This window comes from Mesorhizobium sp. BR1-1-2 (genome assembly GCF_020165435.1).
GTDB lineage: Bacteria > Pseudomonadota > Alphaproteobacteria > Rhizobiales > Rhizobiaceae > Mesorhizobium.
Map to the genome: position 1 here is coordinate 140,001 of NZ_JAIUID010000004.1, position 454,987 is coordinate 594,987.

Consider the following 454,987-nt stretch of genomic DNA (forward strand, 5'->3'; position numbering starts at 1 on the left):
TTCGTAGTGGCATGTGTAGGATAGGTGGTAGGCTTTGAAACCTGGGCGCCAGCTCAGGTGGAGCCACCCTTGAAATACCACCCTTATCACTATGGATGTCTAACCGCGGCCCGTTATCCGGGTCCGGGACAATGTATGGTGGGTAGTTTGACTGGGGCGGTCGCCTCCTAAAGAGTAACGGAGGCGCGCGATGGTGGGCTCAGAACGGTCGGAAATCGTTCGCTGAGTGCAATGGCATAAGCCTGCCTGACTGCGAGACTGACAAGTCGAGCAGAGACGAAAGTCGGTCATAGTGATCCGGTGGTCCCGCGTGGAAGGGCCATCGCTCAACGGATAAAAGGTACGCCGGGGATAACAGGCTGATGACCCCCAAGAGTCCATATCGACGGGGTTGTTTGGCACCTCGATGTCGACTCATCGCATCCTGGGGCTGGAGCAGGTCCCAAGGGTATGGCTGTTCGCCATTTAAAGCGGTACGTGAGTTGGGTTCAGAACGTCGTGAGACAGTTCGGTCCCTATCTGCCGTGGGTGTAGGAATATTGAAAGGATCTGTCCCTAGTACGAGAGGACCGGGATGGACGGATCTCTGGTGGACCTGTTGTGGCGCCAGCCGCATAGCAGGGTAGCTATATCCGGACGGGATAACCGCTGAAGGCATCTAAGCGGGAAACCCACCTTAAAACGAGTATTCCCTGAGAACCGTGGAAGACGACCACGTTGATAGGCCGGGTGTGGAAGAGCGGCAACGCTTGAAGCTTACCGGTACTAATAGTTCGATCGGCTTGATCGTTCTCATTCCTTATGCCCATCTCGGCGCAATCCAAAGGATTGTCGCCAGAAGTCGGATGGTCTACCAGCGCTCACGCATGAGCGGCCCTTACGGGCCTATGCTCCGCGGGGGCGCCGGACGACCGGCGACGCGCAGTCGCGCTTGCGGGCTTTGCCCGGAAGCAAACTGTGGATGTCGCTCAGGCACAAAAGACAGGTGAAGAGCATGAGCCAATAGCGAATAGGCATCCCCTACTCACTATTTGCTACTCACTATTCCCTATTCCAGCTTCTCGAACAACGTGCGTTTTGCCGACCTGGTGGTTATGGCGGAGCGGCTGCACCCGATCCCATTCCGAACTCGGCCGTGAAACGCTCCAGCGCTGATGGTACTTCGTCTCAAGACGCGGGAGAGTAGGTCGCTGCCAGGTCTGCCAAACGCACGTTGAACTCACATCCAGAACCTGGATGGAGTGAAATCTTCTCTTCACGAACAAGGCCCGCCAACGGGACAACGGGCCGCTCTAAGCGGCCCTTTCAATTTGGCGGCGCGAAGCAGGCAAACGCCCGCTTCCAAAGATCGAAGCAGAAAACACCTGCTTCCAGAGATCGAAGCAAGCTGACGCTTGCCCACAGGTGGCGCGGGGTGGAGCAGCCCGGTAGCTCGTCAGGCTCATAACCTGAAGGTCACAGGTTCAAATCCTGTCCCCGCAACCAAATACAAAACAGCCCGGCTCAACCCGGGCTGTTCTTGTATCCGGCTGATCGCGCCAGGCTGATTCGAGAACCCTCATCAGCCCAGGAAACACGCAAAGCCCACCCCACGCCATAAAAGCAAATCCTCCCCCCAACCAAACCCAATCCGCCCGCCAGCATCATATCTGACCGGAAGCCGCGCGTTCCACGACCAAGCAGACGGTGTCACCGCAGAAAGACAGATCCGGTCCCCCGGAGATAAATTCAACCAGGGAAAGCGGTCACGTCCGCAGGTGGGGTGCAAGCCGGCACCACTGCCGTTTCGATCCGAACCGGCGGGGGATTGTCCCACCGCCGGCATAGGGTCGCTCAACTCTTGATCTCGATGCGCTTTGCCTGCGCTTGCGCTTTCGCGGTCTTCGGCAGGGTCACCGTCAGCAGGCCATTCCTGAAGCGCGCTTCGACCTTGTCCTGCTCGACCTCGACGCCGAGCGGAATGCGGCGCTCGAAACGGCCGTAGTAGCGTTCGGAGAACTGGCGCTCCTTGTCCTCGCTCTCGGACCGCTTTTCGCCCTTCAGGGTCAGCACGCCGTCATCGAGCAGGACCTCGATGTCCTTCTCCTCCATGCCGGGCACCTCGGCCATGACACGGACCTCCTTTCCGCTGTCGGAGATCTCGACGCTAGGCCAGCGTCCGCCATCGGCGGCAACCGACGACAAGGACGGCAGCCCCGAGCCGAAACCACGGAAAACATCGTCGAAAAGGCGGTTCACCTCGCGGTGCAACGACATGAACGGATCACGTTCGCCATCGCGCAAAAGGCCGGGGACCTGGCCGCGTTCCCGGCCAAAAGGAATGAGATCACGTACGCTCATTGTCTTTCTCCTCTTTGCTTGCGTCTCACCACCGGACGACCGGCGTCCGGCGGTGGCAGCTTTGACCCGGAATGCCTCAGGCCGCCTGTTTCTCCACTGGGACGGACTTTTCCTTGGCTTTGGCCATGCTGGTGCCGATCTCGATCTTGCGCGGTTTCATCTCTTCGGGAATCTCGCGCTGGAGATCGACCGTCAGCAGACCGTTGACGAGGCCGGCGCCGGTCACCTTCACATGGTCGGCAAGTTCGAAGCGCCGCTCAAACGGCCGTCCGGCGATGCCGCGATGCAGGTATTCGCCATTGTCCTCTCCGGCACGCTCGCCGGCGATTACGAGCATGTTGGGCTCATGAACGATGCTCAATTCGTCTTCACTGAAGCCGGCTACCGCCATGGTGATGCGATAAGCGTCGTCACCGGTCCTGGAAATGTCGTAGGGCGGCCAATTGTCTACATTCGCCGTCCGACTGGCATTCTCCAGCAGGTCGAAAATACGGTCGAAGCCTATGCTCGACCGATAGAATGGTGAAAAGTCGAAAGCGGTTCTCATAGCCATATCCTCCTTCGCTGAGCAACATGGGTACGAGGAGTGCCAAGGATGGGCACTCCTTGACCATGCCGGCCCTTCCGGCGCCGGCGGATTCGATCTGGGAACTGAGGGGTCTGGCGTCAAGAGGCCTGATCGAAGGTCTCGCCAAAATCCGGCGGCCCTTGACGCCGCCTGGACCGATGACCATCTCGATCGCGGATGGACGGTCGCCGATGATTCCATCCGATTGCTTACTCGCAAAAAGACGTCAAAAAACGGAGGAAGTGATGAACGATATTCGGTTCCCTCAGCCGATTACGCTCGAATTCTCGAATGCGCCCCGCAAGATCGCCAGCAGCTTCGAGGCTCTGGAATGCCTGGATCAACAATGGCCGAAATGGGCGCGTGGCCCAAGCTGGCGTGCCGCCGACCGTGCGTGCCGCGATGCGCTGGATGGCTGGCGCAGCGGGCGTGCTGCCTACAAAGCTTTCTTGAAGGCGGCCAAGCGAGCCGGCCTGACCAGAGGCCGCCCTCCTTCGCTTCGCCAACCCCGCTCTGCGAGGATGCCAGGGGCGGTCCGGCCAATGGCTGTCGGAGCAGGATGACATGGATTTCACCACTTATCCTGCTCGGAAGCTCTGACTTTAGGTATGCTCGATCGGGCCTTTGAGCGCGCCGCGTCGCAGGCGACGCGCTTCAGGTTTTTTTGATCCGCTCAATGCAATCCGGTCAATGGATGGCAACGATGTCGTCAACGGCGCGCCTTTCGGACGGTGTGATCAGGCGATGATGGGCGACGCGCACGGAGTGCAGCGCGCCCTCCAATTCGCTTTCCCAATAGCCAAGGAAGCCCTTCAGCTCCGGGAACTCGGGAGCGAGGTCGTATTCCTGCCAGACATAGAGCTGCAGCAGGTTGGGGTAGTCGGGCATATGATAGTGAATCTCGGCCGTGGTCAGGCCGTAGCCATCCATCTGAAGGCGGAATTCTCTGCTGACGGCAGTCACCATATGCTTCTCCTTTCGTTTATGAGATCACGCATGCATCCTGGCGAAGTCGTGGCGGAATTCGTCCGGCGTCGACCGGGACGCCGACGCGTCGATGTCGAGCTTGCACAGGGCCTCCATGATCTGGTCGAAGGAAACCGGCCGCTCGACTCCCTGCGGCAGGCGCAGTTCCGGCATCGACTCCACCGCGCAGGCGTCCGAGGCCCAAGACGACAGGATCGCCCGCTTTTCCCAAAGGTCGAGCGCGTCGTCTGCCAACACCTCGTTGGGATGTTTGAAGTGCCTGGCCGGCGAAAGCAGCCGGTCAAGCGGATGTCGGGCATGTCGGTCAGAGAAGGCATGATCGGCGAAAGTTTCTGTCGGTCCATTGTTGTGCTCCGTTCGCAAAACTCCTCGATAGCGTCCAGGTTCCGGCTGCGCTTCGGCAGCGCGGGCCAAAATAATTTTGTTGGCTGTTTTCCAAAATTCAAGCGATCAAATCGTCGGCCTGGTCAGAATTTCCTCATGATAACAGTGTGTTGGCACTCTCATGTAGCGAGTGCTAAAATTTTTGCGCGGACCTCTTGAAAGCGGAAAGCTGCAAAACTCGCTCGATATGCGCGCGCGATGCTGAACAAGGTCGCGGCACCCCGAGCCGGCCGATATTGCCGGTCCGGCGCGGAGGAACCTCAAACTGTTTGTCCTTGAAGGAGAACGACATGACGTTTCGCCCGTTGCATGACCGTATCCTGGTCCGCCGCATCGAAGCCGAGGAAAAGACGGCCGGCGGCATCATCATTCCCGATACAGCCAAGGAAAAGCCGCAGGAAGGCGAGGTGATCGCCGCCGGCCCTGGCGCGCGCAACGAAGCCGGGCAGCTTCAGCCGCTCGACGTCAAGGTGGGTGACCGCATCCTGTTCGGCAAATGGTCCGGCACCGAGATCAAGCTCGGCGGCGAAGACCTTATCATCATGAAGGAAAGCGACGTGATGGGTGTGATCGAGCAGACAGCAACGATGAAGAAGGCCGCCTGACGGCTTCTTGCGAGGTTACCAGTCAACGAAAGCTGCCTAAATCGAAGGAGTGATCCAATGGCTGCCAAGGAAGTGAAATTCCATACCGAAGCCCGCGAGAAAATGCTGCGCGGCGTCGACATTCTGGCCAATGCGGTGAAGGTGACGCTCGGTCCCAAGGGCCGCAATGTCGTTATCGACAAGTCCTTCGGCGCGCCGCGCATTACCAAGGATGGTGTGACGGTGGCCAAGGAAATCGAGCTGGAAGACAAGTTCGAGAACATGGGCGCACAGATGGTGCGCGAGGTGGCGTCGAAAACCAGCGACTTGGCTGGCGACGGCACCACAACCGCGACGGTTCTGGCCCAAGCCATCGTAAAGGAAGGCGCCAAGGCCGTGGCATCGGGCATGAATCCGATGGATTTGAAGCGCGGCATCGACAAGGCCGTGGAGGCGGTCGTCGCCGAACTGAAGGCCAATGCCCGCAAGGTGACGAAGAACGACGAGATCGCCCAGGTCGGCACCATCTCGGCCAATGGCGATGCCGAGATCGGCCGCTTCCTCGCCGAGGCGATGGAGAAGGTCGGCAATGAAGGTGTCATCACGGTGGAGGAGGCCAAGACCGCCGAGACCGAACTCGAGGTGGTCGAGGGCATGCAGTTCGACCGCGGCTATCTCAGCCCGTACTTCATCACCAACCAGGACAAGATGCGCGTCGAGCTCGAAGAGCCTTATGTGCTGATCCACGAGAAGAAACTGTCCAACCTGCAAGCCATGCTCCCCGTTCTCGAGGCCGTCGTACAGTCGGGCAAGCCTTTGCTGATCATTGCCGAGGATGTGGAAGGGGAGGCGCTCGCCACGCTGGTTGTCAACAAATTGCGCGGCGGCCTGAAGGTCGCGGCCGTCAAGGCGCCTGGCTTCGGCGATCGCCGCAAGGCGATGCTGGAGGATATCGCCATCCTCACCGGCGGCACGGCGATCAGCGAGGATCTCGGCATCAAGCTCGAGAACGTCACGCTGCAGATGCTGGGCCGCGCCAAGAGAGTGGTGATCGAAAAAGAAAATACCACCATCATCGACGGCGTTGGCCGCAAGGAAGAGATCCAGGGCCGTATCGCCCAGATCAAAGCCCAGATCGAGGAGACCACCTCCGACTATGACCGCGAGAAATTGCAGGAGCGGCTGGCGAAGCTCGCCGGCGGCGTCGCCGTCATCCGCGTCGGCGGTTCGACGGAAGTCGAGGTGAAGGAGCGCAAGGACCGTGTCGACGACGCGCTGCATGCGACCCGTGCGGCGGTCGAGGAAGGCGTGCTCCCCGGTGGCGGCGTCGCGCTGCTTCGGGCCGCCAAGGCGCTTGATGGCTTGGTGATCGACAATGCCGACCAGAGGACCGGCGTGGAGATCGTGCGGCGCGCAATCGAGACCCCGGTGCGCCAGATCGCGGAGAATGCCGGCGCCGAGGGCTCGATCATCGTCGGCAAGCTGCGCGAGAAGAGCGAGTTCGGCTGGGGCTGGAACGCCCAGACCAACGAGTTCGGCGATCTCTACGGCCAAGGCGTCATCGATCCGGCAAAGGTCGTACGCGCCGCGCTTCAGGATGCCGCTTCCGTCGCCGGCCTGCTGGTCACCACCGAGGCGATGGTGGCCGAGAAGCCAAAGAAGGAAGCCGCCGCCCCTGCCATGCCCGCCGGCGCGGGCATGGACTTCTAGGACGATGGGAGACTGCCCGCTCCCCTCGAATGGGAGCGGGCGCTTCCTAGGAAAGTTTGGAGAGAGACCAATATGACCGGCATCGGTTCCGTTCCGGCGCCCACGCATCCGGCAAACGAATTTCTCGCCTACGAGGCAGAATGCAGGAGCGTGCTGGGACCATTGCTGACGGGCGTCCTCGACATGGCGGAGTCCGCGGGCTGGAGCCGCCGTACCGCGGCCTCGACGCTGATGTTTCTGGCGGCTCAGCATGTGTCGACAGCTTCGGAAGGCTCCGGCGGCTGAATCCAGGGGTGGAGGACGCCGTGGTCGGAGCAATTCGCGGAACGCCGTGGTGGACGGATGTCCGGTTGGGAAGAGGACCGACATGATCGCGGGCCAATTGCGTGAATGCCTGAAAACGTTGAGGTGGAAAGCGGCAGACCTCGTCGACGAGCTTGGTTGCCCGCAAAGCCAGGTCGCCGCCTGGCTCGATGGGCGGACGCTCCCGCCGCTTTCCGTCGTTGCCTGGCTCGAGGCGCTCGCCAGGGCGCACAGGGCGCTGCCGGCGCCGGGCTGGGGCTCGCCAATGGTCAAGCCAAGTCCGGTCGAGGCGGCCGAGATCAGGCTCGCGGCTGGTGAAAATCCGACGACGCCGGCGCACCCGCCTTATCCGCGCCGACCTGTCATCGCGCACCAGGCTGCCCGACATGCTTCGGTTCGTTTGCCGTCGAATGGAGGTTTAAATCATGGCACAGATGCGCTTTGAAGAACCCGTGACGATCCTGGTCGGAATGGGGCTTCCGGTGACGATCGAGACTGCGATGGAAGCTTATGCCGTGCTGCAGGACTGGCCCGTTGTCAGCCGGAACGGCGCCCATGCCGTCGCCCTCAACGCTTGCAAAGCCGGTATCGCCGGCGAGATCGATGCGGAAACCGTGCGGGCGACCTTGATCGCCTTCGCGCGCCGCAATGACATTCTGGTGCCGAATATGATCTCGCCTGCGAGTACGGCGCCTGGCGGCCGCACTGTGCGAACGGATTGAGGATCTGTTCGCCACTTATCGGTGGGCGCCCCGGCGACCACGGTCACGCCCGCAGCGCTTCACCGTCGGCTATTGACCGGACAGGCCTGGCCAGCTCGAAAACGAAACCGCTTTCGAGTTGGCGGGTCTGACTGCTTCCTGTCATCGACGCTCTAAACGCCGCCCGGCATCATCGCTCGCAGCCACGCGATGATGGCATCGAAGTCGATCGGCTTCGTCGTGTCGACGTCGAAGAGCGGGCCGCGCCGCAGCGGTTCGGCGCGCCCAGCGAGTTCGATCAGTTCGGGGATATAGGCCGCGCCTGGATGGCCGGCGGGACGCTGGTCGAGCCGGGCGGCGTAACGCTCGGCCAAAACTTCGCCAGGCGCGTGGCACCAGATTTCAAAGGTCTGTTCGACACCGGCATTCCTGAGATGATCCTCGAGCAGCTCGCGCGGCTGGAAACCGAACCAGGCGTCGACGATGAATGTGGAGCCCGCTGGGGCTTCGCCGACGACTGACCAGATCGCCTGATAGCTGGCGCGGCCGAGCGTGCGGTTGAATGCGCGGTCGCCGCCGCCGAGCACCTCGAGAAACGGATTCTTGATCGTATCGAGCGCAAGCAACGGCCATCCCGTGCGGTCGGCTATGCCGCGCGAGACCGTGCTCTTGCCGCTGGCCGGGATGCCGTTGACCAGCACGGCGCGCCTGGCGCCCCCGGTTTGGACGAAAGACCGGCCCAAAATCGGCGCGGTCGCCATGTCCGTTCCGGCCAGCGCCTGCAATCCAGCGCCGATCACGCCGGCCTCGTCGCCGAGCTGCGCCGGCTCGACCTGGCATTGATACCACGGCGCCAGGGCCGGCGCACGGCCGAGCGCCTTGTGTGCCGCCCGGCCAAGGCCGCCGCCGAGCAGGACGAGATCGGGGTCGAACAGGGCGACGCTGGTATCGATGGCGGCACGCAAGGGCGTTGCCCAGGCTTCCAGTATAGCGCGCGCGTGGATGTCTCCGGCGGCGTCGCGGGAAAAGAGCTGGTCGACCGAAAGGTCGGGACGCAAGCCGGCCCGCGCAATGTGACGGCCGAGCGCCGTGCCCGAACTGGTGGTCTCGACACAGCCGCGCCGGCCGCAGGCGCATGTCTCGCCATTGACGTCGACGGTGATGTGGCCGAGCTGCCCGGCCGTTGCCCGGCCACGCAAGATCCGCCGATCTTGAGCGACGGCGCCGCCAATGCCGGTGCCGATGGTGAACATGGCGATGTCGTCGTGGCCCCGGCCGGCGCCGAGCGCCATCTCCGCGACCAGTGCCATGTTGCAGTCATTGTCGATGACGACGGGCTTGCCGGCCATGTCCTCCAGGCGCTGCGCCAGCGAGACGGAGGCCAGATTGACGTAGCCGCCGGACAGGACCGCGCGGCGATGCGCGTCGACGCGGCCGGGAACACCGATGCCGATGGCTGAAACCTCAGATGTATCGAGCCGGCGCACCATCCCGGCGATCCGCGAGAGCACAAGCTGCGGGTCTGGCGCGCTCTTTTCGGACAGGCGTTCGAGGATTTCGCCGGTGCCCGAAATGCGGGCGGCCCGCAGATTGGTACCGCCTATATCTATCCCTATGCTGAGAGGCATGACGTCCTGCACGTGCCGGTGATCCAACGCGGATATCAGGCGGCGGCCTTGCGCCGGTGATGCCCGATTACCGCCTGGATCTCACGCAATCGCGGCACCGCGATGGTCTTAAGCCTTTCGCGCTGAATGTCACGATCGAGCGAGATGCAGTCCTTCCACAGCGAGCGGCCGGCGATTACGCCGGAGGCGCCGTTCTGCATGGCAATCTCGACCTGACCTAGGAAGGTGGCGTGGTTGACGCCGGCCGAAAGCACCGCCCACGGCACCTCGCCGGCCATTCTCGTGATGTTGGCACAGGCTTCCGGCGTTCCGGGATATGGAAGCTTCAGCACCTTTGCCCCGCACTCCAGCGAGATCCTTGTGCCTTCCTCGACAAGCCACGGGGTCTTCGCCGCATAATCTTGCGGGCTTTCGCCTTCGAGCTGATAAGTCAGGAATTCGACGACGAGCAGCAAGTCTTCCTGCCCGAAATCGGCGATGCATTGGCGCAGGATGGCAATGTTGTGCTCATTGGCTTCGGGCTTGTCGGCCCGCAGATACACCATGATCTTGCCGCCCGTACCGCCCAGCTCGCGCACGCGGCGCGCATCGATGCCGGGGACAAGGCGCGACAGGCGATAGCCCTCGGGCGAGACGTCGAAACCCGAGGCGTCGAGGCCGATAAGCAGTGCGGTATCGCGGTTCAGCACGCCCTCCTCGACGACCCGCGGCACCGCGCAGAGCGGGTCGAGCAGCACGCAGGACGCGGCACTTGCAAGGTAGCGCGTGATGTCGGCCTTGGTGTCGCCGAGCATGTCGTTGGTGATCCTGGCCTGTTCGGCCGGATCCGCCGCCAGCAAGGTGCGCATGCCGCCGCGCTGGTCGCAGGCGATGGCCACCATGGCCCCGTCCCTGCCGCATATCTGCTGATAGCCGCGCAGCTCCGCGGTGGTCATCTTTGTCATGGTCTCTGTCCGATGTTGGCGCTCTCTGGCCGAGGGCGCGGATCCCGTGGAAACAAGAATGTTCAGTTTGCCTGCCTGCCGGCAGGGGAGAATTGCCGTCTTGATGCGCCGTCGATTGCCCGGAAAAGCACACCTTGCAGGCGCCTGGGCAGGACGGCCTCAAGTTGCGAGTTCGCCGGATTTGCGCGATAACTCCCATCGGCGTATACGTGTGTAACACGTTGCTGAAAGGAATTGCAAGCTGGCTGCCCCTCCCATTCAGGATGCGACCGCATCGCGCACGATGCTGCACACGGTCGCCAAACTGCATTACGAGGCGGAGATGTCGCAGGTCGACATCGCGCGGCAGCTCGGCGTCTCCACCGCGACCATATCGCGCCTCTTGCAGCGGGCGCGGGCGGAAGGGATCGTCCGTATCGAGGTTCTCGATCTGGCGACACCGGAGGAGATCACCAGACAGCTGATCGATAGGCTGGGTCTCCGTGACGCTGCGGTGGTCGAAACGCCGGCCGCAGGCGCACTGACGGCGCTGGCCGGTCCGCTCGGCGGCTTGCTCAAGCAGGCACAATTGGTGGCCGGCTCCGTGGTCGCCATCGGCTGGGGGCGCGCGGTGCGCGAGGTGATCCGCGCCGGCTTGCCGCGCCTTCCGGGCGTGCTGACCGTTGCCGCCACCGGCGGCATGCAGCAGCACGCGGCGCATTTTCAGGTCAACGAATTCGTCCGCCTCGCCGCCGAGGAGTTCGGCGGCACGCCGCACTTCATTCATGCCCCCTATCTGCCTTCCAGCGAATTGCGTGAGGTCTTCCTTGGTGATGCCGCCATCAGCGATGCCGTCGCGCTGTGGGACAGGACCGATGTCGCGATCGTCGGCATCGGCCTGCCGCATGCTATCAATGCACCCGAGGCGAGCGCAGCCACGCCGAGCGAGCAGGCACTGGTCCATGCGGCCGGCGATGTCCTTCGGCACTATTTCGATGCCGATGGCGCGCTGATCGCCTGGGAAGGAGAGGGCCGGATGATTGCCATGTCGCCGGCGCAGCTCCGCGCCGTACCGCTGGTGATCGGTGTCGCGGCGTCACCGGAAAAGGCGACGGCCATCATCGGCGCCGCTCGCGCCCGGCTGATCAACACCGTGATAACGGATACGAAGACGGCACAAGCCATCCTCGCTGCCCTGCCGCCGCGATAGTGCCCGCCCAACGCGCCACCGCCGCCTTCCAATTGGCGAGGGCGATTTTACGAAATCGGTTGTGCCGCCGAGAAGTCGAGGCAATAGTTCGCCGGGACTTTGTGGAGCAGTCGGATGTTGCGTGAAAAATCCGGCGTTGCGACCCGGGAAACCGAGTTGCAATTTATTTCTGCAAAGTGTTACAAGTTTGTGAGCTTGGCATGCGATGCATGCCGGGTGCTGTGGCTCTCTGACCTCGCGGAGGGCGAGGAAGCGACCACGGCTATCGTATCGGTCGGCTGGACCGGCTGACATATCGACTGGAGGGCGCTTGGGAGGAGCTGCCCGCGAAAAGCAAACAGGCGTTCCCGGCCGTCTTGTCCCAAGCGGATGACGGCCATTCGATGTCACTTGCAACGGCAGATCTGCCAACACAATGAGGAGGATGTCATGAAGAAGATCGTTGCCGCGCTCGCGGCTCTCGCCGTCAGCGCGTCGGTGCTTATCGCGCCCGCGCAGGCGCAAGACAAGAAATATACCATCGCGCTCGTTCCGGGCCTGACCACCGACGGTTTCTACATCACCATGCGCAAGGGTGCCCAGGCCGCAGCCGACGCGCTTGGCGTGAACCTGGTCTTCCAGGGCGCTCCTGAGTTCAATCCGGTCACCCAGGTGCCGGTGCTCGACGCGGTCATCGCCAAGAAGCCGGACGCGATCCTGATCGCGCCGACCGACAAGGTCCAGTTGGTGGAGCCGCTGCGCAAGGCCAATGACGCAGGCATTCCGGTCATCACCGTGGATACCTTCATCGGCACCGGCGCCTATCAGACCGGCGCGGGTGACGCCGATTTCCCCCTGGCCTACATCGCCTCGGACAATGTGCTGGGCGGCGAGATCGCGGCGCGGGCGCTTGCCAAGGCCGTCGGCGACAAGGGCAAGGTCTATGTCTCCAACGTCAAGCCCGGCATCTCGACCACCGACCAGCGCGAGGAAGGCTTCAAGAAGGAGATGGCCAACCATCCCGGCATCACCGTTCTCGAGACCCAGTTCAATGATGACGATGCCAACAAGGCGGCCTCGCAGCTGCAGGCGGTGTTCGCGCGCAACCCCGACCTCGTCGGCGTGTTCGGCGCCAATCTGTTCTCGGCGCTGGGCGCCGCCAATGGCGTCAAGCAGGCAGGGCAGACGGGCACCGTCAAAGTGGTTGCCTTCGATGCTCCGACCAGCATCGTCGACAACATCAACACCGGGCTTGTGGATGTGGCGATCGCCCAGCATCCCGCGGAGATCGGCTACTTCGGCGTCGTCTCGGCCTATGCCCACCTGACCGGCCAGTCCATCCCGGTCACGATCGGCACCGGCTTCACGATCATGGACAAGTCCAACATCGGCGATCCGAACATCTCGAAGTATCTCTACTCCGAGTAAGTCCGGACCAACTTGGCTCTTCCCGGTGCGCCGGGAGGAGCCCGTGTCGGTCCCCGCCAGAGGCGGGACCTGTTTGAAGGCAGCCGCGCCGCGGAGTACTCATGACCTCGACATCACCAGCACAGCCAGCCGAGAAGCATGTCGCTCCCCAGGCCGACCACGGCGATCCGGCCAGGAGCTGGATCGCACGCATCGCCGAGGGGCGCGCCTGGCTGTTTCTCGCAGGCCTGATCGTCTGTTTCGAGATCTGGTCGCGAAGCGCCTTCGGTGCCACTTTCGTGCTCAATCCGTTCAATCTGCAATCCATCGCGATCTTCGCCGTGGCGCCGCTGCTTTTGGCGACCGGGCAGACCTTCGTCATCATTTCAGGCGGCATCGACCTGTCGCTCGGCTTCATCATGGGCTTGGCCGCGGTCATCGCCGCGCATGCCACCAACATGGCGGGGGCCGCCATTCCGTTGCCGTTGGCCATGCTTGCCGGCATCCTTGCCGCGGTGATCGTGGCCGGCGTGCCCGGCGTCATCAACGGCTTGCTGATCTCGCGGCTCAGGGTCCCGCCCTTCATCGGCACGCTCGGCATGTTCGGCGTCGCCCGCGGTGTCGCCTTCCTGCTTGCCGGCGGCACGACGGTGCCGGTACAGAACTCCTGGTTCGCACTGCTCGGCAACGGCAAGTTCCATGGCGTGCCCTATCTGGTGATGATCGCCGCCGTCTTCGTCGTCGTGATGCACTATCTGCTCAGCCAGACCCGGTTCGGCCAGCACAATTACGCCATCGGCGCCAATGTCCAGGCCGCGCGCCGCGCCGGCATCGACATCAGGGGCCATATCCTGCGGCTCTATGTGCTGTCGGCAATGTGCGCCGGGCTTGGCGGCGCGCTCTATGCGGCGCGCTTCACCGCCGGTGCCGCGCAGGCCGGCGAACCCCTGCTGCTCGACAGCGTCGCGGCGGTGGTGATCGGCGGCGCCAGCCTGTTCGGCGGCTCCGGCACCATTTTCGGCACCGTCGCCGGCGCGCTGGTGATCGCGGTCATTCAGTACGGGCTGGTGTTCGTCAATGTCGAGCCGTTCTGGCAGTTCATCGCGGTCGGCGTCGTCATTATCATTTCCGTTCTCATCGACCAGGCGCAGCGCCGGTTCAGTGGAGCCCGTCAGGATGAATAGCACCGAGCCCCTTCTCGAAGTCCGGAACCTTTCCAAGCATTTCGGTGCCGTGCGGGCGCTCAATGATTTCTCCATGGCCGTGCGGCCGGGCGAAGTGGTGGCGCTTGCCGGAGACAATGGCGCCGGCAAAACGACTCTGATCAAGGCAATATCGGGCGTGTTCCAGCCGACGGGCGGAGAAATCCTGCTCAGAGGTCAGCCGGTGGCTTTCGCCACGCCGCAGGAGGCGCGCGAAAAGGGCATCGAGACGATCTACCAGGATCTCGCGCTGGCCGATAATTTGTCGATCGGTGCCAACATCTTCCTCGGCCGCGAGCCCATGCGCAAGGCATTCGGTTTCCTGCCAGTGCTCGACCGCAAGGCCATGGCCGAGGCCGCCAGGGAGACGATGAAGCGGCTGGACTTCCACGTCAGCCGACTGAATGCGCCGGTCAGCAATTTCTCCGGCGGCCAGCGGCAGGCCGTGGCCATCGGCCGCGCCGTCTACTGGGATGCTCAGATCCTGATCATGGATGAACCGACGGCCGCGCTCGGCGTGCCGGAGCAGCGCAAGGTGATTTCGCTCATCCACCAGCTCAAGGCGCAAGGGCGCGGCGTGATCTTCATCTCGCATAATTTGCAGGACATCTTCGCCGTTTCCGATCGCATCGTCGTGCTGCGGCGCGGGATCCAGGCCGGCGAGCGCAAGATCTCCGAGACCAACCATGATGAGGTCGTCAGGCTGATGGTCGGCGGCTAAGGCCACCAATTGCTAGCCGGCATCGCGGTTGGTCAGCGCGATATGGCAGCAGCCGCTGCCGTGGCCGGGCGTCCAGGTGACATTGTCGAAACGCACGCCGGTCGCCTCGAACAGGCCGCGGTCGAAGGCGCCGGCGATGCGGCAGAGCGTGGCGAGTTTTTCCTCGCCGACGCCGGCCTCGACCCAGGCATCCTTGAGCGGGCAGCGCTTCACCTTGAAGGCGATGCGGTCTTCGCCGCGCTCGACATCGGTGGGATACATCAAGCCGCTGTCCGGGCTGACAGACAAGAAGGCCTCGCCGATTGAGCGCGCGTCGTTGGGACCGAATGCGGCGAAGGCCGCGGCGGCCACTTCCTTGCCGCGCTGCTCGATGGTCCGGGTCATGATCGCCTCGGCTCTTTCGGCGCCCAGCTCTCCGGTCAACTCATCCAGGAACAGGCGATAGAGGTCGGCCCGGTTGCGGAAGGCGGAATCGAGTTCGCGCGACAGTTTCTCGGCTCTGGCTTCGGGGTCGGTCATGATGCTTCCTGCGTGGTTCTTCTGAGCTTTGGTGTGGCCGCCACGAGCGCCTTGCCGATAGCCGATCGCGGCCCATCGATGACGGCGCGGGCATCGCCGCTCTCGGCAATCCGCCCGCCGTCGAGAAGGATGACGCGGTGGGCTACGGCCCTGACGACGCCGAGATCATGCGAAATAAAGAGATAGGCGATCCGTTCCTGGCGTTGCAGGTCGAGCAGAAGATCGAGGATCTGTCCGCGCACCGAAACATCGAGCGCCGACACCGCTTCATCGAGCACGATCAGCGAGGGTTTCGGGGCTATGGCGCGGGCAATCGCCACCCGCTGCCGCTGGCCGCCCGAGATTTCGTGGATGGAGCGCGAGGCAAGCTCCGCCGCAAGCCCGACGCGCTCCAGCAGGGCGGCGATGCGGCGCGGGCGCTCGGAACGGGAGGCGACGCCGTGGATGCGCAAGGGATCGTCAAGCACGCGCGCCACCGTGGCGCGCGGGTTGAACGCGGCAAGCGGATCCTGGAACACCATCTGCAAGCGAGCGCGACGCGCACGCAAGCCGGCGCCGCCCAGAGCCAGGAAATCATGGCCTTCGAACTCGATGCGGCCGGCATCCGGCTCGATCAGCCGCAACACCAGCCGCGCGATCGTCGACTTGCCGCTGCCGGAGGGGCCGGCCAGCGCCAGCGTCTCGCCGGGCCTGATTTCGAAGGAAACATCGTCGACCGCGGTAACCGTCTTGCCGCCACGGCGGTAGTGCCTGGTCAGGTTGGAAACCGCCAGCACAGGGGCGCTCATGCGATCATACCGTGGTGCAGCGGTTCGGCGTCGAGGCCGATATGGGCGTCGAGCAGCGCGCGCGTGTAGGCTTCAGTTGGCGCACCGACGATCTGTTGCGTGGCGCCAAGTTCGATCAATTCGCCATGCCGGAACACGGCAATGCGGTCCGCAAGCTCGGCGGCCAGCGCAATGTCATGACTGATGAAAAGCAGCGTCATGCCGTCTTCTGTCGCCAGCCGCCGGATCAGCGAGACGATCTCGGCCTGCACGATGGTGTCGAGCGCGCTGGTCGCCTCGTCGGCGATCAAAAGTCTCGGACCGGCTGCGATCGCGGCTGCAATAGCCACACGCTGCTTCTGGCCGCCGGACAGCTGATGCGGATAGGCGCGCAGGGCGGAGTCCGGATCGGGCAGGCGGACGCGTTCGAGCAGGGTTCTGGCTTTGGCGAAGGACTGCCGCCAGTCGAGGCCGAGATGCGTATGCACGACTTCCGCGATTTGTTTACCGATTGGCATGACCGGATCAAGGCTGGCGGAGGGATCCTGGAAGACGAAGCCGATGTCCTTCCCCAGGAGGGGGGTACGGCTCGGGTTGGAGGCAGATTTTTGCGGGTGATGCTCTACGAGGGGAGCCTTGGCACCCAACGTCGACGAAAACCAATCAGTCTGGCCTCCAACCTTGGCAGATTGCGGCAGGAGTCCCGCAATCGCCAGCGCCAGCGTGCTCTTGCCGGAGCCACTTTCCCCGATGATGGCGAGCCGCTCGCCAGCCGCAATGTCGAGGCTGATGGTCTTTAGCGCGGCGACCTCGCTGCCATCGCGGCGGTAGCTTACCGTCAAGTCGCGGATCGAAGCCAGCGCGGTCACGACAGGCCTCTTCTGACAGCCGTCGTCTCGACGATGCCTTCTCCGGCGAGGTAAACACCGAGCACCGTCAGAACCAGTGCTATGCCGGGTACGATCGACAGGAAGGGCGCGGTGCGCAGCACCGCGCGGCCCTCTGCTATCATGCCGCCCCAGGTGACCCGGTTGGGATCGCCAAGGCCGAGGAAGGACAAAGCCGCCTCGGTGAGGATCGCCGCCGCCACGATCACCGAGGACAGCGCCAGCACCGGCGGCAAGGCATTGGGCAGTACCTCGCGAAAGGCGATTTCCAGCGGATGCATGCCGATGACGCGCGCGCCGGCGACGTAGTCGCGCTCACGGATCGACAGCACTTCCGCGCGGGCCACGCGCGCGGGCCCGGTCCAGGTGCCGAGCGCTATTGCCGCCACGACGACGCCGAGCGAAGGGCCGACTATGCTGACGAAGGCCAGCGCCAGCAGAAAGCCCGGCACGGTCTGGAAGGCATCGGTGACGCGCATCAGCGCCTCGTCGGTCAGGCCGCCGGCAAAGCCGGCCAGCGTGCCAACCACCGCGCCAACCGCAAGAGCGGCAGCGGCGGCCGCCACGCCGACGGCCAGCGACGTGCGAGCACCATGGAAAAGCTCGGCCAGCACGTCACGGCCGAGGCGGTCCGTGCCGAGCGGCAGCGACCAGTCCTGGAAGGGCGGCAGCAGCGCCGGGCCGGCGATGGCTTGCGGGTCGCCGGGAAACAGCAGCGGCGCCGACAGGGCCATGGCGCACAATGCCGCCAGGAGGATGGCGCCGGCGACCGCCTCCGGCGCGCGCAGAAAGCGACGAAGCGTGCTCATGTGCCGGCCTCGCTGGCATCGACGCGCGGGTCGAGAAAGGCATAGGCGATATCGACGAGAAGATTGATGACGATGACCAGCACGGCGCTGACGAGGATGATGCCGAGCAGCAAGGGCGTGTCGCGCGCGGCCACCGCTTCCTGCGCCAGCCGGCCGAGACCGGGCACGGCAAAGACACTCTCGATGACGACGCTGCCGCCCAGCATCTGCGCCGACTGCAGGCCGAGCATCGTGACCAATGGCAGCAGCGCATTGCGGGCGACATGGGCAAGCACGATGCGGCGGCGCGACAAGCCCCTGGCGCGGGCGGCCAGCACGAAGTCCTGCCGCCAGACCTCGGCCATGCCGGCGCGCATCATCCGCAAATAAAGCGCCAGGTAGATGAAGCCGAGGGCGCAGACCGGCAGGACGAGATGGATGGCGATGTCGGCCGCGCGGTCGAGGCCGGCCTTGCCGGAGGCGATGGTCTCGATGCCGCCGATTGGCAGCCAGCGCAGGTCGACAGCGAAGACGACGATCAGCACTAGGCCGAGCCAGAAACCCGGCACGGCATAGAGCGCCAGCGAACCGATGGAGAGAAAACGGTCGCGAAAACTGCCCGGCCTGGCGCCCGCATAGATGCCCAGCGCCGAGCCGAGGCCGAAGGAAAGCGCGGTGGCGCTGCCCATCAACCACAGCGTGGTCGGCAGGCGCTCGAGGATCACGTCGCGGATCGGCCGCGAAAAGGTGACGGACTGGCCGAGATCCAGATGCAGCAGCGTCCAGAGATAGTTGGCGAGCCGCGTCAACTCCGACTGGTCGAGGCCCCAGCGATGGCGCAGAAGCTCGATCATGCCGGCATCGCCGCCGGTCGAGACGATATAGGCATCGACCGCGTCGCCGGGGGCCGCTTCGAGCAACAGGAAGGTGCCGATGACGACGATCAAAAGCACGAAGACGCTGCCGACGAGGCGCCGGCGGAGCAAGGTGAGGGCGCGGTTCATGCGGGCCTCGAACGCGTGAGGGGACAGAAGGAAATGTCACGGCGAGGCACCCCTCTCTGTCCTGCCGGACATCTCCCCCTCAAGGGGGGAGATTGGCTGTCATCAACGTCTTCGCCAATCCCCAACTTTGCAGAATTGGCGAGCTGGACAAGCTGCTGATCTCCCCCCTTGAGGGGGAGATGTCCGGCAGGACAGAGGGGGGCCTCGTAGAGCTCGACGTCTACGATCATTTCCTCGCGAACTTTCATCCGCGAAATACTGTCACGATTCCAGATACGTGTCCGCCCAGTTCGACACCGCCCAGCGCGGGTTATTGGCGATGTTGCCGACCGTGTCGCGGGCGACGCTGATGAAGCTCCATTCGGCGACGTTGATCAGCGGCAGGTCGGCTGCCACCTCTTTCTGGAACTCCTTGTAGAGGTCGGTGCGGGCGGATGTGTCCAGCGTCTCGGATGCCTTGGCGATGAGCGCGTCCAGTGCATCGTTCTTGTAGCCGCCCTGGTTGGAGAACGGCACGCCGTCCGGAATGCCGCTCTGCACCAGGATGGTGGTGGAGATCGCCGGGTCGCCGCGGAACACCGGCGGGCCGACGGCGAGGTCGAAGGCGTGGTCGGTGTAGACCGCCTTGATATGCGCGGCGGAATCGTTGTTGACGAGCTCCGCGTCGATGCCGATGGCGGCGAGCGCCTGGCGCAGATAGTCGCCGAACTGTTTTGTTTCATTGAAATAAGGCGCCGGCAGCAGCTTCAGCGAGAACCGCTTGCCGTCCGGACCTTTCTTGTAGCCGGCCTCGTCGAGCAGCGCATTGGCCTTGGCCACGTCGAAAGCATAGGTCGGCACATCGGCGGCGGTATAGAACTGCGGATCGTTCTTCGGCACCGGGCCGGTGGCGGTGGCGGCATAGCCGAGGAACACCGTCTTGACGACGAAATCCTTGTCGATGGCATGCGCGATGGCCTGGCGCACCTTGAGGTCAGCGAGCTCCTTGCGGCGATGGTTGATCTCGACGACGAGCTGGTAGGTCAATCCCTCATAGCCCTTGGTGATGACCTTCAGGCCCGGCACTTTCGAGATGCGGTCAAGATCGGCCAGCGGCACGGCGGAGAAGGCGGCGAGCTGGATCTCTCCGGCCTCCAGCGCGCTCGCCGCCGAAGTGCGGTCGGGCAGCACCTGGTAGATGATCTCATCGAGATAGGGCTCGTCCTTGTCCCAATAGTCCGTGTTCTTCGTCAGCCGGTAGTATTGGCCGGCCTTGTATTCGGCGAACTTGAACGGCCCGGTGCCGATGGGCGCGTTGTTGGCCGGGTTGTCCTCGATCTTGCCGACTTCGTAAATGTGCTTCGGCACCACGCTGCTCAGCGCCGGCAGGGCGTTGCGGATCAGCTGGAAGGGCGTCGGCTTGGCGAATTTGAACACGGCGGTCAATTCGTCAGGGGTATCGACCGCGGCAAGATCCTTGAACACGGTGCGGCCGAGATTCTGCAGCGGCTTCCAGATCTGCAGCGCCGAGAAGGCGACGTCGGCCGAGGTGAACGGCTTGCCATCATGCCATTCGACCCCCTCACGCAGTTTGAAGGTCGCCGACAGCCCGTCGGCGGCACCTTCCCAACTGACCGCCAGCCGCGGCGCAAGCCCGTCCTTGCCGTCGAAAGAGGCTTCGGCCAGCGTTTCGACAATCTTGCTGGAGATGAAGAAGACGCCGTTGGAGGCGACGATGGCCGGATTGAGGTTGCGCGGCTCGGAATCGGCGGCGAGCACCAGGCGGCCGCCCTTCTTCGGCGTCTGCGCCCAGCTCGAGGTCGGCATCGCCGTAGAGGCCAGAAGCATGGCAGAGCCGGCAAGCACCGTGCGGCGTGAAATCCTGAACTCCGGCATCATCGTATTCCCCCTCTATCTCATGTCTTCCACGGAGGCCTTTCGGGCGTTTCCATGCAGGTTTGATTATGGACCTTGCCGAGGCTTTCGCCAGAGACGGAATTGGCGCATCGTGGCGTGGCTTTGAAATTTTTATTCGCTGGACCAGTTACGGGAGAGTGGTCGATAGACCTGGCCTGGTAAGACCAGATCAGGTGGTACGCCTCAAATGACTGGGATCGGTGACGCGCGCCCAGTCGGGCGACCCTGTTTCTGGCTGGACCAGATACACCAAAATGGTGCAGATTTGACCTGAAGTCGGGAGATCGGGATCAGGCAGACGGCAGTCCAGCCGATCCGCGCGGACATTCAGGGAGAGAGACATGAACATAGCTCCGGGCAAGAGTGCCGTCGGCGACATCCCATTCGACCACGCCAGGGTCGATAGGCTGATGGAAGAGGCTGACATCGACGTCCTGCTCGCGACATCCAAGCACAACACCCAATATCTGCTCGGCGGCTACAAGTTCATCTTCTTCGCCGCCATGGATGCGATCGGCCACAGCCGGTACCTGCCAATCGTGATCTACGAAAAAGGCGGCCCGGACCACGCCGCCTATATCGGCAACCGCATGGAGGGTGGCGAACACCAGAACCACCCGTTCTGGACGCCGACGCTGCACGCCGCCTGCTGGGGCACGCTCGATGCCGCCAATCTCGGCATCGAGCATGTGCGCAAGATCGGCAAGGGCGACGCTCGCATCGGCATCGAGCCGGGTTTCCTGCCGTCGGATGCCTATGCCCTGATCCGCAAAGCGCTCCCCGACGCCAAGCTGGTCGATGCCACCGGCATGCTGGAGCGCATGCGCGCCATCAAGACCGAGGCCGAACTGGAGAAACTGCGCATCGCCTCCGAGCTGATCACCGATTCCATGCTGGCCACCATCCAATGGGCACGCGAAGGCACGACCAAGAGCGAGATGATCGAACAGCTTCGGCGCGAGGAGACCAATCGCGGCGCGCATTTCGAATATTGCCTGCTGACGCTGGGCTCCAGCCACAACCGCGCCACCTCGCCGCAGGCATGGAAAAAGGGTGAAGTGCTGTCGATCGATTCCGGCGGCAATTATCATGGCTATATCGGCGACCTCTGTCGGATGGGCATTCTGGGCGAACCGGATGCCGAGCTGGAAGATCTCCTGGCCGAGGTCGAGGCGGTGCAGCAGGCGGCGTTCTCGAAGGTGAAGGCGGGTACGCTGGGCGGCGACATGATTTCCCATGCCGAAGGCGCGCTGAAAAAATCCAAGGTCGCGCCCTACACGGATTTCTTCGCTCACGGCATGGGCCTGATCACGCATGAGGCGCCGTTCCTGATGACCAACCATCCGGTGACCTATGAAGGCACCTATGCGGCCAAGCCGCTGGAGCGGAACATGGTACTGTCGGTAGAGACGACCATGCTTCACCCGACGCGCGGCTTCATCAAGCTGGAGGATACGGTGGCGGTTACCGATACCGGCTATGTGATGTTCGGGGATCGGGGTCGGGGATGGAACCGGGGTGGCATGTAACCTGCCACATTACAAATGAGCGTGCCGGTCTCGATTGTCTCTAAAGCGCGTCGCGTCGAGACGAATTCATGCGCGGTGCTTTGTCGTTGCCGCTCACTTTTGCGCGACATGCATTAAACCATTCCTGTGCAGACGACTTCCAATCTTCCGTCGATCGTCTGGGTGCAGCATTTGGTAAGCCCCTCGGATGCGGAGACCACAGCGCAATCGGATGCAAACGTTGACGCCCACGGACTGCCGGACTTGGCGTTGCGATGGAACCAGGAAAGTTGGCTCTGAAGCCCGGCCATGATCATAAGCAGGGCATTGATGTCACGTTGATCCGGCGAGGGCGGTGTAAAAGCGATCTTGACCAGCGGATGCTTGTGGTCTTTGCAGTTGACCGTCCGTATCTGCTCGACCGTCTGGATCAAGCTCAGCGGCACGGGTATCCAGGATTCACAGGACAGATCGGTCGAAAAGAGAAGCGTTGACGGATCGGCGTCGTTGGCCTTGACAATACCGCCGACCGTCATGGCCGGGTTGCCGTCCGGCAGGCTGCCCGTTGCGAGCTTTTCCACGAATTCCTGGGGACTGAACCGCGTCATCGCACCATCATTCTCTCTCAAGGAGGCATGCTGGAACATAGCATATCGGAAGGGCGCCTCAAAGTCGCGAGCCAGGGGAATTCCCGGCCGGCAGCAACCTGAAATCCGGCAGTTCGCGCAAACCCAGTTCCGGCCCTGCCGGTGAATAGACGACGAACAGCTGCATCGGCCCGTCGCCGGTGTTGAGCGTCGAGTGGAAGCGGCTCTCGGGCACGTAGACGGTGCAGCCGGGGCCGACCTTCTCGACAACCGGATTGCCTTGCTCGTCCTCGACCATCTGCTCGCCATGACCGGAGATGACGAAGATGATTTCTTCCGCGCCCGGATGGTTATGACGGGTATGGCCCTTGCCCGAGGGCAGGTCGACGACGCCTCCGGAAAAGCGGGTCGCGCCGTTCACCTCCGGAGCGACCGTCAGCGACAATTTTCCCCAGTCGAACCCGAAGGCGCTGACATCCTTCGGGTACACGAATATCTTGCTCTTGTCGGTCATTCTCATGGTCCCTTCTTTTTCTTCGTGGTCGTCAGGCCGCCAAGCGCGACGGCCTTGAAATCGGCGGTCTGCCGGGCGATCGCCGCTTCCGCCGGCAATCGCTCCATCGAGCTCGCGCCATAGAAGCCGTGCAGCCCCTTGCAGCGTTCGAGGATGTAGCGGGCGTCGTCCGGCATCGAGATCGGCCCGCCATGGCAAAGCAGGATGACATCCTTGCGCACCGAACGGGCCGCTTCGGCAATGGCGTCGATGGCGACCACGCAATCGTCGAGCGACTTGGCAGAGGTGGCGCCGATCGAGCCCCCTGTCGTTACCCCCATATGGGCCACGACGATATCGGCGCCGGCCCTGGTCATGGCGCGCGCCTCGTCCGGGTTGAAGACATAGGGCGTGGTCAGAAGATCGAGCTTGCGGGCCTCGGCGATCATGTCGACCTCGAGCCCAAAACCCATGCCGGTCTCCTCGAAGCTCTGTCGCATGCTGCCGTCGAACAGGCCGATGGTGGGGAAATTCTGCACCCCGGAAAAACCCATCGTCTTCAGTTCGGAGAGCAGCAGCGGCATGATGACGAAGGGATCGGTGCCGTTGACACCAGCCAGCACTGGCGTCTTCCTGACCACCGGCAGGACCTCGTAGGCCATCTCCTTGACGATCTCATTGGCATTGCCATAGGCGAGCAGGCCCGCGGCCGAACCGCGACCGGCCATGCGGTAGCGGCCGGAATTGTAGATGATGATGAGGTCGATGCCGCCGGCCTCCTCGGCCTTAGCCGACAGGCCCGTGCCGGCGCCGCCGCCGACGATCGGCACGCCCTTGTCGATCATTCCCCTGAATTTCTTCAGTATGTCCTTGCGCGGTATTGCCGGCATGTCTTGGATCTCACTGTCTGGCGATTTCGAGGAAAGCCGCGACCGCGGCCTTGGCGAATCGGGGATCATTGATGTGCAGCGGCAGGCGCGTCAGCCGGCGCGTCGCGTTCGGCTTGATCGTGCGCTCGATGGCTTCGAACAGGGCGGCATCGGCTTGCGGGTCGAAGAAGGCGCCGCCTTCGATGTCGAGCGCGGAGACGCCTTTCTCCGGGATAAGGAAATGCACGGGCCCCTCGCAGCGGGCGAGCCTTGTGCCGATCCACTCGCCGATCTTGCGGCATTCCTGCGCCGTCGTGCGCATCAGCGTGACGTTCGGGTTGTGCTCGTAGAACAGCCGCCCGCGATAATGGTCCGGAATGGTCGAAGGCGCCCAGAAGTTGACCATGTCGAGCGCGCCGACCGAGCCGACATAAGGCAGGCGGGTGCGGGCAACGGCACCGAAGCGATCCTCCGTCGCCGGCAGCACGCCGCCGAACAGGAGATCGCAGACCTCCGTGGTGGTGATGTCGATGAGGCCGGACAGCAAGCCGCTGTCGGCCAGTTTTTCCATGCTGCGGCCGCCGGTACCGGTGGCGTGAAACACCATGCAGTCATAGGTCGAACGTAGCTGATCTGCGATTGCCGTCACGCACGGCGTGGTGACGCCGAACATGGTGAGGCCGATCGACGGCTTGCCCTCGGGCGGCGGTGGCGGTCCGGCGGCCATGCCCGAAATCGCCTGGGCCGCATTGTGCAGAACGACACGCGAGAGCTGGTTTAGCCCGGCCATGTCGGTCACCGATGGCATCATGATGATGTCCGAAATGTCGACATAGGGCGCGGTGTCGCCGGAAGCGAGCGTCGAAACCATGATCTTGGGCAGGCCGAGCGGCAGCGTGCGCATTCCTGCGCTGATGATCGACGTGCCGCCGCCGCCGCCGATGCCGATCATAGCGGCAATGTCGTTTCGCGATTGGGCAAAGCGAGCGAAGGCGATGCCCATGGCGGCGACCGCCGCGCCGCGGTCATTGCCGGCGAGCACCGCGTCTCGCCCGCCAGGATGGTGGCCTGCCACGTCCTCAGCGGCAATGTCGACCGGAACGCTCGCGCCGCGCGTTCCGACGTCGACCCGGCAGACAGCGGCACCCGTGGCGGCGATCGCGTCGGCCAGGAAGGCGAGTTCCTCACCCTTGGTGTCCGCGGTGCCCACCACATAAATGCGCTTCATCGATGCCTCCCTCTGCCGGTCCAAGTCACCCAAGGCTCAGTGCTCTACAGAGCGTCAACCTGGCCATTCCGAAAACGAGGAGGTCATTGCAATTTTTTGAGACGCGCGTATCATATTGATATGGATGTCTCACGTCAACACGCCGCAACAAGCGACGACACCGCCGGGGGACCCGAACGTGGACCACGTGCGCGCACGAAACGGCTGATGCTGGAGACGGCGACGAGGCTGATGCAGGCAGGCGCAACACCTTCGGTCAGCGAGGTCGCCGAGGCGGCGCAGGTGTCCCGCGCCACCGCCTATCGATATTTTCCGAGCCAGGCGGCACTGGTGCAGGCAGTGGTCGACGAGGGGCTCGGGCCGATCCTCACCTGGAAATCCACCTCTGCCGATGCCGAGCGCCGCGTTGCCGAGCTCTTCGACACGGCCATGCCGCGCATCGAGGCTTTCGAGGCGACATTCAAGGCGGCATTGAAATTGTCGCTCGATCAGTGGGCGCGGCGCCAGGCCGGTACCTTGGGCAGCGAACCGGCCTTCAAGCGCGGCCACCGCGTCGAATTGCTTCAGGACGCGCTCGCGCCGCTCAAGGGGCGGCTGCCGCCGCGCGACCTCAAGCGGCTGGCGCAGGCGCTGTCGCTGATCTTCGGCGTCGAGGTGCTTATCGTGCTGAAGGACATCTGGGGACTGGACGGTCGCCGGACGATGTCCGTCGCCCAGTGGGCGGCGGCCGCCCTGGTGCGCGCGGCGATCGCGGAATCAATGTCCGAAGCAAAAGCAATCGAACCAACAAGGGTCACGAAATAGCATGCATCTGGTTCTACCAGATTTGCATGCTGGTTGCCGATATTAACCGCAACGCTGAAGCATGAACAAGGCCGATGTCTATCAATGAGTAGGAAAATTTAGGAAAAACAGGCAGATAAGGCTGGAATTCGTGACTTCAGGCTGTCACCATTGCTCAAGAAAGGGCTTGACGGAGCTTCAAAATTGGTAATACCAGATCAAAGGAGAAAAGCGGATCGAAAGTGAGGGCTGCGATCCATTTCCGGGCGGGCGAGGAGGCTCCAAACCGGAAGGCGCGACCAAGGGAGGAACTACCAGGGCCGGCCCCGTTTGCCGGCTCGCTTGATACGGTAGAATGCGCACAAGGGAGGAAACATCATGCGCAAGATAGTGACCAGCTTGCTTGCTGGTATCGGCTTGACACTTGCCTGCGGAACATCCGTCTACGCCCAGGACAAATCGCTCACCATCTTCTGGGCGGAATGGGATCCGGCCAACTACCTCCAGGAACTCGGCAACGAGTACGAGAAGGAAACCGGCGTCAAGATCACGGTGGAAACCACGCCCTGGGCCGACTTCCAGACCAAGGCCTTCACCGAGTTCAACGCCCATGGCGACGCTTACGACCTGGTCGTCGGCGACTCGCAGTGGCTCGGCGCCGGCTCTACCGGTGGCCACTATGTCGACCTCACGGACTTCTTCAACAAGCACAAGCTCGGCGAGGTGATGGCGCCGGCGACGGTGAAGTACTACGCCGAATATCCCGGCAACAGCGGCAAGTACTGGGCCATCCCGCTCGAAGGTGACGCCGTCGGCTGGTCCTATCGCAAGGACTGGTTCGAGGATCCCAAGGAGAAGGAAGCCTTCAAGGCGAAATACGGCTACGACCTCGACGTGCCGAAGGATTTCAAGGCGCTGCGCGACATCGCCGAATTCTTCCACCGGCCGGACCAGAAGAGATACGGCATCGCCATCTACACCGACAATTCCTATGACGCGATGGCGATGGGCTTCGAGAACGTGCTGTTCTCCTATGGCGGCGAGCTGGGTGATTATTCGACCTACAAGGTCGATGGTTTCATCAACTCCGACAAGGCCGTCGCGGCGCTCGACGCCTATAAGGAACTCTACAAGTTCACGCCTCCGGGCTGGGCCAAGTCGTTCTTCGTCGAGGATAACCAGGCAATCACCGAAAACCTGGCCGCGATGAGCATGAACTACTTCGCGTTCTTCCCCTCGCTGATCAACGAGGCGTCGAACCCGAACGCCAAGAACACTGGCTTCTTCGCCAATCCTCCCGGGCCGAACGGCGACCAGTTCGCCGCGCTCGGTGGCCAGGGCATCTCCGTCGTCTCCTACTCGCAGAAGCAGGACGAGGCGATGAAGTTCCTCGAATGGTTCATCAAGGACGAGACCCAGAAGAAGTGGGCCGCGCTGGGCGGCTACACCTGCAGCGCGGCGGTGCTCAAGTCGGAAGAGTTCCAGAATGCGACGCCCTACAACAAGGCCTTCTACGAGACCATGTTCAAGGTGAAGGATTTCTGGGCGGTGCCGGAATATGCCGAACTGCTCCAGCAGCTCAACCAGCGCGTCTATCCCTACATGATCGGCGGCGAAGGCACCGCCAAGGAAACGCTCGACGCACTGGCCGCCGATTGGAACGCGACCTTCAAGAAATACGGCCGCGGCCAATAATCGTTCATGTCCCACGGAGGGGGCGCTCATGCCTCCTCCGTTTCTTTTTCTTCAAGCGGGAGCAGGGTCTTGGCGACCACGATGATCACCACGCTGGACAGATCTTCACGCGCGGCCGCGCGTGGCCTTAGCGATATTTCGATCCGCAATCTTTTCATCATCCCGACGATCCTGTTCCTGATCGTCTTCAACATCTTTCCGCTGATCTACTCGCTCGGCTATTCCTTCACCGATTTCCGCGCCTCGACCAACGCGCCGGCGAATTTCGTCGGGTTGCAGAACTACCGCGACCTGCTCAGCGACCCGTATGTCTGGTCCAACTTCGCCATCACCGCCAAATACGTGATCATCTCGGTCGCCGGACAGTTGCTGGTCGGCTTCGGCGTGGCGATGCTGCTCAACCGCGACATCCCGCTGAAGGGCCTGCTGACGACCCTGCTGCTGCTGCCGATGATGCTGTCGATGGCCGTCGTCGGCCTGTTCTGGAAACTGCTCTACGATCCGTCATGGGGCGTCATCAACTATGCGCTTGGGCTTGGCAATTTCGAGTGGCTGGCCAACCCCAAGATGGCGCTCTACGCCGTTGCGCTGACCGACATCTGGATGTGGTCGCCCTTCGTCATGCTGCTGTCGCTGGCCGGCCTCTCGGCGGTGCCGAAGCACCTTTACGAAGCCGCCGCTATCGATCGCGCCGGTCCGTTCTACACCTTCTTCCGTATCACCTTGCCGCTGGTCGCGCCGATCCTGATGATCGCCGTCATCTTCCGCACCATGGAAGCGTTCAAGACCTTCGATCTGGCCTACATCCTGACCACCCAGCCGACGGCTGAACTGATCTCGATCCGGCTCTACAAGATGGCGTTCCAGGAATGGCAGACCGGGCGCTCCTGCGCGCTCGCCTACATCGTGCTGATCATGGTGCTGGCCATCACCAACATCTACGTCAAATATCTCAACAAAGTGAAGGAGCGCTGAGATGGCCGCCGTCCGCACTTCTTCCGAGATCGCCCTCAACCGCGTCGCAATCGTCGCCGTGCTGGTGGCGACGGTGATCTTCCTGGCGCCGATCTACTGGATCGCCTCGACGGCGTTCAAGCCGCGCAACCTTGCCACCACCATCCCGCCGACGGTCGTGTTCCAGCCGGAGATATCGCCCTTCGTGAAGCTGTTCACCAAGCGCTCGCAATTGCGCAGCCCGCCTTCGCCGGAAGAATACGCGGCGGCGCCCTGGTGGGAACGCGTCGTCTTCGACGGCGGCGAAAAGATCGTGCGCGACGGCAAGGGCCAGGTGCAATGGTCGGGCTATCCGAACCGTTTCATGAATTCGCTGATCGTCGCGATCACCTCGACGGTGCTGGCGGTCGGCATGGGCACGTTCACCGCCTATGGCTTCTCGCGCTTCAGGGTCAAGGGCGAGGCGGACCTTTTGTTCTTCATCCTATCGACCCGCATGCTGCCGCCCGTGGTGGTGGCGATCCCAATGTTCCTGATGTACCGGGCGGTCGGCCTCAACGATTCCCATATCGGGCTGATCATCCTGTACACCGCCTTCAACCTGTCCTTCTCGGTTTGGCTGATGAAGGGTTTCATGGACGAGATCCCGAAGGAGTACGAGGAAGCGGCACTCGTCGACGGCTATACGCGCATGGAAGCCTTCTTCAAGATCGTGCTGCCCGAAGCCGCCACCGGCATCGCCGCCACGGCCGTATTCTGTTTCATCACGGCATGGAACGAATATGCCTTCGCGCTGATCATGACCAATCGCCGCGCCCAGACCGCACCGCCCTTCATCCCGAGCCAGGTCGGCTCCGGCCTGCCGGACTGGACGGTGATCGCCGCCGGCACCTTCCTGTTCCTGCTTCCCGTCGCCATCTTCACCTTCCTGCTTCGTAATCACCTGTTGCGCGGCATGTCCTTCGGAGCGATCCGCAAATGAGCTTTCGCGCCATCAACCAGAAATATCTGGAGCCGGGCAGCCAGGTGCTCATGGTGCTCGGCATCGTCGCGCTATGCCAGCCCTGGAGCTTGCTGCTGCACAGCTATGGGCTGACCATCATCCTGATCGGCCTGATCGGCTTCAACATCACCTCCAAGATCGCACCGCAAGAGGAAGCCGGAACCGGCCAGTCAGGCGATCCGCAGCGAAATCCGGGAGCGCAGCATTGACCCAGATCGAGCTTCGCGGCGTCCAGAAGTTCTTCGGCGCCGTCCAGGTCATCAAGGACCTCAACCTCAGGATCGAGGACAACGAGTTCATCGTGCTGCTCGGCCAGTCGGGCTGCGGCAAGACGACGACGCTGCGCGCCATTGCCGGGCTGGAGACGATCGACGAGGGCGACATCCTCATCGACGGCAAGCCCATCCAGCATCTGAAGGCCGCCGACCGCGACATCGCCATGGTCTTCCAGTCGTTCTCGCTTTACCCGCACATGAGCGTCTACGAGAACATCGCCTTTCCCTTGCGCGCCACGCGAAAGAGCAAGAGCGAAATCGACCAGGAAGTTCGCTCGGTCGCCAAGACGCTGCAAATCACGGACCTGCTCGGCAAGAAACCGTCGGCGCTGTCGGGCGGCGACATGCAGCGCGTGGCGATCGGCCGGGCGCTGGTGCGGCGGCCGAAGGCGATGCTGATGGACGAGCCGATCGGCGCGCTCGACGCCAAGCTGCGCGAGGAGATGCGGGCCGAGATCAAGCGGCTGCACATCAAGCAGGGCTCGACCACCATCTACGTCACCCATGACCAGATCGAGGCGATGAGCCTCGCCGACCGCATCGTCATCATGCATGAGGGGGTGCTCCAGCAGGTCGGCTCGCCCGACGAGGTCTATTCGCACCCGGCCAACCTGTTCGTGGCACAATTCGTCGGCAGTCCGGTGATGAACGTGGCCGACGCGGCGGTTGCCGAAAAAGCCTCGTCGGCCTCGGTGACGCTGGGCGATGCGCCAACCGGTTTCGAATTCCCGCGCGCGCTCCTGTCGAAGCTCAACGGCCATGCGGGCGGCCGGCTGGCACTCGGCATCAGGCCGGAAGGCGTCCTCATCCGCCGCGAGGCGGCGGAGGGTTTCATGCCGGTCGAGACGCAGATCGTCGAGCCGCTCGGCTCGTTCGACATCGTCGACCTGAAAGTCGGCTCCAAGATGCTGCGCGCCCGCACCAAGAGCGGCTTCATTTCAGGTCCCGGCGAGAGGGTGTTCGCCAGGATCGATCCGACGCAGGCGCATTTCTTCGACGCGGCGAGCGGCAAGTCGCTCGGAGTGAGACTCTGATGGCCCATATCCAGCTCAAGAACATCTCCAAGACGTTCGGCAATCACACGGCCCTGACCGGGCTCGACCTCGACATCGCCGATGGCGAGTTCTTCGTCCTGCTCGGCGAGACGGGCGCGGGCAAGACAACGACGCTGCGGCTGATCGCCGGACTGGAAAAGCCGAGCGAGGGCCAGGTCTTCATCGACGGCATCGACGTTGCCGACTGGGGCGCCGCCGAGCGCGACGTGGCGCTGGTGCTACAGCAATATTCACTCTACCCGCGCTATACGGTGCGCGAAAACCTCGAATTCCCGCTGAAGCCGAAGATCCGGCGGCTGCCCGATGCCGAGATCAAGGACCGCGTCGACCGCGCGGCACGGACGCTCAGGATCGAGCATCTGCTCGACCGCAAGACCGACCGGCTTTCGGGCGGCGAGATGCAGCGCGTATCGATCGGCCGGGCCATCGTGCGCAAGCCGCGCGTGTTCCTGATGGACGAGCCGCTGTCGGCGCTCGACGCCAAACTGCGCGAGGCGCTGCGCACGGAACTGAAGAACCTGCAGATGCAACTCGGGGCCACCTTCCTGTTCGTCACCCACGACCAGATCGAGGCGATGTCGATGGGCGACAAGGTGGGCGTGCTCAACCATGGCCGCATCGTCCAGACCGGCACGCCGCATGAGATCTACAACAATCCGCGCGACACCTATGTGGCGAGCTTCGTGGGCTCGCCGCCGATGAACCTCATCGACGGCAGGCTGGTCAACGATCGTGCGGTCATGGCACCGCTGAATTTCGAATTGCCGCTTTCGGGGGGAGCCAGGGCGAGTGCGGCGACCGACGGTCGCCCGCTCGTCTTCGGCATCCGCCCCGAGGACGTCTATCTCGAGAGCGGCGCGCCGGTCGAGGCGCGCGTCCACGACGTCGAAAACCATGGCGTGGAAAAGATCCTGACGCTGCGCGTGGGTGAGACCACGCTGCGCGCCACGGTGCCGGCGCGGACCGATGTCGCGATCGAGCAGCCGGTGCGCTTTGCCTGGAATCCGGACAAGGTGGTGCTGTTCGACAAGGGCAGCGGCGTGAGTTTGCGGCACGCCGGATGAGGCGAATTATCGCGAATGCGATGTCCCGGACAGCGCTCTAAACAAAAACCCGCCTTGCGGCAGGGCAAGAAATCCGGGTTAACGGGTCCCTCCGGAGCCTTCGTCGGTGCGCTGTTGATGAAGCATTGAACGGAAAAACCCGCCTGTGCAGCGGGTCCCTGGCGCAACTCAGCACCATAACCAAATATCTACCATAGTTGCCTTCACCCAGTCAAGAAAAAATTCCTATCATGGGAAACTGGCACAGCGGGACTGGCTGTCGTCAGGCCTTTGTTACCCGAGTTCGGAGCCCCGCGGCAATGCCGGTCGGACAGCCGTCCCGCACCTCTACTTCGGCAGGTAGGTTTCATAGGGCTCGGTGTTGATCAGCAGGATCACGCATTCCGTGTCCGAGAGGCAGGCGTCGTCATGCATCTCATTGGCCTTCTGGGTCCAGTAAGATCCGGGAGGCAGCTCGACCTTGCTCGCCTCGCCGCCTTCCATCTGCCAGTGCGCCCATAGGCCCCGGATCACCACGGCGCGATAATCGGCGGTGTGCGCGTGAACAGGAGCGCGCCATTTGCCCGGGACTTTCAGCAACGTTCCGGCAGGGCCCTTGGCCCTTTCTCCCCATAGCGGTCCGAGGCGTTGCGGCTGGTCCGGCGCCTCAGAAACATAGGGAATCTTGCTGGCCGGCAGATAGCTGTCCTCAAGGGCAAAGGCATGGCCGGGGATAGCGAGCATTGCGGCCAGCGTCAGGATTTTCAGATGATTTGGCATCGCTTCTCCTCTTCGGGCCGAGTTGCCGCCGGCGCTCGTCTGTTGGACGGCAAGCTATTGCAAATGGCCAAACCGGGAATGGCATTCTGTCCGGAACATTTGGCAATTCATCCAGGCCGGAAATCGCCACTCCAAACAGCGTTGATCTAGCCTTTTCCCGAGCCGCCGCCCGCGGCGCGCAAATGGCTGGGCGCGCTGCCGACGATCCGCTTGAAGGCCCGGCTGAACGACGCTTCCGAATCATAGCCCAATCTGGCGGCGATCACCGACACTCGCATCCCATCTTCCAGGAGCCACCGCCTTGCCTGATGCATGCGTACCCCGGCGACATATTTTGCCGGCGTCTCTCCGACGACGGCCGTGAAACGTTCGGCAAAGGCGGACCGTGAGGCGCCCATCTCGCGGGCCAGCGCTTCGACGGTCCAGTTCCTGTCAGGCTGCCGATGAATGGCGACCAGCACGCGGCCAATGTCTCGATCCTTGATCGCCGCGATCCAACCCGTAATATCACCGACGCTGTTCCCCACCCACGAGCGGATGATGGCCGCGGCCAATAAATCGGCCAGCCGCGCCAGCATGATGCCGGAGCCGGCCCGGTTGCTCGTCGCCTCGTCGGCCATGGCTTCCAGCAAATGCGGGATGCCTGGCTCGCCGGCCATCAGATCCTTCGCGCGCAGCATATCCGGCATCATGGCCAGCAGTGGATGCGAGCCATCGCGGTTGAAGTGCATGCTGCCGCAGAACAGCAGGGTTTTTGCACCATGGCCGCCGTTCGAGACGGCATAGAGATTGTCCTGCAGGGGCTCGACGCTGTAGCTTTCGAGCGGTTCGGCTTGCACGCCGGGTGCGCTGGCGAGGATATGCTCGGCGCCGCGCGGCAACAGCAATGCATCGCCGGCTTTCAGTTCCATCCATTCGCCTAGTGGCGAAAGCAGCCAGCATCCGGCACGGCCGATGAAATGAAACCGCGTCGCCTTCTGCACCGGAAAGAGCACGGCCCACGGCGCGCCCAGTTCGCAGCGGCCATAGTCGACCCCCTCGAGCCGCAGCGCGCGCAACATCTCGGTCAGCGCACCTCCCGGGGCCGGCGCAGTGTCGTTGGGCGAGGTCAAGTCCATGCCGATTCCTACAGCAGTTCAGCCTCCCACGGAAACGCTGAACTGCCGTATCTCTTCGCGCAATTCCGGACGGAATTGCGCCAGCCTGGAGTCACGGCCTTGCGCTTCAGCCGGCCTGGCGGATCTCTGCATGTTCCTCGGCACGCAGGTGGCTGGGAGCCGAGCCGATGACCCGCTTGAAGGCCCGGCTGAAGGCGGCGTCCGACTCATAGCCCAGGCGTGTGGCGACGACCGAAATCTTCTGGCGATCGCGCACCAGCCATTGTCGGGCCTGGTGCATGCGCACCTGGGTGACGTATCTGGCCGGCGTCTCGCCGACAATGGTGGCAAAACGCTCGGCAAAGCCCGATCGCGAGGCGCCCATCATCCTGGCGAGCGCCTCGACGGTCCAGTCGCGGTCCGGTTCGAGATGGATGGCGGCCAGAACGCGCCCGATGTCCGGGTCCCTGACCGCCGCGATCCAACCGCTTGAATCGCCGCAGCCGCGCTCGACCCATGAGCGGATCACGGTGGCGGCAAGGACGTCGGCGAGCCGCGCCAGAATGCCGCCGGAGCCGACGCGCTCCATCGTCACTTCACGCGCCATCGAGTCCAGGAGATGCGGAATACCCGGCTCATAAGCTTCGAGTTCATGCGCGCGCATGACGTCAGGCATCATGCCGAGCAGGGGATGCAGGCCATCGATGTTGAAGTACATGCTGCCGAAAAACAGCAGCGTGCCCGGACAGCGACCATCGGGGCACATGGCTTCGCTGGACATGCAATAGACGTCCTTGCAGACTTCTTCGGCGGCGTAGCCCTGGATCGGCCAAGCCTTGGTCCCCGGTTCGCTTGCCAGCACATGCGCTGCGCCACGCGGCAGCAGCGCCGCGTCGCCCGCTTTGAGCTCGACCCACTCGCCCGAGGGTTGCATCAACCAGCAGCCCTTGCGGCCGATGAAGTGGAATCGCGCCGCTGCCTGGGCCGGAAACTGGATGCCCCAGGGCTCCCGCATTTCGCAACGGGCGTAGTCGACGCCGTCGAGACGCAGCCCACGCAATATGTCGGTCAGCGGATCCCCAGTGGTCGGAATTTTGGACGAACGGTCAAACATAATGGTGTTTCTAGCATGGAAACTCCAGGCCGTCACTCCCTATGTTGCAGTGCAGCCAAATGTTGCGCTGCAACTTCATCGGAGACTGACCATGGCCGAACCCGCGACAGGCGTCGTCGACGCCGCCCTATTGAACACTGTCGATCAGGAGGAACGAACCGAGCCGGCTTGGGGGGCCGTCGTCTCGCTAGCGCTTGGTGTTTTCGGTCTCGTCACGGCGGAATTCCTGCCCGCCAGCCTGTTGACGCCGATGGCGAGCGATCTCGGCGTCAGCGAAGGCGTGGCGGGACAGGCGGTCACCGCGACCGCGATCGTCGGCGCCATTGCCGCTCCGACAATGGCGATCATAACACGGCGCATGGACCGCAGGCTGGTGATGTGGATGCTGACGGCATTCCTCATCGCCTCGAACCTTTTGGCCGCCTTTGCCTCGTCGCTGTCGATGCTTCTGCTTGCCCGCGTCGTGCTCGGCGTTGCGCTGGGCGGCTTCTGGGCGATGTCGGCGGCCATGGCTTTGCGGCTGGTGCCGATGCGGCTGATGCCACGCGCCATGTCGATCATCCTGACCGGCGTTTCGTTGGCCACCGTCACCGCCGCCCCTGTCGGCGCCTATGTCGGCGATATCTGGGGCTGGCGCACGGCTTTCATGATCGCCACGGTCGTCGCCGCGCTGGCGTTGCTGGTGCAGGTGGCCACCATTCCGAAGCTGCCGCCGATGGGCGTGGCAAGTTTCCGCACTTTGCTCGAGGTGCTCGAGCGCCCGTCGATCAGGGTGGCGCTGCTGGTCGTGCTGCTGGTCGCTTCGGGGCACTTTGCCGGCTTCACCTATGTGCGCCCCTTCCTCGAGAAGATCCCGATGCTCGGCATCGAGACAATCTCGCTGGTGCTCCTGGCCTACGGCATAGGCGGCTTCTTCGGCAATATCGCCGGCGGCATTCTGGCCGAACGCAATCTCAAGGCCGCCGTCGCGCTGGCTCCCCTGCTGATCGCAGCGGCCGCCGCCTCGATGCTGGTCTTCGGCGCCTCGCCGGCGATCGCCGCCGCCGCCGTCGCGGCCTGGGGCTTTGCCTTCGGCGCGGTGCCGGTCGGGCTGCAGACATGGCTGGTGCGGGCCGCGCCCGATCAGGCCGAGAGCGCCGGCGGCCTGATGGTCGCGACCTTCCAGGTGGCGATTGCGCTCGGCGCCGTCTTCGGCGGCCTGCTGGTCGATCATGCCGGCGTCGCCAGTGCCTTCGCCTATTGCGGCGCGGCGACTTTGCTGGCCGCCGTCGTGGTGTTCCTGCTCGGCCCGAAGCGCGCCGGGTAGGCTCGCCCGACAACCATTACTGACCTGGGCAACGGCCCGAGATCCATCAAGGTTCTCGGGCCATTGCCGTTGCGGTCGCGGCGTCGCTGACAGGCGGACGGGGCAGGCCGCCGGTGAAATTCAGGCTGAACGCCCGTCGAAGTCGAAGATCGACAAGGCGGACGGATCGACATCGGCGACGCAGTTGATGTTGATATAGGCGCTGCGTTCACTCCCCTCGCGCACATCCTCGGCGAAAGGGTGGATGCCGCAGGTGCGACAGAAGCGGTGCGCGATGGCATGGTTGCCGAATGTGTAGGTGCCGATCTCGTCCCTCCAGGCCAGCACCCGCAGCGCCCGATGCGGGACGGCGCACAGCAAGGCGCCCTTGCGCGAGCAGATCGAGCAATTGCACCGCACGGCTCCGGTCAGTTCCGCCTCGAACTCGAAGGCGACCTTGCCGCAATGACAGCTGCCTTTGTAGAGCATCGTTCTCTTCCTTGCGTCCGCCAGGGGTGCAAAACCGCCCGCATGGGGTTAAGTCTCAGCACGCCACGCGCCGGCTGCTAAGCTTAAGACGTCCCAGAGGTCCGGAGTCCGACACCGAAGATGCAATCCGTCCGCGATCATCTGGAAACCGTCCTGAGGCGCCTCGCCGCCCGTGCCGGCGAAGAACGTGTGTTCACGAAACTCTATACCGAAGCCGCGCGAGCCGCAGCCGATGCCGCCGACGCGCGGCGGAGGGCGGGCGTGAGGCTCGGACCGCTCGACGGAACGATCGTTTCGATCAAGGACCTGTTCGATGTCCGCGGCGAGGCGACCACGGCCGGATCACTGCTGCTCAAGGATGCTGCGCCGGCAATTGGCGACGCCATGGTCGTGCGCCGGCTGCGGCAAGCCGGCGCGGTGATCATCGGCAAGACCAACATGACCGAGTTCGCCTTTACCGCCATCGGCGACAACCAGCACTACGGCACGCCCGGCAACGCAACCGATGCCGGCCGCATTCCCGGCGGCTCTTCCTCCGGCGCCGGCGTTTCCGTCGGCGAGGGGACGAGCGAAATCTCCATCGGTTCCGATACAGGCGGATCGATCCGTATTCCGGCGGCACTCAACGGCGTCGTCGGCTTCAAGCCGACGGCGCGGCGGGTGCCGCTCACAGGCGCCTTTCCGCTGTCGGCCACGCTGGACTCGGTCGGCCCTCTCGCCCGCACCGTGGCGCAATGCGCCGCAGCCGATGCGGTGATGGCGGGCGAAGACCTGGCGGTGCTGGCGCCGCTTGCTGTTGCCGGGCTGCGCATCGGTATCCCGCGCGGGCTGCTTTTCGGAGAGGCTGAAGACGCGGTGGCGGCAGCGTTCGAGCGCTGCCTCGGCAAGATCGAGCAGGCCGGCGTACGGATCGCGGACTTTTCGATCGACGATATGATCGCGGACCTTCGCGCGGTCACCAAACGCGGTTCGATCGCCGCGATGGAGGGGGCCGAAGTGCATGCCGACTGGCTGGCGGCAGGCGCTCCGGTGCCGGTCGACCCGCATGTGAGCGGACCTTTGTCACGGGCGGCGATGCTGCCGACGCCGGTCTATATCAGGGCGCTGCGTCGCCGTTCCGCGTTGGTTGCCGCCATGGATGAGCGGCTGGCATCGGTCGATGTGTTGGCTCTGCCAACCACGCCGGTGACGGCGCCTACCGTCGTGTCCCTGGCGCAAGATGCCGAGCTGCGCGACCGCACGGAGGGCCTGCTGCTGCGCAACACGCAGATTGCCAACCAGTTCGACCTCTGCGCGATCTCCCTGCCGATGCCCGGCATGGCGCTGCCGGCCGGCTTGATGCTGGTGGCGCGCCACGGCCATGACCGCCGTCTGCTGAGCATCGCCGCTGAAGTGGAGAGGCTGCTGGGCGGCTGATCGTAGGGGGTGACGCTAAAGACGCAGAACGCCGGCTACCCTATGTCTCTGTGAAGGTTGCTGCCAAGGTGCGATCCTAAGGACGGTTTTCAAGTTACCGCTCATTTCCCGCGGGGATCTGGAACGAAACATATACAAACCCTTCCTAAGACAAGGATTGGGCCTTATCCTTTCGTTAGATAAAAGCTAACGAAAGGATCCTTGCCTTATGCCGGATCAGGATCGTCTCGGCCTCTGGATCGAAACATCGGTCGCGGGCGAAAAAGTGCGTGCATTCATGCCACCGCCACTCCCGCCAAAACCTCCAATCGATCTTGGCACATTTTCAGAACTTATAGAACGCGCAAACCTAGCCCTGGGGCGTTTGGACGGCGTTACGTCCATTCTTCCCGCTCCGCCCTTGTTTATCTTCATGTACCTACGGAAAGAGGCCTTGCTGTCGTCCCAGATCGAAGGCACCCAATCGTCACTCTCCGATTTGCTGCTATTTGAGGCGAATGAGCTACCGCTGGTCCCTCTGAATGATGTCGAAGAGGTCTCCAACTACATCGCCGCTCTTGAACATGGTCTCGAGCGCATGCGGGGAGGATTTCCGCTTTCTCTCCGATTGATCCGCGAAATCCATGGCGTTCTCCTTAACGCGGGACGTGGCGCCTCTTCCCAACCTGGTGAATTTAGGCATTCGCAGAACTGGATCGGCGGAACACGACCAGGCAATGCCATGTTTGTCCCTCCTCCTCCTGACCAGCTAATGCAATGTCTCGACGCCTTTGAGAAGTTCTTGCACACCGATAACCGCCTGCCGAACATCGTCAAGGCCGGGCCGCTGCCTCGGCAGGTATGGTACATGGACTCCTCCAGCGTCGCGCGATCGTGACTATCCAAAAGGCAGCCCAGGAACTGTCGCTGTCAGAGCCGACAATCAATTCCGCGCTTGGGCACCTGATCTCGATCGGCATAGTTCGCGAAGTGACGGGGAAACAGCGACACAGGGTCTTTGCCTATCAAGCCTATTTGGACCGCTTAGCAGAAGGCACCGAGCCGCGACGACCTTGACGATATACGAATTCCGCGCTGCGGCAGAGGCCGGTTTGGAATACGCGTTGGAGCGATCATGGTTTGTGTGAAGAGCAGTGCTTGCGTTCGCTGTCCTTGGCGGCGCGCTCGACGGCCGTCGCGACCAGCCACGGCAGGCTGTACTGCTTGCCCGTGATGGTCTGGGTGCGTCGCGCGATCGATCCCCTGACGACAATCTTGCCGGCATACAGCGCATCCGACGCCTCGACCATCGCCTTGTCCTTCGTCGGCAGCCCGCCGGTGTCGATCGACACGCCCTTGATGATCTTGCCGGTGGCGAGATCGAGCGCGCTGTTCGATGGGCAGGGAGCCTTGAAGCAGCGCAGCCCATTGTCGCAATAGACATAGCTGCTTTCGGCTTCGGCGAGCGAGGGCAGCGAGCCCGCTGAGGTGGTGGCAAGGCACAGCAATGCGAGGCGAAGAACGGACATGGCTCCAGCGTCGCGAAGAATTGGGGCGAAACGGCGATGGTCTAGCTGTCAGCGGGAAACCGTCGCCGATAGTGCCCGACCACTTCCGGGTTGCGCAGATTGACCGGCAATTTGCCTGCCAGCACCAAAAGGGCCTCGCCGGCCGCGCCAACGCCCATGCGCATCATGGATTCCTCGGTGATGCCGGCCATATGCGGGGTGATGACGACATTGTCGAAGCTGAAATAGGGATGATCCGATGGCAGCGGCTGCGTCGAGAACACGTCGAGCGCGGCACCGCCGATGCGGCGCTCCCGCAAGGCCTCGATCAGCGCGTCGTCATCGACGACCGGCCCGCGCGACACGTTGATCAGCAACGCGTTGGGTTTCATGCGCGCGATGCGTTCGCGGCTGATCAGGCCGCGCGTTTCCGGCGTCAGCGGGCAGCACAGGACGATGATGTCGCTCTGCTCGACCAGCGCGTCGATCGAGAGGAAACCGACCTTGTCCGGCGCCGGCTGCATGCTGCGTGTCGTTGCCACCACGTTGAGGTCGAAACCGTGCGCGGCGATATGGCCGACCGCCTGGCCGACGGCGCCGAGGCCGACGATGCCGACCGTCTTGCCGGCAAGCTCGACGTTGAAATTGGCGTGCTCGCGGCCGGCAAGCCAGCCCTTGGCGCGCAGGTCGCGGTCGACGACACGGAACTGCCGAAGCAGGGCGAGGGCTGCAAACATCACATGCTCGGCCACCGAGCGTGCGTTGACCGCCGGCACGTTGGCGACCAGCACACCTGCCGCGGTCGCTGCTTCCATCGGGATCATGTCCAGCCCGGCGCCATGGCGGATTGCTGCCCGCAGCCTGGTGGCACCCTCGAACAGCAGGGGTGGCAGGGGTGCACGCACAATGACGATGTCGGCATTCCTCGCCTCGGTGGCCAGCGTGCCCGGATCGAGGGCCGAGGCGACGACAAGCTCACCCGCCCCCGCCAGCATGGCCGCAGCGCGCGGATGCAACTTGTGCGTCGACAGGATGCGCGTCATCTCCGTCAGGCCTGTTCGAGCGTCGGGCTTTGCGGCGCCGCCCCGAGGCCTTCGATCAGGCCCTTCCAGTAGCTTTCCGCGCCTTGCAGATGGGCGCTCATCAGCGCCTGGGCGAGATTGCCGTCGCGCCGCAGCAGCGCCTCGTAGATCTGGATGTGTTCGGCATGCGAGCGCACGCTACGCTCCGGATCGTTGAAGTAGATCGGCAGGCGCTGCTCGCCCATCAAATAGTAGACGCTGCAGATGTTGTGGAAGACGCCATTCTTGGTGGCGCGCACGATCTCGAGATGGAACTCGCGATCCTCCTTGGCGAGGCCTTCGCCTGCCGCGATGCGTTCTTCCGAGGCCTTCAGGATTTCGCGCAGGCGCTCGAAATTCTCCTCGGTGGCACGCGAGCACGCAAGTTCGGCCGCCTTGATCTCATGGATCTTGCGCAATTCGACCGTCTCGTAGATCTGCAAGGGATCGAGCGGCAGGCCGGCGCGCGCGAACAGCGCCAGCGCCTCGACGCTGGCCTGCTTGGTGTCGATATAGATGCCGGACTTGGCCCTGCGCTCGACGATGCGCATGGCCTCGAGAATGGCCAGCGCCTCGCGGATCTGGCCGCGGCTGACGCCGAAATGCTCCGCCAGTTCGCGTTCCGACGGGGTTCGGCCCGTCTCCTTGTCGGAATGGGAGAACAGATAGGCGGCAAGCTCCGCGAGAAGGTTGTTTTCTTTCATCGTCAATTGCGTTGCGCGTGCGCCTCCAGGAACCGCTCCGAAATGGTGAACCCCAATCCCGGCTTTTCGGGGATCGCTATCATACCGTCCCTTGCTTCGACAGTCTCTTCGACAAGGTCGTGGATCATGGGATTGGCGCCGAGCGAGTATTCGACGGTGAAGCTCGACGGCGAGGCGGCGCAGACATGCAGCCCGGCGAAGAAGCAGGGCGCGCCGGCCCATAGATGCGGCGCAAAGCGCAGGTTGAACGCGCTGGCAATGGTGCCGATCTTCATGGCCTCGCTGATGCCGCCGCAGAAGGCGGGATCGGGCTGGAAGATGTCGGCGGCCTTGAGCACGGCGAGGTCGCGGAAGGCATAGCGGGTCGCATCGCTTTCGCCTGTGGCGATCGGTATGGCGCCGGAGGCACGGACTTCGGCAAGGCCGGACTTGTCGTCGGCGATCACCGGCTCCTCGAACCAGGCAAGGTCGAGATCGCCGGCGAGATGGATGAAGCGCTTCGCCTCCGCCACCGTATAGGTGCCATGGGCGTCGACCATCAACTCGACGTCGGGGCCGAGCGCCTCACGGGCGGCGCGAACGCGAGCAGCCGACACATGCGCGGCACCATCCATGGCGCCGATGCGCATCTTCAGCGCCTTGAAGCCGCCCCTGGCGACATAGGATTTGAGCTGGTCGCCGATCGCGTCGGCGGACGCCCAGCCGCCGGAGGCGTAGGCCGGCATGCGATCGAGCTTGCGGCCACCGATCAGTCGCCAGACCGGCTGCCCGAGCGATTTGCCCAGGATGTCCCAGAGCGCGATGTCGACCGCGCTGATGGCGGCCACGCTCATGCCGCGCCGCGCCAGCTGCGGCATGGCATGGCCGGCGCGCGCCGCGCTGTCGTGGCGCACGCCGTTGTAGAGCATTTCCCAGATGATGCCGATATCGGCCGGATCGCGGCCGACGAGCTGCGGCCCGACTTCACGGTTCAGCATATGGACGAGCGCGCCATAGCTGCCGGCGCTGCCGGCGGCGTTCTTGCCTTCGCCCCAGCCGACCAGCCCGTCATCGGTTTCGATGCGCAGGATGGCGGCGTCGAAGGTCGTCACCTGACCGAAATCGCTGCGGTGCTGCTTGGCCGCCTCGATCGGTATGCGGATCCACCAGGCCTGGACGCTTTTGATGCGCATGGTCTTCCCCGGCCCAGCCGCCGGATGGCGGGAGGGCTCATTCCCAATCGGATCGGCTACTTGATCAGCGGCAGCAGCGTTTCGGCGGTGATCCGCATCTGGTCGGTGTAGAATTTTTCCGTCAGCACGCTGGAGCCGTGATCCTGGATGAATTTGAGCTGCTCGGGCGAGATGTCGACCGGGTGGCGTTCGACCATGTCGGGGTAGGGCGCGGCCGGGGTGCGGTCGACAGGCGCGACGAACTCGTTGGTCAGCGCCCCGTCATAGCCGACCTCCCGCAAGGTCGCGACGATCTTCGGCCAGTCGATCTGGCCGAGGCCTGCGGCGAAGCGGTTGTTGTCGGCGACATGGAAGTCGAACAGGCGCTTTCCGACCTTACGGATCGCGTCGTAGACGTTAAATTCCTCCATATGGATGTGGTAGGCGTCCAGGCAGACGCCACATTCCGGGCTGACAGCGTCGGCCAGCGCCAAGGCCTGGGCGCCGCGATTGAACAGGTAGGTCTCGAAACGGTTGAGCGGCTCGACCGCGATCTTGACGCCGACCTTCTTGGCGTGGGTGAAGCACTCCCTGGTGGCATCGACCACCCACTTCCATTCCTCTTCCTCGGTGCCGTCCGGCACGACCTTGCCGACGGTCGCGGGAACCAGCGTGATGATCTCGCCGTCGAGTTCGCTGACCATGGTCAACACGTCCTTGACGTATTGCACGGAGCGCTCGCGCTGGCCCTGGTCCCGGGCGGCAAGGTTGCGTTCGCCCAGCATCAAGGTCACTGCGCCCCAGCAGCGTATGCCGTGCTCCTTGAGGAGCGCGCGCGTCTCCCGGGTCTTGTACTGGTCGGGCTCGCCGGAAATCTCGATCGACTCATAGCCGAATTTCTTGATGCGCTTGAGCGTCGTCTCCAACGGTTCCGCGCGCATCCAGTTGTGCGTCGAAAGATGCATGGTCTGTCCTTCCCGGATCGTCCCTAATGGTTCGCCTGCAACATGCCGTCACCGGATGTGACGGACGGTTCCTCCCCAAGGCGTTCCAGCATTTCTTCGCAAACTGGTTCGACCAATTGGGCCCAAGACGAGGTCTACAGCAATTTCCAACGCGCGGCAAGAACTGTGCGATGACAACCTAATGTCTGGATTACTCCGTTGATTATATTGGACTATGAAGCCCTCCTGTGGCATGGCGGAGGGCTCTGAGTGTGAGTGGCAAGACTTGACCAAATCGCCACGTTTGGTAATACCAGAATGACAATGCACGCCAGTGACCGTTGAGAACAGGCCAAAGTGGCTGGCCCTGTCTTCAATCGGCGCTATGCTCGGTCGCGACAACAATGAGGGAGGATGCCGATGCCGACGACGATGAAGGGCCCTGGACTGTTCCTGGCGCAGTTCGCGGGCGATGCAGCGCCGTTCAATTCGCTTGCATCGATCACAAAATGGGCGGCTGGCCTCGGCTATAAAGGCGTGCAGATCCCGACCTGGGACGCGCGCTTGTTCGATCTCCAGAAGGCTGCGTCTTCCAAGGCCTATTGCGACGAGGTGAAGGGCATCTGTGCCGACGCCGGCGTCGAGATCACCGAACTGTCGACGCATCTGCAGGGGCAATTGGTGGCGGTCCATCCGGCCTATGACGCGCAGTTCGACGGCTTTGCGCCGGCTTCGGTGCACAACAACCCCAAAGCGCGGCAACAATGGGCGGTCGAACAGATGCAGTTCGGGGCCAAGGCGTCGCGCAATCTCGGGCTCGACGTCTCGGTGAGCTTCAGCGGCGCGTTGGCCTTCCCCTATCTCTATCCCTGGCCACAGCGGCCGGCCGGATTGATCGAAGAGGCGTTCGCAGAACTAGGCAAGCGCTGGAAGCCGATCCTCGATGTCTACGAGGACAATGGCGTCGACGTCGGCTACGAAATCCATCCCGGCGAGGATGTGTTCGACGGGGCGACGTTCGAGATGTTCCTCGACGCGGTTGGTGGTCACAAGCGCTGCAACATCAATTACGATCCGTCGCACTTCCTGTTGCAGCAGCTCGACTATCTCGAATTCATCGACATCTATCACGAGCGCATCAAGGCCTTCCACGTCAAGGACGCCGAGTTCAACCCGACCGGCCGGCAAGGCGTCTATTCCGGCTACCAGAGCTGGACGAACCGCGCCGGCCGCTTCCGCTCGCTTGGCGACGGACAAGTGGATTTCGGCGGCATCTTCTCCAAGCTGACGCAGTACAACTATGATTCCTGGGCGGTGCTGGAGTGGGAGTGCTGCCTGAAGCATCCGGAGGATGGCGCCGCCGAAGGCGCTCCCTTCATCCAGCACCACATCATCCGGGTGACGGAGAAGGCGTTCGACGATTTCGCCGGCGGTGCCACGGATAAGAAGGTGCTGCGCGCCATGATGGGAATCTAGCGCGGGTTTTCCCTCTCCCTCGAGGGGGAGGGGTATCTCAGACACGAGGGAGACGACATGGTCGGTGCATCGAAGTCGGAAGCGGGAGGCGGCCCGATCCGCTATGGCATGGTCGGCGGCGGGCAAGGCGCATTCATCGGGGCGGTGCACCGGATCGCGGCGCGCATGGACAATGAGTTCGTTCTGGTCGCCGGCGCGCTGTCGTCCGATCCGGCGCGCGCCAAGGCCTCTGCCGCCGAGCTCGGGCTCGACCCTTCGCGCAGCTACGCGTCCTTTGCCGAGATGGCCAAGGCCGAGGCCAAGCGCCCGGACGGCATCGAGGCGGTGGCCATCGTCACGCCGAACAATGTGCATGTGCCGGCGGCCAGGGCGTTCCTCGAAGCCGGCATCCACGTCATCTGCGACAAGCCGCTGGCAACGACGCTGGCCGAGGCGAAGAAGCTGGCCGCCCTGGTCGAGAAGACCGGCAAGGTGTTCGTGCTGACCCACAATTACACCGCCTATCCGATGATCCGCCAGGCACGCGAGATGGTGGCCAAGGGCGTGCTCGGCGACATCCGCATCGTGCAGTCGGAATATCCGCAGGACTGGCTGACGGAGGACCTTGCCGCCACCGGCCAAAAACAGGCGGCGTGGCGTTCCGACCCCAAGCAGGCAGGCGCCGGCGGCGCGCTCGGCGACATCGGCACGCATGCCTACAATCTTGCCCGCTTTGTCTCCGGGCTGGAACTCGACGCGCTGTCGGCCGATCTCGACGCCTTCGTGCCGGGACGGCAGCTCGACGACAATGTCAACGTCATGCTGCGCTTCAAGGCGGTCGGCAAGGCGCATGCGGCAAAAGGCATGATCTGGGCAAGCCAGGTGGCGCCCGGCCACGAAAACGGACTGAAGCTGCGCATCTATGGCTCGAAGGGCGGGCTGGAATGGGTTCAGGCCGACCCGAATTACCTCTGGTACACGCCGTTCGGCCAGCCGAAGCAGTTGATCACCCGCAACGGCGCCGGCGCGCTGCCGGTGGCTGGCCGTGTCAGCCGCGTTCCCTCAGGCCATCCCGAGGGCTATCTCGAAGGCTTCGCCAACATCTACCAGGAGGCCGCACGCGCCATCCGCGCCGCGCGCAGGAAGGGCGGCAAGCCTGCCAAGGACGTCGTGTTCCCGACCATTCAGGACGGCGTCGAGGGCATGGCCTTCATCGAGGCCTGCGTGAAATCGTCGAAGAAGAATGGAGCGTGGACGAAACTTTAAATTTGATCTCGCGGGGGATCATTTGGGGGAGGGGCGTCGATGAAAATCGGCATGTGCATGTTCTTGTGGACGACCAACGTCTCGAAAAAACACGAGCCATTGCTTCGCGACATCAAGGCCACCGGCTTCGACGGCGTCGAGATACCGATCTTTGCCGGCATGCCGGACGACTACAGAAAACTCGGCGAGCTGCTCGATCGCATAGGGCTTGAACGGACCGCCGTTTCAGCGATGGGCGATCCGGAGATGAACCTGATCTCGCCGGATGCGGCAACGCGCAAGGCCGGTGTCGATTACATGAAATGGGCGATCGATTGTGCAGATGCCCTCGGCGCTCGAACTTTGAGCGGCCCGCTGCATTCTACGCTCGGCGCCTTTTCCGGGTCCGGCCCGACCGCGGGTGAGAAGAAACGCTCCGTCGCCTCGCAGCGCGCCATCGGTGATCATGCAGGCAAGAGGAACGTCACCATCGGGCTCGAGGCGCTCAATCGCTTCGAATGCTATCTGCTCAACACTATGGCCGACCTGTCGGAGCATATCGATGCCATCGACCGGCCGCACATCAAGGCGATGTACGACACCTTCCACGCCAATATCGAGGAGGCCGACCCGATCGGCGCCTATACGAAGCATCGCAGGAATGTCGTGCATATCCACATATCGGAGAACGATCGCGGCGTGCCGGGACGCGGCAACATCCCCTGGAAGGAAACATTCTCGGCCATCCGCAAGAGCGGCTATGACGATTGGCTGACGATCGAGGCGTTTGGACGTTCGCTGAAGGATCTCGCGGCGGCGACCAAGGTGTGGCGCGATTTTTCCGAGAGCCCGGAAGCGGTTTACCGGGATGGGTACAGGCATATCAGGAACGGGTGGAGGAAGGCGGCTTAGGGTCGCTTCGCCGTCGACGAACGCCGGCATTCCTTCGCGCCCCCCTCTCGCTTGATGCTCCACCCCAAGGCTATCCCCGCTCGGCGTGCAACCTGTTGTAATCATGGATCGTGCGGCTCAGCCGGCGGCGCAGGAAGTTGGATATGTTGTCGAAGATGAAGACCACGACCAGCGTCAGCAGCACCATGTAGAAGACGTTGGCCCAGTTGGAATTGGTGCGCATCGCTTCCCACAGTTTCAGGCCGATGCCGCCGGCGCCGACGGCGCCAATAATGGTTGCGCCTCTGGTGTTGGATTCCCACTGATAGAGCGTCTGGCTGATGAACACCGGCACCACTTCCGGCAGCACGCCGTAGCGCTGCACCAGAAGACGGTTGGCGCCTGTCGATACAACACCCTCGCGCGGCTTGTCATCGATGTTCTCCAGCGCCTCGGAATAGGTTTTGCCGAGCGTGCCGATCTCGGTGAAGAAGATCGCGGCGCTGCCGGCCAGCGGACCCGGTCCGAAGGCGCGCGTGAAGAACAGTGCCCAGATCAGCATGTCGATGGAGCGCATGAAGTCGAAGAAGCGCTTGAGCAACTGGTTTAACAGCCGGTTGGGGGTGATGTTGCGGGCGGCGAAAAAGGCGAGCGGGAAGGCGACGATGCCGCCGAGCGCCGTGCCGAGAAAGGCCATGACGATGGTCTGCAACAGCTTTGTCCAGACATCGCCATGCTGCCACTGCGCATTGTTCCAGATGTTGTCGCCGGCGAGCGCCAGATTGGAGGTCCCCGGTTTCAGCTCGGGCCCCGATGTGATCAGCGATATCACTTCGCCAGGCGATTTTCCGAAGAAGGGCGAGCGTGTGTCGAAGACGAAGTTCGCCCAGCCGAGAAAGCGCTTGCGGATCCTGACGCGGTCGGGAGCAACGCGGACTTCGCCGGCGAAGCCCATGTCGGCGACGACCTCATCCTCATGCACGGTGACCCAGTCGGGAACAGGTCCCGAGACCAGCGGTTTGCCGCTGTCCAGCGCCACCGGCACGCTCTTGCCAGCGGCGATGATCGTCGCTCGTGTCTTGTCGAAGGTGACCGACTTCGCCGCGCCGTCGATCAGGACCGTCACCGAACCGTCGGCGTTGGTCCTAACCCAATCCGGGTCGGGATTGGGGCCGAGTACCGAAAAGCGGGGGTATTTGGCCGTTATCTCAGGCTCATCGAGGCGGAAGATCGGCTGCACGTCGTAACTGATCCACTGGGTCAGGAACAGCGGCAGCCTTTCCCAATGCGATTCCCGCAGCACTTGCGGCAGATTGAAGAACCACAGCGCATAGAGCAGGTAGAGCAAGATGCCGCCGAGCAGCAGCAGCGGCGCGAAGCGCTTGTGGAGCGGCCGGCGGAACACGTGCGGGAAGCGTTCCTCGATCGACTGGATCTCAGTGGCGGTCATGATCAGGCGCTCATCACAAAGGCCTGTTCGCCGACCAGCTTGCGGCGCAGCCAGGCGGAGAACTGGTCGACGATGAAGATGGTCGTGAACAGGAGCAGTACCAAGGCTATGGTCTTGGCGCCGAAGCCGCGCGAGATCGACAGCTTCAGCTCCTCGCCGATGCCGCCGCCGCCGACCGCGCCCATGATGGTGGAGATGCGCACGTTGATCTCGATCCTGAGCAGCGTATAGGACATGAAATTGGGCAGTACCTGCGGCAGACCGGCAAAGCGCACCCGTTCGAACCAGTTGGCGCCCACGGCCCGCAGGCCTTCCTCGGCGCGCATGTCGATGTTCTCGTTGATCTCGTAGAACAGCTTGCCCAGCGCACCGATCGAATGCAGGCCGATGGCGATGATGGCGGCGATCGGGCCGATCGAGACGATGGCCGCGAACAGGCCGGCGATGACGATCTCGGGAAAGGCGCGCAGCAGTTCCATGACGCGCTTGACGACAAGCCGCAGCAGCGGATGCGGCGTCAGGTTGCGCGCCGCGATGAAGGAGAACGGCACGGCGAAGACGAAACCGATAAATGTCGAGACCAACGCCACGTTAAGCGTGGTCAGCATCAGCTCGAAATATTCGGGGATGTAGAAACCGCCCCAGACATAGGCGCGGCCGAGCGGAAAGTTGAATTCCTGCGTGCCGGTGTCATGCGGGGAGGCGATGTCGAACAGCGCCCGCCAGACATCGTTCCAGTCCTTGGGAACGAGCCAGCTCAGGAAATCCAGAATGTGCGGCAGCCGGTCGAAGAAGTGCCCGGCATTGGCCTCGTCGGCGAACCACATGGTGCCGCCAAGTGCGACCAGCAGCAGGCAGACGCCGATGGCGGTGTAGAGCCGGCGCAAGGAGGTCTGGCGACGCCAGGCGTCGGCCATCTGGTGCGTGGCGCCGGAAGGAGCTGTCACGGAAAGGGTCATGATTGGACATGCAGGAAGGGCGGCGTTTTCTCGACGCCGCCCTTCCTGATTTTTGCCCTTAGCCGCCGATGGCCGCCTTGCGGGCTTCGACGATGACGTTGTAGAAATCCGCCTTCACAGGAACATAGCCGGTAAAATCGCCGCCTTCGACGCCTTCGAAGCAGGCCTTGTCCTTCTTGGGCAGGTCGGTGAAGAAGGCCGCCAGCTTGGCCGCCATCTCGTCGCCGAGCGCGGTGCGCACGACCAGCGGGCCGTTCGGAATCAGGCCCGAGCGCCAGACCTCGACGAAGTCGTTGGGGTCGACGGCGCCCTTGGCGACTTCCTTGTGGAAGGTGCCGGAGGTGTAGCCGTCCTTGAAGTCGCCGATGCCGGAGGAATCGTCCACCGCCACGTCGACCTTGCCGTCACGCACGGCGAGCACGTTGTTTTCATGGCCGCCATTGAACTGGGTCGAGGCGAAGAAGGTTTCGTTCGACGCGCCCGTGTCCTTCGGAATCTGCGTCAGCGGGATCAGATAGCCGGAGGTCGAATCCGGATCGGCGTAGCCGAGCTTCTTGCCCTTGGCCGACTTGATGTCGGTGATGCCGGAGGACTTCAGCGCCAGGCCGATCGAATAGTAGCCGGTGGCGCCGTCGGTCTGCTGGGTGGTGAGGATCGGGGTCACCGCCTTGGGGTCCTTGAGGACGACGCTGGCATAGCCGGAAGCGCCGAGCTCGGCGAAATCGAGCGTGCCACCGAGCAGGCCCTGGATGACACCGTCATAGTCGGCGGCCGGGAACAGCGAGACCTTCTCGAAGCCGAATTCGGCCTTCAGGTGATCGGCCAGGCACTGGTAGTTGCGCAGCCGGTCGGTTTCGTTCTCGCCGCCGAGGATGCCGACGCGGAATTCCTTCATATCGGCGGCATTCGCCGCGCCGGTGGCCATTGCGAGCACCGAAACGGCGCCAAAAACCATTTTCCTGAACATCTAATTTTTCTCCTGTGGGTTCCGGCCCCGCGCCGGCGGCGTTGGTGATTTTGACGGGTGCCCTGACGCGGGCTGGCGATCCAGGTCGCTCTCAGTAACCAGGGAATGCGGGTTCGAGCGGTCCGGCGGATGCGGCGATCTTTTGCTTGAAGGCAACGCTGGTCGAGGTGATAGCCTCGGAGATTTCGCCGCCATTGCTGTCGGCGCCATAGACGAGACGGACGGCCTCGCGGTTAAGCTCCTCCGGCGGCCCGTCGAACACGACCTTGCCCGCGGCCATGCCGATGATGCGGTTGCAATAGGTGCGGGCGGTGTCCAGCGTGTGCAGGTTGGTGACCACGGTGATGCCCTCGCGCAAATTGATGTCCTGCAGCGAATCCATCACCACCTTGGCGTTGAGCGGGTCGAGCGAAGCGATCGGCTCGTCGGCCAGGATCACCCGAGGCTGCTGCATCATGGCGCGGGCGATGGCAACGCGTTGCTGCTGGCCGCCCGACAAGGTGCCGGCGGGCTGCAGCGCGGTGCGGGCGATGTCGAGCCGCTCAAGGGCGGCGACCGCCTGCGCACATTCGGTCCGCGAGAACATGCCGAAAAGGTTCGACAGGGTCGGGCGATGGTTCAGCCGGCCGAGCAGCACATTGGTCAGCACGTCGAGGCGCGGCACAAGGTTGAATTGCTGGAAGATCATGGCGCAGTCGCGCTGCCAGCGCCTGAGCGGCGAACCGCGCAATTGCGAGACCTCGGCGCCGTCGAAGAAAATCGATCCATGGCTGGGATCGATAAGGCGGTTGACCATACGCAGAAGGGTCGACTTGCCGGCGCCGGAACGGCCGATGACGCCGACCATCTGACCCTGCGGGATCGAGATGCTGACATCGTTGACGGCGGTGTTCTTGCCAAATCGTCGGGTGACGCCGCGGATTTCGAGCGTGGCTGACATGGTGCGTTCCCGTCCAGTCGCGGTTGAAGGTCCTGTTGACCCTCGCTAGCGCAGCGCCATGAACCTGCGGTGTCGGATTGATGTCAGTTTTGTTACCACCCACAGCCGTTTCGTGCGCGATCAGGCCAGGACCATCAGTTCCTCGAAATGCTTCATGCCCCTGAAGCTGCAGAAGGCAGGCGGCTTGAGAAGACAGCCTCCTGTCCGAGTTCAATTTCAGGGGTGTGAATGGTGAACGGCCCTATTCCATTCACCACCGTCATCCGCCGTATTTTTCCAGGAAAGCCTCGGCCTCGAGCTGACGGAAATCGTCGAGGGCGGCGCGCAGCCTTGCATGGTCCCAATCCCACCAGGCAAGCGCCTGATAGCGCTCGGCGGTGCGGCGATCGAAGCGCTCGCGGATCGGCTTTGCCGGCACGCCGGCGACGATGGTGTAGGGCGCGACATCCTTCGATACCACCGCACCGGCGCCAACCGCGGCGCCATCGCCGACGGTGACGCCGGGCAGGATTGTCGAGCCGTGACCGAGCCACGTATCGTGGCCGATTGTGACGCGCCTGGCGCGGCGCTCTGCGAAAAATTCGCTCTCGTGTTCGGCATCGTCCCAATAGTCCGATGCGCGGTAGGTGAAGTGGTGCAGCGTCGGCCGCCAGGTCGGGTGGTTGGTGGCGTTGATGCGCACGCTTGCCGCGATGTTGGAGAATTTGCCGATCGTCGCACACCAGACGGCGCAGTCCTGCATCATGTAGGAATAGTCGCCGAGTTCGCTTTCCGAAACCCGGCTGCGGTCGGCGATCTCGGTCCAGCGGCCGAGCGTCGAGTTCTGCACCTCCGCCGTGGGATGGACCAGCGGCGTCTCCGACAATTTCCTGCTCATGCGGCGAGTTTTCCCGGGGCGAAGGCGGTGACGTCGATGATGCGGTCGGCCACCGCTTCGCGCACGTCGTGGTCATGGAAGATGCCGAGCAGGGCGATGCCGGCCGCTTTCTTGGCGGCGATGAGTTCGATCACCACATCGCGGTTCCTTGCATCGAGCGAGGCGGTGGGCTCGTCGAGCAGCAGGATCGGGTGCCCGGTGATGAAGCCGCGCGCGATGTTGACGCGCTGCTGCTCGCCGCCGGAGAAGGTCGCCGGCGGCAAGGCCCAGAGCTTTTCCGGCAGATTGAGCTGCGCCAAGAGCGCGCGTGCCTTTTCCCGTGCCGCCTCGCGCTCCTCGCCGCGCTCGACCAGCGGCTCGGCGACGACATCGAGTGCGCAGACGCGGGGCACGGTGCGCAGGAACTGGCTGACATAGCCGATCGTTTGCCGGCGCACGGCAAGCACGGTGCGCGGGCTGGCGCTGGCAAGATCAATCAGCCCGGCTTCGTGCGCGACGATGATCTGGCCTTCGTCGACGGCGTAATTGCCGTAGAGCATCTTCAGGATCGAACTCTTGCCGGCCCCGGAGGGGCCGCCGAGTACGGTGCATTCACCGGCGCGGATCGAGAAGGAGACACCGGCGACGACAGGCAATTTGATGCCGTCGCGCAGATGCATGGTGAAGCTCTTGGCGACATCGGAGACAACGAGCGGGGTCGGCATCAGAAGATTCTCCTGTTGTCGTATGTTTGCGGGCCGGCGCTCCCCTCCGGCCTGCCGGCGATCTCCCCCGCAAGGGGGGAGATCGGAAGCTTTTGCGTCTCGTACATTCCGCGAGGTCGAAAATTGGCCAAAGCGGAGGTGACAGCCAATCTCCCCACTTGAGGGGGAGATGGCCGGCAGGCCAGAGGGGGGTGACTTGGCGCCATGATCACACCTGCAGGATCGAAGAAACGAGAAGCTGGGTATAGGGCGCGCGCGGGTCGTCGAGCACGCGGTCGGTGAGGCCGCTTTCGACGACGCGCCCGTCCTTCATCACCATCATGCGCTGTGACAAAAGCCGGGCCACCGCGAGGTCATGGGTGACGACGATGGCAGCGAGGCCAAGATCGGTGACGAGGCCGCGCAAGAGATCAAGCAGTCGCGCCTGCACCGATACGTCGAGGCCGCCCGTGGGTTCATCCATGAACACCAGCCGCGGGCCGGTGACGAGGTTGCGGGCGATCTGCAGGCGCTGGCGCATGCCGCCTGAAAAGGCGCGGGGTTCGTCATCGATGCGGTCCTCGTCGATCTCGACGCGCGACAGCCAGTCGACGGCGGTGGCGCGGATCTTGCCGTAGTGGCGGTCGCCCACCGCCATCAACCGTTCGCCGACATTGGCACCGGCCGACACCGTCATGCGCAGGCCGTCGGCCGGATTCTGGTGGACAAAGCCCCAGTCGGTGCGCATCAGGAAGCGGCGCTCGGCCTCGCTCATGCGGTAGAGTTCACGGAACTGGCCGTCGCGCATGCGGTAGCTGGCGGTGCCGGATGAGGGCAACAGTCGCGTCGACAGGCAGTTGAGCAAAGTCGTCTTGCCGGAGCCGGATTCGCCCACGACAGCCAGGACTTCGCCCGGCCACAGATCGAAGGTGACGTTGTCGCAGCCGACGCGCGAGCCGTAGAATTTCGAGAGCGCGAAGACGCGCAGCAAGGGTTCGTCGGTCATTGTATCTCCTTACCCTCCCCCTTGTGGGGAGGGTCGGCGCGCAGCGCCGGGGTGGGGGCTGCCGATGGGTCGCTAGCCCCACCCGCGCCTTCGGCGCGACCTCCCCACAAGGGGGAGGTTGGGGTGCTGCGTCGCTTCTCGCAGTGGTCGGTGTCCGAGCAGACGAACATGTGGCCGCCATGGTCGTCGAGGATGACCTCGTCGAGATAGACGTTCTCGGCGCCGCACAGCGCGCAGGGCTGGTCGAAGGTCTGCACCTCGAACGGATGATCCTCGAAGTCGAGGCTGACGACGTCGGTGAAGGGCGGCAGCGCGTAGATGCGCTTCTCGCGGCCGGCGCCGAACAGTTGCAAGGCAGGCGAGCGGTGCATCTTGGGATTGTCGAATTTCGGTGTCGGCGACGGGTCCATCACATAGCGGCCCTCGACCTTCACCGGATAGGCATAGGTGGTGGCGATGCGGCCGTGCTTGGCGATGTCCTCGTAGAGCTTCACATGCATGAGGCCGTATTCCTCCAGCGCATGCATCTTGCGCGTTTCGGTCTCGCGCGGCTCGAGGAAGCGCAGGGGCTCGGGGATCGGCACCTGATAGACCAGCACCTGGCCCGCGGCGAGCGGATGTTCGGGAATGCGGTGGCGGGTCTGGATGATGTTGGCGCTGGCGGTGTCGGTCGTCACCGCCACATTGGCGACCTTCTTGAAGAAGGCGCGGATCGAGACCGCGTTGGTGGTGTCGTCGGCGCCCTGGTCGATGACCTTCAGCACATCGTCGGAGCCGATGATCGAAGCGGTGACCTGGACGCCGCCGGTGCCCCAGCCATAGGGCATCGGCATTTCGCGGGAAGCGAACGGCACCTGATAGCCGGGAATGGCGATGCCCTTGAGGATCGCACGGCGGATCATCCGCTTGGTCTGCTCGTCGAGATAGGCGAAGTTGTAACTGGCGATGTCGGTCGGTTGCGCGCTCATTCCGCGGCCTCTCTCTTGTTTTCAACCTTGCCGCCGTTTTCGCGGGCGTCATGCTCGGCGCGCATCCGGCGCACGAGGTCGAGTTCGGCCTGGAAATCGACATAATGCGGCAGCTTCAGATGTTCGACGAAGCCGGTCGCCTGGACGTTGTCGGAGTGCGAGATGACGAATTCCTCGTCCTGGGCGGCGGCGACAATGTCCTCGCCGAGTTCGCTCGCACGAAGAGCGCGGTCGCAGAGCGCCATGGCCATCGCCTTGCGCTCGCTCTGTCCGAAGACCAGGCCATAGCCGCGGGTGAATTGCGGCGGCGCCTTGGCCGAGCCCTTGAACTGATTGACCATCTGGCATTCGGTGACGCGCACCGTGCCGAGCGGCACCGCGAAAGGCAGTTCGGGCACGTCGAGTTCCAGCTCGACCTCGCCGATGCGGATCTCGCCGACGAAGGGATGGTTGCGGGCATAACCGCGCTGCGTGGAATAGCCGAGCGCCAGCAGGAACCCCTCGTCGCCGCGCGACAGCGCCTGCAGGCGGATGTCGCGGGCCATCGGGAATTCAAGTGGCTCGCGGGTGATGTCGCCGGGTGCATGGTCCTGCGGCATGTCTCCGTCCGGCTCGATCAGCCCTTCGCGAGCGAGGATCGCCGAGACGCGCGGCATTGCCTGCGCTTCCGTCTCGCGCCGCAAGGGCGCGGGGACATCGGCGCCGGCGGCAAGCTCGGGATCGAGCAGCCGGTGCGTGTAGTCGAAGGTGGGCCCAAGCAACTGGCCGCCGGGCAGGTCCTTGTAGGTCGCCGAAACGCGACGTTCGACCAGCATGGTGGCGGTGTCGATGGCATTTGTATAGCCAAAGCGCGGCAGCGTGGTGCGGTAGGCCCGCACCAGGAAGATCGCCTCGATCATGTCGCCACGCGCCTGCACGATGGCGAGCGCGGCGAGTTCCCGGTCGTAGAGCGAGCCTTCGCTCATCACCCGGTCGACGCCGAGCGCCAGCTGTTCGACAATCTGGTCGAGGCGCAGCGCCGGCACCGAGCGATCACCGCGCCGACGGTCGGCGAGCAGGCTGTGAGCATTGGCGATTGCCGCTTCGCCGCCTTTTACCGCGACATACATGCTAGGTCTCCATCGTCTTGATGCGTGTCGTCCGCGGCAGGCAGGCGAGGCTGTCATGTGCCGCCAGGATGATGTCGACGCCGCGCGGAAAGCGCCTGATATTCTGCTTCCACTGCTCGATGAAATGACGCGGCATCACCGCGGGTGCGATCGCTGCCGTGTTCTCGATGCCGGGACCTTCGAGCAGCAGCGGCGTGCCTGACGTGAGATCGCCGACCTGCAGGATCAGTGTGGTCGAGCGGTCGGGGTAGTCCTGCGTGCCTTGCGAGAAACCGTCGAGCGCCATCATCTCGGCCGGCGAGGCGATCAAAGCGAAATGCGCGTCGGCCGGGGTGTTGGCCAGCGGCGCGCCGCTGTGAAAGCCGAGCCAGGATATGACCGCCGCCGAGGCGTGCAGGGCCGGGTCGAGCCAGAGCGGCGTATCGTTGTCGCACAGTGCCAGCGCGACCGCGCCGGTTGTCGCCGAAAGAGGCGCCGGAGGGCGGGCCAGGGCCGGCAAGGGCTGCACGCTGCCCGGCCGCGCCATCGCGTCCATGACGGCGCGAAACACCGTCTGGGCGTTGAACACCGGATCGGCGAACCCGCCCTCGATCGATTGCGCTGCGATGTCCATCAGTCTTCTCCGCGAACCATGGTGAAGAAATCCACCTTCGTCGCCGCCGTCTCGGCGCGGCGCTTATCTCGTGCCGTGGTCAGGGCGGCCCGCAGCGGCGCGAGAAGGCCCGTTTCGACCGCCTGCCGGTGAGCGGGGTCCTGCCACAGCGCGTCGGCGATGGCTGCCAGCTTCGCCTTCTGCTTGTCGCGTCCGAGCGCATAACAATGGCCGACCTGTCCGGATGGCAGGCGCACGGTGGCGCGGGTCACGGTGGCTTCGCCAACATTGAAGGGCGCGCCGCCGCCGCCGATGCGGCCGCGCATGGTGACCAGGCCGGTCTCTGGACCGCGCAGCAGTTCGGCCTCGGCAGGCAGGCCGGATTCATTCCAGAAGCGAACGATGTCGTCGCCGCTGGACTGCGCCAGGGTTGCCATGGCCGCCTTGCGTTCCGCCTGGTCGCGGGCTTCCTGTCCTCGCATGAGTAACATCCCTTCGTTACAATTTGTCTATTGATATAGACAACTATACAAATTATAATCCATATGTAGCGCGAGTCCATGACGGGCGCGTGACAAATGCGGGTAAGGGCTGAGACCGGGGATATGACGGGGGGGTCCGACAGCATCGAGCGGCGCAGCGGCGTCTCCCTGTGGCGGCAGATCGCCGACAGGATCCTGCATGCGATCGCCATCGGCGATTTCGCCGAGAATGCCGCGCTGCCGCCGGAGATGGCGCTGGCCGAGCGCTATGGCGTCAACCGTCACACGGTGCGCAGCGCCATCGCGGCGCTCGTGCAGGACGGGGTGCTGCGGGCCGAGCAGGGGCGCGGCACTTTCGTGCTGTCGCGCAGGCGGCTGTCCTATCCGATCGGTGCGCGCACGCGATTTTCGACCGGCTTGCAGGGCCAGGCCTCGGAGCGGCACATCGTGCTCCTCGCCTCATCGGTCGAGCCCGCCAGCCGGCGCGTCGCCGAAGCCTTGGGCCTTACCAGGGGATCGGATGTCATTCGCCTGGAGACGCGCGGCGAGGCCGACGGGCAGCCGGTGTCGCGCGCCTCCGGCTGGTTCGACGCCAAGCGCTTCGCCGGCATCGATGCCGCCATGGCCGAGACCGGATCGATCACCGCATCGCTCAAGCGTTTCGGCATAGACGATTATCTCAGGCAATCGACGGTGCTGTCGGCGCGTCATGCCGATGCTTCCGACCTTGCCGACCTAGATCTGCAGCCGGGCGGCATCGTGCTGGTCACGGTGGCCGTCAACATCACGCCGGACGGCCAGCCGATCCAGTTCGCCGAGGCGCGCTTCCCGGCGGAGCGGGTGGAGCTGAAACTGTCGGCATTGTGAGCGCGGGACGGTTGTCTATCCGATCTCTATCACGGCCTTGATCAGGCCGGATTTCTCATGCGCCCAGCGGGCGAGGTCACGGGGCGTGTCGGCGAGCGCGGTACGGTGGGTGACGAGCTTGGCGAGCGGCACCGCGCCATCGCGGATCGAGGCGGCGACGTGGTCGAAGTCGGCCCGCAAGGCATTGCGGCTGCCGACAAGCGTCATCTCGCGCTTGTGGAATTCGGGGTCGGAAAAAGCGATGTCGTCCTTGACGACGCTGACCAGCACCAGTGTCCCGCCATGCGCGACATGGGCAAAGGCCGACTGCACCGAGGCGGTGTTGCCGGTGGCGTCGAAGACCACGTCGAAACCCTCGCCTGATGTCGCTTCGCTGACCAGATCGGATGCCGCGCCGCGCGACCCGTCGAGGGTCTTGAAGTCGAGTTCATTGGCGGCGAAGCCAAGCCTCTCGCTGCTCATGTCGAGCAGCGTCACGTCGAGCCTGGCGATGCGGGCGAAGATGGCGGTGCCGAGCCCGATCGGTCCGGCGCCGATGACGAGCGTCCGTGCGCCGGGATCGGCACGCGAGCGCCGCACCGCATGGGCGCCGATGGCCAGGAATTCGACGGCCGCGGCATCGGCCAACGACAGGCCGTTGGCTGGATAGAGGTTTTGTGCCGGGACAAGGATCTGTTCGCACATGGCGCCGTCGCGATGCACGCCGAGCACTTCGATCCGGACGCAACAATTGGGCTTGCCGTGCCGGCAGGCAATGCATTTGCCGCACGCCAGATAGGGATTGATGATGACCGGCTCGCCCTTGGCAAGAGCAACGCCTTCACCCGCCTCGACGATGGTCCCCGACACTTCGTGGCCCATGATGCGGGGGTAGGCGAGGAAGGGATGCTTGCCCTCGAAGATGTGGTAGTCGGTGCCGCAAATGCCGACATGGCTGACCGCCACCAGCGCCCAGCCGGCAGGCGGTGATCCAGGGGCGGGACGGTCTTCCACGACAAGGTCGCCGGGCGAACGGCAGACAACGGCTTTCATGCTTCAATCCAGTCGGTTTCATGAAATCGCCGGCCGATCTTCCGGTCAGGCGATCGATTTCAGTGGTTACTTGCCGCCGCGGCGGCGCAGGCCATCGAAATAGACGATGACGATGATCAACATGCCGGTGATGACGCGCTGCCAGAACGTGTTGACGTTGAGCAGGTTGGCGCCGTTGTTGATGGTGGAGAGGATGAACGAGCCGATCAGCGGCCCGTGCACCGAACCGATGGCGCCGAACAGCGACGTGCCGCCGATCACCGACGAGGCGATGGCTTGCAGCTCATAGGTGTCGCCCTGCGTCGGATTGCCGATGCCGATGCGCGACGCGAGCAGCACGCCGACAAAGGCCGCGCACAGGCCGGACAGCACATAGGCCATGTAGATCGTGCGCGGCACGTTGACGCCGGAGAGGCGCGCGGCTTCCGCGTTCGAGCCGACGGAGAAGAGATAGCGTCCCCATCGCGTGTGATGCAGGAAGACGTAGGAGGGCAGGGCAACCACGATCACCATCCAGAACAGATAGGGGATCCCCAGCAGCGAGCCGCGCGAAAACGCCTGGAACGCGTCGCTGTTGATCGATATCGAATTGCCATTGGTCATCAGGAGACCGATGCCGCGCAGCGAGGTCATGGTCGCCAGCGTGATGATGAAGGGCGGCAGGCCCATCCTGACGATGCCGAAACCGTGGAACAGGCCAATGGCGACTCCGACCAGCAGCGTCGCCAGTACCGCGATCCAGACCGGCCAGCCGGCATTGATCAGTAGCGCGACGATGACGGTGGCGAAGCCGACGATGGCGCCGACCGAAAGGTCGATGCCGCCGGTGATGATGACGAATGTCTGGCCGACGGCCAGGATGGCGATCAGAGAACCCTGGCGCAGCAGGTTGGTGATATTGAGCGCCGAAGCGAAGGACGGCGTGGCGACCGCCAGGATGACCCACATCAAAAGCAGCAGGCCAAGCAGCGTCAGCCCGAACAGGGCATTGTAGTTGCGCTTCGGCTTTTCGGCAGGGATCGCCTCGGTGCTCATGTCTGTCCTCCCGTCTTTTCTTGTTTCTCGGCCAGGGCTTGGCTCAGAATGTCCTCGTGATCGGCGGTGCGGAAACCATGCGTGGCCACCAGTTTGCCGCGCCGGAACACATGCAGCGTGTCAGCCAGTTCGTAGACCTCGGGCAGATAGGACGAGATCAGGATGATGCCCGCGCCCTTGGACAACAGCACACTGAACAGCCGGTAGATCTCGGCCTTGGTGCCGACATCGACGCCGACCGTCGGTTCGTCGAAGATGAACAGTTTGGCGCCGTGCGCCAGCCACTTGCCGATGACGATCTTCTGCTGGTTGCCGCCCGACAGGCTGGAGGCCAGCGCGCCGCGCGTCGGCGTCTTGATCCTGAGGTCGGCGATCTGCCGGTCCGCCTCGGCCTTTTCCTGCGCAGACGAGATCAGCAGATTTTTCGATATGCGCTTATAGATCGGCAAATTGAGATTCAATGCGACCGGCAGGTTGAGGCACAGGCCCTGGTCGCGGCGGCTTTCCGGCGCCAGCGCCATGCCGAGCTTGATGGCGTCGTGCTCGGAGTTGACCTGCACCTCCTTGCCTTCCCACAACACCTGGCCGGCCGATTTGCGGTGGCGGCCATAAAGGGTGGTGACGAATTCGCTGCGCCCGGCTCCGATCAGGCCGTAGAGCCCGACGATCTCGCCCGCGCGCACCGACAGCGAGACATTCTCGAAACCCTTGCCGGACAGGTTCCGCGCCTCGGCGATGACGGCGCCCGGCGTGAAATGCTCCTTGTGGTAGATCTGCTCGATCGAGCGGTTGATCATCAGCTTGACCAGCTCCGGCTCGTTGGTCTCGGCGATGTTTCTGGTACCGACCAGCATGCCGTCACGCAGCACCGAGACGCGGTCGGCGAGTTCGAACACCTCCTCCATGCGATGGCTGATGTAGATGATGGTGACGCCTTCACCCTTCAGGCGGCGGATCAGCGTGAACAGCTGGTCGGCCTCCTTGCGGGTGAGATAGGCGGTCGGCTCGTCGAAAATCAGGAATTTGGTGCCGCGCACGGTGGCGCGGGCGGCGGCGATCAGCTGCTGCTGGCCGATGGTGAGATCGCCGAGCACGACATGCGCCGGCAGGTCGAAGCCGAGACCGTCGATGATCTTCTGCGCTTCCCTGACCATGGCCCGCTGCTGGAGGATGCCGAAGCGCGAGTTCTCCTCGCCGAGGAACATATTGGCGGCGACGGTCAGGTGGCGGCAGAGCACGACTTCCTGGTGCACGGCGTTGATGCCGAGGGCCATGGCTTCGTGCGGCGTCGCCAGGGCAGCCGGCTTGCCTTCCCACACAACCTCTCCGGAGGTGCGCGGGATGACGCCGGTCAGGAGTTTGATCAGGGTCGATTTGCCGGCACCGTTCTCGCCGACGATGGCGTGGATCTCGCCCGCCTTGAAGGCCAGAGTCACCGGCTTCAGCGCATGCGTGCCGGGATAGCGCTTTTCCAGACCCTGCAGCTCGAGGATCGTCCTGCCGGGCTCCAGCACGGGGGCCGGATGCAGTTCCTGCACGGTCGACGTCATGGCAATCCTCCCTGTTGTTTCCGGGGCGCGGAGGCCCCGGAAACAGTTGCGCGTGCCTATGCTCAGTTGAGCTTCGGGTTGAGCAGCGCGTCGATCTTGGGATCCTTCATGTTGGCCTTGGTGACCAGGTTGGCGCCGGTGTCGACATTGGTCTCGACCTTTTCGCCCTTGGAGGCGGCAAGTGCGGTCTTGATGCCGTCATAGCCCATCCGGTAGGGATCCTGGACGACGAGGGCGGAAATGACGCCGTCATTGAGGAACTTGATCAGCTTCTCGTCGCTGTCGAAGCCAACCAGCGCCAGCTTGCCGCCGAGGCTGTTTTCGGCGACAGCCTGCCCGACGCCCTGCGCCATGATCAGGTTGGAAGCGAAAATACCCTTGAGGTTCGGATTGGCCGTTATCAGGTCGGTGGCGATGTTGAGGCCGGTGGTGGCCTGGCCGTCGGCATATTTGTCGGCGACCAGCTTCAGGCCTGGATACTTCGCCTTGAGCTGTTCGATGAAGCCCTGCTTGCGCTGTTCGAGCGAGCCGGCGCCAGGCGTGTTGGTGATCAGGGCAACGTCGCCCTCGATCTTGCCGCCATTGGCTTCGCCGATGGCCGCTGCGAGGCCGTCAGCGGCAACGCGACCGCCCTGGACGTTGTCGGTGGTCAGGAAGGAGGTGAAGGCCTTGGAGTCGGCGCCGGAATCGATGCCGATAACCTTGACCTTGGCGGCGGCTTCGTCGATCGGCTTGCCGAGCGCCTTGAACTCGGTCGGCGAGATGACGATCGCCGCCGGATTGCTGGCGACGGCGTTTTCGAGGATCGAGATCTGGCCGTTGACGTCGGTCTCCGCCTGGGCGCCGAGCTCAGGCACGTTGACGCCGAGATCCTTGCCGGCCTTGCGGGCTCCGGCCAGGACGATCTGCCAGTAGAAGGACGTGGTGTCCTTGACGATGATCGGAATGGTCACGTCCGCCGCCGAAACCGGCGCCGAGTGCATGACGCCGGCAAGCATCGACGCGGCCGCCAGCGCCATGACTGCGCGGCGATTGAGAATGCTGGTCACGAATTTCATGGAATTCCTCCCTAGGTCGCCCGGTGAACGATACGGAAGCTCGGTTCGGATAGGCGTGGCCAAACAGAACTTTATCAATAAAAAACAGTTACGCTGTTTTGATAGTGCATCGATCCAGTCGATGCAAGCGGTGTTTATGCCATCCTCCGGGCCTGGCGGCATGAACTCACTGGCGCCTTGCTATCCCGCGCGGCCGACGCTTCCGTTTCGCCTGACTAGCGTATGGAATATTAATTCCATAAATTAGTCAACGTAGAATGCCCGTTCCTTCTTCGGTTCGCGGGATCGTGAAGCCCCGCGATCGCGCGCCTTCAAAGGACCGGCAGCTTCACGCCAATTCCTGCATCACGGTGTAGGGGCGATATCTGGCGTAGTCCGCCTGAGGCACGTCGACATCGAGCAGTTCGAGATTGCGGGTCAGGTTCGCCAGCTTGGCGGTGCCGGTCAGCACGGTGGCGACCAAGGATTCCTGGAGGGGGAACTGGAACGCGGCGGCGGCGAGCGGGTAACCACCTTCGGCGGCGATCCGCTCCATCGCGCCGACGCGGTCGAGCACGTCACCGCTGGCGGGCTTGTAGTCGAAATGGGCGCCCTGCACCGGTCCGGTCGCCAATATGCCTGAGTTGAACACACCGCCGATGACCAGCGAAGTCTGTCGGGCGCGGCAGAGCGGCAAAAGTTCGGCTTCGGCGCTGCGATCGAGCAAGGAATAGCGGCTGGCGAGCAGGATGCAGTCGAGCGGCGCACGACGCATCACGTCGAGGCAGATCCGGACTTCGTTGACGCCGAGCCCGTAGGCGGAAATGACGCCGGAGGTTTTCAGTTCCTCGAGCGCCTTGAGGCCGCCGTCCATGAGCTGGCGAAAATGCAGCTTGGTCTTCTCGACGCCATGCGTGTAAACGCCGATGTCGTGCACGAACAGGATGTCTATCCTGTTTAGACCAAGCCGCGCATAGCTGAAGTCGACCGAGCGCATGATGCCGTCATAGGAGTAGTCGTAGTCGAGCGCGAAGGGCAGCGGATCGACGTAGGAGTGATCGGGAACCTGATCCTCCGGAACGGGCCGGAACAGGCGCCCGACCTTGGTCGACAGCACATAGGACTCGCGCGGCTTATAGCGCAGGAAGTCGCCGAAACGCCGCTCCGACAGGCCGAAACCATAGAAGGGCGCAGTGTCGAAATAGCGCAGGCCCGCTTCCCAGGCGCCTTGCAGCGTCTCCATCGCCGCCTCGCGCGAACAGGCGCGGTAGAGCCCGCCGATCGCGGCACCGCCGAAGCTTACTTCGGTGACCTCGAGCCCCGTCTGGCCGATGCGGCGTTTTTCCATGCACAACCTCCCCATTGCCCGCCATCGTCCGGCGCGGCGGATTCCAAGCGTCAACCCGCAGCATTCCAGGAAAGTTCGTGGCCACCTTCCGGACTGCGCGAACTCAAAGAGCTAGAGCGTCGCGCCGAGATGCCAGGGCACGAACTCGTTGTCGCCATAGCCGAAATCCTCGCTCTTGGTCTTGCGGCCGGAGGCCGTCTCGACGATCAGTTCGAAGATCTCGCGGCCCATGCCGGCGATGGTCTTCTCGCCGGAGGCGATGACGCCGCAATTGACGTCCATGTCCTCTTCCATCTGATGATACATGGTCGAGTTGGTGGCGACCTTGATCGACGGCGTCGGCCGGCAGCCGAAGCAGGAGCCGCGGCCGGTGGTGAAGACGATGATGTTGGCGCCGCCCGCCACCTGGCCGGTAGCGGACACCGGATCGTAGCCGGGCGTGTCCATGAACACCAACCCGCTGCCGGTGACCTTTTCGGCATAGCCGAAGACGCCGTTGAGCGGCGTCTGGCCGCCCTTGGCGACCGCGCCCAGCGATTTCTCCAGGATGGTGGTGAGGCCACCGCGCTTGTTGCCGGGCGAGGGGTTGTTGTCGATCGAGGCGCCGTGCTTGGCGACGTGGTCTTCCCACCACTTGACGTAGCCATCGAGCTTCTTGGCGATCTCGGGCGTCGCGGCGCGATAGGCGAGCAGATGTTCGGCGCCGTAGATTTCCGTCGTCTCGGAGAGGATGCCGATGCCGCCGACGCCGGCGAGGATGTCGACGGCTGCGCCCAACGCCGGATTGGCGGTGATGCCCGACATGCCGTCGGAGCCGCCGCATTGCAGGCCGACGACGATCTCGCTCACGGGGATCGGTTCACGCTTGAGCTGACCGACTTCCTCGGCGATCTCGGCCAGCACACCCATGGCCTTCTCGACCGATTTGCGCGACCCGCCGGCGTCCTGGATGTTGAAATGGCGTTTACCGGCGGCCGCACCCTTCTGGCCGTAGAGGGTGAGCTGGTTGACCTCGCAACCCAGCCCGACCATCAGCACGCCGCCGAAATTGGGATGGCGGGCATAGCCGGCCAATGTGCGGTGCAGCACCATCATGCCGTCCCCCGTAGCGCTCATGCCGCAGCCCTGGCCGTGGACGATCGGGACGAAGCCGTCGATGCCGGGATATTTCGGCAGCAGCGTGCGGTTGGCCGCGTCGGCGATGGCGTGGCAGACGGTCGCCGAACAGTTGACGCTGGCGATGATGCCTATGAAGTTGCGCGTGCCGGCGCGGCCGTCGGCGCGGCGATAGCCCATGAAGGTGCGGGCGCGGTCGGCCTCGGTCGCATGCTCGGCCTCGCTTGGCGGCACCACCGGCAGGCGGCCGGCCTCGAACACCAGATTGTGCGAATGGACATGCTCGCCGGGCGCGATGTCCTGCGTGGCGCGGCCGATCGCCTGGGCATATTTGACCACGGCGGACCCGGCGGGTATCGGCTTGATCGCCACCTTGTGGCCGGGCTCGATGACGGCAGCGGCAAGCGCGCCGCCCGGCAGCGCGGTGCCGATCTCGATGCGACCGTTGGCGACCGCGACATTGTCGGCTGGGGACAGAAGAATGGAGTTGGAGGCGTTCACGGGCGTTTCCTGGGGTGATCCTGGGCGGCGCGCGGATTGACACGCGCTTGTTAAGAGTTAATGTCTTTTATCGTGAAAAAACAGTTTTGCGTCAATTGTTTTTTCCCCGGCAGTTCCTGTGCCCGTGGATGATGAGTAGCGGCGCTGCAACCGGTAAGCGAGCTCCTCGGCAAAGCGATTCCGCTTTCAAGGGTGACGGGAACGTCATATTTGCGCTTCAAGTCGGCCGCCGCAAGCGCCGGCCAGCGATGGGTCAGGGCATGTCGAAGAGCAACAACGTCTACAAGGATGCCTACAACAGGTGCCTCAGGCTGCTCGACGAGACGCGCAGCCTGCCTTCGGAACCGGAACTGGGTACGCTGCTCGGCGTCAGCCGCACCACCGTGCGCAGCATCCTTGCGCGCATGGAAGAAACCGGGCTGATCGCCTGGAACAAGCGCGCCAAGACGGTGCTGCGCGAAACGCGCCCCGATGATTTCTTCCCCGAGGAAGAGACCGACACGCTGGCCGAGATCATCGAGCGGTCGTTCATGCGCAGGCTGCTCGCCGGTGGCGCCGAGGCCGGCATGCAAATCAACGAGCTCGAACTGGCGCGCGAGATCGGCGTCGGCACCACCAGCGTGCGCGAGTTCCTGATCCGCTTCTCCCGCTTCGGCCTGATCGAGAAGCGCCGCAACAGCCATTGGGTGCTGAAGGGTTTCACTCGCGCCTTCGCGCTGGAGTTGACGGAAATCCGCGAGATGTTCGAATTGCGCTCGGCATCGGCATTCACCGCACTGCCGCAGGATAGCGCGGTGTGGGCCGATCTCGACAATCTCGAAGAGGAGCACCGCGGCCTGGCCCGCGACATCGCCACGCGTTTCAACGAATTCTCGGAGCTCGACGAGCGCTTCCATCGGCTGATCCACCGCGCCTCGCACAATCGCTTCATCGTCGATTTCTACGATGTCATCGCCATGATCTTCCACTACCACTACCAGTGGAACAAGGCACAGGAGCGCGAGCGCAACGAAATCGCGATCGGCGAGCATCTGGCCTATATCGCGGCGCTCAAATCACGCGACCTGGGCAAGGTCGATGCCGCCTGCCGCAAGCATTTGAAGTCGGCACGCCAGACGCTGCTGACCTCGATCCCCGAGAGCCGGCACCCACAGAGGCCCTGATCGCGCCGCGTTGCCGCAGCACCGATTTGCCGATTTTCCGTCTCTTGCTGCCGTGGTAGACATCTTCCGGTGATCGCTTGAAGATGCAGATGGTCTGAACAGGCAAGTCATTTGAACAAGAAGGGGAGACGGTGGAGCATGCCGGTCGCGCTTGTCGCGGCCTACCTGCTGCTGCTTCAGTCGACGCTGAGCGCATTCGCCTTCGCCACCGGGCCGGCCGCTTCGCAAATCGACGCCTTCGGCAACGTCATCTGTACCCACGAGGGCACTGCCCAGCTTCCCGATGGCGGCCCGCATCCGTCGCATCTGCCGGCATGCTGCATGCTGGGCTGCAGCATGGTTTCAGCGGCCTTTGCGCCGCCACCCGATGCCGGGCTTGCGCTGGCCTCGCTTTCGTTCGAAGCCGTCGTTTTCATCTTTCCGGCGGCGACGCATCTCGATTTCGCGCGCCAACGCTCGCCGTCGAACCCTCGCGCGCCGCCGCTTTCGGCCTGAGCTTGCTGTACGCTCGGCGGAACCTTCCGCCGGTGCTTTCATCCAAAGAACGGATATTTCGCGACCGGCCATCGGCGCGATTCCCTATTCATGGAGCAAACCATGTCCCAAGCTTTTCATATCGCGGCGCCTCCTTCGGGCGGCCGCACCAAGTTCCTGCGCAGTTTCAATGAACATGCCGGCCTTGCCGTGCTGGCGTTCGTGCTTTTGTTCTTCGGTGCCCAGGCCGTCTGCGCGCACGAATTCAAGGCCGGCGATCTCGAGATCGAGCATCCCTGGTCGCGCGCGACACCTACAGGCGCCAAGGTGGCCGGCGGCTATTTCACCATCACCAACAAGGGCAATGCACCCGACCGGCTGCTGTCGATTTCCTCCGACGTCTCCGAAAAGGCAGAGCTGCATGAAATGGGCGTCAAGGACGGCGTCATGACCATGCGGCCGGTGACGGGAGGCCTGGAAATCCCGGCCGGCGGCAAGGTGGCGCTAGCACCCGGCGGCTATCACCTGATGTTCATCGGCCTGAAGCGGCAACCCAAGCAGGGCGAAGAATTCGCCGCCACGCTGACCTTCGAAAAGGCTGGCGCCGTCAACGTCGAGTTCGCTGTCGAAGGCATGGGCGGCGGCATGGACGACCACGCCAATTAATCACGCCCATTCCGGATTTTGAAATCAGAGGGACCATCATGAACAAGTATCTTTTGTCGGCCGGCGCGCTCCTGGCGCTGGGGACCGGTGCCGCCTTCGCGCATGTCACGCTCGAAACCCAGGAAGCGGCGGTCGGTTCGACCTACAAGGCCATCCTGCGGGTGCCGCATGGCTGTGACGGCAAGGCGACGACCGCCGTGCGCGTGCAGATCCCGGAAGGGGTGATCGCGGTGAAGCCGATGCCGAAGCCCGGCTGGACGCTGCAGACCAAGAAGGGCAAGTACGAGAAATCCTACCAGCTCTACGGCCAAGCGGTGGCCGACGGCGTCAAGGAGGTCGATTGGAGCGGCGGCAATCTGCCGGACGAATTCTACGACGAGTTCGTCTTCCGTGCGATGCTGACGGCAGACCTCCCGGCGGGTCAGAAACTCTATTTCCCGGTGGTGCAGGAGTGCGATGGCGCCGCCGACCGCTGGATCGAAATCCCGGCGGCCGGGCAGGACGAAGACGCCCTGGAGAACCCCGCGCCCGGCATCAAGCTCACGCCGAAAAAGTAAGCCCTCGCGGCGCGCTCCGTTGTCAGGAGCGCGCTGCATTTCATGGCAATGACATGACAGTGCTATCCCCTTCCAGGACGATTCGCGCGGCCGGCAAGCTCATCGGCCGGGTTTCTACTGGGCTGCTGGTCGTGGCCGTGGCGCTGATTGCCATGGCGGCGACAAATCAGGCTTTCGCCCACGCCGCGCTGATCAAGACCGATCCGGCCGACGGCGCCGTGCTGTCGCAGGCCCCGGCGCAATTCGCGCTGACTTTCAGCGAACCGGTCTCGCCACTGGTGCTGACGCTGGTGAAACCCGACGGCACGGCCGTTCCGCTGACGTCCTTCCGCCTCAGCGACCAGACCGTCGTGATCGACGATCCGCAGGCACTTGGATCGGGCACGCATGTGCTGAGCTGGCGGGTCATTTCCGCCGACGGTCATCCGGTCGGCGGCTCTCTGCTGTTTTCCATCGGCGCGGCGAGCGAGCCGCCGGCCGTTTCCGAAGCCGTCGACTGGCAGTTGCGCTCGGCGATCTGGATCGGCAAGGTCTGCCTCTATATCGGCCTGTTCCTCGGCGTCGGCGGCGCCTTCGCCCTCGCCTGGCTGGCGCGGGGTGGCCGCGCCGGGCAGTGCTTCGTTGCCGCCGCAATCCTGTGCGGGCTGGTCGCGGCACCCCTGTCGCTTGGCTTTCAAGGGCTGGATGCGCTCGGCGCGCCGCTCTCGCATCTGGCGCAGCCGGCCATCTGGACCGCGGGTCTCGGCACCAGCTTCGGCTGGACGGTGTTGATCGCGTTGATCGCGCTGGGGCTCGGTCTTTTGTCGCTGGCCGGGCCGCGCGCGGCCGCCAGGCCCTTAGCGCTCGCCGGCCTGGCCGGAACGGGTCTCGCGCTCGCCGCCAGCGGCCACGCAAGTGCTGCCGAGCCGCAATGGCTGACGCGGCCGATGGTGTTCCTGCACGGCGCCGGCATTGCCTTCTGGGCCGGTGCGCTGGCGCCGCTCGGGCTCGCGCTGAAACGGCAGGATGCCGAAGCCGTCGCGTTCCTTCGCCGGTTCTCCGCCGCTATCATGCCGGTGGTGGCCTTGCTTGCCGCCGCCGGCGTGGTGCTGGCCGTCATCCAGGTGCAAACACCCACAGCGCTGGTCAACACGGCCTATGGCCGGCTGCTGCTGGTCAAGCTCGCGCTGCTGGTCTTCCTGTTCACGCTCGCCGCCGTCAACCGCTGGAGATTGACGGCGATGGCCGAGGCGGGTGCGACGGAGGTGCGGCGCAGGCTCACCCGTTCGATCGGCGTCGAAATGCTGATCGTGCTTGCCATCTTCGGTGTCGCCGCCGGCTGGCGCTTCACGCCGCCGCCACGGGCGCTGGCGATTGCAGCGGCGCAGCCGGTTTCGGTTCATATCCACGCGCTGAAGGCGATGGCCGATCTCAGCATCACGCCCGGCCATGCCGGGCCGGTCGCCGCCTCGATGATCATCATGACCGGTGATTTCGGGCCGCTCGACGCCAGGGAGGTGACGCTGGTGCTGTCGAAGCCGGACTCCGGCATCGAGCCGCTGAAGCGGGCGGCGACCAAGCCCGGCGACGGCAGCTGGCGTGTCGACGATCTCGTCATCCCGGTCCCTGGCCGGTGGACGGCGCGTATCGACATACTGGTCTCCGACTTCGAGATGGTGAAGATCGAGGCGCCGGTAGACATCAGGCCGTGATGGCTCTCCAACACAATTCGGCGAGGCGGTTGACGCGAGCCTGAAGGCTCGTCAATCATCCTGGCAGGATGCGTCTTTGCAAAACCCGGGCAATCGCGGGCTCGAACAAACAAGATCCGAAAGCAGGGAAGAAACATGGAAAAAGCCGAAATCGGCCTGATCGGCCTTGGCACGATGGGCTCCAACCTGGCGCTCAACATCGCCGAGCACGGGCACCGCATCGCTGTTTTCAATCGCACCAGGGCGCGTACGGATGCCTTTGTCGAGAATGCCGGCGCGCTCAGGGATATGGTTGTCCCCTGCTACAGCCTGGAGGAACTCGCCGCCGCGATCCGGCCGCCGCGGCCGATCATCATCATGGTGCTGGCCGGCAAGCCGGTCGATGAACAGATCGCCGCCTTGCGCGGCGTGCTGTCCAACAACGACATCGTCATCGATGCCGGCAATGCCAATTTCCGCGACACGATGCGGCGCTTTTCCGAATTGTCGGGCTCCGGCCTCACCTTCATCGGCATGGGCGTGTCCGGCGGCGAGGAAGGTGCGCGCCACGGGCCGTCGATCATGGTCGGCGGCACCGAAGAGTCCTGGAAGCGCGTCGAGAAGGTGCTGACGGCAATCTCCGCCAAGTTCAAGGACGAGCCATGCGCGGCCTGGCTCGGCACCGACGGCGCCGGCCATTTCGTCAAGACCATCCATAACGGCATCGAATATGCCGACATGCAGATGATCGGCGAGATCTACGGCATCCTGCGCGATGGGCTGGGCATGGGGCCGAAGGAGATCGGCACCGTGTTTGCAGGCTGGAACAAGGGCCGGCTCAATTCGTACCTGATCGAGATCACCGCCAAGGTGCTGGCATCAGATGATCCCAAGACCGGCAAGCCGGTGGTCGACATCATCCTCGACCGTGCCGGCCAGAAGGGCACCGGCAAATGGTCGGTCATCGAGGCGCAGCAACTCGGCATTCCCGCCACCGCGATCGAGGCGGCGGTGGCGGCGCGCGTTCTGTCGTCGCTCAAGGACGAGCGGCAGGCGGCGGAAAAAGCCTACGGCAATACCGGCGTCACCAGGATTTCCGGCGACAAGGCGGACCTGCTCAAGGATCTGGAACTGGCGCTGTTCGCCGGCAAGATCGCTGCCTATGCCCAAGGCTTCGCGGTGATGAGCGGGGCTTCGAAGGAGTTCAACTGGAACCTGCCGATGCCGACCATCGCCAAGATCTGGCGCGCCGGCTGCATCATCCGATCGCAGATGCTCGACACCATGGCCGAAGCCTTCGGCAGCGGCGGCGCTTCGACCAATCTCCTGATGGCGCCGGCCTTCATCACCATGATGCAGGAGGCGCATCCGTCACTGCGGCGCGTCGTGGCCAGGGCTTCCGAAGCCGGATCGCCGGTGCCGGCGCTGTCTTCGGCCCTTGCCTATTTCGACAGCTATCGCCAGGGCCGTGGCACCTCGAACCTGATCCAGGCACAGCGCGATTTCTTCGGGGCGCATGGCTTCGAGCGCATCGACGACAAGGGCGCCTTCCATGGACCCTGGGGGAGCGACGCGGCCGGCTGACGGCTCGGCTTCAAATCAGCCGCGATAGGCCACAACCCCGCCCGGAGCGCTGAGCGACTGCAGCGAGCCGGGCGCCGCGCCGCCGATCCAGCCGAGCACGGCGCGGGCGAGCTCGGAACCGGCCAGCCGGAAGTTCTCATTGACGATGAGCAGTTCCCGGCGGAACAGATGCAGCAGTTCCGATGACTGTTTCGACACAACGTCGATGTCGCGGCCGAGCTTCAACCCGGCGTCCTCGATGCCTGCAACAATGGCGAGTGTGGCGGCCGCGGCGCTGCTGACGATGCCGTCCGGCCTGATGTCGCGCCGCATCAGCTGCGCCGTCCTCATCCTGATCTGCTCGATCGAATGGTCGATCGAAACGGTGTTGAACGGCACCTCCGAGGCACCGACTTCGCTCAGCGCGTCGGCAAAACCGTTCACGGTGTGGCCGTGATAGGTCAGGCCGACCGGCGGCGTCACCAGGGCCAGCCGACGCCGGCCCAAGCCGGCCAGATGGCGCACCGCCTCGGCCGCGAAGGCGTAATTGTCGAAATCATGATAGGGGTGCACGAGCCCCATATCGGTGCGGCCGTGCGTTGCAAAGGGTATGCCGCGCTCCAGCATGTAGCGGGCCCTTGGATCGTTGGGCTGGGTGCGCGAAATGATGACGCCGTCGGCGGAGCCGGTCTCCACCAGATAGCGCACCGGGTCCAGCGGATCCTGCGAGCGAGAGTAGGGCGTGACGATCAGATGGTAGGGCGTATCGGCGATGACTTCGGTGACGCCGTAGATGATGTCGGAGACAAAGCTCATGATCTCGTGCTCGGTGTTGAGCACGAGGCTGATGACGTTGGTCTTGCCGGTTCGCAGGCGCACGCCGGCGCGGTTCGGCCGGTAACCGATCTGCTTGGCCACGAGCTGGACGCGGCGCCTGGTCTCGGCGCCGATCTCCGGCGCGTCCTTCAGCGCCCGCGACACGGTGGTGACGCCGAGCCCGGTCATGAAGGCGAGCGTCTTCAGCGTCGGCCGCTCCCTGGCCGACGTCTCGTCATCGCTGTCCGTGCGCCGTCTGTCCATTCGTCCCGCCCCGTCAGGCGCTTAGCAGCCGCCGGGCAGGCCGGCAATCGCCGCCTTCGCTCCCATGGCGCGTCTCCTTAGCTGAACAACCCTATACTGAAACGTTACAGCTTGTCACGATCGGTGTGTAATCAGGGCTGTGGCCGAGGTCGAAAGCCCGCACGGGCTCGCCGGCGAAAAGCGTTGGGAATCAGCAGGTAGGGCCTTGCGAACAAGCTTCTTGCGGGTTTTCCCCTTTGCTCAGAGCCATTTTGCATATTGCGGTGCACAATGGGACCTATCGCGAAAGGATTTTGTTCGCAGCCCGAAAAATATCGGACTGACTTTCAAGGGAAGGGTTGCGCAGGCCTCGCAATTGCCGTATCGAAAATCTGTAACGTTTCAGATTCTGGGAGGAAACCGAAATGCGATACAAATTCCTGACCGCCGCGCTTGCGGCGACGGTGGCGTTGAGTTTTGCCGGGCCGGCGGCCGCGACCGATCTGGAAGTCACCCATTGGTGGACATCCGGCGGCGAGGCGGCGGCGGTCGCCGAACTCGCCAAAGCCTTCGACGCAACCGGCAACCACTGGGTCGACGGCGCCATCGCCGGGTCCGGCGGTACGGCGCGGCCGATCATGATCAGCCGCATCACCGGCGGCGACCCGATGGGCGCCACTCAGTTCAATCATGGCCGGCAAGCGGAAGAGCTGGTGCAGGCAGGCCTGATGCGCGACCTCACCGATGTCGCCACCAAGGGCAAGTGGACCGAGGTCGTGCGGCCGAAGAGCCTGCTGGACGGTTGCACCATCGACGGCAAGATCTATTGCGTGCCGGTCAACATCCATTCCTGGCAGTGGCTGTGGCTGTCGAACGCGGCCTTCGAGAAGGCCGGCGTGCCGGTGCCGAAGAACTGGAACGAATATGTTGCCGCCGCCCCGGCGCTGGAAAAGGCCGGCATCGTGCCGCTCGCGGTCGGCGGGCAGGCCTGGCAGGCGTCGGGCGCATTCGACGTGCTGCTCGCCGCGGTGGGCGGCACCGACACTTTCCTCAAGGTCTACAAGGACAAGGATGCGACGTTCGCCGCCGGTCCTGAAGTCGCCAAGGTCTTCAAGGCCGCCGACGATGCGCGCAAGATGGCCAAGAACACCAATGTCCAGGACTGGAACCAGGCGACCAACATGGTCATCACCGGCAAGGCCGGCGGCCAGATCATGGGCGATTGGGCGCAAGGCGAATTCCAGGTCGCCGGCAAAACAGCCGGCAAGGACTACACCTGTCTTCCCGGGCTTGGCCTGAACGAGGTCATCGCCACCGGCGGCGACGCCTTCTACTTCCCGCTGCTCAAAGACGCCGACAAGTCCAAGGCGCAGGAAGTGCTGGCCGAGACCTTGCTCGATCCCAAGACCCAGGTCGCTTTCAACCTCAAGAAAGGCTCGCTACCGGTGCGCGGCGACGTCGACCTCAACGCTGCGAACGATTGCATGAAGAAGGGGCTCGACATCCTGGCCAAGGGCGCCGTCATGCCCTGGACGGACCAACTGCTCTCGCAGGACAGCCAGAAGCAGAAGGAGGACCTGTTCTCGGAGTTCTTCGCCAAGCCCGACATGACGCTCGAAGAAGCACAAAAGCGGTTCGCCGACATCATCGCCTCGGCCGACTGACCGCCGACGAGCCGCCTCGCTCCCGACCCGGCCACCCGCAGGGCCGGGAGCGAGGCGTGCCGACCTTGCCGCCCTTACCCGATCCAGCATGGCTGCACCGATGAGCAAGAGCGAACGCCCGAGCCAACTCTTCCGCAACCTCAATGCGAAGGTCGCCTCGATCCCGATGATCCTTACCGCGCTGGTGGTGTTCGTCGGCGGCACAGCCTGGACGGTGCTTTATTCCTTCACCAATTCGAAGCTTCTGCCGCGGCTGCATTTCGTCGGGCTCGACCAGTACTACCGGCTGTGGGCGACGCCGCGCTGGCTGGTCTCGATCGAGAATCTTTTGATCTACGGCGTGCTGTCGCTCGTCTTCTCGCTGGCAATCGGGTTCCTGCTTGCGGCACTGCTCGACCAGAAGATCCGTTTCGAGGACACGTTCCGCACCATCTTTCTCTATCCCTTCGCGCTTTCCTTCATCGTCACCGGACTTGTCTGGCAATGGCTGCTCAATCCCGATTTCGGCATCCAAGGCGTGGTTCGCGACCTCGGCTGGACAAGCTTCAATTTCGATCCGCTCTACAATTCGAGCATCGTCATCTACGGCATATTGATCGCCGCGCTGTGGCAAGGCACCGGGCTGATCATGTGCCTGATGCTGGCGGGTCTGCGCGGCATTGACGAGGACATCTGGAAGGCTGCCCGGGTGGACGGCATTCCCACCTGGAAGACCTATCTCTTCATCATCATCCCGATGATGCGGCCGGTCTTCATCACCACGCTTGTCATCATCGCGTCGGGCATCGTCAAGGTCTACGACCTCGTCGTCGCGCAGACCAGCGGCGGGCCGGGCATTTCCTCTGAAGTGCCAGCCAAATATGTCTACGACTACATGTTCTTTGCCCAGAACCTCGGCCAGGGCTTTGCCGCCTCGACCATGATGCTCTTGTCGGTGATGATCGTCATCGTGCCGTGGGCGTATCTCGAATTCGGAGGCCGCAAGCGTGTCTGATCATGCCGTCTCCCTGGCCGCATCCCACGCCGCCATCCGCGCCGATGCCTCGGGACCGAGCGGACCGAAGCCGCGGCACATGTTCTCGCGCCGCAACATCTTCCTGTATGGCACGCTCATCGTGGTGGCGCTCTATTACCTGCTGCCGCTCTATGTGATGGTTGTCACCTCGCTCAAGGGTATGCCGGAAATTCGTCTCGGCAACATCTTCTCGCCGCCGCTTGAGATCACGTTCGAGCCCTGGGTCAAGGCATGGTCGCAGGCCTGCACCGGCCTTAACTGCGACGGTCTCTCTCGCGGCTTCTGGAACTCGGTGCGCATCACCGTGCCCTCGGTTATCCTGTCGATCGCCATCGCTTCGGTGAACGGCTATGCGCTCGCCAACTGGCGCTTCAAGGGCGCCGACACGTTCTTCGTCATCCTGATCGTCGGCGCCTTCATCCCCTATCAGGTGATGATCTATCCGATCGTCATCATCCTGCGCGAGATCGGCCTCTATGGCAGCCTCAGCGGCCTGGTGATCGTCCATTCGATTTTCGGCATGCCGATCCTGACGCTGCTGTTTCGCAACTATTTCACCTCCATGCCGGAGGAGCTGTTCCGGGCGGCGCGCGTCGACGGCGCCGGCTTCTGGGGTATTTATCTGCGCATCATGCTGCCGATGTCGCTGCCGATCTTCGTCGTCGCCGTCATCCTGCAGGTGACCGGCATCTGGAACGACTTCCTGTTCGGCGTCGTCTATACGCGCCCCGACACCTATCCAATGACGGTGCAGCTCAACAACATCGTCAACTCGGTGCAGGGCGTGAAGGAATACAACGTCAACATGGCCGCCACCATCCTGACCGGACTGGTGCCGCTGGTCGTCTACTTCATTTCCGGCAAATTGTTCGTGCGCGGCATTGCCGCCGGCGCGGTGAAAGGGTGATGTCGATGGCGGCAAACGGCACCAGCGTTTCGATCCAGGACCTGTCGCTGAACTTCGGCTTGGTCTCGGTGCTGCAGACGCTCAACCTCGACGTCGCCGAGGGCGAGTTCATCGTGCTGCTCGGACCCTCTGGCTGCGGCAAGTCGACCTTGCTCAACTGCATCGCCGGACTGCTCGATATTTCCGACGGCCGCATCTTCATCAAGGGCAAGAACGTCACCTGGGAAGAGCCCAAGGACCGCGGCATCGGCATGGTGTTCCAGTCCTACGCGCTTTATCCTCAGATGACGGTGGAAAAGAATTTGTCCTTCGGGCTGCGCGTCGCCGGCGTGCCCAAGGACGAGATCGCGAAGCGCATCGCGCGCGCCGCCGAGATCCTGCAGATCGAGCCGCTGTTGCAGCGCAAGCCCGCGGCCCTCTCCGGCGGCCAGCGCCAACGCGTGGCGATCGGGCGCGCGCTGGTGCGCGACGTCGACGTGTTCCTGTTCGACGAGCCGCTGTCGAACCTGGACGCCAAGCTGCGCTCCGAACTGCGCGTCGAGATCAAGCTTTTGCACCGCAAATTGCAGAATACCATGATCTACGTCACGCATGACCAGATCGAGGCGATGACGCTGGCCGACCGTATCGCGGTCATGCGCGGCGGCGTCATCCAGCAGCTCGACGCGCCGCAGACCATCTATAACAAACCGGTCAACCGCTTCGTCGCCGGCTTCCTCGGTTCGCCGGCGATGAACTTCATCGACGGCAGGCTCGAAAAAGACGCTGGCGACTGGTTTTTCGTGGCCGATAATCTCAAGGTTCCGCTCGGCACCTATCAATTCGACAAGCAACCGGACGCCGGCCCTGCCGTGTTCGGCATCAGGCCCGAGCATGTCAGCCTGAACAGCGGCACGGGCTGGCCGTTCTCGACGGCGGCCAATGTCCAGGTGGTCGAACCGATGGGCTCCGACACGCTGGTGTGGCTGAAGCTTGCACAGCAGAATTTCAGCGTCCGGGTGACGTCCGAACGCACGCCCCAGAATGACGAGGCGGTGACCGTGGGCTTCGACCCGATGCGCGCCTCGCTCTTCGATGCCCAAACCGGCAACCGCATCTGACGCCGACAACATCCCCAAGCAGAACGGACAAGACGATGAACTGGTCATTCCAACTTTACAGCGCCCGCAATTTCCAACCCTGGCAAGGCGTGCTCGAGATGCTCGGCAAGCTCGGCTACACAGAGGTCGAAGGCTTCGGCGGCGTTTATGACGATCCCAGGGCCTTTCGGGCGGAACTCGACAAGAACGGCCTTGCCATGCCGACCGGGCATTTCTCCATCGATGCGCTGGAGAAGGATTTCGACGGCGTGCGCAGGATAGCCGAAGCGCTCGGCATCAAGCTTTTGATCTGCCCCTACCTCATGCCCGAGGACAGGCCATCGGACGCTGCCGGCTGGCGCGGCTTCGGCGAGCGTCTGGCCAAGGTCGGCGAGACGGCGAAAAAGGCCGGCTACGGCTTTGCCTGGCACAATCATGATTTCGAGTTCAAGGCGCTCGCCGACGGCTCGCTGCCGCAGGATCACATCCTGGCTTCCGCACCCGACATCGGCTGGGAAATGGACGTCGCCTGGGTGGTGCGCGGCGGCGCCGATCCGCTGCCCTGGATCGAAAAGCACGGCAAGCGCATCGTTGCCGTTCACGTCAAGGACATGGCAAGGCCGGGCGAGGGGCTGGACGAGGACGGTTGGTCCGATGTCGGCCACGGCACGATCGACTGGGCCGGCCTGATCAAGGCGCTGCGGGCCAAGAGCGCGGCCAAGTACTTCGTCATGGAACAGGACAATCCCAACGACATCGAGCGCTTCGCCCGCCGTTCGATCGCAACCGTAAAGGCCTACTAGGAACAAGCATCATGGCAAACAAACTTGGCGTCGGCGTCATCGGCTGCGGCAACATCTCGAAGGCATATTTCTCGCTGGCGCCGCTGTTTCGCGGCATCAAGATGCGGGCCTGCGCCGATATCAACATGGACGCCGCGAAGGCGCGGGCGAAGGAGTTCAAGCTGCGCGCCGAGACGGTCGAGGACCTGCTCAAGGCCGACGACATCGACATCATCGTAAACCTGACCATTCCGGCCGTGCACTACGAAGTGTCGAAACAGGTGCTCGACGCGGGCAAGCATGTCTATTCGGAAAAGCCGTTCGTGCTTTCGGTCAAGGATGGGCTCGACCTGAAGAAGCGGGCGGAGAAGAAGGGACTTCGCATCGGCTCGGCACCCGACACCTTCTTCGGCGGCGCACATCAGCTGGTGCGTAACCTGATCGATACCGGCAAGCTCGGCAGGATCACCAGCGGCACCTGCCATGTCATGGGGCACGGCATGGAGCACTGGCACCCCAATCCGGACTTCTTCTTCCAGCCGGGCGCCGGCCCCGTGCTCGACATCGGGCCGTATTACATCACCAATCTGATCCAACTGATCGGACCGGTGAAGCAGGTGGCGGCCTTCGCCACAACCCCGGCCAAGGAACGCACGATCAGTTCGAAACCGCGCGCGGGTGAAAGGATCCCGGTCAACACGCCGACCACGATCCATGGCCTGCTGGAGTTCGAGAACGGGGCCGTGATCACGCTCAACACCAGCTGGGACGTCTGGAGCCACGGCCATGCGCCGATGGAGCTCTATGGCGAGATGGGAAGCGTGTTCGTGCCGGATCCGAACTTCTTCGGCGGCGACGTGCGCTTCACCGAGGCGGCCAAGCCGGTGAAGAAGCTACCGAAATGGCAGCATCCGTTCGGCGTGCCCAATGAGATGCATTCGCAGGGCATGATGGCCAATTATCGCACCGCCGGTCTCGCCGACATGGCAATTGCGATCTCTGAGGGCAGGCCGCACCGCTGCTCGATGGAGCTGGCGCTGCACGCCGTCGACGTCATGACGGGAATCCTGCGCTCGGGCGAAACCGGCAAGTTCGTCGCCATGCAGACCACCTGCGAACGTCCAGCCGCGCTCGGCATCAAGGAAGCCAAGGCGCTGATGGCGAAGAAGAGCTAGATCGGGGATTATCGATAATTTTGATGAACCCTCTCCCGGTTTTCGCCGGGAGAGGGTAAGGATTGGGGCGCAGGGCCTGCGCGTCGCGTTCGCGATGACAGTGCCCAATCCATCCAGCTTCGAGGATTTTCCCCATGCCCTATGTCGCCGCCGAAAACCGCTATGAAAAAATGGTCTATAACCGCTGCGGGCGGTCCGGCCTGAAACTGCCGGCGATCTCGCTGGGGCTGTGGCACAATTTCGGCAACGACACGCCGCACAGGACCAAGCAGGCGATCGTGCGCAAGGCCTTCGACCTCGGCATCACGCATTTCGACCTCGCCAACAATTATGGGCCGCCGCCCGGCTCGGCCGAGACCGCTTTCGGCGAGATACTGCGCACCGACTTTGCCGCCTATCGCGACGAGCTCATCATTTCGACCAAGGCCGGCTACGAGATGTGGGCAGGCCCCTATGGCCAATGGGGCGGACGCAAATATTTGCTGGCCAGCCTCGACCAGAGCCTGAAGCGGATGGGGCTCGACTATGTCGACATCTTCTATTCGCACCGCTTCGATCCGGATACGCCGCTGGAGGAGACGATGGGCGCGCTCGACCATGCGGTGCGCTCGGGCAAGGCGCTCTATGTCGGCATCTCGTCCTACAATTCCCAGCGCACGCGCGAGGCGGCCGATATACTGAAGCGGCTCGGCACGCCTTGCGTAATCCATCAGCCGAGTTATTCGATGCTCAACCGCTGGGTCGAGGATGACGGGCTGCTCGATACGCTCGATGGGCTGGGCGTCGGCTCCATCGTGTTCTCGCCCCTGGCACAGGGCATGCTGACCGACAAATATCTCGGCGGCATCCCCCAGGGCAGCCGTGCCTCCCAGGGCAAGTCGCTGCGGCCGGCCTTCATCAACGACAACACCATCGCCAACATACAGGCGTTGAACGCGATCGCGGGCCGCCGCGGCCAGACGCTGGCGCAGATGGCGCTGGCGTGGGTGCTGCGCAAGGGCAAGGTGACATCGGCGTTGATCGGCGCCAGCCGGCCGGAGCAGGTGGAGGACTGTGTCGGCGCGCTGGAGGCGCCCGATTTCAGCGACGCCGAGCTTGCCGAGATCGACAATTACGCGCGCGAGTCCGACATCAATCTGTGGGCGGCCTCGGCCGAGCGCAACGGCCCGCCAAGGAAGTAGGCATGGAAGCCGGTGAACGACAATGGCGGGAGCCCTCCCGCCATTGTCGTTCGCGGAATGCCGCGCCAGCGCGTTTCAACAGAAGAGTAGCAAAGACGGCGGTTCGTCGCTATCTGAATGGGCAGCGGGCCGTTTGCGTGTTGAAACGACCCGTATGTGACGCAAGACAGGTCGGAAACGGATCATGGCGGCAAGGGATGTGCTGACGAAGAACCAGCTGTGCGTGCTCGAGAAACTCGAGGCCGCCAGCGGGCCGCTCAGCGCCTACACCTTGCTTGACCAGCTGCGGGAGCGGGGTTTCCGGGCGCCGCTGCAGGTCTACCGCGCGCTCGACACGCTGGTGAAGTCCGGCTTCGTGCATAGGCTGGAAAGCCTCAATTCCTTCGTCGCCTGCGTCGAGCCGCACGACCACAGCCATTCGATGACCGCTTTCGCCATCTGTGACACATGTGGCCAGGTGACCGAAATGTCCGACCATGATGTCGGCCACCGGTTGGACGAATGGGTGCGCTCCTCAGGTTTTGCCGCCAAGAAGGCGGTGATCGAGTTCCGTGGGACCTGTGCCAAGTGCTTGTCGGAAGCTGCCTGACGCGTTCTCGCAATCCGAGATATTCGCTCCACGACGACCAAGTCCACGCTAATGCGCCTCGTCCCAATTGTCAGCGGCGCGTGCATCGACATGTAGCGGCACCGACATCGACACCGCCGGCATGGCCGCGTTCTCCATGACGTGGCGCACGACGGGGATCGTCGCCTCGACCTCCGCCTCGATCGTCTCGAAGATCAGCTCGTCATGCACCTGCAAGAGCATGCGGGCCGAAAGCCTGGCCTTCTCCAGCGCCTCGTCCATGCGCACCATGGCGCGGCGGATGATGTCGGCGGCGGTGCCTTGCAGGCGCGCGTTGATCGAGGCGCGCTCGTTGAAGGCGCGGATCGAGGGATTGGAGGACCGGATCTCGGGGTAGTGGATGCGGCGGCCGAAGATGGTTTCGACGAAACCGTGCTCGCGGGCATAGGCCTTGGTCTCTTCGATATAGTCGCGGATGCCGGGAAAGCGCTCGAAATATTTCTTGATGTAGTTGCTGGCCTCCTCGCGCGGAATCGACAGCTGGTTGGCGAGGCCGAAAGCCGAGATGCCATAGATGATGCCGAAATTGATCGCCTTGGCGCGGCGGCGCACTTCCGAAGGCATGCCCTCCACGGGCACGTTGAACATTTCCGAGGCGGTGATGGCGTGGATGTCGGCGCCGTCGGCGAAGGCCTGCCGCAATTGCGGGATCTCGGCGACATGAGCGAGCACGCGCAATTCGATCTGGCTGTAGTCGGCCGAAACCAGCCGGTTGCCCTTGTCGGCGATGAAGGCCGTTCTGATCCTGCGCCCTTCGGCGGTGCGCACCGGGATGTTCTGCAGGTTCGGTTCGGAGGATGACAGCCGTCCCGTTGTCGTCGCGGCGAGCGCGTAGGAGGTGTGGACCCGCTTGGTGTCCGGGTTGACGAAGCCGGGCAGCGCATCGGTGTAGGTCGATTTCAGCTTGGTCAGCTGGCGCCAGTCGACGATCTTGCGCGGCAGTTCGTGGCCTTCGGCGGCGAGGTCTTCCAGAAGCTGCGCCGAGGTCGACCATTGGCCGGTCTTGGTCTTGGAGCCGCCGGGCAGGCCCATGCGGCCGAACAGGATATCGCCAAGCTGCTTGGGCGAGCCGATGTTGATGCGCTCGCCGACGAGCTGGTAGATTTCTTCCTCGAGCCGGGCCGCGCCCTGCGCCAGTTCGCCCGACAGTCGCGACAGGATCTGCCGGTCGACCGAGATGCCGCGCTGTTCCATGCGCGCCAGCACCGGCACCAGCGGCCGTTCCAGCCGCTCATAGACCGACACCAGGCCCTTGGCGGCGAGCCGCGGCTTCAGCACCAGCCAGAGCCTGAGCGTCACATCGGCGTCCTCGGCGGCGTGGGCGGTAGCCTTGTCGACGTCGACCTGGTCGAAGCCGACCGAATTTTTCCCGGAGCCGGTCACGTCCTTGAGCTGAAGCGGACTATGGCCCAGCCATTTCTCGGCGAGCGCGTCCATGCCGTGGCCATGCGAGGTGCCGGCATCGAGCACGTAGGAGATCAGCATGGTGTCGTCGAAGGGACCGACGTCGATGCCGTAGCGGCTCATGATGACGAGATCGTATTTCAGGTTCTGCGCGATCTTGAGGACAGACTTGTCCTCGAGCAGCGGTTTCAGCACGGCCAGTGCCTCGCGCAGCGGGATCTGGTTGTCGATCGGACCGCCGCCGAGCAGGTCGCCATTTCCGCTCCTGTGGGCGAACGGCACATAGGCGGCGCGACCCGGCGCCGTCGCCAGCGACAAGCCGATCAGTTCGGCCTGCATCGGATCAGGCGACGTCGCGCGGGCATCGAAGGCGACGATGCCGGTCTCAAGCGCCTCGGCGACCCAGGCCTTCAGGCTGGCGACGTCGCGGACGCACTGATAGGCCGAAATGTCGATCTTGCGGGCGGTGGCGGCCTCCAGGCGAAGCGCCGACAGAAGCGAGGGGGTGTTGCCCTCCTGCGTGCCGCCGCCTGCGGCCAGGGCCGTCTCGCCGTCCTGCTTCGCCTCGGCGGTGGGCGCGACCGGCGCGCCGGCGCCGACATCGGGTCCATGCGCGGAGTCGGCGCGTTCCACCGTCACCGCAATCGCCTGGACGTCGCTTGCCTCGGTTCCCGTCGTTTCCGCCACGCGGCGGGTCAGCGAAGAGAATTCCATGGTCTTGAGGAAGCCGATCAGCTTCGGCCCGTCCGGCGCGTGCAGGACGAAATCGTCCAGCCCCTCGGCCACCGGCACATCGTTCTTCAATGTCACCAGCTGGCGCGAGATGCGCGCCTTGTCGGCATTGGCGATGATGGATTCGCGTCGTTTCTCCTGCTTGATCTCGCCGGCGCGCTCGAGCAGTCCGTCGAGGTCGCCGAACTGTTCGAGCAATTGCGCCGCGGTCTTCGGTCCGATGCCCGGCACGCCGGGAACATTGTCGACGGAATCGCCGGTCAATGCCTGCAGGTCGATCATCTTCTCCGGCGGCACGCCCCATTTCTCGATGACCTCGGGAATGCCGATCTGGCGATCCTTCATCGGATCGTACATGCTCACCGTCGGGCCGACCAACTGCATCAGGTCCTTGTCGGAGGAGATGATGGTGGTGTCGCCGCCGGCCTCGCAAGCCAGCCGGCAATAGGTGGCGATGAGGTCGTCGGCCTCGAACCCTTCCATCTCGAGGCAGGGCAGGTTGAACGCCCTGGTCGCCTGCCGGATGAGGCCGAATTGCGGGATCAGGTCTTCCGGCGGCGCCGAACGGTTGGCCTTGTATTCGGGATAGAGATCGTTGCGGAACGTCTTCGACGAATAGTCGAAAATGACCGCGAAATGCGTCGGCACGATGCCCACATCGGTGTTGCGGGCATCCTGCATCAACTTCCACAACATGTTGCAGAAGCCGGACACGGCGCCGACCGGCAGGCCGTCGGACTTGCGGGTCAGCGGCGGCAGCGCGTGATAGGCACGGAAGATGTAGCCGGAGCCGTCGACAAGAAAGAGATGATCGCCTTTTTTCATGCCGGCAGGGATAGCGCGGCGCGGCGGCTTGGTCCATGCCAAAGGCACCGCTTCCAGCAACACCCTGACAGGCAGGCGACAGGTTGGTTGGAAAGAGGTGAAATCGGCATTATTTTCGCACGCAGGACTGCCTGGCTGCGCCTGTCCAACGGCACCTCACGGCCATGTTACAAAAGTGTAATATTCGTGCCCTTGAATCGCCACGTTCGAGGACACAGATAAATGTCATCGGCAATTTTCGCCGACGTCCGGAGCAAGGCCCGTCCCCCGCCTATCCCGGACACCTGCGGCAGCCTATCCCCCCTCTCCGGGCTGCCGCATCGTTTCGAGTAGAAGGGCCGCCGTGGTTCCCCCTCCACCACGGCGGTCTTTTTTATTCCGAATACGCGCTTGGAGCCCGTGGTCCAATGGTCCCGGGCTTTTCGTTTGTCCGCTCTGCCTTTAGGGTTCCGGCACTGAATCGAAAGGCTCGCCAAATGTCCGTTTCCCCCGTTCTCGACCGTCTCGACAAGAATCTCGACCAGAGCCTGGAGCGCCTGTTCGGGCTGCTCCGGATCAGGTCGATCTCCACCGATCCGGCCTATGCCGCAGACTGCCGCAAGGCGGCCGAATGGCTGGTGGGAGAACTCAAGGTGATCGGCTTCGACGCCAGCGTGCGCGACACGCCAGGCCACCCGATGGTGGTTGCGCATCATGACGGGCCGGCTGGTTCGCCGCATGTGCTGTTCTATGGCCACTATGATGTACAGCCCGTCGATCCGATCGAGCTTTGGGAAAACGACCCGTTCGCGCCGGCGCTCAAGGACATCGGATCCGGCCACAAGGTGATCACGGGGCGCGGATCGGCCGACGACAAGGGTCAGTTGATGACCTTCGTCGAGGCTTGCCGGGCCTGGAAGCAGGTGCATGGCAATCTTCCGTGCCGTATCACCATCCTGTTCGAGGGCGAGGAGGAGTCGGGCTCGCCGTCGCTGAAGCCGTTCCTCGAAGCCAATGCCGATGAACTCAAGGCCGATTTCGCGTTGGTTTGCGATACCAGCATGTGGGACCGCGACACGCCGTCAATCTGCGTGGGACTGCGCGGGCTGGTCGGCGAGGAGATCACCGTGAAGGCCGCCGACCGCGACCTGCATTCGGGTCTCTATGGCGGCGCCGCCGCCAACCCGATCCGCATCCTGGCCAAGGTGCTGGCCGACATTCACGACAAGGACGGCCATATCACCATCCCGGGCTTCTATGACGGCGTCGAGGAAACGCCATCGCAGATCCTGAAATCATGGGAAACGCTGGGCGAAACGGCTGAGACGTTCCTTGGTCCTGTCGGCCTGTCGATCCCGTCGGGCGAAAAGGGCCGCTCGCTGCTGGAACTCACCTGGGCACGGCCGACGGCCGAGTTCAACGGCATCACCGGCGGTTACACCGGCAAGGGCTTCAAGACGGTGATCGCGGCGCAGGCCTCTGCGAAAGTATCTTTCCGCCTCGTCCACAAGCAGGATCCCAGGAAGATCCGCGCCGCCTTCCAGCAATTCGTCAAGGAGCGCATTCCGGCCGACTGTTCGGTAGAATTCCACGCACATGGCGGCTCGCCGGCGATCCAGCTTTCCTACGACTCGCCGTTCCTGGCCAAGGCCAAGACGGCGCTGTCGGACGAATGGCCGAAGCCGGCGGTGACGATCGGCAGCGGCGGCTCGATCCCCGTGGTCGGCGACTTCCAGACCTATCTCGGCATGGAATCGCTGCTGGTCGGGTTCGGCCTCGACGACGACCGCATCCACTCGCCCAACGAAAAGTATGAGTTGAGTTCCTTCCACAAGGGCCAGCGCTCCTGGGCGCGCATCCTGGACGCCCTGACGCGCTGAGCCGCGAAATCACGAAAGGCGGGAAAATCAAGTTTATGTTGATTTTTCCGCCGATCACGGCAAGGACGGGGTTGCCAGCGCAACGTGCTGGAGCGGGCGCGTCCGGTTGAGGGATGCGCGACGCAAGGCGCGACCCGGAGAAGACGATGAGCGACATCCGTTTCCACAGACACGATCTGCCCGACCTGTCCCGCTACAATGTCGGAGCGGTTGCCATCGATACGGAAACGCTGGGCCTGAATCCGCATCGCGACCGGCTGTGCGTGGTGCAGATTTCACCCGGCGACGGCAGCGCCGACGTCATCCAGATCGCGCCGGGCCAAAAGGAGGCGCCGAACCTCGTCAAGCTCTTGGGAAACCACAGCGTGACCAAGCTGTTCCACTATGGGCGCTTTGATCTTGCCGTGCTCTACCATGCGTTCGGGGTAATGCCCGAGCCGGTGTTCTGCACCAAGATCGCCTCGCGGCTGACCCGCACCTACACCGACCGGCATGGGCTGAAGGACATCTGCTTCGAGCTTCTGGGCGTCGGCCTGTCCAAGGCGCAGCAATCGTCCGACTGGGCGGCTGAAACGCTGTCGCCCGAACAACTCGAATACGCCGCGTCCGACGTGCTCTATCTGCACCGGCTGCGGGACGTGCTGGCGTCGCGGCTTGCGCGCGAGGATCGCACGAAGGAGGCCGACGCCTGTTTCCGCTTCCTGCCGACACGCGCCAAGCTTGACCTCATGGGCTGGGACGAAGAGGATATTTTCGCTCATAGCTGATGGCGTCGCGGCGCCCTGCCGCCGATGGCCGTCTGGGACAGATGCCGGCCGTCGCGTTCCGTCGGCTCGGAAAGAGGGATGACATGGCCGACAGGAAGCCCATATCGACCGCGCCCACCGACGGTTCCAAGGTCACCGTGACCTGGAAGGACAGCGACGGCGTGCTCAACGAATCCATCGCGCAATACCGAGACGGCGGCTGGTGGGTCTACATCGACAGCAGCACGCAGAAGAAGGTCGAGCCGACCAGCTGGCGGCCCGCCGCGAGCGACGACGGCGACCAATGACTAGCCCGCTGGCGAGGCGGGCTGCTTTCGCATAGCGTGAAGCCGTTGATCGAGGCCGATTCGGAGCCTTCCGCTCCGCGCTCGCCCTCTTGCTTGGAGGAAGTCCCTATGGGTGTCGAAAGCCTGCTCGTCTTCATCATCATCGGTGCCGTCGCCGGCTGGCTCGCCGGTCTCATCGTCTCCGGTTTCGGCTTCGGCCTGATCGGCAACATCATCGTCGGCATTATCGGCGCGTTCATCGCCGGCTGGCTTTTCCCGCGGATCGGTTTCTCCATCGGCGGCGGCATTCTCGCCTCGATCATCCACGCCACCATCGGCGCCATCATCCTGCTGGTGCTGGTCAGGGTCCTGAAGCGAGCCTGAGGCCCGGCACTGAGGAGCGCGCCATGAAACAGAATCCGCTCTATCTCGTCATTGGCGCGCTCGTCGCCGTGGTCATCGCGCTCGGCATCTATGTCTATCGCGAAGAAACCAAGCCGAAGGGCGTGGAGCTCAAGATCGACGACAAGGGCATCTCGATCCAGCAGAACTGAACGGAGCCCAGGCTTGCCGGCTCCGCATTTGCTCCTCACCGCCTGAATCTCGCTGACCGCCGGACTTAACCCGCCTTTAAACCGCCGCATCTACTCTGCAACCCGAACGCCATAGGCATCGGGATATCAAGCGCAGCGCATGGCGAACCGCAGAGACAGCCGCATCGAACCCAGTTTCGAGGGACCGCCGCAAGCGAGATCCCAGACAGGTCTTTCGGTGAGCGAGGAGGACCGCGTTGTGCCCAGCAACCGCAAAGCCTCCGCCAAACGCAAATCGCCGAAGGCAAAGTCGTCGCGTGCCAAGCGCGGCCGGAGCCGGCGCGGCCTGTTCGGCGTGCTCGGCCGGCTGGTCTACTGGTGCTTCGTGCTGGCCATCTGGGGCGGCATCGCCGTGGCCGGCGTCGTCGTCTACTACGGCGCCAAGATGCCGGCGGCAACAACCTGGTCGATCCCCGATCGCGCGCCCAATATCAAGATCGTCTCCGCCGACGGCCAACTGCTCGGCAATCGCGGCATGAGCGGCGGCGAGGCGGTCGGCCTGCACGAAATGTCGCCCTACATTCCCGAGGCGGTCATCGCCATCGAGGACCGCCGCTTCTATTCGCATTTCGGGGTCGATCCGATCGGTCTGTCGCGCGCCATGGTCGCCAACCTCGCCGGCGGGCATTTCTCGCAAGGCGGTTCGACGCTGACGCAGCAACTGGCCAAGAACCTGTTCCTGACGCCAGACCGCACGCTGGAGCGCAAGGTTCAGGAGGTGCTGCTGGCGCTGTGGCTGGAGCACAAGCACACCAAGGACCAGATACTCGAAATGTACCTCAACCGGGTCTATTTCGGCTCCGGCGCCTATGGCGTCGAAGCGGCCTCGCGCCGTTATTTCGGCAAGAGCGCGCGCGACGTCACCTTGCCGGAGGCGGCGCTGCTTGCCGGTCTCCTGAAGGCGCCGTCGCGACTGTCGCCGGCGCGCGATCCCAAGGCCGCCGAGGAGCGCGCGCAGTTGGTGCTCGCCGCCATGCGCGACGAGGGCAAGATCAGCGCCAAGGAACTGACCACGGCGATGAGCGCGCCGGCGACGCGCGCGCCGTCCTACTGGACAGGCTCGGAAAACTACGTCGCCGACACCATCATGGAAGAACTGCCCGATCTGATCGGCGACGTGCGCGGCGACATCGTCATCGATTCCACCGTCGACCTGAACTTGCAGAAGCTCGCGGAACAATCGATCCGCCGGCTGATCGACGAAAGCGGCAAGAAGCTCAACGTCACCCAGGGCGCGCTGGTGTCGATCGACGATTCAGGTGCGGTGCGCGCCATGGTCGGCGGCTACGATTATTCGACCAGCCAGTTCGACCGCGCCTCGGAAGCGCGCCGGCAACCCGGTTCGGCGTTCAAGCCGTTCGTCTACATGGCCGCCCTCGAGGCCGGCCGCACGCCCGACAGCGTGCGCAACGACGCGCCGATCAAGATCGGCAAATGGACACCCGACAATTACGGCGGCAAGTATTTCGGCAAGGTGACGCTGGCCACCGCGCTGGCGAAGTCGCTGAACTCGGTGGCGGCCCAGCTGACCATGGAAGTCGGACCGGACGCAGTGGTCGAGGCGGCGCATCGCATGGGCATCCAGTCCGATTTGCAAGCCAACACCTCGATCGCGCTCGGCACGTCCGAGGTGACGCCACTGGAGCTGACCTCGGCCTATGTGCCTTTCGCCAATGGCGGCTACAAGCCGGATATCCATTTCATCCGCCGCGTGACATCAGCCGAGGGCAAGGTGCTGTACGACGCCGGCAGCGGCAGCGCGCCACGCGTGGTGAAGCCCGAGATCGTCGGCATGATGAACTCGATGATGACCGGGACGGTGGAGATCGGCACGGCCAGGAAGGCGGCCTTCACCTGGCCGTCGGCCGGCAAGACCGGCACCAGCCAGAATTCGCGCGACGCCTGGTTCGTCGGCTACACCGCCAATCTCACCACCGGCGTATGGTTCGGCAATGACGACGGCAGCCCGATGAAGAAGGTCACCGGCGGCGCGCTGCCGGCGCAGGCCTGGCACGAGTTCATGGTCGCCGCGCATGAGGGCGTGCCCGTGCGGCCGCTGCCCGGCACCTGGAAGTCGACGCCGGCCGATAGGATCGTGCCGGACGAAATCCCGTCGGCCGATGCGACGCAGCCGGCTCCGAAACCGCAAGCGCCTGTCGGCCAGCCGGCGCCCGCTGCCGTCGCGGCGCAGCCAGCGCCGGTCCGCGCGCCCCGCCCGGCCCAGACAGTTGACGCCGACGGTTTCGATATGCCGGGCGATTCCGGAACCACCGCGTCGGTCGGACATCCGGTGCCGCCGGGCAGTGTCGGCGGTCCGCTCAAGAAGCGGCAGACCTCGATCCTCGACATTCTCGGCGGAGGCTAGCGGCAACTCGCCTCTCGCCAGCGCCACAGCGTTCGGCTACACCTCCCGACATGGCAGAGATCGACACCAGGAAGACCATTGTGCTGACCGGCGCCAGCCGTGGCATCGGCCATGCCACGGTCAAGCGTTTCTCGCGCGAGGGCTGGCGCGTCATCACCTGCTCGCGCCAGGCATTTGCCGAGGATTGCCCGTGGCCGGCCGGGCCCGAGGACCACATCAAGGTCGATCTCGCCGACCAGGAGGATGTCGGCATCGCCGTCTCCGAAATCCGCCACCGGCTCGAGGCGCATGGCGGCCAGCTGCACGCGCTGGTCAACAATGCCGGCATTTCGCCGAAGCTCAAGGACGGCAACAGCCGCATGAACTCCATCGACACGCCGATGCATGTCTGGCGCGACGTGTTCCAGGTCAATTTCTTCGCGCCGATCATGCTGGCGCGCGGTCTGTTCAGAGAACTGGCATCGGCGAAAGGGTCGATCGTCAACGTCACCTCGATCGCCGGCACCCGGGTGCACCCCTTCGCCGGCACCGCCTATGCGACATCGAAGGCGGCGCTCGGCTCCCTGACGCGCGAGATGGCGCATGATTTCGGCCCGCACGGGATCCGCGTCAACGCCATTGCGCCAGGCGAAATCGACACCGCGATCCTGTCGCCGGGCACGGACAAGATCGTCGAGACCATTCCGCTCAGGCGGCTGGGCACCACGGCCGAGGTCGCCGACATCATCTTCTTCCTGTGCTCCGGGCAGGCGTCTTATGTGACCGGCTCGGAAATCCACATCAATGGCGGCCAGCACGTGTGATGGGGCTGATCCCAGGCTGGGGATCGTTCATCCGGTCATGGTGAGAACGGCCTTGCCGCTGAAGCTGCGCTGTCGCAGCGCGTCGAGGGCCTGGGCGATGTCGGTCCATGGCATGGTCAGGGCGACGCGGGTTTCCAGCCGGCCGGCCGCAACGAGAGCGAGCAGCGAGGCGATGTCCGAGCCAATGCCCGCGCCAGACGTGTAGTAGGCGAAAGTCTGAAGCCTCGCCCCCTCGTGACCCGGAACGAACTGGCGGAACCCAATTGGCGTGAGTTCGCCACTGCTCGAGCCGAACATGACGATCGTCCCGCCAGGCGCGACGCGTTCGATCGCGTATGCGAGGCTTTGGCCACCGACCGATTCGGTGATCAGCGAAAACGGCCCCTCAGCCAGTTCGATCGCCTCGACGACTTGCCCGGCACCCAGGCGGCGGAGATCCTCGCCATGCCGGGCGGCTGCGACCGCGGTCACGCGCGCGCCCTGTTCGCGCGCGATCTGGAGCTGAAAACGGCCGACCGCACCGCTTGCGCCGGTGATCAGGACCCGTTGGCCGGCAAGGTCGCCGCCATGGCGCAAAGTCCTGAGCGCGGTGGTGCCCGCGACCGGAAGCGTGGCCGCGGAAACGAAGCTGACGTCATCCGGCAGGACGGCGAGGCGGTCGGTCGAAACCGCGACGCGTTCGGCCCAGCCCGCCTGGTCCACCAGAGCCGCGACCCGGGCGCCCACTGCTGGCCCGGAGCCGTCGGCTGCCGCCTGTTCAACGATCCCGACGATGTCCTGGCCGGGTATCCAGCCGTCCGGGCGTATGGTGAGCAGGCGCAATTCGCCGCGATTCAACGAGGTTGCATGGACCGAGACAAGCGCCTCGTTGGCGAGAGGCCGAGGGTCCTCGACCTCGGCAAGCGCCAGTCCGGTGGGGCTGTCGGAAGACATGACTAGGGCGCGCATGGGACGTACCTTCCTGCTGGTTTGTGGCTGCAAAGCGCGGTGGCATCCTGATCAACCGGGTGCATGGGCAAGCTGGAACCTATCGACTTCCCAACTTGAAGAATTTAGCTATCATGGCGTTTAATCGCTAAAAGCTGTCAATCATGAGACAACCTCTTCGCTACCCATGGCTCGACTTCAACGTGGATGACGTCCTCGCACCGGCAATCGCCGTGCGCGTCGACGTTACCGAAACCAGGGCCGAAGTCCCCTCCCATCGGCATCGCAAAGGCCAACTCGTCTTCGCGCTCGGCGGTGGCGTCACATGCCGCGTCCCGAGCGGCCTGTGGATGGTGCCGCCGCATTGCGGGGTGTGGATTCCCGGCGACATGGAGCACAGCAATATCGCGACGGCCAACGCCCGGATCTTCTTCGTCTATATCGAGCCGGGAGCCGCCGAATTGCCGGACCGGTGCTGCACCCTTTCGGTCTCGCCGCTGCTGCGCGAACTGATCATCGAACTGTCCGATGGCGTGGGGGATGATGAGGCGAGGGATGCGCTTTTGATCAGGACGCTGCTTGCCGAACTGCCGCGCATGCCTGTCCAGCGGCTGCATCTGCCGGTCTCATCCGAGCCGCGATTGAGGCGGATCGCCGAAGCGTTGGCGCAGGACCCAGCCGACCGCAGCACATTGTCGGAATGGGCCAGCCGGGTTGCGCTCAGCGAGAGCAGTCTCGCCCGTCTCGTCGTGAAGGAGACTGGCTTAAGCTTCGGACGCTGGCGCCAGCAGTTGCACCTGATCGTCGCAATTAGGGAATTGGCCTCCGGTGCGAGCGTGCAGCAGGTCTCCGGCGATCTCGGCTATGATTCCGTCACCGCCTTCATCACCATGTTCAAGAAGGCGCTTGGCAAGCCGCCGGCAAAATACCTCGGCAGCGTCGCGCAAAATGGCGGCTCTGCCTTTGTGGCGTGATCAGCCTGGCTGCAGGCGGAACACCTCGAGCATACATTTGTTAGAGCAGGCGACGCTTGTAGATTCGAACGACACCTTGGAGATTGGAAAACATGGCGCTCAAGCGGATGGACAACGTAGGAATCGTCGTCGAAGACCTCGGAGAGGCGATTGATTTCTTTCGCGAACTCGGCCTCGAGCTTGAAGGACGGGCCACGATCGAAGGAGAATGGGCCGGACGTGTCACCGGACTGGGCGATCAGCATGTCGAGATTGCCATGATGCGCACACCGGACGGCCATAGCCGGCTCGAGCTCTCCCGCTTCCTCATGCCGCCTGTCGTCGCAGATCACCGGAACGCGCCGGTCAACGCACTAGGCTACCTCCGCGTCATGTTCGCCGTGGACGACATCGACGAGACGCTTGAGAGGCTCCGCACGCGCGGCGCCCAGCTCGTAGGCGAAGTAGTCCAGTATAAGGACGTGTATCGGCTCTGCTACATCCGTGGGCCTGAGGGGTTGCTCATCGGACTCGCCCAAGAACTCGGTTGAGCGCGATACGAAGACAAATGGCAGGGGTGACCGATGTCAGCGGGCGCGTCCAAGGCCGCCCCACCTGTCCGAGGTCCAGACCTCCACGGTCGGCCGCGTTCTCGCTAGGCACGGATTAGGTCCGTGCAGGATCGGCTCAGGCGGCGGACGGTTCAGCCGCCCGCGGTTTGTGACCAAGCACCTCTTCCACGATGCCGCGAGCGATCTCGCGTTCGCCCATGATCACCGTATCGGCGCCGAGCCCCTTGAGATGCTCGACCTCGGCATCGGAATGGGCGCGGGCGACGACGTTGATGGCGGGATTGGCGGCGCGCGCACGCAGCACGATCTGACCGGCCTCGAAGGCATTGGGGATGGCCAGGATCAGCCGTTTTGCGCCTTCGGGATTGGCGGCTGCAAACACTTCGGCATTGGCGGCGTTACCTGCCACGGTCTCGATGCCCTCGGCCCTGAGCTTCACCAGTGTCTTGTCGGCATCCTCGACCACCAGGAAGGGCAGGGCGGCTTCCTTCAACGCAGCGCCGACGAGACCGCCGACACGGCCGTAGCCGATCAGGATCGCGTGGCCGCTGAGGGCTGTTCTTGGCGGCGGTCCATCTTCCTGCTTCGCCGCCGAGGCGACTGAAGCCACCTGGCCGGGCTCCGTCGCCGGGCCGACCGGTTTGGGCTCCACAGGCGGCGCCGTCCTGGCAGCTCGGGCCTCGAGCCATGGCTTCATCCAGTCGATGACCAGGAACATCACCGGGTTGAGCACGATCGACAGGATGGCGCCCGCCAGGATGAGATCTCGCCCCTGTTCGGGCAGCAGTTTCAGCCCGACGCCAAGTTCGGCCAGGATGAAGGAAAACTCGCCGATCTGGGCAAGGCTCGCCGAAATCATCAGCGCCGTCGCCAGGGGAAAACCGAAGGCGACGACGATGAGGAAGGCCGCCAGCGACTTGCCGACGACGATGATGGCGAGCGTCGCCAGGATCGGCAAGCCGTTGCTGAACAGGCTGAACGGGTCGAACAGCATGCCGACCGAGACGAAGAACAGCACCGAGAAGGCATCGCGCAGCGGAAGCGATTCCTCTGCAGCGCGGTGGCTGAGTTCGGATTCACTCATGATCATGCCGGCGAAGAAAGCGCCCAGTGCCAGCGAGACGCCGAACAGCTTGGCCGCGCCGAAGGCGACGCCAAGCGCTATCGCCAGCACCGAAAGCCGAAACAGCTCGCGCGAGCCGGTATGGGCGACATAGTGCAGGATCCAGGGAATGACGCGACGGCCGACCACCAGCATGACGATGACGAAGGCTGCGACCTTGGCCAGCGTGATGCCGACGACGCCCCAGATGCCGTAGCTCGCGGGCAGGGACAACAGGCCGCTCGCATGGGCATCCGCCTGCCCCTGGCCGCCAAGCACGCCGGCAAGCGCTGGCAAAAGCACCAGCGCCAGCACCATGGCCAGGTCCTCGACGATCAGCCAGCCGACGGCAATGCGGCCGCGCTCGGTCTCGATCAGTCGACGCTCCTGCAGGGCGCGCAGCAGCACCACGGTAGAGGCCACCGACAGCGCCAGGCCGAAGACCAGCCCTGCTCCCGCCGACCAGCCGAGCATCCAGGAAAGCCCCGCGCCGAGTGCCGTGGCAAAGCCGATCTGGACGATGGCGCCGGGCACGGCAATGGCGCGGACCGACAGGAGATCCTTCAGCGAAAAATGCAGGCCGACGCCGAACATCAACAGAATGACGCCGATTTCGGCGAGTTCATTGGCAAGGCCGGCGTCAGCGACGAAACCGGGCGTGTTCGGCCCGACCAGCACGCCGGCCACGAGATAGCCGACCAGCGGCGGAATGCGGAAGCGGTTGGCGAGAGCGCCGAAGACGAAAGCGAGCCCCAGACCGGCTACGATGGTGGCGATAAGGGGAGTGTCATGCGGCATTGTCTATGGAGCGCCTTTCAAGCCAGCGATGCAGGATATGCGCCGCCCGAAGCCGCCGCTTGTTTGCAATATGGTGGATTGAGTGTCGGCCATGCAACCCCACAAAACCGGGAATTGCCGGTGACGCGACAAATACCTCGCCGATGGGCAAGCAAGCCACAATTCGAGATCAGCCGAAATGATGCGCCGCAATGGCGGCGCTCGATAGCCAACGATCAAGCTGCCCGCAACAGTGCCTCGATCTCGAACACCGCGTGGTTGGTCAGCGTCTTGGGAATTTCCGCGCTGACCTTGTCGCTGACTTCCTTGTGCAAGGCCTTGCGCATCGCGCCGAGCACGAGCGGTGGCGCGATGAGGATGATTTCATCAAAAGAGCCTCGATGAGCCAGCTTGTAGAGCCGTTCGGCGAGTTCGTCGGCAAAGCGCTCCTTGTCGATCCGATGCCAATCCGTCTCCTCAACCGCGCTGCGGTGGACAGAGGGACCGTCATTGTAGCGACCGGGACTGTCGCTGCCTTGCTCGCGCGTTGGCGGGTTGTCCTGCCTCACTTCCTGCACCACTTCGAGGTTCGGAAATTTGGTGTCACCTGCATTTCTGAGGAAGAGCGCTTTTTCTCCGTCGGCCACCATGATCCAGATGCCGTGCTTCAACTTGATCGCGCTCATGACGCCGGGCTCCTTCCTTCGCTGCCGCCACGCTGGGTTCACGCCGCGGCCAGGTATGATTTTGCATTGCGCATGCGGAAGGAACGCGCCTCGATCCGGTAATGTTCCAGCCAAAAAGCCAGGTCATACAGGGGCTCCGTCGAGGCTGACGCGCGCGCACGAACGCCAGGCGGCTTTAATCTACCAAATTAGTAGAATTTAGAAAAAACTGTTTTGTCATGAAGCGCGTTCGGCCCAAAAAAGAGGAGAAATCAAGGCCCTCGACAGCGGCTGGACGCCGGTCTCCGCAGCAAGGTGGAATATTTTTCTCTTGGCCGCAGCGCTTTAGAAAAAGCGATTGCATCCCGGGAGGCGATGCGCGAGTGGGTTTCTTCAGCTTTTTCGCGCCCACGCGTAGAAGTGAAGACCAGATCAGGATTCCGTTCGTATCCATGCCGCAGCCCGCCCCCAAGCTCAATGCCTTCCCCGTCTTCGTACGGGTCGAAGACGAAGCCGTGACGATCGTCGGCGGCGGCGACGAAGCGTTGGCCAAGGCACGATTGCTTGGGCAGTCCAGCGCTACGCTGCGCATCATCGCGGAGAGCGCCTCGCCGGACATGCTCGGCTTCATCGCGCAGAGCGTCGCCACCCACATCGGGGCCTATGAGGCGAGCCGGCTGGAAGGTTCGGTGATGGTGTTCGCTGCCAGCGGCGATGAGGCGCTCGACCGGCGCGTCGTCCAAGATGCGCGCCGGCTCGGCATCCCCGTCAATGCGGTGGACCGGCCGGAGCTTTGCGATTTTTTCACCCCGGCGCTGGTCAATCGCGCACCGGTCGCGATCGCCATTGGCACGGAAGGCGCCGGGCCGGTGCTGGCGCAGATGCTGCGTGCCCGCATCGACCGCATGCTGTCGCCCTCGTTGGGCAGGCTGGCGGCTCTCGCCGCGTCCTTCCGGGCCGCCGCTGGAAGCCTGCCCAGGGGCAATTCCCGCCGCCGGTTCTGGAGCGAGTTCTTCGGCGGTGCGCCGGCGCGCGCTGTCGAAGCTGGCGAGCTTTCGCAGGCGCATGACGCAGCCGCCGATCTTCTGCGTTCGGATGCATCCGCTTTAGGCCATATCGCCCTGGTTGGCGCGGGCCCCGGCGCCGAGGACCTTTTGACGCTGCGCGCGCATCGGCTGCTGATGGAGGCCGATGTCATCGTCCACGATGCGCTGGTGCCGGAGGCTGTCGTCGCCATGGGCCGGCGCGACGCCGAGCGGCTGGCGGTCGGCAAACGCAAGGGCTGCCACACCAAGAGCCAGGCCGAGATCAACGCGCTGCTGGTCGAGCTTGGCCGCGAAGGCAAGCGTGTGGTGCGGCTGAAGTCGGGCGATCCCCTGGTGTTCGGCCGGGCCGGCGAGGAGATGGCGGCGCTGCGTGATGCCGGCGTAGCCTATGAGGTGGTTCCGGGCGTCACCGCTGCTTTCGCCGCCGCCGCCGATTTCGAATTGCCGCTGACGCTGCGTGGGGTTTCCTCCTCGATGGTGTTCACCACAGGTCACGATCTCAAGGGCAATTCGCTGCCCGACTGGGCCAAGCTTGCCATTTCAGGTGCCACCGTTGCTGTCTATATGGGCCGCTCGGTGGCCGCGGAGGTTGCCGGCCGGCTGATCGAGGCCGGGCTTTCGCCGGATACGGCGGTAGCCGTGGTCGAGAATGCCAGCCTCGGCAATCGCCGCCGTTTCCATGGCACGCTTGCCGACCTGCCGTCGCTGGAAGCGCGCGCCGACCTCTCAGGTCCGGTCATGACCATCATCGGCGATGCGGTCGCCGGCGCCAATTTCGAACGGTCCGAACCGCTCGCGGCACACAGGCATGAAGGTGCGCCCATAGCTGCCACCGAGGGAGTTCAGCAATGAAGATACTGACCGCCAACCGGCTCGCCGACGGCATCGCCGTCTGGTACGCAGACGGCGGGTGGGCCGAGACGGCGGACCATGCCGACCTCGCCCATGATAAGGCGGCCGAGGATCGCCTGGAAGCGATCGGCGCGAAAGCCCACGCCGACAACGAAGTCGTCGACGTCAACCTCATCGATGCCGAAATCGTCAATGGCGTTGTCGAGCCGGTGCGGTTGCGCGAGAAGATCCGCGCCGCAGGCCCCACCATTCGTGGCGATCTCGGCAAGCAGGCCTCCCGGGCGGCGTAAGCCCAGACCAGAAGTGAACACGGGCGGACGCGCCCTGAAAGACGAAGCATGTACCGCTACGACGAGTTCGATCACGATTTTGTCCAGGCCCGCGTCGCCGAGTTCAGCGATCAGGTCCAGCGCCGGCTCGCCGGCGAGATCACCGAGGATCAGTTTCGGCCGCTCAGGCTGATGAACGGCGTCTATCTGCAATTGCACGCCTATATGCTGCGCATCGCGGTGCCCTATGGCACGCTGAACAGCAAGCAGTTGCGCATGCTCGGCCACATCGCGCGCAAATACGACAAGGGCTACGGCCATTTCACCACGCGCCAGAACATCCAGTTCAACTGGCCGGCACTGTCCGACATTCCTGCGATCCTGGCCGATCTGGCGAGTGTCGAGATGCACGCCATCCAGACCAGCGGCAATTGCATCCGCAACGTCACCGCCGACCATTTCGCGGGTGCGGCCGCCGACGAGGTCGCCGATCCGCGTCCCTACGCGGAAATCCTGCGCCAGTGGTCATCGGTTCATCCGGAGTTTTCCTACCTGCCGCGCAAGTTCAAGATCGCGGTAACCGGCGCGGAGCGCGACCGCGCCGCCATCCAGACCCACGACATCGGCCTGCATCTGAAGAAGAACGCGGCCGGCGAGCTCGGCTTCGCCGTCTATGTCGGCGGCGGCCAGGGCCGTACGCCGATGGTGGCCAGAAAGATCCGCGATTTCCTGCCGGAAGCCGACCTTCTGTCCTACTGCACGGCGATCCTGCGCGTTTACAATCTGCATGGCCGCCGCGACAACAAGTTCAAGGCACGCATCAAGATCCTGGTCCACGAGACCGGCGTCGAGGAGATCACGCGCCAGGTCGAGGCGGAGTGGCAGCAATTGAAGGACGCCGAGTTGAAGCTGCCGGAAGCAGATATCCGCGCCATCGACGCCTATTTCGCGCCGCCAGCGCTGACCGCGCGGCCGGACGGCGACGAGGCTGTAAAGCTGGCACGCCTCGATTCCAAGGGCTTCTCGGATTGGCTCGACCAGAATGTGGTGACGCATCGCCACCCCGACTATGCGGCGGTGACCATCTCGCTGAAGGGTATCGGCGAAGTGCCGGGCGATGCGACCGACAGCCAGATGGAAGCGATTGCCGATATCGCCGAGAAGTATGGATACGACGAGTTGCGCGTCAGCCACGAGCAGAACCTGATCCTGCCGCATGTGGCGCGCGCCGACCTGAAGGCGGTCTATGACGCACTGGTCGATATCGGCTTGGCGACCGCCAATTCCAACCTGATATCGGACATCATCTCGTGCCCGGGCCTCGACTATTGCGCGCTGGCCACGGCGCGTTCGATCCCGATCGCGCAGGAGATCTCGCGTCGCTTTGCGTCGCTGGAGCGGCAGCGCGAGATCGGCGAGTTGAAGCTGAAGATCTCCGGCTGCATCAATGCCTGCGGCCATCACCATGTCGGACACATAGGCATTCTCGGAGTCGAAAAGAAAGGCACCGAGCTGTACCAGGTGACGCTTGGCGGTTCGGCCGACGAGAACACTTCGGTGGGCGAGATCATCGGCCGCGGCTTCTCGTCGGAAGAGATCACCGACGCCATCGAACAGATCGTCGAGACCTATCTCGGCCTTCGGCTCAATCCACAAGAGAAATTCATCGACGCCTACCGCCGTGTCGGTCCCGCGCCGTTCAAGGAGGCGCTCTATGCTGGCGAAGCCAAGGCCGCTTGACCCTATCGTCGACGTCGATGACGGCATCGCCGCCAAAGCGGCGGGGCTTGACGCGCTCTATGGTCATCTGAAGCCGCTCGAGATCATCGAACGCGTGGCCAATGAACTGTTCCGCGACGAGATTGCCGCGGTGTCGTCTTTCGGGGCGGACTCGGCGGTGCTGCTGCACATGATCGCCGAGATCGACCGGACGCTGCCGGTCATCTTTCTCGATACGGGCAAGCATTTCGAGGAGACGCTCGGCTATCGCGACGCCCTGGTCGCCGATTTCGGGTTGACCAACATCCAGGTGATCAAGCCCGAGGAAGCAGCACTCGAGCGGATCGATCCGACCGGCAATCTGCACCAGAGCGACACCGATGCCTGCTGCAACGTGCGCAAGGTCGAGCCGCTGGCGCGGGGCGTGGCGCCTTTCCGCGCCTGGTTCACCGGCCGCAAACGCTTTCAGGCTTCGACGCGCGCAGCACTTCCGGTGTTCGAGGCGGTCGGCCCACGTATCCGCATCAATCCGCTGGCGCACTGGACGACGTCGGACCAGGCGGACTACATGCGCGCGCATGCGCTGCGCGAAAATCCGCTGGTCGCCTATGGCTATCTGTCGATCGGCTGCTTCCCGTGCACGCAACCGGTGCAGCCGGGCGAGGACGCGCGCAGTGGTCGCTGGGCCGGTCATGCCAAGACCGAGTGCGGCATTCACCTGTCGGGACTGGAGAAGTCGCTGACCGACGCATCGCTATAGGGTATGCTGATATTCAGGTGAGGCCAGCCTGCAAACGGCGGCTTCGGGGGCTCACGTACTACAAGTACGCTCCGCTCCGGCTCTCGGAAGCTACCGTTTTCGACTCGGGCCTGCTTGAATCTCCACACACCCTTGAGCCCTTGAATTTTTAGGAAATTTCGATGACTGAACCGACGATACCGGAGACCCGCCTCTGGACCCCGAAGGGTTTTCGGGAGGATGAGTGGGCTCATGCCGAAGGCGCGGAAGCACTGTCCGGCAATGGCCGCTTCATCCTGCCGCTGCAGGCGTTTCTCGATCTCGATCCGGAGGTGCGCCGGTCGGCCAAGGAAAGGATCGGTGTCGTGCTGCAACCCGGCGATCAGCTCGAAAGGATCGCCGGCCTGCTCGACCAGCTGTCGCTGGTGGCGCTGGCCTTTCCGTCGTTCAGCGATGGCCGCTCCTTCTCAAAGGGCGAATTGCTGCGCAGCCGACATCATTTCGAAGGTGCCGTGCGCGCCACCGGTCAGGTGCTGGTCGACCAGTTGCCGCATATGCTGCGGCTCGGTTTCGATGAATTCGAGATTTCCAATCCCGTGCTCTTGAAGCGCCTGGAAGAAGGCCGCACCGGCGGATTGGGACTCTACTACCAGCCTGCCGCCGTGCCGAAGCCCAAGGGACCGAAATACTCCTGGCGTCGGCTGCGTGCCGGCTGACATCACGATACTTCCCAGCGACAGGTTTACGCCGCCTGTCCTCTCCCGTCACGACGGCGGGAAGGCGCCGGTCGGCGGATCGGGGACCAGCAGAGCCAGACAGAAAATGGCTACGCCGCCATCCGTGCCTGACGAAACGATACCAGTTTCCCGCTGTTTTCATCCCACAGCGCCAGCTTGACGCAGCGCAGGCTCCCAAGAAGGGTGATGCGGCCTATGCCGCGCAATTCCGGATAATCGCGCAGCACTTCCTGCAGGCGGTAGCCTGGCACCTTCGCGGAGAGGTGATGGACATGGTGGACACCGATGTTGCCGGTGAACCAGTTCAGCACCGGCGGCAGGTCATAGTAGGAGGATCCGTGCAAGGCGGCGCGCTGGAACTCCCATTCCTCGTCCTTCGCCCATTCGGTCTCCTCGAACTGGTGCTGGACATAGAACAGCCAGATGCCGGCCGATCCGGCGAGGATGACGATCGGCAGGTGGACCACCAGGAAAGCGCCAATACCGACGAACCATATCAGGATCGACGCCGCCAGCACGATGGCGAGGTTGGTGGCCATCGAGGACACCCAGGGCTTCAGGCCACCGCGCATCATCCCGATCGGCAGCCTTTGCTCGAAGATGAAGAGCCATATCGGCCCCAGTCCGAACATGACCAGGGGATGACGATAGAGACGATAGGCGAGGCGACCTCTCCAGGACATCCGCCGGTACTCCGCAACCGTCAACGTCTTGATATCGCCAACGCCGCGCTCGTCGAGATTACCCGCGCTGGCATGATGGGTGGCATGAGCACTCCGCCAGCAATCATAAGGCGTCAGCGTAAGCACGCCTAGAACGCGGCCTATCCAGTCGTCGGCGGTGCGGTTGGCGAAGAAGGATCCATGCCCGCAATCGTGCTGGATCATGAAAATCCGCACCAGGAAGCCCGCCGCCGGCAAGATCAGCACCAGCCCCCACCAATGGCCATAGGCAAAGGCGATCGAGGACAGCGCCCAGAGCGCTGCGAAAGGGATGAGGGTGATCGCCAGTTCGACGGCGCTGCGCCGCCTGTCCGGCTTCTTGTAGCGCGACAATATCTTCAACCAGGCGCGCTTGCTATTGGCAGTCTCAGGGGAAATCATGTTCATCAGGGACCATAGACGGAGCCGGCCCGCTCCCGCAAGGCTGCACTCACGCAAAATTACCGCGTGTAATTGTCGCGATGGCGAGGGCCCGTCCAGCCATTGGGCCGGTTCCATCCGAATTTTCGCCAGCGCGCCTACTGACGTCCGCCGCCAGCCATCCCGCTTTCCATGCCGTCGAGGCGATCGAGCAGGTCGCGGAAGCGGTCGGGAATGTCTTTCTCGGCGCGAAAGGCCGGCAGCGCATGCAGAAAGCGTCTCATCGCCGCGGTCCCCAGCTGACGCCGGATTTCGGCGGCGATCCGATCTCTCTTTTCGCCTTTGTCGCGGAGTGTCATTTCAAAAATCCTGTGTCGGTTCGAAAATCCTCCAGCCAGCAAATGGTTCCCCGTTCACGACGTCGGGGCAAGCAAAGGCGATAGCTATGGTAAAGTTTGAATTAAAATCGAAGCAACGCCTTGGCAGCCATCCGCTTCGAGCGGCTGGCCTTTGCCATCGCTTACCCCTTGATTTTTGCCCACCAAACCTCGATATCGGGCTCAAAATCCACACTATTCGAGATGACGGGAAACGGCATGAGCGACCAGGCAAAAGACGAACGCGCGCCCGACGAAATCGAGGCGACCGAGGCCAATGCCGAGCGCACGGAAGGTGGCGTCGATGGCGATTATGAAGCGGTTGTGCGGCTGCTGAAGGAGAATGAAGAGCTGAAGGATCGGGCGCTTCGCGTCGCGGCCGAGATGGAGAATTTGCGTCGCCGCACCGCGCGCGACGTGCATGACGCGCGTACCTATGCGGTTGCGAACTTCGCCCGCGACATGCTGTCGGTTTCGGACAATCTGCGCCGCGCGCTGGACGCGATTCCCGCCGAGGCCAAGGCGTCCGGCGATGCGGGTTTCAAGGCGCTGATCGACGGCGTCGATCTCACCGAGCGTGCCATGCTGTCCGCACTGGAGCGGCATGGCGTCAAGAAGCTCGCGCCGGAAGGCGAGAAGTTCGATCCCAATTTCCACCAGGCCATGTTCGAAGTGCCCAATCCCGATGTGCCGGCCAACACGGTGGTGCAGGTCGTGCAGCCGGGCTATTCGATCGGGGAGCGGGTGCTGCGCCCGGCCATGGTCGGCGTCGCCAAGGGCGGCCCAAAACTCGCCGCCGGCGAAGCGCCGGTCGAGCCGGGGCCCGTCAACGAGCAGGCGGAGAAGGATGCTTGATAGTGAGTAGCGAATAGGGAGTAGCGAGTAGCGAGTAGGGACCAGATACTAATCTGCGGCTTCGTGCTATTGCCACTACTCACTACTCACTACTCACTACTCACTACTCACTCCAGCCCATGCATCCCATCGCGCTTCTCGACTATGCCGGCGTTGCGGTCTTCGCGGCGACAGGTGCGCTTGCCGCGTCGCGCAAGCAGCTCGACATTATCGGCTTCCTTTTCCTGGCGTGCGTCACCGGCATCGGCGGCGGCACTCTTCGCGACGTCATCCTTAACCTGCCGGTTTTCTGGATCGCCCATTCCAGCCATGTGCTGATCTGCGCGGCGGTTGCGGTGCTGGTCTTTTTCAGCGCACACCGTGTCGAATCCCGCTGGAAGTGGCTGCTCTGGCTCGACGCCGTCGGGTTGGCCGCTTTTTCGGTGATGGGTGCGGCCAAGGGATTGGCCATTACCGGTTCGCCGGTCGTTTCCGTCGTCACCGGCGTGCTGACCGCCACATTCGGCGGCATCCTGCGCGACGTGCTGGCAGGGGAGCCTTCGGTGCTGCTGAGGCCGGAAATCTATGTCACGGCCGCTCTGGTTGGCGCGTCAATCTTCACATTGGGCGATGTCGCCGGACTGCCGCAGATCGTCTCAGGCTTGGCCGGTTTCGCCGCGGCATTCGCCGTGCGCGGCGGCGCGCTCAAATTCGGCTGGTCGTTTGCGTCCTACAAGAGCCGGCCCGGCAGACGGCCAGAGGATATTTCGTGAAGTAGGGAGTAGTCAGTAGGGAAATAGTCAGTAGGTGTGAATTATGGTGTCTTCACTACTCACTACTCACTACTCACTACTCACTACTCACTACTAACTACTAACTACTAACTATTGCTCACGCCGCGAAGCGTTGCGCTTCCCCGCCGTAATAATTGACGTAGCGGGCGCCGATCTCCTTGACCGGCATCACCACGAACACGTCGACCGTCGAGAATTCACGATCGATGACGCAGCCGTCGCCGATGCGGGCGCCGACCCTGAGATAGCCCTTGACCAAGGGCGGCATCGCCGCGATCGCCGCCTTGGCATTGACCGCCTCGATCGGCATCAGATCCATGGAACAATAGCGCCCGGCGACGGCGCGCACGTCCCAGGCCGAATTCGTGCGGCAGTGATGCGCCAGATAGGTGAGTGCCTCGGCATGGGCCGCCGGCACGGTGCCGTGGAAGGACGCACAGCCGGTCATCACGCCGATGCCATAGTGGTTGATATACGCCCAGATGCCTTGCCACAACGCCTCGATGGTGCGCTTCGAACGGTATTCCGGCAGGACGCAGGAGCGGCCGAGCTCGAGAAAGCGCTGCCCCGGGTGACGGGCGATGAGCTTGGTCAGCTCGAATTCGCCTTCGGAATAGAAGCCGCCGGCGGCGGCAGCGATCTCTTGCCGCAGCAGCCGGTAGGTGCCGACGATGCGGCGATGTTCGGGGCCGGAAAGCGAGGTATCGAAGACGAGCAGATGATCGCAGTGCGGATCGAAGCGGTCGGCATCACGGCGGTCCTGCACCTGAAACAGGTTCTTCCTGGCGCCAAGCTCGTCATAGAATACCCGGTAGCGCACTTCCTGCGCGGCCGCGATCTCGGCCTCGTTGCGGGCCAGCCGCACTTCGAGGTTGCCGATACGGCCGAGCGCTGCGCCCTTTGTGACGGAATCGACGTTGCGTCCGGCAAGCAAGGCGCCGCCGGCGTTCGGCCGAGTGTCACATTCCGGCATAACTGTATGCACGAGTGATTCTCCTTCGAGCCATCCCTCTTGGCACGGGGATACGGTGTAGGTGCAACAGGATTGTGACAGTACCGTGATACGGCGTCGCGGGCAATACTTCGTCGGCTGGCGAATACGGTCAACCGGCTACGTTGTGTAGAGCAAGGTGGCGGCGCTCGGCAGGAGATCGATGGAAAAAAAGGCTCAGGCGGCGACCTGCCCCTCGATGGCGTCGACCAGCGCATCCGGGTCGAGCGGCTTGGTGACGAAGCCGCTGGCGCCGTGGGCGAGCACGGCATGGCGGGTCTTTTCCTGGCTATCGGCCGACAGCACCATGATGGGTACGGGCGGCACGGCCGTCTCCTCCTCATGGCGGCGGATGGCGGCGATGGCGTCCATCCCATCCATCACCGGCATGTGCAGGTCCATCAGCACCACGTCGAAGCGGTGCTTGTGTCCGGCACCGGTAACGGCCTCGACCGCCGCCTTGCCGTTGCCGACAACCTTGACGCGATGACCGGCCTTCAGCAGCGTGGCGCGAGCGAGCATAGCGTTGATGTCATTGTCCTCGGCGATCAGCACCGACAGGCCATGCTGGCGGTCACCGGCGGCGCGAAGCGCCGGCGGGTGGGGCTTTTCCGGCCGTGTCGGGGCAAGCGCCGGCGCATGACTGCTCAGAAGCACACGCAAAAGTGTTCCGCCTCGCACCGGTCTGGCGAGGAAGGTCGCGTAGCCGCTGGCGCGGAACTCGCCGAGCATGCCGCGATCGGTCGGGGCGATCAGCGTGATGGCTTCGCAATCGGAAAAACCGCTTTGGCGCAGCCGCTTGAGCAGTCTACCGTCGCCCTCTTCCATGGCCGCGTCGACCAACAGCACGTCGCAACCGCCGGAGAACGATGCCGCCTGCGCCACGGTGGTGGCGATATCGACCGCGCCGCCATTGGCGCGGATGCTGCGGGCGATGGCGTCGGCTTCGACGATGTTTCTCGACAGGATCACCGCGCGCCTGCCCTGAAGTGCGTCCGTCCGGCCCGGCGGTGGCTCGCTCGCGGATATGGCCGGGATATCGAAGACGAATTCCGAACCCTGGCCCAGCCGGCTGGAGACGGAAATCGTGCCGCCCATGGCGGTCACCAGGCGCCTGGAGATGGCAAGACCGAGACCGGCTCCGCCATGCGCGCGCGTCGAGGTGCCGTCGGCCTGCTCGAACTCTTCGAAAATGCGCTCCATGTCCTCTTCACGCAGGCCTGGCCCGGTATCCGCGATGGTGAAGCATATCCGGTCGGTGGTTTCGGTGCGGGCGCGCGCGATGCTCACCAGCACGCCGCCGCTGTCGGTGAACTTGATGGCGTTGCCGATCAGGTTGAGCAGCACCTGCCTGACCCGGCCCGGATCGGCGGTGATCAATTGCGGCACGTCGGGCTCGACATGACAGCCGAGGCCGATATCCTTCGCGAAGGCCCGCGCGGCCAGGAGCTCGACGATGTTGTCGGCGATCTCGCGCACGGACATTGGCTGCGGTTCGGGATCGAAGCGCCCCGCCTCGATCTTGGAATAATCGAGCAGGTCCTCGATGAGAGCCAACAGGGCGCTGGCCGAGGTCGAGATGGCGCCGACATAGGTCTGCTGCTCCGGCGACAGGCTGGTATCGGCCAACAGCCTGGCCATGCCCATGATGCCGTTCATCGGCGTGCGGATTTCATGGCTGACGGTGGCGAGGAAGCGCGATTTGGCCTGGCTTGCGTATTCGGCCCGCTCGCGCGCGGTGATCAGCGAGGATTCGGCACGTTTGCGGGCGGTGATGTCGCGGGCGATGGCGCGATGCGAGACGGCGCCGCTGTCCTTGTCGCGCACCGACAGTTCGATCCACGAGAACCAGCGCGAACCGCCGGGCGTGCGGATGGCGACGTCGGTGGAACTCAGGCATTCATGGTCGGAAAACGCGGCGTCGGGAACGATACCGACTTCGATGCCGAGTTCCGCCAGGGTCTTGCCGGCGAGGTCGCGCTGATCGATCTCGACCAGATCGGCGAACACCTTGTTGGCATAGACGATATGGCCGTCGCGGTCGCGATGGATGACGAGATCGCCAAGCGCGTCGATCAGGCCGCGAAAGCGCTCTTCGCTCTCCTGCATCTCCCACATGCGATCGGCCAGCGTCTCGATCTCGGCACGGCTGCGGGCCGTGGTTTCATCAAGCAGCGCGGCGGTGCGGTATTCGCTCCTTCTGGCGCGCAGGTGCAGGCCGAAGCCGGCAAGGCCGGTCGCCAGCAAAGCGAGGCTGATGAAGATCGGCGCGCCGGTCAGGTGGGTCAGCCCCGCCAGCATGATGATGGCGACGAAGGTCAGCAGCGGCAAGCCTTCGCGGCTGGCCAATCGCGGCTCATGTCGGGCCTGTTGCGGCTCAGGCGCCAGCGGCGGTGCGGCGACGAACCGCCGCGCCGACGCCGGCGGGGATACCGCATCGACGTCTTCGCCAGTCTCCGCTTCCTGGATGCCGGATTCCGCGACCATGCGAAAATCCTACCGGACAGAAATTATGGAAGCCTGCGGGGGATCGTTCGAATTTTAGCGGATAGGTTGTTTTACCCCGCCGAACTCACTGCATGTCGACGACGACGCGGCCGCGGATCTTGCCGTCGACGATGTCGCGCGCGGCGCCGATGATGTCGTCGAAGCCGATGGTCTTGGACAGGCTGGCGAGCTTGCGCAGATCCAGGTCGGCGCCGATGCGGCGCCAAGCCTCAAGCCGCACCGGTTTCGGCGCCATCACCGAATCGATGCCGAGCAGCGAAACGCCGCGCAGGATGAAAGGTGCCACGCTCGACGGCAGGTCCATGCCGCCGGCCAGGCCGCAGGCCGCGACGGCACCGCCATAGGAGGTCATAGAGAGCACATTGGCCAGTGTGTGGCTGCCGACGGAATCGATGCCGCCCGCCCAACGCTCCTTGGCGAGCGGCTTGGTCGGCTGGCTGAGTTCGTCGCGCGATATCACCTCCGCGGCGCCGAGATCGATGAGATACGGGCTTTCGGCATTGCGCCCGGTCGAGGCAATGACGTGATAGCCCAGGCTGGACAGGATGGAGACTGCGACCGAACCGACGCCGCCGGCCGCGCCCGTTACCACCACGGGCCCGCGATCGGGCACGATGCCGTGCCGCTCCAGTGCCATGACGCACAGCATGGCGGTATAGCCCGCGGTGCCGACCGCCATCGCATCATGCGCGCTGATGCCGTCGGGAAGCGGCACCAACCAGTCGCCATTGACGCGGGCGCGCCCGGCATAGGCGCCAAAATGCGTCTCGCCGACGCCCCAGCCGTTCAGGATGACCTTGTCTCCCTTGCGCCAGTCGGGATGGGAAGAGGATAAGACCGTTCCGGCGAAATCGATGCCTGGCACCAAGGGCCAGCGGCGAATGACCGGCGCCTTGCCCGATATTGCGAGCCCATCCTTGTAGTTCACCGTCGTCGCCTCGACGGCGACGGTGACGTCACCCTCCATGAAATCGGCTTCGGTGAGGTCGGTCACCGCCACCGACTGCTTCTTTTCGGCGTCGCGCGAAACGAGGATGGCTTTGAAGGTTTCGGGCATTTTTCTCTCCTCGATCTATCGACGTTTGGACTCTGCTGCGGCGGCCGCGCCGGGTCAATCGCTCAGGCGTCGGGACCCTGGGGCTTGGGCTGGCGCCGCCAGCCGAAAACTTCGTCAAGGACGACCAGCGCGGCACCGACCGAAATGAAAGCGTCAGCGAGATTGAACACGGCGAAGGACCAGACCGGAGTGTGGAACAGGATGTAGTCGATGACGTGGCCGTAGACGGCGCGGTCGATCAGATTGCCGAGCGCGCCACCGATGATCAGGGCAAAGCCGGTGCGGGCAACCACATGGCCCGCGGGCGTGTGCGTGGCCAGATAGAGCACGAAGGCGACGACGAGCACGGCGATGACCACCAGGCCGGTATCGCCGAAGGATGAGAACATCGAGAAGGCGATGCCGGTGTTGTAGGTGCGAAACAGCGCCAGGAAGGGCAGGAGATCGAGCTTTTCCTGAAAGGGAAGGCCGGTCTCGACCAAGTGTTTTATCCACTGGTCGAGCGCGATGGCCGCGACGACCAGCAGCGCATAGGGAGACCATGATTTCACGATCGGGCAACCCTCATTGCGAATCCACCATCGGGTCCAGTTTCAGCGCGCCGCGGCGGATCTCGAACAGCATGACGCCGGTGGCGACGGCAAGATTGAGCGAATCGGCACGGCCTGCCTGCGGAATCCTGAGCAGCCTGTCGCAACTCGCCGCCAGGCTTTCGGGCAGGCCTTGCTGTTCATTGCCCATCATCAGCAGCACCGGCCCCCGGGAAAAATCGACCGAGCGGTAGTCGACCGCGCCTTTGAGGTGCGTGCCGGCGACGAGACCCGAAAACCCGCCGCGCCAGGCGAGGAATGCCTCGGTCGTCGCCTTGGCCACCGGAACGGCGAAGATCGAGCCCATGGTGGCGCGCACCGTCTCCACCGAAAAGGGATCGGTGGTGTCTCCGACCAGGATCACGCCCTTGGCGCCGACGGCGTCCACCGTGCGGATGACGGTGCCGAGGTTGCCGGGATCGCGCACCCGGTCGAGCGCCACCCAGACATCGCCATTGTCGGCGCGGATATCCTTCAGCGCCAGGAGTTTCTGCGAGAAAACGCCGATCACCATTTGCGGATTGTCGCGGCGGGTTATGGCGACAAGCACTTTTTCCGAGACTTCGAGCACGGTGCCGCCTGATGCAACCGTGCGCGCAGCGACCTTCTCAACCGCCGCGTTGCCGCGTCCGGCCTTGGCGAAGACCAGGGTCCTGATCTGCCAGCCGAGATCGAGCGCATCGATGACCAGCTTCAGTCCCTCGGCCATGAAGGCGTTCTGCTGGTCGCGGAATTTTTTCAAGGCCAGCGCCTTGATGTCCTTGACCAGCGGATTGGCGAGGCTGGTGACCTCTTTTACCTGCCCGACCGGACGGGCGCCGTCATATCCACTCATCAGGCCACCCAGCGCGAGAACAGCGAGGTCGACAGCGCGCGGCCCGCCGATTTTTCGCGGATGATCAATTCGCCCGATTCAACCCTGCCGCCCATGCCGGCAAAGGTGTCGCGCATGAGGGCATGGATGGCGAAGAAGGAGGCGCGGATCGAATAAGCGGTCAGCACCACGGCAAGCGGTTTCGGGGTCAGGATCGATCGGCAGAGATCGGTCAATGCCGGCAGGTCCTCGAACAACTGCCAGACCTCGCCCTTGGGGCCGCGGCCATAGGCGGGCGGATCGAACAGAACGATGTCATAGCGGCTGCCGCGGCGCTCCTCGCGCTCGGCGAATTTCACCGCGTCTTCGACGATCCAGCGGATCGGCTTGTTGCCAAGCCCGGCCATCTCCTGGTTTTCGCGGGCCCAGCCGATCGCCTTTTTCGAGGCATCGACATGGGTGACCTCGGCGCCGGCGCGCGCCGCCACCAGCGAGGCAAGGCCGGTATAGCCGAACAGGTTGAGCACTTTGACCGGCCGCCTGGCCGCCGCGATCAGTCCGGCCATGTGATCCCAGTGCGAGGCCTGCTCGGGGAACACGCCCACGTGGCGAAACGAGGTGAAGCGGCCGAGATAATCGATGCCGTCGTGCTTCATCGGCCAGGTCTCGCCGAGCGGCTTCCCGGGGAAGCGCCAGCGGCCAATGCCTTCCTCGTCGGTATCGCCGGTGAAGACAGCGTCGGCGCGGTCCCATTCCCTTGCCGGCAGCGCCTTCTGCCAGATCGCCTGGCCCTCCGGGCGGACGATCCGATAAGGACCGTATTGTTCGAGCTTCTGGCCGGCGCCGCTGTCGAGCAGCGCATAATCGGCATTGGGTGCCACTTCGAGGATCAGCGGAAGCTGTTCGGCCGGAAGAGCGCCGTCGCGACGGGCCAGGATGCGGGGCACCGACTTCGGTTCGGGGCGCTCGTCGGTGCCGGCGCCGGGCCGCTCATGCGGCCTGGTATCCGGCCTGGCCGTTCCACGACCTTCATGCGGACGCGCCTGTTGTGCACCGCTTTTCGCGGGCGGACGGCTGTCGCGGCGTTTGTCGCGAAAAGATTTCAAGCAGGAGCATCTCCGAGGCGTGGCCGCTTTTGACATAGGGCAACCGGCTTCGCAACCAAGTCCGCCGCTCAGGCGTCGCCTGGTCATGTCGGCTTGCGATGGACCAATGCCAAAGAAACAGGCAAATCTTCGATATGTCCCGCTCCGAACGCCTGCTCGACCTGATCCAGACATTACGCCGGCATCGTATGCCGGTGAGCGGGCAGTCGCTCGCCGACGAACTCGGGATTTCGATTCGCACGCTTTACCGCGACATCGCGACGTTGCAAGGCCAAGGGGCGCCGATCGAGGGCGAGGCCGGGCTCGGCTATGTGCTGAAGCCCGGCTTCATGTTGCCGCCGTTGATGTTCAGCGACGAGGAGATCGAGGCTGTCGTGCTCGGTTCGCGTTGGGTCGCCAAGCAACCGGATCCGCGACTTTCGGCAGCGGCCGTCAACGCGCTTGCCAAGATCGCGTCGGTGCTGCCGGATGATCTGCGCGAGGATCTCAACGCCACCGCACTGCTGGTCGGGCCGCCCGCCGCGACTGTCGAAAGCATCGATCCCGGCCTGGTGCGGCAGGCGATCCGCAACGAGCGCAAGCTGGACTTCTTCTATCGCGATGCCGGTGGCGCGGGCTCGCGGCGCGTGGTGTGGCCGTTCGCGCTTGGGTTCTTCGACAAGGTGCGGGTCGTGGTGGCGTGGTGCGAAATGCGGCAGGATTTCCGGCATTTTCGCACCGATCGCATAGCCGAGCTCAAGACGACGGGCCTGCGCTATCCGCGCCGCCGTCAGGCGCTGCTGAAGGAATGGCGGGCGACGCTCGACACTCCACGGCGTTAGCGGTGTGTAAGCTCTCCAGGGCGCCTCCCACGACGGATACTGCCAGAATCTGACAGTGGCGCGCTTTATGTCTGTCCCGGTCCAAACCCTGGAGAACAGACATGGTCACCCCCAATTTCGTCATCCTCTACGTCGACCAGCCGCAGCGTAGCGGCGCCTTCTACAGCGCGCTGCTCGGCCGCGAACCGGTCGAAAGCGCGCCGACATTCGTGCTGTTCGTGCTCGACAACGGTTTCAAACTCGGTCTGTGGTCGAAGCATACGGTGGAACCGGCGGCGGCAGTGGCCGGTGGCGGCGCCGAGATCGTGTTTGCGCTGGATACGCCCGAGGCAGTCGACGCCGCCCATGCCGACTGGTCGGGGCGCGGGCTGAAGATCCTCCAGACGCCGACCGACATGGATTTCGGCCGCACCTTCGTTGCGCTCGATCCCGACAACCATCGCCTGCGGGTCTACTGGCTTTCGGACGGGCAGCAGGCCGGCGGGGAGCAGGAATGAGCGCGTATTGGATCGCGGTGGCGTCGGCGCAGCACGTCCGGCGCGGCCGCGAGGGCGGCTTCATGCAGGTCAACCACGGCAAGGCGGCGCCGCTGCGGCGGGTCCAGCCCGGGCACGGCATTGTTTATTATTCGCCGACAACGATTTTGGGCGAGAAAGACGGGCTGCGGGCGTTCACGGCGATCGGCACGGTGCGGGCGGGAGAACCCTATCAAGGCGATATGGACGGCGGCTTCACGCCCTTTCGCCGCGACGTTGACTGGGCGACGGCAGGGGAAGCGCCGATCAAGCCATTGCTCGACAGGCTGGACTTCACGGCCGGCAAGCCGAATTGGGGGTATCAGCTGCGCTTCGGCCTGTTCTCGGTAAGCGCGGCCGATTTCGCCGTAATCGCCGAAGCAATGGGCGCTAAACCAGCCGAGACAGTAAACTAGGTTCTGAGCGTCTTGTAGACGGCAATGCCGGCGGCAAGGTCCTCGAGCGCGGCGCCGACCGACTTGAACAGCGTGATCTCGTCGGCGCTCCGGCGCCCTTGCTTCTGGCCGCGCGCCAGCTCGTGCAAGTCGGCTATGATGGCTTCCGGTTTCAGCACGCCCGAAGCGAGCGGTATGACGATGTCGCCCGCCTCCTTGGTGGCGCCGGCGCGGGTATCGACATAGACGCGGGCGCGCCTTATCGCCTCGTCGTCGCTTTCGCGCATTGTCGGGGTGAAGCCGCCGACCATGTCGACATGGCTTCCCGGCTTCAGGCGGGCGCCCTTGATCAGCGGATCGGTCGCGATCGTCGCCGACGAGACGATGTCGGCCTGGCCGAGCTCGGCATCGAGGTCGGTTGCGGCACTTGCCGGCAAGCCGTCGGCGCGCAAAGCGGCCGCGACCTTCTCGGCATTGGCCAAGGTGCGGTTCCAGATGCGGATGGTCCTGATCGGCCGCACGGCGCAATGCGCCTTGGCGAGGAAGGGCGACAGCGCGCCGGCCCCGATCACCAGCAGCCGGGAAGCGTCTTCGCGTGCCAGATAGGATGCGGCGAGCGCTGAGGCGCAGGCCGTGCGCCATTGCGTCAGCCGCTGGCCGTCGATCAGGGCCTCCGGTTCGCCGGTGGCGCCGTTGAGCAGGAGATAGAGCCCCATCACCGCCGGTTTGCCGATGGCATTGTTATCGGGCGAGACGGTAACGATCTTGACGCCGATATGCCCCCCGGCCGAGATGCCGGCTGCGTTGAAATCGGTCCAGGCCGGCATCAGCAGCAAGGTCGAGGGCGCACCGTCCGGCCGTTCGACCGTGTGATGGTGCCGGACGGGTTGCACCGCGCCGTCACGGAAAGCCACGCGTAGCGTCTCCACCAGCCCTGGGAACGTCAACGCCTGGTCGACCTCTGCGGCCGAAATGGTCAGCATGGGAAAACTCCGTGAAGAAAATCGCGGGCCCGAGAGGACCCACAGCGCCGTGCGGCGGTCAGTTGGTCGGCTTCGGCAGAACCGGTCCCTGCGGTGTCGACGGAGCGCGGCCGATCGCCTGGCGCAGGTTCTCGGCCTCGACGCCGCGCTGGCGCGCCAGCTTGCGGTAGCGTCCCTGCTTGACCCAGGTCGCCAGGCTGCCGACGACCATTCCGACGGCGAGGGCCAGGAACAGGAAGATGAACAGCGGCAAAGTGAGCGTCAGCGCCGGATTGCCGGGATTGAACGGATCCAGCGTGAAGGCGACGAGTTCGCGATTGGCGACGGCCAGCGCGATCAGGATGATCGCCAGGGGCACGAAGACCACGATGAGCATGAAGCGATTGAGCATGATGTTTTCCGTCGGAAACCGGCCTCCCGGGAAGGGCCGGTCTGGCGTCGCGCCTACTTTCCGCCATTCAGCCTTTCGCGCAGTTCCTTGCCGGTCTTGAAGAACGGCACCCATTTCTCCTCGACCTCGACGGATTCGCCGGTGCGCGGGTTGCGGCCGGTGCGGGCGGGGCGGTTCTTGACCGAAAAAGCACCGAAGCCGCGCAATTCGACCCGGTTGCCTTCGGCGAGCGCGTCGGTGATCTCGTCGAAAATCGCGCCGACGATGTTTTCAACGTCGCGCAGGAAAAGATGCGGATTGCGCGTGGCAATAATCTGCACAAGTTCGGACTTGATCATCGGACGGGTCCCCTGAAATCAGTGCGGTCGAAATTATGAGGATGATTTTGTTTGCTTTTTCATCCACCCCAAACGGCATCTCAAGGGTGCCAGACGGAAACGAGACCGTCAAGAAACAAGCGGTCGGCGCCAAGTTCATGGATGATATCGCCGCTGTAGTCCGGCAGGCCGAGCGCGCCGGCGATCGTTCTCACCATCGCTTTGGACAACAGGAAGCCGCCGCGCCGCTCCGTGTTCTTCCATTCGACCACATTGAGTTTCGAGTCGACGCCCTTGGTCGCCAGCCAGTCGATCGCCTCGGTCTCGCCACCAACGGCGTCGATCAGGCCGTTGGCGACCCCTTGGCGACCGGTGAAGATCGATCCGTCGGCGAGCGCCAGCGCTTGCTCGCGGGTCATCTTGCGGCGTTCGGCGACGATGCCGACGAACCAGTCGTAGCTGTCGAGGATGAGCTTGCGGACCATGGCGCGCTCGTCGTCGTTGGTCGGCTTGAAAGGCGAGGGCGAGGCCTTGAGCGGCGAGGATTTCACTTCCTCCAGCTTGACGCCGAGCTTGTCCATCAGGCCGCTGACATCAGGATACTGGATCAGCACGCCGATCGAGCCGACGATCGAGGTCTTGCGGGCGACGATGTGATCGGTGGCGCTCGCGATCATGTAGCCGGCCGACGCCGCGAGCGTGCCGACCTCGGCCGCGACAGGCTTGTCGGCGGCGAGCTTGCGCACCTCCTCATAGATCGATTCACCGCCGACCGTCGTGCCGCCGGGGGAATCGATGGCGAGGATCACGCCTTTTACTCTTGACGATTTGCGGATGGTTTCCAGCCGCTTGATCAACTCGTCGTCCTCGGTGATGGTGCCTTCGATCCTGACCTTGGCGATATGATCGACGGCCGAGCCGCTGAAATCATCGCGATAGAACCAGGCCGAGATCGCAATGATGCCGAGCGCAACGATGGCAATGGCCGCAACGCGCCAGAAAGTCAGCTTACGCCGCAAGCGGCGGCGGTCGATCAGGTCGTCGGCTCTCAATGCCATGGTCAGCCTCACGGTCGATGGAAAGAGATGCTTTTAGACCATGACGTCCCGGTCTGGAAGCAATTCCGTCTGCGCATGACGCGGCAATCCGCGCGCGGTGCACGCGAGGCAAGTGCGCGTCAGCGTCCGCCAAGACGTCGGTTTCGTGATTGGTCCGTGAAACGAACGGCAGGTAAAGGGGAGAGCCGACAGTAACGAAAAATGTACGCTAGACGTCTATTTCTGCTATGAAGCAGGACTGTCGGTGTCGATCCGTTCTGATCTGCACGACCGCAACTGTCACATTTTCGCGGTTTTCGTCGGCTTGTGCTTGCTTGAAAGCGCCGACGTCCCACCTATAGGCGGTGTTGCCCGGCGGGCAGGGGTTTTTAGAAGAAAGCAGTTATGTTAGCGCGAACGAGTGAAGCGAGCAGCACCGAGACGGAGTTGGCTCCCCCGGCGGACGGCCCGGCGAGGGGGGACGCGTTCGATCGCGCACGGCGGCATTCGCGCCGCGTGCGCGTGCTCAAATTCGCCGTGCCGGTGCTGGCGGCGTTGATCGCCATCGCCTTCCCGGTCTATTCCTACCTCGCCGCACCGGTGTCCGTCGCGGTCCAGGCGGAAGGCACCGCCTTTTCCAACGGCAAGCTGGTAATGGCCAACCCCAAGCTCAACGGCTTCACCAAGCAGAAATTGCCCTATTCCATGACGGCTTTGCGCGCCATACAGGACGTCAGCACGCAAGGCATCATCGAACTCGACGGCATCGACGCCAAGGTGCCGATCGCGGCCGACAATGTCGCTGCGATCAAAGCCACGCATGGTACCTACGATCGCGAAGGCAATACGATGCACCTGACCAGCGACGTCACGATCGCCACGACCGACGGCCTTCAGGCCAGGTTCAAATCGGTCTTCCTCGACATGGGCAAAGGCACTATGAAGACGGATGACCCGGTGGACGTCAGCCGTGACGGGTCGCAGATTACCGCGAATTCCTTGTCGGTGCAGGACAATGGCAAGGTTCTGGTGTTCGAGAACAAAGTGCGCGTCAATATCGATCCCGCCAATCTGAAGGCGGCAGAGGCAAAGGGCGAAGAAGCGAATGTGGCTCATTAGTTCGACACGGGTTGCCGCCGCAGCTTCGGCGCTGCTTTTGCTGGGGCTTGCGCCGGCGCTGGCGCAATCCAGCGCCGAGAGCGCGTCCGGGCTCAAACTATCGGGGGACAAGCCCATTCAGATCGAAAGCGACAAGCTGGAGGTCCGGCAGGCGGACAACGTCGCCGTGTTCACCGGCAACGTCACCGTCGTGCAGGGACCGACCCTGCTCAAGTCCGGCAAGATGATGGTCTACTACGTCAAGGACCCGAACGCGGCCGCAAAGGGGACGGAAGCAGCGGGAGCGGCGATGACCGGCTCGGCCAACATCGACCACCTTGAAGTCAGCGGAAAAGTTTACATCAAGTCGAATGACCAGATCGCGACCGGCGACAATGGCACCTTCGACATGAAGACGCAGGTGCTGGTCCTGTCCGGCAAGGAAGTGGTGCTGTCGCAAGGCCCCAATGTCCTCAAGGGCTGCAAGCTCACCGTGCAGATGAAGACAGGCCTCGCCAATGTCGACGGCTGCGGCGGACGTGTCATCATGTCGATGACGCCACCGCCGAAATCGGGAGCGACGAACCCCTGATGGCCAGCCTGTCGTCGCTGACGGCGCGTCTTCCGGGGCGGGCCGCCGGCAAGGTTTCGGCTCCGGCCACGGTCACCGCCGATAAGGCGAAGTTCAAGGGAACCTTGATCGCCAAGGGCCTGACCAAGAGCTACAAGGGTCGCAAGGTGGTCAGCGGCGTCACGCTCGGGGTGCGTGCCGGCGAGGCCGTCGGGCTGCTCGGTCCCAACGGCGCCGGCAAGACCACCTGTTTCTACATGGTCACCGGCCTGGTGCCGGTGGACGAGGGCACGATCGAGATAGACGGCTTCGATGTCACCTCCATGCCGATGTACCGGCGTGCGCGTTTGGGCATCGGCTATCTGCCGCAGGAGGCCTCGATCTTCCGCGGCCTCAGCGTCGAGCAGAACATTCGCGCCGTGCTGGAAGTGGTCGAAAAGAGCCGCAAGGAGCGCGAGCGCAGCCTCGACGAACTGCTCGAGGAGTTCCACATCAGCCATCTGCGCAAGGCGCCGTCGATGTCGCTTTCCGGCGGCGAACGTCGGCGCTTGGAGATCGCGCGTGCGCTGGCCACGCGTCCGGCTTACATGCTGCTCGACGAGCCTTTCGCCGGTATCGACCCGATCGCCGTCGCCGACATCCAGCAATTGGTGCGTCATCTGACGGCGCGCGGCATCGGCGTGCTCATCACCGATCACAATGTGCGCGAGACGCTCGGCCTGATCGACCGTGCCTACATCATCCATGCCGGCCAGGTGCTCACCCATGGCCGGGCCGACGAAGTGGTCGCAAATCCCGATGTGCGGCGGCTCTATCTGGGTGAGGGATTCACGCTTTGAGCGTGAAATTTGTTTCCTGACGCGATTTTTTGCCTGTCAGGGGCTGTTTTCTCGCGATTTTGCTCCGGGATAACGCTCCGGTAAGCGGGTTTTGCTAGCGTTTGCCTTGACAAGCAAAAGCCGGGCCAGTTTCTATCGGTTCGCGAAATTTCCTTCCGGCAGTCCGGATGCAGACGAGGCGTTTGAAACCGAACCATGGCGTTGGCGGCGAAACTACAGCTACGACAATCGCAGTCGCTGGTGATGACGCCGCAGCTGATGCAGTCGATCCGGCTGCTGCAGTTCACCCATGCCGAACTCGAGCACTTCATCGACGAGGAGATCGAGCGCAATCCGTTGCTGGAGCGCGCCGAGCCGCAGGACGATGCCGCCGGCGACCAGGTGCCGAGGACCGAGGCGGCACCGGAAACGACCACCGACGGCGACTGGTTCGAGACCGAAGCGGGATGGAGCGCCGAGGCGATCTCGGAAAAGCTCGACACTTCGCTGGAGAATCTGTTCCCGGACGACCCGGGCACCAGCGAGCGGCTCGGACCAGACCTCACGGCGCAGTGGAAATCGGCGACCGGCAATGGCAGCACTTCCTCGTCCGATGGCTTCGACGCCGGTGATATGGCGGCGACCGCGATCACGCTGCGCGATCATGTCAGCGAGCAGATCGCGCTCGCCTTCGCCGATCCGGCGGCGCGCCTGATCGCCGGCGAACTCGCAGACGGCCTCGACGAGACCGGCTATATGCGCGCGGATACGGCCGAGATAGCCTCGCGCCTTGGTAGCAGCCCCGACGCCGTGGCCAAGGTGCTGTCGGTGTGCCAGACCTTCGAGCCGGCAGGCCTGTTCGCCCGCGACCTTGCCGAATGTCTGTCGCTGCAACTTGCCGTGCGCGACAGGCTCGATCCGGCGATGAAGGCGCTGGTTGCCAACCTCGAACTCCTGGCGCGCCGCGATTTCCACACGCTGAAGCGGATCTGCGGCGTCGACGAGGAGGACCTGCTCGACATGCTGACCGAGATCCGGGCGCTCGATCCGCGGCCGGGCATGGCATTTTCGGGCGGCGCCAGCGACGCCGTCATTGCCGATGTCGAGGTGCGCGCGGCCAATGACGGCAGCTGGACTGTCGAACTCAACGCCGAAACGCTGCCGCGCGTGCTGGTCGACCACATCTATTTCGCCCAGGTTTCGCCGCACGCCAAGAACCAGGCCGAAAAGGATTTCCTGGCCGAGTGCCTGCAGAACGCCAACTGGCTGACGCGAAGCCTCGATCAGCGGGCAAAGACCATTCTCAAGGTCGCATCGGAGATCGTGCGCCAGCAGGATGCCTTCCTCGTCCATGGCGTGCGCCAGCTGAAGCCGCTCAACCTGCGCACGGTGGCCGACGCGATAGGCATGCACGAATCGACCGTCAGCCGGGTTACCGCGAACAAGTACATGCTGACGCCGCGCGGCGTGTTCGAACTGCGCTATTTCTTCACCGCCTCGATAGCCGCGTCGGGCGGTGGCGAGGCGCATTCGTCGGAAGCGGTGCGCGACCGCATCAAGCAATTGATCGACGAGGAAAAAACCGTCGACGTCCTGTCCGACGACGCGATCGTCGACATGTTGCGCGAAAGCGGCGTCGATATCGCCAGGCGCACGGTCGCCAAATACAGGGAAGGCATGAATATCCCGTCCTCGGTGCAGCGCCGGCGCGAGAAGCGGGCCCTTGCCAGCGCCGGGCGCTAGGTTCGGCGATTTTCCACAGCCTTCGCGCTTCATTGACAAGCTGCGGTGAAGTGGCTAGAAGCCCGCCCGCATGAGACGGGCTCGACGCCCGCTAGCGGATGGTCCGTCACGACAATGGCCTAGGGATGGTCAAGAAGGCGGCTTGTGATCAACCGGAAAGTTTGGATTTAAATCGGCGCGAGTGACGCCGCAAAGCTTGTGCGCACAGACCACGAGTATAAACTCCGGCCAGTTTGAAGCCTGAGCAAGGAAGGTCAGTTTTCAGATGAATCTGCGCATATCGGGAAAACACATGGATATCGGCGATGCGTTCCGTACGCGCATCAACGATCGTGTCGGCGAGGCAATCGGCAAATATTTCGACCGCGGCTTTGCCGGACATGTCACCGTCATCAAATCGGGCTCGCGCTATTCGGCGGATTGCATGATCCGGCTGGATTCCGGCGCTTCGCTGCAGGCGACCGGCGATGCCCAGGACCCGACGCTGGCTTTCGAGGCCGCGGCGGATCGTCTGGAAACCCGGCTTCGGCGCTACAAGCGCCGGCTGAAATCGCACAATTCGGGCAATGGCGAGCTCACCGATATCGCATACACGGTGATGGCGCCGCTTGCCGATGACGACGAGGACATTCCGGAGGATTTTGCGCCGGCCATCGTCGCCGAATCGACCATGACGCTGAAGACCATGTCGGTGGCGTCGGCGGTCATCGAACTCGACACCAAGGACAGTCCGGTCTTCGTCTTCCGCAACGCCGGAAACGATCACGTCAACATCGTCTATCGCCGGCCGGATGGGAACATCGGCTGGATCGACCCGTCCACGACCAAGGTCGCACAAGCGTGACGACCGAGGTCGCACAGGTGACGACCGAGGTCGCACAGGGATAAAACCGGCCGCACGAGGGGTGGGGACTGGTGACGGCAGGCGAACAAGGGATTTTCAAGCATGGATCTGAGCGATCTCATCAACGTTCCGGCGATATTGCCGGCGTTGAAGGCCAACTCCAAGAAGCAGCTTCTGCAATTGCTGTCGGAGAGGGCGGCCGCGATATCAGGCATTCCTGAGCGGGAGGTGTTCGACACCATTCTGCAGCGCGAGCGGCTCGGCTCGACCGGAGTCGGCAACGGCATCGCCATTCCGCACGGCAAGCTGGCCGGCGTGAAGCGCATCGCCGGCGTGTTCGCCCGCCTGGAGACGCCGGTCGACTTCGAGGCGCTAGACGACCAGCCGGTCGACCTGGTGTTCCTGTTGCTGGCCCCTGAAGGGGCCGGCGCCGATCATCTGAAGGCGCTGTCGCGCATCGCGCGGGTGCTGCGCGATGCCGATACGGTGGCCAAGATCAGAGGAACGCGCGACGCCGTGGCGATCCACGCCCTTTTGTCGGACACCCAGGCCTCGCACGCGGCCTGACGTTTTCTGGATGAACGATGGTCGAGGGCCGCCACGGGCGGCCCCGTTCGTTTTCAGCGGGAAATCGCCTTAATGAATGGCGACCGTGGTCAGGTCGTTTTCCATGGCGCCGGCCAGCGCGCGGTCGCGCGCATCCGAAAGCAGGATCGGCTGGCCATTGGCGGCAAACAGCGCCCACAATTCCATGCCGGGCGCGATTTCGCCAATGCCCGGGAAACGGCCGAGCAGTTCCTCGCTCGTGACCTTGCGCAAATAAGCGACCGAGCCCTCGCCGAGATGGGCGAATTCACCGCTGGTCATGGTGGGATTTTGGTCAGTTCTGGTCATTTCAAGCCTCCTTGGCGCGAGACGCCGCCCTGGTCCTGGGCAGTAGGCCATCCCGCATGAGAGCCATCGGCAAAGATCAGTCTTTCACCGATATGTTTATTTTCCGTACCAGCCGCTCGGCTTCGGGCCGATCGAGATCGATCGACAAAAGGCCGTTCTTCAGCTCCGCCGCGATCACCCGCATGCCATCGGCCAGCACGAAACAGCGCTGGAATTGGCGTGCGGCGATGCCGCGATGAAGAAATTCGCGCTCGGTATCGTCGGTCTGACGACCGCGCACGACCAACTGGTTTTCCTCCGTGGTGACATCGAGATCGCTTTCGGCGAAACCGGCGACAGCGAGCGTGATGCGCAGCCTTTCGGCCTTGCCGTCGGCGCCGCTGAGCCGCTCGATGTTGTAAGGAGGATAGCTGTCGCCGGACTTCGCCAGGCGCTCCAGCGTCTTTTCCATGGCGTCGAAACCCAGGAGAAGCGGGCTGGAGAAAGGCGTCATTCGGCTCATGTTACATTGTCCTCTCAAGAGCGACATAAACTGGAAAAACCCAGATGGCATTTTTCCCGGTGCTCTTGATATGGTCCGCCCCACGACCAAGTTCAAGCCATCAAAACACCCGCCCAAAAAGACCACGTCGTGGACTCACAAGAATGATCGACATGGCGCTTGAAACGGCAGTGAGATGCAAGGAGAAGCGCTGCGCCGGGATTCGTCCCCCGGGCGGAGCAGTTCGGCAGCTCAAGGCCGGTTCGGTGCGTTTCGCATGCTCGCTCGGACGCATGAGCTCATGGCCAAACAAGGAATTGAAATGCCTCAGACACGCAAGATCATCATCGACACGGATCCTGGCCAGGACGATGCCGTCGCCATATTGCTGGCGCTTGGCAGCCCCGAGCTGGAGATCGTCGGCATATCAGCCGTAGCGGGCAACGTGCCGCTGAAGCTTACCGAGAAGAACGCCCGCAAGATCTGCGAACTGGCCGGCCGACCCGACATAAAGGTCTATGCCGGCGCCGTCCGTCCCTTGGCGCGTGAACTGGTTACGGCCGAGGCGGTGCATGGCCAAACCGGCCTCAACGGGCCGCAATTGCCCGAACCGACGATGAAGCTGCAGGATAAGTACGCCGTCGATTTCATCGTCGAGACGCTGATGAAGGAAGAGAGCGGCAGCATCACCCTGTGCGCTCTCGGGCCGCTCACCAATATCGCGCTGGCGCTGATCCGCGAGCCGAGGATCGCGCCGCGCATCAAGGAAATCATCCTGATGGGCGGTGGCTTCTTCGAAGGCGGCAATGTCACGCCGGCGGCCGAATTCAACATTTATGTCGATCCGCACGCGGCCGAGGTGGTGTTGAAATCCGGCATTCCGATCGTGCTGATGCCGCTCGACGTCACCCACAAGGCGCTGACCACCGCCAAGCGCACCCAGGCCTTTCGCAAGCTCGGCACCAAGGTCGGTACCGCAACGGCCGAGATGCTGGAGTTTTTCGAGCGTTTCGACAAGGAGAAATACGGCACCGATGGCGGGCCGCTGCATGACCCCTGCGTCATCGCCTACCTGTTGAAACCGGAGCTGTTCAAAGGCCGCAACTGCAATGTCAGCGTGGAAACCAGCTCGGAACTGACCATGGGCATGACCGTGATCGACTGGTGGGGCGTCACCAAGCGGGAAAAGAACGCCAAGGTGATGGGCGACATCGACCATGACGGCTTCTTCGCGCTGCTGGTGGAAAGGCTGGGGCGGCTTTAGATCCGCCTCCTTACCTTCTCCCCTTGCGGGAGAAGGCGGCCTCGCAAAGCGAGGTCGGATGAAGGTGTTCCAGGGAACGCCAAACTCCGTCAGGCATCCTCAACCGTCTCGGCGCTGCGCACCGATCCACCTTCCCCCACAAGGGGGGAAGGTAAGGCGGCGGTGCTCACTTCGACCGCGAAAATGCCAGCCACAGGCCACCGCCGACCATGAAGCTGCCGCTGATCCTGGACAGGAGCTTGACGCGGCGGGCGGACAGGATGCGACCGGCGCGGCCGGCGGCCAGCGCATAGGTCGAATCCGACATGGCGGCGAAGATCATGGCGGTGAGGCCCATGACGACGATCTGCAGCGAATAATTGCCTTGCGGCGCGATGAATTGCGGAAAGAAGGCACCGAAGAAGATCAGCGTCTTCGGGTTGCTGAGCGCCACCAGCAGGCCCTGCAGGAAAAACCCGCCGCGCGGCTTCCGCGCTGTTCCGTCGGCGTTCAGCTCGCCCTTGGACCGGAACATCTGGACGCCCATCCAGATCAGGTAGGCGGCACCGATCAGCCGCACCCATTCGAACCAGTGCCCCATGCCCGATATCAGCGTGTTGAGGCCGATGCCGACGATGGCGATCATGACCGCCAGGCCGGCCTGCGTGCCGGCGACATTGGCCAGGCCGGCGCGGGAGCCATGGCGGATGCTGTTGGCGATGATCAGCGTGACCGTCGGCCCAGGCACCAGGATGATGACGACGCAAGCGAGGACATAGGCGGCATAGAGTTCCAGCGACATGATTTTCCCTCGGGCAGAATGCCGCCTGCGCGGCGTCCTACAATCAATGCATGACGACGATGCCGGTGCAAGCCGGCACATGAAGCCGCGACATCGCAACGAACCGCTTCAGGCCCCGGGCGGCCACGGCAGCGTCGCTTCATAGGCCGCCGCCGCCTTCAGCACGGCCATGTCGCCGCGCGGCCTGCCGATCAGTTGCATGCCCATCGGCCGGCCTTTGGCGTCGAAGCCGACCGGCACGTTGACGGCCGGACAGCCGCCCATGGTGGCGAGCGCCGAAACCTGCATCCAGCGGTGATAGCTGTCCATCGGCCGGCCGGCGATCTCGCGCGGCCAATGGGTGCCGGCGTCGAACGGAAAGACCTGCGCGGTCGGCAATGCAATGAGCTCGAAGCGGTCGAACAGCGACAGCAGCGCCCGATGCCAGGAGGTGCGAACGACTGAGGCGGCGCGTATTTGGGGCGCCATCAGGAGTTGCGCGTTCTCCACCTCCCAAACGGCTTCGGGCTTCAACAGGGCGCGCCTGGCGGGGTCGTCATAATGCACTTTCAGCGCGCAGCCGCTGCTTGCCTGGCGCAACGTCACGAAAGCCTGCCACAAGGCCTCGAAATCGAAGTCCGGCACCAGTGCCTCGGCCTTGAAGGACGCCTCCTCGAAGCGCTCGAGCGCGGCCTGGCAGAGCTCGAGGATGCCGGGCTCCATGGGCAAATGCCCGCCCAGATCGCCGAGCCAGGCGACACGGCCGCCTTTGGCGGGCATCCGCAGGCCTTCGAGGAAGGAGCCTTGTTTCTCATAGGACAAGGGTGCGTGCGGATGATACCCCGCCTGCACGTCGAGCAGCAGCGCCATGTCGCCGACATTGCGCCCCATCGGCCCATCGACGCCCATCTGGGCATGAAAGGCCTCGACGTCCGGGCCGCCGGGGACGAGCCCCTGCGATGGCCGGAAACCATAGACATTGTTCCAGGCGGCTGGATTGCGCAACGAGCCGCCGAAGTCGCTGCCATCGGCGACGGGCACCATGTCCAGCGCCAGTGCCACCGCGGCGCCGCCGCTCGAGCCGCCGGCGCTCAAATCTGGATCAAACGCGTTCAGCGTCGGGCCGAACACGGGATTGTAGGTGTTGGAGCCGAGGCCGAATTCGGGAACGTTGGTCTTGCCGATGATGATGGCGCCGGCCTTGCGCATGCGCTCGACGAAGAAATCGTCCTCCTGGGGCACGAAATCGGCGAAGATCGGCGAGCCGAAGGAAGTGCGCAGGCCGCGGGTCATTGCGAGATCCTTGACCGCGATCGGCAGGCCGAAGAGCGCACCGGCCCGGTCCGGACGGGCATCGGCTGTGTCGGCCTCGCGCAGGATATCGCTACGATCGCGCAAGGAAACGATGGCGTTGACGAGCGGATTGACGGTTTCGATGCGGTCGAGGAATGCCGTCACCATCTCACGGACCGAAAGTTTCCTTTGCCGGATCGCGTCGGTCAGTTCGACGGCGGACAGGCGGCATATGTCGCCGGCCGGTGGCGCGGCATGCTTCGTCTGGGGGCGCATTCCGGTTGTCTCAGCGGGATTTCAGGAGTGCCTGGTCGACATCGGCGGCCAACGGGATGGCCGGCTGGGCGCCCGGCTTCAGGCATGCCAGCGAGCCGGCCGCGCCGGCCCGGGCGAGCGCCTGCTCGAGGGGCAGGCCCGACGACAGGCCGGCGGCGAAATAGCCGCAAAAGGTGTCGCCTGCACCAACCGTATCGACCGGGGTGATCTTCAATGCGGGAACGGTCAGGGAATCGGTCGGCGTCGCCGCCATCACGCCGTCGCCGCCGAGCGTGACGACGATGGTGCGGCCGGTTTTCCCGGCAAAGTCGCCCATCCGTGCCGCGCGGTCGCGCCCGCTCAGCGACAGCACCTCGCCATAGAGGTCGAACTCGGTCTCATTGGCGACGACATAGTCGGCCTTGCCGAGCAAGCCGGCTGCGTCGCGATGGAAGGGCGCGGTGTTGAGCACGGTGACGGCGCCGGCCGCGCTTGCCTGATCGAGCGCGGCATCGATCGTCGCGAGCGGGATCTCGTGTTGCAGAAGCACGACATCGCCCTTTTTCAGAAAGGTCTTGGAGAGGTCTCCGGGCACCACGGAAGCATTGGCACCCGGCACCACGGCGATGATGTTCTCGCCGTCGTCGCCGACCATGATCAGCGCGGTGCCGGTCGAGGCAAAAGTTTCGCCCACGCCAGACAAATCCACCCTGGCCTGGCGCAGCAGGGCCAGGGCCTCGACGGCGAAATTATCCTTGCCGACGGCTCCCACCATACGCACCTTGGCGCCGGCGCGCGCGGCGGCCAACGCCTGGTTGGCGCCCTTGCCGCCGGGCGCGGTGGCGAAACCGGAGCCGCTCACCGTCTCGCCAGGGCTCGGCAAGCGGTCGACATTGGCGATAAGGTCGAGATTGATCGAGCCGACGACGATGATCAAGGAATGCCTCCTCATGAATGAGCGGGAAGCTATCCTGTAAGATCGTTGCTTTCCAGTGCATGTCGATATGGCAAGCGCCGTGGCGCCGCACTGTGCGAGTCAGCGGGCGTCGTCGTATTCGGCATGACAATGCCGGCGGCAGGTTCGCCGGCGTTCCCGATTTCAAGAGGTGACCTGTCCAGCCTCCCAGCCCAGAATGGCGCGCTTGCGGGTCAGGCCCCAGTGGTAGCCGGTGAGGTCGCCGGACTTGCCGATGGCGCGGTGGCAAGGCACCACGAAGGAGAGCGGGTTGGCGCCGTTGGCGGCGCCGACGGCGCGGCTGGCGCTTGGCGCGCCGATGCTGGCGGCAATTGAGGAATAGGTGCGAGCCTTGCCCATGGGAATCTGGAGCAAGGCCTCCCAGACGCGAACCTGGAAGTCGGTGCCGATCATCACGACATGCAGCGGCTGGTCCGGGCGCCACAGCGTCGGGTCGAAGATACGCGCGGCGTAGGGGCCGGTCGCGGCCATGTCCTCGACATAGACGGCATTCGGCCAGCGGCTGGACATATCGGCGAAAGCGGCGCGTTCCTCGCCCGGATCGCTGAAGGCGAGGCCTGCAAGCCCGCGGTCTGTGGCCATGATCAGGGCGGTGCCGAATGGCGAGGTATGATAGCCGTAGCGGATGGTGAGCCCGGCGCCGCGCGTCTTGTAATCGCCCGGCGACATCGCCTCATGGGTGACGAACAGGTCGTGCAGCCGGCCGGGGCCGGACATGCCGAGCTCGAACGAGGTTTCGAGCAGCGGCATGCCGGAATCGAGCAGCCTGCGGGCATGGTCCAGCGTCACCGCCTGCAGGAATGCCTTGGGCGACAGGCCTGCCCAGCGTGTGAACAGCTTCTGCAGGCCGGTCGGCGTCTCGCCGACCTCCTCTGCAAGCTCCTCGAGAGAAGGCTGATCGCGATAGTCGAGGCTGATCTTCTCGATGGCGCGGCGCACGATTTCGTAGTCGTTGCCTTCGGGCGTGATGTCCTTCTTGAGGACTGCTGTCTGTGTGCTCATGGGACTTCTCCTTGAGCCGGAATATCAGCCCTTGGGGCGTCGATCGCCACCCGAAACTTGCCTTCTTGCGCCGCATACCCAGATAAACTCTGGTTTTGAGCCCAGGAGTCGCCATGGCGGGCGAAAAGGTAAATCTCGCCGGAGCGAAAGAAACCTTGCTGATGACGCTCTACGGCAAGGCGCTGGAAAGCCGGATGCCCCATTCGCTGCTTGGGGATCGTTTCGCCGACGAGGCGGTGCGCAAGATCGACTATGATTTCTCAAGGCTCAAGGTCGACAGAAATCTCGGCATCGGCCTGGCGATCAGGGCAAAGACGCTGGACGTCCGCGTCGAGGAGTTTCTGGCCAGAAATCCTGGGGCCATCGTGCTGCATCTGGGGTGCGGGCTCGACACGCGCATCTTCCGGGTCGGTCCGCCACCAGGCGTTGACTGGTTCGATGTCGACTATCCGGAAGTCATTGAACTCAGGCGCAAGCTATACCCGCCGCGCGACCGCTACCGCCTCATCGCTTCGTCGGTAACTGAACCGGACTGGCTGGTTGAAGTGCCCCGCAACCGACCGGCCATCGTGGTGGCGGAGGGGCTGACGCCCTATCTCCCGGCCGAGGAAGGATTCCGCCTGTTCTCGCGCCTGGTCATACATCTTGCCGGCGGCGACCTGATTTTCGACGCTTACAGCGGTTTCGGCCTGAAGCTGCTGCGCCTCAATCCGGCCGTCAAGGCGACAGGCGCCGAGGTTCACTGGGCGATCGAGGATCCGCACGAACTGGAACTGGCTGTCCCGAAGCTGCGATTCATCGAAGACATTCCGGCCTATAGACCTGAACATGCCGCCCGCATGGGCTGGTCCGCGCAGCTGTTCGTTCGGCTTTGGAAACACATTCCCGCACTGCGCAAGATCGGCAGGCTTTTGCGCTATCGCTTCTAAGTCGTCGTACCACTTGTTCGAAGCGGTCCGGACGCAAACCGTTTCGGCTAGCGCGCCTTGGCGGTGGCGAGCGCACGTGAAAAGGCGGTGGCGAAGCTTTCGCGGGAATCGGGGTCGAGAAAGCCGCCGATCGGCACGGTTTGTCCCTGCGCCTCGACCGCCATCCGGGTGATGCCGATTTCGGCGTGACGGGCGACCGAAAAGCGCGCCCAGAACGGGTTGAAGCGGTGCGCTTCCGATTTTCCCGACGGCGCGGTTTTGCGGATATCGAGGCTGGTGCGCGAGATCGACACCTCCTCGCGGGCGCGGGCGGCACGATAGTTGATGCGGAAGGCAATATAGACGGCGACAACGTCCAGACCGAAGAAGCCGAAAACCGGCCAGGCGCCGCGCGACAGGAAAAAAGCCCCGGTCACCAGCCAGCCGAACAGCAGCGCGCCCATCAGCACGGCGAAGCCGGTCTTGCCCAGAGACCGGTGCGGGGTCAGCAAGGCGCTGAAGAAGGGTTCGTCCGCCTGGAACGAGGCGTTTGTATCGTCCATATCTGGATATTATAGGAAGGAAATGGCAAGCCCCAAGTCCAAAGTACCCGCACAATCCGAAAAGAAGCTACTGGCTGGACGGCGCGACGGCTCGAACGCCAAGCCGCGTCCGAGGCCCGCCCGATCCAGGCCGCTCTACAGTCCGGCGGAGGTGCACGAGATTTTCCGACGCTTTGCCGTCCAGCGGCCGGAGCCGAAGGGCGAACTCGAACACGTCAACGCCTTTACGCTGCTGGTGGCCGTCGTGCTGTCGGCGCAGGCGACCGACGCCGGCGTCAACAAGGCGACGCGAGCGCTGTTCAAGGTCGCCGATACGCCGCGCAAAACGCTCGATCTGGGTGAGGCCAGGGTGGGCGACTATATCAGGACCATCGGTCTGTGGCGCAACAAGGCCAAGAATGTCATCGCGCTGTCGCAGGCGCTGATTCGAGATCATGGTGGCGAGGTGCCGGACAGCCGGGACGAACTGGTCAAGTTGCCGGGGGTTGGGCGCAAGACCGCCAATGTCGTCCTCAACATGGCCTTCGGCCAGCACACGATGGCCGTCGACACGCACATCTTCCGCATCGGCAACCGCATAGGACTTGCGCCCGGCAAGACGCCCGAACAGGTCGAGCAGGGGCTGTTGAAGATCATTCCCGACGAGTATATGCGCCACGCGCATCACTGGCTGATCCTGCATGGCCGCTACGTCTGCAAGGCGCGCAAGCCGGATTGCCCGGCCTGCGTCATCGCCGATCTCTGCAAGGCGCAGGAAAAGACGACCAGCGTGCCGGCGCCGCTGGTCGAGATCGCTCCGCTCGAGGAAACCAGCGGAGTTCAATAAATTAACTCTCCTCCACAAACACCTCTTCGCGCTTCTTCTTGACCGCGGGCAGGAAGACGATGACGAGCACGGCGAGCGCGATGAGGAGCAGGCCGGCGCTGATCGGTCTCGTCACGAAGGCGCTGGGATCCCCACGCGACAGAATCATGGCCCGGCGGAGATTTTCCTCAAGCAGGGGGCCAAGCACGAAGCCGAGCAGCAGGGGCGCGGGTTCGCAGCGCAGTTTGGTCAGGAGATAGCCGAGGAAGCCGAAAAAGGCGACGGCGTAGAGGTCGTAGACATTGGTGTTGACGCTGTAAACGCCGATCGAGCAGAACGCCATGATGATCGGGAAAAGCACGTAGTACGGGATGGTGAGCAGCTTCACCCAGAGCCCGATCAGCGGCAGGTTCAGGACGATCAACATCAGGTTGCCGATCCACATGGAGGCGATAATGCCCCAGAAAAGCGCCGGCTGTTCGGTCGCGACATTGGGCCCGGGCACGATGCCCTGGATGATCATCGCGCCGATCATCAGCGCCATGACCGGATTGGCTGGAATGCCGAGCGTCAGCATGGGGATGAAGGAGGTCTGCGCGCCGGCATTGTTGGCCGATTCCGGCCCGGCGACGCCTGCGATCGCGCCCTTGCCGAATTCTTGCGGATTTTTCGATACCCGCTTTTCGACCGTGTAGGAGGCAAAGGCCGCGAGGATCGCGCCGCCTCCGGGCAGGATGCCGAGCGCTGAACCGATGATCGTTCCGCGCACGATGGGCGCCGCCATGCGCCTGAAGTCGTCGCGGGTGGGCATGAGCCCTGAAACCTTTCGGATCATCACCGAGCGCTCATGCTCGTTCTCGAGATTGCGTAGGATCTCGGCGATGCCGAAGACGCCGACCGCCACGGCGACGAAATTCAGTCCGTCGGCATATTCGGGGATACCGAGCGTGAAGCGCGGCGTGCCGGTGTAGATATCGGTGCCGACAATGCCGAGCAACAGGCCGAGCACGACCATCGCCAGCGCCTTGACGATCGAACCGTGGGCAAGCGCGACCGACGAGACAAGGCCGACGACCATCAGCGAAAAATATTCGGCCGCGCCGAATTCCAGCGCGATCGAGGTCAGCGGCGGGGCGAAGATGGCGACGAGGAAGGTCGACACCGTGCCGGCGAAGAACGAACCGATCGCCGCAATCGCGAGTGCCGCGCCGGCGCGGCCGTTCCTGGCCATCTGATAGCCGTCGATCGCGGTGACCGCCGAGGACGATTCTCCGGGCATGTTGATGAGAATTGCTGTGGTCGAGCCGCCATATTGCGCACCGTAATAGATGCCGGCGAGCATGATGAGGGAGGAAACCGGGTCGCCGATCTGAAAGGTGATGGGCAAGAGCATGGCGATGGTCGCGGTGGCGCCAATCCCGGGAAGGACGCCGATCAGCGTGCCAAGAAGGACGCCGATCAGGCAGAAGCCAAGGTTCGTCAGCGATGAAGCGGTCGAAAAGCCTAGCGCCAGATTGTCGAGGAGCTCCATGCTCATCTCCTCACAATGGCAGCCACGGAGTGAGCCATGGGCCAAAGCGCTGGAACGGAAGGCCGAGCGCGTAGCTGAAGACAAGGAATGCAAACAGGGTCAGGCCGGCCGACAGCACGAACGCGGTCAGCGGTTTCATGCGGCCGCTGGCAAACGATGCGATCAACGCCGTCAGGAAGATTGACGGAATGAAGCCGAGGCCGCGCACCGTCAGGCCGAAGAAGATCGGAGCGGGAAGGATGAACAGCGAGCCGCGCCACGCAATGTAGCCGATCGGATCGCCCTCGAATCGCATCGCCTGGACGAGGATGACGAGGCCAAGCAGGATCAGCACGATCGCCAGCACCAGCGGGAAATAGCCCGGCCCCATGCGGAAGGCGGTGCCTATTTCGAGGCCGAGCGACTGCAACGCGAAAAATGTGCCGAAAACGATGAACAGCGCAGCGCATATGCCGTTCGTCCTGTCGATTGCGAAAGCCTTCATGACGTTCCTCCCAGGCTGCGGGCGCGCGACGATACCGAAGCGAAAACGGGGCGCCGGCGGCGCCCCGTTCAAAACTCAGTCGGCGTACTGGCCGGCAGCTTCGATGATCGGCTTCCAGCGCACGATCTCGCTTTCCAGCTTGGCCTTCAGCGCGGCCGGCGTCGCGTCGGCCTCGGGCGACGGCCTGGTGCCGAGCTCGGCGAAGCGGGCGGCGACGTTCTCGTCCTTCAGCGCGACCTGCAGGGATTTCGACAGCCGTTCGGTGATCGCCGCCGGAGTGCCCTTGGGAGCATAAAGGCCGTGCCAGATGCTGACCTGCACGTCGGGAAGGCCGGCTTCCGTCGTCGTCGGGACATCGGGCAGCACATCGAGGCGCTCCGGCGAGGTGACGGCGTAGGCCTTGATCGTGCCGCCCTGGATCTGCTTGGTGGTGTTGGTTGTCTGGTCGCACATGATGTCGACCTGGCCGCCGAGGAGATCGGTCATGGCCGGGCCGGTGCCCTTGTAGGGGACGGTGACCAGCGGCGTCTTGATAGCGCTCATGAACAGCATGCCGCAGAGATGCGAGGCAGCACCTATGCCGGCATTGGCTACGGTGACGCTATCCTTGTTGGCCTTGGCATACTCGACCAGTCCCTTCAAATCGGTCGGCTCGAGGTCCTTGCGGCCAACGATGGTCATTGGCACCTCGGTGACGAGGCCGACATATTCGAAGGCGTTCAGCGTGTCATAGGCGAGCTTTCGGTAGAGTGTGGCACTGGTGGCCATGCCGATGTGATGGAGAAGCAGGGTGTAGCCATCCGGCTCGGCCTTGGCGACGCGGCCCGCGCCCAGCGTGCCACCGGCGCCGCCGACATTCTCGACGATGACCTGCTGGCCGAGATCCTTCGACATGGCTTCCGCGACGAGACGCGTGACCGTGTCGGTCGGGCCGCCGGCCGCAAACGGCACCACGACCGTGATGGTGCGTTCGGGATAGGTTTGCGCGCCTGCGGCGACCGGACAAAGCGTGACGGCCACGGCGGCAGCCAGAGCGGCGACAAATCTTCTCATCGTGATTTCCTCCCAGGGCTTAAATCTTCAACCGCTGCGCGGAGTTCTCCTCGACACCGGCTGCACGGGTACAACTAGGGCAGGCTAACAGATTGCAATCGTACTCAAATGGCAAAGTGCTGATATCCGCAACCGTTCTGGCTGGCTGCCCATGAGGCGCGGCCGGACCATCGGAGGAACGACTGTTCCGGCTGGATCGGGCCACCCAAACGAGCGCGCATTCTGTCTGGAAGATGATCCGCCCCGGCCTGGCCCTTGTTCGCGGCGGGTGATTTGCTAGGTGCTTTGCAGGTTTAAGCGAGGGCGACCCATGAACCATCACAACACAAGCGGCGTTCCGGTTATCGAAACGGCGCGCGCCATCCTGCGAGCGCACCGGCTGGAGGATTTCGACGCCTATGTCGCCATGTGGGCCGATCCGGTCGTCACCCGCTTCATCGGCGGCAGGCCGCGCACTCGGGAAGAGAGCTGGATGCGCTTCCTGCGTCACGCCGGGCTCTGGTCGCTGCTCGGCTACGGTTTCTGGGCGATCGAGGACAAGGCGACGGGCCGGTTTGTCGGCGAGGCCGGCTTTCACGACCTCAAGCGCGATATGGAGCCGCCGATAGAGGGCATTCCGGAGGCCGGGTGGGCGCTCGCTCCCGCCGCCCACGGCGCCGGCCTCGCCACCGAGATCGTCAGCCGCGTGCTTGGCTGGGGCGACGAGACCTTCGGACGCGGCAAAACCGTCTGCATCATCGACCCCGAAAACACCGCTTCCTTGAACGTGGCGACGAAGTGCGGCTACCGGGAGGTGGCGCGGACCGTCTATCACGAAACCCCGACCATCCTGCTGGAGCGGTTGGCCTGAGCATTCGGCAAGTGTCTAAATTAGCGGTCGTTCCGCAAGGGCGTCGAAATGATCCGAGAACGCCGTCTGCTCCTGATCACCGCGCCGGGACTGGCCATATCTGTTTGCACCGCGGCTTCGCGGGCCGCTTCATCGAGCATCGAGGCATCCTCGCCGAAGGCGCGGGTGGCGCGGGCCGCCGCCTCGAGCAGCGGCCGTCGCATGCGCCGCAGGAAGGCCGCGTCGACGCGTGTGCTCGGGCCGGCCAGGGTCAAGGCGCCAATCAGCACGCGTCCGGGTCCGAACACCGGAGCCGATACGCCTCCCGTCTGGCGGTCGCGGTCGCCGATGGCGAGGCAGTTGCAGGTCTTGCGGATGGTTTCGTAGGGTTCGCCCGGCTGTCCGGAAAACGCCGCCAGCACACGCCCGCCGGAGCCCACCAGCAACGGCAGGACGTCACCCTCGCGGATCGTGTAGCGGATAGGGTGCTTGGACTCGACGCGATAGAGACAGGTGCGCACGTCCCCCGAGCGGACATAGAACGCAACGCTTTCCCAACTTAGCTCGCAGAGATCGCGCATGATCGGCAAAAGGATGTCGACCGCCACGACCGACCGCTGATAGAGCGCGCCGAGCCGGAAGCTGGCCGGTCCGATGCGGTAACGGCCGTCGTCCAGGCGCTCGAGCAATTGTCCGCGCAAAAGCGAATTGGCCAGCCGCAGAATGGTGCTCTTGTAGAGGCCGGTTCGGGCCGCGATCTCGGAAAGGCTGAGCGAGCGGTCCGCCGTGGTGAATGCATCGAGGATGGCAATGGCCCGATCAAGCGCGGCAACACCATCGGCTGACGTGCTCCGGATTTCGATGCCAGCTGGTTTGCCTGCCGAATTCATTGGTCCCCAGTCGAACAAAGGTCGAGCGGCGCGATTGTGTCGCGCAGCTCGAGCATTCTGTCCAGCAGAATATCGTTCCTGTTGACGGAACGCGGTAAAGTCTGCTTGAACTCAAGCACGGGTCTGGTTTCAGGCGCGTTTTTGGCGGGCACCGGAGGAGGTGTCGTGATTTGGAGGAATCCCATGCTGAACAGACGCAGATTTTTGATGAGCACCGCTGCCGCGGGGGCCGCCGGGCTGGTGGCGTCGCGTCTTTCTCCCGCCCTTGCCCAAGGCACGCCGCAGATACAGATTTTCGTGCCGGCGGCGCCCGGAGGCGGCTGGGACCAGACCGCGCGCACGATGGACCAGGTGATGCGCAGCGAGAAGCTGATCTCCGGCTCGCAGATCACCAATGTCGGCGGCGCCGGCGGCACGGTGGGGCTGCCGCAATTCATCAGTCAATGGAACGGCAAGGGCAATTCGCTGATGGTTGGCGGCATGGTCATGGTCGGCGCCATCATCGCCAACAAGGCTGCCAACAATTTGACGCAGGTCACGCCGATCGCCCGGCTCACCGGCGAGTTCGAAGCGCTGGTGGTGCCGGCGGCCTCGCCGTTCAAGACGGCCGCCGATTTCGTCGCCGCGCTTAAAGAGGATCCGACGAAGGTTCCCGTTGCCGGCGGCTCGGCCGGCGGTTCGGACCATATCCTGTTCGGCCTGATCGCCAAGACAGCGGGCGTGCCGGCGACAAACCTGTCCTACGTGCCGTTCGCGGGCGGCGGCGAGGCCCTGTCGGCGCTGCTCGGCAACCAGGTGGCGGCGGGCATTTCCGGCTTCGGCGAGTTCTCCGAACAGGTCAAGGCAGGGGCGCTCAGGCTGCTCGCCATTTCCGCCGACAAGCGGCAGGAGGGCATCGATGCTCCAACGCTGAAGGAAGCCGGCATCGACGTCGAACTGTTCAACTGGCGCGGCGTCTTCGCACCCCCCGGCGTCTCCGATACCGACAAGGCGGCGATGATCACGCTGGTCGAGACCATGGCCAAGAGCGATGCCTGGGCCACGGAATGCAAGAACCGCAACTGGACGCCCATCCTGCTCACCGGCGACGATTATGCGAAGTTCCTCGCCGAGGATACGGCCCGCATCGAAGCCATCCTCAAGGATCTCGGGCTCGCCTGATTTGCCTGAAGCGGGCGGGCCATGGTCCGCCCTTTTTCCTCCCGCCGATCGCATGGACGTGCGATCCACCGGGGATGAAGGTAGGATGAAAGCTGGCTATGGAATGCCGGCTGTCTTGGGAGGACATTCATGAGCACCAGCGACCAGCAGGCTGCGTCCTCGCGCCTTGCCGTGCCCGAACTGCTGATCGGCATCGGGCTTCTGGCCTGTGCCGGGGCGGTTGCCTGGCAGACGCTGGCGATCCCGGTGTCGCCGCTCTACTCCAAGGTCGGCCCCACCGTCTTTCCCTACCTCACCATGTTCGGCCTGGTGGTTCTTTCGCTCCTGCTCATCGTCGCCGCACTGCGCGGCGGCTGGCAGCCGGAAGAGGAAAGGGAGACGCCGACCGACTGGAAGGCGATGGGCTTCGTCGTCATCGGTCTTATCGCCAACCTGCTCCTGATCCAGCCGCTCGGCTTCACCGCGGCATCCGTCATCATGTTCGTTCTGGTCTGCTACGGCTTCGGCAGCCGGCATACGCTGCGCGATGCGCTCACTGGCCTCGTGCTGGCGCTGGCCGCCTATTTCGGCTTCGCCAAGGCGCTCGGCGTCAATATCGGCGCCGGTTTCATCGAGAACCAGCTGAATACGGTGATCGATGCGTTCACCAGCACGCTGGGAGGCTGACGCCATGGAAACGCTAGGCCATCTGGCACACGGTTTCGCCGTCGCCTTCACCCCGGTCAATCTTCTGTGGTGCCTGCTCGGCACCACGCTTGGCACCGCCATCGGCGTGCTGCCCGGCCTCGGACCGGCATTGACCATCGCGCTGCTTCTGCCGATCACCTACCAGGTTGCGCCGGAGGCTTCGTTCATCCTGTTTGCCGGCATCTATTACGGCGCCATGTATGGCGGCTCGACGACGTCGATCCTGCTCAACACGCCAGGCGAAAGCGCCACCATCGTCACCGCGCTGGAAGGCAACAAGATGGCCCGGTCCGGGCGCGGCGGCGCTGCACTTGCCACCTCGGCGATCGGCTCCTTCGTCGCCGGCACGCTCGGCACGCTGGGCGTCGCCTTCCTGGCGCCTATCGTGGTCAGGTTCGCGCTGGCCTTCGGCCCGGCCGAGTATTTCTCGCTAATGGTGCTTGCTTTCATCACGGTTTCGGCGGTGCTCGGCTCGTCCTCGGTGCGCGGCCTGACCAGCCTGTTCGCCGGCTTTGTTATAGGCATGATCGGGGTCGACCTGCAGACCGGCCAGCCGCGCTTCACCTTCGGCATGACCGAACTGCTCGACGGCGTCGACGTCATCATCGCCGCCGTCGGTCTGTTCGCCGTCGGCGAGACGCTCTACATGGCCTCGCGCCGTTATGCCGGCAAGGACGAGATCGTGCCGCTGAAGGGCTCGCTCTACATGACGGCGGCCGAATGGGGGCGCTCGTGGAAGCCCTGGTTGCGCGGCGCCGCGATAGGCTTCCCGATCGGCGCCATGCCCGCCGGCGGCGCCGAGATCCCGACGTTCCTGTCCTATGCCATCGAAAAGAAGCTTTCGAAGCACAAGCAGGAATTCGGCACGGTTGGCGCCATCGAGGGCGTAGCCGGTCCGGAGGCCGCCAACAATGCCTCGGCCGCCGGTGTGCTGGTGCCGATGCTGACGCTCGGCCTGCCGACCTCGGCGACGGCGGCAATCATGCTTTCGGCCTTCCAGAGCTACGGCATCAATCCAGGCCCGCTGCTTCTGACGACACAAGGCAATCTGGTCTGGGGACTGATCGCCAGCCTGTTCATCGCCAACGTCATTCTCGTCATCCTCAACCTGCCGCTGATCGGGCTTTGGGTGCGGCTGCTGAAGATCCCGGCGCCGCAGCTCTATGCCGGCATCCTGGTTTTCGCCACCGTCGGCACCTACGGCATCTCGCAGTCGCCGATCGACCTCGCCATCCTCTATCTCCTGGGTGCGGCCGGCTTCCTGATGCGGCGCTTCGATTTCCCGACCGCGCCCGTCATCATCGGCATGATCCTGGGACCGCTCGCCGAAACCCAGTTCCGCCGCGCCATGACGATCTCGAACGGCGACTGGTCGGTGTTCTACAAGCACCCGCTGTCGCTGACCCTGCTGACGCTGGCCTTCATCGGCCTGGTCGGGCCGCATATCTGGGCCTACATCGAACGCCGCCGGTTGCGCGGGCCGGAGCATGTGCCGGGCGATGCCTGATCGATTTGAAGTGACATGACAGACCTGCTTTCCGGTATTCGCGTGCTCGACCTGACCAACGTCCTGGCCGGGCCCTATTGCGCTTACCAGTTGGCGCTGCTCGGCGCCGACGTGATCAAGGTCGAGGCGCCGCAAGGCGGCGACCTGGCACGCCAGCTCGGCGGTTCCCCGGAACTCAACGAGGCCGGAATGGGCGCTTCGTTCCTGGCGCAGAACGCCGGCAAACGCTCCGTCGTGCTCGATCTCAAGAAGGAAGCCGAGCGCGAACGCTTCCTGGACCTGGTTGCCAGCGCCGATGCGCTGGTGGAAAACTTCCGCCCCGGCGTCATGGACCGGCTTGGCCTCGGTTACGAGGCGCTGAAGGCGGTCCGCCCCAGCCTTGTCTACTGCGCGATATCAGGCTTCGGCCAGACCGGGCCGATGCGCGACAATCCGGCCTATGACCAGATCATCCAGGGCCTTTCGGGCATCATGAGCATCACCGGCACGCCGGAGACAGCACCCTTGCGGGTCGGCTATCCCGTCGCCGACACGCTGGGCGGACTGGTCGGGGCCTTCGCCATCGTCTCGGCGCTGGTGAGGCAGAAGACGAGCGGCGAGGGTGCCTTCCTGGACGTGTCGATGCTTGAATGCACATTGTCGGCGCTTGGCTGGCCGGTTTCGAACTATCTGACGGCCGGGGTCGATCCCAAGCCGATGGGCAATGAGAACATGACGGCGGCACCGTCGGGCGCCTTCCGCACCGGCGACGGCCTGCTCAACATCGCCGCCAACAAGCAGGAGCAGTTCGTGACGCTTTGCCGGCTTATCGAACGGTCGGAGCTGGCGTCGGATCCGCGCTTTGCCGAGCGCGAGACGCGCAAGAGGAACCGTGCGGCGCTGAAGATCGAGATCGAGGAAGCGCTGGCGAATGGCCCGGCGGCTGCGTGGGAAGAAAAATTGAACCGCGCCGGGGTGCCGGCGGGCAGGGTGCTGACGATCCCGCAAGTGCTGGCCGAACCGCAGGTGCTAGAGCGCCAGATGACCAGGGATTTCGACGGCGTGGCTGACATGGAGAAGCCGCTGACGGTTCTGCGCGGCGGCTTCACGGTCGATGGTGCCGCGCCCTTGCCGACGCTGCCGCCGCCGGCCTTGGGCGAGCATATGGACGAGGTGTTCGCCGGCCTGTCGCCGCGAGCCAAGGCAAAGGCACTGACATGAGCGGGACGGACGAGAAAACCGGCCGCGAGCGCGGCGAGGAGTGGTGGCAGACTGGCATTATCGAAATGTGGCCGGGCGTCATCCGGCTGCGCGGCTATGAAATCCAGGACCTGATCGGCCGCGTCAGCTTTCCGGCTGTCATCTGGCTGATGCTGCGCGGCGAATTGCCCAGCGAGGAAGAGGCCGCGCTGCTCGGCATTGCGCTGGGCGCCGCAGTCGACCACGGGCCGCAGGCGCCGTCGATCGCCATCGCCCGCATGGCGGCGACCTGCGGTATCGGCATCAACAGCGCCATGGCTTCGGCCATCAACGTGCTTGGCGACGTGCATGGCGGCGCCGGCGAGCAGGCGCTTGCCTTCTATGGCGACATTGCCGCGGCGCTCGATGGCGGCACGACGCTGAAAGAGGCTGTCTCGGGGCGGCTTGACCGGTTCTTTGCCGGGGAAAAGGGCTACGTGCCGGGGCTGGGCCATCGCTTCCATCCGGTCGACCCGCGCGCGCCGCGCCTTATGGAACTGACTCGGGAGTTTGCCGCGCGTGGCGTGATCAATGGCCGCTTCGCCGACATCGCCGAGGCGATCGAGGCGGAGGTCGCGCGACGCAAGGGCAAAAAGATACCGCTCAACATCGATGGCGCGACCGCCGTCATTTACGGCGAGCTCGGCTTTCCGCCACCGCTGACGCGAGGGCTTTTCGTGCTGTCGCGCTCGGTCGGCATTCTGGCGCATGCCTGGGAACAATCGCAGCAAGCCGAGCGGAACAAGGGTCCGCTGCCACGCGAATGGCTATGGGCCTATACCGGTACGCCGGTGCGATCGCTCCCCGAAGAGGACGGCGCCGGGGCGTGAGGCCCTTACGCGGGGCCGATTTATGCGGGCTGGGGAAGCTTCAAGGTCCTTACCAGCGTCGAAAGTTCGGGTTCGTCGATGAGCATGGCCGCATCCGCCGGCGCCAGCCAGGCCCGTTGCCGCCGTTTGGCTTCCTGCCAGTCGGCAAGCTCTTGCGTTACTTCCAACAGATAGACGATGACATCGACGCGGACGAAACGGTTGGCCAACCGCTTCCAATAGGAATAGGTGCCCGCCGGCTGCTTCAGGGTCTTGCCGAGTACGCCGGCTTCTTCCTGCGCCTCGATGGTGGCCGCCTTGCGTCCGCTCTTGCCTTTCATCGGCCAGCCCTTGGGTACGATGAAGCGCCTGGTGGTGCGCGAGGTGACCAGCATCACCTCGATGTCGCCGCGCTGGTCCAGCCGAAAAGGGATAGCCGCGACCTGGCGGATCGTCTCGCCCTTCTTGGCCTTGCGCACGGCCTTTTTCTTGGTGGCTGCCATTCGTAAAATCCAGTCGGTGCAGTGCCCATACCGTGACGCGGTGTCGTTGCAAAACCCAAACTGCCGCAGGGGCACCGGAACGCCCCTACCATGTAAGTCGGCTAAATAAAAGGGAAGCCCGCCTCAGCGGCAGGTGCTTACGGCGGTGTTGCCGATTATCTGCGTCTGGCAGTTTGGCTTGACCCGCGGCACGATGGGCGGCGGCTGTTGCACGATCACCCGGTCCTGAGCCCGATTCTGTTGCTGCTGTTGCTGAAACTGCTGCCGCTGGACACGGTTTTGCAAGGCCTGCAGATCGTTCTGCTGGATCAGCGCGTTGTTGTCGACGGAGGGAATGAGCACCTGCGCGGAAGCAGGCAGGCAAATGCCCGCCAGCGTCGCGGCTGCGAATGCCGCCGTTATGAAAACCGTCGATGGCCGAAGCGCCAACATCTGCTCATTCCCGCACAACAAAATTCCCGCACAACAAAATTTCACCCTACATATAGTGCGTTTGTCCCCTCGTGCCACGCCAGAGTGCCGATTAACAGGAAATCGCGTGATCGCGCCCCCTTCGCGGCGGAGGAGAATCTGCCCCGCCGCCCGCATCGCACTTGACGGAGGCGATCGATTCGCCGCTCTATTGGGTTGACGCTGGTCTCGAATTCCATGGCGTCAACGGCGTCGGCATGTCCGTCGGGATGTAACGGCGCCTTCGGGGAAACGGTCAAACAGAACGCCGACAGTGCGTCCCTCAAGGTCAGCTTCCAGCTGGCTCAGGATGGAGCCAGGCAAAAGGGGTCCTTATGAGGAAGCATGCGTATCTGATGGCGTTGCTGGGGGCTGCCTGCATCGCCGGTCTGCCGGCCGCGGCGGCACAGACAAAAGGCGCGGCAGCGGCGCCCGCCGCCAATGCCGTCAACCCGCCGCAGCTGCCCGGCGGTGCATCGGCCCTGTCCGAAACCCATGGCGACTGGACGGTCAACTGCCAGGTATCGGGCGCGGCCAAGGTATGCAGCCTGTCGCACCAGCAGTTCAATAAGCAAAGCAACCAGCGTCTGCTGGCGATAGAGCTGTCGAGCAAGACGGGCGAAGACGCGACCGGCACGCTCGCTCTGCCGTTCGGTCTGGCGCTCGCCAAGGGCGTCAGCCTGACGATCGACGACCAGAAGCTGGACGGCAGCTTGCAGTTCAACACCTGCCAGCCCGTCGGCTGTCTGGTGCCGGTGGCGTTCGATGCCAACGCAATCCCAATGCTCAAGGGGGGCACCACCTTGAAGATCGATGCCTTCGCAGCGGATACGGGGCAAGCGGTCAGCTTCTCCATTCCGCTCAACGGCTTCGGCAGTGCGCTCGCACGGACTGCGGAGCTTCTTGCCGACTAGCGGTTCAGCGTTCCACAGAATCGCGCTAAGCCTTTGTCTTAGGAATTCCGACGGTCCAGCTCGTCACGCTACGGTCGTTTTTAGCCGTTCTGCGATCAGGGTGGCGAGCCGGGCCGCCACTTCGTCCTTGCTCATCTCGGGCCATTCCTCGGCGCCGGTCTTCGAGACGATGCGAACCCGGTTGCGGTCGCCGCCCATCACACCGGATGGACCGATGCCGCTTTCGCGCGAGACGTCGTTGGCGACAATGAAATCGGCGCCCTTCTTCCTCAGCTTGGCTTCGGCGTTGCGCAAGAGGTCCTGCGTCTCGGCGGCGAAGCCGACCACCAGCGCCGGCCGCTGCCTGTGATGCCCGACGCCCGCAAGGATGTCAGGGTTTTCGACCATGCGCAGCACCGGCGGGCCTTCGCCCGGCGCCTTCTTGATCTTCTCGCCGGCTGAGCTGTCGGTGCGCCAATCGGCGACGGCGGCGACGAACACCGCCGCATCGGCGGGCAGAAGCTGTTCCACGGCATCGCGCATCTCCTGCGCCCGCTCGACATGGATGGTTTTCACACCAGCCGGATCGGCGATGCTGACGGGCCCGGAGACCAGCCTCACGTCGGCGCCAAGCCTCGCCAGTGCCGCCGCTATGGCATGGCCCTGCTTGCCGGACGAGCGGTTGGCGATGTAACGCACCGGGTCGATCGGCTCGTGTGTCGGGCCCGATGTGACGATGATCTTCTTGCCGGCCAGCGGCTTCGGGCCGGTATCGAGCAGCGCTTCGATGGCGGCGACGATCTCCAGCGGCTCGGCCATGCGGCCTTCGCCGGCTTCGTTGCTCTCGGCCATCTCGCCTTTGGCGGGGCCAACGAAGGTGATGCCATCCTTGTGCAGCGCCGCACGGTTGCGCCGCGTCGCCGGATGCGCCCACATTCTGGGGTTCATGGCCGGCGCCATGAGCACCGGCTTGTCGGTGGCCAGGAGCACCGTGGAGGCAAGATCATTGGCATGGCCGTTGGCAAGCTTTGCCATCAGGTCGGCGGTGGCGGGCGCCACCACCAGCAGATCGGCCTCGCGCGACAACCTGATGTGGCCGACATCGTGCTCGTCGTTGCGATCGAACAGATCGGTGAAGACATGGTCTGCCGAGAGCGCTCCCGCCGACAGCGTGGTGACGAATTCCCGCGCAGCCGACGTCATGACCACGCGCACCGCCGCACCCCTTTCACGCAGACGGCGGATCAGGTCGAGTGCCTTGTAGGCGGCGATGCCGCCGCCGATGATGAGCAGGACGCGTCTGTTGGAGAGGCTCATGCGGCTTCCCAAGGATTGACTATCTTGACGCCGCAATCGGCAAAGTCGGCAACGTTTCGAGTTACGACCGCAAAGCCCCGCGACCTAGCGACCGAAGCGATCTGAGCGTCAAATTCGCGGATAGGACGTCCCAGAAACCGTCTCCTTGAAACAATCTCCGCATATGCTTCTGCCTCGCGGTCACCGAACGCGAGCACTGGGGTCTTGAGCCATGTGGTGAAAAAGGCCCCGATGACACTGCCCAGCGCAGTTTTGCGTTTTCCATCTGGCATGTACGCAAGCCCCAGGAGCAGCTCTGCTTTGGTCATCGCAGTGATATGTGAGCGGATCGCGGACGGGCTATCCATCCAGGCAGCCACTCCCGCATCAGGCAATGGCTTGAAAGTTTCCGAAACAACATTCGTATCCAGCACGAACATGTCAGTCGAATTTCGGTGGCTCGCGCGCTGGGCCGCGCTCCGGCAAGTCGATATCGAAACCACCATGCGGCTCAACCAGCCTACGAATAACAGCATAAAGGGACTCTCCCCGAGCGCCTTGATCCGAGTCGTCCGAAAGGACACTCCTGGCGAGAGCGCTACGCGCTTCCTCTTCCATTGAGACTCCCTTCACGGCAGCCCGCTCACGCAATTTCTGCTTCACGCCGGCGTCGAGATTGCGGATGGTAATGGTGCTCATATTTTGCTCCTACCCTCCATATAGTCCCGAAGCGATCTGCATGCAATGACAGCACTGCTGTCATTGCATGCAGATCGCTCAGAGCAGCTTCCAGGCGATGTAGACCAACGTCAGCGCGATCACCCACAGCGCCAGGCGGCCGGAGCGGGTATAGCGTGCTTCGGCCTTGCCGATGGCGCGGGCCGTCGCCTCGTCGAAGCGCAGACCATGCTCGGCAATCAGGTCGATCTCGCGCGACAGCCGCTCGGTTCGCGCTGCCAACTCGGGGGCTTGGCGGATCAGCGTCAGCATCGCCTTGCCGCCGTCGCGGGCGTCGGCCAGCAGGCCGCTTGGCCCGAGATTTCCCGATATCCAGCCGCTGACCACAGGTTCGGCGGTCTTCCACATGTTGAAGGCCGGATCGAGCGTGCGCGCCACGCCCTCGACCACCACCATGGTTTTCTGCAGAAGGATCAGTTCGGGCCGCGTCGCCATATCGAAGAGTTCGGTCACCTCGAACAGCAGCGTCAGAAGCTTGGCCATGGAAATGGTCTCGGCCGGCTGGCCATGGATCGGCTCGCCGATGGCACGGATCGCCTGGGCGAAGGCCGCGACATTGTGCTGGCGCGGCACGTAGCCGGCCTCGAAATGAACCTCGGCGACGCGCAGATAGTCGCGCGTGATGAAGCCGTAGAGGATTTCGGCGAGGAACCGGCGCTCCTTCTTGCCGAGCCTGCCGGCAATGCCGAGATCGACGGCGACGATCGTGCCATCAGCCTCGACGAACAGGTTGCCCGGATGCATGTCGGCGTGGAAGAAGCCGTCACGCAGCGTATGGCGCAAGAACGACTGGATCAGGTTGGCCGCGATTGCCCTCAGATCGTGTCCCGCGGCGGCGAGTCCGGCGATGTCGTTCATCTTGATGCCGTCGACCCACTCCATGGTCAGCACGTCGCGGCCGGTGCGTTCCCAGTCGACGGAAGGGACGCGAAAGCCCGGATCCTCCCTGGTGCCTTGACCAAGTTCCGAAAGCGCGGCCGCCTCGAGGCGAAGGTCCATCTCGATCTTGGTGGTCTGCGCCAGCGTCTCGGTCACCTCCACAGGCCGCAGCCGGCGTGAGGAGGGGATGTATTTCTCCTGCAGGCGGGCGGCGAGGAAATAGCTTTCGAGATCCTGGAAGAAGCGGCGGCGCACGCCCGGCCGGATCACCTTGACCGCCACCTTCCTGGCGACGCCGCCATCGATCGTTTCAGCGGCATGGACCTGGGCGATGGAGGCCGCGGCGACCGGGTCGCCGAACTGCGTGTAGAGGTCGCCGAGCTTGCGCCCGAGCGAGCCCTCGATGGCCGCCACCGCCTCGGCCGTCGGGAAGGTGTGCATCTTGTCCTGCAGCATGGCGAGATCGAGCGCCATGTCGTTGCCGACGACATCGGGTCGTGTCGCCAGAAACTGGCCAAGCTTGACATAGGAGGGCCCAAGCCGGACCACCGCCTTGGCCAGCCGGTCGCTGCGCTCATAGGCGAGTGCGCGGCGGCGGGTAAACAGCCGCGCCAGCCGCCAGCCCAATTTCGGCAGGCCGGACAGTTCCTCGCCAGGCAAAGCGGCGACGACGCCCTCGCGCACAAGCACCCAGCCGGCCCGCATGAGCCGAAATCCAGCGCTGACGGTGCTCATGCCCGGGCCTGCCTCAAAGCTTCCAGCCCGAATGAAGCGCGGCGATGCCGCCGGAATAGTTGCGGAACGAGACCCGATCGAAGCCCGCACGGGTTATCATGGAAGCAAAATTCGCCTGGTTGGGGAATTTCGCGATCGACTCGACGAGATAGGAATAAGGCTCGCCGTCGCCGGTGACGGCCTTGCCGATCTTCGGAATGGCCTTGAACGACCAGGCCTCGTAGGCCTTGTCGAGCAACGGCATCTCGACCTCGGAAAATTCCAGACACAGGAACCGCCCGCCGGGCTTCAGCACGCGGAATGCTTCGCTGAGCGCGACGTCGATCCTGGGCACGTTGCGGATGCCGAAAGCGATGGTGTAGGCGTCGAAGGTGGCGTCCGCGAAGGGCAGTTCCTCGGCATTGGCTTCGACGAAGTCGGTGTTGCCGGACATACCTTTCTTTTGCGCCCTGTCGCGACCGACGGCGAGCATCGAGCCATTGATGTCGAGCACGGTGGCATGAGCATGCCCATGGCTGGCATCGACGATGCGAAAGGCAATGTCGCCGGTGCCGCCGGCGACATCGAGCACGCGCCAGCCCGGCCGCTTCGGCGGATTGAGCCAGGTTACCATGGCATCCTTCCACAGCCGGTGCAGGCCGCCCGACATCAGGTCGTTCATCAGATCGTAGCGGTTGGCCACCTTGTGGAAAACATCGTTGACCAGGGGCTGCTTGTCGCCTGCCCCTACACGCTTGAAACCATAGGAGGTTTCCATGCCGCCGGCGGCCGTGGTTCTCTCAACTGACATTTTTTTGATCCGTCATAAAACCGGCGGGACCATAGCCGATCGATGGTGCGGGCGCTATTGTTTAAGGCGCGGTGTTCAGCCGCGCTTCCAGGTGGCGGGTTTTCGAGACCTGGACTGACCGACGGGATGTTTGAATGCCTTTGAAAGCGGAACTGCACTGCCACATCGAAGGGGCAGCGGCACCGGAACTCGTCATCCGCCAGGCGCAGAAATACGGCAAGGACACCTCGCCCTATATCCAGAACGGCTCTTTCGTCTGGCACGATTTCACCTCCTTTCTCGCCGCCTATGATTTCGCCTCCGACTTGTTCCGGACCGAGGAAGACTATGCGCGGCTGGCTGACCATTATCTGACCAGCCTGGCTCGTGACGGCGCTATCTACTCAGAGGTCTTCACCTCGCCGGATCATGCCACGAAGGCGGGCCTGTCCCCCAAGGCCTATACTGACGCGCTCGGCGAAGGCATGGCCCGCGCCAAGGCCAAGACCGGCATCGAGGGCCGCATGATCGTCACCGGCGTGCGCCATGCCGGGGTCGAGTCCATCGAGCGGGCAGCGCGCTTCGCCGCGCGCTGCGGACATCCGCTGGTAACCGGCTTCGGCGTCGCCGGCGACGAGAGGGTCGGCGAGATGGAGGACTATGTCAGGGCTTTCGAAATCGCCCGCGAGGCCGGACTCGGCATTACCGTCCATGCCGGCGAACTGACGGGATGGGAGACGGTCCAGGCGGCGCTCGATCACATCCGCCCGTCGCGCATCGGCCATGGCGTGCGCGCAATCGAGAACCCCGATCTTGTCCGGCGCATCGCCGAGGAGGGGGTGGTGCTGGAATGCTGTCCCGGCTCCAACATCGCGCTGAAAGTGTTCGACAGTTTCGCCGCTCACCCATTCCCCGCGCTGCTCGCGGCCGGCTGCAAGGTGACGCTCAACTCGGATGACCCGCCCTATTTCTGGACCTCGCTGAAACGCGAATACGACATCGCGGCGGAATATTTCTCGATGAACGAGAAGGCGCTGGCCGCCGTCACCCGAACGGCCATCGAGGCCGCTTTCGTCGACAGGAAGACCAAGGCGACGCTGCTCAGCCGGCTGGATGCGAAGGCCAGGTGAATGAAGGCTGGGTGAACAGTGACTGGCCAGCAGTGGGCAGTTGGGCCGAGCGCGCATCGGGACTCGCAAATCGGCTCACTATTCACTACTCACTATTGGCTACTCACCACGAACCACGTCGGAGCACATCATGAAGGGCGTCACCGTCGTCGACCACCCGCTTGTCCAGCACAAGCTGAGCATCATGCGCAAGAAGGAGACCTCGACGGCCGGGTTCCGGCGGCTGCTGCGCGAGATATCGCTGCTGCTCGGCTATGAGGTGACGCGCAATCTCGAACTCACGACGACGACCATCGAAACGCCGATCGAAACGATGGAGGCGCCGACGCTGGAAGGCAAGAAGCTGGTGTTCGCCTCCGTGCTGCGCGCCGGCAATGGGTTGCTCGAAGGCCTGCTGGACCTGGTGCCGGCGGCCCGCGTCGCCCATATCGGCCTCTATCGCGACCATGAGACGCTGGAAGCGGTCGAATATTTCTTCAAGGCGCCGAGCGACCTCGCCGACCGGCTGGTCATCGTCGTCGATCCGATGCTGGCCACCGCCAATTCCGCGATCGCGGCGATCGACAAGTTGAAGGGGCGCGGCGCCACCAACATCCGCTTTCTGTGCCTGCTGGCGGCGCCCGAAGGCATCGAGCGCTTCACCAAGGCACATCCCGACGTTCCCGTCTTCACGGCTTCCATCGATCGCCAGCTCAACGAGAAGGGATACATCATGCCCGGCCTCGGCGACGCCGGCGACCGCATGTACGGGACAAAGTGATTTACCGAAAGTTTACGCAACGGCGCGGTTTCGAGCGGCGTTAAAACGGCAAACACCATCCCGCGTTAAGGATTGGCCTTCACGACAGCGCCGCGCGTCCTGTCGGACGCCGCAGCACTTTGATTTGCGCGTGATCCTTTCCGAAAATCGATCCCGATTTTCGGGGTCATGCGCCGGGGCCGATCCATGCTGCGCAAGCTACTTATCCTCAGCGTCTTTGCCGGTACATCGGCATCCATCCCGATTGTCTATCAGTCGAATCCGCAGATGTTCGAAAGCCTGCTGAAAAAGACGATGACAGCCAAGCCGGCGGGCGACGCCCGTCCGGAGGTCGCCTTGGCAGCGGCTCCCGACAAGCCGGTGGCGCCGTTGCCGATGGGCCGCAAGGTCGTCGTCACGGCCGACGCGCGAGGGCATTTCTCGTCGGCCTTCAAACTCAACGGACGCCAGATCGACGGCATGATCGATACCGGAGCGACACTGGTCGCCGTCAACACCTCGACGGCGCGCAGGATCGGATTGTCGCTGAACCCGTCGGATTTCAGTCATGAGGTCAATACGGCCAACGGCACGATCAACGCGGCGGTGGTGATGATCGACCGCCTGCAGATCGGCAGCATCACCGTCAACGACGTGCAGGCCATCGTGCTCGACGACAAGGCGCTGCGCACCAATTTGATCGGCATGAGCTTTCTCAATCGGCTGGGCAAGTATCAGGCCGAAAACGGCACGCTGCTTCTTGTCCAATGAGCGGGCACGGCCGGTCGGAGCTGTACGTACTTTTCCTGGAATTGCTTTAGCCACGCGGCAGGATGCGCCGGATGACCGATTTGTCGGCAGGCGGCTTGGAAGCGCCGATCGCATAGGCCGAAAGCACCGTTGCCGCCGCGGCTTCGGCGTCGGACACCGAGCGGGCATGGACCAGCGCCAGCGGCTCGCCAGCTCGAACCTCGGCGCCGACCGGCAACAGCCTGGTGATGCCGACCGCCGGGTCGACCTTGTCGTCGGGCCGGGTGCGGCCGCCGCCCAGCCCGACCACGGCAAGGCCGATATCGCGCGTGGCAATGCCGGTGACGAAGCCGTCCGCGGTCGCTCTCACCGCGTGTTCCGTTGGCGCAACGGGCAAATATCGTTCCGGCTTGTCGATGAAATCGGCTGGGCCGCCGAGCACCGTCACCATGCGCGCGAAGGTGGCGGCGGCGCGGCCGCTGGCAAGCGTTTCGGTGGCGCGCCGCATGCCGTCCTGGTTGGACGGCACCAGTCCCGCCGCCTGCAGCATTTCGGCGGCGAGCGCCAGCGTCACATCCTCCAGGCGCCGGTCGCGAAGGCGGCCGGTCAGGAAATCGACGGCGTTGCGCACCTCGACCGCATTGCCGGCGGCTGAGGCCAGCGGCTCGTTCATGCCGGTGATCAGCGCCGAAACCTTCAGTCCGGCGCCGCTTGCGACTTCGACCAGGCTGCTGGCGAGCGCCGTCGCATCGCGCGACTTCTCCATGAAGGCGCCATTGCCGACCTTGACGTCGAGCACCAGCGAGCCCAGGCCCGCCGCCAGTTTCTTCGACAGGATGGAGGCGGTGATCAGCGGCACCGACTCCACGGTTCCGGTCACGTCACGGATGGCATAGAGCCTGCGGTCGGCCGGCGCGAGGTCCGCGGTCTGGCCGATGATGGCGCAGCCGGTTTCCAGCACCGCCTTGCGAAACAGCGCGATGTCGGGCTGGCTGGCATAGCCGGGGATGGAATCCATCTTGTCCAGCGTGCCGCCGGTGTGGCCGAGGCCACGGCCCGATATCATCGGCACATAGGCGCCGCAGGCAGCGACGATCGGCGCCAGCATCAGCGAGACGTTGTCGCCGACGCCGCCCGTCGAATGTTTGTCCGTGACCGGGCCGGGCAGGTCCGACCAGTCGAGCACGTCGCCGGAATCGCGCATGGCCAGTGTCAGCGCGACGGCCTCGTCGCGGCTCATGCCGTTGAAGAACACCGCCATGGCGAAAGCCGCGACCTGGCCGTCGGTGACGGCGCCATCGGTTACGCCGGCGATGAAGTCGGCGATTTCGCGCGCCGGCAGCCTGTGGCCGTCACGCTTGTGGCGGATGATTTCCTGCGGAAGCATCAGTCCAACAGCCCGTCGCGGAACACACGCTTCAGGATCGTCGCCAGCCGCGCGCCGCCGACCGGAGCCATATCCTTGGTTTCCTGGTGCGAAAGCTCGGCCCCGGTCATGCCGGCGGCAAGGTTGGTGATGATCGAGCAGGCGGCGACACGCAGGCCAAGGAAACGGGCAAGGATGACTTCCGGTACGGTCGACATGCCGACGGCGTTGGCGCCCATGATGCGCGCCATGCGGATCTCGGCCGGCGTTTCGAAGCACGGGCCGGAGAACCACATGTAGACGCCCTTGTGCAGCGCCGTGCCGGTCGCCTTCGCCGCCTGTTCGATCGCCTTGCGGATGCCCGCATCGTAGGCTTCGGTCAGGCCGACGAAGCGGCGGTCGCTCGGCTCGCCGATCAGCGGGTTGGTGCCGGAGAAATTGATGTGGTCCGATATCAGCATGACCGAACCCGGCCCCATCTCCGGATCGACCGAGCCGGCGGCATTGGTGAGGATCAGCTTGGTGATGCCAGTGCCGGCAAGCACCTCCAGCACAGGCCGCATGGCCGCCGCGTTGCCGTGCTCGTAATAGTGGGCGCGGCCCGACAGCATCAGCACCGGTGTGTCGGCAAACAGCCCGGCCACCACCTCTCCGGCATGGCCGGAAACGCCGCTTCTGGGAAAGCCGGGCAGATCGGCATAGGAAACACGGATCGGGTTCTCGACCTGGCTGACCAGCCCTCCCAGGCCAGAACCCAGCACCAGCGCCGTGGTCGGCGCCAGGCCGTCCAGCCGTTCGATCAGATGGTCGAGCGCTTCCTTCATTTCAGCATGTCGCCGCGAAAGCCGTAAGGCAGCATATCGCCCATGGTCACGGTTTCGGCGACGCCCGCATTGTCGCAGAGGTAAAGTTTCGTTTCCGGACGGCAGAATTCGGCCAGCCGCTGCCGGCAGCCGCCGCAAGGCGAGCATTTGGCCATGCGCTCGGCAATGACGGCGATTTCCACGATCTTGCCGCCGCCGCCCATGATGTAATGGCCGAGCGCCGTCGTCTCGGCGCACCAGCCTTCCGGATAGGAGGCTACCTCGATGTTGGCGCCTGTGAAGACGCGCCCGTCCTCGGTGCGAAGTGCCGCACCGACCGGAAATTTCGAATAGGGGGCATAGGCCTTGGCCATGGCTGCCTTCGCCGCTTCGAACAATTCATGCGACATTTCAGTGTTCTCTCCGATGATCTTGTTCAAAAGCCGGCGCTTCTTTTGCGCCGGGCCGCGCCCTCGATGCTCAGCGTTCCTTGACATAAGGCACGCCGCCGGCGCGCGGCGGGATCGCCTTGCCGATGAAACCGGCGAGCAGGATGACGGTGAGAATATAGGGCAGGGCCTGCATGAACTGCACCGGCACCTTGCCGATGAGCGGCAGCGGCGAGCCTTGCAGGCGGATCGACAGGGCGTCGAGGAAGCCGAACAGCAGGCAGGCGAACATGGCGTTGACCGGCTTCCACTTGGCAAAGATCAATGCGGCCAGCGCGATGTAGCCCTTGCCGGCCGTCATGTCCTTCACGAAGCCGCCATTCTGCACCATCGACAGATAGGCGCCGGCGACGCCGGTCAGGATGCCGGTGCAGATCAGCGCCCTGTAGCGCAGCCAGGCGACCGAGATGCCGGCGGTGTCCACCGCGGCCGGGTTTTCGCCGACCGCGCGCAGCCTGAGGCCGAAGCGCGTGCGAAACAGCACCCACCAGGTGAACGGCACCATCGCGAAGGCGAGATAGACCAGTATCGAGTGGCCCGACAGCAGTTCCGAATAGATCGGCCCGAGAAACGGCACGTCGCGGATCGTCTCGGCGCCGGGCCATGTGATCGCCTCGAACCGCTCGGCTGGTTCCAGAGCCGGCGTGCGCCCGCCTTGCTGGAACCAGGCCTGGCCGAGGATGATGGTCGAGCCGGCGGCGATGAAGTTGATCGCCACGCCGGAAACGATCTGGTTGCCGCGATGGGTGATCGAGGCAAAGCCGTGGATCATGGCGAACGCGACCGAGATCAGGATCGCCATGCCCAGTCCGAGAAAGGCCGAATGGAAAACCGACGCGGCCGCCGCACCGGCGAAGGCGCCGACCAGCATCTTGCCTTCGAGGCCGATGTCGAAGATGCCGGCGCGTTCCGAATAGAGGCCGGCCAGGCAGGCTAGCAGCAGCGGCACCGAGAGGCGGATGGTGGAGTCCAGCGTCTGGACGATGGCGTTGAAGGTGTCCATTCAGGCGCCTTTTCCCTTGACCGCTTCCATGCCGACCGACCTCGGGCTGAGCGAGGCGAACAGCGCCTGGATGTAAGGCCTGAACATGTGTTCGAGAGCACCGGCGAACAGGATGACCAACCCTTGAATGATCACGATCATGTCACGGCTGATCGCAGGCATCTCGAAGGCGAGTTCGGCGCCGCCCTGGTAGAGCATGCCGAACAGGATGGCCGCCAGCACGATGCCGACAGGGTGCAGGCGACCCATCAGCGCCACGGCGATGCCGACGAAACCGGCGCCGCTGACGAAGTCGATCGCGACATTATGCTGGTCGCCCATCACCGGATTGAGCGCCATCATGCCGGCGAGCGCGCCCGAGATCATCATGGCGGTGATGATGATGCGGGTTTCCGAAATGCCGGCATAGCGCGCCGCCTTCGGGCTGTGGCCGTAGGTGCGCATCTCATAGCCGAGCCTGGTGCGCCAGATCAGCAGCCAGACCAGGAAGGCCATGAGCAGCGCGAGCAGGAAGGTGACGTTGAGCGGCGCCGAGCGGATCTTGGCGCCGAACAGCTCGATGACCCAGTTGAGCTTCGGCAATTCCGCGCCCGCCAGGAAGTTGCGCGTCTGCGGCGCCTGCGAGGCTGCCGGTTTCAGCGGGCCGACCAGCAGGTAGACCATGATCGAGGCGGCGATGAAGTTGAACATGATGGTGGTGATGACGATGTGCGAGCCGCGCCTGGCCTGCAGATAGGCGGGGATCAGCGCCCACAACGCGCCCACAAGCGCCGAAGCCACGATGGCCAGCGGGAATGTCAGCCACCATGGCAGCACGCTGTCGAAGGAAAGACAGACGATGGCGATGCCGAGGCCCGCGATGTAGGCCTGCCCCTCGGTGCCGATGTTGAACAGGCCGCAATGCGCGGCCACCGCCACCGAAAGCCCGGTGAAGATGAAGGTGGTGGCATAAAAGAGGGTGAAGGCGATGCCTGTTCCCTTGCCGAAGGCGCCCTCGACCAGGATGACGGCGGCACGGAACGGGTTCTCGCCGACCAGAAGCACGACGAAGCCGGCGACGATGAAGGCCACCGACAGATTGATCAGCGGGATCAGCCCATAGTCGGCCCAGGTCGGCAATTTGGCATAGGGCGTGCTCATTGCGCCGCCTCCTGGCGCTCAACACCCGCCATCAGCAGGCCGAGCTCGCCTTCGCTCGCCTCCGGCCCGCGCTCGCCGACGATGCGGCCGGCAAACATCACCAGGATGCGGTCGGAGAGCGACCGGATCTCATCGAGCTCGACCGACACGACCAGCACGGCCTTGCCTTGGTCGCGCATGGCGATCAGGCGCTTGTGGATGAATTCGATGGCGCCGACATCGACGCCGCGCGTCGGCTGGCCGACGATGAGAACGCCGGGGTCCTGTTCGATTTCCCGCGCGAGCACGATCTTCTGCTGGTTGCCGCCGGAGAAGTTGGCGGTCTTCAGCCGAGGATTGCCGGGGCGGATATCGTATTTCTCGATCTTGTCCTTGGCATCGGCCATGATGGCATCGATATTCAGGAACGGCCCTTTCAGATACCGGGGATCGTCATGGTAGCCGAGGATGGAATTCTCGTTCTCCTCGAAGGCCAGCACCAGCCCGACATGATGGCGATCCTCAGGCACATGGGCCAGGCCGCGGTCGCGCAGTTCGCCGGGATCGGCTTTGCCGGTGAGATCGATGGGTTTGCCCTCGAGCATCACCGAACCGGAAACGGCGTGCCTGATGCCGGAGATCGCCTCGAGCAGTTCGGACTGGCCGTTGCCGGCGACACCGGCGATGCCGACGATCTCGCCGGCGCGCAGGTCGAAGGAGATGTCGTCGACCATGGTGACGCCGCGGGAATCCTTGACCGTCAGGTTCTTGACCGCGAGTTTTACCGCGCCGGCTTCCGCTTCGCCCTTCTCCACCCGCAAGAGCACGCGGCGCCCGACCATCAGCTCGGCCAGTTCCGCGACGGTGGTCTTCTTCGTTTCCCTGGTTGCCACCATCGTGCCCTGGCGCATCACCGAAACCGTGTCGGTGATGGCCATGATCTCGCGCAATTTGTGGGTGATCAGCACCACCGTCTTTCCCTGCTCCTTCAATTGCTTGAGGATGCGGAAGAGGTGGTCGGCCTCGGCCGGCGTCAGCACACCCGTCGGCTCGTCGAGGATCAGGATCTCGGCGCCGCGATAGAGCGCCTTCAGGATTTCGACGCGCTGCTGCAGGCCGACCGGCAATTCCTCGATGATAGCGTCGGGATCGACTTCGAGGCCGTATTCGCGCTCCAGCCGCTCCAGTTCGGAACGCGCCTTGGTGATGCTTTTCTTCAGCAAGGCGTCGCTTTCGGCGCCGAGGATGACGTTCTCCAGGACCGAGAAATTGTCGACCAGCATGAAATGCTGGTGCACCATACCGATGCCGAGCGCGATTGCGTCGTTGGGCGTGCTTATCGATGCCGGCTTGCCGCCGACGCGGATCTCGCCGCTGTCGGCCTGGTAGAAGCCATACAGAATCGACATCAGCGTCGACTTACCGGCGCCGTTCTCGCCGACGATGCCGTGGATGGTGCCGCGCGCGATTTCCAGGTTGATGTCGCGGTTGGCGCGCACGGCGCCAAAACTCTTGTTGATGCCGATCAGTTCGATTGCAGCCAGTTCGATCGCGGCATGCGCCATGCAGCCTGTCCCACTCTTATTTTTTTATCGCTTGGTCAAAATGCCTAGCATGACGCTCCGCCCGTGCCAATTGGCCGGAGCAGCGTCCACTCTCGACAAATCCCGGCGCGCTTGTCAATTTCGAACGTGGCCGAAGCTCTCATATTCGCTAATATGGGGAAGCCGATTTGACGCTGCGGCGCAACGCCTGAGGACTTCGCATGACCATGCCCGCCGACCGGCTGACGACGCTGGAGATCCGCTCCGCCGAGCAGGACAAGACCATCGAGGAACTGTCAGGCCAGATCGCCGAGCAGTGGAAGGTGATCGAACGCATGCAGCGCAAGCTCGATGCGCTGACCGACCGCTTCCTGGCGCTGGAGGAACAGGCGGCGCCCGACGTGCCGGTGACCAAACCGCCGCACTGGTAGGGAAGGGAGCGCGAGCGATGGCCAGCGACCGCATCGCAAGGGCCGGCGACTACGTGCTTGGCCTGATGAACGATGCAGAGCGCGAACGGGCAGAGCGCGATCTGGAGATCGACCCCGCCTTTCGCGATGCCGTGGTCCAGCTTGCCGAGCGCATGCATATTTTCGACCGCGCTGAACCTCCCGGCGACGATCGCTGGCGGCTAATCTCGCAACGCATCGCCGAACTGCCGCAGATGCGCCCGCCCGGCGATGACGAGGCGAAAACTTCGGTGGTAATCCGCAAGCTGGAACGCCAACCCTACGGCGTCGGCGTACACGCGCTCGGCGGCCGCCGCGGCGCGGTTATCGCCATCTTGCTGATCGCGGTCTTTGCCCTTGGCTACCTCGTGGGGGCTTGGTCGACGGGCGGTGCGCTTCTGCCCTGACGTCCACGACAATCTCACAGGGCGCTCCCCCACTGGCGCTGTCCTATGCGACCGGGCCGACCTCCGGCCTCAAAAACAAACCGCCGGACTTTCACCCGGCGGTTCGAAACTTAGTGCTTACCGATCAATACGGGCAGGCGTTATCGGCGGTGTAATCGTGCACCTCGATCTTGCCGGCGATGATGTCGGCCTTGGCCTTCTCGACCGCCGCCTTCATCTCGTCGGTCACCAGCGCCTTATTGTTGTCGTCCATGGCGTAGTCGACGCCGCCTTCCTTGAGGCCGAGATTTTCGACGCCACCCTTGAAGGTGCCGTTCTTGCCGTCCATGAAGGCGGTGTAGACGGCAACGTCGACGCGCTTCAGCATGGAGGTCAGAACCTTGCCGGGCTGAAGGCCGTTCTGGTTGGAATCGACACCGATGCCGAGCTTGCCGGCATCAGCCGCCGCCTGCAGCACACCGACGCCAGTGCCGCCCGCAGCCGCATAGACCACGTCGGAACCCTGGTCGATCTGCGTCTTGGCGATCTCGCCACCCTTGGCCGGGTCGTTCCAGGCGGCCGGCGTGTCGCCGGTCATGTTCTGGATGACGTCGGTCGCGCCTGCCGATTTAGCGCCGCCTACATAGCCGCATTCGAACTTGCGGATCAGCGGAATGTCCATGCCGCCGACGAAGCTCACCTTCTTCGTTTTGGAGGCCATCGCCGCCATGATGCCGACGAGATAGGAGCCTTCATTCTCCTTGAACACGAGCGAGCGGACATTGGGCAGGTCGACAGCATCGTCGATGATGGCGAAGTTGAGGTCAGGATATTCGGTCGCGACCTTCTTCAGCGCATCCTCCCAGGCGAAGCCGGCCATGACGATCGGGTTGTGGCCGTCCTCGGCGAAGCGGCGCAACGCCTGCTCGCGTTGCGAAGCGTTGGAGACCTCGAACTCGACATAGGGAACGCCGGTCTCTGTCTTGAACTTTTCGGCGCCATGGTAGGCTGCCTCGTTGAAGGATTTGTCGAACTTGCCGCCGAGATCATAAAGGATGGCCGGCTGCACATCCGCGGCGAAAGCCGGAAGAACCATTGCAGTTGCGGCCAGAAGGCCGAGAACGATACGTTTCATGTGATCCACACCCTGTCGGTTATTTTTTTCCGTTACGCCCGCCCGCCTGCCCGGTTCTCCGGCATGCGCGCGACGTCAGCCAGGAGTGTATATTCCCCTCCCGCTCAGCGGCAATCTGGCACGGCCCGAAACAAAATTCACGTGGAATTTTGACCTTTTGGAAAAGCATGGCGGGTGTGACGCCCGTGCCCTTCAGGCGAATTGCCCCGTGCGCCGCTGCCGCCTGTAGCCGATGGCGTAGAGCAGCAAGGCCAACACCGCGAACACGGCAAAGCCCGGCTGGTCGAGCACCCAGGCGATGGCGCCGTCCCATAGCAGCGGGCCGGCCTTGGCGCGAACGAAGCTTTCAAAGGCGGCGCGCGTGTCGGGCGACACGGCCAGCCAGCTTGCATTGAGCGGGGTCAGCACCAGTGCCGAGGCGGCGACCGTGCGTGTCGTGTCAAGCACCGCCATGATGACCGAAATCGACAGCGCGACCATGGCCGCGAGACGAAAGACAAAGCGAAACATCAAAGACCTTTCCCCTGGCCGATCCTCGACATCCTCCCGAGGATCTCCGGCGGTATTCCGAACGAGAAATAGAGCGCGCAGGCCCTATTCGCAATCACGGCACGCGAATTGAATCGCGGCCGACGCAGCCTAGCCGGCCGGCCTGCGCTTGCGCCGGTTAACGAGCCAGACGGCGAGAATGCCGCCGGCAATGGCGCCGACCACCAGCCCGGCCAGGCCGATGAAGGCGGCGAAGTAGCCGCACCCACCCTCGAAGCAACTCACATCGGTGACATCGGCGATGAGCGAACCCGCGAGGAATCCGCCCACCGCGCCGACGACCGCGCCGAGGATGATGCCGAGCAGCGCGGCGACAATGGAAACGAAGACCGACGGCGCTTCGGCTCGCGGCTTGGCATAAACGGTCTCGGCGCCGGAGCCGCGGCGCAAAAGGTAGATGCAAAGCAGGCCGATGGCGATCTCGGCGGCGGTGATGGCCAGGCTTCTGGCGGAGAAGACGAAGCCCGGCACGGCAAGTGCGTAAGCGTGACTTGCCAGCAGCCATATGATCGTGGCGGCCTGCCAGATGGTGAAGTGGCTGGGGAAGCGCGCCGAACGGCCGAAGGCGAGGCCGAGCAGGTAAAGTCCCCATAGGATGGTGATGACGTCGGCGACGAGCCCGCTGAAGAGGAAATAGAAAACGGCGTCCGGCAGGCCTGAACTCCCCACCAGCCACAAGGCCGACGCCAGCCAATAGACCGACAGGGCCATGACGATGACGAGCCAGCCCACCGGGACATAGGAAAGTCCGCTGTCCGGCCGTCCGGCCGGGACCTTTCCCTCGGCCGGTGGCTGTCCATTGTCAGGCGTACCGCCCGGAATTCCGCTGCTCGACGCCATATCGCGACGATGCCCCCCGCAAAGCCTTTCGACACTCGACAGGCCGCTCGGGACGAAGTCAAGCGCGGCTGCCCTCGCAGCCGTGCCCGTGCACATCATCAAGCAACGATTGAAGTGGCGGGCCTCCGATCGGATGTGCCGGCGGCCCCCGTGAACGCCGTGTGGCCGGCAAAGCGAATTGGCTGCCGTTATGGCTTGGCATTCGGCGCCGGATCGACTAGATGAGCCCCGCGCCTGTTGCTTTGACGGCTCAGGTGCGGGGAGGGCGTCCGCTGGTTGGCGGCGCCCGGTGCGGAAGTTCCGCATCCCCAAAGGGAGAGCATCTCCCCAACCCGCGCGGCGAAACCGGCCGGCGCGAAAGGCAAGGACGGAGAGGTGGCCGAGTGGTTGAAGGCGCACGCCTGGAAAGTGTGTTTACGGGAAACCGTAACGCGGGTTCGAATCCCGCTCTCTCCGCCACCCTGCTTCGCTCTTCGAGCTTCGCAGGATTTGCCGATCGAAGACGCGAAGCAGGATGCCCTCCGAAGCTTCAGCGTAGGAGGGCGAAATCGCGGCATAGCATCGAGTGATCCTTGGGCGTTCCATGAAATGCCGCCCACGAGCCGGTTTTGGAATTCCTGGTGATCTGGTAGTGGTGATCCCGATCACAGGAGATAGCATGCCGGACGATGTAATGGTGCGCGACAGCAACGGCGCTCAGTTGAAGGACGGCGATTCCGTCACGCTGATCAAGGACCTCAAGGTCAAAGGCACTTCGGAGACGATCAAGCGGGGCACGTTGATGAAGAACATTCGCCTTAACGGCAATCCCGGTGAGATCGAATGCAGTACCAGGCAAGTGAAGGGCCTGGTGCTCAAAACCGAGTTCGTAAAGAAGGCGTGACCCTCAAGGCCGTTGAGCCGCAGGGATAAAATTGCGTTTGCCGGCGACGAGGCGCGTCGTCGGCCAACCTAGCCACCCCTTACGACTGGAGCGCTTGGGCGCATTCACAACTTCAAATTCATTCCGCCGAAAATCTTTATAAAATTCCTATTTCTTTCCGCTTTGCCCCGTCTCGAACCTTTATGGCGATCGGGTCCATATTCCGCTTTGAGAAAAAAAGTCGGACGCCGTCACGAATCCAAGTGGGCGGGCCGGTTTCATGTAATCGCCAAGCTGCTTCGAGCGGGCGCAAAGTGGAAAAATGGAAGCAAGGACAAGCACAATGGACATCATTGTTCTCGGGATAGGGGTTTTGTTTTTCGCCCTGTCTTTCGCCTATGTCAAAGCCTGCGACAGAATTTGAGCGAAGGGATCGAACCATGCTTGTCGATTACATCTTAGGTGGCGGCGTGACGTTGTTCCTGCTCGCCTACCTGACATACGCCCTGATCCGCCCGGAACGCTTCTGACCGGCGCACGGAAAGCCACATCATGACTATAAACGGATGGATACAGATCCTTCTCTATTGCGGGATTCTGGTTTTGCTCGTGAAGCCGCTGGGCGGCTACATGCATCGCGTCTTCACCGGCGACCGCACCTTGCTGTCGCCGGTGCTCGGCCCCGTCGAACGGGGCCTTTATCGCCTGGCTGGAACCGGCGACCACGAGCAGCACTGGACGGGCTATGCCGCCGCCATGCTGTTCTTCAACCTTGCCGGCTTCCTGGCGCTCTATTTCCTGCAGCGCCTGCAAGGCGGCCTGCCCTACAATCCGGCCGGCATGAGCGCGGTCGAACCGGGGCTCGCCTTCAACACCGCCGCCAGCTTCATGACCAACACCAACTGGCAGAACTACGGCGGCGAGAGCACGATGTCCTATCTCGTGCAGATGGCCGGCCTCACCGTGCAGAACTTCCTGTCGGCGGCCACCGGCATCGCCATCGCCATGGCTCTGATCCGCGGCTTTGCCCGCGCCTCCGGCAAGTCGATCGGCAATTTCTGGGTCGATATGACCCGTGCCACGCTCTACGTGCTTTTGCCGCTCTGCGTCGTGCTCACCCTGGTCTATGTCTGGCTCGGAATGCCGCAGACGCTGGGAGCCTATGTCGGCGCCACCACGCTCGAAGGCGCGCAGCAGACCATCGCCGTCGGGCCGGTCGCCTCGCAGGTCGCCATCAAGATGCTCGGCACCAATGGCGGCGGCTTCTTCAACGCCAATGCCGCGCATCCCTTCGAGAATCCGGACGCCATCTCCAACCTGATCCAGATGCTGTCGATCTTCGCCATCGGCGCGGCACTCACCAACGTCTTCGGCCGCATGGTCGGCAACCAGCGCCAGGGCTGGGCAATCCTGGCCGCCATGGGCGTGCTGTTCATCGCCGGCGTCACCGTCTGTTACTGGGCGGAAGGCGCGGGCAATCCGCTGGTCCATGCGCTTGGCATCGAGGGCGGCAACATGGAAGGCAAGGAAACCCGCTTCGGCATCGCGCTTTCGGCGCTGTTCGCGGTCATCACCACGGCGGCTTCCTGCGGCGCGGTCAACGCCATGCATGACTCGTTCACCGCGCTCGGCGGCATGATCCCGCTCATCAACATGCAGCTCGGCGAAGTCATCGTCGGCGGCGTCGGCGCCGGCTTCTACGGAATGCTGATGTTCATCCTCATCGCCGTCTTCGTCGCCGGCCTGATGGTCGGGCGCACGCCCGAATATCTCGGCAAGAAGATCGAGGCCAAAGAGGTCAAGATGGCGATGCTGGCGATCCTGTGCCTGCCGCTGGCGATGCTGGTCTTCACGGCCATCGCGGTGGTCCTGCCGAGCGCCGTGGCGTCGATCGCCAATGGCGGTCCGCACGGCTTCTCCGAGATCCTCTACGCCTATACGTCTGCGGCGGCGAACAACGGCTCGGCCTTCGGCGGCCTCACCGGCAACACGCCCTGGTACAACATCACGCTGGGCGTCGGCATGCTCATGGGCCGCTTCCTGGTCATCATCCCGGCGCTGGCCATCGCCGGATCGCTGGCGGCGAAGAAGACCGTGCCCGCCTCGGCCGGCACGTTCCCGACCGACGGCCCGCTGTTCGTCGGGCTGCTGGTCGGCGTCATCGTCATCGTCGGCGGCCTGACGTTCTTCCCGGCGCTCGCCGTCGGGCCGATCGTCGAGCATCTGGCCGCCATCCACGGACAGACATTCTGAGACGGAAGACTCTTGGCTGAAACGGAAATGTCCTGGTTCAACAACAGGCATCGCAACGATCACCATCCCGCCGACAACGGAAAGGAGGAACGGCCTCCTCCTTTCCCCACGATGTCGACATTCCTCGGCATCGCCGCCGTCATGATCGTTCTGTGGTTGCTGGCCTACGGGCTTCCGCATCTTCTTTCGGCATCCGACCGCTCGGTGCCGCCCACCAACACCGAAGCTGGAGCTTCAAAATGAGCCAGTCGAAATCAGCCAGCATCATGGATGCCGGCATCCTGTGGCCCGCCATCGGCGGCGCCTTCAAAAAGCTGAACCCACGCACATTGGCCAGGAACCCGGTAATGTTCGTCGTTGCCGCCGTCTCAGCGCTGACATCAGTGCTTTTCATCAAGGACCTCGCCAGCGGCGGCGGCAATCTCGGCTTCACCATCCAGATCATCATCTGGTTGTGGTTCACCGTGCTGTTCGCCAACTTCGCCGAAGCCGTCGCCGAAGGTCGCGGCAAGGCGCAGGCCGATTCGCTGCGCAAGGCGCGCACCGAGACCCAGGCCAAGCTGCTCGCCGGCGAGGACCGGACGAAATTCAAGCTGGTGCCCGGCACCAGCCTGAAGGTGGGCGACGCCGTGCTGGTCGAGGCCGGCGACATCATCCCCTCCGACGGCGAGGTGATCGAAGGCGTGGCTTCGGTCAACGAGGCGGCGATTACGGGTGAATCGGCCCCCGTCATTCGCGAATCCGGCGGCGACCGCTCCGCGGTCACCGGCGGCACGCAGGTGCTCTCCGACTGGATCCGCGTGCGCATCACCGCCGCCGCCGGTCACACCTTTCTCGACCGCATGATCTCGCTGGTCGAGGGCGCCGAGCGCCAGAAGACGCCGAACGAGATCGCGCTCAACATCCTGCTGGTCGGCATGACGCTGATCTTCGTTCTGGCCACCGCTACCATCCCGAGCTTCGCTTCCTATTCGGGCGGCTATATCCCGGTCACGGTGCTCGTCGCCTTGTTCGTGACCTTGATCCCGACCACTATCGGCGCGCTTTTGTCGGCCATCGGCATCGCCGGCATGGACCGTCTGGTGCGCTTCAATGTGCTCGCCATGTCCGGCCGCGCCGTCGAAGCGGCCGGCGACGTCGACACGCTTTTGCTCGACAAGACCGGCACGATCACGCTCGGCAACCGCCAGGCGACCGAATTCCGGCCGGTGAAGGGCGTCACCGAGCAGGAACTGGCCGACGCGGCGCAGCTTGCCTCGCTCGCCGACGAAACACCGGAAGGCCGCTCGATCGTCGTGCTGGCCAAGGAGAAATACGCCATCCGCGCTCGCGACATGGCGACACTGCACGCCACCTTCGTGCCCTTCACCGCGGAAACCCGCATGAGCGGCGTCGACATAGACGGCTCCTCCGTGCGCAAGGGCGCGGTCGATTCCGTGCTCGGCCATGTCAACCAGACGACATCAGCCAGCCACGCGACGCGCCCGAACAGCGATACGATCAGGGATTTGCAGGCGATCGCCGACGAGGTCGCCAAATCGGGCGGCACGCCGCTTGCGGTGGAGCGCGACGGGCGCCTGCTCGGCATCGTGCACCTCAAGGACATCGTCAAAGGCGGCATCCGCGAGCGCTTCGCCGAGCTGCGCAGCATGGGCATCCGCACGGTGATGATCACCGGCGACAACCCGATGACGGCGGCGGCGATCGCAGCCGAAGCCGGCGTCGACGACTTCCTTGCCCAAGCGACGCCGGAGGACAAGCTGAAGCTGATCCGCGACGAGCAGGCCAAGGGTAAGCTCGTCGCCATGTGCGGCGACGGCACCAACGATGCGCCGGCCCTTGCCCAAGCCGATGTGGGCGTCGCCATGAACACCGGCACGGTGGCCGCGCGGGAAGCAGGCAACATGGTGGACTTGGACTCCGATCCGACCAAGCTGATCGAGATCGTCGAGATCGGCAAGGCGCTGCTGATGACGCGCGGTTCGCTGACCACCTTCTCCATCGCCAACGACGTGGCCAAGTACTTCGCCATCATCCCGGCCATGTTCGCCGTGTTCTACGTCGCGCCCGGCCAGACCACAGGTCCGCTGCAGGCGCTCAACATCATGCATCTGGGGACGCCGCAGAGCGCCATCCTGTCGGCCATCATCTTCAATGCGCTGATCATCATCGCGCTGATCCCGCTGTCGCTGCGCGGCGTCAAATACCGGGCGATCGGCGCCGGGGCGCTGCTCAGCCGCAACCTGCTCGTCTACGGCCTCGGCGGCATCATCGTGCCGTTCGCCGGCATCAAGATAATCGACATGGCCGTCACGGCCCTCGGTCTTGCATAAGGGATCATTCCGATGCTCAAGCAAATCAGACCCGCGATCGTTATGATCGTCTTCTTCACCGTGCTGACCGGGCTTATCTATCCCATCGGCATGACCGGCATCGCCCAGGCGCTGTTCCCGAAACAGGCCAATGGCAGCCTGATAGAGAAGGACGGCAAGGTGGTCGGTTCCGAACTGATCGGCCAGGCCTTTGCGAGCGACCGCTATTTCCACGGCCGGCCCTCTGCCGCCGGCAATGGCTATGACGCCGGCGCCTCCAGCGGTTCCAATCTCGGTCCGACCAATCCCAAGCTGATCGAGCGCATCAAGGGCGACGCCGGGAAGCTGAAGGCCGAAAACCCCAATGCGCCGGTTCCGATGGGCCTCGTCACGACATCAGGCAGCGGGCTCGATCCTGACATCAGCCCCGACGACGCTTATTTCCAGATTCCACGTGTCGCTAAGGCAAGGGGCATCGATGAAGCCAAGGTCAAGGCGCTGGTCGACAGCCATGTCGAGGACCGGGAACTCAGTGTCCTGGGCGAGCCGGTGGTCAATGTGCTGGCCCTTAACCTCGCATTGGACGACACCGCCAAGCAATGAAGAACAGCGCCGGGGATCGACACCGTCCCCAGCGCCGTTCAAACTGGATCCCGATGCCGGACGACAGAAGCAACGTCGAAAACAGACCTTCCCCCGACGCGCTGCTCGAGCATGCCGAGCGCGAGGGCCGCGGGCGTCTGCGCATCTTCCTGGGCGCGGCACCGGGCGTCGGCAAAACCTATGAAATGCTGATGTCGGGACGCGCCAGGCTGGCCGACGGCATCGATGTGGTGATCGGCGTTGTCGAGACACACGGACGCAAGGAAACGCTGGCCCTGGTCGAGGGCTACGAGATCATTCCCCGGCGGCCGGTCGAATACAAGGGGCGCACTCTCGACGAGATGGACATAGATGCCATCCTGGCACGCCGCCCGGCACTGGTCCTGGTCGACGAACTCGCCCACACAAACGCGCCCGGCAGCCGCCACCCCAAGCGCTATCTCGACGTGCAGGAAATCCTGGCGCGCGGCATCGACGTCTACACGACGCTCAACATCCAGCATGTCGAAAGCCTGAACGACGTCGTCGCCCAGATCACGCGGGTCAGGGTGCGCGAAACGGTTCCCGATTCCATCATCGACCAGGCCGACGATGTCGAAATCATCGATCTGACGCCCGACGACCTGATCAAGCGGCTGGAGGAAGGCAAGGTCTATTTTCCCAATACCGCCCAGCGCGCCATCGAGAACTATTTCTCGCCAGGCAATCTGACGGCGCTGCGCGAGCTGGCGCTACGCCGCACCGCCCAGCGTGTCGACGAACAACTGCTCAACCACATGCAGTCCCATGCCATCCAGGGCCCATGGGCGGCGGGGGAAAGGGTGCTCGTTTGCCTGGACGCGCGTCCGGGCGGGGCGGCGCGCGTGCGCTATGCGCGCAGGCTGGCCGACCGGCTCCGCGCCCCATGGACGGCGCTTCATGTCGACACGCCTCGTTCGGCCGCCATGTCGGAGGAAGAGAAGGACAGGCTGGCGACCCATCTGCGCCTTGCCGAGCAGCTCGGCGCCGAGGTGACGACCATTCCGGGCCAGAACGTCGCGCAGGACATCGTTCGCCATGCGACGGCAAACAATTTCACCCATATCGTGGTCGGCAGGCCGACCCGGTCGCGCTGGCGGGAATTGATCGAGGGCTCGCTCACCTATGATTTGATCCGCAATGCCGGCGACATCAGCGTCCATGTCATTTCGGGAACCGAGCGCGATACCGACGCAGCATCGAGAAAGGTCAGGACGGCCGCCGAGCAGCGGCCGTTCCAGATATGGCCATATCTGTTCGCCACGGCCTATGTCGCGGGCTCGCTGGCCGTCGGCACGGTTCTCGATCAGTTCCTCGACGTGCGCAATCTGGCGATCGTGCTCTTGCTGGCGGTGCTGACATCGGCGGTGACATTCGGACTGTGGCCGGCCCTGTACGCCTGTTTCCTGAGCGCCCTTGCCTTCAACTACTTCTTCCTCGAGCCGCGCTACACGCTGACGATCAGGGATCCTGAGAGCATCGTTGCGTTTGCCGTCTTCCTTGTCGTTGCCGTCATCGCCAGCAACCTGACGGCGCGCGTGCAGCGCCAGGCTGCCGCCGCCCGCTCACGGGCACGGGCAACGGAGGATATCTACCTGTTCTCCAAGAAGCTTGCCGGCGCCAGCTCGCTCGACGACGTCCTGTGGGTCACGGCCTTCCAGATCGCCTCCATGCTGAAATTGCGGGTCGTGCTGCTTTTGCCCGAAAACGGCGCCATCACCGTCAAGGCGGGCTATCCGCCCGACGACACGCTGGCCGAGGCCGATATCGCCGCGGCCCGCTGGGCCTGGGAGCACGACCGCGCCGCCGGCCGCGGCGCCGATACGCTGCCCGGTGCGAAGCGGCTCTATCTGCCGCTGCGCACCGGACGCACGGCGGTCGGCGTGGTCGGCCTCGACAACGATAAGCAGGGTCCGCTGCTGACGCCCGAGCAGCAGCGGCTGCTCGACGCGCTGGCCGACCAGGCAGCGGTCGCCATCGAGCGCATCCAGCTCGTCGCCGATGTTGACCGTGCCAAGCTCGCGGCCGAAGCCGACAGGCTGCGCTCGGCGCTGCTTACCTCCATCTCTCATGATCTAAAGACGCCGCTCGCCGCCATCATGGGTGCGGCCGGCACTCTCAGGGAGTTCGCACCTGATCTGCCCGAGCAGGACCGGACGGAGCTATTGTCGACGGTGGTCGACGAAGCGGAACGGCTGAACCGCTTCATCGCCAATCTGCTCGACATGACCAAGATCGAGTCCGGTGCGATGGAGCCTAACTATGCGCTGCACTATGTCGGCGACGTCGTCGGCACCGCACTCGACCGCGCCCGCAAGATCACCAGCGAGCACAAGATCGAGGTCGACATTCCACCCGACCTGCCGATGCTGAAGCTCGACCCGGTGCTGTTCGAGCAGGTCCTGTTCAACCTGCTCGACAATGCATCGAAATATTCGCCGCCCGGTTCGACGATCCGCCTGCAGGGCTGGACCGACATCGGCTCTGTCGTGCTTCAGATCATGGATGAGGGATTGGGCATCCCTCCGCAGGATCTTGAGCGCGTGTTCGACACTTTCTACCGGGTGCGCAAGGGCGACCAGGTGCGCGCCGGCACCGGGCTCGGCCTATCGATCTGCCGCGGCTTCATCGAGGCAATGGGCGGCACGATCTCGGCCGCCAACCGGACCGACCGTTCGGGTGCTGCCTTCACCATCAGGATGCCGGTGCCGGCGGAACTGTCCGGCAATCGTATCGGCTCCAGCGCGGATCAGCCTCGATGACCAATTCGAACGTCAGGATACTGGTCGTCGATGACGAGCCGCCGATCCGCAAGTTGCTCCGGGTCGGCCTCGCCAGTCAGGGCTACGCCGTCAGCGAGGCGCCGAACGCCAAAGCGGCTATCGAGCTGATGGCGCAGGACAAACCGGATCTCGTGCTGCTCGACCTTGGCCTGCCCGGCATGAGCGGCCATGAACTGCTGCGCAAATGGCGCGACGACGGCTTCGACATGCCGGTGGTCATTCTCTCCAGCCGCACCGACGAATCCGGCATCGTCGACGCGCTCGAACTCGGCGCCGACGATTACATCACCAAGCCGTTCGGAATGAACGAGCTGGTGGCGCGAATCCGCGTGGCACTGCGGCACAGATTCCAGCAGCAGGGCGAGAGGCCGGTGTTCCAAACCGGCGATCTTTCCGTCGACCTGGTCAAGCGCATCGTCAAGGTCGAGGGCAAGGAGGTGAAGCTGTCGCCCAAGGAATACGACATTCTGCGCATTCTCGTGCAGTATGCGGGCAAGGTTCTCACGCACCAGTTCCTGCTGAAGCAGGTGTGGAACGATTCGACCGACGTGCAGTATCTGCGGGTCTATGTCCGGCAGTTGCGGCAGAAGATCGAGAAGACGCCGGACCAGCCGCGCTACATCACCACCGAGACCGGCGTCGGCTACCGCCTGCGAGAGGTCGAATGAGCGTTGCCTGGCCGATCAGCTGACAGCCTCCGGTAGCCGGCTCGTGGCCGTCGACGTCCGCAACGCCGCCAGGCAGCCGACCATGCCGAGCGGCACGAAGGCGAGGAACAGCCAGGTTGCCACATCAGCCGCCGCGTCCTGGTTCAGGCCTTGCGAAAAGCCGCTGGCATTGGCGACGATGCCAGCAAGGGCGGCACCCACCGCATAGCCGATACGCTGCATGGTCGGCACCGCGGCCGAGGCGATGGTCTGCTCATCTCCCGGCGCGGAGGCCACGATGACGCGCGTCAGAAACGGCCAGGCAACGCCGAAGCCGCCACCCTGCAAAAGGGCGCATACCAGGATCAGCGGAATCGAGCCTTGCGGGATGGTGTAGGCGAAACCAGCGAGGCCGGCTGCGATCATCAGGGCCCCGATGACGATGATCAATCTCTCACGCTCCTGCGGCGCGTTGGAGACAAGGATCGACAGGATCGACCAGGCGATCGATTCGGCGGCGATGATGTAGCCGGTGGTCAGGAGCGGGACGTGGTGCAGCGTGGTCAGAAGCAGCGGGCCGTAGATGGCAAAGGAACAGGTCGCCACCGAGAAGGCGGCGACCATGGTCATGCCGCTGCCGACCGGCGTGCGCCATGAGAACAGCCGCGAGGGGAAAAGCCGAGATCTCGGCCTCAGCGCATCGATACGGAAGAACAGCACAAGGCCGACCAGGCCGAGCACCATCAGCACCGACGAGCGCAGCAGAGCGATGTCAACGCCCGCCGAGGCGATCAGCACGACGGCGACGGCAAGGCAGCCAAGCGCTATGAACGGGAAGGGTGGTGCCTTGCCCGCGCCGGCACTAGGCCTCGTCGCTTCCGGCGTGTCGAGCACGACGAAACTCGCCAGCGCCATCGCCGCACCGCCGAACACGAAGATGCCGAAGGCCCAGCGCCATGACAGAAGCTCTGTCATGATCGCGCCAAGCATCGGCCCGCTGAAGGCGGCGACGCCCCAGATCGCCGACATGATGCCGAAAAGCTGCGGCCAGATGGCACGCGGAAACAGCCGCTCCACCGACACGAAAGCCAGCGACACCAGCGCGCCGCCGCCCAGGCCCTCGATCAGGCGCCCGGCCAGGAACAATTGCATCGAGGGCGCGGTGGCGCAGATCAGCGCGCCGGCCGCGTAGAGCAGGGCCGCGACCACCATGTTGGTGCGCAGCGCCACATAGCTGACCAGCCGTCCGGCCGCGGCACCGGCGACGATGGCGCCCAGTTCGTAGATCGCCAGCGACCAGCCGACGAGCTGCACGCCCGCCAGTTCGCCGATCATGGCAGGCATGACCGTCGCCACCATCGTCTCGTTGGTGGCGTGCAGCAGGATGCCGAGGCTGATGAAGCAGAAGCGCGCGAGATCGCCGCTCGCCCACAATGCGCGCCAGTCAACCCTGTTTGTGCTGATGTCGGTCACTTCGGTCCCTCGAATTTTCATATCCCGATGCAAACGCGTGGCGCCAGGAGCCAGCTCGGGGGTCCGGCAGGACCACGGTCGGATGGGTTTGTAGAACCTCAACCAAGCTTGAGCTCAAGCGATTTTTTTGGACATGTTCGTGATGCCCGCGTCCCTGGCCCACCGGCATCGCCGGCCGATCAGTTCTCCGTGCTGCGCAGCTGGAACTGGCTGACACCGATGGCGAAATTGATGCCGGTCTGGGTCTGCAGGCTGAGCGGCTGCAAGGTGAAGGCCTGCGAGGAGCCGCCGACCAGCAGATTGGCACCGGCGCCCACGGTTGCCGTCCCTCGGCGCTGGCGCCGACATAGTCGCCGGCCAATGCGCCCGGCGCGTAGATGTTCTTCAGCGGCGTCAGCACCAGCCATCGCATCACCGCCTGCTTGGTCGTGTCGATGTCCAGGCCGTATTTGTTGACGGCGCCGAATAGGCTTCCGGCACGAAAGTCTTGTCGGCAGGGGTGAAGGTGCAGCTCAGATCCTTGCTCGAGCCGAAGATGAAGCCGGTGCCGCCCGATATGGCGCATTCAAGCGTGCCGAGCTCGATGCCCTGGTCGTGTGCCTGGGCCAAGGCGGGGCTAGCGATGGCAACGATGGCAGCAAGGATCATTTTGCGTGTCATGGCCCCTCGTGCATTCGCAGCAGCCATCTTCGAGGAGCAGATGACGCTGCTTCGCGAGCGAAGGGAAGATGAGGTCGTCACCGGATGCAAGGTCAGTGCACGGGGTCCGGTCGGTGATCGTCGGGCTTTGGCCGGCAACCGTCTATGGCGGGATGTATCGTCCACTGGTTCTGAGGCTCCTGCTGGGATGCGACGGTCAATGGCGATCCTGCCGTCTCAACGGCTTCACACCAGCGGGCGGGGCTGCCGTCGGGAACCGGAGATTCGTTCCAGCTGCCGTTCCAGGTGCCGATCTTCTGACAGTGCTTGATGGGATGGATTTCGTTCCAGCCGTCATGTGCCGAATCGTAGACCCACGTTCCCTTGACGAACAGGATGTCCGCGCCGCGGCGCGTCGGATCGTTGACGTGAAGATCGCCGAGATTCTCGTCGAGATCCGTCGGATTGGCTGTGTCGAGCAGGCCGACTATGCCGCCGACGATGACGATGACCGCCGCGATGAGCGACAGGACCGCGCAGGCGATCCAGCCGAAGAAGGGAATGGCGCAAGCAACCGCGGCGGCCGTGGCGACTGGAATTGCGGCAAGGCAGGCTATCATGAGGTCGTAGACGCCGGCCCCTTCGAACTCGCAATGCAGCACCGCGGTCGGGTCGTCATTGGCCCATTGGCGCGCTTCCTGACCTTTCCAGTCGAGGCCCGCGCCCTGGATCGCAGGCGTGTTGGCGATCAGGCGTCCAAACGGCGCTATCTTTTCGGCCGTTGCCTGGTTGGTGAATTCGACGACATTGCCCGGCACCAGATTGAGACTGTAGTCGGTGTCGAACCGGTCCAGGCCCGACTTCTCCTCCGGCGGATCGACCTTGAGCAGCCAGCCCACCGCGCATTCGTCGCCACCGAGACAGATCAGCCGGTCGTAGAGCCACCAGCGGCAATAGGCCAATATGGCCGCAAGCGCCACCAGCATGGCGGCCGGTCCGGGAAGGGCGCCCACAAGGATGAGCGGCAAAGCGACCACGGCCGCGGCAATGATCATCTGCCCGTATTGTTTGCCGTGGTGATTTCCGACCGATACGCATCTGGTGTAGTGCCGATAAGCCATGGCGACCCCCTATCGCTCGACATAGAGCGTCACGCCGCCGGCGAGGCCGCGGGCCGAGAAAGCATGAACGTTGATTGCCTTGCGGCCGGTGAAACCGGCTGGCGGTTCAATATTGACAGTGACGGGGATTTCCTCACCCGGGGCAAGGTCCGCTTGTGCGGGCTCGAACGTGACAAGCCAGCCGGCGGGCAAAGGATGCGATTGACGGGTGTGGCCGGCAGGCACTGCCGCGATGGTGCCGGGGAAGGTGCGCAAGGGCCGGCGACGCGGCCTCGGGCGAGGGCGCGGCTCACAGACCGGCAATTCAGGAAGGGAATAGGCATCGGCCTCAAGACGAAATCCCATCCTCTCCCGCTCGCCATTGCGCAGGCGAAATTCAAATCTTGCGGGCGAATGGACGACACCGACGGTGGTGTTGTCCTGGCCTAGGTTGTTGTTCGGGTTCGCATCGTCGAGCCAGTCGAGCAGGACCTGGATGCAATAGTGACCGGGCGCTGCCGGAGTTCGCCATTTGACCGACGCGAAAGCCGGATGGTTGGCCCCGCCCTTGACGCCGAGATCGGTCCTGGTCTCATCGATCCAATGCGACACCGTGCCGATGCCGAAACTCAGATAGGAGAATTTCACCGGCAGATCGACGACCGGGGCCTCGGTCGAGTTGTTCCAGATACGGGCGACGATTTCATATTCGGTGTCGGGCGCCAGCATATGTGGTGCGACAGGATTGCCGCCGCTTCGGATCTCGATGTCGGGGTTGTCCCAGGTGACGGCGAGGCCCTGGCCCATCAAATAATACTGCGCGTAGATCAGGGGATCCGGCCGTTTGTAGGCGGGGTCGCTGATCTTGACGCAACGTTGCGGCCCGCTTCGGTCCAACCGATCGGGGAGCTTCATTCTTTCGCAGAGCAATCTGGCGAGGGCGCAGATCCGGGCAGCGATCTGGCGCAGGTTCGATGGCCACTCGGTGAACGCGTCGGCGAGCGCGTTCAGGAAATCCAGTATTTTGGGGAGCGGGTTCATGGCCAGTCCGCGGCCATTTCGTCAACGTCGCTGTCGACGCATGAAAAACCAGACAGCGGCAATCAAGAATGGTGCGAGTATCAGAAGAAGTTCGAAGGACCCCGACCCGCCATCGGGCGAAAATCCGAATAACTGCTCGATGAAATCCATCACGGCCTCCGGCAGCTGCAACAAAATTGCATTCGACGATGTCTTTACATCTGCCGGAGCTCGCGCGCATTTTCGCGCAGAGCCAGCAACATTTCCGGTTGGTAGCACAGAACGAGCAAGTCTTCCATCGGCAATAATTTCGTTCTGCTAGCTTGGCCTGGTCACAGCAGTTCGCAAATGCAAAGCGCGCGGCGGAACCAAGTCCACCGCGCGCTATTTTGATCGTCGCGCGTTTGCCGTCCGCGCCGAGAAGATCAACGTGCCGTTACTTGAGAGAGTGGATCAGCTCAAGCGAGGTCACGGCAACGGCCAGGTTGACGCCGGTCTGTGCCTGGACGCTGAGCGGCTCCAACATGAAGGCGCTGTCGAAGCCGCCGACCAGCAGATTGGCGCCGCCGCCGGTCACGACGCTCGCCTCGGCATTGACGCCGTAATAGCTGCCGGCAAGGTCGCCCGCGTCGCGGTCACGGGTCGCGGCAAACACGGCCCAGGCGAGCTGGCCCTGGTGCGTCTTGCCAACATCGACGCCGAGCTTGGAGATGACGCCGGTGTAAATCTCGGCCGGACCGTGATGATAGGGGCGGAAGACGCAGGACACGCCCTTGTTGGACGTCACGATATAGCCGGTGCCGCCATCGATGGTGCAGTCGAGCGTGCCGAGTTGCAGCCTGCCGGCGCTTGCCGGTGCAACAGCGAACATGGTCGTGGCGAGCGCAGCGGCGCAGACGAGTTTCTTGATCATGGGAGGTCCTTTCGCAAATTGCATCAAAGTAACGGCTGGCTGGCCAGACCGTTCCGCTGAAACCTTGGCGCGAACAAGGCAGGCGATCACGGCCTGCAGCGGGGGTTAACGCGCGGTTGCCGGATTGATGGCGATCTGCAGCGATGCGTGTCCTTTTGGACACGCATCGGACGCGTAGGCTTGGCCGGCATTGCCTGATCGCGTCAGCTGACGCGGGCGAGGCCGTCCTTGGCAGGCTGGTAGGTGGGATCGAGCCGAACGGCTTCGCGGTAAGACTTGGCCGCCTTGGCCTTGTCCCCACGCCGCTCATAGATCAGCGCCTGGTTGGACCAGGCCTCGGCGTTCTTGCCGTCGAGCTTGATGGCCATGTTGAAATCGGAGAAGGCATTGTCCTCGTCATTGGTGGCGAGGTAGGAAAGGCCGCGGCCGTTGTATGGCTCGGCGGCGTCCGGGGCCAGCGAGATGGCGGTCGAGAAATCCTCGATGGCGAATTTGTGCTGGCCCTGGCTCTGATAGATCAGGCCGCGATTGTGATAGGCGCGGGCATCGGTCGTGTCGAGCTGGATCGCCTTCTGGAAGTCGTTGAAGGCTTCCTGGGTGCGGCCGGCCTTGCGGTAGAGATTGCCGCGGCCGATATAGGCGGCATCGTAGTTGCCGTTGATCTGGATCGAGCGGTTGTAGTCCGCCAGCGCTGCTTCCTGATTGCCGAGGAAGCGCTGGATGAGCGCACGGTTCGAATAGGCCTGGTAAAAATTCGGGTTAAGCTGGATGGCCTGGTTGAAATCCTTGAGCGCCGCCTGATACTGGCCGCCCCGGCCATAGGCCGAGCCGCGCACATTGTAGCCTTCAGGATCCTGCGGATTGCGCTGAATCACCGCCGACAGCGAGGAGATATTCTCGCTCGACCCTTGCGCCTTGTCGATGTTGTTGAACTCGCCGGTCGGGCCTGAGGTCTGGCAGCCGGCAAGCATCAATCCGGAAAGCAGGGCTGTCGCCAGGGCAAAGCCACGAAATGTGGTTTTGCTCTCCACGCTGATTGCGTTCATGTCTGCCCTGTCCTCACTTGCCGCGTCATTCAGGTCCGGATCCCCCCTCCGGGCCGGGTCATATCAAAATAAAAAGGTGGCGGCGATTCCGCATCGCGCCACCTCTGGTATCCTTCGAAAAGGACGAAATATTGGCGCTGGTCAGCGCGGCGGACGCGCTGCACCGGCTGCACCGCCGGCAGCCACTGGACGCGGCGTCATCGGCAGCAGGCCTTCGCGCTGGGCGCGCTTGCGGGCCAGCTTGCGGGCGCGGCGTACGGCTTCAGCCTTTTCACGGGCTCGCTTCTCGGAAGGCTTCTCGTAGTGACCGCGCATCTTCATTTCGCGGAAGATGCCTTCGCGCTGCATCTTCTTCTTGAGAGCGCGAAGCGCCTGATCAACATTGTTGTCGCGGACGAGTACCTGCACGGGCAATCCTGTCTTTCGGGTTTGATATCAACAGGCAAGCGGCCATAGCCACTAGCCTCCGCGGCGATTTACACCACGAATTGTGGCGGCTGATAGCAGAATCACGCCGCGCTGTCCACAGCCGAAATGAAGGGAGGCGGCCAAATCGCCCGGCGGTCGCTCACAAGATAGGCAGCCAACTACGCGGTGGCCAGATGCAACCGCTCAAAATCCTCGAAGAATTCGCCATAATCGCAGGTTATCTCTTCGCCCGCCGCTATGTCGCGGGTCGCGGTTGCCCCGCCATACTGCGAAAAGTCGGTGTTCGGTGTCGCCGAATGGTTCATGAAGCGGCCATTGTCGACCTCATAGACCATGAAGCCCGGCCGGTCGGGGCTGGGATAGGCATAGCGGTCGAGCAGTTCCCTCAGATGCGAGGGTGCCGCCTGGTATTTTTCCAGCGGGATCAGCCGGTCGAAATCCGGGTCGAGCCGCCAGATCGAGGCGCCTTTCCTGATCGGCTCGGCGGCGAACACGCCGACGCCCTCGATTGCGCTTTGGGCGACATAGGTTCTGATCAGCAGCATGGTTCCGGCCCGTTTCCAAGGGGAGAACGGAATCGCCAATTCGAGCCCAAATGCAAGCCCGGATTGCGACATCGCGGCCGCGTCGATCCGTATGGCGTCGGCAAAACCGTTCACGTCCGGCTGATCGACACGCCGCCGTCGGCGAACAGCGCCGTTCCGGTGGTGAAGCTCGATGCGTCGGAGGCAAGATAAAGCGCCGAGCGGGCGATCTCTTCCGGTTCCGCGACACGCTTCAAGGCATGCAGGCTTTCCACGAAAGCGCGCGACTCGGGTGTCTTGAAGGTGGCGGCCGGCGTGTCGGTGCCGCCCGGCAGCAGTGCGTTGACGCGCAACCCCTTCGGCCCGTACTCGGCGGCCAGCACTTGCGTCAGGCCGATGAGGCCGGCCTTGGCCGCGGCATAGGCGGCCATGCCTGGCATGCCGGCGGTATAGCCGACGAAGCTGGAGGTGAAGACCAGCGATCCGCCGCCGCGCTCCAGCATCGCCGGAATCTGATGCCTGGCGGCCAGATAGGCGCTGGTCAGATTGGTATCCATCGTGTCGTGCCACGACGCCGGCGGCAGGTCCGGCAGCGGCGCCATCATGCCGACAGCGCCGGCATTGTTGAATGCAATGTCGAGACCACCGAAGCTGCCGGTCGCGAGATCGACCAGCGCCTTCGCATAGGCTTCGTCCCTGACGTCGCCGGCAAGAGCGATCGCAGTTCCGCCGGTCTCCACGATCCCCTCGACAAGCCTATCGAGCTCGGCCTGACGGCGCGCGGCGGCGACGATCTTGGCTCCTTCCTCGGCAAAGAGCTTTGCAGTGGCGTGGCCGATGCCGGAACTGGCGCCGGTGACGATGGCGATCTTGTTGGCGAGTGCGAGCATGTTTCTGTCATCCTTCCGCTAAGCCGGCCTTGCCGGCGGTTGGATGCGTCGTCGCAAATGAGCATGGCCTCAGCCACCCGAAAGCTGCGAACGCTGCCGATTTTCCTTAGCTTCGCACGCGGCGGCCGGTTGCGGCGCAAAACGGCAAGCGCCGTCGCAAACAGCGCAAGGGTGGCAGCGCTGTTTCGCTAGTGATACACCTCGCGCGCCGGGGAAATTGCTAGCCCGGCCGCAAATCCGCGAGACTTTGGCGCGAGGCTGGAACGTGAAGAAATACTCTGTATTCGCCATCGCGCGTGAGGCCATGCGCGGCCACAAGGGCTGGGAGGAGCAATGGTCCTCGCCGGAGCCGAAGAAGGAATACGACGTCGTCATCGTGGGCGCCGGCGGCCATGGCCTGGCCACCGCCTACTATCTCGCCACCGTGCACGGCATCACCAATGTCGCGGTGCTGGAGAAGGGCTGGCTGGGCGGCGGCAATACCGGCCGCAACACCACCATCATCCGCTCCAACTATCTCTATGACGAGAGCGCCGGTATCTACGACCATGCGCTGAAATTGTGGGACGGGCTCAGCCAGGAGCTCAATTACAACGTCATGTATTCGGCGCGCGGCGTCATGATGCTGGCGCACAATGTGCACGACATCCAGGTGCTGAAGCGCCATGTCCACGCCAACCGACTGAACGGCATCGACAATGAATGGCTGACGCCGGAGCAGGCGAAGGAATTCTGCCCGCCGCTCAACATTTCCAGGGATGCGCGCTACCCGGTCGTCGGTGCTGCCTTGCAGCGGCGCGGCGGCACGGCGCGCCATGACGCGGTCGCCTGGGGCTATGCGCGCGCCGCCTCGGCGCGGGGCGTGCACATCATTCAGAATTGCGAGGTCACCGGCGTCAAGCGTGCGGCCAACGGCGCGGTGACCGGCGTCGAAACGACGCGCGGCTTCATCGGCGCCAAGAAGGTCGGCGTCGTCGCCGCCGGGCACTCCTCGGTCATCATGAACATGGCCGGCGTGCGCATGCCGCTGGAAAGCTACCCGCTGCAGGCGCTGGTGTCGGAGCCGGTCAAGCCTGTCGTTCCCTGCGTGGTGATGTCGAACACGGTGCATGCCTATATCTCGCAGTCCGACAAGGGCGAATTGGTGATCGGCGCGGGCACCGACCAGTACGTCTCCTATTCGCAAACCGGCGGCCTGCACATATTGCAGCATACGCTCGACGCCATTTGCGAGATGTTCCCGATCTTCACGCGCATGAAGATGCTGCGTTCCTGGGGCGGTATCGTCGACGTGACGCCCGACCGCTCGCCGATCCTGGCCAAGACGCCGGTGCCCGGCCTCTACGTCAATTGCGGCTGGGGCACGGGCGGCTTCAAGGCGACGCCCGGCTCCGGCCATGTCTTTGCCCACACCATCGCCAGGGATGATCCGCATCCGATCAACGCGCCCTTCACCATCGAGCGCTTCCGCACCGGCCGCCTCATCGACGAGGCAGCGGCGGCGGCGGTGGCGCACTGACGATGACTGAGCTGTAGGAACGAACAAGAATGCTTCTCATCCGCTGCCCCTATTGCGAGGAAGAGCGTCCGGAACTCGAGTTCCGGAACGCCGGCGAGGCGCATATCGCGCGCTCGTCGAACATGTCAGGCGAGAGCGACCACGATTTCGAAAAATTCTTCTTCATCCGCTCGAACCCCAAAGGCATCATCTACGAGCGCTGGCGGCACATGCATGGCTGTGCGCGCTTCTTCAACGCCGTGCGCGACACCGTCACCGACAAGTTCGTCATGACCTACAAGGCCGGCGAGCCGAAGCCTTCCAAGCTGCCCAAAAACTCCAGCGAAGTGGTTGCCAAATGAGCGGCGCGTTCCGCATACCGAGCGCCGGCCGCCTGAGCCAGGCCAAGACCGCCCGCTTCAGCTTCGACGGCCAGTCCTATACCGGCATCGAAGGCGATACGCTGGCTTCGGCGCTGCTGGCCAATGGCGTGCACCTGGTCGGCCGCTCGTTCAAATATCACCGGCCGCGGGGCGTGCTGTCGGCAGGCGCGGAGGAGCCCAACGCGCTGGTGCAGATCGTGCGCGACGACGCGCGCAAGACGCCGAATGTGCGCGCGACCGTGCAGGAGCTCTATGACGGGCTCGCGGCCAACTCGCAGAACCGCTGGCCCTCGCTGTCCTTCGACGTCAGCGCGGTCAACGATCTGGCGTCGCCGCTGTTTTCGGCCGGCTTCTATTACAAGACCTTCATGTGGCCGAAGGCGGCCTGGAAGAGCCTCTACGAACCCAAGATCCGCGAAGCCGCCGGGCTTGGCGTGTCTCCCGACAGGCCGGATCCCGACCATTATTCGTCGCGTTACGCTCATTGCGACGTGCTGGTGCTGGGCGGCGGCGCGGCCGGCATCGCGGCGGCGCTGGCAGCGGCTGAAACCGGCGTGCGCGTCATTCTGGCCGATGAGCAGGCCGAATTCGGCGGCAGCCTGCGCTTCGAGAGCGGCGCGAAGATCGACGGCCAGGGCGGCTTTGCCTGGGCGCAGGCGGCGATCGCCAGGCTGAAAGGCATGGACAATGTCCGCGTGCAGTCGCGCACGACTGCGTTCGGCTACTACGCACAGAACTTCGTCGGCCTGGTCGAACGGGTCAGCGACCATCTGCAAGATCCCGGCCACGACCTGCCGCGCGAGCGGCTGTGGCAAGTGCGCGCCAGGCGCGTGGTGCTGGCTTCGGGGGCCATCGAGCGCCACATGGTGTTCGCCAACAACGACCGGCCGGGCATCATGCTGGCCTCGGCCGCGCGCACCTACCTCAATCACTATGGCGTCGCGGTGGGCAAAAATGTCGGCGTCTACACCGCCAATGATTCCGCTTACGCGGCGGCGATCGACCTGAAGAAGGCCGGCGTCAACATCGCGGCTATCGTCGATCTGCGCGACAACCCGACCGGGCCGGTGATCGACGAAGCAAGGACGCTCGGCATCGAGATCAATTTCGGCCGCGCGGTGATCCGGGCCGGCGGCAAACTGCGCGTCTCGTCGATGACCGTGCAGCCGAAGAATGGCGGCGGCGAGCGCACCATTGCGGCCGATGCGATCCTGATGTCGGCCGGCTGGACGCCGTCGGTGCACCTGTTCTCGCAGTCGCGCGGCAAGGTCGCCTTCAATGACGAAACCAAGCGCTTCGTGCCCGGCACCTATGCACAGGACTGCATCTCTGTCGGCGCCTGCAACGGCACGGACGGCCTGTCGGCGACCCTCGACGAGGCCTATGCGGCAGGAGCCAAGGCGGCAAAGGACGCCGGCGCGAAGGCCGCCAAGGGTACAAAGCCCAAAGTCGACGCCTCGGAAAGCTGGTCGCGCGGCATGCTGGGCGCCGCCCCGGGCGCCGGTCCGGATACGACGGTGAAAGCCTTCGTCGATTTCCAGAACGACGTCACCGCCAAGGACATCCGCCAGGCGGTACATGAGGGCATGCGGTCGATCGAGCACGTCAAGCGCTTCACCACCAACGGCATGGCGACCGACCAGGGCAAGACCTCGAACATGCACGGCCTGGCGATTGCCGCCGAGACGCTTGGCAAGCCGATCCCCGAGGTGGGCCTCACCACGTTCCGCGCCCCCTATACGCCGGTGACCTTCGGCGCCATCGTCAGCCATGCGCGCGGCCCGCTGTTCGACCCGACACGCAAGACGGCGATCCATCCCTGGGCCGAGGCGCAAGGCGCGGTGTTCGAGGATGTCGGGCAGTGGAAACGCGCCTGGTACTTCCCCAAGGCAGGCGAGGACATGCATGCAGCGGTCGACCGCGAGTGCGTCGCCGTTCGAAACACGGCCGGCCTGTTCGACGCCTCGACGCTGGGCAAGATCGAGGTGGTCGGCCCCGATGCGGCCAAGTTCATGGAGCTGCTCTACACCAATCCCTGGGAAAAGCTGGAGCCCGGCCGCTGCCGCTACGGCATCATGCTGCGCGAGGACGGCTTCATCTATGATGATGGCGTCGTCGGCAGGCTGGCGCTAGACCGTTTCCATGTGACGACGACGACGGGCGGCGCGCCGCGCGTCATGAACCATATGGAGGACTATCTCCAGACCGAGTTCCCGCATCTCAATGTCTGGCTGACGTCGATCACCGAGCAATGGGCTGTTATCGCCGTGCAGGGGCCGAAATCGCGCGACATCATCGCGCCGCTGGTCGAAGGCATCGACATGTCGGACGAGGCGCTGCCGCATATGTCGGTGCGCGAGGGCAAGATATGCGGCGTGCCGACAAGGTTGTTTCGCATGTCGTTCACCGGCGAGCGCGGCTTCGAGGTCAATGTGCCGGCGGACTACGGCCAGGCCGTCTGGGAAGCGCTGTGGGCCGAGGGCCAGAAGCATGGCGCCACAGCCTACGGCACCGAGGCGATGCACGTGCTGCGCGCCGAGAAGGGCTACATCATCGTCGGCCAGGATACCGACGGCACAGTGACGCCCAACGATGCCGGGCTCGACTGGGCGGTCGGCAAGAAGAAGACCGATTTCGTCGGCATCCGCGGCATGACTCGGCCGGACCTGGTCGCCAAGGGCCGCAAGCAGCTGGTCGGCCTCAAGACCAAGGATCCCAAGGTGGTGCTGGAAGAAGGCGCGCAGATCGTCGAGGATCCCAGGCAGGCGATCCCGATGAAGATGATCGGCCATGTCACATCGAGCTATTGGTCGCAGAATTGCGGCCGCTCGATCGCTCTGGCGCTGGTCGCCGGCGGCCGCGCACGCATGGGCGACACGCTCTACGTGCCGATGCCGAGCGGGACGATCGAAGTGGAGGTTTCCGGCATGGTGTTCTTCGACGAGACGGGAGGCCGCCTCAATGGCTAAGGCTGCGGCAAAGAAAGCGGCTCCGGCCGCATCACCTGCGGTCGAGCGCCGTCCGGCGGTCGCTGGGCGCAGCATCTCCGCGACAGGCGCCAAGGTCGAGGTGCTGCCGCCTGCCGAGCGTATCTCGCTGCGCGCGCCGGAGGCTTCGCTTGCCGCCTTGTCGAAGGCGCTCGGCGTGACCTTGCCGAAAAAGCCGAAGACGTCCGTGTCGAAGGGCGGGCGCACCGCGCTGTGGCTTGGACCGGATGAGTGGATGATCATCGACGAGGCCGGAAACGACCCGCTCGCCGATTGTGCAAAGATTTCCGCCCTGCATTCCGCTGTCGGCATCTCGCATCGCAACGTCGCGATATCGGTCGCTGGTCCGGCCGCGGCCGCGGCAATCAATTCGGGCTGCCCGCAGGATCTTTCGCCCGAAGCCTTCCCGGTGGGTGCCGCCTCGCGCACCATTCTCGGCAAGGCCGAGATCGTTCTGCTGCGCACGGCGCAAGACGCCTTCCGGGTCGAGTGCTGGCGTTCCTTCTCGGATTATGTCTTTACTTTCCTCTCCGAGGGAGCACGCGACGCGGCGGCCTGACCCGGCAACGTGTGCCGCCTGCGTCCGTTCGCGGCAACAGGTCGAGGGAGAATGCCGATGCCATCGAAGTCCACGCCGAAGTCGCCCGGCAAAAGCTCGGCCGTGCGCTCCCTGGAGCATGAGCGGCATCACGGTGCCGACGCCGAAGAGGAACTCGAGGAAGGCCTCGAGGACACGTTCCCGGCCAGCGATCCGGTGTCTATCACCGGGACGGCTATCCCTGGCGCCCCCGCAAGACCCGGCAAAGCCAAGACCGTTCCCGGACGCAAGCGTCGCTGATTTCCCCAGTTTCGGTTGAGAGTCATCTTCCCAAGACAACGCCAGGTGAGATATTCAAAGCGCTTTGGGAGATCGTAAAATGCCGGTAAAAGCCGTCGTCTGGGGCGAGAACGTCCACGAGCAGACCAATGCCGCCGTGCGCGGCCTCTATCCCCTGGGCATGCATGGGACCATTGCAGCCGCGCTCAACCAGGATAAGGGCATCGAAGCGACCACCGCCACCTTGCAGGAACCGGAGCACGGCTTGAGCGAAGGCCGGCTGGCTGCCACCGATGTCCTGCTCTGGTGGGGCCATGCCGCCCATGGCGAGGTCAAGGACGAGATCGTCGAGCGCGTGCAGAAACGGGTCTGGGAAGGCATGGGTCTGATCGTGCTCCATTCCGGACACTACTCGAAGATCTTCAAGCGGCTGATGGGCACGCCTTGTTCGCTGAAATGGCGCGAGGCGGGCGAGCGCGAGCGCGTCTGGGCCATCAACCGCGGCCATCCGATCGCGCAGGGCATCGGCGAGTGCCTGGAGATCGGCGAGACGGAGATGTATGGCGAGCCCTTCGCGGTGCCGGAGCCGATGGAGACGGTGTTCGTCTCCTGGTACGAAGGCGGCGAAGTCTTCCGGTCGGGGCTGACTTATCAGCGCGGCGCCGGACGGATCTTCTATTTCTCGCCCGGCCACGAGACCTACCCGATCTACCACAATGAAGGCGTGCAGCAGGTGCTGCGCAACGCCGTGCATTGGGCGCACAATCCCGCACCCGCATGGTCCGGTATCACCAACGCGCCGAACGTGCCGACAGACCAGGCCAAGGAGAAGATCGTCCAGAAAGGCCTGCGCCTGCATGCCGACGGCGACAAGGGCTTGAGCTAAGGGCTGAGTTGATGGCGCACCGCCTCCTTCTGCTCGGCACCGGTGGCATTGCCGGACATCACGTCGAGGAGTTCGCCGGGATTCCTGGCTGCACGATCGTCGCCTGCGTCGACCAGGTGCCGGGTCGCGCGGCGACGTTCGCCGCCGCCAACCAGATCAGCCACTCTTTCGAGAGCCTGGAGGCGGCGATTGGCTGGGGCGCGTTCGACGCCGCCATCAACGCGACGCCGGACGGCGTGCACAAGGCCACGACGCTGGCGCTACTTGCCCGAGGAAAACACGTCTTCTGCGAAAAGCCGCTCGCGCCGAACCATGCCGATGCGCTCGCAATGACGGAAGCGGCCGAGGCGGCCGGGGTCGTCAACATGGTCAACCTGACCTACCGCAACTCACCGGCGATTCACGAAGCGCGACGCATGGTGCAGGCCGGCGAGATCGGCGCATTGCGGCATGTCGAGGCGAGTTACAAACAGAGCTGGCTGGTCAGCAAGTCATGGGGCGACTGGCGGGTCGAGGACAAATGGCTTTGGCGCCTGTCCAACCGGCACGGCTCGACGGGCGTGCTCGGCGATGTCGGTATCCACATTCTGGATTTCGCAAGCTATGGCGCCGACCAGGACATCGCCACCCTGCACGCCGATCTGGTGACGTTTCCCAAGGCCGAAGGCGATCGGATCGGCGATTATGTGCTTGATGCCAACGACAGTGTCGCGATGACGGCGCGGTTCAAATCCGGAGCGCTGGCCACGATCGTCGCCAGCCGCTACATGACTGGCCACACCAACGACCTGTCGCTGGCCATGCATGGCACCAGGGGCGCCATCAAGGTCGAGACCGACGGCAAGGTTTCGCACCTGTCGGCCTGCCTGGGCGTGGACATCGATCAGCCGCGTTGGCGGACTCTGGCGCCGCCGGACGTCAAGCGTAACGCGCTGCGTTTTGCCGAAGCGCTCGATACGGGAAGGAACGGCGATCCATCCTTCCGTCGCGCCGCCGACATGCAGAGGCTGATCGACGCGGCCTTCGAGAGTTCGTCGGCCAGGCTGCCGGTCACGATCGCCTGAGAACGTTCTGGCCGGCTTTTTGCCGGCCGGACGCGATTCCCGCACTCTCAGAACGCGCTCGGCACGATCCAGGGATTGATGCTGATGCCGAGCCGCGGGCCCTTGCCTTCAGCCGTGTTTTCCGTGGAAGCCTTCTTCTCGACCGAGCCGGTCGAGGCGCAATCGAGCTTCACATTGGTCCTGGTGTCGACGCAGGTCGCGGCGTGCACGTGCTTGACCGGGTGGGTCGTGTTGGCCGCAAAGGCCGAGCCCGAAAGTGCCAGCACGGCGGCGAGGGTGAGGAGGGTCTTTTTCATTGTCGGTCTCCGGGTTCGATGGGCGATTTATTTTCGTACATGTACGGTATTCCGTACAAATACGCCCACCGATCGCGAAGTTCAAGCCAGAATCGTACGCGTACGGAAATTTTTTGTTAACCAAGAAAATCCGCCCCGCTTGGCACGTTAAACGCGGAGCGGCGATGAAGCGTGGAAACGCAAGGAGATATCGATCAGCAGTTGACCGGTGTCTCGGTCAGCGGGGGCACGTTCTGCGTGCTGAGCGTGGCAAGAGTGAAATCGCACATCCGTTTCACGAAAGCCTGCGGATCACCGAAGGGGTAAAAGGGGAAGGTGATCAGCAGCGAAATGGTGCCGTGGCCGACCGCCCACAGCATGGTGGCGATGGCGCGCGGATCGCCCTGCAACTTCCCCGCGGCGACGCAGGCCTCGACCCTGCTGATCAGCACCTTCATCGCCGGGTTGCTTTCTTCCATGTCCTCGTAGCTCCGGCCTGCCGGCAGCTTGGTCTTTTCGGTCATGAAGACGGTGCGGTATTCATTGGGATTGCCAAGCCCGAACGCGGCGTATTCCGTCATCACCGCTTGCAGCGCCTCGATCGGATCGTCGGAAGGATGCTCCTCGATGCGCCGGGCAAGCGTCTCGAACGCATCCTCGGCCAGCGCGAACAATATGTCCTGCTTGTCGGCGAAATAGGAATAGACCGACATCGGCGCGTAGCCGACGCGCTTGGCCAGCTTGCGGATGGTCAGCCCCTCATAGCCTTCCTCCTGCACGAGCTTGTGCGCGGCCTCGACAAGTTCGGAACGCTGTTCGGCCTTTTGTTTCTCTCGGCGTGTCTGGGCACTCACCGGCAATGTCGCCTGCCTCTGCTGGTTGGGGGCCAACTGAATTATATACGCTGTACGGAAACGGACAAGAGCGCGGCAGGTTCCCAAGCGGCAAGGCGTCAGATCGCACCGACGCCGCCGTCGACTGCCAGCGCGTGGCCGGTCATGAAGGAGTTGGCGGGATCGGCCGCGAACAGGATGACGGTGGTGATCTCATCCACTTCGGCCACCCTCCTCATCGGCACGCCGCGCGTCAGTTCGGCCAGGGCGTCGGCCTCCGGCGCGCCGGAGACGCGCACGAAACTGTCGACCATCGCCGTTCTCGTGTGCGCCGGACAGACCGCGTTTATGCGCAGGCCCTTGCTGGCGTATTCAATTGCCGCCGACCGGGTCAGCCCGACCACGCCGTGCTTGGCGGCAGCATAGATCGAAAGCTTAGGCGCGCCACCCAGTCCGGCGGCGGAGGCGGTGTTGACGATGGCGCCGCCCTTGCCGTCCGCCTTGAACTGCCGCTCCATCTGCGGGATCTGGTGCTTCATGGCATAGAAGACGCCGAGCAGGTCGATTTCGATCACGCGGCGCGCCTCCTCCGAGGCGACCTGCGGCAAGCGCACGAAACTCTGCACGATGCCGGCATTGTTGACCGCGACATCCAGCCGGCCGAATCTTTCAACCGCCAGCGCCACCAGCGCCTGAGACAGCGCCTCGTCGGCGATGTTGCCGGCCAGGATCGCCGTCTCGGCATCGAGCGTTTCGGCAAAGCTCCTCAAGGTTACTTCATCCAGGTCGGAGAGAACCAGCCGCGCGCCTTCGGCGGCAAAACCTTTGGCGGCGCCGCGGCCAAGCCCGCCCGCGGCACCCGTGATCAACACCGTTTTTCCGTCGAAGCGGCCCATCGATCACTCCTTGTCGATCAGTTTCGGTCGATCAGTTTCACTGCGAGATGCGACAGCAGCTTCACCGCCTCGCCATAGGTCCTGGCCTTTTCCGGATTGGAGGCGTTGCCGTCCAGCGCGCGCCTGTAGACGCCCTGGCAGATCGCGGCCAGCCGGAAGAAGGAGAAAGCGAGGAAGAACGTCCAGTCGCCGATGCCGGTGAGCCCGCGCCGCCGGCAATAGGTGGCGACATAGTCTTCTTCCAAGGGCAGGCCGAGCGCGGCGCGGTCGATACCCCCCAAGCCGCGAAAGCCCGAGCTATGCGGCAGGCGCCATTGCATGCACTGGTAGGCGATATCGGCAAATGGGTGACCTGATGTCGATAGTTCCCAGTCGAGCACCGCCAGCACCTTTGGCCGGTCCGGCGCGAATATCAGATTGTCCAGCCGGTAGTCGCCATGCACCAGCGAGACACGGCCATCGTCGGCGGGCATGTGCGTCTCCAGCCAGTCGATCAGCCGGTCCATATCGGCAATGGCACCGGTTTCCGAGGCGCGGTACTGGCTGGTCCAGCGCGCCAGCTGGCGCGCGAAATAATTGCCGGGCCGGCCGAAATCGCCGAGACCCACGGCCTCGATATCGACGTCGTGCAAGGCGGAGAGTGTGGCGTTCATGGCATCGTAGATCGCGGCGCGCTCGTCATTGTCGCGCGCTTCCGGCAGGGCCGGATCCCAAAAGATGCGGCCGTCGATGAAATCCATGACGTAGAACATGCGGCCGATCGGCGAGTTCTCGGCCGAGAGATGCAGCATCCGTGGCACCGGCACGGCGGTGCCTGAAAGCGCGCTCATCACCCTGAATTCACGGTCGACCTGGTGTGCCGATTTCAGCAACTGCCCCGGCGGCTTGGCGCGCAGCACGTAGCGGCCGCCGGCCGCCGTCAACAGATAGGTCGGGTTGGATTGGCCGGATTTGAATTTTTCGATCGAGGAAAGCCCGGCAAAACCGGGGATCCGCGCCTCGAGATAGGGCGAAAGCGCTGCCTGGTCGAGCGCGTTCGGGTCCCTCATGCGGTCTCGGGCTGGCGTTCGATCAGGGTCAGCGTCAGCCAGCGCGCGGTCAACGCCGGTTTCTTCGAGCCCTCGATCTCGATGGTCACGTCATGCGCGGTCTGCACCCAACCCGAGGGTCTGACCTTGACGTCGGCCAGCACGAAACGGGTGCGGATGCGCGCGCCGGTCTTTACCGGCGCCAGGAATCGCAGCGAATCGAAGCCGTGGTTGACGCCCATCTTGCCGTTTTCCAGCGGCGGCATGGTCTCGAAGGTCATTGCCGACAGCAGCGACAGCGACAGGAAGCCATGCGCGATGGTGCCGCCGAACGGCGTCTCGCGCTTGGCCCGCTCGGGATCGCAATGAATGAACTGGTGATCGTCGGTCGCGTCGGCGAACTGGTCGATCATGCGCTGCGTGACCACCCGCCATGGCGACACGCCCACCTCCTTGCCGACGCTGGCCAGAAGCACATCGAGACTGATCGGTTCCACGCGGATGTCCTCCAGTTTCATTCCCGGCTTCCCCGGCCGGAAATGTCATTCCTTGAACAGAGTCAGCCCATGCTGCACCGACTGTCCGCCGTCAATGGGCAGGATGGCGCCGGTGACATAGCTGCCTGCACGGCTGCACAAATAGAGCGTTGCGCCGGCAATGTCATCCGGGGCGCCGATCCGGCCGATCGGAACGTGGCTGCCGACATGCCTGGCCTGTTCCTCCGTGGCGGTGGCAAATGCCGTCATCCGGCTCTGGAAGGGGCCAGGGGCAAAGGCGTTCACGGTGATGCGGCGGCCGGCGAATTCCAGCGCCAGGGTGCGCGTCAGATGATGAACGGCCGCCTTGGAGGCGGTGTAGGAATAGGCGTCGTCGGCCAGCGGCTGCGTGCCCATCACCGAGCCCAGATTGATGACCCGGGCCGGATCCTCGTCGCTGGCCGCGGCTTCGAGCAGCGGCAGCAATTCGCGGGTCAGGTGGAAGACGGCGGTGACGTTGACGCCGAACACCTTGGCCCAGGCATGATAGGGGAAGCTCTCCAACGGCGCTCCCCAGGACACGCCGGCATTGTTGACAAGGATATGCAGCCGGTCGGCTCGCGCCTTGACCTCGCCGACCAAGGCGGCAATGCCGGCCTCGCTGGAAACGTCTCCGGCAAAGCCTTCCGCCCGGCCCGGCGCGCCAAGCCCGTTCAAGTCCTCGGCGACTTTGATGCAGTCCTCGCCCTTGCGCGAGGCGATCATCACCGTTGCGCCGGCCTTGACGAGGCCCGTCGCCGCCATGCGGCCGATGCCGGTCGCCGCGCCCGTGACCAGCGCGGTCTTGCCGGCCACCGAAAAAAGATCGTCGAGATAGCTCATCGAACTCCTGCGCCTTTCATCGGCGGATCGGGGAAAGCGTTCGCGTTGACAAGGCTATCCGAAGTACGGTCATCCTTGCCACTGACAAAATGCCCGGCCTGAATGAAGGGTTAGCGACCGATGACGGAGATGAATCTCGGCATGACGGAGCGGCTGAAGCCGATCCACGCGCGCGTCGCGGCCATGGTGCGCGACGAGATCATGCCGCTCGACAAGGAATTCCTCGGTGAAGTCGGCAAGGCGGGCGACCGCTGGACATACACGCGGCGCCAGACCGAGATCCTCGAAGGGCTGAAGAAGACCGCACGGGAGCGCGGCCTGTGGAATTTCTGGCTGACCGGCTCGGAACGCGGCTATGGCCTTTCCACCGTCGAATACGCCTATCTGGCCGAGGAGATGGGCAAGGCGCATCTCGGCGCCGAGACCTTCAACTGCTCGGCGCCCGACACCGGCAACATGGAGGTGCTGGAGCGCTACGGCTCGGCGGAGCACAAGAAGGCTTGGCTGGAGCCGCTTCTCGATGGAAAGATCCGCTCGGCCTATCTGATGACCGAGCCGGACGTCGCCTCGTCGGACGCTACTAACATTTCGATGCGCTGCGAACGGCGCGGCGACAGCTATGTGCTGAACGGCGAGAAGTGGTGGGCCTCGGGTGCCGGCGATCCACGCTGCGCCATCTATATCGTCATGGTGAAGACCTCCGATGGAGAGCCGAAGCACAGTCGGCATTCGATGATCCTTGTGCCGGCGGACACCAGGGGTGTCAGCAAGCTCCGTCCGATGCAGGTCTATGGCGACGACGACGCGCCGCATGGCCATATGCATCTTCGCTTCGACAATGTGCTGGTGCCGGCGTCGAACCTGATCCTCGGCGAGGGCAGGGGTTTCGAGATCGCGCAAGGCCGCCTCGGCCCCGGCCGCATCCATCACTGCATGCGGGCCATCGGCCAGGCCGAGATGGCGCTGGAGTTGCTGTGCCAGCGTTCGGTCTGCCGCGAGGCGTTCGGCCAGCCACTGGCGAAGCTGGGCGCCAATTTCGACATCATCGCCGAATGCCGGATGGAGATCGAGATGGCCCGCCTGCTCTGCCTCAAGGCGGCGTGGATGATCGACCAGGGCGACGCGCGCGCCGCCGCACCCTGGATCAGCCAGATCAAGGTGGTCGCGCCACGCGTGGCGCTGAAGGTCACCGATGAGGCGGTACAGATGTTCGGCGCGCAAGGAATCAGCCAGGACACGCCGCTGGCGCGCTCGTGGACGCATCTGAGAACCCTGCGCCTCGCCGACGGGCCGGATGCCGTGCATCGCCGCCAGGTGGCGCGGGCGGAGCTGAAGAAATACACGCAGGAGAAGGTCTGAGGCCGCCCGGTCAAGGAGACAGCCGATGAGCATCCCGTCCGAGATGAAGGCGCTGCTGCTGGTCGGCGACGGCTATAGCAGGACGCCGAGCGGCAGCGCGCTGGAGGCGATGGAGCCTTATCTCCAGCCAGGCAGTATCGCAGTGCCGGCGCCTGGGCCGACGCAAGTGCTGATCAAGGTCAGCCTTGCGTCGATCAATCCGTCCGATGTCGCCTTCATCAAGGGCCAGTACGGCCAGCCGCGGGTCAAGGGCCGGCCGGCCGGCTTCGAAGGCGTCGGCGCGGTCGTTGCTGGCGGCAACGAGCCCTACCCCAAGAGCCTCGTCGGCAAGCGCGTTGCCTTTGCCACCGGGCTCTCCAATTGGGGCTCATGGGCCGATTATGCCGTTGCCGAAGCCGCCGCCTGCATTCCGCTCCTCGACACCCTGCGCGACGAGGATGGGGCTGCCATGATCGTCAATCCGCTCACCGCGATCGCGATGTTCGACATCGTCAGCCGAGAGGGCGAAAGGGCCTTCGTCATGACCGCGGGCGCCAGCCAGCTCTGCAAGCTGATCATCGGGCTGGCCAGGGAGGAAGGATTCCGGCCTGTCGTCACCGTGCGCCGCGACGAGCAGATCGCGCTGCTGAAGGAAATCGGCGCCGCCCATGTACTCAACGAGAAGTCGCCCGATTTCGAAGCCTCGCTGCGCGAGGTGATAAAGGCCGAACAGCCGCGCATCTTCCTCGATGCGGTAACCGGGCCACTGGCCTCGGCCATCTTCAACGCCATGCCGAAACGCTCGCGTTGGATCATCTATGGACGGCTCGACCCCGAGGCCACGGTCATCCGCGAACCCGGCCAGCTGATTTTCCAGCACAAGCACATAGAGGGCTTCTGGCTGAGCGAATGGATGCGGCAGCATAAGGATCGCCGCGGTCCTGCGATCCTCGAGGCGCAGAAGCGCTTTTCCGACGGGCGCTGGACGACCGACGTGGCGGCTGTGGTGCCGCTGGCCGAGGCGATGGCGCGCGTGCCGGCGGAACTGGCCAGGCCCAATGGCAAGGTGTTCATTCGGCCGTAACGCGGGGGGCGCGGTTGAGCTGCATTCCGGTCCATCCAGCAGCTGCTATAACCTTCGAGGGCCGGAAGGTAGGTGGTTTGTTGGCTGCGATCGTTCAATGTCATCGGCGGCCACGCCGTTCGATCCCCCTATGCCACCCCGCTTTGTCCGTGATATGCCGCCGCCAATGAACGCTGGGACAGTGCTGGACCGGGCCTGTTCCGGATTGGTGTGGGGTGCTTGATGAGGATTTCCAAGCCGGTTTTCGACCGTCTGGGGCTTAGCCTGTGGATCGGGGCGTTCGCGGTCGTGCTTGGCCTGGTCCTGTGGTCGCCCGACGCGCGCACCGTGTTGCACGCCTACAGATATGGCAGTGTGGAGTTTCTGGCCGGCCGGCCGCTCTACGACCTCGAGTCCGAGATGGGATACCTTTACACGCCCGCCTTCGCCGCGCTCTATATTCCGTTCTTGAACCTGGGGCCGCATCTTGGCGGGCTGGCCTGGCATGCCCTCGGTTTCGCCGTTCTCACCCTTGCCGCGGCGCGGCAGGTGCGCAAGCTGGGCGGACAGGAGCAGACCTGGCTGCTTTCCTTCGGCCTCTTCCTCGCTTTGCCGATGACGCTGGGCGCCATCCGCAACGGGCAGGCGACAATCCTGCTGACCGGCGCCTGCTGGCTCTTGACCCTGTCGGCACTGGAAGGACGGCGTGCGGAGACCTTTCTCTGGGCCTCGCTTGCCATCACGGCCAAGCCGACCGCGATCATCATGCTGCTGTTGGTGGGGGCGTTGCGCCCGCGGCTGATACCGGCCCTTGTGCTGGCGGTGCTGTTCGTGCTCGCCATACCCTACGCTTTCGCTCCCGCCGGCTACCTGAACGAGCAGTATGGCGATTTCGCCCGCATGCTGACGTCGATGGCCGTCGACAAGACCAGCCATTTTGTTCCGACCGATTTCACCGCTCCCTTTATCGAGATGGGGCTGCCCGTTCCGGACTCGGTTGCCACGGCGGTGCGCGTCGTGATCGGCCTGCTGACGCTCTCGATCGTGCTCTGGTTCGACCGCAAGCTCGAACAAGGAGCGGCCGGACTCGCCATCTTCCTGACGGCGGCCTTCTACATGTGCGTCTTCAACCCGCGCGTCGAGCCCAACACCTATGCAATGATCGCGGTGCCCGCCGGCCTTGCCATTGCCCTGTTGTGGCGCGAAGAAAAAGGTGGCGTCCTGGCCTGCGTGCTGTCCATGACTTTATTCCTGACAGGTTTGACCGGTGTCGAGCGCCACATGCATGACTTTCTCTATCCCTGGTTTCGGCCGATCACGGTCACTTTCATCGCCTGCTTCCTGATATGGTGGTTCTGGGCCAAGGCGCGACAAAAATTGGTGAATGCGGAGCCTGTCGCCCATGGCTGAGATGCGCCCGACACTCGATATCGTCGCACCGTTCTTCAACGAGGCGCAATCGGCAACGGCTTTCGCGGCATTGCTCGACGCGCTCGAGGCGGCGGTGTCGAGCCGCTTCGGCATGCAGGTCCACAAGATCCTGGTCGACGACGGCAGCCGGGACGATAGCGCCCGGCGGTTTTCGCAGGCGCTTTCGGGATCCTGGGAAATCGTGCGCCTCAGCCGCAATTTCGGCAAGGAGGTCGCCGTGCTCGCCGGCCTCGACCACTCGCGGGGCGACATGGTGCTTGTCATGGACGCGGATCTGCAGCACTCCCTGGAGACCAGCCTGAAGATGATCGTCGAGCTGGCCGAGAATCCGGACGTCGATGTCGTCTACGCGCAGAACGACCGGCGCGGGGCAAGCTGGCGGCGCAGCCAGTTGGCGAAACTGTTCTACAGCCTGATCAACAGCAGCCAGCGGTTCGATATTCCCGAGAATGCAGGCGACTTTCGCGTCATGCGCGGCACCGTGGCGCGCGCATTGACCAGCCTGCGCGACAAAAGGCGCTTCAACAAGGGCCTGTTCGCCTGGGCCGGCTTCCGCCAGAAGGCCATATCCTATTCGCCGGAAAACCGCGCCAGCGGCAAGTCGAAATGGAGCCGGCTCAACCTGATCGCCTTTTCGCTAGAGGGGTTTACGTCCTTTTCGGTTATTCCGCTGCGCCTGATCAGCCTCAGCGGACTGCTTGCGGCGTTTGCCGGCGCGGTCTACGGCGCGAAAGTGCTCTTCGAGGTACTGTTCTACGGCATTGCCGTTCCAGGCTATCCGAGCCTGCTGGTCGCCGTGGTGCTGCTCGGCGGCCTCAACCTGACACTTCTCGGGCTGATCGGTGAATATGTCTGGGTCACGCTCAGCGAAAGCAAGGACCGCCCGGTTTACATCGTGCGCGATATCGTGCGCAGCGATATTCCCGCCAGGTCGGCGCCGGGCGTTCCCGGGGCATGATGCGTGGCATCCGCCTGATCGCCGACGATTACGGCCTGGCGCCCGGCGTCTCGGCGGCGATCCTCGACCTGCTCGATCGCGGGCGGCTTACGGGCACCGGTTGCATGACCGGTTTCGCGGAATGGCCGGGGGAGGCGGAACGCATCAAGCCGCTGTGCGGCCGGGTCGCCGTCGGCCTGCATCTGACCTTGACGGACCAGCCGGCCGTGACCGGGCCGTCGAGCCTGGCGCCGGAAGGCCGGCTGCCGCCGCTCCGCTCGCTGGCATTGCCGATCCTGCGCGGCAGCATCGAGACCTGCGACGTCCATGCTGAGCTCGACGCCCAATTTGGCCGCTTCGTCGAGGGGCTCGGGCGCCGGCCCGATTTCATCGACGGCCACCAGCATGTGCATTTCCTGCCTGTCGTGCGCAAATGGCTGCGGGGGTGTTTCGCCGGAGATGCCGGCAGACCGTGGCTGCGCGGCGCGCCGGCGCTGGCCGGCAGCGGAGCGGCGGCATCGAAAATTGCGGCGATCGCCGCCCTGGCAACTGGGTTCAACCGATCCATGCGGCGCGCCGGCTTCACCGTGAGGGCGCCGCTCGCCGGCATCTATGACTGGCGGCAGCCGGAAAAGTTCGCGCCCGGTCTGCAAACCGCCGTTGAAAGCCTGCCGGAAGAGGGACTGTTCATGTGCCATCCCGGGCATGTCGACGAGACGTTGCGTTCACGCGACCCGATGCAAGATGTGCGCGAAGTCGAATTCGCGGTTCTCGCCTCCGATCATTTCGGCGCAAGCCTGGCTCACGCGCGTGTCGGCATCATGGACGGCATGGCATGAGTGCCGATCAGTCCCGGCGTTCGACCGGCAACAAGATTATCCGCTTCGCCATCGTCGGCCTGGTGAACACGGCCATCGACCTTGCCGGTTTCTTTCTGCTGCTCAAGCTGCACGTGCCGCCGCTGCCCGCCAACGTTGCGTCCTGGTTCATTGCCGTCACCTTCTCCTTCGCGGCCAACGGCTTCTGGTCGTTCGAGCGCGATCCGGCCATCCGGCTGCATCATGCCTTTCTTCGCTTCGCCTCGCTCGGCGCGCTGATTTCGCTCGGTGTCTCCAGCCTCGCGATCGCGCTGTTCGCCGGTGTCGTCGGCGTTTGGCCGGCAAAAATCGGCGGGGTGGTTGTGGCGGCGGTGCTGAATTTCCTCGCCGCGCGCTGGTCGATCGAGGGCCGTCTGCTGAAATAGCAGCCTATTTCCCCACGAAAATTCCGGACCCGCTACACGGACTCCTGGAATTTCCCTATTCAGCCGGCTCCACATCGGTGTAGGCGGCTTCCTCGAGTTCGCGCTTCAGCCGCGCCTCCTCGTGGGTCTTCGGCGTGACGAAGCGGCCGAGCAAGAGATAGGCGACGGGGGTCAGGAACAGCGTCGAGACGGTGGCCAGCCCCAGTCCGCCGACGATCACCCAGCCGAGCGCGATACGGGCCTCGGCACCGGCGCCCGCCGCCAGCACCAGCGGCACGCCGCCGAGCACGGTGCAGATCATTGTCATCATCACCGGGCGCAAGCGAATGGTCGAGGCCTGTTCGATCGCCTCGCGCACGCCCAGTCCGCGATCGCGCAGCTGGTTTGCGAATTCGACGATCAGGATGCCGTTCTTGGCCATGACGCCGACCAGCAGCACCAGGCCTATCTGGCTGTAGGCGTTGAGGCTGGTGCCCGAGAGCAGAAGCGCGAAGATGGCGCAGGCGAGGCCGAGCGGCACTGTCGCCATGATGATGACGGCGCTGACGAAGCTCTCGAATTGCGCGGCAAGCACCAGCAGGATGATGACCAGGGCAAAACCGAAGATGGTGACCATGGCGCTGTTGGTCTCACCCAGTGTCGCCGCCTCGGCCAATGGCACGATGCGGCTGCCCGGCGGCAGAAGCGGCGTTGCGATCTCCTCGGCGCGCGTAAGGGCCGAGCCGAGCGCGAAATCGCCGCCGAGGTTGGACGTGATCGCCACCGATGGCTGCTGCTGCTCGCGCGACAGCGAGGGCGGCACGGCACGCTCGGTCAGCGTGGCGATGGTCGACATCGGCACGAAACGGCCGTCAGCCGTCTTCAGGAAGACGTTCTCCAGGTCGGTCGGATCGTTGATCGGGTTGGTGGTCGAAACCAGCTTCACCCCGTAGCTGCGGTCGGCGATGTAGACATCGACGACGTCGTTGCCGTCGAGCATGGCCTGCATGGTGTTGGCCAGCCCGGTAATGTCGATGCCAAGATCGGAGGCACGCTCGCGGTCAATCGCGACGGAGAGCTGCGGCTGGGTCGGGTCGATGGAAAGACGGGGTGTCTGGAAACGCGGATCCTTCTGCATCTCAGCGATGATCTTGACGGCCGCGTCGCCGAGCGCCTTGCGGTCGTTGCCGACCAGCGCGAACTGCAGGCCGTTGCCGGCGCCACGGATGCCGAGGCTGTTGGGCTGCACCGGGAAGATGCGCACGCTGGGCACCTGGCGGGTGAGCTGGCTGATCTCGGCCATGATCTCCTGCTGGCTGCGGCTGCGCTCGTCCCAGGGCGCCAGGGTCATCACCATGAAGCCTGAATTATAGGCGCCGTTCTGGCCGGCACTCTCGAAAGTGCTGACGATTTCGCCGGAATCACGCAGCGGCTGGATCAGTTTTTCGATCTTCTGCATCTGCTGTGTCGTGTAATCGAGGCTGACGCCTTGCGGGGCGCTGATGCGAAGCAGCACGACCGCGCGATCCTCGGTCGGCGTCAATTCCTGGCGGATGGTGCCGAACAGCGCGAATGCGGTGCCGGCGAACAGCAGCGCCACCAGCACCACAATCCACGGCGCGTCGAGGCAGACATGCAGGCTGCGCCGGTAGGCCGCGTTCAGCGCGCCCCCGATGCGTGCGCCGACGCCGTTGCCGCCCTCGTGGTGGAGGGCAGCAGTGGACAGCATGCGCGAGGCAAGCATGGGGCAAAGCGTCAGCGCGACCACGCAGGACAACAGCACCGACATGGCGAGCACGAAGCCGAATTCGCGGAACAGGCCGCCGGTCTGGCCCGGCAGGAAGGAGATCGGCACGAAGACGGCAACCAGGGTCAGCGTGGTGGCGATGACGGCGAAGAACACCTCTTGTGCGCCGAGCACAGCGGCGGCACGCGGCCCCATGCCTTGATTGCGCCGCCGCACGATGTTTTCCAAAACGACGATCGCGTCATCGACGACAAGCCCCGTCGCCAGCACCAGGGCCAGCAGCGTCAGGATGTTGATCGAGAAACCGGCGAGATAGATCGCCGCAATGGTGCCGATCATGGCGACGGGCATCGACAGGCCCGGAATGAGCGTGGCGCGCCAGTCGAGAAGAAAGGCATAAATGACGACCAGAACGATGGAGACGGAAAGCGCGAGCGCGATCTCCACCTCGTGGACGGCGCCGTTGACGAACACCGCGTCGTCGCTGGTGACCTTGATCGACATGCCTTGCGGCAGGTTTGCCTGCAATTTCTCGACGGCGGCCTTGACGCCGGTGGAGATGTCCAGCGTGTTCGATTCCGCCTGGCGGATGATGCCGATGCCGATGCCGGTCTTGCCGTCCGAGCGCAACGTGGTCTGGCCGATGTCGGGGCCAAGCGTGACGGTGGCGACATCGCGGATGCGCGTCGTGCCGCCAATGATGATGTTCTCGAATTCTTCCGGCGTCGTCACATCGGCCGTGGTGCGAACGATCAGGTCCTGATCGGTCGTGGTGATCGAGCCGGCGGGTGAATCGAAGGCGACCGAGGCAAGGGCGGTCCTGAGGTCGGCGACGGTGAAGCCCAGGCTGGCGAGCTTGTTCTGGTCGACGTCGATGCGGAAGATCTTGTCGCGGTCGCCATAGACCTGGACGTCGGCAACGCCTGGAACGGCGGCCAGTTCGTCCTCGATCTGGTCCTGGACTACGACGGTCATGTCCTGCACCGACATGGTGTCGGAGGTGACGGCCAGGCGCATCACGGGGTCGGAGTTGGCGTCGGCCTTGACGATGCGCGGCGGATCGGCCGTCTCCGGCATCTGGTTGGCGACGCGGCCGACGGCATCGCGCACATCCGAGGCCCCGACATTGAGGTCGACGCCGTCGTTGAATTCGATGGTGACGCGGCTCGAGCCGAAGGACGAGGTCGACGAGATCGACTTGACGCCGGAAACGCGGGCAACAGCTCCCTCGATTGTGTCGGTCAGTTCGCGATCGACCGTTTCGGCCGCCGCGCCTTCGAAAGTCGTGGAAACGGTGACGACGGCGCGGTCGACATCAGGCAGTTCGCGGATCTCGACGCCATAGAAGGCGGCGAGGCCGGCGACCGCGATGAGGACATTCAGCACCAAGGCCATGACCGGCCTGCGGATGAACAGGGCGGTAAAGCCGGTCTCGCTGGCGGCGTTGACGGCTCCGGTCATGAGCCTTCGGCCGCGTTCGCGGCGCGCTGCTCTCCACGGGCGATGCGGACTTCGCCGCCCTCGCTGACGCTCTGGGTGCCTTCGGTCACCACCATGTCGCCACTGTCCAGCTCCGCGTCGATCAACACGGTTTCGGTGTTGCGCTGGATGATGCGCACCGGCACCCGCTTGGCCTTGCCGTTCTCGACCGCCCAGACGTAGGCGCCGTCCGAGCCCCACAGGATCGCGAGCGGGCTGACGGCGGGGTAGGTCTCGCCGGGGAATTTCATGGTGATGGCGAACGACATGCCGGCGCGCAGCGAATCGGCCGGATTGGCGATCGTCGCCTTGACCAGAAGCGTACGGCTGTTCTCGTCGATGTGGTTGTCGATGGCTGAAACCGTGCCGGTATAGCTGTTGCCGGGGTTGGCGATCGGCGTCGCCGACAATTGCGCGCCGATCTTGACGGCGGCGGCGAAGCGCTCCGGCACCAGAAAATCGACAAGGATCGAGGACCGGTCGTCGAGCGTGGCGATCGCCGACTGGTTTGTAACATAATTACCGGCGGAGATCGGCAGGATGCCGACCGTGCCGGAGATCGGGGCGAGAACAGACCGGCGGTGCAGCGCGAGTTCCGCATCCTGTAGCGCCAGCTTGGCGCCGGCCAGCACCACTTCGGCATCGGCGACGGCGACCGGTGTCGCCGCATTGGAGGCGCGTAGCGACCTGACCCGGTCGAGCTTGGCCTGTGCGTCCTGAAGCGCGAGCCGGGCACGGTCCTGGGCGATCACTTCGGTCTCGGAATCAAGGGTCGCGATGACCTGTCCCTTGTCGACATGGGTGCCGGACGAAACCAGCAATTCGGCGAGACGGCCGGAGGAGTAGGGGTTGACCGTCACCGACGCATTGGCGCGGCCGGTGCCTATGGCCTGGAGCCGATCGTTTATGGTCGCGGAAATAGCGGGCACGACGACGACGTTGACCTGACGGGCTCGCTCGCCGCCAGCGGATTTCGTGCCGGCGCCGGTTTTTTCAGCCGGAGGCGTTGCCGCGTAGGCCCAGTCTATTCCCCAGCGCGCCAGCACGTCCGGCGCGCCCGGAAAAAAGCGCAGCCAGGCGGCAGCAGCCACCACCAGCACCACAAGGGCGAAAAGTATCTGTTTCCAGGCGGCCATCGGCACTCCGGTTGGCAAAACAATCCTTCCGTCCACCGGTTTCCCGAAATAAGCAGACGCAGCGGGGCTATTCTAAGGCAAGAAGCAAGCCCCCGATATCGTGCCTTTATGACAATTCTTCAGTGTCCACGCACATTAAATATGCGTAACGTTGGCGGTATTCGTGTCGTTTTGATTTTTTAGTTCGCTTCGAGCCGGACTGTCGAGATTACAACGCTGGCTATGCGGCCCCGACGCCAGTTTCGGGCCGAAATCGTTTCAGACTTATCCGGGGCTGCATCAACGCAGGCCTTCCATCTCGCGGATGCGCCGGGCGCCGTCGGCCTCGAGTTGCCTTGTGACGGCACCGATCAGCGTTTCGGCGACGACGAAGAGCGCCGCCGAGGAGTCCCACGCCGAAGGCACGGCGGTTCGCCCGGCGATGACGTGGCGGGCGAAGCGGGCGATCGGTGACAGCCACTGGTCGGTGAACAGCACGATCTGCACGCCACGCTGATGGGCCTTCTCGGCGAAACGGATGAGGCTGTCCTGGTAGCGCCTGATGTCGAAAATGACCAGCACGTCGCGCTTGCCCATGTCGATCAGCCTGTCGCGCCACATGCTTTCCTGGCCGGCGAGGTGAATGACGTCAGGCTGGATGATGGCGAGGTGGGCGGCCATGTAGCGCGCCAGCGGGTCGGTGAAGCGGCCGCCGATCAGGAATGTCTTGCCGCGACGCTCGGCGAGGCGGGACGCGATGTCGGCAAGCTGCTTGTCGGACAGATGCCGGAACGTCTCGCGCATATTGTCGAGCGTTGCCTCCAGCATCGGCGACGCCGTGCCGCCGGGCAAGGGCGGATTGAGCGTGCGGGTCGCAGGGGACTGCAATTGCGCCGCCAGTTCGTCCTGCAGGCTCGACTGGAACTCCGGATAGTTCTGGAAGCCGAGCCTGGCGACGAAACGCAGGATCGTGGGCGAGGACACGCCGGCCGCGGACGAGAATTCGGCGACAGTCTTCAGGCCGATCATCGGATAGCTCGCTATCAGTGTCTGGGCCGCGCGCCGCTCGCCGGCCGGCATCATGCCGATGCGGTCGGCGATCAATTCGGCAATACTGGAAATCATCTTTTCCCACCCATGGCCCGGCCGACGGTGTTTTCCCCAAATCGCATTTGACAAAGCCGGACAAACTGTATGAAATCATCCATAGGGACGCAATGAGGCAAAATACGTAACATACGATACAGCGCTCCCCGGGGACCGCAGACTATGGAGAAAGCACGGCCCGCCAGCCTTGCATCGTCTGGTGCCGTAAGGGTGACCAACCCGGGCGGATCGAGCCCCTTCGTGCTCACCTGCGACCACGCCTCCAATTTCTTGCCTGCCGAATTCGGAACGCTCGGTCTCACCGCCGAGGACCTGTCGCGTCACATCGCCTGGGATCCCGGCGCGCTGCCGGTTGCGCTGCGCATGGCGCAGGCGCTCGATGCGACGCTGGTCGAAACCTGCATTTCGCGTCTCGTCATCGACTGCAATCGGCCGCTTGACGCGCCGGACCTGGTACCGCCGGTCAGCGAAACCACAGCCATACCGGGCAACACCAGTCTGTCGGAAAAGCAGCGCGCGGCGCGGGTCGCCCTGTCATGGCAGCCGTTCCATAGCGCCATCGAGCATGTTGTCGAAGACAGGCTGGCGCGCGGCCAGGAGACGCGGCTGGTATCGGTGCATTCCTTCACGCCCGTCTACAAAGGCCGCGACCGGCCCTGGCATATCGGCATCATTCACGATGACGACCGCCGGCTGGCGGCGCCGCTGATATCGGCGCTGCGGCGGCTTGCCGGCATCACCGTCGGCGTCAACGAACCCTATTCGCCGGCCGACCGCGTCTATTTTACGCTGGAACGCCATGCGCGCCCGCGCGGGCTGCCCTGCGCGATGATCGAAATCCGCAACGATGAAATCTCCGGCGAAACCGGGCAGCGGAAATGGGCGGATCTGCTCACAGGCATCTTTTCGGATCTGGAGCCCGAGGAGACCAGGGGCGCCAGGGAACACGCAGTGGGAAAGTCAGTTCAATCGGCCAGCTGAGAACGCAAGGGGACTAAAAATGGCAGCACCTGGATATACCGAAGTTGACAAGGCGGAGGACGTCAAGGTCCTCCACAGCATGGGCTACGCCCAGGAACTGGAGCGGCGCCTCAGCCGCTTTTCGAATTTCGCCGTTTCCTTCTCCATCATCTGCATCCTGTCGGGCGGCATCAATTCGCTGGCGCAGGCAACGTCGGGTGCCGGCGGCATCGGCATCGGCATAGGCTGGCTGGTCGGCTGCTTCGTCTCGTTGACTTTCGCCGTCGCCATGTCGCAGATCAGCTCGGCCTACCCGACGGCCGGCGGGCTCTATCATTGGGGCTCGATCCTGGGCAACCGCGGCACCGGCTGGGTCACGGCCTGGCTCAACCTGCTCGGCCTGATCACCGTGCTCGGCGCCATCAATGTCGGCACCTGGACCTTCTTCATCGGCGCCTTCGGACCGGCGCTCGGCATCGAAGGCACGCTGACCAACCAGATGATCTTTCTGGTCATCATCACCGGCGCCCAGGCGCTGATCAACCATCTCGGCATCAAGCTGACGGCCAAGCTCACCGACTTCTCGGGCTACCTCATCTTCTTCGGCTCGATCCTGATCGCGGTGGTCTGCCTGCTCTCCGCCGAAACCTGGGATTTCAGCCGGCTGTTCACCTTCCATAACTACTCCGGCGATGCCGGAGGCGGCGTCTGGCCGTCGGTTTCGAACGCCTGGGTGTTCGCGCTCGGCCTCCTGCTGCCGATCTACACCATCACCGGTTACGACGCCTCGGCGCATACGTCCGAGGAGACCATCAAGGCGGCCAGTTCGGTGCCGCGCGCCATGGTCATGTCGGTGATCTGGTCGGCCGTATTCGGCTATCTGTTCCTGGCCGCCTTCGTGCTGATGATCCCGAATATGGACGATGCCGCCAAGCAAGGCTGGAACGTGTTCTTCTGGGCCTTCGACCAACGCGTCAGCCCTGGCCTCAAGGAGTTCGTCTACCTCGTCGTGTTCGTCGCTCAGCTGCTGTGCGGCCTCGCTACCGTCACATCGGCGTCGCGCATGATCTTCGCCTTCTCGCGTGACGGCGGCCTGCCGGGTTCGTCGGCACTGGCCAAGGTCAGCCCGACCTACCGCACGCCGGTGGCGGCGATCTGGACGGCATCGATCCTGTCGGTGCTGTTCGTCTGGGGTTCGACGCTGGTTTCGGTCGCCGGCACCTCGGCCTACACCATCGTGGTCTCCTGCACCGTCATCTTCCTGTTCCTGTCCTTCACCGTGCCGATCGTGCTCGGGATGCTGGCCTGGGGTACGCCCAAGTGGGACAAGATGGGACCGTGGAACATGGGGCGCGGCGTGTTCATGCTGTTTGCGGTCCTGTCGATCGTGTCGATGATCCTGATCTTCGTCATCGGCATCCAGCCGCCGAACGACTGGGCGCTCTACATCACCGTCGGCTTCTTCATTCTGACCGCGATCGTCTGGTTTGCCTTCGAGCGAAACCGCTTCCAGGGCCCGCCGCTCGGCGACATCATCGCGGCGCGCCAGGCGGCGATCAAGGCGGCTGAGCAGGCCGTCGGCGAAACCGGCCACTGAGGCCAGCATCTCACAGCCGTGGCCGGCACCTTGCCGGCCACGGTTTCGACCTTCGAAATCGACAGCCTCAAATGACAAGCACTGGAGCGCCAAAGGAATGGCCGGAAATTTCTCGTTCGATCAGTTGAAGAAAGCGGTTTCCGGTGGGGAGATCGACACCGTGCTGGCCTGCATCGTCGATATGCAGGGACGGCTGGCGGGAAAACGGTTCCTGGCTCAGTACTTCGTCGATTCGGCGCATGACGAGACGCATGGCTGCAACTATCTGCTGGCCGCCGACATCGATATGGAGCCGGTGCCCGGCTATAAGGCGGCCAGCTGGTCGAAGGGCTATGGCGATTTCGTCATGAAGCCCGACCTCGCGACGCTGCGGCGCATTCCATGGCTGGAAAAGACAGCGCTCGTGATCTGCGACGTGCTCGACCACCACACCCATGACGACCTGCCGCATTCCCCGCGCGCCATCCTGAAGAAGCAGGTCAAGCGGCTGACGGAGCGCGGCTATATCGGCTATTTTGCCTCCGAGCTCGAATTCTACCTCTTCAGCGAGACGTACGATTCGGCGCGCAAGAAGCACTGGCAGGGCCTCGACACCGCCTCGCCATACATCGGCGACTATCAGATCGGCATCACCACCAAGGAAGAAGGCGTCATGCGACGGCTTCGCAACGAAATGGAAGCGGCAGGCATCCCGATCGAGAATTCGAAGGGCGAGTGGGGCCCGGGCCAGGAAGAGATCAATGTACGCTATGCCGAGGCGCTCGAGATGGCCGACCGCCATGTCATCCTGAAGAACGGCGCTAAGGAGATCGCCGAATCCGAAGGCAAGGCGATTTCCTTCATGGCCAAGTACAATTACGGGCTCGCCGGCAATTCCAGCCACATCCACAATTCGTTGTGGAGCGCCGACGGCAACACGCCGCTTTTCTTCGACAGACAGGCCGACTGGACGCTATCGAGCCTCGGCCAGCAATGGGCGGCGGGCCAACTCAAATACGCCAAGGAGTTCACCTGGTTCCTGGCGCCCTACATCAATTCCTACAAGCGCTTCCAGGCCGGCACGTTCGCGCCAACCAAGATCATGTGGAGCGAAGACAACCGCACCGCCGGCTTCCGCTTGTGCGGCGAAGGCACCAAGGGCATCCGAATGGAATGCCGCATCGGCGGCGCCGACTTGAACCCCTATCTCGCCTTCGCGGCGCTGATCGCCGCCGGCCTTGCCGGCATCGACGAGAAGCTGGAGCTGCAGAAGCCCTTCGTCGGGGACGCCTATCAGGCATCGCGCCTGCCGGAGATCCCGAAGACGCTGCGCGACGCCACCGACACGCTGGCCAAATCGAAGATGCTGAAGCAGGCCTTCGGCGAGGACGTGCTCGAACATTATGTCCACACGGCAAAATGGGAGCAGTTCGAATACGACCGCCGCATTACGGATTGGGAACTGCACAGAGGGTTCGAGCGATACTAGACAGCCGGCGACGTCAGCACCGCCCTCACCATTACCTCTCTCCATTGGAGAGAGGGGGCGCCAGCGCCTGAGCTTTTCCTTCTCCCCGACACTATACGGGGAGAAGGTGCCGGCAGGCGGATGAGGGGCAGCGTCAAGCCAAACGATTTTCGATTGTTACAATGCGAGGACCTAAACGATGACCGAAACGGTCAAACTCAAATCCCCCATCGATGGCTCGATCTACGCCGAGCGGCTTGTGGCGACGGACCAGGCGGTCAATGCCGCCATCGAGCGCGCCAAGGCAGCGCAGGAAAAGTGGGCGCAGACTTCGATCGCCGAGCGCGGCAAGTACATGCTGGCGATGCTCGAAGCTTTGGTCGCCATGACGGACGAGATCGTGCCGGAGATTGCCTGGCAGATGGGGCGTCCGGTGCGCTATGGCGGCGAGTTCGGCGGCGTCAAGGAACGCACCAGCTATATGGTCGAGATCGCCGAAGCGGCGCTGAAATCGGTCCCGGCTTCCAATCCGAAGGAGGGGTTCCGCCGCTATGTGAAGAAGGATCCGCTCGGCGTGGTCATGGTGATAGCGCCCTGGAACTACCCTTACCTCACCGCGGTCAACACGATCGTGCCGGCGCTTATGGCCGGCAACACCGTCATCCTCAAGCATGCCGCGCAGACGCTGCTGGTCGGCGAGCGTTTCCAACAGGCTTTCGACAGAGCAGGCCTGCCCAAGGGCGTGTTCCAGAACATCGTGCTGAACCACGCCCAGACAGAAAGATTGCTCGGCTCGGGCAAGATCGACCACGTCAATTTCACCGGCTCGGTCGCCGGCGGCCGCGCCATCGAGAAAGCGGCGGCGGGCACCTTCATGACGCTCGGGTTGGAACTTGGCGGCAAGGATCCGGCCTATGTGCTGCCCGACGCCAAGATGGACCATGCCGTCGCCAATCTCGTCGACGGCGCGTTCTATAATTCCGGCCAATGCTGCTGCGGCATCGAGCGCGTCTACGTGCACGAAAAGGTCTATGACGCGTTCGTCGAAGGCTTCATCGCCGAGACGAAGAACTATGTCGTCGGCAACCCGCTCGAACAGGCGACGACGATGGGGCCGATGGCGCAGGCGCGTTTCGCCGACCTGATCCGCGAGCAGAAGGCCGAGGCGCTGCGCAAGGGCGCCAAGGCGCATATCAACATGAAGGTGGCTCAAGACAAGGCCGGCTCGCCCTATCTGGCGCCGGAGGTGCTGACCGGCGTCGACCACCAGATGAGCGTCATGCGCGAGGAAAGTTTTGGCCCGATCGTCGGCATCATGAAGGTGCGCAACGACGAGGAAGCGATCGCGCTAATGAACGACAGCCCCTACGGCCTGACCGCCTCGATCTGGACGCGCGACACCGAGCATGCGGTGGCGATCGGCGACCGCGTCGAGACCGGTACCGTGTTCATGAACCGCTGCGACTACCTCGACCCGGCGCTGGTCTGGACCGGCGTCAAGGACACCGGCAAGGGGGCCGGCTTGTCAGCCATCGGCTACGACAACCTGACCCGGCCGAAATCCTTCCACCTGCGCGAAGCCATCTGATTTTTTGAAAGACAAACATGTCCAAGCTGATCTCCAAATGGAACTACCCCACCACCGTCCGCTTCGGCGCCGGGCGCATCAAGGAATTGCCCGAGGTGCTCGCCGCCACCGGCATCAAGCGGCCGCTCTTCGTCACCGATCCGGGGCTGGCGAAACTGCCGGTCGTGGCTTCGACGCTGAAAATCCTCGATGACGTAAAAGTGCCCTATGGGGTCTTCTCCGAAGTGAAGCCGAACCCGGTCGATTCCAATCTCACCGCCGGCATCGCGGTGTTCAAAAAGGGCAAGCATGACGGCGTCATTGCCTTCGGCGGCGGCTCGGCGCTCGACCTCGGCAAACTGATCGCCTTCCAGGCGGGACAGACGCGGCCGGTCTGGGATTTCGAGGACATCGGCGACTGGTGGACGCGCGCCAACTCGGACGCGATCGCGCCGATCATCGCGGTGCCGACCACGGCCGGCACCGGCTCCGAAGTCGGCCGCGCCGGCGTCATCACCAATGAGGCGACCCACACCAAGAAGGTCATCTTCCATCCGAAGCTGCTGCCGGCGATCGTCATTGCCGATCCGGAGCTGTCGGTTGGCATGCCGGGGTTCATCACCGCCGGCACCGGCATGGACGCGCTGGCCCATTGCCTCGAGGCTTATTGCGCGCCGGGCTATCATCCGATGGCCGACGGCATCGCCGTGGAAGGCATCAGACTTGTCTTCGAGAACCTGCCGAAGGCCTATGCCAACGGAAGGGATCTGGTCGCCCGCGCCAACATGATGAGCGCCGCGGCGATGGGCGCAGCAGCCTTCCAGAAGGGGCTGGGGGCGATCCATTCGCTGTCGCATCCCATCGGGGCGCTCTACGACACCCATCACGGCATGACCAATGCGGTGTTCATGCCCTATGTGCTCGCCTTCAACCGCGAGGCGATCGAGGACCGCATCGCGCGGCTCGCCGCCTATTGCGGCATAAGGGGCGGCTTCGACGGCTTCGCCAGGGCTGTCATCAGGCTTCGCAAGGAATTGAAGGTGCCGCATGCGCTGCCGGGCCTGATCAAGGGGCTCGACATGGACAAGAAGCGCAAGGGCTTGATCGCCGATATGGCGGTGGTCGATCCGACAGCCGGCGGCAACCCGGTCAAGCTGACCAAGAAAGCAGCGCTGACGCTGCTCGAAAATGCAATCGCCGGCACGGTGTGATACCGCTTTAAGGGTAAAATTGATCTGGAAAATCAGGGGCAACCAAGGGGAAAGGGTGAGATGCAAGGCAAAAACTAATTAGCCGGAAAATTAAGTGATGGCTAATTGCTACAGTCGGTTAAAAGGAGTTAACTTTCGTGCTGCCAGCGGTGGGGTTTCATAAAGCTTTCATCTGGCTGTCACACGAAAACGATACCGCATCGCAGGCGCCCAACGGCGTCAGTTCAACGGAGAGAACACATGTTCAAATTCACGGGGAAAGTGCTTTCCCTTTCGGCCGCGGCGCTGTTTGCGTCGACGGTGATTTCGTCCGCGGCTCCGCTGGACGATCTCGTCAAGGCCGCGAAGGCGGAAGGCCAGCTCACCACCATCGCTTTGCCGCATGACTGGTGCGGTTACGGCGACGTCATCGCCGGGTTCAAGGCGAAATATCCGGAAATCACCATCAACGAGCTCAACCCCGACGCCGGTTCGGGCGACGAGGTCGAGGCGATCAAGGCCAATAAGGACAATAAGGGCCCGCAGGCGCCCGACGTCATCGACGTCGGCCTGTCCTTCGGCCCGACCGCCAAGGCCGACGGCCTGCTGATGCCCTACAAGGTGTCGACCTGGGACTCGATCCCCGACAGCGCCAAGGATGCCGACGGCGCCTGGTACGGCGACTATTACGGCGTTCTGGCGATGATGGTGAACAAGGATCTGGTCAAGGAATCGCCGAAGGACTGGGCCGATCTGCTGAAGCCGGAATTCGCCAATTCGGTGGCTCTCGCGGGTGATCCGCGCGCTTCGAACCAGGCCATCCAGGCGGTCTATGCCGCTGGCCTTTCGAGTGGAGCCGCCGCTGGCGAAGCCGCGGGCACCGCCGGCCTCGACTTCTTCAAGAAGCTCAATGCCGCCGGCAATTTCGTACCGGTCATCGGCAAGCCGGCGACACTCGCCCAGGGCCAGACTCCGATCCTGATCAACTGGGATTACAATGCGCTCGCCGGCCGTGACACGCTGAAAGGCAACCCGCCGGTCGACGTCGTCGTGCCGAAGACCGGCGTCGTCGCCGGCGTCTACGTGCAGGCGATCAGCGCCTATGCGCCGCATCCGAACGCAGCCAAGCTCTGGATGGAATATCTCTATTCCGACGAAGGCCAGATCGGCTGGCTCAAGGGCTATTGCCACCCGATCCGCTTCAACGATCTCGCGAAGAACGGCAAGATCCCGGCGGATGTGCTGGCCAAGCTGCCGCCGGCGGAAGCCTATGCTTCGGCGGTGTTCCCGACGCTGGACGAGCAGGGCAAGGCCAAGGAAGCCGTCACCAAGAACTGGGATTCCGTTGTCGGTGCCAACGTCAAGTAACAGTTGAAATCAACCGGGCGGCCTCGCGCCGCCCGGTTTTCCCCTCGAAGAGGGTAGCCGGCGCATGACCGATCTCTCGCTTTCCAATCACGATGCCGCGGGCAAGACCGCGCCGCCCGCGGAGGCACGCGCGTTGCGATTGCCGACGCAATGGCTCGGCGTCGCACCGTTCTTCATCTTCGCCATCATGTTCCTGATTTTGCCCACGCTCTATCTGATGCTGGGCGCGTTCCAGAATGATGCCGGCGAGTTCACGCTCGAGAACATCGTGGCGCTGGCGCAGCCGTCGATCGTTGCCGCTTACTGGATATCGATCAAGGTAAGCCTGGCCTCGGCGCTGATCGGCGCTTTCGCGGGCCTGGCGATCGCCATCGCCATCGTGCGCGGCGGGCTGCCGGACTGGATACGCTCGGCGACCCTGACCTTTTCCGGCGTGGCCTCCAATTTCGCCGGCGTGCCGCTGGCCTTCGCCTTCCTGGCCACGCTCGGCCGGCTCGGTCTTGCCACGGTGATCCTGAACACCGTGTTCGGCCTCAACATCTACGCCCACGGCTTCAACATCCTGTCCTTCTGGGGCCTGACGCTGACCTATGTCTATTTCCAGATTCCGCTGATGGTGGTTATCATCACGCCGGCGATCGACGGTTTGAAGAAGGAATGGGGTGAAGCAGCCGCCACGCTTGGCGCGACCACCGCGCAATATTGGCGCATCGTGGTCATCCCGGTGATCTGGCCGAGCTTTCTCGGCACCGTGATCCTGCTTTTCGCCAACGCCTTCGGGGCGATCGCCACCGCCTATGCGCTGACCGGCTCGTCGCTCAACATCGTGCCGATCCTGCTCTACGCGCAAATCCGCGGCGACGTGCTGCACAATGCCCATCTCGGCTACGCGATCGCCTTCGGCATGATCGTCATCACCGGCCTGGCCAATGTCTTCTACATCTGGTTCCGGACCCGTTCCGAGAGGTGGCTGAAATGAAGTCGGGCAAATTCTGGGCCTGGGTGGTCTTCATCCTCGGCGCGGCCTATTTCTTCATCCCGTTGATCGCGACGGTGGAATTTTCGATGCGCATGCGGCGCGGCGCCTATTCCTTCGACGCCTACCGGATCGTGCTCGGCGACGCGCGTTTCCAGGCGACCTTCCTGTATTCGGTGGTCGCCGCCATCTTCACCATCATTCTGGGTGTGCTGATCGTGGTGCCGGCAGCCTATTGGATCCGATTGCGGCTGCCGCAGCTCAGGCCGGTCGTCGAGTTCATCACGCTTTTGCCGTTGGTCATCCCGGCCATCGTCATCGTTTTCGGCTATATCAGGATGTATGGCTCGAATTCACCCTTGCCGTTCCTCGGATCCGATATGGGAACCAACGCCTTGCTGGTCATCGGCTATGCGACCCTGGCGCTGCCCTATATGTATCGTGCCGTCGATACGGGGCTCAGAACCATCGATGTGCGGACGTTGACGGAAGCGGCCCAGATCCTCGGGGCCGGCTGGGGCACGATCATCACCCGCGTCATCCTTCCAAATGTGCTGATTGCGGTGTTGTCCGGCGCCTTCCTGACATTCGCCATCGTCATCGGCGAGTTCACGATGGCGAGCCTGCTGAACCGGCCGGCTTTCGGCCCGTACCTGCAGAATGTCGGGGCCAACCGCGCCTATGAGCCCGCGGCCCTTGCCATCATCGCCTTCGTCATCACCTGGGGCTGCATGTCGCTGATCCAGATCCTGTCGCGCTTCGCGCCGAAATCGGCTAATCGTCCGAACTGACCCGAAAGAAAAAGCCATGGCCGAGCCATTCCTCTCCATCCAGCATGTGCGAAAATCCTTCGGCGCCACCACCGTTGTCGAGGATTTCAATCTCGACGTGGAACCGGGCGAGTTCGTCTCTTTCCTCGGCCCGTCAGGCTGCGGCAAGACGACGGTGCTGCGCATGGTCGCCGGCTTCGAGGAGCCGTCGGCCGGCAAGATCGTCGTCGGCAGCAAGGACATCACCAGGCTGAAGCCGAACCAGCGCAATGTCGGCATGGTGTTCCAGGCCTATGCGCTGTTCCCGAACCTGACCGTGGCGCAGAACATCGGCTTCGGACTGAAAGTCGCCGGCCTGTCCAGGGCGGATATCGACGCCCGTGTCGCCGAAATGCTCGGCATCATCAAGCTGCCGCAGATGGCCGACCGCTATCCTTATCAGCTCTCGGGCGGCCAGCAGCAGCGCATCGCGCTGGCCCGCGCGATCGCACCGAAGCCGAAGCTCTTGCTGCTCGACGAGCCGCTGTCGGCGCTTGATGCCAAGGTGCGCGTCTCGCTGCGCGAGGAAATCCGCTCGATCCAGAAGAAGCTCGGCATCACCACCATCTTCGTCACCCATGACCAGGAAGAGGCGCTGTCGATCTCCGACCGCATCGCGGTGATGTATGGCGGCAAGGCCGAGCAGGTCGGCACGCCCTTCGAGATCTACAACCGGCCGGCAACCAAGTTCGTCGCCAATTTCGTCGGCACGCTGAACGTGCTGGAAGGCACCGTCACCGACGCCGCGTTGGGCAAGGTCCGTGTCAACACCGAGGAAGTTTCGCTCAAGGGCAAGCTCAACGGCTCGAAGTCCGGCGATACGCTGTCATTGGCGCTGCGGCCGGAAGCCATTTCGCTCGGCCGCCAGCCCGGTCGCGATTCAAGCCTGTCCGGTGAGATCTCCGAAGTGCACTTTCTCGGCTCGGTGATCCGGGTCCGGGTCGGCATCGGCGGCAACACCGTCTCACTCGACACGTTCAACAGTTCGACGACGCCACCGCCGGCCGTTGGCGAGAAGGCGGAGATTTCCTTCTCGTCGGGCGACCTGCTGGTGCTGCACTGACGCGGCCGCAGCGCCCAGCCGATCCGGTCACCGGTCCAGTTGCCGGACGATGCACTCCTATTGGACAATCAACAGCATCCTGCCGCTTTGCCACTGCCAAGAGCTCCGCTTCGCCGCTACGATGAGCCATGGCGCTATTTGAGCTCACCCTTGTCCTCCTGCTGATCGCCGTTGCGCTAACGGCGCTGTCGCGGCGCCTGCAGGTTCCTTACCCCGCCTTGCTGGCGCTTGCGGGCGCCGGCCTTGGCTTCCTGCCCGGCGCGCCGACGATCGAGATCGATCCGGAACTGGCGCTTGCGCTGTTCATTGCGCCGGTGCTGCTCGACGCGGCCTACGACACATCGCTGCGCGATCTTAACCGCTACAGACTGCCGCTTGTGCTGCTGGCGCTTGGCGCGGTCGTTTTCACGACCGCCGTCGTAGCACTGGTCGGCTGGAAAATGGCCGGCCTGCCGATCGCCGCCGCCATAGCCCTCGGCGCCATCGTGGCGCCGCCGGACGCGGTTGCCGCGAGCGCCGTGCTCGGGCAGTTCAAGGTGCCGCACCACATCACGGCCATCCTTCAGGGCGAAAGCCTGCTCAATGACGCCACCGCGCTTTTGATCTACCGCATCGCGATCACTGCCGCCGCCGGTCCAGTTCTTTTGGGCAGTGCCGTTCCGATGGTCCTGCTGTCGACCATCGGCAGCCTGGCCGCGGGCTATCTGCTCGGCCGGCTGTCCCAGGCGATGCTTGGCCGTATCGAGGATGCGGCGAGCGGCACCGTCGTCCAGTTCGCCGGGACGTTCGGCGTCTGGATCCTGGCTGACAGGCTGGGGCTTTCGGCCATCATCACCATCGTGGTCTATGCCATGACCATCGCGCGCACCGCACCGCGCCGCATGTCGGCCAGAAAGCGCGTCAGCTCCTATTCCGTCTGGGAGACGGCGGTGTTCGTGCTCAACGTGCTGGCTTTCGTGCTGATGGGCCTGCAGGCGCGGCTGATCGTCGGTCGCCTGGCCGAGCAGGGACAGTCCGAGGCGTTCCTGTTTGCAGGGACTGTCCTGGCCGTCGTCATCGTTTCCCGCCTTGCCTGGGTGCTGGGCTGCGGCGCCGTGATCCGATGGCTTGCCCGCTTCGGCAACGCGGAGCAGCGGCAAGAGGTGCCGTCGTTTCGCGGCGGGGTGCTGATCGGCTGGTGCGGCATGCGCGGCCTGGTGACGCTCGCGGCTGCCTTCGCATTGCCGGCGGACTTTCCCGGCCGTGATCCCATCGTGCTCACCGCCTTTTGCGTGGTGCTGGGCACGCTTGTCCTGCAAGGCATGAGCCTGAAGCCGTTGCTGCGCCTGCTTCGTCTCGAACCGGACGAGACCATAGACCGCGAGGTCGCGCAGGCGCGTGTCGCCATCATGCAAGCGGCCCTCGACATATTGAGCGGCAAGACCTCGACCGCGGCGGCGGCGGTGCGCGAGCAGTATGCCGCCCAGCGCAAGATCGCCAAGAACCCCGACGATGCCCAGGCAGCAACCGAGTACGACCGGCTGCGGCTCTATGCCATCAAGCGCCAGCGCGACGCGCTGGAAGAACTTCGCCGCAACGGGACGATCGGGGACGAGGCCTATCACCGCCTGGAGGAAGAGATCGACTGGTCGGAACTGGCGGCTTCCCCGGCGGGACGGTTCCAGCCGCTGACGACATAGGCGAGGCGAGTGGCTTTTGCGTCGTGGCCCAGCCGGGCCGCCGTGGCGGTCCATTGCAAGGTCGCCGTCGAAACGCTACTGCCATCACCAAACTGAGCCGGATAAGCAATGAAGCTGGTCAGCTACAATATCCAATACGGGTTCGGCAGCGACGGCCTCTACGATCCGGCGCGCGCCGCGCGCATTGTTGCCGGCGCCGATATCATCGCCTTGCAGGAGGTCGAGCGGCACTGGCGGCGCAGCAATTTCGACGACCAGCCGGAGCTGCTTTCGCGCCTGCTGCCGGGCTATCATTGGGTCTACGGCCCGGCCTTCGACATGGATGCCAGCGAACAGCGTGACGGCCGCATCATCAACCGGCGCCGGCAGTTCGGCACCATGGTGCTGTCGAAGCTGCCGATCGTCTGGTCGCGGCTGCATGCGCTGCCGATGCGCCGCACACTGCGACCGCTCAACACCCGCAACGCGGCGCTCGAATGCATGATCCGTACGCCAGCGGGTCCGGTGCGGGTGCTTTCATTGCATCTCGCCCATATCGCTGCTGAAGAACGGCTGGAGCAGATCGACTATCTGCTTGCCGAGCATCGCCGGGCGCCCTCCGATGGCGGGCCATGGAGCGGCGCCGACGACGAGCCGGCGCGCAACTGGAGCAATGGCGAGCCCGAGCCGGAGAACCCGCTGGCGGCGATCTGGATGGGCGATTTCAACATGGAGCCGGGCAGCGCCGAATACCGCCGCATCGTCGGCAGCACGCCCTATCATCGCGGTGCCGCCTATCTGGATGGGTTCGTCGATGCCGCTGCCGTAGCGATTGAACCGGCGGATGACTTTCACACGCACGAGAAGATCATCGACGGCAGGCTGGCAAAGCGCCGGCTCGATCATTGCTTCGTCGGCGGCCTGTTTGCCGGGCGGGTGCGCTCGGTCAGCTCGGACATTGGCGAAGTGGCTTCCGATCATTTTCCGGTCAGGGTCGACATCGATCTCGAAACGCCCGCCGGCCCCGGAGGCGGATGAGCCCCAAATGACGCTTTTCGTCTTCTTCGCGGTGCTTGCCGCAGCCGCCATGCACGCGATCTGGAATGCGCTGGTCAAGGTCCATCTCGACCGCTTCCTGTCGATCACCCTGATGACGCTTGGCATGGGATTTGCCGCGCTTTTCGCACTTCCCTTCGTCGAGGTGCCGAGGGCGGAGGTCTGGCTCTATATCATTGCCTCCGTCGTCTTCCACATGGGCTACCGGACCTTCCTGATCGGCGCTTACCAGGCTGGCGACTTCGCCCAGACCTATCCTCTGGCGCGCGGCACCGCGCCCTTGCTGGCGGCGCTTGGCGGTATGTTCGTGGTCGCCGAAGTGCCGGCGCCGCTCGCCATTCTGGGTATCCTTTTGCTGTCGGCCGGCACGCTGGTGATGTCGTTTCGCGGCGGCGCGCATCTGGAACGACTGAACCTGCGCGCGGTCGGCTTCGCGCTGGGGACCTCGATCTTCATCGCCAGCTACACGCTGTCCGATGGTAGCGGGGCGCGGCTGGCGGCCACGGCGCAGAGCTATGCCGCCTGGCTGTTCGTGTGCGATGCGCTTGGAGCGCTGGTGCTGTGCCTGATCTTCCGTGGACCGCGGGCCTTGCCGGTGCTGGCGCGGGACTGGAAAGCGGGGCTGTTCACCGGCGTGCTGAGCGGCGCTGCCTACTGGATCGTCATGTGGGCGATGACCAAGGCGCCGATCGCCTCGGTGGCGTCGCTGCGCGAGACCTCCATCCTGTTTGCCATGGTAATCTCGGTGTTCGCGCTCGGCGAGAAAATGACGGGCTGGCGCGGCGCCGCCGCCCTCAGCATCGTCGCCGGCGTCGTGGCGCTCAGACTCGGCTGACGTCGTGGTCCAGCACGGTCATCACCTGGCCGCGCCGTTCCGGACTGAAGCGGATGACGATGATGATGCAGACGGCGACCACGCCTGCGAACAGCGCCAGCGCGTAGCCGTAGCTGCCTCCGGGAGCCTCAGCTATGCCTGCCTGATAGGGACCGCCATAGGAGGCCGCGAGATTGCCGGCCTGGTAGATGAAGCCGGGCAGGGTCGCGCGCACCGCGCCGGGCGAGAGCTCGTTGAGGTGCACCGGAATGACGCCCCAGGCGCCCTGGACCGCGACCTGCATGACGAAGGCGCCGATGGCCAGCATGAAGGGCGTCGAACTGTAAGCCCATAGCGGGATGGACGGCAAGGCGATCAGGCAGGCGAGCGTGATCGCGTTGACGCGGCCGATCTTCTCGGACAGCGCGCCGAACGCCAGGCCGCCGACGATGGCTCCGATGTTGGCGACGATGGTGATCCAGCTCACCGTGTGCGGATCGAAGCCATGCTGCTTCTTCAGGAATGTCGGGTAGAGATCCTGCGTGCCGTGGCTGAAGAAGTTGAAGAACATCATCAGCACGACCGCATAGAGGGCGACGCCCCAGTGCTTTTGCAGCGTCTCCAGCATGCCGGGCCTCGCAGTCTTCCGCGCCTCGACGAAGGCCGGAGATTCCGGCACATGCGAGCGGATGAAAAGGACGATCAGGGCCGGGATGAAACTGAGCAGGAACATGGCGCGCCAGCCGATCGTGTAGCCGCCGATCGTCTGGTGATAGAGCAGGCCATAGACGACCGCCGCCAGGAGGTAGCCGGCCGGATAACCGCATTGCAGGATGCCCGAGACCATGCCGCGGGCGCTGGGCGGGATGGATTCCATGGCAAGCGAGGAGCCAAGTCCCCATTCGCCGCCCATGGCGATGCCGAACAGGGCGCGCAGCGCCAGGAATATGCCGAGATTGGGCGAGAAGGCGGCCAAAGCGCCGATCACGGAATAGCTGACGATGTTGAGCATCAGGATGGGCTTGCGCCCGAATTTGTCTGCCAACCTGCCGAAGAAGAACGCGCCAATGAAGCGCGTCGCAAGCGTCAGGAAGAGCGCCTTTGACACCGCCGGGACGTCGCTCTGGAATTCAGACGCAATATCGGTGAGCAGGAATGTCAGAAGGAAGAAATCGAAAGCGTCGAGCGTCCAGCCCAGGAATGAGGCAAGGACGGTTTTCTTCTGCTGCGAATTGAGCTTCACGGCGTTCCTCCTGATGTCGAGGAACGTTATCGCGTCCAGGCGAACAACCGTCAGTCACTTTTCGGAGAACCGGGTCACGTTTGCGTAGGGGGGTCACCGCGTCCACGGCCGCATTCCGGATCATGCACGGACAAACAAAAAGCCCGCCGGCCGAAGCCGACGGGCCGAAGTTTCATCAGCCCAGCAGGTGGTTTCAACTGACGCGAAGCACCTGGGAGCCCGAGTCGAGACATCGGCGGCAATGCGGTCAGCAACCTTCCGTCGTCGTTTTCATCTGGCCAGGGGCCGCGGACTTGGCGCTGGTATCCTGCTGACCGGGAGCTGCCTCCTTGGCGCTGCCTGTCTGTTGGCCCGGTGCGCAATCCTTCGCGGAGTTGGAGTTGGTCGACTTGGTCGTGGTCGAGTCCGTCTTCTGATCCGTCGGCATCGTTGTCGTCGTGGAGGAGGATCCGCTCGACGTCGTATTGGTCGATTGCGCCAGGGCAAGGCCGCCGGAAAGAATCATTATGGTGGAAGCGAGAAGAAGTCGTTTCATCATTCATCTCCTGGTGAGTGTCCCTTCGGCCGCATAACAAGGGAGTCCGCGAACGGTTCCGTGGAGTTTGGCGCCGTCGCCGTGGCATCGACGTGCCGGTTGTGGTGCGTCGACGACGATACACGGCCCGGCCCGGAACAAAGAAAAGCGCCGTTAGTTTCACCCGCAGGGCACTCAAACAGAAGGACGAGCATGATGAAAATGGCTATGGTAATCGCGCTTGCGGTGTCGTTTTCTGCGGGCTCTGCAATCGCGGCATGTCCGGACAAGTCGGCTGCCAACACGGGCGCCGACACCCAACAGACCGCCGGTATTTCGAAAGACGGCACCCACGCGCCCTTGGAAACTCCGAAGGCCAAGGATAGTGCCGGCAAACCGGCCGCCAAGGATGGCAGCACAATGCCGTTGGCTGGGGCGGAAGGCGGCGGTGACAAGAATCTCGCAACATCGCAGCAGGATATCGAGGCGCAGCAGCATGGCGACAAGACCGCGGCGGCAAAGGCCGACGACAGCTGCAATGACTAACGACGGAACAGGGCCGGAGCGGTTGTCGGCTCCGGCCTTTTCATCAAGTCTACAGAAGGTCGCGTATCGCGCTCGATCCAGACGTTACAGCGCAACGGTGGCACGCCTAGCGTGGCGACCTTCATGCCGCCCCGGCCGGATATTTTCAATTCCCCGGACATAGGCGGAAAGCTCCCCACCTCAGTCGTAGACGGTCGTTTGCTTTCCATGGCTTATCGACAGGATGGATCGGTGTAAGCGACCGGTGGGCCGCCTTGCTGGCACAGAAGCGGGCCCGCCTCGAAGCCATTGCCGTGGAGCGAGGTGGGCTGCGGAATTTCGGAGTTGCCGTCCCGAAGCTTCCGGCTTTCAAACTTCGCAATCAGCACGTTTGTTCCGCGTCAAAGACAACACCCATGAACAAGCCCCCGGCCGAAGCCAGCGGCTTGGTTCTGGATGTCGCTTTGTGGGCGCGCACCACTGGCGCGGCGATGCGGGCCCGACCACCGTTCGGAACGTCGGCCGGCAGCGTGTGGGAACGCTGCCGCCACCGAAATCAGCCACCGAATATCAGGTTCCGCTTATATGACAAACAGCCTTACCCAGCGAGACGAAACCGCCTCCGGCAAGTTCGAAGAACCGGCCGGCTGGAGCCAGCGGGCCTTCGACGGACCGCGAGTGTTTGCCTTCAGCAGTCAGAGCTATGCCTTGGACGAGGCGGCCTCAGAGTTCCGCGTCGTTCGATGGCCGAAGGGGAAGAGAAAGCCAAACGAAGAGCACTCCTCCGCGGCCAGGGCTATGATCATCTCATCGATTCTCTCAACCGTTTCTCTGCTCGCCTGGTCATCCCCATGAAGGCACTGACGCGCGCGCTTCAGGTGTCGTCGTGCGGCCTCGAAATCGCTGCCCATCCGTTCCTCCCGCTTAGAGAGACTCCAGATTCGAACAGTTCACTCCTTTAAGAAAGTCACCCGAAAGAGCGATTCGGTCGGCAATTGGAGGTAGATGTCCAAAACGCAGAAAGCCCGCCCCGGCGCGAGCCGAGACGGAGCTATTGAGTCGACGGAGGGCGGAGGGAAGCATGCCGCCTAACTCTCACGGCGCTGGTTGTCCCGTTCGGCTTTTTCTTGACCCCCGCCATATCGGGCGCAACACACAGGCTGTCACGGATCGGCCGCACCGGAATACTGAAGGGCACTATTCAGGAGCTCAGCGGGCGTTTTGTGCCGTTTCCGTGCAATCGGCACAAGAAGCTAAGTCTTTGAAAGGATGGTGGGCGTGACAGGGATTGAACCTGTGACCCCTGCAATGTCAATGCAGTGCTCTCCCGCTGAGCTACACGCCCATCCGAAGCCGCGCATACACCATTTTTGATCCGGCGCGTCAATAGCAGGAAAAAGGAAAGAAGGCTCCGTTTTGCCGCACCGGCCGATAGTCGCCGATGCCCTGGGCAAAAACGGCTCAGGCCGCCTGCAGCATCTTCTCGACCTCGTTGACGAGGTCGCGCAGATGGAACGGCTTCGACAGCACCTTGGCGTCTTTCGGCGCCTTGGAATCCGGGTTCAGCGCAACGGCGGCGAAACCCGTGATGAACATGACCTTGAGGTCGGGATCGATCTCGGTGGCGCGGCGGGCCAGCTCGATGCCGTCCATCTCAGGCATGACGATATCGGTCAAAAGCAGCGAGAACGGTTCCTCGCGCAGCCGCTCATAGGCACTGGCGCCGTTGTCGAAATCGCTGACCTGGTAACCGGCGCGCTCCAGCGCCTTGACGAGGAAGCGACGCATATCGTCGTCGTCTTCCGCCAGAAGAATGCGTGCCATGATATCCCGTCCGAATCACCCGCCCGGATTCTGCCGAAAGGCAGGGCCGTTAACCATCCTGTATATGAGGAGGCGAGGGTAAACATCAAGTGAACGAGGCGCGGCATAATCCGCATTGGTAAAGGCGGTGCCGGCGCCGAAATGCTGGACATGCGGCCCTCAAGGTGGCACTTTCATCCTATGATGCATTGGCGTTTTCGGGTTCGTTCAAATTGAAGACGGCAGCCGAGGATTTTTCGGTCGTTCCCCCCTTCGAAATCCGGTCGGGCGCCGAGCAGCGCGTCCCCTTCCTCTTCAACTCACCCCACAGCGGGCGCCACTATCCGGAGCGCTTCCTCGCCATGGCGAGGCTCGACCGCAACGCCATTCGCCGGTCCGAGGACTGCTATGTCGACGAGCTGTTCGGCGGCGCGGTGACGCTTGGCGCGCCGATGCTCGCGGCAAATTTCCCGCGTGCCTATCTCGACGTCAACCGCGAGCCGTGGGAACTCGATCCGCGCATGTTCGCCGAGCCGGTGCCGTCCTTCTGCAACATCCGTTCCGCGCGCGTGGCCGGCGGGCTCGGCACCGTTCCGAAGCTGGTCGGTGAAGGCCTCGACATCTATTCCGGCCGCCTGCCGCTGGCCGAAGCGGTTGCCCGCATAGAGGCCGTCTACAAACCCTATCATGAGACGCTGAAACGGCTGTTGACGCGAACCCACGCGCGTTTCGGCTTTGCGGTGCTGATCGACTGTCACTCGATGCCGGCGAGCATCCGCGTCGGCGACAGCGGCCTGCGGCCCGATTTCATCATCGGAGACCGCTTCGGCATCTCAGCCACTGCGGCATTGACCGAGACCGCAATCGGCCTGCTCAACGCCATGGGCTATACCGTCGCCCACAACAAGCCCTATGCCGGCGGCTTCATCACCGAACACTACGGTCGCCCGGCGCGCCATCTCCATGCGCTGCAGATCGAGGTCAATCGCGGGCTCTATATGAACGAGCGGACATTCGAGAAAGCGGCGGGCTTCGACGCACTGGCCGACGACCTGGCGCGATTTTCGGCCGACCTGATGGCCATGCCCGACCACCATTTCATGGATCTGCCGCTGGCCGCGGAGTGAACAGAGCCTGTTTCATTATTTGGCGCCATCCCCCAGCCGCCGCATAATCTCGGGCGATATGGAGCGGGATTGGTGGGGGATTGGAATTGGCGGCGAAAAAAAGACCGCATCGTTCGCACGATACGGTCGAAGTCTAGGGAGGAAACGCCCAAGGAGGGCATGGACAGGAAACCCTGTCCGAGATCAAGGGTATGGTGCGCTGCACAAATGTCAAGCGACCTACCGGCCTTTTTAATTCAGAGTGATGTGGAAATTGCGTTTCGGTGGCGCTGTCGTGTTATTCCGGCAACAGTCGGCGCGGCGAAAAATCCTCGAACACCCTTGTCTTGGCGCGGAACTGGCGGCACACGTGGGCTCGGGCATGCTGCAATGCGGGAGAATCAGTTGGACATCAGCATCGATTTCATGCGCCGCATCGCGCAGGCGGCGGCGGCGGAAACCTTGCCGCGCTTCCGCAGCCAGGGTGCGGTCGCCAACAAGGAAAAGGGCAGCTTCGATCCGGTCACCGAAGCCGATCGCGAAGCCGAGCGTGCCATCCGGGCGCTGATATCGGCGCAATATCCGGACCATGGCATTCTCGGCGAGGAACATGGAAGCGAGAATATTTCCAGCAGGCATGTCTGGGTAATCGATCCGATCGACGGCACGCGCGCCTTCATCTCCGGCCTGCCGGTGTGGGGGACGCTGGTCGGATTGACGGTGGAGGGCGATGCCGTTGCCGGATTGATGTCGCAGCCCTTCACCGGCGAGCTCTTCTACGCCAACGCCTCCGGCTCCCATTATGAGGGCCCGGGCGGGCCGCGCAAACTGGTCACACGCAAGACGACGAGCCTTGCTGAGGCAACGCTGTTCACCACGACGCCGGCGCTGTTCAAGGGCGAGGCGCGGCTGCGCTACGACCAGTTCGAGAGGCAGGTGCAACTCGCTCGCTATGGCACCGACTGCTACGCCTTCGCCATGGTTGCCGCGGGAAGCGTCGACATCGTCGCCGATCCCGGACTGAAGCCCTATGACATCGTGGCGCTGATCCCGATCATCGAGAAGGCGGGCGGCGTGGTCACCACCTTCGACGGCGGGCCGGCCGAGAATGGCGGCGACATATTGGCGGCGGCGACGCCCGAGCTTCATGCGGCAGCGATGGCGGCCCTGCGCGGCTGAGCATCCGGTGCTCAAGGACCACTTTGTCCGATTGGTGCAGGCCTTAGGCGTCTGAGAGACGCAGGCCCCATAGAATGAGCGCGAAAGCGATAAGGCCGGTCGGCGCGGACGAATAGGCGATGCTTTTGATCGCGTATTCCTGAAAGGCGCTTCCATGGGCGGCTCCTGCCGCCAGCGGCATCGTCTCGTTGCCGGCCCCCCAGAGGCTGGCCATCACATAGGCGGCCAAGATGGCCAGGGCTGAATAGATCAGGAGCCAGAACGCAATCCGCGACATCGCGACGTCGAGATTGAGCCTGGACCAGACGAGACCCAGCGCCAGCAGCAGGACGCCCTGCAAGGCGCTGAGCGTGTGAACCGACAGCCCGAGCCGCGGTGCGGCGAGGTATGGGATGGCGAACCCTTCGAATGAGGAAAACAGCAGGAGGGCGATGCCGAGCTGCAGCAGGCGATGGCCCTGGCGTGGCAGCGTGTCCGATGTGTTCATGACCGCTCCTCCCGATCCCGTCGACTGACCTCTGCGGACGGTAACTAGCGCCCGGCGCCTGAACGGGAACTGGGCGTCGAGCTGCCTCCGGTCGAACGGCCGAATTGAGAAGCATGCGTAGCCGTTAAAACTGCCGAGGCGTCGGCGCGATCATCGTCCGACATAGATCGTGCAAGACGCGGGGGTGCCGGGAACGGGCGTTGTCAGCGGATAGCGGGGCTACCAATCGGATCATGGAGTTTCGCCCGCCAGGCACGAGCCGGCGCCGGAACCGGCTCGGCAATACACGCCATCAGGCCGTCGGGTCGTCGCTGCCAGGAATGAAGGCGTCGAAGGCGGCGAGGAATTGCTCGCGGTAGATGTCGGCCTCCTGCAGGATCTCGTGACGCGCGCCGTCGATCATGAGCAGCGAGCCGAGGCGCAGACGCCTGGCATAGGCTTCCACGGCCTTGGTCGAGACGACCTGATCGGCACCGGCGGCGATGACCAGCAGGGGGACCCGGATGCGGGCCATGAATTCGGGATCGCTTACCACTTCCGCGGCTTCGGCAGCCGCTCTCAGCCAGCGGATCGTCGGGCCGCCAAGCGCCAGTTGCGGGTGATCCTCGTAGATCCTGGTGTTGCGCCGGTAGCGTTCCGGATCCGTCGTCACCTTGTTGGTGTCGAAGGGAGCGGTCACCTTCGGCCGCGGCCCCCAGGCGGCGTAGAGCCGGCCAAGGCCCAGGGCACAAAACAGTGAACAGACACGGCGGACCGTCCGGATCGAGACCGGCAGGTCGGGCAAGGTGAAGAACGGCGCGATCAGCACCATGCGCCGCACGCGGTTGACCATGGACGGCGAAGCAAGCAGCGTGATCACGGCGCCGGCCGAATGGGCAAGGATGTAGTACGGCCCGCGGCAGTCCGGCAGCACGATCTCCTCGAAGAATTGTTCAAGGTCGGCGGTGTAGTCGCGAAAGGACCTGATATAGCCGCGCTGGCGATCGCGGATCAGCCGGTCGGAGCCGCCTTGGCCGCGCCAGTCCAGCGTGGCGACGCCGAACCCGCGTGCCGCAAGATCGCGGATGGTTTCGAAATATTTCTCGATGCACTCGTTGCGACCGGACAGCAGCACCACGGTGCCCTTCATCGGGCGGGCGACCGCGGCGAACAGGCCATAGCGTATCTTCTTGCCGTCGCGTGCGGTGAAAAAGCCGCCAGTGGCATTTTCCGGTCGCGGGTTGCCCTCAGTTTCATGAAAAAGGGGAGTTTCGTGAAAAAGGAGATCCGTCATTCGGCGCTTCGTGCTCGGCGTCTCGCATGCCTGCCTTTCGTGGCCGGCCTCGCCAAGGTTGATAGCCGTCCAGGGGCGAAAAGCAAAGGAATTCCGGGAGGCATCGGATCGGCAGCAGGGAAGGCCGGAAGCCGCTATGCGCGGACTTCCGGCCCCTGTCGATCCGGGAGGAAGGGACGTTGCACCCGGTTCGGCCTCGTCGCGGCGCCCGGTCCATGCAAATCCGGCGCCGCTTGTCCTTGATGTCGAGAGCAGTCTAGCGGCGGCTGTCTGAACGCGCGCAAAAGCGCCGGTTCATCTGCCGTTCATCCTCGATTTTTTGCCGGGAGCCAAAATCTTGAAATGGCTTTGCCCGCTCCCCAAATGTGGATTGCGGCCGCCAATGTCGGGGTCGCTGGTCAAACCGGAACGCCGCTCACGGGTTTCGCACCGGCCAAACGCAAACCTTGTTGCTCAACAGGAGAACACACTATGCGTCACGTTGATTTTTCCCCGCTCTATCGTTCGACCGTCGGCTTCGACCGTCTCTTCACCATGCTCGACTCGCTTGCGCAGCCTGATGGCGCGCAGACCTATCCGCCCTACAATATCGAGCGCACCGGTGAGGATGCCTACCGCATCTCGATGGCTGTCGCCGGCTTCTCGGACGAGGAGATCTCGATCGAGGCCCACCGCAATGTGCTGACCGTGAAAGGCGAGCGCAAGGATGAGGGCACCGGCGAGGGTTCCGAACTGCTCTATCGCGGCATTGCCTCCAGGGCTTTCGAGCGCCGCTTCCAGCTTGCCGACCACGTCGAAGTCGTGGGCGCCACGCTGAAGAACGGCCTGCTCTTCGTCGACCTGAAGCGCAACATCCCCGAGGAACTGAAGCCGCGCAAGATCGCGATCACTTCGGCTCCGGCCAAGGCCAAGCAGATCGAGGCCAAGACCGCTGCGTAATTTCTAAGTCTCCTCCCGAGACGGGAAGCGGCGCCGAAAGGCGCCGCTTCTTTTTAATTTGCCGGGAATAGCAATTATCCTGCGATCAACTGGCCAAAGCGGTCGACTTCCTCCGACGTCGTCGCAAAACTGGTGACGAAGCGATAGAGCAATTCGTCCTCGCCGATATGGCCTTCGAAGCCATGTGGCTTGTGCCAGTCGAAGAAAACAGCACCCGCCGCCTGAAGCCTGTCCGCTTCGGCTTTTTTCATCACCGCGAAAACCTCGTTCGCTTGCGGCAGCCAGGCCAGTTTCGCCGTCTGGGAATCCTCGATCGCCGCGGCAAGGCGGGCAGCCATGGCATTGGCATGCCTGGCGGTGTCGAGCCACAGGCCGTCGCGGAAATAGGCCTCGAACTGTGCCGCGATAAAGCGCGATTTGGAAAACAGCTGGGCAGCGCGCTTGCGCAGGAAGGCCAATTCCCGGGCCCGGTCGAGATCGAACAGCACGATCGCCTCCGCGCACCAGCAGCCGTTCTTGGTGCCGCCGAAAGACAGGATATCGACGCCACTTTTCCAGGTCATTTCGGCGGGCGTGGTGTCGAGCGCGACCAGTGCATTGGCAAAGCGGGCGCCGTCCATATGCAATGGCACGGAATGTTGCCGGGCGATGGCCGAGATCGCGGCGATGTCATGCAGGCCGTAGACCGTGCCGACCTCCGTCGACTGGGTAATCGAGACCGCCATAGGCCGGCCCCAATGGACCACCTCGCCGGCGAAACGGCCGATCGCCGTTTCCAGATTGTGCGGATCGATCCGGCCCAGCGCGCCGTCGACGGCATGCAGCCGCGAGCCGCCTGAGAAATATTCCGGTGCGCCGCACTCATCTTCGATGACATGCGATTCGCGATGAGCGAAGGAAATGCCGCCGGGCTTGTTGTAGGCGGTCAGCGCCAGCGAATTGGCGGCGGTGCCGGTGGCCACGAAGAACACCGCAACTTCGCGTTCGAAGATTTCGCTGAAGCGCTGGGAGACCGCCTGGTCGAGCGCGCCATCGCCATAGGCGGTGGAAAAGCCGCCGGCGTGGGCCGAGAGGCCGGAGGCGATGTTGGGGTGGGCGCCTGCCCAATTGTCGGAAGCGAAGAACATGCATCTGCCTGTGCTGGGAAAATCGCTGCAACCTTGACCGGTTTCATGGCTGGCTCGCAAGGGCCAGACGCCAGAAAACGGGTAAAGCCAGCGAGCTGCCGAAAACCAGCAGGGACCGAAGCTTGCGTTTGGCGGACATCTCACGAAACTTTGTGTCGCGGAACGCCGAAGTTTTTTGTGAATCGGTCTTGTATGCGCCCGGCTTTTCTGCCATAAAAATTTAGGACAGTAGTGCTGTCTTATTTTGTCGCGCAAAACAGGCTGGATTGGCGTATTCTAAGCCTCTCCGGCTTTTGCCGCGAGCGACAGGTGGACGGCCGTGCTCTGGCCTGTACGATACCGGATGCGAACCGCGCGGTGAGCCGCATGGTTCGGCAAGGATTTCGCAAGACGTGCCGTAAGGATGAAGGGGAAGCAATGCGCTTCCCGAGGCAAATCAGCGCCCGCAAGGAAGCGGAATGGAGGACAGGACGATGACGGAATTGACGCACGCTGCGACGAACGGCAAGGCCGCGCAGACGAAAGCGGCAGCCGTCAAAACCCTGGCCAATAACCGCCGCACCGGTTTGACCGCCCAAGGCCTTTACGATCCGCGCAACGAGCACGATGCCTGCGGTGTCGGCTTCATCGTCAACATGAAGGGCGCGAAGTCGCACACGATCGTCGAGGACGGGCTTTCCATGCTCGAAAACCTGACGCATCGCGGCGCCGTCGGCGCCGATCCGCTGATGGGCGACGGCGCGGGCGTGCTGGTGCAGATACCCGACGGCTTCTTCCGCGAGGAGATGGCCGCGCAGGGCGTCGAGCTGCCGCCGGCGGGGCAGTATGGCGTCGGCCATTGGTTCATGCCGCAGGATGCTGCGCTGCGCGCCCATGTCGAGGACATCATTGCCGAATCGGCGCAGTCCGAGGGGCTGCCGCTGCTCGGCTTCCGTGACGTGCCGGTCGACAATTCGTCGCTCTCCAAGGCGCCGGATATCGTGGCATCCGAGCCGTTCCACCGGCAGGTCTTCATCGGCCGCACGGCTGACATCCCCGACGACGAGGAGTACGAAGCCAGGCTCTATCTGCTGCGCAAGGTCATATCGGGCCGCATCTACGCCGAGAACGACAACAAGGACATCGGCGCCTACTGCGTGTCGCTGTCGGCGCGCACCATCGTCTATAAGGGCATGTTCCTGGCCTATCAGGTCGGAGCCTATTACAAGGATCTCAACGATCCGCGCTTCGAAACGGCGCTGATCCTCGTCCACCAGCGCTTCTCCACCAACACCTTCCCGTCGTGGAAGCTGGCGCATCCCTATCGCATGGTCGCGCACAATGGCGAGATCAACACCGTGCGCGGCAACAACAACTGGATGGCGGCGCGCCAGGCGTCGGTCGATTCCGAGCTGTTCGGCAACAACATCTCCAAGCTCTGGCCGATCTCCTATGAGGGCCAGTCCGACACCGCATGTTTCGACAATGCGCTCGAGTTCCTGTTCCAGGGCGGGTACAGCCTCAGCCACGCCATGATGATGCTGATCCCGGAGGCCTGGGCGGGCAACAAGCTCATGGACGCCGACCGCAAGGCTTTCTACGAATACCATGCGGCGCTGATGGAGCCGTGGGACGGGCCGGCCGCTGTCGCCTTCACCGACGGACGCCAGATCGGCGCCACGCTCGACCGCAACGGCTTGCGCCCGGCACGCTACATCGTCACCGACGACGACCGGGTCATCATGGCCTCCGAGGCCGGCGCGCTGCCGGTGCCGGAGGAAAGGATCGTCCAGAAGTGGCGGCTGCAGCCCGGCCGCATGCTTTTGATCGATCTTGCCAAGGGCCGCATCGTTTCCGACGAGGAGATCAAGTCGGAGATCGCCACCAGGCATCCCTACAAGACCTGGCTCGCCAACACGCAGCTCATCCTGGAGGACCTGAAGCCGGTCGAGCCGCGCGCGCTGCGCAAGGATGTCAGCCTGCTCGACCGCCAGCAGGCGTTCGGCTACACCCAGGAAGACACCAAGCTCTTGATGTCGCCGATGGCCACCACAGGCCAGGAAGCCGTCGGTTCGATGGGCACCGACACGCCGATCTCGGCGATGTCGGACAGATCGAAGCTGCTCTACACCTATTTCAAGCAGAACTTCGCCCAGGTCACCAACCCGCCGATCGACCCGATCCGCGAGGAACTGGTGATGAGCCTGGTGTCCTTCATCGGCCCGCGGCCCAACATATTCGACCTGGTCGGCAGTTCGCGCCGCAAGCGGCTGGAAGTGCGCCAACCGATCCTGACCAATGGCGATCTCGAAAAGATCCGCTCCATCGGCCACACCGAGGATCGGTTCGACACCAAGACGATCGACATCACCTATGCCTCGATCGAGGGCGCGGCCGGCATGCAGGGCGCCATCGATCGCCTCTGCGAGCGGGCGGAAGCGGCGGTCGCCGGCGGCTACAACATCATCATCCTGTCCGACCGCCAGCTCGGGCCGGACCGCATCGCCATTCCAGCACTTCTGGCCACGGCCGCGGTGCATCATCATCTGATCCGCAAGGGGCTGCGCACCTCGGTCGGGCTCGTGGTGGAATCCGGCGAGCCGCGCGAGGTGCATCATTTCTGCTGCCTCGCCGGTTACGGCGCCGAAGCGATCAATCCCTATCTCGCCTTCGACACGCTGCTCGACATGCACAAGCGCGGCGAACTGCCTGAAGAGGTCGACGCCTACGAAGTCGTGTCGCGCTACATCAAGTCGATCGGCAAGGGCATCCTCAAGGTGATGTCGAAGATGGGCATCTCGACCTACCAGTCCTATTGCGGCGCGCAGATCTTCGACGCCATCGGGCTGAAGTCGGATTTCGTGGAGAAGTATTTCACCGGCACCGCCACGCTGATCGAAGGCGTCGGGCTGGACGAGATCGCCGAGGAGACGTTCAGGCGCCACACGGATGGTTTCGGCAACGATCCGGTGCTGCGCAACAGCCTGGATGTCGGCGGCGAATATCTGTTCCGCATGCGCGGCGAGGCGCATATGTGGTCGCCCGACGCCGTCGCCACCTTGCAGCATGCCGTGCGCCAGGGTTCCTGGGATACCTTCAAGGAGTATTCCGCGCAAATCGACAGCGAGACAGCGCGCGCGCAGACTATTCGCGGCCTGTTCAAGATCAAGTTGGCGGAAGACACCGGCCGCAGGAAGGTTGCGCTCGACGACGTCATGCCCGCGGCCGAGATCGTCAAGCGCTTCTCGACCGGAGCGATGTCGTTCGGCTCGATCTCCAGGGAAGCACACACGACGCTGGCGCGCGCCATGAACGCCATCGGCGGCAAGTCGAACACCGGCGAGGGCGGCGAAGAGGCGGACCGCTATCTGCCGCTGCCCGGCGGCGGCAAGAATCCCGAACGTTCGGCGATCAAGCAGATCGCTTCCGGGCGGTTCGGCGTGACGGCCGAATATCTCGTCAACTCCGACGTCATGCAGATCAAGGTGGCGCAAGGCGCCAAGCCCGGCGAGGGCGGCCAGTTGCCCGGCCACAAGGTCGACGCCACCATCGCCAAGGTCCGTCACTCGACGCCCGGCGTCGGCCTGATCTCGCCGCCGCCGCATCACGACATCTATTCGATCGAGGATCTGGCGCAGCTGATCTACGATCTGAAGAACGTGAACCCGGCGGCCGACATTTCGGTCAAGTTGGTGTCGGAAGTCGGCGTCGGCACGGTCGCGGCCGGCGTCGCCAAGGCGCGCGCCGACCACATCACCATCTCGGGCTACGATGGCGGCACGGGTGCCTCGCCGCTGACATCGCTCAAGCATGCCGGCAGCCCGTGGGAGATGGGCCTTGCCGAGACGCACCAGACGCTGGTGCTCAACGGTCTCAGGTCGCGCGTGGCGCTGCAGGTCGATGGCGGATTGCGCACGGGCCGCGACGTCATCATCGGCGCGCTGCTCGGCGCCGACGAGTTCGGCTTCTCGACCGCGCCGCTGATCGCGGCCGGCTGCATCATGATGCGCAAGTGCCATCTCAACACCTGCCCGGTCGGCGTGGCGACGCAGGATCCGGTGCTGCGCAAGCGCTTCAAGGGCACGCCCGAGCACGTCATCAACTTCTTCTTCTATGTCGCTGAAGAGGTGCGCGGGCTGCTTGCCGAAATGGGCTTCACCCATATCGACCAGATCATCGGCGACGCCGATCTCCTGGAAAAGCGCGACGTGATCCAGCATTGGAAGGCGCGCGGGCTCGACTTCTCGAAGATGTTCTACAAGCCCGATGCGCCCCATGAGGCGGTGCACTGGACCGAGCGGCAGAAGCACCCGATCGACGACGTGCTCGACCGCAAGCTGATCGAGCTGGCCAAGCCGGCACTGGAGGCCAAGCAACCGGTCAAGATCGAGGTTGACATCCGCAATGTCGACCGCTCGGCGGGCGCCATGCTGTCGGGCGAGGTGGCCAAGCGCTTCAAGCACAAGGGCCTGCGCGAGGATACGATCCAGGTGAAGCTGACCGGCACCGCCGGCCAGTCCTTCGGCGCCTTCCTGGCGCGCGGCATCTCCTTCGAGCTGGTCGGCGCCGGCAACGACTATGTCGGCAAGGGCCTGTCGGGCGGCCGCATCGTCATCCGGCCGCCGGATGAAGCCAAGATCGTCGCGGCCGAGTCCATCATTGTCGGCAACACGGTGCTCTATGGCGCTACCGAAGGCGAGGCCTATTTCGCCGGTGTCGCCGGCGAGCGTTTCGCGGTGCGCAACTCGGGCGTCGTCACCGTCGTCGAGGGCGTCGGCGACCATGGCTGCGAATACATGACCGGTGGCATCGTCGTCGTCATCGGCAAGACCGGCCGCAACTTCGCCGCCGGCATGTCGGGCGGCGTCGCCTATGTGCTGGACGAGGCGGGCGATTTCGCCGAGCGCTGCAACATGGCCATGGTCGAGCTGGAGCCGGTGCCGGAAGAAGACGACCTGATGGAAAAGCTGCTGCACCACGGCGGCGACCTCGATCACAAGGGCCGCGTCGACGTCTCGGGTGACATGACCAGCCATGACGAGGAACGGCTCTACCAGCTGATCTCGAACCACGTGCACTACACGGGCTCGGTGCGCGGCCGCGAGATCCTCGACAATTGGGCGGCTTTCCGGCCGAAATTCCGTAAGATCATGCCGGTCGAATACCGCCGCGCGCTGATCGAGATGGAACGCATGCGCATGAGCGTGGCGGCCGAATAGATCTTCGCAAAGGCCGGGAAGCCCAGGCTTCCCGGCTCCATGTCACTGACAATTTGACCTCTCGCGGAAGGTTGCCACGGCTGCCTGAAGAGGTTAACGGGTGCGGCGAAAACCGCACCATCTGGACAGCAGGAACTGGACTATGGGCAAGGTAACAGGCTTTCTCGAGATCGACCGGCAGGTGCACAAGTATCAGCCGGCCTCCGACCGCATCCGGCATTTCCGCGAGTTTACGCTGCCGATGTCGGACAAGGAGGTCGAGAAACAGGCCGCGCGCTGCATGGATTGCGGCATCCCGTTCTGTCACGGGCCGACCGGCTGCCCGATCCACAACCAGATCCCGGACTGGAACGACCTCGTCTACAACAGGGACTGGGACAATGCGATCCGCAACCTGCATTCGACGAACAATTTCCCCGAATTCACCGGCCGCATCTGTCCCGCGCCTTGCGAGGAAGCCTGCACGCTGAACCTCGAGGACATTCCGGTGGCCATCAAGACGGTCGAGCAGGCGATCGCCGACAAGGCCTACGAGACCGGCCATATCAGGCCTTATCCGCCGGAGAGGAAGACGGGCAAGCGCGTCGCCGTCATCGGCTCCGGCCCGGCCGGCATGGCCGCCGCCCAGCAGCTCGGCCGCGCCGGCCATGATGTCCATGTCTACGAGCGCGAAAGCCGGCCAGGCGGGCTGATGCGCTACGGCATTCCCGACTTCAAGATTGAGAAGCACTATATCGATCGCCGCATCGAGCAGATGCAGGGCGAAGGCGTGACCTTCCATTGCGGCGTCAATGTCGGCGTCGACAAGCCCGTGGCCGAACTGCTCGCCGAACACGACGCGGTGCTCTATTGCGGCGGATCCGAGACCCCGCGCGCGGCCAACATCCCCGGCGACGATCTCGGCGGCGTCTACGACGCGATGCCCTATCTGGTGCAGCAGAACCGGCGTGTCGGCGGCGAGCCGATCCAGTCGGTGGCGTGGCCTTCGCACCCGATCATCGCCAGCGGCCAGCATGTCGTCGTCGTCGGCGGCGGCGATACCGCTTCCGACTGCGTCGGCACCGCCTTCCGCCAGGGCGCCGTGCGCGTCACCCAGCTCGACATCCGGCCGCAGCCGCCGGAGAAGGAAGACAAGCTGGCGGTCTGGCCCTACTGGGCGACCAAGATGCGCACCTCCTCCTCGCAGGCCGAGGGCGCAGAGCGCGAATTCCAGGTGGCGACACTCGAATTCATCGGCGAGGAAGGCCAGCTGACCGGTGTCAAATGCTGCGAGGTCGACGACAAGCGCCAACCGATCGCCGGGACCGAGTTCGTCATCCGCGCCGATCTCGCCTTCATCGCCATCGGCTTTGCCGGGCCGGCGATGGCCGGCGTGGTTTCGGAACTCGAAGGGGAGATGAAGATCGTCACCGACAGCCGGCGCTCCCGCAATGTCGAGGCCAATGACCGCGACTACCGGACCAGCGTCGACAGGCTCTATGCCGCGGGTGACGTGCGCCGCGGCCAGTCGCTGGTGGTGTGGGCGATCCGCGAAGGCCGCCAGGCGGCGCGTTCGATCGACGAGGCACTGATGGGTTCGAGCGTCCTGCCCCGCTGAGTCCGTTTGGAAACTCTACTCCTGCGGCCATAAGGCGTTTTCTGCGCTTCCGGTGCTCCCATACCCAAAAAGTACGCTTCGCTCCGGTTCTCGAAAACGCCACCCTATGGCTCGCAGCAGCGAGTTCCGAAACCGGTTTCGGGCCCTCCGCTGCTAGCTAAGGAGTGATCGCCGTCGTCGTGCCAGTCGAGACGGCGGTGGCCGCTGGATTTGTCTTGGGCGGCCAGGAGAAATCGTCGGCGCGGCCGGGCGAAGCCGCCGGCGCCTTGCCCTCGACCACCAGCTTTTCGCCGGGCAGGCCCGGATTGGGCTTTGCGGGCGGTCCGGCGCCAAGCAGTTCCGTGCCGCCGTCGAGCGCGGGATCGCTGAGCAGCATCGGCGCGGTGCGGTCAATGACGATGGGAGCGGCGGCTGGCGCCGGGGCCTCGACCGGCGCGCCGGCAGGAGCAGCGGTCGGGGCGACGCTTCCCGGCGCGGCCAGGCCCAGCACCTTCATCAATGGCTTTTCGGTATAGAAGGCGAGCTTGCGCTTGCCGGCCTTCGACATGTTGATGCCGTCATCGGAGCGCAGCCGCACGGGCTGACCGTTGATGTCGGGGCCACTGGTGACGAAGGCGCCGTTCTCGTCGACGAACCCATCCCAGATATCGACGAATTCGCCGCCATGGCTTTCGGCCGCCTGGCGGTAGATGTCGTTGAAGGCGAGCATGTCGGATGTCATCTTCGAAACCCTGAACGCCGGCATGCCGACCCACAGGAAAGGCACCTTGGCCGAGGCGATGGCCTTGCCGAACGCTTCGGTGCGACGTTCGTATTCCTTGGTCCAGGTCTCGGAACGTGGCGGCTCGCGCACATCCCCCATCTTCATCGGCTGGCGGTCGTTGGAACCCAGCATCACGACCACGGCGGCGGGCTTTTCGGTCTCTATCAGCGATTTGATCTGTTCGGGCCAATTGTAGAAATCATCGCGCACGAAGCCCGACGAGCCATTGGAGCGAGCGATGATCCTGACACTGGTATTCTCGGCAAAGGCGGTGTCGAGACCCTCGGCGAGCCCGGCCGCCATGAAATCGCCGACCACCAGGACAACACGGGCGTCCGGCGCCTTCTCGGCGATCGGGGTTTCCGGTTCCGCGGGCGGACGCGGGGCGCGCGGCTTTTTTACCTTGGGCCTGGGCCTCGGCTTCTCGATGTCCAGAGGCGGCTCGAACCGCTCGCTGCGGCGCGGGAACAGAAGGTCACGCAATGACCAGCCGCGGCTTTGCTGTTCCTGCGCCATGGCGGGCGCATGGAAGGCGCCTGCCATGGCGACGGCGAGCACGGCAACGGCCAGGAACAGCACCAGCATGCGGGGAACCAACGTCCCGATGCGCGCAGCCCAAGCCAATCGCTCCTCCTCAGTTCATGGCAGGCCCTATTTTTGCCTGAGCCATTTGAGCACTTCCATGCTCGGATAGCCGTCCTGGGTCAAGCCGACCTTTGCCTGATAGGCCATGATGGCCGACTTCGAGCCGTCGCCGATCTTGCCGTCGAATTTGCCGTCATAAAGGCCGTGCTGGGAAAGCCGCTTCTGCAATTCCTGCCTTTCCTCGAACGTCAGCTTGGTGAAAGGCCGTTTCCAGTCCTGTACGAGGCCGTTGGAACCGGCGATCTCGTCGGCAAGCAGGCCGACGGCAAGCGCGTATTTGTCGGCATTGTTGTAGGCCTTGATGACCGAGAAATTCCTGATCATCAGAAAAGCGGGGCCGCCGCGGCCATCCGGCACCTTCAATGTCGCCTTGTCGCTGAGATTCCTGAACGGCTTGCCGTTGGCCCTGACCACGCCGAGCGCCTTCCATTGCGCCAGCGTCCTGGAACCTGCGGGCAGCTTGCCAGCCGGTAAGGCCACCTCGTAACCCCAGGTCTTGCCTGCCTGCCAGCCATTCTTCTTGAGCAGATTGGCTGATGTCGCCAGGGCATCGGGAATGGAATTCCAGATGTCGCGCTTGCCGTTGCCGTCCATGTCCACGGCATAATGCTGGTAGCTGGTCGGGATGAACTGGGTCTGGCCCATGGCGCCCGCCCAGGATCCCGTGAGGTGGCTCTCGTCGATATCGCCGGTCTGGAGGATCTTCAGCGCGGCGACCAGTTGGGTGCGGGCATATTTCGACCGCTTCCGATCGCCATAGGCCAGGGTCGCCAGCGAGCGGACGACATTGCGCATGATGTCGTCGCGCTTGAGGATCTCGCCATAGTTGGATTCCATCGACCAGATGGCGAGCAGGATGTTGCGGTCGACGCCGAACCTCGCCTCGATCCTGTCCAGCCAAGGCTTCCATTTGCGCGCCATCGCCTGACCGTTGGCCACCGACTGGTCATGCACGCGGTTGTCGAAATAATCCCAGGCCGGCGCGGTGAATTCCGGCTGGGTGCGAGCCTTCTCCAGCACCACCGGGTCGGGTTCGTCGATGCCCCTGAAGGCCCGGTCATAGACGGCGCCGGACACGCCTCCCTGCACCGCAGTGGCGCGGAAGCCGGCGACCCATTGCCGGAAGCCGGCATCAGCGAAGGCCGGCCCGGCAGGCATCAGCATGGCGAGCGAGAGGCTGGCGGCCGTCATGACGCTGGTGAAACGCTTTGCGGCATTGCGAACGGACATCTTTTCCTCCTTCTCCGTCTTGGGAAAGACCATTCATCGCCGAACCAGGTTAGGAATTGGTTTACCATAGGTGGCGTCCGGAACGAAAAGACGTCTTTGATGCTTTACGAGTGGACGTTCTCCCCAATCGCGCAGTAATCCTCAATTCCGGCGTGAAAATGTCGCGGCGCGGGATTGCGGAGCCGGCCTGCAAACGGATAATTGAAGGCATGAAGAGAGTTCGCAAGGCAGTTTTCCCCGTCGCAGGTCTCGGCACGCGGTTTCTCCCGGCCACCAAGGCCGTCCCCAAGGAAATGCTTACCGTCGTCGACCGGCCCGTCATCCAATATGTGGTGGACGAGGCCCGCGAGGCGGGCATCGAGCATTTCATCTTCGTCACCGGCCGCAACAAGGCGGTCATCGAGGATCATTTCGATATCCAGTTCGAGCTCTATGACACGCTCGCCCAGCGCGGCAAGGACGACCAGCTCGCAAGGTTGCAACGGCTGCAGCCCGCGCCGGGACAGACCAGCTTCACCCGCCAGCAGGTGCCGCTCGGACTTGGCCATGCCGTCTGGTGCGCGCGCGAACTGGTCGGCGACGAGCCGTTCGCGCTGTTGTTGCCCGACATGATCATGCAGTCGGAAAAGAGCTGCATGAGAGACATGGTCGACCTCTATGCCGAGACCGGCAACAACATCATCGCGGTTCAGGAATGCGATCCCGCCGAGACCCATAAATACGGCATCGTCGGCCGGGGCGAAGCCACCCATCATGGCTTCCGCATCACCGAGATGGTGGAAAAGCCGAAGACCGGCACCGCGCCCTCCAATCTCTACATCAATGGCCGGTACATATTGCAGCCCGAGATTTTCAAAATCCTCGAAGGCCAGGAGAAGGGCGCCGGAAACGAGATCCAGCTCACGGACGCAATGTTGAAGCTGGAGAAGCAGCAGCCCTTCTACGGCTACCACTTTCAGGGCCGCACCTTCGATTGCGGATCGCCGGAAGGGTTCGTCGAGGCCAATGTGGCCTTCGCGCTCTGGCGCAACGACATGAACCAGAGCATGGCCGGCGTCATTCGCAGGCTTCTCGACGAGATGGCGCCTTCGGAGCGCCTCGGGGCGGCGCTTTAAGGGGCTGTCCCACCGACGTCTGGATGCACGGCGCCTTGGCCCGATGGCCCGGCTTTACCGCTGCACCTTCAAGCCGAGATAGATGCTGTTGGCGGTGTAGTCGCGGCCAGGCAGGTTGCTGGTGAGCTTCTCGGTCCTGGCACGGGTGGTGAGGCCGGCATAGCGGTTCAGCCACCATGTCAGCCCGGCTTCGGCGCTCAGCACCCTGTCATGGCCGTCTATGCCGATATAATCGCGCCAGTCCAGGCCCAGCGCGGCATTGCCGGTCAGGTTGGCGCGGATCTGGCGTTCGGCCGTGAGGCGGCCGGAATAGAGGATGTCGCCGCTTTCACCCGCGGTGGTGGTGGGCTCGACCGTGGTCCGCCCGGTCAGGCCGATCGTGGTGCCGCGTTCGGGCGACCATTTCAGGTCGGCATCCACGGTGGCGCCCGCGATCGCCCCCAGGCGGTCGTCGTCGATCGCTTCCCGGAGCCAGCCGGCCGAGAACTCGCCGGCGAGCTTCTCGCCCATGTCGAGCTCGAGGCCGGCGCGGGCACCGAGCCGCGTCGATGAACGCTCGAAGCCTTCATTGTCGAAGCGTTGGTCATAGGCCCTGCGCCCGAGCTCGATTTCGGTGAAAGGCGTAAGGGCGGGGGAGATTTCGTAGCCGGTGCGCAAGGTCGCCGTATAAAGCGTGGAGTTGCGATCCTTCTGCGACAGCGAGGTGTCGTCAGAAAGCTTGGCGTCGCCATAGAAGTCATGCGAGACGGCGCCGGTCAAAGTGTATTGCGCCTTACCGACGTCCTTTTCGATGCCGAGGCTGCCGTCGATGGTCTGGCGCAATGGCTGCCTGCTGACGCCTGCAATGGCGTCGGGCGACGAGGCCGATTCCGGCACGGCCTCGTAACCGAGCTTGGCGACGGCGCGCTGCTCGTTGTCGAGGTCGACATTGAGCTGGCCTTCGATACGGCCTTGCTCATTGTGAACCGGGTAGCCCGAGACGGTCTCGCGGAAGAGGCCATAACCGTCAATGGTCGCGGAGTTCTCGCGCCAGTCGGAGGCGGCGGAAAAGCGCAGCGCCGTCTCGGACAGCAGCGCCGCTTTGCCGGCACTGCTGGAATCGCCGTTCGAGGTGGCGGTCAGGCCTTGTTCCAGCGTCGGCCTTATGACGAAAGAGCCCCATTTGATGCCTGGTGCGGCGAACGGATCGTCCTCGGCTTTCGTCTTCTGCCCTTCGATGGAAGCGCTGCGTTCGGCGCCCGGATCGAGCTTCTGCCGGTCGACGCTGTCGATGGTGACGGCACGGCGGTTGGCAGTCTCCTGGTCGGTGCCGGCGGCGTCGGCATCGTCGGCAGTGGCCGTGCTGGCGGTCGTGGTCGCGTCGGTCGTCGCGGTGGTGTTCTTTTTCTTTGTCTTCGACGTGCCGGCGGCCTTGACCTTGGCCGCATTGGCCTGCCCGGTGGACGATGGCAGGCGTGGCTTGGGCGGCGGCGGATTGCCGGCGATCGCGTCCTCACCAGCCGTCGGCGGATCGAAGATGCTGCCGGCGGGCGAGGCGGCATCGCTATCGTCGGGGACAGCGCCGGCGCTGGCGGGCAGATAGGTGCGCGATGGGGTGTCGTCCTGCCCGGCGGCGTTGGCCGGCTGCTGTTGACCCTGACCGGCCATGGCGGCCAGTCTCGCCTTGCGCTGCTGGTCGGACAAGATCGCCGATTCCGAGACCTCGCCGCGCAGTTCCGTTTCCTGGGCGAAGGACAGCGTCGGGCGCAGCAGCCCGAAGATGCTGGTCGCCAGCAGCAAGGCACAGGCAGCCTTGCTCTTTCGCCTTCTCGTCTTTTCTGACTGGGCCCCGGACATCGCCACCACTGCTTGCGCGGCGCGAGCGCGCGCCATACTTACCGAACCGTAAATGGGGATGGTTAACGGAGGGTTGAGGCGGAGGGCGATTGCTGTTCCAAGCGCTCATTGTTCCAGGCCTCGACATTCGTGACCTTGCGCTTCGTTCATCCGGACCGCTGTCCCAGACGGTCGGGGAAGGCATTTCCGTTGGACAGGCGCGGCACAAAGCGCTAATCGCATCGGCCATGGATGCGCGATCCCTCGACAAGAAGCCGTTGGACAGACAGGCCTCGATCGCTTCGGCGCTAAGAACGGTGGCGACCGAACAGGCGGGAGTGGCGGCCCTGGCCGAGGCGCTCGAAAACGGGCTGGCCAAGCCGTTTGCCGAAGCGGTCGACATGATCTCGAGGATCGAAGGCCGGGTCATCGTCACCGGCGTCGGCAAAAGCGGCCATATCGGCTCGAAGATCGCCGCGACCTTGGCCTCGACCGGAACGCCGGCCTTTTTCGTCCACCCCGCTGAAGCCAATCACGGCGATCTCGGCATGATCGCCAGGGACGATGCCATCATCGCCATGTCATGGTCGGGCGAAAGCAAGGAGATGATGGGCATCGTCGCCTATTCCAGGCGCTTCTCCATCCCGCTCATTGCAATCACGTCCGGTGAGACATCGGCGCTGGCGCGCGCCGCCGACGTCGTGCTTTTGCTGCCGCGTGCGCCGGAAGCCTGCCCGCACGGGCTGGCGCCGACGACATCGGCACTGCTGCAGCTGGTGATGGGCGACGCGCTGGCGATCGCCCTGCTCGAGGCGCGGGGTTTCACGCCCGACCATTTCCGTACCTTCCATCCCGGCGGCCAGCTCGGCGCCAACCTGATGCAGATCCGCGAGATCATGAATGTCGGCGAGAGGTTGCCGTTGGTCGTTTCGGGAACCGGCATGCCGGACGCGATCCTGGAGTTGTCGCGCAAGGGCTTCGGCTGCGTGGCGGTCACCGCCGCCGACGGCGCGCTGATCGGCATCGTCACCGATGGCGACATCAGGCGTCACATAGGCAGCAACCTGACGGCGATGACCGTGGATCAGGTGATGACGAGATCCCCCAAGACCGCGGCGCCGGACACGCTGGTCGCGACCGCGCTGCAGACGATCAACAATTCGGCCATCACCAGCCTGATGGTGGTGGAAGGCAACAAGCCCGTCGGGCTCGTCCATCTGCACGATCTTTTGCGCATCGGCGCCGCGTAGAGCAGTTCACCGTTTCACGGAAACGGCGAACTGCTCTATCTCGTTGTTTTTGCACAATTCCGGACGGAAAACCGTACACACTTTTCCTGGAATTGCTTTAGCGCGGAGCCGGGTTCACACTCGCTCGACGGTCAGTTCGAGATCGGTGTCGGCGGCGCCGGTGACGCGCACCTGGGTGCCGGCCGGCAGGTCAGGGCCAGAGACGCGCCACAGCGTGTCGCCGAGCCTGATGCGGCCGCGGCCGTCGCGGATCGGCTCGGCCAGCGTCGCCATCCTGCCGATCATCTGCGCGCCACGACGGTTGAGCAGCGGCTGGTCGGTGGGCTCGTCGCGTCCGCCAAGGAGTTTCTTGCCGACGAAGGCCGAGACCAGCGACAGCGCGAGGAACACGAGCACCTGGACCTGCCAGGTCCAGAACGCCGCGTCCCAGACCAGCAGCGATACCGCGCCGACGATCAGCGCGGCGATGCCGATCCATAGCATGAAGATGCCCGGCGCGATGATCTCCATCACTAGGAGCACGAAGCCCAGAACCATCCAGTTCCAAGGGCCGAGTTCGGAAACTATGCGGTCGATCATGGTTTTGATCCACTCACAAAGACATTAGTTGTCGCTCGGCCTAACGACCGGAGGTCGTGAGACCTGCCGTTGCGTGCCGGCCGGCCCGTCGCCCTTGAACACTTCCCTGGCGATCTCGCCGATGCCGCCCAGCGAGCCGATCAGCGACGACGCTTCGAAAGGCATCAGCACGATCTTGCTGTTGGTGGCCGAACCGATCTTGCCCAGCGCTTCGGTGTATTTCTGGGCGACGAAGTAGTTGAGCGCCTGCACATCTCCCTTGGAGATCGCTTCCGACACCACTTGCGTGGCGCGGGCTTCCGCTTCGGCGGAGCGTTCGCGTGCCTCGGCATCGCGGAAGGCGGCTTCCTTGCGGCCTTCGGCCTCGAGGATCTGCGACTGCTTGAGGCCCTCTGCGGCGAGGATCTGCGCGCGTTTGTTGCGTTCGGCCGTCATCTGCCGGCCCATCGATTCGATCAGGTTGGCCGGCGGATTGATATCCTTGATCTCGACACGGGTGATCTTGATGCCCCAGGGATGGGCCGCCTCGTCGACCACGCGCAGCAGGCGCTCGTTGATCGCGTCGCGGTTCGACAGCAACTCGTCGAGGTCCATCGAGCCCATCACGGTGCGGATGTTGGTCATGGTCAGGTTGAGGATAGCGTTCTGCAGGCCGGAAACCTGATAGGCCGCCTGCGCCGCATTGAGGATCTGGAAGAAGGCGATGCCGTCGACGCCGACGATGGCGTTGTCGCGGGTGATGATCTCCTGGCTCGGGACGTCGAGCACCTGCTCCATCATGTTCATCTTGGCGCCGATGCGATCGATGAACGGCACGATGAGGTTGAGGCCTGGCGACAGCGTTTTCGTGTAACGGCCAAAGCGTTCGACCGTATAATTGTAGCCTTGCGGGATTGTCTTTATGCCTTTGAACAGCACCAGAACGACAAGGGCGACCAGAACAACAATCGCGATATCGAAACCACTGAAATCCATTTGGCTCTCCCTCCAAAAGGCAAGCCATGGGAGCCATTCTCCCTCAGCCGGCCTCAGCAAACAGTTAAGTGTGTTTCAACAACGTTACAATCAGGTGATGAGGGATTGTTTGTGTCGCTGCTGCCGGTGGCTGAAGGCGAACAGGCTTGCATCCGTATCTTCGGATCCGGCGATGACGGCAGAAACGATTTCGGAAGCGATTTGCGAGAAGGCGATGCCGTTGCCGCCATAACCCATCACGGCCTGGATGCGCGGATGCCCAGGGATCGCGCCGATATAGGGCAGGCCGGTGGTTGTGGTGCCGAAGGAGCCGGTCCAGGCAAAATCGGGCCTGGTGTCGAGATCCGGGAATAGGCGGCCGAGCTTGCTGGCCAGTTTCAGGCTCTTGCCGGCAATCAACGTGTCACGCCGTTCCTCGTCGATGAAATCCTCGTCTTCGCCGCCGCAGATCACCCTCCCGTCGGCTGTCGCCCGTGCATAGAGATAGGGGTCCGACGCTTCCCAGATGAGGGCGGCGCCCGGCCAGATCTTTCGCGGCTGCGGGCGTGTGGCGATAGCCCATGTCGAGATGACCCGGTGGGCCGCCGCCGGCACGATGTCGGTCAACTCGTAGCCGGTCGCGAGCAGCACGTGCCCTGCGGTGATTGTGGGGCCGCCCCTGGTGGCGACGACGACCTCCTTGGCGCTGTCTTCGATCGTGGTCGCCTCGACCGGAGCGTAGAGGCGCGCCCTGCGCTCCAGCGCCTTCAGCAGCAATCCGGCGGTCAATCTGCGCGGATCGAGGGCGATGTTGCCATGGCTGAGGATGGCGCCGTCGCGCTCGATGCCGAATCGCGCGGCCAGCGGCGCAGGGGCGAGATAGGTCGCGGCGATGCCAGCCTGTCGCCGCGCTTCGGCTTCCTCACGCAGCTGCGATGGGCCTAGCGCGGTGCCGGCCAGATAGAGCGAGGGGGCACGGCTCAGCCGGCAGTTTATGGCGAGCTCGGCTATGCGGCCGGCAAGGTTGGAAACGGCCAGACGCGAGCGCCGCCACGCCTGTTCCGCCGAGGCCTTGCCGATCATCCTGCCGAGTGCCGTCAGCGGCTGGTCGATCTCGAACTGCACCAGGGCCGTGGTTGCCGACGTCGAGCCTCTCAACGGGCCGCGCCGGTCGATGCAGATCACCGAACGGCCGTCCGCCGTCAGCGCTTCTGCGATCATGGCGCCGCTGATTCCCATGCCTATCACCAGCACATCCGCCTTGGCGTCACGTGCCAGAGCGGTTGTCGGAACCGCGGGTGCCCGATAGGCGGACCAGACTGGCCGGCCGCTTCTGAGGTCGAGCTTGCGGGGCATCGATGGTCTCCGGAAGGCGCGCCTCAACGCCCCGGAACGTCCATTGTTCCGGTTTCAGATCCAGCCGGACAGTTCGCGCCGCACCATCGCCTCGATCACCGCCATGCCTTCGGGACTGTCGTTGAGGCAGGGGATGTGCGCGAATCTCCCGCCGCCGGCATGATGGAAGGTTTCCGCCGCCTCGCGGCCGATCTCGTCCAACGTTTCGATGCAGTCGACGGAAAAGCCCGGGTTGACGATGGCGATCGATTTCACGCCGTCCTTGCCCAGTTTCTCCACCGTCTTGTCGGTGTAGGGCTGAAGCCATTCCTGTGCGCCGAAGCGCGACTGGAAGGTGGTGATCAGCTTCTTCTCGTCCCAGCCGAGCCTCTCGCGCAGCAGCCGTGTCGTCTCGAGGCAATGCTCGCGGTAAGGATCGCCCTTGTCGGAATAGGGTTTCGGGATGCCGTGGTAGGAGGTGATGACCACCTCCGGTTCGAAGTCGAGGCTCGCCAGATGCCGTTCGATCGAATGGGCGAGCGCCTCGATATAGACCGGTTCGGCATAATAGGGCGGTACGCTGCGGACGGCAGGCGCCGCGCGCATCTTCATCAGCGCCCGGAACAACTGGTCATTGGCAGTCGCCGTGGTGGTGGCCGAATATTGCGGATAGAGCGGAAAGGTCAGGATGCGGTCGCAGCCCTGCGCGACCAGGCTTTCGGCGACGCTCGCGGTCGAGGGATTGCCGTAGCGCATCGCCCAGCCGACGATGACGTCGGGCAGGTCGCGCAACGCCACGGTCAGCTTTTCGGCCTGGGCGCGGGTATAGGTGCGCAGCGGCGACTCGTTGTTCTCCCGGTTCCAGATCCTGGCGTAGTTGGCGCCCGACTTCTTCGGTCGCGTGGTCAGCACGAGGCCGTAGAGGATCGGATACCAGATCGCCTTGTTGAGTTCGATGACGCGCGGATCGGACAGGAATTCGCGGAGATAGCGCCACATCGGCTTGAAATCGGTGCCGTCCGGCGTGCCGAGATTGACCAGCATGACGCCGACCTTGCCCGCCTTGGCCGGCGAACGTCCGGCCGGTGTCGGTCCCCCGGTCCTCGCGGGCTTGGCGTCGACAGGGGTGGAAGGCGGCATTGCGGGTCTCCGAACACGGCGCGAAAGTAGCGATGCCGCGCTGCTTTTCAATGCAGCGTCTGGCCGCACCTTGCCCCAAACAGGACGCCCGCCCTGTTTCGGGCGGGTGTCCCTGCGCGCAAAGGCGAAGACGATTACCTCGGCGGTATGGTCAAGGTCGCGCCGACCGGAAGCCGGCGCGGCTCGTAGCCCTTGTTGGCTTCGGAAATGACTTTCCACCTGATGCCGTCGCCATAGGCCTTCTTTGCCAGGTCCCAATAGGTATCGCCGGCGACGATGACATGGCTGGTTTCGGCCGCTGCGGCCCCGGCGGGCTTTGCCGGCTCAGCCGGCGCGGGGGTCGCCGGGGCGGCTTCGGCAGGCTTTGCCGGTTCCGCAGGTGCCGGCGTTGCGGGAGCGGCAGGCGTTGCCGGCGCCGGCGCCGTCTCGGTCGACACGGCCGGCGGCGTGTTGGCGATGTCGCCCGAGTTGGCAGGCAGGTCGGGCATTGCTTCGGCCGGCTTGGCGGGCTCCGCCGCAGGTGCGGCCGCTGTCGTCGCGGCGATCTCGGTGATGCGGCCGTCGAGCTTGGGCGTGTAGGGCCGGTGCGCGCCGAGATAGTCCGCCACCACCTGTTCGAGGCCGGGGCCGTAATCATAGGCGTTCTTGGCCTTTTCGGCGAAAACCTTGTAGCCGTCGCCGCCCTGGCGGACATAGTTGTTGGTGGCGACCAGATAGTCCTTGTCGGGATTGAGCGGCGTCCAGGCGCCGTTCTCCATCACCTCGACAGACTTGACGCGGCCGGCATTGGGCGCCGCCGATTTGTCGAAGGCGTATTTCAGGCCGGCCACCTGCGGGAAGCGGCCGGCGCCGTCCTCGACCTGGCTGAGGCCGCTTTCGAGCCCGGCAACAAGGTCCTTGCCCGAGATCTGGAAGGTCGCCAGAGTGTTCTGGAAGGGCAGCACGGTCAGCACCTCGCCCATGGTGACGGTGCCCTTGTCGATCGAGGCGCGCAGGCCGCCGCCATTGGAGATGACGATCTCGACGCCCTGTCCCTTGACGCGGTCGAGGATGGCGTCGGAGACGAGATTGCCCATCGCGCATTCGCGGGCGCGGCAGCTCTCGCGGCTGCCGTCGATGACGTCGGTCGTCTCGGCCACTTCCTTGTTCTTAAGCGCTTCGATGGGCGCGCCGAGCTCCTTGATGCGGGCGAGCACGGCGGGATCGGGCGTGATCGATTTGTCGAGGAGGATCGGGTCGCCGCTCGCCGACTTGACGACGCCATTGTCGTCGAACACCACCTTGAACTCGCCGAGATATTTCGAATAGGACGCCGCCTGCACGACCGGCACCTTGTAGCCGTCCGGATTGTCGACCATGGTCGGATAGGGGCCTGCCGCCTTCGGATCGGTGTTGGACAAAAGCGTATGGCTGTGGCCGCCGACGACCACGTCGACGCCCGGGATCTTCGCTATGACATCGCGCTCCCTGTTGTAGCCGATATGGGTCACGGCAATGATCTTGTTGACGCCCTCTCCCTTCAGCTTCTCGACCTCGGCCTTGATCGACTTGACGTCGTCCTCGATGGTGATGTTGGGGCCGGGGGAGGCAAGTTCGGGCGTGTCGTTGGTGACGGCGCCGATGATGCCGATCTTCTGGCCGCCGACCTCGACGACAATCGACGGCTTGACGCGGTCGCCGAGCTTGGATTGCGAGTTGGTTTTCACATTGGCGCCGAGCACGGGGAACTTGATCATGTCGAGGAACGGCGCCAATGCCGTTTCGCCGTCGTCGAATTCATGGTTGCCGAGCGCCATGGCATCGAACTTCATGTCGTTGAGGAACTCGCCTTCGGCCTTGCCCTTGTAGGTCGTGTAGAACAGCGAACCCTGGAAATTGTCGCCGGCGCTGAGCAGCAGCACGTTCTGGCCTTCCAGCTTCTTGCGCTCCTGCGCGATCGCCGTGACCAGCCGGCCGGCGCCGCCGACGCATTCGCCCTTTGTCTCCTCGTCGGCCGAGCAGGTGGATTCGTATTTGTTGTTGCTTTCGATGCGGCTGTGCCAGTCGTTGATGTGCAGGATATTCAGCGTGTAGTCGGCAAAAGAGGCGCCGGCCGACAGGCCGAGCGTCGACGCGGAAAGGGCGGCAATGGCGGCAAGCTTCTTCATCTTCGTCTCCCGGGTAGGCTGATCAGAGCCGTTTAGCGCTCTTGCTTGACCGGTCTATAACAGCCGGCTTTTTCAGGCATGTTCCCATCGCGTTCCGGAGCATGCAAGCGGAAATCGGGGCAAGCGAAATCCGCTGCCTTTTGTCGGCGCAAAAAAGGACGGCGGCCCGTGGCCGCCGTCCTTGGAGAGACGAATACCGGCCGGTTCAGGTGCGTCGCGTCAGCACGAAGTTCTGGCCGGCGCCGCTGGTGCAGTTGAGCTGGCTGGTGGACACAAGCAGGCAATTGAAGCTCACCGGCGTCTGCCGGATCAGCGAGGTTCCGTGAATCTCGACCGACGTGGCGCCGGTCATCGTATAGGTGCCGTCGGACAGCTTCTGGCCGGTGTCGGTGGCCACCGTGGTGAAGGTTCCGCCGGCAAAGGTCGAAAGACCGGTGCCCTTGGCGTCGATCCATGCGCCCTCGACGCCTTTCGGCGCGGCTCCTAGCGGCGGCTGGTCGGGTCCGCTGGTTGCACAAGCGGCAAGCCCCATCATCGTGGCCGCCGCAACACTCATCGAAAGAATCTGGCGCGCAATGGTCATGTAAAATCCTCTCCTCGCCCGTCGGCCCGAAATCGGAAAACGACTTTCGGAAAGCACGGGTGCATGCATCCAAGTTTCAAGAGCGCAGTTCATGCGTCCAGATGGACGCGGCTTGCTCCCGTCCGCATCCTTCAATCGCCCGATTTCCGGGCGATTGCAAGGCAGTGAGGCATGCTTGGCGCGACGCTATCGCACCAGGATGTTGCGGAATTGCCACGGGTCGTTCCGGTCGAGGTCCTCCGGAAACAGGCCGGGCCGATTATCGAGCGGCGTCCACTCGGTATAATAGCCCTTCACCGGTCCGAGGTATTGCGACTGCACGTCCAGACAGCGCTTGTAGTTCATCTCGTCGGCCTCGACGATGCCGGCCTCGGGGTTCTCCAGCGCCCAGACCATGCCGGCCAGGACCGCCGAGGTGACCTGCATGCCGGTGGCGTTCTGGTAAGGCGCCAGCTTGCGCGCTTCGGCGAGCGACAATTGCGAGCCGTACCAGTAGGCGTTCTTGTCATGGCCGTAGAGCAGCACGCCGAGCTCGTCGACGCCGTCGACCAGTTCGTTTTCGTCGAGCACATGGTGTACCGGTTGCGCCTTGCCGGCGGCGCCGAACATTTCATGCAGCGACAGCACCGCGTCGTTGCAGGGATGATAGGCGTAATGGCAGGTCGGGCGGTACTGAACCTTGCCCTTCTTGGAGCGCACGGTGAAGAAATCGGCGATCGAGATCGCCTCGTTGTGGGTCACCAGGAAGCCATATTGCGCACCCGGCGTCGGGCACCACGAGCGCACGCGCGTGTTGGCGCCCGGCTGCTCCAGATAGATGGCGGCCTTGGAGCCGTGCTTGTGTTTCTTGCCGTTCTTGGGCATCCATTTCTCATGCGTGCCCCAGCCGAGTTCGGCGGGCTGCAGGCCCTCGGAGATGAAGCCCTCAACCGACCAGGTGTTCCAGAACACGTCCATAGGCTTCGGCTTCTTGGTGCGCTGGGTGTCGCGCTCGGCGATATGGATGCCCTTGACGCCGGCCTTCTTCATGAGCTTCGCCCAGCCCTCGCGGTCTTCCTGCGCGGGTTCCGAAAACTCGAGGCCGAGATCGGTGGCGAGGTTGACCAATGCCTGCTTGACGAACCATGAAACCATGCCCGGATTGGCGCCGCAGGTGGAGACCGCCGTCGCGCCGCCGGGCTTGTCGTGCTTTTCCTTCAGCAGCGACTCGCGCAACGCATAATTGGTGCGGCTGGCATTGTCGGCCGTGGCATCGAAGTAGAAACCGAGCCATGGCTCGACGACCGTGTCGATATAGAGCACGCCGAGCTTGCGGCAGAGCCGCATCAGGTCCACCGAGCCGGTGTCGACCGACAGGTTGACGCAAAAACCCTGGCCGCCGCCATTGGTCAGCAGCGGCGTCAGGAGCTTCTTGTAGTTCTTCTCGGTCACCGCATCCTGCATGAAGGTGATGCCACGCTCATCGAGCAGCGCGCGGTCGGTGCCCAGCGGATCGATGACCGTCATGCGCGATTTGTCGAACTTGAAATGGCGCTCGATCAGCGGCAGCGTGCCCCGTCCGATCGAGCCGAAGCCGATCATCACCACAGGGCCGGTGATCTCACCGTAAACGGGCCAGTTTTCATTCGCCATTTTATCGAGCACTCCTTCAGACAGGTGCAAAACCCGGGCATTCTCGCCCAACGGGCATGCGCTACATCACAGATCATTGTCATAAACCAGTGAAAAGCGCCAACCGCCGGTCAGGCGGCGTTCGCCATTTGGTTAAGGACGCCGACCAGCCGGTCGCGGTCTGATGTCAAGCCCTTGTAATCGAGCTGGGCGATGTCGAGCGCTTCGAGCTGGGCAGCGAAAGCCGGAGCCAACGTTGCCCGGTCGGGGTGATGCGCCAACGCCGCCAGCGGGTCGAGATGAATGCGGATGGTGAACAGGATGTCGCCCGAGACGGGCAATTTTCGAAGCGTCTGCCGCTCGACGCGGATGAAGGCGTGGGCATTGATGTCGCCATCGGCAAATCGCGACGGGCGGCTGGCGGCGCGCTCGATGCGCTCGACATTGGATAGCGGGTGGTAGAGCGCCCCGCCCGATTGAATCGACCAGTTGTAGCGCTCCACGGCCTGACCCTGGAGGCCATCGAACATGCGGTTGATCAGCTCGGCCGGGCGCGTGCCCGGGCCAAAACCCGGCACAGGCGCATGGATATGCTGCAACGGCTTGCCGAATTTTTCGAGCAGTGACCATGAGGAGGGAAAGCAGAGCGAGCCGGCGGCGAGCCGCCAGCCGTCGTCGCCGCGGCGCATCAGGATCAGGTCTTCCTGGACGAGCAGCGAGGCCGCGACAAGCGGCGGCTTGGCGAAGCCGCCCTCGGGATTGCCGGCGGCGCCGATCACCTCGACCCCGCCACTGGCACACCGATGGGTTTCGGGAAATACCTGCGGCAAGTGCGCTTCGAGCAGGTCGAGCACTTCGCGCTGGGCATCGCGCGTGCCGTCTTCCTCGACGAACACGGTGCCGGGCATTTCGGCATAGAGGCGGCGCTTCTCGGCAAGGAACGGCAGGAGGTGTTCGTCGACTTCGATCCAGTCGGCCAGGGCAAGCGGCTTCAGCCCGATGGTGAACAGCTTGGACGAGCCATCATAGGGCGTGTGGGTGGGCAGCGGTGTCATGCTTCAGATCAGCTTTGCCGGGATCAAGCCGCGCAGTGAATTGCCGACATAGAGCGCCCTGGCGGATTTCAAGTCGTCAAAGCTGTAGATCGCTTCGCGGGCGCGGCCTTCATCCAGAAGCGCGCCGCGCAATACGCCAGGCAGCAGCCCGCAATCGAGGCGGGGCGTCAAAAGCATGCCGTCGCCGAAATCGGCGAAGACATTGGTGATGGTGCCTTCGCACATCTCACCACGCTCGTTGGCCAACAGCACTTCGTCGGCCTGGGTGACGAGATATTCGGCGCGGGCATGCGTGTAGACCTGCCGCCGGCTGGTCTTGTGGCGCAGCAGCATGTCGTGCGAATCGAGCCTCGTGTGCGCCAACCGCAGCGTCCAAACTTTATCGGCGGCGAGCGGCTCATAGGGCTGGACCGAGGCGGCCGCGTCGCCACTGCGCGCCAAAGCCAGGCGCATGCGCAAGGCGTTGCGCGCGCCGTCGACAGCCTTGCCCAACACGTCGCCGATCCTTTGCGGGTCGCAGGCAAAACCGAGTTCGGCCGCCGAACCATAGAGGCGCGCCAGATGCCGCTCCAAGCGCAGGAAGCCCGTGGCCGGCTCCCAGCGCATGGTCTCGATCAATTCGAAACCGGCGGCGTTCCCGTCGCGAAGCGGGCTTTCAAGAGACACTCCTGATACTCCTCCTGCGCGGTTGAATCGAAGACGATGCCGCCGCCGACATTGTAGACGGCCTCGCCGCCGGGAAAGAGCGAGATGGTGCGGATCGCCACGGAAAAGCGCATCGTGCCGCCGGGCGCGATCCAGCCGATGGCGCCGCAATAGACATCGCGGGGCGTGCCTTCAAGGTCATGCAGGATCTCCATGGCGCGGATTTTCGGCGCGCCGGTGATGGAGCCGCAGGGAAACAGCGCTGCAAAGATCTGGCGGATCGTGAGGCCCGGCAGCAGCTTCGCCCTGACGTCGCTCACCATCTGGTGGACGGTCGGATAGGTCTCGATGCGGAACAGCTCGGGCACTTCCAGCGTGCCGACCTCGCTGATCAGCGAGATGTCGTTGCGAAGCAGGTCGACGATCATCCGGTTCTCGGCCTGGTTCTTCTCGTCATTGCGCAGGAAGGCTTTCTGGCGCTCGTCGTCGGCTTCCGTCGCACCACGCGGCGCCGTGCCCTTCATCGGATGGGTCTCGACCATGCCCTGCGCGTCGATCTCGAAGAACAGTTCGGGTGAGCGCGACAGCACGACCGGATCGCCAAGCGAAACCAGCGCGCCGTATTTCACCGGCTGGCGTTCGGTCAGCGCGTCGAAGGCGGCGAGCGGATCGCCCGACCATTGCGCATGCACCGGAAAGGTCAGGTTGCCCTGGTAGCAGTCGCCTTGCCTGATGTGCCGGTGCAGCCGCGAGAACCGCTTCTCGTAATCCTTGAACGACCATGTCGCCCTTGCATCGAAGATGGGGCCGTTGGTCGCCGCCGCCTTGCGGGGCGGCACCGGCTCTTGCACCGGCGCGTCGAAGACGCCCAGGCAGACCAGCGGGGCGCGGCGCCCGGCCGGCAGCAACGGAACCAGCTTCGGCTCCAGCAGGTAGCCCGCTTCGTATGAGAAATAGCCGGCAAGCCATTTGCCGGCGTCATGCGCGGCCTGGGCCGCCTGCAGCGCGGCCGAGAAATCCCGGGCCTCGTGCGCCGTGATGATGTCGGCCGGTCGGTCGAAAACGAGCTGGCGCGCGCTTTCGTCATTGCGGAAAATTGCGGCGGGCAGGGGCATGAAACTCGGCGCGTGGATCGATGAAGCCAATGATGGCTCTATATGGGGGGCCAGCCGCGCGCAATCGAGGGAGCGGCACCTTGCCACTTAAAGCCGACCTCTGGCCCAACCTCTGGCCGATCCGTGGGCAGACCTTGCCGCCAAAAGCAAACCGGCGGCGCTTCGTTCGCGCCGCCGGCCGCAATCGTCGGATCTGCCCTGTCGCTCAGGTGTTGCTGGCGGTTCCGGCCGACGGAAACTGCCTGGCGAATTCCGCCTCGTTGCCGGCGGCGAGCAGCTTGGCCTGCTCGATCCAGCGCTCGCGCGCTATACGGCCGTCGAAATTCATGACGTCCTCGATCCGCTTGACATCAGCGGCTGTCCAGGCGGCGATCTGGGCAAAGCTGGTGACGCCTTGTGCCCTGAGCAGCTTCTCGTTGACCGGGCCGATACCGATCAGCCGACGCAGATTGTCGGGTTTGCCGGAAGCCGCCTTGGCCGGCGCGGCCTTCGCCGCCTTCCTGGGCGTCGCGCTGGCCTTGGGTGCGGTCTTGGCGGCAGCGGCCTTCGGCGCGCCGGTCTTCGCGGCGCTGGAAGCGGCCTTGGCCGCAGCCGGCTTCCTGGGCGCCGGCTTGGCCGCCGGAGCGGATTTGGCAGGGGTGGGCGTCGACATCAATGCGGCCGGCGCCGGCGCCGCCGCCTTTGCCGGGCCGGAGCCGGTCGAGGCCTCGCGCAGCTGGCGCTCAAGGTCGGCGCGGGTGCGCCCACCGGCATCCAATTCGCCGGTCAGGCGATCGCTGTCGGCCCGCAGCCGGTCGCGCTCGCTGCGTGTGCGGTCGAGGTCGCCGCGCAAGCTGTCGAGCTCACCGCGCAAGCGTCCCCAGATGAACCAGCCAACCAGCACACCCACAAGGAACGCCAGGAGCATGTAGAAAAAAGTGCCCATTGTCTCTCTCCAGTCAGATCCGTCTGCCGCGGCATTGGACTTTAATGACCTTCGGCGAAGGACTACTCGATGATGGTTCCGCCGCCTGCGGAACAGCCGGCTTCAGTCGAGCCGTCGGCATCGGCTTTGCAAGCCATGGCCAAAGGCCGTCGTCGCGTGTACCGGAACGCCGCGGTCGGCTGAAACTTCCCCGCCCGACCCGCATGCTCCGGCTGAGCTTGGCGGGGAGGCTATCATAGAGCTTACGGAAAGCTATGGGAAAACTACGAAAGAGAGTTATTCAAGAACAGATATTCAGACCAAGAATAGTGTGGTCCCAATATGCATTCCGGCTAAACTGTTCTGAGCAGGTGGGGGCAGCGTGCAGAAGACGCCTCAGTCGTCGAGCGCTTCCAGCTCGTCGATCAGGCCGCTGATCACGCCAAGCCCGATCTGCCAGAAGGCGGGATCGGTGGCATCGAGGCCGAAAGGTGCCAGAAGCTGCGAATGATGCTTGGTGCCACCGGCGCGCAGCATCTCGAAATATTTGTCCTGGAAGCCACGCTCGGCGTTCTGGTAGACCGCGTAGAGGGAGTTCACCAGACAGTCCCCGAACGCATAGGCGTAGACGTAAAAGGGCGAATGGATGAAGTGCGGGATGTAGGTCCAGAACACTTCGTAGCCGTCGCGCAGCTTTATCGCCGGGCCCAGACTTTCCGCCTGCACCTCCAGCCAGAATTGGCCGAGCCTGTCGGATGTCAGTTCGCCGTTGCGGCGCTCCGCATGCACCTTGCGCTCGAACTCGTAGAAGGCGATCTGGCGCACGACCGTGTTGATCATGTCCTCGACCTTCTGGGCGAGCATGGCCTTGCGCTCGCGCCTGTCGGTGGTCTGCTCGAGCAACGAGCGGAAGGTCAGCATCTCGCCGAAAACGGACGCCGTCTCGGCCAGCGTCAGCGGCGTGGAGGCCATCAGCGCGCCCTGGTCGCCGGCCAGCACCTGGTGCACGCCATGCCCAAGCTCATGCGCCAGCGTCATCACGTCGCGCGGCTTGCCCATGTAGTTGAGCAGCACGTAGGGGTGCGCCGAAGGCACGGTCGGATGGGCGAAGGCGCCGGGGGATTTGCCTGGGCGCACCGGCGCGTCGATCCAGTTGCGGTCGAAGAAAGTCCGCGCGATCTCGGCCATCTCGGGCGAGAAGCGCTGATAGGCGGACAGCACCGTGTTCCTGGCCTCGTCCCAGCCGATCACCGCCTGCGGCGTCTCCGGCAGCGGCGCGTTGCGGTCCCAGTGGTTCATCACCTCCATGCCCAGCCAGCGCGCCTTCATCCGGTAATAGCGGTGTGACAGGCGCGGATAGGCCTCGCGCACCGCCGAAGCCAGCGCATCGACCACACCGCGCTCGACGCGGTTGGCGAGATGGCGTGAATCGGCGATGTCCTCGAAGCCGCGCCAGCGGTCCGAGATTTCCTTGTCCTTGGCCAGCGTGTTGGTGACCAGCGTGAAGGTGCGCAAATTCCTCCGGAAGGTCTGGGCGAGCGCCTCGGAGGCGCGGCGTCGCACGTCGCCGTCGGCATCCTGCAATCGGTTCAGGGCCGGTTCAAGCGTCAGCTCCTCGCCGTCGACGTCGAAGCGCAGGTCCGTCATCGTCTCGTCGAACAGCCGGTTCCAGGCACTGCGCCCGGTGATCGACTTCTCGTGGAAAAGCTGCTCGACGCGATCCTCGAGCTGATAGGGCTTGTCCAGGCGCAGATCGAGCACCCAGGGCCGGTAATGACCGAAGGCGGGGTCGGCCGCGAGCGCGCCCTCGATCGCCGCGTCGTCGATCAGGTTCAGTTCGAGCGCGAAGAACAGAAGATGCGCGCTGGCGTCGGTCATCTTCTCCTGGATGTCGCCATAGAGCTTGGCGCGCTGCGGATCGGCGGTGTTGCCGGCGTAGATGAGGCCGGCATAGGAGACGATGCGGCCGATCAGCTCTTCCAGGGCCTCATAGGCGACAAGCGCTTCGCCCAGCCTGCCTGCGCTGCCACGCTCGGCCTCGGCGGACAGCGTGCCCTTCCAGCGGCTCTCGAAGGCGACCGCATCCGCCGCGGCTTTCGCGATGTCGCGCTTCAGCTCCGGCGCCTCCATGCCGGCATAGAGGTCGGCGAGATTCCATTCCGGCAGATCGCCAAGCTCGGCGGCGCCCTGACCGGAAGCTGGCGCCGCAGGCCGCCGATCAAACATCACGCGCATCGACAATACCTTCTTTTAAAATCAAGTGGCCGGGCCCAGGGCCAGAATCAAGGAGAACGGAGAAGCCGGTCAAATCCTAAGGAATTCGTTCACCGGGTTTTTTGAAACCTTATTTAGAACCCTGTGCCAAGATGGTCCATGGGGATATCGGGCGGGCGGCTCAAGACAGTCATGACAGGTTCCATACTCATAGTCGATGACGATCCCGTGCAGCGCCGGCTGCTCGAGGCGGCGGTGACGCGGTTCGGCCACACCGCAATCGTCGTCGACGGGGGCGCTGCCGGCCTCGACGCCCTCGACGGGCCCGGCGCCCGCGACGTGTCGGTGGTCATCCTCGATCTGGTCATGCCCGATCTCGATGGCATCGGCGTGCTCAAGGCGATGCGCGAGCGCGGCATCACCATCCCGGTCATCGTGCAGACCGCCCAGGGCGGCATCGAGACCGTGGTTTCGGCGATGCGCCACGGCGCCTTCGACTTCGTCGTCAAGCCGGCCTCTCCCGACAGGCTGCAGGCCTCGATCGCCAACGCGCTCAAGGTCGAGGCTGTCGAAGGCGAGGTCAAGCGCACGTCGCGCCGGCGCGGCGGGCTGCTGACCTTCAGGGACATGATCACGCACAGTCCCGCCATGGACAAGGTGATCCGCCTCGGCCAGAAAGCGGCGGCATCCAACATCCCAATCCTGATCGAGGGCGAATCCGGCGTCGGCAAGGAACTGGTGGCGCGCGCCATACAGGGCAGCGGCGACCGACGCTCGAAACCTTTCGTCACCGTCAATTGCGGCGCCATTCCCGACAATCTGGTCGAATCGATCCTGTTCGGCCATGAGAAAGGCTCGTTCACCGGAGCCACGGAAAAGCACACCGGCAAATTCGTCGAAGCGCATTCGGGCACGCTGTTCCTGGACGAGATCGGCGACCTGCCGCTCGACGTGCAGGTCAAGCTGCTGCGCGCCGTCCAGGATGGCGAGGTCGATCCGGTCGGCGGCCGCGCCACGGTCCGGGTCGATATCAGGCTGATTTCGGCGACGCACCGCAATCTCCTGCAGCAGGTCAAGGACGGCAAGTTCCGCGAGGACCTGTTCTACCGGCTCAACGTCTACCCGATCTATGTGCCGCCATTGCGCGACCGCCGCGACGACATTCCCGATCTGGTCGCACATTTCATGGAGAAGGTGGCTCCGGCAGACCCGCGACATCGCCTGCGGGGCATTTCGGCGGCGGCGCTCGCCGTGCTGCAGGCCTATGACTGGCCCGGCAACATCCGGCAGCTGGAAAATGCCGTCTTCCGCGCCTCGGTGCTGTGCGAAGGCGATGTGCTCGGCGTCGAGGATTTCCCGCAAATCCGCGCCCAGGTGGAGGGCACGGTCCGTCTCGATGTGGACATCGCGCCGGCCGGCCCGGCTTTCGCCATAGAACCGCGCGATGAGCCGGCGCTGAGCGGTGAGGGCGTTTCGGCTGCCGAACCCGAATCGCCGATGCGGCTTCAGCCACGCTTCGGCACGCTGCGCGCGCTCGACGAACGCGGCAATGTGCGCGCCCTGGCGGAGGTCGAACTGGAGATGATCAAGTTCGCCATCGATCACTATAACGGCCAGATGAGCGAAGTCGCCCGCCGCCTCGGCATCGGCCGCTCGACGCTTTACCGCAAGCTCAAGGAATACGGCATCGATCCGGAAACCGGCAGGTTGGACCGGCTCGCTTCCTGAGGGCGCTGTCGCGCACAGCCGCCCGATGCCCGGCCTGAGAGCGGTCGGCCCGAATGCGGTCACGCAAGGCCGGGACCAGCTTGCGCTGCCATCATGTCGCCGGTGCATTGACTGGACCGGAATGTGGCGCGCCGATGGCGACGTCCCCGACGGTCCTGTTCACGCATTAAGGCTAACGGTAACGGATCGTGTTTCGGCCAAAAGGGGAATCGTGATCTAAACCAGCGGTTTACCAAGAAACCTTGTGGACAATTTTTGACGGGATATCGCCACGGTGTTACCGCATTTCGGCTTCAATAAGCGATGATTAACCATTAGGATCGATATTCGGATGTGACAACGACACGTCCGTTTGGGCAAATCCGGGGACAAACGGCAGCCTGCAAGGCCTTTTGATTTGAACAGAATCGAACGACACACAAACGGGCGGCACTATCATTTGAGCGTCTGGCCGAAGTGGCTGGCGGCCATGATTGTCGCATTTGGTTTTCTTGCTGCTGCCGCAACCGGCGCCAGGGCCGAAGTCCGTTCGCTGAAGCTCTACCACCTCCACACGCACGAGAAGGCGGAGATCGTCTACAAGCGCAACGGCCGTTACGACCAGGCCGGGCTGAGGAAGATCAACATCATCCTGCGCGACTGGCGCCGCAACGAGCCGACCAAGATGGACCCGCGCCTGCTGGACCTGGTCTGGGAAGCCTATCGGGAAAGCGGCGCCACCGACTATATCCAGGTGGTTTGCGGCTATCGCTCGCCGTCGACGAACTCGATGCTGCGCAGCCGCAGCAAGGGTGTCGCCGAGAAGAGCCAGCACATGCTCGGCAAGGCAATGGACTTCTACATTCCCGGCGTGCCGCTGAAGAAGCTGCGCAATATCGGGCTCAAGATGCAGGGCGGCGGCGTCGGCTACTATCCGAGATCCGGTTCGCCATTCGTCCACATGGACGTCGGCAATGTTCGCCATTGGCCCGGCATCAGCCGACAGGAACTGGTGAGCCTCTTCCCGAACGGCAAGACGCTGCACGTGCCGAGCGACGGCCGGCCGCTGCCCGGCTTTGAGCAGGCGCTTGCCTCATACAAAGCACGCAAGGGCTCCGGCGGCGCCGCCATCGAGCTGGCCAGCGCCGGCGGTGGTTCCAAAAGGTCCGGCGGACTGCTGGCTGCCTTCTTCGGCGGTGGCGACGACGAGGCCGACGACAGCGCCGATGTCGCATCGGCAGAGCCGGCGCCGAAGCCGAGAAGCGTGAAGCCGGTACCGGCGAGCACTGCCAAGAGCGGCACCCTGCCGGGGATCGCGATCGTGGCGCCCGAGAACGCCAAGCGCGCCGAGATCCCGCAGGTCGCCGAGGAGCAGGCTCCGGAGCCGGAAAAGGATACGCCCGAGACGATCATCGCGGCGTTGCCGGCACGCAGCATCCCGCTGCCCGATTTCGCGCCGCGGCCGAAAGTCGATGTCGGCGCGCAGCCGCCTGAGAATGTTCCCTTCGGCATGGCGGATGCGACGGCCAGCACCGAACAGACCGTGGCAACCGTGCAGACGCCGGCGAATATGCCTTTCGGCAAGGCTGATCCCTCGGCGGTCGCCGCCGATGCAGCGCAGGTTGCCGCCAATAACATACCTTTGCCGACATGGCGCCCCGAACACACGTTGCCGGCGGTGCTGGCGCCTGCGCCCAGCAAGGATGTGCTGATGGCGCTGGCCGAGACGGCCGAGCGTGGCAAGACCGCGACCGATGCCTTCTCGGTGCTGCCGAGCGCGCGGCCGGATATGACCAATATCGATGCGGCCAAGCTCGATGCGGCCAAGCCCGATGCGGTCAAGGCCGTGCTCGACGAGGCCGAGGCGCCTCCCGTTCAGGCTGACTATTATCGGGTCGCGTCGTTGTCCGAGCCTCGTTCGGCTTTCAACGACCCGTCCGGCGTCGATGCCGCATCGCCGCGCGAGGCCGTCGTCGCCCGCGCTGCCGGTTCCGATCCGGTCGCCGCGATCGGCGCCGGCGTGAGGACGACCCGCAAGGAGGCCAGAGCCACCGCCCGCGACCTGAAACCCGGTCCCAAGGCCATCGTGGTTGCCGCCGCGCCGCAGGCCGCCCGCTGGGCGCTGACCAGCGGCGAGAATGTCGCGATGGTTTCGAGCGCCACGACGGCGCCGGGCTACGCCTACAATGTGGTCCACACGCCGCCGAGCGAGGTCTACACGGCCGGCTTCCAGCAGGGCGACCAGATGGCGGATCCGAACCGTTTCACCGGCAATGCCGTAAAATTCCTGTCCGTCGCGCGCTTCCAGACGAAGTAGCGTAAAGACCGGGCATTCCGAAAGCCGCGCTGGGCAACCGGCGCGGCTTTTTTGTTGTCAGCCGGCTGTGTGCGGGAACAACCGGCATGCATGAAGCCGGCCCCGGGGGGATCACGGGTGCCTGAACTTCTCGTGAAAACGTAAAAGCCGCTCGTTTCCGGGCTAGAATGGCTGCGTTCCAACCTGGGGATATTCATGAAGAAGATTCTATTGGCATCCGTCCTGGCGCTGGTGGCGGCATCGGCGGCTATTGCTCCCTCGCAAGCCGAAACCGTGATCATCAAAAATGGCAAGCATCACTGCCGGACCAAGGTGGTCACGCATTGGAAGCATCACCACAAGGTGGTCGAGAAGGTCAGGGTCTGCAACTGACCGCCAAGGCTGACTGCCATGGCACCAAACTAGCCCGACCGGCGCGAGCCGGCCGGGCTTTTTCGTGCCGCCCGGGATGGTTCAGTCGATGTCCAGCGCGGCCGCTTCGCCCCGCGCCAGAAGCCGCGCGGCATCGCGTGCAGGCGGCAACCCGAACTGACGCGCATATTCCCGGCTGAACTGTGAAGCACTTTCATAGCCGACCGTAAAGGCAACCTGCGCGGCGTTTCCCGGCTGGGCCAGCAGCAGGTGGCGGGCCTCCAGCAGGCGGACCTGCTTCTGGTACTGGATCGGGCTCATCGCCGTCGCCGCCTTGAAGTGGCGATGAAACGCAGCGCTGCTCATATTGGCGAGTTCGGCCAACCGCCGCACCTCGATGGGCTCGTCATAATGAGCCCGGATCCAGGCGGTCGTCCGGCGGATCTGTGACAAGCGGCTGTCGGCGCCGGCGAGCTGGCGCAACTTCGCGCCTTGCGGACCTTGCAACAGGCGAAACAATATCTCGCGCTCGAGCAGGGGAGCGAGCACGGGAATCTCGGCGGGCCTGTCGAGCAGCCGCAGCATCCGGCGCCACGCGTCGAGCAGGTCGTCATTGGCCAGGTAGGTCATGAAATCGTCGCCACCGACGGCCGGCTCGTGCTCGATGAGCAGGGCTGCGATCGCCTTGACATCGAGGGCGAAGCCGATGGCCACATAGGGATGCGCGGTGCTCGCCTCGATCAACTGGCTGGTGGCGGGCGTCTCGACCGCGTAGACGAAAAAGCTGCCGGCTTGATAACGAAGCGTGCGCTCGCCGATCAGCACCGATTTCGTGCCTTGCAGCACGAACAGCGCCGTCGGCTGACAAAGCTCGGGCATCGGCGGCGTCGGGACCTCGCTGCGGCCGATCGTAACGCGAGGGATCGCCGTCCTTGTCCGCCGTCCATGCGCATGGCGGGCGGCGATGGCGATCAATTCCAGTAGCGCTTCTCTCATCGTTTCAGCATTGCCGATCCGCGTGAGCCGCGCAACCAGGTGAGAGGATCAGGCAAGAGCAAGAGAGTTTTCGGCGCGCGAGGCCCGTCGCGATGCGCCATCTCTAAGGCGCGTCGCGTTTGGCGACGCGCCATGGGTTCGTTTTATGCATGTCGTTCTCCCAGACCGGAACCCCTTTTGGGCGACATGCATCAGGCCCCCACAAAGGAGAGTTGGATATGACCGCATCGAAGAGCGCGCTGGTGACCGGCGCCAACAAGGGCATCGGCCTGGAGACCGCACGGCGCCTGGCGGCGACAGGATTCAAGGTCTGGCTCGGCGCCCGCGACGCCGAACGCGGCGCCGGGGCGGCACAGGCGCTGCGCAGCGAAGGGCTCGACGTCGAGTGGCTCGAACTCGACGTCGCCGATGACGAAAGCGTGGCAGCCGCCGCCAGGACCGTCGCGGCGCGGGTGCCGAGCCTCGACGTGCTGGTCAACAATGCCGGGATCGCCCCGCGATATGTCGACGCGCTCGGCCCCGACGGCCGCTATGAGCTGCCGCCGAGCCGGGAGAATGTCGCCGACATCAAGGCCACCTATGACGTCAACGTCTTCGGCCCGGTCCGGGTCACCCAGGCATTCCTGCCGCTCTTGCTGGCCTCGCCCGCCGGCCGCATCGTCATGGTAAGCAGCTATATCGGCTCGATCGCACGCGCGCAGGACGCAACAGGTGAAAACCAGTCGCCCAACATCATGGGCTATGGCAGCTCCAAGACGGCGCTCAACGCCATCACGGTGGCGTTCGCCAGGGAGCTCGCGCCGCGCGGCATCAAGGTGAATGCGGCCGCTCCCGGCTACACCGCGACCGATCTCAACGGGCACAGGGGCGGTCGCACGGTGCGGCAGGCAGCCGAGATCATCGTGCGCCTGGCGACGCTGGATGCCGATGGTCCGACTGCCGGCTATTTCGACGAGAATGGCCCGCTGCGCTGGTGAACGCGAAAGCGTTATCCGGCGAGCTTGCTCGCGGCGCGTGCGAGAGCTTCGATCTCGTCCCACCTGCCGGCCTTGACCATGTCATCGGGGGCGACCCAGGAGCCGCCGACGCAGATGACATTGGGCAGGCTGAGATAGTCGGCCGCGTTCTTGCCGGTGATGCCGCCGGTCGGGCAGAATTTCACGTCGGCGAGCGGCGAGGCGAATGCCTTCAGCGAGGCGATGCCGCCGGACTGCTCGGCCGGGAAGAACTTCAGGAAGCGCAAGCCTGCTTCGCGCGCGGCCATGATCTCGCCGGGGGTGATGGCGCCGGGCAGCAGCGGAACCTCGCTGTCGGCGGCGCCGGCCAGAAGCTCGCGGGTTATGCCCGGGCTGACGATGAATTGCGAGCCGGCGGCGGCCGCCTCGTCGAACTGGCGCGCATCCAGAATGGTGCCGGCACCGACGATGGCTTCCTCGACCTCGCCCGCCACGCGGCGGATCGCTTCCAGCGCATCCGCGGTCCTGAGCGTGATCTCGATCGCCGGCAGGCCGCCGCGCGCCAAAGCGCGGGCCAAGGGCACGGCATTGGCAACTTCAGCGATCTTCAGCACCGGGATGACCGGCTGGCCGTTAAGCAGCGACAGGAGTCTTTCGGTCTTGCTGGGCATCTTTCTCTCCATGTCGTTGCCAATTCAACCGATTAGCAGACTGATATTTTCCTGTCCACGCAACCGGGCGTGTCGTGATGTCACGCACGCCGGGCAGCTTACGGGCTCTTCCGGAACAGGGCCATGACAGGCCGTCAAACCCGTTTCGCCTTGAATCGGCTTTTACGAGCGTCTAGTTGCTCTGGCAATGACACCGTCCGCGCCATCCCAGCCTGTCCGCGTCGCCGCGCTCTACAAATTTGCGCGGCTCGACGCCTTCCAGGCGCTGCGGGCTCCACTGGCCGCTTTTTGCTGTGGACGCGGCATCAGAGGTACGCTGCTTCTGGCGCATGAAGGCATCAACGGCACGGTCGCCGGCAGCGATGCGGCGATTGCCGAACTGATCGGACATCTCGAAGGCATCGACGGGCTGTCCGGCCTCGAGGTGAAATACAGCAGCGCCGCGCAACCGCCCTTCCACCGCATGAAGGTGCGGCTGAAGCGCGAGATCGTCACCATGGGTGTCGAAAACATCGACCCGGCGAAAAGTGCGGGCACCTATGTCGCGCCGGCCGACTGGAACGCGCTGATTTCCCAACCCGACACGATCGTCATCGACACGCGCAACGCCTACGAAGTGTCGATCGGTACCTTCAAGGGCGCCATCGATCCGGCGACCGCGAGCTTTCGCGAATTCCCGGCCTGGGTGGAAGAGCACCGCGCGGAGCTGGAAGGCCGCAAGGTCGCCATGTTCTGCACCGGCGGCATACGCTGCGAAAAGGCGACGGCCTATGTCAGGTCGCTCGGTCTCGAGGAGGTGTTCCATCTCAAGGGCGGCATCCTGAAATATCTCGAAGAGGTGCCGGCCGAAGACAGCCTGTGGCAAGGCGAATGCTTCGTCTTCGACGAACGGGTTTCGGTGTCGCACGGCCTCGCCGAGGGCGACGCCGAGCTGTGCCGCGCCTGCCGGCATCCGCTGACCTTGGACGAGCTGACATCGCCGAAATTTGCCGCCGGCGTCTCTTGCCCGCATTGTTTCGACGCTCGTTCGGACGACGACCGCCAGCGCTATGCCGAGCGCCAGCGGCAGGTCGAGCTGGCGCAGGCGCGGGGCAGGGGACCGCATATCGGATCCTGATCAAGGCACCTGGGCCGGGGCAAAGCGGCCGTCCGTCATTGCAATGCCTGGTTTCGGGACCTACGTCTTCGGCGTTCGAAACCTGCCCGTTCGGCCGGGCAATCCTGGAGGCATTGATGTTCGATCCCAAGAAGCTTCTCGACGATCTGCTCGGCTCGCAAATTCCCGGCACCGGCGGCACGGTCCGCGACAAGGCGGGACAGGCGGTGCAGATGGCCAAGGACAATCCTCTTGCGGCGGGCGCGCTGGCCGCGGTGCTGCTTGGAACCGGCGCCGGGCGCCAGGTCACCGGTGCCGCCGTCAAGCTCGGCGGATTGGCAGCGATCGGTGGCCTCGCCTACAAGGCCTACCAGAACTACAAGGCCGGCAATGCACCCGAGCAGGCGCCGGCGGCCGGCGAACCGGAATTGCTGCCGCCGCCGAAGGACACTGCCTTCCACCCGTCGCAAGCGCCCCAGGGCGAGGACGAATTCACGGTGACCCTGGTGCGGGCGATGATCTCGGCGGCCAAGGCCGACGGCCATGTCGACGACGAGGAGCGCAAGAAGATCGCCGGCAAGCTGAGCCTCGCGGGGATCGGTTCCGATGCGGAAAAATTCCTGATGGCGGAGCTGGAGAGCCCGCTCGACCTCGACACGCTGGTGGCCGGCGCCAAGACCGACGCGCAGAAGCTCGAACTCTACACGGCGTCGCGCCTTACAATCGATCCCGACACACGCGCCGAGCGCGGCTATCTCGATCTGCTCGCGGGCCGGCTCGGCCTGCCGGATGCGCTTATCGACCATGTCGAGGCGACGGTTTCGGCGGTCAAAGTGCCGGCTGCCAAGGCCGGGACCTCACCCAATCCACGCTGGTAGGCCAAAACGGAACAGGCGGGCCTTGGTGGCGTTAACCTCTCGTTAACCCAGGAAGCGCATGATTCTAGACAGTCGGATCGGCTTTCCTCCTCCCAAGTCCGGTCCAGATCAGGGCGGTCGCCAATGACCGCCCTTTTTGTCGGCCCTCCGGGCTTCTCCCAAAAACGAATTGCACTTTTCGGCACCCGGCTAGGCTACGAACCCATGATAGGAATTTTTTCCTTGACTGGGTGAAGGCAACTATGGTAGATATTTGGTTATGGTGCTGAGTTGCGCCAGGGACCCGCCGCACAGGCGGGTTTTCCGTTCAAAGGCTCCCTCGACAGCGCGTCGTCAAAGGCTCCGAAGAGACCTGCCGGCTCGGATTCGGTGCCCTGGCCACCAGCGTCCCGCTTGCCATCGCCGCCGTCATTTGCGATGCCTTTTGTCCCTGGACCACCTGAAAATCAGTCGAGCCAAATGCGGCGCAGCCGGAGGATATCTGCCATGACCGAAAAAACCGCCATCGTCACCGGCGCCGGCACGGGCATCGGCAAGAGCGTCGCCACCGCGCTGCTCAAAGCCGGCTGGAATACCGTGTTCTGCGGACGTCGGAAGGCGCTGCTGGACGCGGCGATCGCCGCGGCCGGGCAGACGGATGCCAAGGCACTGGCAGTCGCCTGCGACATCAGCAAGCCCGGCGAGGTCGATGATTTGTTCGAGACGGTGGCGGAGGCGTTCGGCCGCGTCGACCTGCTCTTCAACAATGCCGGCATGGGCTACAAGTCGACGCCGATCGACGAAATACCGGTCGACGTGTGGAACGATGTTGTGGGCGTAAACCTTACCGGTTCGTTCCTGTGCGCCCGCGCGGCCTTCCGCGCCATGCGCAAGCAGAAACCGATGGGCGGCCGCATCATCAACAACGGCTCCATCTCGGCCTACGCGCCGCGCCCGGGATCGGTGCCCTATACCGCGACCAAGCATGCCATCACCGGGCTGACCAAGACGCTGGCGCTCGACGGCCGCCCCTACGACATTGCCTGCGGCCAGATCGACATCGGCAATGCGCTGACCGACATGGCGCAACCGATGACGGTCGGCGTGCCGCAGGCCAACGGCTCGATTGCCGCCGAAGCGGTGATGGACGTCCAGCACGTGGCCGACGCCGTCGTCCACATGGCCAGCCTGCCGCTCGAGGCCAATGTGCTGTTCATGACCGTGATGGCGACCAAGATGCCGTTCGTGGGCAGAGGCTGATTAGGCGCCCGTCAGCGCCACGCCCGGCAGATAGAGCGCGATCGGGCGGATCTCGTAGACGGCGGTCGGGTTGACGCGGCGCAGATCGCGCGCGATGGCGATCGCGTCATCGCGCTTGGCGCAATCGACGACATAGAGGCCGAGAAGCTGTTCCTTGGTCTCGGCGAACGGGCCGTCGATGACGGTGCCGTCGCCCGGTCCGCGCAAGGTGCAGGCCGACTGCGTCTCCCCAAGTCGCGCCGAGGGGCCAAGCATGCCCTGCCGGTAAAGCCGATCGTTGACCTCGAGCAGGTCGGCCATCAGTGCCGCGTCCTGCTCAGGCGTCAGCTCCGCGATCGCTGCTTCCGCATGGTAGGCGAGGATGGCGTAAAACATCTGGCGCGACCCCTTCTTCGATCCTGGTTGCAAGGGTACGACAGTAGCCGTTCCCGACATGCTCGCCCAGCCTCCGGCCACGCGCATCCCGACGGCTCATGACAGCGAGGAGCTGCGTTCGATCACGGCAAGCTATCTGAACCGGCCAAGGTCCGGGCTGAGCCTCACTTGGCCAGGAACGCTCCGATCCTGTCCAGCGCGCGCAAAATGTTCTCCTCGGAATTGGCGTAGGAGAGCCTGACATAGCCCTCGCCGAGAATGCCGAAATCGGGGCCGCCGATCAACGCGACGCCGGCGTCGTCGAGCAGGGCCGAGGCGAGTTGCTTCGCCTTCCAGCCGGTCTTCGACACGTTGGGGAAGGCATAGAAGGCGCCCTTGGGCGTGATGCAGGAAATGTTTGGCAGGGCGTTCAGTCCCTCGACCACGACCTTCCTGCGGCGGTCGAAGGCGCGCATCATCTTGTCGACGTCGTCCTGCGGGCCGTCGATTGCCGCGATACCGGCAAACTGGCTCGGCGCGTTGACGCAGGACCAGCAATTGACCGCCAGCTTGCGCACCTTGTCGTAGAGATGGGCGCCCTTGTCGCCGTTCGGCCAGATCGACCAGCCCATGCGCCAGCCGGTCATCGCCCAGGTCTTCGACCAGCCGTTGAGCACGATCAGCCGGTCGCGGATTTCGGGGAAGCCGAGCAGCGAGCAGTGTTTTTCGCCGTCATAGGTCATCACGTCGTAGATCTCGTCGGAGAGGATGGCGACCTGGGGATGCGCCTCCAGTCCCTTGACCAGCTTCTCGATCTCGGCGCGCGGCGTGACGCCGCCGGTCGGATTGGCCGGCGAGTTGAGGATCAGGAGCCTCGTCTTAGGGGTGATCAGCGCCAGCGTCTCTTCAGCCGAGAAGGCAAAGCCGTTCTCCTCGCGCATCGGCACGGGAATGGGTGCAGCACCGGTGAACTCGATCATCGAGCGGTAGATGGGAAAACCGGGATCGGGATAGAGGATCTCGGCGCCGGGTTCGCCGAACATGAGGATGGCGGCGAACATGGTCGGCTTGCCGCCGGGCAGGATCATCACCGCCTCGGGCGATACCTCGACCCCGGTCGTGGTCAGCGTGCGGCGCACCACCGCCTCGCGCGTCGCCAACAGACCGTTCGCCGGCGTGTAGCCGTGGTGGCCGTCGCGCAGCGCCTTGATCGCGGCCTCGACAATGTGCTGCGGCGTCTTGAAGTCGGGCTGGCCGATGCCGAGATTGACGATGTCGCGGCCTTGTTGGGCGAGTGCCGTGGCCCTCGCGAGCACGGCGAAGGCGTTTTCCTCGCCGAGGCGATCGAAGGCCGAAATCGTGTGGAGCATTTTTCCCGTCCGTGTGGTTCTTGCTATGCGGTTGCGTTTTTGTGAGCTTCGGCTCGCAAAAGTCAAACGGATTGGAGCTTTCGGTGTCGGAAAATCTCAAAGACTGGCAGCCGCGTCCGCGCCCGGAGCGCAAGGTGCTGGAGGGCCGCTATGTCAGGCTTGAGCCGCTAAGCGCAGCCAAGCACGGCGATGGCCTCTATGAAGCGTCGTCCGTGGCCGATGTCGATGGCCGCTTCGCCTGGCTGCCCGACTATCCGCCGGAAACCCGCGCCGCCTTCCAGCCCTGGCTGGACAAGGTGGAGGCGAGCGGGGATCCGCTGTTCTTCGCCGTCATCGACAAGGCGAGCGGCAAGGTCGCCGGACGCCAGACCTTGATGCGCATCGATCCGGCCTATGGCGTCATCGAGATCGGCAACATCTATTGGGGGCCGCTCATCTCGCGCAAGCCAGCGGCGACGGAAGCGCAGTTCCTGTTCATGAAATACATTTTCGACGAGCTCGGCTATCGCCGCTACGAATGGAAATGCAACAACCGCAACGAGCCGTCGAAGCGCGCGGCGGAAAGGTTCGGCTTCAAGTTCGAGGGCGTTTTCCGCCAGCACCTGATCGTCAAGGGTGAAAACCGCGACACCGCATGGTATTCGATCATCGACAAGGAATGGCCGGCCTTGCGCAAAGCCTACGAGGCGTGGCTCGATCCGGCCAATTTCGACGGTGCCGGCCAGCAGAAACGACGGCTCGAGGATTGTCGCGCGGAAGTTGGCGCCTAGGAGTTTTATCATTGGCGCACAGCCACGATCACAGCGGGCACGATCACAGCGGGCACGATCACAGCGGGCACGACCACAGCGGGCATAGTCATGGCGCGGGCCATGTGCATGGCTCGACCGACAAGAAGCGCGTTCTGATCGCGGCCTGCCTGACGGCGGGTTTCATGGTGGCCGAGGCGCTTGGCGGCCTCTTCACCGGCTCTCTGGCGCTGTTGGCCGATGCCGGCCACATGCTTGCCGACGCCATCGCGCTCGGCCTTGCGTGGTATGCGTTTCATCTTGCGGACCGGCCGGCGACCGTCCGCCTGACCTATGGCTTCGGCCGGGTCAAGACGCTGGTGGCTTACACCAACGGCATCGCCATCTTCGTCATCGCGCTGTGGATCGTCTACGAGGCGTGGGAGCGCCTGCAGACGCCGGCGCCGGTGCTGGGCGGGCCGATGCTGGTGGTGGCGATCCTCGGCCTGCTGGTCAACATCGGCTCTTTCCTGGTGCTGCATGGCGGCGACCGCGAAAGCCTCAACATGCGCGGCGCCATACTGCATGTGCTCGGCGACCTGCTCGGCTCGGCCGCGGCAATCGTGGCGGCGATCGTCATTCTGGCGACCGGCTGGACCCCGATCGATCCGATCCTGTCGGTGCTGGTCTCGCTGCTGATCCTGTCCACGGCGTGGTCGCTGATGCGTGCCGCCGCCCATGTCCTGCTCGAAGGCGTGCCGCCAAGCCTCGACCGCGATCTCATCGCCAGCGACATCGCGACGAGGGTCCAGGGGGTGCGCGAGGTGCACCACATGCACATCTGGTCGATCGACGGCACCAGCAGCATGGCGACGCTGCATGCCTGCCTCGACGAGGGCGTGGATGCGCACAAGGCGGTCAGCGCGATCAAGAAGCGGCTTGCGTCGGAGCATGGCATCAGCCATGCCACGGTGGAACCTGAATTCGGCCAGTGCGCCGACGACCGCGACGAGCACGATCATGACCATGACCATGACCACCAAGGGCATGACGCGGCTTTGCATCATGGCCACCATCACTGACGCAGGGAACCCAAGCGCCTTGAATCCGAGCTCGACGACCCCTGGCCACGCCGGGACAGCATAATGGATCGCGATACCAGGAACGCCGCCATCGCGGCGCTGTCGATCATGCTGCTGTTCGGCATCGCCGTCTATTTCCTGCCAAACATCATGCTGGCCCTCGGCGACCTGTCGACCGCGCTCGCCGGCATCTTCGGCACTGCGTTCGTGCTGGCGTTTTTCTTGGTGTTCTGGCTGCGCGCGCGCAGCCAGCGCAAAAATCAGGGCAAATAAGGGATATCGGACATGCGCATTCTGATCACGGGCGCCGCCGGCATGGTCGGCCGAAAGCTCATTGCACGGCTGGCGAAGGACGGCAGGCTGCGCGGCCAGAAGATCACCGCGCTCGATCTGCACGACATCGTACCGCCACAGGCGCCGGCCATCGATGGCGTCAGCATCTACAGCCATACCGGCGATCTCGCCGAGGCGGGCGCCGCCGAGGGGCTGGTCGCGTCGCGGCCCGACGTCGTGTTCCATCTCGCCGGCATCGTGTCGGGCGAGGCCGAAGCCAATTTCGATCTCGGCTACCGCGTCAATCTCGACGGCACGCGCGCCTTGTTCGATGCCATCCGGCTGGCGGGGTTTGCGCCGCGTGTCGTGTTCACCTCGTCGATCGCGGTGTTCGGCGCGCCGTTCCCGGACGTCATTCCCGATGAATTCCACACGACGCCGCTGACCTCCTACGGCACGCAGAAGCAGATGAGCGAGGCGCTGCTGGCCGACTATTCCAGGCGCGGCTTCTTCGACGGCATCGGTATCCGGCTGCCGACCATCTGCGTGCGGCCGGGCAAGCCGAACAAGGCGGCCTCCGGCTTCTTCTCCGGCATCATCCGCGAGCCGCTGAGCGGTCAGGAGGCGATCCTGCCGGTGCCTCGCACCGTCGTCCATACCCACGCCAGCCCACGCTCGGCGGTGAATTTCCTGATCCATGCGGCCGGAATCGACAGCGCCGCCGTCGGGCCGCGCCGCAACCTGACGATGCCAGGCGTCGCCGTCACCGTCGGCGAGCAGATCGAGGCGCTGGAACGTATCGCCGGGCCGAAGGCGGTGAGCCTGATCCGCGAGGAGCCGGATGAGACGATCTGGGCGATCGTCAAGGGCTGGCCGACGCGGTTCGAGGCACGGCGGTCAAGGGAACTCGGCTTCAGCGCCGAGAAGAATTTTGACGAAATCATCCGCGCGCATATCGAGGATGAACTCGGCGGCAAGGTGGATTGATATCCAGGCGATGCCGGGCTGCCACGGCTGATCCCTGTCACCGGAAGGCGCTGCGATTTCCCTCATCCTCGGGCGCCATTTGCGGGTCAGACGCCGCCCGTCAGGCTCGCCGACAGCAACAGCAGTCCGAACAGGAACACGAAGGCGGCGCCGCCGATCTCGACGATCGAATGGATGCGGTTGCCCATGCGGCCGTCGCCGGCGAAATACACCGCCCAGTTCTTGGCGGTCACCGCGATCGTCGCCAGCGCAGAGACGGTGATGGCGGTGCCGATCGACATCGCCAGCACCGACAGCAGGCCGCCGAGCCACAGGCCGTTGAGCAGGGCGAAGCTGAGCACGATCAGCGCGCCGGAGCAGGGGCGGATACCGACCGCGGCCACCGCCGTCCAGGCGGTGCGCCAGTCGAAGCGGTCGCCCGACAGCAGCGCCGGATCGGGCGCATGCGAATGACCGCAGGTTTCGCAGACCTCGCCCACTGAATGGTCATGATGGGCGTGATCGTGATGCGCATGGGCGTGCGCGCGATGGTCGTGGTCATGCGCGCCGTGGTCGTGATGATCATGCGAATGGTCATGGGCATGGTCATGATCGTCATGCAGGTGCGCATGCGAATGGGCATGCGCAGCGTGGCTGTGTGAGGCATGCGAATGGCCGGCGTGAGAATGGCCGCCATGCGAATGACCAGCGTGTGAGTGGCCGGCGTGAGCCGCCGACAGGCTATAGGCGGGACCTCTGCCGAACAGGCGCAGGATGGAAGGGCCGAGCTTGCGCCACAGCAGCCAGGCGCCGAACAAAGTGACGAAGACGAAGCTCATGATCTCCATGAACCAGGCTGCGTCGGTCATCGAGACGGCGGTGCCGCGCAGGACGAAATAGGCGACCGCCATGACCGCGACCGCGGTCAGGCCCTGCAGCAGCGCCGAGACGAAGGACAACAGAATACCGCGCCGCAAGGCCACTTCGTTGGCGACCATATAGGACGAGATCACCGCCTTGCCGTGGCCGGGGCCGGCGGCGTGGAAAATGCCGTAGGCGAAGGACAGGCCGATGAGCACCCAGAGCTTGGAGTTGTCCTGGCGCATTGCCTTCATCGCCGTGGCGAGCGCGCGGTAGAATTCCTGCTGCCGCAGATTGATCCACATCAGGATGTGGGCGAACGGGCCGGTGGTCGGCGCCATGCCGTCATTGACGCCGATGCCGAGCGAACTCTGCGCATGCGCCGTGCCGGCGAAATGCATTGCGGCAAAGGTGAGGGCCAACAGGCCGAACGCCAAACGCAGGGAGGGTTTCACTGCATTCATCCTTCTGGCTGACAGGTCAGTTCGAGCTTGGTGGCGAAGATCTTGCTCATGTCGGTGCCTGTCGGGTCGTTGAAGAAGGCGTCCGTCAGGGTCTTCTGGTTTTCCTTGATGGCCTCATCCGGGTCGGGGCGGACCACCTTGTCGGTGCAGTTCGGCGGCAGGCCCTCAACCGTGATGTTGGCGTCCTCGGTGAAATCGATCGCCGTGTAGAAGGTCGGATCGTAGACGCCGATATCGATCTTGCCGGCGAGTTTGATCGGCGCCTTCGGTTCGGACTCGAACAGGATGATCAGCTGGTCGTTGTCGAAATTGGCCATCAGATGCGGCGGCGGCGTCATCGGCACGTCCTTGCCGTCCTGGGTGACGAGCTGGAAATAGTTGAACTCGGCCAGCGAGGCGTGGACCGTTTCGGCGACCTCCTTCAGTTCCTTGTCGTCAAGCTTCAGGTCGGAATTCTTGTCGAACTCCATCATGACAGTACTGGAAAACAGATCGTCGAAGCGCCAGAGATGGCGCAGCGCTTTCACGCTTTGGTGATCCGGGGAGAGGATCACGTCGAGGCGGGCCTCAGCGAAAACGTGGGGATGCACCTCGGCGGGTCCAACGGCGGCCAATGTCGCCGCCAAGGCCGAAGCCAGCATGATTGCGTGCCGTTTCAGATGCATTCGCGGTCGCGATTCCCTGGCTTCGGAGAGAAGTCGACAGTTACCAGAAAGGGGGCGAAAATGGGACCGCGCCGCAATTGAAGCCGGTCATGCGGTTTCGCGCGTCCTGAACCACTGGACCAGGAAATCGACGAAGACACGCACCTTGGCGGGCAAATAGCGCCGGTGCGGATAGACGGCGAAAATGCCGGCACCCGACAGGGTGCGGTCATCCAGCACCGTTACCAGCCGGCCGCTCGCAATATCCGGCACGGCGATGAAATCCGGCAGGATGGCAAATCCCAACCCCGACAGGGCAGCAGCCCGCGCCGCCATCGGGCTGTTGACTTCGATCGGGCCGGAGACCGAGACGCTTACCGTATCCTCGCCGTCTCCCTTGAATTGCCAGTTGTTCAAGCCGCGGCCATTGGTGTCGACGATGCAGGGCATGCGGCCGAGATCCTGCGCCCGCACCGGCATGCCATGCTTTGCGATGAGTTCGGGAGAGGCGCACAGCCGCGTCGAGAACGGCGCCAGACGCCTGGCGATCAGCGACGAGTTCTCCAGGCGCGAGATGCGCACCGCGAGATCAAAGCCTTCCTCGACGAGGTCGACGAAGCGGTCGTCCAGCTGGATGTCGAGCACGATGTCGGGATATTGCTTGGCGAAGTCGATCAGCGACTGGCCGATCGGCGCGTCGGCGAAGGTGCGCGGCGCGGACAGTTTGATCCTGCCGCGCACGTCGCCGGAGGATTCGCGCACGGCATCGGCAAGGCTGTCGACCTCGCGCACGATCTCGGAGGCGCGGCGATAGTATGTATGGCCGGCCTCGGTCATCGAGAATTGGCGGGTGGTGCGGTTGAGCAGCAGCGCGCCGAGCTCGTCCTCCAGCTCGCGCACATATTTCGACAGCAGCGCCTTGGAGCGGCCGATCTTGCGCGCCGCCGCCGAAAAGCCCTCGGCCTCGACCACGTCGATGAAGGCGCGCATGCGGGTCAGTGTGTCCATGAATCAGGCCTTTCGTGCGGCGTCGAGTTTCGGCCGAGCCGTATCAGGGCAATGTCGCCGCCGGAAGGGCCAGCGACAGGCCGGACCACCGGTATCTTGCGGGGGGTGCGGAAGGGCGTCGAAAGGGCAGTGCGTGCCTGTCATCGTTCGATATCCGGATACGGTGAAACCAACATTGTTCGATGCCGGAATTTTTACAACCTGCGATACGATTTTTATTGATTGTGAATCTCTCTGCCCCTATATCGCGCTTGCCCAAAGTCGCACGTGCCTGTGGGTGTCCGCCGATCCTCTGAATGGTGAGGGAAATCGGTAAGGTAACTGGAGCCAACCCCTCCAGTCGGTTTAGCGGCCAACCGCCAGACCGAGGACACCTTGAAGCAACGACGGTGCGGGCCTTTCTGGTTCTCTGCCGGTTGTCCAAAGACCGGGGTTACTGAAGAGGCACACCATCATTGCCGGCAGTGCGGAACGGGGTTCTCCCAATCCAAGCCAAGGCAGACAAAGCGAACCGAAGCCGGGCAAGGCCAAGGTTCATCGCCGCGAGACGGCGTTTCATGGTTCCGGGGTCTCCACCGGCTGGTTCCATGGATTTCCGTCCCGCCTTTGTCCACCGCGTGTTCGCGAGGCCGACAGCCCGCGTCCGCACCCTTGTGCGCGCCGAAAGGCGTGATGGAGAAACCCGATGGCCACGCAGCGCATCCTCGACTTCCTCGCCACCCGACGTCCGACCGGTCCTTGCCTCGTCGTCGACCTCGATGTCGTGCGCGACAATTTCCGCGCCTTCGAGAAGGCGCTGCCCGATTCCAGGATCTACTATGCGGTGAAAGCAAACCCGGCGCCGGAAATCCTGCGCCTCCTTGCTGCGATGGGCTCGTCCTTCGACACCGCTTCCGTTGCCGAAGTCGAGATGGCGATGGATGCCGGTGCGCCGGCGGACCGCATCTCCTTCGGCAACACCATCAAGAAGGAGCGCGACATCGCGCGCGCCTACCAGCTCGGCATCAAGCTGTTCGCCGTCGACTGCATCGAGGAGGTCGAGAAGATCGCCCGCGTCGCTCCAGGCGCCCGCGTGTTCTGCCGCGTGCTGACCGATGGCGAGGGCGCCGAATGGCCGCTGTCGCGCAAGTTCGGCTGCGTGCCGGCGATGGCCGTCGACGTGCTGCGCCATGCCAAGGCGCTCGGGCTCGACGCCTATGGCGTGTCGTTCCATGTCGGCTCGCAGCAGACCGACCTGACGGCCTGGGACCGCGCGCTGGCCGACGCCAAGACCGTGTTTTCGACGCTCGCCGAGGAAGGCATCGTCTTGAAGATGGTCAATATGGGCGGCGGCTTCCCGACGCGCTATTTGCGCGACGTGCCGGCGGCCCAGGCTTACGGCCAGGCCATCTTCTCGGCGCTGCGCAAGCATTTCGGCAACGCCATTCCCGAGACCATCATCGAGCCGGGCCGCGGCATGGTCGGCAATGCCGGCGTCATCAAGTCGGAAGTCGTGCTGATCTCGAAGAAGGCCGACAACGACAATGTACGCTGGGTGTTCCTCGACATCGGCAAATTCGGCGGCCTGGCCGAGACCATGGACGAGGCGATCCGCTACCCGATCGTGACCGCGCATGACGGCTCAGAGACCGTGCCTTGCGTGCTCGCCGGCCCGACCTGCGATTCGGCGGACGTGATGTATGAGAAGACGCCCTATCCGCTGCCTCTGTCGCTGACCATCGGCGACGAGGTGCTGATCGAAGGCACCGGCGCCTACACGACCACCTATTCGGCGGTCGCCTTCAACGGCTTCGAGCCTCTCCGATCCTACGTGATCTGACGGTTCGAAAGAACCGTCGGATCATCCCAGGTGGGCGTCTGTCGCCCATCCGGGCTCGCCTGTGGAACAGTCTCCGCTCGTGAAGGGATCGCGGAAATGGACATTGCAAATTTCGTTGCCGAAGGCGCTGCGCGCGACATTTCCCCCTCGGGGGAGGAGAGTGCCCGTGCTTTCGCCATCGTTGCCGAAACACCTGGTGACATCGTAGCGCGCGAGGCGTTGCTCGACGCCGCCATGGGGCCGAAGCGCAAGACGAAGTCGTCGGAGAAGCTGCGGCGGGGCCGGCGGCCCTCGGAAGGCCTGGCTTTCGTCGCGCGCGACGCATCGGGCACCGTGATGGGCACGGTGCGGCTCTGGGACGTCAGGCTGGGCGAGGGCGGTCCGGCAGCACTGTTGCTCGGGCCTCTGGCGGTCGCCCCTTCGCTCAAGAGTGCCGGCATCGGCTCGGCGCTGATGCGCCATGCGGTCGCCGAAGCCGTGCGTCTCGGCCACGCCGCGATCCTGCTGGTCGGCGATGCGCCCTATTACGGCCGCTTCGGCTTCTCGGCCGCGAAGACCGGTTCGCTGGCCATGCCGGGCCCATATGAGCGGCATCGGCTGCTCGCGCTGGAGTTGGTGGAAGGCGCGCTCGCCGGCGCCCACGGCACGCTGAAGGCCGCGGGGCGCAAGCTGAAGGCGCCGACGCTGGCGGCCTGAGGCGCGGAGCCCGAACGAAAAACGCCGCCCGAAACGGCGGCGTTTCGTTCCGAGAACAGTCTCGGCGATCTTCTATCTCAGCCGATCAACTGGCTGAGCGCCATGGCAACAGACATGTCGCCTTCGACCTTTATCTTGCCGGTCATGAACGCCATGGTCGGGTTGAGATCGCCCGATATCAGCGAGTCCAGATCGTCGAGCGAGAGCTTGATGGTGCAGTCGGCAGGGCCGTCGGCGGTCGAGACATCGGCGCCGTCAATGACGATGACGCCGTCGCCGCCGGTGTCGAACTTCACGGAACGATCGAACCCGCTGCTGGCCACGCGCGACCTGATCTTGTCGGCAATCTCCTGAACGCTCACGCTGTTCTCCTGTCTGGTTGCATCTGCCTGTTCGGTTGCATCTGTTTATCTGGTTGCATCTGTCGCGCCACGGCACATCGATCCGAAGGCCATGCATCTTCGCGGCCACGGTCTGCCGCATATAGCTTTGGATTGACGTTTACGTCAACGCGAATTGCAGGGCCTGGTTCCGATCGCCGCACCGGGCGAGGGACCGGATCACCGTGCCTGGCCAGTGGCATGCCGAGAGCTCAATGCGACTTGAACGCCTTGGTCATCTCGGACGCCGTGGGGCCGGCTTCCTGCCGGCGGCGCAGCCAGTTGTCGCGTATCTCATCCTTGCTCAGGAAATTGACCTGATCGACCAGAACTTCATGCACCAGTGTGGCGCCGACGCGTGTGTTGACGGTATCGCGGATCGCGGCGCGGAAGGCATCGAGGTCGAGCGTCTCCTTCTTGGTGAAGTCGATCTGCGGATTGGAATAGAGATAGGAATAGACCTGGTCGGTGATCAGCGCCTCGGCCGGGATCGACAGTTTCTTGATCTGCTCGGGTTCGACCGTGTAGACCAACTTGGTCAGGAAATAACCGTCGATCCTGGCGTTGCGGATCAGCGGCACCGAGATGACCTCGGTCTTGACGTAGTCCAGCCCGCCCAGCATCGGCTTCGGCTTTTCGCCGACGCCGCGTTCGCCGGCGGCCTGGAACGAATAGAACACCGCGCCGAGCGTAGCGACGCAGATCCAAACCGCGATGGCGATGACCTTGACCATTCAGGCAACCGAGCCGGCGAGCACCGCGCGCTAACCGCGCGCCCGGCCGAACTCGCCGGCGGAATAGGTGCCGTCGGTTTCGGCGCGCTGGATGGCGGTGCGCAACAGGCCAGCGACCTCGTTGACGGCGCTCAGATGCGCCAGGATCGCCGCCTCGTTCTTCGCCAGCTTCTGGCGAAGCCGGACAAGGCCTTCGCGGTGCTGTTCGAGGAACTCGGCTTCGCTTCCGCCGCGCATGGCACGGGTCAGTTCATAGAGATAGCGGCTCTTGCGCGCGTTCGATGCCTTGAGGTCGTAGCCCGTGTCGCTGCGCAGCCCGGCCGTCTCCTGCTCGACGACTTCCTCGATGCGGCCGATGATGGCGGCAAGATTTCCGGGCCGCGCGAGTGCGACCGGGGCTTCCGATGTGGCCGTGCGCGCCGGCAGGTTGGCGGTGAATTCCGAAAAGTCGGCCATGGCGTTTCCCAGTCTAGATCTTGATGTCTGTCTTTGTGGTCGTTTCATCGCCGGTCATGGACCTGGCGGCCTTGCGCTGCAGTTCCTGGACGAGCGAGGTGGACAGACGGCTCTGCCGGTCGATCTCGGTCTTTTCAGGCCCGCCGGAGACCGGGCCGATCGGCACCTTGCGCTTGCCTTCGAGATAATGGTCGGCGAGCAGCGATTTGGCGATGCCGATGCCGCCGCGCTCGGCCATGACGTCGGCGACGCGCTCGGCGAGCTGCGATTTCCACATGTCGCCGGCCAGGCCCGTGCCGTACACGCCCTCGGTATCCTTGGGCATCATGTTCTGGATGAAGGTCTGGAGCACCATGGCTTCGAATTTCTTGAACTTCTTGGATGGATCGGCCGCCACGGCCTGGTCGGCGTTGGCGCGCGACAGCATCGTCCCGGCCGAAGCGGCATCGACCGAAAAGCTGCCGGCAACGCCGCCCGCATGCCTGGTCAGCGCGGCGCGCGCGGCCGCGAGATCCGCCGGCTCGGCTGCTCGGACAACATCCATCACGATGTCGCTGGGTGGAGAGATCGCCAAGAAAGTCCGCCTTTTATCGGTTTTCCTTGGCCAGACAATGCCTCAACAAGCTTGTGGCAGGCTTGCGGGAGGAGGGGGCAAGGTCAGGGTTCTCTGCATCCAGCCGCGTAGCCAGATTTTCAACAACGCATGTCGGGTAAACTGGCTTCCGGTTTTGGGAGAACGACCAGCAGAAGGCGTCTCGCCGAACGTGACGCGCTTCAGGACGGGGGAAGACCGGCCCTCGACAGCATTTCAAGGAACCGGGAATGGTGATGATCCTTCACATAGCGCGGCACAAAGCCAGGGCAGACATTGCCCAGATTGAGATGCGGAAGTTGTGACAGGCAATGATGGATGGCCCGCGACCCTTCATCGCGATTGCCGGTCGCGGCCGCGGCTGCGGCCCAATAAAGCGCGCCACGAACGAAGCCCGGCTTTGTCCTGACCACCTTGCGCGCGACCTCGAGCGCCCGCTGATCGTCTCCGCCGGCAAACAGCGCCATAACGAGCCCGTGGTGACGCCAGTAGTCGATGACGTCATGGGTTCCCAACCGGATCGCCTCGTTCGCCTCGCGCACGGCTTCGCTGACCTGTCCGCGGAGCGCGAAGAGCATCGCAATATCGCCGTGGCCGCTCGGATAATTTGGGTTGAGGCTGATGGCGTGCCGGCATTCGACGATCGCCTCGTCGATACGACCGCAACTTTCGAGAGCGAATGACAAGATGCACCGGGCAATTTCATCGTCCGGCACCGCCCGCACCGCGGCCTCGGCGAGCGCCAGCGTATACTCAATATTGCCCTGCTCGCGGGGGAGCGCGCCAAACGCGATGCCCATGGAAATTAGGATCGAGAGCGTCCGCTTCGCACGGGCGTTGTCGGGCCCTATCGAGAGCGCCTTCGTCGCAAGTTCCATTCCGACCAGCAGCGAGTCCCGGGTCATCTCAAAATATTTCATGAGCGCCTCGTTCACCAACCTGCGCACTTCAGGAGGACCAGGCGGACTCTTGTCGCGGACCTTCCAGTTGGTCAGTTGAAGTTCGAGGATCACCGCCAGAACGACGGACTGGGCGATCCTGTCCTGGAATTCGAGCGCATTCTCGGAGTGGCCGTCGAACTTCTGGGCCCAGACATGATGACCGCCGACGGCATCGACAAGCTGGATGTTCACCCTCAGCCCATTGCCGGATCTCTGGATGCTGCCGCTGAGCACATATTGTGCCCGCAGCGCTCCCGGCGCTTTACCTTCTTGGCGCAGGCCGACCTTATCTGTCGGGGGCACCGCGGAGAGCACGACATAGTCGGCCACCTCGGAAAGGGCTGTCGTGATGTCCTGGACCAGTCCCTTGGAGAAAAAATTGTCGCCTTGTTTTCCGGTCAGATTGGTGAAGTCGGCAACGCCAATGGAGGGGCGTCCGAGGCGATGGCTGGCTGCAACACCGCTTGCCGACGGTGCGTGTGACGCCGTGTCGGAAGTGAGCAGCAGGGACTGCCATAGTGCCCGCGTCTCAGGGCCGGCTTCGACGCCGAACTCCTTCTTCAGCATGCTTCTACAAGCCTCGTATGTCCTGAGCGCCTTGTCGCGTTGCCCGCAAGCAAGGAGCAATTCCATCTTGAGCCGATAGGATTCTTCCCGCGCCGGATCCATAGCCAGGACGCGATCGGCCAGGACGAGGCCCGCTTCAGCGTCGACGAGGCGAGCCAGTTTCTCGAACGATTCAAGCGCACGACCGAGCAACCTGTCGCGTTCCGACGCGACCCAGTCGTCGAAGCCATTGCTTCCCACATGGAAACCGTCGAGGAACGGGCCAGTGTAGTTCGCCAGAGCCTTTTCGAGTTCCTGCGCGGAACGGGCCGATAGGCCCGTCTCGAACTCCTCCACATCGACCCGAAACGCCTCTGGCCTGAGGTGGATCAACTCTCCGGTGGAATGGATAAGATCCACACCCGAGAGATCGCGGCGCAGGACGCTGAGGGTTTGGCGAAGACTGTTGCGCGAATGTTCGCCATCGCTGTCGCCCCATAGCAGGTCAGCCAGTTTCTCCCGCGTTGCTGCCATGCCCGGACATCGGGCCAGATAAGCAACGATTGCCGGGCCGCGTTTCCCAGCCAGTCGAAGCGGGCCAGTTGTTTCAATACGGAAGCCGCCGAAGAGTGAGATTCTATTTGCAGCGCCGCCGTCGTCACTTTGCATCTGCTGCCTCAGCCTGACGAAATTCTAACGCAAATCTAACGTTCCGCAATCGTCCGTCACCGCGCTTCAAGCGCCCCCGTGACGGCAGGTCATTTAGACTTCGCTAAATTAGGCCGCCAAGTCAACGCAATGCTTGGTTCAAGAGGGGCGCGTGTCCAGAACAAGAGCCGATTTGCTGCTGCTCTTTGCAGCCGCATTGTGGGGCTTCGGCAACGTCTCGCAAAAGACGGTGCTGGTCCATCTCGACGCCATGAGCGCGGTAAGTCTGCGTTGTCTGATCGGCGGGCTGCTGGTGCTGCCCTTTGTCTTGACCGAAAGGCGAGTGGCGATCGGGGCGGGCTATTTTCCGAGCCTGGCCAGGGTGGGCGCGCTGTTCGCCATCTCCATCACGCTTCAGCAGCTTTGCTATCTGGGAGCCTCGGTCACGAATGCAAGCTTCCTGGTAAGCACGGCAACCGTGATGACACCATTGGCCGCCTGGTTGCTGGTCGGCGAGCGTCCGACGGCGGGCCTCACGATCGCTGCCGGGCTGACCCTGGTCGGAGCCCTGCTTTTGTCGGATGGGATCGGCGGCCTCAGCAGCGGCGATCTCACCGCCGTCCTCTCGGCTGCCTGTTATGCGCTCTGGGCGGTCGAGCTCGGCCGGCACATGCAGGCCCATGCGCGGCCGTTCACTGCCGCCGCGGCACAATTCCTCGGCGCCGCAGTCTTCGCCCTGCCGCTCGGGGCAATGCATGGCAACCTGTCGCTGGCCGCCGCATTCGCAGCCGGCCCGGAATTGGCGATACTCGGCGTCTTCTCCACCGCGATAGCCTTCGGCATACAGACGGTTGCCCTCCGCTTCACGCCGGCCAGCCACGCCGCCGTGATCGTCAGTGCCGAAAGCGTTTTCGGGGCGCTGGGCGCGGCGATCTTCCTGGGCGAGCGGAGTTCGTGGCCGGGCGCCTTGGGAGCAGCGATCATTCTCGGTGCGATCCTTTCCGTAGCACGATCGAACCGAACGCCGCGGGCACGCGAGTCCTTGCGGACCGCTTCGAACCAACTCTTCGACATTGCCCCTGCCTTTGCAACGGTGCCGGCAAGCGGGGCAGGCGAACGGCGCGTCAACAGTTCAGGTCCGGTGGAGGAATGCGATGACCACTGCCGCTGATCCGAACGTCGCCGTGTCGATCGCCGCCGGACAGGCCGCGGGGGTGCTGTGATGAACGCATGGACAGTCCTTCTTCCGCTTACACATTTGAGATCAGCCCTTGGTGCCCGCATGAAGGGACCCGGCGGCTATTACAACAGTGGCAACGCGCTTGGCCTCGTCGTAGGTCTTGCAACCCAAATTGCGGCCGCGCCAGTCGGCCCGCATGAGGAAAGCGCTGTCATCGCGGCGGTGATGGACTATTTCGCGGGCAGCCATGGCACTGTTGCGCTCACCTTGGCTACCCTCGTCTTTTTCTGCGGCGGCGAAGCATACCACCGAGCTTGGGCGAAGCCGGATGTTCCCGATCCCACCCTCAATCGTCTGGGCGACTTCCTCTCGGGATTAGGCGCAATCGGGCTCGGCATCGCGCTGTTGCTGCTCGGCGACCCGCTGCTTGCGGCGACCTCTGGCCTGCTGCATGCGCTCGGCAAGTTCGGCAGCGCCTTTCACAGGCCGGGCAGGCAGGTTCCGGTGTGGCCGACCGCTTGGCCCGATCCGTTCCGCAGTGCGGTGCTCGCCAGCAGGTTGCCGGCAGTGGTGGCGACAACCGTCGTCCTCGGCCAGGCTTTGCCGGTGGTCTGGTCGGGCGAGTCCTTCGCGGCACTCATCATGCCGCTGACGTTACTCGGCTGTTATCTTTTGTGGACCAAGGCCGATCTGCTGCTGTTCGGCGTTAGGTCCAAGGTCCCTCGTCAAATTTCCACATGTTGAAAATGGGCGGCTTTGACAACGATCGGTTGTCGAGATGGAGAATGGCATGTTTACAGATATGTATCAGGACGCCGGTCCCTCTTCTGGAGCGGTCTCCTTTCGCGGGCGGGTGCGGTCGATAGGCGGGGCCAATCTTTTTTCGCCCACAAAGCCATCGGGAAGGGGGCTGGCAAAGCGAGGCAATTCACTCCTGAGACTGGCGGGGATACTTGCAGCTCCTGCGTTCTGGAATTTCCCGGCGCATGCGGCGAATGTCGACGTTGCCATCGTGTTCGCGGTCGACTTCTCGTCATCGATTGATCCAAAGATCGCCGATCTGCAACGCGAGGGACATGCCGCAGCACTCACGTCGCCCGAGATCATCGCCGCCATCGGCCGGAATTACGTCGGCTGCATCGGCGTGGCCTACTTTGAATGGTCGAGCCCCGGACACGCACGCACCATACTGCCGTGGACAAGCATTTGCGGACTGGAAGATGCAAGAGCGGCGGCGGCGGAGATCAGCAGGAAAGGGGATACCGGCGTCATCCGTCGAGGGCGAGCCGGAACATCGGTTTCCTCGGCTATCGACATTGGCAGTCTTCTGCTGGACCAGTTTCCTGGAAATGCCGCCAAGAAAGTCATCGATATCTCTTCCAATGGTGAGAACAACGACGGACTTCCTGTTCAGCCGAGCAGGCTGAACGCCATTGCCAAGGGATATACGATCAACGCGATCGCCATTCCCACCGAAGACGACGATCCCGACAATTCGCTGGCATCCTATTTTGCCAAATCGGTCATTGGTGGTTCCCAGGCCTTCGTCATGACGCCGAAAGGGCCAAACGACTACAGCACGGCGCTTCGCCGCAAGCTGGTCACGGAAGTAAGCATGAACAACGAAGGGCAATTCCCGCAACCGGCGGACGGGCGCTCTTCTCAACCATAATTCCGGACAGTGGCGAATTGCTGCACGGCCGCGTAGGGCCGAGAGCAGAGGGCGGCTCCTGGCATCAGTAAACACAGCTTTCCAGGCTGCTCGGCTCGACGCGCCGAGCCGTCAACTGACCTGAATGCGGCGGTCACCTGTCCGTTGCTCTCCCAATAGGTGTTTCTTGGCGATCCACGGCCCCTCGTCGATCTTGACCTCGGCCCGGTCGATCGGCGCACCCCAGGCGGCTCCAACGATCCGACAATTGCTGCCAATATGAGTCACCCGAGCCGGCGCCGATTTGAGGCCGGCTCAGCCGCGGCGACGCTCATGCCACCGCGGCGGTGGGAGCGCGGCTCATCCGATCGAGCGGAGCACACCACCGTCGACGCGCAGCGCGGCGCCGGTGGTCGCCGAGGCCTGCTCGGAGCAGGTGTAGACGACCATGTTCGCGACTTCCTCGGTTGTCGCGAACCGGTTGATGAGCGTGGTCGGACGCAGCGATTTCAGGAAATTATGCTCGGCGTCCGTTTGCGTGATGCCCTGCTCCTTCGCGGTGGCCTTCATCCAGCCGCCGAGAATCTCGGAGTCGGTCGGCCCCGGCAGGACAGCGTTGACCGTGACGCCGGTGGCACCGACAAGTTCGGCCAGCCCGCGCGACACGGCCAGCAACGCGGTCTTGGTCATGCCGTAGTCGATCATCTCCTTGGGGATGGCGAGCGCGGACTCGCTGCTGATGAAGACGACCCGTCCCCACCCGCGCTCGACCATACCCGGCATATAGTGGCGCGCGGCGCGCACGCCGCTCATCACGTTGAGCTGGAAGAGGTCGAGCCATGCGGCGTCGTCCTGCTCGAAGAAGCCATTGGGACGCGCAGTGCCAACATTGTTGACGAGGATGTCGGCATCCGGCGCCTGCGCCACGAGCGCCGCCGAGCCCTCGGCCGTCGCGAGATCGGCGGCAATGCCGGTGAGGTCGGCGTCAGGCAGCAGCGCGCGCAGTTCCCGGAGCGTCGCGGCGACCCGCTCTTCCGTACGTCCATTGAGGACGACGGCGGAGCCTGCGCGCGCGAGCCCTTCGGCGATCGCGCGGCCGATGCCGGCGGTCGATCCCGTGACGATGGCCTTGCGGCCCTTGAGTTCGATGTTCATGCCCTTGATCTCCGATTACAGGTGGCCGGACGACCGGACAGATGGCCCGGAGGTCAGCTGATGCCGCTCAGCTAGATAAGCCGCGCGAGCGCACGCAGGCGTTCCGATGCTAGTGCCGAAAGACGCCGAGCCCGGGTGCTTGCCATGGACACCGCCATTTCCTGGCGGCCGAATATACGGGCAATGCCTGGCCAACAGCCCCAGATCTTATGATTGAATAGCTCATCGCGCTTCTCCTTCGTGGGCGGACGCATCGCCGCTGCCTCACGCCAAGAAGTAGGCGTGCCGAGGCGCGCCATGCAGTCGGAAGATATGCACTAGGGTGGTGCGAAATTGCACCGGAGGCCTCACGTGACCGCGCGAACGTCTCGATGATCGACTGGGACGATACCGTTACTTCCTTGCGGTCGCGCGCGGCGGTTCGGTCCGAGCGGCGAGCGAGCGCCCCGGCGTGACTGTTCGATCGTCCTGCGCCGCATCTCCCAGCTCGTCGATGTCGGACTGCCCGAAGGCAATGGCTTCGATCTGGCTGCCGAGATTCGCCGAAACAGCCGATGCGGCATCATCATGCTGACGGCGCTGGGCGGCAGCGATGACCGCATTCGTGGCTTCGACAACGGCGCCGACATCTACCTGGTCAAGCACAGCACCTTGCGCGAGATAGAAGCGGCCGCCCGTAGTCTGCTGCGGCGGGCGGGCGACACGCCGGACGCCGCGGACGGAAACGAAGACCGCTGGGTACTCAATGGCTCCAATTGGCTGCCGACCGCGCCCAACCAGCATTCGCTAAAGCTGACGGCCACCGAGTTCGCTTTCCTCAATGTGTTGTCCAATCGCAAGGGCGAGGTGTGCCGGCGCGAAGATCTGGTGGAAACGCTCGCCCGCCCCAAAGTCCATTTCGATGACCGCGATCTCGACGCGGTGGTCAGCCGGCCGCGCCGCAAGATCGAGCATCATTCCAAGCTGCAGGCACCGATCAAGGTCGTTTACGGGGTCGGCTATACGTTCACCGCCGCCGTGTCGGTGGAATGACCGTCGGCTCCCGGCGCGCTTTGAGGATCACGCGGTAAAGCCGGAGCATCATCAGATGGCGACTGTCTCGCGCACCTGATCGGCCGCAGCATCCAGAAAAGCCCGCGCGAGGTCGGGGTCGTTGACCACCCGCGAGAGCAGTACCGCGCCGACCATTGTCGAGAGAACGGCCATTGCCTTGTCGCCGGCCTTTTCGCCGTCGTCCTCGCCAACCCAACCGCCGAGCATCTCGAGATACTCCTTGATGCCGGCCTCGAATGAGGCCTTCACCTCGGCGCCTTGCCTGGCCGCATCCGAGCCGAGCGCGACGACCGGGCAGCCGTCCATCTTTTCCGCGCGATGATCCATACTGAGGTAGAATGAAATCACCCCGTCGAGCGGTCTCCCAGGGTTTGCCGCCGTCGCGGCCGACCACTTGTCGGTGGCGCTTTCCATCGCGCGCCTGGATGCCTGCGCCGCCAGGTCGTCTTTCGACTCGAACTGCTTGTAAAAGGCGCCCTGGGTCAGCCCGGCGCCCTTCATCAGATCCTTCAGGCCAATGCCGTCAAAGCCTCGCTCCCGAAAAAGGCGGCTTGCCACATTGATCACGGTTTCGCGGTTTTCCGCGGCCTGAGTGCGACTTACGCGCATCGCCATCTCCTTTTTTAGATTGCATTCGTAATCTATACATTATATAGATGTCGAATGCAATCCAAAAAAGGAGATATGACATGATCCGCAAAACCCTGAGTGCGTCCCTTCTGGCGATGTTTCTTGCGCAACCGGCTTTTGCCGAGGAAGCAACCATCGGACGCCCGATCGAAGCTGCCAGCCTGCACGAGGGAAAGCTCGACATGGTGGTCTACTACGTCCCGGTCGCCGGCGACCTGCTGGAGGTCACCGCCACCTTCGCGCCGAAGACCGGAGGTGATCCGCTGCGCTTCGTCATGGGCCTTGCTGACGGCGACTCCGTGGCCTTTTCCATGCCGGGCCATCAGGATTCGCTTTATGCGTTCTCAAGGTCGGGCGAGGAGGTGACGATCTCGACAGAGACTGACACCTACCTGCGAGCCGACGCGGCAATGCGCTGACGGGCAGACCCTGCGTGGCGTGGGCTGCGTCCGAACAGCTCGCCACAAGTGCCTTCGATCACGCTACCGAATGAGTTGGAGGAGAGTGAAATGCTATATAGCTATTTCGTCGAGAAATCGATCCGAAAGAGCTTCGATGACGTCAACAATCATCGCTGGGATGCGGCGGCGAAAGCACTCGCGCCGCATTTCCATCATCGGGTTGGCGGCGCCCACGCGCTTGGCGGAGAGCGCCACGACAAGGAAGCCCTGCGCCGCTGGTTTGAACGCCTCGGCCGTGTCCTGGCGCGTCTCGTGCAGCGCCTTCAACTGTCCTGCACCTTGACCAGCTTCTTCAGGCGGTCCTTGCGCGTGCTCATGTCACCTCGCCGGAGAGCCGACCTTGCACTGTACAGTTCGCCATGGGGGAGTCTGCATGTAGGCACAGAAGTGCGCGTGCCGCCGAGTGCGGCGCAAAGCGGCCGTCCATAGCACGGCTGGCGGAATCGCATTTGCGTTAACAGCGCCGATCGTGGTCGCCCACTCACCTGAGATAATGCGCGACAAGCAGCCCGTTTCAACCCAAGCCTGTTTCTGCTTGAATGCCCTCGATCCCGGAATGGAGCACAGCCTCATCTCAAACGACCCTTTCGCCGCGTTGCGGCAACGCTTCCTTGCCCGATGTGCCGACCAGCTGGCGGCGCTGAAGGCCACACGTGAGCGAAGTGCCGCGCCCGGGACTTCCGGCAATGAGTTGGCCCGCATCGCCCACTCGCTGGCGGGGGCGGCGGGGACATTCGGCTTTGCGGAGATCAGCGCGCGGGCGTCCGCGCTGGAGGCGCTGCTGATCGAGAAGGAGCATGAAGCGGCGGCAGAAGCCGCGCTCGACGCCCTGATCGCGGAGATTGAGCGGACGCTGCAATGATGCGTCCGGCTACGTCTATTTCTTGGCGCCGGACAGGCCGGTCCTGGTCATCTCGCCCCAGTTCTGGTCTGCCCGCAAGAATTGCCACCAGCCCTTCACGCGCCAGAAATTGTTGAGCTGGCGATAGCCAAAATTCTCGATCACGGCCACCGCGGTCAGCACGGCTAGATCCCGGGCGCGTGGGAAGCGCTGGAGCTCGGCCTCTTCGAGGATGAGGGAACATACGCTCACACAGACGCCATAGGTGAAGATGAGCGAGGTGAAGGCCAAAAGATACTCCGCCGAAAGGATGCCAAGCAGCCAGAAAGCCGGGATCAGGATATAGCCCAGCACCTCCGCCACAGGCCCGAGCACGTCGACAATCAATATGTGGCCGAAACCGAGGAAGCCGACGCGGCCATAGCGCGGATTGAAAAGCATGGCGCGGTGGCGGAAGAAGCATTCGAGCGCACCGCGCTGCCAGCGCGTGCGCTGCCTTGCCAGAACGCTGAGCGATTCCGGCGCCTCCGTCCAGCACACCGGTTCGGGGATGAACTGGATGCTGTATTTGCGCCTGGCATCCCGCATGTGGCGATGCAGCTTGATGACGAGGTCCAGGTCCTCGCCCATCGAACCCTTGGTGAAGCCGCCCACCGCCACCACTTCCGCGCGGCGGAACATGCCGAAGGCACCGGACACCAGCATCAGCGTGTTGATGCGGCTCCAGGCAAGCCGCGCCATGAGGAAGGCACGCAGATATTCGACTACCTGGAGCAGCGGCAGCAGGCGGCGCGGCAAATGGATCTCGCGCACCCTGCCGGCCTCGATTTTCGAGCCGTTTGCGATTCGGATCGTGCCACCCACGGCGATGGTGCGCTCGGGGTCGTCGATGAAAGGTTGGGCTGCGCGCATCAGCGCATCGGGCTCAAGGATGGAGTCGCCGTCTATTACGCAGAAGAGCGGGGCCCGGCAGACATTGATGCCGGCATTCTGGGCGTCGGCCTTGCCGCCATTCTCCTTGTCGACTACGAACAGCCGCTCGGTCATCGGCGAGGAATAGAGGCCGCGAATCGGCTTGTGCGCGAGCGCCTCCTCATAGGGCCGATGGAACTTCACCAGCCTGAAGGCCTCGATCAGGCTCTGCAGCGTCCGGTCCTTCGAGCCGTCATTGATGACGATCACCTCGAAATTGGGATATTCGAGCGCCAGCATGGAATGGACGCTCTCTACCACGTTCAACGCCTCGTTATAGGCGGGCACCAGCAGCGCGATCGGCGGTGCGACGTCGCTATAACGGTGCCAGAGCAGCGCCGAGCGCGCCACCGGCGGGCGCTTGGAAAGCGCATAGCCGGCGACGACTAGCTGCAGCAGATAGATCGTCGTCTGCGCCAGCCCCGCCCCAATGATGAACCAGGACAGGATGGTGGCGGCAAGAACGATTTCGTGGCTCCAGTCGGCGATCATGAGGCTGGCCCCTCGGCAAGAACGAGCGAGGCGGTGCGCTGACTGCGCGAGACCTCGCTTTTGGCAATCTCGCGCAGCAGCCGCTCTCCCGGCTGGCCGAAGGAGCGCAGCGCATTGGCGGCGGCATAGCGCACGTTCCACGCCTCATCGTCCATCAACCTGGCCAGTGGCGGGGCGAGTTCAGACAGGCCGAGCCGGCCGGCGGCATCGGCGGCGGCGCTGCGCACGTCCCAGTCGCCGTTTGCCATCGCGGTCGCCAGGATCGCCGACGCGTCAGCGTGTCCCGTGAGGCCGAGCGCGCGCAGCGCCGCGGCGGCAACCTCGGGCGAGGCGTCGACAGCCAGGCGGGCGAAGAAATCGGCGAAGCGAAAGCCGCCGGCACGGGCAAGCGCGTCGATCGCAGCCGCCCGAATGAAGGGCACGGCGTCAGCGCGCGCGGCGCGGTCCGCGAGCTCGTCGAGGCGCGCCGGCGGCAAGCGCCTGAAAAGCTCGATCAGGCGCCGCGAGCGCTGCCCCGCCACGCCGATCTTGCGCAGCGCAATGCCGAGCGGCGGCAGGCTGCCGAGATCGCAGAGCGCGATGGCGACGGCGATCCTGACCTCGCGTGAACGGTCGTGGTCGAGCGCCGAAAGCAGGCTTGCCACCGCACCTTCGGAACGCAGGGCCGCCAGCATCTCGGCCGCGTGTATGCGATCGGCCACATTGCCTTTTTCCAGCTGCCTGCCGACAAGGGCCGGTAGGCCGCATTCGTTGAACGCCGCAAGGACGTCGTCATGCTCCTCGCCGCGCAGCATCGAAATGAACTCGAAGCCGGCGTTGATCGCCACGCCCGCCGGCACCGCGAGCACCGCTGCCTTCAGGGCCTCGCGGTCGCGGTTTTCGGTGAAGGCGATCAGCGCCGTCAGAAGCTGGCGCCGCTGGTCGGCCCCGGCTCTGCCCCAGCGCTCCTGCAGCACGCGCCGTGCGACCAGGGACAGCATGATCACCAGGGAAAGAGCACTGAGCAATATGGACAGGTCCCAGATGTACCACATGGTCAGAACCGCGCGGTCAGTCCGAGCCCGAATATGCTTCGGTCGAACGTCGGGCGTTGCTCATGCGCGATGCTGGCGCGCAGCGTCAGTGGGTCGCTGACGTCCCAGGAAATACCGCCAAAGGCGGTGCGCGTCGGCACCAGCGTGCCGTCGGAGATTTCGGGGGCGTCCGCGTAGCCGCCGAACACATTGAAGTGCTGTGTCACCGCGAGGTCGGCGCGAAGCACATAACCGTCAGCACGTGTGCCGATATCGTCTTGCGCATGCACCCAGCGGGCGGAAAGCCCCAGGCGGCCGTCGAGGACATAGCCCTGCACCCAGGGTGAGATGCTGGTGACGCCGGTATCGGCGAAATTGTCGTAGCGGGCGTCGATGTTGAGCGTTAACGGTCCGAACGCCTTTGCCGGGGCCACGACCTGCCACGAAGCGCCGGCGCCGATCGAATAGCGCGCCAGGAAATCCGCGTCCGGGGTCGCCGCAGCCAACGCATAGGCGGAGAATGCGGGCGAGAAGGCCCGATCGACACGGCCCTCGATCTGGATGTCGGTGTGGCCAAAGCGGGTGGCCAGCCGGGTGCGGCCGGAAACCGTCATGCGCGGCGACAGCCGATAAGCAAGACCGGCCGAACTGTCGGTCCAGTCGCCGAGCCCGTCGGTGAGATCGCTCACCTCGCTTCCGAGGTCGAGCCGCCATTTGCGCGGCGGCGGCACGGCCAGCCTCTGCTCGATATCGGCAGAGCCCGGCTCGATGGCGAGCGCTTGCTCGTAGGCCTGCCGCGCGGCGTCGTCGTCACCCTCGGCGCGGCGCACATCGCCGATCCCGACCAGCGCCTCAGCGTTGCGCGGATCGGCCGCAAGCACGCGCTTGAATGACTGCCCGGCGCGCGCGTAGTCGGCCTCAAGCAACGCTACTCTCGCGTCCAGGTCGAGCGCCTCGACATTGTCCGGCGCCGAGGCCAGCAGACCGTCGACCAGGGCGCGGGCGCGCGGCGCGTCGCCTTGCCAGATCGCCAGGCGGACCTTGCCCAGCCGCGCGTCGAGAAGGCCGGGCTTTGTTGCCAAGGCGCGGTCGAAGAAATGCCCGGCTTCGTCGAAGCGCTGGCTGGAGCCCACGACCAACCCAAGGGCGACCATGACGTCAGTGTTCTTCGGCGCCAGCCTTAGCGCCCGGCGATAAATCTTCTCTGCATCGGGCAGCTTTCCCGCCGCACGCAACCGCCTGCCCTGTTCCATCAGGCCAGCGACAGGATCGGGCCGCTGGTGAGTTGGCTGCTTCGAAGGCGCCGCGGCAGCCGGAGCCGGTTTCGCCTGGCTGGCCAGCTTCGCCTTGCCGGCCTGCTTGGCCTTGCGGATATTCTCGACAAGTGCGGCGGCATCGGCATTGCCGGGATCGGCCTGGGCGACCGATTCAGCGAGCGGCAGCGCGGCATCCAGATTGCCGGAGCGGAACTCAACTTCCGCCATGCCGAAGCTGGCGTCCCGATACGCCGGGGCAAGGGAAAGCGCCCTGGAAAAGGCATCGCGCGCGGCCGGCAGCTTGTCGCGGCCGAGCTCGGCAAAGCCGAGCTGGACCAGAGCGTCGGTATTGTCGGGCTTGAGCGCCAGCGCGCGCCGAAAAAGATCCGCCGCCTCCTCGAAATGCTGCGCTTGCCTGGCCTTGACGCCGGATGCATAGAGCTCGTCGACCGTCTGCGCCAGCGCGGCGCAGGAAGGCGCTGCGATCGCCAGGACCAGGCATGCGGCCAGAGCTGCGCGCCGGCTGCGCCTCATCAGCGTTTCCCGCCCTTGCGCGAGATCAGACGCGCGAGCCGGGCCAGAAGCTCCTCGGGGATGAATGGCTTGACCAAATAGTCGTCGGCTCCCTTCTCAAGGGCCGAGACAATGTCCCTTTCAGCCTTGCGGGCTGTCAGCATAATCACCGGTGTTTCCGACAGAGCCGGGTCGCCCTTGATGCGGGTCAGCACCTCGAGACCGTCGGCCTTGGGCATCATAGCGTCGAGCACAATGATGTCGGGGCGTTCCTGCTCCGACTTCACCAGCGCTTCGGCTCCGTCCACCGCTTTGATGACCTCGTATCCCTTGGCCCTCAGCCTGAATTCCATCAGCTCGAGCAACAAGGGATCATCATCGCAGATCAGAACTCTTGCCTTCGCTCCATCCACCAGTCCTGCTCCGATCGCGCCTCGTTGCCCCCCGGAGTGATCAACCCATGAACCGACATCCGCCAAAGCGGTCCATGCCAGAAATCCGCGCGGCTTTGCCCGCGGCCGCTAACGTCGTGCAATCATAGATAAAGCCGATTCGCGACGGCAGCATTTCGATACAATCACTAGATGAATATCGGCCCATGGTATAGGAGCCGTAAACAGCAAACAGCGCTTTGCCGACCGACTTCTTGCCGTCACCTTCGCTGGCGCGCCCAGGCAGGGCCATCGCGCCGCCGGAGCAGCTTCCTCACTTCACCTGCAAGCGCCAGCGGATCGAAGGGTTTGGCGATGACCCCGACCGCTCCCATGGCGAGATAGCGCTCGACCTGATGCGTTTGCGTACGCGCCGTGATGAACGCCACGGGTATTGATGCCGTCAGCGGCGAATCGGCCAGGCGCGTCAGTGTTTCAGGCCCATCCATGTCCGGCATCATCACATCGAGCAGGATGAGGTCGGGCTGCCAATCGGCAGCTTCGGTCAGCGCCACGCCCCCCGAGGAGCAGGACCGCACCTCGAATTCCGGATCGAGCTCGAGCGACATTTGGGCAATCTCGCGAATATCGTCCTCGTCATCCACATAGAGAATCCTTGCCGGCATCATCGTCACTCCTTGGCATGCGTCGGGGCGACGTCGTGGCGTGACGAGGCCAGCATGTTTCTGACCAGCTTCGCGACGTCTATTTCAGAGGCCTTGGTCTTGGTCATGATCGCCTGCACCCCGTCGCCGAGCTTCTGGTCGAGTTCCGCGGCCGAGAAGACGATCACACGGGTGTCTAGCGGCAGATCGGCGAGCAGATCCAGCCCTGATCCGTCGGGAAGCGCGATGTCCAGTATGATCAGATCGAAGCGATGAAGCGCGATAGCCTGCTGGGCCTCCTTCAGGGTTTTGGCCGAGGTTATCGAGACGCCGGAACCCAGTCCCTCCGACATCACCGCGAGCACGCCCTCGTCGTCCTCGACATGGAGGATTTTCGGCTTCGGCTCGATCCTGCTTGCGACAATCTTGGCGAGAGCGGCGTGAAGCCGCTCCGAATCCACCGGCTTCTCCAGCCAGTCGACGATGCCGACAGCCGTCCCGTTCAGCGTCCGCCTGGCCTCGTCGGCGACGGCGGAGATGACGATGACCGAAATGTCGGAATTCACCGGCGATGCCCTTATGTCGTGGAAGAGCTTGATGCCGGATTCCCCCGCCAGCTTGATGTCGAGCGTCAACGCCACGTAATCACGCGACCGCAGAAGCGCCTTGGCGGTGGCGATGTCAGGTGCGACGTCGCTGGAAAAGCCCTCCGCATCCAGAAGCGCAGCGATCACTGCCGCGACGTCGGTCTCGTCCTCGCAGATGAGAACACGCATGCGGCCATCGGGCTTCGGCGGCGGGCGCTCCGGCGAAGCCGGCTTCGCGTCGTGCCTGGGCGCTTCGGCAAGGTCGACGTGGAAAGAGGTTCCCTTGCCTTCCTCTGTCTCGAAGGAAACGGCGCCGCCCAGCTTTTCCATGATAGTTTTGACGATACTCAAGCCTAGGCCCGTGCCCCCCTTCTTGCGGGTGCTAGACGCATCGGCCTGCTCGAACTTGCCGAATATCCGGCTGCGGAACGCTTCCGGGATGCCTGCTCCCTGGTCGACCACCGATATGCGCAGCATGTCGCGGTCGCGACGCTCGAGCTTCACCATTACGGTGCCGCCGGGATCGGAGAACTTGATCGCATTCGACAGCAGGTTGGCCATCACCTGATGCAGACGGTCCGGGTCGATATTGGCCTCGGCGCGCGGGGCATCGTCGACCAGGACGATGCGGATCCTGTTCTCGGCCATGTAATTGGAACTGGCGGCAATAGCCTGCTCCAGCACCGGGCGGACAGCCATCTGCTTGATCCTGAAGGCGACTACGCCCGATTCGATCTTCTCCATGTCGAGGATGTCATTGATGAGAAGGACCAACCTTTCGCTGTTGTTGTGGGCGATGTTGACGAGGTTGGCGGCCTTGGGTGGCAGTTCGCCCGCGACGCCTGCCGCAATCAGGCCGAGCGAGCCGCGGATCGACGTCAGCGGCGTGCGCAACTCGTGGCTGACCGTCGAGATGAAGTCGTTCTTGAGCTGAGCGTTTCGCTTCTGCTCGGTGATATCGCGATTGTAGGTGATGACGCCGGTGATCCTGCCGGCCTCGTCGCGGAAAGGAGCTTTCAAGGTGTAAAGCCAACCCTGCCTGCCATCTGGAAACAGTGCGGGCTGATCGATGCGCAACGTTTGCCCGGCCTCCAGCGCGCCCGTCTCATCCTCCCTGAAGCCTTCGGCCACCTCCTTCGGATAGAAATCGAAATCCGTCTTGCCGATCAGATCCTCGACCGAAGCGGCGCGCATCATTTCGGCAGTGGCTGGATTGGCGACGACGAAGCGGCCGTTGACATCCTTCACGTTTAGGCAATCCGGCAACTCGCGAACCATGGCGCGATAGATCATGTTGGACATGGCGAGGTCACGCCGCCGCTGCTGGCGATCGAGCAGCACGCCGATGATGAAGGTGCCGAGGAAGCGGAACACTAGCGACGGGAGCGTGCTCTGCTGCACAAAGCTGGCGACGACCTGCGGGGGGATGATCAGAAGGGTGATCAGTCCGGCCAGCGAGACTGACACGCCGAGGCCGAGTATATCGAACATAGTGCGCGACCGGGCCGCGACGATGTGGTGCCATGCCAGACCGACCACGGCGGTGATCAGGATGCTCATGACGCCGGCGCTGGCACCCTGCCCGCCAAGATAGAGCCGATAGGCGATGGAGCCGGCAGTAGCGATCAACATCGCCGGCCACCCGCCGAAGAACGCGGCGGCTGCGACGAAAGCGGCGCGCAGATCGACGACGAAGCCGGAGACGGACAGAGCCGTCGCCATGGAAATGATCGCGCCCACGCACATCACCCCGCCGAGAAGCAGCGACTGAATTCTCTGCGGGAGACGTCCCGTGAAATCTGCCACAAGGTCCCAGGCGACGACTAAGATGGAGACCAGGGCAAGATTGGCGAGGAGTGAGTGCCAGATATCGGCCATGATTTTCCGGCTCCTTTTCTCCGATTCATATTGGCAAAACCTATCCAAGCTCTAAAGAGGCAGCGCGTCAGCCACCGGTGTAGGACTGAAGGCGTCCCGGCGCGACGATATGGCAGGCGTCTTGGTTGCGCGCTCCTCGAGCATCAAGTTGACGCTTGATCTCTGCGGCGCAGCTCCAGCTTCGAATTGACCATGGCTGTTCTTAGGCGTCCGCTTACGGGCCGAGCAAGGGCTGCTCGTATGGCCGACACGACGCGCAAAGTGGCCATATGCGCTTTTCCGCTTGCAGAACTGCCTCCTTTACTCCTGCCCCCGCTTCTGCGCGATCAAATCGAGGCGTTCGCGGTCGGAGCGTTCGCGTTCGTCGCGGTTGCGCACGTCCTTGTAGGCGCGCTCGACCATGTTGGTGCGCGCGGTTGCCGACGCGACGAGGCCGGCTTCCTGCCTGGCGCCTTCGAGGTTCGCCTCCTGGCGCACGACGGCCTGGGCGATGCGGCGGTGGTAGAGATCCGGGAAAAGACCGGAGAGGGAATTGTCCTTATCGAAATGCTCGACCAGTTCCTTGGCCTCGGCTTCGGCGGCATTTGCGGCAGCGAGTAGGGTGGCGTGGCGCGTCTCGTGCAGCGCCTTCAACTGTTCCTGCACCTTGACCAGCTTCTTCAGGCGGTCCTTGCGCGTGCTCATGTCACCTCGCCAGCGTCAGGTCGACAAAGCCGTCCACGAACAGCGACAGCATGGAGCCCACGGCGAAATAGAAGATGAGCATGCCGCCGGCGATGACGAAGGGCTGGGAGATGAAGTAGATCGGGATCTGCGGCGTCAGCTTGTTGACGAAACCGATCGTGAGATTGACGAGAATGGCATAGGCGACGAAAGGGCTGCCGAGGCGGATGACCAGGAAGAAGGTGTCCGAAACGGTGTCGGCGACATCGACCAGTGCCGCCTGCGGGTTGAAGAAGACGTTGACCGGCGCGACCGTATAGGACGTCACCAGCGCGCGTATGATCTCATGGTCGAAGTCGAAGACGAACAGCAGCAGCAGCGCCGAGAACGAGATCATGGCGGCGAGCGCCGCCTGCGGTTCGGGCTCCTCGATCGCCGGTCCGCCCGAGCCGCCATAGCCGATCAGCATGGCGATGGCCGACCCCATGAAACGCAGGGCTTCCATGTAGAGCCTGGTCATGGCGCCGATCAGGCCGCCGACCAGGAGTTCGGAAACGATCATCGGCACCAGGATCTGCGGACGCGGATCGACGAAGGGAAAGATCTTGTCCCACAGGAAGGCGAGCAGGCCGCCGGTGGCGGCGACCGCAACGAACAGCCTGACCTGCACCGGGATGCGGGCGCTGGACAGGCCAGGCATCAGCATGAAGCAGGCGCCGATGCGGCAGAAGGCGAGGAACGCCGCGATGACGACCGCTTGCGAGAGAACGCTCACGATATGGTCCCGAGCACCCTGATCTCGACGCCCTTGGCGATTTCGACATGGGAGAGCACCGGCAGCGTGGTGAACAGCCGTTCGATGATCATACGCACATAGGGGCGTGCGTCGGGCGCGGTGACAAGCACGAAACGCTCGCCGGCTTCGAGGAATTTCTTGATCGCCTTGGTGGCGTCCTGGCCGAATTCTTCCAACTGGCGCGGATCGATGTCGAACTCGCGGACCTCGCCCTTGGCGTCGCGCTTGAGGCTCTGATGGAAGGCGAGGTCCCAGCGGTTGCCGAGACGCAGCACCTTGAGCACGCCGCCTTCCGAAAGGTCGCCGCAGATCTGCTGCGCCATGCGGATGCGCACATGCTCGACGATCTGCTCGGTGCGGCGCACATGCGGCGCGATCTCGGCGATGGCTTCGATGATCAGGTGCAGGTTGCGGATCGAGACACGTTCGGCGAGCAGCAGCTTCAGCACTGCCTGCAGGCCGGGATAGGAGATGTGCGTGGTGCAGATCTCGTCGGCGAGCTTGCGGTATTCCTGGTCCTGGCGCTCCAGCAGCGCCTTCATGTCCTTGTAGGACAGGAGCTGCGGAAGGTTGTTGCGGATGACCTCGGAGAGGTGGGTGAGCAGCACCGACATGTTGTCGGCAAAGGTGAAGTTCTCGCGCTTCAGATCCTCGGCGAAGGTTTCCATGACCGAATAGGCGCGCATGCCGAAGGCCGGCTCGCGGATCTCCTCGCCCGGAATTTCGGGAACGTCGCGGTTGCCGAGCAACACCATGATCTCCCCGACGCGCATCGAATATTCGGCGACCACCGTTCCGTGCACCTTGATCTGGTAGCTCTTCGGCGGGATGGCGAAATCGTCGGCGACGCGCACTTCGGGCACGACGAAGCCATATTGCTGGGCGAATTTCTTGCGCATCTTGGCCATGCGGAAGACCAGCTCCTGATGCGAGACCAGCAGCCGGGTCGAAAGCTGCTTGCCGATCAGAAGTTCGATCTCGGCGGTGGCCAGCGAGGCCTTGACCGAGTTCTTCTCTTCCTCGGCCTTGGTCGCCTTCTCCTGGTTCTTCAGCGCCTCGGCCTCGGCCATGGCCCGGTTGTGGCGCATCGGAATGACATAGCCGAGGCCGGCCATGCCACCGGCGAGCGCGAAGAAGGGGAAGAAGGGCAGGCCGGGCATCAGGCCGAGCAGCACCAGCAGCGCCGCCGCCACATAGAGCGCGCGCGGATGCGCGCCGAGCTGGCCGAACACGGCCTGGTTCGTCGAACCGCGCGTGCCGCCCTTGGAAACCAGCAGGCCGGCGGCGAGCGAGACGATGAGCGCCGGGATCTGGGTGACCAGACCGTCGCCGACCGACAGCTTGATGAACACGTCGGCGGCCTCGCCCATGCCCATGCCGTGCCTGATATAGCCGATGGCGATGCCGCCGACGATGTTGATGGCGGTGATGATGAGGCCGGCGATGGCGTCGCCGCGCACGAATTTCGAGGCGCCGTCCATCGAGCCGAAGAAGGAGGATTCCTCTTCCAGCTCGCGGCGGCGCAACTGCGCTGTCTTGTCGTCGATCATGCCGGCGGAGAGGTCGGCGTCGATCGACATCTGCTTGCCGGGGATGGCATCGAGGGTGAAACGGGCGCCGACCTCGGCGATACGGGTGGCGCCCTTGGTGATGACGATGAAGTTCACCACGATCAGGATCATGAAGACGATCAGGCCGATGACGAAATCGCTGGCCATGACCAGTTTGGAGAAACCGGCGATGACATAGCCGGCGGCATGCGTGCCTTCATTGCCGTGCGACAGGATCATGCGCGTGGTGGCGATGTTGAGCGACAGCCGCAGCATGGTAGCGATGAGCAGCACGGTCGGAAACGAGGAGAAATCGAGCGGCCGCTGGATCCACAGCGCCACCATCAGGATCAGCACCGAAAGCGCGATCGAGAAGGCAAGGCCGACGTCGATGAGAAAGGCCGGGATCGGCAGGAACAGCACGGCCAGGATGATGACGATGCCCAGCGCGAAGAAGACGTCGCGGCCGTTCTTGGCCACGGCGCCGGGCTGGATGCTTTCGCTTATCGCCATTCTATCCTCGAAAACCCTGGGGCTGCCGAGCATGCGACAGCCCGGCGAGGGTAGCTGGCCAAGCTTGCGCGAGGGTGGGAGAGTGGGTCTGCCCAACCATCGAAAGGAAATCTCATGCTGCTGATCATCGGTACGGTTCGTCTGCCACCAGACAGGCTCGAACAGGCAAGGCCAGCGATGGAACGCATGGTTGTTGCCAGCCGTGCCGAGCCCGGTTGCCTCGCATACTCCTATGCGCAGGATGTCCTCGATGCCGGGTTGATCCGGGTCACGGAAGTCTGGAGCGACAGGGCGGCGCTCGACGCACATTTCGCCGCGCCACACCTTGTGGACTGGCGCGCAAGCTGGCCGTCGCTCGGCATCGGCGAGCGCAATCTCGTGCTCTACGAGGCCGGCGACCCTAAGCCGACCTGAGCGCCTTGCGGTCCGATTTCCACAAGCCGTGGCGGAGGCTCAGGATATGGCGGCATCTGCCGTGGCAATTGCGACCAGCCAACGTCTGACTGTTCTTTCTTCCTCGGCCGACAGGCCTTCCGTCAGGTCGCGCTCGATTGCGCGCACCCGCTCCCGACACGCTCGCAGCAGCGCCCGGCCGCTGTCGCTGAGGTCGAGGTGCACTATGCGGCCGTGAATCGCGTGCGGCTTGCGAACCAGTGAGCCGGCCCGCTCGAGATTGGCGACAATGACGCTGAGCGTTTGCGGGGTGAGCAAGGCCAGCCGGGCGAGATCGGCATTGGAAAGACCGGGGTAGGCGGCCAGCATGGTCAGTGTCACGAACTGCGGCTGCGTCACGTCGAGATCGGCGAGCGCTCGTTCGACCCTGAGCCGATGGGCGCCCGCCGCCTGCCGCAGGAGATAGCCGAGATAGCCTTCTTCGCCACGTTTGCCTTCGCCCGGAGCCGGGATCGAGGGGCGCTGATTTGGCTTGCGCATAATGTAAGAGCTCTTATATGTTATTCGAACCCTGATATTATCGCAGTGCAAGGACGATGACGATGGCCTATCGAATTTTTCTCGCCGGCGCCGCAGGCGCAGTCGGGCAGCGGCTGATCCCCCAATTGCTGGCCGCCGGTCATCAGGTGACGGGCACCACGCGCAATGCGGACAAGGCCGCCAGGCTGGAGACGCTTGGCGTCGAGCCCGTGCTGGTCGATGTGTTCGATGCGCACGCGCTGTCGCGCGCCATGCTTGGCGCCCGACCCGACATGGTCATCCATCAGCTGACCGACCTGCCGGCGGGCCTCGATCCGAGCCGCATGGGCAAGGCGATCGTACGCAATGCCCGTATTCGGGACGAAGGCACCCGCAATCTGGCCGCCGCCGCTGCGGCGTCCGGCGTCCGCCGCCTGATCGCGCAGAGCATTGCGTGGGCTTATGCGCCCGGCCAGCAGCCCTACACCGAAAGCGACCCGTTGGATGCCGATGCCGAAGGAAACCGCGGCATAAGCGTCAGGGGTGTCATTGCGCTGGAGACGACCGTGCTGAACGGGCCGTTTGCCGGCGTCGTCCTGCGCTATGGCCAGCTCTACGGGCCAGGAACTGGAACCGAGGCGGCTGGCGGCGCGTCGCCGCTGCATGTCGATGCAGCTGCCTATGCCGCGCTGCTCGCACTCGACAAAGGCGCGCCCGGCATCTTCAACGTAGCCGAACCCAATGAGGCTGTCTCGACGCGGAAGGCGGTCGAGGAACTCGGCTGGCGCGCCGATTTCCGCCTGCCGCCTGAAGCAATCCACGCGGAGACATCGACATGATCAGCAATCAGGCTCGCCTGCGCACCGGCCAATTTCTCATCGGCATCAGTGCCGTCGCGGTTCTGTCCGCACTGTCGGCAAAGTGGGCCGGCCCGGGTTTCATCGGCGCCGTTCCCCCTGCAATGGAAGGGCACATGCATATGGAAGGCGTCGATGCCGGCAGTCCCTCCGCGGCACGGCCTAAGACCGTCGTTACGCCCGTTTCCTGTGAAAAGCTGCCGAATGTGCCGGGCAAGTCGATCACCACAGCCGTCGTCGAATTCCCCCCGAATGCCTATACGCCCCGCCACCGTCATCCCGGCTCGGTGAGCGCTTTTGTGCTGGAAGGCACGCTGCGCTCGCAACTGGCGGGCGGTCCCGTCGGCATCTACGTCAAGGGACAAACCTGGTTCGAGCCGCCCGGCGCAGTCCATCTCTTCGCCGAGAATGCCAGCACCACCGAACCCGCCGAACTGCTGGCGACTTTCATTGCCGACGACGATTGCGGGCCACTGACAATCCCGGACTGACGGCAACGCCGATCGCTTCGCAGACAGGGCAGAAAGACCGCAATCAGCTGGTTTCCTGGCCATAATGGCGCCTTTGATGTCGGCATTGTGGTTGTCATGCCGTGCCGCCCGGCGTATCAGGCGGGTCTTCCATTGCCTTTCATGTCGGCGAGCCGCCCCGGTGCTTTCCAGGAACCACAGCGAAGTCTACGCCCGCCGGCTGCGCGCGGTGCTCATCAATTCGATACCGCTGCTCGAAGCGCGAGGCATCGCGGTTGTCGTCCTTGCCGGCATCGTCGGCGTGATGGCGGGCATACTGGTCACCGCGATGAGCCAGATCGTGCAGGACCTGCACGGCCTGTTGTTCGGCGTGCAGCCCGGCGGCCGGCTTTCCGGCATGTTCTCGCTCGCCCACCCCATGCAGGCCCTGATCCCGGCGATCGGCGGCATCCTGCTCGGGCTGACGGTGCTCTGGCTGAGAAAGCGGAGATTCCGCACGCCTGTCGACCCGATCGAGGCCAACGCGCTCTATGGCGGTCGCATGTCGCTGACCGATACGTTCATCATCGCCGGCCAGACCATGATCTCCAGCGGTTTCGGCGCCTCCGTCGGGCTGGAAGCGGGCTACACGCAGGTCGGTTCCGGCCTGGCTTCGCGGCTGGCGCGGCTGTTCAAGCTGCGCCGCAACGATGTCCGCATCCTGGTCGGCTGCGGCGCCGCCGGTGCCATCGCGGCGGCTTTCGATGCGCCGCTGACCGGCGCTTTCTATGGTTTCGAACTGGTCATCGGCATCTATTCGGTCGCCAATGTGGTGCCTGTCATGACCGCGGCGATCTCCGCCTCGCTGACCGCCGAGATGTTCGGCGGCGTGCCGTTCCCGCTGGAGCTTGCGGGCCTGCCGGCACTCACGGCCAGCCAGTACGTGCCGTTCCTGCTGCTTGGGCTGCTTGGCGGGGCCGCCTCGATCGCCATCATGCATCTGGTCACGCTGGTCGAACGCGCCTTTGCCAAACTGTCAGTCGATGCCTCGCTGCGTCCCGTCATCGGCGGCGTCATCGTCGGCCTGCTTGGGCTGGTCACGCCGCAGGTGCTGTCGAGCGGCCACGGCGCGCTGCATCGCGAATTCGCCATGAACTATGGGCTGAGCGTGGTGGCCAGCGTCTTCGTGCTGAAGCTGGCGGCTTCCGCGATCTCGCTGGGTTCGGGGTTTCGGGGCGGACTTTTCTTCGCTTCTCTGTTTCTTGGCGCCTTGCTCGGCAAGGCATTCGCCGATGTGATGGCTTTCGTCTCGCCGTCAACCGGCATCGATCCCGCCGTCGCTGCCGTTGTCGGCATGACATCGCTGGCGGTCGGCGTCGTCGGCGGGCCGCTGACGATGACGTTCCTGGCGCTGGAATCGACCCGCGACCTGACGCTGACCGGCGTCGTCCTGGCGGCCTCGATCATGGCGGCGATCCTGGTGCGCGAAACCTTCGGCTACTCCTTCTCGACGTGGCGCTTTCATCTGCGCGGCGAGACGATCCGCAGCGCCCATGACGTCGGCTGGATGCGCAGCCTGACCGTCGGCTCGATGATGCGCAAGGATATCAAGACCATCAATGCCGACACGACGCTTGCGGCCTTCCGCAAGCAGGTGCCGCTGGGTTCGGCCCAGCGCGTCATCGCCGTCGACGCCGGCGACCAGTATGTCGGCGTGCTGATCGTTGCCGAACTGCACAGCGACCTGTCCGACGGCGAGACGACGGTGCGCGATCTCGCGCAATACAAGGATGCCGTTCTGGTGCCGAGCATGAACGTGCAGTCGGCCGCCGAGACCTTCCAGCGGGCCGGCGCCGAGGAACTGGCCGTGGTCGAGGATTTCACCGACCACATCGTGCTCGGACTGCTGACCGAGGGCCATTTGATGCGGCGCTATGCCGAGGAGCTGGAGAAAGCGCGCCGGGATCTGTCGGGCGAAGGGTAGGTCGGGCGAAGGTAGGCTGCCGAGTCGGCCCGGCTGAGCTCTTGCAAGGCGAAGCTGCGGTGGCCAAGCTTGCTCTCCACCCTACATCAGCAGACCATGGCCGACCGCACACCATATCCGCCGCTCAACACGTTAAAGCCGGTTTCGAAGGACATCTGGATCGTGGATGGCCCGGTCATCCGCTTCGGCATGCCTTGGCCGAAAATGCGGTTTCCGACGCGGATGACCATCATCCGCGTCAACGACGGCGATTTGTTCGTCCATTCACCCACCCTGCTGACAGAGGGCCTCAAGGCCCAGATCGCCGGGTTGGGCAAGGTCCGCTACATCATCGGGCCGAACCGGATCCACTATTGGTGGATTCCGATGTGGCGCAGGGCCTTTGCGGATGCGGGTATCTGGCTGGCACCGCGGATTCGCGAGCAGGCGGGCGACAGGATCGATTTCGAGGCGGCCGAGCTTGGTGCCGAGAGGGGCTACCCGTGGGACGATGACCTCAAGTCGCTGCCGGTGGAAGGCAGCTTCATGACAGAGATGGTGTTCTTCCATTCCGTCAGCCGAACATTGATCCTGACAGACCTGATCGAGAACTTCGAACCGCGGAAGCTTGGCTGGCCGTGGCGCTGGCTTGCCAGGGCGGCTGGTGTCGTTGATCCGGATGGCAAGACGCCGCGCGATTTGCGATTGACCTTCCCCAGGGTGCAGCTCAAGGCGGCGGTCGAAAAGATGATAGAATGGAATCCGGAACGCGTGATCATGGCGCACGGCCGTTTGTACGAACGCGATGGCGTCGCCGTGCTGAAGCGCGCGTTCCGCTGGCTGGGTCCGCTCTAACGCTTTGTCTTGATGCAAGCCCGAACGAAAACGTCTTCGCCTTTCCTGCACTCCTAATGCTCGATCGGCCCCTTTGCCATGACCAGCGCCGTGCCCGCGGTGGTCGGGCGCTCGATCACGCGGCGCACCCGCGGCGGCTCGTCGCCGCTGTGCAGTGCCCGCAGGCGCTCGCCGACCATGGCGTCGGCTTGGGTGATGCGGCCGTTGTGCCTGACATATTCGAGCCAGGTCGGCGTGTGGTAGTGCTCGATCCAGATCGCCGGATTTTCGAGATCGCGCGCCAGCGTCCAATTGCGGGCACCGTCGCGGCGGCGGATGCGGCCGCGCTCGGCCATGGTGGCCAGGAACTCCGGCACGTCCTCGTCACGGATGATGTATTCGATCATGATGGCGATGGGGCCGCTGCGCGGCTTCAGGTCGAGCGCGAGATGCGGCTCCTTGAAGCGGTTGAGCGGATCGAGGTTCAGCACCTGCTGCTGCGGCAGCGGCAGCACGAGGCCGATGGCGCCGCCAGCCAGCATGGCGATGGCCGCCGCGATCAGCGCTGTCCCGGCGCCATGCGCGTCGGCGACGATGCCCCAGATCCAGCTGCCGAGCGCGATGCCGCCGAACGTCGCGGTCTGATAGACCGACAGCACCCGGCCGACGACCCAGCGCGGCGTTGCCATCTGCACGGTGACGTTGAAGTGCGAAAGCGCGATCACCCAGCACGCGCCGCCGACCAGCAGGCCGAGCGATGTCTGCCAGGCGTTGTGGCTGAGGGCGGCATTGAAGGCGCAGACGGCGAAGCCGGCGAAGGCCGAGCGCACCATGGTCTCGCTGGACAAAAGCTGACGCAGCCGCACGCTGATCAGCGCGCCGCCGACCGCGCCGATGCCGAAGGCGCCCAGCATGATGCCATAGGTCAAGGCATCGCCCTTGACGACGTCGCGCGCCACCAGCGGCAGGAGCGCCAACACCGCGCCGGCGCTGAAGCCGAAGGCGGAGCCCCTGACCAGCACCTTGCCGATATTGGGCGACATGGCGACATAGCGCAGGCCTGCGCCCATGGCCGCGCCAAGCGACTCGCGCGGCAGCGTCGATGGCTGCACCTGCGGCTTCCAGCGCGCCAGCACGACGATGAGACCGATATAGCTCACTGCGTTGGCCGCGAAGGCGGCCGCCGCCCCGGCTGCGGCGACGATGATGCCGCCGATCGCCGGACCGACGCTGCGGGTCAGGTTGAAGCCCATCGAGTTCAACGCGACGGCGGCCGGCACTTTGTTGCGGGGCACGATGTCACCGACGGACGCTTGCCAGGACGGGCTGTTCAGTGCCGTGCCGCTGTCGATCAGGAAGGTGAAGGCAAGCAGCGTCCATGGCGTCATCAAGCCGGAATAGGTGAACAGGGTCAGAAGCACCGAGACGACCAGCATGAAGGTCTGGGCGACCAGCATGACCTTGCGCCGGTCGAAGCTGTCGGCGATGGCGCCGGCGACGAGCGCGAACAGCATGATCGGCAAGGTGGTCGAGGCCTGCACCAGCGCGACCTGATAGGGCGAGGTGGCGATCGTGGTCATCATCCAGGCGGCGCCGACGCCCTGAATGAGGCCGCCGAAATTCGACACGAGGCTGGCCGCCCACACGGCGCGGAAGATGCCGTGCCGGAACGGCGCCAGCGCCGAAACGCTCTCGCTCTCCGGCTTTTCGTCAATCATAGGAAAGGCCCTGCCATGGCTTGCCGATCGTTGCGGTGATCCGTTTCCCCGGATGGTTTGCCGAAACTATGGCATCGTGCCGCAAAGAGCGAACGTCTTGAAAAAAAGATTATAGTCCAACAAGGGGATAGAGGAGGACTACGCAGCCGTGCGACTTTGCTTCGATGCCGCGCCGCGCATGCACCCTATGCCCTACATGGTCCGCCATCGGCGACTGCCGAAACGTCGTGGGGACAGAACGGGCCGGCTGACAGCAAGCAGCGGCTAGAACCCGTTTTCAATGCGTTCGAAGACGACGTTGGTGAAGGCCGATATCTGGCTGCCGATAAAGGGACCGGTCAGCGCCGCCACGAGCATGATGGCGACGATCTTCGGCACGAAGGTCAAGGTGATCTCCTGGACCTGCGTCAGGGCCTGGATCAAGGCGATGCCGATACCCACCGCCATGGCGACCAGCACCACCGGCGCGGATGCGGTCAGCACCGTCCACACCGCGTACTGGACGATGTCGAGTGCGTCGGCCTCGTTCATGGGATCGGCCTGCCGGAGCCGTCAGCTTGCCGCCTTGACCGAGACGCCGGGGCCGACCGCGATCTCGGTGCCGTTGCCCAGCACGGCGATGAGGCCGCTGCTGGCAAGGCGCACGGACGCGACGGTGCCCGTCGTCTTGCCGTCGGCGGACGTTATCGAGCGCCCGATCAGCGCATCGGCCTGCGACAGCGCCGAGGACTGCATGATCTGGTCCAGCTTGGTATTGGTCTGCACAGACTGCTCGACCTGCGAGAAGGTGGCGAGCTGGGCGACATACTGTGTCGAATCCATCGGCTTGGTCGGATCCTGGTTCTTCATCTCGGCGATCAGAAGCTTCAGGAAGGACTGGTAGTCGACAGCGGTCTTGGAGGTCTGCTGGCTGGCCTGATTGGCGCCAACCGGTATCGTCGTCGTCATGTCCACGGTCATCAGCGTGCTCCCACAGCCAGCGGACGCGAGGCGCCCGGAACGTCGTCATTGCCGCCAAGCGCGCGGCGTTCGAGCGGATAGAGCGACCGGATCGCCTTTAGCGCCTCGTAGATGTGATCCTCGCCGACCATGCGGTCGATCTGTTTCAGCGCACTGCCGATCTCGGCGTCCTCGAAACTTGCAAGCAGCAGCGGCAGGGAGCGTCGGAACATTTCGCGCGCCTCGCCGGCGCCGGCCGGGTTCATCAGCATCACCTGGAGGATGAAATACAGCTGCTTGAGCGGTGTCGAGGCGTCATCGGCCTGGATCACATGGCTTTCGAGCAGGAACTGCACGTCGTTCATCAATTCGACGGTGACCTTGCGGTCGACGCGTATGACCGCACCGTTGACGTAGATCTTCTCGTTCGGCTTCAGCGATATCTTCAGCGTGTTGGTCATTGAATGCCGTCGCGGATGATCTGGGATACCTCGATCAGTCCCTCGAAATTCTGGGTGCGGCCCTGGCGAATGTCTTCCGCCTCGCGCAGCAGCCAAAGACCGATCGAAATCAGGTTGGCGCGCAGTTCCTTGGGAAGCGCGTTGTCGTTGGAGCCGAGATCCTCGACAAAGGCGGTCCAGACGCGGTTGGTGAAATGCAGCGCCTCCACTGCCTCCATCGAAGCGGGGCCAAGGGCGGCGGCCGCCGCCAGCATGTCGATCGAACGGGTCAAAAGCTCCCGTTCACGGTCCTTCGCATCGGCGACAGAGGTGCTCTGGATGTCGGCGTAGGAGAATTGGTACATCGTTGGCTCTACCGTTCCGGTTCAGAGTTGTCAGGTCAGGTAATTCAACAGGCTGAGCTGCTGGAGCCGCGCCGTCAATGCGAAGGAGGTCTCGATGTGCTGCGTCAGGTCGGCGACGCGGGTCGCGGCTTCGGCCGGGTCGACCGCTTCAAGATCGAGAATGTGGCGCTCGAACAGGTCGACCTGCGTCTTCATGCGGTCGACGGCGTCGGACACGCGCTTCTGGACGATACCGGTTTCGGACTGAACCTGGCCGATGCCGCTCAGCGCTTCGCCAACCAGCGACTGCGAGCGGCCGACGATGGTGTCCTTCGCCGCCTGGCTGATGTTGGTCGACATCAGGCTGGAGACCATGGCCGCCGCCATGGCGAGCTTCTTGATGCCGTCGCTGTTGGCGCTGGTCGAGGTCGCGGTGGTTTCGTTGAGCGCGATGCGGCTGACGATCTGCTGGTCGGTGGCGTTCGACCAGTTGGCCTGCCAGCCCGAGCCGAAGAACTGCGGCTCGACGTCGTTGGTGATGAAATCGTCCATCTGGGCCGCGGTAATGTTTGCCGCGGCAGGGTCATCCGGCGTGAAACCGAAATTGGCCACGAAGGAGGCGTCGAAGGCAGCCTTGGCGGGTGATCCGGCCGCGGTGAAATCGTTGATCGGCTTGACGTCGGTGTTGGTGCCGGCAAACAGATACTCGCCGTTGACGCTGGTGTTGAGGATCGAGGCGAGCTGCTGGACGGCCGTCTTGCCGGCCGACTCGGTGAGGTTGGCGGAAGAATCGCCCGACGTTGAGGAGGTCAGGCTCGATAGCAAGGTCTGCGCGACGCTGGAGAGCTGGCCGAGCGAGGTCTGCGTCGAGGAGAGCCGGGCGGCCACCAGGCCGTTGGAATCGATGATGACATTGAGCCGGTCGAGATCGCGCGAGAAGGTGACGGACTGGGCGGTGCGTCCGCCCAGCGCCAGGCCGACATCGGCGACCCTGCCGGTCGAGGACTCCTTCGTGGCTTTGACGAGTTCGGCCTGCATGCGCATCTGCTGATAGCGCATCGCGTTCGAGAGGGCGGCCGAAGAGACTGAGGTCATGGATTATCCCACCGCGCTGAGCAGAGCCGCCAACATGTCGTCGACGGTTTTCATCATTCGGGCCGATGCCTGATAGGTGTGTTCGAGATCGAGAAGCAGCGACATTTCCTGATCGACATTGACGCCGGTGGCGTTGGACAGCGCCTCGGCGCCGCGCGATGCCAAAGCTTGCTTGGCGTCGGCTGCGGTCGAAGCCTGCTGGCGCACGCTCTGGAGCCAACCGATCGAATTGGCGGCATAGTCGGCAACGCTCGACGTCGCCGAAATCCCGGCGGCGGGGTCGAATGTCATCGGCTGATCGAGCCGGTCGCCATAGGCGACCAGAAGGCTGGAATAAGAGGCGCCGCCAGTGTTGACGACATAGGCCGCGCCGTTGGCGCCGCCGTCGCGCAGCAGTGCCGGATTGCCGCCCGCGCTTGGATCCATGGCGGCATTGACGCTGATCGTGCCGGCAAGGCCATTGACCAGCGTGCCAGCGGCCGGCACTGCCGGCGCGCCCGACCAGGTAAACAGTCCGGCGGCGTTGGGCATCGACGGCGCGGTCTCGGCGAAGGCCGTGATCAGACCGCGCGCGGTCTCGTCGAGCTGGCTCTGCATGGTCGAGGCGACGCCATCGCGCAATTGCAGCAAGCCGGCAAGCTTGCCGCTGGCGCTGGTGTTGCCGCCGGTTCCCGCCGAGATCGGCACATTGTCGATGTAGAGCGCATTGCCGGTGGTACCGGCGCTGTAGCCGGAGGACGGGGCGAAGCTGACCGTGCGCGGGATCGTTTCGAACAGCGTCGTGCCGTCACCCGTGGTGATGACCATGTCATTGTCGCCGCGCGTGAAGGTCGAGACCGGAACATAGTCCGAGATCTTCTTCAAAAGCGCGTCGCGCTGGTCCAGCGCATCGGAAACGTCGGTGCCGGAGCGCGTGCCCGATATGACAGCCTGGTTGGCATCCTGGAACTGGCTGAGCAGCGAGTTGAGATCGTCTACCGCCGTGGCGATCTGGCCGTCGGTCTGGGTGCGAAAGTCCTGAATGGCCCTGGAGCCTTCGTTCAGGGAGCGCACGACCTGCTTGGCCGCGTCGATAACGCTGGAGCCGAGATTCTGGTTGGACGGCGAGGTGGCATAGAGCTGCAGCGCCTGCTGCAAATTGCCGATCGCGGTCGAGGGAGAGGACGCATTGTCGACACCATTGACCGAAACATCCAGCTGATCCAGGCCGCTGTAGAGCGCGTTCTGGCCGCTATATGCCGACAGGGCGCTTAGATTCTGGCGGAAGAGCAGGTCGTTGGCTACGCGCTGGATGTCAACCGAGCGCGCGCCCGGCGCCGTGCTGGTGACGACGGCGATGCGGCGCGTATAGTCCGGATTGGAAGCGTCGGCGACGTTGCGCGAGACAACGCTGGTCTGCCGAGCGGTGTTCATAAGCGCCGATTGGGCGATGCTCAATGCGGTGGAAAGCGACATGCGGCTCTTTCACGGGCGTTGCCCGGTTTCATCTCTTCAGGTTGACAAGGACGTCCATCAGGTCGGAACCCGTCTGGAAGACTTTCGAATTGGCGGTGTAGCTGCGCTGCGCCGCGATCATGTTGGTCAGTTCCTCGGCGATATCGACGTTCGAATTCTCGAGCGCGCCGGAGATGATGGAGCCGAGCTTGCCTTCATTGGCAAAGCCGACGCGGACCGCGCCGGATTCTGTGCCTTGCGAGTACACATTGCCGGGCAGCGCGGTGAGCTGGTCGGGACTCTGCACATCGGCCAGCGGGATCTTGTAGAGAGGCTTGGTGGAGCCGTCCTTGTACTGGGCGTAGATGGTGCCGTCCTTGCTGATCTGCACCTTGTCGATGGTGCTCGGCGCGTTGCCGTTGACCTGTGCGTCCGAAACCGTGAAGCCGGTGCCGAGCTGGGTCAATGCCGACAGATCCAGCGAAAAGGCGCTGCCGTTGGGCACGGTGAGCGAGACGCTGTCGACGGCGCCGGTGAGCTTGCCCGTGGTCGCGTCGAAGGTCAGGTTGGCCGAGCCCAGTGCGCCGCCTGCGTAGGGGAATGACGTTCCGGCTGTCGCCTTCGACTGGTCGAAGACCGACACCTGCCAGGTGCCGGCGCCGGTGTTGGTGAAATAGACGTCGAGCAGCTTCTTGTTGCCGAGATTGTCATAGGCGACCATCGAGGATTTCGAGGTGTACTGCGCGCCTGCGGCATTGGTGGTGGGCAGGTTGCCGGCCGCGACTGGCGTCGCGCCTGCGGGCAAGTTACCGCTGTAGAGACCCTCGGTGCTCGGCGTCGCGGTCATTCCCTGGTCGGAGATGACGACCGGGACCAATCCTTCAAAGCCGTTCACCGTAGCCGCCGGCACGCCATTTTCGTAGCTGTAGGCCATCAGCTGGAAGCCGGCCGAGTTGACCAGCCTGCCCTGTCCATCGGGAACGAAGGCGCCGGCGCGGGTCAGGAAAGGCGTACCGCTCGGGTCCTGGACGACAAAGAAGCCGTCGCCGCTGACGGCAAGATCGGAGACAGAGGTGGTGTATTGGAGCACGCCGGGATCGCTGACCGCCTGCCGGATCGTGGTGGTGATGCCGCCGGAATTATAGGCGCCGCCCGTCGAGGGCATGACCAGAGTTGAAAATTCTGCGGAGGATCGCTTGTAGCCGGTGGTATCGGAATTGGCGATGTTGTCGGCTGTCGTCGACAGACGGTTGGCCTGCGCGTTCATGCCGGAAACGCCGGTCCGCATCATCCCGTAGAGGCTCATCGAAATGTCTCCGCAATGTCCATGCCACTGGCAGCGAGGCTACGCGTCCTGTCTTGCGCGAGGCTGGCGCGGCGGCGCATCAGAACACCAGCCGGTAGCCGAGGAAGCGCTTGGAATCGATCGGATCGGTGCCCAGCTTCTCGCGCAGCTTCTTGCGCAGCTTACTGATGTGGCTTTCCACCACGTTCTCCTCGACCTCTTCGTCGAAGATGCCGTAGATGGCGTTGAATACTTGGGTCTTGGTGACGCGGCGGCCGCGATTGCTTGCCAGATATTCGAGAATGCGGCGCTCACGGCGCGGCAAGGGAAGCGGCTGGCCATCGATTTCGGGGTCGCGGCCATCCATGAAGATGCGCATGGCGCCGATCTCGGTGAAGGCGGCATCCTCGTTGGCGCGGCGGCGGATGGCTGTTATGCGAGCCAGGATCTCTCGGATATGGACCGGCTTGCGGATGACGTCATCGACACCGCTCTCGAACAGCCGCAACGTGTTCTCCAGCGAATGCTGCTCGCTGAGAGCAATCACCGGGGCTCCGGTGCGGTCGCGGATCTGGCGCGGAGAGATCGCGCCTTCGCGGCAGTCGCCGATGAGGAAGGCCCGGACCGAGCGCAGATCGGCATCGGCGGCCGAGTTCACCCACTCGCCGAATTCGCCGGAAGCGAAGCCTGCGCAGGCGATGCCTTCGCGGTCAAAAAGTGAATTGTATCCGTCTGTCACGAGCTCTCGCTCGTCAACGATAACGATCATCGGCCCCGCCTCCGAATCAGCTCATCTGCCCCGTGGGGAAAGCCGTATCCGCTGGCAGGAATCCTGAACAACCGTCATTTCTTGTAACTAGTTTCTTGGGAGTCCGGAATCGCATCGGTTGCATTAGCGTGGGGTGAGATATGCTTCGTGCTCCAAGTCCCGGCCAAGTCGAAGCGCAACGCCGAGACTTTGCGACTGATTGCATGAGATGCAAGAATACGCTCATGGGTTGCAGAACGTGCGGGCATTGCCGGTCCATTTGCCGAAGCCGGTGGCAACCATGTTTGATATCACGCGGCAGACATAGACCTTCTGCGCCGGGTCGTTGTCAGGCCCGGCATGATAGCGGGCGACGGCCATCGACCAGGTCACGTGACGGGCATGAAGGCTGGCCAGGAAACGCGCCGCATAGTCGACATTCTGACGCGGATCTAACATGTCCTCGACGCTGCGAAAATGCGCGCCGTGGTAGTGGTGATTGATTTGCATGCAGCCGAGATCGATCAGCGTCTTGCCTTCGCGTCGGGCATTGGCGAAGGTGGCAAGAGCTTCGGCGCGGCTTGTCGGGAAGACCGCTTTTCCTTCTATATTCAATGCGTTGGGCTGCAAGCTGCCCTTCTTGCCGGTCTCGGTCAAGCCGACGGCATAGAGGATGCCGGCCGGCACGCCATAGCGGTCGGCGGCGCGCAGGATTTCCGGTTCGCAAGCATTGGCGGCGGCAGCGGCGGCGCCCGCAAGACTAGATAAACATATCGCCGCCAGCGCGCTCGCGAGAAGGCGAAGCGGGGCGGCCGTGTGTTTGCGCGTCATCATTGTGCCTTCCCGCGGATTGCTGGCCCGGTTGCTGGCCGCCGGCGCCGCTGTTGCCGCCGGCGGAATTCCCGGGTTGAAAGGACGACTGGTCGCGGCCCACTGCCGTCTGCAAGGATGCGGTTGCATCAGTGCGGGTCGTTGCGGGGGGTGCTACCGAAGGTTGTAGTATCGTGACCTTGTCAACCTCGAAGCCGAGTCCGCGCAGGGACTTGACGATGGCATCACTATCCGAGGACAGCCGGTGGTAGGCGTCATGTGTTTGAGGCTTCAACTCAATCGAAAGTTGTTCTCCGGAGAGGCGAAGATTGGCGGTGACCATGCCAAGCTCGGCCGGATGAAGTTCGATCTTCAACACATGTGTCGCGGCGGCAACAGGGCCTGTCAGTTGCGCGGTTGCGGAGGGTGTCGAAGGTGCCGTTTTCGGGCCGCCATCGGCTGTTATGGCGCCGATCACGTTGAGGGCCGCCTGGCTCATCGGCGCCTGCGGCGGGGCAGGGAAGCTGCGCTCGGAGACCACGTCGATGCGCCCTGCCGCCGACAGTTGTTTTCCGGGCCCGGACCGCAAGGAGGACTGCACATCGGCGATGGATTTCAGCTGCGGTGCCGCCTGCTTCGGATCCACGCCCGGCACTTCGGCCGGCGCTGTCTGGGGCAGCGGCCCGGCGATCGCATTGTCGCGTTTTGGCGTGCCGGCGGCGTCGTGGACGGTCTGGCCATCGAGCTTGGTCAGCGGCCCATCGACGAGCGATGTCCGCTCGGGCTTCGACATCGGCTCAAGATCGTCATGCCCGGCGGCGGATTTCGGCCGATAGGCCTTCGGCAGGAGCTGCCCGTCGAGCGCCGGTTCCTGTCCGGTTTCGCTCGTACCGGCCGGTCTGGCCGATGTCGAGAAATGGCGCAGGTCATGGAACGCGATCAGCAACGGCAGATGGTCCTCGAGCCGCGTCGTACCTGTCTCGGCCGCCGCGCCATCGGCGTCGTTGTCCGGGGTGTCCTTGTCCGGCTCGGCGGTCTTGTCGTCCCTGGCTGTTTTCGCGGCCGGCATTCCGCTGGATGGGATCCTTGCCTTGCCAGCCGGCAGTGGCTCGTCCTTCTGCCCGGCAGGACCGGCGGCAAGCCTGCTCCAGCGCTCATCGCGCGATCCGGCCCCGGCTGCCGGATGCTTGTCCGGGTGGGCCGGGCCAGCCTTGTCGTCCAGCATCTTGCCGAAACCCGTGTCGTCATTCTTTCCGGTCGCTGCCGGCTGTTCCGCCGTCGTGCGCGCGGTGGCGATTCCCGGCAGCGCCGGACCGAGGCTGGGGGTCATTTCGGAGCGGCTCCAAGCATCTGGTCGATCAGGTCGAGTTGTCGACGAGTTTTGACCATGGCGGCATCGGTCGGGTCTGAAGTGTCCGTGCTGGCCGCGGCCGCCGGCGCCGATGCCGGCAGGACAGTTGCCGCATCGTCCGGAGCCGGTGCGTTCGGCGCAGCTGCCACTGTATCGCCGGATGGCGCGACGGCCGGCTGTTCGGAGAGAGCACCCTCGACGGGCGGCAATCCGGCGGCGTCGGCGGCCTGCGCGGCGGCAGGCTCGGGCTCGTGCGATGGCATGACCTCGGCAGGTGCCGGGCTTGCGGTCGGAAGGGAAGCGGGCGGCGCCACCACTTCGCCGGCGATGGCCTCGGCGGCGTCGAGCAGCGCGCGGTCGCCGTCCGACAACCGGCTGCGGTCGATCCTGCCCAGCTTGGCGCGCACATCCTCGATGGTACCCGATGTCACGGTGGACAGGCTGGAATACAGCAGGGCACGCGGATCGCCCTGATTGGTGTTGCCGTCGCGGCCTTGCTCGGCCCGCGCCGAGGCGAAGGCGGACAATTCGTTCAGGCCGTCGATCGCGGCGCGGCGGGCGATGCGCAGATAAATGACCTTCTCGCGCTCGGGATCCATCATCGAGGTGATATCGGCCAATTTGTCCTGGCTGATCGACATGTGCAGCTCAATCACGCCCGAGACGAAGGAGTCGGCGAACTGGCTGGCATAGGGCGAATAGAGATAGCGCTCGACATATTGTGTGGAGGCAAGCGCGAAGCGCGCCGCGTCGCGCTGCGCGACCGCAATGCCGACCGAGCGGCGCAATGCCGCCTCCTCCACCAGTGTCCCGGGGCCGAGCAGTTTCGCCTCGTCGAGCAGCACCAGCGCCGCGGCCGGCTGGTCGCCGGCGAGCAGCGAACCCTTGACCAGGGCAAGGAAGGCGCCGAGGTCGCTGGGCTCCGCCATCGGATCGACCGGCCTCAAGGCTTCGATGGCCTCGCCAGGGCGGCCGTTCAGGTAGTCGATGACGCCCCTGGCAAGGGCTAGGTCCCGCGCATCGGCGGCGGCGCGCGACACGGCCGCCTCGACAGTCACCGGGTTGCCGCCGCTCATGCCGTAGACCAGCAACGCGCGAAAATTCTTCGGATCCTTGAAATCGTCCTTGTCCGCCTCGCGCAGACGCGTATCGATCATCTCCAGCAGCTTGGACTGCATCGGCAGCGCTGCGTGGTCGCCGACGGCGATACGGTCTTGAATAAGCTGTAACGAGCGCACCAGCTGATAGGGTTGCAACGGATCCTGGGCGAGTGCGGCCATAGGCTGGCCGGCCGACAGCAAAAGGCCCATCAAGCGGCTGGTGAAGACCGCCCGCCTCATCCGCCGGTCGCCATCAATATCTCGATGCGGCGGTTCACCGCCGACAGCGGATCGGCGGGGTCCTTCGGCTGGCGGTCGGCGAAGCCGGCGACTTCGGTGATGCGGCGCTCGTCGACGCCGCCGCGCACCAACAAGTAATAGGCCGAATGCGCGCGCGCCGTGGAAAGCCGCCAATTGTCGTAGCCGGCGCCGCGGAATGGCCGTGCGTCGGTGTGGCCATTGATGCTGATCGTGCCCTTCTGGCTGTTGACGATGCGGCCGATCTTTTCCATCGCCAGCACCAGCTCACGGCGCGGCATCGCCGAGCCGACCTCGAACATGCCGAAATCGAGTTGGTCGGTGATCGAGATGACGACGCCCTTGTCGGTGGCTTCGACGGAAACCCCATCATGCAACTTGTCGCCAGGTTTGAAGGCATCGGCAAGCTGCTGCCTGACATCGGCCGCAGCCTTGAGCGCGGCCGCGCCCGGCATCTTTTCGCCGGCATCCGGCTTGGCCGCCTCCTGGGCGGCGGCAACCTTGGCGTCCGCGAGCCCGGCAGCGTCGGCTTTCGCATCACGCGCCTCGGCGATTGCCGTTGCGGGCTTGCCGTCCTTTGCCAGAGGTTCAAGCGGCGCTGCGATGACGGGCGGCGCCGGCGGCACGGCCTTGACCTTGGCGACCTGCGCCTCGGCGGCCTTGTCGCCGGGCTTCACCGGATCACCTTCGATCCTCGCGCGCTGCGCGCTGGCCTCGGCGCCCGGCGAGGCGACCTGCTGAGACCAGAAATCAGGCTCGAACGGATCGCGATAGGAGGCGCCGCCGGAAGCGCCTGTTGCCGGGCCGGCACTTTGCGCGCCGCCATCGCCCTTCTGGCTGACGTTCTGCATGACGCCGGTGTTGGTGGCGATTTCCGAAAGCACCGCATAGGGATCGGCGAACAGGTGTTCGTCGGACTGCTCGGACTGCTGTGGCTCCTGCTTTTCCTTTTTGGGATCGGATGAACCCGCGCCGCCGGCTCCATCCTGTCCGGCCTTGATGGCCGCCTCTTCCGGATTGTCGGCGGTCAGCCCGATGGCGCGGGGACCGTCGCCGAGATCTTCCAGGCCCTTGCGGCTCGACGTGCGGTCGACCAGCTTCACCGGATTGAAATAGCTGGCGACCGCCGCCTTGGTCTGTTCGTTGGCGGCGTTGATCAGCCACATGACCAGGAAGAAGCACATCATGGCCGTCATGAAGTCGGCGAAGGCGATCTTCCAGACGCCACCGTGATGGCCTTCCTCGTGGTCGTCATGGCCGCGACGCACGATGATGATCTCGTGCCTGGCCGGATCGGCATCGGCGACGCTCATGCCAACACCTCGGAGAGCGTTGCCGACCATTCGGCCATGCGCGTCTCGAACACCGCTTCGTCGATGGAGACCGTGAGATCGAAGCCGGGAGCTTCGATGAAGTCGAGATTGGCGGCGCGCGCTCCGAGCGATGCCTTCAGCGCTTCGAACAGGGAAAGCGGTCCACGAACGACTATGCGCACCGCTTCGCCATCGCCGACCGCTTCGCGGACCGCACCGGCAAGCGCTTCAAGCGAGCGCCTTTGCAGGTCGTCACTGACGATGCCGCCGATGATGCGGGCGACCGTGGCGGCGACGAGGTCCGTCACGCGCGCCTCCATGGCATCGATGCGCAGCGAGACCGCCTCGCCGACATCGCCGCCGAAGCTCTCGAGAAAGGCCTTCGCTTCCTCGGCATTCGCCCGGCGTTCAGCATCCATCGCTGCTTCGTGGGCAGCCGCAAGCCGTTCGCCAAGCGCTGCCTCCGCCTGGGCGACCGCTTCGGCGATCAGCGTGCCGATATCGGCTTGCGGCGCGGCTGCTTCCGGCTCGTGCTCGGCGGCGGCCTTCGGCTGGCTGACACGTTGCGGGCGCGCGCCGAAATCCGGCAGGAGGTCGAAAAGGGCTAGGGAAGGCATGGGCTACACCGCGACTTCCTGGGCCGCCCATTTGCGCAAGATTTGCGCGGTGCGCTCCTCGTTGAGGTCGACCATGCGGGCAAGCCGCTCCTGCGGCGCGGGCCTGATCTTCTGGCGCAGGTCGTCGAGGGGGGTGGAACCGGCCCGCACGCCCGGCAAGGTGCCGACCGCCGAGCCGGCTTCGGCGGAAGCCGTGGCCTCCGGCGTCGGCAGCGAGCGCTGGACCTCGTCGAAATTGGGACCCGCTATGGCCGGCGTCGCCTTTGCTGTGAGGGCCGCCGCCATCGGGCGCAGGCCGAAGAAGGCCACCAGGAACACCACGACGATGAAGGCGCCGGCATTGATCAGCGTGCCGGCATGCTGGCCGACGGAATCGAGCATTCCGGCCTGCGGGATCGCCTCGCCGTCGAGCCCGTCGATGAACTCGACCGCCGAGACGTCGATGACATCGCCCCGCTTGTCGTCGAAGCCGGTGGCAGAGGTCACCATCTTCTGGATGTCGGCGACGCGCTTGGCGATCTGTTCGGGCGTGGCGTCCTTGCCCAGGATAGCCTTCAGCCGATCCTGGTTGACGACCACGGCGATCGACATCTTGGTGACGCTGTAGCCATTGGAGACGGTGGCGATCTTCTTGGAGTTGATCTCGTAGTTGGTGATCTCTTCCCTGCGGTCGTTCTGCGAGGAGGATTGCGGACCCTCGGTGGCGGTCGTCTGTGTCTCGGGCAGGTTCTGCTCGACGCTGGCCGGCGTCGAGGCCTGCTTCTGGTTGTTGTTCTCGTTGGCGCGCACCGACTGCACCGAACGCTCGACGCGCGACTCCGGATCGAAGATCGTCTCCTCCGTCTGGCGGGTATCGGTGTTGACGTCGGCCTTGACGCTGGCGCGGAAATTGTCCGGGCCGAGATAAGGGGTGAGGGCGCGCCGGATATTGTCGCCGATCTGCGCCTCGACGGTCTGCTCGACGCCGAGCGTGCGGGCGGCACTTGTGTTGGAGGGATCATCTCCCGCCGCCAGCAGATTGCCGTTGGAATCGAGCACCGTCACCTTGTCGGCCGAGAGGCCGGGAACGGCGGCGGCGACGAGATGGCGGATCGACATTGCGCTTTTCTCGGCGTCGATGCCGGCGTAGCGGATGACGACCGACGCGGAGGGCTGCTGTTCGTCGCGGCGGAAATTGGCACGCTCGGACATGACGATGTGGACGCGCGCCGCCTTGACGCCCGCGATCGACTGGATGGTGCGCGATATCTCGCCCTCCAGCGCGCGCACACGCGTGATCTGCTGCATGAAGGAGGTCAGGCCGAGCGAGCCGACATTGTCGAACAGTTCATAGCCGGCATTGGCGCTGGTCGGCAGGCCCTTTTCGGCAAGCAGCATGCGCGCCTGCGCGGTGGTGCCGGCCGGTACCAGCACCGAGGTTCCGTCGGAGCCGACGTCGAAGCCGATGCCGGCCTCGCCCAGCACCAGGCCGATCTGGTTCACGTCGGAGCGGTCGAGCCCGACGTAGAGCGTCTCGTAGGCCGGACGGTTGAGATAGACGGAAGCGACACCGATGACGCTCATCACCAATGCGGCGATGCCCGCCAGCATGGCTAGGCGCTTCACGCCAAACCCGCGGAGATTCGCGATGATGCTCTGGATCTGTTCCGGCACGGTCGACTACTCCCAGCATGACTGTCCGCTGGAACACTAGCCCTCGAAGCTTGTGCGAAAATGAAATCGGGCCGCGCTCGGCGCGCGGCCCGTCAGGCTTCCGGTGAAGGGATCGAGTCGGTGGTTTAGCTCTTGAACAGCGACAGGATCGACTGCGAGGAGCTGTTGGCGATCGACAGCGACTGGATGCCGAGCTGCTGCTGCACCTGGAGCGCCTGGAGGCGGGTCGATTCCTTGTTCATGTCGGCGTCGACGAGCTGGCCGACACCACGGTCGATGGAGTCCATCAGGCTCTGCGTGAAGGTCTTCTGGAGGTCGATCGAGCTCTTGGCCGAACCGAGGATGGTGGCGGAATCGGTCAGCTGGCTCATGACGTTGTCGATCTTGGTGATCATCTGGGTGATGATGTCGTCGGTCACGCCCGCCGCAGTGATGTCGAGATTGTAGGCGGAAATATTGTCGACCTTGGCAACCGCCCCCGCCGCGGTCTGGCCGGCGGTATTGGCTGCGATGTCCGTTGATCCACCGGCGATCGACGCCGCATAGGCGGTGTCATACAGGGTCTGCGCGGCCGCGGTCGAATAGATCGATGTCTTGCGGTCTAGAATGCCCTGGTTCTTGACCTCGGTGGGGAGCCCGGAATCAAAAAGCTTGGTGCTCTCGACATCGATGTCGATCGTACCGAGCTGGACGGCGCCGGACGAGGTGCGGTTGAACGAGGACACGATCTTGGAGTCGGGCTGGACGCCGTCATTGGCGGCCGTCACCTGCTTGGATATCACCGACAGGAAATTCGAACCGGAGAAGGTGGCGGCATCGGCAAAGGACTTCATCTGCGCCTGGAGCGCCGTGATTTCGGTCTGCGTCTTTGCCTTGGCGGCATCCGTCTGGCCGACGGTCGAAAGCAGCTTGGTTTTGATCTTGCCGATCGTGTCCAGCACGTTGTTCATGCCGGTATAGGCGGTGTCGACCTTCGAGGCGCCGAGGCCGAGCGCATCCTGCACGGTCGAGAGCGCCTGGTTGTCGGAGCGCATGGTGGTGGCGATCGACCAGTAGGCGGCGTTGTCGGAGGCCTCGGAGACCCGGTAGCCCGTCGAGACGCGGGCCTGTGTCTGCTCGAGCGACTTGTTGGTGGCGTTGAGGCTTTGAAGTGCAGTCAACGCCGCAGCGTTCGTCATGATGCTCGCCAAGAAACTCGCTCCTTCTCTAAGCCGGCATGCCCACAGGCCTGATCGGCCTGTCCATCGGCTGCGATCGTGCCGGTCGGGCCGATTCGACAACCTGTCGTAAGCTATTGGTTAACCATACTTAGCGCGATATGGTTAACACCCTGTTAAAAGTCAGCTTTCGACAGTTAAGGAACGAGGATTGCGCGGGGCTGGAGCAAACGCAAATCGGGCCGCGCTTTTGGCGCGGCCCGATATCTTGGTGCTGTTCGTGGATGGTGAAGGCGATCAGCCGCGGAAGAGCGACAGGATCGACTGCGACGAACCGTTGGCGATCGACAGCGCCTGGATGCCGAGCTGCTGCTGAACCTGCAGGGCCTGGAGGCGGGTCGATTCCTTGTTCATGTCGGCATCGACGAGCTGGCCGACGCCGCGGTCGATGGAGTCCATCAGGCTCTGCGTGAAGGTCTTCTGCAGGTCGATGGAGCTCTTGGCAGCGCCGAGCGTGGTGGCGGCGTTCGTCATGTCCTTGAGCGCGGCGTCGACGACGTTCATCATCCCCGAGATCTGGTCGTCACTGAAGCCTTTGCCCGTTGCGGAGTCGAAGATCTTCAGGCTGGCGACCGAATAGGTGTCGCCGGCCGCAACGGTAGCACCAGCAGCCGGAGTAGCCGCCGTGGCGGTGACGCTGCCGTCGGTGCCCAGACGCGCGGCGTCGAGGATGCCCTTCGCGGTGCCGGCCGTGGTACCCGCCTCGTAGAGCTTGGTGCTTTCCACGTTGACGTCGATCGTCGAGATCGATACCGCGCCGGAAGCGTCACGGTTGAAGGCCGAAACGATCTTGACGTCCGCCACGGACGTGCCCGTGCCGCTGTCCACGGACAGCATGTTGGTGCCGGAGAAGCTGGCGCCGTCGGCATAGGCCTTCAGCTGCTTCTGAAGGGCGGCGATTTCGGTCTGGGTCTTTTCCTTGTCGGCATCCGTCTGGCCGTAAGAGGCGGTCAGCTTGGTCTTGATCTGGTTGATGGTGTCGATCGCGCTGTTCATGCCGGTATAAGCGGTATCAACCTTCGAGGCGCCGAGGCCGAGCGCGTCCGAAACGGTCGACATCTGCTGGTTGTCGGAACGCATCGTGGTGGCGATCGACCAGTAAGCGGCGTTGTCCGAAGCCTGGGAAACGCGATAGCCCGTCGAGATGCGGGCCTGGGTGGTTTCGAGGTTCTTGTTGGTGGCGTTCAAGCTCTGCAGCGCGGTCAGCGCCGAGGCATTGGTCATGATACTGGCCATGGCTACTCGTACCTTACTTTTTACAGGTGTTTTTTGACATACCGGATTGGCCGGTATGACGGAGCGGCATCATGCCAATGATCTGTCTGAGACCCGATCACCCGCCATCTGCGGGGAATATGGCGGCAAGTCCCTACCAAAGGACTAAACCGGACGGTTAATCGAAAAATATTGTCGAAAAAAACGAGAGAGCGCGGCCGGCGCCGGGCGCGATCAGTTGAAGGAGCGCACCAGGCTGCCGACAAGCAGGTTCCAGCCGTCGATCAGGACGAAGAACAGGATCTTGAACGGCAACGATACCACCGTCGGCGGCAGCATCATCATGCCCATCGCCATGGTGATGGTGGCGACGATCAGGTCGATGACCAGGAACGGCAGGACGATCAGGAAGCCGATCTCGAAGCCGCGCCGGATTTCGGAGATCATGAAGGCGGGCACCAGGATGCGCAGGTCGACGGTTTCCTTCGCAACGGTCTGGCCGCGTTCGCGGGCGAGGTCGGCGAAAAGATCGAAGTCCTTGTCGCGCACATTGTGCAGCATGAAGGTGCGGAAGGGATCGGAAATCTTCTCGAAGGCCTCGGTTTGGCTGATCTGGTTGTCCATCAGCGGCTTGACGCCGGTATTCCAGGCCTGGTCGAAGGTCGGTGCCATGACATAGAAGGTCATGAACAGCGACAGCGAAATGAGGATTAGGTTCGCCGGCGTCGACTGCAGGCCGATGCCGGCTCGCAGGATCGAGAAGGCGATGACGAAACGGGTGAAGCTCGTCACCATGATCAGCAGGCCCGGCGCCACCGACAGCACGGTGAGCAGGCCGAACATCTGGATGATGTAGCCGACGGTGGTGCCGTCGGCCTTGCCGATGCCGCCGAGGTCCAGTTGCTGGGCCGTTGCGATCGATGTGGCGGCGCCGAGCAGCGCCGCGGCAAGAAGAAATTTCTTCATTCGAGCAGCAACGTCCTGATGAGTACCTGCTTGGCATGCCCCTGGCTGCGGATCGAGGCGCGCTCCTCGATATCGGCCTTCAGGTGCTGATAGCCGCTGGCGCCTTCGATCTGGTGCATCTTCAGGGTGCGCACGAAGGCCAGGAGATCCTGATGGATCGCATCCGACATTGCCGGCGGCTGCGGCGCGTCGTAGACCACCGACACTTCCATCCTGATCCAGGTCTCGGCGGGCGAGGCGATATTGGTGGTGATCGGCGCCAGCGCGACGAGTGACGGTCCCGTGCCGGGCTCTACGTCGGCGGGCTTGGGCACCTTGCCCTCGTTTTCCGGCGCGACCGGTACCGATGCCGGTGCCCCCACACCCTTGAGATAACCGCCGGACAACCATCCCATGCCGATGGCGACAGCCGTCACCAGGAGCAGCATGGCGCCCTGGATGGCAAGGGAAGGACCCTTGCGAGACGGAACCTGTTCGACGCTGGCCACGGTGCTGCGGTCTCCAATGCCCTAGAACGGAAGAACCTGGTCGAGGATCTGCTGGCCGTAGGCCGGCTGCTGGACCTCGCTGACGCGGCCGCGGCCGCCATAGGAGATGCGCGCCTCGGCGATGCGTTCATAGGAGATGGTGTTCTCCGCGCCGATATCCGACGGGCGCACCATGCCGGCGATGGTAAGCACCCTGAGCTCATAATTGACACGCACTTCCTGCGAGCCCCTGATCATTAAATTGCCATTGGGCAGAACTTCGGTGACCACGGCGGCGACGTTGAGCTCCAGGTTTTCCGAGCGCTTGATCTCGCCGTCCGCATTGGTTTCGGTGCTGGAGCTCAGGCCGGCGTCGCCCTTGCCGCTCGTGCTCTTGTCTTCCCATCCGAGTGTGACGTCGTAACCCAGCTTGCGCGAGGCGGTGCGGCTCCTGTCGTTCTGGTTCTTGAAGTTGGCCTTGTCGTTGAGCTTGATCCTGACGGTGAGAATGTCGCCTTCGCGCAACGCCCTGGGATCGGTGAACAGCCGGCTCTGGCGATCGTCCCACAGCGAGAATTTCTTGACCGGCGCCGCAGGTGGCTCGGGGTAGCTGTAGGGCGAAGCTCCTTCATTGCCGATGCCGGAACCGACCGGCGACAGTGAAGGCTCCCTGCCGATCTCCTTGAGATTGGTGCCGCAGCCGGACAAAGCTGCGACCGCGCACAGGACAAGCGTTCTGCGGATCATGACGGATCTACCCTTCGGGCTGCGCTGGCCATGATGCCGGTGAGCGTCGCCGCCGCCTTCTGGTCCATTTCGTTGAGGATGACGCCGGCCTTGCGCGAATCGAGCTTCATCAGGATGGCCGCGGCGAGATCGGCATTGACGATGGCCAGGCGCTCGGCCGCCGCGTCGGGCTTCATGCCGGCATAGATCTTGACGACGCTGTCCTCGGCCCGGGCCAGGAACACCTCGCGCCGCTTCAGCCAGGTCTCGTATTCCGCCCGCTTGTCGTCCAGTGCCTTCATGCGTTGGTCGATGCCGGCCTGGAGCTGTTTCAACTCCTCCGCCTGCAAGACGTAGCGGCGGTCGCGGGCGGCGTCGGCTATGTTGGAGCAGAAGCGCTCGATCTCGCTTTGGTCGGGAGCCTTCTCCCGGGCCAAAAGCTGCGGCGCGGGTGCGGGCGGCGCGCCCGGCAGAACCTGGCGGACGGCTTCCTCGGCGTGCACGCCGCTGGAAAAGGCCGTCAGAGCGCAGGCCGCGAACAGGATCGCGGCGGGGCGGCATCCTTGATGGAACGAGGGGGATAAGATCATCGGCATCGCCTATTGGAGAACCAGATCGGCTTGCAGGGCGCCGGCCGACTTGATGCCTTGCAGGATGGCAATGATGCCGTCGGGCTTCACGCCGAGGCGGTTGAGACCGGAAACCAGGGTTTGCAGGTCGGGGCCGTCGAGCACGGCGACGCGCGCGTCGGGCCGGCTGGCGTCGATGGCAGTGAACGGCTCGACGGCGGTTTCGCCCTTGGAGAAGGGTTCGGGCTGCACGACGCGTGGCGCTTCGGTGATGCGCACCGTCAGCGTGCCGTGGCTGATGGCCACGCGCGAGATCTTGACGTCGTTGCCGATCACGATGGTGCCGGTGCGCTCGTCGATGACGACACGGGCCGGCGTATCGGATTCGACCACGAGGTTCTCGATCTCGGCGTAGAAGCGGGCCGCCGAGACGCTTTTCGGCCGCCTGATCTGGACGGTGCGGGAATCGCGCTCGGCCGCCACGCGCATGCCGAAGCGCTGGCTGGTATAGTCGTTGATGGCGTCGGCGATGCGAATGGCGGTCGAGAAATCGGGATTGCGCAACTGCAGCGTCAGTATCGGCTGGTCATCGAACTCGGCCTTCACGGCACGCTCGATGATGGCGCCGTTCGGCACGCGGCCCGCGGTCGGGACGCCTTGCGTCAACTGCTCGGCCTGACCCTGGGCGGTGAAGCCCGAAACGATGACCGCGCCCTGGCCGACGGCATAGATTTCGCCGTCCGCCGCCTTCAGCGGCGTCATGATCAGCGTGCCGCCGGCGAGCGAGGTGGCGTCGCCCATCGAGGAAACGTCGATGTCGATGCGCGCGCCCGACTGCACGTAGGGCGGCATGTTGGCGGTGACGATGACGGCGGCGACGTTCTTGGCACGCGCGCTGCCGCCTTCGGTGGCGATACCGAGATTCTCCAGCATGGCGCGGATCGACTGTTCGGTGAACGGCGAGTTGCGCAAGCTGTCGCCCGATCCGGCGAGGCCGATGACCAGGCCGTAGCCGACGAGCTGGTTGTCGCGTGAACTCTGCAGCTGCGCGATGTCCTTGATGCGCGAGGCGACCTGGCCCGGCGGCAGCGAGCTTGGCCCGGGCGAGACGCGGAACATGCGCGTGGTGGTGGCCGGATCATATTCAGGATCGTCATAGACGCCGCCATTCCTGGCGGCGAGTTCGCGCTTGGCCTTGGGCGTGAGGCCGTCGGCCAAGGCAGGCTGCAGGCCGAGCGCGGCCGCAAGCAGGATAATAAGCGGACGCGTCATGAAGCGCTGACCTGGATGGTTCCGTCAGCCATCACCGTGCCGGAGAGAATCTTGCCGCTGTCGCTGTTGCGAACCTTGATGAGATCGCCGGCCGAGCCTGGCTGCAAGGTCACGGCGGTGGCCGATATCGTCAGTCCGCCGGCGATGAAGAAAACCTGCACGGCAGCGCCTTGCTCGACCAGCCAGGCGTCGCGAATGGCGGCGGCGGGGATGTAGCGGCCGGGCAGCAGCGTGCGCTTGGCGATCTTGCCCTGGAGTTCCTCGGCAAGGGTCGCCACCGCGTCGGGCTTGTGCTTGCCGGGGATGAGGGTCACCTGCTTGAGGGCCGCGAGCTCGATGGTCTCGCCGGGATAAATGACCCGGTTTGGGATCAGCACGACCTCGCCGGCAGGCTGCCTGCTGGCGATCTGCGTTGCCGACCGGTTGGCCGCGTCCTGCGCGAAAGCCGGCATGCCGCCGGTCACCAGCGCAAGGACGAGCGCGGTGCGGCGGAACGCGGAGCAGGAGACCGGACCGGCCATTGTCGTTACCTGATGTTCTTGGAGACGACCGAGGCCATGTCGTCGGCGGCCTGGATGACCTTGGAATTCATCTCATAAGCGCGCTGCGCCGAGATCAGTTCGGTGATTTCCTTGACCGGGTCGACGTTGGAGGCCTCGAGATAGCCTTGCTGGATGGTGGCGAAGCCGGGATCGCCGGGCACGCCGGCATTGGCCGGGCCAGAGGCGGTCGTTTCCTGGAAGAGATTGTCGCCGAGCGGCGCCAGTCCGGCTTCGTTGGCGAAGTTGACGATCTGGAGCTGACCGAGATTCTGCAGGTCGGTCTGGCCGTCAATGCGGGCGAAGACCTGGCCCGTCTTGTTGACGATGACCTCGACGGCGTCGACCGGGACGTTGATCGCTGGAATGACGCTGGCGCCGTCCACCGTCACCAGCTGGCCGGTGGCGTTGGTGTTGAAGGCGCCGGCGCGGGTGTAGAGCGTGCCGCCATCGGCGCCTTCGATCTGGAACCAGCCCCTGCCGGTGAGCGCCATGTCGAAACTGTTGCCGGTGCTGGTCAGTTCGCCCTGGGTGTGGACGTTGCGCACGGCGGTGGTCTTGACGCCGAGGCCGATCGAGACGCCCTCCGGCACCAGCGAAGCGTTGGAGCGGTTGGGCACGCCTTGCGTGCGGTCGACCTGGTAGAGCAGGTCGGAGAATTCGGCCCGCGCCCGCTTGTAGCCAGTGGTGTTGATGTTGGCGATATTGTTGGCGATGACTTCCAGATTGGTCTGCTGGGCGTTCATGCCGGTAGCGGCGATGGCGAGTGCTTTCATGGCCGAACTCCTCAGATGCCCATGCGGCTGACTTCGAGATAGGCCGAAACGACCTTGTCGCGGATGGCGACGGCGGTCTGCAGCGCCTGCTGGGCGCTCATGACGGCATCGACGACCTGGCGGGTGTCGGCGTCGCCCTTGAGCGCCTGGACCGAGACCTGCTCGGCGTTCTGCAGCGTGTTGACGGTCTTTGTGGCCGCCTGGCTCAGCGCCTCGGCGAAGGAGGTGCCGAGGTTGCCTGCGGTCGCGGGCGCAACGCCGCCCTGAAGCAGCTCAGTCGCCGTGTCGCCAAGTCCAGGCTTCAGGTTTAGCGCGCCGATGCCGTTCACGATCATTGGTTCCTCATCAGGTCGATGGTCATTGAAATGAGATCGCGCGCCTGCTTCACGACTTGCAGGTTAGCCTCGTAGGAGCGGTTGGCCTCGGTCATGTCGGCCATTTCGATCAGCACGTTGACGTTGGGCATCTTGACGTAGCCCTTGTCGTCGGCGGCCTCGTTGCCGGGCTGGAATTCCACCGGAAAATCGCTGGGATCGCGGTCGATCGAGTTCACTTCGACCGTTGAGCTGCCAGTGGTCCGGTCGAGCTCGGAGACGAAGCTGATGGTCTTGCGGCGATAGGGGTCGGAGCCGGGGGTGGTGCCGGTCGACTGGGCATTGGCGAGGTTTTCGGAAACCACGCGCAGCCGCTCCGACTGGGCGCCGAGGCCCGAGGCTGCTACTTTGAGGGCTGCTGTGAGCGCGTCCATGGTCAGCTCTTCACCGCCATCATCATCATCGAATGGAATGCCTTGACGATTGCCGTGTTGAGCTCGAAGGAGCGGCGCACCTCACCGGCCTTGAGAAGCTGGTCCTCGAGCACGACGGTGTTCTTGGACGGCATGACGACGCCGTCGTCTTCCTGTGGCTTGATCGCGAAACCGGCATTGGTCGCGGCGCTGCCGAGGTGTCCGGCCTGTGTCGTCTGCAACGACACCGCCGCGCGGTCGAGCACCTTCTCGAACGGCTCGACATCGTTTGCCGTATAGCCCGGCGTGTTGGCGTTGGCGATGTTGCCGGCGACCGCCGACTGACGCACGGCCAGCCATTGCGCTTGCTTGGCGGCTAGATCGAAAAGAGAAACGGGCTCCATGGGAATCTCCGGGCGTGTGCCCAAAGACTAGGCCGCCAGTCTTGCGCGGACCTTGCGGGCGGACGCAACCGGCAAGCGCGGCCAACTTACCTGGAAAGCTCGATCACCTGGTTGGCGCTGGTGACCATCACCCATTTGCCGTTGCGTTGCTCGATCGACGACACCTTGTTGGAATCCGGCAGGACCGAGCCACGCTGGACCATCCACAGACCGGTGTCGTCCTCGATCATGGCGCGGCCATTGGCGACGTGGACCATGCGGAATTTGGTGACGTCGGCCGGAAAGGGCTGGTCATCTGGCGCCGGGGCGGCGCTGGGATCATCCTGCACGGTTCCGGTGGCAAGCAGGTCGATATCGGCATTCGGAACGTCCTTGGCCGTCAGCGGCGCGCTGCGCTCGGCAACCACGCCGCCGCCCTCGCGTCCGGAATTGGTGCCGGTGCCGCCGAACTTGATTGCCTGGACGCCGAACTGTTCCTGATTGAAGAAGATATACCAAGGAAACAGCGCGCAGATCAGGCCGAGCGTGATGCCGAGCGCTGCGATGACGAAATCGCTGCGCCGGTCGGCCTTCTTGCCCAGCCTGGGAAACGCGGTCTTGGGTGGCTGAGGCCATTGCGGCGCCGCGAAGAGCCCGTCGATGGCCGAGTTGCGGCTGGCTTCGATCTCTTCTTCGGCTTTCGCCTCCGCGATCATTTCGCGCAGGATACGCTCGGTATGCTGGAGCTCAGTCCCCTGGTTCGGCATTCTGCTTTCCCTTGAGATGGCGGGCGAGATCGGAGAACGGATCAGCGGACGGGCGGTCCTTCGGCGATTGCATCAGCGCCTCGTAGATCAGGGGTACCTGGCGCACCGCCATATCGAGTTCGGCGTCGGCGCCGCCCTGGTAGGCGCCGAGCAGGCGGATGTCGCGCGTGTCCTCGAAGCGGGAGATCATCGACTTCAACCGCGTCACCAGCGCGCGCTGCTCGACGCTCCAGGCCTTGCCGGCCAGGCGTGATATGGACGACAGCGGATTGACCGGCGGATAGCGGCCCTGCTCGGCGATCGCGCGGTCGAGTACGACATGGCCGTCAAGGATGCCGCGCACGGAATCAGCCACCGGATCGTTGTGGTCGTCGCCGTCGACCAGCACGGAAATGATCGCGGTGATCGATCCTTTCCCTTCCACTCCCGGCCCGGCGCGTTCGAGCAGCTTCGGCAGCTCGGTGAAAACCGAAGCGGGATAGCCGCGCGCGACCGGCGGCTCACCCGTTCCCGTCGCTACTTCGCGCAGGGCGTGGGCAAAGCGGGTGATCGAATCCAGCACCAGAAGCACGCGGTGGCCCTGGTCGCGAAAATGTTCGGCGACGCGCATCGCAGTGTCCGGCGCGCGCCGGCGCATCATGGCGCTCTCGTCGCTGGTGGCGACGACGGCCACGGTCTTGGCCATGCTGTCGCCGATCGTGTCCTCGAGGAATTCGCGGACCTCGCGGCCTCGTTCGCCGATCAGTGCCACGACGACGGTGTCGAAAGCGTCTGCGCCGGCGAGCATGGCCAGCAGCGTCGACTTGCCGACACCGGAACCGGCAAAGACGCCCATGCGCTGGCCGAAACAGAGCGGCGTGAAAATGTCGATGACCTTGACCCCGGTCATGAAGGCGGTGCCGACGCGCTGGCGCGCCATGGCGCCGGGCGTGGCGGCCCCGGACATGCCGTCGCCCCTGATCAATGGCGGGCCACCGTCGATCGCCCGGGTGAGCGCGTCGATCGTGCGGCCGCGCCACGAGGCATGCGGCGCCACAGCGAGCGGACCGCGACGGAAAACGGCGTCGCCTATGCCGGCATCGGCACTGCGTTCGAAGGGGGCCACGACAATCTCGTCGCGGCTGATCTTGACGATCTCGCCGCGGCGCGTGCCGGCATGGCCGCGCTGTTCGACAAGATCGCCCAGCCTGGCGAAATCCGAAAGGCCGCGCACCTTGTAATGCGTCGATGTGACTTCGGTGACGAGGCCGCCGCGTTTGAGCAGTCCTTCGGCATCGCTGAAGCGCCGCCATATCCGCTCCAGCGCGGCAAGCCGGTCTTCCGGCGTTGGCTGGGGCAGTCTTTCGGGTGCGCGCAGGGTTGGCTGGTCGAGCGACATGCTACTTCGAGCCGAGCGTCTTGATCGCCTCGTCGGTGGAGGAATCAGTCTGCCGCATCAGGGCGGCGGTGTTCTCGAAAGCGCGCTGGACCATGATCAGCCGCGTCATCTCCAGCACCGGATTAACGTTGGATTCCTCGACAAAGCCCTGGGCGACGCCGATATCGGCGCGATCGGTCACCGGCTCGGGCGTGCGCGCCGGCACTATGCCGGAATTGCCGTAGCGCACGAAATTTTCGCCCGGATCGAAATTGTACAGGCCAATGGAGCCTACCAGCTGATCGTTCTGGCGCAACGAGCCGTCGGCACCGGCCTTGGGGGGGCCGTTGCGGGGGTCGAGCTGGATCGGCGCGCCGCCGGCGTCGAGCACGGGATGTCCCTCGACCGACATCAGCTCGCCATTCTCGTTCATCGAGAAGCGGCCATCGCGGGTCATGACGGTGCCGACCGGCGTCTCGATGGCGAACCAGGCGTCGCCCTGTATGGCGAAATCGAACGGATTGCCGGTCTCGGTCAGGGAGCCATGGGCGCCGGAAAGGTAGGTCTTGCCCGAGGAGGCGAAGGACACGGATTTCGGCCCGCTGCCGGACACCACGTCCTCGAACTTCACCCCGGTGGCGCGAAAGCCGACGGTCGAGGCATTGGCGACATTGTCGGCGATCGTGTCGAGCCGGCGCTCGAGCGCGATCTGCGAGGAAAGGGCGACGTAGAGACTGTCCCGCATGGTCAGAACTTCAACTTCTGCATGGCCATCATCAGGTCGGTGGAGATCCCCGCCGTGACCGGTTTGGCGAAGAGCACGCTGATCGACGACACGGCTGACGAGGTTGGGTGGTTGATCTCGTACATGGAGGTGAAGCGGGTCAGGAACTTACCGAGCTTTTCGGGGTCGGAGAAATCAGAAATGTCGAGCTTCTGCTCGAACAGCTGCGCCTGCTTGTCGACGTCGGCGGTGGCGAAGGAATCGGGCAGGCCGAGCACGGTGCGCACCACGCTGGCAAGAGCGGTGTCGGCGAGCACATCGTACCAGCTGGTGATATCAGGCGCCTTGCGCTGGAAATAGAGCGCTAGCCGTACGCCCTCGTTGGTTTGGCCGGCATCCTCCTCCAGCGTCTGGCGCATGTATTTGTCCACGGTCGGCTGCTGTGCCGGATTGGTCGTGGTGGCCGCTTCGCCGTATTGTTCGAAGTTGAAGGCGGAGGCGAGCCCGGCATAGGCTTTGTTGGTCATCTTGTTGGCGACGCTGTCGGGGTCGCGGACGCCACCGGCCAGGACGCTGCGGATGAGATCCTTGCTCTCGGTCGCCGGATCGAGCGCGTAGGCCGAGAGGGCATAATTGTACAGGCGGCTGTTGGCCATCAGATCGTCGATGGATTTCACGTTCGTGATGTTGGCCAGGTAATATGCGGTCTCCGACTTGATGTAGTCCGCATTCGGCTTGATCAGGCCAAGCGCCGACCCTGTCGTGTAGATTTTCGGCGTATCTTTCAGCACTGCGTCGCGCGTGGTTGTCTGATCGCCATATTGGGCAAAATCGAAGGCCGTGACGAAGTTGGCGTATCGTTTATCGGTCAGCTTGTTTGCAGGGCTATTGGGATCGCTCACGCCGCCCTCGAGCATGGCGCGGATCTGCTGCGGGGTTTCGGTTGACGCATCCAGTCCATATGACGCCATGGCGAATGTAAGCAGGCGCTTGTCCGCCATGAGGTCGTCAATCGACTTCACCTTGGAAATGTTTGCCGCGTAGTAATCGGCCTCGCCCTTGACGTACTGCGCGCTCGGCTTGACCAACGTCAGCCCGGCTCCGGCCATGTAGCCCTTAGGCACCGCCTGCTGGACGCTGTCGCGCGTGGTCGTCTGATCGCCATACTGGACGAAGTCGAACGCCGAGACGAAGTTGGCGTAACTCTTGTCGGTCAGCTTGTTGGCGGGACTGTTGGGATCGCTGACGCCACCTTCGAGCATCGCCCTTACCGTTGCGGCCGGTTCGGTTTCGGCGTCGAGCCCGAATGCGGCCATCGCGTATGTCAGCAGGCGGCTGTCGCCCATCAGGTCGTCGATCGACTTAACCTTGGAGATGTTGGTGACATAGTAGGCGGTTTCGCTCTGATAGTAAGAGAAGCCCGCCTGCGAGGCGCCGATCTGTACTTGCAGCGCATAGTTGCCGGTCACCAGCTGCTGCGCCTTGTTGTAGACGGTGGTATTGGCGCCGTTGGCTGCGAAGTTGAAGGCGCTGACAAATTCGGCGTAGCGCTTGTCGGTCAGCTTGTTGGCGAAACTGTTCGGGTCGGAAACGCCTTCCTTGAGCGCCTTGATCATGAACGCCTTGGCGTAAGCCATGTCCTCCAGGCCATAGGCCTTCATGGCATATTTGAACAAACGGTCATTGTTGACGAAATCGTCGATCGATTTCACCTTGGTGATGTTGTCCAGATAATATTTGGTGTCGCGATCGACCGTCGGCTGCTTTTCGATGCGGTCGATCGACTTGTCGATGTCCCTGGTGATCATCTGGTAGCTGGTATAGGTACTGAGCAAGGACGCGCCTCCGGCCGAAGCTATGCCAGCACAATAAACTCACTTCCTTGCGCGAAACTGAATCGCGCCGATCGGCTCGATGCCGCTCCGATTCAAGCCTCACACAAGGCACGGGGACTATCCCTTGCAGCTGACTTGAAATGCGGAAGGACCTCTCGTGGGCATTCTGATTGGACTGGTGGTGACGCTCGGCTGCGTCCTTGGCGGCTTCATGGCCATGGGCGGGCATCTGCATGTGCTGATGCAGCCCTGGGAAGCGGTGGTCATCTGCGGCGCCGCACTCGGCACCTTCCTCGTCGCCAATCCGATGAAAACGGTCAAGGACACCGGCAGGGGCATCCTCGAAGCCTTCAAGCAGGCCGTGCCGAAGGAGCAGGATTATCTGGAAACGCTCGGCGTACTGCATAGCCTGATGCGTGAACTGCGTTCGAAGTCGCGCAGCGAGGTCGAGGCGCATATCGACAATCCCGAGGAATCGGCGATCTTCCAGGCATTCCCCACCGTGCTGAAGAACCACGACCTGACGCATTTCATCTGCGACTATTGCCGCATCATCATCATCGGCAACGCCCGTTCTCACGAGATCGAGGCGCTGATGGATGAGGAAATCCAGACCATCAAGTCCGACAAGATGAAAGCCTACCACGCGCTAGTGGCGGTCGGCGACGGCCTGCCGGCGCTCGGGATCGTCGCCGCCGTGCTCGGCGTGGTCAAGGCGATGGGCGCGCTCGACCAGTCGCCGGAAATCCTTGGCGGCCTGATCGGCGCCGCCCTCGTCGGCACCTTCCTCGGCATCTTCCTGTCTTACGCGGTGGTCGGGCCCGTCGCCACCAAGATCAAGACGGTGCGCGAGAAGAAGAACCGCCTCTACATCATCGTCAAGCAGACGTTGCTCGCCTACATGAACGGCGCCCTGCCGCAGGTGGCGATCGAGTTCGGCCGCAAGACCATATCGTCCTATGAGCGGCCGACCATCGACGCCGTCGAGCAGAGCACGATGAACACCGGCTCCGCCGAGAAAAGGGCCGCCTGAGCGATGCGCGACAGATCGGTGCCGACATTGTCATGACCAGTCCCGGCAGTCCCTCACAAGCGCGCTCGCTGATCATCGAGCGCCTGGTCGGCGACAGCGGCGAGGCCGCCCAGGTCATCGGCACCGGCCGGGGCATGGCAGAGCGCGCTGCGCCGCTGCTGCAGAAGAGCTTGACCAGTGAGCTTGGAGTTCCGGTCACCGTCGATCTCAGGGGCGTCGAGGTCAGCCGCGTCGCGGAGGCCCGCTCCCGTGCCGGCGATACGTTTGCCATGACCATCGTTGCGTCAGCAACGTCCTCCGATGCCATGACCCTGGTGATCGATGCGCCGGCGATCGCGGTCACGCTTTGCACGCTGTTCGGCGGTGACCCGGAGATGCCGGCATCTCCGATAGAGCGTGATCTGTCGCAGATCGAGGTCGATGTTTCGACCATGGTGTTCCAGCAGGTCGCGCAGGCACTGAACGGATCGGGACGACGATCGCTCGACCTGCGCCTGCCGGTGCCGCGGGCGATGTCGGGCACCGAAGCCAAACGGCACGTGTTGCGCGATGGCGCTGCAATCCGCATCGTCTTCGGCATCTCGACGCCGGCCGACAGCGGCACCGTTACGGTGACAATGCCGCAGCGTGTCGTGCTGGCCAGCCGGGACAGCGCTGCCGCCGGCGGCGAGAACGATCAGGGCGCCAGCTGGCGCGCGCGCTTTTCGGAAGAAGTGATGCGCTCCACGGTGGCGCTCGAGGCGACCATGCCGCTGGCCCGACTGACGCTCGGCGATCTTGCCGATTTCGAAATTGGCCAGATCATCGAATTCGAGGAAACGGCGCAGTCGCAAGCGCGTCTCGGCGCGCGCGGCCAGACGCTGTTCGTATGCGAGTTCGGCAAGCTGGGACAGAATTACACCGTCCGGATCAAGCATCCCTATGATGCCGGACAGGATTTTATCGACGGGCTCATGCCGGCTGGTGCCGGGCACGCCTGAGCTTTTGGAGACGATGCATGGCCAAGACCAAGGCAGAAGCCGAAATCGACCAGCCGGACGAGCAGCTCGACCGCGCCATCGAGGAATTGCGCGGGGTTCTGCATGAAGAGGAACAGCGCCCCGATATCGCGTTCAAGGCCGCGTCCGCGGCCAATTCAAGCGTCATCATGAACATCCCAGTCGACGTCCAGATCATTCTCGGCAGCACGGAGATGCCGGTTTCCGACCTGATGGCGCTGCAGAAGGGCTCAACGGTGGCGCTCAATCGCCGCATCGGCGAACCGGTCGACGTGGTGGTCAACGGCCGCAGAATAGCGCGCGGCGAGATTACCGTGCTCGAAAGCGACCCGTCGCGCTTCGGCATCAGGCTGACCGAAATCATCGCCGGCACGAAGGGCGCGTGAAGATGCGTCGCGGGTCTTGCGGGCGGCAGCGGGAGCGAAAGGCATGACAACGTCCCTTTCCCTGACGCGTCCGCAGAAGGCGGCCGCCATACTGGTGGCGATGGGCAAGCCGTCGGCCAGCCGCCTCTTGAAATTCTTCAAGCAGGAGGAATTGAAGGCGCTGATCGAGGGCGCCCGGCTGCTCAGGACCATTCCGCAAGGCGATCTCGAGCGCATCGTCGCCGAGTTCGAAGCGGAGTTCACCGAAGGCGCGGGACTGCTCGATTCCGCCGACAGGATGGACACCATCCTCAACGAATCGCTCTCGCCCGAGGAGATGAGCGCGATCATGGGCGACAAGAAATTCGAGGTTGCGCCGGAAGGTCCGCCGCCGATCTGGCCCGAGCTCGAGAAGCTCGAGCCGGTGCGCCTTGGTACTTTCCTGGCCGGTGAACATCCGCAGACTGCGGCCATGGTGCTGTCGAAGCTGGCGCCGCAGGCGGCGGCGAGCGTGCTGTTGACGTTGAGCAAGCCGACGCGCGGCGAGATCATCAAGCGCATGGTGACGATGGCCAATGTTCCCGACGCCGCCAGCAGGATCGTCGAAAACCGGCTGCGCACCAGCGTGCTGGCGGAAACCGCGACCAAGGATACATCGGCCGGACAGGCGCGCGTCGCCAGCGTTCTCAACGAATTGGACAAGCCGCTGCTCGAGGAGGTCATGCAGGATCTCGAGGCCGCCGGCACGCCCGATCTCGACGGCGTCCGGGCTCGGCTGTTCTCCTTCGACGATTTGCCGCTGCTTACCCAGAAAGCGCGCGTGCTTCTATTCGACGGGCTGTCGACCGAACTGGTCACGCTGGCGCTGCGCGGCACTTCGGCGATCCTTGCCGAAGCGGCGCTGTCGGCGATCGGCGCGCGCTCGCGGCGCATGATCGAAGCCGAACTCGGAGAAGGATCCGAAGGGGTTCCCCTCGCCGACATCATGGCGGCGCGCAAGACGATCGTGACGACGACAATCCGGCTGGCGCGCGAAGGCGCGTTCGAGCTTCCCGCGACCCAGAACGCCGCCGCCTAAGGCCGGATCATGGCAGAGGCGGTCGACAAGGATTCCAAAACCGAAGAAGCGACGGAAAAGAAGATCCGCGACACCATCGAACAGGGCAAGCTGCCCCATTCGAGGGAGACCGCGCTCCTGGCCTCCTTCGTCGCCATATTGGTGTTCACCGTCTTCTACGCCAAGGATGCCATTGTCGATCTCGGCATGTTCCTGTCGATGTTCCTGGAGAAGCCGGAAGCCTGGCCGATGGACACCGAGACCGACGTCATCGCGCTCTACAAGATCGTCATGCTGGAGGTGGGCCGTGCCATCCTCAGCCTGCTGGTGCTCCTGACCATCGCCGGCGTCGGCGCCTCGGTGTTCCAGAACATGCCGCAATTCGTCGGCGAACGCATCAGGCCGCAGCTGTCGCGCATCTCGATCGTCAAGGGCTGGAACAGGCTGTTCGGAGTGCAGGGCTGGGTCGAGTTCCTGAAGGCGCTCGGCAAGGTCGGCTTCGCCATTGTCGTGCTCGCCTTCACCCTGTCCGAGGATCACCACAAGCTGCTCGCCGGCATGATCACCAATCCCGTTGCCTTCGGCCTCGTCATCCGCGGCATCGCCGTCGACATATTGGTGGCGATCGTCTTCGTCATGGGGCTGATCGCGGCGATCGACATCGTCTGGTCGCGCTTCCACTGGAAACAGGACCTGCGCATGAGCAAGCAGGAGGTCAAGGACGAGTTCAAGCAGTCCGAGGGCGACCCGATCGTGAAGTCGCGGCTGCGCTCGCTGGCGCGCGACCGCGCTCGCAAACGGATGATGACGGCGGTGCCGCGCGCGACGCTGATCATCGCCAACCCGACGCATTTCTCGATCGCGCTGAAATATGTGCGCGACGAGGATTCGGCACCGCTGGTGCTGGCCAAGGGGCAGGATCTGGTGGCGCTCAAGATCCGCGAAATCGCGCGCGAGCACAACATCCCGATCTTCGAGGACGTGGCGCTCGCCCGCTCCATGTACAAGCAAGTTTCGGTCGATAGTGTGATCCCGTCGCAATTCTACCAGGCCGTCGCCGAACTGGTGCGGATCGTCTACTCGAAAAAGGCTGGGCGCAGACAGATTTCATGAACCGCCAACCGCACGCCAACTCCCGCGAGATCATCGTCGCCAGCGCCATCGAGCAAGTCGTGGCGGAGCTCAGGCTGATCGATGTCGCCGACTATATCGCCTTCATCCGGCTGGAGCATTTCGCCTGCCTGTCGGATCTGGTCGATTCGGCGGCGGAGCTGTTCTTCAAGCCGGGCACGCTGAGGCTCGGCCATGGCGGCGAGGCCCATGTCGACTGGAGCGGCAGCCCGCACATCGTGCTCGATCTCGAGCTCCGGCCGCCGGGCGTCACGGTCTATTTCCAGCTGACGCTGAGCGAAAAAGGCGCCTCGGTCGCCGTCAACTACGTGTCGTTCGAAAAGCCCGGCGAGGACCCCGAGCACAACACGGCGCTGCTCGAGGCGGTGGTCGAACAGGCGCGGATCCGCAAGGTCGAGCCGCTGGCGTTCTAACTATTCGATCAGGCCGAGCCGCAGCGCCTTGGCGACCGCCTGGTTGCGGTTGACGGCATTGAGCTTCTGCGTCGACTGGGTGAGATACTGGTTGGCGGTATGCACCGACAGTTTCAGGAGCCGCGCGATCTCCTCGCTGGTGTTGCCGTTGGCGGTCAGTTTCAGGCATTCGAGCTCGCGCTTGGAGATCGCGCGCGTCTTGCCGACATCGCCCGGACGCATGCGGGCGACGGCGGCGAACAGCGAAAAGCAACGGGCGTGGATTTCATAGAGCGCGTCCTGCGGCAGGGCGATCTCCGAGCCCAGGAAGACGACGAGGCCGCACTGGCCGCGGTCGGCGTGGACGGGAAAGGCGATGCCGCTGCTGCCGGGCGCCAGCGGCGCCATCTGCTCGGTCCAGGCAAGGCCGCCGAACATCTCGCTCATGGTCGCCACACCGTCATCCGTCCACCAGCGCGGTTCGGTCGAGATCCTGCTATGGCGCACGATCTCCTCGCCATTAGCGCCCGAAATGAACTTGGTCGCCACCGATATGCCGGGATAGTCGGAATCGAAGCACGGCACCAGCCGCGCCCGCTCGAGCGACGGGCTGACGAAGAACAGGCCGAAGGCCGAGGCATTGATGTCGACGGCGATCCAACGGCAGCGCCGCACAGCATCGGGAATGGTCACGGCGTGATGCGTTTCGGAGCCGAGCGAGAAGGCGCCGAACGGACTGCGCTGGTCGTTGAAAAGGGCCTCGGCGGCCTGCTTGACGTCGGCCTGTTTCAAATGATGCCGCTCCTGATCGCCGTGGCGATGGCCATCGCGCGGTTGCTGGCCGCGAATTTCTGAATGGCGTGGGTGATGTAGCTGTTGACGGTGTTGGAGGACACGCCAAGGATGACGGCAACCTCGTCCGTGGTCTTGCCTTCCGAGACCCAGAACAGGCATTCGCGCTCGCGGTCCGACAGCGGATCCTGCATGGCGGCGGCGGCGATCAGTTGCGGAATATGCGAGAGCGCGTAGCAGCACTTCAACTGCGCCTTCATCAGCGCTGGCTGGTCGATCCGGCCGGCGGCTGCCGCCGAGAACAGCGCGAACAGGCGTTGGCGGCCGACATTCAGCCTGAGCGAATAGATCTCGGCATGGCCGAGCACGTCGAGCAGACGTGCCTCTTCGCCGGAGACCAGCCCCTCGGCCTGTGGTGCCTGCGCCGACACCAGCGGCCTTGGACGCATGCCCGGCGCAACGGTGAGCGCGCCCTGGGCGAGGCCAGCGATCAGCCGCTTGCCGATCAGTTCGATGGCGTCGAAAATCCAGTTGGACGAGACGATGCGCGCGTCATTGCGGTCCTGATCGTGGACGATGGCGACCAGCATATAGCTGTCGGCACCGATCTCGGCGGTCAACTCCATGAAAAAGCTGGTGAGATCGCCGCGCGACGTCAGGCGCGAGCCCAATGTGTCGGATTGAAGAAGCGCGGCGGGACTGCTCATTTGCTGTTTTTGGCCGGAATCGATGCTGATGTCCGGATGCTGGAGAGCCAGCCGCCGAACCTGAAAACGCGTTACATTTACGAGACACACACAAGCGCGGGGTCGCGCCCGATCAGACGGAATCCATTCAGGGAACGCGAAGCCGTCCGCGTCTGGCGCCAGAAAATTCCGGCACTTGAGACTTTGGGTGGTCGCCGCGCCCCCCGAGGACCGGCTGATTCGGATCTAATCTACCCGTAGATGAATCTGACATCAAACGCGATTTGACAAAATCGAATCGAGTCGACTCAAGTCGCGACTCAGGCGCCGATTTTCGCGCGTTTCGGTGCGTGAAAATGTTCGAGCCGTGCAAGCCGGCCATCTCTGCCGGGGCCGTTTCGGTCGCGCCTGCCAAGGGCCGGAAGATGTCGCTGGAGGATGCCAAAGAGCGGCTGACGCCGCCCTTTTTCGTGGTTTTCCTGAGAGCTGCCGCGCTTCGGGCAGCCTGTTCTACCGGTCCTCGAAGCCGGTCAGCACGCCGACGGCGTTGATGCCGATTTCCTCGACGGCGTAGCCGCCTTCCATGACGAACAGCGTCGGCAGGCCGAGCCTGGCGATGCGGCGGCCGATCTTGGGATAGTCCGACGACTTCAGCTTGAACTGGCTGATCGGATCCTTCTCGAACGTGTCGACGCCGAGCGAGACGATGACGATGTCTGGCGCGTAGGCGGCGAGCCTGGCGCAGGCGTCTTCCAGCGAGGCGCTCCACGCGTGCCACCCGGTGCCGAACGGCATCGGGTAATTGATGTTGAAACCTTCGCCCGCGCCCGCGCCGCGCTCGTCGGCATGGCCGAGGAAGAACGGATATTCGACCATCGGGTCGCCGTGCAGGTTGAGGACCTGCACGTCGGCGCGGTCGTAGAAGATCTCCTGTGTGCCGTTGCCGTGATGATAGTCGACATCGAGGATCGAGATGCGGCTGGCCCCCTGGTCGCGGAACCATTGCGCGGCAACGGCCGCGTTGTTGATGTAGCAATAGCCGCCCATGAAGCCGGCTCCGGCATGGTGGCCCGGCGGACGGCAGAGCGCGAAGGCCGACCTTTCGCCGGCCTTGACCAGGCCGGCTGCCGTCAGCGCGACGTCGTAGGACGATTTGATCGCGGCCCATGTGCCCTCGACGAAGGTGGCGCCGCCGTCGAAGGAATAATAGCCGAGCAGGGCGTCGACGCGCTTGGGCGGCACGTCGCCGCGCAGGCCGCGCGTCGGCCAGGTGAAGGGCATGGCTGTGCCTGTGTGGCCCTCGGCGATCCATTGCGGCCAGACCGTCGGCAGGAAATCGACATAGTCGGCCCTGTGGATGCGCTTGGCGGCGGCAAGATCATGCTCGGCCGGCGCGATGATCGGCCCGAGATTCTCGCTCTCGACCCGCGCCTTGATGAATTCGGCTCGCGAGGGCTTTTCGAACCCCGGCACGATCGCCGATGTGACCAGTTCCATCTGGCCGGCATGGCCGGCATGAAGCGGCGAATAGACAGTCTTCATGAAATTCCTCTCGAATGCGAAATCAGTCAAGGTTGAGATAGGGGGTCACCAGAGCGAGCCACATGCTTTCGACATCGTCCTCGATAAGGTCGTATGTCCGGCGATCCTTTTTCAGGCCGACAAGACGGCAAGCGTGCCCGACCTCCATCATCAGCAGGCCGAGCCGGCTGGCGACCTTGTCTTCGAGAGCCGGGTTCACATGCCGCAGCCATGCCGCGTAGAGGGCGACGATCTGGTCGTCATACTCGTTCTGGATCGGTCTCAGGTCGGCGTTACCTGAAATCGCCTCGATCACAGGCATCAGGCTGGCATTGTCGAGATAAAGCCTGGAAGTGTCCGTGAAGAGCTTGCGTACCTCCCGCCGAAACTCCTCGCGGTTGGTGGGCGGATCGACCCTGATGCGTCTCGCGATCACTTCGGGAAAGGATGACAACCAGCGCCGGGCGAGGTCCAGGAGAATGGCTTCCTTGTTGGGGAAGTATTGGTAGACCGAACCGACAGACAAGCCCGCACGCTGCGCTATGGCGAGCGTCGTCGGTGTCCTGGTTCCTTGTTCGCGTGTCAAGGTCAGCGCCGCGTCGAGGATCCGGTCCACGACCTTGCTCGATCGTTGCTGCCGCGGCTGCTTGCGCGGTTCGAGCGCTATCCTGGTTTTGCGATCAAGACTGCGCTTCACGGCTTGACGTCCTCGTTCCCCGCCCGGTCCCAACATCGGGGCGGGGTTGTCCACAATACATTGCAAATTCCGCATGTTGACAAACGCGAATGATTAGTCGCATTCTTTTATCCACGCTGCCTTGGGGATAACAAGGGGAATTTCGAAGACAGCGCAGCGACATCATTTTTTCCCAGTGCCGCTCCTGCGGAGCGGCGGTCGTGGGCACAGGGTGTCGGTCTCAGCCAGTCGAAGGCGCGGAGTCGCGATGTCTGTAACGGGTGCGGGTCACAAGGCGGATCTGATCGTCATCAACGGTCGTGTGTTGACCATGGACGATGACAATCCGTCCACCGACGCCGTTGCCGTCAAGAACGGCGCCATCGTCGCCCTCGGCAGCCGTGCCTCTATCGAAGAGTTCAAGGGCCCGGCCACCAGGATTATCGACGCCAGGGGCGGTTCGGTGCTCCCGGGTTTCATCGAAGCCCACATGCATCTGTTTTCAGGCGCAGCCGAGCTTGCCCATCTCCAATTGTCGGGCGTCCACGGTTTTGAGGCGCTGCAAAGGGCGATCCGCGACTACGCATCGACGCACCCCGATGCCAAGATGCTGGTGGGACAGGGCGTCGATTACACCGTGCTCGATGACGAGCGAGTGACGCGCCATCATCTCGATGCGATCCTGCCGGACCGGCCCTTCGTCATGGCCGCGCCCGATCACCATACGATGTGGGCCAACACCAGGGCGCTGGACATGGCAGGCATCCTGAGTGGGCGCACGCTTGGTCCGGGCAACGAGATCGTCATGGGTGACGACGGCCTGGCCAATGGGGAACTGCGCGAGGGCGAGGCTTTCGGCCCGGTGCTCGATCTTGCCGGGGAGGGCCGGGTGCGGCTCGGGCTGGCGACAGGCGGCGAGCCAGATCCGATGCCGTCAGCGGAAGAACGCGCCGCCGACCGCGACATCATGCGGCGCGGGCTCGCCTGGTGCGCGCGCCACGGCATCACCTCGATCCAGAACATGGACGGCAATCTTTACCAGCTCGAACTGCTGGCCGAGATCGAGGCCGAGGAGGGGCTACCCTGCCGTGTGCAGATACCCTTCCACTACAAGAATTTCATGACGCTCGACATGCTCGACAAGGCGTCCGCGATGGCTGAACGCTACAACAGCGAATGGCTGTCGTCAGGCATGGTCAAGGTGTTCTACGACGGCGTGCTCGATTCCTGGACGGCTGTCATGATCGAGCCCTATGCCGATCGTCCCGACTGGGTGGGCGAACCCCTGTTCACCCCTCGACAATTTATCGATCTCGCCGTCGCCATCGACAGGCGTGGACTGCAGATCGCCGTGCATTCGATCGGCGACGGCGCCGTGCGCGCCGTGCTCGACGGCTACGAGGCGGCGCAAAAGGCCAATGGCAAGCGCGATAGCCGGCATCGTGTCGAACATATCGAGGTCATCGCCGCATCTGATGTGCCGCGTTTCGCCGAACTCGGCGTCATCGCCTCCATGCAGCCGCCGCATCCGCCCGGCGCCATGGATTTTCCGCTGGAGCCGACCGTGTCGCGCATCGGACCGGCCCGGTGGCCGCTGAGCTACGCCTGGCGCACCTTGAGGAGCGCCGGCGCGCATGTCGTGTTCGCGTCGGACTGGCCGGTGTCGCCGATCGACCCGATCCTGGGCATCCAGGCGGCAGTGATGCGCAAACCATGGGCATCAAGCGATCCGGACCAGAGCTTCTCGCTGCGTGAATCGCTTGCTGCCTACACGGTCGAGGGCGCCTATGCCGAATTCGCCGAGCACCGCAAGGGCACGCTGAAGCCGGGCTATATGGCCGATCTGGTGGTTTTGTCGGCCGACATCGAAAAGACGGCGCCGACTGACCTGCACAAGGTGCGCCCGATAACAACGATCTGCGGCGGCAAAGTCACCTACCAAGCCTGACATGGCATGCGGCTTGCCTGCTGAAATGGCAGACTGAAATGACCGACTGAACTGTGATTCATTGCCGGACTTGCCAACCTACCGGCCGTGTGGTCACATCCAACAGGGGAAAAGCTCCGCCAGCAAGAGCGGGGTCAACAGTGAGGCGTAATCGTGCCGGACAAACCGGATCGGAATGCGATTGAAGTAGTAAACGTCAGCAAAATTTTCGGATCGGGTGAGGGGCAGGTCGCTGCTCTCGACACAGTCTCGGTATCCATCCGCGAGAACGAATTCTTCACACTGCTGGGACCATCCGGCTGCGGCAAGACCACCTTGCTGCGGCTGATCGCCGGCTTCGACTTCCCAACCGCCGGCGAAATCCTGCTTTACGGCCAGGACATCGCACCATTGCCGCCCTTCAAGCGGCCGGTCAACACCGTCTTCCAGTCCTATGCGCTGTTCCCGCACATGACGGTGGCAGACAATATCGGTTTCGGCCTGGAGATGCTGGGCAAGCCCAAGGCGCAGATCAAGGCGCGCGTCGCCGAGATGCTGAAGCTGGTCAAGATGGAGGCGCTGGCGGGCCGGCGCACCGGCCAGATTTCCGGCGGCCAGCAGCAGCGCGTGGCGCTGGCCCGGGCGCTCGCGCCGCAACCGAAGGTGCTGCTGCTCGACGAGCCGCTCTCGGCGCTCGACTACAAGCTGCGCAAGGAGATGCAGATCGAGTTGAAACGGCTGCAGCACGAGACCGGCATCACCTTCATCTTCGTCACTCATGACCAGGAAGAGGCGCTGACGATGTCGGACCGCATCGCGGTGATGTCGTCGGGCAAGATTCTGCAAGTCGGCTCACCCTGGGATATCTACGACAAGCCTGCCGAACGCTTCGTCGCCGACTTCATCGGCGAGACCAACTTTCTCACCGCGGCCATATCGGGCACCGGCAACGGCAAGGCGCGCGCGACGCTCAAATCCGGCACGACCATCGAGGCGACCGTCGCCGAAGGCTTCCAACCGAAGGACAATGCCACCGTGGTGGTGAGGCCGGAGCATGCCAAGCTGACCAAGAGCAAGGGCGACCTGTCGGGCACGGTCGACAACATCGTCTATTTCGGCACCGACACGCATATCCATGTCCAGCTCGACAGCGGCGAAGCCTTCACCGTGCGCCAGCAGAACACGCGCAGCGCAGGCTGCGGTTTCGAGCGCGGAGACAAGGTCGGCATCCTGATCGGCAACGACGCCGCGCAAGTGCTGAGGGACTGATGGCCACCGCCGAAGAAGTCGCCAAGGCAGCGGAGCGGCGCGACGTCCGCGACCGCTGGCTGCTGTCAGCGCCGGCCTTGCTGGTCATTTTTCTCGCCGCGACCGGCCCGTTGCTGATCGTGCTCGTCTATTCGTTCCTGACGCCCGGCGCCTATGGCGACGTGAAGTGGCAATTTTCGCCGGAAGCCTGGGTGTCGGTGTTCATGGAACGCGACATTTTCGACGACACGCTGTCGCTCGCGGCCGCCCACGTCACCATCTTCCTGCGCTCGATCAAGCTCGCGGTGGTGACGACGCTGGCGACTTTGGCGCTCGGCTTCCCGACCGCCTATTTCATGGCGACGCGCAGCGAGAAGACCAGGGATCTCTGGCTGTTCCTGATCACCATTCCGTTCTGGACCAACCTCCTGATCCGTACCTTCGCGGTGCTGCAGATCATCCGCAACGAAGGCATCGTCAACACCATCCTTCTGAAGCTCGGCATCATCTCGGCGCCAATCCAGATACTCTACACCGACACGGCGATCCTGATCGGCATGGCCTATGTCTACCTGCCGCTGATGGTGCTGCCGATCTATGCCAGCATGGAAAAACTCGATTTCCGGCTGGTCGAGGCCGGCTACGATCTCTACGCGACACGCTTCAAGGTGCTGCGCAAGATCATTTTTCCGCTGGTCAAACCCGGGGTCATCGCCGGTTCCATCCTGGTCTTCATTCCGGCCCTTGGCGCCTATGTGACGCCGAGCGTGCTTGGCGGCGGCAAGAACATGATGCTGTCCAACCTGATCGAATTGCAGTTCGGACAGGGCCGCAACTGGCCGCTTGGCTCGGCGCTGTCGATCACGGTGATGATCATCGTCATGGTGGCGCTGCTGGCCTATGTGCGCAACGCCGGCAAGTCGGGGGTGCGTCATGGCTAGCAACTTCTCCATCAAGCACCAGCCTGGCTTCACCGCGATCGCGGCAACCTGTTTCGTCGTGCTCTATTTGCCGATCATCGTGCTGGTCGTCTACGCCTTCAACGCCGCGAGCTCGACCTCGGAATGGGGCGGGTTTTCGCTCAAATGGTTCCAGTCGGCCTGGCAGAACACGCAGGTAATCGATGCGACGCTGCGTTCCTTCCAGATCGCCGCCATAGCGGCGGCCCTTGCCACCATCTTTGCCACGATGGCCGCGCTCGCCACCACGCGCACTCCGCCCTATCCCGGGCTGACATTCAAATACGCAGCCATCAACCAGCCGCTGATGGTGCCCGAAATCGTCACCGGCGTTGCGCTGCTGATCTTCTTCTCGCGCATCAAGATCTTCACCGGCTATTCCGGCCTTGGCTACCTGATCGCCGCGCATACGGCGTTCTGCATCCCGTTTGCCTACCTGCCGATCCGGGCGCGGCTGGAGAATATGGACCTGACGCTGGAACGCGCCGCCGCCGACCTCTATGCGACGCCGTGGAAGACCTTCCGCCGCATCACCCTGCCGCTTTTGTGGCCCGGCATCCTCGCCGGCCTGATGCTGGCTTTCGTCATCTCGCTCGATGACGTCGTCATCACCGAATTCGTCAAGTCGGGCGGCCAGGACACGCTGCCCACCTACATGCTCGGCCAGATCCGCCGCGGCATCACGCCCGAGATCAACGCGATATCGACCGCCTTCCTGCTGCTTTCGGTCGCGATCGTCACGTTGTTTTTCTTTGTCAGCAGGAAACGAGACTGAAACCGATAATGGGAGCTAAAACGATGAACAGGAAGACAACAGCGTCCGCCATGGGGTTGGCGTTGCTCGCTTCGACGGGCCTTGCCCGCGCCGACGGCGTGCTCAACATCTACAATTGGGGCAACTACACCAGCCCTGACGTGATCAAGAAGTTCGAAGCCAAATACAACGTCAAGGTGACCATCACCGACTACGATTCCAACGACACCGCGCTCGCCAAGGTGCGCCAGGGCGGCACCGGTTTCGACATTGCCGTGCCTTCGCAGACCTATGTACCGATCTGGATCAAGGAAGGCCTCGTCCAGGAAACCGATCCGGGCAAGATGGAGAATTTCAAGAACGTGGCGCCGGAATGGGCCAATCCAGACTTCGATCCGGGCCGCAAATACACGGTTCCGTGGGCCTGGGGCACGATCGGCGTCGTCGTCAACACCGACGCCTACAAGGGCCCGGCCAACACGTGGGGCATCATCTTCAACACCCCTGATGAGCTGAAGGGCAAGGTCAACGTCGTTCCGGAGATGGGCGACGTGATGTTCGCCGCGATCAAATATGTCGGGGGCCAGCAGTGCACCGACGACAAGGCGGTCCTGAAGAAGGTGCGCGACCTCCTGGTGGCGGCCAAGCCGAACTGGATCGCGATGGAATACAACACCATCGAGAAGATGGGCGCCGGCGACTTCAAGGCAACCAGCGATTGGAACGGCTCGGCTTTGCGCCAGCGCCTCGCCAACCCGGCCATTCACTACAATTATCCGAAGGAAGGCTTTGGCCTGTGGAGCGACAACGTCGTCGTCCTGAAAGAGGCCAAGAACGTCGAGAATGCCAAGCTGTTCCAGAACTTCATCATGGATCCGGAAAACGCGGCCGGCCTCTCGGCTTTCCACCGTTACGCCAATGCCATCGCCGGTTCGGACAAGTATATGCCTGCCGACATGAAGGACGCGCCGGAAGTCGTCATTCCGGCCGACGCCAAGCCGCTTGGCGAACTGCAGCAGATGTGCGCACCAGAGACGCAGGAACTTTACACCAAGATCTGGACCGAACTGCAGAAGTAATCGCTGCATGACGGACCCGGCGGCACATGCCGCCGGGTCTTTTCCGTTTCCGGGAATGGCTTTCATGGACTCCTATCGCAACAGCGATCCGCGGCCGCCGATCATGCAGGGCTCGCCGCCCGCCATGGTGCCACCAAGGCTCGACTGGGACAGGCCGCCCTGGAACCGCTGGGCCTTCCAGCACATCAGGGGAATTCTGCCGACCGTCGAAGTCTGGCGCGGCAGCGGCCATCGTCACCGCCTCGAACGCGCCGAGGTCGATCTCGACGGTCTGCCGGTCGAGGACAGCACGGGACGGAAGACGACGCTCGCGGGCCTGCTCGACGAGACCTATACGGATGGCTTCCTGGTGCTCAAGGACGGCAAGATCGCCTATGAGCGCTACTTCAACGGCATGGACGAGCGCACGCTGCATCTGTCGCAGTCCATGGCCAAGTCGGTCACCGGCTCGGTGTTCGGCATACTGGCCGGGCGCGGGCTGGTCGATCCGGCAAAGCCGGTTACCGACTACCTGCCGGAGCTGAAGGCAACCGGATGGGCCGGCGCCAACGTCCAGCATGTGCTCGACATGACGAGCGGGGTGCGTTTTTCCGAAGAGTACACCGATCGCTATTCCGATATCGGCCAGGTCGATGTCGCCACCGGCTGGAAGCCGGTGCCGCCAGGCAGCGATCCGGACTTTCGCTGGCCCGCGCACATGTTCGAGCTGATCCTGGGCTTGAAGGACATTGTCCGGCCACATGGGGCGGCATTCGAGTACCGCTCGGTCGAGACCGATGTGCTGGCCTTCATCATGGAGCGCGTCACCGGCAAGCGGCTGGCGCAGTTGGTTTCGGAAGAACTCTGGCAAAAGCTCGGCGCCGATGAAAGCGCCTGCTTCACCGTCGACAGCGCCGGCTACGCGCTGGCCGATGGCGGCTTCAACGCGACGCTGCGCGATTATGCCCGCTTCGGCCAGTTGATCCTCGACGATGGCGGCGGCGTGATACCGGCCGACTGGATCGAGGCGACGCGCAGCGGCAGCCACGGGCCGGGCTTCAGTCCGAGCCTGCCGGAGGGCAGCTACCGCAACCAGTTCTGGATCGAGAATCCGCATTCGCGCGCGCTGATGTGCCGGGGCGTGTTCGGGCAGATGATCCACATCGATTGGAGTACTCGGATGGTCGTGGTCAAACTTTCGAGCTGGCCGGATTTCAGCAATGTCGCCTACTCCATGGCGACGCTGAAGACCGTACATGCCATCGCCGCCGCGCTGAGCTGAATCCCCACAAGGAATGACCCGGAAGGAAATGCCATGACCGGCAAGACCGCGTTCGAGACCCGTTACGGCTTCCGCCGCAACCAGGTGCTGCTCGCCAACTGGCGCGAGAACCCGTTCAACCGATGGTCGTTCCAGAACGTCGGCGAGCTGGTGCCTAGCGCGCGCGTCGCCGCCCTGCGGGTCAACGAGGCGCCGGCGGAGGATTTCGGCGGATTGCTCGACGAAAAGGTCGCGCTGGCGAGCACGCCGGAAACCGTCGCCGCTTTTCTCAACCGCTCGCACACGGACGCGCTGACCGTCATGAAAGGCGGCAGGATCGTCGGCGACTGGTTTGCGCCGCATATGGATTTCGGCGCCCGCCACATCATCTTTTCGATCAGCAAGTCGGTGACGGCGATCGTCGCCGGCATATTGGAAGGCGAGGGCGTGTTCGATTCGGAAGCGCCGGTGACCGCCTACATGCCGGAAGCCGGCGATTCGGCCTATGGCGAGGCTACCGTGCGGCAGGTGCTCGATATGAGTGTCAGCCTCGATTTCGAGGAAGCCTATCTCGATCCCGAAAGCGCCTTTGCTCGTTACCGTCGGGCCACCTTGTGGAACCCCGGCGGTGGCACGGAAAGCCTGCGTGAATTCCTCCTGACCTTGCAACGCCTCGCCGAGCCGCACGGCCAGACCTTCCGCTACCGGTCGCCCAATTCCGACCTGCTTGGCCTGCTGCTCGAACGGGCGTCCGGCCAGCGCTTCGCCGACCTGATGCGCGAGAAACTGTGGCTGCCGCTGGGTGCTGCCGGCGAAGCTTCGGTGGCGGTCGACATGGAGGGCACGGCGCGCACCGCCGGCGGCATCTCGGTGACGCCGCGCGATCTGGCGCGCGTCGGCGAGATGATGCGGCAAGGAGGCACTGCGAATGGCCGCCGCATCGTGCCCGAGGCCTGGGTGCGCGACACCACGGTAACCGGCGGCAGTGCTGAAGCCTGGCAGCGCGGCGCCATGCTGCCGCTGTTTCCCAAGGGCCGCTACCGCAACAAATGGTACCAGACAGGACATCAGAACGGCGCCTATTGCGGCATCGGGATCCATGGCCAGTGGCTCTATGTCGATCCTCGGACGGAAGTGGTGATCGCCAAGATGTCGTCGCAGCCCAAGCCGGTCGACGATCCGCTCGATCTTGAGATCGTCGCGTTCTTCGAGGCGCTGAGCCGGATGGTCTGAGCGCGGCTGCATCGGTGCGCGCTTTCCTGTGGACCTCTGTCGCCGGTGAAAACGCGAAGGTTGGCGGACCGGATATCTGCGCCTATGGTCGCCGCTCTTTTCGAGAAGAGCAGGAACGGCATGGCATCCGACATCAAGCGCATCGCAGCCATTATCGCGACCGAGATCACAGCGCGGCCCGAACAGGCCGCCGCTGCCATCGGGCTGCTCGATGAAGGCGCGACCGTGCCGTTCGTGGCGCGCTACCGCAAGGAGGTGACGGGCGGGCTCGACGACACGCAACTGCGCCTGCTGTCGGAGCGCCTTGCCTATCTGCGCGAGCTCGACGCGCGGCGTGACACCATCCTTGGCTCGATCCGGGAGCAGGGCAAACTGACCGACGAGCTTGAATCCAAGCTCGCCGCCGCCGTCACCAAGGCCGAACTCGAAGACATCTACCTGCCTTACAAGCCCAAGCGCCGCACCAAGGCGGAGATCGCCCGGGAGCGTGGGCTGGGACCGCTGGCGGAAGCCATCCTGGCCGACCGCTCGCTGGTGCCGGCGGAACTCGCACTGGCCTATCTGACCGAGGACGTGGCCGACGCCAAGGCGGCACTTGAGGGCGCGCGCGACATACTGTCGGAACAGTTCGCCGAGAATGCCGACTTGGTCGGCAAGCTGCGAAGCTACATGAAGGAACGCGCCTTCATGCGCGCCAGGGTGGTCGACGGCAAACAGGAGGCGGGTGCGAAATTCTCCGACTATTTCGACCATGTCGAGCGCTGGGCCACCGTGCCGAGCCACCGCGCGCTGGCGATGCTGCGCGGCCGCAACGAGGAGGTGCTGTCGCTCGATATCGAGGTCGATGCCGACGACTCGTCGCCGGTGAAGCCGGTCGAGCGGATGATCGCCAATGCCTACGCGATCGGCGGCAGCCTGCCGGGCGACCGCTGGCTGATGGAGGTTGCGGGCTGGACCTGGCGCATAAAGCTGTCGCTGCACCTGACACTCGATCTGATGCGCGACCTGCGCGAACGGGCCGAGGAAGAGGCGATCCACGTCTTCGCCCGCAATTTGAAGGATCTGCTGCTCGCCGCCCCCGCCGGGTCGCGGCCGACGATGGGGCTCGACCCCGGCATCCGCACCGGCGTCAAGGTCGCGGTGGTCGACGGCACCGGCAAGCTGGTGGCGACGACAACGGTCTATCCGTTCCCGCCCAGGAACGATGTGCGCGGCACGCAGGCGGAACTCGCCAAGCTCGTTCGCCTGCACAAGGTCGAGCTGATCTCGATCGGCAATGGCACCGGCAGCCGCGAAACCGAGAAGCTGGTGGCCGACATGCTGTCCGACATGCCTTCCGACGGCGGGCCGAAGCCGCTCAAGGTGATCGTCAGCGAGGCCGGCGCCTCGGTCTATTCGGCTTCGGCGACAGCGGCGGCGGAATTCCCCGGCCTCGACGTGTCGTTGCGCGGTGCCGTGTCGATCGCGCGCCGCCTGCAGGATCCGCTGGCCGAACTGGTCAAGATCGAACCGAAATCGATCGGCGTCGGCCAGTACCAGCACGATGTCGACCAGTACCGGCTTGGCCGCTCGCTGGAGGCGGTGGTCGAGGACGCCGTCAACGCGGTTGGCGTCGATCTCAACACGGCTTCGGCGCCGCTCCTGGCGCGGGTTTCAGGGCTCGGGGCGTCGCTCGCAGACGCCATCGTCGCGCATCGTGATGCCGCAGGCCCGTTCGCCAGCCGCAAGGATTTGCTCAAGGTCTCCCGCCTCGGGCCGCGTGCGTTCGAGCAATGCGCCGGCTTCCTGCGCATCCCGAACGGCTCCGAGCCGCTCGACGCCTCGGCGGTGCATCCGGAAGCCTATGGCGTGGCCAAAAAGATCGTCGCCGCCTGCGGGCGCGACGTGCGTTCGCTGATGGGCGACAGTGCGGCGCTGAAGGCGCTCGATCCGCGCGTTTTCGTCGACGAGCGGTTCGGCCTGCCGACGGTGCGCGACATTCTGGCCGAGCTGGAAAAGCCCGGCCGCGATCCGCGCCCCGGCTTCAAGACGGCGACCTTCGCCGATGGCATCGACGACATCAGGGATCTGAAACCCGGCATGCTGCTGGAAGGCACCGTCACCAATGTCGCCGCCTTCGGCGCCTTCGTCGACATCGGCGTCCACCAGGATGGGCTGGTGCACGTTTCGCAACTGGCCGACCGTTTCATCAAGGACGCGCATGAGGTGGTCAAGGCCGGCGATGTGGTCAAGGTGCGGGTCGTCGATGTCGACATCAAGCGCAAGCGTATTGCGCTTTCCATGCGCAGGGATGGCGGCGAGGGCGGCGCATCGAGAGGCCCGCGCGACAATGGCGGCGGCAGGCCGACGCCACGCTCGCCAGCGCCGCAGCGCCAGCCCGAGCGGCCGGCGCAGCAAGGCGCGTTCGGCGCGGCACTCGCGGATGCGTTTAAGCGGAAGTAGCTACCACGCCAGAACAGCCGGGTCCTTTTCAACCTGGCCCATCAGCCAATCTCGAAAACTTGCGACCGGCGGATGGCCGCGCTTGTCATGCGGGACGACTAGATAATAGGCGCTGCTGCTGTGCATAGGCTGGCCGGGCGCGGGCACCAGCTGGCCGCGCTGCAACTCGCCTGAGATGAGGACTTGCGGCAGCAGAGCCACGCCCAGACCCGCCATGCAGGCCTGGGCGGCGGTGCCGAACTGTTCGAACTGCATGCCCGGGCCGGTCGGCGCGCTCAGGCCTTGATGCTCGAACCATTCGGTCCAGGCGCCGGGCCTGGTCGCCATGTGCAGCAGCGGCAGACGGCCGATGTCGGCGGGCGTCGCGATGGCGCGCTCGGCGAGGAATTCGCGCGACACCACCGGGGCCACCACCTCGCGCACCAGCAGCGTCGAGTCTGCCTCGGGCCAGTCCGGCAGGCCATAATGAATAGCCGCGTCCAGCCGCTCCCTGGCGAAGTCGAAGCGGCCGATGCGGGTGACGAAGTTGATGGTGATGTCGGGATTGTTGTCGACGAAATTTGGGATCATCGGCATCAGCCAGCGCGTGCCGAAGGTCGGCAGGATTGCGAGATTCAGGATGCCGCTATGCCGATTGCTCATCAATCCAAGCGCTGCGTCGCGCAATTGGCCAAGCGCCGAACGCACCGCTTCGGCGTACGTTTCGCCCGCCGCCGACAACCGGACATTGCGGCTGTCGCGCTCGAACAGGCGGCGGCCGAACTGGTCCTCAAGCAGCCTGATCTGCCGACTGACGGCGCCTTGGGTCAAATCCAGCTCCTGGGCTGCGGCGGTGAAACTGCCAAGCCGGGCCACCGCCTCGAAGGCGGCAAGCGCGCTGATGTTGGGCAAAAGGCGGCGTTGGACACTCATGATCCATTCCTAACGCTCATTGATCGGTGAAGCAATTTCGTTTGATTTTTCCAAGCCGCGAGCCGATAAGCCGGGCTTCACCCGTTTTTGAGGATCGAGAGCCATGGCCGCCGACAAGAATGCATTCGTCTGGGAAGACCCGTTCCTGATCGAGGACCAGCTTTCGGAAGACGAGCGCATGGTGCGGGACGGGGCGGCAGCCTTCGCCGCCGACAAGCTCGCGCCGCGCATCGAAGAGGCCTATCTCAACGAAACCTTCGACACGGCGATTTTTCGCGAGATGGGCGAGGCCGGCCTGCTCGGCATCAACATTCCGGAAGAATTCGGCGGCCTCGGCGCCAACTATGTCACCTACGGCCTGGTCGCCCGCGAAGTGGAGCGGGTCGATTCCGGCTATCGTTCGATGATGTCGGTGCAGTCGTCGCTGGTCATGTATCCGATCCATGCCTACGGCTCGGACGAACAGCGCAGGAAATACCTGCCCAAGCTCGCCAGCGGCGAGTGGATCGGCTGTTTCGGCCTGACCGAGCCGGATGCCGGCTCCGACCCAGGCGGCATGAAGACGCGCGCCGAGAAGACCGCCAACGGCTACAAGCTCACGGGCTCCAAGATGTGGATCTCCAATGCGCCCGTCGCCGACGTCTTCGTCGTGTGGGCGAAGCTGAAAGACGAGAGCGGCAAGGACGAGATTCGTGGCTTCGTTTTGGAAAAGGGCATGAAGGGGCTGTCGGCGCCGAAGATCGCGGGCAAGCTGTCGCTGCGGGCGTCGATCACCGGCGAGGTGGTGATGGAAGACGTCGAAATCGGCGAGGACGCGCTGCTGCCCAACGTGTCGGGACTGAAGGGGCCGTTCGGCTGCCTCAACCGGGCCCGCTACGGCATTTCCTGGGGCTCGATGGGCGCGGCCGAAGATTGCTGGCACCGCGCCCGCCAATATGGCCTCGACCGCAAGCAGTTCGGCAAGCCGCTGGCCGGCACGCAGCTCTACCAGAAGAAGCTCGCCGACATGCAGACCGAGATCGCACTCGGGCTGCAGGCCTCGTTGCGCGTCGGGCGGCTGCTCGACGATGGCAAGATGGCGCCGGAGATGATCTCGATCGTCAAGCGTAACAATTGCGGCAAGGCGCTCGACATCGCCCGCCAGGCACGCGACATGCATGGCGGCAACGGTATCCAGATCGGCTATCACGTGATGCGCCACGCGCAGAATCTGGAGACGGTCAACACCTATGAGGGCACGCATGACGTGCACGCCCTAATCCTGGGACGGGCGCAGACTGGGATCCAGGCGTTTTTCTGAGGGTTGGGTAGCCGTTTAAGTTAGGTGCAGCGCAACATCCGCTTGGAGAATGACGGCCAGATGTGTCAGGGTTCGGCCAGCTAAACGCCGATCTCCGGGGCTCCATGGCAACTCTGGCCGCCGTCTATCACCTGACCCATTACAAATACGACCGGCCGGTGGTGCTTGGTCCGCAGGTGATCAGGTTGCAGCCGGCGCCGCATTCGCGCACCAAGGTGCTCAGCCATTCGTTGAAGGTCGAGCCGGCGAACCACTTCGTCAATCTCCAGCAGGACCCTTACGGCAACTTCCTTGCCCGTTTCGTCTTTCCCGAGCCGGTGAGTGAACTGAAGATCGAGGTCGACCTCGTCGCCGACATGACGGTCTATAATCCGTTCGATTTCTTCGTCGAGGAGACGGCGGAAAATTTCCCGTTCGAATATCCGGAAGAGACACGCGACGACCTCGCCATCTATCGCACACCGGAAGCGGCGGGCCCGCTGCTCTCGGCGTTCCTGAAAACCATCGATACCAGCCCGAAAAACACGGTCAATTTCCTCGTCGACCTCAATGCCCGGCTGCAGCGCGAGATCACGTATATCGTGCGCATGGAGACCGGCGTGTTCTCGCCGGAGGAAACGCTGGCAGCGGCCAAGGGCTCATGCCGCGATTCGAGCTGGCTCTTGGTGCAGATCCTGAGGCATCTAGGCATCGCCGCACGCTTCGTCTCGGGCTATCTGATCCAGCTTAAGCCCGACCTCGTCGCGCTCGATGGGCCGGCCGGTACATCAGTGGACTTCACCGACCTGCATGCGTGGTGCGAGGTCTATCTTCCCGGCGCAGGCTGGGTGGGTTTCGACCCGACTTCGGGCCTGCTCACCGGCGAGAGCCATGTGCCGCTTGCCGCCACGCCGCATTTCCGCAACGCGGCGCCCATTTCCGGCATGGCGAGCTTCGCCAATGTCGAGTTCGGCTTCGAGATGCGGGTCGACCGCATCGCGGAGCATCCGCGCATTACCAAGCCGTTCTCGGATGAAAGCTGGCAAGCGCTCGATGCGCTGGGCAAAAACGTCGACGCCGCGCTCGATGCCGGCGACGTACGGCTGACCATGGGCGGCGAACCGACATTCGTGTCGATCGACGATTTCGAGTCCGCCGAGTGGAACACCGCCGCCGTCGGCCCGACCAAACGCGAGAAGGCCGATGCGCTGATCCGGAGATTGCGCGAGCGCTTCGCGCCCGGCGGCTTCCTCCACTATGGCCAGGGCAAATGGTACCCCGGCGAGAGCCTGCCGCGCTGGACGTTTTCGCTCTACTGGCGCACCGACGGCCAGCCGGTGTGGAGCGATCCGTCGCTGATCGCGCGTGAGAAAAGCGAAGCGGAGATCGGTCCCAGGCAAGCCCAGGGTCTGCTGACCGCGATCGCCGGCGAGCTCGGCATCGATAGCTCCATGGTCAGCGAAGCCTATGAGGATCCGGCCGAATGGCTACTCAAGGAAGGCAAGCTGCCGGAGAATGTCGATCCGACCAATTCGAAGCTGGAGGATCCCGAAGAACGCAGCCGCATGGCGAAAGTGTTCGAACGCGGGCTGACCAAGCCGTCGGGCTATGTGCTGCCGGTGCAGCGCTGGAACAGCCAGGCGTCGGGCCAGCGCTGGCGCTCGGAAAAATGGACGACACGGCGCGGGCGGCTGTTCCTGGTGCCGGGCGATTCACCGGTCGGCTATCGCTTGCCGCTGGGAACGCTGCCTCACGTGCCGCCGGAGCAGTATCCCTATGTCGTGCCGGTCGATCCGTCGCAGCCGCGCGGTGAGTTGCCCGCGCGAGAGGCGATCTTGCCTGGCCCGGCCCCGGCCGAACGCGAGGGCGCCGATGAAATGGCTCGCCGCCAGCAGGCGGCCTCGTTCACGGCCGCGACCGCCCAGCAGGACCGGGTCGAGCAGGAGCTCACCGAGATCGGCGGCGCGGTGCGCACCGCACTTTCGGTCGAGCCGCGCGACGGACGGCTTTGCGTGTTCATGCCGCCGGTCGAGGCGCTGGAGGATTATCTTGAGCTGGTGGCGGCAGCCGAGAACGCGGCCAAGGCGATCGGGTTGCCAGTGCATATCGAGGGCTACGGCCCGCCGCACGATCCGCGCCTCAACGTCATCCGCGTCGCGCCGGACCCCGGCGTCATAGAGGTCAACATCCACCCGGCTTCCAACTGGCAGGATTGCGTGGCCACGACCACGGCGATCTACGAGGAGGCGCGGCAAACGCGGCTTGGCGCGGATAAATTCATGATCGACGGCCGCCACACCGGCACCGGCGGCGGCAACCATGTGGTGGTCGGCGGCGCGACGCCCAATGACAGCCCGTTCCTGCGCCGTCCCGACCTGTTGAAGAGCCTGGTGCTGCAATGGCAGCGGCATCCCTCGCTGTCCTATCTGTTCTCCGGCCTGTTCATCGGTCCGACCAGCCAGGCGCCGCGCTTCGACGAGGCGCGCCACGATACGCTCTACGAGCTCGAAATTGCCATGGCGCAGGTGCCACATCCCGACAAGGGCGAAGCGCCCTTGCCGTGGCTGGTCGACCGGCTGTTTCGCAATTTGTTGACCGATGTCACCGGGAATACACATCGCTCGGAAATCTGCATCGACAAGCTGTTTTCGCCTGACGGACCGACGGGACGGCTGGGGCTGGTGGAATTCCGCGGCTTCGAGATGCCGCCCAATGCGCGCATGAGCCTGGCGCAGCAACTGCTGGTCAGGGCGATCATTGCGCGCGCCTGGAAGAACCCGCTCGACGGCCGCTTCGTGCGCTGGGGCACCTCGCTGCACGACCGCTTCATGCTGTCGCATCATGTCTGGGCCGATTTTATCGACGTGCTCGACGACCTCAAGCTCAACGGCTTCGCGTTCCGACCCGAATGGTTCGACGCCCAGCTCGAGTTCCGCTTTCCCTTCTACGGCGAAGTCCGATATGCGGGCGTCAAGCTGGAACTGCGGCAGGCGCTGGAGCCGTGGCATGTCATGGGCGAGCAGGGGGCCATCGGCGGCACCGTGCGCTTCGTCGATTCCTCGGTCGAAAGGTTGCAAGTCAAGACCGAAGGGCTGAACCCTGAGCGCCATGCCATCGTCTGCAATGGCCGCATGGTGCCGATGAAGGTGACCGACAACAGGGAGATCGCCGTGGCGGGTGTGCGCTTCAAGGCCTGGCAGCCGGCTTCGGGCCTGCATCCGGCGCTGCCGGTCAACACGCCGCTGGTGTTCGATATCTATGACCGCTGGTCGGGCAGGGCGGTCGGCGGCTGCGTCTACCATGTCGCGCATCCAGGCGGACGCAGCTACGACACGTTCCCCGTCAACGGCAACGAGGCGGAGGCGCGGCGGCTCGCCCGCTTCGAGCCGCGTGGCCATACGCCATCCAGCTATGTGCCGCGCGAGGAACAAGCTGCGGAAGATTTCCCGATGACCCTTGACCTTCGGCGTCCGCCAAGATTCTGATCAGCAATGGCAAAGGGGACTCACAAGCGGGTACGCGGCAAGGCGCAGATCCATCGCCTGCTGGAGCACTACCAGCCGATCGACGGCGTCGTCGACGAAATGGTCGACGCGTCGGGCAATCCCCGTCCGGCCTGGAAGCATTTCATCGAGGCGCTCGACGATCTCGGCGCCGAAGAGCTCACCCAGCGCTTTGCCCGCGCCGACCAGTATCTGCGCGACGCCGGCGTCTATTACCGCGTCTACGACAAGGCCGGCGCCAACGAGCGAGAATGGCCGCTGGCGCATGTGCCAATGCTCATCGAGGACGGCGAGTGGGAGACGATCAGCGCCGGTCTCGTGCAACGCGCCGAACTGTTCGAGGACATCATCGCCGATATTCATGGGCCAAACCGGTTGGTCGAAAGGGGCGTCCTGCCGGCGGGTCTGATCGCAGCGAGCCCGGAATATTTGCGGCCCGTGATCGGCACCAGGCCGGCCGGCGGCCACTTCCTGCATTTCTGCGCCTTCGAGCTCGGTCGCGGGCCCGACGGGCGCTGGTGGGTGCTGGGCGACCGCACTCAGGCACCATCCGGCGCCGGCTTCGCGCTGGAGAACCGCGTCGCCACCACACGCGCCCTTTCCGATATCTATGGCGAAATGCATGTGCACCGGCTCGCCGGCTTCTTTCGCCGTTTCAGGGACGCGCTGATCGGCATGGCCAAGGAAGCCGACGGCCGCGTCGCCATATTGACGCCGGGGCCGCTCAACGAAACCTATTACGAACACGCCTACATTGCCCGTTATCTCGGCATCATGCTGCTCGAAGGCGAGGACCTGACCGTTTCCGGGGGACGGCTGATGGTGCGCACGGTTTCGGGCCTGATGCCGGTCAGTGTGCTATGGCGACGGCTCGATGCCGCTTTCGCCGATCCGCTCGAACTGCGCTCGGATTCGCAGATCGGCACGCCGGGGCTGGTCGAGGCGATCCGGCAAGGCAGCGTCTCCACCGTCAACGCGCTCGGTTCGGGCCTGATGGAGACTCGCGCACTTCTTGCCTTCCTGCCCAGGATCGCGCGCGAATTGCGGGGCGAGGAATTGAAGCTGCCCACCGTCGCGACATGGTGGTGCGGGCAAGCGAGCGAACGCGCCCATGTGCTGGCCAATATCGACCGTATGATGATCGGTCCGGCCTTGTCGACGAGGCTGGCATTCGAGGACGATGACCAGACCAGGCTTGGCTCGGCGCTGTCGGCCGGGGAGCGGGCGGAACTGGTGGCGCGCATCGAACGCGACGGCGACGCTTTCGTCGGCCAGGAAGCGGTGACGCTTTCGACGACGCCCGTCTATGTCGACGGCCGACTGGAGCCGCGGCCGGCGAGCCTGCGCGTCTATCTGGCGCGCACGCCCGAGGGCTGGACGGTGATGCCGGGCGGGTTCGCCCGCGTCGGCCTGTCGCTCGATCCGACGGCGATCGCCATGCAGCGCGGCGGCCAGGCGGCCGACGTCTGGGTGGTCAGCGAGCGGCCGGTGGAGCGCGAGACGCTGCTGCCGCAAGAGGGCGACAGCTTCAGCCGCACCAGGCCGGGCAGCCTGCCCAGCCGCGCGGCCGAAAACCTGACCTGGCTCGGCCGCTACATCGAACGCTCGGAAGACACGGTGCGCATCCTGCGCGCCTATCATGTGCGGCTGGCTGAGACCTCCGATCCCGATATGCCGTTGCTGGCCGACATCAGGGATTATCTCGAACCGTTCGGCATCGATGTCGAAACAGCGATCCCATCGAGGCTGATCGGCACGCTGGACAGCGCCGTCTACAGCGCCGGCCAGATCCGCGACCGTTTCTCGCCGGATGGCTGGCTGGCGCTCAAGGACCTGTCGAAGACCATTCATCAGTTCGCGACGACGGTGGCGCCGGGGGATGATGCGACACGGGCCATGACCGTCATCCTGCGTAAGCTCGCCGGTTTTTCCGGCCTGCTGCACGAGAACATGTACCGCTTCGCGGGCTGGCGCTTCCTTGAGATCGGCCGGCGGCTGGAGCGCGGCATACAGATCGCCAGCACGCTCGCCCGGCTGACCAACGACAAGGCGCCGGACGGCTCGCTCGACATGATGCTGGAGATCGGCGACAGCGTCATGACGCACCGGCGGCAGTACCCTGTGCAAGCCGGCCGCCGCACGGTTATCGACCTTCTGGCGCTCGATCCGCTCAATCCGCGTTCCATCCTGTTCCAGCTCGAAAGGCTGAAGGCCGAGATCGGGCTGCTGCCGGCGATCGGCGGCGAAGGGCACATGTCGCCTGCGGCCAAGGAGATCCTGCAGCTCAACACGGCCATCGCCATCAAGGAGCCAGCGGACATGACTGTGAAGGCGCTGAACGATCTCGCCGGCGAGATAGGCGGGCTCTACAGCAGCCTCGCCAAGGCCTATTTCGGTTAAGGCGGCGCTCCGGCATGCTCTACGACATCAGGCTTCACCTTCACTACGATTACGCCGCCGTCGCCGGCGGCGGCCGTCACCAGGTGCGTGTGCTGCCGCCGACCATCGACGGCGTGCAGCGCGTCGTCGCCGCGTCGCTGTCCTTCGCGCCTGCGCCAAACGAACGCTCGGATTTTTCCGATTTCTTCGGCAACAACGTCACCTCGATCGCCTTCCGCGACGCGCATGACGCACTCGACATCAGGATGAGCGCGCGCGTGGCGGTGTCGCGGCCCGAGCCCGGGCTCGACGTGTCGCCCGACCTTAGCCGGCTGCGTCAGGAGCTCGCCGCCGTGCGCTCGCTGGCGCCCGATACACCGCATCATTTCCTGGCCGCCAGCGGTCACGCCGGCATCGATGCGGCGATTACCGCCTATGCGCGCGACAGCGTCGGCGGCTCGGCTGCCGGTACGGCGATGAACCTCTGCAATCGCATCCACCGCGATTTCACCTATGACAACGAGGCGACCACCGTCCGCACCAGGGCAGGCGATGCCTTCCGGCTGAAGCGCGGCGTGTGCCAGGATTTCTCGCATATCATGATCGCCGGCCTGCGCGGGCTCGGCATACCGGCCGGCTACGTCAGCGGCTTCCTGCGCACCATTCCGCCCAAGGGCAAGCCTAGGCTGGAGGGTGCCGACGCCATGCATGCATGGGTTAAGGTGTGGTGCGGGCGCGATGCCGGCTGGCAGGAGTTCGACCCGACCAACGGCATGCGGGCCTCCAACGATCACATCACCGTTGGCCATGGCCGCGACTATTCGGATGTCGCGCCGATCGTCGGCGTTCTCAAGACCACGGGCGGACAGGTCGGCGAGCAAGCCGTCGACGTCATTCCGGTGCTGCTCGAGAGGGCCTGACGTCAGGCCTGCTTGCGCAACGCTCCGTGCAGGGTTCCGCCGCCGGCGTGGGTGGCCGCCGACTTTTCGGACAGGAGTGGAACCAGTGCTCGGCCTAGAGGCTTATCTACGGGTGTTTCCGTGGGGCCAGCATGCTGCAGAAATCCGGATTGACTATCGACGGCGACGCCGCACCAAAGAACGGTGCTCAGATTTCTGCCGAGCACGCCGCACTGATCTATGTCAGCGATACCGAGCCCGGTATCCGCCGGCTGAAATCGGGCAAGGGATTTTCCTACAGGGGACCTGATGGCGGGCCGGTCTCGGATGCCACCCGAGCGCGCATCGAGGCGATCGTGATCCCGCCGGCCTGGACGGATGTTTGGATCTCGCCCGAGGCGGACGGACATATCCAGGCGACCGGCAGGGACCAGCGGGGACGCAAGCAATATCGCTATCATCCGCATTGGGCCGAGGAACGCGACAGCGCCAAATATTCGAGCCTTGTCGCCTTCGCCGAAAGACTGCCGGAGCTTCGGCACAGGATCGACAGCGACCTGCGCCGCCACGGCCTGCCGCTCGAACGCGTCGTCGCCGCAATCGTCTGGCTGCTCGACAACACCATGATCCGCGTCGGCAACGCCGCTTACGCCCGCGACAACAAGAGCTTCGGCCTGACGACATTGCGGGACCGCCATGTCGACATCAAAGGATCGAGCCTGCGATTCGCCTTCAAGGGCAAATCGGGCAAGGAATGGAAATTGAAGCTGGTCGATCGCCGCATCGCGCGAATCGTGCGAGGCGCGCAGGACCTGCCGGGCCAAAAGCTGTTCCAGTATCTCGACGAGGACGGCACCAGACACCCGGTGCGCTCCGAGGACGTCAACCGGTACATCAGGGAGGCCATCGGCGATGCATTCAGCTCGAAACATTTCCGTACATGGGGCGGCACCATCCACGCCGCGTCGCTGTTTGCGCAAACGGTGCTGCCCGACAGCCAGGCACAGCAGAAACGGGCGATGAACAGCGTCATCGACAGGGTCGCCGAGCGGCTGGGCAACACGCGCGCCGTCTGCCGCCAATGCTACATCCATCCGCAAGTCTTCGAAGCCTGGCTGCAGGGACGGCTGCTTGCCGAAATGGCGGAAGCCAACAAACGCAAACGATCGATAGACGGTCTCGATGATGAGGAAGCGCTCGTGCTGCGATGGCTGAAGACGCACGAAAGCGGACCCGCCGTAACCACCGGCCGCTGAATCCGCGGCGCCTCGATTTTTTTATCGACGTCGTGTCGGGATCGGTCCTAGTGTTTCGTCCTTTGACACAGAAGAGGACAAACCATGCTCTACGCGATCTTGTGCTATGCTTCCGAAGACGTCGTCTGCTCCTGGAGCAAGGAGCAGGACGACAAGGTCATGGCCAACATTCTCGATGTCCAGCAGAAATACGCGGACGCCGGCCGGCTTGGCCCGGTGGCGCGGCTTTTGCCGACGACGGCGGCGACGACGCTGAGGAAGGTCAAGGGCGAATCGATCGTCATCGACGGGCCGTTCGCCGAGACCAAGGAACAGTTCCTCGGCTTCTACACGCTCGAATGCGCCGATCTCGACGAGGCGGTGGAGTTCGCGCGCGAACTTTCCGAGGTCAATCCGAGCGGCGGCTCCTACGAAATCCGGCCGGTATCCATCTTCAATCCCACCAGGGTAGCCGTATGACCGAACTTGCCTGGATCAGCTCCGCGATCAGCGCCGCCCGCCCGCAGGCGATGGGTGCGCTGCTGCGCTATTTCCGCGACCTCGATACGGCGGAGGAAGCTTTCCAGGACGCTTGCCTCAGGGCGCTGAAGAACTGGCCGCAGAACGGTCCGCCGCGCGATCCGGCGGCCTGGCTGATCTTCGTTGGACGCAACAGCGGCATCGACGCGGTGCGCAAGCGCGCCAAGCAGGCGCCGATGCCGGAAGAGGACCAGATCTCCGATCTCGAGGACGCAGAGAGCGACATCGCCGAGCGGCTCGATGGCGCGCACTACCGCGACGACATATTGCGGCTGCTATTCATCTGCTGCCATCCCGACCTGCCGGCAACGCAGCAGATCGCGGTGGCGCTGCGCATCGTCTCGGGCCTCACGGTCAAGCAGATCGCACGCGCCTTCCTGGTCGGCGAAAGCGCCATGGAGCAGCGCATCACCCGCGCCAAGGCACGTATCGCCGACGCCGGCGTGCCGTTCGAGACGCCGGGCGCGGTGGAGCGCTCGGAGCGGCTCGCCGCGGTCGCGGCCATGGTCTACCTGATCTTCAACGAGGGCTATTCGACCAATAGCGGCGAGGCGCCGGCCCGCGCGCCGCTGTGCGAGGAGGCGATCCGGCTGGCCCGGCTGCTGCTCAGGCTCTTCCAGACCGAGCCGGAGATCATGGGGCTGACGGCGCTGTTGCTGCTCCAGCATGCGCGCGCACCGGCCCGCTTCGATGCGGACGGCGAGATCGTTCTGCTCGAGGATCAGGACCGCAGCCTGTGGAGCCGCAAGATGATCGACGAGGGGCTGGCGCTGGTCGACAAGGCGCTGCGCCACCGCAAGCCAGGCCCTTACCAGGTGCAGGCGGCGATTGCCGCGCTGCATGCGCGGGCCGAGAAGGCCGAGGACACGGACTGGGTCGAGATCGACCTGCTCTACGGCCTGCTCGAACAGATGCAGCCGTCGCCAGTCGTCACCCTCAACCGTGCCGTCGCGGTCTCCAAGGTGCGTGGCCCGGAGGCGGCACTTGCCATGATCGAGCCGCTGGAGCAGAGGCTTTCCGGCTATTTTCATTTCTTCGGCCTCAAGGGCGGGCTTTTGATGCAGCTTGACCGGGGCGAGGAGGCGCGGGTCGCCTTCGACCGCGCCATCGCGCTTGCCAACACGGCGGCGGAAGCGGCCCATATACGCATGCATATCGACCGGCTGATGAAGGACGGCGCCGCGCGGACGGCAAGCTGACCCTGGTTCAATGGTCTGGCCCGGGCTTGGACCATGCCGGGGTGGCGATTTTTCCCTGGAACCGCTATTGGCACGCCAGACAGCGCCTCCTTGCGCCTGATGGCATAGGGAACGCATGGCGCAATGCTTTGACCACGCCACATGAATGGCGGGATCTGAAAGGGACAGACATGACGATAGCGAAGGAAACCGCCGAGCTTCTGGCGAAACTGGGTGTTGCCAAGGAGGCGCTTGCCGGCGGCGACCTGATCGTGCGCAGCCCGGTGACGGGCGAGCAGATCGCGGCGTTGAGCACGATCTCGCCGGCCGACGCGGCCAGGACCATCGATGCCGCGCACAAGGCGTTCCAGGTCTGGCGCCTGGTACCGGGGCCGAAGCGCGGCGAGTTGGTGCGGCTGCTCGGCGAAGAATTGCGCGCGCACAAGGCCGAACTTGGCCGGCTGGTGTCGATCGAGGTCGGCAAGATCCCCTCGGAAGGGCTCGGCGAAGTGCAGGAGATGATCGACATTTGCGACTTCGCCGTCGGTCTTTCCAGGCAATTGTACGGGCTGACCATCGCCACCGAGCGTCCGGGACACCGCATGATGGAAACTTGGCATCCGCTCGGCGTGGTCGGCGTCATCTCCGCCTTCAACTTCCCGGTCGCGGTGTGGTCGTGGAATGCGGCACTTGCACTGGTTTGCGGCGACGCGGTGGTGTGGAAACCTTCCGAAAAAACCCCGCTGACGGCGCTTGCCTGCGAGGCGATCTTCAAGCGCGCCGTCAAGCGCTTCGGCACTGATGCGCCGGAAGGGCTCGCGTCGGTGCTGATCGGCGACCGCACCGTTGGCGAGATCCTGGTCGATCATCCGAAGGTGCCGCTGGTCTCCGCCACCGGCTCGACCCGCATGGGCCGCGACGTCGGGCCGCGCCTGGCCAAGCGTTTTGCACGCGCGGTGCTGGAGCTCGGCGGCAACAATGCCGGCATCGTCTGCCCGACCGCCGATCTCGACATGGCGTTGCGCGCAATTGCCTTTGGTGCGATGGGCACGGCGGGCCAGCGTTGCACGACGCTGCGGCGCCTGTTCGTGCATGACAGCGTCTACGACGCCTTGGTACCGCGGCTGAAGAAGGCCTATCAGAGCGTCTCTGTCGGCAATCCGCTGGAGACGTCCGCCCTCGTTGGGCCGCTGATCGACAAGGCGGCCTACGAGGCCATGCAGAAAGCGCTGAAGGAGGCTGCCGCCCACGGCGGCAAGGTGACCGGCGGCACGCGGGTCGAGAACGGCCATCCGGGCGCCTATTACGTGCATCCGGCGCTGGTCGAAATGCCCAGCCAAGTCTCGCCAGTGACCGAAGAGACCTTCGCGCCGATCCTCTATGTGATGAAATATACCGATTTCGACGCCGTGCTCGACGAGCACAATGCGGTGGGAGCGGGGCTGTCGTCGTCGATCTTCACCCGCGACCTGCAGGAATCCGAGCGCTTCCTCGGCGTCGACGGATCGGACTGCGGCATTGCCAATGTCAATATCGGCACGTCGGGCGCAGAAATCGGCGGCGCCTTCGGTGGTGAAAAGGAAACCGGCGGCGGCCGTGAGAGCGGTTCCGATGCGTGGAAGGCCTACATGCGCCGCGCCACCAACACGGTGAACTATTCCAAGGCGCTGCCGCTCGCCCAGGGTGTCTCCTTCGACATCGAGTGAGACTGCGGGTTCCGGCTCGGGTGACGTTGCGCACCCGGGCCGTTCTGCGACCTGAGGTTCACTGCTGAGGGCAGGTATGCTGTCATTCTTCGTATGGTGCTGACGACCGGCCGCCGAAGCGGCTTTTTGTTTCGAAGGATAAGCAGCGGCACGGACCGCCTTCATTGCCCGGGCAGCGGCGAGTCTCTCTCTCTCTCTCTCTCTCAGTGGTCGGTGGAAAAACACGCTGCGAAGGCGGCATCCACGATCGCCAGCTTGGCGGCCTGGACGGTCATGTATTCCTGAAAGAAGCGGTGCGAGACCCACATCACGGAATTGCCGCGCTGGCCCAGCCAGCCGATGCTGCCGAGCGCCTCGGCATCGCGTAGTTTTCGGGCGAGGTGGGTGCGCGACAGTTTGAGCCAACTGGCGAATTCCGCCACCGAGACCACGCTGGTCGGAATCCGATCTAGGCCGGCATGGTCGGGGTCGATGCCGGACATGAGCCGATCCATGACGATGCCGCCATTGTTGAGCCAGATGAACAGGGAAAAGGTCTGGTTGGGTTCGCGCACCGGTTTGGACGAAAGCAGGCCGTCGGCCACGAGGGGCTGCAGGGCGGCGAGCATATCGGGCCGCTCCAGGTATCTCGCCAGCCGGTCCGCGCCGTCGAGTCGGTCAAGGGTCCGTAGATGTGCGTGCACCCATCCTGTGAATGTCCGCACCGTGTCCGCTGTCGGCTGCAGCGGGTGGGTGCGCCCGTCTCCGCCCGCTACGTATTCGGCGATGCGGTAGTGCAGCATCTCCTTGATGAAAGCGTCGGCGGTGTTGCGGCTGGCGACCTTGTGCTGATGTACGAACTCGATGAAGCGCGACACCGTCAACGCGCTGCGGCGGTCGTCCGGGTCGCGCCTGAAGTGCATGGCAAGGCCGACATGGCCCATCAGCCAGCGCTGCTGCGTGGCGAATATGGAAGCAAGGCGCGGGCTGGCTTCGTAGATGTGGATCAGCGCCAGCGACTGCTCCTTGACGTGGCGGTGCAGATCCGGATGAGCCGCTATGTCCTCGATGTCCAGCATCCGCCTCCTTCTGGTTCGCCACATTGTGCGCTCCAGGACATTTTCAGCCTTGCGCATTGGTGTCCAGACGAGACGGCTCGAACTATAGTCCAGTTCCATAGGGTCGAAGACGGTGACGAGACGCCGGCGGCTATGCTGGCGGCGGTAAGCACGGTCCGTTCAGCGGCGATCCGGGCAACCGCAGCTACGAGCGTCGTGCCGCTCGGCTATGACGGCTGAAGCGGGGTCGCCGCCTACTCGGCCGCCTGAACGCGATGTGCCTGGATGATGGCGCGGATCTCGGAGCGGCAGGAGCCGCAATTGGTGCCGGCCTTCAGCGCGGCACCGATGGCTTCCAGATTCGTGCAGCCGGAAGCCACCGCCGCCGTGACCTGATTGATCCCGACGTTGAAACAGGAGCAGACGGTCGCGCCGGCATCGGGCCGTTCGGCACCGGCGCGGCCGGCGACGATGCGGAAGCGTTCGCGTTGGCTGGCGTGGGCCTCTTCGAGCTGCTGCGTCGCCCAGCCGCGCGACACGGCCACCGGGCCGGGCGCGACGAACAGGGCACCGGCAAGACGCTCGCCGTCGAAGGCGCCGATACGGTGCTGGCCGGCGTCGCGGTCGTGATAGGCAAGTACTTCGGCATCCGCGGTGCCGAAGAGTGAGACGGCGAAGGCAGCCCAGTCGATCTCGTCATTGGCAAAGGCAAGCTCGACCCGCCAGCCGCCCCGGCACCTGGCAACCGCCCAGTAGTCGGCGGCAACCGTCGCGGGCTTCCGGCGCGTCACGGCAAAACCGAACGCCCTGGCGGCGAATTTCTCGATGCGGGCCGCGACATGCTTCAGCGCGGGCTGGCCGGAAACCGGGTCGGTGAGCGGCGCAGTGAGCGTGTCGAGCCGGCCCCTGGCGGTGAACTGGTCCGTCCAGTGCATCGGCGCGAAGATGCTGCCCCGGCGCTGGCGGGACGTGACCAGCGCGCGCACGAGCACGGCGCCGCGCGGGCTGGAAACGCGCACGATGTGGGCGTCGCCAATGCCGTATCGCGCGGCGTCGTCGGGGTGGATTTCGACGAAGGGTTCGGCGACGTGCTGCGACAGACGCGGGCTTTTGCCGGTGCGCGTCATGGTGTGCCAATGGTCGCGGACACGACCGGTGTTGAGGATGAGCGGGAAGTCGGGCGAGGTGCGGGATACGATTGTGGGACGGACGGCGATGAAGCGCGCCTTGCGGTCGGGGGTGTAGAAGTTCCCGTCAGCGAAGAAGCGGGTGGTTTGGCTTCCAGCCGTGCTGTCCCCCTCTGACCGGCGTCGAGCTTGAGCGCCCCCCTCTGGCCTGCCGGCGCCGGCAGGCCAGAGGGGGGCGCCTCGGCTCGGCGCTGGCCATTGGAATGGCCTCAACGCCTCATATCGCTCGGCATCGATATCGGCATACGCTCCAATATCGAAATCCCGTTCCCCGTCATTCTCGAAACCCGACAGCGCGGCATGCTCGGCGAAAACCTCCGCCGGCACATCATAGGAAAACGCCTCGCCAAAACCCATCCGCCGCGCCACTTCCGCAATGATCCACCAGTCGGGCCGCGCCTCGCCAGGTGCTGCCAGGAACGGGCGCTGGCGCGAGACGCGGCGCTCGGAATTGGTGACAGTGCCGTTCTTCTCACCCCAGGCGGCGGCCGGCAGCCGGACATGGGCATGGCGGACAGTATCGGTCTCGGCCAGCACGTCCGACACCACCACAAACGGACAGGCCTTGATCGCCGCTTCGACGATATCGGCATCCGACATCGAATCGACCGGATTGGTGGCCGTGATCCACAACGCCTTGACGCGTCCGTCGGCTACTGCCTGGAACATATCGACCGCTTTCAGGCCGGGCTTTTGCGCGATGTCAGGCGCATTCCAGAAGCGCTTCACGCGTTCGCGATGCCCGGGGTTTTCGATCTCCATGTGGGCGGCCAGCATGTTGGCCATGCCGCCGACCTCGCGTCCGCCCATGGCGTTGGGCTGGCCGGTGACCGAGAACGGCCCGGCGCCGGGCCTGCCGATACGACCGGTGGCGAGATGGCAGTTGATGATGGCGTTGACCTTGTCGGTGCCCGAGGACGACTGGTTGACGCCCTGACTGTAGACGGTGACGGTCTTTTCGGTCCTGGCAAACAGGCTGTAGAAGCGGCCAAGCTCGTCCTCGCTCAGGCCCGTGGCGGCAGCGATGCCGGCAAGGTCGAGCGCCGAGGCGGCGAAGAGGGCTTGTCCGAAGCCGGTCGTGTGCGCCGTGATGTAGGCGCGGTCGAGTGCATTGTGTTCACCCAAGTAAGCGAGCAGGCCGGTGAACAGGGCGACGTCGCCATCCGGTGCGATCGCCAGGTGCATGTCGGCGATATCGGATGTCATGGTGCGGCGCGGGTCCACCAGCACGATTTTCATCTCCGGGCGCTTCTCACGTGCGGCAGCTATGCGCTGGTAGAGCACCGGATGGCACCAGGCGAGGTTGGAGCCGACCAGCACGATCAAGTCGGCGAGCTCCAGATCCTCGTAGGTTCCGGGCACCGTGTCAGAGCCGAAGGCGCGGCGGTGGCCGGCGACGGAGGAGGCCATGCAGAGACGCGAATTGGTGTCGATGTTGGCCGAGCCGAGAAACCCCTTCATCAGCTTGTTGGCGAGGTAATAATCCTCGGTCAGCAACTGGCCCGAGACATAGAAGGCGATGGCATCCGGCCCGTGCTCGACGACGGTCTGCGTCAAGGTCGACGCGACGAGATCGAGTGCCTCGTCCCAGGAGGCGCGGCGGCCGTGGATCTCGGGATGGAGCAGCCGGCCGTCGAGCTCGATGGTCTCGGCCAGGGCCGATCCCTTGGAGCAGAGCCGGCCGAAATTGGCGGGATGATCGGGGTCGCCGCGGACCGACACCTGCCCGTCCGCGGCGACCTTCGCCAGCACGCCGCAACCCACCCCGCAATAGGGGCAAGTGGTCCTCACCTCGCCTGCTTCGCCAATCTGCATGGGTCAGGCCGCGCGGCTGGCCAGCGCTTCGAGCGCGATGAACAGACGCTCGCCCTCGATCTTGACCGGAATGGTGCGCACCGCGCCCTCGTCGGCGCCGAGCGCGTTGCCGGTCTCCAGCGAGATGACCCAATTGTGCAGAGGGCAGGTGACCGTCGCGCCATGCACGATGCCCTGGCTCAGCGGGCCGCCTTTGTGCGGGCAATGGTCGTCAATGGCGAAGACCTGGTCGTCAGCGGTGCGGAAGATAGCGATCTTTCCCTGCGGCGTGGCAACACAGCGCGCGCCCCGGCGGGGGATGTCGGAGAGGGTGCCGATCGGTGTCCAGGTCATTGTCTCACTCCGCCGCCTGCGCGAACCCGACCGAGGCCATTGGCCGGAACTCGTGCTTGTCCTTGCCCGACACGCGTTCCGACCATGGGTCGACCTGGGCGAATTTCTGGGAAAAGACGAAGCGCTCGTAATAGGCCTTGCGCTTCTCGCCATCATCCATGATTTGGCGCTTGATCTCGGGGATGCCGACGCGCTTGGCCCATTTGTAGATACGCTCGAGATAGCGGGCCTGTTCGCGGTACATCTGCGTCAACGCCACGATATGCTCCAGCGCTTCGTCCTCGGTCCTGACCAGGCCGAGCACTTCGGTACCCTTGATGTCGAGGCCGGCCGCACCGGCGAAATGGATCTCGTAGCCACTGTCGACGCAGATCACGCCGACATCCTTGCAGGTCGCCTCGGCGCAGTTTCGCGGGCAGCCCGACACCGCCATCTTGACCTTGGCCGGCGTCCACGAGCCCCACATGAATTTTTCGATGCGGACGCCGAGGCCGGTGGAATCCTGCGTGCCGAAGCGGCACCAGTCGGAACCGACGCAGGTCTTCACCGTGCGCAGGCCCTTGGCATAGGCATGGCCGGAGACGAAGCCGGCCTGGCCGAGATCGGCCCATACCGCCGGCAGGTCCTCCTTGCGGATGCCGAGCATATCGATGCGCTGGCCGCCGGTGACCTTGACCATCGGGATCTCGAACTTGTCGACGACATCGGCGATGGCGCGCAGCTCGGCGGCATTGGTCACGCCGCCCCACATGCGCGGCACCACCGAATAGGTGCCGTCCTTCTGGATGTTGGCGTGGACGCGTTCGTTGATGAAGCGCGACTGGTAGTCGTCGGCGTATTCATCCGGCCAGTCGCAGACGAGATAGTAGTTCAGCGCCGGCCGGCATTTGGCGCAGCCGCAGGAGGTCTTCCATTCCAGTTCCTGCATGATCGCGGGAATGGTCTTCAGCGCCTTGGCCTTGATCAGCCGGCGCACCTCGTCATGGCCGAGCGTGGTGCAGGAGCACATGGGCTGCACGGCGGCGGGGTTGTACTTGTCGCCGATGGTCAGCACCATCAGCTTTTCGACCAGCCCGGTGCAGGAGCCGCAGGAGGCGGATGCCTTGGTGTGGGCGCGGACGTCGTCGAGCGAGGTCAGGCCCCCGGCCGTGATCGCGCCCGTGATCTTGCCCTTGCAAACGCCGTTGCAGCCGCAGATTTCCGCATCATCCGGCAAGGCTGCAACGGCCGCCATAGGGTCCAGCGGGGCACCCCCCTGGTAGGACTGGCCGAAGATCAACGTATCGCGCATCTGCGAGATATCGGTCTGCTTCTTCTTGAGGTCGTTGAACCAGGCGCCGTCCGATGTCTCGCCGTAGAGCACGGTGCCGATGATGCGGTCGTCCTTCAGCACCAGGCGCTTGTAGACGCCGGCGGCGGCATCGCGCAGCACGATCTCCTGGCGGTCCTCGCCATCGGCGAAGTCGCCGAGCGAGAAGAGGTCGATGCCGGTGACCTTGAGCTTGGTGGGCGTATCCGAATGCACGAAGGCGGCGCTCTCGTCGCCGGCAAGCTGGCTGGCAGTGACGCGCGCCATCTCGTAGAGGGGGGCGACTAGCCCATAGACCTGGCCGTTCACCTCGGCGCATTCGCCGAGCGCATAGATGTCCGGATCGTTGCTGCGCATGCCCGGGTCGACGACGATGCCTCTGTTGACGGCGATGCCCGCCTCCTTCGCCAGCGCCGCGTTCGGCCGGATGCCGACCGCCATCACGACCAGCGTCGCGGGAATGACGGTGCCGTCGGCGAGTTCCACTCGCTCGACCTTGCCGTTGCCCGTGATCGCCTGGGTGTTGGCCTTGGTGATGACCTTGATGCCGCGCTGCTCGACGGCGCGCTGCAGCAGGTAGCCGGCGGCCGGATCGAGCTGGCGCTCCATCAAAGTCGGCATGACATGCAGCACGGTGACGTCCATGCCTTGCGCGTTGAGGCCCGCCGCCGCCTCCAGCCCGAGCAGGCCGCCGCCGATCACCACCGCCTTGGCGCGCGACTGGGCGGCGAGCATCATCGCCTGGACGTCGTCGAGGTCGCGATAGGTGAGAACGCCGGGCAGGTTGTGGCCGGGGACCGGAATGATGAATGGCACCGAGCCGGTGGCGATGACCAGCTTGTCGTAGGGCTCGGTGACGCCGTGGTCGGAGGTGACGGTCTTCGCCTGCCGGTCGATGGCGACGATCTTGTGGCCCTTATAGAGGGTGATGCCGTGTTTGATGTACCAGCCGTCGCCATGGATGATGATTTCTTCGTAGGCCTTCTCGCCCGAGAGAACCGGCGACAGCATGATGCGGTCGTAATTGACCCTTGGCTCGGCGTTGAAGATGGTGACCTGGAAACGGCCGGGCGCCTTCTCCAGCAGGTGTTCCAGCATGCGCCCTGGAGCCATGCCGTTGCCGATGATGACAAGTTTCTCGGTCATGTCCTGATCCGCTCCGGTGTCATTCTGCAGCATAGGAAAGGGTCGACGCCTTGGTTGATGCGGCGCGCTCCATGCGCCTGACGCTGACATGCATCCAGGCAAAGCAGGCGGCGACGATGACGAAGAGCAGCATGAAGCAACTCGACCAGATGCCGGTGAGGTCGTTCAGCACTCCAAAGGCGATCGGCAGGATGAAGCCGCCGAGGCCGCCGATCATGCCCACGACGCCGCCAACGGCACCGACGCTCCGCGGATAGTAGGCGGGGATGTGCTTGTAGACGGCGGCCTTGCCGAGGCTCATGGAGAAGCCGAGCACGCTGGCGACGGCGATGAAGGCGAGCGGGCCGATCTCGAAATGGAAGGAGATCGGCCCGCTGATGCCGCGCACGACATAGTCTGCCGAGGGGAGAGACAGCACCAAGGTCGCGACGGCACAAACCGAGAAGGTCCAATAGAGCACGGCGCGGGCGCCGACGCGGTCGGACAGAACGCCGCCATAGGCGCGGAAGATGCTCGCGGGAATTGAATAGGCGGCGCCGATCATGCCGGCGGTCGCCAGCCCGAAGCCGTAGACGCCGATCAGGTAGCGCGGCAGCCATAGCGACAGCGCCACGAACGCACCGAAGGCGAAGAAGTAGTAGAAGGCGAAGCGCCAGACCTGCAGGTTCTTCAGCGGCGCGAATTCCTGCCAGAAGCTCCTCGCGGGCGCGGTGTTGCCGGCGCGGCGCTCGCGGATGACCGGATCGTCGCCGGTCGTGAACCAGAAGATGGCGGCCATGATGACAAGTGCCGCCGCCCAGATCAGCGCGACCGACTGCCAGCCCCAGGCGAGAAGCACGAAAGGCGCCAGGAATTTGGTGACGGCGGCGCCGACATTGCCGACACCGAAGATGCCGAGTGCCGTGCCCTGCCGGCCGGCCGGGAAGAAGCGTGAGACATAGGCGACGCCAACGGCGAAGGAGCCGCCGGCAAGCCCGACGCCGAGCGCAGCGATCAGCATCTGCGCGTAAGTGTGCGCAAAAGCGAGCAGGAAGGTCGCGACCGCCGCGGCGAGCATGGTGGCGGTGTAGACCAGCCGTCCGCCATAGCGATCGGTCCAGACGCCGAGTACCATGCGCACGAGGGAGCCGGTGAGGATCGGCGTGCCGACGAGCAGGCCGAATTCCGTCTCGTTCAGCCCAAGTTCCTGCTTTATGCGCACGCCGATGATGGAAAAGATCGTCCACACCGCAAAGCAGACGGTGAAGGCGATGGTGGACATCACGAGCGCTTGCCGGGGCGCGCTATCCTGGCTGGGCGCGGCTTGGAGATTTGCGGTCATGTCAGGCTCCGGTTTGCGGTAGGAGGCACCGCGCGTGTTTCTTGATCGATGTTTTGCGGTCTGGCGTCAGCGCGGCGAGCCTGGCGCGTTCACTTCGGGCCCTTTGCCTTCGGCCACGGCGCCGGCGGGGAACAGCATCTTTGCAGCGATGAACAGCGCCGCCGTCAGCGCGCTGCTGGCGACAAAATCGCGGCGCGTGAAATCCTTCAGGTTTGTTCCAGTTCCGATCCGTTTCCTCATCGTCGTCTCCGGTTGGGCGCTGCCTGGGACCAGCGCCTTCGATTGCGTGTTCGGCCAAAACAAAAAAGCCGCCGGCCAAGTCCGCGCGACCCGTACATCCGGGATCGTGTCGTGACCTGAGCGGCAGCTTTGCCTGTGGCGCCCGCCATTGGACGCCTATTCGGTGACCCGCGAAGGGCCTGGTTATTTCAAAGCAGGAACCGTGCCAGTCTCGCTTCAGAAAAGAATTTCGAATGAAATCAGCTGAATAACCGAATCATGGGTAGATCCGGCCGACTGTTAACAAGGCCAAACATTGGTCAGCTATCCGATCAGTGCGCATAAATTTTGTGCAATGCAAAAGAATGGCGCGTAAATGATCACGCTTGCTTTTGCGCGCCGATATAGGCGTCGATCTGGTCCGGATCGAAGATACGCCGGTCGAAGAAGCCGTCGGGGCCGAGCACCAGGCTTGCCCCCGCCGAGCCGACCGGCGTTGCGATCTTCAACGCCCCCTCGACCTTGGCATTGGCGCCAGGCAGCGCCACGCCGAGCGGCTTCAGCGCCGCCCGATACAGGTCGGGCCGGTAGCAGTCTCGGGCGATGGTGAGGTTTTCAGGCGTGTGCGTGATGTCGCCCCAGCGCACCATCTGGGTGTAGAACCACAGCGCATGGCTCTTCCAGGGAAAGTTCGCCGCCTTGTCGAAGGGAACGAAGAAGTCCTCGACGTTCCGCTCGGCGCCGCTGCCGAGGCGGAGATGTCCGGTCAGGACCGGCATCTGGATTTCGGCTGACTGGCCAAGGAAGCCGGGCTGCGCCATCAGCGCCGCCAGTTCGCCTCGATTGGCCGGGTCCTGGCACCAGCGGGCGGAGTGGTGCAGTGCCCTGAGCAGCGCCGCCAGCGCCTCCGGCTGCTCTTCGGCCCAGGCCTTGCGCGCGCCGATGACCTTTTCGGGGCTGTTGCGCCACAAAAGCGCCTTGACGGTGACGATGTGGCCGGTGCCGGCCGCGACGGAGGCGCTGTTCCAGGGCTCGCCGACGCAATAGCCGTTGATGCGGCCGGCAGCCAGCGCGTCGGCCATGAAGGGCGGCGGTACGATGACGATCTCGATCTCACCGTCGGGGTCGATGCCGCAGGCGGAGAGCCAGTAGCGCAGTTCGAAATTGTGCCCGGAATGCGGATGCACGACGGCGAAGCGCAGCGGGTCACGGCCGGCCGCCGCGCGTTCGCGGATAAACGCGCCAAGCGCCGCGCCGGCGCGGGCCGGATCGAGATCCGATACGCCGCCATGCGCCGCCATGCCTTCCCAGACGGCGTTGGAGACGGTGACGCAATTGCCGCCGAGGCCGAGCGAAAAGGGCACGATCGTCTCGGACGCCAGGGGCGTGAGCCCGAGGTTGCAGGCGAGCGGCATCGGCCCAAGCATGTGGGCAAGGTCGAAATGGCCAATGGCGATGCGGTCGCGAATGTTGGCCCAGGAGGTCTCGCGGTGCAGGACGAGATCGACGCCTTCGCGCGCGGCAAAGCCCATTTCGCCGGCCGCGACCAGCACGGCGCTGTCGAACAGGGGCATGAAGCCGGCGATAATCTGATGCGCAGCAGTCATGCTCATTCGTCCTCCAGCGATCCGAGCAGCCCGGCTGTCGTCACCAAGCTGTGGGCAATGTCGCTGATCTTGCGGTTCTGGTTCATCGCTGTCTTGCGCAGCAGCGTGTAGGCCGCGTCTTCGCTCAGACCCCGCGATTTCATCAATATGCCTTTGGCGCGGTCGATGACCTTGCGGTTCTCGAGCTCGCTGCGCGCTTCTTCCAGTTCGCGCGCCATGCGCGAAAAGGCGTTGAAGCGGCTGACGGCCATATCGAGGATCGGCTTGACGCGTTCCTGCCTGAGACCGTCGACGACATAGGCGGACACGCCGGCATCGACGGCGGCCTCGATCGAGGCCTGGTCGGAGCGGTCGACGAACATCGCAATCGGCCGCTTCACCGCGCGCGACAGCTGGAACATGTTCTCCAGCATGTCGCGGTTGGGGTTCTCGAGGTCGATGACGATGACGTCGGGTTCGATCTCGGCGATGCGGCGCGCAATGCCCGCCACGTCGTGGACGACGGTCACCCGCTGATGGCCGGCCTCGCGCAGTCCCGCCTCGATGATCGAGGCGCGGATGCGGTTTTCGTCGATCACCAGGACGGCTAGGGAAGATCTGACCATGCCCCGCATTGTGGGCAAGGTCGCGGAATTGTGCAATGCGGCATACCCAGTGCAGCGGGGCGTGGCCGCAGCTTACCGCATTGCAATCAGGCCACGCAGATGCGCCTCAGCGCGATCCGCGGGTCAGGTGCAGACACGAACCTCTTCGACCACCCTGTGGTGGTGTCGCCAATGTTTGACCAGCTCGATGTGGCAGCGGTGATGCCTGTGATAGCGGCGGTATTCGCGGTCGCTGTAACGAACATCGCTGTCGTCGTTATAGCGATTGTCGATATAACGCTGGCGATCGTGATGGCGGCGCACGACGACCTCGCCATTGTCATAGTCGTCGTCAGGCGAATACTGGGGCTCGTCGCCGGACTGGATGGTGACGCTCGCAGCCTGCGTCGGCGCAATGACGGAAGCCGAAGCGGCCAGCGCCATCATCGAGGCCAGGAAAAAGCTTTTCATGTCTCGTCCTCCTGTTGTTCAAGCCATATCAACTCGCAAGAACAGCCGCCGTTCCGACGCGGCCCTACACGCTTTCCAACGCGGTCGACATCAAGGCGTTATCGGTGTGCGGCTACAGGCGGACAAAGGCGGTCAGCGGCAGATGGTCGGAGGCGACCCGCGACAGCGGCGTGTCATGCGCTTCGACGGCCGCGATCATTCCGTGCCGGTTGGCCATGATGCGGTCGAGCGCCAGCAGGGGCAGGTTCGAGGGGAAGGTAGGAACAGCCGGCGGCAGCGGTCCAAACGTCAGATGCAGCGTGTTCAGCGCCGAGCGGTTTCCGAGGCGCCATTCGTTGAGGTCGCCGAGCAGCAGCGTCGGCTTCTCGTCGGGGCTGTTCATGATATCCAGCACGACCTGTGCCTGCTGCGACCGCGAACGGCGCAGCAGGCCCAAATGCGCCGCGATGACGCGCAGGGACTGGCTTCCGTCGAGATCGATTTCCGCCACCAGTGCGCCACGCGGTTCCAGCCCGGGAAGCCTGATCTGATGCACGTCGCGCACGACGCCCTTCTTGAAAAGCAGGACGTTGCCGTGCCAGCCATGGCCCTTGCCGGTCGCCGAAATCGGCACCGGCACCAGGCCGGTTTCCAGTTCGAGCCGGGACAGGTCGAGAAGTCCGGTCCGGTCGCCGAAACGATTGTCCGCTTCTTGCAGGGCGATGACATCCGGGTCGATCTCGCGGATGACGCGGCTGGTGCGCTCGGGATCGAACTTGCGGTCGACGCCGATGCATTTGTGGACATTGTAGGAGGCGACCAGCGTTCCGGTGGCGTCCGCCTTGTTCGTCGACGTGGCATTGGCCTTGCGCATCCGCTTGTCGCGAATGGACAAAAGCATGCTTGCCGGCAAGCTGCGCCCGTTCACCCGCATCGTTTGCCCGCCATTCCTGCTGCTGTCACCGTGCACCTCAAAAGATAGAACCTTTCGGCATCTGTTCCACCGTTCACGTCAAGCTATCTGGCAAACACGTCCTTTTGTTAAAGATAGGGCGAGCCCAGCCACAGGATGCGATCGAACAGACGGATGACGAATGGCCGCGCCCGTAATGCTTCCAGCGTGACGGGGACGGCCGTCTCGATCGCCGCCGCGATCCGCTTTTCGACCTCGCTGGCGAAGCCGGCGTCGAGTACCTCCAGGTCGATCTCGAAATTGAGCCGCAGCGACCTGGCGTCCAGGTTGGAAGACCCGACATAGGCCCATGCGCCATCGATCGAAAGCAGCTTCGAATGATCGAAAGGTCCTTCCGTGCGCCAGACGCGGCAATAGTGCTTCAGAACCTGGTCGAACTGCGCCGTCATCGCACGGTCGACGAGGAAAAGATTGTTCACCGCCGGTACCACGATGTCGATTTCGACACCGCGTCTTGCGGCGGTCGTCAGGGCGCTGATCAGTTCGCGGTCCGGCAGGAAATAGGGCGACATGAGGCGGATCGATTTGCGCGCGACGGAGAAGGCGCCAATCAGCAGCTTGTGATTGGTCTCGACGCTGGCGTCCGGGCCGGACGCGACCGCCCGCACCAGCATGGGCGTGGCGGGCGCCGGCGACAGCGGGGCAATTCGCCAGGCATCGCCCTTCAGCGCCTCGTTGCTGGCGAAACGCCAATCTTCGGCGGCAACCGAAAAGAGGTCGGCTACCACTGGACCGGTCACGCGAAAATGCGTGTCCCTGGAACTGTTGGAGCCGGCAAACTCGGCGGAAAAGCCCTTGCGAATGTTCATGCCGCCGGTAAAGGCAACCGTGCCGTCGACCACCAGGATCTTCCGATGGGTCCTCAGATTGGCATAGGGCAGGTGCAGGCCCATGACGATGTTGCCGTTGAAGAGCCCGGCGGTGATGTCGGCGCCGCGCAGGTGGCCCAATATGCTTGGCACGGAATAGCGGGCGCCCACGGCGTCGATCAACACGCGCACGCTGACGCCGCGCCGGACGGCCCGGGCAAGGGATTCCACGAAGAGCAGGCCGACTGGGTCATTGTCGAAAATATAGGTTTCGAGGAGGACGCTGCGTTCGGCGCCGTCGATGGCCGCGCACATAGCGGTATAGGCTTCGTCACCTGTTTCCAGGACAGTGATCGCGTTTCCCGGATGGAGCGCGCGCCGCGCCACCCTGTCGCCCAGCGTCCTGAGGCCGATGAAGCGCAGCCCGTACCGTTCGACGATCAGGGCCTCCTCGGCGGCAATGTCGCGGTCGTGCCTGGCGGACGCCAGATCGCCGGCAAGCGAGCGCTGCGCGCTGATCGAGGCGCGACGGATGCGGTTGATACCGGCCACGGCATAGATCAGCACGCCGAGGATCGGCGACAGCACCATCACGCCCACCCAGCCAGTAGCGGCCCGGACGTCCTCCTTGGTCATGACGGCATGGGCAATGCCAACGCTCGCGATCACCACGGAGATGATCGCCAGGATTTGAGGCCAGTGAGTCGCCAGGCTCTGCAGCATGGCCGGAACTATCCAGCGAGCGGATACAGAAGGCAATGCGGACGATCATTCGCCGCGTTCCCATGCGCCACGCGCTGCGGCCATTCATGATCGCGTCAGACCGCGCGGCCCTCGCCGTCGAAGAAGTGCAGGTGCGCGGGGGCTGCGTTCAGGCCGATCTCGACGCCGATCTCGGGCGCCGTCCCTTGATTGTGGATGACAAGGCAAGTCTGGCCTGCCTCCAATTCCACGTGGATGAGCGTGACGGCGCCGGTGTATTCGGCAAGCTTTACCTTGCCGCGCAGCGTGGCGGACGAAGGCTGGGCCAGCGACAGGTGCTCGGGCCGAATGCCGACCGAGACGGCCGTCGGGGGCACGGACGCCCCGTGGGTGATTGGCCGCCCATCGGCGAGCGGCAGGATGTTCATCTTCGGGCTGCCGATGAACTGGGCGACGAAAATGGTTCGGGGGCTGTCGTAGAGTTCGCGCGGCGAGCCGACCTGCTCGATCCTTCCGTCGCGCAACACCACGATCTTGTCGGCAAGGGTCATGGCCTCGATCTGATCGTGGGTCACGTAGATCATTGTCGTCGACAGGCGCTGGTGGAGTGCTGCGATCTCGGAGCGCATGTGCACGCGCAATTCGGCGTCGAGGTTCGAAAGCGGCTCGTCGAAGAGGAAGACGTCGGGGTTGCCGACGATGGCGCGGCCGATGGCGACGCGCTGGCGCTGTCCGCCCGACAACTGACGCGGGAAACGGTCGAGCAACGGCTCGAGCTTCAGCGTCGCGGCGGCTTCCGAGACGCGCCGGGCGCGCTCGCCGGCCGGCACTTTGCGGACCTTGAGGCCAAAACCCATATTGTCGCGGACAGTCAGGTGGGGGTAGAGCGCATAGGACTGGAACACCATCGCCACGCCGCGCCTGGCCGCCGGAACCTCGTTGACCAGCCGCCCGCCAATGTGGAGTTCGCCCTCGCTGATGTGCTCCAGGCCGGAGATCAGCCGCAACAGCGTTGACTTCCCGCACCCCGACGGGCCGACGAAGACCACGAACTCGCCATCTTCGATCTCGAGATCGACGCCACGGATGACCTCGACCGTTCCGAACCGCTTGCGGATGTCCTTGAGCAGAAGCTTTGTCATGACTCCCCTTATCCCTTGACGCCGGAGAGGGCGAAGCTCTCGATGATCTGGCGCTGGGCGATCAGATAGATGATGAGGATGGGAACCACGGCCAGGCTGGTCGCCGCCAACTGCAGGTTCCACAAGGGCAGGCCGTAGCTGTCGTTGAAGTTGGACAGCGCCAGCGGCAGCGTAAATTTTTCGAGCGAACTGAGGAAGATCAGCGGCTCGAGGAAGAGGTTCCACGAATGTAGGAAGGTGATGATCGCAACCGCGGCAAGCGCCGGCCGCGCCATGGGCAGGGCGATCTTCAACCAGACGCCGAACCGCGAAAGGCCATCCATCTTGCCGGCTTCTTCGAGTTCCCTGGGCAGCGCCAGAAAGAACTGACGCATCAGGAACGTCGCCACCACGCCCTGCGGGCCGAAGACCGGCAAAAGGATGAGCGGCCAGTGCGTGTCGATCAGGCCCATGGCGCGGATCAGGAAGAAGTTAGGGATGATGGTGACCTCTTCCGGCACCATCAGCGCCATCACCAGGAACAGCATCAACAGCCCGGCGCCGGCAAAGCGGATGCGCGCCAGCGCGTAGCCCGCGAGCGAGGCAATGAACAGGGTCAGCACCGTCACCGTTGCGGCGATATAGAGCGAGTTGAAATACTGCCGCGCGAAGGGCTGATAGGTGAACACTTCCGCGAAGTTCTCGAAGCGCCAGACGCGGGGAATGAGGGTCGGCGCGCCGAATATCTCGGTGGTGCTCTTGAAGCCGCCGGAAATCATCCACAGGAACGGGAACACGAAGGGCACGGCCAAAAGCAGCAGCGCCATGGTCCAGCAGATGCGATAGAGAATCTCGATCCGACGCGGGGTCACTCCATCTCCTTCCGCCGCAACATCACCTGCACGAGGGTGAGCGCCATCACGATGGCGAACATGATCAGAGCGAGCGCGGCCGCGTAGCCGACGTTGAAGAATTTGAAGCCTTGCTGATAGATGTAGAAGGCCAGCACCAGGGTGCCGTTTTCCGGGCCGCCGCCGGTCATCTGGTAGATGTGGTCGAACACCTTGAACGAGCCGATCGTCGTCAGCACCATGATGACCAGCGTCGTCGGCGCGAGCAGCGGCCAGGTGATCATGCGAAAGATCTGCCAGCGCGAGGCACCTTCCAGCGCGGCTGCCTCCTCGTAGTCGCGCGGTATCGACTGGAGCGCGGCGATGTAGAGGATCATGTTGAGGCCGACCATCTTGATGACGCGGGTGACGATGACGGCCGCCATCGCCCAGTTGGGCTCGCGCAACCAGTTCGGGCCATCGATGCCGATCCAGGCGAGCATCTGGTTCACGGCGCCGCCTTCGCCCTGCAGCATGAATTTCCACACGATGGCCCAGGCGATCGCCGATGTGACCACCGGCGCGAAGAAAACCGTGCGGAAAAAGACGACGCCGAAGAACGGCCGCGAAAGCGCCAGCGCAAGCGAGAGCGCCAGCGCCATGTTCAGGGGAACGAGCCCCAGCGCGAAGATCACGGAATTGCGCACGACATGCCAGAAGTCGGGGTTTTCCAGCAGCGCATTCTGGAAATTGCGAAGCCCGACGAAGGTCGCCTGCTGGCTGAGCAGGTTCCACTCGGTCGTGGAATAATAGAAGATAGCGACCAGCGGCCCAAGGAAGAAGACCACGAAGCCGATCAAGGTCGGGCTGACGAACAGCCACGCCTCCAGCATCTCCCTGGCCTTCAAGCTCAGCCACGGCGCGCTGGCAGGGCGCGCCGCATTGTCCCGGGATGCCATGCCGGCCATGAACCGAAAACCTGTCAGAGCAATGGCTGAATGGCGGCGCAGACGCTCTTCAGCGCCTCCTCGACATTGGCGTCGGCCCGCCACAGCGCGTCGACGCGCGGCGCCATCGCGGCGAATATCTGCGGCACATGCTCATGCGAAGGGTGAACGCGGCCGTTGACGATCGCTGCGGCGACGCTTTTCATCTGCTGCGGTGGGATCAGCTTGTTGGAGTTGACGAAGGCGTCGCTCTCCAGGACGCTCTTGCGGGCCGGCGGAAAGAATTGGGCCATGACAGCCACATTGTCCTTGCTGGTCATGTCGGCCACCAGTTGCGCGGCAAGCTCTTTGTTCTTGCCGGACGCAAAGACGGTCAGCGCGGCCTGGCCGATGACCGGAGCCTCGCCGGCGGGTCCCGAAGGCAAGGGGGCGATGCCCCATTTGAAGCCCGCCTCGGGCATCTTCGAGGCTCGCGAGATCTGGTTCACGGTCATCGCCGAATTGCCGGAGAAATAGTCGCCCTGCTCTCCCGGCGGCACAATCGACTTGTCCTTGAACACCATGTCGTGGAGCTGCTTGATGGCGGCTACCGCCTCCGGCTTGTCGAGGCCGCACTGGCCCTCGGCCCACAGATCGCCGCCGTAAGCGCGAACGGGCGGCAGCAAGGCATGCGTCATGCGCGATGCGTAGCCCTCGCCATCCTTGAATTCGAAGCCCCATTTGCCGGGATTGGCCTCGGCGATCTTCTTGGCGACCTCCTGGAATTTCTGCATGTTCCACTCGCCCTTCGCGGCGAGCTGGTTGGGATCTTCGACACCCGCTTTGTCGAACATGTCCTTGTTGTAGTAGATCAGGAACGGCGAGGTGGAGAAGGGCACGCCGTAGACCTTGCCGTCCTTCTGCCAGAGCGCCATGGCGGGCTCGGAGAAATCGTCGAAGTTGTATCCCTGCGTCGCCTTGAGCGTCGGGCCGATGTCCATCAGCAGCCCGGCGTTCTCGAAGGCGGGTGCGGCATCCTCCATCATCCAGGCGACGTCGGGGGCGTTGCCGCCGGCGACCTGAAAGGTGAGCTTCTGCGTGTAGTCGGCGACCGGAACGGTCTCGAATTTCACCGTCACACCCGGATGCTTGGCGATGAAGCCCCCGGCGATGCCGTTCAGCATCTTGAGATGGGCTTCACTGCCGGTCCACACGGTCACCCGCAGTTCCTGGGCCAGTGACTGCGCCGACAGGGTGCACAGCGCCAGGGCCGATATTGCAAGCTTCATTGCGGTCTTCATGGTTTCCTCCCGAAACGCTGATGGTCCAATCAACAACTGCGGTGCGCTACGAACGGCCCGACAGGCGGCTTGTCATGCTGTTGTCCCCGGCAGCGCGCCGGGCGCGTCGCCGATCGTCCAGCCGCCGTCGACGGGCAGGTCGGCCCCGGTGATGTAGCGGGCGGCGTCGCTGCACAGAAAAACGAAGGCGCCGACGAGGTCGTCGGCCTGGCCGTGGCGGCCGGCGGGAATCTTCGCCGCGACCGCCTGGCGAAAGGCGACGTCCCGGTAGCGCTCGGCCGTTGCCTCCGTCTCAATGGCGCCGGGCGATACCACATTCATGGTGACGCCATGCGACGCGACATCGCGCGCCATGGCGCGCATCGCCGTCAGTTGCGCCGCCTTCAGCGAGGCATAGACGATCGTCTCGGCGCGCGGACGCCTCGCCATCACGCTGCCGGTCGCGACCACGCGTCCCCACCCGCGCGTTGCCATGGCTGGAACGAGACGCGCGGCCAAGGTGAGCAGGGCCGTGAAGTTTGCCGCCACATGGGCCTGGATATGGGCCTCGTCGACCTCGTTCCATGCACGGCGCCGCTCGATCGCCGCGTTCGCGACGAGAATGTCGATGGGGCCGGCGCCGGCGGCTTCATCGGTAAAAGCCGACATTGACTTGCTATCGGTGAAATCGGCCCCGAGAACCACGGTGCCCGGGCCGATGACCGCCGCCGTGTCGCGCGCGCCGACGGCGTCGCCGAAGTGATGCAGCGCGACGCTGGCGCCATGCTGCGCCAGGGCAATCGCAACCGCGCGCCCGATGCCGGAGTTGGCGCCGGTCACCAGCGCCCGCCGTCCGGCAAGGGAAAAACGGTCCTTGCTCACGGCGACGGCTCCCCGAGCTTGCCGGCCACCTCGAACGAGGCGATGTCGGCCGCGTCGAAATGCTCGTGAATGCGCCGGTCCGCGAGATCGGTGTCGCCCGCCACGATCGCGTCGTAGATCGCCTGGTGCCGTTCGACGGTGGCCCGCCAATCCGCTTCCGTGCGGTTGGAGCGCTGGGAGAACAGTTCCGAAACCTCGCGTTGGACCGACCGCATCCCTTCCATCTGGATGCGGATCATGGAGTTGCCCGTGGCCGTCGCGAGGCCGAGGTGGAACAGAATGTCGGCTTGCGTGAAATCGCCGGGCCTGCCGATGCCGGCATGCATGTCGAGCACGGCCTGGCGCATCATTTCCAGGCCGCGCGGATCGCGGCGCTCGGCAGCCAGCCTGGCTATGCCAACCTCGATGACGCGGCGCATCTCGTTGGCTTCCTGAAGCCGCGTCAGGCTCGAACGGACCGCATAGGCGTAGATGCGCTCCATCGGCTCGCCGCTGAGCGCCTTGGCGCGGGCCACCTTTCCTTGCTGCGTCGAAACGAGGCCCGCGCTGGTCAACTGGCGCAACGCCTCGCGGGCGATGGGCTTGGAGACGCCGAATTCCCTGGCGATCTCGCCTTCCGGCGGCAGCGCTTCACCAGGCGCGATGCGTCCGTCGAACAACGCCGCGGCGATCGCGTCCGAAACGCCGTCCGCGAGGCGGGAAGGGCTCGCGAGTTTCGCGGCGAAAATCGGCTTTCGTGCTGCGTCCAGGGGCATTCGGGATCCTTTCCGCGGATCACTAGCACGGTTTCCTCAAACATAGCAACTAAGTTTTTTGGTTGCTAAGTTTACAAGTGAGAGCTATGAGGGCGGTGCGAGAGGACAAGGGAGAAATCTGGAGCCGATGCACGTGAGCGATCCAATCGCGGCGGGGCCGCTGAAGATTGCCGAGGTGATTGCCCATCCCCTCAGCCAGACATTGCCCCGGCCCACGGTCACGTCCTGGGGCGTCTATGAAAAGGTCTCGCTGGTCCTGGTCGAAGTGCGCACGAGCGAGGGCATTGTCGGCGTCGGCGAAACCTTGGCGCGGTTCTCGCCCAAGGCTTATGTCGAGCTGATCGAAAGCTCGCTCAAGCCGCGCTTGCTCGGCCAGGACGCGCGCAACATCGGCGCCCTGTGGCAGTCCATGCGCCGCGCGCTGTCGGGCAGGGCAGGCGGCATGCTGATCGAGGCCATCGCCGGCGTGGACATCGCGCTCTGGGACATACTGGGCAAGGCGACTGGACAGCCGGTCGCGAAGCTTCTCGGCGGTGTTGGACGCGACCGCATCGACGTCTACGCCGCCGCGGTCAACTGGGTCGACGACGATGCCGCCGATGCTGAACTCGATCGTTATGTCGGCGAGGGCTTTACGCGCATCAAGGTGAAGATGGCGCGGCCCGTGCGCGAAGCCTGCAAACGGATCGAGCGCATCCGCAAGCGCGCCGGCGATGCGATCGGACTCTGCGTGGATGCGAACTGGGCCTACAATCTGGACGAGGCGGTCGAGGTAGGCCGTGCGCTTTCGGCAAACGGCTATTTCTGGTTCGAGGAACCGCTGCAACCGGAAAACGAGCAGGGCTATGAGGAACTGCGCCGGCGCTGCGACGTGCCGCTGGCCGCGGGCGAGAGCAATTTCACCTTGGACCAGGCGCAGCGCCTGATCGCCAACCGGACGCTGTCCGTGCTGCAGCCCGACGTGGCGCGCGCGGGCGGCATCTCCGAGACGCGTCGCATGGCCGACTACGCCGCCGCGCATGACGTCCGCTATGCGCCGCATATCGGCATGTCGGGCATTGTCTGCGAGACCGCAAGCGTCCATCTGGCAGCCGCGATGCCGAACTTCGGCGTCATGGAGTGCGAGTGCGACGCCAGCCCGTTCAAGACCAGTCTGGCCGATCTCGCGCCCGGTTGCGTCAGGCAGAAGAACGGCACGCTCGACGTCCCGCAGAAACCGGGGCTGGGCATCGAGATCGACTGGGACGCCGTCAAGAAACTGAAAGCCGGATGAGGCCGAGATGAAGAACCAGTCTCCAAACCAGGGCGCTGACCTCGCCGAGGCGATGCGGCTGGCGTTGTTGCGCGCGGACCCCGCGCTCAGCCGCTTCGACCCGCTGCCGCGGATATTGTCGTTCGACAATTTCGCGCGCGGTCATTGCGGCTGGTCGCAGCTTGTCGGCAACTATGAGGACGATCTCGACACGATGCTGCCGGGCTACGCGCAGCACACCAGCGCCATGCTGTCGACGCTCGCGCACTGGGACGCCGGCTCGCATGGCGGGATGGATTCATCCTATGCCCTGAAGATCGCGACACGCCCGGTGGCGGGGGCCCGCAACGTCGCCATCAAACGCCACACATTCAGGAAGCGCGGGCCGATCCGTTTCGAAATGTATTTCACCTTCAAGCCCGAAGCCAACACGTTGAAGCTGTCCGAAACCGATGTGCGCTCCGTCGGCTTCCTGTTCGACCTGCAAGGCGGAGACCAGGACGGCAACAGCGGCAACCATCGCGTCATGCCGCATCTGCGCTTTCTTAACGCGCTCGACGGCCAGCATCTGCAGAAATGGCAGTACAAGCGCGAGACCGAAAGGATCGTGCCGATCGGCACCGACGACAAAACGATCAGCCACTATCATCTGTCGCCGGAGGGCTGGCTCGATCTTCCCGGCGGATCGCAGCGCCTGTGCTACAACGAGATCCCCACCAAGGTGAACTGGACTTATCTGTGCTTCGATTTCGATCTGGAATCGATGACGGCGCTCGGGCTGCGCTGCAACGATCGCAGCTTCGACCTCTCGGGATTTGATTCGATCCGCATTCCGGCGATGAAGAACCTGTGGTGCATGCTCAATTTCGGCCTCTTCGCTGAAACCGACGTTGCCAAACGGGCCTTTCTCTATGTCGACTCCATCTGCATTTCCGGAGACTTCTGATGCTGCCCGAGAACATCACCGCAGTCGTCTCGCGCAACGAGCGCTGGCGCGGCGAGGCCGCCAGCGAGCCTTATGAGGCAGGATGGGCGCGCGAGGCGATCTTCTTCGTGCGCGCGTTGAAGCAACCTGTCGGCCCTGCGGCAACGGCGTGGGTCGAGATCTCGCCGGATGGAATGCACTGGCTGCGCGAAGGCACCGAGTTTGCCATGCCGGCCGAGCGCGACGGCATGGCAATGGCGCGGCTTAGCCATTTCGGCAACTGGCTGCGCGTCGCGGCGCGTTTCGACAGCGGCGCGGAGTGCAGCGTGCTCGTGACGCTGCACCTGAAGGCCTGAACACGCCGCGCCGGAAACCTTGCCGCCGGCCACCTCTTATCGGTTCACGGAGACATCATGATCGACCCATACGCCACATTTTCCCAGGACAGCTTCGCCGGCAAGACCGTGCTGGTGACCGGCGCCGCGAGCGGAATGGGTTTCGAGACCGCCCGTGCCTTTCTCTCCAAGGGCGCCGAGGTGGTGATGTGCGACCGCGACGCGGAGGGGCTGGCCAAGCGCCATGACGAACTGAGCGGAATGGCCGGGACACCGCACAAGGTGGTGGCCGACATGGGTGACCCCGACAGCATCGGGCGCATGTTCGACTATTGCGACGCCCGGCTGGCGCGGCTCGACAATGTCGTCACCTGCGCGGCGATCATCACGGCCAAGAGAATCGCGGAGCAGGATTGGGCGCACTGGCAGCGCGTCCTCGGCGTCAATCTGCTGGGCACCTTCTTCACCGTCCAGGGGGCGGTGCAGCGCATGCAAGGCAATGCCGGCGGGGGGAATATCGTGTGCGTGGCCTCAGACGCCGGCGTGCATGGCGGCGGCGGGCTCATCGCCGACACAGCCTATGCGGCGTCCAAGGCCGGCACGCTGTCGCTGGTGAAGTCGGTTGCGCGCGAATTGGCGGGAAAGAAGGTGCGCATCAACGCCCTCAATCCGGGGCCGACCGATTCGCCGATGCATTCCCATATCGACCAGGCTCTCAAGGACCGCATCGCGGCCAATTTGCCGATGCGCCGCATGGGCCGGCCCGACGACATGGCCGCCGCGATCCTGTTCCTCTGCTCAGACGCCGCGAGCTTCGTCTATGGCGCGGCCCTCGACGTTGATGGCGGCTCGATGTTCCGTTGACCGGCACCGAGCCATGGCGATCGGCGTTGGCCACCGGTCACCGCGCCTGTGAAAGGGTGAACTGTCCCAAGCGCTCTCAGAACCTCACTTGCCTTGAAAACCGAAGGTCGCGCGAAGGTTCTCCTCAGGCGGAAACGCCGCCTCTGCCCGTCTTGATCCCCGCCATCCAGGGTATGGAGGTCGAGACGTCTTCAAGTATCCTGGCCGAGCGGGCAAAGCCGGCAAAGGCATCGCGCGCCAGCGAGACGGGGACCTGGCCGTCATAGGCGCGTTGGCACGCGCGCAGGGCGGTTTCGAAAATCGGACCTCTGCGGTTCCGAGGCCAATTCTGCAGAAAGTCGAATGCATCTTCGAGGCACGCTACTTCCTCGATCATGAAATCCCCGTTCTTCACCAGAACGGGCTGCTCGAACATTTTGACGTTCATGAACTTCCTCCATTGGCTGGATGCTTTTTTGAGGGTTGGCGCCAACCTCTTCATTAGAGCAGTTCTCGTTTCACGAGACGCCGAACTGCTCTAACTGTTTGTTTCCACGTAATTTCCAGGGAAAGCGGTATGCGCTTTTCCCTGGATTGCTCTAGGCTGCTTCAGGTTCCGGCAGGGAAAATGCCCCGCCACCGCCTGCCTTCGGCGGGATCGCCGCGCAGACCGGGCTCGGAGGTGGATCGTCATCATCGTCTTCACCTCGGATGCCCGCGACCCAGCGGGACCAACTCCCTCGACGGAAGCGGCCGAAAGAACGCCGCTGCGATGGAGACGCAGCCCTATGCGGCGGATTTCCTTGCTCGCGCTCATCCAGTGCCTTCAGCGCGCGAAGGGTCTCATCCACATTCATGACCGAGCCATCATCCAGTCTGCGCAGCGACGGAGCGTCGTCAACCGCATGCCTGTCCGAGGCCCATGAGGCAAGCAAGGCACGCTTCGCCGCAAGGCTCATGGTTGAGCAGTTGAGGACGTCGCCGGGGTTTTTCGGTAACGACGAGACGTCGATGCGGGTCGGTCTTCTTGCGCCGGTTTGAAGAAAGATATCAGCTTCGCTTGTCATCTCCGTTCTCCGCAATCTTGGCTTCCCGGCGTTGCCGGGAGGCGGACCGCAGGTTGTTGCCACGTCCTAGGCCGCCTTGCGCGGCATATCCTGGCTTATCGAGTTAATTGTATTTTTGGGGTCGCGGACGCCAATCTCGATGCGACGCGGCTTGAGTTCCTCGGGCACCTCACGCACGAGGTCGATGGCAAGCAAACCGCAGTTCAGCGTCGCAGCCTCCACCCTTACGTGGTCGGCCAGCCTGAAGGCCTGTCTGAAATTGCCTATTGCAAGGCCTTGGTGGAGAACTTGCCGCTGCTCTGGATCGGGCTTCTTGCGTCCGGTGACACACAGTTCGGCGCCGTTCTGCACGAGTTCGATCTCATCCAGGTCATAGCCTGCTACCGCCATGGTGATGCGGTAATCGTTCTCATTCTTCTTTTCGATATTGTAGGGGGGCCAGTCCGAGCGAACGCTGCTGTCGAGCATGTCGAAGAGACGGTCGAAACCGACCGTCGTGCGGTAAAGGGGGGCATAATCCATGCTTCTCATAGCCATATCCTCCGAAAAGCAACATGGGACGCCGCGGATGACGCGACGCATTTTCGTCGAGCCGAAGCCTCGACGCGAAACGATCTGGGAATGGCCAAAAATCTCTTCAAGAGGGTCCCAAAAATTTTTTTGATGCTAGATTTCCGCGCAAGAACAGTGGCTTGCGGCAGCTTGTGCCGCACAAACCTTTCATTCTCGCAGCAGCAGGATCCGCCCGGAAGCCGTACATGGCCCGAGACTTCCGGATGGTCGGGACGCCGATACCGATCGCGCGGACTCGGTAGACGCATCCCTATGCAGTGTCGACAGGCACGTCGCAGACGTGGGGGCGAGACCGGCTGTGCCTACGCCTCCTCGGATACTTCGCTCATCATGGACTTCAGCGGTTCCTCGCCGACATTGTCCTCGATCTGGTCGTGTCCAGGTGTGTCCGGCAGCGCCTTGCGGAAGTTCCTGGCGTAGTCCGGTGGCATCCTGGGCGGCATCATCGGCTCATAGGCGTCCACCACCGCCTCGATGATCACCGGTCCCTGCGTGGCGAAGGCCGCCTCCAGCACACCCTCGACCTCTTCCGGCCGCGAGACGCTGTAGCCGATGCCGCCCATGGCCTCGGCGGCCATGGCGAAATCGATCGGCTGCAGCTCGCAGCCAAATTGCGGATTGCCAAGGAACATCATCTGCTCCCAGGCGATCTGGTTCAGCATGCCGTTCTTGAGCACGAGGACCTTGAGCGGAATGCCGTGCCGAACCGCGGTCGAGAATTCGCCGAGTTGCATGGCAAGCCCGCCATCGCCAACCACCGCGAAGATAGGGCGCCCCGGAAAGGCAATGCCGGCGGCGATCGCATAGGGAAGGCCACAGGCCATCGAGGCGAGCGCTCCAGAAACCCCGAACGCCTGTCCGGCCTTCATGTCGATGTGCCGGGCAGCCATCTCGGTATTCTGTCCTGAATCGGCTGCCAGGATCGCGTTCTCGGGCATACGCCTCCCGAATGCCTTGACCACGAGTTGCGGCTTCAGCGGTACATCCGGCTTGGCTTCGGATAACGCCATCGCGTCGCGCCAGCGGGCCATTTCCCGCCGTGCCTTTTCCAGGAACGAGCGGTCGCTCTTGCGCTCGAGGCGTTCGTTGAGGAGGCGCAAGGTTTCGGCGGCATCGCCGACGAGCCCTGCCTCTACGGGGTACCGCAGGCCGATCCTCTGCGCGTCACGGTCGATCTGGACGCCGCGCGCCTTGCCGGGTTCGGGATAGTATTCGATGTAGGGAAACGTCGATCCGACAATCAGCAGGGCGTCGCATTCGCTCAGCGCATCCTGCGAGGCGCGGGTGCCGAGAATGCCGATGCCGCCGGTCGTGTTCGGATGGTCGTCGGGCAGCACGGCTTTGCCGAGCAGCGCCTTCGCGACGGGTGCCGCCAGCAGGTCCGACGCGCGTTCGAGTTCTTCGCGTGCGCCGAGTGCGCCGCGCCCGGCCAGGATGGCGACCTTTTTTGTCGCGTTGAGAATCTCAACCGCCTGGTCGAGCTGGTCGGCGGCCGGAAGCCGGCTGCCTTCGAACCAGCGATCGGGGGTGTGCGAGGGCCGGTTTCGCTTCGAACGGTCCGCCTCGGGCAACTCGTTTTCCTGGACATCGCTGGCAATCGACAGATGGGCGACGCCGCGCCGGGCAAGGGCCGACCGGCAGGCGAGACCGGCCAGGTTTTCCATATGGGCGGCATCGGAGACCTGTGCGTTGAAGATTGCGACATCGTTGAAGGCGCGGGTCAGGTCTACGTCCTGCTGCGTAAAAGTCTCGATGAGGTCGTGGAACTGCATGCCGGTGATGGCAAGCACGGGAGCCTGGTCGAGCTTGGCGTCATAGAGCCCGGTAAGGAGGTGTGTGCCCCCAGGTCCCGAGGTGGCCAGGCAGACGCCCAACCTGCCGGTCCATTTGGCATAGGCGCACGCCATGAAGGCGGCAGATTCCTCGTGCCTGACCTGGACGAACCGGATGCGGTCCTGACGGGTGCGCAACGTCTCCATGATGCCGTTTATGCCGTCGCCCGGCAGGCCGAAGACGACCTCCACTTTCCAGTTGATCAGGGTGTCGACGAGAATTTCGGCAGCGTTGGGCATGGCGAATTTCCTTCATTAAGCGCGACGGTTTCTAAAACCGTTCGCTTGATGGGAGCTTCAGGAGTTCGTGTCGGGATCGAAGCAGAGCTGCCGCACGTCCTCGGGCAGCGCCCATAAAACCTGACGGCAAAACCATCGGTGGCGGGGAAAGTTTCATGCCCGGGTGAAATTTCCTGGCTCCGGCAGCTCTCCGCGAGGCGGTGTACCGCCCGCCCGCCATTTGCTACCCCATGATCACGACGGCCGGAGTGTCCGCAGCGTGATCGAATAGCGATGCTCCGTCAGCGGCGGTATGCTGTGCTCCCACTCGGTTCGGGAGGCGCCGGTCATCAGATATGCGGATCTCGGCTCGACGGTAACGGTTTCGCGGTCCCATTTCGCACCGTTTCTGCGGCGCAGGCGAAAACTGCAAGCAGCCAACAGTGACACGCCGGCGACAATGCCGAAATGCGGCTTGTCGCGATGCCACCCGATGCCGGCGCCCGGCCGATATTCGTTGATGAGGACCTGCACGAAATCGGTGGCAGGCAGGCCGGCAAAGCCGGCTACCTTGTCCCTCAAGGGCAGCAAGAAACCTGGTATGGGCGGCGCCTCCATCACCTGGCGCCGCTCATAGTCGTAGCGCAGGCCGAAGCCTGCCACGCGCCTATTGGCGAGATAGCCGTGGAAATCGAATGGCTGGAAGGGCAGGCTCCCGAGCTCCCGCGCCAGTTCAGCTTCCTGCGCCGGCGTGATCAGTTCGGGCCGGTAACGAAATCCTTCCGGCAAGCTGTCGGGCGCACCAAAGAGGTCGTCCTGGCGAGGGTCCGTGGGATTGCTGGATCCGGGCGATGGCATCGCTTTTAGATGGTGAAATCCGCGGCTGAGGCAAGATTTCCCCGGCCAGCCACGTGGCGGCTCGCATTTCATGGGAACCTCGACTTCGCTGTCGGATTATTCAATGCGGGCGGGACGCATCGTATTTCACCAGCTTTGCCAAGGAGAAACTCGTCGGGGCAATGCGTAGCCAGCCTGAACAAGGAGAGCTCGATCTTATCGACCGTTATTGGCGGGCCGCGAATTTTCTGTCGGTCGGACAGATCTACCTGATCGACAATCCGCTGCTGAAAGAGCCGTTGCGGCCGGAGCATATCAAGCCTCGCCTGCTTGGCCACTGGGGCACCACGCCCGGCCTGAACTTCATCTACGCCCATCTCAACCGCATCATCCGGCAGCGGGATGCCGACGTGATCTACATCTGTGGCCCAGGCCATGGCGGACCGGGGATGGTCGCCAATACCTATCTCGAAGGGACCTATACCGAAATCTATCCCGAGGTCAGTCGCGACGAGGATGGGCTGCGCAAGCTCTTTCGCCAATTCTCCTTTCCGGGCGGCATCCCGAGCCATGCGGCCGCGGAAACTCCGGGGTCGATCCACGAGGGCGGCGAACTCGGCTATGCGCTGGCTCATGCCTATGGCGCCGCTTTCGACAATCCGGAGCTCATCGTCGCTTGCGTGATCGGCGACGGCGAGGCGGAAACGGGGGCGCTGGCAGCGTCCTGGCATTCGAACAAATTCCTCAATCCGATCCATGACGGCGCCGTCCTGCCGATCCTTCATCTCAACGGCTACAAGATCGCAAACCCGACGGTGCTCGCCCGGATCGACGCGCAGGAGTTGCGAAGCCTGCTGGTTGGATATGGCTATGAACCTTTTTTCGTCGAAGGCGACGAACCGGGGGCGATGCACCGCCTGATGGCCGAAACACTCGATACGGTCTTCGATCGCATCGATGAAATCCAGAAGGAAGCGCGCGAGACCGGCAGCGTGGGTCATCGTCCCCGCTGGCCGATGATCGTGCTCAGAAGCCCGAAGGGGTGGACCGGCCCGAAGGAGCTGGACGGCAAGAAGGTCGAGGGTTTCTGGCGCGCGCACCAGGTGCCGATCACCGACCCGCGAAAAGATGCAGGCCATCTCGCAGCTCTGGAAAGTTGGATGCGCGGCTACCGGCCCGAGATGCTTTTCGATCAAGCGGGCAGGTTTCGAAACGATCTCCAGGCCCTGGCGCCGGACGGTGAGCGGCGCATGGGCAGCAATCCGCACGCCAATGGAGGGATGCTCAAGCAGGAATTGCGATTGCCGGATTTCCGTCGCTTCGCGGTGCCGGTACCGAAACCCGGCGGCGCAAGGGCCGAGGCGACGAAGCTCATGGGAGCGTTCATCGAGGAGGTCGTACGGCTGAATGCCGATGCCCGCAATTTCAGGCTCATGGGGCCGGACGAGACATCGTCCAACAGGCTGGATGCGGTGTTCGACGCGACCGAGCGCGTCTGGATGGAAAAGATCGAGCCCTATGACGAGCATCTGGCGCGCGACGGCCGCGTCATGGAGGTGCTGAGCGAGCATCTTTGCCAGGGCTGGCTGGAAGGGTACCTGCTGACCGGCCGGCATGGCCTCTTCTCATGCTACGAGGCGTTTATTCACATAATCGATTCCATGTTCAACCAGCACGCCAAATGGCTGAAGGTCTCGCGTGAACTTGCCTGGCGGCGACCGATCGCGTCGCTCAACTATCTGTTGACCTCCCATGTGTGGAGGCAGGACCACAATGGCTTCAGCCACCAGGATCCCGGCTTCGTCGATCTCGTCGCCAACAAGAAGGCGGATATCGTGCGCATCTACTTCCCGCCGGACGCCAATACGCTGCTCTGGGTCACGGATCATTGCCTGCGAACCTACAATCGGGTCAACGTGATCGTTGCCGGCAAGCAGCCGGCTCCCCAGTGGCTGCCGATGGACGACGCCATACGTCATTGCGAGGCCGGCATCGGGATCTGGGATTGGGCGGGAACCGAGCGTGGAGGAGAGGATCCCGACGTGGTGATGGCCTGCGCGGGAGACGTGCCGACGCTGGAGACGCTCGCGGCTGTCGACCTTCTTCGCCGGGCGATACCGGATCTCGCGATACGCGTCGTCAATGTGATGGACCTGATGGCGCTGCAGCCCAAGGAGCAGCATCCACACGGCCTGGCGGACGCGGAATTCGACAGGCTGTTCACGACCGGCAGGCCGGTGGTTTTCGCCTATCACGGCTATCCCTATCTCATTCACCGGTTGACCTATAAACGGGCCAATCATGAGAATTTTCACGTGCGCGGTTTCAAGGAGGAGGGCACGACGACCACCCCGTTCGACATGGCGGTGCTAAACGAACTGGACCGCTTCCACCTTGCCATCGAGGCGATCGAGCGGGTTCCGGGGCTGAGCGCCAGGGCAGCGGATGCGAGGGCCCGATTTGCCGACCGCCTGAGCGAGCACACGCGTTATGTCCGCGAACATGGCGAGGACATGCCCGAGATCCGGAACTGGGTCTGGCGCGACAGTGCGGGCGCGGCGGATGATTGAGGCCGCGCCCGCCGGGGAGCGCCGCTCGTGACCGGCGCAATACTCGCCCTCAATGCGGGCTCGTCCAGCCTGAAGTTCGGCCTGTTCGAAGCCGGATCAAGAGAGGGGCCAGTGCTCAGGCTGAGCGGCGCGTTCGAAGGCCTGGATGACGAGCCAAGCCTCGTCGCCAAGGACGCGTCGGGCAAATCCATCGTCAAACGCGCCGTCAAGCCCGCAAGCCCGGCCGTAGAGGTTCTCCTGCGGGACTTGTTCGATGTCCTCGATCCGCATCTTGCGCAGGCTCCGCTGAGCGCGGTCGGCCATCGCATCGTCCATGGCGGCGAGCGGTTTTCGGCTCCGGTCCTGCTGACCGGCGAGATCGTCGAGGCGCTCGACTCGCTGACGCCGATGGCACCGCTCCACCAGCCGGCCGGCCTGGCGCCGGTTCGCGCAATCTCCAAACTGCTGCCCGGCCTGTCCCAGATCGGTTGCTTCGACACCGCCTTTCACCGCACGCTGGAGCCGCCCGTCAACCGCTATGCGCTTCCGCGCGAGTTCGAGGAAAGCGGGATCCGCCGTTACGGCTTCCACGGCCTTTCCTACGAATTCGTCGCCGGCCAGCTGCAGGCGCTCTCGCCCGGGCTCCTCGGCAAGCGTTGCGTGGTCGCGCATCTCGGCAGCGGATGCAGCCTGTGCGCCATGCGCGAAGGCAGAAGTCTCGACACCACCATGGGGTTCACCGCGCTTGACGGGTTGATGATGGCCACGCGGCCGGGCGCCATCGACCCCGGCGTGCTTCTCTACCTTCAGCAGGCGCGCGGCATGGCCGTGAATGAGTTGGAGACCTTGCTCTACCACAAGTCCGGCCTGCTCGGCGTTTCGGGAGTGTCGGCAGATGTGCGGACCTTGCTTGGCAGCAAGGATCCTCGTGCGGCAGAGGCAATCGATCTCTTCACGTTTCGGATCGCCCGCGAGATCGCGGCGATGGGAGCCACGCTCCAGGGCTTCGAGGCGCTGGTGTTCACGGGAGGGATCGGAGAGCATTCCTGGCAGATCCGTGAAGCGGTTTGCGAGCGCCTGCGATGGTTGGACGTGTTGCTCGATGCGAATGCAAACCGGTCGGGAAAAGGGCGGATCACCGGCGAGGGCAGCGCGGTCGAGGTTTACGCAATCGCCACTAACGAAGAATTGATCATCGCCCGCCAGGTGCTGGCGACCGTGCCGATCTGACCGCTGAACTCGGTCCGCGGCGACCCGCCGGGACCATCAGGCAGGAACCTCCAGCCTTGGGGATTGTTTATGGACCAACCAAGAGTTGATATGGAAGGACTTCCCCATGGCAAGGGAGAATCCGGCTTCCACGGCCAGCATCGCCGGCCATCCCATCCATCCGATGCTCGTGCCCATTCCCATCGCCTGCTTCGTCGGCGCATTGCTGACAGACCTGAACTACTGGCGGACGGCGGAGATGATGTGGGCGAATTTCTCCGCCTGGCTGCTGACGGTGGGCGTGATCGTCGGCGTGCTGGCCGCCATTGCCGGCCTCACCGACTTCCTGGGCGATCGCCGGGTGCGCGCACATAAAACCGCGTGGCTGCACATGCTGGGCAATGCGCTGGCGCTCATACTCTCCTTCTTCAACATGCTCATACATACCCGTGATGCCTGGACCTCAGTCCTGCCGACAGGCCTGATCCTGTCGGCGCTGGTGGTACTCATCCTGATATTTACCGGCTGGCTGGGCTGGGCCCTTGTCTACCGCCACCACGTGGGAGTGGCCGATGAAACCGTTTGATCGATCCGGCAAGCGACGCGCTTATGGTACAGGGCTTGTGTTCCTTTGCTTTGCGACGCTCGGCGCCGCTGGCTGCAGCGACGATGCCGCCGACCCAAGCACTCAGATAGGCCCTAACCCGAATTTGCCGGAGATAAAGCAATATCTGTTCCCGCCGATGCATCTTGCATCCGTGGTTGGCTGGAAGAAGGATGAAACGCCGACGGTAGCGCAGGGCCTTCAGATCCATGCGCTGGCGACCGGGCTTCAGCATCCGCGCTCGCTCTACATCCTGCCGAACGGCGATGTGCTGGTCGTCGAATCGAAGGCCCCGCCGGAACCGCCAGCCAACCGGCCGAAGGATATCGTGATGGGCCTGATCGAATCGCTTGTCACCTCGGGCGGCGATACGGGACCAAGCAACCGCATCACCTTGCTGCGGGACAGCAATGGCGACGGCGTGCCTGACGTCCGGGATGTGTTCCTTGATCACCTGAATTCGCCCTTCGGCGTCGCCCTGGTGGGAAACGACCTCTACGTTGCCAACACCGACGCGATCATGCGCTACCCCTACAAGCCAGGCGACACCAAGATCACCGCGCCCGGCGTCAGGTTGACGGAATTGCCGGGCGGCCCGATCGATCATCATTGGACCAAAAGCCTCGTCGCCAGTCCGGACGGTTCGTTGCTCTATGTCGGCGTCGGTTCGAACAGCAACATCACCGAAAACGGCATCGGCGCGGAAAAGGACCGCGCCGCAATCTGGCAGGTGGACAGGGCCACCGGGCGATCGCGCATTTTTGCCAGCGGATTGCGCAATCCGAACGGCTTGAGCTTCGAGCCGCAGACGGGAGCACTCTGGACCGTCGTCAACGAGCGCGATGAACTTGGGCCAAATCTGGTTCCAGACTACATGACATCGGTGAAGGACGGCGGCTTCTACGGCTGGCCGTACAGCTATTACGGCCAGCATGTCGATCCCCGAGTAATGCCACAGCGCCCGGATCTGGTCGCCAAGGCGATTGTTCCCGACTATGCGCTGAGTTCGCATGTGGCACCGTTGGGCATGGCTTTCTACACGGGAACCAGCCTGCCGCAGACATACCGGGGCGGCGCCTTTGTCGGCGAGCACGGCAGTTGGGACCGTCCCGGGCTGAATGGCTACAAAGTCGTCTTCGTGCCATTCAGCGGTGGCCGCCCGAGCGGCATGGCTCAAGACGTCGTCACAGGTTTCCTCAACGACCAGGAGGAGGCGCGTGGTCGGCCGGTCGGCGTTGCCATCGACAAAACCGGAGCGCTGCTGATCGCGGACGATGTCGGAAACACAGTGTGGCGCGTCACACCTTCGGGGTAATGATTGCCGCGTCAGGCATGTCGCTCTCCCGCCGGTCGGCCATCAAGCTCGGTCCGCCTTCGCCCCTTTGGCAGGATGGTCACGAAATATTACGTGAGGGAACGTCGGTGCCGAAATCTGCATTTTCCGGGGGAGACAACTGTCGTCTCGAAGTTGGACTGAAGGAGAATTAGCATGCCCAATCAAGGTGGTAGCCACGAGCAACATGTGAAGGCAGGCCAGCAGAGCCACAAGAACACGGAAAACAAGAACCGCCAGCAGCAACAGGCCGCCGGCAACAATGAGCGGCAACAGGGCGACGGCTCCAACATGCGGGGCGGCTCGCACGAACAACATGTAAGAGCGGGCCAACAGAGCCACAAAAATCGCTAGAGGATTTCGGCCAGACGCTGACCTCTCATGACGTGAGAAGGCCCATCCCGAGGAATCGGGATGGGCCTATGTCCGCCCAGGTTCAAGATCAGTCCGCGGGAGCAGTGTAACGGCGGCCGATGGCTTCGGCGATGGCGGCGCGGCTCTCCTGCATGTCCGTGCCGGTATCCGCTTCTATGTCCGCCACCTCGTCGGCGAGGTTCTCGTCCTTGATCTTGTTGCGGAACCATTCCGAATAATCGCCGGCGCGCAGGTGATGTTCCCAGGTGCGATCGTCGATGCCTTCGGCGATGTGAAGGAACATCATCAGGTTCTGCGCTTTCAGGTTAAGCGCTCCGTCCGGCCCCCGGAAATAGAAGCTGTTGTCGCCAAGGTCGCCCTCGGCATATTTGCGCATGTGCCGCTTGCGAACCTGGCGGGGCCGTTCGACCTTGACCGTCCCGATCGGCTCGCCCGACGATCGTTTCCAGAACAGGACTTCGTCCTTGGGAGGCGGCACGGCGCCGTCGGGAACGTCGATGCCGACCGCGGCACAGAAGCTTGCGACGATCTTGTCGGCTTCCGGTCCAAGCGCCAGAACGGTTTCGACGCCAGCCAGGACGTCGCGCGAAACCAGATCGGGGTGCACGGTGATCAGGATGGTCGCGGGGAGGCTCTTGGGCAGCGCAAAAGACGCGCCGTCGCGGGCCCGGGGCAAAAGATGATGCGCCTCGTCGATGATCAGCCAATGCGGTCGGCCGGTGCGCGCGCGAATGCTGGCCATGTCCGGCAGCAGCTTGGCAAAATTGCCAGGCCGTTCGGCGGTCTTCAGCCCCAGCATGTTGACAGCGACATTGTTGGTTGGCTTGGACAGAAGATCGAAGACCTCACGCGAGATCGGCGGGGTCTTGGCGTCGCCAACCACCACCACATTCTCGAGTTCCTGATAGTCGCCTTCGGGGTCGAGAACGCAAAACTGAAACCCCTTCTCGACAAAGCGCTCGGTCAACGCGGTGGCAAGCGTGGATTTGCCGATACCGGACGTGCCGGCCAGCAGCACGCCGCCGCCATGCGGTGAAAGGTGCACCTGCGCGCCCGCTCTGTCGGTTCCCACCTCCACGTGTTGGCGAGCCGTCTCCACGAAGCCGGCATCTCGCGATATGAGCTGTTCGATCAGTTCCACCACGCCGGCACCTCGAGGGCTGGCTGTGACGAAATCCGCCGTCTCCTTAACGGTCGGCAATGCGTTGGCTACGGCGACGCCGAAGCCGACGGCGCGCAGGAATGCATGGTCGTTCTCGGCATCGCCGACGCCGACGACGTTATGGGCGGAAAACCCCAATTCCTCGAGCGCGCAGGCAAGGCCGGTGGCCTTGTTGACCCCGCTTGGCAACACCATCACCGCGCCCTTGTTGAAGATGATCTCGAGCTCAAGTCCAAGCTCCTTGATCTCCGACAGCACGGCGGCTTCCTGTGGTTCCCAGGTGGCCACGACGCAGCGTCCGACCGACAGCGGCGCGACCCCGCGACGTTTCAGCCGGTCGACAAATTCGGCCGGGGGCGCCGGCGCCAAAAGCCGTTCCTTCTTCGAAGCGGGCGTATAGAGCAGCGCGCCGTTTTCGGCGACCACCCTGTCGAAAATGTCGAGTGCCGGAAAGACCCGCTCGAGATCGGCAAGCTCGCGGCCGGTCACCATGATCAGCTTGCGGCCCGTCTGCTTCAGCCGTTCGAGCGCGGCATAGGTCGCATCGGAGACGGCCCCGTCTTCGGCGAGCGTGCCGTCATAGTCTGTCGCTAGGGCAAGAACATACATCCTGGATATCGTCTGCGCTTGAAACCAGACACCCCGATCGCCCGAAGGCAGCTTCGGCTGGTCCGGGCTAACGGCGCCAGATGGCGTTGGTTCCAATGCAGGAAACGGTCCCCGCAACATGCGGAAGCCCGAGATCCTGCGGGTGATTTTGCCCGCCGCCACCGGATTTTCCCCAGCCGTGACGCGACGATGGCGGAACCAGGCAAGGTCCCCGCTGTTAACAACGCGGGCGATCAATCGGTTGCCGATGTGTGGGAGCCATGCGTGTCATGACCAACGATCCGTTGCCGGGAACTGTTCCGGCATCCCTTCCCACGATCGATGCAAAGGCCGCGCCGACGCTCAAGAACGCCGAGGCCGAGGTGTTCTATACCGAGGCCATTCGCGAACTCGCCGCCACCGACATTCCTTTCCTTGTCGCCGGAACCTATGCGGTAAGCGCCTACACCGGCGTCATTCGTCAGACGAAGGATCTCGACATCTTCTGCAAGGCAGGCGACTACGCGCGCATCCTGGCTCATTTCAAACAACTCGGCTACGCGGTCGAGATCGAGGACGACCGATGGCTTGGAAAGGTCTTCAAGGGTACGCATTTCTTCGACATCATATTCGCCTCCGCGAACGGAACGGTGCCGGTAAGCGACCAGTGGCTGGAGCATGCCCGCCAAACCGAACTGTTGGGAAGCCGGGTGAGGATCATCAGCCCGACCGAGCTCATATGGTCCAAATGCTTCATCCAGGACAGAGGGCGCCATGATGGCGCGGACATCGCCCATACGATCCTCAAGGCGCAGGACCAGATCGACTGGCACAGGCTTCTGTCCTACCTGGAAGTCCACTGGGAAGTGCTGCTGATGCAGCTTCTCAGTTTCAGATGGATCTATCCGAGCGAGCGCGACCGCATCCCCGCGTGGCTGCTTGATGAACTGCTCGACCGTCTTGCCAAGCAACGTCAATTGCCTTCCCCCAGAATGAAGATCTGCCGCGGCCGCCTGCTTTCGCAAACCGACTACGAAATCGACGTCAAGGAATGGGGTTTTGCCGGCGTCGGCGGTACAGGAGAATTTCGCGATGGCTGAACGGGCCGAAAACGCTGCGGCGATGGATAACAACACTACACTCAAGGTGGCTGCCGTTGGCGACCTGCATGTGAAGGAGGACGTCCAGACGTCGTATCGCGATCTCTTCAGCGAGATGTCACGCGAGGCCGATATCCTCGTCCTTCCAGGCGATCTGACCAATCTGGGCAAGCCCCGCGAGGCCGAGATCCTCGCCGAAGACCTGCGCGCCTGTTCCATTCCGGTGGTCGGCGTGCTCGGCAACCACGATTATGAATCCGGAGCGGTCGAGGACGTCGCGGAAATCCTACGTCAAGCGGGCGTCCATCTCCTCGACGGGCAGACGACGGAAATAGAGGAGGTCGGCTTCGTCGGCGTGAAGGGGTTCGTCGGAGGGTTTGGGTCACGCATGCTCGGCTCCTTCGGCGAGCCGGCCATCAAGTCAATGGTCGCCGAGAGCGTCAGCGAGGCGATGCGGCTTGAGAACGCGATGCGCCAGGTTCGCGCAAAACGCACACTTGTCATTCTGCACTACGCTCCGATCGTCGAGACCATCGCCGGCGAGCCCTTGGAGATATTTCCGTTTCTGGGCTCGTCGCGGCTGGCGGAAACGATCGACCGGTTCCAGGTCAGTGCTGTCGTCCACGGCCATGCGCATCGGGGAAGCTATGAGGGCCGCACGCCGGGCGGGGCGAGGGTCTACAACGTCGCCATGCACGTCTCCAAACCGACCGGCCGACCATATGCCTTGCTTGAAATCTGACGGAGTGGGACGCCGTCCCGACGATCAGCTTACCGCTTTGATCGATTTGGCCAATTCTTCGAGCTTGTGCGGATCGTTGCCGTGACGGCGCACGAGCTCGCGTGCCTGATTGGACGGCAGATCGGCTGTTGCCGCCAGCTGCCGGACCTGTTCACTGTCGACCGCGACCTGCGGCAAGTTGCTGCCGGAAATTCTCTCGTCACCAGCCATCGTCTTTCTCCTCGATCGATTGTCGAGAGAACGGATTGGAAAATCGTCCGGTTCCGAAAGACGCGGCTGAAGTCGATCGCGGATGCGATCGGCAGTGCGTCACCTCCATGGAACAAATGACGCCGGCCAGGAGTTGCGTCCCGAATGAAGGGAGGTGATCCCGTGCCAAACCCAGGAAAACCAGATCCCAATCGCGACGTGCCGATGCCGGCGCCGACCTGGAAGCCGGAACCGATCGAGGAGCCGGATCCGGAGCAACTTCCGGACGAGACGCCTTTGCCCAATCCCGACGAGAACGAAGAGTCGCCGATGCATGCCGGGAGCCGCGTCGTCTGACCGTGCGAGGCGTGAGATCCTGATCCCGGGTGGCAATGGAACGTCTCGTGCCAGCTCCATCGTCCCTTCATCGTGTTTCCATTGCAACAATGGCAAGGGGCGCATCAAGCAAAGGAGAACATCATGAAAGTTGCCAACTGCATGACGCAAGGCGTTCAGGTCGCCAGTCCGGACCAGACCCTACGGGAGGCCGCCGCCGCCATGGCCAGCCTCGATGCCGGGGCTCTGCCCGTAGGCGAGGACGACCGACTGGTCGGAATGATTACCGATCGCGACATCGCCGTCCGTGGCGTCGCCCAGGGCAGGGGCCTGATACCCGGGTGCGCGAAGTGATGAGTGCCGAGATCAGGTACTGTTACGACGACGAGGAGATCGAAGACGTGCTCCAGCAGATGGGGGACCTTCAGGTTAGGCGGCTGCCGGTGATCAACCGTGAAAAACGGCTGGTTGGCATCATCTCGCTTGGCGATCTCACGAAGAATGGCGAGGCCGCCCGAGCCGGCGAAGCGCTGAACGGCATCTCGCAGGCAGGCGGCGCGCATTCGCAGACGGCGCACTGACTATCGCCGACATGGCGAGGTTCGCCGCCCGCGGAACGCGGGCGGCGGTGAATGTTCAGCGATCGATCTCTCCAAAGACGATGTCGAGGGAGCCGATGATCGCGGAGACGTCGGCGATCATGTGCCCCCGGGACAGATAGTCCATCGCCTGCAGATGCGCGAAGGACGGCGCGCGAATCTTGCACCGGTAAGGAACATTGCCCCCGTCCGAAACCAGATAGACGCCGAATTCGCCTTTCGGCGCCTCGACGGCGGCGTAGACCTCGCCTTCGGGCACGTGATGGCCTTCCGTGTAAAGTTTGAAATGGTGAATGGTCGCTTCCATGGAGCGTTTCATCTCCGCGCGGCGCGGGGGCGTGATCTTCCGGTTGGGAATTGCCACCGGTCCCTGGCCTTGCGGCGACCGCAGCTTGTCAAGACATTGCCTCATGATCCGGACCGACTGGCGCATCTCCTCCATTCGTACGAGGTAGCGGTCATAGCAATCGCCGTTCTTGCCGATGGGAATATCGAAATCCATCTGCGGGTAGCATTCGTAGGGCTGCGCCTTGCGCAAATCCCATGCCGCGCCCGATCCCCGCACCATTACGCCGGAAAATCCCCAAGCCCAGGCATCGTCGAGACCGATGACGCCGACGTCGACATTGCGTTGCTTGAAGATGCGGTTTTCGGTGAGTAGTTCTTCGAGATTGTCACAGACCTTGAGGAACGGATCGCAGAAATCCCAGATGTCGTCCAACAGGTCCGGTGGAAGATCCTGATGTACGCCGCCGATCCTGAAATAGTTGGCATGCATGCGGGCGCCCGACGCGCGTTCATAAAACACCATCAGTTTCTCGCGTTCGGCGAAACCCCACAGCGGCGGCGTGAGGGCGCCGATATCCATCGCCTGCGTGGTGACATTGAGCAGATGCGACAGCAGCCGGCCGATCTCGCAATACAGCACGCGGATGAGCTGGCCACGCTGTGGAACCGAGATCTGGAGCAGCTTCTCCGCCGCCAGACAGAAGGCGTGCTCCTGATTCATCGGCGCCACATAGTCAAGCCTGTCAAAATAGGGCAGGGCCTGCAGGTAGTTCTTGTACTCGATCAACTTCTCCGTGCCTCGGTGCAGCAGCCCGATATGCGGATCGACGCGTTCGACGACTTCACCATCGAGTTCGAGCACCAGCCGCAGGACGCCATGCGCCGCAGGGTGCTGCGGTCCGAAGTTTATCGTGAAATTGCGGACCGTCGCGTCAGCCATGACGCCCTCCTTCGACCTTTGCCGCCTGGCTGCGGAGCTGGGATATCCGCCCCGGCATCGGGTGCTGACCCATGCCGTCAGGTCGTGGTCTGTATGATCAGCGTCAGCGTGCCGTCGCCGTCAATGTTGGCCGCCACCACTTCGGAGGCATCAAGCCCATTCGCGGCCAGCACCGACGAGGCTTCCGGCGATGCGCTGACCGAGCTCTGCAGGACGTGAAGGTCTTCCTGGCTGGTCTGGGCAACCACGGTCTCGACCTTGGCCTTGAGGTCGGGGGGCAAGTCCGCCAATGCGACGATGGCTACGTTGGTGAATGTCTGTCCGGTAATGCCCTGGTCGGGACCGGTCTGATCAGGCACGGCTTCCGGTGCCGGGGCGGCTGGGGGAAGTGGCGCGTTTTGGGACTGTGCATGGGCAGGCAAAGTCAAAGCGAACGCCGCCAGGATGATGATCGTCTTGTTCATGATGTTTCCTTCCTTGTTCGAGGAGGATCGATCGGGATGCCGCGCGACAGGAACTGCCGAATGCAGCCATCGTCTCGAACAGCGTTGCGTGTTCAAAGCGCGAAGCCCGGATTTGTTCCGGCTCCAGTCGAATCCGGAGCCAGGGACAAGGACGCAACCGGTTCCGCTGCCTGCCTATGGTCAGGGGCCTTTGTCGCTGGTCGCCTCAAACCGTTCGATGTCGTAGCGCGGACTGATCCGCGCCAGTATCTCGACGGACGGCTTGGCCGCATCGGGCTGTTTCCAGCTCAGCTCGAAGGAGAATATGAAACGGCCGCGCTCGATGTCGTGCTGCATTCCGAGAAAGCGCCAGCGATAGCCCAGCGGTTGAACCAATGGATCGAGGTCAGGCGGAACGCCGTTCGCCGACGAGATCACTAGGATCGCATGATGGGTGCGTGGGATCCACAGATCGACCTGCTTCAGCACCTGAAGCGTTATCAACGTCAAAACCGTCCCCGCTTTGCCAAGTGCCAGTTGCCCGCCGCCGAAGGCGAGGCCGATTGCGGTCATGACCCACAAGGTGGCGGCCGTGGTGACACCCGTCACGAAATCGCCGCGGCGGAGAATGGCTCCGCCGCCAATGAAGCCAACGCCCGTCAGCACGCCCAGCGGAAAACGCAGCACGTCCATCACACTGAACGAATCCGGATCCTTGCCGCCCACCTAGAGCAGGATATTGGCCTGCATCATCGCGATCGCGGCCGCCAGGCCGACGAGGATGGTGGTTCTGAGCCCGGCGGTGTGGCCGCGGGCTTCCCTGTTCATTCCGATGATCACGCCAGCAACAAAAGCAAGAGCCAGGCGCAGGGCGAGGTCGGTCAAGGTTGGATGAAGCGGCATGGTCATGGCGAGGACGACTCACGCAATGGGCTCGTTCTCCAACACCGCGAAGCGTTCGATGGTTCCCACGGTGGAAGGTGAAGCTTCTTGTCGGGTTTCAGGCAACCCACGGCGACCCGGTGCGTTTGGCACAGAACGCACTCGGGAGATCTTTCCATGCCACTCACCGCCTTTGCGCTCAATTGCACCTTGAAGGCCTCCGACGACGCCGAGAGATCGTCCACGGACCGCCTGCTGGCGGATCTGCTGGCGGCGATGGTGCCGCATGGGGTTCGGGGCGAAATCGTTCGCGCGCTCGACCATGAGATCAAACCCGGCGTGCTGTCGGACATGGGCGAGGGAGACGGATGGCCACAGCTCCGCAGAAAGATCCTCGAGGCCGACATCTTCGTGCTGGGCCTGCCCATCTGGCTCGGCCAGCCTTCGAGTGTCGCCAAGCGCGTCCTGGAACGAATGGATGCGTTTCTATCGGAGACCGACAAACAAGGCCGGATGCCGGCCGCCGGCAAGATCGCGATCGTGGCGATCGTCGGCAATGAAGACGGCGCCCATGCCTGCCATGCAGCGTGCTTTCAGGCGCTAAACGACGTCGGCTTCACGATTCCTGCCAATGCTGGCGTGTATTGGGTTGGGCAGGCTATGGGCGATGTCAACTATGTCGACCTGCCCGGAACGCCGGAAGCCGTGGTCGAGATGATCGAAATGACGGCTTCGAATGCGGCCCATCTGGCTACCGTGCTGAAGGAAAGGCAGTATCCCGGCGTCGGAAAGTGAAGAGATTTTCGTAGCGGCTTCTCCATTCACGGAGTGCCTGTTGGCCCTGACGCCATCGGCCACTCGATGGTTGCCGGTTGGCGTCCTCTTGTCTCACGTCTCGTCAAAAGGCCCGGCCCGCCTGGCCAGATCGCGCGATATGGCACCTTCCTCTTCGTCGTCGGGCAACGCCTCGTCGCTGTTCTGGTAGGCGTTGTCATCGTCCTCTTCCGGCAGGTCCCCTTCCTTCTCGACGTCGACGACGGCGTCGACATTGTCGGACACCTTGTCTGGAAGAACCCTGCCGCCCTTGATTGCATCCCAGTCCGACTGCTGGATTGCCGGGGCTTCAGTTTCGTCCGGTTGTTCGGATCGTTGCTTCTTGCGCGGTTCCATCTCATGTCTCCAGTATGAACGGGGTGCCTCATGTGGGCCCCTTTGTAGCCAGTGCGTCGCTTTCCGCCGTCGGTTATCCTGATGGGTCGTGGAATTGGAAAGGCTAACGGATAACCGCCAACCCGGCCCGTTGTTCCTCTCAGTGGGATCGGTTGGTGTTTCGCCGCGGGCCTGGGATGCCGCATCGGGGGGCAGCCGCCGCATTCGCGCAACCAATCCCGCATTACCTCGTTTTGCCTTTGAGACCGCCCTTGATCGACTGTACCGATTGGAAACCTCAGAGACACTCAAATGAACCCTTCAGCCGAGCCCCGATCACCGTCGGGAAACAATCTCCATATTCAGCCTTTCCATGGAACGGTGACCGTCAGATTCTCCGACGCCATCATCGCTTCCACCGAACATGCACTGCAGGTCCAGGAAGCGGGGAGGGATCCTGTGTTCTACATCCCGTTCCAGGATATATATTTCGACCTGCTCGAGAAAACCGATACCACCTCGATATCGCCAAAAGGCACTGCGAGCTATTGGCGCGTGCATGCCGTTGGCGGATCGGCGGATGATTTCATGTGGGCGTATGAAGAGCCGGAGGCGCCTGTCCGGATGCTTGCTCGCCACGCCGCCTTCGATCCCGGCAAGGCTCGCATAGACGCCGATCCCGCTGAAGACGAGCGCCACACGCCTCACATCGTGGAATAGCCGGGCACCGCGGCCCAGGTCGCCTTCACGCTGCGCGGTCTTCGTCGAGAATGCGCAGGCCCTCTTCAAATTTCGCGATGGGAATCCCGGCCTGCCGCGCTTGCCACAGGTTGTCGGCCAGATCGGCACGCTTGACCGGTCGCGCCAGAGGATTTGACGCAGCCCGGCGCACGAAGGCGATTTCATTCTCGCCACGCCTCTTCGTCAGTGCATCGACCGCGGCGACAATCGAGGGACCAAAGCCTGCGGATTTCAGCCTCGTCCTTGTCCAGCCCTCCCCTTTTTCGAGGACGTCATGCAGATAAGCCACGATCTTCTGGTCAAGGGTTTCGACGGCGTCGACCACGCGCCTGCAGTGTTCGATATAGGGTTGCCCGGTCTTGTCGGTCTGCGATCGATGCGCGTCCTCGGCAATCTTGGCCGCCCGGTAGAGCATGCTCATTGCCAGCCTCCCTTCATTCGATCTGTTCGAAGCGGCATTGCCGCGGCGCCTTGTCCGGCCGCCATCGCAACAGTTTGGTTCCATGGCGAAACCGATTGCCGGTGACATGATCGAAACGGACTTCGACAACCAACTCCGGCAGCACGGGCTCCCATTCCCCGCTGCGTTCGGTGCTCCAGCGGCTCGGCCCACCGGGAGCCTTGCCGGTGAAGCCGGGTCCGCCTCGCAGTTTCTCGAGCTTCGCGGTAATTTCCGTCCTGTCGTCCTTGCCGATCGTCGACGTAAACCCGACATGGTCGAGCTTGCCGTGGTCGTCATAGAGTCCAAGCAGCAGGGATCCGACCTGGCTGCTGCCCGTAAGATAGCGGAACCCGCCGACGACACAGTCCGCCGTGCGCAGCCGCTTGACCTTGATCATGGTGCGCTCGCCCGGCCGATAGGGGTCCGTCAGCAGTTTGGCGACAACTCCATCGGTGGAGCCGTGGCCGGCCTCGCCCAGCCAGCGTCTGGCGGTGGTCACGTCGGTGGTGCGCGGCGACAACCGCAACGAGGAAACGCCAGACCTCGTGACGAAGCGCTCGATCGCGGCCCGTCGTTCCGTCAAGCTCCTGTCGAGCATGATCCCGCCATCCGGATCGGCGAGAATGTCGAACAGGACGAGATGGGCCGGGGTCTGCGCGCTCAGCATGCGAATCCTGCTTTCAGCAGGGTGAAGCCGCATCTGCAAGGCCTCGAAGGAGGGATCGCCGTTCACTTCGATGACGATCTCGCCGTCGACAACGAAAGACTGGGTATCAAGATCGCGCAACAGTGTCGTTATTTCCGGAAAATACCGGCCGAGCGGCTTGCCGGACTTGGCCCTGAGATCGACGCTTGCGGCGCCTTTGAAGGCCAGGCAGCGGAATCCGTCCCACTTCGGCTCATACTGCCAGAGACCGTCGTCGCCCGGCAGCGCGTCGGCTGCCTTGGCCTCCATGGGGCGGGTATCCAAAGGCAGTGGAAAAGCAGCGGTCACGGCCTCTACCACCGCTCTTCGGCGTCGTGGTGCGGCAGGTCCACACCGCAGCATGTCCATCCGAGCCGTTGCGCGGATCCGTAGTTGTATTGTGGCTCAAGATCGGCGGGATGATCGAAGGTTCCGACATGCAGGGCGATTTCATCCGGCGATGCATCATAGGCCAACGCGATGGGCGATCCGCAGTCGCGGCAGAAACTTCTTTGTGCGATGGGCGATGACCGGCGGCAGAAAGGCTGGTTGGAAAGCCATTGCAAGCTGGCTGAAGGGACCCAGGCCAGAACGGCAAATGCACTGCCGGTCGAGCGCCGGCACATGTCGCAGTGGCAATAGTGAGCGCGCGGCTTGGAGATGGTGCGATAGCGGACATTGCCGCACAGGCATCCCCCGGTTCGTTCTCTCATTTCTTCCAGCGCGACCATTGGCCGATCTCTCGAACCTCGATGCTGGTCAACGTTCCACCGATGATGTGGTTTCCGAAAGCCCGAGGGAACGAGTTTCGTTGCCTCGCGTTTGGTCGGTACTCCAGAAACCGGGGACCAGCGTAAGGATGTCGACTTGAACGGAACCCGTATCCGGCTGGCATGTGCGTTCGGGTATCCGTCCCGGGCCGCCTTCTGCCGGCTCGACGCCGGACACGATAAAGCGGGCCGCTGTTGATGTCGGCTCCGGGCCTGGCATATGGGCCCTTGGGGGATCATTGCGCTCATCTGTGTGTCGACATGCAGCGGCTGTTCGCCGAGCCGTCGGAATGGGCGACACCCTGGATCACCCGTGTCCTTCCCCGGATCGTCAGCCTTGCCGAACGGTATCCTTCGCAAACGATCTTTACGCGCTTCCTTCCGGCGCGAAGCCCGGGGCAGGGCGCCGGCACCTGGAAGCGGTACTATGAACGTTGGGCATCGATGACCATCGACAGGATCGGCGAGGAGATGATCGAACTCCTGCCGCCGCTGGCGGCATGCTGCCCGCCGGCGGTCGTCGTCGACAAGCACATCTATTCACCGTGGCCCGAAGGGCATTTGCACACGCTGCTTTCATCTCGCCGGATCGATACTCTGGTCATCACCGGCGGCGAGACCGACGTCTGCGTTCTGGCGACGGTGCTTGGCGCGATCGATATCGGCTACCGCGTGGTTCTGGTGACGGATGCCCTGTGCAGCTCTTCGGATGCAACACACGACGCGTTGATGACCGTCTATCATCAGCGGTTCGCGCAGCAGGTCGAAACGGTCGAGATGGAGACGGTTCTTTCCAGCTGGACCTGATCTCGAAGCAATGTCCAGGTCAGGCGCTCAGGTCGATCAAGGCGATGCCGAGATCGGCGTGTTTCCTGCGGCGCAGATGAGTGGGGGACTCGACCAGTGTGACCTCCAGCGTCGGTCGCACGACGCCGCCCAGCAGATGTCCGCCCCGCGTCGCTCCGTCGCTCAGTCCGAGCACGGCATGTAAGTGGAGGCTGGGCTTGCCGTCATCGCCCACGGCAATATCGCCGATCGCGCTGAGAACCTCGCACTGTTCGTTGACCGGTATCTTGCGATAGTCCTTTGCCTCGAAGTCGAACCAGCCGACGGCTGCTCGCTCGAACGCGCCGAGTGCCGTCAGCGATGCGCCGTCGATCTGTTCTTCGCTGGCAAAGGCAGTGAGCGCGCCAATCGCCTCCTCGCCAGGCTCCAGCACCACCACGAAGGTCCTCTGTCCCGCGACTTTCGAAACCAGTTTCGATTTCATTGCCGTTGTCCTGTAGCCAAGGCGCAGAAACCTTGGCGGTGAATTTTCAGGCCGGCCCACTTATTTGAACGAACCGTTCGCGTCCTTGTTCCATATTGCGGCAGGCTTGCGGCGTCGAAGCGACCGGCTAATATCCGAACGCCTACCCCTCAGCCTTGAAGTTCTTGGCTTCCTTTTTCACCTCTTTCCTGTCGTTGTTGTGCTTGCGGATGAGATCTTTCGCCTGCTTGGGCGAAACGTCGGTCGTTTCGGCCAGATGCACGGCTTCGCGATCTTCGTCCTGTGGCCGGATCTTTTCCTTGGCCATCGGTCTGTCTCCTTTTTTCCGTGTCATGGGACGTAACCAGACAAGCGCCGCCCGGTTCCATGAAACTGCCCTGCTCGAGGGAGCGCCTGCCTCGGCAGAAGCTATTTCGCGGAGGAACTCGACTTCGGGGAGCGCAGCAAAAGTGCGAGCGGCACGAGAAGGGCGGTCGCGATCGCCGAGTAGCGAAACAAGTCCACGTAAGCCAGAAGCGTCGCCTGCCGGCCTATCGTCTGGCCAATCCAGCCGACCGCCTGGACTTTCGCCTCGACCGCGGGCGAGCCCTGAGCGACGAAATAGTCCGTCATGCGCCGAAGCATCTGCTGATAGACAGGCGAGGACTGCGCCGTGTTTCCGATCAGATGGGATTGGTGCAGCTGCGCGTTCTGCGCCACGACGGTGTTGGAGAGCGATACGCCGACGCTGCCGCCGATATTGCGTGCGACATTGATCAGCGCAGAGGCCTGGTTGGTCTTTTGCGGCGGTAGGCCGACATAGGCGGCCGTCGAAATGGGGATGAACAGGAAGGGAAGCCCTACCGTGATGAAAATGCGGGCATAGGTGAAATAGCTGAAACCGGCATCCGGCGACAGTGAGGTCAGATGCCACAACCCGACGGCAACCGCCGACATGCCGATCATGATCAGGTATTTCGGCTGCACGAAGCCGGAGGCGAAGCCGGAAATCGGCATCAGCATCAGCATGGCGATGCCGCCGGGCATCATCGAAAGCCCCGAAAGCGTCGCGGTGTAGTCGAAGGTGGTCTGCTGGAGCTGCGGCAATATCTGCGTGGTGCTGAACAGCACCGCGCCGACCGCCAACATCACCAGAAAAGATGTGCCGAACTGGCGGGTGAAAACCAGCCGCATGTCGACGATCGGATCGCGATGGCGAAACTCCCAGGGGATCAGGAAAAGGAAAGAGACGGCCGAGATCACGGCGAATGTCGTGATGAAGCCCGACGCAAACCAGTCATTGCGCTGGCCCTCGTCAAGGAAGATCTCAAGGGATCCGAGCGCCAGCACGACGAAGATGAAGCCGACCCAGTCGATCTTCAGGCCACCCTTCAGCCTCTCCTGCCGCTCGCGCTCCAGCACGTCGGGTTCGACCAGCAGCCATTGCACAAGGGCCAACGACATGATGCCGAACGGCACGTTGATGAAGAAGATCCAGTGCCAGGAGAAATGATCGGTCAGCCAGCCGCCGATGGTCGGCCCGACCGTCGGTGCCACAATCACGGCGATGCCGTAGAGGGCAAAGGCCTGCGAGCGTTTTTCGGGCGGGAAGGTGTCGGCGAGGATCGACTGCTCGCTGGGCGCCATCCCACCGCCGCCCAGTCCCTGGAGGATGCGAAACAGGATCAGCATTTCCAGGTTGGGCGCCAGGCCGCAGAGCAGCGAGGCGAGCGTGAAGGTGGCGACGCAGATCATGTAATAGCGTTTGCGACCGATCACGCCGGCGAGCCAGCCGCTGATCGGGATGACGACGGAATTGGCGACCAGATAGGTGGTGATGATCCAGGTGCTTTCGTCCATTCCGGCCGCGAGGCTGCCCGCTATGTTGCGCAGCGCCACATTGGCAATGGAGGTATCGAGCACCAGCATGAAGGTGGCGATGGAGACGACGATGGCGATAAGCCAGGGATTGCGGCCGCCGGCGGCGGACCGGCTTTCGTCGGCTTGCGCGGTCGCCTGGCCGGTCATCGCACCTTGACCGTCGGCACCACGGACATGCCGGGCCCGAGCAGCAGGCCGGTCTTCTTGTCGAAGACGATCTTCACGGGCACGCGCTGCACCACCTTGACGAAATTGCCGGTCGCGTTCTCCGCGGGCAACAGGCTGAAAGCGGTTCCGCTGCCGGCCTGGATGCTGTCGACGTGGCCCCTGAAGGTCTGCTCCGGATAGGCGTCGATATTGATCTCGACGGGCTGGCCAGGCCGCATTAGGTCGAGTTGTGTTTCCTTGAAGTTGGCCTTCACCCACACGTCTTCGGGCACGAACATCATCAGCACTTGCCCCGGTTGGGCATATGCGCCCACGGCGGCGGATATGTTCGTCGCCCGTCCGGCCACCGGAGCGGTGATCGCGGTACGGGAAAGCGCGGTGCGGGCCTGCTCTTCGCTGGCATGGGCCTGGTCGAGTTTTGCCGCGGCGCTCTTGCGTTGGGCCTCAAGGACGGCGACTTGTCTCTGGGCGGCCACCACGTTCGCCTGCGAACTGTCGAGCGTCGCCTGGGCCTGGCGAAGCGTCGAGGCAGCCTGTTGCGCCTGCTGCAGCGTTCCGGTTCCCTTGGCGAGCAATTCGCTGTTGCGCTGATTTTCGGCCTTGGCGAAATCAAGCGCTGCCCGGCCTTGCGACACCTGTTTTTCGGCCTGGTCCACCTTGGCCTGCTGCGCTTCGATCTGGGCTGCAATGTCGGCGGTTTCGGCGTCGGCCTGCGCCACCTGCGCCTGAGCCTGCTTGAGGGATGCCTGATAATCCCTGTCGTCGATGCGCAGCAGGACGTCGCCGGCCTTTACGCTCTGGTTGTCGGTTACCGCCACATCGGTGATGCGGCCGGCGATTTCGGCGCCTATGGTTACAGTGCGGGCGTCGATGAAGGCGTCATCGGTCCATTCATACTGTCGCGCCTGGAGCCACCAGATGATCACTGCGGCCGCCGCCAGCAGCAGAACAAGGATAACCGCCGCGGTGACGTAGGGGTGCCGCCTGAGTGAGCCGAACAGGCCCTCTTTTTTCCCGGAGGAAGCATCGGAGTCCTGTTTTGCTTGTGGGCGCGACGAGGCGCCCTTCGGTCGTGAATCGGGGCGCCGCTTTGTTTGAGGTCTTTCGTCGACTGGTGCGACGTCTGGAGAGTTCGTGTCCACGTTAGCGGTCCGCGGTAGGGTTGGTGCGGCAAAGCCGCGTACTGGAAGGACGTAAATCAACGGATCCGCGTCCGAGAAAGTTCCTGTTTCAGATCGAGTGTTTGTGGCCGGCCCGCGCTAAGCGAAGCGCAGCAGCACCATCAACAGGACGATGCCGACAAGTCCCGCAATGAAGATGATACGGCGCGTTCGCGTTCGCAGGATAATCTCGCCTTGCCGCGCATCCTCTGCGGAAAAGACAGGCCCCTCCTTGTCGGGATCGTTGCTCATGAGCTGCTCCTTCCGACGAATTTGGAGTGTCTCAGGCAGCTAAAACCTGCTCATCCCGGCAAGGTTCCCCAGAAATCGCCGGGCCGGCGGGCGGGATCACGCTTTACCAGCCGAAAAGCGCAAGCCAGTCCGGTTCAGGCGCGATCAGTCCGCCGGCAACGCATAAGCGATCACGTCGTCGCCGACCTTCGTCTCCATGAAATGATGACCGCCGGGCGCGATGACGACATATTGCCGCCCGCCGACCTCATAGGTCATCGGGGTGGTCTGACCGCCGGCCGGCAGGTCCGTCTGCCAGACCACCTTGCCGGTCCTGATATCGATGGCGCGCAGCTTGTCGTCCGTCGCCGCCGCGATGAAGATCAGGCCGCCGGCGGTCACGAGCGGCCCGCCATTGTTGGGCGTGCCAATATCCAACGGCAACATGGATGGGATGCGCCAGGGGCCATTCTCGACCGCCTCGCCAAGCGGCTTGTCCCAGAGCGTCTTGCCCGTCTTCAGCTCGATGGCCCGGATATGGCCATAAGGCGGCTCGGAACAAAGCAGCCCCGTCGAGAGGCGCCAGCCCGCGTTGACGGCAATGGCGTAGGGCGATCCCATCTGCGGGTCACCCATGTCCTTGGCTCTTTTCGAAGCGCCGCCCTGTTCGATCGACCTGAAGCCTATCTGGTCCGCCTTCTGGCGCGGTATCAACTGATTGTAGTTGGGCATGTCGTTGTAATTGGCGACCAGGATGCCGGAATCGGTATCGACGGCGACACTTCCCCAGTCGGAGCCGCCATTGTAGCCGGGATATTCGATGAACGGCTTGTCCACCGTCGGGGGCGTATATTCGCCCTGGTAGGAAGCCTGCCGGAACTGGATGCGGCAGTAGAGCTGGTCGAGCGGACTCATGCCCCACATGTCCTTCTCGGTCAGCACAGGCTGGTCGAGATGCGCATAGCCGGAATAGGGCTGCGTCCTGGACAATTTCTCTGGTTCGACGCCGCCCGACGGCACCGGCCGTTCCTCGACGGGGAACAGCGATTTTCCGGTCTTGCGGTCGAGCACGTAGATCTGGCCCTGCTTGCTGGGCACGATGATTGCGGGAACCTTTCCATTGGCTGACGGAAAATCGACGAGCGTCGGCTGCGAACCGAGGTCGTAGTCCCAAAGGTCGTGATGGACGGTCTGAAAATGCCAGACCGGCTTGCCCGTCGTGACATCGACGGCGACGATTGAGGAGTTGTATTGGTTTTCGAAGTCCTTGCGATCGACACCATAATAGTCGACGGCGGCGTTGCCGAGCGGCAGGAAGACATAGCCGAGCTGCGGATCGGCGGCGGCTACGGTCCACATGTTGGGCGTGCCGCGCGTGTAGGTATCGCCCTGGGGCGGCGCGCCCGTGCGGTCCGGATGGCCCATGTCCCAAGCCCAGACTAGTCTCCCCGACATCACGTCATAGCCGCGCACGACGCCTGACGGGGCATCCTCGGCCTGGCCGTCCTGCACCTGAGCGCCAAGCACGGCAATGCCGCGCACGATGGTCGGAGGCGCCGTCACCGAATACCAGCCGGGCACGGTTTTGCCGAGCCCCTGGGTGAGATCGACGACGCCCTGCTGGCCGAAATCGCCACATGCCTTCCCGGTCCTGGCGTCGATGGCAATCAGCCTCGCATCGAGCGTGCCCCACAGGATGCGTGTTGCGCATGGTCGATCGGCGCTTGCGCCCGGAACGGCGTAGTAGGCGACGCCCCGGCAACTGGCGCCGTATGGGATGGCGGCGTCGGACACCTTCGGATCATAGCGCCACTCCTCCCTGCCGGTTGCCGCATTGGCCGAGATGACGATGCCCTTGGCCGAACATGCAAACAGGTGCCCGTCCACTTCGAGGGGGGTGTTTTCCGGGGAGTATTTGTCGGTCGCCGCCTTGCTAGGCATATCGCCCGTGTGGAAATCCCAAACTTTGGTCAGCTTCGCGACGTTGTCGGCGGTGATCTGTTTGAGAGGCGAATAGCGGGTGGCAAGTTCCGAGCCGCCATAGACGGGCCAATTCGGTCCAGCCTGGTGTATCGCGACATCGGGCTGAGGGCTGACCGGAACCTGACCAGATGCGCTTCCTGCGGCCGGTGGCGTGACCGGGGCAACCGGGGATGCCTCCTGGGATTGTGCCGAGGGCGTGAAATGCTGAAGCCCGATCGCGCAGCCAACAATGAAAAGGGCAACGGATGCGGTCGCGCAGCCGCGGTCGCGAACCCGTTTCGCGCGCCCGGCGCGGAAGGCGGGCAAGGTCAAAAGAACGAAGATCAGGATGACCGTCGGCGCGAGTACCCGGGGCATCAACCCCCAGCCGTCCATGCCGACTTCCCAATAAGCCCAGGCGAGCGTCGCGATCCAGGTCAGGACGTAGAGCCAGACTCCGGCGGCATTGCCGCTCAAAAGCAAAACCCCCGCCGCCAGGAGAGCCACCCCGGTGGGCAAATAGTACCAGGAGCCGCCCAGCGCGACGAGCCAGGCGCCGCCTGCGCCAATCAGCAAACCAAGTGTTGCCAGCAGCACACCCACGAACATGGTCCACCAGAAGGCGACGCCGGAGCGACGCCTGCCGGCGAGATTCGGATTGGCAGAAGTCATGACAGCATTTCCATTACGACAGGCTCATGATTGTTTCGAACGCTGGCCGTCTCGCATGGTTGCGATCGGTCGCGGTTTTCGAGGGCGCTCCCAACTCACCATTTTGTGAGCATTCCGCGTTGACGGAACCTTTGTCGCTTTGCCGCCGTTAGGCGCTCGATCCAAAAGCTTGTTCCAAGCGAAAAATCGGCGAGGATGCCGCAGGTTTTTTCCAGCAACGCCAATGGGATTGCCCGCTTTTTTCTGTGGGGTGTTTGCTGTTTCGCGCTTCTGGCGGCCGTCGGCGGCACGGCGTTTTTGCGTTCAGGGTTCGTTACTGGCGTGGGGCAACCCGTGGCCCAGGCCGTTCCCTTTAGCCACAAGCATCATGTCGGCGATATCGGACTGGACTGTCGTTATTGCCACAACGGGGTCGAGACGTCAGCCTCGGCGGGACTGCCGGCAACGGAAGTGTGCATGACCTGTCATTCGCAGCTCTTCACCAATGCCGAGATGTTGGCGCCGGTGCGCGCAAGTCTCGCTTCGGGACAGCCGCTGCAATGGCAGCGGGTCAATGCGGTGCCGGATTTCGTTTACTTCAACCACTCCATCCATATCGCCAAGGGCGTCGCCTGCGAGACCTGCCATGGCGCGGTTGACGAGATGCCGCTGACGCGACGGGCGCATTCATTGTCGATGGAGTGGTGCCTTGGCTGCCACCGCGACCCAGGTCCCAACCTTCGCCCGCCGCAAGACGTTTTCCTGATGCACTGGAAGCCGCCTGACGACATCGAGCAGATCCGGCGTTCCCTGATCAGCGTGCTCGACATTCATCCCGAGACGATGACGGATTGCTATGTCTGCCACCGCTGACCGAAACCCGGCTTTCGATCTTGCGGCATTGCGGCTCGCCGCGGCGGGGCGCGAGCCATGGCGAAGCCTGGACGAACTGGCTGACACGGCGGAATTCCAGCGCTTTGTGGAGGCGGAATTCCCCGCGATGGCCGATCGCCTTCAGCCTGGCTTCGATCGGCGCACCGTCTTGAAACTGATGGGAGCATCGCTGTCGCTGGCTGGGCTGACTGCCTGCAGCGAGGCCGAGAGCATCGTGCCTTATGTCCGCCAGCCGGAGAATATCATCCCCGGCCGGCCGCTCTACTACGCGACAGCCCTCTCCAGCGATGGCTACGGCATCGGAGCCGTGATCGAGAGCCATGAAGGCCGGCCGACAAAGGTCGAGGGCAACCCGGATCATCCGGCATCGCGCGGCGCCACCGATGCCGTCATGCAGGCGGCGGTGTTGTCGCTGTTCGATCCCGAGCGGTCTCGCACGCCGCTCAGGAAGGGCGAGCCGGCGAGTTACGACGAGTTCCTGAAAGAGATCGCCGAACTGGCTGGTGGATTCCTCGCTTCAGGCGGGCAAGGGCTGGCACTGCTGCTCGAAGCGACGACATCGCCGACGACGAAGGCGCAGATCGCGGCGCTGAGGGCGCACTATCCCAGACTTCGTGTCTTCCGGCACGATCCGCTTGCGGCCAATTCCGGTGAACAGGCAACGGGTACATTGTTCGGCAGGCCGTTGACGTCGATCTACCGTTTCGACCGCGCCGATGTGATCGTCAGCCTGGATGCCGATTTCCTGGGCGATGGCCCGGGGCGCCTGGCCTATGCTCGTGATTTCGCGCAGCGGCGGCGGGTGCGCAAATCGACGGACACGATGAGCCGCCTCTATGTCGTCGAGGCGACTCCCACCATCACGGGTGCCGCCGCCGACCATCGCCGCGCCGTCAGGCCAAGCGCCGTCGCAAGCGTCGCGGCGGCAATCAAGGCCGCTCTCGAGGGCAACAATGCGGCGGCTGGCTTGTCGCCGCTCGGTCCGGAGTGGACAAATGCGCTTGCCGACGATCTGCGCGGCGCCGGCCGCGACGCGCTCGTGGTGCCCGGGGCGCACCAGACACCGTCCGTGCATGTCTTGGCCCTCGCGATGAATGCCAGGCTTGGCGCCCTTGGCAACACGCTGCAACTGATCGAGCCGCCTGATGCCATGCCGATCGATGGTGATCTTGCAGCGCTCTGCCGGGTCGTCACAGATGGTTCGATCGACAAGGTCGTCGTGCTCGGCGCCAATCCCTTGCACACGGCGCCATCGGACATCGATGCGCGGAAGGCTTTTTCGAGCCTGAAGCTTCTTGTTCATTGGGGACTCTATCGCGATGAGACCGCGTTTCTGGCTCAATGGCATATTCCGGCCGCGCATGAGTTGGAGAGCTGGAGCGATATCCGGGCCTATGACGGTACGGTCTCGATCGTGCAGCCGCTCATAGAGCCTCTGTTCGGTGGCAAGAGCCTGCATCAGTTGCTTGCAGCGCTGGGCGGTGAATTCGGCGCCAATGCGCAGGCACCGGTGCGCCGGACGTGGGCCGCCATGGACGCGGTGGCCTGGCGCAAGGCGCTGCGCGACGGTGTCGTACCGGACAGTGCTGCCGCCCCCGCTGTCGTTTCGGCACCGCCGGATAGCGATAGCTCCGAACCGAATGCCGTCGCCAAAGGGCTGGAGGTTCGCTTCGTCGCCGATCCCTGGCTTCGCGACGGCCGCCACGCCAATTCATCCTGGCTTCAGGAATTGCCCAGGCCGCTAAGCAAGCTCGTCTGGGGCAATGCGGCGCTGGTGTCGCCAGCCACAGCGCAGCGCCTGGGGCTCGAAAACGGGCAGGTGGTCAACCTAGCGCAGGACGGCAGGACGCTAGACGCACCCGTCTGGATCACGCCGGGACAGCCTGACGACACGGTGACGCTGTCGCTCGGATTTGGACGCAAGGCCGGCTCGGTGGCGGCACTCGCTGGCGGCTACGATGCCTTCGCGATCCGGACCAGCGATGCGCCATGGTTTGCCGACAATGTCGTCCTGACCCCGCGCGGCGGTTCGGCGCGCGTGGTGACGACCCAGCATCATCAGGCGATGGAGGGCAGGGCGATCATCCGCCATGCCTCCCTCGATGCGTTCAGGGCAAATCCCCATTTCGTGCGCGACGGCGTGCCGCCAGCGCCCATGGAATCGCTCTACCCCGACTGGAACTACGACCAGGAAGCCTGGGGCATGTCGATCGACCTGTCGGCTTGCATCGGCTGCATGGCCTGCGTTTCGGCCTGCCAGGCTGAGAACAACATCGCGACGGTGGGGCCGGACGAGGCGGCACTCGGCCACGAAATGCACTGGCTGCGCATCGACCGCTACTATGCAGGCGGGATCGACGATCCGGACACCTTCTTCCAGCCGGTGCCGTGCATGCATTGCGAGAAGGCGCCGTGCGAGGTGGTCTGTCCGGTCAATGCGACCATCCATACGCATGACGGGCTGAACGCGCAGGTTTACAACCGCTGTATCGGCACGCGCTACTGCTCGCAGAACTGTCCCTACAAGGTGCGGCGGTTCAATTTCCTGGAGTACCAGGAGTTCGACAAGGACAGCGCGGGGCCCGAGCAGGCCGTCCACAATCCCGATGTCACCGTGCGTTCGCGCGGCGTCATGGAAAAATGCAGCTACTGCGTACAGCGCATTTCGCAAAAACGGATCCGCGCCCAGATCGAGAACCGGGAGATCGAGGACGGTGAAATCGTCACCGCCTGCCAGCAGGCGTGCCCGACACAAGCCATCACCTTCGGCGATCTCAACAGGAAGGATTCGCAGGTCGTCCAGGAAAAGGCCTCGCCGCACAATTACGCGCTGCTGGAAGAACTGAACACAAGGCCGCGCACCACCTATCTGGGCAAGGTCAGCAACCCGAACGACCGGCTCGCCGCGGCATCCAGCCCGGAGGGCGGCGATGGCTGACGTGGCCGCCCGCAGGACGAGCAAAGGCGTGACACCTGTGCTGCGCGGGCGTCACGATTTTCCAGAGATTAGCGGCCGTATCAGCGCGGTGGTCCTGCAAGGGAAGCTGCCGCGTTTCTTCTGGTCGGCGTTCTTCGTCTGCTTCGCCTTCGTATTGCTGTTCCTCTACTCCATCACCTACCTGGTCTCGGTCGGCGTCGGCGCCTATGGGGTCAACGTTCCCGTGGTCTGGGGCACGATGATCTCGAGTTTCGTGTGGTGGATCGGCATTGGCCATGCCGGCACGCTGATCTCGGCGGTGCTGCTGCTGCTGCGCCAGCCCTGGCGCGCCTCGATCAACCGCTTCGCCGAAGCGATGACGCTGTTTGCGGTGGCGATGGCCGGCCTTTACCCGATCCTGCATCTTGGCCGGCCGTGGTTCTTCTATTGGCTGCTGCCCCTGCCCAACACCCACATGCATTGGCCGCAATGGCGCAGCCCGCTGGTCTGGGACTTCGCCGCGATTTCCACCTACGCCACCGTCTCGCTGCTGTTCTGGTACACGGGACTGCTGCCCGATCTCGGCGTGCTGCGCGACCGGGCGAAGTCGCGCGCCGGGCAACTTTTCTACGGCATACTGGCGCTTGGCTGGCGCGGCTCGGCCTATCATTGGGCGCGCTATCGGACGGTCTATTTCCTGATGGCGGCGCTCGCGACACCGCTGGTCGTCTCGGTGCATTCGATCGTCGCTCTCGATTTCACCTTCGCCATCACGCCGGGCTTCCATTCGACGATCTTCCCGCCCTATTTCGTCGCCGGCGCGCTCCTCTCCGGCTTCGCCATGGTGCTGACCATCGCCATTCCCTTGCGCTGGGCATTCGCTGTGGAGGACCTGATCACGCCGCGCCACATGGACAACGCCGCCAAACTGATGATCGCGGCTGGCATGATCGTCATCTACGGCTATGCGTCGGAAGCGTTCTTCTCCTGGTATTCGGGTGAGCCTTACGAGCGCGCGATGATGGTCCAGCGCGCCGTCGGCCCTTATGCACCGCTGTTCTGGACCATGCTCTTCTGCAATTGCGCGGTGCTGCAACTGCTTTGGTTTCGCCGCGTGCGATCCAATATGCCGCTGCTGTTTTCGATCGCGCTGGTCATCAACATCGGCATGTGGCTTGAGCGCTATATCATCGTGGTGACCGGCCCGAGCCGCGACTACCTGCCGTCGTCCTGGGGCGAGCAGTCGCTGACCTGGCTCGATTTCGGCATCCTGTTCGGATCGATCGGCACCTTCTTCGCGCTTGTCTTCCTGTTCATCCGCATCCTGCCGGCGATCACCATCTTCGAGGTCGAAGAACTGGCCGAGCAGAAAGGCCGCGCGGCATGAGCGTCCATGGTGTCATCGCGGCTTTCGCCGATGCGGATGCGCTGACCAGGGCGGCGCAAACGATGCGCGACAAGGGCTACCGGCATATGGATGCGTTCTCGCCGTTCGAGGTGCATGGCCTGATAGACATATTGGGCATGCGAAAGACACGGTTGCCGTGGGTCATGCTGGCCGGCGGCGTCGCCGGCGGCGTGCTGGCCTATGCATTGATCCTTTATTCCGTCGAGATTGACTATCCGGTCAATGTCGGCGGCCGGCCGCTGCATTCCTGGCCGCCGTTCACGGTCATCGCCTTCGAAGCCGCGATCCTGGCCAGCGTGTTTGCCGGCTTCTTCGGCATGCTGGCCGCGAACCGGCTGCCGCAATACTATCACCCCGTCTTCAACGCCGAGAGCTTTACCTACGCGCGCGGCGGCAAGTTCTACCTGCTGATCGAGGCCACCGACCCGAAATACCGCAAGAGCGTCACCAAGGGGCAACTGACACGGCTTGGCGCCGAGACGGTCGAGGAGGTGGCGACATGAACCCGCGGCTGCTTTTGCCGGTTTGCCTGCTCCTCGGCGCCTGCAAGCAGGACATGGCCGACCAGCCTCGCTACGATCCGCTCGAAAACAGCAGAGTGTTCGCCGACGGCATGTCGGCAAGGACACCGGTCGAAGGTACGGTGACGCGCGACGCTGACCTGGCGGCGACGCCGGACAAATCCCCGTACCCGATCACCATGGCGCTGCTTCAGCGTGGGCAGCAACGCTTCGATATCTTCTGCTCTCCCTGCCACGGCCGCACCGGCGACGGGCACGGGATGGTGGTCAGGCGCGGTTTCCCGCCGCCTCCGACCTACCATCAGGATGCCCTTCGCAAGGCGCCGGACCGGCATTTCTACGACGTCATCACAAACGGCTACGGTGCGATGTATCCCTATGCCGCGCGTGTCGAGCCGCGGGACCGCTGGGCGATCGTGGCCTACATCCGGGCGCTGCAATATTCGCGTCATGCTGCGGCCGGCAGGCTGCCCGAATCCCTTCGCGCGAAACTCGATGCGGAGGCGGCACGATGAAGCGCGCCGCCCGGCCCGACGGCTACCTCGTCCTGCTGCTCGTGGTGGCCGCCGCGGGGCTCTGTCTGTGCGCGGCCGGGCTGTTCGTCGCCCCGCGCGCGACACTGGCCGGCTGGCTGATGATGGCGGTATCCCTGCTCGGATTGCCGCTCGGTGCAATGACCCTGCTCATGGTGCACGGGCTGACCGGGGGGCGCTGGGGCGATGCGTTGCGGCCGCCGCTGCGGGCGGCCGTCGCGACCTTGCCTGTCGCGCTGCTGTTGATGCTGCCGGTGCTTGCGCGGCCCGATCTGGTCTTTCCCTGGGCAGGAGCCGATACGACTGCGCTGACGGAAGTGGCGCGCCAGAAACTGACCTATCTCAACGTGCCATTCTTCGTCGTTCGTTTCATTGCCTGTGCTCTCGTCTGGCTGGCGCTGGCTTGGCTTGTGATTGGCTGGACGGCGCCCGGTTCGGAAAGGGTTGCAAGCAGGCCTGGCGGCGGCTACGCCATCGGGCTCGTCGCGCACGGCTTTGCCGTGACGGTGTTTGCCATCGACTGGATGATGTCGATAGAGCCGGATTTCTACTCCACCATCTATGCGATGCTCGAAGCGGCGGCCGAGGTCGTCGGCGTGTGCGGGCTGGCGCTGGCGGTGCTTTCGGCGGGCCGCACGATCGAGTCGGCGCCGGGTGGCGAGGAGAACGTGGCGCTCGGCGAAGACCTCGCCAACATGCTGTTCGGCTTCATGCTCATCTGGGCCTATCTGGCATTCATGCAGTGGCTGGTCGTCTGGGGCGGCGACCTGCCCGACGAAATCCATTGGTATGTCATCCGTGGTCGAAATGGCTGGCAGTATCTGCTTTGGCTGCTGATCGCGCTGCAATTTGCCTTGCCCTTCGCCGGTTTCCTGAACCGCTCCGTCAAGCGCAGCCGCGTTGGCCTGATAGGGCTCGGCGCGCTCCTGCTGGCCGGACATTTCGCCGATGTCGCCTGGCGCATCCGCCCGCCTTTGTCCGTCCTCGGTGCAGGAGTGTCGTGGCCGGATCTCGCGGCAATTGCCGGCGCAGGCGGCATCTGGTGCGGATGCTTCGTCTATGTCTGGACCAGGCCGGATCGCATCGCTGTCTGGCGCGGGAGGCCGGCCCGTGGCTAAGGTCGTGCGTCATCCCGAAACACGCGATGTCTGGCCGAGGGCGCTCGTGCTCATTGGCCTCGGCCTACTTGTCTTCCTGGCGCTCGCCGCGCTTGGGCTGAGGCTGATTTTCGATACGGCCCCGTTCTGGCCACTTGCGGGCACGCAGATGAAGGGCAGCGCCGCAGGTCCTGCCTTGCAGCATTCTCCCGGGGCCGATCTTGCCGCGTTCCGTCAGCAGGAAGACCGTGAACTCGACACACTGGGCTGGGTCGACCGCAATGGCGGCATCGCGCGCATTCCGATCGACGACGCCATGAAGCTGGTCGCCGCGCAGGGGCTGCCGGACTGGGCGGGAACGCCCGCTGCGGCCGGTGAGGACTGCGCCTTGCTCGAAGGCCAGGTTCCGCGTGCGCCGCAGGCTGGCATTTGCCGCGCCAATGCGGACGTGGCGCAGCCAAACCCCACGACGCCGCAGCACCAGGCCGCACCGGCCACGGGGGCGAGGCCATGAGGCGTTCGGCCCTGCTGCTTGTGCTCCTTGCTGCAATGACCGCCGGCGTTTGCGCGCGGCCGGCTTTCGACCCGCAGATCGGCGCGCAACTCAGCCTCGACACGGTCTTCCGCGAGGCTTCGGGCGGACGGCAGACGCTTTCCGGCATCCTCGGCGGGCGGCCGGCGCTGCTCATCTTCGGTTACGACAAATGCCCCAACCTCTGCGGCGTGACCCAGCAGGCGGTTGCCTCGGATCTGAACAAGACCGGCCTCGATCCTGCGACCTACCATGCTCTCTTCGTCTCGATAGATGCTTCCGAGACCAGCGCGGATGCGGCGTCGGTGCGAACCGAGGTCGGGCGTTCCGCCGGTCAGGCAGGGTTGTCCGCGTGGCGCTTCCTGACCAGCGAGGATGGCGCTGGCGCGGCCCTTGCCGCGGAGGCCGGGATCACATTCGATCGGCGCGACCGGATCTCGCAATATGTCCACCCGATCGCGGTCATCGCGCTAACGCCGCAGGGCCGGATCGCGCAAGTCCTTCCGGCGCTGAGCTTCGAGCCGCGGGACCTCAGGCTTGCCCTGGTCGAGGCGTCGGCCCGGCGGCTTGGCTCCATCGCCGATCACGTCTTTCTGCTGTGTGCCGGCTTCGACGCGTCAAAGGGCCAGTACACGCCAGCGATCTGGGCAGTCGTGAAAGTGACAGGCATGGCGACGCTGCTTGGCCTTGGCGCCACTATCCTCGTACTTTCGCGAAGGAGGCCGATTTGACGTTCGGCATCCCCTTTACGCCGCCGGAGGCCTCCTCGATTGCCAGCAGTGTCGACGCGCTGTTCTACGTCCTGCTTGCCTTCACCGTCGCGCTGGGCGTCTTCTTGACCAGCCTGGTCGTTTTCTACGCGATCAAATATCGCGCCGGCTCCAAGGTGGAACGAACGGGGGAGCGTGCGCGCAGCACGCCGCTCGAGGTCACCTGGACAGTCGCCAGCCTGCTGATCGCTTTCACCATCTTCGGATGGGGAGCCGTGCTGTTCCTGCGCCGCGAGCATCCGCCGCTCGACGCGCTCGAGATCGCCGGCCTCGGCAAGCAATGGATGTGGGAGTTTCGTCATCCTGGCGGTCAGCGTGAAATCAACGAACTGCATGTGCCGGTCGGCAAGGCGGTGATCGTGTCGCTGGCATCGCAGGACGTGATCCACTCATTCTTCGTACCTGCCTTCCGGGTCAAACAGGACGCGGTGCCGGGACGCACGACGCATGTCTGGTTCATCGCCAGCGAGCCCGGACGGTATCATTTGTTCTGCGCGCAATATTGCGGCACCCAGCATTCGGAGATGGGCGGCTGGGTGACCGTGATGCCGCCGCAAGAATATGCGGCGTGGCTGGGCAACCAGGGCCAGGGTGAAACGCTTGCGGCCGACGGCGAAAAACTCTTCCGCGCGCTCGGCTGCTCCGGCTGCCATGGCAATTCCAGCAAGGTGAGGGCGCCGGATCTGGCCGGGGTCTTCGGACGGCCGGTGGCCCTTGACAATCAACAGACCGTCATTGCCGACGAACGCTATCTGCGCGATTCCATCCTCAATCCGAAGAAGGAGATCGCCGCAGGATATGAGCCCGTGATGCCGAGTTTCGATGGTCTTGTCGACGAGCAGGAGTTGCAGATGCTTTTGGCTTACCTGAAATCCCTGTCACCGCGGGCAACCAGGGAAAGCGGGGCGACCCAATGAGCAGGCAAGCCTTGGCGCCGTCGAGCTATCTGCATGGGGAGGCCGGACCTGCCGCCTGGCTCTTGACCACCGACCACAAGCGCGTCGCCTGGCTCTACTTGATGTCGCTGACGGCATTCTTCTTTCTTGGCGGCGCCTTCGCCGTGATGATGCGGATCGAACTCGCGTCGCCTGCGGGCGATCTGGTGTCGGACGATGTCTATAACAGGCTGTTTTCCCTGCATGGCATCATCATGGTGTGGTTCTTCCTGGTGCCGTCGATCCCCGCGACGCTCGGCAATTTCCTGCTGCCGCTGATGATCGGCGCGCGCGATCTCGCTTTTCCGCGGCTCAATCTCGCCAGCTGGTACGTGTTCATCTTCGGCAGCGCCTTTGCCCTGGCCGCGGTGCTCGCCGGCGGGGTCGACACGGGGTGGACCTTCTACACGCCGCTCTCCACGCTCTATGCCAACGGCTTCGTATCGATGGCCGCGCTGGGCGTCTTCATCGTCGGCTTCTCGACTATCATGACCGGCATCAATTTCATCGTCACCGTCCACACGCTACGGGCGCCGGGGCTGACCTGGTTCAGGCTGCCGATCTTCGTCTGGACGATGTATGCCACCGCGCTGGTCATGGTGCTGGCGACGCCGGTGCTGGCCGCCTCGCTGATCCTGATCGTGCTGGAGCGTGCCTTCGGTATCGGCATCTTCAATCCCGCTCTGGGCGGCGACCCGCTGCTGTTCCAGCATCTGTTCTGGTTCTACTCGCACCCCGCGGTCTACATCATGATCCTGCCCGGCATGGGCGTTGTTTCCGAAGTGCTGCCCTGCTTCAGCAAGCGCCCGCTGTTCGGCTACAAGGCGGTGGCAATGTCTTCGATGGCGATTGCCGTGTTCGGCTTCCTGGTCTGGGGTCACCATATGTTCGTATCAGGCCAGTCGGCCTATGCCGGCATCGTGTTCTCGTTCCTGTCGTTCTGCGTCGCGATCCCCTCGGCGATAAAAGTGTTCAACTGGACCCTGACGCTGCGCAAGGGCGAGATCACTTTCGAGACGCCCATGCTTTATGCGCTGTTTTTCCTGGCGCTGTTCACTTTCGGGGGGCTGGCCGGCCTGTTCCTGGCCGCTCTCGCCGTCGACGTCCACGTTCATGACACCTATTTCGTCGTGGCGCATTTCCATTACATCATGGTTGGCGGCATGGTGACGGCCTATATGGCGGGATTGCATTTCTGGTGGCCGAAGATCACCGGCCGCGTCTATTCCGAAACCTGGGGCCGCATCGCCGCGACCGTGACCTTCCTCGGCTTCAACCTGACTTTCTTTCCGCAATTCGTGCTCGGTTTTCTCGGCATGCCGCGGCGCTATCACACCTACCCGCCGGAGTTTCAGTTCTGGCACGTATTGTCCTCCGCCGGTGCAGTCGTGCTGGCCGTCGGCTACCTGATGCCGCTGCTCTATCTTGGCTGGTCGCTGTTTCGCGGCGCGCGGGCGCCGGCCAACCCGTGGGGCGCGACCGGCCTTGAATGGCAGACGGCTTCGCCGCCGCCCCCGCATAATTTCGACATCGTGCCGGTGGTCAGGCGGCCGGCCTATGACTATGCCATGAAAGGCCTGAGGCACGAGACGTTCAGCCCGCACAGGGACGAAGCCTCATGAGCGGGTCGACCGAAAGCATTGCCTTCGACACACGGGCCCGCGAGAAGGCCGCCGATGCGTTCGGCATGTGGATTTTCATCGGCTCCGAGGCGATGCTGTTCGGCGCGATCGTGCTGGTGTTCCTCTACGCCCGATTAAGCTATGGTGCGGCATTCGCCGCGGCGTCACAGCATCTGTCATTGCCACTCGGCACGCTGAATACGGCGGTCCTGATCACCAGCAGTTTCGCGATGGCACTTGCCCATATGTTCACCGCGGCGCGGCGTTGGCGGCCCGCCTTCTGGGCCCTGATGTCCACGAGCCTGCTTGGCTGCATGTTCCTGGTGATCAAGGCGATCGAATACGGCAAGGAATTCAGCGAGGGCCTGGCGCCGGTGCTTGGCGCGCCATTCAGCTTCGCAGGCCCCGATCCGGCCCATGCCGAGTTCTTCTTCGCGCTCTATTTCGCCATGACATCGCTGCACGCGCTGCATCTGATAGGCGGCATCGCGGTGATCGCCGGCATGCTGTTGCTCTGGCCGGGGAGCGCGCAGGCCAGCCGGGCGCGCCGCGTGCAGGCGATCGGACTCTATTGGCATTTCGTCGACATCGTCTGGGTGTTCCTGTTCCCGGTCCTCTATCTGATCAACCGGGCCTGACGACGATGAGCGACCTCGCCAAGCTCACATTCGCCTATCTCGCGCTGCTCGCCTTGCTGGCGCTTACCGTCGGCTCTTCGTTTCTCGACCTTGGCGGATTCAATTCCGCGATCAACCTCGCCGCGGCGGCCGCCAAGACAGTGGTGATCGCGCTGCTGTTCATGCATCTGGCGGGCGAGGGCATCCTCCCCAGGCTTGCGGTCGCGGCGGTGGGCCTGTGGCTGGCCATTCTCTTCGGCCTGACCCTGATCGGGCAATAGCCTGGGCCTTGTAGTAGAGCGGTTCTGTTTGAGGGCCATCAACGGTCGCGCGGATTGCCCAGGGCTGGATCGCGGCGCCTCGTGTAGCCGTCGACGCGGGGCAAGCCGTCGGCCATTTCGATGAATGGCAGGCGCATATCCCAATAGGCCTGTGCCTGTGGCGGAAACCGCTCCGGCGCGTCCATGAAGCCGATCGAGACATAGAGTTCGTCAGGCAGGCCTTCGTCGGCATAGAAGATCGAGGTACCGCAATCGGCGCAGAAGGAGCGAACGACCCCCTTCGTCTTCGAAAAGGTCTTCGGCTTCCCGGCGGTCAGTTCGACTTGGTGCGGACGATAGCCGATCCAGATGGTCATAGGTCCGCCGATCGCCCGTCGGCAATCGTCGTCATGGTCGAAGCAGATCCAGAAGGGCTCTCCTTCCATCACCGCCGTGACGGCACCGCAGAAACAATGTCCGCGCTCGATGCGAGCCATGTTGCTGCTCGTTATCAGAGACTGTCGGTCGTCAGGACGGCGCTTCCGCTGCGGTCGAGCATGGATTTTCTCCGAAGCTGTTGGGGGATCTGATCCCGCGGGGTCAACGCAACGCCGCCAAATTGGTTTCCGGCCATAGGGGCGGCGGCGGATTCAAATCCGCGCTTCCGGCTTAGCCGCTGGAACCTGCCGGTCGAAACCAGGTTATGACTGTGCCAAAGGAGGATCGGCCCATGACTGGACACGAAAATCGCCGCGAAACTGGTGCCACCAAATATCCTGCCAGGAGCGACGGCGATCCCGCCGATTCATTCTCCCAGGACGCCGCAGGCAACAAGCCGCCGGCGTCCGGGCAAGGCCTGACGCGCCCTTCAGGCGAGGTGAATGAGAAAACGCATCAGTCCGATGGGCAGAATCCATCCCGGCGTGCGACCCCAGACCAACCCCGGAAAAAAGGCGCCGGCTCGGCCACTTCCCAAGACGACAAAGTGCCGCCCGGAGATCGGGAGCCTGGTCCGTAGGGTAAAGAATGAACGATTCACAATTGACAAACCGGCGGTGCCTGTGGATTAGTGAGAACGTTCTCAGAGAACGTTCTCACCGCTGCGGCGGACTTACCTTTCGGGAGGAGGTATGGGTACCGACGAGATCCGGCTGGCTGTTCGCATCGCGAACATTGCAAAATCCTACGGACCGACAGTCGCACTCGATTCCGTCTCCATTGATCTGCGGCCAGGCGAAGTCCATGCGCTGTTGGGCGAGAACGGCGCCGGCAAATCGACGCTCGTGAAAATCCTCAGCGGCGTCGTGACGCCTGACGGCGGATCCATGTCGATCTTCGGCAAGCCTTACGCGCCGCATGGCATCGTTAATGCGCGGGCGCAGGGCGTGGCGACGGCCTTTCAGGAACTCAGCCTGCTGCCGAATCTCAGCATCGCCGAGAATCTCGTGCTGCCGAAAATGCCCAAGGGCAAGCTAGGTCTCGTCTCGCGCCGCACCGCCACGGCATCAGCTGGCAAGATTCTTAACGACTACGGTCTCTCCCACTTTCATCCCGACACGCCGGCCGGCGTGCTTTCGCTTTCGGATCGTCAGCGGCTTGAGATCGTGCGCGCCTTCACCCATGCCTCGAAGCTGCTGATCCTCGATGAGCCGACGGCCGCGCTGGCGGACGTCGAATGGCTGTTTGAGCTCGTGCGCCGGCAGAAGAACCTGCAGACCGCCATCCTCTACATTTCCCACCGCCTCGGCGAGGTGCGCACCCTATGTTCGCGCGCCACCATCCTGCGCAATGGCCGCAGCATCGGCACGGTCGAGTTGTCCGGCGCTTCGGATGAGAACATTTTCGAGATGATGGTCGGCCGCAGCGCGCGTGAGACGACCGCCTCGCAGCCCTCGATCCCCGACACCGCGCCCGTCGCGCTCAGTGTTCGGGGCCTCTCCGGCGGCATCTTGCGCGACGTGTCGTTTGATGTCAGGCGAGGTGAGATCGTCGGCATCGCCGCGCTCGAGGGGCAAGGGCAGCGCGACCTGTTCAGGACGATGATCGGCCTCTCCAAAGCGAAAAGCGGCGGCATCGAGATCGACGGCATGCCCGCCCAGATCACCGGCCCGGGCGCCGCGCTTCATTTCGGCAACGGCCTTGCCTACCTGCCGGAGGACCGCAAGTCGGAAGGGATTTTCGCCGGCCTCAGCACCGCCAGCAACATGGTGTTGCCTATCATTTCGCGTATCGCGCAGGGCGGCGTCGTCTGGCCGGCCAGCGAGCGTCGCATTGCAAAAAAAACCGCTGAGGCGGTCGAACTGCAGGAGCGCTATCTGCAGTTCAAGATCGACGAGCTTTCCGGTGGCAACCAGCAGAAGGCGCTCCTGGCGCGCGTCATGATGACGGGCGCGCGCACTCTACTGCTTTTCGATCCGACGCGTGGAGTTGACGTCGGAACCAAGCAGTCGATCTACGAGGCGATCCGGAAGTTCGCCGCCGATGGCGGCTCGGTGCTCTTTTACTCGTCCGAACTGCCGGAACTCGTCCATCTCGCGCATCGCTGCATGGTGCTCTATGGCGGCCGCGTCTTCGCCGAATATCAAGGCGATGCCATCGATGAGCCGACTATCGTCGGCGCGCTGATCGGCCACGCTGCGGGCGCGGTGAATGGAGTGGCCGCATGACCGCGGTCCAGGCAAATCCCGCGCGCCGCCGCTCCGCGTTATGGAGGGCTGTCATCAGCGGCACCGGCATCGTGGCGATGATCTATGTCCTGCTTTATGCGCTCTACGCGTTCTGGCAACCGGATGCGCTTTCGGTCTACACCTTCACCGACCTCGTCAACAACTCGACGCCATTGGCGCTCGCGGCAGCGGGCGAGACGCTGGTCGTCATCAGCCGCGGCTTCGACCTGTCCGTCGCGGGCGTCGTCTCGCTGACCAATGTGCTTATGGCGGTCTATCCGTTGGATGGTCCGGGCGGTGCACTGGCCAGCCTCCTGATGTGCTGCGCGATCGGCGCTGCCGTCGGTGCAATCAACGGCATTCTCGTGGCCAGGCTTGGACTTCAGACCATCGCGGCGACGCTCGGCACGATGATCGTCTGCCAGGGGCTCGCGCTGGTTATCCTGGACGCGCCTGGCGGTATGGTTGCCGACTTCGTCACCTATACGCTGACCGACACCCTGTTCGGCATCATCCCGATCGCCGGGCTGTTTCTGGTTGCCGCCATCGCGCTTTGGCTTGCCTTCAGGCGGACCAATACCGGAATCGGCCTCTATGCGATCGGAGCCGACGAGCAGTCGGCTCGCTTCTCCGGCGTGCCCGTGGCAGGGGTACGCATCACGGCCTTTGTCGGCGCCGGCATCCTCTACGGCGTCGCCGGCTTCATGCTGAGCGCCCAGACGGCGACAGGAAATCCGACAGCCGGCACGCCATTCCTGATGCTCACCTTTGCCGCGGTGGCGCTCGGCGGCACGCCGTTGAGCGGCGGCCGGGGCAGCCTCATTGGCTCGATCGTGGGCGCCGGTACGCTGATGCTTTTGCAGAAGGTGCTTTTCTCGGGTGGGGTCTCGTCCTTCTACACCGGCATATTCCAAGGTTTCGTGCTGGTGCTTGCGATCGTGTTCGGTAGCGCCGTGGCGCGCCTGCTCAAGAAGGAAGAGATCCGGTGAACGCGCATAAGGACGTCGCGACGCGTTTCGAGGCCGATTCCGACCGGCGCGGCAGGCAAAGGCTCGACCGGGAGGTGGTCAATACGCTCGTGGTGTTTGGGCTGAGCATCGTGCTTGTGGTGTGCTCGCGCTTCATCAGTCCGGCGCTGGGTTCCTGGGATCAGGTGCTGACGGTTCTTATCCTCGCGTCCTTCCTGATCGTCTTGTCGTTCGGGCAAGGGCTCGTCATCCTGATCGGCGGGCTTGACCTATCGGTCCCCGCCCTCATCACGCTCGGCGGCGTGTTGACGACGACCTGGATTGGTAACGGCAACGCCGGCATCTGGTACATGCTGCCGGCCATTCTGGTCATTTGCGCGCTGGTCGGCACGATCAGCGGACTGGGGATTGTCTGGCTGAAGGTTCCTCCCTTCATCATGACCATGGCGACCTCGATCGTCGTGGCGTCGGTGGCGCTCGGCTATACCAGCGGGACGCCGCGCGGGGGTTCCCCGTCCGTCTTGCTGTGGCTGATGAAGGAATGGTTCCTCGGCGTGCCGCTGGTCATCTACTTCACCGTCGCTTTCATCCTGTTCGGCTGGTTCCTGCAGAACTTCACTGCGCTCGGCCGCCGGCTCTACGCCCTTGGCACCAACAGGAACGCCGCCCTCATCGCCGGCATCGCTGTCAATCGGCTCGAGCTCGTCCCCTATGCGATCAGTGCCACCTGCGCAGGGTTCGTCGGCATGATGCTGGTGGGCTATTCGAACGGGGCGACGCTGAGGATGGGCGACAGCTACATGCTGCCTTCCATCGCTGCCGTCGTCGTCGGCGGCTCCTCGATCCTCGGCGGCAGCGGAACTTTCATCGGGACGGTCGGCGGCGCAATTCTTCTGACGACACTTGGCACCGTTATCTCCGCTATCGGCCTCAACGAGGGATGGCGCACCGTCATAGAGGGCGCAATCATTGTCGCCGCCCTGCTGGTGCTGCGCGGTGAATTCCTGGCCGATCTCGGAAATCGAATGCTGACGCGGAGGAGGTGACCATGCCTGTGCGTGAAATGTGTTTTGTCCAATTGTGAGAACGTTCTCACAAGCTCTGGTCCGGCACCTGCAGGGGCCAAATTCCAACGGGAGGTTGATCGAAATGAGGCTGTTAAAAAGACTGGGACTGGCCGCGTCGCTGACGCTTGCCACCGCCATGGGCGTTGGGACGGTTGTCGACCATGCCCAAGCGCAGGACAAGAAGTTCAAGATATATCTGTCGCTGAGCTACAGCGGCAATTCGTGGCAGTCGGAGGCTGCGAACATCGTCAAGGCGTTGGCGCAGACGCCGCCCTACGACAAGACGGTGGAGCTGAAGGAAGTCATCTCGGGAACCGACCCCCAGGCTCAGATCTCCGCCTATGAAAGCATGATACAGGCTGGCGCCGACGGCATCATCAGCTTCCCGATCTCCTCGACGGCGCTGAACCGCACGGTCCATCGCGGCTGCCAGAAGGGCGTGCTCTTCTTCATGTACGACGCCACGGTGACCGAGCCTTGCGCATACAATGTCAGCTATATCACCGCAGGCTTCGGCGAGAACACCGCTCAGGCCTTGGTCAATATCCTGGGAGGCAAGGGCAAGATCTTCCTGAGCCGTGGCGTCCCGGGCAACTCGGTGGATAAGCGCCACACCGACGGCGCGATGCACATTTTCAACCAGTATCCCGGCATCAAGGTCGTCGCGGAGTACTACTCCTACTGGGATGACCGCACCACACAGCAGGAGACAGCCAAGGCTCTCGCCGCGCATCCCGACGTCGACGGCATCTGGGCTCAGGCGGGCGAATACGGCGCCGTACAAGCGCTGCTCGACAAGGGCAACAAACTGGTTCCGATGACCGGCGAGAACTCGGATGGTTTTCGTCTCGGACTGGCAGACCCGAAGATGCAAGGCATGGGTCTCAAGGGTGTATCCGCCGGTTCGCCGCCTGCTACGTCAGGCTATGCCTTCAAGCTGATGATGGAGATCCTGACCAAGAAGCGCGACCTGAAGCCGATGAACATCGAGTATCCGCTGCCATGGGTGCCAGCGGATCAAGTCAAACCTTGCAAGGGCGATACGTTCGCCGACGGGTGCAATGCTTTCCCGTCCGACAAGGTCCCGAGTTCCTTCGTCACCGAGGTCTTCAATCCCGATTTGCTGCCGGAGCTGTCGCTGCAGTCGGCGCTCGAGGGCAAGCCAACGCCAGGAGCGACCATTCAGGCGTTGCCCGCGGACGTGAAGCAGGCGCCCGATGCGCCCGGCATCAACTGCTCGTCGTGCAAGGCTCCGGCCGACGAATACAAGCTCACCAAGATCGAGCCGACGGTAAAACCCTGACGATCAGCAATGCAACAGGTGGACGGCATCCTGCCGCCCACCTGACTCAACATAAGGATGAGAATATGCCGACTTTTCTGAAGCGGGGCAGGGATCCCGAAGCTGTCGCCCAGAGCGATGCGGCCGTCCGGACGACCGTCGAAACGATCCTTGCCGACATAGAAAAGCGAGGCGATACCGCTGTCCGGGAGTTGTCGGAGCGTTTCGACAAATGGTCGCCGCCCACCTTCCGGCTCAGCGACAGCGAGATCGAGCAGGCGATGTCCAAGGTGTCGGCAAGCGACATCGAGGATATTCGCTTCGCCCAGGCCCAGGTTCGCAATTTCGCCGAGAAGCAGCGCGCCTGCTTGCAGGACCTCGAAGTGGAAACGCTTCCCGGCGTTGTCCTCGGCCACAAGAACATTCCGGTGGAAACAGTCGGCTGCTACGTGCCTGGCGGGAAATACCCGATGGTCGCCTCCGCGCATATGAGCGTGGTGACGGCCAAGGTCGCCGGGGTGAAGAAGATCATCGCCTGCGCGCCGCCGTTCCAGGGCGGTCCGCATCCGGCTATCGTGGCCGCAATGCACATGGCCGGCGCGGACGAGATCTACGTTCTGGGCGGTGTGCAGGCCGTCGGCGCCATGGCGCTCGGAACCGAAACCATCGGCCGCGTCGACATGCTCGTCGGTCCTGGCAATGCCTTCGTCGCTGAAGCCAAGCGGCAATTGTACGGCCGCATCGGCATCGACCTGTTCGCCGGCCCGACCGAGACGCTGGTCATAGCCGACGACAGTGTCGACGGTGAGATCTGCGCGACCGATCTGCTCGGCCAGGCCGAGCACGGGCCAACCAGTCCCGCCGTGCTTTTGACAAACTCGGAGAAGCTCGCGCGCGACACCCTGGCCGAGATCGAGCGGCAGCTGAAGATCCTGCCGACCGCCGAGATCGCCGCCAAGGCATGGGCGGACTATGGCGAAGTGATTGTCTGCGCTTCCTATGAGGAGATGGTCGCGGAGGCCGACCGGATCGCATCCGAGCACGTCCAGGTCATGACGCGCGATCCGGACTACTTCCTCGACAACATGCGCAATTACGGCGCTCTGTTTTTGGGACCGCGCACGAATGTTGCCTATGGCGACAAGGTCATCGGCACCAACCATACGCTGCCCACCAAGAAGGCGGCCCGCTACACAGGCGGTTTGTGGGTTGGCAAGTTCATCAAGACCTGCACCTATCAGCGCGTCCTGACCGACGAAGCGAGCGCCATGATAGGCGAGTACTGTTCGCGCCTGTGTGTCCTCGAGGGGTTCTATGGGCATGCCGAGCAGGCGAACATCCGGGTCCGCCGCTATGGAGGTCGCAACCAGGCCTAAGCAAGCGCGCCAACGGAGTTTTCATGTCGATCATTGCCCGCAACAAGAACAGCAAGCCCCGCCTGACCGTGAAGGATCTGGCGCGCGATCTCGGCATGTCTGTTTCGACCGTATCCAGGGCCTTTCACGCCGATGCCGTGATCGCCAAGGATACGCGGGATCTGGTGCTGAACCGTGCGAGGGAGATCGGCTATTCGCCGAATCCTTTCGCGCGCAGCCTCATCACCAAGAGGACGCGTATCGTGGGCATCGTCGTCGCGGACATCAAGAACCCGTTCTATCCGGAAGTGCTGACGCGGCTGACCACCGCCCTTCGCGCCATCGACATGAACGTGATGCTCGTCGCCGCCGACCAGTCGGGAGACGTCGACCAGGCGCTACGCCTGCTGCTCAACTACCAGCCAGATCTTGCCATCATCCTGGCGGCCACCTTGTCTTCGGCGGCCGCGCAGGAATGCCGTAGGGCCGGCACTCCGGTGATCTTTTTCAACCGGCTCTCGGCCGACGACCACGCGTTCGGCATTTCCTGCGACAACATACGCGGCGGCCGCAGCATCGCCGACTATCTCGTCGACACCGGCCACCGGCGCCTGGCCTACATCGCCGCCTTGCCCGATGCCTCCACCAATGTCGCGCGCCACAGGGGCTTCAGCGAACGCGCCGTCGAGCGCGGCCTCGCCGCGCCGGCGGTTATCGAGGCAGGCCAGTTCAGCTATCATGCCGGCTACGAAGCGGCGCGCAAGCTACGTGACCTGAAAGAGGTTCCCGACGGTGTTTTCTGCGCCAACGATATTCTCGCCATCGGCTTTCTCGACGGCGTGCGGCGAGAGCTGGCCCTCGGCGTGCCGGACGACATTTCGATCGTCGGCTTCGACGATATCGAGATGGCCCACTGGCCCTCACACGGGCTGACGACCGTCCGGCAGCCCATCGACCAGATGCTCGAGGCCACGGTCAGCCTGGCGAAGGAATTGAGCACGAATTCCGGCCGGGAACCGATCGTCCAACTAATCCCGCCCGGCGCGGTGATCGAGCGCGCGACGACGCGAAAAAGGCACCATGGCTGATATCTCCGGAAAGCGCTTCTTCGAGCGGGCGGTAAGCGTCCACCGTTATGACTGCGAGGTCGTCGCGGCGCCCCATGTCTCCGTCACCGGAAGCGAGGAACCCGTCGCGGCCATCCACGATGCCGCGTTGGCCGACGAAGCCATCGTCCGCTACGTCGTGGCAACCCGCCCCGTCTACGAAGGCCTGCGCCGGCTGATCGGCCAACTCGCCGGCCTGCTGGTCCTGGCTCAGGCCGGCGGACGCCGCGACGTGCTCGACCTGCCTGACATCCCGGTGGCCCGCGAACGGTGGACGGAGATGGAGCAGCGGCTGGGCGCCTTGCAGGCGCCGCATGGGCTCGAAAGCCATTGCGCGCGTCTGCGGGCCGCTCATGCGACGCTGGGCGAGGTCCTGGACGATTTCGGTTCGGTCCGACTGCGGCGCGACTGGCAGCAGGAGCTCGACCGGGCTGGGCAGAGGATCAAACGCGCCTACGCCGGGCTACAGGCGGCGTCGGAACCGCGGGCCGGTATGACGCCGGTCGATTTCAATCACGCCTGCTGCAGCTGTGCGCAGCGTTGGCGACAACAGGGAGGAAGCAATGGGCCAATATTCGATCTGGGTGCTTGAGTATAGCTATGTCAGCAACTACCACAAGAGCGGCGTGCTCTACGGCGCCCACAACCAGGGTTACGTCAAGCTTCCCTACTGCTACGCGCTGATCAAGGGCAACGGTCGCGTCGCGATGGTCGATGTCGGTTACAACAACAAGGACTACGGCAAGCATCTCGCAGACAAATTTGGCGTCGAGAACTGGCACTCGCCAGAGGCCGTTCTTGGCGAAATCGGCCTCTCGCCCAAGAACGTCGACACGGTTTTCGTCACGCACGCGCATTTCGACCATTTCGGCAATGTCGAGGACTTCCCGAATGCGACCTTCTACATCCAGGAGAGGGAGATCGCGAAGTGGGTCTGGGCGATGTCGCTGCCGGATCGCATGCGCTGGATGAACGTAGCCGTCGACCCCGGCGACATCGTGCGCGGCGTCGACCTGGCCCGTCAGAAGCGGTTGGTGACGATCGACGGAGCGAAACAGGACGTCCTGCCCGACATCGATCTCCATGCCGCCTTTGACAGCCATACCTACGGATCGATGTGGGTCACCATACGCAACGGCAAGGACGACACTTGGGTGCTGGCTGGCGATCTGGTCTACGTCTTCGACAACATCGAGGGCTCGGGAGCTGCCGTCGACATCGAGACGCTCTACGTTCCGGTGGGGCTTGCGGTCGGCAGCCAGACCAATCTCGTTCTCGCCACCGAGGAGATGATGAAGCAGGTGGGCCATGAAGCGCGGCGGGTCATTCCCGTCCACGAAGAGCGGCTGAAGGACCGGTTCCCGTCCCGCATCACTCAGGATGGCCTGCGGATCACCGAAATTTGCCTCGCGGACGGCGAGACATCGCGGGTGCAATGATGGATGCAATCCGCAAGGTCGCCATTGTCGGTGCCGGACTGGTCGGCCGTGGCTGGGCGATCGTCTTCGCCAGGGCCGGCCATGATGTGATCATCTATGACGGCAGCGCCGACATCCGCGCCGCGGTGCTCGACAAGATCCGGGCCAGTCTTGCCGATATGCAAGAGGCCGGGCTGGTCGATGCCGTCGATGCAGTCATGCGGCGGCTGCACGTTGTCGATACGCTGGAGGGTGCGGTAGCGGACGCCGACTACATCCAGGAGTCGGTTCTGGAAGCGCGCAACATCAAGGAGGCGGTCTGTCTGGAGATTGACCGGGCGATGCGGCCCGAAGCGGTCGTAGGCAGCTCCAGCTCCGGCATTCCGGCCTCGGCCTTCACCGGGTCCTGTGCCAACCGCCGGCGTTTTCTTGTCGCTCATCCCGTCAATCCACCGCATTTGATCCCGTTGGTGGAACTGGTCCCGGCGTCCTGGACCGACGCGGAGGCCGTTGCGTGGCTGCGGGTGCAGATGCAGGCCATGGGGCAGGCTGCGGTCATCGTGCGCAAGGAAGTCGAAGGGTTCGTCCTTAACCGGCTTCAGGGGGCATTGCTGAACGAAGCCTGGGCCCTGCTCGAGGAGGGCGTGGCAAGTGCCGCTGATATTGATCTTACGGTGTCGCATGGGCTCGGCTGCCGGTGGTCCTTCATGGGGCCTTTCGAGACGATCGACCTGAATGCGCCCGGCGGGATCGCGGACTATGCGAGACGTCTGGGACCGCTCTACCATTCGATCGCCCTCGCCAGGCGCGATCCAGCCCCCTGGTCGGAAGGGCTGATTGCCAAGGCCGAGGAAGCGCGCCGCGAAAAGTTGTCCGCATCCCAACTCGCCGAACGCAGCGCCTGGCGCGACCGCAATCTCATGGCGCTGGCCGCCCATAAGCGAAGCACCGGGGTTTGACACTCAGGAGACGGCCATGACAGGCACACTCACGGGCAAGGTCGCCCTGGTCACCGGAGCAACCGGCGGTATCGGCGCGCGGATTGTATCCAGGCTTGCTGCGGAAGGGGCTTCGGTTGTCATCGGCTACAACCGTTCGCGGCAGGTGGCCGACGATCTGGTTTCCTCACTGGCGCCCGGCGGTCACTTTGTCGCCGAGGCGACCGTGACGGACAGTGACTGCCTCGCGCGTCTTGCCGGGCAGATCGAGAAAAGCGTTGGCCGGCTGGATGTCTTGGTCAATTGCGCCGGGACAACCCGCTTCGTGCCACACCCGGACCTCGACAGCCTGGACGACGAATTGATCGACCGCATTTTCAGCGTCAACGTGCGCGGTGTGATCGCTGCGACGCGGGCCATGCGGCCGATGCTCGACCGCACCGGCAGCGGGGTTGTCGTCAACATCTCGTCGATCGCAGGGGTCACAGCCATGGGAAGCAACGTCGCCTATTGTGCGTCGAAAGCCGCTGTCGACAATTTGACCAAGTCGCTGGCGCGTGCCCTGGCCCCGAGAATCAGGGTCGTGTCGGTCTCGCCCGGCGTCGTCGACACCGACTTTATCAAGGGTCGCGACGAATCCTGGCGGGACGAACAGGCAAACCGGACGCCGCTGGGGCGACTGGGCACGCCCGACGATGTCGCCGAGGCCGTATTGGCGGCCGCAACCCACCTTCGTTTCGTGACCGGTGTTATCATTCCGGTCGACGGCGGTCGGCCCCTGGCCTAGAGCCCGGCCAACCGCTTGACAAGACCAGTGCGGTGCTTCTGGAGCGGGTATGTCGTCAAAGGGTATGGACAAGACCCAACGTGTTCGCATCCGCTGTTCCTTTCAGGGGCATCACGCTCGACAAGCAGGCCACGAACCCGAACATCGTCGTCGGTCGTTACAGCTACTATCACGGACACAGTTTCTACGACTGCACCGGCTTCCTTCTTCCTGAGGAGGAAGCAGACCGTCCCATTATCGGATCAGCTCGATCAAGCCGGTGCGGCCCTCATCGTGGCGAGTAGGAAATGAATCCTTCACGGATGCGCAGGGCGAATTTCATTTGGCGAAATTGTTGCAAACATCGATTGATCGGCCGATCGCTGCTGCTAGCGTTACCCGGCGTTCTAGGAGCGCTGTGCTTGTCCCGGAAAGACGCAAATCCGACGGTGCTGCAACGCGCTTGAAAAGCGTCCCATAAATCTCCGGTGATGAGCGCTGAATGCACAATGACATAATACTTTCGGCTCGCGGACTTGGAAAAGACTTTGCTGGTTTCCGCGCTGTCGATCAGGTGGATCTCGATATCCGCCGCGGCTCTGTTCACGCATTGATCGGGCCGAATGGCGCGGGCAAGACAACCCTTTTCAATCTTCTTACAAAATTCCTGCAACCTTCCCGTGGCACGATTTCCTACCGCGGGCGCGATATCACCCGGATGCGCCCCGCAGATGTCGCGCGTTTGGGCCTGGTTCGTTCATTTCAAATCTCGGCCGTTTTCGGCCATATGACGGTCCTCGAGAATGTCCGAGTCGCGCTGCAACGCAAACGTGGCGATAACTTCGATTTCTGGCGGCCGCAGAAGGCGCTCCATGCGCTTGACGCAAGAGCCGTGGAACTGCTGGAGGCGGTCAATCTGGCCGACGTCGCAGACAGGGCAGCGGCCGAACTGCCCTATGGGCGAAAGCGCGCGCTGGAGATTGCGACCACGCTGGCGCTCGATCCCGAATTGATGCTGCTGGACGAACCGATGGCCGGGGTCAGCCAAGGGGACATCAAACTAATCGAGGACCTGATCAGGACATCTTCGGCAAATCGGACAATTCTGATGGTCGAGCACAATCTCTCGGTGGTTGCTGCGCTGTCGGACACCATCACGGTTCTGGCGCGCGGCGCAATCCTGTCGCATGGCGACTATGCCACGGTGTCGGCCGATCCGCGTGTGATCGAGGCATATATCGGGGCCGGTCATGTTTGATATGGCAGCAGACCCACCTTCCTTGCCACCTGCTCTTTTGCAGGTAAGGGGCCTTGAGGGAGGCTATGGCGATGGCTCAGTCCTGCATGGTGTGAACTTCGATGTTCATGCAGGTGAAGTCGTTACCCTACTTGGACGCAACGGCGCCGGCAAATCCACGATCATGCGCGCGCTGATGGGTATTCTTGCCCATTCTAAAGGGTCGGTCATGTTTGGCGGGGTGGAGATGATTGGGCTTCCCTCGCGCAAGATTGCCTGTTTGGGCATCGGATATGTGCCCGAGGAACGGGGAATATTCTCAAGCCTTTCTACCGAGGAAAACCTCCTTCTGCCACCGCAAGTGAAACGTGGCGGCCTGACCGTCGAGCAGATCTACGAGTTGTTTCCCAATCTTGAGGAGAGAAAAAAGAGCCGCGGGACGAAGCTGTCTGGGGGCGAACAGCAGATGCTTGCACTTGGGCGCATTCTGCGCACCGGCGCAAAGCTGCTTCTTCTGGATGAGCCGACCGAAGGGCTAGCTCCGGTCATCGTGCAACAGATCGGCAAGACCATCGAGCGGTTGAAGCAGGACGGCTTCACCATCCTTTTAGTCGAGCAGAATTTTAGGTTCGCGCAGACGGTCGCGGACCGGCACTACATCGTGCACGAGGGGTCGATCGTCGAGATGCTCGTCAATGATGAAATAGAGGACAATCTGGCCAAGCTCCATTCCTATCTTGGAGTTTAGCATGGCTGGAGGCCGTATGGGTGGTCCAGGGCCAGCGGAAGACTGACAGCAAACGGGAGGGAAGATAATGAAACTCATGTTACGATCGTTGATCGCCGCATCATTTATCGCGGGAAGCGCTTTAGCCGCTTCGCCAGCGATCGCGGCCGACGGTCCTATTCGGATTGGAGTTCTGGGAGATCAGTCCAGCAACTTCGCTGACTCCGGTGGGCCCGGTTCGGTAACCGCCACGCGCATGGCGGTGGAGGATTTCGGAGGAAGCGTTCTCGGCCGCCCGATCGAGGTGCTCGTGGCCGATCACCAGAACAAGGTCGATGTCGGTGTCGCCATCGCACGCGAATGGTATGAGAAAGAGGGCGTCAACGTCATCGTCGATTTCGCCTCCTCCGCAATCGCTCTCGGCGTCCAGGATATCGCGCGTGAACTCGACAAGATAGCGCTTTATACAACGGCAAGCTCGTCCGATATCATCGGCAAGGCCTGTTCTCCGAACGGCCAGCAGTGGGGCGCCGAAAACTGGTCGAACAGCGCGTCGCTGATGACCGCCCTTGCATCCGGCAAGCCGGGAACCACCTTCTTCTTCATCACGGTGGACTACAATTTCGGGCATCAGCTTGAAGACGTGTCGCGCGCGGCGATCAAGGCGGCGGGTGGCGAAGTCGTCGGCAGCGTGTTGGTGCCACTTAATACCATGGACATGTCGTCTTATCTGCTCTCGGCGCGGGCCTCTGGCGCCGATGTCATCGTACTGGCTCAATCGGGGACAGACCTCGTCACGTCGATGAAACAGGCGACGGAGTTCGGCATCGCCGCCAAGCAGAAAATCGCGGCGCCGATCCTGTTCCTGACCGATATCAAGGCTATCGGGCTGAAAAATCTGGCCGGATTGCAGTTTATCCAGACTTGGTACTGGGACCAGGACGAGTCCAGCCGTGCTTGGGCTCATCGATATTTCGACCGCATGAAGAAGATGCCGAACGAAAGCCACGCGGCGCTTTACGCGGCGGTTACTCATTATCTAGAGGCGGTGAAGGCTGCGGGCACCGACGAAACCCAGGCGGTCCTGAAGCAGATGAAGGAAGCGCCGATTGACGGCCTGATCTCTAAAAACGGTCACATCCTTGAAAACGGCAGGGCGGCCTTTGATCGCTATCTCGTCCAGGTGAAGACCGAGGATGAGTCGAAATACGATTGGGACTTCCTCAAGGTGGTGTCGCGCATTCCCGCCGACAAGGCTTTTCGTAGCGCCACCGACGCTGGCTGTGTGATCAAGTAGCCCTTTTATTGAAACCGATCCCGGCGACGGCCATCGAGGTGTTCCATGCCTCGATGGCCCTGTGCCCGTAAGGACAAAGCAAATGGATGCCCTCCTCGCTCAATTGACCGTCGGTCTGATCAACGGAGCATTCTATGCTATGCTGAGCCTTGGGCTCGCGATCATCTTCGGTATGCTCAACATCGTTAACTTCGCCCACGGGGCGCAGTACATGCTGGGCGCGTATATTTCCTGGATGCTGCTGAACTATCTTGGGCTCGGTTACTGGTGGTCGCTGCTTCTTGCGCCGCTGCTGGCCGGTGCCTTCGGCATCGCGCTTGAAAGGATGCTTATCCGACACCTCTACGACAAGGCCCATCTCTACGGGCTTTTGCTGACCTTCGGCCTGGCGTTCATCATTCAGGGCCTGGCCCGCGTTTATTTTGGCAGCGCCGGCCTTCGGTACGAAATTCCCGCGGAATTTTCCGGTATCTGGGATTTCGGTTTCATGATTCTGCCCATCTATCGCGGCTGGGTCATCGCGTTTTCTCTGGCGGTCTGCTTTCTGGTGTGGCTTGCGATCGAGAAAACCAAGCTCGGTTCCTATTTGCGAGCGGCGACAGAAAATCCGGTTCTTGTTGGCACGTTCGGTGTGAATGTGCCGCTGCTGATCACACTGACATATGGCGGAGGAGTGGCGCTTGCGGCACTTGCAGGCGTTTTGGCAGCGCCCATTTTCTCGGTTAGCCCGAATATGGGCGTTGAGATCATCTTGGTCGTGTTTGCCGTCGTAGTCATCGGCGGCATGGGCTCGATCGGCGGCGCGGCGATAACCGGCCTGTCGCTTGGTCTCATCGAGGGACTTACCAAGTACCTCTACCCGCAGGCGGCATATGTCGTCATTTTCGTCGTGATGATCGTGGTGCTTGTGGCGCGTCCGGAAGGACTGTTCGGCAAGATGGGGGGCATGAAGATCGATGCGCATCTGGAGCGCCCAGATGGCGAGCGCTGGTGGCGCGAACTTTCAGCCTCGACCAAGAGATTGTTCTGGTATGGTCTTGCCATCATCGCCGTGATTGCTCCATTCTTTGTCTATCCCATATTCGCGATGAAAATTCTTTGCTTCGCGCTATTTGCGTGCGCCTATAACCTGCTGCTCGGTTATGGAGGACTTCTTTCATTTGGTCATGCGGCCTATTTCGGGGCTGCGGCCTATGTTGCCGGTTACCTTCTGAAAGAATGGGGGCTTACGCCCGAACTGGCAGTTCTGGCGGCGACTGCATCCGCGGCGCTGCTTGGGCTTGCGTTCGGAGCCTTGGCAGTCCGGCGTCTCGGCGTCTATTTTGCAATGATCACGCTGGCATTGTCCGAGCTTGTGTATTTCATCTGCAACCAGCTTAAAGCTACAGGTGGCGAAGACGGCTTGCAGGGCCTGCCGCGCAACAAGCTATTCGGTTTGGTCCCGCTTGAGAACGACCTTCTTCTCTACTTTATCGTCCTGGCCGTTGTCACGACGGCCATTTTCGCCACCTACCGGATCGTGCATTCGCCGTTCGGTCAAGTAGTCAGGGCAATACGAGAGAACGAGGATCGCGCGGTGTCGCTCGGCTATCGCGTCAATCATTACAAGATCCTTCTCTTTACCCTGTCGGCCGCGCTTTCGGGCTTGGCGGGCAGTCTCAAATCGGTGGTCTTTCAGGTGGTGTCCCTGGTCGATGTTGTCGGCACCACCTCGGCCGAAGTTGTCATGATGACGCTGGTCGGCGGCATCGGAACAATGTTCGGTCCGATCATCGGTGCGACGGTCGTGACGACTATGGAATACTACCTCGCCCCGTTCGGCGCCTGGGTGACGATCATCCAAGGGATGATCTTCGTGGTCTGTGTCATGAGCTTCCGCGAAGGCATCATCGGTATTATCGGTTCATTGACGACTGCGTTTCGCCGGTCCCGGCCGCTGTGGCGCGATCGTGAATCATGAGGCAAGGCTTATTCCCTTTTTCGCCGGGGTATCGGTCTCGGACGGTCGACACGTTGTTACGACAACTCTAGGGTGCGCCTGATGACGCCGTCGAATATGCAAGACGGTCATACGGCCGGTGCAACGCTATATGCGGTCTTTATCCGAGAACCGACGGCGCCAGGTGTTCATCGGCCAAAGGCCGGCCGGCGGTTGCGGCCATTTCCGCTACTTTCGCGACACGCTCCGCATTGCTGACAGCCAGCTTGCCATGGGCGTCGACTATCGCATTCTCGAATCCCACACGGACATGCCCTCCCAGTTCGATCACGGCTTCCAGGCAAGCCATTTCCCCGCGACCGAAAGCACAAGCCATCCATTTGCCCTGGCCTGAGAGACCTTCCGCGCTCAAAACGCGGTAGAGGTCGTCGACCATATCCACGGTGGCGTCGTCGATGACACCGTACCGACCGGCGACAAGCAGGGTACTGGGCTGCCGATCGTCATCGAAGAGCCGCCCGCGCAGGCCGGAGAGGGTGCGAATGTCTTCGGCCGAATAGAGAATGTACTGGATGGAGATTTCGGAAGCGATGGCGCGCTGGACGATTTCGATCGCCCTTTCTTCACCGTCACGCAAGATCTCCGCTATCGAAACCGATGCATAATGCGGTTTGAGCTCCGAAAGGACCCGCTCTTGATCGCACACCGTGCAAATGGACGCCGCTTCTGTCGTGACCTGTACCGTGAGGCGGGGGACCGCCGTCGAAACCACGCGCACGGCCTCGGCGTATCCGGAGACGTCGAGACTATGCCTGCCGAACGGGTCTCGTATATGAAGGTGCATGGCTGCGGCGCCTGCCGCACGGCATTCGACGGCAGTGCTTGCCAGTTCATTGGCTGAAATCGGGAGCGCCGGGTGGTCGGCCTTGGTCCGGCGCGCACCGTTCGGCGCCACCATTACGAACAACGGCTTTACCAATATCTGACTCCCGACAATCGCTCGTCTTCTGCCTTTCGATCTAGTAGGCGTCGCAAAAGGTGCGACTACTCATCGATGATCCGGGCATTGCGCCTCTTCAGGATCAGCGCCGATGCGCCGCCGCGCAGCGACAGGGCAACGATCATAAGGCCCAGAACGATGAACGTGCCGCTGATCGGCTCCTGCAGGAAGACGAAATAATCTCCATCCGAAATCAGCAGGGCGCGTCGGAAATGCTCCTCTAGGATGGGGGACAATATGACCCCCAGTATGAGAAGCGCCGGCGAATACCCGAAGGAAGAGCATATGTAGCCCAGGATTCCGAATATCATCATCGTGTAGATGTCGAAGACGTTGTTGTTGACGCTGTAGACACCGATACACATCACCAGCAGAACGATGGGGCTCAGGATGTGCGAAGGCACAGAAAGCAGTCTGACCCATATGCCGATGAGCGGAATGTTCAGAACCAGCAGCATCACGTTTCCAACCCACATGCTCGCGACCACCCCCCAGAAAATATCCGCATGCTGCACCATCATCAGCGGTCCGGGCTGGATTCCATGAATCATCATCGCGCCCATCAGCACCGCCATGACCGCGCCGCTGGGGATTCCGATGCCGAGCATGGGGATGAACGAGGCCTGGACCGTCGCATTGTTGCAGGCCTCGGGCGAAGCGATCCCTTCGATCGCGCCGGTGCCGAATTTAGACGGATCGCGGGAAATGCGCTTCTCGATCGAGTAGGCGATGAAGGTTCCCAAAGTGGCGCCCATGCCAGGCAGCAGTCCGATCACGGAACCCAGAACCGAACCCCGCAGGGTCGGCATCGTCAACTCCCGTACCTCCTGGCGTGTCGGGATGAGTGAGCGGAGCGTTACCCGCTCGGGCTTTGAAGCGCCGTCCTCGTGCAGGTAGGTAGAAATGATCTCCGACACCCCGAACAGCCCCATCATCATTGCTACGAGATCGACACCGTCGATCAAGGATGGGACGCCCAGCGTGAAGCGTGCCTGCCCTGTGGTGACATCCGTCCCGACCATGCCGAGCAGCAGTCCCACAGCTACCATGGAGAAGCCTTTCACCGGCGACCCAAGCCCGAGCATCGAGGCCCCAATCAGGCAGAAGAGAATGAGCGCAAAGTAGTCGGCCGAGGAAAAGCGCAGCGCGATGCTCGCCAGAAACGGCGTGAAGCAAACCAGCAGGACGAGCGCAAGCGTCCCACCCACGAAAGAAGCGCCAGCCGTAATGAACAGGGCGGCTCCCGCTCGACCTTTCTTGGCCATCGGATGCGCATCAAGGCAAGTGATCGCGGTTGACGGCTCCCCGGGGAGGTTGAGCAGGATCGCCGTGATCGACCCGCCATACTGGGTTCCATAGAAAATGCCGGACAACATGATCAGCGCAAGCAGCGGATCGACATAATACGTCAACGGCAGACTCAGCGAAATTGCGGCTAGCGCGCCGATGCCGGGCAGAACGCCCACAAGCGTGCCGATCGTTACACCGATCAGGCAGAATAGAAGAGCCTCAGGCGTCAGGGCGTGCCCGAAGCCATGCATGAGATTTACAAGGGAATTCGTCATCGCGTCACCAGGCAATAGCGCGCAGGGGAAGCTCGAACCCCTCGATGAAAATCACCACGGAGGCAGCCGAGGCGATGAGCGCGGTGAGGATCATGGCTCGCATCCTGACCTTGTTGCGCCCTAGCGACCCGAGAATCACGAGCAGCATTGAACTTGGAAACAGCCCGATGTGCTCGACCAGGAGAGCCCAGATCAGGAGCGCCGAGAAAACACAGATGAAGGCCCGCCAGGGAATTTCGGGCGCTGGAGTGTCCGAGTGCCGGACCTCAAGCAAGACCGCGATGCCGGCAGCCGCAGTGGTAATGCCAAGGAGGACCGGGAAATACCCGGCCCCCATATTTTCAAGAGAGCCAACGCCATAGAAACTCCCGAAACAAGCCATGGCGATACCAAAAATAACAATGGAGGCAGCTACGGCGCATTCCGGTTTATTTAGTTTCATTTTCGAAACTCTCTGGAATCATCGACGATGTAATGCGATCTTTGGATGTCAGAATATCTTCTTGTAAACTTCTTCCTGCTTCGCGAGATACGCTGTCAGATCGGGGGAGTTCATATATTCGACGTTGGCACCGATCTTTTTCATTGAATCAAGGAAGTTTTCGCTTTTCACGGCGCTTGCAACCGCGTCGGAGACCTTGGAAACAATTTCGGCAGGCGTGTCCTTCGGCATTCCCACACCTCGCCAGGTGGCGATATCGAGCGGATAGCCCAGTTCGGCCGACGTCGCCACTTCGGGCAGCTCAGGGTATCGCTTCGTTCCCGCCACGGCGAGCATGCGTAGCTGTCCCGATTGGATGTAGGGCAACGTCTCGGTGACACCGTTGACGGTGCTGTCGATATGTCCGCCAAGCAACTGAACGATGGCCGCCGGTCCTCCATCGAACGGCACGTGCTTGAACTTCACGCCCGCGGCTTCCTCCAGATTGCGGGCAAGCATATGGAAGCTGCCGCCCTGGCTGCCGTTGCCAACCGTTATCGAACCTGGATCGGCCTTTGCGGCGTCCAGAAACTCGGGCAGCGTCTTCCACTTGGAATTGGCCTGGACGCTCAGGCCGGCATAGTCAATCGTCAGCATCGCCACGGGCGCGAAGTCCTTGTAGGACGTTTTCATCACGCCACGCAGGTTCGCCGTGATCAACTGCGCCGTGAGAATGCCGAGCGTATAGCCATCGGGTTTTGCCGCCTTGATGTCCTCGAAGCCGACAACGCCGCCACCGCCCGCGCGATTGACGACTTGCACGGGCACGTCAAACTGCTTTGAAAGTTCATCCGCCAGCGCCCGCGCCAGAAGATCGGTGCCGCCTCCCGGCGCAAACGGAACGATCAGTTCGATCGGCCGGGACGGCCATTGCTCGGCAAGCGCGCCTGCCGAGGAAAAGAGCGCCAGTGCCGCCGCCGATCCAAGTATCACGCTACGCCGGGTTGGCCGGCTGCGGTTGATCGCGTCGATTTCAGTCTTGTCGTTCGTGCCCATAGTCTCCTCCACTTTTGAACGTTTTCTGCTTCCGAGCTGGACAGCCCCTCCCACGTTTCTGCACTTTACTTCCGTGGTCGATGTGTCGGTGATGGCGACGGCGCGCCATTTCGCTGTGGTCCGACGAGCAGCGCGGGCGCGCCTGGTCCACCTGAACCCCCTCAGGTTCGATAAGCGGTGAAACTCGCGGTGGTGGACTGCGCACGCCAGTCAGTCACGACGTTGATGACGGCGGTTTGCCCCTTCGAGACTGCCACGGCGCCACGTTCGAGAGCCGGCCTGATGTCTTCTGGGCGCTCCACATATTCGCCATAGCAACCAAGGGATTCGGCCATCTTGTCGAAACGCGTGTAACCGAGATCCCGGCCAGGCTTGACCTTTGTAGGATCGGCTGTCCACCCTCCGTTCAGGCTGATGACGACGAGGAGCGGCAGGCCATGCCGGGCCGCTGTATCGAGTTCCATCGCATTGAGGCCAAACGAGCCGTCGCCATGCAGCACCACGACTTGAGCGTCGGGTCGAGCGGCCTTGGCGCCCACGCCGAAGGGCATGCCCACGCCCATGGTGCCGAACGGCCCCGAGTTCAGCCTGTGGCCTGGCCGGTAGGTTGGAATTGTCTGACGGCCGAAATTGAGAATCTCCTGGCCGTCCACAACCAGTATGGCGTCCCGGTCGATGAAATCGCGAACCTCCTTGCAAAGCCGGAGGGGATGAACAGGCATCTGGTCGGCAGCGATGGCGTCCTCGTGCTTTGGCGCCCGCTTGCGCTCCACCGTGGCAAGTTGCTCCCGCCATTCTGCGAACCCGTCCGGCGTGAGCGACGACTTCACGGCGTCGCGGAGTTGTTCCAGCACCGCGGCGGCATCCGCCACGATGCCGATATCCACCCGGTCGCTTGCTCCGACGGCATCGGCGTCCGTGTCGATCTGAACGATCGTCGCGGTTTCCGAGAAACGTGGCGGGCGGGCGTGAGAAATGACGTAGTTGAGGCGAGTACCGACAATCAGCACGAGGTCGGCTTCTTTGAAGGCCGTGGAACGCGCATGAGCGTAGAAATAAGGATGGTCTTCGGGAATCACGCCGCGGCCCTGAGGCGTGGTGTAGAATGGAATGCCGGTCGCATCGACGAAGGCGCCAAGCTGCTCGGAAGCCTGCGACCACAGGATGCCGCTGCCTGTCACGATGACAGGGCGTTTTGCCTTTGCAAGCGCGTCGGCGACCTTGGACAACGTAGCCGCGTCGGCAGCCGGTCTGCTGCGTGCCGCACTTGCCGGCGTCTTGGGCCATACAACTTCGGCCTCGTCCACTTCGGCATAAAGCACGTCTCCGGGTAGATCGATATAAACCGGGCCTGGCTTGCCGGCCATGGCGCGCCGGAGGGCAATGTTGACGTACTCCGGAATACGTCGAGCGTCATAGACACGTTCGGCCCATTTCGTGACTGGCCGCATGATTGCCAACTGATCTACCTCCTGAAACGAGCCCTGCAGATACTGCCCAACTGGGCTTGCTCCTCCGAAGGCGACGACGGGCGCACAGTCGACCAGTGCATTGGCGAGGCCCAGGGTAAGATTGATCGTCCCCGGCCCGGATGCGCCCATGCATAAGCCAGGCTTGCATTTTACTCGCGCGTAGGCCTGCGCGGCCATTGCAGCCGCCTGCTCGTGCCGGGTATCCACCATGCGCACACCGCCGCTGATGGCAGCCTTGACCGCATCGTTTATCGGTCCTCCCATGATGTAGAAGCCAGTTTCTACACTCTCTCTCGCGAGAGCTTCGCCAAACAACGTATATCCACGGACCATTTTCGTCTTCTTCTGTTCAGGGGCAGGAAGTGGTTAGATCAAGCTGTCTAGATCGCGCCAGCTTCCTGCAGGCGCGCGATTTCATCTTCGGGAACGCCAAGCAGATCCCGATAGATCTCGATATTGTCGGCGCCGAGCAAAGGTGCGGGTTTCACCGGCACGTGGCTGGCCGATAGCTTGATCATGGCTCCGGGGAGAACAAATTCGCCACGCACTGGATGATCGACCGTAACGAACGTGCCTCGCTCGCGCAGGTCTGGATCCTGCGAAAGCTCGACCGTGTCGAAGGTGGCGCTGACCGGGATTCCGGCGTCGCCGATAAGCTGCATGACGGTGTGTTTGTCATGCTGGACGGTCCAGGCCGATATGACTTCGTCCACGCTGCGGAAATTGGCCGCACGGGATTTGGCGTCGATGAAACGCGGATCGTCCAGGAGATCATTGCGGTCCACGACTTCCAGCAGGCGATGCCAATGGGCATTGCTGGCGCGAGTCGTGTAGACATAGCAGTAATCGTTGGGCCCGCCGCCCTTGCAGGGATAAACCTCGCTTGGCGACGTACCGGCGATGATGCTCTGGTTGCCGCAGCGTGGCGCGGGGGCGCCGAACATATATTGCGCCGCATAGGCGATGCGGCCGAAATTGATGACGGCGTCCTGCATCGTGACTTCGATGCGCTGGCCCTTATTGGTTGTATGACGTTGATGCAGCGCGGCCAGAATGCCGATCGCGCAGTGAAGCCCCGCTCCGGTATCACCGATGTTCGGCCCTGGCTTCAAAGGGCGGCCGCCGTCTTCACCCGTGATCGACAATGCCCCACCGGCGGCCTGGGCTATCGGATCGAATGCGAGGAAGTTCCTGAACCGACCCGTCGGTGCAAACCCCTTGATCTGCGCATAGATGATACGCGGGTTTATCGAGTGCACGTGTTCATAGTCGAAGCCAAGCCGCTCGATCGCGCCGGGCGCGAAATTCTCGATGAAGATGTCGGCCTGCGCGATCAGCTTCTCAATCAGCTTACGGCCTTCTTCCGTCTTCAAATTGCATGTCACGCTGCGCTTGTTTGCATTGAGCAGAAGGAAATAAGGGGAGTCGGAGCCGAGCTTGTCGGTGGTCGCGCCGCGACCCTGTTCTCCGCGCTTCGGCGGCTCGACCTTGATGACGTCCGCGCCAAGCCAGGCCAGGGTTTCGGTGCAAGACGTTCCCGCCTCAAATTGCGTCAGATCCACGATCCTGATGCCGGCCAACGCCGGTTTGCCGGTGCCTGCTTCTTCCGGGTTGGACGCATTGTTGCTCGACCTCATTACCCCTCCCAAGGCATTAGAATATTAAGGAATGACGAGTCTCAGCCGAACGAACTCGAGGCAGATCAGCCGCTTGAGGCTGGGTTCCAGTAGCCCGCCTGTCCGCGTACCCGGCCGCTGCTTGCAGGGTCGAATACTTCCTCGCAGGGCCGGATAGCAATGCGGACTGTCTATAATTTCATCAAGTGAAATTATACCGGCGATCGGTGGCGACGATTTTGGCGGCCAGGCCGCAGTGGCCTCGTCATGGTTGTTGATCGTCAATGGCTGCCGAAAGTGCGGCGGGCCGACCTTTCACGATCAATCCACCGAGAAGATGCTGCGGGCTATGTAGCGCACGCCGCCCGCACCCCAAAGAGTGTCGGCCGGCTTTACCTGGATGGGATCGTTAATATCGTTGTAGTGGTAAACCGTTCCAACCCTGCCCGCCTCAACCTCCCAAGCGCGCGGATAGCCGATATCCCAACTGCCGCCATCGCCACGGATGATGATTTCCGGACCCCATGTCTCTCCCTCGTCCTCGCTGACAATGGCGCGCATGCCATAGGGCGGCAGCCGATAGGTGTAGACGACCACCAGGCGCCCGTCGTTCAGCAGCACAGGGGAGCCTGGCGCCCCGAAATCGTTGACTCGCGAAAGGAACTGCCAGGTCTGCCCGCCATCGTCGCTCTTGAAAGCTTCGGTCCACATGTCGCCTGACCAGTTCCGATCGACACGCAACGTGCAGAAGATTCTGCCGCTCGGCAACATGATGCCGCGCGGATACATTCGCTGCATTCCGCTGAAATCGGGATCGTCTCGCGGGGTTATGAAGGAGAGAAAGTGGAATTCGGTGCCATCTTCAGTGCTGCGGTAGACAAGTGGCCGGTTGGGCGCGCCGTGTTCGGGCCCGGCAGGGAACCGGTTGTGCTGTCCTTCGCTGGTCTCGCCGCCCGTCAGGAAGAGCAGACATCGTCCATCGGGTCGGACCAATGAGGATTCCACGGCGCTTAGCGAATAGAGGCCGTCGAGCGGCAGCATCGCCGAGCGCGACCAGGTCTGGCCAGCGTCTTTTGAAATGCGGAAAAAGACTTGGTTGTCCGGGGGGCCGAAAGCGGTGGTCAGGGTCGGCACGAAATCCCTGATTTGTGGATCTTCCTGTGTGTACTGGTAATAAAAATTCGAGACGAGGACATCCCTGTCGGTGAAGTCGATCGGCCCGATTTCCACCAAGCCGCCGGGCTTTCCGTCTATCCCCGGCTGCGGGCCTCTAACGTCCATCCCGGGGCGGTTCCTGTCCTCGTTCCAAATATGCCATGTCCGGCCCCGATCCTCCGATCGAATCGTGACGCCACGCCTGCCGCCCGGATTCTTGATCAGATTGTGGTGGGCGAGGCCGCGGGGGTCTCCGGAATAATCGGCGGCGGCAACCGAAAAATTGCAGATGAGATGGCCCGCCGCGGTTTCCCAGAAGCCGCGGGAAAAGGGGTGGCTCGCGAACTCGTTTTCACGCCGGTAAACGACGGCGTGCTCGGTATCCGTGGCGAAGCGTGGAGGAAGCAATTTCTTGATCATCAGTATTTCCGGAAGACGCGTGGCTCGGCTCTTGAATCGAACAAGGCGTTCGAGCCAGACGGAAAATATCGATGGAGGCAATAAGCACCATCGTCACTTTCAGCGAATGAAACTGGAGCATCCGAGGCTCCGGACATCCACCGGAGCACCGGCCGCGTTGAGCATTCGGCGGTTCAGCCCCAGCGTGCAGGTAAGACACGCGATGCGTTCGATCGGTCTTTCGGAAAGGCTACATTCTGCGCCTTATCGCATCGGCGGCGGATGAAGCTTCCGCACGAAGCGCATCGGCCATGACCGTGATCTGCGAACGTTTAACGACCCTTCGAAAGTAGGTTACACCGATAGTGGCAACGACGTGCCCGGGCTCGACCACGATTGGCACCGCCAATGAATTCGTGAAAGGATCGGCCCTCGAAAGTCGACTTGCATATCCTGCCTTGCGCGTCATTCGCAGCGCTTTGCGCCACTGATAGTTGGTGCTGACGATCTTGTCTTCTTCGAAGTCGCGCTCCAGTGCGAGCCTCAGGAGCAGGGTTCTTTCGCGGCTGCTGCAGAATGCCATGTAAGCGAGCCCGTGAGCCCGACTGATCAGGGAGGCGCGCTTGTGCAGCGTGCTTCGCACATGTGCCAGCGGGCTAAGCGGAATCGAGGAGTATTGGACAACCATCGCATTGTGCTCGAGCGTCGCCGCGGCAAAGGGCCAGAGATATTCCTTCGTCAGGGCGTCCACGGCAGGCTTCACGATCTCGACGATCAGTGATTTGCTGTGATAGCCCGCGCTGAGCGCCTTGACCTTGGAGGTGAGCGAATATCCGCCCCGCCGCGAAACATGTTCAAAATAACCTTCCGCGCAAAGCGTTTCGAGGATGCGTACGACGCTGCTGGGCGGGATCGCGCATTCGTCGCTGATCCGTTGCACCGTGATCAATTCAAGCCGGTTGGCGCATTCCAGCACCGCAAGCGTTCGCTGCACCAGGCTCACATCCGCGTAGCTGCGCCGCTTCGAAGAGCTGGGAGACTCTTCGTCGGTTTCCTGTGGCTGAGGGGTTACCAGCGGCATGGGAAAACAGCTTATGTGGCCTGCCATTTTTCAACAATCCTCATATCCGGGTCACAACCCAGTCCTGGGCCGGCGGGAACAACCGTATGTCCGTTAGCGACCACGGGCATCGTGAGGAAGGGAGATTCTTCCAGCTCGATATAGAGGCGTTCCACCGGAATTTCCGGCTGTAGCGATGCGACGATGTGCAGGTTGGCGAGATAACCGGAACCCATATATCCGCAATGGGGGATCGCTTCGACGCCATACTTATCCGCCATCGTCAGTATTTTGAGCATTTCGGTGATGCCGCCAACCTTGCAGACGCTGGGTTGCAGGACATCCACCGCCTTGGCGGCGAGGAGCCGTTCAAAATCGTCGACGGATGCCGTGTTCTCTCCGGCGGAAATCGGCGTCCCGGCCCCGCGCAGGCGCGCAAGCCCGGCATAGTCGTCCGGCGGCCATACGGGTTCCTCTATCCATCGCAGGTTCAGGTCGCGGACCGCCGCAAGCACTTCCTTCGACTGTTCGACGCTCCACGGGCAGTTCGTATCGACCGCCAACGCGGTCGGTTCGCCGAGGCTGCGCCGCGCCAGCCGTATCCGTTCAAGGGTGATCTCATGCAGCTTGACGGTTCCATAGCCTTCGCCCAGCGCGCTGGAACAGGTTTTCTCCAAGGCCTCGTCCGACGAACACCGCAGGAAACTTGCATAGACCGGCAATTCATGCCGCCTCTTCCCGAGAAGGTCGGACACTGATTTGCCCTCTCGTTTACCGCGGAGGTCCCACAGGGCGATGTCGATGCCGGAAATCGCGTAGACTGCCGGTCCGCTGAGCCCAAACAAATGGATCTTGCGGCGGACGCTCTCCATCAGTGTGCCGATGTCGCGCGCGTCTTCGCCCACCAGCAGCGGCGCCACCAAACTGTCGATCATGGATTTTGTCGCGACCGCGCCGGCGTGGCCAAAGGCTTCGCCCCATCCCGTCAACCCATCCGTGGTCCTGATTCGGACCAGCAGCATCGCAAGCGCATTCGACGGCCGGCCGGCAATATAATGAAAACCTCCGCTCGTCCGATACGGCAGGGAAAGCATGAAACTGTCGACGGTTTCGATCTTCAAGTCGTCCTCCTCATGGTTCCGCTTCCTTCTATCACGGGCGTGCGCGGCGGATCGGATTGCCGATTTGAGTTTCAGTGGTCGAAATTGGAGCGCAAGTCGTTTGCGTCTGGAGGGTCTCTTTGCTGAATTCGGGCATCAACAAGCTCCAAGCGGGCGTTTGCCTGGCAAATCATTGGCGGCATCAGGCAGATTCAACGCGGCCAATATTCGTGCCGCGCCGTCAATAACGAGAAAGGTGCGGGATTTGAAAATCGCAAGTGTGAAAGCAGCGGGAGCCGATATCCTGGTTACCGAGGGCCCTGACGGTCGGATTGCAAGTCTCGCGGACGCCCTGAAGGCTTTCACGGGCGCTTCGCCGGCCTGGAGCGGCGACATGGTGTCGTTGATCGAGGCAGGCCCGGCTGCTCTGCAAGACCTGGCTCAGGTCCACGACGCCTTCTCGGCCAATCCCGATGCGATACCGGCGATAGCTCCGGAGGCCATTCAGTGGCACCCGCCAGTCCGCAGGCCGTCAAAAATCTGTTGCCTCGCGCTCAACAACAGCGCCAATTCGGATCGGATCCTCTCGGGGCCGAACCATCCGGCGATCTTCGTGAAAGGCGCGAACGCTTTGGTAGGGCACGGCGAATCGATTCTGGTCAAGGAACATTACGGACGTGTCCACCCCGAGCCGGAACTGGCGCTGGTTATCGGCAAGACGGCAAAGGACATTCGCGCCGCCGAGGCAATGGATTACGTCTTCGGCTATACAATCCACAACGACATCACATCTCCCACCATGCGGGCCGAGGATACGTTTCACTATCGTGCGATCCATCCGCGCAAGGACGACGATACGGTGATCGAATATGTCGACACCTTCGTATCCTATTCGGGACGCTACAAATGCAGCGACACGTTCTCCCCCATGGGGCCTTGGATCGTCTTGCGAACCCAGGTGCCTGATCCGCACGCGCTTTCGGTTAGATGCGACCATAAGGGCGAGCTCGTCACGGAAGACAGCACCCGCAACCTTACCCACAAAATCCCCGAAGTCCTGGAGTTCATCTCCGGCTACATGACGATGGTGCCGGGTGACATCGTCTCAATGGGAACCGCGCTCCAGCGCGCGAACGGAACCGGTAGGGCTGTGCAGAATGTCGATCTGCGCACACTGGGGGGGCCGGTTTCCGTCTCCATCGAAAAAATCGGGACTCTCTCTAACACCGTAATAGCGATCGGCTAGAATGACTGCCATGGACTTTCGCAACCTGCTCTTGCTGCGGCTCGAAATCGAAGCCCTGAACTCGGAGTTCGCCTACCTGATCGACCACGATCAGTCCGAAAGGGTCGCGGACCTGTTTACCGTCGATGGCGTCTATGGCCGTTCGACGGGAGGCCGCAGCGTCGGCAGAGAGGCAATCCGCAACAGCTACAGTCTCCGCAAGGACAATGGCCCGCGCACGGCGAGACACATCTTTAGCAATCTG

Annotated in this window: 441 protein-coding genes, 3 tRNA genes, 2 rRNA genes and 6 pseudogenes (2 of these 452 only partly in view); 217 read left to right on the top strand and 235 right to left on the bottom strand. The window is 63.7% G+C overall.

The genetic code is table 11. From position 1 onward, the window contains the following. The 3 genes from LB551_RS10255 to LB551_RS10265 all read left to right on the top strand — a co-directional run. Positions 1-790, top strand: a 23S ribosomal RNA gene (locus tag LB551_RS10255) (it extends 2,035 nt beyond the left edge of the window). A 294-nt stretch (positions 791-1,084) separates the two neighbouring features. Next, a 5S ribosomal RNA gene (gene rrf / locus LB551_RS10260) occupies positions 1,085-1,199 on the top strand. A 209-nt stretch (positions 1,200-1,408) separates the two neighbouring features. Further along, positions 1,409-1,485: transfer RNA gene (locus LB551_RS10265), tRNA-Met, on the top strand. Between the two features lie 348 nt (positions 1,486-1,833). On the opposite strand, the gene LB551_RS10270 is transcribed toward LB551_RS10265, so the two are convergent. Both LB551_RS10270 and LB551_RS10275 read right to left on the bottom strand, forming a co-directional pair. Then, on the bottom strand, positions 1,834-2,340 hold the full coding sequence (locus tag LB551_RS10270; RefSeq protein WP_224659088.1) for an Hsp20/alpha crystallin family protein: 507 nt from the start codon (positions 2,338-2,340) through the stop codon (positions 1,834-1,836). A gap of 76 nt (positions 2,341-2,416) precedes the next feature. Then, positions 2,417-2,887, bottom strand: a complete 471-nt coding sequence (locus LB551_RS10275; protein WP_224659089.1) for an Hsp20 family protein — start codon at positions 2,885-2,887, stop codon at positions 2,417-2,419. Positions 2,888-2,952: 65 nt separating this feature from the next. Here LB551_RS10275 and LB551_RS10280 point away from each other — a divergent pair, with 65 nt between their 5' ends. Then, entirely contained in the window at positions 2,953-3,471 is a 519-nt protein-coding gene (locus LB551_RS10280) for a DUF982 domain-containing protein (RefSeq protein WP_224659351.1), read from the top strand. 124 nt (positions 3,472-3,595) lie between these two features. Here the strand turns inward: LB551_RS10280 and LB551_RS10285 are convergent, their stop codons facing one another. Next, complete coding sequence (locus tag LB551_RS10285) at positions 3,596-3,874, bottom strand: usg protein (protein ID WP_224659090.1); 279 nt, start codon at positions 3,872-3,874, stop codon at positions 3,596-3,598. Positions 3,875-3,898: 24 nt separating this feature from the next. Next, complete coding sequence (locus tag LB551_RS10290; protein WP_318012723.1) at positions 3,899-4,129, bottom strand: hypothetical protein; 231 nt, start codon at positions 4,127-4,129, stop codon at positions 3,899-3,901. A gap of 440 nt (positions 4,130-4,569) precedes the next feature. Between LB551_RS10290 and LB551_RS10295 the strand changes: the two genes are divergently transcribed. The 5 genes from LB551_RS10295 (at position 4,570) to LB551_RS10315 (ending at position 7,598) form a co-directional block, all read left to right on the top strand. Beyond that, positions 4,570-4,884: a co-chaperone GroES gene (locus LB551_RS10295; protein WP_140549409.1), complete on the top strand. Its 315-nt coding sequence runs from the start codon at positions 4,570-4,572 to the stop codon at positions 4,882-4,884. 57 nt (positions 4,885-4,941) lie between these two features. Further along, positions 4,942-6,573, top strand: coding sequence for a chaperonin GroEL (groL, locus tag LB551_RS10300; protein WP_224629698.1), 1,632 nt, complete (start codon positions 4,942-4,944; stop codon positions 6,571-6,573). 72 nt (positions 6,574-6,645) lie between these two features. Further along, on the top strand, positions 6,646-6,858 hold the full coding sequence (locus LB551_RS10305; RefSeq protein ID WP_224659091.1) for a hypothetical protein: 213 nt from the start codon (positions 6,646-6,648) through the stop codon (positions 6,856-6,858). An 82-nt stretch (positions 6,859-6,940) separates the two neighbouring features. Next, positions 6,941-7,321, top strand: a complete 381-nt coding sequence (locus LB551_RS10310; protein ID WP_224659092.1) for a helix-turn-helix domain-containing protein — start codon at positions 6,941-6,943, stop codon at positions 7,319-7,321. After that, positions 7,302-7,598, top strand: a complete 297-nt coding sequence (locus LB551_RS10315) for a DUF982 domain-containing protein (RefSeq protein WP_224659093.1) — start codon at positions 7,302-7,304, stop codon at positions 7,596-7,598. The genes LB551_RS10310 and LB551_RS10315 overlap by 20 nt, the downstream gene beginning before the upstream one ends. A gap of 152 nt (positions 7,599-7,750) precedes the next feature. Here LB551_RS10315 and LB551_RS10320 read toward each other — a convergent pair whose 3' ends face one another. Both LB551_RS10320 and LB551_RS10325 read right to left on the bottom strand, forming a co-directional pair. Further along, a complete protein-coding gene (locus LB551_RS10320) occupies positions 7,751-9,205 on the bottom strand; it encodes an ROK family protein (protein WP_224659094.1) in 1,455 nt (484 codons plus the stop codon). A 35-nt stretch (positions 9,206-9,240) separates the two neighbouring features. After that, positions 9,241-10,149 carry a tagatose-bisphosphate aldolase gene (locus tag LB551_RS10325; RefSeq protein WP_224659095.1) on the bottom strand — a complete coding sequence of 303 codons (909 nt, stop codon included), beginning with the start codon at positions 10,147-10,149 and terminating at the stop codon, positions 9,241-9,243. A 283-nt stretch (positions 10,150-10,432) separates the two neighbouring features. On the opposite strand from LB551_RS10325, the gene LB551_RS10330 reads away from it, so the two are divergent. From LB551_RS10330 to LB551_RS10350, 5 genes are all read left to right on the top strand, one after another. Beyond that, positions 10,433-11,338 (top strand): sugar-binding transcriptional regulator, encoded by a 906-nt coding sequence (locus LB551_RS10330; RefSeq protein ID WP_224659096.1) that lies wholly within the window; start codon positions 10,433-10,435, stop codon positions 11,336-11,338. 114 nt (positions 11,339-11,452) lie between these two features. Beyond that, complete coding sequence (locus LB551_RS10335) at positions 11,453-11,629, top strand: hypothetical protein (RefSeq protein WP_224659097.1); 177 nt, start codon at positions 11,453-11,455, stop codon at positions 11,627-11,629. Between the two features lie 138 nt (positions 11,630-11,767). After that, positions 11,768-12,745 carry an ABC transporter substrate-binding protein gene (locus tag LB551_RS10340; protein WP_224629683.1) on the top strand — a complete coding sequence of 326 codons (978 nt, stop codon included), beginning with the start codon at positions 11,768-11,770 and terminating at the stop codon, positions 12,743-12,745. Between the two features lie 101 nt (positions 12,746-12,846). Further along, on the top strand, positions 12,847-13,908 hold the full coding sequence (locus LB551_RS10345; RefSeq protein WP_224659098.1) for an ABC transporter permease subunit: 1,062 nt from the start codon (positions 12,847-12,849) through the stop codon (positions 13,906-13,908). Next, positions 13,901-14,647, top strand: coding sequence for an ATP-binding cassette domain-containing protein (locus LB551_RS10350; RefSeq protein ID WP_140500435.1), 747 nt, complete (start codon positions 13,901-13,903; stop codon positions 14,645-14,647). Before LB551_RS10345 ends, LB551_RS10350 begins: the two co-directional genes overlap by 8 nt. A 12-nt stretch (positions 14,648-14,659) precedes the next feature. Here LB551_RS10350 and LB551_RS10355 read toward each other — a convergent pair whose 3' ends face one another. The 6 genes from LB551_RS10355 to LB551_RS10380 form a co-directional block, all read right to left on the bottom strand. Next, the gene (locus LB551_RS10355) at positions 14,660-15,166 is read right to left on the bottom strand and encodes an L-2-amino-thiazoline-4-carboxylic acid hydrolase (RefSeq protein ID WP_224659099.1); all 507 of its coding nucleotides are present in this window, start codon (positions 15,164-15,166) and stop codon (positions 14,660-14,662) included. Continuing rightward, complete coding sequence (locus LB551_RS10360) at positions 15,163-15,954, bottom strand: ATP-binding cassette domain-containing protein (protein WP_224659100.1); 792 nt, start codon at positions 15,952-15,954, stop codon at positions 15,163-15,165. Before LB551_RS10360 ends, LB551_RS10355 begins: the two co-directional genes overlap by 4 nt. After that, positions 15,951-16,802 carry an ABC transporter ATP-binding protein gene (locus LB551_RS10365; protein WP_224659101.1) on the bottom strand — a complete coding sequence of 284 codons (852 nt, stop codon included), beginning with the start codon at positions 16,800-16,802 and terminating at the stop codon, positions 15,951-15,953. The genes LB551_RS10360 and LB551_RS10365 overlap by 4 nt, the downstream gene beginning before the upstream one ends. Next, positions 16,799-17,629 carry an ABC transporter permease gene (locus tag LB551_RS10370; protein ID WP_224659102.1) on the bottom strand — a complete coding sequence of 277 codons (831 nt, stop codon included), beginning with the start codon at positions 17,627-17,629 and terminating at the stop codon, positions 16,799-16,801. The genes LB551_RS10365 and LB551_RS10370 overlap by 4 nt, the downstream gene beginning before the upstream one ends. After that, positions 17,626-18,612, bottom strand: a complete 987-nt coding sequence (locus tag LB551_RS10375; protein ID WP_224659103.1) for an ABC transporter permease — start codon at positions 18,610-18,612, stop codon at positions 17,626-17,628. The genes LB551_RS10370 and LB551_RS10375 overlap by 4 nt, the downstream gene beginning before the upstream one ends. 261 nt (positions 18,613-18,873) lie before the next feature. Beyond that, on the bottom strand, positions 18,874-20,487 hold the full coding sequence (locus tag LB551_RS10380; protein ID WP_224659104.1) for an ABC transporter substrate-binding protein: 1,614 nt from the start codon (positions 20,485-20,487) through the stop codon (positions 18,874-18,876). Positions 20,488-20,849: 362 nt separating this feature from the next. Here LB551_RS10380 and LB551_RS10385 point away from each other — a divergent pair, with 362 nt between their 5' ends. Next, entirely contained in the window at positions 20,850-22,037 is a 1,188-nt protein-coding gene (locus LB551_RS10385; RefSeq protein WP_224659105.1) for a M24 family metallopeptidase, read from the top strand. Positions 22,038-22,150: 113 nt separating this feature from the next. Here the strand turns inward: LB551_RS10385 and LB551_RS10390 are convergent, their stop codons facing one another. From LB551_RS10390 to LB551_RS10405, 4 genes are read right to left on the bottom strand one after another with little or no spacing between them, the layout of a single operon-like run. Continuing rightward, positions 22,151-22,663, bottom strand: coding sequence for a hypothetical protein (locus tag LB551_RS10390; protein WP_224659106.1), 513 nt, complete (start codon positions 22,661-22,663; stop codon positions 22,151-22,153). A gap of 19 nt (positions 22,664-22,682) precedes the next feature. Then, positions 22,683-23,117, bottom strand: coding sequence for a cupin domain-containing protein (locus LB551_RS10395; protein WP_224659107.1), 435 nt, complete (start codon positions 23,115-23,117; stop codon positions 22,683-22,685). Between the two features lie 2 nt (positions 23,118-23,119). Further along, entirely contained in the window at positions 23,120-23,986 is an 867-nt protein-coding gene (locus LB551_RS10400; RefSeq protein WP_224659108.1) for a phosphoenolpyruvate hydrolase family protein, read from the bottom strand. 10 nt (positions 23,987-23,996) lie between these two features. After that, a complete protein-coding gene (locus LB551_RS10405; protein WP_224659109.1) occupies positions 23,997-25,193 on the bottom strand; it encodes a Tm-1-like ATP-binding domain-containing protein in 1,197 nt (398 codons plus the stop codon). A gap of 120 nt (positions 25,194-25,313) precedes the next feature. Here LB551_RS10405 and LB551_RS10410 point away from each other — a divergent pair, with 120 nt between their 5' ends. The 7 genes from LB551_RS10410 (at position 25,314) to LB551_RS10440 (ending at position 32,022) form a co-directional block, all read left to right on the top strand. Beyond that, positions 25,314-25,997, top strand: a complete 684-nt coding sequence (locus tag LB551_RS10410; RefSeq protein ID WP_224659110.1) for a TetR/AcrR family transcriptional regulator — start codon at positions 25,314-25,316, stop codon at positions 25,995-25,997. A gap of 357 nt (positions 25,998-26,354) precedes the next feature. Beyond that, a complete protein-coding gene (locus LB551_RS10415; RefSeq protein ID WP_224659111.1) occupies positions 26,355-27,671 on the top strand; it encodes an ABC transporter substrate-binding protein in 1,317 nt (438 codons plus the stop codon). 69 nt (positions 27,672-27,740) lie between these two features. Beyond that, a complete protein-coding gene (locus tag LB551_RS10420) occupies positions 27,741-28,646 on the top strand; it encodes a carbohydrate ABC transporter permease (RefSeq protein WP_140549432.1) in 906 nt (301 codons plus the stop codon). A 1-nt stretch (position 28,647) separates the two neighbouring features. Then, a complete protein-coding gene (locus LB551_RS10425) occupies positions 28,648-29,607 on the top strand; it encodes a carbohydrate ABC transporter permease (protein ID WP_140500406.1) in 960 nt (319 codons plus the stop codon). Beyond that, positions 29,604-29,837 (top strand): hypothetical protein, encoded by a 234-nt coding sequence (locus tag LB551_RS10430; protein WP_140549433.1) that lies wholly within the window; start codon positions 29,604-29,606, stop codon positions 29,835-29,837. The genes LB551_RS10425 and LB551_RS10430 overlap by 4 nt, the downstream gene beginning before the upstream one ends. Next, entirely contained in the window at positions 29,834-30,937 is a 1,104-nt protein-coding gene (locus LB551_RS10435; protein WP_224659112.1) for an ABC transporter ATP-binding protein, read from the top strand. The genes LB551_RS10430 and LB551_RS10435 overlap by 4 nt, the downstream gene beginning before the upstream one ends. Further along, the gene (locus LB551_RS10440; protein ID WP_140549435.1) at positions 30,937-32,022 is read left to right on the top strand and encodes an ABC transporter ATP-binding protein; all 1,086 of its coding nucleotides are present in this window, start codon (positions 30,937-30,939) and stop codon (positions 32,020-32,022) included. The genes LB551_RS10435 and LB551_RS10440 overlap by 1 nt, the downstream gene beginning before the upstream one ends. Positions 32,023-32,349: 327 nt before the next feature. On the opposite strand, the gene LB551_RS10445 is transcribed toward LB551_RS10440, so the two are convergent. The 3 genes from LB551_RS10445 to LB551_RS10455 all read right to left on the bottom strand — a co-directional run bounded on the left by LB551_RS10445 (position 32,350) and on the right by LB551_RS10455 (position 34,992). Beyond that, positions 32,350-32,781 carry a DUF4437 domain-containing protein gene (locus tag LB551_RS10445; protein ID WP_224659113.1) on the bottom strand — a complete coding sequence of 144 codons (432 nt, stop codon included), beginning with the start codon at positions 32,779-32,781 and terminating at the stop codon, positions 32,350-32,352. A 146-nt stretch (positions 32,782-32,927) separates the two neighbouring features. Next, positions 32,928-33,899 (bottom strand): AraC family transcriptional regulator, encoded by a 972-nt coding sequence (locus tag LB551_RS10450; protein WP_224659114.1) that lies wholly within the window; start codon positions 33,897-33,899, stop codon positions 32,928-32,930. Between the two features lie 106 nt (positions 33,900-34,005). After that, the gene (locus LB551_RS10455; RefSeq protein WP_140549437.1) at positions 34,006-34,992 is read right to left on the bottom strand and encodes an AraC family transcriptional regulator; all 987 of its coding nucleotides are present in this window, start codon (positions 34,990-34,992) and stop codon (positions 34,006-34,008) included. 91 nt (positions 34,993-35,083) lie between these two features. Here LB551_RS10455 and LB551_RS10460 point away from each other — a divergent pair, with 91 nt between their 5' ends. Next, positions 35,084-36,298, top strand: a complete 1,215-nt coding sequence (locus tag LB551_RS10460) for an MFS transporter (RefSeq protein WP_140549438.1) — start codon at positions 35,084-35,086, stop codon at positions 36,296-36,298. Positions 36,299-36,418: 120 nt separating this feature from the next. Here LB551_RS10460 and LB551_RS10465 read toward each other — a convergent pair whose 3' ends face one another. After that, on the bottom strand, positions 36,419-36,766 hold the full coding sequence (locus LB551_RS10465; protein ID WP_224659115.1) for a GFA family protein: 348 nt from the start codon (positions 36,764-36,766) through the stop codon (positions 36,419-36,421). 120 nt (positions 36,767-36,886) lie between these two features. On the opposite strand from LB551_RS10465, the gene LB551_RS10470 reads away from it, so the two are divergent. Together LB551_RS10470 and LB551_RS10475 are read left to right on the top strand one after the other, a co-directional pair. Then, positions 36,887-38,182, top strand: coding sequence for an amidase (locus tag LB551_RS10470; protein ID WP_224659116.1), 1,296 nt, complete (start codon positions 36,887-36,889; stop codon positions 38,180-38,182). Positions 38,183-38,390: 208 nt separating this feature from the next. Beyond that, entirely contained in the window at positions 38,391-39,059 is a 669-nt protein-coding gene (locus LB551_RS10475; RefSeq protein WP_318012724.1) for a Fic family protein, read from the top strand. Positions 39,060-39,294: 235 nt separating this feature from the next. On the opposite strand, the gene LB551_RS10480 is transcribed toward LB551_RS10475, so the two are convergent. The 5 genes from LB551_RS10480 to LB551_RS10500 are packed head-to-tail and all read right to left on the bottom strand — an operon-like array spanning position 39,295 to position 43,550. Further along, positions 39,295-39,690, bottom strand: coding sequence for a hypothetical protein (locus tag LB551_RS10480; protein WP_224659117.1), 396 nt, complete (start codon positions 39,688-39,690; stop codon positions 39,295-39,297). A 41-nt stretch (positions 39,691-39,731) separates the two neighbouring features. Then, positions 39,732-40,712, bottom strand: a complete 981-nt coding sequence (locus tag LB551_RS10485; protein WP_224659118.1) for a hydroxyacid dehydrogenase — start codon at positions 40,710-40,712, stop codon at positions 39,732-39,734. A gap of 5 nt (positions 40,713-40,717) precedes the next feature. Then, positions 40,718-41,434, bottom strand: coding sequence for a FadR/GntR family transcriptional regulator (locus LB551_RS10490; RefSeq protein WP_140549444.1), 717 nt, complete (start codon positions 41,432-41,434; stop codon positions 40,718-40,720). Positions 41,435-41,436: 2 nt separating this feature from the next. Further along, the gene (locus LB551_RS10495) at positions 41,437-42,606 is read right to left on the bottom strand and encodes a mandelate racemase/muconate lactonizing enzyme family protein (protein WP_140500381.1); all 1,170 of its coding nucleotides are present in this window, start codon (positions 42,604-42,606) and stop codon (positions 41,437-41,439) included. Positions 42,607-42,662: 56 nt separating this feature from the next. After that, positions 42,663-43,550 (bottom strand): sugar phosphate isomerase/epimerase family protein, encoded by an 888-nt coding sequence (locus tag LB551_RS10500; RefSeq protein WP_140549445.1) that lies wholly within the window; start codon positions 43,548-43,550, stop codon positions 42,663-42,665. A 399-nt stretch (positions 43,551-43,949) separates the two neighbouring features. Here LB551_RS10500 and LB551_RS10505 point away from each other — a divergent pair, with 399 nt between their 5' ends. From LB551_RS10505 to LB551_RS10515, 3 genes are read left to right on the top strand one after another with little or no spacing between them, the layout of a single operon-like run. Then, the gene (locus tag LB551_RS10505; protein ID WP_140513799.1) at positions 43,950-45,005 is read left to right on the top strand and encodes a sugar phosphate isomerase/epimerase family protein; all 1,056 of its coding nucleotides are present in this window, start codon (positions 43,950-43,952) and stop codon (positions 45,003-45,005) included. 57 nt (positions 45,006-45,062) lie between these two features. After that, positions 45,063-46,250, top strand: coding sequence for a Gfo/Idh/MocA family protein (locus LB551_RS10510; RefSeq protein WP_224659119.1), 1,188 nt, complete (start codon positions 45,063-45,065; stop codon positions 46,248-46,250). Positions 46,251-46,289: 39 nt separating this feature from the next. Next, on the top strand, positions 46,290-47,141 hold the full coding sequence (locus tag LB551_RS10515) for a sugar phosphate isomerase/epimerase family protein (RefSeq protein ID WP_224659120.1): 852 nt from the start codon (positions 46,290-46,292) through the stop codon (positions 47,139-47,141). Positions 47,142-47,211: 70 nt separating this feature from the next. Here LB551_RS10515 and phnE (LB551_RS10520) read toward each other — a convergent pair whose 3' ends face one another. From phnE (LB551_RS10520) to phnG, 11 genes are all read right to left on the bottom strand, one after another. Further along, positions 47,212-48,570, bottom strand: a complete 1,359-nt coding sequence (gene phnE / locus LB551_RS10520; RefSeq protein WP_224659121.1) for a phosphonate ABC transporter, permease protein PhnE — start codon at positions 48,568-48,570, stop codon at positions 47,212-47,214. Between the two features lie 2 nt (positions 48,571-48,572). Then, entirely contained in the window at positions 48,573-49,529 is a 957-nt protein-coding gene (gene phnE / locus LB551_RS10525) for a phosphonate ABC transporter, permease protein PhnE (RefSeq protein WP_140549986.1), read from the bottom strand. Positions 49,530-49,587: 58 nt separating this feature from the next. Continuing rightward, positions 49,588-50,496 (bottom strand): phosphonate ABC transporter substrate-binding protein, encoded by a 909-nt coding sequence (phnD, locus tag LB551_RS10530; protein ID WP_224659122.1) that lies wholly within the window; start codon positions 50,494-50,496, stop codon positions 49,588-49,590. A 91-nt stretch (positions 50,497-50,587) separates the two neighbouring features. Next, positions 50,588-51,436, bottom strand: a complete 849-nt coding sequence (phnC, locus tag LB551_RS10535; RefSeq protein ID WP_224659123.1) for a phosphonate ABC transporter ATP-binding protein — start codon at positions 51,434-51,436, stop codon at positions 50,588-50,590. A gap of 259 nt (positions 51,437-51,695) precedes the next feature. Further along, positions 51,696-52,313: a DapH/DapD/GlmU-related protein gene (locus LB551_RS10540; protein WP_224659124.1), complete on the bottom strand. Its 618-nt coding sequence runs from the start codon at positions 52,311-52,313 to the stop codon at positions 51,696-51,698. Continuing rightward, positions 52,310-53,017: a phosphonate C-P lyase system protein PhnL gene (phnL, locus tag LB551_RS10545; protein WP_224659125.1), complete on the bottom strand. Its 708-nt coding sequence runs from the start codon at positions 53,015-53,017 to the stop codon at positions 52,310-52,312. Before phnL ends, LB551_RS10540 begins: the two co-directional genes overlap by 4 nt. Before the next feature lie 208 nt (positions 53,018-53,225). Further along, positions 53,226-54,002, bottom strand: coding sequence for a phosphonate C-P lyase system protein PhnK (gene phnK / locus LB551_RS10550; protein ID WP_224659126.1), 777 nt, complete (start codon positions 54,000-54,002; stop codon positions 53,226-53,228). Then, positions 53,999-54,970, bottom strand: coding sequence for an alpha-D-ribose 1-methylphosphonate 5-phosphate C-P-lyase PhnJ (locus tag LB551_RS10555; protein WP_224659127.1), 972 nt, complete (start codon positions 54,968-54,970; stop codon positions 53,999-54,001). The genes phnK and LB551_RS10555 overlap by 4 nt, the downstream gene beginning before the upstream one ends. Continuing rightward, entirely contained in the window at positions 54,967-56,079 is a 1,113-nt protein-coding gene (locus LB551_RS10560) for a carbon-phosphorus lyase complex subunit PhnI (RefSeq protein WP_224659128.1), read from the bottom strand. The genes LB551_RS10555 and LB551_RS10560 overlap by 4 nt, the downstream gene beginning before the upstream one ends. A 1-nt stretch (position 56,080) precedes the next feature. Then, positions 56,081-56,692 carry a phosphonate C-P lyase system protein PhnH gene (gene phnH, locus LB551_RS10565; protein WP_224659129.1) on the bottom strand — a complete coding sequence of 204 codons (612 nt, stop codon included), beginning with the start codon at positions 56,690-56,692 and terminating at the stop codon, positions 56,081-56,083. Then, positions 56,692-57,153: a phosphonate C-P lyase system protein PhnG gene (gene phnG, locus LB551_RS10570; protein WP_224659130.1), complete on the bottom strand. Its 462-nt coding sequence runs from the start codon at positions 57,151-57,153 to the stop codon at positions 56,692-56,694. The genes phnH and phnG overlap by 1 nt, the downstream gene beginning before the upstream one ends. 123 nt (positions 57,154-57,276) lie before the next feature. Between phnG and phnF the strand changes: the two genes are divergently transcribed. Beyond that, positions 57,277-58,020, top strand: coding sequence for a phosphonate metabolism transcriptional regulator PhnF (gene phnF / locus LB551_RS10575; protein WP_224659131.1), 744 nt, complete (start codon positions 57,277-57,279; stop codon positions 58,018-58,020). Between the two features lie 15 nt (positions 58,021-58,035). Here the strand turns inward: phnF and LB551_RS10580 are convergent, their stop codons facing one another. The 6 genes from LB551_RS10580 to LB551_RS10605 all read right to left on the bottom strand — a co-directional run bounded on the left by LB551_RS10580 (position 58,036) and on the right by LB551_RS10605 (position 65,639). Further along, the gene (locus LB551_RS10580) at positions 58,036-59,052 is read right to left on the bottom strand and encodes a zinc-binding alcohol dehydrogenase family protein (RefSeq protein WP_224659132.1); all 1,017 of its coding nucleotides are present in this window, start codon (positions 59,050-59,052) and stop codon (positions 58,036-58,038) included. 66 nt (positions 59,053-59,118) lie between these two features. Further along, positions 59,119-60,087: an ABC transporter permease gene (locus LB551_RS10585; protein ID WP_140500307.1), complete on the bottom strand. Its 969-nt coding sequence runs from the start codon at positions 60,085-60,087 to the stop codon at positions 59,119-59,121. Further along, positions 60,084-61,637, bottom strand: a complete 1,554-nt coding sequence (locus tag LB551_RS10590; protein ID WP_224659133.1) for a sugar ABC transporter ATP-binding protein — start codon at positions 61,635-61,637, stop codon at positions 60,084-60,086. The genes LB551_RS10585 and LB551_RS10590 overlap by 4 nt, the downstream gene beginning before the upstream one ends. Positions 61,638-61,699: 62 nt before the next feature. After that, on the bottom strand, positions 61,700-62,695 hold the full coding sequence (locus tag LB551_RS10595) for an ABC transporter substrate-binding protein (protein WP_140513786.1): 996 nt from the start codon (positions 62,693-62,695) through the stop codon (positions 61,700-61,702). 328 nt (positions 62,696-63,023) lie between these two features. Continuing rightward, entirely contained in the window at positions 63,024-64,022 is a 999-nt protein-coding gene (locus LB551_RS10600; protein WP_224659134.1) for an aldo/keto reductase, read from the bottom strand. Positions 64,023-64,133: 111 nt separating this feature from the next. Next, complete coding sequence (locus LB551_RS10605; RefSeq protein ID WP_224624086.1) at positions 64,134-65,639, bottom strand: UxaA family hydrolase; 1,506 nt, start codon at positions 65,637-65,639, stop codon at positions 64,134-64,136. Positions 65,640-65,899: 260 nt separating this feature from the next. On the opposite strand from LB551_RS10605, the gene LB551_RS10610 reads away from it, so the two are divergent. The 6 genes from LB551_RS10610 (at position 65,900) to gndA (ending at position 71,753) form a co-directional block, all read left to right on the top strand. Beyond that, complete coding sequence (locus LB551_RS10610; protein ID WP_140500297.1) at positions 65,900-66,802, top strand: GntR family transcriptional regulator; 903 nt, start codon at positions 65,900-65,902, stop codon at positions 66,800-66,802. 138 nt (positions 66,803-66,940) lie between these two features. Beyond that, positions 66,941-67,297 (top strand): DUF2946 family protein, encoded by a 357-nt coding sequence (locus LB551_RS10615; protein ID WP_140549462.1) that lies wholly within the window; start codon positions 66,941-66,943, stop codon positions 67,295-67,297. A gap of 102 nt (positions 67,298-67,399) precedes the next feature. Then, complete coding sequence (locus LB551_RS10620; RefSeq protein WP_224659135.1) at positions 67,400-67,942, top strand: copper chaperone PCu(A)C; 543 nt, start codon at positions 67,400-67,402, stop codon at positions 67,940-67,942. A gap of 38 nt (positions 67,943-67,980) precedes the next feature. Continuing rightward, complete coding sequence (locus tag LB551_RS10625; RefSeq protein ID WP_224659136.1) at positions 67,981-68,499, top strand: YcnI family protein; 519 nt, start codon at positions 67,981-67,983, stop codon at positions 68,497-68,499. Between the two features lie 53 nt (positions 68,500-68,552). After that, entirely contained in the window at positions 68,553-70,190 is a 1,638-nt protein-coding gene (locus LB551_RS10630; RefSeq protein WP_224659137.1) for a copper resistance CopC/CopD family protein, read from the top strand. A gap of 114 nt (positions 70,191-70,304) precedes the next feature. Next, positions 70,305-71,753, top strand: a complete 1,449-nt coding sequence (gndA, locus tag LB551_RS10635; protein ID WP_318012727.1) for an NADP-dependent phosphogluconate dehydrogenase — start codon at positions 70,305-70,307, stop codon at positions 71,751-71,753. A 15-nt stretch (positions 71,754-71,768) separates the two neighbouring features. On the opposite strand, the gene LB551_RS10640 is transcribed toward gndA, so the two are convergent. Beyond that, entirely contained in the window at positions 71,769-72,812 is a 1,044-nt protein-coding gene (locus LB551_RS10640) for a LacI family transcriptional regulator (RefSeq protein ID WP_224624080.1), read from the bottom strand. A gap of 404 nt (positions 72,813-73,216) precedes the next feature. Between LB551_RS10640 and LB551_RS10645 the strand changes: the two genes are divergently transcribed. The 8 genes from LB551_RS10645 (at position 73,217) to LB551_RS10680 (ending at position 81,183) form a co-directional block, all read left to right on the top strand. After that, complete coding sequence (locus LB551_RS10645; protein ID WP_224659139.1) at positions 73,217-74,455, top strand: ABC transporter substrate-binding protein; 1,239 nt, start codon at positions 73,217-73,219, stop codon at positions 74,453-74,455. A 100-nt stretch (positions 74,456-74,555) separates the two neighbouring features. Continuing rightward, the gene (locus tag LB551_RS10650) at positions 74,556-75,449 is read left to right on the top strand and encodes a carbohydrate ABC transporter permease (protein WP_140549468.1); all 894 of its coding nucleotides are present in this window, start codon (positions 74,556-74,558) and stop codon (positions 75,447-75,449) included. Then, entirely contained in the window at positions 75,442-76,377 is a 936-nt protein-coding gene (locus tag LB551_RS10655; protein ID WP_140549469.1) for a carbohydrate ABC transporter permease, read from the top strand. Before LB551_RS10650 ends, LB551_RS10655 begins: the two co-directional genes overlap by 8 nt. Next, positions 76,377-77,477 (top strand): ABC transporter ATP-binding protein, encoded by a 1,101-nt coding sequence (locus tag LB551_RS10660; RefSeq protein ID WP_224659140.1) that lies wholly within the window; start codon positions 76,377-76,379, stop codon positions 77,475-77,477. The genes LB551_RS10655 and LB551_RS10660 overlap by 1 nt, the downstream gene beginning before the upstream one ends. A 35-nt stretch (positions 77,478-77,512) precedes the next feature. Next, a complete protein-coding gene (locus LB551_RS10665) occupies positions 77,513-78,259 on the top strand; it encodes a sugar phosphate isomerase/epimerase family protein (RefSeq protein ID WP_224659141.1) in 747 nt (248 codons plus the stop codon). Positions 78,260-78,270: 11 nt separating this feature from the next. Beyond that, positions 78,271-79,413: a Gfo/Idh/MocA family protein gene (locus tag LB551_RS10670; protein ID WP_224659142.1), complete on the top strand. Its 1,143-nt coding sequence runs from the start codon at positions 78,271-78,273 to the stop codon at positions 79,411-79,413. A gap of 134 nt (positions 79,414-79,547) precedes the next feature. Further along, positions 79,548-80,594, top strand: coding sequence for an L-glyceraldehyde 3-phosphate reductase (gene mgrA, locus LB551_RS10675; RefSeq protein ID WP_224659143.1), 1,047 nt, complete (start codon positions 79,548-79,550; stop codon positions 80,592-80,594). A gap of 184 nt (positions 80,595-80,778) precedes the next feature. After that, complete coding sequence (locus tag LB551_RS10680; protein WP_140549472.1) at positions 80,779-81,183, top strand: Fur family transcriptional regulator; 405 nt, start codon at positions 80,779-80,781, stop codon at positions 81,181-81,183. A gap of 48 nt (positions 81,184-81,231) precedes the next feature. Here the strand turns inward: LB551_RS10680 and polA are convergent, their stop codons facing one another. After that, on the bottom strand, positions 81,232-84,183 hold the full coding sequence (polA, locus tag LB551_RS10685) for a DNA polymerase I (protein WP_224659352.1): 2,952 nt from the start codon (positions 84,181-84,183) through the stop codon (positions 81,232-81,234). A gap of 476 nt (positions 84,184-84,659) precedes the next feature. On the opposite strand from polA, the gene LB551_RS10690 reads away from it, so the two are divergent. The 7 genes from LB551_RS10690 to LB551_RS10720 all read left to right on the top strand — a co-directional run bounded on the left by LB551_RS10690 (position 84,660) and on the right by LB551_RS10720 (position 90,836). Then, positions 84,660-86,042, top strand: a complete 1,383-nt coding sequence (locus LB551_RS10690; RefSeq protein WP_224659144.1) for a M20/M25/M40 family metallo-hydrolase — start codon at positions 84,660-84,662, stop codon at positions 86,040-86,042. 146 nt (positions 86,043-86,188) lie between these two features. Continuing rightward, on the top strand, positions 86,189-86,809 hold the full coding sequence (locus LB551_RS10695) for a ribonuclease D (protein ID WP_140640494.1): 621 nt from the start codon (positions 86,189-86,191) through the stop codon (positions 86,807-86,809). A gap of 83 nt (positions 86,810-86,892) precedes the next feature. Next, the gene (locus tag LB551_RS10700) at positions 86,893-87,096 is read left to right on the top strand and encodes a hypothetical protein (protein WP_224659145.1); all 204 of its coding nucleotides are present in this window, start codon (positions 86,893-86,895) and stop codon (positions 87,094-87,096) included. 108 nt (positions 87,097-87,204) lie between these two features. Beyond that, positions 87,205-87,459, top strand: coding sequence for a GlsB/YeaQ/YmgE family stress response membrane protein (locus LB551_RS10705; RefSeq protein ID WP_140549477.1), 255 nt, complete (start codon positions 87,205-87,207; stop codon positions 87,457-87,459). 23 nt (positions 87,460-87,482) lie between these two features. Then, positions 87,483-87,629 (top strand): hypothetical protein, encoded by a 147-nt coding sequence (locus tag LB551_RS10710; RefSeq protein ID WP_224659146.1) that lies wholly within the window; start codon positions 87,483-87,485, stop codon positions 87,627-87,629. A 139-nt stretch (positions 87,630-87,768) separates the two neighbouring features. Then, positions 87,769-90,033 (top strand): transglycosylase domain-containing protein, encoded by a 2,265-nt coding sequence (locus LB551_RS10715; protein ID WP_224659147.1) that lies wholly within the window; start codon positions 87,769-87,771, stop codon positions 90,031-90,033. Positions 90,034-90,083: 50 nt separating this feature from the next. Next, complete coding sequence (locus LB551_RS10720) at positions 90,084-90,836, top strand: SDR family NAD(P)-dependent oxidoreductase (RefSeq protein ID WP_224659148.1); 753 nt, start codon at positions 90,084-90,086, stop codon at positions 90,834-90,836. A 27-nt stretch (positions 90,837-90,863) separates the two neighbouring features. On the opposite strand, the gene LB551_RS10725 is transcribed toward LB551_RS10720, so the two are convergent. Continuing rightward, the gene (locus tag LB551_RS10725) at positions 90,864-91,784 is read right to left on the bottom strand and encodes a zinc-binding dehydrogenase (RefSeq protein ID WP_224659149.1); all 921 of its coding nucleotides are present in this window, start codon (positions 91,782-91,784) and stop codon (positions 90,864-90,866) included. A gap of 143 nt (positions 91,785-91,927) precedes the next feature. Between LB551_RS10725 and LB551_RS10730 the strand changes: the two genes are divergently transcribed. Together LB551_RS10730 and LB551_RS10735 are read left to right on the top strand one after the other, a co-directional pair. Beyond that, positions 91,928-92,737, top strand: a complete 810-nt coding sequence (locus tag LB551_RS10730; protein WP_224659150.1) for an AraC family transcriptional regulator — start codon at positions 91,928-91,930, stop codon at positions 92,735-92,737. A gap of 92 nt (positions 92,738-92,829) precedes the next feature. After that, positions 92,830-93,267, top strand: a complete 438-nt coding sequence (locus LB551_RS10735; RefSeq protein ID WP_224624066.1) for a VOC family protein — start codon at positions 92,830-92,832, stop codon at positions 93,265-93,267. 136 nt (positions 93,268-93,403) lie between these two features. Here the strand turns inward: LB551_RS10735 and LB551_RS10740 are convergent, their stop codons facing one another. Both LB551_RS10740 and LB551_RS10745 read right to left on the bottom strand, forming a co-directional pair. Next, positions 93,404-95,188 carry a cation:proton antiporter gene (locus tag LB551_RS10740; protein ID WP_224659151.1) on the bottom strand — a complete coding sequence of 595 codons (1,785 nt, stop codon included), beginning with the start codon at positions 95,186-95,188 and terminating at the stop codon, positions 93,404-93,406. A gap of 215 nt (positions 95,189-95,403) precedes the next feature. Then, positions 95,404-95,853 carry a host attachment protein gene (locus LB551_RS10745; protein WP_224659152.1) on the bottom strand — a complete coding sequence of 150 codons (450 nt, stop codon included), beginning with the start codon at positions 95,851-95,853 and terminating at the stop codon, positions 95,404-95,406. 431 nt (positions 95,854-96,284) lie between these two features. Here LB551_RS10745 and cysG point away from each other — a divergent pair, with 431 nt between their 5' ends. The 5 genes from cysG (at position 96,285) to LB551_RS10770 (ending at position 101,173) form a co-directional block, all read left to right on the top strand. Beyond that, positions 96,285-97,730 carry a siroheme synthase CysG gene (gene cysG / locus LB551_RS10750; protein WP_224659153.1) on the top strand — a complete coding sequence of 482 codons (1,446 nt, stop codon included), beginning with the start codon at positions 96,285-96,287 and terminating at the stop codon, positions 97,728-97,730. After that, the gene (locus LB551_RS10755; protein ID WP_224659154.1) at positions 97,727-98,020 is read left to right on the top strand and encodes a DUF2849 domain-containing protein; all 294 of its coding nucleotides are present in this window, start codon (positions 97,727-97,729) and stop codon (positions 98,018-98,020) included. Before cysG ends, LB551_RS10755 begins: the two co-directional genes overlap by 4 nt. Positions 98,021-98,068: 48 nt before the next feature. Beyond that, positions 98,069-99,739, top strand: coding sequence for a nitrite/sulfite reductase (locus tag LB551_RS10760; RefSeq protein ID WP_140640518.1), 1,671 nt, complete (start codon positions 98,069-98,071; stop codon positions 99,737-99,739). Then, entirely contained in the window at positions 99,714-100,478 is a 765-nt protein-coding gene (locus LB551_RS10765) for a phosphoadenylyl-sulfate reductase (RefSeq protein WP_140549488.1), read from the top strand. The genes LB551_RS10760 and LB551_RS10765 overlap by 26 nt, the downstream gene beginning before the upstream one ends. A 161-nt stretch (positions 100,479-100,639) precedes the next feature. After that, positions 100,640-101,173, top strand: a complete 534-nt coding sequence (locus LB551_RS10770; protein ID WP_140549489.1) for a DUF934 domain-containing protein — start codon at positions 100,640-100,642, stop codon at positions 101,171-101,173. Between the two features lie 110 nt (positions 101,174-101,283). On the opposite strand, the gene LB551_RS10775 is transcribed toward LB551_RS10770, so the two are convergent. Beyond that, on the bottom strand, positions 101,284-102,303 hold the full coding sequence (locus LB551_RS10775; protein ID WP_224659155.1) for a fatty acid desaturase: 1,020 nt from the start codon (positions 102,301-102,303) through the stop codon (positions 101,284-101,286). 131 nt (positions 102,304-102,434) lie between these two features. After that, complete coding sequence (locus LB551_RS30030) at positions 102,435-102,560, bottom strand: hypothetical protein (RefSeq protein WP_318012725.1); 126 nt, start codon at positions 102,558-102,560, stop codon at positions 102,435-102,437. A 312-nt stretch (positions 102,561-102,872) separates the two neighbouring features. Between LB551_RS30030 and grpE the strand changes: the two genes are divergently transcribed. Further along, a complete protein-coding gene (grpE, locus tag LB551_RS10785) occupies positions 102,873-103,508 on the top strand; it encodes a nucleotide exchange factor GrpE (protein WP_140549492.1) in 636 nt (211 codons plus the stop codon). 119 nt (positions 103,509-103,627) lie between these two features. Then, entirely contained in the window at positions 103,628-104,260 is a 633-nt protein-coding gene (locus tag LB551_RS10790) for a trimeric intracellular cation channel family protein (protein ID WP_224659156.1), read from the top strand. A gap of 118 nt (positions 104,261-104,378) precedes the next feature. On the opposite strand, the gene LB551_RS10795 is transcribed toward LB551_RS10790, so the two are convergent. The 6 genes from LB551_RS10795 to LB551_RS10820 form a co-directional block, all read right to left on the bottom strand. Beyond that, the gene (locus LB551_RS10795) at positions 104,379-105,266 is read right to left on the bottom strand and encodes a GNAT family N-acetyltransferase (RefSeq protein ID WP_140549494.1); all 888 of its coding nucleotides are present in this window, start codon (positions 105,264-105,266) and stop codon (positions 104,379-104,381) included. A gap of 183 nt (positions 105,267-105,449) precedes the next feature. Further along, positions 105,450-107,759 carry a PAS domain-containing hybrid sensor histidine kinase/response regulator gene (locus LB551_RS10800; protein ID WP_224659157.1) on the bottom strand — a complete coding sequence of 770 codons (2,310 nt, stop codon included), beginning with the start codon at positions 107,757-107,759 and terminating at the stop codon, positions 105,450-105,452. 85 nt (positions 107,760-107,844) lie between these two features. Continuing rightward, positions 107,845-108,837, bottom strand: a complete 993-nt coding sequence (locus LB551_RS10805; RefSeq protein ID WP_224659158.1) for an MDR family oxidoreductase — start codon at positions 108,835-108,837, stop codon at positions 107,845-107,847. Between the two features lie 62 nt (positions 108,838-108,899). Next, positions 108,900-109,388: a signal peptidase II gene (lspA, locus tag LB551_RS10810; protein ID WP_140549497.1), complete on the bottom strand. Its 489-nt coding sequence runs from the start codon at positions 109,386-109,388 to the stop codon at positions 108,900-108,902. Between the two features lie 13 nt (positions 109,389-109,401). Then, positions 109,402-110,262 carry a TrmH family RNA methyltransferase gene (locus LB551_RS10815; protein ID WP_224659159.1) on the bottom strand — a complete coding sequence of 287 codons (861 nt, stop codon included), beginning with the start codon at positions 110,260-110,262 and terminating at the stop codon, positions 109,402-109,404. Next, positions 110,262-111,347, bottom strand: coding sequence for a class I SAM-dependent rRNA methyltransferase (locus LB551_RS10820; protein ID WP_224659160.1), 1,086 nt, complete (start codon positions 111,345-111,347; stop codon positions 110,262-110,264). The genes LB551_RS10815 and LB551_RS10820 overlap by 1 nt, the downstream gene beginning before the upstream one ends. A 134-nt stretch (positions 111,348-111,481) precedes the next feature. Here LB551_RS10820 and LB551_RS10825 point away from each other — a divergent pair, with 134 nt between their 5' ends. The 3 genes from LB551_RS10825 (at position 111,482) to LB551_RS10835 (ending at position 113,099) form a co-directional block, all read left to right on the top strand. Then, positions 111,482-112,168 (top strand): helix-turn-helix transcriptional regulator, encoded by a 687-nt coding sequence (locus LB551_RS10825; RefSeq protein ID WP_224659161.1) that lies wholly within the window; start codon positions 111,482-111,484, stop codon positions 112,166-112,168. A 101-nt stretch (positions 112,169-112,269) separates the two neighbouring features. After that, entirely contained in the window at positions 112,270-112,665 is a 396-nt protein-coding gene (locus LB551_RS10830) for a VOC family protein (protein ID WP_224624054.1), read from the top strand. Continuing rightward, positions 112,662-113,099, top strand: a complete 438-nt coding sequence (locus LB551_RS10835; RefSeq protein ID WP_224659162.1) for an EVE domain-containing protein — start codon at positions 112,662-112,664, stop codon at positions 113,097-113,099. The genes LB551_RS10830 and LB551_RS10835 overlap by 4 nt, the downstream gene beginning before the upstream one ends. On the opposite strand, the gene LB551_RS10840 is transcribed toward LB551_RS10835, so the two are convergent. The 4 genes from LB551_RS10840 to sppA form a co-directional block, all read right to left on the bottom strand. After that, the gene (locus LB551_RS10840) at positions 113,096-114,061 is read right to left on the bottom strand and encodes an ornithine cyclodeaminase family protein (RefSeq protein ID WP_224659163.1); all 966 of its coding nucleotides are present in this window, start codon (positions 114,059-114,061) and stop codon (positions 113,096-113,098) included. The two genes, LB551_RS10835 and LB551_RS10840, sit on opposite strands and share 4 nt — an antisense overlap. 58 nt (positions 114,062-114,119) lie before the next feature. Beyond that, positions 114,120-114,452 carry a DUF1049 domain-containing protein gene (locus LB551_RS10845; protein ID WP_140549503.1) on the bottom strand — a complete coding sequence of 111 codons (333 nt, stop codon included), beginning with the start codon at positions 114,450-114,452 and terminating at the stop codon, positions 114,120-114,122. Positions 114,453-114,505: 53 nt separating this feature from the next. After that, entirely contained in the window at positions 114,506-114,790 is a 285-nt protein-coding gene (locus LB551_RS10850; RefSeq protein ID WP_006200394.1) for an integration host factor subunit beta, read from the bottom strand. Between the two features lie 80 nt (positions 114,791-114,870). Then, positions 114,871-115,827 carry a signal peptide peptidase SppA gene (gene sppA, locus LB551_RS10855; protein WP_224624052.1) on the bottom strand — a complete coding sequence of 319 codons (957 nt, stop codon included), beginning with the start codon at positions 115,825-115,827 and terminating at the stop codon, positions 114,871-114,873. Positions 115,828-116,211: 384 nt separating this feature from the next. Here sppA and lptC point away from each other — a divergent pair, with 384 nt between their 5' ends. The 6 genes from lptC to ptsN all read left to right on the top strand — a co-directional run bounded on the left by lptC (position 116,212) and on the right by ptsN (position 121,447). Beyond that, complete coding sequence (gene lptC, locus LB551_RS10860; protein ID WP_140500206.1) at positions 116,212-116,925, top strand: LPS export ABC transporter periplasmic protein LptC; 714 nt, start codon at positions 116,212-116,214, stop codon at positions 116,923-116,925. Continuing rightward, complete coding sequence (locus tag LB551_RS10865) at positions 116,912-117,496, top strand: LptA/OstA family protein (RefSeq protein ID WP_140549505.1); 585 nt, start codon at positions 116,912-116,914, stop codon at positions 117,494-117,496. Before lptC ends, LB551_RS10865 begins: the two co-directional genes overlap by 14 nt. Further along, positions 117,496-118,314: an LPS export ABC transporter ATP-binding protein gene (gene lptB, locus LB551_RS10870; protein WP_140500202.1), complete on the top strand. Its 819-nt coding sequence runs from the start codon at positions 117,496-117,498 to the stop codon at positions 118,312-118,314. Before LB551_RS10865 ends, lptB begins: the two co-directional genes overlap by 1 nt. A gap of 195 nt (positions 118,315-118,509) precedes the next feature. Beyond that, positions 118,510-120,036: an RNA polymerase factor sigma-54 gene (rpoN, locus tag LB551_RS10875; RefSeq protein WP_224659164.1), complete on the top strand. Its 1,527-nt coding sequence runs from the start codon at positions 118,510-118,512 to the stop codon at positions 120,034-120,036. A 265-nt stretch (positions 120,037-120,301) separates the two neighbouring features. Further along, on the top strand, positions 120,302-120,880 hold the full coding sequence (gene hpf, locus LB551_RS10880; protein WP_140640552.1) for a ribosome hibernation-promoting factor, HPF/YfiA family: 579 nt from the start codon (positions 120,302-120,304) through the stop codon (positions 120,878-120,880). Between the two features lie 102 nt (positions 120,881-120,982). After that, positions 120,983-121,447, top strand: a complete 465-nt coding sequence (gene ptsN / locus LB551_RS10885; protein ID WP_135898701.1) for a PTS IIA-like nitrogen regulatory protein PtsN — start codon at positions 120,983-120,985, stop codon at positions 121,445-121,447. Between the two features lie 69 nt (positions 121,448-121,516). On the opposite strand, the gene LB551_RS10890 is transcribed toward ptsN, so the two are convergent. Together LB551_RS10890 and LB551_RS10895 are read right to left on the bottom strand one after the other, a co-directional pair. Beyond that, positions 121,517-121,774: a DUF1150 family protein gene (locus LB551_RS10890; protein WP_140685808.1), complete on the bottom strand. Its 258-nt coding sequence runs from the start codon at positions 121,772-121,774 to the stop codon at positions 121,517-121,519. A 76-nt stretch (positions 121,775-121,850) separates the two neighbouring features. Continuing rightward, positions 121,851-122,276, bottom strand: coding sequence for an Hsp20 family protein (locus LB551_RS10895; protein WP_137932813.1), 426 nt, complete (start codon positions 122,274-122,276; stop codon positions 121,851-121,853). A 301-nt stretch (positions 122,277-122,577) separates the two neighbouring features. Between LB551_RS10895 and LB551_RS10900 the strand changes: the two genes are divergently transcribed. Then, positions 122,578-123,519, top strand: coding sequence for a nucleoside hydrolase (locus tag LB551_RS10900; protein WP_224659165.1), 942 nt, complete (start codon positions 122,578-122,580; stop codon positions 123,517-123,519). A 166-nt stretch (positions 123,520-123,685) separates the two neighbouring features. Here LB551_RS10900 and LB551_RS10905 read toward each other — a convergent pair whose 3' ends face one another. From LB551_RS10905 to LB551_RS10920, 4 genes are all read right to left on the bottom strand, one after another. Next, positions 123,686-124,300, bottom strand: coding sequence for a LysE family translocator (locus tag LB551_RS10905; protein WP_140549510.1), 615 nt, complete (start codon positions 124,298-124,300; stop codon positions 123,686-123,688). A 108-nt stretch (positions 124,301-124,408) separates the two neighbouring features. Then, positions 124,409-125,848 (bottom strand): amidase, encoded by a 1,440-nt coding sequence (locus LB551_RS10910; RefSeq protein WP_224659166.1) that lies wholly within the window; start codon positions 125,846-125,848, stop codon positions 124,409-124,411. 10 nt (positions 125,849-125,858) lie between these two features. After that, positions 125,859-126,764 carry a ribokinase gene (locus tag LB551_RS10915; protein ID WP_224659167.1) on the bottom strand — a complete coding sequence of 302 codons (906 nt, stop codon included), beginning with the start codon at positions 126,762-126,764 and terminating at the stop codon, positions 125,859-125,861. A gap of 162 nt (positions 126,765-126,926) precedes the next feature. Beyond that, complete coding sequence (locus LB551_RS10920; protein ID WP_140549513.1) at positions 126,927-127,805, bottom strand: methylated-DNA--[protein]-cysteine S-methyltransferase; 879 nt, start codon at positions 127,803-127,805, stop codon at positions 126,927-126,929. A gap of 113 nt (positions 127,806-127,918) precedes the next feature. Between LB551_RS10920 and LB551_RS10925 the strand changes: the two genes are divergently transcribed. Then, a complete protein-coding gene (locus tag LB551_RS10925; protein ID WP_224659168.1) occupies positions 127,919-128,734 on the top strand; it encodes a class I SAM-dependent methyltransferase in 816 nt (271 codons plus the stop codon). Between the two features lie 47 nt (positions 128,735-128,781). On the opposite strand, the gene LB551_RS10930 is transcribed toward LB551_RS10925, so the two are convergent. Further along, positions 128,782-129,276 (bottom strand): DUF2244 domain-containing protein, encoded by a 495-nt coding sequence (locus tag LB551_RS10930; RefSeq protein ID WP_140549515.1) that lies wholly within the window; start codon positions 129,274-129,276, stop codon positions 128,782-128,784. A gap of 22 nt (positions 129,277-129,298) precedes the next feature. On the opposite strand from LB551_RS10930, the gene nth reads away from it, so the two are divergent. Then, on the top strand, positions 129,299-130,102 hold the full coding sequence (gene nth / locus LB551_RS10935; protein WP_224659169.1) for an endonuclease III: 804 nt from the start codon (positions 129,299-129,301) through the stop codon (positions 130,100-130,102). A gap of 1 nt (position 130,103) precedes the next feature. On the opposite strand, the gene LB551_RS10940 is transcribed toward nth, so the two are convergent. From LB551_RS10940 to LB551_RS10950, 3 genes are all read right to left on the bottom strand, one after another. Then, positions 130,104-131,612 carry a tripartite tricarboxylate transporter permease gene (locus LB551_RS10940; protein WP_140549517.1) on the bottom strand — a complete coding sequence of 503 codons (1,509 nt, stop codon included), beginning with the start codon at positions 131,610-131,612 and terminating at the stop codon, positions 130,104-130,106. 10 nt (positions 131,613-131,622) lie between these two features. Continuing rightward, positions 131,623-132,096 (bottom strand): tripartite tricarboxylate transporter TctB family protein, encoded by a 474-nt coding sequence (locus LB551_RS10945; protein ID WP_224659170.1) that lies wholly within the window; start codon positions 132,094-132,096, stop codon positions 131,623-131,625. A gap of 75 nt (positions 132,097-132,171) precedes the next feature. Continuing rightward, entirely contained in the window at positions 132,172-133,149 is a 978-nt protein-coding gene (locus tag LB551_RS10950; protein WP_224659171.1) for a tripartite tricarboxylate transporter substrate-binding protein, read from the bottom strand. A gap of 310 nt (positions 133,150-133,459) precedes the next feature. Between LB551_RS10950 and LB551_RS10955 the strand changes: the two genes are divergently transcribed. Beyond that, the gene (locus LB551_RS10955; RefSeq protein WP_224659172.1) at positions 133,460-133,999 is read left to right on the top strand and encodes a GNAT family N-acetyltransferase; all 540 of its coding nucleotides are present in this window, start codon (positions 133,460-133,462) and stop codon (positions 133,997-133,999) included. A gap of 20 nt (positions 134,000-134,019) precedes the next feature. Here the strand turns inward: LB551_RS10955 and LB551_RS10960 are convergent, their stop codons facing one another. Continuing rightward, a complete protein-coding gene (locus tag LB551_RS10960; RefSeq protein WP_224659173.1) occupies positions 134,020-134,868 on the bottom strand; it encodes an IclR family transcriptional regulator in 849 nt (282 codons plus the stop codon). Between the two features lie 183 nt (positions 134,869-135,051). Here LB551_RS10960 and LB551_RS10965 point away from each other — a divergent pair, with 183 nt between their 5' ends. The 5 genes from LB551_RS10965 (at position 135,052) to LB551_RS10985 (ending at position 140,271) form a co-directional block, all read left to right on the top strand. Beyond that, positions 135,052-136,029, top strand: a complete 978-nt coding sequence (locus tag LB551_RS10965; RefSeq protein ID WP_224624039.1) for a Bug family tripartite tricarboxylate transporter substrate binding protein — start codon at positions 135,052-135,054, stop codon at positions 136,027-136,029. A gap of 129 nt (positions 136,030-136,158) precedes the next feature. Beyond that, positions 136,159-136,695, top strand: a complete 537-nt coding sequence (locus LB551_RS10970; RefSeq protein WP_140549522.1) for a tripartite tricarboxylate transporter TctB family protein — start codon at positions 136,159-136,161, stop codon at positions 136,693-136,695. Positions 136,696-136,699: 4 nt separating this feature from the next. Beyond that, positions 136,700-138,223 carry a tripartite tricarboxylate transporter permease gene (locus tag LB551_RS10975; RefSeq protein ID WP_140549523.1) on the top strand — a complete coding sequence of 508 codons (1,524 nt, stop codon included), beginning with the start codon at positions 136,700-136,702 and terminating at the stop codon, positions 138,221-138,223. Between the two features lie 15 nt (positions 138,224-138,238). Beyond that, positions 138,239-139,423 carry a CaiB/BaiF CoA transferase family protein gene (locus tag LB551_RS10980; RefSeq protein WP_224659174.1) on the top strand — a complete coding sequence of 395 codons (1,185 nt, stop codon included), beginning with the start codon at positions 138,239-138,241 and terminating at the stop codon, positions 139,421-139,423. After that, a complete protein-coding gene (locus LB551_RS10985; protein ID WP_224659175.1) occupies positions 139,420-140,271 on the top strand; it encodes a citryl-CoA lyase in 852 nt (283 codons plus the stop codon). The genes LB551_RS10980 and LB551_RS10985 overlap by 4 nt, the downstream gene beginning before the upstream one ends. Before the next feature lie 20 nt (positions 140,272-140,291). Here LB551_RS10985 and LB551_RS10990 read toward each other — a convergent pair whose 3' ends face one another. Then, entirely contained in the window at positions 140,292-140,753 is a 462-nt protein-coding gene (locus LB551_RS10990) for an NUDIX hydrolase (RefSeq protein ID WP_224624035.1), read from the bottom strand. A 123-nt stretch (positions 140,754-140,876) separates the two neighbouring features. Beyond that, positions 140,877-141,185: a hypothetical protein gene (locus LB551_RS10995; RefSeq protein ID WP_224659176.1), complete on the bottom strand. Its 309-nt coding sequence runs from the start codon at positions 141,183-141,185 to the stop codon at positions 140,877-140,879. Positions 141,186-141,559: 374 nt separating this feature from the next. Here LB551_RS10995 and LB551_RS11000 point away from each other — a divergent pair, with 374 nt between their 5' ends. Further along, positions 141,560-142,117, top strand: a complete 558-nt coding sequence (locus LB551_RS11000) for an invasion associated locus B family protein (RefSeq protein WP_224659177.1) — start codon at positions 141,560-141,562, stop codon at positions 142,115-142,117. A 63-nt stretch (positions 142,118-142,180) separates the two neighbouring features. On the opposite strand, the gene coaBC is transcribed toward LB551_RS11000, so the two are convergent. From coaBC to ubiE, 5 genes are all read right to left on the bottom strand, one after another. Continuing rightward, on the bottom strand, positions 142,181-143,413 hold the full coding sequence (gene coaBC / locus LB551_RS11005; protein WP_224659178.1) for a bifunctional phosphopantothenoylcysteine decarboxylase/phosphopantothenate--cysteine ligase CoaBC: 1,233 nt from the start codon (positions 143,411-143,413) through the stop codon (positions 142,181-142,183). Then, entirely contained in the window at positions 143,410-143,832 is a 423-nt protein-coding gene (locus LB551_RS11010) for a type II toxin-antitoxin system VapC family toxin (RefSeq protein ID WP_224659179.1), read from the bottom strand. The genes coaBC and LB551_RS11010 overlap by 4 nt, the downstream gene beginning before the upstream one ends. A gap of 1 nt (position 143,833) precedes the next feature. Beyond that, a complete protein-coding gene (locus LB551_RS11015) occupies positions 143,834-144,091 on the bottom strand; it encodes a FitA-like ribbon-helix-helix domain-containing protein (RefSeq protein WP_224659180.1) in 258 nt (85 codons plus the stop codon). 78 nt (positions 144,092-144,169) lie between these two features. Then, positions 144,170-145,744 (bottom strand): 2-polyprenylphenol 6-hydroxylase, encoded by a 1,575-nt coding sequence (gene ubiB / locus LB551_RS11020; RefSeq protein ID WP_224659181.1) that lies wholly within the window; start codon positions 145,742-145,744, stop codon positions 144,170-144,172. A gap of 13 nt (positions 145,745-145,757) precedes the next feature. Further along, positions 145,758-146,534 carry a bifunctional demethylmenaquinone methyltransferase/2-methoxy-6-polyprenyl-1,4-benzoquinol methylase UbiE gene (gene ubiE / locus LB551_RS11025; protein ID WP_224659182.1) on the bottom strand — a complete coding sequence of 259 codons (777 nt, stop codon included), beginning with the start codon at positions 146,532-146,534 and terminating at the stop codon, positions 145,758-145,760. A 134-nt stretch (positions 146,535-146,668) separates the two neighbouring features. Between ubiE and LB551_RS11030 the strand changes: the two genes are divergently transcribed. From LB551_RS11030 to LB551_RS11040, 3 genes are all read left to right on the top strand, one after another. Then, positions 146,669-147,643, top strand: a complete 975-nt coding sequence (locus LB551_RS11030; protein WP_224659183.1) for an adenosine deaminase — start codon at positions 146,669-146,671, stop codon at positions 147,641-147,643. A 130-nt stretch (positions 147,644-147,773) separates the two neighbouring features. Then, positions 147,774-148,403, top strand: coding sequence for a uracil phosphoribosyltransferase (gene upp / locus LB551_RS11035; protein WP_140496366.1), 630 nt, complete (start codon positions 147,774-147,776; stop codon positions 148,401-148,403). A gap of 186 nt (positions 148,404-148,589) precedes the next feature. After that, entirely contained in the window at positions 148,590-149,153 is a 564-nt protein-coding gene (locus LB551_RS11040; protein WP_140549536.1) for a TIGR02281 family clan AA aspartic protease, read from the top strand. A gap of 46 nt (positions 149,154-149,199) precedes the next feature. On the opposite strand, the gene deoA is transcribed toward LB551_RS11040, so the two are convergent. The 6 genes from deoA to LB551_RS11070 form a co-directional block, all read right to left on the bottom strand. Next, entirely contained in the window at positions 149,200-150,519 is a 1,320-nt protein-coding gene (gene deoA / locus LB551_RS11045; protein WP_224659184.1) for a thymidine phosphorylase, read from the bottom strand. Continuing rightward, entirely contained in the window at positions 150,519-151,322 is an 804-nt protein-coding gene (locus LB551_RS11050; protein WP_140549538.1) for a purine-nucleoside phosphorylase, read from the bottom strand. The genes deoA and LB551_RS11050 overlap by 1 nt, the downstream gene beginning before the upstream one ends. Next, positions 151,319-151,711: a cytidine deaminase gene (gene cdd, locus LB551_RS11055; protein WP_140549988.1), complete on the bottom strand. Its 393-nt coding sequence runs from the start codon at positions 151,709-151,711 to the stop codon at positions 151,319-151,321. Before cdd ends, LB551_RS11050 begins: the two co-directional genes overlap by 4 nt. A 70-nt stretch (positions 151,712-151,781) precedes the next feature. Continuing rightward, positions 151,782-152,753 (bottom strand): ABC transporter permease, encoded by a 972-nt coding sequence (locus LB551_RS11060; protein WP_140496358.1) that lies wholly within the window; start codon positions 152,751-152,753, stop codon positions 151,782-151,784. After that, positions 152,754-153,893: an ABC transporter permease gene (locus tag LB551_RS11065; protein WP_224659185.1), complete on the bottom strand. Its 1,140-nt coding sequence runs from the start codon at positions 153,891-153,893 to the stop codon at positions 152,754-152,756. After that, positions 153,890-155,422: an ABC transporter ATP-binding protein gene (locus LB551_RS11070; RefSeq protein ID WP_140549989.1), complete on the bottom strand. Its 1,533-nt coding sequence runs from the start codon at positions 155,420-155,422 to the stop codon at positions 153,890-153,892. Before LB551_RS11070 ends, LB551_RS11065 begins: the two co-directional genes overlap by 4 nt. A 215-nt stretch (positions 155,423-155,637) precedes the next feature. Between LB551_RS11070 and LB551_RS11075 the strand changes: the two genes are divergently transcribed. Further along, entirely contained in the window at positions 155,638-155,847 is a 210-nt protein-coding gene (locus tag LB551_RS11075) for a SlyX family protein (RefSeq protein ID WP_140549541.1), read from the top strand. A 17-nt stretch (positions 155,848-155,864) separates the two neighbouring features. Beyond that, positions 155,865-156,272, top strand: a complete 408-nt coding sequence (locus LB551_RS11080) for a hypothetical protein (RefSeq protein WP_140549542.1) — start codon at positions 155,865-155,867, stop codon at positions 156,270-156,272. Positions 156,273-156,396: 124 nt separating this feature from the next. On the opposite strand, the gene LB551_RS11085 is transcribed toward LB551_RS11080, so the two are convergent. The 3 genes from LB551_RS11085 to LB551_RS11095 all read right to left on the bottom strand — a co-directional run bounded on the left by LB551_RS11085 (position 156,397) and on the right by LB551_RS11095 (position 158,775). Beyond that, positions 156,397-157,386: a BMP family protein gene (locus LB551_RS11085; RefSeq protein ID WP_140549543.1), complete on the bottom strand. Its 990-nt coding sequence runs from the start codon at positions 157,384-157,386 to the stop codon at positions 156,397-156,399. Between the two features lie 192 nt (positions 157,387-157,578). Beyond that, positions 157,579-157,896 carry a hypothetical protein gene (locus tag LB551_RS11090; RefSeq protein WP_224624020.1) on the bottom strand — a complete coding sequence of 106 codons (318 nt, stop codon included), beginning with the start codon at positions 157,894-157,896 and terminating at the stop codon, positions 157,579-157,581. 129 nt (positions 157,897-158,025) lie between these two features. Beyond that, positions 158,026-158,775 (bottom strand): hypothetical protein, encoded by a 750-nt coding sequence (locus LB551_RS11095; protein WP_224659186.1) that lies wholly within the window; start codon positions 158,773-158,775, stop codon positions 158,026-158,028. 369 nt (positions 158,776-159,144) lie between these two features. Between LB551_RS11095 and LB551_RS11100 the strand changes: the two genes are divergently transcribed. The 9 genes from LB551_RS11100 (at position 159,145) to LB551_RS11140 (ending at position 168,274) form a co-directional block, all read left to right on the top strand. Continuing rightward, positions 159,145-159,234: transfer RNA gene (locus LB551_RS11100), tRNA-Ser, on the top strand. 199 nt (positions 159,235-159,433) lie between these two features. Continuing rightward, complete coding sequence (locus LB551_RS11105) at positions 159,434-159,658, top strand: alkylphosphonate utilization protein (RefSeq protein ID WP_224659187.1); 225 nt, start codon at positions 159,434-159,436, stop codon at positions 159,656-159,658. Between the two features lie 419 nt (positions 159,659-160,077). Beyond that, on the top strand, positions 160,078-160,167 hold the full coding sequence (kdpF, locus tag LB551_RS11110; protein ID WP_015315765.1) for a K(+)-transporting ATPase subunit F: 90 nt from the start codon (positions 160,078-160,080) through the stop codon (positions 160,165-160,167). A 22-nt stretch (positions 160,168-160,189) separates the two neighbouring features. Further along, positions 160,190-161,890, top strand: coding sequence for a potassium-transporting ATPase subunit KdpA (gene kdpA / locus LB551_RS11115; RefSeq protein WP_224659188.1), 1,701 nt, complete (start codon positions 160,190-160,192; stop codon positions 161,888-161,890). A gap of 12 nt (positions 161,891-161,902) precedes the next feature. Further along, a complete protein-coding gene (locus LB551_RS11120) occupies positions 161,903-162,133 on the top strand; it encodes a hypothetical protein (protein ID WP_224659189.1) in 231 nt (76 codons plus the stop codon). After that, the gene (gene kdpB, locus LB551_RS11125; RefSeq protein ID WP_224659190.1) at positions 162,130-164,223 is read left to right on the top strand and encodes a potassium-transporting ATPase subunit KdpB; all 2,094 of its coding nucleotides are present in this window, start codon (positions 162,130-162,132) and stop codon (positions 164,221-164,223) included. Before LB551_RS11120 ends, kdpB begins: the two co-directional genes overlap by 4 nt. 12 nt (positions 164,224-164,235) lie before the next feature. Then, positions 164,236-164,805: a potassium-transporting ATPase subunit KdpC gene (gene kdpC, locus LB551_RS11130; protein ID WP_224659191.1), complete on the top strand. Its 570-nt coding sequence runs from the start codon at positions 164,236-164,238 to the stop codon at positions 164,803-164,805. Between the two features lie 53 nt (positions 164,806-164,858). Beyond that, on the top strand, positions 164,859-167,585 hold the full coding sequence (locus LB551_RS11135) for a sensor histidine kinase (protein ID WP_224659192.1): 2,727 nt from the start codon (positions 164,859-164,861) through the stop codon (positions 167,583-167,585). After that, positions 167,582-168,274, top strand: a complete 693-nt coding sequence (locus LB551_RS11140; protein ID WP_224659193.1) for a response regulator transcription factor — start codon at positions 167,582-167,584, stop codon at positions 168,272-168,274. The genes LB551_RS11135 and LB551_RS11140 overlap by 4 nt, the downstream gene beginning before the upstream one ends. A 15-nt stretch (positions 168,275-168,289) precedes the next feature. On the opposite strand, the gene LB551_RS11145 is transcribed toward LB551_RS11140, so the two are convergent. From LB551_RS11145 to LB551_RS11185, 9 genes and pseudogenes are all read right to left on the bottom strand, one after another. Continuing rightward, a complete protein-coding gene (locus LB551_RS11145; RefSeq protein ID WP_224659194.1) occupies positions 168,290-169,726 on the bottom strand; it encodes an MFS transporter in 1,437 nt (478 codons plus the stop codon). 179 nt (positions 169,727-169,905) lie between these two features. After that, positions 169,906-170,386: pseudogene (locus tag LB551_RS11150) on the bottom strand (DUF992 domain-containing protein). A 92-nt stretch (positions 170,387-170,478) separates the two neighbouring features. Next, the gene (locus LB551_RS11155) at positions 170,479-171,486 is read right to left on the bottom strand and encodes a hypothetical protein (protein ID WP_224659195.1); all 1,008 of its coding nucleotides are present in this window, start codon (positions 171,484-171,486) and stop codon (positions 170,479-170,481) included. A 9-nt stretch (positions 171,487-171,495) separates the two neighbouring features. Then, complete coding sequence (locus tag LB551_RS11160; protein WP_224659196.1) at positions 171,496-172,506, bottom strand: hypothetical protein; 1,011 nt, start codon at positions 172,504-172,506, stop codon at positions 171,496-171,498. A 415-nt stretch (positions 172,507-172,921) separates the two neighbouring features. Continuing rightward, complete coding sequence (locus LB551_RS11165; RefSeq protein ID WP_140549556.1) at positions 172,922-173,398, bottom strand: DUF992 domain-containing protein; 477 nt, start codon at positions 173,396-173,398, stop codon at positions 172,922-172,924. Between the two features lie 203 nt (positions 173,399-173,601). Further along, positions 173,602-174,444, bottom strand: coding sequence for a tetratricopeptide repeat protein (locus tag LB551_RS11170; protein ID WP_140496334.1), 843 nt, complete (start codon positions 174,442-174,444; stop codon positions 173,602-173,604). A gap of 141 nt (positions 174,445-174,585) precedes the next feature. Continuing rightward, positions 174,586-174,852, bottom strand: a complete 267-nt coding sequence (rpsU, locus tag LB551_RS11175; protein WP_010911429.1) for a 30S ribosomal protein S21 — start codon at positions 174,850-174,852, stop codon at positions 174,586-174,588. 179 nt (positions 174,853-175,031) lie between these two features. Then, positions 175,032-175,418, bottom strand: coding sequence for an SET domain-containing protein (locus LB551_RS11180; RefSeq protein WP_140549557.1), 387 nt, complete (start codon positions 175,416-175,418; stop codon positions 175,032-175,034). Positions 175,419-175,528: 110 nt separating this feature from the next. Beyond that, positions 175,529-176,287, bottom strand: a complete 759-nt coding sequence (locus tag LB551_RS11185; RefSeq protein WP_224659197.1) for an SDR family oxidoreductase — start codon at positions 176,285-176,287, stop codon at positions 175,529-175,531. Between the two features lie 265 nt (positions 176,288-176,552). Between LB551_RS11185 and LB551_RS11190 the strand changes: the two genes are divergently transcribed. The 7 genes from LB551_RS11190 to LB551_RS11220 all read left to right on the top strand — a co-directional run bounded on the left by LB551_RS11190 (position 176,553) and on the right by LB551_RS11220 (position 183,922). Next, positions 176,553-177,806, top strand: a complete 1,254-nt coding sequence (locus LB551_RS11190) for a sarcosine oxidase subunit beta (RefSeq protein ID WP_224659198.1) — start codon at positions 176,553-176,555, stop codon at positions 177,804-177,806. Positions 177,807-177,835: 29 nt separating this feature from the next. Further along, entirely contained in the window at positions 177,836-178,147 is a 312-nt protein-coding gene (locus tag LB551_RS11195) for a sarcosine oxidase subunit delta (RefSeq protein ID WP_224659199.1), read from the top strand. After that, the gene (locus tag LB551_RS11200; RefSeq protein ID WP_224659200.1) at positions 178,144-181,137 is read left to right on the top strand and encodes a sarcosine oxidase subunit alpha; all 2,994 of its coding nucleotides are present in this window, start codon (positions 178,144-178,146) and stop codon (positions 181,135-181,137) included. The genes LB551_RS11195 and LB551_RS11200 overlap by 4 nt, the downstream gene beginning before the upstream one ends. Continuing rightward, positions 181,130-181,714, top strand: coding sequence for a sarcosine oxidase subunit gamma (locus LB551_RS11205; RefSeq protein WP_224659201.1), 585 nt, complete (start codon positions 181,130-181,132; stop codon positions 181,712-181,714). Before LB551_RS11200 ends, LB551_RS11205 begins: the two co-directional genes overlap by 8 nt. Before the next feature lie 57 nt (positions 181,715-181,771). Further along, complete coding sequence (locus tag LB551_RS11210) at positions 181,772-181,993, top strand: hypothetical protein (protein ID WP_140549563.1); 222 nt, start codon at positions 181,772-181,774, stop codon at positions 181,991-181,993. 79 nt (positions 181,994-182,072) lie between these two features. Next, complete coding sequence (locus tag LB551_RS11215; protein WP_224659202.1) at positions 182,073-182,858, top strand: ThuA domain-containing protein; 786 nt, start codon at positions 182,073-182,075, stop codon at positions 182,856-182,858. Positions 182,859-182,869: 11 nt separating this feature from the next. After that, positions 182,870-183,922 carry a Gfo/Idh/MocA family protein gene (locus LB551_RS11220; protein ID WP_224659203.1) on the top strand — a complete coding sequence of 351 codons (1,053 nt, stop codon included), beginning with the start codon at positions 182,870-182,872 and terminating at the stop codon, positions 183,920-183,922. A 47-nt stretch (positions 183,923-183,969) separates the two neighbouring features. On the opposite strand, the gene LB551_RS11225 is transcribed toward LB551_RS11220, so the two are convergent. From LB551_RS11225 to LB551_RS11250, 6 genes are all read right to left on the bottom strand, one after another. After that, the gene (locus tag LB551_RS11225; RefSeq protein ID WP_224623997.1) at positions 183,970-184,218 is read right to left on the bottom strand and encodes a DUF680 domain-containing protein; all 249 of its coding nucleotides are present in this window, start codon (positions 184,216-184,218) and stop codon (positions 183,970-183,972) included. 194 nt (positions 184,219-184,412) lie between these two features. After that, the gene (locus LB551_RS11230) at positions 184,413-185,057 is read right to left on the bottom strand and encodes a TetR/AcrR family transcriptional regulator (protein ID WP_140496323.1); all 645 of its coding nucleotides are present in this window, start codon (positions 185,055-185,057) and stop codon (positions 184,413-184,415) included. A gap of 92 nt (positions 185,058-185,149) precedes the next feature. After that, positions 185,150-185,926: an SDR family oxidoreductase gene (locus tag LB551_RS11235; RefSeq protein WP_224623996.1), complete on the bottom strand. Its 777-nt coding sequence runs from the start codon at positions 185,924-185,926 to the stop codon at positions 185,150-185,152. Positions 185,927-185,943: 17 nt separating this feature from the next. Then, the gene (locus LB551_RS11240) at positions 185,944-186,975 is read right to left on the bottom strand and encodes a phosphotransferase family protein (RefSeq protein WP_224623995.1); all 1,032 of its coding nucleotides are present in this window, start codon (positions 186,973-186,975) and stop codon (positions 185,944-185,946) included. Beyond that, complete coding sequence (locus LB551_RS11245) at positions 186,972-187,472, bottom strand: MaoC family dehydratase (RefSeq protein WP_263483366.1); 501 nt, start codon at positions 187,470-187,472, stop codon at positions 186,972-186,974. The genes LB551_RS11240 and LB551_RS11245 overlap by 4 nt, the downstream gene beginning before the upstream one ends. 24 nt (positions 187,473-187,496) lie before the next feature. Continuing rightward, positions 187,497-188,312, bottom strand: coding sequence for an SDR family oxidoreductase (locus tag LB551_RS11250; RefSeq protein ID WP_224623994.1), 816 nt, complete (start codon positions 188,310-188,312; stop codon positions 187,497-187,499). A 120-nt stretch (positions 188,313-188,432) separates the two neighbouring features. On the opposite strand from LB551_RS11250, the gene LB551_RS11255 reads away from it, so the two are divergent. The 6 genes from LB551_RS11255 to LB551_RS11280 all read left to right on the top strand — a co-directional run bounded on the left by LB551_RS11255 (position 188,433) and on the right by LB551_RS11280 (position 194,324). Next, on the top strand, positions 188,433-189,671 hold the full coding sequence (locus LB551_RS11255) for an acyl-CoA dehydrogenase family protein (RefSeq protein ID WP_224623993.1): 1,239 nt from the start codon (positions 188,433-188,435) through the stop codon (positions 189,669-189,671). A gap of 25 nt (positions 189,672-189,696) precedes the next feature. Continuing rightward, positions 189,697-190,734, top strand: coding sequence for a zinc-binding dehydrogenase (locus LB551_RS11260; RefSeq protein WP_224623992.1), 1,038 nt, complete (start codon positions 189,697-189,699; stop codon positions 190,732-190,734). Between the two features lie 222 nt (positions 190,735-190,956). After that, positions 190,957-192,123, top strand: a complete 1,167-nt coding sequence (locus LB551_RS11265) for a glycosyltransferase family 87 protein (protein WP_224623991.1) — start codon at positions 190,957-190,959, stop codon at positions 192,121-192,123. Then, positions 192,116-193,102 carry a glycosyltransferase family 2 protein gene (locus LB551_RS11270; protein WP_140549574.1) on the top strand — a complete coding sequence of 329 codons (987 nt, stop codon included), beginning with the start codon at positions 192,116-192,118 and terminating at the stop codon, positions 193,100-193,102. Before LB551_RS11265 ends, LB551_RS11270 begins: the two co-directional genes overlap by 8 nt. Continuing rightward, positions 193,099-193,920: a ChbG/HpnK family deacetylase gene (locus tag LB551_RS11275; RefSeq protein ID WP_224623990.1), complete on the top strand. Its 822-nt coding sequence runs from the start codon at positions 193,099-193,101 to the stop codon at positions 193,918-193,920. Before LB551_RS11270 ends, LB551_RS11275 begins: the two co-directional genes overlap by 4 nt. Next, the gene (locus LB551_RS11280) at positions 193,917-194,324 is read left to right on the top strand and encodes a GtrA family protein (RefSeq protein WP_140496314.1); all 408 of its coding nucleotides are present in this window, start codon (positions 193,917-193,919) and stop codon (positions 194,322-194,324) included. The genes LB551_RS11275 and LB551_RS11280 overlap by 4 nt, the downstream gene beginning before the upstream one ends. Positions 194,325-194,379: 55 nt before the next feature. On the opposite strand, the gene LB551_RS11285 is transcribed toward LB551_RS11280, so the two are convergent. From LB551_RS11285 to LB551_RS11295, 3 genes are all read right to left on the bottom strand, one after another. Then, positions 194,380-197,511 carry an efflux RND transporter permease subunit gene (locus tag LB551_RS11285; protein ID WP_224659204.1) on the bottom strand — a complete coding sequence of 1,044 codons (3,132 nt, stop codon included), beginning with the start codon at positions 197,509-197,511 and terminating at the stop codon, positions 194,380-194,382. Then, positions 197,508-198,665, bottom strand: a complete 1,158-nt coding sequence (locus tag LB551_RS11290; protein ID WP_224623988.1) for an efflux RND transporter periplasmic adaptor subunit — start codon at positions 198,663-198,665, stop codon at positions 197,508-197,510. The genes LB551_RS11285 and LB551_RS11290 overlap by 4 nt, the downstream gene beginning before the upstream one ends. 279 nt (positions 198,666-198,944) lie before the next feature. Then, positions 198,945-199,769 (bottom strand): MurR/RpiR family transcriptional regulator, encoded by an 825-nt coding sequence (locus LB551_RS11295; protein ID WP_140549578.1) that lies wholly within the window; start codon positions 199,767-199,769, stop codon positions 198,945-198,947. Positions 199,770-199,913: 144 nt separating this feature from the next. On the opposite strand from LB551_RS11295, the gene LB551_RS11300 reads away from it, so the two are divergent. The 12 genes from LB551_RS11300 to LB551_RS11355 all read left to right on the top strand — a co-directional run bounded on the left by LB551_RS11300 (position 199,914) and on the right by LB551_RS11355 (position 214,277). Then, on the top strand, positions 199,914-200,732 hold the full coding sequence (locus tag LB551_RS11300; RefSeq protein WP_224659205.1) for an N-formylglutamate amidohydrolase: 819 nt from the start codon (positions 199,914-199,916) through the stop codon (positions 200,730-200,732). Positions 200,733-200,751: 19 nt separating this feature from the next. After that, positions 200,752-202,308: an amino acid permease gene (locus tag LB551_RS11305; protein ID WP_224623985.1), complete on the top strand. Its 1,557-nt coding sequence runs from the start codon at positions 200,752-200,754 to the stop codon at positions 202,306-202,308. 97 nt (positions 202,309-202,405) lie between these two features. Continuing rightward, positions 202,406-203,776 (top strand): glutamine synthetase family protein, encoded by a 1,371-nt coding sequence (locus LB551_RS11310; protein WP_224659206.1) that lies wholly within the window; start codon positions 202,406-202,408, stop codon positions 203,774-203,776. A 178-nt stretch (positions 203,777-203,954) separates the two neighbouring features. Then, positions 203,955-205,343 carry an aldehyde dehydrogenase family protein gene (locus tag LB551_RS11315; protein ID WP_224659207.1) on the top strand — a complete coding sequence of 463 codons (1,389 nt, stop codon included), beginning with the start codon at positions 203,955-203,957 and terminating at the stop codon, positions 205,341-205,343. 17 nt (positions 205,344-205,360) lie between these two features. Beyond that, positions 205,361-206,533 carry an iron-containing alcohol dehydrogenase gene (locus LB551_RS11320; protein ID WP_140549582.1) on the top strand — a complete coding sequence of 391 codons (1,173 nt, stop codon included), beginning with the start codon at positions 205,361-205,363 and terminating at the stop codon, positions 206,531-206,533. Between the two features lie 240 nt (positions 206,534-206,773). Beyond that, positions 206,774-207,880, top strand: coding sequence for an ABC transporter substrate-binding protein (locus LB551_RS11325; RefSeq protein ID WP_140522419.1), 1,107 nt, complete (start codon positions 206,774-206,776; stop codon positions 207,878-207,880). Between the two features lie 64 nt (positions 207,881-207,944). Beyond that, on the top strand, positions 207,945-208,859 hold the full coding sequence (locus tag LB551_RS11330; RefSeq protein WP_140496302.1) for an ABC transporter permease: 915 nt from the start codon (positions 207,945-207,947) through the stop codon (positions 208,857-208,859). Beyond that, positions 208,856-209,647, top strand: coding sequence for an ABC transporter permease (locus LB551_RS11335; RefSeq protein WP_140549584.1), 792 nt, complete (start codon positions 208,856-208,858; stop codon positions 209,645-209,647). Before LB551_RS11330 ends, LB551_RS11335 begins: the two co-directional genes overlap by 4 nt. 16 nt (positions 209,648-209,663) lie before the next feature. After that, positions 209,664-210,728: an ABC transporter ATP-binding protein gene (locus tag LB551_RS11340; RefSeq protein ID WP_224623978.1), complete on the top strand. Its 1,065-nt coding sequence runs from the start codon at positions 209,664-209,666 to the stop codon at positions 210,726-210,728. Positions 210,729-210,856: 128 nt separating this feature from the next. Next, entirely contained in the window at positions 210,857-212,407 is a 1,551-nt protein-coding gene (locus LB551_RS11345; protein ID WP_140549586.1) for a cation:proton antiporter, read from the top strand. A gap of 108 nt (positions 212,408-212,515) precedes the next feature. Next, positions 212,516-213,424, top strand: a complete 909-nt coding sequence (locus LB551_RS11350; protein ID WP_224659208.1) for an endonuclease/exonuclease/phosphatase family protein — start codon at positions 212,516-212,518, stop codon at positions 213,422-213,424. A 7-nt stretch (positions 213,425-213,431) separates the two neighbouring features. After that, entirely contained in the window at positions 213,432-214,277 is an 846-nt protein-coding gene (locus tag LB551_RS11355) for an EamA family transporter (protein ID WP_140496297.1), read from the top strand. On the opposite strand, the gene LB551_RS11360 is transcribed toward LB551_RS11355, so the two are convergent. Both LB551_RS11360 and LB551_RS11365 read right to left on the bottom strand, forming a co-directional pair. Then, the gene (locus tag LB551_RS11360; RefSeq protein WP_224659209.1) at positions 214,264-215,499 is read right to left on the bottom strand and encodes an MFS transporter; all 1,236 of its coding nucleotides are present in this window, start codon (positions 215,497-215,499) and stop codon (positions 214,264-214,266) included. The genes LB551_RS11355 and LB551_RS11360 overlap by 14 nt on opposite strands. Positions 215,500-215,746: 247 nt before the next feature. Further along, on the bottom strand, positions 215,747-216,034 hold the full coding sequence (locus LB551_RS11365) for a hypothetical protein (protein WP_224659210.1): 288 nt from the start codon (positions 216,032-216,034) through the stop codon (positions 215,747-215,749). A gap of 60 nt (positions 216,035-216,094) precedes the next feature. On the opposite strand from LB551_RS11365, the gene LB551_RS11370 reads away from it, so the two are divergent. Then, positions 216,095-216,559 (top strand): hypothetical protein, encoded by a 465-nt coding sequence (locus LB551_RS11370; protein WP_224623972.1) that lies wholly within the window; start codon positions 216,095-216,097, stop codon positions 216,557-216,559. 1,249 nt (positions 216,560-217,808) lie between these two features. Here the strand turns inward: LB551_RS11370 and LB551_RS11375 are convergent. Together LB551_RS11375 and cpdR are read right to left on the bottom strand one after the other, a co-directional pair. Next, positions 217,809-217,883: transfer RNA gene (locus LB551_RS11375), tRNA-Val, on the bottom strand. A gap of 116 nt (positions 217,884-217,999) precedes the next feature. Further along, the gene (gene cpdR, locus LB551_RS11380) at positions 218,000-218,362 is read right to left on the bottom strand and encodes a cell cycle two-component system response regulator CpdR (RefSeq protein ID WP_006199474.1); all 363 of its coding nucleotides are present in this window, start codon (positions 218,360-218,362) and stop codon (positions 218,000-218,002) included. Between the two features lie 164 nt (positions 218,363-218,526). Between cpdR and LB551_RS11385 the strand changes: the two genes are divergently transcribed. Together LB551_RS11385 and hisN are read left to right on the top strand one after the other, a co-directional pair. Continuing rightward, positions 218,527-219,468, top strand: a complete 942-nt coding sequence (locus LB551_RS11385; RefSeq protein ID WP_224659211.1) for an N-formylglutamate amidohydrolase — start codon at positions 218,527-218,529, stop codon at positions 219,466-219,468. A gap of 384 nt (positions 219,469-219,852) precedes the next feature. Beyond that, positions 219,853-220,626 (top strand): histidinol-phosphatase, encoded by a 774-nt coding sequence (gene hisN / locus LB551_RS11390; protein WP_140513691.1) that lies wholly within the window; start codon positions 219,853-219,855, stop codon positions 220,624-220,626. Positions 220,627-220,669: 43 nt separating this feature from the next. Here hisN and LB551_RS11395 read toward each other — a convergent pair whose 3' ends face one another. Both LB551_RS11395 and LB551_RS11400 read right to left on the bottom strand, forming a co-directional pair. Beyond that, complete coding sequence (locus tag LB551_RS11395; RefSeq protein ID WP_224659212.1) at positions 220,670-221,113, bottom strand: hypothetical protein; 444 nt, start codon at positions 221,111-221,113, stop codon at positions 220,670-220,672. 292 nt (positions 221,114-221,405) lie between these two features. Further along, complete coding sequence (locus LB551_RS11400; protein WP_140549595.1) at positions 221,406-222,386, bottom strand: alpha/beta fold hydrolase; 981 nt, start codon at positions 222,384-222,386, stop codon at positions 221,406-221,408. A 471-nt stretch (positions 222,387-222,857) separates the two neighbouring features. Here LB551_RS11400 and LB551_RS11405 point away from each other — a divergent pair, with 471 nt between their 5' ends. Then, on the top strand, positions 222,858-223,325 hold the full coding sequence (locus tag LB551_RS11405) for an Hsp20 family protein (protein ID WP_140496288.1): 468 nt from the start codon (positions 222,858-222,860) through the stop codon (positions 223,323-223,325). A 74-nt stretch (positions 223,326-223,399) separates the two neighbouring features. Here LB551_RS11405 and LB551_RS11410 read toward each other — a convergent pair whose 3' ends face one another. After that, positions 223,400-224,452 carry a threonine aldolase family protein gene (locus LB551_RS11410; protein WP_140549596.1) on the bottom strand — a complete coding sequence of 351 codons (1,053 nt, stop codon included), beginning with the start codon at positions 224,450-224,452 and terminating at the stop codon, positions 223,400-223,402. Between the two features lie 473 nt (positions 224,453-224,925). On the opposite strand from LB551_RS11410, the gene gltB reads away from it, so the two are divergent. Beyond that, complete coding sequence (gene gltB / locus LB551_RS11415) at positions 224,926-229,650, top strand: glutamate synthase large subunit (protein ID WP_224659213.1); 4,725 nt, start codon at positions 224,926-224,928, stop codon at positions 229,648-229,650. 142 nt (positions 229,651-229,792) lie between these two features. Further along, complete coding sequence (locus LB551_RS11420) at positions 229,793-231,247, top strand: glutamate synthase subunit beta (protein WP_224623966.1); 1,455 nt, start codon at positions 229,793-229,795, stop codon at positions 231,245-231,247. 157 nt (positions 231,248-231,404) lie between these two features. Here the strand turns inward: LB551_RS11420 and LB551_RS11425 are convergent, their stop codons facing one another. Together LB551_RS11425 and LB551_RS11430 are read right to left on the bottom strand one after the other, a co-directional pair. Next, entirely contained in the window at positions 231,405-232,634 is a 1,230-nt protein-coding gene (locus LB551_RS11425; RefSeq protein ID WP_224659214.1) for a DUF459 domain-containing protein, read from the bottom strand. A 27-nt stretch (positions 232,635-232,661) separates the two neighbouring features. Next, the gene (locus tag LB551_RS11430; protein WP_224659215.1) at positions 232,662-233,885 is read right to left on the bottom strand and encodes a lytic murein transglycosylase; all 1,224 of its coding nucleotides are present in this window, start codon (positions 233,883-233,885) and stop codon (positions 232,662-232,664) included. Positions 233,886-234,085: 200 nt separating this feature from the next. Between LB551_RS11430 and galU the strand changes: the two genes are divergently transcribed. Then, positions 234,086-235,000 carry a UTP--glucose-1-phosphate uridylyltransferase GalU gene (gene galU / locus LB551_RS11435; RefSeq protein WP_224659353.1) on the top strand — a complete coding sequence of 305 codons (915 nt, stop codon included), beginning with the start codon at positions 234,086-234,088 and terminating at the stop codon, positions 234,998-235,000. A 54-nt stretch (positions 235,001-235,054) separates the two neighbouring features. Here galU and LB551_RS11440 read toward each other — a convergent pair whose 3' ends face one another. Then, complete coding sequence (locus tag LB551_RS11440; RefSeq protein WP_224659216.1) at positions 235,055-236,836, bottom strand: outer membrane beta-barrel protein; 1,782 nt, start codon at positions 236,834-236,836, stop codon at positions 235,055-235,057. A 227-nt stretch (positions 236,837-237,063) separates the two neighbouring features. Between LB551_RS11440 and LB551_RS11445 the strand changes: the two genes are divergently transcribed. Further along, entirely contained in the window at positions 237,064-238,065 is a 1,002-nt protein-coding gene (locus LB551_RS11445) for an SIS domain-containing protein (protein ID WP_224659217.1), read from the top strand. A gap of 114 nt (positions 238,066-238,179) precedes the next feature. On the opposite strand, the gene LB551_RS11450 is transcribed toward LB551_RS11445, so the two are convergent. The 12 genes from LB551_RS11450 to LB551_RS11505 all read right to left on the bottom strand — a co-directional run bounded on the left by LB551_RS11450 (position 238,180) and on the right by LB551_RS11505 (position 252,368). Continuing rightward, positions 238,180-238,644 carry an NfeD family protein gene (locus LB551_RS11450; RefSeq protein WP_224623962.1) on the bottom strand — a complete coding sequence of 155 codons (465 nt, stop codon included), beginning with the start codon at positions 238,642-238,644 and terminating at the stop codon, positions 238,180-238,182. A gap of 24 nt (positions 238,645-238,668) precedes the next feature. Then, positions 238,669-239,619, bottom strand: coding sequence for an SPFH domain-containing protein (locus tag LB551_RS11455; protein ID WP_140549605.1), 951 nt, complete (start codon positions 239,617-239,619; stop codon positions 238,669-238,671). 90 nt (positions 239,620-239,709) lie between these two features. Then, on the bottom strand, positions 239,710-240,954 hold the full coding sequence (locus LB551_RS11460) for an NAD(P)/FAD-dependent oxidoreductase (RefSeq protein ID WP_224659218.1): 1,245 nt from the start codon (positions 240,952-240,954) through the stop codon (positions 239,710-239,712). 54 nt (positions 240,955-241,008) lie between these two features. Further along, positions 241,009-242,073 carry a ferrochelatase gene (gene hemH / locus LB551_RS11465; protein WP_224659219.1) on the bottom strand — a complete coding sequence of 355 codons (1,065 nt, stop codon included), beginning with the start codon at positions 242,071-242,073 and terminating at the stop codon, positions 241,009-241,011. Positions 242,074-242,207: 134 nt separating this feature from the next. After that, positions 242,208-244,220, bottom strand: a complete 2,013-nt coding sequence (locus LB551_RS11470; RefSeq protein WP_224659220.1) for a bifunctional metallophosphatase/5'-nucleotidase — start codon at positions 244,218-244,220, stop codon at positions 242,208-242,210. Between the two features lie 205 nt (positions 244,221-244,425). Then, positions 244,426-244,803 carry a hypothetical protein gene (locus LB551_RS11475; protein WP_140549609.1) on the bottom strand — a complete coding sequence of 126 codons (378 nt, stop codon included), beginning with the start codon at positions 244,801-244,803 and terminating at the stop codon, positions 244,426-244,428. A gap of 186 nt (positions 244,804-244,989) precedes the next feature. Next, positions 244,990-246,435, bottom strand: coding sequence for a homospermidine synthase (locus LB551_RS11480; protein WP_224659221.1), 1,446 nt, complete (start codon positions 246,433-246,435; stop codon positions 244,990-244,992). A 110-nt stretch (positions 246,436-246,545) separates the two neighbouring features. Beyond that, positions 246,546-247,469 (bottom strand): heme-dependent oxidative N-demethylase family protein, encoded by a 924-nt coding sequence (locus LB551_RS11485; protein WP_224659222.1) that lies wholly within the window; start codon positions 247,467-247,469, stop codon positions 246,546-246,548. A 3-nt stretch (positions 247,470-247,472) separates the two neighbouring features. Further along, positions 247,473-248,135 (bottom strand): aminotransferase class IV family protein, encoded by a 663-nt coding sequence (locus LB551_RS11490; RefSeq protein ID WP_224659223.1) that lies wholly within the window; start codon positions 248,133-248,135, stop codon positions 247,473-247,475. Then, positions 248,084-249,229, bottom strand: a complete 1,146-nt coding sequence (locus LB551_RS11495) for an aminodeoxychorismate synthase component I (protein WP_224659354.1) — start codon at positions 249,227-249,229, stop codon at positions 248,084-248,086. Before LB551_RS11495 ends, LB551_RS11490 begins: the two co-directional genes overlap by 52 nt. A 205-nt stretch (positions 249,230-249,434) precedes the next feature. Next, on the bottom strand, positions 249,435-250,154 hold the full coding sequence (locus LB551_RS11500) for a proton-conducting membrane transporter (RefSeq protein WP_140549613.1): 720 nt from the start codon (positions 250,152-250,154) through the stop codon (positions 249,435-249,437). Between the two features lie 375 nt (positions 250,155-250,529). Then, entirely contained in the window at positions 250,530-252,368 is a 1,839-nt protein-coding gene (locus LB551_RS11505; RefSeq protein ID WP_224659224.1) for a M3 family oligoendopeptidase, read from the bottom strand. Positions 252,369-252,539: 171 nt separating this feature from the next. On the opposite strand from LB551_RS11505, the gene LB551_RS11510 reads away from it, so the two are divergent. The 3 genes from LB551_RS11510 to LB551_RS11520 all read left to right on the top strand — a co-directional run bounded on the left by LB551_RS11510 (position 252,540) and on the right by LB551_RS11520 (position 256,743). Continuing rightward, entirely contained in the window at positions 252,540-254,075 is a 1,536-nt protein-coding gene (locus LB551_RS11510; RefSeq protein ID WP_224659225.1) for a sigma-54-dependent transcriptional regulator, read from the top strand. Between the two features lie 469 nt (positions 254,076-254,544). Further along, positions 254,545-256,371, top strand: a complete 1,827-nt coding sequence (locus tag LB551_RS11515) for a DUF882 domain-containing protein (RefSeq protein WP_224659226.1) — start codon at positions 254,545-254,547, stop codon at positions 256,369-256,371. A 195-nt stretch (positions 256,372-256,566) separates the two neighbouring features. After that, complete coding sequence (locus tag LB551_RS11520) at positions 256,567-256,743, top strand: hypothetical protein (protein ID WP_140560312.1); 177 nt, start codon at positions 256,567-256,569, stop codon at positions 256,741-256,743. A gap of 81 nt (positions 256,744-256,824) precedes the next feature. Here LB551_RS11520 and LB551_RS11525 read toward each other — a convergent pair whose 3' ends face one another. Continuing rightward, on the bottom strand, positions 256,825-257,718 hold the full coding sequence (locus LB551_RS11525) for an AraC family transcriptional regulator (protein ID WP_224659227.1): 894 nt from the start codon (positions 257,716-257,718) through the stop codon (positions 256,825-256,827). Positions 257,719-257,936: 218 nt separating this feature from the next. Between LB551_RS11525 and LB551_RS11530 the strand changes: the two genes are divergently transcribed. Then, positions 257,937-258,695: an SDR family oxidoreductase gene (locus LB551_RS11530; protein ID WP_140549617.1), complete on the top strand. Its 759-nt coding sequence runs from the start codon at positions 257,937-257,939 to the stop codon at positions 258,693-258,695. An 11-nt stretch (positions 258,696-258,706) separates the two neighbouring features. Here LB551_RS11530 and LB551_RS11535 read toward each other — a convergent pair whose 3' ends face one another. Continuing rightward, positions 258,707-259,345: a 2-dehydro-3-deoxy-phosphogluconate aldolase gene (locus LB551_RS11535; RefSeq protein ID WP_140549618.1), complete on the bottom strand. Its 639-nt coding sequence runs from the start codon at positions 259,343-259,345 to the stop codon at positions 258,707-258,709. A 187-nt stretch (positions 259,346-259,532) separates the two neighbouring features. Between LB551_RS11535 and LB551_RS11540 the strand changes: the two genes are divergently transcribed. The 3 genes from LB551_RS11540 to LB551_RS11550 all read left to right on the top strand — a co-directional run bounded on the left by LB551_RS11540 (position 259,533) and on the right by LB551_RS11550 (position 262,558). Beyond that, complete coding sequence (locus LB551_RS11540; RefSeq protein WP_140549619.1) at positions 259,533-260,462, top strand: rhodanese-related sulfurtransferase; 930 nt, start codon at positions 259,533-259,535, stop codon at positions 260,460-260,462. A 116-nt stretch (positions 260,463-260,578) separates the two neighbouring features. Then, a complete protein-coding gene (locus LB551_RS11545; protein WP_224659228.1) occupies positions 260,579-261,319 on the top strand; it encodes a tellurite resistance TerB family protein in 741 nt (246 codons plus the stop codon). A 486-nt stretch (positions 261,320-261,805) separates the two neighbouring features. Beyond that, positions 261,806-262,558, top strand: a complete 753-nt coding sequence (locus LB551_RS11550; RefSeq protein WP_224659229.1) for an SDR family oxidoreductase — start codon at positions 261,806-261,808, stop codon at positions 262,556-262,558. On the opposite strand, the gene LB551_RS11555 is transcribed toward LB551_RS11550, so the two are convergent. Together LB551_RS11555 and LB551_RS11560 are read right to left on the bottom strand one after the other, a co-directional pair. Further along, positions 262,559-262,933, bottom strand: coding sequence for a YciI family protein (locus LB551_RS11555; RefSeq protein ID WP_140549622.1), 375 nt, complete (start codon positions 262,931-262,933; stop codon positions 262,559-262,561). A gap of 164 nt (positions 262,934-263,097) precedes the next feature. Continuing rightward, positions 263,098-264,282, bottom strand: a complete 1,185-nt coding sequence (locus LB551_RS11560; protein ID WP_140549623.1) for a pyridoxal phosphate-dependent aminotransferase — start codon at positions 264,280-264,282, stop codon at positions 263,098-263,100. Between the two features lie 83 nt (positions 264,283-264,365). Here LB551_RS11560 and LB551_RS11565 point away from each other — a divergent pair, with 83 nt between their 5' ends. The 4 genes from LB551_RS11565 to denD are packed head-to-tail and all read left to right on the top strand — an operon-like array spanning position 264,366 to position 267,352. After that, the gene (locus LB551_RS11565; protein ID WP_140549624.1) at positions 264,366-265,052 is read left to right on the top strand and encodes a GNAT family N-acetyltransferase; all 687 of its coding nucleotides are present in this window, start codon (positions 264,366-264,368) and stop codon (positions 265,050-265,052) included. An 11-nt stretch (positions 265,053-265,063) separates the two neighbouring features. Then, the gene (locus LB551_RS11570) at positions 265,064-266,092 is read left to right on the top strand and encodes a cation diffusion facilitator family transporter (RefSeq protein WP_263495786.1); all 1,029 of its coding nucleotides are present in this window, start codon (positions 265,064-265,066) and stop codon (positions 266,090-266,092) included. Positions 266,093-266,152: 60 nt separating this feature from the next. Continuing rightward, a complete protein-coding gene (locus tag LB551_RS11575) occupies positions 266,153-266,365 on the top strand; it encodes a SoxR reducing system RseC family protein (protein WP_140549626.1) in 213 nt (70 codons plus the stop codon). A gap of 12 nt (positions 266,366-266,377) precedes the next feature. Next, positions 266,378-267,352 carry a D-erythronate dehydrogenase gene (gene denD, locus LB551_RS11580; RefSeq protein WP_224659231.1) on the top strand — a complete coding sequence of 325 codons (975 nt, stop codon included), beginning with the start codon at positions 266,378-266,380 and terminating at the stop codon, positions 267,350-267,352. 86 nt (positions 267,353-267,438) lie between these two features. Here the strand turns inward: denD and LB551_RS11585 are convergent, their stop codons facing one another. The 3 genes from LB551_RS11585 to LB551_RS11595 all read right to left on the bottom strand — a co-directional run bounded on the left by LB551_RS11585 (position 267,439) and on the right by LB551_RS11595 (position 270,308). Beyond that, positions 267,439-268,656 carry a nickel/cobalt transporter gene (locus tag LB551_RS11585; RefSeq protein WP_224623944.1) on the bottom strand — a complete coding sequence of 406 codons (1,218 nt, stop codon included), beginning with the start codon at positions 268,654-268,656 and terminating at the stop codon, positions 267,439-267,441. Beyond that, a complete protein-coding gene (locus LB551_RS11590) occupies positions 268,653-269,321 on the bottom strand; it encodes a DUF1007 family protein (protein WP_140549629.1) in 669 nt (222 codons plus the stop codon). Before LB551_RS11590 ends, LB551_RS11585 begins: the two co-directional genes overlap by 4 nt. 87 nt (positions 269,322-269,408) lie before the next feature. Next, positions 269,409-270,308 (bottom strand): LysR family transcriptional regulator, encoded by a 900-nt coding sequence (locus LB551_RS11595; RefSeq protein WP_140496254.1) that lies wholly within the window; start codon positions 270,306-270,308, stop codon positions 269,409-269,411. A gap of 685 nt (positions 270,309-270,993) precedes the next feature. On the opposite strand from LB551_RS11595, the gene odc2 reads away from it, so the two are divergent. Further along, on the top strand, positions 270,994-272,127 hold the full coding sequence (gene odc2 / locus LB551_RS11600; RefSeq protein WP_224659232.1) for an ornithine/lysine decarboxylase: 1,134 nt from the start codon (positions 270,994-270,996) through the stop codon (positions 272,125-272,127). Between the two features lie 96 nt (positions 272,128-272,223). Continuing rightward, positions 272,224-272,823 (top strand): GNAT family N-acetyltransferase, encoded by a 600-nt coding sequence (locus LB551_RS11605; RefSeq protein WP_224659233.1) that lies wholly within the window; start codon positions 272,224-272,226, stop codon positions 272,821-272,823. A 77-nt stretch (positions 272,824-272,900) separates the two neighbouring features. Here LB551_RS11605 and LB551_RS11610 read toward each other — a convergent pair whose 3' ends face one another. The 5 genes from LB551_RS11610 to LB551_RS11630 all read right to left on the bottom strand — a co-directional run bounded on the left by LB551_RS11610 (position 272,901) and on the right by LB551_RS11630 (position 277,141). Next, positions 272,901-273,185: an SCP2 sterol-binding domain-containing protein gene (locus LB551_RS11610; RefSeq protein WP_140556586.1), complete on the bottom strand. Its 285-nt coding sequence runs from the start codon at positions 273,183-273,185 to the stop codon at positions 272,901-272,903. A gap of 230 nt (positions 273,186-273,415) precedes the next feature. After that, positions 273,416-273,937: a hypothetical protein gene (locus tag LB551_RS11615; protein ID WP_224623942.1), complete on the bottom strand. Its 522-nt coding sequence runs from the start codon at positions 273,935-273,937 to the stop codon at positions 273,416-273,418. Between the two features lie 30 nt (positions 273,938-273,967). Then, positions 273,968-274,393, bottom strand: a complete 426-nt coding sequence (locus LB551_RS11620) for a hypothetical protein (RefSeq protein WP_140496250.1) — start codon at positions 274,391-274,393, stop codon at positions 273,968-273,970. Positions 274,394-274,406: 13 nt separating this feature from the next. Continuing rightward, positions 274,407-275,006, bottom strand: a complete 600-nt coding sequence (locus LB551_RS11625) for a rod-binding protein (RefSeq protein WP_224659355.1) — start codon at positions 275,004-275,006, stop codon at positions 274,407-274,409. A 161-nt stretch (positions 275,007-275,167) separates the two neighbouring features. Then, positions 275,168-277,141: a BTAD domain-containing putative transcriptional regulator gene (locus LB551_RS11630; protein ID WP_224659234.1), complete on the bottom strand. Its 1,974-nt coding sequence runs from the start codon at positions 277,139-277,141 to the stop codon at positions 275,168-275,170. 151 nt (positions 277,142-277,292) lie between these two features. Between LB551_RS11630 and LB551_RS11635 the strand changes: the two genes are divergently transcribed. From LB551_RS11635 to LB551_RS11645, 3 genes are all read left to right on the top strand, one after another. Continuing rightward, on the top strand, positions 277,293-278,291 hold the full coding sequence (locus tag LB551_RS11635; protein WP_140549635.1) for a DMT family transporter: 999 nt from the start codon (positions 277,293-277,295) through the stop codon (positions 278,289-278,291). Between the two features lie 111 nt (positions 278,292-278,402). Then, a complete protein-coding gene (locus LB551_RS11640; RefSeq protein WP_224623938.1) occupies positions 278,403-279,044 on the top strand; it encodes a hypothetical protein in 642 nt (213 codons plus the stop codon). Between the two features lie 46 nt (positions 279,045-279,090). After that, positions 279,091-279,972, top strand: coding sequence for a DUF1194 domain-containing protein (locus tag LB551_RS11645; RefSeq protein ID WP_224659235.1), 882 nt, complete (start codon positions 279,091-279,093; stop codon positions 279,970-279,972). A gap of 339 nt (positions 279,973-280,311) precedes the next feature. Here the strand turns inward: LB551_RS11645 and LB551_RS11650 are convergent, their stop codons facing one another. After that, the gene (locus LB551_RS11650) at positions 280,312-281,106 is read right to left on the bottom strand and encodes an SDR family NAD(P)-dependent oxidoreductase (RefSeq protein ID WP_224659236.1); all 795 of its coding nucleotides are present in this window, start codon (positions 281,104-281,106) and stop codon (positions 280,312-280,314) included. Between the two features lie 371 nt (positions 281,107-281,477). Between LB551_RS11650 and LB551_RS11655 the strand changes: the two are divergent. Next, positions 281,478-282,138, top strand: a pseudogene (locus LB551_RS11655) (winged helix-turn-helix domain-containing protein). A gap of 51 nt (positions 282,139-282,189) precedes the next feature. Here LB551_RS11655 and LB551_RS11660 read toward each other — a convergent pair. Further along, the gene (locus LB551_RS11660; RefSeq protein ID WP_224659357.1) at positions 282,190-282,768 is read right to left on the bottom strand and encodes a TetR/AcrR family transcriptional regulator; all 579 of its coding nucleotides are present in this window, start codon (positions 282,766-282,768) and stop codon (positions 282,190-282,192) included. An 80-nt stretch (positions 282,769-282,848) separates the two neighbouring features. Here LB551_RS11660 and LB551_RS11665 point away from each other — a divergent pair, with 80 nt between their 5' ends. After that, on the top strand, positions 282,849-283,208 hold the full coding sequence (locus LB551_RS11665; protein WP_224659237.1) for a hypothetical protein: 360 nt from the start codon (positions 282,849-282,851) through the stop codon (positions 283,206-283,208). 93 nt (positions 283,209-283,301) lie between these two features. Here the strand turns inward: LB551_RS11665 and LB551_RS11670 are convergent, their stop codons facing one another. Further along, positions 283,302-283,517, bottom strand: a complete 216-nt coding sequence (locus tag LB551_RS11670) for a hypothetical protein (RefSeq protein WP_224659238.1) — start codon at positions 283,515-283,517, stop codon at positions 283,302-283,304. 226 nt (positions 283,518-283,743) lie between these two features. On the opposite strand from LB551_RS11670, the gene LB551_RS11675 reads away from it, so the two are divergent. Continuing rightward, entirely contained in the window at positions 283,744-284,112 is a 369-nt protein-coding gene (locus LB551_RS11675) for an Hpt domain-containing protein (RefSeq protein ID WP_224659239.1), read from the top strand. A gap of 15 nt (positions 284,113-284,127) precedes the next feature. On the opposite strand, the gene LB551_RS11680 is transcribed toward LB551_RS11675, so the two are convergent. The 10 genes from LB551_RS11680 to flhA form a co-directional block, all read right to left on the bottom strand. Further along, positions 284,128-285,555: a glycosyltransferase family 2 protein gene (locus LB551_RS11680; protein WP_224659240.1), complete on the bottom strand. Its 1,428-nt coding sequence runs from the start codon at positions 285,553-285,555 to the stop codon at positions 284,128-284,130. Continuing rightward, entirely contained in the window at positions 285,552-286,589 is a 1,038-nt protein-coding gene (locus LB551_RS11685; protein ID WP_224659241.1) for a HEAT repeat domain-containing protein, read from the bottom strand. The genes LB551_RS11680 and LB551_RS11685 overlap by 4 nt, the downstream gene beginning before the upstream one ends. A 2-nt stretch (positions 286,590-286,591) precedes the next feature. After that, a complete protein-coding gene (locus LB551_RS11690; RefSeq protein ID WP_224659242.1) occupies positions 286,592-288,358 on the bottom strand; it encodes a YaiO family outer membrane beta-barrel protein in 1,767 nt (588 codons plus the stop codon). After that, complete coding sequence (locus LB551_RS11695) at positions 288,358-288,750, bottom strand: response regulator transcription factor (RefSeq protein ID WP_140549996.1); 393 nt, start codon at positions 288,748-288,750, stop codon at positions 288,358-288,360. Before LB551_RS11695 ends, LB551_RS11690 begins: the two co-directional genes overlap by 1 nt. 40 nt (positions 288,751-288,790) lie before the next feature. Further along, positions 288,791-289,021, bottom strand: coding sequence for a hypothetical protein (locus LB551_RS11700; RefSeq protein ID WP_224659365.1), 231 nt, complete (start codon positions 289,019-289,021; stop codon positions 288,791-288,793). Then, positions 288,990-289,394, bottom strand: a complete 405-nt coding sequence (locus LB551_RS11705) for a response regulator (protein WP_224624123.1) — start codon at positions 289,392-289,394, stop codon at positions 288,990-288,992. Before LB551_RS11705 ends, LB551_RS11700 begins: the two co-directional genes overlap by 32 nt. A gap of 5 nt (positions 289,395-289,399) precedes the next feature. Continuing rightward, positions 289,400-291,838 carry an ATP-binding protein gene (locus LB551_RS11710; RefSeq protein WP_224659243.1) on the bottom strand — a complete coding sequence of 813 codons (2,439 nt, stop codon included), beginning with the start codon at positions 291,836-291,838 and terminating at the stop codon, positions 289,400-289,402. A gap of 300 nt (positions 291,839-292,138) precedes the next feature. Continuing rightward, positions 292,139-292,522: a hypothetical protein gene (locus tag LB551_RS11715; RefSeq protein WP_224623928.1), complete on the bottom strand. Its 384-nt coding sequence runs from the start codon at positions 292,520-292,522 to the stop codon at positions 292,139-292,141. Between the two features lies 1 nt (position 292,523). Beyond that, complete coding sequence (gene fliR / locus LB551_RS11720) at positions 292,524-293,276, bottom strand: flagellar biosynthetic protein FliR (RefSeq protein WP_140496241.1); 753 nt, start codon at positions 293,274-293,276, stop codon at positions 292,524-292,526. Further along, the gene (flhA, locus tag LB551_RS11725; RefSeq protein WP_140549646.1) at positions 293,273-295,360 is read right to left on the bottom strand and encodes a flagellar biosynthesis protein FlhA; all 2,088 of its coding nucleotides are present in this window, start codon (positions 295,358-295,360) and stop codon (positions 293,273-293,275) included. Before flhA ends, fliR begins: the two co-directional genes overlap by 4 nt. Before the next feature lie 114 nt (positions 295,361-295,474). On the opposite strand from flhA, the gene LB551_RS11730 reads away from it, so the two are divergent. Beyond that, positions 295,475-295,774, top strand: a complete 300-nt coding sequence (locus LB551_RS11730) for a putative quinol monooxygenase (RefSeq protein ID WP_224623927.1) — start codon at positions 295,475-295,477, stop codon at positions 295,772-295,774. Positions 295,775-295,813: 39 nt separating this feature from the next. On the opposite strand, the gene LB551_RS11735 is transcribed toward LB551_RS11730, so the two are convergent. Beyond that, positions 295,814-296,293 carry a MarR family winged helix-turn-helix transcriptional regulator gene (locus LB551_RS11735; RefSeq protein ID WP_224623926.1) on the bottom strand — a complete coding sequence of 160 codons (480 nt, stop codon included), beginning with the start codon at positions 296,291-296,293 and terminating at the stop codon, positions 295,814-295,816. Between the two features lie 62 nt (positions 296,294-296,355). Between LB551_RS11735 and LB551_RS11740 the strand changes: the two genes are divergently transcribed. From LB551_RS11740 to LB551_RS11755, 4 genes are all read left to right on the top strand, one after another. After that, the gene (locus LB551_RS11740; protein ID WP_224623925.1) at positions 296,356-297,111 is read left to right on the top strand and encodes an NAD-dependent epimerase/dehydratase family protein; all 756 of its coding nucleotides are present in this window, start codon (positions 296,356-296,358) and stop codon (positions 297,109-297,111) included. Continuing rightward, on the top strand, positions 297,108-297,620 hold the full coding sequence (locus LB551_RS11745; RefSeq protein ID WP_224623924.1) for a cupin domain-containing protein: 513 nt from the start codon (positions 297,108-297,110) through the stop codon (positions 297,618-297,620). The genes LB551_RS11740 and LB551_RS11745 overlap by 4 nt, the downstream gene beginning before the upstream one ends. 160 nt (positions 297,621-297,780) lie before the next feature. After that, the gene (locus LB551_RS11750; RefSeq protein ID WP_224659244.1) at positions 297,781-299,562 is read left to right on the top strand and encodes a chloride channel protein; all 1,782 of its coding nucleotides are present in this window, start codon (positions 297,781-297,783) and stop codon (positions 299,560-299,562) included. Between the two features lie 96 nt (positions 299,563-299,658). After that, positions 299,659-300,396 (top strand): DUF4336 domain-containing protein, encoded by a 738-nt coding sequence (locus tag LB551_RS11755; protein WP_224659358.1) that lies wholly within the window; start codon positions 299,659-299,661, stop codon positions 300,394-300,396. A 53-nt stretch (positions 300,397-300,449) separates the two neighbouring features. Here LB551_RS11755 and LB551_RS11760 read toward each other — a convergent pair whose 3' ends face one another. From LB551_RS11760 to LB551_RS11910, 31 genes are all read right to left on the bottom strand, one after another. Next, on the bottom strand, positions 300,450-302,093 hold the full coding sequence (locus LB551_RS11760) for an MFS transporter (protein ID WP_224659245.1): 1,644 nt from the start codon (positions 302,091-302,093) through the stop codon (positions 300,450-300,452). 264 nt (positions 302,094-302,357) lie between these two features. Further along, positions 302,358-302,624, bottom strand: a complete 267-nt coding sequence (fliQ, locus tag LB551_RS11765) for a flagellar biosynthesis protein FliQ (RefSeq protein ID WP_140496235.1) — start codon at positions 302,622-302,624, stop codon at positions 302,358-302,360. Positions 302,625-302,645: 21 nt separating this feature from the next. Beyond that, entirely contained in the window at positions 302,646-303,053 is a 408-nt protein-coding gene (flgD, locus tag LB551_RS11770; RefSeq protein ID WP_140549654.1) for a flagellar hook assembly protein FlgD, read from the bottom strand. Next, positions 303,053-303,493 (bottom strand): flagellar biosynthesis repressor FlbT, encoded by a 441-nt coding sequence (gene flbT / locus LB551_RS11775; RefSeq protein WP_140549655.1) that lies wholly within the window; start codon positions 303,491-303,493, stop codon positions 303,053-303,055. The genes flgD and flbT overlap by 1 nt, the downstream gene beginning before the upstream one ends. Next, positions 303,490-303,837 (bottom strand): flagellar biosynthesis regulator FlaF, encoded by a 348-nt coding sequence (gene flaF, locus LB551_RS11780; RefSeq protein WP_140496232.1) that lies wholly within the window; start codon positions 303,835-303,837, stop codon positions 303,490-303,492. The genes flbT and flaF overlap by 4 nt, the downstream gene beginning before the upstream one ends. A gap of 30 nt (positions 303,838-303,867) precedes the next feature. Then, on the bottom strand, positions 303,868-304,911 hold the full coding sequence (locus tag LB551_RS11785; protein ID WP_224659246.1) for a flagellar hook-associated family protein: 1,044 nt from the start codon (positions 304,909-304,911) through the stop codon (positions 303,868-303,870). A 3-nt stretch (positions 304,912-304,914) separates the two neighbouring features. Next, positions 304,915-306,366, bottom strand: a complete 1,452-nt coding sequence (gene flgK, locus LB551_RS11790; protein ID WP_224659247.1) for a flagellar hook-associated protein FlgK — start codon at positions 306,364-306,366, stop codon at positions 304,915-304,917. A gap of 28 nt (positions 306,367-306,394) precedes the next feature. Further along, complete coding sequence (locus tag LB551_RS11795) at positions 306,395-307,651, bottom strand: flagellar hook protein FlgE (RefSeq protein WP_224659248.1); 1,257 nt, start codon at positions 307,649-307,651, stop codon at positions 306,395-306,397. A 79-nt stretch (positions 307,652-307,730) separates the two neighbouring features. After that, the gene (locus tag LB551_RS11800) at positions 307,731-308,399 is read right to left on the bottom strand and encodes a response regulator transcription factor (protein WP_140549660.1); all 669 of its coding nucleotides are present in this window, start codon (positions 308,397-308,399) and stop codon (positions 307,731-307,733) included. Positions 308,400-308,621: 222 nt separating this feature from the next. Continuing rightward, on the bottom strand, positions 308,622-309,209 hold the full coding sequence (locus LB551_RS11805; protein WP_224659359.1) for a transglycosylase SLT domain-containing protein: 588 nt from the start codon (positions 309,207-309,209) through the stop codon (positions 308,622-308,624). After that, complete coding sequence (locus tag LB551_RS11810; RefSeq protein ID WP_224659249.1) at positions 309,139-310,518, bottom strand: flagellar hook-length control protein FliK; 1,380 nt, start codon at positions 310,516-310,518, stop codon at positions 309,139-309,141. Before LB551_RS11810 ends, LB551_RS11805 begins: the two co-directional genes overlap by 71 nt. After that, positions 310,515-311,879 (bottom strand): chemotaxis protein MotC, encoded by a 1,365-nt coding sequence (locus tag LB551_RS11815; RefSeq protein ID WP_224659250.1) that lies wholly within the window; start codon positions 311,877-311,879, stop codon positions 310,515-310,517. Before LB551_RS11815 ends, LB551_RS11810 begins: the two co-directional genes overlap by 4 nt. Next, complete coding sequence (locus LB551_RS11820; RefSeq protein WP_224659251.1) at positions 311,876-313,210, bottom strand: MotB family protein; 1,335 nt, start codon at positions 313,208-313,210, stop codon at positions 311,876-311,878. Before LB551_RS11820 ends, LB551_RS11815 begins: the two co-directional genes overlap by 4 nt. Next, entirely contained in the window at positions 313,207-313,827 is a 621-nt protein-coding gene (locus LB551_RS11825) for a hypothetical protein (RefSeq protein ID WP_224659252.1), read from the bottom strand. The genes LB551_RS11820 and LB551_RS11825 overlap by 4 nt, the downstream gene beginning before the upstream one ends. Before the next feature lie 3 nt (positions 313,828-313,830). Further along, positions 313,831-315,480, bottom strand: a complete 1,650-nt coding sequence (gene fliF / locus LB551_RS11830; protein ID WP_224659253.1) for a flagellar basal-body MS-ring/collar protein FliF — start codon at positions 315,478-315,480, stop codon at positions 313,831-313,833. Positions 315,481-315,605: 125 nt separating this feature from the next. Beyond that, positions 315,606-316,670, bottom strand: a complete 1,065-nt coding sequence (locus tag LB551_RS11835) for a flagellin (RefSeq protein WP_140549666.1) — start codon at positions 316,668-316,670, stop codon at positions 315,606-315,608. A gap of 264 nt (positions 316,671-316,934) precedes the next feature. Continuing rightward, positions 316,935-317,933, bottom strand: a complete 999-nt coding sequence (locus LB551_RS11840) for a flagellin (RefSeq protein WP_140566244.1) — start codon at positions 317,931-317,933, stop codon at positions 316,935-316,937. Positions 317,934-318,146: 213 nt separating this feature from the next. Then, positions 318,147-318,878, bottom strand: a complete 732-nt coding sequence (fliP, locus tag LB551_RS11845) for a flagellar type III secretion system pore protein FliP (protein ID WP_140513640.1) — start codon at positions 318,876-318,878, stop codon at positions 318,147-318,149. Further along, positions 318,875-319,306 carry a flagellar basal body-associated FliL family protein gene (locus LB551_RS11850; protein WP_263495820.1) on the bottom strand — a complete coding sequence of 144 codons (432 nt, stop codon included), beginning with the start codon at positions 319,304-319,306 and terminating at the stop codon, positions 318,875-318,877. The genes fliP and LB551_RS11850 overlap by 4 nt, the downstream gene beginning before the upstream one ends. Positions 319,307-319,387: 81 nt before the next feature. Further along, on the bottom strand, positions 319,388-320,092 hold the full coding sequence (flgH, locus tag LB551_RS11855; protein WP_140632564.1) for a flagellar basal body L-ring protein FlgH: 705 nt from the start codon (positions 320,090-320,092) through the stop codon (positions 319,388-319,390). Further along, entirely contained in the window at positions 320,089-320,667 is a 579-nt protein-coding gene (locus LB551_RS11860) for a MotE family protein (protein WP_411970940.1), read from the bottom strand. Before LB551_RS11860 ends, flgH begins: the two co-directional genes overlap by 4 nt. A gap of 3 nt (positions 320,668-320,670) precedes the next feature. Then, complete coding sequence (locus LB551_RS11865; RefSeq protein WP_140549672.1) at positions 320,671-321,912, bottom strand: flagellar basal body P-ring protein FlgI; 1,242 nt, start codon at positions 321,910-321,912, stop codon at positions 320,671-320,673. Further along, the gene (flgA, locus tag LB551_RS11870; RefSeq protein WP_140549673.1) at positions 321,909-322,433 is read right to left on the bottom strand and encodes a flagellar basal body P-ring formation chaperone FlgA; all 525 of its coding nucleotides are present in this window, start codon (positions 322,431-322,433) and stop codon (positions 321,909-321,911) included. Before flgA ends, LB551_RS11865 begins: the two co-directional genes overlap by 4 nt. A gap of 5 nt (positions 322,434-322,438) precedes the next feature. Further along, positions 322,439-323,227: a flagellar basal-body rod protein FlgG gene (gene flgG, locus LB551_RS11875; protein ID WP_140513636.1), complete on the bottom strand. Its 789-nt coding sequence runs from the start codon at positions 323,225-323,227 to the stop codon at positions 322,439-322,441. A gap of 11 nt (positions 323,228-323,238) precedes the next feature. Next, on the bottom strand, positions 323,239-323,562 hold the full coding sequence (locus tag LB551_RS11880; protein WP_181168599.1) for a flagellar hook-basal body complex protein FliE: 324 nt from the start codon (positions 323,560-323,562) through the stop codon (positions 323,239-323,241). Further along, a complete protein-coding gene (gene flgC / locus LB551_RS11885) occupies positions 323,559-323,975 on the bottom strand; it encodes a flagellar basal body rod protein FlgC (protein ID WP_140496213.1) in 417 nt (138 codons plus the stop codon). The genes LB551_RS11880 and flgC overlap by 4 nt, the downstream gene beginning before the upstream one ends. 2 nt (positions 323,976-323,977) lie before the next feature. Further along, positions 323,978-324,358, bottom strand: coding sequence for a flagellar basal body rod protein FlgB (gene flgB, locus LB551_RS11890; protein WP_140496212.1), 381 nt, complete (start codon positions 324,356-324,358; stop codon positions 323,978-323,980). An 86-nt stretch (positions 324,359-324,444) separates the two neighbouring features. Continuing rightward, positions 324,445-325,104, bottom strand: coding sequence for a hypothetical protein (locus tag LB551_RS11895; protein ID WP_224659256.1), 660 nt, complete (start codon positions 325,102-325,104; stop codon positions 324,445-324,447). Then, a complete protein-coding gene (gene fliI, locus LB551_RS11900) occupies positions 325,085-326,482 on the bottom strand; it encodes a flagellar protein export ATPase FliI (protein ID WP_224659257.1) in 1,398 nt (465 codons plus the stop codon). Before fliI ends, LB551_RS11895 begins: the two co-directional genes overlap by 20 nt. 1 nt (position 326,483) lies before the next feature. Continuing rightward, the gene (flgF, locus tag LB551_RS11905) at positions 326,484-327,206 is read right to left on the bottom strand and encodes a flagellar basal-body rod protein FlgF (RefSeq protein WP_140549676.1); all 723 of its coding nucleotides are present in this window, start codon (positions 327,204-327,206) and stop codon (positions 326,484-326,486) included. Between the two features lie 2 nt (positions 327,207-327,208). Further along, the gene (locus tag LB551_RS11910) at positions 327,209-329,020 is read right to left on the bottom strand and encodes a DUF1217 domain-containing protein (protein ID WP_224659258.1); all 1,812 of its coding nucleotides are present in this window, start codon (positions 329,018-329,020) and stop codon (positions 327,209-327,211) included. 157 nt (positions 329,021-329,177) lie between these two features. Here LB551_RS11910 and motA point away from each other — a divergent pair, with 157 nt between their 5' ends. The 6 genes from motA to LB551_RS11940 are packed head-to-tail and all read left to right on the top strand — an operon-like array spanning position 329,178 to position 334,017. Further along, positions 329,178-330,053 (top strand): flagellar motor stator protein MotA, encoded by an 876-nt coding sequence (gene motA, locus LB551_RS11915; RefSeq protein WP_140496207.1) that lies wholly within the window; start codon positions 329,178-329,180, stop codon positions 330,051-330,053. A 32-nt stretch (positions 330,054-330,085) separates the two neighbouring features. Next, positions 330,086-331,033 (top strand): FliM/FliN family flagellar motor switch protein, encoded by a 948-nt coding sequence (locus LB551_RS11920; RefSeq protein WP_140549678.1) that lies wholly within the window; start codon positions 330,086-330,088, stop codon positions 331,031-331,033. A 17-nt stretch (positions 331,034-331,050) separates the two neighbouring features. Further along, complete coding sequence (fliN, locus tag LB551_RS11925; RefSeq protein ID WP_140496205.1) at positions 331,051-331,437, top strand: flagellar motor switch protein FliN; 387 nt, start codon at positions 331,051-331,053, stop codon at positions 331,435-331,437. Positions 331,438-331,480: 43 nt separating this feature from the next. After that, a complete protein-coding gene (locus LB551_RS11930) occupies positions 331,481-332,494 on the top strand; it encodes a flagellar motor switch protein FliG (protein WP_263495789.1) in 1,014 nt (337 codons plus the stop codon). Between the two features lie 9 nt (positions 332,495-332,503). Beyond that, on the top strand, positions 332,504-333,586 hold the full coding sequence (flhB, locus tag LB551_RS11935; protein ID WP_224659259.1) for a flagellar biosynthesis protein FlhB: 1,083 nt from the start codon (positions 332,504-332,506) through the stop codon (positions 333,584-333,586). After that, positions 333,583-334,017: a hypothetical protein gene (locus LB551_RS11940; RefSeq protein WP_224659260.1), complete on the top strand. Its 435-nt coding sequence runs from the start codon at positions 333,583-333,585 to the stop codon at positions 334,015-334,017. The genes flhB and LB551_RS11940 overlap by 4 nt, the downstream gene beginning before the upstream one ends. On the opposite strand, the gene LB551_RS11945 is transcribed toward LB551_RS11940, so the two are convergent. The 4 genes from LB551_RS11945 to LB551_RS11960 form a co-directional block, all read right to left on the bottom strand. Beyond that, the gene (locus LB551_RS11945; protein ID WP_224623910.1) at positions 334,018-334,788 is read right to left on the bottom strand and encodes a helix-turn-helix transcriptional regulator; all 771 of its coding nucleotides are present in this window, start codon (positions 334,786-334,788) and stop codon (positions 334,018-334,020) included. Next, complete coding sequence (locus LB551_RS11950) at positions 334,785-335,495, bottom strand: helix-turn-helix transcriptional regulator (RefSeq protein WP_140496200.1); 711 nt, start codon at positions 335,493-335,495, stop codon at positions 334,785-334,787. The genes LB551_RS11945 and LB551_RS11950 overlap by 4 nt, the downstream gene beginning before the upstream one ends. A gap of 489 nt (positions 335,496-335,984) precedes the next feature. After that, positions 335,985-337,016: a histone deacetylase family protein gene (locus LB551_RS11955; protein WP_224659261.1), complete on the bottom strand. Its 1,032-nt coding sequence runs from the start codon at positions 337,014-337,016 to the stop codon at positions 335,985-335,987. A 22-nt stretch (positions 337,017-337,038) separates the two neighbouring features. Beyond that, positions 337,039-337,692, bottom strand: a complete 654-nt coding sequence (locus tag LB551_RS11960; protein WP_140549684.1) for a TetR/AcrR family transcriptional regulator — start codon at positions 337,690-337,692, stop codon at positions 337,039-337,041. 247 nt (positions 337,693-337,939) lie between these two features. On the opposite strand from LB551_RS11960, the gene LB551_RS11965 reads away from it, so the two are divergent. The 8 genes from LB551_RS11965 to LB551_RS12000 all read left to right on the top strand — a co-directional run bounded on the left by LB551_RS11965 (position 337,940) and on the right by LB551_RS12000 (position 348,553). Beyond that, a complete protein-coding gene (locus tag LB551_RS11965) occupies positions 337,940-339,619 on the top strand; it encodes an amidohydrolase (protein WP_224659262.1) in 1,680 nt (559 codons plus the stop codon). A gap of 153 nt (positions 339,620-339,772) precedes the next feature. Beyond that, a complete protein-coding gene (locus tag LB551_RS11970; protein ID WP_140549686.1) occupies positions 339,773-340,867 on the top strand; it encodes an ABC transporter ATP-binding protein in 1,095 nt (364 codons plus the stop codon). Further along, positions 340,867-341,787: an ABC transporter permease gene (locus LB551_RS11975; RefSeq protein WP_224623905.1), complete on the top strand. Its 921-nt coding sequence runs from the start codon at positions 340,867-340,869 to the stop codon at positions 341,785-341,787. The genes LB551_RS11970 and LB551_RS11975 overlap by 1 nt, the downstream gene beginning before the upstream one ends. Beyond that, positions 341,780-342,580: an ABC transporter permease gene (locus LB551_RS11980; RefSeq protein WP_140549688.1), complete on the top strand. Its 801-nt coding sequence runs from the start codon at positions 341,780-341,782 to the stop codon at positions 342,578-342,580. Before LB551_RS11975 ends, LB551_RS11980 begins: the two co-directional genes overlap by 8 nt. A gap of 23 nt (positions 342,581-342,603) precedes the next feature. Continuing rightward, on the top strand, positions 342,604-343,638 hold the full coding sequence (locus LB551_RS11985) for an extracellular solute-binding protein (protein ID WP_224623904.1): 1,035 nt from the start codon (positions 342,604-342,606) through the stop codon (positions 343,636-343,638). 64 nt (positions 343,639-343,702) lie between these two features. Then, on the top strand, positions 343,703-344,899 hold the full coding sequence (locus tag LB551_RS11990; RefSeq protein WP_224659263.1) for a serine hydrolase domain-containing protein: 1,197 nt from the start codon (positions 343,703-343,705) through the stop codon (positions 344,897-344,899). 33 nt (positions 344,900-344,932) lie between these two features. Further along, positions 344,933-346,111, top strand: a complete 1,179-nt coding sequence (locus LB551_RS11995; RefSeq protein WP_224659264.1) for a serine hydrolase domain-containing protein — start codon at positions 344,933-344,935, stop codon at positions 346,109-346,111. A 120-nt stretch (positions 346,112-346,231) separates the two neighbouring features. Further along, on the top strand, positions 346,232-348,553 hold the full coding sequence (locus tag LB551_RS12000) for a Tex family protein (RefSeq protein ID WP_224659360.1): 2,322 nt from the start codon (positions 346,232-346,234) through the stop codon (positions 348,551-348,553). On the opposite strand, the gene LB551_RS12005 is transcribed toward LB551_RS12000, so the two are convergent. Next, entirely contained in the window at positions 348,554-349,465 is a 912-nt protein-coding gene (locus LB551_RS12005; RefSeq protein WP_224659265.1) for a LysR family transcriptional regulator, read from the bottom strand. 103 nt (positions 349,466-349,568) lie between these two features. On the opposite strand from LB551_RS12005, the gene LB551_RS12010 reads away from it, so the two are divergent. The 8 genes from LB551_RS12010 to LB551_RS12045 all read left to right on the top strand — a co-directional run bounded on the left by LB551_RS12010 (position 349,569) and on the right by LB551_RS12045 (position 362,184). Then, positions 349,569-350,765, top strand: a complete 1,197-nt coding sequence (locus tag LB551_RS12010) for an acyl-CoA dehydrogenase (RefSeq protein ID WP_224659266.1) — start codon at positions 349,569-349,571, stop codon at positions 350,763-350,765. Positions 350,766-350,869: 104 nt separating this feature from the next. Next, on the top strand, positions 350,870-354,229 hold the full coding sequence (locus tag LB551_RS12015) for a DUF2126 domain-containing protein (RefSeq protein ID WP_224659267.1): 3,360 nt from the start codon (positions 350,870-350,872) through the stop codon (positions 354,227-354,229). A gap of 6 nt (positions 354,230-354,235) precedes the next feature. Beyond that, on the top strand, positions 354,236-356,647 hold the full coding sequence (locus LB551_RS12020) for a circularly permuted type 2 ATP-grasp protein (protein ID WP_224659268.1): 2,412 nt from the start codon (positions 354,236-354,238) through the stop codon (positions 356,645-356,647). A gap of 14 nt (positions 356,648-356,661) precedes the next feature. Next, the gene (locus LB551_RS12025) at positions 356,662-357,546 is read left to right on the top strand and encodes a transglutaminase domain-containing protein (protein ID WP_224659269.1); all 885 of its coding nucleotides are present in this window, start codon (positions 356,662-356,664) and stop codon (positions 357,544-357,546) included. 131 nt (positions 357,547-357,677) lie between these two features. After that, a complete protein-coding gene (locus LB551_RS12030) occupies positions 357,678-358,781 on the top strand; it encodes a DNA topoisomerase IB (RefSeq protein WP_224659270.1) in 1,104 nt (367 codons plus the stop codon). An 84-nt stretch (positions 358,782-358,865) separates the two neighbouring features. Continuing rightward, entirely contained in the window at positions 358,866-359,240 is a 375-nt protein-coding gene (locus tag LB551_RS12035) for a YciI family protein (protein WP_140496184.1), read from the top strand. Then, entirely contained in the window at positions 359,237-360,499 is a 1,263-nt protein-coding gene (locus tag LB551_RS12040) for an RNA polymerase sigma factor (RefSeq protein WP_224659271.1), read from the top strand. Before LB551_RS12035 ends, LB551_RS12040 begins: the two co-directional genes overlap by 4 nt. 170 nt (positions 360,500-360,669) lie before the next feature. After that, a complete protein-coding gene (locus LB551_RS12045; protein WP_224659272.1) occupies positions 360,670-362,184 on the top strand; it encodes an aldehyde dehydrogenase family protein in 1,515 nt (504 codons plus the stop codon). A 203-nt stretch (positions 362,185-362,387) separates the two neighbouring features. Here LB551_RS12045 and LB551_RS12050 read toward each other — a convergent pair whose 3' ends face one another. The 17 genes from LB551_RS12050 to LB551_RS12130 all read right to left on the bottom strand — a co-directional run bounded on the left by LB551_RS12050 (position 362,388) and on the right by LB551_RS12130 (position 381,470). After that, a complete protein-coding gene (locus tag LB551_RS12050; RefSeq protein WP_224659273.1) occupies positions 362,388-363,242 on the bottom strand; it encodes a hypothetical protein in 855 nt (284 codons plus the stop codon). 233 nt (positions 363,243-363,475) lie between these two features. Next, a complete protein-coding gene (locus LB551_RS12055; RefSeq protein ID WP_224659274.1) occupies positions 363,476-366,223 on the bottom strand; it encodes a nitrate reductase in 2,748 nt (915 codons plus the stop codon). Between the two features lie 3 nt (positions 366,224-366,226). Next, positions 366,227-366,556 (bottom strand): nitrite reductase small subunit NirD, encoded by a 330-nt coding sequence (gene nirD, locus LB551_RS12060; protein WP_224659275.1) that lies wholly within the window; start codon positions 366,554-366,556, stop codon positions 366,227-366,229. Between the two features lie 4 nt (positions 366,557-366,560). Next, positions 366,561-369,011 carry a nitrite reductase large subunit NirB gene (gene nirB / locus LB551_RS12065; protein ID WP_224659276.1) on the bottom strand — a complete coding sequence of 817 codons (2,451 nt, stop codon included), beginning with the start codon at positions 369,009-369,011 and terminating at the stop codon, positions 366,561-366,563. A gap of 19 nt (positions 369,012-369,030) precedes the next feature. Beyond that, positions 369,031-370,332: an MFS transporter gene (locus LB551_RS12070; protein WP_224659277.1), complete on the bottom strand. Its 1,302-nt coding sequence runs from the start codon at positions 370,330-370,332 to the stop codon at positions 369,031-369,033. Positions 370,333-370,398: 66 nt separating this feature from the next. Continuing rightward, the gene (locus LB551_RS12075; protein WP_224659278.1) at positions 370,399-370,572 is read right to left on the bottom strand and encodes a hypothetical protein; all 174 of its coding nucleotides are present in this window, start codon (positions 370,570-370,572) and stop codon (positions 370,399-370,401) included. Between the two features lie 359 nt (positions 370,573-370,931). Beyond that, positions 370,932-372,158: a CmpA/NrtA family ABC transporter substrate-binding protein gene (locus tag LB551_RS12080; protein WP_224659361.1), complete on the bottom strand. Its 1,227-nt coding sequence runs from the start codon at positions 372,156-372,158 to the stop codon at positions 370,932-370,934. 2 nt (positions 372,159-372,160) lie between these two features. Further along, positions 372,161-372,763, bottom strand: a complete 603-nt coding sequence (locus LB551_RS12085; protein WP_224659279.1) for an ANTAR domain-containing response regulator — start codon at positions 372,761-372,763, stop codon at positions 372,161-372,163. Between the two features lie 123 nt (positions 372,764-372,886). Then, positions 372,887-373,213 carry a hypothetical protein gene (locus LB551_RS12090; RefSeq protein WP_140549707.1) on the bottom strand — a complete coding sequence of 109 codons (327 nt, stop codon included), beginning with the start codon at positions 373,211-373,213 and terminating at the stop codon, positions 372,887-372,889. Between the two features lie 112 nt (positions 373,214-373,325). Next, entirely contained in the window at positions 373,326-374,126 is an 801-nt protein-coding gene (locus LB551_RS12095) for an endonuclease/exonuclease/phosphatase family protein (protein ID WP_140549708.1), read from the bottom strand. A 107-nt stretch (positions 374,127-374,233) separates the two neighbouring features. Then, on the bottom strand, positions 374,234-375,697 hold the full coding sequence (locus LB551_RS12100; RefSeq protein WP_224659280.1) for a phospholipase D-like domain-containing protein: 1,464 nt from the start codon (positions 375,695-375,697) through the stop codon (positions 374,234-374,236). Positions 375,698-375,792: 95 nt separating this feature from the next. Then, entirely contained in the window at positions 375,793-376,818 is a 1,026-nt protein-coding gene (locus LB551_RS12105; RefSeq protein WP_140549710.1) for an ABC transporter ATP-binding protein, read from the bottom strand. Between the two features lie 8 nt (positions 376,819-376,826). Beyond that, positions 376,827-377,669, bottom strand: coding sequence for a carbohydrate ABC transporter permease (locus tag LB551_RS12110; RefSeq protein ID WP_140549711.1), 843 nt, complete (start codon positions 377,667-377,669; stop codon positions 376,827-376,829). Continuing rightward, positions 377,666-378,586, bottom strand: a complete 921-nt coding sequence (locus tag LB551_RS12115) for a sugar ABC transporter permease (RefSeq protein WP_318012729.1) — start codon at positions 378,584-378,586, stop codon at positions 377,666-377,668. The genes LB551_RS12110 and LB551_RS12115 overlap by 4 nt, the downstream gene beginning before the upstream one ends. 23 nt (positions 378,587-378,609) lie before the next feature. After that, entirely contained in the window at positions 378,610-379,854 is a 1,245-nt protein-coding gene (locus LB551_RS12120) for an ABC transporter substrate-binding protein (protein ID WP_224659282.1), read from the bottom strand. Between the two features lie 72 nt (positions 379,855-379,926). Continuing rightward, positions 379,927-380,715, bottom strand: coding sequence for an SDR family NAD(P)-dependent oxidoreductase (locus LB551_RS12125; RefSeq protein ID WP_224659283.1), 789 nt, complete (start codon positions 380,713-380,715; stop codon positions 379,927-379,929). Then, positions 380,712-381,470: a FadR/GntR family transcriptional regulator gene (locus LB551_RS12130; RefSeq protein WP_140549714.1), complete on the bottom strand. Its 759-nt coding sequence runs from the start codon at positions 381,468-381,470 to the stop codon at positions 380,712-380,714. Before LB551_RS12130 ends, LB551_RS12125 begins: the two co-directional genes overlap by 4 nt. Before the next feature lie 133 nt (positions 381,471-381,603). On the opposite strand from LB551_RS12130, the gene LB551_RS12135 reads away from it, so the two are divergent. From LB551_RS12135 to LB551_RS12150, 4 genes are all read left to right on the top strand, one after another. After that, on the top strand, positions 381,604-382,743 hold the full coding sequence (locus LB551_RS12135) for a mandelate racemase/muconate lactonizing enzyme family protein (RefSeq protein WP_224659284.1): 1,140 nt from the start codon (positions 381,604-381,606) through the stop codon (positions 382,741-382,743). A gap of 52 nt (positions 382,744-382,795) precedes the next feature. Beyond that, positions 382,796-383,668 (top strand): DUF6772 family protein, encoded by an 873-nt coding sequence (locus LB551_RS12140; RefSeq protein WP_224659362.1) that lies wholly within the window; start codon positions 382,796-382,798, stop codon positions 383,666-383,668. Beyond that, positions 383,668-384,003, top strand: coding sequence for a hypothetical protein (locus LB551_RS12145; protein ID WP_224659285.1), 336 nt, complete (start codon positions 383,668-383,670; stop codon positions 384,001-384,003). The genes LB551_RS12140 and LB551_RS12145 overlap by 1 nt, the downstream gene beginning before the upstream one ends. Before the next feature lie 135 nt (positions 384,004-384,138). After that, positions 384,139-384,846 carry an SDR family NAD(P)-dependent oxidoreductase gene (locus tag LB551_RS12150; protein WP_411970941.1) on the top strand — a complete coding sequence of 236 codons (708 nt, stop codon included), beginning with the start codon at positions 384,139-384,141 and terminating at the stop codon, positions 384,844-384,846. Between the two features lie 124 nt (positions 384,847-384,970). On the opposite strand, the gene LB551_RS12155 is transcribed toward LB551_RS12150, so the two are convergent. The 5 genes from LB551_RS12155 to LB551_RS12175 form a co-directional block, all read right to left on the bottom strand. Beyond that, positions 384,971-385,273, bottom strand: coding sequence for a DUF982 domain-containing protein (locus LB551_RS12155; RefSeq protein ID WP_224659287.1), 303 nt, complete (start codon positions 385,271-385,273; stop codon positions 384,971-384,973). 151 nt (positions 385,274-385,424) lie between these two features. Next, positions 385,425-385,892 (bottom strand): hypothetical protein, encoded by a 468-nt coding sequence (locus LB551_RS12160; protein ID WP_224659288.1) that lies wholly within the window; start codon positions 385,890-385,892, stop codon positions 385,425-385,427. A 66-nt stretch (positions 385,893-385,958) separates the two neighbouring features. After that, positions 385,959-386,423, bottom strand: a complete 465-nt coding sequence (locus LB551_RS12165; RefSeq protein ID WP_224659289.1) for an Hsp20 family protein — start codon at positions 386,421-386,423, stop codon at positions 385,959-385,961. Positions 386,424-386,767: 344 nt separating this feature from the next. Then, the gene (locus LB551_RS12170) at positions 386,768-388,537 is read right to left on the bottom strand and encodes a thiamine pyrophosphate-dependent enzyme (protein ID WP_224659290.1); all 1,770 of its coding nucleotides are present in this window, start codon (positions 388,535-388,537) and stop codon (positions 386,768-386,770) included. Positions 388,538-388,771: 234 nt separating this feature from the next. Further along, positions 388,772-389,374 (bottom strand): alpha-ketoglutarate-dependent dioxygenase AlkB, encoded by a 603-nt coding sequence (locus LB551_RS12175; protein ID WP_224659291.1) that lies wholly within the window; start codon positions 389,372-389,374, stop codon positions 388,772-388,774. A 161-nt stretch (positions 389,375-389,535) separates the two neighbouring features. Here LB551_RS12175 and LB551_RS12180 point away from each other — a divergent pair, with 161 nt between their 5' ends. The 5 genes from LB551_RS12180 to LB551_RS12200 all read left to right on the top strand — a co-directional run bounded on the left by LB551_RS12180 (position 389,536) and on the right by LB551_RS12200 (position 395,402). After that, positions 389,536-391,923: a phosphoketolase gene (locus LB551_RS12180; RefSeq protein ID WP_224659292.1), complete on the top strand. Its 2,388-nt coding sequence runs from the start codon at positions 389,536-389,538 to the stop codon at positions 391,921-391,923. A gap of 27 nt (positions 391,924-391,950) precedes the next feature. Continuing rightward, positions 391,951-393,132: an acetate/propionate family kinase gene (locus LB551_RS12185; RefSeq protein WP_224659293.1), complete on the top strand. Its 1,182-nt coding sequence runs from the start codon at positions 391,951-391,953 to the stop codon at positions 393,130-393,132. Positions 393,133-393,238: 106 nt separating this feature from the next. Next, positions 393,239-393,697, top strand: a complete 459-nt coding sequence (locus LB551_RS12190) for a DUF2231 domain-containing protein (protein WP_140549724.1) — start codon at positions 393,239-393,241, stop codon at positions 393,695-393,697. Continuing rightward, positions 393,684-395,030 (top strand): PQQ-dependent sugar dehydrogenase, encoded by a 1,347-nt coding sequence (locus LB551_RS12195; RefSeq protein ID WP_224659294.1) that lies wholly within the window; start codon positions 393,684-393,686, stop codon positions 395,028-395,030. Before LB551_RS12190 ends, LB551_RS12195 begins: the two co-directional genes overlap by 14 nt. Positions 395,031-395,204: 174 nt before the next feature. Next, positions 395,205-395,402: a hypothetical protein gene (locus tag LB551_RS12200; protein WP_140496155.1), complete on the top strand. Its 198-nt coding sequence runs from the start codon at positions 395,205-395,207 to the stop codon at positions 395,400-395,402. 88 nt (positions 395,403-395,490) lie between these two features. Here LB551_RS12200 and LB551_RS12205 read toward each other — a convergent pair whose 3' ends face one another. Further along, complete coding sequence (locus LB551_RS12205; protein ID WP_224659295.1) at positions 395,491-397,194, bottom strand: HAD family hydrolase; 1,704 nt, start codon at positions 397,192-397,194, stop codon at positions 395,491-395,493. Between the two features lie 269 nt (positions 397,195-397,463). Here LB551_RS12205 and LB551_RS12210 point away from each other — a divergent pair, with 269 nt between their 5' ends. Next, positions 397,464-398,273 carry a nucleotidyltransferase family protein gene (locus tag LB551_RS12210; RefSeq protein ID WP_140549727.1) on the top strand — a complete coding sequence of 270 codons (810 nt, stop codon included), beginning with the start codon at positions 397,464-397,466 and terminating at the stop codon, positions 398,271-398,273. Continuing rightward, entirely contained in the window at positions 398,266-399,015 is a 750-nt protein-coding gene (locus LB551_RS12215; protein ID WP_224623874.1) for a metallophosphoesterase, read from the top strand. Before LB551_RS12210 ends, LB551_RS12215 begins: the two co-directional genes overlap by 8 nt. Positions 399,016-399,039: 24 nt before the next feature. Here the strand turns inward: LB551_RS12215 and LB551_RS12220 are convergent, their stop codons facing one another. Next, positions 399,040-399,225 carry a hypothetical protein gene (locus tag LB551_RS12220; protein WP_140549729.1) on the bottom strand — a complete coding sequence of 62 codons (186 nt, stop codon included), beginning with the start codon at positions 399,223-399,225 and terminating at the stop codon, positions 399,040-399,042. Between the two features lie 162 nt (positions 399,226-399,387). Here LB551_RS12220 and LB551_RS12225 point away from each other — a divergent pair, with 162 nt between their 5' ends. Then, positions 399,388-399,561 carry a hypothetical protein gene (locus LB551_RS12225; protein WP_140496150.1) on the top strand — a complete coding sequence of 58 codons (174 nt, stop codon included), beginning with the start codon at positions 399,388-399,390 and terminating at the stop codon, positions 399,559-399,561. 123 nt (positions 399,562-399,684) lie between these two features. Then, a pseudogene (locus LB551_RS12230) lies at positions 399,685-400,121 on the top strand (CBS domain-containing protein). A 55-nt stretch (positions 400,122-400,176) separates the two neighbouring features. Here LB551_RS12230 and LB551_RS12235 read toward each other — a convergent pair. From LB551_RS12235 to LB551_RS12245, 3 genes and pseudogenes are all read right to left on the bottom strand, one after another. Next, positions 400,177-401,367, bottom strand: coding sequence for an NADH-quinone oxidoreductase subunit D (locus LB551_RS12235; RefSeq protein WP_224659296.1), 1,191 nt, complete (start codon positions 401,365-401,367; stop codon positions 400,177-400,179). 77 nt (positions 401,368-401,444) lie between these two features. Further along, positions 401,445-401,831, bottom strand: coding sequence for a hypothetical protein (locus LB551_RS12240; RefSeq protein WP_224659297.1), 387 nt, complete (start codon positions 401,829-401,831; stop codon positions 401,445-401,447). Between the two features lie 180 nt (positions 401,832-402,011). Continuing rightward, positions 402,012-402,719, bottom strand: a pseudogene (locus LB551_RS12245) (MgtC/SapB family protein). 150 nt (positions 402,720-402,869) lie between these two features. On the opposite strand from LB551_RS12245, the gene LB551_RS12250 reads away from it, so the two are divergent. Then, positions 402,870-403,487, top strand: coding sequence for a flavodoxin family protein (locus LB551_RS12250; RefSeq protein ID WP_224659298.1), 618 nt, complete (start codon positions 402,870-402,872; stop codon positions 403,485-403,487). 93 nt (positions 403,488-403,580) lie between these two features. Here LB551_RS12250 and LB551_RS12255 read toward each other — a convergent pair whose 3' ends face one another. After that, the gene (locus tag LB551_RS12255) at positions 403,581-403,862 is read right to left on the bottom strand and encodes a hypothetical protein (RefSeq protein ID WP_224659299.1); all 282 of its coding nucleotides are present in this window, start codon (positions 403,860-403,862) and stop codon (positions 403,581-403,583) included. A gap of 360 nt (positions 403,863-404,222) precedes the next feature. Between LB551_RS12255 and LB551_RS12260 the strand changes: the two genes are divergently transcribed. Next, positions 404,223-404,561 carry a DUF427 domain-containing protein gene (locus LB551_RS12260; protein WP_318012726.1) on the top strand — a complete coding sequence of 113 codons (339 nt, stop codon included), beginning with the start codon at positions 404,223-404,225 and terminating at the stop codon, positions 404,559-404,561. A gap of 25 nt (positions 404,562-404,586) precedes the next feature. Here LB551_RS12260 and LB551_RS12265 read toward each other — a convergent pair whose 3' ends face one another. Genes LB551_RS12265 through LB551_RS12275 form a run of 3 tightly spaced genes read right to left on the bottom strand, consistent with a single transcriptional unit; the run spans position 404,587 to position 406,440 of the window. Further along, positions 404,587-405,003: an HD domain-containing protein gene (locus LB551_RS12265; RefSeq protein ID WP_224623867.1), complete on the bottom strand. Its 417-nt coding sequence runs from the start codon at positions 405,001-405,003 to the stop codon at positions 404,587-404,589. 13 nt (positions 405,004-405,016) lie between these two features. After that, on the bottom strand, positions 405,017-406,072 hold the full coding sequence (locus LB551_RS12270) for an ATP-dependent DNA ligase (RefSeq protein WP_224659363.1): 1,056 nt from the start codon (positions 406,070-406,072) through the stop codon (positions 405,017-405,019). Next, positions 406,024-406,440 carry a GFA family protein gene (locus LB551_RS12275; RefSeq protein WP_224659300.1) on the bottom strand — a complete coding sequence of 139 codons (417 nt, stop codon included), beginning with the start codon at positions 406,438-406,440 and terminating at the stop codon, positions 406,024-406,026. The genes LB551_RS12270 and LB551_RS12275 overlap by 49 nt, the downstream gene beginning before the upstream one ends. A gap of 237 nt (positions 406,441-406,677) precedes the next feature. Between LB551_RS12275 and LB551_RS12280 the strand changes: the two genes are divergently transcribed. Continuing rightward, entirely contained in the window at positions 406,678-407,286 is a 609-nt protein-coding gene (locus LB551_RS12280; protein ID WP_224659301.1) for a cysteine hydrolase family protein, read from the top strand. 19 nt (positions 407,287-407,305) lie between these two features. Here LB551_RS12280 and LB551_RS12285 read toward each other — a convergent pair whose 3' ends face one another. The 6 genes from LB551_RS12285 to LB551_RS12310 form a co-directional block, all read right to left on the bottom strand. Continuing rightward, positions 407,306-407,749, bottom strand: a complete 444-nt coding sequence (locus tag LB551_RS12285; protein WP_224623864.1) for a PPC domain-containing DNA-binding protein — start codon at positions 407,747-407,749, stop codon at positions 407,306-407,308. A 142-nt stretch (positions 407,750-407,891) separates the two neighbouring features. Beyond that, positions 407,892-408,056, bottom strand: coding sequence for a hypothetical protein (locus LB551_RS12290; protein ID WP_181169370.1), 165 nt, complete (start codon positions 408,054-408,056; stop codon positions 407,892-407,894). 101 nt (positions 408,057-408,157) lie between these two features. Beyond that, positions 408,158-409,756 carry a DHA2 family efflux MFS transporter permease subunit gene (locus LB551_RS12295; RefSeq protein WP_224659302.1) on the bottom strand — a complete coding sequence of 533 codons (1,599 nt, stop codon included), beginning with the start codon at positions 409,754-409,756 and terminating at the stop codon, positions 408,158-408,160. Further along, positions 409,753-410,979: an HlyD family secretion protein gene (locus LB551_RS12300; RefSeq protein ID WP_224659303.1), complete on the bottom strand. Its 1,227-nt coding sequence runs from the start codon at positions 410,977-410,979 to the stop codon at positions 409,753-409,755. The genes LB551_RS12295 and LB551_RS12300 overlap by 4 nt, the downstream gene beginning before the upstream one ends. Positions 410,980-411,036: 57 nt before the next feature. Then, on the bottom strand, positions 411,037-411,189 hold the full coding sequence (locus LB551_RS12305) for a peptide ABC transporter permease (RefSeq protein ID WP_224659304.1): 153 nt from the start codon (positions 411,187-411,189) through the stop codon (positions 411,037-411,039). A gap of 144 nt (positions 411,190-411,333) precedes the next feature. Then, positions 411,334-413,802 carry a membrane-bound PQQ-dependent dehydrogenase, glucose/quinate/shikimate family gene (locus LB551_RS12310; protein ID WP_224659305.1) on the bottom strand — a complete coding sequence of 823 codons (2,469 nt, stop codon included), beginning with the start codon at positions 413,800-413,802 and terminating at the stop codon, positions 411,334-411,336. A 195-nt stretch (positions 413,803-413,997) separates the two neighbouring features. On the opposite strand from LB551_RS12310, the gene LB551_RS12315 reads away from it, so the two are divergent. The 12 genes from LB551_RS12315 to LB551_RS12370 are packed head-to-tail and all read left to right on the top strand — an operon-like array spanning position 413,998 to position 425,908. Next, the gene (locus LB551_RS12315) at positions 413,998-414,654 is read left to right on the top strand and encodes a cytochrome c3 family protein (protein WP_224659306.1); all 657 of its coding nucleotides are present in this window, start codon (positions 413,998-414,000) and stop codon (positions 414,652-414,654) included. Continuing rightward, entirely contained in the window at positions 414,638-417,613 is a 2,976-nt protein-coding gene (locus tag LB551_RS12320; protein ID WP_224659307.1) for a TAT-variant-translocated molybdopterin oxidoreductase, read from the top strand. Before LB551_RS12315 ends, LB551_RS12320 begins: the two co-directional genes overlap by 17 nt. Then, positions 417,606-418,979, top strand: coding sequence for an NrfD/PsrC family molybdoenzyme membrane anchor subunit (gene nrfD, locus LB551_RS12325; RefSeq protein ID WP_140549746.1), 1,374 nt, complete (start codon positions 417,606-417,608; stop codon positions 418,977-418,979). The genes LB551_RS12320 and nrfD overlap by 8 nt, the downstream gene beginning before the upstream one ends. Continuing rightward, a complete protein-coding gene (locus LB551_RS12330; protein WP_224659308.1) occupies positions 418,976-419,503 on the top strand; it encodes a DUF3341 domain-containing protein in 528 nt (175 codons plus the stop codon). Before nrfD ends, LB551_RS12330 begins: the two co-directional genes overlap by 4 nt. Next, positions 419,500-420,036, top strand: coding sequence for a c-type cytochrome (locus LB551_RS12335; RefSeq protein WP_224659309.1), 537 nt, complete (start codon positions 419,500-419,502; stop codon positions 420,034-420,036). Before LB551_RS12330 ends, LB551_RS12335 begins: the two co-directional genes overlap by 4 nt. Then, positions 420,033-421,172 carry a hypothetical protein gene (locus tag LB551_RS12340; protein ID WP_224659310.1) on the top strand — a complete coding sequence of 380 codons (1,140 nt, stop codon included), beginning with the start codon at positions 420,033-420,035 and terminating at the stop codon, positions 421,170-421,172. The genes LB551_RS12335 and LB551_RS12340 overlap by 4 nt, the downstream gene beginning before the upstream one ends. After that, positions 421,165-421,665, top strand: a complete 501-nt coding sequence (locus LB551_RS12345) for a hypothetical protein (protein ID WP_224659311.1) — start codon at positions 421,165-421,167, stop codon at positions 421,663-421,665. The genes LB551_RS12340 and LB551_RS12345 overlap by 8 nt, the downstream gene beginning before the upstream one ends. Then, positions 421,662-422,414 (top strand): SCO family protein, encoded by a 753-nt coding sequence (locus tag LB551_RS12350; protein ID WP_224659312.1) that lies wholly within the window; start codon positions 421,662-421,664, stop codon positions 422,412-422,414. The genes LB551_RS12345 and LB551_RS12350 overlap by 4 nt, the downstream gene beginning before the upstream one ends. After that, on the top strand, positions 422,411-423,370 hold the full coding sequence (gene coxB, locus LB551_RS12355) for a cytochrome c oxidase subunit II (RefSeq protein ID WP_224659313.1): 960 nt from the start codon (positions 422,411-422,413) through the stop codon (positions 423,368-423,370). The genes LB551_RS12350 and coxB overlap by 4 nt, the downstream gene beginning before the upstream one ends. Further along, positions 423,367-425,010 carry a cytochrome c oxidase subunit I gene (gene ctaD / locus LB551_RS12360; protein WP_224659314.1) on the top strand — a complete coding sequence of 548 codons (1,644 nt, stop codon included), beginning with the start codon at positions 423,367-423,369 and terminating at the stop codon, positions 425,008-425,010. The genes coxB and ctaD overlap by 4 nt, the downstream gene beginning before the upstream one ends. After that, entirely contained in the window at positions 425,007-425,648 is a 642-nt protein-coding gene (locus tag LB551_RS12365; RefSeq protein ID WP_224659315.1) for a cytochrome c oxidase subunit 3, read from the top strand. The genes ctaD and LB551_RS12365 overlap by 4 nt, the downstream gene beginning before the upstream one ends. Before the next feature lie 5 nt (positions 425,649-425,653). Beyond that, positions 425,654-425,908: a cytochrome C oxidase subunit IV family protein gene (locus tag LB551_RS12370; protein WP_224659316.1), complete on the top strand. Its 255-nt coding sequence runs from the start codon at positions 425,654-425,656 to the stop codon at positions 425,906-425,908. A gap of 38 nt (positions 425,909-425,946) precedes the next feature. Here the strand turns inward: LB551_RS12370 and LB551_RS12375 are convergent, their stop codons facing one another. Beyond that, positions 425,947-426,384 (bottom strand): GFA family protein, encoded by a 438-nt coding sequence (locus tag LB551_RS12375; RefSeq protein ID WP_140549755.1) that lies wholly within the window; start codon positions 426,382-426,384, stop codon positions 425,947-425,949. Positions 426,385-427,017: 633 nt separating this feature from the next. Here LB551_RS12375 and LB551_RS12380 point away from each other — a divergent pair. From LB551_RS12380 to LB551_RS12450, 16 genes and pseudogenes are all read left to right on the top strand, one after another. Continuing rightward, on the top strand, positions 427,018-428,553 hold the full coding sequence (locus tag LB551_RS12380) for a sugar ABC transporter ATP-binding protein (protein ID WP_224659317.1): 1,536 nt from the start codon (positions 427,018-427,020) through the stop codon (positions 428,551-428,553). Then, positions 428,550-429,542: an ABC transporter permease gene (locus LB551_RS12385; protein ID WP_224659318.1), complete on the top strand. Its 993-nt coding sequence runs from the start codon at positions 428,550-428,552 to the stop codon at positions 429,540-429,542. The genes LB551_RS12380 and LB551_RS12385 overlap by 4 nt, the downstream gene beginning before the upstream one ends. Continuing rightward, on the top strand, positions 429,539-430,567 hold the full coding sequence (locus LB551_RS12390; RefSeq protein ID WP_224659319.1) for an ABC transporter permease: 1,029 nt from the start codon (positions 429,539-429,541) through the stop codon (positions 430,565-430,567). Before LB551_RS12385 ends, LB551_RS12390 begins: the two co-directional genes overlap by 4 nt. Before the next feature lie 103 nt (positions 430,568-430,670). Continuing rightward, positions 430,671-431,891 (top strand): sugar ABC transporter substrate-binding protein, encoded by a 1,221-nt coding sequence (locus LB551_RS12395; protein ID WP_224659320.1) that lies wholly within the window; start codon positions 430,671-430,673, stop codon positions 431,889-431,891. Positions 431,892-431,956: 65 nt separating this feature from the next. Beyond that, positions 431,957-433,246: a histidinol dehydrogenase gene (hisD, locus tag LB551_RS12400; RefSeq protein WP_224659321.1), complete on the top strand. Its 1,290-nt coding sequence runs from the start codon at positions 431,957-431,959 to the stop codon at positions 433,244-433,246. 23 nt (positions 433,247-433,269) lie between these two features. Continuing rightward, the gene (locus tag LB551_RS12405) at positions 433,270-434,313 is read left to right on the top strand and encodes a LacI family DNA-binding transcriptional regulator (RefSeq protein ID WP_224659322.1); all 1,044 of its coding nucleotides are present in this window, start codon (positions 433,270-433,272) and stop codon (positions 434,311-434,313) included. Beyond that, positions 434,306-434,923, top strand: a complete 618-nt coding sequence (locus LB551_RS12410) for a hypothetical protein (RefSeq protein ID WP_224659323.1) — start codon at positions 434,306-434,308, stop codon at positions 434,921-434,923. The genes LB551_RS12405 and LB551_RS12410 overlap by 8 nt, the downstream gene beginning before the upstream one ends. Continuing rightward, positions 434,895-435,770 (top strand): N-acyl homoserine lactonase family protein, encoded by an 876-nt coding sequence (locus LB551_RS12415; protein WP_224659324.1) that lies wholly within the window; start codon positions 434,895-434,897, stop codon positions 435,768-435,770. The genes LB551_RS12410 and LB551_RS12415 overlap by 29 nt, the downstream gene beginning before the upstream one ends. Beyond that, a complete protein-coding gene (locus LB551_RS12420; protein ID WP_224659325.1) occupies positions 435,767-436,708 on the top strand; it encodes a 3-hydroxyacyl-CoA dehydrogenase in 942 nt (313 codons plus the stop codon). The genes LB551_RS12415 and LB551_RS12420 overlap by 4 nt, the downstream gene beginning before the upstream one ends. Positions 436,709-436,724: 16 nt before the next feature. Continuing rightward, entirely contained in the window at positions 436,725-437,474 is a 750-nt protein-coding gene (locus LB551_RS12425) for an SDR family NAD(P)-dependent oxidoreductase (RefSeq protein ID WP_224659326.1), read from the top strand. Positions 437,475-437,512: 38 nt separating this feature from the next. Next, positions 437,513-437,719: pseudogene (locus tag LB551_RS30095) on the top strand (hypothetical protein); the annotation flags it as partial. 236 nt (positions 437,720-437,955) lie between these two features. After that, the gene (locus tag LB551_RS12430; RefSeq protein ID WP_140518025.1) at positions 437,956-438,711 is read left to right on the top strand and encodes an ABC transporter ATP-binding protein; all 756 of its coding nucleotides are present in this window, start codon (positions 437,956-437,958) and stop codon (positions 438,709-438,711) included. Next, entirely contained in the window at positions 438,704-439,438 is a 735-nt protein-coding gene (locus LB551_RS12435; protein ID WP_224623843.1) for an ABC transporter ATP-binding protein, read from the top strand. Before LB551_RS12430 ends, LB551_RS12435 begins: the two co-directional genes overlap by 8 nt. A 67-nt stretch (positions 439,439-439,505) precedes the next feature. Further along, on the top strand, positions 439,506-440,714 hold the full coding sequence (locus LB551_RS12440) for an ABC transporter substrate-binding protein (protein ID WP_224659327.1): 1,209 nt from the start codon (positions 439,506-439,508) through the stop codon (positions 440,712-440,714). An 82-nt stretch (positions 440,715-440,796) separates the two neighbouring features. Then, positions 440,797-441,651, top strand: a pseudogene (locus tag LB551_RS12445) (branched-chain amino acid ABC transporter permease); the annotation flags it as partial. A gap of 150 nt (positions 441,652-441,801) precedes the next feature. Next, a complete protein-coding gene (locus tag LB551_RS12450) occupies positions 441,802-442,674 on the top strand; it encodes a branched-chain amino acid ABC transporter permease (RefSeq protein WP_318012730.1) in 873 nt (290 codons plus the stop codon). 139 nt (positions 442,675-442,813) lie between these two features. Here the strand turns inward: LB551_RS12450 and LB551_RS12455 are convergent, their stop codons facing one another. From LB551_RS12455 to LB551_RS12495, 9 genes are all read right to left on the bottom strand, one after another. Further along, on the bottom strand, positions 442,814-443,632 hold the full coding sequence (locus tag LB551_RS12455; protein WP_224659328.1) for a 3-keto-5-aminohexanoate cleavage protein: 819 nt from the start codon (positions 443,630-443,632) through the stop codon (positions 442,814-442,816). Positions 443,633-443,697: 65 nt separating this feature from the next. After that, the gene (locus LB551_RS12460; protein WP_224659329.1) at positions 443,698-445,218 is read right to left on the bottom strand and encodes a tripartite tricarboxylate transporter permease; all 1,521 of its coding nucleotides are present in this window, start codon (positions 445,216-445,218) and stop codon (positions 443,698-443,700) included. Positions 445,219-445,222: 4 nt separating this feature from the next. Next, positions 445,223-445,660: a tripartite tricarboxylate transporter TctB family protein gene (locus LB551_RS12465; protein WP_140666745.1), complete on the bottom strand. Its 438-nt coding sequence runs from the start codon at positions 445,658-445,660 to the stop codon at positions 445,223-445,225. A 48-nt stretch (positions 445,661-445,708) separates the two neighbouring features. Next, on the bottom strand, positions 445,709-446,695 hold the full coding sequence (locus LB551_RS12470; protein WP_224623839.1) for a Bug family tripartite tricarboxylate transporter substrate binding protein: 987 nt from the start codon (positions 446,693-446,695) through the stop codon (positions 445,709-445,711). Positions 446,696-446,856: 161 nt separating this feature from the next. Then, positions 446,857-448,500: a thiamine pyrophosphate-binding protein gene (locus LB551_RS12475; RefSeq protein WP_224659330.1), complete on the bottom strand. Its 1,644-nt coding sequence runs from the start codon at positions 448,498-448,500 to the stop codon at positions 446,857-446,859. Positions 448,501-448,547: 47 nt separating this feature from the next. Then, positions 448,548-449,747: a CoA transferase gene (locus LB551_RS12480; protein WP_224659331.1), complete on the bottom strand. Its 1,200-nt coding sequence runs from the start codon at positions 449,745-449,747 to the stop codon at positions 448,548-448,550. Between the two features lie 357 nt (positions 449,748-450,104). Beyond that, a complete protein-coding gene (locus tag LB551_RS12485; RefSeq protein ID WP_224659332.1) occupies positions 450,105-451,358 on the bottom strand; it encodes a sialidase family protein in 1,254 nt (417 codons plus the stop codon). Between the two features lie 229 nt (positions 451,359-451,587). Beyond that, positions 451,588-452,445 (bottom strand): helix-turn-helix domain-containing protein, encoded by an 858-nt coding sequence (locus LB551_RS12490; protein ID WP_140549777.1) that lies wholly within the window; start codon positions 452,443-452,445, stop codon positions 451,588-451,590. Beyond that, positions 452,430-453,518 carry a mandelate racemase/muconate lactonizing enzyme family protein gene (locus tag LB551_RS12495; protein WP_224659333.1) on the bottom strand — a complete coding sequence of 363 codons (1,089 nt, stop codon included), beginning with the start codon at positions 453,516-453,518 and terminating at the stop codon, positions 452,430-452,432. The genes LB551_RS12490 and LB551_RS12495 overlap by 16 nt, the downstream gene beginning before the upstream one ends. On the opposite strand from LB551_RS12495, the gene LB551_RS12500 reads away from it, so the two are divergent. Beyond that, positions 453,490-454,743 carry a fumarylacetoacetate hydrolase family protein gene (locus LB551_RS12500; protein WP_140549779.1) on the top strand — a complete coding sequence of 418 codons (1,254 nt, stop codon included), beginning with the start codon at positions 453,490-453,492 and terminating at the stop codon, positions 454,741-454,743. The two genes, LB551_RS12495 and LB551_RS12500, sit on opposite strands and share 29 nt — an antisense overlap. A gap of 10 nt (positions 454,744-454,753) precedes the next feature. Continuing rightward, on the top strand, positions 454,754-454,987 hold the 5' portion of the coding sequence (locus LB551_RS12505) for a nuclear transport factor 2 family protein (protein WP_224659334.1). 237 nt of this gene lie beyond the right edge of the window; 234 of the gene's 471 nt are visible here — the first part of the coding sequence; the start codon lies at positions 454,754-454,756; the stop codon falls past the right edge of the window.

Coding starts and splice junctions, on each gene's coding strand:
- grpE (WP_140549492.1), top strand. CDS start 102,873: ATGAGCGACCAGGCAAAAGACGAACGCGCGCCCGACGAAATCGAGGCG.
- LB551_RS10445 (WP_224659113.1), bottom strand. CDS start 32,781: ATGCCAAATCATCTGAAAATCCTGACGCTGGCCGCAATGCTCGCTATC.
- LB551_RS11255 (WP_224623993.1), top strand. CDS start 188,433: ATGACGGAGATGAATCTCGGCATGACGGAGCGGCTGAAGCCGATCCAC.
- LB551_RS12015 (WP_224659267.1), top strand. CDS start 350,870: ATGGCAACTCTGGCCGCCGTCTATCACCTGACCCATTACAAATACGAC.
- LB551_RS12265 (WP_224623867.1), bottom strand. CDS start 405,003: ATGAGCATGCTCTACCGGGCGGCCAAGATTGCCGAGGACGCGCATCGA.
- LB551_RS12005 (WP_224659265.1), bottom strand. CDS start 349,465: ATGAGTGTCCAACGCCGCCTTTTGCCCAACATCAGCGCGCTTGCCGCC.
- LB551_RS12450 (WP_318012730.1), top strand. CDS start 441,802: ATGAAAATTCTTTGCTTCGCGCTATTTGCGTGCGCCTATAACCTGCTG.
- LB551_RS11860 (WP_411970940.1), bottom strand. CDS start 320,667: ATGCCGATGATCTTATCCCCCTCGTTCCATCAAGGATGCCGCCCCGCC.
- LB551_RS10425 (WP_140500406.1), top strand. CDS start 28,648: ATGGCCGCCGTCCGCACTTCTTCCGAGATCGCCCTCAACCGCGTCGCA.
- phnK (WP_224659126.1), bottom strand. CDS start 54,002: ATGACCGACGAACCCTTGCTGCGCGTCTTCGCGCTCTCGAAATTCTAC.
- LB551_RS10995 (WP_224659176.1), bottom strand. CDS start 141,185: ATGTTGGCGCTTCGGCCATCGACGGTTTTCATAACGGCGGCATTCGCA.
- LB551_RS12380 (WP_224659317.1), top strand. CDS start 427,018: ATGGGTACCGACGAGATCCGGCTGGCTGTTCGCATCGCGAACATTGCA.
- LB551_RS10845 (WP_140549503.1), bottom strand. CDS start 114,452: ATGCTCAATCGCTTCATGCTCATCGTGGTCTTCGTGCCCCTGGCGATC.
- LB551_RS11515 (WP_224659226.1), top strand. CDS start 254,545: ATGATTGTCGCATTTGGTTTTCTTGCTGCTGCCGCAACCGGCGCCAGG.
- LB551_RS11805 (WP_224659359.1), bottom strand. CDS start 309,209: ATGACGCGCAAACACACGGCCGCCCCGCTTCGCCTTCTCGCGAGCGCG.
- LB551_RS10470 (WP_224659116.1), top strand. CDS start 36,887: ATGCAATCCGTCCGCGATCATCTGGAAACCGTCCTGAGGCGCCTCGCC.
- flaF (WP_140496232.1), bottom strand. CDS start 303,837: ATGTACCAATTCTCCTACGCCGACATCCAGAGCACCTCTGTCGCCGAT.
- LB551_RS10380 (WP_224659104.1), bottom strand. CDS start 20,487: ATGCCGGAGTTCAGGATTTCACGCCGCACGGTGCTTGCCGGCTCTGCC.
- LB551_RS11305 (WP_224623985.1), top strand. CDS start 200,752: ATGGCAGCACCTGGATATACCGAAGTTGACAAGGCGGAGGACGTCAAG.
- LB551_RS10320 (WP_224659094.1), bottom strand. CDS start 9,205: ATGCCTCTCAGCATAGGGATAGATATAGGCGGTACCAATCTGCGGGCC.
- LB551_RS11200 (WP_224659200.1), top strand. CDS start 178,144: ATGAGCGGCGCGTTCCGCATACCGAGCGCCGGCCGCCTGAGCCAGGCC.
- lptC (WP_140500206.1), top strand. CDS start 116,212: ATGTTAGCGCGAACGAGTGAAGCGAGCAGCACCGAGACGGAGTTGGCT.
- flgC (WP_140496213.1), bottom strand. CDS start 323,975: ATGGACGCGCTCACAGCAGCCCTCAAAGTAGCAGCCTCGGGCCTCGGC.
- LB551_RS12170 (WP_224659290.1), bottom strand. CDS start 388,537: ATGCCCAACGCTGCCGAAATTCTCGTCGACACCCTGATCAACTGGAAA.
- LB551_RS10900 (WP_224659165.1), top strand. CDS start 122,578: ATGCCTCAGACACGCAAGATCATCATCGACACGGATCCTGGCCAGGAC.
- flgF (WP_140549676.1), bottom strand. CDS start 327,206: ATGCGGGACAGTCTCTACGTCGCCCTTTCCTCGCAGATCGCGCTCGAG.
- LB551_RS10745 (WP_224659152.1), bottom strand. CDS start 95,853: ATGAGCGCGATCAAGTTGAAGCACGGCATCTGGATCATGGTGGCCGAC.
- LB551_RS10495 (WP_140500381.1), bottom strand. CDS start 42,606: ATGCGCATCAAAAGCGTCCAGGCCTGGTGGATCCGCATACCGATCGAG.
- LB551_RS10650 (WP_140549468.1), top strand. CDS start 74,556: ATGAGCAAGAGCGAACGCCCGAGCCAACTCTTCCGCAACCTCAATGCG.
- LB551_RS10540 (WP_224659124.1), bottom strand. CDS start 52,313: ATGAGCAGGAAATTGTCGGAGACGCCGCTGGTCCATCCCACGGCGGAG.
- fliI (WP_224659257.1), bottom strand. CDS start 326,482: ATGTCGCTCGACCAGCCAACCCTGCGCGCACCCGAAAGACTGCCCCAG.
- LB551_RS11205 (WP_224659201.1), top strand. CDS start 181,130: ATGGCTAAGGCTGCGGCAAAGAAAGCGGCTCCGGCCGCATCACCTGCG.
- ctaD (WP_224659314.1), top strand. CDS start 423,367: ATGAGCAGGCAAGCCTTGGCGCCGTCGAGCTATCTGCATGGGGAGGCC.
- LB551_RS11275 (WP_224623990.1), top strand. CDS start 193,099: ATGATGCGTGGCATCCGCCTGATCGCCGACGATTACGGCCTGGCGCCC.
- LB551_RS11525 (WP_224659227.1), bottom strand. CDS start 257,718: ATGAGAGAAGCGCTACTGGAATTGATCGCCATCGCCGCCCGCCATGCG.
- LB551_RS10920 (WP_140549513.1), bottom strand. CDS start 127,805: ATGAGCACACAGACAGCAGTCCTCAAGAAGGACATCACGCCCGAAGGC.
- fliN (WP_140496205.1), top strand. CDS start 331,051: ATGGCCAAGACCAAGGCAGAAGCCGAAATCGACCAGCCGGACGAGCAG.
- LB551_RS10325 (WP_224659095.1), bottom strand. CDS start 10,149: ATGACAAAGATGACCACCGCGGAGCTGCGCGGCTATCAGCAGATATGC.
- LB551_RS12290 (WP_181169370.1), bottom strand. CDS start 408,056: ATGGCCAAGGAAAAGATCCGGCCACAGGACGAAGATCGCGAAGCCGTG.
- LB551_RS11450 (WP_224623962.1), bottom strand. CDS start 238,644: ATGATCGACCGCATAGTTTCCGAACTCGGCCCTTGGAACTGGATGGTT.
- phnD (WP_224659122.1), bottom strand. CDS start 50,496: ATGTTCAGGAAAATGGTTTTTGGCGCCGTTTCGGTGCTCGCAATGGCC.
- LB551_RS11640 (WP_224623938.1), top strand. CDS start 278,403: ATGAAGGGACCCGGCGGCTATTACAACAGTGGCAACGCGCTTGGCCTC.
- LB551_RS10440 (WP_140549435.1), top strand. CDS start 30,937: ATGGCCCATATCCAGCTCAAGAACATCTCCAAGACGTTCGGCAATCAC.
- LB551_RS12315 (WP_224659306.1), top strand. CDS start 413,998: ATGCCGCAGGTTTTTTCCAGCAACGCCAATGGGATTGCCCGCTTTTTT.
- LB551_RS11270 (WP_140549574.1), top strand. CDS start 192,116: ATGGCTGAGATGCGCCCGACACTCGATATCGTCGCACCGTTCTTCAAC.
- LB551_RS11300 (WP_224659205.1), top strand. CDS start 199,914: ATGGAGAAAGCACGGCCCGCCAGCCTTGCATCGTCTGGTGCCGTAAGG.
- LB551_RS10515 (WP_224659120.1), top strand. CDS start 46,290: ATGAAAATCGGCATGTGCATGTTCTTGTGGACGACCAACGTCTCGAAA.
- flgB (WP_140496212.1), bottom strand. CDS start 324,358: ATGGAGCCCGTTTCTCTTTTCGATCTAGCCGCCAAGCAAGCGCAATGG.
- LB551_RS12045 (WP_224659272.1), top strand. CDS start 360,670: ATGACGATAGCGAAGGAAACCGCCGAGCTTCTGGCGAAACTGGGTGTT.
- LB551_RS11460 (WP_224659218.1), bottom strand. CDS start 240,954: ATGCCCCGCAAGCTCGACCTCAGAAGCGGCCGGCCAGTCTGGTCCGCC.
- LB551_RS12270 (WP_224659363.1), bottom strand. CDS start 406,072: ATGCTGCGGTGTGGACCTGCCGCACCACGACGCCGAAGAGCGGTGGTA.
- LB551_RS12025 (WP_224659269.1), top strand. CDS start 356,662: ATGCTCTACGACATCAGGCTTCACCTTCACTACGATTACGCCGCCGTC.
- LB551_RS10580 (WP_224659132.1), bottom strand. CDS start 59,052: ATGAAAGCCGTTGTCTGCCGTTCGCCCGGCGACCTTGTCGTGGAAGAC.
- LB551_RS11630 (WP_224659234.1), bottom strand. CDS start 277,141: ATGCAAAGTGACGACGGCGGCGCTGCAAATAGAATCTCACTCTTCGGC.
- LB551_RS10895 (WP_137932813.1), bottom strand. CDS start 122,276: ATGAGCCGAATGACGCCTTTCTCCAGCCCGCTTCTCCTGGGTTTCGAC.
- LB551_RS11980 (WP_140549688.1), top strand. CDS start 341,780: ATGGCTAGCAACTTCTCCATCAAGCACCAGCCTGGCTTCACCGCGATC.
- LB551_RS11265 (WP_224623991.1), top strand. CDS start 190,957: ATGAGGATTTCCAAGCCGGTTTTCGACCGTCTGGGGCTTAGCCTGTGG.
- LB551_RS11530 (WP_140549617.1), top strand. CDS start 257,937: ATGACCGCATCGAAGAGCGCGCTGGTGACCGGCGCCAACAAGGGCATC.
- LB551_RS11060 (WP_140496358.1), bottom strand. CDS start 152,753: ATGGACACCTTCAACGCCATCGTCCAGACGCTGGACTCCACCATCCGC.
- LB551_RS11685 (WP_224659241.1), bottom strand. CDS start 286,589: ATGTGGTACATCTGGGACCTGTCCATATTGCTCAGTGCTCTTTCCCTG.
- nirD (WP_224659275.1), bottom strand. CDS start 366,556: ATGACCTGGACACCGATCGGCACCCTCTCCGACATCCCCCGCCGGGGC.
- LB551_RS10940 (WP_140549517.1), bottom strand. CDS start 131,612: ATGGAGCTCCTCGACAATCTGGCGCTAGGCTTTTCGACCGCTTCATCG.
- LB551_RS10310 (WP_224659092.1), top strand. CDS start 6,941: ATGATCGCGGGCCAATTGCGTGAATGCCTGAAAACGTTGAGGTGGAAA.
- LB551_RS11280 (WP_140496314.1), top strand. CDS start 193,917: ATGAGTGCCGATCAGTCCCGGCGTTCGACCGGCAACAAGATTATCCGC.
- LB551_RS10830 (WP_224624054.1), top strand. CDS start 112,270: ATGGTCACCCCCAATTTCGTCATCCTCTACGTCGACCAGCCGCAGCGT.
- LB551_RS10305 (WP_224659091.1), top strand. CDS start 6,646: ATGACCGGCATCGGTTCCGTTCCGGCGCCCACGCATCCGGCAAACGAA.
- LB551_RS11585 (WP_224623944.1), bottom strand. CDS start 268,656: ATGAATGCAGTGAAACCCTCCCTGCGTTTGGCGTTCGGCCTGTTGGCC.
- cpdR (WP_006199474.1), bottom strand. CDS start 218,362: ATGGCACGCATTCTTCTGGCGGAAGACGACGACGATATGCGTCGCTTC.
- LB551_RS11245 (WP_263483366.1), bottom strand. CDS start 187,472: ATGAAACTGGAGGACATCCGCGTGGAACCGATCAGTCTCGATGTGCTT.
- LB551_RS11405 (WP_140496288.1), top strand. CDS start 222,858: ATGCGTCACGTTGATTTTTCCCCGCTCTATCGTTCGACCGTCGGCTTC.
- LB551_RS11665 (WP_224659237.1), top strand. CDS start 282,849: ATGATCCGCAAAACCCTGAGTGCGTCCCTTCTGGCGATGTTTCTTGCG.
- LB551_RS10985 (WP_224659175.1), top strand. CDS start 139,420: ATGAGCGGGACGGACGAGAAAACCGGCCGCGAGCGCGGCGAGGAGTGG.
- LB551_RS11445 (WP_224659217.1), top strand. CDS start 237,064: ATGGATGCGCGATCCCTCGACAAGAAGCCGTTGGACAGACAGGCCTCG.
- LB551_RS11395 (WP_224659212.1), bottom strand. CDS start 221,113: ATGAACACATCGGACACGCTGCCACGCCAGGGCCATCGCCTGCTGCAG.
- LB551_RS12235 (WP_224659296.1), bottom strand. CDS start 401,367: ATGGCTGACGCGACGGTCCGCAATTTCACGATAAACTTCGGACCGCAG.
- LB551_RS12020 (WP_224659268.1), top strand. CDS start 354,236: ATGGCAAAGGGGACTCACAAGCGGGTACGCGGCAAGGCGCAGATCCAT.
- LB551_RS11810 (WP_224659249.1), bottom strand. CDS start 310,518: ATGACCCCCAGCCTCGGTCCGGCGCTGCCGGGAATCGCCACCGCGCGC.
- flhB (WP_224659259.1), top strand. CDS start 332,504: ATGGCAGAGGCGGTCGACAAGGATTCCAAAACCGAAGAAGCGACGGAA.
- LB551_RS12195 (WP_224659294.1), top strand. CDS start 393,684: ATGAAACCGTTTGATCGATCCGGCAAGCGACGCGCTTATGGTACAGGG.
- fliQ (WP_140496235.1), bottom strand. CDS start 302,624: ATGAACGAGGCCGACGCACTCGACATCGTCCAGTACGCGGTGTGGACG.
- LB551_RS11210 (WP_140549563.1), top strand. CDS start 181,772: ATGCCATCGAAGTCCACGCCGAAGTCGCCCGGCAAAAGCTCGGCCGTG.
- LB551_RS12475 (WP_224659330.1), bottom strand. CDS start 448,500: ATGGTCCGTGGATATACGTTGTTTGGCGAAGCTCTCGCGAGAGAGAGT.
- LB551_RS12410 (WP_224659323.1), top strand. CDS start 434,306: ATGGCTGATATCTCCGGAAAGCGCTTCTTCGAGCGGGCGGTAAGCGTC.
- LB551_RS10800 (WP_224659157.1), bottom strand. CDS start 107,759: ATGGTCGCGGAATCCGGCATCCAGGAAGCGGAGACTGGCGAAGACGTC.
- LB551_RS12375 (WP_140549755.1), bottom strand. CDS start 426,384: ATGGCTCGCATCGAGCGCGGACATTGTTTCTGCGGTGCCGTCACGGCG.
- LB551_RS12385 (WP_224659318.1), top strand. CDS start 428,550: ATGACCGCGGTCCAGGCAAATCCCGCGCGCCGCCGCTCCGCGTTATGG.
- LB551_RS12335 (WP_224659309.1), top strand. CDS start 419,500: ATGAACCCGCGGCTGCTTTTGCCGGTTTGCCTGCTCCTCGGCGCCTGC.
- polA (WP_224659352.1), bottom strand. CDS start 84,183: ATGAAAAAAGGCGATCATCTCTTTCTTGTCGACGGCTCCGGCTACATC.
- LB551_RS12460 (WP_224659329.1), bottom strand. CDS start 445,218: ATGACGAATTCCCTTGTAAATCTCATGCATGGCTTCGGGCACGCCCTG.
- LB551_RS11470 (WP_224659220.1), bottom strand. CDS start 244,220: ATGAAGAAGCTTGCCGCCATTGCCGCCCTTTCCGCGTCGACGCTCGGC.
- LB551_RS11410 (WP_140549596.1), bottom strand. CDS start 224,452: ATGTTCTTCGCTTCCGACAATTGGGCAGGCGCCCACCCCAACATCGCC.
- LB551_RS11865 (WP_140549672.1), bottom strand. CDS start 321,912: ATGACGCGTCCGCTTATTATCCTGCTTGCGGCCGCGCTCGGCCTGCAG.
- LB551_RS10465 (WP_224659115.1), bottom strand. CDS start 36,766: ATGCTCTACAAAGGCAGCTGTCATTGCGGCAAGGTCGCCTTCGAGTTC.
- LB551_RS12440 (WP_224659327.1), top strand. CDS start 439,506: ATGAAACTCATGTTACGATCGTTGATCGCCGCATCATTTATCGCGGGA.
- LB551_RS11820 (WP_224659251.1), bottom strand. CDS start 313,210: ATGAGCGTCGCCGATGCCGATCCGGCCAGGCACGAGATCATCATCGTG.
- LB551_RS12405 (WP_224659322.1), top strand. CDS start 433,270: ATGTCGATCATTGCCCGCAACAAGAACAGCAAGCCCCGCCTGACCGTG.
- nrfD (WP_140549746.1), top strand. CDS start 417,606: ATGGCTGACGTGGCCGCCCGCAGGACGAGCAAAGGCGTGACACCTGTG.
- LB551_RS12255 (WP_224659299.1), bottom strand. CDS start 403,862: ATGGAACCGCGCAAGAAGCAACGATCCGAACAACCGGACGAAACTGAA.
- LB551_RS10930 (WP_140549515.1), bottom strand. CDS start 129,276: ATGGACGATACAAACGCCTCGTTCCAGGCGGACGAACCCTTCTTCAGC.
- LB551_RS10965 (WP_224624039.1), top strand. CDS start 135,052: ATGCTGAACAGACGCAGATTTTTGATGAGCACCGCTGCCGCGGGGGCC.
- LB551_RS11185 (WP_224659197.1), bottom strand. CDS start 176,287: ATGCTCGCACTCGCCAACAAGATCGCCATCGTCACCGGCGCCAGTTCC.
- LB551_RS12210 (WP_140549727.1), top strand. CDS start 397,464: ATGACCAACGATCCGTTGCCGGGAACTGTTCCGGCATCCCTTCCCACG.
- LB551_RS12465 (WP_140666745.1), bottom strand. CDS start 445,660: ATGAAACTAAATAAACCGGAATGCGCCGTAGCTGCCTCCATTGTTATT.
- LB551_RS12215 (WP_224623874.1), top strand. CDS start 398,266: ATGGCTGAACGGGCCGAAAACGCTGCGGCGATGGATAACAACACTACA.
- LB551_RS11065 (WP_224659185.1), bottom strand. CDS start 153,893: ATGAGCACGCCCTATGCCAAATTGCCGACCTGGGCCGACTATGGGCTG.
- LB551_RS12115 (WP_318012729.1), bottom strand. CDS start 378,586: ATGGCATCCCGGGACAATGCGGCGCGCCCTGCCAGCGCGCCGTGGCTG.
- LB551_RS10645 (WP_224659139.1), top strand. CDS start 73,217: ATGCGATACAAATTCCTGACCGCCGCGCTTGCGGCGACGGTGGCGTTG.
- LB551_RS12165 (WP_224659289.1), bottom strand. CDS start 386,423: ATGAGAAGCATGGATTATGCCCCCCTTTACCGCACGACGGTCGGTTTC.
- LB551_RS11550 (WP_224659229.1), top strand. CDS start 261,806: ATGACCGAAAAAACCGCCATCGTCACCGGCGCCGGCACGGGCATCGGC.
- LB551_RS12340 (WP_224659310.1), top strand. CDS start 420,033: ATGAAGCGCGCCGCCCGGCCCGACGGCTACCTCGTCCTGCTGCTCGTG.
- LB551_RS12055 (WP_224659274.1), bottom strand. CDS start 366,223: ATGCAGATTGGCGAAGCAGGCGAGGTGAGGACCACTTGCCCCTATTGC.
- LB551_RS10775 (WP_224659155.1), bottom strand. CDS start 102,303: ATGAACATGATTTCCCCTGAGACTGCCAATAGCAAGCGCGCCTGGTTG.
- LB551_RS12310 (WP_224659305.1), bottom strand. CDS start 413,802: ATGACTTCTGCCAATCCGAATCTCGCCGGCAGGCGTCGCTCCGGCGTC.
- LB551_RS11985 (WP_224623904.1), top strand. CDS start 342,604: ATGAACAGGAAGACAACAGCGTCCGCCATGGGGTTGGCGTTGCTCGCT.
- LB551_RS11555 (WP_140549622.1), bottom strand. CDS start 262,933: ATGTTTTACGCCATCCTCGCCTACCATGCGGAAGCAGCGATCGCGGAG.
- LB551_RS10500 (WP_140549445.1), bottom strand. CDS start 43,550: ATGCATCTTTCGACGCACAACTGGATGCGCGCGGAACCGTTGGAGACG.
- LB551_RS11730 (WP_224623927.1), top strand. CDS start 295,475: ATGCTGCTGATCATCGGTACGGTTCGTCTGCCACCAGACAGGCTCGAA.
- LB551_RS11500 (WP_140549613.1), bottom strand. CDS start 250,154: ATGGGCACTTTTTTCTACATGCTCCTGGCGTTCCTTGTGGGTGTGCTG.
- LB551_RS30030 (WP_318012725.1), bottom strand. CDS start 102,560: ATGAGACGCTTTCTGCATGCGCTGCCGGCCTTTCGCGCCGAGAAAGAC.
- LB551_RS11440 (WP_224659216.1), bottom strand. CDS start 236,836: ATGTCCGGGGCCCAGTCAGAAAAGACGAGAAGGCGAAAGAGCAAGGCT.
- LB551_RS10450 (WP_224659114.1), bottom strand. CDS start 33,899: ATGGACTTGACCTCGCCCAACGACACTGCGCCGGCCCCGGGAGGTGCG.
- LB551_RS11850 (WP_263495820.1), bottom strand. CDS start 319,306: ATGCTGCTCCTGGTGACGGCTGTCGCCATCGGCATGGGATGGTTGTCC.
- LB551_RS11995 (WP_224659264.1), top strand. CDS start 344,933: ATGACCGGCAAGACCGCGTTCGAGACCCGTTACGGCTTCCGCCGCAAC.
- LB551_RS10355 (WP_224659099.1), bottom strand. CDS start 15,166: ATGACCGACCCCGAAGCCAGAGCCGAGAAACTGTCGCGCGAACTCGAT.
- LB551_RS11840 (WP_140566244.1), bottom strand. CDS start 317,933: ATGGCCAGTATCATGACCAATGCCTCGGCGCTGACCGCGCTGCAGAGC.
- LB551_RS11220 (WP_224659203.1), top strand. CDS start 182,870: ATGGCGCACCGCCTCCTTCTGCTCGGCACCGGTGGCATTGCCGGACAT.
- LB551_RS11215 (WP_224659202.1), top strand. CDS start 182,073: ATGCCGGTAAAAGCCGTCGTCTGGGGCGAGAACGTCCACGAGCAGACC.
- ubiB (WP_224659181.1), bottom strand. CDS start 145,744: ATGAGCACCGTCAGCGCTGGATTTCGGCTCATGCGGGCCGGCTGGGTG.
- LB551_RS12395 (WP_224659320.1), top strand. CDS start 430,671: ATGAGGCTGTTAAAAAGACTGGGACTGGCCGCGTCGCTGACGCTTGCC.
- LB551_RS12470 (WP_224623839.1), bottom strand. CDS start 446,695: ATGGGCACGAACGACAAGACTGAAATCGACGCGATCAACCGCAGCCGG.
- LB551_RS11330 (WP_140496302.1), top strand. CDS start 207,945: ATGACCGATCTCTCGCTTTCCAATCACGATGCCGCGGGCAAGACCGCG.
- LB551_RS12295 (WP_224659302.1), bottom strand. CDS start 409,756: ATGACCGGCCAGGCGACCGCGCAAGCCGACGAAAGCCGGTCCGCCGCC.
- LB551_RS11895 (WP_224659256.1), bottom strand. CDS start 325,104: ATGCCGAACCAGGGGACTGAGCTCCAGCATACCGAGCGTATCCTGCGC.
- LB551_RS10815 (WP_224659159.1), bottom strand. CDS start 110,262: ATGAGTGGATATGACGGCGCCCGTCCGGTCGGGCAGGTAAAAGAGGTC.
- LB551_RS10825 (WP_224659161.1), top strand. CDS start 111,482: ATGTCCCGCTCCGAACGCCTGCTCGACCTGATCCAGACATTACGCCGG.
- LB551_RS12425 (WP_224659326.1), top strand. CDS start 436,725: ATGACAGGCACACTCACGGGCAAGGTCGCCCTGGTCACCGGAGCAACC.
- LB551_RS10910 (WP_224659166.1), bottom strand. CDS start 125,848: ATGCGCCCCCAGACGAAGCATGCCGCGCCACCGGCCGGCGACATATGC.
- LB551_RS11135 (WP_224659192.1), top strand. CDS start 164,859: ATGCCGGACGACAGAAGCAACGTCGAAAACAGACCTTCCCCCGACGCG.
- LB551_RS11365 (WP_224659210.1), bottom strand. CDS start 216,034: ATGAAACGACTTCTTCTCGCTTCCACCATAATGATTCTTTCCGGCGGC.
- LB551_RS11650 (WP_224659236.1), bottom strand. CDS start 281,106: ATGAACATCGAACTCAAGGGCCGCAAGGCCATCGTCACGGGATCGACC.
- LB551_RS11165 (WP_140549556.1), bottom strand. CDS start 173,398: ATGATCAAGAAACTCGTCTGCGCCGCTGCGCTCGCCACGACCATGTTC.
- LB551_RS12150 (WP_411970941.1), top strand. CDS start 384,139: ATGGGTTTCGAGACCGCCCGTGCCTTTCTCTCCAAGGGCGCCGAGGTG.
- LB551_RS10315 (WP_224659093.1), top strand. CDS start 7,302: ATGGCACAGATGCGCTTTGAAGAACCCGTGACGATCCTGGTCGGAATG.
- LB551_RS11690 (WP_224659242.1), bottom strand. CDS start 288,358: ATGAGGCGCAGCCGGCGCGCAGCTCTGGCCGCATGCCTGGTCCTGGCG.
- LB551_RS10475 (WP_318012724.1), top strand. CDS start 38,391: ATGCCGGATCAGGATCGTCTCGGCCTCTGGATCGAAACATCGGTCGCG.
- LB551_RS11520 (WP_140560312.1), top strand. CDS start 256,567: ATGAAGAAGATTCTATTGGCATCCGTCCTGGCGCTGGTGGCGGCATCG.
- LB551_RS11350 (WP_224659208.1), top strand. CDS start 212,516: ATGAAGCTGGTCAGCTACAATATCCAATACGGGTTCGGCAGCGACGGC.
- LB551_RS10275 (WP_224659089.1), bottom strand. CDS start 2,887: ATGAGAACCGCTTTCGACTTTTCACCATTCTATCGGTCGAGCATAGGC.
- LB551_RS11880 (WP_181168599.1), bottom strand. CDS start 323,562: ATGATCGTGAACGGCATCGGCGCGCTAAACCTGAAGCCTGGACTTGGC.
- LB551_RS12040 (WP_224659271.1), top strand. CDS start 359,237: ATGACCGAACTTGCCTGGATCAGCTCCGCGATCAGCGCCGCCCGCCCG.
- LB551_RS11590 (WP_140549629.1), bottom strand. CDS start 269,321: ATGCATCTGAAACGGCACGCAATCATGCTGGCTTCGGCCTTGGCGGCG.
- LB551_RS11680 (WP_224659240.1), bottom strand. CDS start 285,555: ATGATCGCCGACTGGAGCCACGAAATCGTTCTTGCCGCCACCATCCTG.
- nirB (WP_224659276.1), bottom strand. CDS start 369,011: ATGACCGAGAAACTTGTCATCATCGGCAACGGCATGGCTCCAGGGCGC.
- LB551_RS12105 (WP_140549710.1), bottom strand. CDS start 376,818: ATGACAAAGCTTCTGCTCAAGGACATCCGCAAGCGGTTCGGAACGGTC.
- LB551_RS12420 (WP_224659325.1), top strand. CDS start 435,767: ATGATGGATGCAATCCGCAAGGTCGCCATTGTCGGTGCCGGACTGGTC.
- LB551_RS11920 (WP_140549678.1), top strand. CDS start 330,086: ATGACCAGTCCCGGCAGTCCCTCACAAGCGCGCTCGCTGATCATCGAG.
- LB551_RS12485 (WP_224659332.1), bottom strand. CDS start 451,358: ATGATCAAGAAATTGCTTCCTCCACGCTTCGCCACGGATACCGAGCAC.
- LB551_RS12220 (WP_140549729.1), bottom strand. CDS start 399,225: ATGGCTGGTGACGAGAGAATTTCCGGCAGCAACTTGCCGCAGGTCGCG.
- LB551_RS11285 (WP_224659204.1), bottom strand. CDS start 197,511: ATGACCGGAGCCGTCAACGCCGCCAGCGAGACCGGCTTTACCGCCCTG.
- LB551_RS10805 (WP_224659158.1), bottom strand. CDS start 108,837: ATGCCCGAAACCTTCAAAGCCATCCTCGTTTCGCGCGACGCCGAAAAG.
- LB551_RS10415 (WP_224659111.1), top strand. CDS start 26,355: ATGCGCAAGATAGTGACCAGCTTGCTTGCTGGTATCGGCTTGACACTT.
- LB551_RS11400 (WP_140549595.1), bottom strand. CDS start 222,386: ATGACGGATCTCCTTTTTCACGAAACTCCCCTTTTTCATGAAACTGAG.
- LB551_RS10400 (WP_224659108.1), bottom strand. CDS start 23,986: ATGCCGGCAATACCGCGCAAGGACATACTGAAGAAATTCAGGGGAATG.
- LB551_RS10770 (WP_140549489.1), top strand. CDS start 100,640: ATGACTGAACCGACGATACCGGAGACCCGCCTCTGGACCCCGAAGGGT.
- LB551_RS10560 (WP_224659128.1), bottom strand. CDS start 56,079: ATGTATGTCGCGGTAAAAGGCGGCGAAGCGGCAATCGCCAATGCTCAC.
- LB551_RS12180 (WP_224659292.1), top strand. CDS start 389,536: ATGCGTAGCCAGCCTGAACAAGGAGAGCTCGATCTTATCGACCGTTAT.
- LB551_RS10600 (WP_224659134.1), bottom strand. CDS start 64,022: ATGGAAAAACGCCGCATCGGCCAGACGGGGCTCGAGGTCACCGAAGTA.
- flgH (WP_140632564.1), bottom strand. CDS start 320,092: ATGATCCGCAGAACGCTTGTCCTGTGCGCGGTCGCAGCTTTGTCCGGC.
- LB551_RS10735 (WP_224624066.1), top strand. CDS start 92,830: ATGGCGCTCAAGCGGATGGACAACGTAGGAATCGTCGTCGAAGACCTC.
- LB551_RS11975 (WP_224623905.1), top strand. CDS start 340,867: ATGGCCACCGCCGAAGAAGTCGCCAAGGCAGCGGAGCGGCGCGACGTC.
- LB551_RS10610 (WP_140500297.1), top strand. CDS start 65,900: ATGTCGAAGAGCAACAACGTCTACAAGGATGCCTACAACAGGTGCCTC.
- phnE (WP_140549986.1), bottom strand. CDS start 49,529: ATGACCCTTTCCGTGACAGCTCCTTCCGGCGCCACGCACCAGATGGCC.
- LB551_RS10890 (WP_140685808.1), bottom strand. CDS start 121,774: ATGACCAGAACTGACCAAAATCCCACCATGACCAGCGGTGAATTCGCC.
- deoA (WP_224659184.1), bottom strand. CDS start 150,519: ATGCTTCCGCAGGAAATCATCCGCCACAAGCGTGACGGCCACAGGCTG.
- LB551_RS12160 (WP_224659288.1), bottom strand. CDS start 385,892: ATGACAAGCGAAGCTGATATCTTTCTTCAAACCGGCGCAAGAAGACCG.
- cdd (WP_140549988.1), bottom strand. CDS start 151,711: ATGTCGCATGAATTGTTCGAAGCGGCGAAGGCAGCCATGGCCAAGGCC.
- sppA (WP_224624052.1), bottom strand. CDS start 115,827: ATGGCATTGAGAGCCGACGACCTGATCGACCGCCGCCGCTTGCGGCGT.
- LB551_RS11785 (WP_224659246.1), bottom strand. CDS start 304,911: ATGACCTCAGTCTCTTCGGCCGCCCTCTCGAACGCGATGCGCTATCAG.
- LB551_RS12305 (WP_224659304.1), bottom strand. CDS start 411,189: ATGAGCAACGATCCCGACAAGGAGGGGCCTGTCTTTTCCGCAGAGGAT.
- LB551_RS10615 (WP_140549462.1), top strand. CDS start 66,941: ATGCCGGTCGCGCTTGTCGCGGCCTACCTGCTGCTGCTTCAGTCGACG.
- LB551_RS11990 (WP_224659263.1), top strand. CDS start 343,703: ATGGACTCCTATCGCAACAGCGATCCGCGGCCGCCGATCATGCAGGGC.
- LB551_RS11705 (WP_224624123.1), bottom strand. CDS start 289,394: ATGCCGGCAAGGATTCTCTATGTGGATGACGAGGACGATATTCGCGAG.
- LB551_RS11050 (WP_140549538.1), bottom strand. CDS start 151,322: ATGAAGGAAGCGCTCGACCATCTGATCGAACGGCTGGACGGCCTGGCG.
- flhA (WP_140549646.1), bottom strand. CDS start 295,360: ATGGCGATAAGCGAAAGCATCCAGCCCGGCGCCGTGGCCAAGAACGGC.
- LB551_RS10490 (WP_140549444.1), bottom strand. CDS start 41,434: ATGAAAGAAAACAACCTTCTCGCGGAGCTTGCCGCCTATCTGTTCTCC.
- LB551_RS11495 (WP_224659354.1), bottom strand. CDS start 249,229: ATGCCCCTGCCCGCCGCAATTTTCCGCAATGACGAAAGCGCGCGCCAG.
- LB551_RS12500 (WP_140549779.1), top strand. CDS start 453,490: ATGAAACTGTCGACGGTTTCGATCTTCAAGTCGTCCTCCTCATGGTTC.
- cysG (WP_224659153.1), top strand. CDS start 96,285: ATGCCGCAGCCCGCCCCCAAGCTCAATGCCTTCCCCGTCTTCGTACGG.
- LB551_RS12085 (WP_224659279.1), bottom strand. CDS start 372,763: ATGGTCAGATCTTCCCTAGCCGTCCTGGTGATCGACGAAAACCGCATC.
- LB551_RS11355 (WP_140496297.1), top strand. CDS start 213,432: ATGACGCTTTTCGTCTTCTTCGCGGTGCTTGCCGCAGCCGCCATGCAC.
- LB551_RS11755 (WP_224659358.1), top strand. CDS start 299,659: ATGGCCGACCGCACACCATATCCGCCGCTCAACACGTTAAAGCCGGTT.
- phnC (WP_224659123.1), bottom strand. CDS start 51,436: ATGTCAGCCACGCTCGAAATCCGCGGCGTCACCCGACGATTTGGCAAG.
- LB551_RS11040 (WP_140549536.1), top strand. CDS start 148,590: ATGCTGCGCAAGCTACTTATCCTCAGCGTCTTTGCCGGTACATCGGCA.
- kdpB (WP_224659190.1), top strand. CDS start 162,130: ATGAGCCAGTCGAAATCAGCCAGCATCATGGATGCCGGCATCCTGTGG.
- ubiE (WP_224659182.1), bottom strand. CDS start 146,534: ATGTCAGTTGAGAGAACCACGGCCGCCGGCGGCATGGAAACCTCCTAT.
- hisD (WP_224659321.1), top strand. CDS start 431,957: ATGCCGACTTTTCTGAAGCGGGGCAGGGATCCCGAAGCTGTCGCCCAG.
- LB551_RS10280 (WP_224659351.1), top strand. CDS start 2,953: ATGCCGGCCCTTCCGGCGCCGGCGGATTCGATCTGGGAACTGAGGGGT.
- LB551_RS11030 (WP_224659183.1), top strand. CDS start 146,669: ATGCCTTTGAAAGCGGAACTGCACTGCCACATCGAAGGGGCAGCGGCA.
- LB551_RS10390 (WP_224659106.1), bottom strand. CDS start 22,663: ATGTTCCAGCATGCCTCCTTGAGAGAGAATGATGGTGCGATGACGCGG.
- LB551_RS11335 (WP_140549584.1), top strand. CDS start 208,856: ATGAAGTCGGGCAAATTCTGGGCCTGGGTGGTCTTCATCCTCGGCGCG.
- upp (WP_140496366.1), top strand. CDS start 147,774: ATGAAGGGCGTCACCGTCGTCGACCACCCGCTTGTCCAGCACAAGCTG.
- flgA (WP_140549673.1), bottom strand. CDS start 322,433: ATGGCCGGTCCGGTCTCCTGCTCCGCGTTCCGCCGCACCGCGCTCGTC.
- LB551_RS10510 (WP_224659119.1), top strand. CDS start 45,063: ATGGTCGGTGCATCGAAGTCGGAAGCGGGAGGCGGCCCGATCCGCTAT.
- LB551_RS11740 (WP_224623925.1), top strand. CDS start 296,356: ATGGCCTATCGAATTTTTCTCGCCGGCGCCGCAGGCGCAGTCGGGCAG.
- LB551_RS10850 (WP_006200394.1), bottom strand. CDS start 114,790: ATGATCAAGTCCGAACTTGTGCAGATTATTGCCACGCGCAATCCGCAT.
- LB551_RS10925 (WP_224659168.1), top strand. CDS start 127,919: ATGGCGGGCGAAAAGGTAAATCTCGCCGGAGCGAAAGAAACCTTGCTG.
- LB551_RS10720 (WP_224659148.1), top strand. CDS start 90,084: ATGGCAGAGATCGACACCAGGAAGACCATTGTGCTGACCGGCGCCAGC.
- odc2 (WP_224659232.1), top strand. CDS start 270,994: ATGGCCACGCAGCGCATCCTCGACTTCCTCGCCACCCGACGTCCGACC.
- LB551_RS10700 (WP_224659145.1), top strand. CDS start 86,893: ATGGCCGACAGGAAGCCCATATCGACCGCGCCCACCGACGGTTCCAAG.
- LB551_RS10340 (WP_224629683.1), top strand. CDS start 11,768: ATGAAGAAGATCGTTGCCGCGCTCGCGGCTCTCGCCGTCAGCGCGTCG.
- LB551_RS10730 (WP_224659150.1), top strand. CDS start 91,928: ATGAGACAACCTCTTCGCTACCCATGGCTCGACTTCAACGTGGATGAC.
- phnF (WP_224659131.1), top strand. CDS start 57,277: ATGACGGGGGGGTCCGACAGCATCGAGCGGCGCAGCGGCGTCTCCCTG.
- LB551_RS10740 (WP_224659151.1), bottom strand. CDS start 95,188: ATGCCGCATGACACTCCCCTTATCGCCACCATCGTAGCCGGTCTGGGG.
- LB551_RS11825 (WP_224659252.1), bottom strand. CDS start 313,827: ATGCCTTCCCTAGCCCTTTTCGACCTCCTGCCGGATTTCGGCGCGCGC.
- LB551_RS11345 (WP_140549586.1), top strand. CDS start 210,857: ATGGCGCTATTTGAGCTCACCCTTGTCCTCCTGCTGATCGCCGTTGCG.
- LB551_RS12370 (WP_224659316.1), top strand. CDS start 425,654: ATGAGCGACCTCGCCAAGCTCACATTCGCCTATCTCGCGCTGCTCGCC.
- gltB (WP_224659213.1), top strand. CDS start 224,926: ATGACGGAATTGACGCACGCTGCGACGAACGGCAAGGCCGCGCAGACG.
- LB551_RS10660 (WP_224659140.1), top strand. CDS start 76,377: ATGTCGATGGCGGCAAACGGCACCAGCGTTTCGATCCAGGACCTGTCG.
- LB551_RS11430 (WP_224659215.1), bottom strand. CDS start 233,885: ATGTCCGTTCGCAATGCCGCAAAGCGTTTCACCAGCGTCATGACGGCC.
- LB551_RS11155 (WP_224659195.1), bottom strand. CDS start 171,486: ATGGCTTATCGGCACTACACCAGATGCGTATCGGTCGGAAATCACCAC.
- LB551_RS11340 (WP_224623978.1), top strand. CDS start 209,664: ATGGCCGAGCCATTCCTCTCCATCCAGCATGTGCGAAAATCCTTCGGC.
- LB551_RS11815 (WP_224659250.1), bottom strand. CDS start 311,879: ATGAGGCGGGCGGTCTTCACCAGCCGCTTGATGGGCCTTTTGCTGTCG.
- LB551_RS11180 (WP_140549557.1), bottom strand. CDS start 175,418: ATGCTGCTGATCAGAACCTATGTCGCCCAAAGCGCAATCGAGGGCGTC.
- LB551_RS12080 (WP_224659361.1), bottom strand. CDS start 372,158: ATGACTGCTGCGCATCAGATTATCGCCGGCTTCATGCCCCTGTTCGAC.
- phnE (WP_224659121.1), bottom strand. CDS start 48,570: ATGACCGCCACTGAGATCCAGTCGATCGAGGAACGCTTCCCGCACGTG.
- LB551_RS12365 (WP_224659315.1), top strand. CDS start 425,007: ATGAGCGGGTCGACCGAAAGCATTGCCTTCGACACACGGGCCCGCGAG.
- LB551_RS10975 (WP_140549523.1), top strand. CDS start 136,700: ATGGAAACGCTAGGCCATCTGGCACACGGTTTCGCCGTCGCCTTCACC.
- LB551_RS11455 (WP_140549605.1), bottom strand. CDS start 239,619: ATGGATTTCAGTGGTTTCGATATCGCGATTGTTGTTCTGGTCGCCCTT.
- LB551_RS11955 (WP_224659261.1), bottom strand. CDS start 337,016: ATGAAGACTGTCTATTCGCCGCTTCATGCCGGCCATGCCGGCCAGATG.
- LB551_RS10690 (WP_224659144.1), top strand. CDS start 84,660: ATGTCCGTTTCCCCCGTTCTCGACCGTCTCGACAAGAATCTCGACCAG.
- LB551_RS11325 (WP_140522419.1), top strand. CDS start 206,774: ATGTTCAAATTCACGGGGAAAGTGCTTTCCCTTTCGGCCGCGGCGCTG.
- LB551_RS11965 (WP_224659262.1), top strand. CDS start 337,940: ATGTCTGTAACGGGTGCGGGTCACAAGGCGGATCTGATCGTCATCAAC.
- LB551_RS12030 (WP_224659270.1), top strand. CDS start 357,678: ATGCTGCAGAAATCCGGATTGACTATCGACGGCGACGCCGCACCAAAG.
- LB551_RS12285 (WP_224623864.1), bottom strand. CDS start 407,749: ATGAAATCGAAACTGGTTTCGAAAGTCGCGGGACAGAGGACCTTCGTG.
- LB551_RS12350 (WP_224659312.1), top strand. CDS start 421,662: ATGAGGCGTTCGGCCCTGCTGCTTGTGCTCCTTGCTGCAATGACCGCC.
- LB551_RS12010 (WP_224659266.1), top strand. CDS start 349,569: ATGGCCGCCGACAAGAATGCATTCGTCTGGGAAGACCCGTTCCTGATC.
- LB551_RS12435 (WP_224623843.1), top strand. CDS start 438,704: ATGTTTGATATGGCAGCAGACCCACCTTCCTTGCCACCTGCTCTTTTG.
- LB551_RS11620 (WP_140496250.1), bottom strand. CDS start 274,393: ATGGCCGACTTTTCGGAATTCACCGCCAACCTGCCGGCGCGCACGGCC.
- LB551_RS11510 (WP_224659225.1), top strand. CDS start 252,540: ATGACAGGTTCCATACTCATAGTCGATGACGATCCCGTGCAGCGCCGG.
- flgK (WP_224659247.1), bottom strand. CDS start 306,366: ATGTCGCTTTCCACCGCATTGAGCATCGCCCAATCGGCGCTTATGAAC.
- LB551_RS11170 (WP_140496334.1), bottom strand. CDS start 174,444: ATGAACGCAATCAGCGTGGAGAGCAAAACCACATTTCGTGGCTTTGCC.
- LB551_RS11195 (WP_224659199.1), top strand. CDS start 177,836: ATGCTTCTCATCCGCTGCCCCTATTGCGAGGAAGAGCGTCCGGAACTC.
- LB551_RS11140 (WP_224659193.1), top strand. CDS start 167,582: ATGACCAATTCGAACGTCAGGATACTGGTCGTCGATGACGAGCCGCCG.
- LB551_RS10350 (WP_140500435.1), top strand. CDS start 13,901: ATGAATAGCACCGAGCCCCTTCTCGAAGTCCGGAACCTTTCCAAGCAT.
- LB551_RS10455 (WP_140549437.1), bottom strand. CDS start 34,992: ATGTTTGACCGTTCGTCCAAAATTCCGACCACTGGGGATCCGCTGACC.
- LB551_RS10765 (WP_140549488.1), top strand. CDS start 99,714: ATGCTGGCGAAGCCAAGGCCGCTTGACCCTATCGTCGACGTCGATGAC.
- LB551_RS11540 (WP_140549619.1), top strand. CDS start 259,533: ATGACACCGTCCGCGCCATCCCAGCCTGTCCGCGTCGCCGCGCTCTAC.
- LB551_RS11760 (WP_224659245.1), bottom strand. CDS start 302,093: ATGATTGACGAAAAGCCGGAGAGCGAGAGCGTTTCGGCGCTGGCGCCG.
- LB551_RS10395 (WP_224659107.1), bottom strand. CDS start 23,117: ATGACCGACAAGAGCAAGATATTCGTGTACCCGAAGGATGTCAGCGCC.
- LB551_RS10625 (WP_224659136.1), top strand. CDS start 67,981: ATGAACAAGTATCTTTTGTCGGCCGGCGCGCTCCTGGCGCTGGGGACC.
- LB551_RS11710 (WP_224659243.1), bottom strand. CDS start 291,838: ATGGCCGATATCTGGCACTCACTCCTCGCCAATCTTGCCCTGGTCTCC.
- LB551_RS12070 (WP_224659277.1), bottom strand. CDS start 370,332: ATGACCGCAAATCTCCAAGCCGCGCCCAGCCAGGATAGCGCGCCCCGG.
- LB551_RS12430 (WP_140518025.1), top strand. CDS start 437,956: ATGCACAATGACATAATACTTTCGGCTCGCGGACTTGGAAAAGACTTT.
- LB551_RS11660 (WP_224659357.1), bottom strand. CDS start 282,768: ATGCGCGTAAGTCGCACTCAGGCCGCGGAAAACCGCGAAACCGTGATC.
- LB551_RS10335 (WP_224659097.1), top strand. CDS start 11,453: ATGTTGCGTGAAAAATCCGGCGTTGCGACCCGGGAAACCGAGTTGCAA.
- LB551_RS12330 (WP_224659308.1), top strand. CDS start 418,976: ATGAGCGTCCATGGTGTCATCGCGGCTTTCGCCGATGCGGATGCGCTG.
- kdpA (WP_224659188.1), top strand. CDS start 160,190: ATGACTATAAACGGATGGATACAGATCCTTCTCTATTGCGGGATTCTG.
- LB551_RS10970 (WP_140549522.1), top strand. CDS start 136,159: ATGAGCACCAGCGACCAGCAGGCTGCGTCCTCGCGCCTTGCCGTGCCC.
- LB551_RS12095 (WP_140549708.1), bottom strand. CDS start 374,126: ATGCGGGTGAACGGGCGCAGCTTGCCGGCAAGCATGCTTTTGTCCATT.
- LB551_RS11535 (WP_140549618.1), bottom strand. CDS start 259,345: ATGCCCAGCAAGACCGAAAGACTCCTGTCGCTGCTTAACGGCCAGCCG.
- LB551_RS10710 (WP_224659146.1), top strand. CDS start 87,483: ATGAAACAGAATCCGCTCTATCTCGTCATTGGCGCGCTCGTCGCCGTG.
- LB551_RS11010 (WP_224659179.1), bottom strand. CDS start 143,832: ATGTTCGTGCTGGATACGAATGTTGTTTCGGAAACTTTCAAGCCATTG.
- LB551_RS10725 (WP_224659149.1), bottom strand. CDS start 91,784: ATGCGCGCCCTAGTCATGTCTTCCGACAGCCCCACCGGACTGGCGCTT.
- LB551_RS10955 (WP_224659172.1), top strand. CDS start 133,460: ATGAACCATCACAACACAAGCGGCGTTCCGGTTATCGAAACGGCGCGC.
- LB551_RS10715 (WP_224659147.1), top strand. CDS start 87,769: ATGGCGAACCGCAGAGACAGCCGCATCGAACCCAGTTTCGAGGGACCG.
- LB551_RS11315 (WP_224659207.1), top strand. CDS start 203,955: ATGACCGAAACGGTCAAACTCAAATCCCCCATCGATGGCTCGATCTAC.
- LB551_RS10585 (WP_140500307.1), bottom strand. CDS start 60,087: ATGAGCACCGAGGCGATCCCTGCCGAAAAGCCGAAGCGCAACTACAAT.
- LB551_RS11615 (WP_224623942.1), bottom strand. CDS start 273,937: ATGGTCAAGGTCATCGCCATCGCGGTTTGGATCTGCGTCGCTACGCTC.
- LB551_RS11480 (WP_224659221.1), bottom strand. CDS start 246,435: ATGGCGAATGAAAACTGGCCCGTTTACGGTGAGATCACCGGCCCTGTG.
- LB551_RS12035 (WP_140496184.1), top strand. CDS start 358,866: ATGCTCTACGCGATCTTGTGCTATGCTTCCGAAGACGTCGTCTGCTCC.
- LB551_RS11320 (WP_140549582.1), top strand. CDS start 205,361: ATGTCCAAGCTGATCTCCAAATGGAACTACCCCACCACCGTCCGCTTC.
- LB551_RS11235 (WP_224623996.1), bottom strand. CDS start 185,926: ATGGGCCGCTTCGACGGAAAAACGGTGTTGATCACGGGTGCCGCGGGC.
- LB551_RS11475 (WP_140549609.1), bottom strand. CDS start 244,803: ATGACCATTGCGCGCCAGATTCTTTCGATGAGTGTTGCGGCGGCCACG.
- LB551_RS10755 (WP_224659154.1), top strand. CDS start 97,727: ATGAAGATACTGACCGCCAACCGGCTCGCCGACGGCATCGCCGTCTGG.
- LB551_RS11950 (WP_140496200.1), bottom strand. CDS start 335,495: ATGAGCAGTCCCGCCGCGCTTCTTCAATCCGACACATTGGGCTCGCGC.
- kdpF (WP_015315765.1), top strand. CDS start 160,078: ATGCTTGTCGATTACATCTTAGGTGGCGGCGTGACGTTGTTCCTGCTC.
- LB551_RS10695 (WP_140640494.1), top strand. CDS start 86,189: ATGAGCGACATCCGTTTCCACAGACACGATCTGCCCGACCTGTCCCGC.
- LB551_RS10480 (WP_224659117.1), bottom strand. CDS start 39,690: ATGTCCGTTCTTCGCCTCGCATTGCTGTGCCTTGCCACCACCTCAGCG.
- LB551_RS11015 (WP_224659180.1), bottom strand. CDS start 144,091: ATGAGCACCATTACCATCCGCAATCTCGACGCCGGCGTGAAGCAGAAA.
- LB551_RS11085 (WP_140549543.1), bottom strand. CDS start 157,386: ATGAAACGTATCGTTCTCGGCCTTCTGGCCGCAACTGCAATGGTTCTT.
- LB551_RS11605 (WP_224659233.1), top strand. CDS start 272,224: ATGGACATTGCAAATTTCGTTGCCGAAGGCGCTGCGCGCGACATTTCC.
- LB551_RS12155 (WP_224659287.1), bottom strand. CDS start 385,273: ATGAACGTCAAAATGTTCGAGCAGCCCGTTCTGGTGAAGAACGGGGAT.
- LB551_RS10950 (WP_224659171.1), bottom strand. CDS start 133,149: ATGAGAAGATTTGTCGCCGCTCTGGCTGCCGCCGTGGCCGTCACGCTT.
- LB551_RS11310 (WP_224659206.1), top strand. CDS start 202,406: ATGGCCGGAAATTTCTCGTTCGATCAGTTGAAGAAAGCGGTTTCCGGT.
- LB551_RS11560 (WP_140549623.1), bottom strand. CDS start 264,282: ATGCTCCACACGATTTCGGCCTTCGATCGCCTCGGCGAGGAAAACGCC.
- LB551_RS10905 (WP_140549510.1), bottom strand. CDS start 124,300: ATGTCGCTGGAACTCTATGCCGCCTATGTCCTCGCTTGCGTCGTCATC.
- LB551_RS11000 (WP_224659177.1), top strand. CDS start 141,560: ATGGCGTTGCTGGGGGCTGCCTGCATCGCCGGTCTGCCGGCCGCGGCG.
- LB551_RS10620 (WP_224659135.1), top strand. CDS start 67,400: ATGTCCCAAGCTTTTCATATCGCGGCGCCTCCTTCGGGCGGCCGCACC.
- LB551_RS11240 (WP_224623995.1), bottom strand. CDS start 186,975: ATGAGGGACCCGAACGCGCTCGACCAGGCAGCGCTTTCGCCCTATCTC.
- LB551_RS10405 (WP_224659109.1), bottom strand. CDS start 25,193: ATGAAGCGCATTTATGTGGTGGGCACCGCGGACACCAAGGGTGAGGAA.
- LB551_RS12240 (WP_224659297.1), bottom strand. CDS start 401,831: ATGAACAAGACGATCATCATCCTGGCGGCGTTCGCTTTGACTTTGCCT.
- LB551_RS10990 (WP_224624035.1), bottom strand. CDS start 140,753: ATGGCAGCCACCAAGAAAAAGGCCGTGCGCAAGGCCAAGAAGGGCGAG.
- LB551_RS11795 (WP_224659248.1), bottom strand. CDS start 307,651: ATGAGCCTCTACGGGATGATGCGGACCGGCGTTTCCGGCATGAACGCG.
- fliP (WP_140513640.1), bottom strand. CDS start 318,878: ATGAAGAAATTTCTTCTTGCCGCGGCGCTGCTCGGCGCCGCCACATCG.
- LB551_RS12175 (WP_224659291.1), bottom strand. CDS start 389,374: ATGCCATCGCCCGGATCCAGCAATCCCACGGACCCTCGCCAGGACGAC.
- LB551_RS11290 (WP_224623988.1), bottom strand. CDS start 198,665: ATGGCCGCCTGGAAACAGATACTTTTCGCCCTTGTGGTGCTGGTGGTG.
- LB551_RS10345 (WP_224659098.1), top strand. CDS start 12,847: ATGACCTCGACATCACCAGCACAGCCAGCCGAGAAGCATGTCGCTCCC.
- LB551_RS10705 (WP_140549477.1), top strand. CDS start 87,205: ATGGGTGTCGAAAGCCTGCTCGTCTTCATCATCATCGGTGCCGTCGCC.
- LB551_RS10665 (WP_224659141.1), top strand. CDS start 77,513: ATGAACTGGTCATTCCAACTTTACAGCGCCCGCAATTTCCAACCCTGG.
- LB551_RS10295 (WP_140549409.1), top strand. CDS start 4,570: ATGACGTTTCGCCCGTTGCATGACCGTATCCTGGTCCGCCGCATCGAA.
- LB551_RS10945 (WP_224659170.1), bottom strand. CDS start 132,096: ATGAAGGCTTTCGCAATCGACAGGACGAACGGCATATGCGCTGCGCTG.
- LB551_RS11105 (WP_224659187.1), top strand. CDS start 159,434: ATGCCGGACGATGTAATGGTGCGCGACAGCAACGGCGCTCAGTTGAAG.
- LB551_RS10485 (WP_224659118.1), bottom strand. CDS start 40,712: ATGACGCGCATCCTGTCGACGCACAAGTTGCATCCGCGCGCTGCGGCC.
- phnG (WP_224659130.1), bottom strand. CDS start 57,153: ATGCGAGGACAGGAAGCCCGCGACCAGGCGGAACGCAAGGCGGCCATG.
- LB551_RS10360 (WP_224659100.1), bottom strand. CDS start 15,954: ATGAGCGCCCCTGTGCTGGCGGTTTCCAACCTGACCAGGCACTACCGC.
- LB551_RS10370 (WP_224659102.1), bottom strand. CDS start 17,629: ATGAGCACGCTTCGTCGCTTTCTGCGCGCGCCGGAGGCGGTCGCCGGC.
- LB551_RS10270 (WP_224659088.1), bottom strand. CDS start 2,340: ATGAGCGTACGTGATCTCATTCCTTTTGGCCGGGAACGCGGCCAGGTC.
- LB551_RS12075 (WP_224659278.1), bottom strand. CDS start 370,572: ATGAGGAAACGGATCGGAACTGGAACAAACCTGAAGGATTTCACGCGC.
- LB551_RS12415 (WP_224659324.1), top strand. CDS start 434,895: ATGGGCCAATATTCGATCTGGGTGCTTGAGTATAGCTATGTCAGCAAC.
- LB551_RS10285 (WP_224659090.1), bottom strand. CDS start 3,874: ATGGTGACTGCCGTCAGCAGAGAATTCCGCCTTCAGATGGATGGCTAC.
- LB551_RS11250 (WP_224623994.1), bottom strand. CDS start 188,312: ATGAGCTATCTCGACGATCTTTTTTCGGTGGCCGGCAAGACCGCGCTG.
- LB551_RS12320 (WP_224659307.1), top strand. CDS start 414,638: ATGTCTGCCACCGCTGACCGAAACCCGGCTTTCGATCTTGCGGCATTG.
- flbT (WP_140549655.1), bottom strand. CDS start 303,493: ATGACCAACACGCTGAAGATATCGCTGAAGCCGAACGAGAAGATCTAC.
- LB551_RS10760 (WP_140640518.1), top strand. CDS start 98,069: ATGTACCGCTACGACGAGTTCGATCACGATTTTGTCCAGGCCCGCGTC.
- rpoN (WP_224659164.1), top strand. CDS start 118,510: ATGGCGTTGGCGGCGAAACTACAGCTACGACAATCGCAGTCGCTGGTG.
- phnH (WP_224659129.1), bottom strand. CDS start 56,692: ATGGACATCGCAGCGCAATCGATCGAGGGCGGGTTCGCCGATCCGGTG.
- denD (WP_224659231.1), top strand. CDS start 266,378: ATGCGCATTCTGATCACGGGCGCCGCCGGCATGGTCGGCCGAAAGCTC.
- LB551_RS11645 (WP_224659235.1), top strand. CDS start 279,091: ATGTTTACAGATATGTATCAGGACGCCGGTCCCTCTTCTGGAGCGGTC.
- mgrA (WP_224659143.1), top strand. CDS start 79,548: ATGCCCTATGTCGCCGCCGAAAACCGCTATGAAAAAATGGTCTATAAC.
- LB551_RS11075 (WP_140549541.1), top strand. CDS start 155,638: ATGACCATGCCCGCCGACCGGCTGACGACGCTGGAGATCCGCTCCGCC.
- LB551_RS10680 (WP_140549472.1), top strand. CDS start 80,779: ATGGCGGCAAGGGATGTGCTGACGAAGAACCAGCTGTGCGTGCTCGAG.
- LB551_RS10865 (WP_140549505.1), top strand. CDS start 116,912: ATGTGGCTCATTAGTTCGACACGGGTTGCCGCCGCAGCTTCGGCGCTG.
- coaBC (WP_224659178.1), bottom strand. CDS start 143,413: ATGAGCCTCTCCAACAGACGCGTCCTGCTCATCATCGGCGGCGGCATC.
- LB551_RS11745 (WP_224623924.1), top strand. CDS start 297,108: ATGATCAGCAATCAGGCTCGCCTGCGCACCGGCCAATTTCTCATCGGC.
- LB551_RS10430 (WP_140549433.1), top strand. CDS start 29,604: ATGAGCTTTCGCGCCATCAACCAGAAATATCTGGAGCCGGGCAGCCAG.
- LB551_RS10980 (WP_224659174.1), top strand. CDS start 138,239: ATGACAGACCTGCTTTCCGGTATTCGCGTGCTCGACCTGACCAACGTC.
- LB551_RS12250 (WP_224659298.1), top strand. CDS start 402,870: ATGCCACTCACCGCCTTTGCGCTCAATTGCACCTTGAAGGCCTCCGAC.
- LB551_RS10505 (WP_140513799.1), top strand. CDS start 43,950: ATGCCGACGACGATGAAGGGCCCTGGACTGTTCCTGGCGCAGTTCGCG.
- LB551_RS12120 (WP_224659282.1), bottom strand. CDS start 379,854: ATGAAGACCGCAATGAAGCTTGCAATATCGGCCCTGGCGCTGTGCACC.
- LB551_RS10460 (WP_140549438.1), top strand. CDS start 35,084: ATGGCCGAACCCGCGACAGGCGTCGTCGACGCCGCCCTATTGAACACT.
- phnL (WP_224659125.1), bottom strand. CDS start 53,017: ATGCCGACCCCGCTCGTTGTCTCCGATGTCGCCAAGAGCTTCACCATG.
- LB551_RS11295 (WP_140549578.1), bottom strand. CDS start 199,769: ATGATTTCCAGTATTGCCGAATTGATCGCCGACCGCATCGGCATGATG.
- LB551_RS12000 (WP_224659360.1), top strand. CDS start 346,232: ATGGCATCCGACATCAAGCGCATCGCAGCCATTATCGCGACCGAGATC.
- ptsN (WP_135898701.1), top strand. CDS start 120,983: ATGGATCTGAGCGATCTCATCAACGTTCCGGCGATATTGCCGGCGTTG.
- LB551_RS11260 (WP_224623992.1), top strand. CDS start 189,697: ATGAGCATCCCGTCCGAGATGAAGGCGCTGCTGCTGGTCGGCGACGGC.
- LB551_RS10595 (WP_140513786.1), bottom strand. CDS start 62,695: ATGAAATTCGTGACCAGCATTCTCAATCGCCGCGCAGTCATGGCGCTG.
- LB551_RS11505 (WP_224659224.1), bottom strand. CDS start 252,368: ATGCGCGTGATGTTTGATCGGCGGCCTGCGGCGCCAGCTTCCGGTCAG.
- LB551_RS10840 (WP_224659163.1), bottom strand. CDS start 114,061: ATGCTGACCATTTCGGCCGCAGAGGTCGACCAGGCGTTGACGTTCCCA.
- LB551_RS12280 (WP_224659301.1), top strand. CDS start 406,678: ATGTCGGCTCCGGGCCTGGCATATGGGCCCTTGGGGGATCATTGCGCT.
- LB551_RS10835 (WP_224659162.1), top strand. CDS start 112,662: ATGAGCGCGTATTGGATCGCGGTGGCGTCGGCGCAGCACGTCCGGCGC.
- LB551_RS12050 (WP_224659273.1), bottom strand. CDS start 363,242: ATGCTGGACATCGAGGACATAGCGGCTCATCCGGATCTGCACCGCCAC.
- LB551_RS12090 (WP_140549707.1), bottom strand. CDS start 373,213: ATGAAAAGCTTTTTCCTGGCCTCGATGATGGCGCTGGCCGCTTCGGCT.
- LB551_RS12200 (WP_140496155.1), top strand. CDS start 395,205: ATGCCCAATCAAGGTGGTAGCCACGAGCAACATGTGAAGGCAGGCCAG.
- LB551_RS12490 (WP_140549777.1), bottom strand. CDS start 452,445: ATGGCAGGCCACATAAGCTGTTTTCCCATGCCGCTGGTAACCCCTCAG.
- LB551_RS10670 (WP_224659142.1), top strand. CDS start 78,271: ATGGCAAACAAACTTGGCGTCGGCGTCATCGGCTGCGGCAACATCTCG.
- LB551_RS10555 (WP_224659127.1), bottom strand. CDS start 54,970: ATGAGCGCGCAACCGACCGACATCGCCAGTTACAACTTCGCCTATCTC.
- LB551_RS11545 (WP_224659228.1), top strand. CDS start 260,579: ATGTTCGATCCCAAGAAGCTTCTCGACGATCTGCTCGGCTCGCAAATT.
- LB551_RS10960 (WP_224659173.1), bottom strand. CDS start 134,868: ATGAATTCGGCAGGCAAACCAGCTGGCATCGAAATCCGGAGCACGTCA.
- LB551_RS11800 (WP_140549660.1), bottom strand. CDS start 308,399: ATGATCGTTATCGTTGACGAGCGAGAGCTCGTGACAGACGGATACAAT.
- LB551_RS11485 (WP_224659222.1), bottom strand. CDS start 247,469: ATGACACCGCTGCCCACCCACACGCCCTATGATGGCTCGTCCAAGCTG.
- LB551_RS12100 (WP_224659280.1), bottom strand. CDS start 375,697: ATGCTGCAGAGCCTGGCGACTCACTGGCCTCAAATCCTGGCGATCATC.
- LB551_RS11090 (WP_224624020.1), bottom strand. CDS start 157,896: ATGTTTCGCTTTGTCTTTCGTCTCGCGGCCATGGTCGCGCTGTCGATT.
- LB551_RS12140 (WP_224659362.1), top strand. CDS start 382,796: ATGCGGCTGGCGTTGTTGCGCGCGGACCCCGCGCTCAGCCGCTTCGAC.
- lptB (WP_140500202.1), top strand. CDS start 117,496: ATGGCCAGCCTGTCGTCGCTGACGGCGCGTCTTCCGGGGCGGGCCGCC.
- LB551_RS12275 (WP_224659300.1), bottom strand. CDS start 406,440: ATGGTCGCGCTGGAAGAAATGAGAGAACGAACCGGGGGATGCCTGTGC.
- LB551_RS10375 (WP_224659103.1), bottom strand. CDS start 18,612: ATGAACCGCGCCCTCACCTTGCTCCGCCGGCGCCTCGTCGGCAGCGTC.
- hemH (WP_224659219.1), bottom strand. CDS start 242,073: ATGCCGCCTTCCACCCCTGTCGACGCCAAGCCCGCGAGGACCGGGGGA.
- LB551_RS11225 (WP_224623997.1), bottom strand. CDS start 184,218: ATGAAAAAGACCCTCCTCACCCTCGCCGCCGTGCTGGCACTTTCGGGC.
- LB551_RS10410 (WP_224659110.1), top strand. CDS start 25,314: ATGGATGTCTCACGTCAACACGCCGCAACAAGCGACGACACCGCCGGG.
- LB551_RS10590 (WP_224659133.1), bottom strand. CDS start 61,637: ATGACGTCGACCGTGCAGGAACTGCATCCGGCCCCCGTGCTGGAGCCC.
- flgG (WP_140513636.1), bottom strand. CDS start 323,227: ATGAAAGCACTCGCCATCGCCGCTACCGGCATGAACGCCCAGCAGACC.
- LB551_RS10790 (WP_224659156.1), top strand. CDS start 103,628: ATGCATCCCATCGCGCTTCTCGACTATGCCGGCGTTGCGGTCTTCGCG.
- LB551_RS11420 (WP_224623966.1), top strand. CDS start 229,793: ATGGGCAAGGTAACAGGCTTTCTCGAGATCGACCGGCAGGTGCACAAG.
- LB551_RS11095 (WP_224659186.1), bottom strand. CDS start 158,775: ATGGCGTCGAGCAGCGGAATTCCGGGCGGTACGCCTGACAATGGACAG.
- LB551_RS11735 (WP_224623926.1), bottom strand. CDS start 296,293: ATGCGCAAGCCAAATCAGCGCCCCTCGATCCCGGCTCCGGGCGAAGGC.
- LB551_RS11930 (WP_263495789.1), top strand. CDS start 331,481: ATGACAACGTCCCTTTCCCTGACGCGTCCGCAGAAGGCGGCCGCCATA.
- nth (WP_224659169.1), top strand. CDS start 129,299: ATGGCAAGCCCCAAGTCCAAAGTACCCGCACAATCCGAAAAGAAGCTA.
- LB551_RS11675 (WP_224659239.1), top strand. CDS start 283,744: ATGCGCGACAAGCAGCCCGTTTCAACCCAAGCCTGTTTCTGCTTGAAT.
- LB551_RS11940 (WP_224659260.1), top strand. CDS start 333,583: ATGAACCGCCAACCGCACGCCAACTCCCGCGAGATCATCGTCGCCAGC.
- LB551_RS11160 (WP_224659196.1), bottom strand. CDS start 172,506: ATGAACCCGCTCCCCAAAATACTGGATTTCCTGAACGCGCTCGCCGAC.
- LB551_RS11595 (WP_140496254.1), bottom strand. CDS start 270,308: ATGGACACACTGACCCGCATGCGCGCCTTCATCGACGTGGTCGAGGCC.
- LB551_RS10330 (WP_224659096.1), top strand. CDS start 10,433: ATGCTGCACACGGTCGCCAAACTGCATTACGAGGCGGAGATGTCGCAG.
- LB551_RS12190 (WP_140549724.1), top strand. CDS start 393,239: ATGGCAAGGGAGAATCCGGCTTCCACGGCCAGCATCGCCGGCCATCCC.
- LB551_RS12205 (WP_224659295.1), bottom strand. CDS start 397,194: ATGTATGTTCTTGCCCTAGCGACAGACTATGACGGCACGCTCGCCGAA.
- LB551_RS12130 (WP_140549714.1), bottom strand. CDS start 381,470: ATGCCCCTGGACGCAGCACGAAAGCCGATTTTCGCCGCGAAACTCGCG.
- flgD (WP_140549654.1), bottom strand. CDS start 303,053: ATGACCGTGGACATGACGACGACGATACCGGTTGGCGCCAATCAGGCC.
- LB551_RS11080 (WP_140549542.1), top strand. CDS start 155,865: ATGGCCAGCGACCGCATCGCAAGGGCCGGCGACTACGTGCTTGGCCTG.
- hpf (WP_140640552.1), top strand. CDS start 120,302: ATGAATCTGCGCATATCGGGAAAACACATGGATATCGGCGATGCGTTC.
- LB551_RS11715 (WP_224623928.1), bottom strand. CDS start 292,522: ATGAGCACGCGCAAGGACCGCCTGAAGAAGCTGGTCAAGGTGCAGGAA.
- groL (WP_224629698.1), top strand. CDS start 4,942: ATGGCTGCCAAGGAAGTGAAATTCCATACCGAAGCCCGCGAGAAAATG.
- LB551_RS11700 (WP_224659365.1), bottom strand. CDS start 289,021: ATGGCCCTGCCTGGGCGCGCCAGCGAAGGTGACGGCAAGAAGTCGGTC.
- LB551_RS10630 (WP_224659137.1), top strand. CDS start 68,553: ATGACAGTGCTATCCCCTTCCAGGACGATTCGCGCGGCCGGCAAGCTC.
- LB551_RS10640 (WP_224624080.1), bottom strand. CDS start 72,812: ATGGACAGACGGCGCACGGACAGCGATGACGAGACGTCGGCCAGGGAG.
- LB551_RS12145 (WP_224659285.1), top strand. CDS start 383,668: ATGCTGCCCGAGAACATCACCGCAGTCGTCTCGCGCAACGAGCGCTGG.
- kdpC (WP_224659191.1), top strand. CDS start 164,236: ATGCTCAAGCAAATCAGACCCGCGATCGTTATGATCGTCTTCTTCACC.
- LB551_RS10385 (WP_224659105.1), top strand. CDS start 20,850: ATGAACATAGCTCCGGGCAAGAGTGCCGTCGGCGACATCCCATTCGAC.